Source organism: Pseudochelatococcus sp. G4_1912, from assembly GCF_047501465.1.
In the GTDB taxonomy this organism is placed as follows: Bacteria; Pseudomonadota; Alphaproteobacteria; order Rhizobiales; family Beijerinckiaceae; genus Pseudochelatococcus.
Genome location: NZ_JAZDRL010000002.1, coordinates 401,772 through 863,144, shown reverse-complemented (window position 1 = coordinate 863,144; position 461,373 = coordinate 401,772). Strand labels below are relative to the sequence as shown.

Sequence of the window (461,373 nt, the reverse complement as noted above, 5' to 3'; positions counted from 1 at the left end):
CGGAAAAAGATGACAAACGGACATTTAGCAACACCGCTCTATCCGTAATTATTTGATAATATTGCACACCCCCTCAGGGAAAAACCAGCAGCGCCCATGAGCGCATTCGATCTGGCTACAATTTTCCACAGCCTCGTTAAAGATCTGTTAAGACACAAATTGTTGGATAGCCATGCGGGGCGTGCTACTATATGTAGACATAAGATACGCAACTGAGGCAGGAATCATCCCATGTTCGGAACCCAGACAGCAACTCTGATTTCTGAGCTAAATGGCACCCTTTCATTGGAATGACCTTGCTGAACGCGATTCTTTATCAGGCCTGTTGGAAGCACAGGCCTGATAAAGAATCGCAACCGGGAAGATGGGGCAATTGAGGCATTTATTATCTTCCCGCAACCTTCTGCGCTGACACCCATTTTAGTGCGCAGCGTAATAACCCAGACGGTATGCGTTTTAGTTGACCTAATTTTAGGCGGGATTTGGATGTCTCTTAACTTGAGCGATGGCGCAACAGCCGCAGTGATCGCAGGGTTTAGGAACATCAACCTGCCCATCTTCTAAACCCTTTTTGTAGCCTTTAGCAGGAACTGGCCAATGTCTCTGTCACCTGATCAACCCACTGGTAAAACGCTTTCTGGCGCTTCCCTGTCTGGCTCATCGCAGGCCACACCTGCTGCAAGCAGCGGCGCGTTGGCGTTTTCCGTCATTCGCCGCAACGGTTCGCTGTCGCCCTTCGATTCGGCCAAGATCGCCGTTGCTGTTACAAAGGCATTTCTGGCCGTGGAAGGCACTCAAGCTGCCGCTTCGCGCCGTGTGCACGAGATCGTTGCCGAGCTGACAGAGCAGGTCGTGTCCGCCCTCACGCGCCGCGTCGAAGGCGAGCGCGCACTCCATATTGAAGATGTGCAGGACCAGGTTGAGCTCGCGCTGATGCGTGGCGGCCACCATAAGGTTGCGCGCGCTTACGTGCTTTACCGTGAAGATCGTGCACGCGAGCGCGCTGAAAAGGCCAAGCTTACCGGCGCACCTGCCATCAAGCTCAATGTGCGCTCCAGCGATGGCAGCTTGTCACCACTTGATGATGCACGCCTGGCTCGGGTCATCACAGATGCTTGCGCTGGCCTCGCAGGCACCTCGGCTGAGACCGTGCTCGCAGAGACGCGTCGCAACCTTTATGACGGCATTTCGTCTGACGAGCTGGCGCTGGCGCAGATCATGGCCGCACGCACCCTCGTTGAGACCGAGCCGAACTACGCCTTCGTCAGCGCACGCCTGCTGCTCGACAAGCTGCGCCATGAGGCGCTTACCTACATTCTCGGCAATTCACGTGCTGCATCCGAGGCAGCAAACGGCGATTACTATGCTTCTTACTTCCACAGTTTTGTGGAGAAGGGCATCAAGGCCGAGCTGATCGATCCTGAACTTGCTCGCTTCGATCTTGCACGCCTCGGCGCTGCGTTGAAGCCAGAGCGCGATCTGCAGTTCCAGTTCCTTGGCCTGCAGACGCTGTATGACCGCTACTTCCTGCACGATCACGGCACGCGCTTCGAGCTGCCACAGGCGTTCTTCATGCGCGTCGCCATGGGTCTTGCGATCCGTGAGATTGACCGCGATGCCAAGGCAATTGAGTTCTACAACCTCTTGTCATCGTTTGACTTCATGGCGTCAACGCCAACGCTGTTCAACTCTGGCACGTTGCGTCCGCAGCTTTCATCGTGCTTCCTCACCACGGTGTCGGATGACCTTGATGGTATCTTCAAGGCGATCAAGGACAATGCACTTCTCGCCAAGTACTCGGGCGGTCTGGGCAATGACTGGACGCAGGTGCGTGGTCTCGGCGCTCATATCAAGGGCACGAATGGCCAGTCGCAGGGCGTGGTACCGTTCCTGAAGGTTGCTAACGACACCGCAATTGCTGTCAACCAGGGCGGCAAGCGCAAGGGCGCGGTCTGCGCCTATCTCGAAACGTGGCATATCGATATCGAGGAATTCCTCGACCTGCGTAAGAACACCGGCGATGATCGTCGTCGCACCCACGACATGAACACCGCCAACTGGATTCCGGACATGTTCATGGAACGCGTTGCGGCAGATGGCCAGTGGACGCTGTTCTCTCCTGATGAAACACCGGATCTGCACGACCTCTTTGGCCCAGCATTCAAGTCGGCTTACGAGGCCTATGAAGCCAAGGCTGCCCGCGGTGAGCTCGGCGTGTTCCGCACCATTCGTGCGATCGACCTGTGGCGCAAGATGCTGACCATGCTGTTCGAGACCGGCCACCCATGGGTGACGTTCAAGGATCCTTGCAACCTGCGTTCGCCGCAACAACATGCGGGTGTGGTGCACTCGTCGAACCTGTGCACGGAAATCACGCTCAACACTTCGGCAACCGAAGTGGCCGTGTGCAACCTTGGCTCGATCAACCTGCTGAACCACATCACGCCAAAGGGCCTGGATCAGGAACGTCTGGCACGCACCATCAAGACTGCAATGCGCATGCTTGATAACGTGATCGACATCAACTTCTACACCATTCCGGAAGCACGCAATTCCAACCTGCGCCACCGTCCGGTTGGTCTTGGCCTGATGGGCTTCCAGGATGCGTTGCAGGCACTGCGCATTCCTTACAGCAGCGAAGCTGCCGTGCAGTTCGCCGATGAGAGCATGGAAGCGATCAGCTTCTACACGATCAAGGCATCGTCCGATCTCGCTATCGAGCGTGGCCGTTATGCATCGTTCGAGGGTTCACTGTGGTCGAAGGGCATCCTGCCAATCGATTCGATCCAGATCCTGGACGATTCACGTGGCGGCACTCTTGAGATGGACCGCTCCTCGAAGCTCGACTGGAACGCCCTGCGCGAGCAAGTGAAGAGCGTTGGTATGCGCAACTCCAACACGATGGCGATTGCACCAACCGCTACCATCTCCAACATCTGCGGCGTGGCACAGTCAATTGAGCCCGCGTATCAGAACCTCTACGTGAAATCGAACATGTCGGGCGACTTCACGGTGGTGAATGCGCAGCTCGTGCGTGATCTGAAGGAACGTAATCTCTGGGATGAGGTGATGGTGTCGGATCTCAAGTACTTCGACGGTTCGCTCGGCCAGATCGACCGCGTGCCTGCTGATCTGAAGGCGCTCTACGCAACCGCTTTCGAGATCGACTCGGCATGGCTGATTGATGCTGCTTCGCGTCGTCAGAAGTGGATCGATCAGGCGCAGTCACTTAACCTCTATCTTGCCAATCCATCGGGCAAGAAGCTTGATGAGCTTTACCGTCTGGCATGGCGCAAGGGCCTTAAGACCACTTATTACCTGCGATCCACTTCCGCGACCCACGTCGAGAAATCGACCCTGAAGGGCACTGACGGTAAGCTGAACGCAGTTTCTGTCGCGACCACCACGGCTGCTCAGACGCAGGTTGCACAGACGGTAGCCCCCGCACGGGCAGACGATATCCGCCTCGACAGCGTGACCGCGGGCAAGGCTTGCTCGATCAACGATCCCGATTGCGAAGCCTGCCAGTAATCATCGAAAGAGAAGGAATATTAAGATGCTCGATTGGTCCGAACCCACAGCTGCGGCACAGAAAAAAGCCGCAGCCGGTATCGAGGTCGCAGATCTTGAAGGTGTTGCGGCTGACGCGACAGGCCTTGGCACGATTGAACGAAACGCAGGACGCGTTTCGGTTGACGACAAGGCCATGATCAACTGCCGTGCCGACGTGAACCAGCTGCTACCACTCAAATACCATTGGGCGTGGGAGAAATATCTCGCCGGCTGCAACAACCACTGGATGCCGACCGAAGTTGCGATGCAAGCTGATATCGCACTATGGAAGTCGCCTAATGGTCTGACGGATGATGAACGTCATGCAATCAAGCGCAATCTGGGGTTCTTTGCAGCCTCAGAGAGCCTTGTTGCCAACAACATCGTGCTGGCGATCTATCGCCATCTGACCAACCCAGAATGCCGCCAGTATCTGCTGCGTCAGGCATTTGAGGAGGCGGTGCACACACACACCTTCCAGTACATCGTAGAGAGCCTCGGCCTTGATGAGGGCGAGTTATTCAACATGTACCGTGAAGTGCCTTCCATCACCGATAAGGCGGCATGGGCACTACGCTACACGCAGCATCTAGACGATCCTGAGTTCAAGACGGGCACGCCTGAGAACGATCGGGCTTTCCTGCGCGATCTCGTGGCATTCTATGTTGTGTTCGAAGGTATGTGGTTCTACACCGGCTTTGCGCAAATTCTGTCGCTGGGCCGCCGCAACAAGATGGTGGGTATTGCTGAACAGTATCAGTACATCCTGCGCGATGAATCGATCCATCTGAACTTCGGTATCGACGTCATCAACCAGATCAAGGCCGAGAATCCGCATCTGTGGACTGAAGAGTTCCAGAATGAAATTCGTGGCATGATCGCAGAAGCGGCTGAGCTTGAGGCTGCCTATGGTCGTGAGACGATGCCGCGTGGCTTCCTGGGGCTGAACGCTGCACTGTGCGAGCAGTACATGCACTTCATCGCCAACCGCCGCTGCGCTCAGCTTGGGCTTGCACCCGTGTTCGGAGCGACGGAAAATCCATTCCCATGGATGTCGGAAGCAATGGATCTGAAGAAGGAAAAGAACTTCTTCGAAACCCGCGTGATCGAATACCAGAACGGCGGCGCGCTTAGCTGGGATTAATTTTAGGCCTGGATTGATCCCTTGCGGATAACGACTCTCCCTTATGGCGATGTGCTGGAAAAATTTCAGCCCTTCGCCAATGATGCTGTGGCCGCACTGCTCGACAGTGCGGCCGCAAGTACTTTTGCGCACCATAATGCCGACAGCGATACACGCAGCCGCTACTCCTACATCGCAGTAGAGCCATTTGCCGTTATCCGATCGGATGACACAGGCGTTTCCGTTGATGGAATAGCTGAAGCGGGCGATCCCTTCAGCGTGTTGCAACGTCACCTCACCGGATGCCATTTGGCCGCAACGAACGCTCCTGTACCATTTATCGGCGGAGCTGTTGGCTATCTGGCTTACGAGATGGGCCGCCACGCAGACCGCTTCCCTCCACTCGCCAAAGATCCGCATGCCGTGCCGGAAATGGTGGTGGGGCTGTATGATTGCGTTATCGCGTTCGATCATGCCCAGCACACATGCTTCCTAATCAGCACCGGATTGCCTGAAGCTGAAGGCTCAGCGCGAGAGCAGCGTGCCAAGGCGCGCGAAACGCACATTCTGAAACGTTTGCAGCAAGCAGAACCGCTTCCCGCCATTGATTGGCAGCCTCGCAGCGAGTGGCATGCCGAGCGTCCACGCGCGATGGTGGAGCAGGCCATTCAACGCGTTATCGATTACATCCACGCAGGCGATATTTTTCAGGCGAATCTCACCCAACGGATGACGGCAGAGCGGCCCACTGGCCTTGACGATTTCATGCTCTACCGCCGCTTACGTTCAATCAGCCCAGCGCCCTTCGCGGCCTTTTTGCGCTACGGGGCTGAGATGAGCGTGATTTCCGCCTCGCCCGAACGCTTTCTGGCGCTGGATAGCACCGGCCATGTCGAAACCCGTCCGATCAAAGGCACCATCCGCCGGGATGCCGATCCTGTGCGTGATGCCGCCCTCGCCGCAGAACTTGCCGGCAGCACCAAAGACCGGGCCGAAAATCTCATGATCGTGGACCTGATGCGCAACGATCTGGGGCGGATCTGTGAGGCTGGCAGCGTGCAGGTGCCCGCTCTCATGCAGGTGGAAACTTTTGCCTCGGTGCATCACCTTGTTTCCGCCATCAGTGGACAACTCAAGCCGGATTGCGATGTGGTTGACCTGTTGCGGGCCTGCTTTCCCGGCGGCTCGATCACGGGTGCGCCCAAAATCCGGGCGATGGAGATTATCAACGAACTGGAGCAGCGCCAACGGGGCGTGTGCTTCGGCTCCATCGTGTGGCTCGGCGCAGATGGTGCAATGGATAGCAGCATCGCAATCCGCACGCTTGTGCGTCAACATAATACCCTGATTGCGGAAGCTGGCGGCGGCATCGTTGCCGATTCCGTCCCTGCACTTGAATACGATGAGGCACAGCTGAAAATGCGCCCCCTCTTGCGTGCTGTGACAGGTGACGCATCATGATCTGCTGGCTGAACGGACAATTGCTCGAAGCCGAAAACGCACACATTGCCATCACCGATCGTGGGTTTCTGCTTGGCGACGGGCTTTATGAAACCATCCGCGTCTCAAGCGGCCAGGCACAATGCCTAACGCAACATCTAGCGCGCTTGCGGACTGGGGCAGACATCATCAGCCTACCCCCTCTGAACACTGATATCGAAGCTGCAATAACAGCAGTTTTGCAAGCCAATCGGTTGCAAGAAGGCTCTTTGCGCCTAACAGTCGCGCGCGGTAGTGGTCCACGTGGGTTAGCCCCGCCAACTGAATCGCGGCCAACTGTGCTCATAACCGCTTTCCCAGCAAGCGCCGCATTACCACCCGCCCATCTGATTATCGCCAACAGCACGTGTCGCAACGAACAATCGCCCCTCGCTGGCGTGAAGAGCATTAATTGTCTCGATAACATCATCGCAAGGCGCGAAGCTCAAACGCTGGGCGCAGATGATGCGATACTCATCAATACCGCTGGCAGAATTGCAGAAGCAACAGCCGCCAATATCTTCGCCGTGATCGATAATGCCCTACTGACGCCGCCGCTTTCTGACGGCGCACTGCCCGGCATCACACGCGCGCGCGTTCTCGTGGAGGGCGGGCGCGAAGCCTCCCTCACCGCCGATGACCTTAAACGCGCGCAAGAAATTTTCCTCACGTCGAGCCTTGGCATTCGTCAAGTTTGCAAACTTGCTGGAAGGGTGCTCCCCGATGATAAGCCGATTAGCACAAGGCTGACCGGCCTACTATTTGGCGGATAATCAGCCTTCTACACGCGCCCGCAATGCACGGGCGGCGGCCACCATATTAACTAATGCTGGCCGCACCTCTTCCCATTGGCGCGTTTTCAAACCGCAATCGGGATTGACCCAAATCTGATCAGCCGCCAATCTTTGCTCCGCCTTTTCCAGCAGCGCCTCCATCTCTGCGACTGAAGGAACACGCGGCGCATGAATATCATATACGCCGGGGCCAATCTCATTGGGATAACGATATGTGATGAAGGCATCGAGCAGTTCCATTTTGGAGCGCGAGGTCTCGATGGAAATCACGTCAGCATCCATCGCACCAATAGCATCGATGATGTCGTTGAACTCCGAATAGCACATGTGCGTATGGATCTGCGTTGCATCCCGCACGCCAGACGACGACAGCCGAAAACTCTCCACGGCCCAATCGAGGTAATGCGCCCAATCGGCTTTGCGCAGCGGTAGTCCTTCCCGGATAGCGGGTTCATCTATCTGAATCACACTGATACCAGCGCGCTCCAGATCGCTCACCTCATCACGAAGTGCCAATGCAATCTGACGACAGACATCGGCGCGCGATAGATCATCCCGCACGAACGACCATTGCAGCATGGTGATCGGTCCCGTCAACATGCCTTTCACCGGCTTGTCGGTGAGCGATTGCGCATAAGTTGTCCACGCCACAGACATCGCCTCAGGGCGCGACACATCGCCATAAATCACAGGCGGGCGCACGCAACGCGAGCCATAGCTCTGCACCCATCCAGTGCGCGTGAAAGCGTAACCATCCAAACGCTCGCCAAAATACTGCACCATATCGTTGCGTTCAAACTCTCCGTGCACGAGAACGTCGATACCGATTTCCTCCTGCCAGCGAATAGCATTTGCCGTTTCCCGCCGTAGAAAAGCATCATATCCCGCATTATCCAACTCACCACGCGTGTGCGCTGCGCGCGCTTTGCGCACTTCACCCGTTTGAGGGAAAGAGCCTATCGTCGTTGTGGGAAAAACGGGTAGACGTAGAGCTTCATTCTGCGCTTTCCGCCGCTCACTGAAAGCGTGCGCACGGCGTGCATCCTCGGGCTTCACCGCCGCAAGCCGCGCGGCTACCGCCGCATTATGGATGCGAGGCGAAGCCTTACGCGCATCCACAGCTGCTTGTGATGCCGCAAGCTCTTCCTTCACCGCACCACGCCCAGATGACAGGGCCCGGCCCAGAATGGAGAGTTCATCGAGCTTTTGCGCCGCAAATGCCAACCAGCCCTTCAGCTCCTCATCAAGCCCCGTTTCCAGTGCCAGATCAAACGGCACGTGCAGCAACGAGCACGACGATGAAACGATGAGATGATCCGTGCCGCGTTTGGCCATGACTGGCTCAATCCGATCAAGGATCGCCGGTAGATTAGCACGCCAGACATTACGGCCATCAATCACACCAAGCGAAAGCACCAGCCCCGCAGGCGCCTCCTTCAACACACCGTCAAGCTGTTCGGATGCGCGCGTCAAATCAAGATGCAACCCGGCAACTGGCAATGCCAAAGCAGTCGCGCGGTTATCGCCGAGTGGACCAAAATAGCTTGTGAGCTGAATTTTCAACCCCGGCACAGCACGCGCAAACATCTCATAGGCTGCTCTCAAGGCAGCGCGGGTTGCATCATCAATATCGAGCGCCAGCACCGGCTCATCGATCTGCACCCAATCCGCACCATGTGCCGCCAACCGACGCAATATCTCGGTGTAAACCGGCAAAAGCCCGGGCAGCAGCAGCAGCGGATCAAAATGCTCGTCACGGCTTTTACCGAGCTTCAGGAATGTCACAGGCCCCACCAGCACAGGACGTGTATGATAGCCTAGCGCTTTTGCCTCGCGGAATTCATCAATAACCTTGGTAGACGCCAACTCAAATGCCTGCCCACGCACAAATTCTGGCACCAGATAATGGTAATTGGTATCGAACCACTTGGTCATTTCCAGCGCAGATAACCCGGCTGCACCGTTAGTATGAGCATGGTCGTTTGCGCTTTTATGCGTACAACATGTCTGCTCGCCCTGCGTACCACGCGCAAGGGCGAAGTAGGTTTCATGCGATACAGCACCGTCTTTCCACCCATAGCCAGCAGGAATGGCACCTACGGTCACTGTTGTGTCAAGCACCTGATCATACAGTGAAAAATCATTTGACGGGATGTGCGTAATACCGGCCGCGTGTTGGCGCGCCCAGTTTGCTCCTCGAAGGCCAGCAGCAACCTCCAACAAGGCATCAGAGCCGGTTTTTCCGGACCAGTAACTCTCCAGCGCCGCCTTTAATTCACGACGTGGACCAATGCGTGGCGCACCAAGTGTGGCGACCAAAACAGATGCAGACATCGGCTAAACCCCTTAACAATGGGGGCAAAAGGCCGAGCGGACGCACGTGAACACTCCATAGGAATTCCCCAAGAGGCCACGACCTGCGACCACCGGGGACCCCGCCCGAGGACGATTATGCGATCGTGGCAGGTCTCCTGGCTCACGGGTCAACACGCTTATCCGGCCTTCCCGATGTACAGGTGCAGACCAATCGCAAGTGATTGGTTCCACCCCCAAACCATCAGTGACATAAAATGGATAAACGCTCACCGCTAACAGTTGCGGGGTGCAGCTCCGGCATCACACCGGATTCCCTCTTGGCTTCATCGCCCCGAAAGGTATGAAGAACCACGATCCGCGCACTATGGCAGATAAAAGGTAGCGGTCAAGTACGAATATAAAGATATGTTTATGTCGTTGTTTTATACGCCAGAAAATCGCTCAGTAATGCGCTTCACCAAGCTCTCTCGCACAGCACGGTAAGCCTCCAGTCGCTGCTCGCGCGAACCGTGAACGGCTGTGGGGTCAACTGTGGGCCAATATTCCACTTCAACGGCCATCGTGCGCGTCAGCTCCATCGCACGATGATGCGCCTCGGGTGAAAGGGAAATGATCAAATCAAAGCCAGTGTCTTCCAGCTCCTCAAGCGAGTGAGGTTTATGGCGGCTAAGGTCGATACCAATCTCATCCATGACAGCGATGGTAAACGGATCCATGTCATCCGGCCTGACGCCGGCGGATGCAACATAGAGCGAGCGGCCAAAATAATGCCGCGTAATGCCCTCGGCCATAGGCGAGCGTACAGCGTTAAGCGCACACATGAACAACACTGACTGGATGCGACGCCTCCCCGCGCCGGTCACCATATCAACCCTTCCAGTGCAGCGCATACAGCAGGGTGAAGAGCCTGCGTGCGGTATCAAAATCCACAGTGAGCTTACCTGCCAGCCGCTCGCGCAGCAGCTCGGATGCTTCATCGTGCAAGCCGCGCCGCCCCATATCAATCGCTTCAATTTGCGAGGGAGTAGCGGTGCGAATAGCGGCATAATAGCTTTCGCAGACCAGCTCGTAATCCTTGATCACGCGCCGAAACGGCGTCAGCGACAGAAAGTGTGAAACGACTGCCTCGCCCTCAGCCTCGCGGATTTCCAGCGCCAATTTGCGATCAACCAGCGAGATGCGCAACGCATAAGGGCCACCCTCATGCCCGCAGACAGCAAAAGTATTTTCCTCAATGATATCCCAAATTGCGATGGCGCGTTCGTGTTCCTGATCTGAATTGCCGCGCCCAAGCGACGCTTCATCCAGCGTGACCGATACGAGCCGTCGGCGCTTGTCATCGTCAGCGCTGGTCACATCCCGGCCTTTCGCTTATCTCGCCACACCATCTTGCCCGACTCTATAGCTTTTTCAGAAAAAGTGAGTACCGCTTTCTCGGTTCGAAAATGCGCCCACTCAATAACCTGGAGCATCTTGAGCGATTCAATGAATCGGGAAAATGCTCTATCTATCCAAGGTTCAGTCGGATGCTGACTGAACGCGCGTGCGCCTGCAAGCCCTCAGTTTCGCCAAGCTGAATGGCGGCGGGGCCGATGGCGTGCAAAGCTTCAGCCGTACACTGCAGAATGGAGGTACGTTTTAGAAAATCAAGCACGCCAAGCCCTGACGCAAATCGTGCAGATCGCGCGGTCGGCAACACATGGTTAGGGCCGCCGACATAATCACCAATGGCCTCTGGTGTGTATTGCCCGAGGAAAATCGCACCCGCATTGCGAACTGCAGCAGCCAGCTCTTCAGCATTCTCAGCTTCGATTTCCAGATGCTCCGGCGCGATCCGATCAACAAGGCCAATGGCCTCAGCCAATGATGGCACAATGATAACCGCACCAAATTCATCCCAGCTTTGGCGCGCAATTTTTTCGCGCGGCAAGGTAGCAAGTTGTCCCTCAACAGCCACCATAACCGCATCAGCCAAATCGGCACTGTCAGTTATCAGGATGGATTGCGCAGCCGTATCATGCTCAGCCTGCGCCAGAAGATCAGCAGCAATCCATTCGGGATTAGCATTACCATCCGCCAGCACCAGCACTTCCGATGGTCCCGCAATCATATCAATGCCCACAAGCCCGAACACGCGTCGCTTGGCAGCCGCAACATATGCATTGCCCGGCCCCACAATCTTGGCAACAGGCGCGATTGTCTCCGTACCGTGCGCGAGTGCTGCAACGGCTTGCGCGCCACCAACCCGGTATACCTCATCCACACCAGCAAGGCGCGCTGCAGCCAGCACAAGCGGATTAACAACACCGCCAGGCGTTGGCACTACCATCACAATACGCGGCACACCGGCCACGCGCGCTGGTATCGCGTTCATCAGTACAGACGAAGGATAGCTCGCCGTACCACCGGGCACATAAAGCCCAACTGATTCAATAGCCGTCCAGCGCCATCCAGCGGTGACACCCGCCTCGTCCGTAAACCGCTCATCAGCGGGAACCTGCCGGCGGTGATATGCTTCGATGCGCACACGCGCTACTTCCAGCGCAGCCAAGGCTTCGGGAGGGCAAGCTGCCAAAGCGGCGTCAATCTCGGCCTCGGTCACACGAAGGGTTGCGGCCGTCAGCGTCATCCCATCGAAACGAGATGTATAATCTATAACAGCTTCATCGCCACGACGCACAACATCGGCAATAATATCGCGCACGATCGCATCGACATCTTCCGACACTTCCCGCTTTGCCGATAGCAGCACCCGGAAGGCCGCCTCGAAACCAGCATCGCATGCGTCAAGCCTTGTTGGCATCATCATCCTCCACCTTTGCGTGCACAGGACGTGTCTCCACTTCCCACACCGGGCCCAGGTCCTTCATTTGCGCCTCAACGCACTCGACATCAAGCTGTATGGCGGCACCATCGGAGAACTCCAGCACCACAACGCCTGACGGTTTCTCATTATCAACGAAATACACGGCCAGCAGTGTATGTAGTGCGTCAGAATGTTCATTTAGCTTACGGTGGCGCACAGCAAGCACCTGCTCGAAATGCAGCGCGGTTAGCCGACGCTGGTGCCCGCTCCCCTCCTCACGCTCCCAATCGAAACGCTGGAGCGCCAGCGCAAAGCGCCGCTCAGTCGGCAGGTAACGCAAATCCCCGCGCCGCACGACTGCGTCCTGAAGATGCGCGGAAATCACATCGAGATCCTGCCCATCAAGCGCCAGCAACCGCAACAAGTGGCTGCCGCCTTCCGCGTTTATACTATCATCCCCGCCCATGGCATCCTTCCACGCATACTCTAAAGTACGATTTACCGATCCACGCCGCGACAGGCAAGCACGCAAAGAGTGATAGCAAAAAACACAACAGAGCATGGCGATTTAATCGCGGACGATAGCTAACCTCGAAGGGATTGACGATGCATTTTAATCTTATAATTTGCAACAATTCCGAATGTGGGTTATTATTTTAAAGATTGAGTTTTTTAACATCAAAATTAATTTAAAGCGCTTTTTTAAGTAAGTATGATTTTGCATCTCAGGAAATAATTATGCCTTTCTTAAGTAATGATCATAGCAATTTGAGCTGCTCCTCTCGCTTGCAATATCAAAACTCAAATTCGAATGATAATAGCCTTTGCCCGCAAATTACAAACCTGCTTGCAGGTTTCGAAGGCTCGCAAGAATCGTTTTATAAACTTGCAATGCATGCCTCTTACCTATCACATGCAGAAGCGATTATTGCCGCTACCCAGCCTGTCACCAGCGAAGAGGTTGGTGAATGGTTCGCCGCGCGCGCTATCAACTGGCTGATCAGCGCTCTCCAGAATTTTAAGAAGGGCAACCTGCTTACAGCTTATATCCAGCATCTGCTAGCTCGCTTCTTCGATTATCTCTCATCAATACCATCAGAGCGGCTTGCCAGTACACTGAAGGTGGACACGAAGGACATCTCGCTCCTGCTCAACCGCAATGACAGGGAGCACGTAGACGTGGGAGATGATGGCCGGAGCACTCCTGGTGAGCTTCGATTCAGGGATGTGTCCCTGTCAACTCCCGTTCCCTCTGAAATAGATCAAAGATTGCTGGATCTGCATATCGCTTACCATTCAGCGAATGAGCGCCTTATATCGCTAGACATGGGTCAGAATATAAACCCTGAAGCCCAAAAGCATCTCGATGATGCAGAAAGAGCGCAAGAAATAGCTCTTGATGCGATTTTCGCGTTAGAAAAAATGCGGAGTGAAAGTTTTGTTATTGATGAGGCTCCTGCACTTCTAGAAAGCGCAAAGCGCTCTCTCAAAGACCTCCAGAATATCCTTGATAACGCACATCAATTATACATGCATGAGAATTCATCTTGTACAAATCTCACCTAAATTATTGTTAATATGCATCTTTTCTCCTGCCGGGGTATTATTTGAATAAGAATCCAAATGCCTGCCATTGATTAGCCTTACATTAAGAATGATATTAAGAGGTGTGGTTTGGCATGCAGACTGCGTGGACTATTATCATCCGTTACTGATAAAATACGCATGATGGTTTCGATTGAGGGAATACGGCCCAAGCGTAAGCTTTAAGGGGGATACCTTGAAACATTATACGGCTCTGTTGACGTTTGCAGCTGGTGCCGCCGCGTTATTTATCGTGGATACGGCTCAGGCTCAGTATTATGACGACGGTCGCCGCGGCGGACCAGGCTACGGATGGGATAACCGCCGCCGAGATCGTGATTGGGACAGGCGCCCACCACCCCCTCCACCTGGCTGGGGACAACCAGCACCGCCTCCAGGTTGGGGAAATCGCCCACCTCCGCGGCGTGGCGGTGGCGTTTGTGTAACGTCACGCGGCGCATGTCCTGCTGGTCCGCTTAATAGCGGCTCGCCATGCCGCTGCGACCTACCCGGCTTCGGCACAAAACGTGGTGTGGTTCAGTAAAAAAACTGCCGCAAAAGATCGGCAGCAGAAAAAGCCGCCTCGGATTACATAACCGGGGCGGCATTGTTGATTAAAAGGCTAAATAGGCACTATTTCTAAATTTTAACGCATGAAGCCAAATACAGCATCGCGCTGCAGCTGATTAATCAAGCGACGAAACTTCCGCCCCGCATACTTCTTAGGCTTACCCTCGCATGCCCCCAGAATTTCGTGACAGCTTGCGGCTTGGCCTAGCCCCTACATCTTGAAACAAGTAGTTCACGGCTATCAGCGATGCAGGCGCTTTCTGCCCGCATCGCACTTAAGAATGAAATCTGAAGCCCGGATAATGTTCTCATATTGCAAAAACTACTCTCCAGGCTCACGATCATGATTCATCTTCTGGTGTCTCCGGTATGGGAGGCAAAGGAATTGTTGGCCTTTTAAGCTGCATATCCACCTGAAAATCTTGAGCGCGCGACGCGTGACCAGTGAGAGCACCCGATAACAACGGCGAGCGTGGAGGTGGCGGCGGCGGCGGAATATCCTCATCTTCATCATCTGGCGGAAGAGGAGGAATGGGCGGCAGCGCCTGCTGGGCCAAAGATGATACCATCCCACCAAAACCAGGCGGCAAGGGGGATGGTTGTTTCGATCCTTCATTCTGGAGCTGCGATAATTGCGCATCCTGAGGCTTAAATAACTCTGATCTTTTGATGACAGTTACCTTTGAGGACAAAAAGCTCGCCCCTGTGTTAAACCTCATCTCAGATTGCGTCCCCCCCGATGGGAAGAAAGTATTTAAATTCCTACGAAATTGCGCATGAATATTCTCAGTACGCGGCATATTCCATACACGCCGAAGCCTCTGACCAGACGCCCCAGGACTTCCGGGAGATACGAGTACCGGGCTGCTATCCTGGCCCTTTTGGGCGCTCTCTATCGCAGCCTTCATGTCAGCTAATTTAAGCACAGGGCGCTCAAGCGGCGGGTCTTTTGAGTGGAGAGACACCAAGACATGACCGTTGACTGCAAGCTCTCGAACACTTGAGTATGGATCTGCCTTATAAGCAAGTCTCATATTATTCAAAAGCATATTATCGGAGTCTTCTGATAATAGTTTTATATTTTCATATATTTTTTCTAATTCAAATTCTTGAATAGTTGAACCAACATTATTATCTACTAGTGTATCTGAGTTAACTAAGCTACCAAGGGTCTTTTTGATGGATTCGCGCGCAGCATCAACATCACCAGAAGAATAATTCACAACATCTTTACTGGCATCTATAGCAGAACACAACATACTTTCTGCCAACTCTGATCTTTCAAAAGCAACCAACATCGCCTGATCATATATTGATTGATAACTTAAAGGCGAACTTTTATATATAATATTATCCCCTATCTCAAATTTATAACTCCACGATTTATTCACTTCATCGTGGGAGATAATGGCCTTGAACTTTGACAGCTCTTCTGGCCGAGCGTGAGAGCGGATTTCATTGAAAATTTTTAAGTTTTTAGTTGGGGCCTCAACTCCACTTAAGATAGGCTCCCCAGATCCAGATGAATGAAGTTCAGTAAATAATTTTTCGATCGTTTCACGTTTAGTGCCGCCGCGAAAAAAATCCTTAATACTATCCCAACGATTCAGTTTGAGAGCTTCTTCTTTTGAGGAAGCTGTTGCTATTATAGAAAGTCTATTGGCCCCTAGGGAATATGCACTTTTATCAACAGCCATAAAAAGCCTCCTGTCAGACAACAAGATACCTTGAAAAAATACTTTCCTGCATATTATGAAGCGTAGCATTGAAAATGACAATTACCTAATAGGCAAGAAAAGAAACATTCTACACTGCCGTGGCAGTAGATAAGGTGCCTTTTATCACAATGACACCTTGATCTTTTCAAGATCCTGCCGCCTCACGTAATTGCTATCTTTGCGGCAACATCGCCCGCTTCGAGATCAACGATGAGGTGACAACCACAAGCGTCACAACCAGTAACATAAGCGATGACAATGCATTAATCTCTGGCGACAGGCCACGACGCGCCTTGTTGAATATCTCGATGGGTAACGTTGAAGTACCTGGACCGGTAACAAAACTTGCTATCACGACATCATCAAGCGACAACGTGAAGGCCAGCAAGAATCCTGCCATTACAGATGGCGCAATCAACGGCAAAGTGATCGTAAAAAAGGTTTTTACCGGCGGGCAACCAAGGTCTTGTGCGGCCTCTTCAAGGCTTTTATCGAATGAGATCAATCGCGATTGCACCACAACGGCAACATAGCACATCGTGAAGCTTGTATGCGCGAGTACAACTGTCCAGAAGCCACGCTCCGCACCGATCGCGACAAAAAATAATAACAGCGATAACCCAGTGACAACTTCTGGCATAACCATGGGGGCATAGACCATACCCGTAAATAACCGCCTGCCCCAAAAGCGCGCGTAACGCACTAATGACAGCGCCGCAAGCGTGCCAAAAAAAGTTGCTATAGCTGCCGATATCAATGCAATACCAAGCGAGTTACGCAGTGCAATCAATAGCGGGCCATCATTCCACACAGCAACATACCAGCGCGTTGAAAAACCGCCCCAGACGTTCAACAGCTGCGAGTCATTGAACGAATAAACCACCAACACCAGCAGCGGCAGATAGAGAAATGCAAAGCCAAATGTGAGCGCAGTTGCATCGAAAAGTGTAAAACGACGGGTCATCGGGCTTTCTCCAACCGGCGCGTTTCAAGCTCACGGAAGATCATCACAGGCCCAACGACAATAATCAGCAACACAACCGCCACCGCAGATGCAAGTGGCCAATCGCGGTTTTTGAAGAATTCATCTGACAATGTTTTACCAATCATCAGTGAGTCAGCGCCGCCGAGCAATTCCGGAATGACATATTCACCCACAATCGGAATGAAACATAACAGTGAACCAGCAGCGATACCGGAAAGAGCGAGCGGCACTGTCACACGCCAGAAAGCCTTCCAAGGTGGACAACCAAGGTCTTGCGCAGCCTCAATCAATGTCCAATCCATTTTTTCCAGCGTGGCATAGAGCGGCAACACCATGAATGGCAGATATGAATATACAACACCGATGTAGATCGCGGTGTCAGTGTTAAGGATCTGCAATGGTCGATCTGTGATCCCCAACCCTATCAGTACTGTGTTGAGCATTCCTTCAGGTTTCAGAATGCCAATCCAAGCATAAACGCGGATCAGAAAGCTTGTCCAGAACGGCAGAATAACCAGCATCAACAGAAAAGGGCGACGGTTCTTTGGCGCCTTAGCCATTGCATAGGCCATAGGAAAGCCGATCAACAGCAAGATCATTGTTGAGAGCGCAGCTACCCGCAGAGATGAAAAAGCAGAAATGATGTAAAGTGGATCATCAAGCAGAAGCAGGAAATTATCCGTATTAAACTGGCTGAGCGCATTCTGGATACCAATCCATCCCGCTGACCAGTCGATGACGGGCACATAGGGCGGTTGCGCCGTCGCTGGCTGCGACAGCGCCATTTTGAATACAATTGCAAATGGCGTCAGAAAGAAAATCAGCAGCCAGATAAATGGCAGCGCTGGCACGAGCCCTCTCAGAAATCGGGACGCGCGTGCGAAAGGCGCTGCATGATCAGCCCTGGTGCTCTCGCTGTGGTTGATGTCACTCATACTAGCGCCCGCTTTGTCATTGCGTTAACAGCACGCCAGCTTCAGGCGCAAACGTGAGGTATACCTTGTCATCCCATGTCAGCGGCTGTTCAACGAAGCGACTTGCATTGGCGCGGGAAACACGGATGATCTTTCCACTTTCAAGCTTCACCAGATATATCGTCCAATCGCCTAGATAGCCGATATCCCAAATCTCGCCAGACAGCAGGTTTGTTGCACCAGCAGGCGCATCGCGGTGAAGCACAAGCTTTTCGGGGCGCAGCGCAACGGCGATTGACTGCCCCATCGTGGTTGTGATTTCCGAGGGCGCCTCGATCAATAAGCTGCCAAGACCATCTGCCCGTTCAATGCGCAAGCGGCCGCTCTCGACAGCGCTCACCTTGCCTTCAATGATGTTCACATCACCAATGAACTCAGCAACATAGCGACTGGAAGGTTGCTCATACACCTGTCCTGGAGGTGCGATCTGCTTGATCGTGCCTTTATCCATCACTGCAATGCGGTCGGCCATGGTCATGGCCTCTTCCTGATCGTGCGTTACGACCAGAAAGGTCATGCCGAGATTGACCTGCAGATCCATCAGTTCAAACTGGGTTTCCTCACGCAGCTTTTTATCCAGCGCACCAAGCGGCTCATCAAGCAGCAACACCTTTGGCCGTTTAACGAGCGCACGCGCCAGCGCCACACGTTGACGTTGGCCACCCGACAATTGATCGGGCTTGCGTCCTGCAAACGGCGTTAGCTGCACAAGGCGCAGAATATCAGCAACCCGATCGCGGATTTCCTGGCGAGGGAGGCCATCCTGCACAAGGCCAAAAGCGATGTTCTTTTCCACATTCATATGCGGAAACAGCGCGTAGGACTGGAACATCATATTTACAGGACGTCGGTAAGGCGGAATCCCGTTGATTACCTGATCGGCCAGTACAACGCGACCGCTTGTTGGTTCATCGAAACCTGCAAGCATGCGCATGAGGGTCGTCTTGCCGCAACCGGAGGGGCCCAGCAGACAGAAAAATTCGCGCTCAAAGATATTGAGTGTCAGGTTATCCACAGCAACGAAATCACCGTACCGTTTAGTAACGCTCTCAAAGCGGATAAGCGGCTTTGCATTTGGATCCAGCCATGGTGCAAAATCGCGGCGCACAGCGCCAATCGCAAGCGAATCACGTTTGCGTGCTTCCGTCATAGACGCGCCAACCCTTACTCTTCATGCGCAGCCTCTTCAGCCGCGCGCTCATTATGAACAATACAAAAAACGTTAACGGTCCCGCGTTTGCGCCGCAAGCGCACCACCGTAATATTTGCCACTTTGTTAGTCATTTTCGAGGAGAATGATCGGATGATTTAATGTCTGATCATTGACAGATACAACTTTGCGGCGATTACTGCGAACGGCAGATAAATCAGGTGACGGATGAGCAGGAAGAAAACTTCGCAGAAAGACAGCTTGCGCAAACTGCGGGGCGCTGATGATGTCGATGGCGCGCGCGAGTTTATGAAGCGGGGCGGCATTGAGGAAATTGAATGCTTTGTTCCCAATCAGGCTGGCGTAGCGCGTGGGAAGGTTATGCCCGCGCAGAAATTTCTCGGCAACCCGGTGATGAGCCTGCCTGGTGCGATTTTCTACCAGACCATCGCCGGCGATTATCCGGAGGAAGTGCTACAGCGCGAAATGCCTGCCGATGGCGATCTCGTCCTGCGACCGGATTTTTCCACGCTCACCTCCGTACCATGGGCGTCTGACCCCACTGCACAGGTTATTCTGGACGCCTTCCACCGCGATGGAAGACCGCTGGAGAACGCACCGCGGCAAGTGTTGAAGCGGGTGCTTGATCTCTATCGCCGCAACGGGTGGGAGCCGGTTATCGCCCCTGAGATCGAGTTCTATATCGTTAAACGCAACACCGATCCGGATTATCCGCTTGAACCACCGATTGGTCGCTCTGGACGCGCTGAAATTGGTCGTCAAGCTTACTCCATCTCTGCTGTGAATGAGTTCGATGACCTTTTTGAGGACATCTACGATTATTCAGAAGCACAGGGGCTCTCTATTGATGCTCTCATTCATGAAGAGGGCGCGGGGCAGATGGAGATCAATCTGCGCCACGGCGATCCGCTCGATCTGGCGGATCAGGTGTTCCTGTTCAAGCGCACTATCCGTGAGGCCGCGCTACAGCATGATATGTACGCCACGTTTATGGCCAAGCCGATTGCGCGCCAGCCTGGGTCTGCCATGCATATCCATACATCAGTGGTGGATGCAAAAACCGGGCGGAATCTGTTTTCGAATGAAGATGGATCGCCTTCCGGCGCGTTCTTTTCCTACATTGCCGGTTTGCAGACGTATCTGCCTGCGGCCATGTCCATGCTTGCGCCATATGTCAACTCGTATCGCCGCCTGACCCGTAATTCGACTGCACCGATTAATGTACGCTGGGGCTACGATAACCGTACCACCGGCTTACGCGTGCCACCATCTGATGCAGATGCGCGACGCGTGGAAAACCGCGTCCCGTCATCAGACGCCAATCCGTATCTGGCCATCGCAGCAACATTGGCGTGCGGCTATTTGGGTATCGAGGCAGGACTGCAACCGGGCGAACCGGTAACTGGCTCTGCCTATAATCTCGACTTCGATCTGCCCAGCGGCATTCTTGAGGCAGTGCTTGCACTGGGTGAGTGCGAGCCATTGATTGATGTGTTGGGGGAAAGCTTCGTAAAGACATATTCCGCCGTAAAACGCACAGAGTATGACACTTTCATGCAAGTTATCAGCCCATGGGAGCGGGAATACCTTCTCCTTAACGTCTAGAATGCGATGGTCTTTGTGTCATGATGGCCCGCTATGGTGTCTCATTGCTTCCGGTGCTCACGTACTGTGTGCCAGTTCAAGAGATCCCATTTTCCATTCACCTTGGCACAAAGATTAACGCTTATGGGCTTTCTGGCTGGGATACTGTGGCGCCCTGTTTCGCTTCTTAAAATTCTGGCGAGATGAGTGCATTGTGGGCACTCTTATTTTCGGACTAATGGCCGATGGTCCAAGCTTCTCTGACAAACCTTTATGAGGAACGCAGCGATTTGGCAGCTGCGCGTTCTGCAATGTTCGGCGATAAGATCGCTGACATCTGTATTGTGGGTGCTGGCTTTACAGGCCTCGGTGCAGCGTTAACGCTCGCAAAGGCGGGAAGTAACGTATACGTTGTTGAAGCAGCGCACGTTGGTGGTGGTGCATCGGGCGTTAATGGCGGGCAGGTGCATCCGGGCCAGCGGCGTGATCAGTTATGGCTTGAAGCGCGCATTGGTAAGGCGCGCGCGCGGGCTGTATGGGATATCGCTGAGGAGGCCAGACTGTGGCTGACTGAAGTGATCAATCAATACGCCATTGATTGTGCCTATCGCCCTGGCCTGCTGCACATTGCCCATCGTAAGCGCCATTTTCATGCCTTAGCCGAGGATGCCGAGCATCTCACCCGTCATTATGGCGTAACCGAACTTGAAGTGCTCGATGCGCGCGAAATTGAAAAGTACACGCATATGCATGGCGCTTTCGGAGGCGTGTTCAACCCCCACGGCGGCCATCTTGATCCATTGGCTTTGACGCGCGGCCTTGCGCTAGCTTCAGAAGCAGCAGGAGCACAGATTTATGAACAATCGCGGGTGCTGAAAGTAGTGCCCGATGGCAACGCGTGGCGCGTAATTACCAATATCGGCTCCGTGCGCGCCCGTGCAGTTCTACTCAGCGGCGATGGGTCGCTCGATGCCCTGTCAGACGTTGCAGCCGCGCATGTGATGCCATTGGTAAACTTTATGATCGCTACCGCCCCACTTGATCCCGCACTGGCTGACAGCGTGTTGAAGGGTATGATTGCGGCATCCGATACACGGTTTGTAGTGAACTATTTCCGCCGTACAGAAGACAACCGCATCATTTTTGGCGGTGGTGAGAGCTATGGCTCCAGTTTACCGCGCAATTTCCCCAAAAGAGTACGCACGCGCATGCTGGAGCTCTATCCGCAACTCGTTGATGCACCGATAACCCACGGCTGGGGTGGAAAACTCGGCATTACGGCCACGCGCCTACCGTTCGTGCGCCAGTTGAATGCAGGGCTTTATGTCGCCTCTGGCTATTCAGGCCAGGGCGTGATGCTAGCGCCCTATACAGGCAGGATCATTGCACAGGCGATGCTGGGAGATAATACGCGTTTCCGCGAAATGGCGTCCCTACCAGTTCCCTCGCTGCCCGGCGGACGATGCCTGCGTCGCCCATTGCTAACCGCAGCCATGATAGGGTTCGGTTTGCTCGACAGAATATAGAGAAAACTGCTTTAGAACGCTGATTCATTTTCAGCTATCAACCAACAAACCATCTCATCCCAATCACGCTGAATAAAAAAATGCCCCGGCGAACCAGGGCATTCTCGTATTCCAGCTGCTGCAGCTTAATGCACAGGCTCAGCCTCTGCTGGCTTTGCAGGAACGGCTGGCGCTGCATCATCTGCAGGTGCTGCTTCTGGCGTAGGCAGCGGCACAGGATTGGCCGAAAGGGTGCGAAGATAAGCGATGATATCAGCGCGCTCTTCAGGCTTTGCAACGCCTGCGAACGCCATGATTGTGCCCTTCACGAAGCCCTTGGGGTTGGCAATGAAGTGGTCAAGGTTATCATATGTCCACTTGTCACCGGCATCACTATGCGCCTTCATCGGTGCAGAATAGCCAAAGCCTGCAACCGCACCAATCGTCCGATCAACAATGTTGTAAAGATCAGGGCCAACTTTTGCGCCTGCGCCTTCAGCGAAGTTATGGCAAGCCTTACACTTGGCCACGGCCTTTTCGCCGCGCGCGGGGTCGCCGGCAGCCAGGCGCACGGAAATCGGCGCGACAGCTGCAGCCGTCTGGGTCGCTGCGCCAGCGCCAGCCTCTGCTGCTCCAGGCAGATCATAGCCAGCGACGATCGGCGTCTTCGGATTAAAGATGATGCCTGACAGCATGCCAAGACCCATCACGAAGAGAAGGGTGCCGAGCACCGCGCCGGCGATTTTGTTGAGCTCGAAGGAATCCATCGGTCTGCGGCTCCGGTCCATACCTAAATTTTTACCCGGCAGGACACTACAGGTCCGTTCGAGCGATCACAATACGGGATGATTACCCGGTTTGCTCTGCACTTTGCAACTCGTATAAGCAAGATATGACGTAAGATGATATGTGACATTTCATCTTTTTTTCGCTAACCGTGATCGAAACGCACGCTTTTTGCATTGGTTCAAGTCCAGATATGCCTTCTCCGCTCGTTATTATCCCCGCCCGTCTCGCCGCAACGCGCCTTCCAAACAAGCCGCTGGCGGATATTAATGGCCTGCCAATGATTGTGCATGTGCTGCAACGGGCAGAAGCGGCCAATATCGGACCGGTAATCGTGGCCACTGATTCGCAGGAAATCGCTCAGGCGGTCGAATCTGCGGGTGGCCGCGCGATTATCACCCGCGCTGACCACCCTTCCGGCTCCGACCGTATCTTTGAAGCGCTCTCAATAGTCGATCCGGATGGTCATCACGATGTCATCGTCAACGTACAAGGCGATCTGCCGACTATTAATCCGGCAATTATCGCCGCATCGCTCACCCCTCTTCTGAACGATCCGGCAGTAGATATTGCCACCCTTGCCGTGGAGATCTCCCGCCATGAGGAGCGCACAGCTGAAAGTGTTGTGAAGGTTGTAGGCAGTGAGATAGCGCCTGCTCATCTGCGCGCCCTCTATTTCACACGCGCCACCGCACCGTGGGGCGAAGGACCGCTGTTTCATCACATCGGTCTTTATGCTTATCGCCGCAGTGCTTTAGCACGGTTTGTCACCCTTGCTCCTTCACCGTTAGAGCAAAGAGAGAAGCTGGAACAATTGCGCGCGCTGGAGAATGGCATGCGTATTGATGTTGTTATCGTTGACGATGTACCATTAGGTGTAGATACACCTGATGATCTTGCCCGCGCCCGCAGCCTCCTTTCAGGGATGGATCAATCATGACCGCACCATTTGGCCAGATGCCGAAAGTCATCTCATATCAGGGTGAGCCTGGCGCGAATTCCCATATCGCTGCACATGAGGCGTTTCCTGATTGGCAGCCCTTGCCCTGTGCAACATTCGAGGATGCGTTATCCGCGATTACTGAATCCCAGGCGGGGCTCGGCATGATCCCCATTGAGAACTCGATTGCGGGGCGCGTCGCCGATATTCATCACCTGTTGCCCGCCTCTGGCCTGCATATTATTGGCGAGCATTTTCTACCGATCCGCTTTCAGCTGATGGCACCGAAGGGGGCAACGCTCGCCACCATCAAAACCGTGCACAGTCATGTCCATGCGTTGGGGCAGTGCAGACGTATTATACGCGAGCTTGGCCTCAAGGCTGTGGTGGCCTCTGATACAGCAGGCTCCGCCCGTCAGGTAGCAGAATGGAATGATCCCACCCAGGCAGCTCTGGCCCCTCAACTGGCTGGCGATATCTACGGTCTGAATACCCTGGCCAAAGACGTTGAAGATGAGAAAAATAACACCACCCGTTTTGTCGTGTTGGCTCGCGAACCTCAATGGACACGGGCGAGCGAACCGAATGTAGTAACCAGCTTTATCTTTCGTGTACGCAACGTGCCTGCGGCGCTTTATAAAGCGCTGGGTGGTTTTGCGACGAATGGTCTGAACCTGACAAAGCTCGAAAGCTACATGGTCGAAGGACGCTTTCTTGCAACGCAGTTTTATGCCGAGGTAGATGGCCACCCTGATGATCGCTCTTTGCGGCTTGCTATGGAAGAGCTTGCGTTTTTCTCAAAGGAAACACGCATTCTTGGCGTCTATCCGGCGCATCCTTTCCGTCAGATGCAGACATTGGTGGAAGAGTAAATCACCTCCATCACACAAGTGTGACTGCATAGAATATCCAGCGCTTCGGCAGGATTTGCCACGACGCTGAATTTTCTTTGCCCCTTTATGGCCACTCTCAACGGGCAGTCTCTGCACCGTCCAGAAGTGAAGTGCGATAAAAACGCACATCCCATAACAAAAGGGAGGCACTCATGCGAAGTGTTGCATTCGAGTCATTCATCACCCCGGCAACAGCTACCCTCACTTTTCGCCCTGCCATGCAGAGAGATAATCCTGAAATTGCTCGCTTGCATGATGCGGTATGGCATGAAGGACATCGCGGACTTTCGCCCGCACAAATTTCTGGATCCCCAGAGGACGAGCGTAGCCTGTGGCCGCAAGATGGCCGCGGCATCAGAATGGTTGCAGAACGCGGCGGGGAACTTGTGGGCTTTGCTATCGGTGGTCCGGCAAGAGATCCGTTATTGAAAGCTGATACCGAAATCCAGGCATTATGCATTCGCCCCGGTTTACGCTTTCGTGGAATTGGAGCAGCGCTCATTGCTGCACTGGCGCAGCGCCTGGCAATGGTGCTCGGTGCCCGCCAGGCTGGTGTATGGATCTCGGCAGTCAATGTTGCAGCAGTTGCCTTTGCTCGCGCGCTTGGCGCTGTTGTTGAGCGCAAAACCGCTGTTAGCCATGCGATCGCCAGCGGAAACTTGCTAACAGGAAGCCCTCGGCTTGCACTTGTCTGGCATGATATTGATACGCTCGCATTTCATGCAAAGCGTCTGTCTGCCCAAAGTTAGGATGGGTAACCAGTTCTCAGCCACACTTTTCGCGCCAGAAACTATCCGTTTCTAGATATCGCACTCCCAAAGCTGGCATAAGGCCCTTTAATAGAATGCAATTGTGCAATAATTGGAACTTTAGGCATAGTTAGCGCTTATAGACGTGAATGAACAAGTATCTTCGCGCTTACGGGCATAGCGTTTTTTCGATTCATTTCCGGCCTAAATCATGCTAGGCGGACTTGAACCAATGCTTGGGCTCTGCCACTTGCTAGTTTGTGATTTCGATTGGAAAGAGTGCAAGGCTTTCGCGAAATGCCATTAGATGCGTTTACGCTGACTATTGTTGGCTTTCTTGTAAATCTGCAATTGGGTGGCCTGTTGCTGTTCTCATGGAACAGCAACAGGCTTAATCGCGAGCTTTTGTTTCTCGGCATTTGCTTTTTAGGTGCTGCTCTTGGCGGCATGATTATGGGCAATACAGCTGGCAGTATTATTCCACATTATAAAGATTTTGGCTATTCGCTGCTGTTCTTTGCCTATGGTGCGGCCTGGCAAGCCGCACGCGTATTTGAGAAGCGTCCTCTTCGGGTTGGGTATGCTGCAGCAGGTGGCATCATCTGGTTTCTGGCCACTCAGCTCACGGACTGCGAGTGCATTACCTGGGTGCGCGTTATCGCAATCACGGGCATACCTGTTATATACAGCCTGCTGGCAGTACGTGAATTGTGGCGTGGTCGGCGCGAGTTTTTGCCATCGCGCACAGCTCTATGTATTGTGCTAATGGCAGATATCGCGCTGTTCGTTATGCGCGGCCTTTTCATTTTGGCGGGCGGATTATCTGCCGATGCTTTTGGCCAGAACTGGATCTCACTGCTGACATTAATCGCAATCGCAGCCAACGTAGCGATTGCCTATCTGGTGTTGTCGCTGATCAAGGAGCGTCTGGAGTCTGAACAGACAGCCCAGATCATGGTCGATCCCCTGACAGGCCTGGGGAACCGGCGGGCACTGAGTGCTTATGCAGATCGGATTCTGCGCCGACAAGCCTTGTCAGGCGGCCCCCTATGCGTCGCTATTATTGATCTTGATCACTTCAAGAAAATCAATGATACATATGGTCATTTTATCGGAGACGACGTGCTACGCGTTTTTTCCGAACGCGCGTCGATGAAACTGCGTCCGACTGATTATTTGTTCCGCATTGGTGGTGAAGAGTTCTTGTGCATCCTTCATTCCGCCAATGAGAAGGATGCTGTGCATGTGATGGATCGCATCCGCACTTCCATGACAGATTACAGACCGTGCGGGGACCCTCATGCGCCGGAAGTAACAATCAGCGCCGGCATCGCATCCGCCCAAGCTGTTGGATACGAACTGGAAGACCTTACACGCGCGGCTGACAGCGCATTGTATGAAGCCAAGCATGCAGGACGAAATTGCGTGCGTATCTATAAGGCAACAATGGAAAGCGCTGTCGCCTCGTAATCGAGCAATAGCAAAATACCCTGTCACAGCTGACAGGGTAATTTGCACTCATCTTACTATTTTTACATGCTTTGATATGTTGAGTTTTCGCCTATCACAATAGACGTTTACTCATCCCAATCAGAATCTGGTTCTGATTTATCGTCCTGCACCCGCGAACGAAGCCGAGCTATTTGTGCCAGCCGCGCCTCTGCAGCCTCCTGTGCTGCTTGCTGAGCTGGAGTAAGCGGAATAGGTTTCTCAGGTGGACGTTTTGTTTTATCCTTGTTAAGTATTAAAGGTCCACGGCCATCATGAGTTTGGATTTTTACAGATTTCCCATCCTTCACCTGTAAGGTGGAAGATGTATTTTGGGACGAATCCGTGGTGCTATTGCTTTTATTGTTTGGATTAGACTGCTTAATCTGGGTGAGAATATCCACTGGCTTCTGAGCTGAATTTGCTTTCGACTGCGATTTAAGTTGTGATTTCGTAGCGTCAAGCACTGTCGTGGAAACTCCACACTTCGCAGCCGGTGTTGTAAAACTATTTAACGACTGAGGCGCGCTGCTACCGGGCTGATTGGCTGCGATGCCCTGCTTTTGCTGAACGACAGGCGGTGCCTGATTAGAATCTGTCGCAGAAATATTTGGCGACTGAGGCGCGCTGCTACCGGGCTGATTGGCTGCGATGCCCTGCTTTTGCTGAACGACAGGCGGTGCCTGATTAGAATCTGTCGCAGAAATATTTGACGACTGAGGCGCGCTGCTACCGGGCTGATTGGCTGCGATGCCCTGCTTTTGCTGAACGACAGGCGGTGCCTGATTAGAATCTGTCGCAGAAATATTTGACGACTGAGGCGCACCGCCACTATTGGATGCAGCAGCCTGCCTTTGCTTGATTGCCTGCTGAAGCTCGTCATTGAAAGACAAGCCTGCCCCAGAAGCAGAAGGTTTTGCAGGATTACTTACAGCACCAGATCCATCCTGAGCACCAGGCTTCGCAGGATTGCTTGGCGACTGAGGCGCACCGCCACTATTGAATGCAACAGCCTGCCTTTGCGCGGCAGCCTGTTTAAGTTGGTCTGCCAAAGGCTTAGAAACAGAAGGTCTTGCAGGATTACTTACAGCACCAGATACACCCTGAGCGCCAGGCGTTGTTTGAGCATTACCGGCCGTCGTCCGACCGGATGTAAGGGCAGCAAGGGGACGAAAAACACTTTCCTTATTTATATTCTGATCAATTATAGCAGATGTTAACATCTGTACATTTCTCTCTTGAAGGGCAAGAGAGCTATGAAGCCTATCAAATTGGTTCTGAATAGCACACACAGTCGGATAGATGCCAATAGTCAGAATAGAAAGTGCTATATACTTCAGCCAGCTAACTGTACGATAAATAAATGAACTTGATGGAGGCGCCGTGGCTATAATCAAAGCACGCGTTGAGCTTTCCGACTGAATCAACGAAAGTTCAGAATCGCAATTACCATTTTGCTCAACATCAAAGTAGGCAACAAATCCATTATTATAGCATATGATAGCACGTCCAATTTCTTCGCCAGCCATTTCATCAACCCATATTAAATATTAAAAATTTCTTTCGCTTAGTGAGCGAAAAATCTATCTGAATTCAAATGGTAAGTTACAATGATACAACTTTGCCCATAATGGTAGCAGCCATATAACTTATTCAGCTCAAATGTCAATATATTTCCTTTTCATGCCGTCATCAAATTAACAAAAACAATGTCCGTGATCGCAATAGATGCTAAATGTATGCCACAATATGTATGCCACAATCCGCCCTTGACAGATGCCGTCGATCGCAGCACAGATCCCCATCCTGAGGAAAGATGATTGATGCCTATCGCCACGCCCCCATACACCGCAACGAACAAACCACAGCTGGATGTGCTCATCTGCGCGCCGCGCGGTTTTTGCGCGGGCGTGGTGCGTGCCATTGATGCGGTAGAGAAGGCCCTCGCCATCTATGGCCCGCCGGTCTATGTGCGCCATGAAATTGTGCATAATAAATACGTGGTTGAAAGCCTGCGCCGCAAGGGCGCGATCTTCGTTGATGAACTCGATGAGATTCCCGAAACAAAGGCGCCTGTGATTTTCTCGGCTCATGGTGTGCCGAAGTCCGTACCTCTGGATGCGCAAACGCGTCATTTTTTCGCGATTGATGCCACCTGCCCTCTTGTCACCAAAGTGCATCGCGAGGCTGAGGTGCATTACAAGCGCGCCCGCCACGTAGTGCTGGTGGGGCATGCTGGCCATCCAGAAGTTGTGGGCACGATGGGGCAGTTGCCCGAAGGCGCGATCACACTGATTGAAACCATTGAGGATGTCGCACATCTCACCCCGCCTGAGGGGCAAGAACTTGCCTATGTCACGCAGACCACGCTATCTGTCGATGATACGGCCGGGATTGTAGCGGCACTTAAAGCGCGCTTTCCGGCCATTGTAAGCCCCCATAAGGAAGACATCTGCTACGCCACAACCAATCGTCAGGAGGCGGTTAAGCGGGTTGCGCCGCAGGTTGATGCGATGATTGTGGTTGGATCACCAAATTCATCCAACTCGCAGCGCCTGCGTGAGGTTGCAGAGCGGGCGGGCTGTCCTGTATCGCGGTTGATCCTGCGGGCTGAGGATATCGACTGGTCACTGTTTGCCGGCATTCGTAAGCTGGGGCTGACGGCTGGTGCTTCAGCACCCGAAATTCTCGTCGAAGAGATTATCGATGCCTTCGCCGAACGCTTCGACGTGCGGGTTGAAACGGTCTCTACTGCCGATGAAAGTGTGTTCTTCCCACTGCCGCGCGATCTACGCGAGCAGGCTGCCGAATAGGTATTGGACGATGGCTGTCTACACTGAAGTATCGGATGCTGAGCTATCCGCTTTTGTTGCTCGCTACGATATCGGTCGCCTGCTATCTGCCAAGGGCATTGCGGAAGGGGTAGAAAATTCCAACTTCCTGCTACAGACCGAAACCGGCTTTTTTATTCTAACGCTCTATGAAAAGCGCGTGAATGCGGCTGATCTGCCCTTCTTTATCGGGCTGATGGAGCATCTGGCGGGCCGGGGCATCACATGCCCGCAGCCTGTACGCGACCGTGAAGGCAATACCCTGCAACAGCTTGCGGGCAGACCTGCGGCAATGGTGACGTTTCTTTCTGGCATGTCTGTCAATCGTCCTGGCGTGGCGCATTGTGGGGAATTGGGCCGGGCATTGGCCGAACTCCATGCCGCTGGTGCAGATTTTACATTAACGCGCCAAAACGCACTGGATCTTCATGGCTGGCGGCCACTCTTCGAGCAGGCACGCGCGCAGGCGGATAGCGTCAGTCCCGGCCTTGCCCAACGCATCAGTGATGATCTCGCTTTGCTTGAGAATGCTTGGCCAAAAGGATTGCCGGAAGGCGTGATCCATGCCGACCTTTTCCCGAACAATGTCTTTTTCCTCGGCGAGAAGCTCTCTGGCCTGATTGACTTTTACTTTGCTTGCAATGATGCGCTGGCCTACGACCTCGCCATTTGTCTGAACGCATGGTGCTTTGAGGCTGATGGCTCGTTCAACATCACCAAGGGGCAGGCGATGATCAGCGCCTACGAGGCCGTGCGCCCACTTGATCCGAGCGAAGTCGCAGCCTTGCCTATTCTTGCGCGCGGTGCGGCGCTGCGCTTTTTGCTGACCAGACTTGTCGACTGGCTGAATGTCCCGCCCGGTGCATTGGTGAAGCCGCTGGATCCGCTGGAATACGACCGCAAGCTTGGTTTCCATCGCCACGCCACCACAGCAGCAGACTACGGACGCGTTGCATGAGTGAACGCGTAACTATCTATACGGACGGCGCCTGCTCCGGCAATCCTGGCCCCGGTGGCTGGGGGGTGCTGCTGATGTTTCGTGGCGTCGAAAAGGAGCTGTCGGGCGGCGAAGAGCTCACAACCAATAACCGTATGGAGCTCATGGCGGCGATTGTTTCGCTTGAAACGCTGAAACGCCCCTGCATGGTCGATTTGTATACGGATTCACAATACGTACGTTCTGGCATTACTTCATGGATGCAAAACTGGAAGCAACGCGGCTGGAAAACGGCTGATCGCAAACCAGTCAAGAACGAAGACCTCTGGCGCCGCCTCGACGAAGCTGCAAACCGTCATAATGTAACATGGCACTGGGTCCGCGGCCACGATGGCCACCCCGAAAACGAGCGCGTCGATGCGCTGGCACGTGCCGGCATGGAACCCTTCAAGGGAATGCACTGATCTTCGCGCCATGGCGGCCTGCAACTGGCACCTTTTTGCGCTTCCGGTGCTCATGGACATTAGTCCACTGCGCTCCGGTTCTCAAAAGGTATCAGTTTCGGCTCCCCCTGACACAAAGCGCAATATATTCCACGGTCCTTTTGCTGCACCGTTTATAATTTCCGGTTTGACATCAACGCCGAACGCATTATTCCTGAAGGTGGATTCGCAATCTTGTGAATCTGAGGTGTAGCAACCTCTCCAAGATCGGTTGGTACCAACCGTGATGGTGCCTCCCTTGCTCTATGGCCGGGGAGGCGCTGGCTATGTTCAGGGCTTGCCTAAAGGCCAGCGCAGCCGTGTCTTGGCGGTTTGCTAACTCTCCCGGCCACCAGCTTTGCGCTTTTATGGGTGTATTTTCTGGTGGCCTTTTCATCTTGGAAGGGAGTTACTACCGTGACCGATAATCACTTTGGCACAAATCTACTATCACTTTACGCGCATCTGACACCATGGGTGCAAGCATGGCTTGGCTTGAGCCTAAGCTTTGTTTTGCTAGGCATGATGTATCTCTTAAAAGAGATTTTGGTTGCGTTCACGCAACTGTTTCGGCGCTCTCACTCCCAGAAAGAGCCCAAGGATACCTCATATGAAGAATGCCAGCAGATACAATTGAAAATCTTGCAAAAGCTAGATCGCCTGCTTACCCGGAGCATCCTGAATCTTCACTTGGGTATCCGTTCTTAAATTCACTGCGCATCACCTAAAAAGCGGCACTGTTTTGCATCCAGGGAGGATGCAGGAACAGGGCCGCTTTTTGGCTTGAAAGGACATCACCTTCATTAAGTCAGTGAATTCGCGCGGTTCAATTATCGCAAAACACCCTTAATTTCGCTGTTATATTTTATGGATAACAAATTATTAATGTAGTTGTAGGCCTTATTCTGCAACGGTTTCTTATAATGCCCAAATCCATGTGTCCCTATTTGGCACATTCGTTACCGTTAATAACGCGTTTTTGGTTAATCGCTTCAACCTCATCTTTACCGTCGATTCGCATAGTGAGGCTTGTCAGTCGCGTAACTGGTAGGCGTCATGAATATTCCGCATACCGAAGCTGCTGGTGTTCTGCCCCGGATCAGGGTTCCGCGTACCGGAAGGCAGACGCCCGCACCTCGGATGGAGCATAGGCTCCCAATAGATCAGATTCTTCTCGGTGATTGCATTGAATCGCTGCGGCAGTTGCCGTCTGAAAGCGTTGATCTGATCTTTGCCGATCCGCCCTACAATCTTCAGCTTGAAGGCGCGCTGACACGCCCCGATCACAGCCACGTTGATGCCGTGGATGATGAGTGGGATCGTTTCGACAGCTTCGCCGATTATGATCGCTTCACCCGCGAATGGCTTTTCGAATGCCGCCGCGTGATGAAGAAAACTGCGACGCTGTTTGTCATCGGATCATACCACAACATTTTCCGCGTGGGCACGGCTGTGCAGGATCTGGGGTTCTGGGTCCTTAATGACATCATCTGGCGCAAAGCCAATCCGATGCCGAATTTCCGTGGCCGTCGCTTTACCAATGCGCACGAAACTCTCATCTGGGCCTCGCGCAGCGCCGATGCCAAGGGTTACACCTTTCATTACGAAGCCTTGAAGGCGGGGAATGAGGATACGCAAATGCGGTCCGACTGGTATTTCCCCCTCTGCACGGGCGACGAGCGCCTGAAAGACGCTCAGGGCCAGAAGGTGCATCCCACGCAAAAGCCTGAGGCGCTATTGGCACGGGCGCTGCTTGCTGCGACAAACCCCGGCGATGTGGTGCTCGATCCCTTCTTCGGCTCCGGCACCACAGGTGCTGTTGCCAAAAGGCTTGGCCGTCATTTCATTGGCCTTGAACGGGACCCCGTTTATGCCAAGGCTGCGCGTGAGCGCATTGATCAGGTGCAACCGCTTGATCCGATGGCGGTATCAACCGCGCCATCCAAGCGCACCGAGCCACGCATTCCTTTCCTCTCGCTGATTGAGGCGGGTTTGATCAGCGCGGGTGAAATGGTTGTCGATGCGCGTGAAAAGCATCAGGCAATCGTGCGTGCCGATGGCACGCTTGTGGTTGGCCCGGCGATTGGCTCCATCCATAAGGTCGGCGCACTTGTGCAGGGACATCCCTCGTGCAATGGCTGGACATTCTGGCACGTGCGCCGCGAAGGCGCGTTGGTGTCCATTGATGATCTGCGCGGCGATTACAGGACGCGTCATTCAATCGCAGCGTGAGCTAACACTTTGCGCATCACCGTTGGCAGCGCCTCTTCATGAAGAAGAGCGCGCTTCTGCCAGCGGCTTCCTGCTGGCGCTGCAGTAATGGCCGGAATTTCCGCCCGATAAACCGCAAGCTCTAGCGGGAAATGCGTAAATACATGGCGCACAATGCCCGGTAAAATCTTCCATTCGGCCTGGAACGGCGCAAGCGCAATAGCGCCCGTAACATCAAATGCCGGCGACCACTCCGACCCCGGCACCTCCGCCATGCCGCCAAGCAAGCCACGCGGCGGACGATCCCGCAACAATACTTGTCCATCCGCACGCACGGCAACGAAAGCCGCTCCCAACCGCAGTGCGCCCTGTTTCTTGGCTTCTTTCCGCGGAAACGTCTCAGCCGTACCATCGCGGCGCGCCTGACAGGGACCAGACCAGGGACAAAGCGCACAAGCGGGGCGTTTGGGCGTACAGATAGTCGCGCCAAGGTCCATCATCGCCTGCGCAAAATCACCGGGACGATCATGCGGCATCAACGAGAGCGCCAGTGCCCGTATTGTAGGCTTTGCACGTGGTAATGGCTCTTCCAGCGCAACAAGGCGCGACAGCACACGCTCAACATTGCCATCGACGGCAACCGCAGGCTCATTGAAGGCAATCGAAGCAACAGCACCCGCCGTGTAGGCACCAATGCCGGGAAGGGTCAGCAGAGCGCGCTCATCAGCGGGGAAGTGCCCTCCATACTCTTCCGCAACAACCTTCGCACAGGCATGGAGATTGCGGGCACGCGAGTAATAACCCAGCCCAGCCCACGCCTGCATCACCGCCTCAACCGGCGCTGCTGCAAGTGCTTCAACGGTCGGAAAACGCACCAGAAAACGCTCGAAATAGCCCTTCACCGTCTGCACAGTGGTTTGTTGCAGCATGATCTCGGAGAGCCATACGCGATAAGGATCAGCCCCCTCCCCCGCTAACGCACGCCAGGGCAGCACGCGCCGGTGGCGATCATACCAGGCAAGCAAAGAACTGGCGGAGGCGGTTTCCTCAGCAGAAATGAGCGACATTGGTTATCTTGGGTTGGACTATGTTGGATTTTGCACTGCGCGTTGATACCATGTATCGGTATTAGCGTAAGGGATGCTCAAGTAACATCCCCTTCTAACGGACATCCTGATGAATTTTTCATATGCAGACCGGTAAACAAGACAACGTGAGCATCAAACATTCGGCCAGATTAAAGCCTCTGTCCGAATTGGTGGATAAATGCATTGCACCAGCGCTTGCGGCGCAAGGCTTTGCAGCATCCGACGTTGTGCTGGCCTGGCCCGAGATTGTAGGCGAACGGCTGGCACGACACACAGAGCCGATGCGCGTTCTGTGGCCCAGGCGCCATGAGGGTAAACAAGCAGACAGCAAGCGAACTGGCAGCGCCTCAAGCTCTCGTTCTGCAGCATTTAAGGATGCACGCTCGCAACAACCCGCAACCCTCGTCGTACGGGTAACAGGCGCTTTTGCACTGGAACTGCAACATATGGCGCCCGTGGTGATAGAGCGGGTCAACGCGCATTTCGGCTGGCGATGCATTGGCCAACTGGCCTTCCGACAAGGACCAATTACCCGCCGCACTGTCACGGCAATTCCTGAACGCCATCTCAATGAGGCGCAAGAACAGATGGTTCAGCAATCCGTGCGTGAGATTACAGATGATCCATTACGTCATGCCCTCGAAAATCTTGGCCGGGCGGTATTAGCTAAGGGTAACGATTAATAAGACAGGGGCTGAAGGAGAATGCTGAAATACTCCCGCGCCAAAAATGCATCAGGCTGCCTTGGTTGACGAAATGTTAATGAGGCATACGCCTTTCTAAGCGCTAGAGTGTTTTTGCCTGTTGATTCGTACAGCTTTTTGTCCCGGGAGATTGCTTTGGTTCGCCGTATCTTTCCCCGCTTACCGATATCGCCTTCCGTTGAAGCGATGCCTCATACAACCATTCTGGCCACACGCCGCGATCTTTTAGGTCTTGCAGGCGGGTTCATTGGCACTTCCCTCACAGCGGGGCTTTTCCCCCAAGCCACATTCGCGCAGGAACCGGAAAAAGCACCGCCCCCCACGGGCGCCTATGAAGCACATGGCCTTTCAGCATTTGGTGATCTGGAGCTACCAGCGGACTTCAAGCATTTTGGCTACGTAAACCCTGATGCCCCTATCGGCGGCAAGCTCGTGATGCGGGTAACACAGGGTAGCTTGGACACCTTCAACACGCTCAACACCTTCGTCTTGCAGGGCGACCCCGCTGCCGGCATGAGCATGACATTCGACTCGCTTATGGTTGGCTCCGCTGATGAGCCTGATGCGGTTTATGGCCTTGTAGCGCAATCGGTTTGGGTGAGTGAGGACCGCAGACTCTATCGCTTCAAAATGCGGCCAGAAGCGCGGTTCCACGATGGCACGAAGATCACTGCTGCCGATGTGGTATTTTCTTTCGATATTCTGAAAGAAAAAGGCTTGCCCGCCTATCGGTCACTCCTGGCTGAAGCCGAGAAGGCTGTCGCTGAAGCGGATGATGTCGTCACGTTTCATTTATCAGCTGAGCGCGGACGTGACCTGCATCTGATCATTGCAGCACTGCCCATTTTCTCAAAGGCCTACTGGAGCACGCGAGACTTCACCGCCTCTACACTGGAAGCGCCACTTGGTTCGGGCGCCTATCGCGTGGGACGGTTTGAGGTCGGACGCTTCATCGAGTTCGATCGTGTGGATGATTACTGGGCACGTGATATCAACGTGAATGTCGGCCAGAACCGCTTCCAGCATGTGCGTTATGAATATTTCCGCGATGAGCAGGTGATGTTCGAGGCCTTCAAATCTGGCATCATCAACTTTCATGAGGAATATACAGCAAGCATCTGGGCCAATGGCTACAACTTTCCAGCTTTTCGTTCCGGGCAGGTGGTGCGCGAGAAGATCGACATTAGCGCACCGCCCAGTGTTCAAGGGTGGTACTTCAACCTGCGCCGTGAGAAATTCGCTGACCCGCGCATACGCGAAGCCATTGGGTTGGCATTCGATTTCGAATGGACCAATGCCAAGATCATGTATGATTCATACAAGCGTACCACCTCCTTTTTTGAGAACACCCCTCAAGAAGCCGAAGGCTTGCCATCGGCAGAAGAGCTTGTGCTGCTTGAGCCATGGCGCGGCAAAGTGCCGGATGAGGTTTTTGGCGAGCCCTTTATGCCCCCTGTATCAGACGGCTCAGGAAATGATCGCGAACAATTGCGGCGCGCCTTCAAGTTGCTGACAGATGCTGGATACAAGCGTGAAGGCAATGCGCTGCGCCTGCCAGATGGCAAGCCGTTTGAGATTGAGTTTCTTGATAGCAGCACACGGCTGCAGCCGCATACACAGCCATTTCAGGAAAACCTCAAGCGGCTTGGGATCAAGGCAACATCGCGCATTGTCGATCCATCACAATATCAGCTGCGGCTGGAGAATTACGACTATGACATCGTCAGTGTCGCGCGCCTCGCAAGCTTGACTCCGGGGCCGGAGCTGCGGGTTTTCTATGGCTCGCAAGCAGCCAAAACACCCGGCACATTAAATGTCGCAGGCATCAGCGATCCCGCGATTGATGCGTTGATTGCTCACATCGTGAATGCCAAAACGCGCGATGAGGTGACCATCGGTGCGCGTGCGCTCGACCGGGTGCTGCGGGCGGGGAGGTATTGGGTGCCGATGTGGTACAGGGCCGATGAATGGTTGGCCTACTGGAACATCTTCTCACACCCTGATAAACAGCCGCGCTATAGCTCCGGCGCGCCCGGAACATGGTGGTTTGACGCAGAAAAAGCTAAGCGCATCGGCTGGAAGGGCTGAGTAAATGTTTGCCTATATTGCCCGCCGCATCGCATTGATGGTGCCGACGATCCTCGGCATCATGCTGATTGCATTCGTGATTATCCAGTTCGCACCCGGCGGCCCCATTGAGCGCATCATCGCCCAGATGCAAGGCGCTGATAACGGCGCAACCTCACGCATCGGCGGCGGTGGGGGGCGATCTTGGCGGCGGGGGCGGCATGGGTGATGGCGGTGGCTCGCGCTATCGCGGGGCGCAGGGGCTTGATCCGGCATTCATCGCACAGCTTGAAAAGCAGTTTGGCTTCGACAAGCCAGCGCCAGAGCGTTTCTTCAAGATGATCAAGGATTACGCCACCTTTGATTTCGGCAAGAGCTATTTTCGCGATGTCTCAGTGGTATCGCTGATCGGCGAAAAGCTGCCGGTGTCGATCACGCTTGGCCTCTGGATGACGCTGCTTTCTTACGCCATTTCGATCCCGCTTGGCATATCGAAAGCAGTGCGCGATGGATCGAAGTTCGATATCTGGACATCCGGCGTGATTATTATCGGCTATGCGATCCCGAGCTTCCTGTTTGCTATCCTGCTGATTGTTTTCTTCGCAGGCGGATCATTCTGGCAGATATTTCCGCTGCGTGGCCTCTTCTCGGAGAATTTTGCAGAACTGTCGTTCTTCGGCAAAATCACTGATTATCTTTGGCACATCACGCTGCCCATCCTGTCGATGACCCTTGGCGCATTTGCAACCTCGACGCTGCTGACCAAAAACTCATTCCTGGATGAAATCCGTAAACAATACGTCCTCACCGCACGGATGAAGGGTCTTAGCGAGCGCCAGGTCCTCTATGGACATGTGTTCCGCAATGCCATGCTGATCGTTATTGCGGGCTTTCCGGCTGCATTCATCGGCGCATTCTTTGCCGGATCGCTGCTGATTGAAACCATCTTCTCGCTGGATGGATTGGGCCTGTTATCGTTTGAATCTATCGTCAACCGCGACTATCCGGTGGTATTTGCAAATCTGTTTATTTTCTCGCTGCTTGGACTTGCTGTGAACCTGCTATCAGACCTCACCTATACATGGATCGACCCGCGCATTGATTTTGAGACGCGGGAGGTTTGAGATGTCGCACGCTGAGATAACACCTGTTGAAACACCGGGGTTTGTCGCGCCTCCCACGCCTCGCAAAGGCTTGCTGAAGCTATCCCCTTTGAACCAGCGTCGCCTACGCAATTTCCGCGCGCATCGGCGCGGATTCTGGTCGCTATGGATATTTCTCGCGCTGTTTTTCGTTACGTTGGGTGCAGAATTCATCGCCAACGATCGCCCGATCATTGCGTATTATAAGGGCGAGATCCTGTTTCCGGTTTTCGTCAATTACCCGGAAGAAAAATTCGGCGGCTTTCTGGCTCAAACGGATTATCGCGATCCCTTTATTGCGAAAGAAATCGAAGCAAATGGCTGGGCTGTCTGGCCCCCCATTCGCTTTTCCTATCGCACCCATAACCTCGCCATCCCAGTGCCCGCCCCCGCACCACCCACGTGGATGCTGACCAATGCGCAATGCGGTGGCTCGTGCCAGGATATTGAGTGGAACTGGCTTGGCACGGATGATCAAGGCCGCGATGTGTTGGCGCGCCTCATCTACGGCTTTCGCCTGTCGGTACTGTTCGGGCTTATTCTGGCAGGTGTTTCATCCGCAATCGGTATTTTCACGGGCGCGATACAAGGCTACTTCGGCGGCTGGACAGACCTCATCCTGCAGCGAATTATCGAGATCTGGAATTCCATTCCCTCGCTTTATCTGCTGATCATCGTCTCCTCGATTATTACACCGGGCTTTTTCGTGCTGCTTGGCATTCTGCTGCTGTTCTCGTGGGTTTCGCTTGTCGGTGTTGTGCGGGCAGAGTTCCTGCGAGCACGCAACTTTGAATATGTGAACGCCGCGCGCGCCCTGGGGCTATCGGATGCCACCATCATGTTCCGCCATCTGCTGCCCAACGCTATGGTCGCGACGTTGACGTTCCTGCCCTTCGTGCTCAACGGTTCGATCACGACACTGACATCGCTAGACTTCCTCGGCTTTGGCCTTCCACCTGGCTCGCCCTCACTGGGTGAACTGCTGGCGCAAGGCAAAGCCAATCTGCAAGCTCCGTGGCTGGGGCTGACAGGCTTCTTTGTCATCGCGCTGATGCTGTCATTGCTGATCTTTATCGGCGAGGCGGTGCGTGATGCGTTTGATCCGCGCAAGACTTTCTCATAAGGGGAATGCCCATGAACACTCCCCTGCTTTCCGTCAAGGATCTTTCGGTCGCCTTCCGTCAGGATGGGCGTGAAATCCCTGCAGTAAATGGCGTTTCGTTTGACCTTGCGGCCGGTGAAACGCTCGCGCTTGTCGGCGAATCCGGTTCCGGAAAATCGGTAACGGCACTGTCCATTCTGAAGCTGCTGAATTATCCGGCAGCGCATCATCCTTCAGGAGAGGTGCTCTTTAAGGGGCGCGATCTGCTGCGCGTTTCCGAGGATGAGCTGCGCAAGGTGCGCGGTAATGATATCACGATGGTGTTTCAGGAACCGATGACATCCCTGAACCCCCTGCATGTTATTTCACGCCAGATCGGTGAAATTCTGGCCCTGCACAAGGGCCTGACGGGCGAACCCGCGCGCAAACGCACATTGGAGCTGCTGGAACTCGTCGGTATCCGCGATGCTGAAAACCGTCTGGACGCGTACCCGCATCAGCTCTCCGGCGGGCAGCGCCAGCGTGTGATGATTGCGATGGCGCTCGCCAACGAACCAGACCTGCTGATCGCGGACGAACCCACCACCGCACTCGATGTAACAGTGCAGGCGCAGATTCTCGACCTGCTGGCCGAGTTGAAAACGCGTCTCAATATGTCGCTGCTCTTCATCACCCACGACCTTGGCATTGTGCGCAAGATTGCCGACCGGGTATGTGTGATGACGGGCGGCAAGATTGTCGAAACCGGTCCCGTCGCGCAGGTTTTTGACCATCCCCAGCATGCCTACACACAAAAGCTGCTTGCTGCCGAACCCAAAGGCACACCGCAACCCGTGCCTGATGATGCACCTGTGGTGGTGAAGGCGGGGCCGATCAAGGTATGGTTTCCGATCAAACGCGGCTTCTTCCGTAAGACGGTCAGCCACGTGAAGGCGGTTGATGGCGTCTCCATTATGGTGCGAGAGGGTGAAACAGTCGGCATCGTTGGCGAGTCAGGATCGGGCAAGACAACGCTTGGCCTTGCGATATTGCGCCTTATCCGCTCTGAAGGGCCGATCGTGTTTCTGGGCCAGCACATTGATGGATTGCCACGCAAGGCCGTGAAACCTTTGCGGCGTTCGATGCAGATTGTGTTTCAGGACCCCTACGGCTCCCTGTCACCGCGCCTATCAGTGGCGGAGATCGTCGCAGAAGGTCTTGGCGTGCAGCAGAAGGGCCTTTCTGAACAACAAAAACGCGAGCGTGTTGCACGGGCGTTGGTCGATGTCGGCCTCGATCCGGCGGCGATGGACCGTTACCCGCACGAATTCTCTGGCGGCCAACGCCAGCGCATCGCTATCGCCCGCGCGATGGTGCTGGAGCCACGCTTCATTGTGCTGGACGAACCAACCTCGGCACTCGATATGTCGGTGCAGGCGCAAATCGTTGATCTGCTGCGCGATTTACAGCGCACGCGCAAGCTGGCCTATCTCTTCATCAGCCATGATCTGAAAGTGGTGCGGGCGCTCTCAAACTCCGTCCTCGTGATGCAGAACGGGAAGGTGGTAGAGCAAGGGCCGGCTGGTGAATTGTTCGCAAATCCGCAAGCGGCCTACACGAAAGCGCTGTTTGAAGCCGCGTTCTCCACATCAGCGCGTGGAAATCTTGCCACGTCTACGCATGCGACCTGACATGTGCTGCAAAAAAGAGTATGGCAGGGCAAGCAATCATCTTTAAAGGACCTGTCATGAACGGCGTTACCGTTGTCGACCACCCGCTCGTGCAGCACAAGCTTACCCTGATGCGCGACAAAACGCGCTCTACCAAGGGTTTCCGGCAGCTGCTGAATGAAATCGGCATGCTGCTATGCTATGAAGTAACCCGTGATCTGCCGACAGAGCTGGTCGATGTAGAAACACCGATCACCACCATGCGCGCACCAATGCTGGCCGGTAAAAAGCTGGTATTTGCACCAATTCTGCGCGCCGGCGTGGGTTTTCTCGATGCAATGCTTGATCTGGTGCCTTCAGCCCGAGTCGCGCACATTGGTCTTTACCGCGACCCTGAGACGCTGAAAGCGGTGGAATATTATTTCAAGGCCCCTGCTGACGTCACCGATCGTCTGATCATCGTGATCGATCCGATGCTGGCCACAGCGAACTCAGCGATTGCAGCAATTGATCTGCTGAAAAAGCGCGGCGCACGCGATCTGCGATTCATGTGCCTGCTGGCTGCTCCCGAAGGCATTCGGCGCCTGCAGGAAGCGCATCCGGAAGTACGCATCTGGACAGCAGCTATCGACGAAAAACTGGACGAGCACAGCTATATCGTCCCTGGCCTGGGTGATGCTGGCGACCGCATGTACGGCACGCGATAGGATGTATTGATCTACGCACCAGCGTGGCCTGCGAACACAATGGGAAAGAGCGTCTATAGACACTCTTTCTGCAGCTCATCCTGGCACGAAGCTCAACACATCCTGCGGTCTTTTTCTTGCAGCGTTCTCATCGTCGCGTGCTTATTTGCCGTTTGACTTCACCATTCAAGACGCTATCTCTAGCGATAGATTCGCAGCTTTGTGAGTCTGAGGTGTAGAAACCTCTTAAGTACCGGTTGGCATCAACCGAAATGGTGCCTCCCTTGCTCTACGGCCGGGGAGGCGCTGGCGTATGTTCAAGGCTCTGCCCAAAGGCCAGCGCAGCCGTTGTACTTACGGTTTTCTACCTTCCCGGCCACCAGCTGTGTAAACCCTCTGGGATGCGCTTTCTGGTGGCCTCTTTAGCTTGGAAGGGGAGTTATTACCGTGACTGAATATCATCTTGGCGAAAATCTGCTAACGCTTTACGCGCAGCTCACCCCTTGGGTGCAGATAGCAGTTCTGTTGGGTCTATATCTTGGTGTGGTTGCTGTAGCTTATCTATTAAAGGATATCGTGGTTGCCCTCACGCAACCTTTCCTGCATGCGCCACCCAAAATGTTCAAGGAGGCCCCGCATGAAGAATGCCATAAACTGCAACTGGAAATCCTGCAAAAGCTGGATCAGCTGCTGACAAGGAACATCATAAACCGTCACCTTGGCATTCGTTAACATGCATCTACCTTCGCGTTGGAGCGGGTTTAAAACTGCTATATGCAAACCACCTGACGCGAAGCTCAGCATATCCCTGGTGCACAACCTGTTTGGTACTGATTTTTAAAATCAATAAAGTGCGGTACTCACTTTTTTTGCTAGCGCTATAATCTCGCCAATATGAAAAGACATTAGAAGCTGGAATGTAATTTCTACAAACCTTGTTTCGTTTCCCTCTCAGAGCATAAAGGAACACCATGTTTCCGAAGCCCCTGCCCCTGCTCACGCCTAATACCTATGAGTATGAAACGCTTCCGCTGGTAAAGCCCACCGGCTTTCGCGAGTATGATGCGCGTTGGTTGTTCGAGAAGGAAATCAACCTGATGGGCGTGCAGGCCCTGGGGCTTGGCCTCGGACAACTGCTGCACGAAATGGGCGTGAAGCCGGAAATCGTTACTGGACATGATTTCCGCGGCTATTCCTCCTCCATCAAACACGCACTGATCATTGGCCTGATGGCCGCTGGCGTCAAGGTGAAGGATATCGGCCTGGCGCTTTCTCCCATGGCCTATTTCGCCCAGTTTGATCTCGATGTGCCAGCGGTGGCGATGGTTACGGCCTCGCATAACGATAACGGCTGGACCGGTGTGAAAATGGGTGCCGCACGCCCTCTCACTTTCGGCCCCGATGAAATGAGCCGTTTGAAAGATATTGTCCTCAACGGCAAATCAGAAGCCCGGGCAGGCGGTTCTTATGAATTCGTGGAAGGCTTTGCCACCCGCTACATCAATGATCTCACCAACCGCCCCAAGCTCAAGCGCAAGCTGAAGGTGGTGGCTGCATGTGGCAATGGTACGGCAGGCGCATTCGCACCGCAGGTGCTGGAAGCAATCGGCTGCGAAGTTGTGCCATTGGATACCAATCTCGATCACACCTTCCCCCGCTATAACCCCAACCCTGAAGACATGAAGATGCTGCACGCAATTGCGGAAGCGGTGCGTTCGTCAGGGGCAGACGTGGGCCTTGGCTTCGATGGTGACGGCGATCGTTGCGGTGTTGTCGATAACGAAGGTGAAGAAATCTTCGCTGACAAAATCGGCGTCATGCTTGCACGCGATCTGTCGACGCTACATCCTGGTTCCACGTTCGTGGTGGATGTAAAATCAACCGGCCTGTTCCTCACCGATCCAGTATTGATACAGAACGGCATCAAGGCCGATTACTGGAAAACCGGCCATAGCTATATCAAGCGCCGCGTTAAGGAATTGAATGCTTTGGCAGGCTTTGAGAAGTCCGGCCACTTCTTCTTCAACGCCCCAATCGGGCGCGGCTACGACGACGGTCTCGTGACCGCACTTGCTGTTTGCGATATGCTTGATCGCAATCCTGGCAAGTCGATGGCTGATCTTTATCGTGCGCTTCCGCAGACGTGGGGCACGCCAACCATGTCGCCGCACTGCGCGGATGAGGTGAAATATGACGTGGTCGACCGCGTCATCAAGCGCTTCCAGGCATTACAGGCCAATGGCGGACAGGTGGCAGGACAGGCCATTCGTGATCTTATTACTGTCAATGGCGTGCGCGTTGTGGCGGAAGATGGCACGTGGGGCCTCGTGCGCGCCTCGTCCAACAAGCCGGAACTCGTTGTCGTTATCGAGAGCCCAGTATCAGAAGCCCGCACCCGCGAGATGTTCAAGGCAGTTGATGACATCCTGCGCGAAAATGCGGAAGTCGGAGCTTACAATCAGACTTTCTAAGGCTGGCAGCATCAATTTGATACCGTGACAGACAGGTAAAGCTGGGCCATAGAGGGCCAGAATAGAGGCGCGGGAGCAACACCCGCGCCTTTTGCACTTGCGGCACCCCTTTCATCACATGTTTCCGCATAAACGATTCATAAACCATCTGGACAAATGATTCATTTGGGATTCAGATGAAAGTGATTCGGTAGATGCGTGGCGTGTTGCCGATCAAATGTTCAAAAAAACTCCGAAGGGGGCGTTGCATGGCGCGCGCGGAAGCGGCGGCCGTACCCGCACGCGCGGGTACGATTCTGGGAATCACCAAGTCGGCAAGCAAGCCTGGCTATCGTCAGCTCGCGAAGATGGAGCCCTGGCTTCGGCGCGTTGTGCCTTTTCTATTGGTGATCTTCCTGATATCGCTGCTCGCTGGCGCGGTTTTGCATGGCATCGACACCCGCACGGAAACACTTGAAGATGCAATCACCGAGATTGATCTCATTGCCGCCCTTACCACGAGTGAAATCAGCCGCAAACTTACTGCCACCAGTGAGCAGGAGAAGCTAACGCTGCAATCAGCAGCAAAGAGCGTGCTTGATCGCACCATTCCGGCACACGCACTTGTTCGGGGCAGGCTGGTAGCAATTACAGATTCCACCGGTCGCATCACCTATGCACGCCCTGTGCATCTGGTTGATACGCAACTTGGTGAAGTGCTGGGCGGAAAACAACCGCTAACCACCTTTGCTGATCGCGCAGGCGTTTTGCGGATTAATCTGGCATCGGGCGAGGCGGCACTCGCGACTGTGCGCAATCTGCCTGGCGGCGGACAAGTAGCGGTGGTCCAATCGGAAGCAGAAGCTCTTTCAATATGGCGTGAAAATTTCAACGGCCAAACCACATTGCTTGGCGCCTCGGCCTTTGTGCTGATGGCGCTGGCACTCGCCTATTTCGTACAGACGGGGCGCGCACGCGCCGCCGATGATGTGTGCGAAAGGGTGCGTGAACGTGTCGATGCCGCGCTGGACCGTGGTCGTTGCGGCCTCTGGGATTGGGATATCGCGCGCGGCAGGCTCTATTGGTCGGATTCGATGTACGACATCCTCGGCTACTCGCGCCATGATGAGTTCATGTCATTCGGCGAAATGAACCGTCTTGTGCATCCTGATGATGCTGATCTTTATACAATGGCAGACATGGTCGCCGGCAATCGCGCCACGGCAATTGATCATGAGTTCCGCATACTGAATGCGCAGGGCCAGTGGGTGTGGATCAAGGCGCGCGCACAGCTGGTTGACGAAGCAGGTGATGGCCCTCACCTTGTTGGCATCGCGGTTGACGTTACAGAGCAACGCCGCCTGGCAGAGCAAACCGCCACCGCTGATATGCGCCTGCGTGAAGCCGTTGAAACCATCTCCGAAGCCTTCGTGCTGTGGGATGCCAATAACCGCCTGATCACCTGCAACACGAAGTTCCAGCATCTCCACGGCCTGTCACCTGAAAGCGCGGTGCCGGGCACGCTCTATGAAGACCTGATGGCGCTTGGCACATTGCCGCCGGTCAAGACAGAGCTGATGGCGCCGTCCCGCCGGGGCATCGCAAATGCACAGAAAAGCGAAGTAGGCACACGCACTTTTGAAGCGCAGCTCACGGATGGACGCTGGTTACAAATCAACGAGCGGCGCACGCGCGATGGCGGTTATGTATCGGTTGGTACGGATATTACGGCGCTCAAAAACCACGAAGAAAAGTTGATGGACTCCGAACGACGGTTGATTGCAACCGTTGCTGATCTAAAGCGCTCGCGTCAGAAACTGGAAACGCAGGCCCGTCAACTTGCTGATCTAGCAGAGCGCTATCTTGAACAAAAAGCCGAAGCTGAAAGCGCCAATCGTGCCAAAGCCGAATTCCTTGCCAATATGAGCCACGAATTGCGCACGCCGCTGAATGCTATCATCGGCTTCTCGGAATTGATGGAAAGCGGCATTTTTGGTGATTTGGGCAGCGATAAGTATCATGAGTACTGCACGGATATTCGCGAGAGCGGCAAATATCTGCTCGGCGTCATCAGCGATATTCTTGATATGTCACGCATCGAAGCTGGCCGTATCAAGCTGGAATGCGAAGCGCTGGATGTCGATAGCGTCATGGGCGAAGCTGCACGCGCTGTTTCCCATGATGCCGACCAGAAGGGGCTCATGCTAAGCGTAGAAACGCTTCCCGACGCTGCCATCAACGCCGATGCCCGTGCCGTCAATCAGATTCTGGGCCATGTTCTGCGCAACGCGGTAAAGTTCACACCGGAAGGCGGGCGTATTACGCTGCGTTCACGCATTTCAGGCGCGAATGTACATCTTTATATTGAGGATACCGGCATCGGCATTCCTGCTGAGGCATTGAAGAAGCTTGGCCGACCATTTGAGCAAGTGGAAACGGAATTTGCGCGTAGCTACAAAGGCTCCGGCCTTGGCCTTGCCATTGCCCGATCACTTGCAGAACTACACGGCGGCAGTCTGCGCATTCGCTCCAGCGTCGGTAACGGCACTGTGGTGATGATAAGCCTGCCAACGCATGCACAAGCGCGCAAAGCGGCGTAAATGAGAACGCAAGACGGTTCTGATATTATCCAAACCGCGGTATTTTAGCGCAACGCATGTAATTGCTAAGCATTTCCCAATTGCGAATATAAAAAGGCGCATCAATGTCCGACGCGCCTTTTGTATTTTTAGTCATAGTGCTTCAGGAAAACCCTGAAACTTGTCAGACTGAAGGACGTGCCCGATCAGCCAGCAGATCACGGATTTCGGTAAGCAGTTGAACATCTGCTGTAACCTCTGGTGCCGGCTCAGGAGGCTTGTTTCTCTCAGCCTTACGCTTCACCTCATTGATGCCCTTGACCACGAGGAACAGCACCCACGCCACAATCAGAAAGTTGATAGCAGCTGTAATGAAGCTGCCATAAGCAATCACAGCGCCCTGTGCCCGCGCGGCCTCCAGCGAAGTTGCAGTGACATCACCTGATAGCGGCAGGAAGTAGTTCGAAAAATCGACACCGCCACGTGTAATCCAGGCAATCATTGGCATGAAGAGATCGCTCACAATGGACTGCACAATCTGACTGAAGGCAGCGCCGATGATCACACCAATGGCAAGATCAACAACATTGCCTTTCAGGGCAAACTCCCGAAATTCTTTCAACATACCTGAAGTTCCTCAAGGTTAGGGATTAAGACTCGCAATGCTGATTGGCTCTGGGGACCAATGCTTTATGAACCTATGACCTTGCATTTTGATGGAACGACCAACAGGGCGCAACCCGCTATCAACATTATGGTTTCCGGCCTCCCGCTGTTATCCACCAAAGCGAGAAGCAATAAGACGGCTCAACCGTTCGCCTTCTTCGAGATAGCGGGTCACAGCCATCTGGGCTGCGGGTGTGCAGGTTCGATAGGTGATTGCGAACCCGTTGAAGCCCTGGTTGAAAGCCCCTGCCAGCCTGGCACGCGTTTGCGCATCTCGCGCCTCGCTGTCAATCAGCGCAGACATGCGGCCATGCCATTGCGGCGCATCCGAAGCCCCGCAGAGCTTACGCAAGAAGGATAGCGCCCCCATCACTTCTGAAAGGCGCAGCAAATCGGGCTCATAACCTGGCGGAGCAGCACGATTTGGCAAGGCTTCAGCCTCAACCGGCGGACGCTCACGCGCAGGGGGTGGGGGAGCTCCCTGCGCAGATACGCCTTGCATGAGCAAGAGAGATGCTGCGATTGTTGCAGTAACTGTCCCGTGCGTTACATGCCCCTTTAACAAGCGGGCAGTTCGATGCTGGCGCATGGTTACGCCCCTCTTTTCAAACGATGTTTCATCCACACAGCTTGCGCCTGCTTAACAGCGGCAGCAAGACCGTCAGTCGTAGACAATGCACTGAAATCCTCTGGTGCAAACCAACCTATTTGCCGGGCTTCCACACCAATTTCACCCTCTCCCGCCGCCCATTGCGCTGCATGAACAGCAATTACATAATGGCAACGCAAGTTCCCTGTTTCATCACGGGCGATAATTTCATGATGGTGAGAAAAGACAGCATCTATTGCCTGCACGCCGGTTTCTTCACTTAGTTCGCGCAAAGCAGCGGCTGCAAGCGTCTCCCCGGCTTCCACGCGACCACCCGGCAAGCTCCAGCACGCATTATCGACACGTTGCGCCAGCAGTACCTGACCATTGCGAAACACAACGATGCTCACTGCCAGTTGCGGATATTCGGCATCAGGGCATGCCTGAGAAGCGGAGGCTGATCCGCTCACACGTGCTGCCCACCATTGATGTGCAACTCAGCGCCAGTCACGTATGACGAGGCTTCTGTGCATAGGAAATAGATTGCCTTTGCCACCTCATCCGGCGTGCCGAGCCGTCGCAATGGAAAGGCTTCAGCCATCTGCGCTGTGCCAGGGGACAGGATGGATGTATCAATTTCCCCAGGCGAGATCGCATTCACCCGTACACCAAGCGGACCAAAATCGGCAGCCATTTCACGGGTAAGCGCTGCCAGCGCTGCTTTCGATGTGGCGTAGGCAGAGCCTGCATAAGGATGCACCCTCGAACCCGCGATAGACGTCACATTAACAACAGAACCGCCAGCGCGCGCCAACTCTTCGGAAAGCCCGCGCGCTAACAATGCCGATGAGAAGAAATTAACCTGGAATACACGCAACCAGTCCTCAATAGGCGTATCCATGGTGTTCAAACGGCTGCCACCTTCGCCTTTGGGCGAAATACCTGCATTGTTGACGAGGGCGTGCAGCACGCCCCCTTCATCCGCAAGGCGGCGCTTCATCTCTTCGATAGCCTCAAGCGTGGAGCCTATGTCACCAAGGTCTACCTGAATATGATCTTCAGGCCCCATTTCCCATGGACACACTTCCGGAAACGGGTGACGTGAGCTGGTAATCACGCGCCATCCTGCAGCGGAGAAGCGCTTGACGGTAGCATGGCCAATCCCCCGGCTTGCACCGGTGAGCAGCATGATACGACGGCGGGCATTGGTCGAATTGTTCACAATGGATACTCGCGCTAAAGACAGCACACATTACGCGGGGATCGCGCCCGGGTCCACCATCTCACCATGTACTAACAATATTATACGTCGATAACGACAGAGTTTTTGCCCTACAAGGAACCTTGTTAGCGCCTCCTCTTATCCAAGCCCCCCTTGTCATTGCCACATTCCAGGGCGATAAGTATAATCATGACAAACACAACCACTACTCCCAATTCGCTCGATGGCCTGGCCTTTGAAAAGGCACTGGCTGAACTCGAACAAATCGTCTCACGCCTTGAGCGTGGGGATGTACCCCTCGAAGAATCGATCGCGATTTTCGAACGCGGCGAACAGCTCAAGAAGCACTGCGACGCACTGCTGAAAAAGGCCGAAGCGCGGATCGACAAAATCACGATAACCGCATCAGGCGAAGCTACTGTAGAGCCGCTTGATATTGAAAACTGATCGTTCCAGGCCACATAGCTCATAGCTGCCTCTTTGAAGCGAATATTCAGGCATCGTATGGATGGACTGAACTTCGTTTCACCATGATACACAGATAATGATATCCTATAGAAACAGCTAGCGTATGGCGCAGGGCTCCTATAAATGGATGCTACGGTTTTGTAGAGGTTTTTGTCGTTGGCTATTTCCACCCCGCTTCTTGATACTATTGTGACGCCTGATGACCTGCGCGCGCTGCCCGAAAACGCGCTGCCGCAGCTTGTCAATGAATTACGCGCCGAGATGATCGATGCGGTTTCTGTCACGGGTGGACATCTGGGTGCAGGCTTAGGCGTTGTGGAGCTGACAGCGGCGATCCACTACGTCTTTAACACCCCCAATGACCGGCTCATCTGGGATGTGGGCCACCAGGCCTACCCACACAAAATCCTGACCGGGCGACGTGACCGCATCCGTACCTTGCGCAAGGGCGAGGGCCTCGCAGGCTTCACCCGGCGGGCGGAAAGCGTCTATGATCCATTTGGCGCTGGCCATTCCTCCACCTCCATCTCGGCTGGCCTTGGCATGGCTGCTGCACGCGATCTCGCTGGCGGCGATAACCATGTCATTTGTGTAATTGGCGATGGCGCGATGTCAGCAGGCATGGCCTATGAAGCCATGAACAATGCTGGCGCTCTTGGCGCACGACTCATTGTTATTCTCAACGACAATGACATGTCGATCGCCCCGCCCGTAGGCGCGCTTTCTGCACATCTGGCACGGATCGTCTCAAGCAGCACATATCGTTCAATTCGGGAAACTGGTAAGCAGATCGTGCGCCGTCTGCCCCGCTTCTTCTACGAAAAAGCTCAACGTGCTGAAGAATACGCCCGCGGCTTCTGGGCAGGTGGCACCCTTTTTGAAGAATTAGGTTTCTACTATGTTGGTCCGGTGGATGGCCATAACCTTGACCATCTTCTGCCTGTGCTACGCAACGCCAAGGCAGCACAAGATGGCCCTATTCTGCTGCATGTGGTTACGCAAAAGGGGAAGGGGTACGCCCCTGCTGAAGCGGCCGCCGATAAGTATCATGGCGTTAATGCATTTGATGTCGTTACCGGGACTCAATCCAAACCTAAGGCCAACGCGCCATCTTATACCCGTGTTTTCGCCGATGCGTTGATCCGTTCTGCTGAGTTGGATGACAAGGTCGTGGCCGTAACTGCCGCCATGCCATCCGGCACAGGACTTGATCTTTTTGGGCAGGCGTTTCCAGAACGCACATATGACGTCGGCATTGCTGAACAACATGCCGTTACCTTTGCAGCAGGTCTTGCAACGGAAGGCTACAAGCCATTCTGCGCCATCTACTCAACGTTCCTGCAGCGAGCGTATGATCAGATTGTGCATGATGTGGCGATCCAGAATTTGCCCGTCCGCTTTGCAATTGACCGCGCAGGCTTGGTCGGCGCAGATGGTCCAACGCATGCAGGTTCGTTCGATATTGCCTATCTAGGCTGTTTGCCAAATATGGTTGTGATGGCAGCGAGCGATGAGGCAGAACTGGTGCATATGGTGGCCACCGCAGCTGCTTATAATGATGGCCCCATCGCCTTGCGCTACCCACGCGGTGAAGGGGTTGGCGTAGAAATGCCTGAGCAGGGCGACGTGCTGCCTATAGGCAAGGGCCGGGTACTGCGTGAGGGCACGCGCGTTGCGATCTTGTCGCTAGGTACGCGGCTTGCCGAAGCGCTGGATGCGGCAGAGCAGCTTGAAGCGCGTGGCCTGTCAACAACGGTTGCCGATGCCCGCTTCGCCAAGCCGCTCGATCTTGAGCTCGTCCGTCGTCTGGCGCGTGATCACGAGTGTCTGATCACTATTGAAGAAGGCTCGCAGGGCGGCTTTGGTGCGTTTGTATTGCACGCATTGGCGCAAGAGGGCTTACTGGATCACGGTCTAAAAATCCGCACCATGACCTTGCCTGATACCTTCATTGAGCATGACAAGCCAGAACGCATGTATGCCGCTGCGGCACTGGATGCGGCTGGTATCATCGCGACAGTATTTGCCGCATTAGGTGATACGGCAGCATCGGCACTCAGGGCGTAGATGTCGGGCAAACGCAGAGCAGATGTTGCGCTTGTCGAGCGCGGCTTTTTCGACAGCCGCGCACAGGCGCAAGCCGCGATTGAAGCTGGTGGTGTAACCGTCAACGGCACCGTATTGCGTAAAGCCTCCCAAGCAATTGCTTCCGATGCCGATATCGTAGCGCATGCTCCTCATCCATGGGTATCGCGCGGTGGAATGAAGCTTGAGGCAGCTCTTGATACTTTCGGTTTTGCAACAGATGGCGCACGCGCGCTTGATCTTGGCGCTTCAACAGGTGGTTTCACGCATGTGCTACTGACACGTGGCGCAGCGCATGTTCATGCGGTTGATGTTGGCCACGGGCAGTTACATCCATTAATAGCCAATGATCCGCGCGTGACTATGCTTGAGGGCACTGATGCCCGGCGGCTTGCTGAAAGCGATGTGGGCCCCTTCGATATTCTCACCATTGATGTCAGCTTTATTTCGCTCAAACTCGTGCTGCCGCCTGTCGTGCCGCTATTGGCACAGGGCGCAAAGCTGGTTGCGCTCATCAAGCCGCAGTTTGAAGCAGGACGCGCCAATCTGCATAAGGGTATCGTGCGTGATGAAGCCATGCACGTGCAAGTTTGCGATTCAATCAGTGCGCATGTCACACATCTGGGCTTTATGATTGAAGGCTTGATCCCTTCCCCTATCACCGGCGGCGATGGCAACCGCGAATTTCTAATCGGAGCCCACCTCAAGTGAGCGATACAACCCAGGTTCTCACCATCAACCGTCTTGGTGCACGCGGTGATGGCATCGCGGATACTCCCGAGGGACCGATCTACGTGTCCTATGCCCTTCCCGGTGAAGTCGTACGCGTCAGCATTCCCGCGCCTGATCCTCACACAGGCCGCGCTGCGCGTTCCTCAACCGGACGCGCTGAGGCACGCGCCACGCTCATTGCTATTGAAACGCCCTCTGCGCAACGCCAAACGCCCGAATGCGCACTTTACACCCGTTGTGGCGGCTGCACCACACAACACATGGAAGAGACCACCTATCGGGAATGGAAACGCGAAAGCGTTGTCACCGCACTAACGCGTGCAGGCATCAATACGCCTGTAGATGCGCTGATTGATGCCCACGGCACAGGCCGCAGACGCGTAACATTCCACGGACGTCGCAAAAATGACGAGGATGCCATCGGCTTTATGGCTGCACGCACCCACGCCCTTGTGCCTGTCGACCACTGTCCCGTGCTTGACCCTGACCTGGCGCGCGCCCCTCAAGTGGCACTCGATCTCGCAAAGCTCCTGCTGCCCAAGGGCAAGCCACTTGATATTCAGGTTACAGCAACTGATGCCGGGCTTGATGTTGACATACGCGGCCACGGTCCTGCGGGGGAGGCTCTGCGGCGCATTCTCACTGGAGCAGCTGAACGCCTTGATCTGGCAAGACTTTCTCTCCATGGAGATCGAATAGTAGAACGCCACGCAGCAACTATTGCAATGGGCCGGGGCCGTGTCACACCGCCTCCTGGCGGCTTCCTGCAGTCAACTGCATTAGGCGAGGAAACGTTGGCACGGCTGGTGATGGAAGCATGCGCGGCAGCATCAACACGCATTCGCCGCACAGCTGATCTCTTCGCCGGATGTGGCCCTTTCGCGCTGCGCCTTGCAGAGATTGCGGAAGTCCATGCAGTTGAAAGCGGAGCTGCCGCTCTTGCGGCTCTGGATCGGGCATTTCGTGCCGCACCGGGCCTACGCCGCATTACAACGGAAGAGCGCGATTTATTCCGCCGGCCGCTGCTCCCGATGGAGCTTAATCAATATGATGCAGTGGTGTTTGATCCCCCACGCGCGGGGGCTGAAGCGCAATCGCACGAGATCGCCAAATCCAAAGTGCCGTTGGTGATTGCGGTCTCCTGCGATGTAGGCACATTCGCTCGTGATGCAAAAATTCTGATTGAGGGCGGCTACACGCCCCAGCGCATCACACCGGTCGACCAGTTCCGCCACTCATCCCACGTTGAAACGGTAGGCGTATTCACCCGCGCAGAAATAAAAAAGCGGCGCAGATAAAGCGCCGCCCTATTTATCCAATACATTACCCAAAAGCGAAAAGAACCGCCCAGAAAGAGGCTCAACTGATGTATTGAGGTTAGGGTCAGGGTGATCTGAAGTTGGTACCCTTCGAAAACCGGAGCGCCGTGGACTCATGTCCATGCGCCCAGGTGCACAAAAGGTGCCGGTTGCAGATCACCATGACGCAAAGATCAATGCATCAGAAGCGTCCACCACTGAATAGTTTGCTGATCCATGAGCCGGTATCTTCCCGAGGCTCAACGCCCTTGCTGGCTAGCAGTGTATAAGCATCCTTATACCATTGGCTATCCGGGAAGTTGTGGCCCAACACGGCAGCTGCCGTTTGTGCTTCATTCATGATTCCGAGCGCCGCATAGGCTTCGGTAAGACGCAGAAGCGCCTCCTCAACCTCACGAGTGGTCTGGTAACGCGCAACAACTTCGCGGAAGCGATTGATTGCTGCCGTATAGTTACGCTTTTTCAGATAGAAGCGCCCAACTTCCATTTCATGGCCAGCAAGCTGATCACGTACCACCTGCACCTTGAACTTGGCATCTGCGGTGTATTCGGAACGGGGATAACGCTCGATCAGCGTATCAAATGCTGCAACCGCTTTCTGCGTCGATGCCTGATCGCGGGTGACATCCGGCACCTGCTTGTAATAGGACATCGCCAGCAGATACTGCGCATAAGCGGCATCCTGCGAGTTTGGATAAAGCGACGTATAGCGCACGGCGCTATTGGCCGAATCATCATACCGGCCGCCCTCATAAGCAGCGTAGGTCTGCATGATCAGGGCCTTTTGCGCCCATTGCGTGCCAGGATTCTGACGGTTGATTGTATCGAAGGCCTTATAGGCACCCTCGAAATCACCCTTCGCATTCTTGGCAAGGCCCTCGTTGTAAAGCTCTTCAGCCGGCGTTACAGGGATAATCTCTGGCTTGTAAACTTCTGATTTGTCGAACGGATTGATCGACTTCAGCGTATCGCAAGCTGTTAACGTAAGGGCCAGCGCGCCGATCATGGCAATGCGAGATACCGCAGCCGTGAAGGGAGAAGCGCACGAAAAGGCTTTTGCGGAAAAAGGCATGGGTGAAAAACGCATCCCTCGTCAGTCCTTTCAGATGGCGCGAGGGACATACCCCCAACCAAAGGCTGTTTACCCCAAACACACCCCATACGCCAAGCACTCTATTGTGCAAACGTTTCTGTTAAACACACCCACGGCTGAAAAACCGGGAAACTCAGCCCTATCCAACGCGATTCAGGAAGTTTCAGCCTACACTGTGTACATCAATGCACATCAGAATGTGTTGAGCTTCTCGTCAGGGCAGCTGCAGGTAAAGCACAGAACATTTTGATGGAATCAGAACTGCGCTCTATCTCTTTGCGTAAGCATCACATCAATCCAAAAGCGATGTCCACTTTTGGCTCGATGCAGTGAGTTCCTAAGAACGGCGTGGCGAGAACTTGCCCATGGGCCTACAGCGCGCAGAAAGCTACCATCGGCTGGCCGCACTGATATGCAGATCAGCACCGCCGAAAGTGCGGGCAATCAACACCCGCACTTCAGTAATTGATTATGATCAGGTCAAATCAGGTGCGAAGGCTGGCACTGCAACCCCCGAACCCATTTCTGCATAACCGAACTCGCGGCGTGGTGCCAGCGCATCAACAATGGCGTAATTTGCGCGATCGCTGAATAACGCCTCAAGCACGGCGACATTCATACGGTGCCCAGCACAGTAGGAACGGTATTCACCCTGTAGCGCATACCCGGACAGTGCAAGATCGCCAATAGCGTCGAGCATCTTGTGGCGCACAAACTCATCAGTGTAGCGAAGGCCTTCAGGATTCACGATTCCATCATCAGCGATAGCGACCGAGTTCTCCAGCGAAGAGCCCAGTGCCAGCCCCATCGTGCGCAGCTTCTCAAGGTCACGCATGAAACCGAAAGTGCGCGCGTGTGCGATTTCGTTGCGGAACGTGGTGGCATCCAGATCCACCACCTTGCGCTGGCGGCCGATCACAGCGGAATCAAAATCGATCTCGACATCAAGACGGAAGCCGCGCTCAAAGGGGAGCAATTCAGAAAAGCCACGCCCATGCTCGATACGCACGGGGCGCAGAACCTTGAGATAGCGACGGGAAGCTTCCTGCACTGCAAGACCGGACTCCAGAATTGCATCAACGAAGCAAGCAGAGCTGCCATCCAGGATCGGCATTTCAGGGCCATCGATCTCGGCCAGCACGTTATCGATGCCAAGACCGGTGAATGCTGCCATCAAATGCTCGATGGTCGCAACGGATCCCGTCTCAACATCGCCCAGCACGGTGCAGAGTTCGGTGGTGCTGACATTCATGTGGCGCGCATCGATAAGACGCTCACGCCCATTGGGCAGACCCGTGCGTAAAAAAACAATGCCATGATTGGCGTCTGCGGGATGTAGCACGAGTTTGGCAGGTTGGCCGGAATGGACGCCCGCTCCCATAAGGGTAACGGTCTTACGTAGCGTCGTTTGCCTGCTGGCCTTCATCGATTTGCATTCCCAGACCGCATATTCATCGGTAAAGCTGCAACCCGGTCCTGGTCAGCCCACCTTGAGTAGCGTGTTCGTGAAACAGGAAAACCTGAAACCAAACTGCTGCCTCGTTATGGGGCCAACATAGTCACCACACTGCACTAGCGCCAATCACGCTTTCTTACCGTGTGTTACATTGTGCAATAACAACTAAAATCATTAGAAATCAAATATTTACCATTTGTTAACACTTATTGATAACATACGCGCAAAGCCCTCAAATTATGGCCATTTTGTGCGCATTTTCTTCATTCAAAGGGCATTCCACTGGAATTTCACACGCTGAATGCCCGCAATTGGCAAAAATGACGCAAAAAAGAACAGCGGAGCCTTTCAACCCCGCTGTGGATAGTTCTAAAAAATGTGATCGTATAAGATCAATCAGTTAGCTTGACGGCGAAGAAACGCAGGTATTTCAAGCTGATCGTCATCGATCGTGGCATTACGAGCTGCGCTAACCGTTGGCCGTGCCTGTTGTGATTCGGCTTGTGGCTGACGGAACGCGGGCTGCTGCGCAGGTGCCTGGGTATGAACCGGTGCAGAGGCCTGAGCGCGTGGCTGCGGTGCAGGTGCAGGCGCTTCCTCACGACGGCCAAGACCAACTGATGCCAAACGCTGCAAAAGCGACATACGCTGACGCGGATCATGCGCGGGCTGCCCCTGCTGTGCGTGCTGAGGTGCCTCACCCCGGCTGGCGCGGATCTGGTTCTGCGCTGGCATTGGCAGTTCGTCCACACGCGGCATGCGAGCAGGGCGAACTGTCTGTTCAGCGCGTGGCGGCAGGAAGTGCTCAGGCAGCAACTCCTGCTGTACAGGTGCTTGTGGTGCTAGTGCAGCTGCTGCTGGCGCAACGGATGCACGTGGCGGCGCCTGCTCAAACACAACATCGTGGCGACCAACTGCTGGCGCTGCATGCTGCACACCATGTGGTGACGACAATGCCATTGCTGATGCATGTGCAGAAAACTGCTGAGGAGCCGCAACTGGTGCATGAGCCTCAACCTGCACAGGCGCCGTGAAACCGCCCGTCTGGGTGGAAGCAGGCTGAGCTGCAACAGGCTGGCCAGCTGCGATCTGTGCAGTTGGCTGTGTTGCGCGCAGACGTGCCTCGGAACGCAGACGCTCAGCCACTTCAGCGATGCGCTGCTCGGTTGCGGTTACATCCTGGGTATTGCCGGCTGCAAGCGGCTCAATGCCAGTCGCTACCACAGAAACGCGGATGATGCCTTCTAGGGCTGGATCAAACGTTGCACCCAGAATGATGTTGGCGTCAGCGTCAACTTCTTCGCGGATGCGAGTTGCGGCTTCGTCAACTTCATACAGAGTCAGGTCGTTACCGCCGGTGATCGAGATCAAAAGGCCGCGTGCGCCCTTCATCGACACATCGTCAAGCAGCGGGTTAGCGATTGCGGCTTCTGCAGCCGTAATTGCACGGCCTTCGCCAGATGCCTCACCCGTACCCATCATCGCCTTGCCCATGCCGCGCATGATCGAGCGAACGTCAGCGAAGTCGAGGTTGATGAGGCCCTCCTTCACCATCAGATCGGTGATGCAGGCAACGCCGGAATAAAGCACCTGGTCTGCCAGCGAAAACGCATCGGCAAAGGTGGTCTTTTCGTTGGCAACGCGGAACAGATTCTGGTTCGGGATCACGATCAGCGTGTCGACAGCCTGATGCAATTCCTGAATGCCAGCATCCGCAAGCTTCATGCGGCGCGCGCCTTCAAATTGGAATGGCTTTGTGACAACACCAACAGTCAGAATGCCCATCTCGCGTGCAGCGCGAGCGATAACGGGAGCAGCACCCGTGCCGGTACCACCGCCCATACCGGCAGTGATGAACACCATGTGAGCGCCCGACAGGTTGTCACGGATCTCATCGATAACTTCTTCAGCAGCTGCGCGGCCGATATCGGGTTGTGAGCCTGCGCCCAAACCTTCTGTTACCTGTGTGCCCATCTGAATGATGCGCTCGCAGCGCGAGCTGGTCAGCGCCTGTGCATCGGTATTTGCGCATACGAACTCGACCCCCTGCAGGCCGGATTCGATCATGTTGTTCACGGCGTTACCGCCGGCTCCGCCGACGCCGAAAACCGTGATATGGGGCTTCAGTTCCCGGATGTCCGGGGCTTGCAGGTTGATTGCCATTTTGGCCTCTTTTCATCAATCGGCGCCCGGCTGCGCGCCCCTCCAACAAACCAAGACAAGGCGGCCGCCGCACCGCCGCCTAATTTTAAAAACTATCGCGTATCCAACGACCCATGCGGGAGAAGTAACCATCCGTGCCAGTCCGTAGACCGTGGCCTACAGAGCGTGGTTCGAAATGCTCCACATGCGCCATCTGCGGATAAACCAGCAAACCAACAGCGGCCGAAAACGCTGGCCCCTTTGCCGCTTCTGGAAGACCCTTGATGCCAAGAGGCCGGCCAATACGCACCTGCCCCGTGCCCTTTTCGCCGACGAGGATGCGTCGTGCCAACTCGGGAAGACCCGTCAACTGGCTGCCGCCTCCTGTCAGGATAACCCGTCGGCCCGCCTCTGCGGCAAAGCCTGCCTCGCGCAGACGCCCACGCGCCAGCTCGAGAATTTCTTCAACCCGCGGCCGAATGATCCGTACCAGGTGCGACTTCGGCACATGGTTTGGTACATCCTGATCGTAATCATCCACCTGCGGCACCGAGATGATTTCGCGCTCATCAGATGGCGAGGAGATCGCCGCACCGTAAAGCGTCTTCAACCGTTCAGCCGCCGACACACGGGTGGAAAGACCACGCGCGATATCCATCGTCACATGGTGCCCGCCAACAGCGAAAGCATCCGCATGGACCAGATGACCGCCCGCAAACACGCCCATACTGGTCGTGCCGCCGCCCAGATCAATCAGCACTGCGCCCATCTCGGCTTCATCATCGACAAGTGCCGACAAACCGGATGCGTAAGGCGTCGAGACAACTGCTTCTACATCCAGATGGCACCGCTCAACAGCGAGCATCAGATTGCGCACAGCACCGGAATCCGCATTGACGACATGCATATCAACGCCAAGCTTCTCACCAATCATGCCGCCAGGCTCAAGCAGGCCGCGCTGACCATCAAGCGAAAAGCCTGTTGGCAATGCATGCAGCACCGCACGGCCTGGGCGTGTTGCATGGGCTGATGCAGAGTCGAGCACACGTCCAACGTCGCCAGAGGTAACAGCGCCGCCGCGCACGGCCACGTGAGCTGCAAACCGTTGCGAACCAAGGCGGCCACCTGTCAGGTTGACAATAACAGAGTTAAGCTCAACCTTGGCCATACGTTCTGCCGCATCCACGGCATGGCGGATTGCGCGTTCAGCTGCATCAAGATCGACAATAATGCCGCCCTTCAAGCCCATTGAACGCTGATGCCCAATACCAAGCACACGTGCCAAATGCGTACGCCCACGAAGCACTTCCGTTTCATTGACGGGGTTAAGCTGTGCAATCAGGCAAACGATTTTGTTAGTGCCGATATCCAGCACGGAAAGCGTGGCGCTCTTCCGGGCGGACAATGGGCGCATGCGTGGGGTAAGCCCTGGGATCAAGCGGTTACCTGAGTTCATGTTTCGGGTGCCTTCCGCTTGGCTGGTTTCTTATTGGCCTCTGTCATCGCGGCAACGCCCTCCTCACTCAGACGCATAGCAATGCGGTCGGACTGGCGCATGTCGATCGCAATCAGGTCTTTTTCGAGCACCCGTTCACGTTTCTCCAGATCGACCAGTCGTGTCATCGCCTCAACCGGTGCAAGCTCCGGAAGGCGAACGATAAGATCGTTGTCAAACTTGATATCCCAACGCCGACCTGACACCAGAATGCCGGCGCGAATGCGCGAAGCGAGAGGGCCAGCCGCCTGTAAAACCTCGATATATTCTTTTGAACGCGTGTTTGCGCCGTCACCTGCCACAAATGGCAGACGCGCAAAGCGGGCATCCGTCATCAGATCAATCACCGTGCCGTCGGCAGCAATCACGAACACTTCACCATTCAACTGCCATAGCGCCTGCGGCTCACGCTCGACTATGCCGATCGACAAGCCATCCGGATATAGTTTGCTAACGGACGCCTGCCGGATCATTGGCACGGATTCCAGCCGCTGCCGCACTTCGCTCACATCAAGAAACGCCAATGAACGCAAAGGTGTTACACCAGCAGCAGCGAGCACTTCGCTTTCGCGCAGCTCAACCATGCCAGTGATTTGCACTTCATCAATGCCAAAGCCCAGGAAACGTGCAGTTGCGTCAAGCGGTTCGCCATGAATGGCACGGAACGTATCCATATGGCCACCAAGCATCACACCATAGGCCCCAACCGTTGTGAAAAACGCAACAATGAGGCCAACACCCGCACCTTGCGGCAAATAACGCCCCAGCCGCTCAAACGGTGTCTGGCGTTGCGAGCGGCGATCGTTGGTCGCATTACGCGGCCCCCCGTCCTTCATCCCTCGCAAATTGTATTGACCGCCAGCCATTGAAAACGCCTGTTTAAGGAAAATGACTTGGCTCACCGACCTCGCAAAGCAACGTCAAGGGCGAACCACGCACCGTTAACGATGACTCTTGCTCCTTTTGGTAAATATTTGGTTTAAGCAGCGCGTTAAGCGTTGATGCTTTTGCATTTTTTCAAGGCAGGCTGAACACCGTTCCCTTAACACCAGCTATCAATAAAACTAAATTATTTCAATTATTTACGCCAAAACATGAAAGCCGCGAGAATGATCTCGCGGCTTTGAATGCGCTGTTATTCACAGCGATGGCCTCTTAACAAAATTCTTTATCCCCAAAGTTAAGATTTGGGCATCTCCAGCGGCAAACCTACCCGTTTGATTTCCCAATGAAGGACAATTCCGCTTGTTTCACTGACTCTTCGGCGCACTTCTTCGCCTAATTGTTCAATATCAGAGGCTGTCGCGCCGCCGCAGTTCACCAGAAAATTGCAATGCAATTCAGATACCTGCGCAGAACCGATTCGCAAACCACGACACCCCGCCGTATCCACCAGCTCCCATGCTTTATGGTTGGGCGGATTGGTGAAGGTAGAACCGCCCGTGCGCGTGTTAACCGGTTGGGTGGAAGAGCGCGCTTCCGTGATGGCATTCATGCGCGCGAGAATATCTTCGGCGTTACCCGGCGTGCCTTCAAACAGCGCTTCTATAAAAATGAAATCTTCCGGCGCTTCACAATGCCGGTAGCTGAAGCCCATTTCAGCCCGTGAGAGCGTGATGCGATTGCCCTGCCGATCAAGTGCCTGCGCCTCAACCAGCACCTGTCCGACATCACCACCATAGGCCCCGCCATTCATGCGCAGCGCCCCACCAATAGCACCCGGAATGCCACGCAGGAACGTCAACCCATCGATGCCAGCTTCTGCCGCAACGCGTGCAACCTTAACATCCGCAGCGCCTGCCCCCGCACGTACGCGATGCCCGGGCTCAACTGTGATATTCGAAAAACCTTTTCCCAACCGCACCACAGCACCCGGAATGCCGCCATCCCGCACCAGCAGGTTCGAGCCCAGGCCAATGACGAGGAGTGGCACATCAGCAGGCAGAACGCGCAAGAACGCGGCCAGATCATCAGCATCCTGCGGCGTAAATAACAGCTGTGCCGGACCGCCGGTGCGAAACCATGTCAGCGGCGCCAACGGCGCATTAACAACGAGGCTTCCCCGCAGCCCCGCATCGCGGAACGGTGCGGAGATATCGGCAAATGTCATGCCGCAGCACTCGTGGCTGCGAGTTCGTTCGGCAAGGCATAGGCCCAGCTGGTGATACTGCCCGCGCCCAGAAACACCACATAATCGCCAGGTGAAACAATAGCCTTGACCTTATCGCTGAGCCCATCCGGCCCATCAATAGCAATCACCTCACGGTGGCCACGCGCGCGCATCCCTGCAACGAGATCCTCGCTCAGCGCACCCTCAATCGGCGCCTCACCAGCTGCATACACAGGTGCGACCAGAACGGCATCCGCATCATTAAAGCAGCCACAGAAATCATTGAACAGCGATTGCAGGCGCGAATACCGATGGGGTTGCACCACCGCGATAACGCGACCCGTTGTGGATGCGCGCGCTGCCTTGAGAACGGCTGCAATTTCTACTGGATGATGACCATAATCATCAAAAATCGCCACGCCATTCCACTCGCCCGTGCGTGTAAAGCGCCGCTTAACACCGCCAAATCCAAGTATGGCTTTACGAATTGCGTTTGGCTTCATGCCAAGTTTGAAAGCCACTGCAATAGCGGCAGTCGCATTCAATGCGTTGTGCAAACCCGGCATAGGTAATTCAAGATTATCGATAACTGTCGCTGCATTAGAGAGCCGCTCGCGGATCAGCACCGTGAACCGGCACTTGCCGCCACTCAGATCGATATCGAGCAAGCGCACATCTGCCTGCGGGTTTTCGCCATAAGTAATGACATCGCGATCTTCGATGGTGCCCACCAGATCCTGCACAACCGGATGGTCAGTGCACATCACGGCAAAGCCATAGAAGGGCAGGTTCTCAACGAAATCGCGAAAAGCCTTCTTCACGGCATCATAAGTACCGAAATGATCCAGATGCTCGGGATCGATATTTGTAACAATGGCCACGTCTGCCGGCAACTTCAGGAAGGTGCCATCAGATTCATCGGCCTCAACGATCATCCAGTCACCTTCACCCAGACGCGCGTTCGTGCCATAGGCGTTGATGATGCCACCATTAATAACTGTCGGATCAAACCCGCCGCCATCGAGCAGCGTTGCCACCAGCGATGTTGTCGTGGTCTTGCCATGCGTACCTGCGATTGCGACACAGGTCTTGAGGCGCATCAGCTCAGCCAGCATTTCAGCGCGCCGCACAACCGGCAAACGCCGCAGACGTGCCTCAGCCAATTCCGGATTATCGCGCTTGATCGCGGTCGACACCACCACCACTTCCGCCTCACCCACATGGTGTGCATCATGGCCGGTGAAGATCATCGCACCCTTATCGCGCAAACGCTTGACGTTAGCGTTGTCGCTGGCATCCGAGCCCTGCACCGTATAGCCAAGGTTGAGCAGCACCTCGGCAATGCCCGACATGCCAATGCCGCCAATGCCGATGAAATGGATAGGACCTAGCTCGCGCGGCAGTTTCATGAACCGCTTTCCTTTATACGTTGTCCGACCAGGGCTGATCACACCCGGCACGGTTAGATTCTACGTTTGCTCAACAGCAACAGGTGACCACTCGCCACGCGCCACTTTAAAAACCTGATCCGCCAGCCGTTCAGCTGCATCGGGATATCCGGCTGTTTTCGCAGCTTCTGCCTCAAGCTGCAATGAGGTTGGGTCAGCAAACCGCCTCGTCAGCTCATCGGCCAGCCATTGTGGCGTGAAATCTTTCTGTAGCACAGCAGATGCGGCCTTCGCACGCACAAGTACAGCTGCATTAGCCGCCTGATCCTGATCGAGTGAAGTTGGCAAGGGCACAAGAATAGCTGGCCGACCGATGACTGCAAGCTCAGCAACAGTCGATGCCCCAGCCCGGCCAATCACAAGATGCGCAACAGCAAGGCATGTCGGCAGATCCGGGAAGAAAGATTCGACCTCCGCCTCTACACCTAAACGTGCATAATGCGCACGCACCCGCTCCAAATCCTCCGCGCGGGCCTGCTGGATGATGGAAAGGCGTGCGCGCAAATTTTCTGGCAGAAGCTCAATCGCGGATGGCACGACATCGCTCATAACCCGCGCGCCCTGGCTGCCACCTGTGACAATGAGGTTCAGTTTGCCCTCGCCGGTAAGTGGCTGAAAGGGAATAGCAGCCGCCGACAAGACCGCAGGTCGCACAGGATTACCAACATGTGCGACACGTTTTTGCGCCCCTTTGGGTATTTTACCAACCTTTGGAAACCCGGTTGCAATGAGCGTTGCCCAATTGCTTAGCAGCAAATTGGCGCGCCCCAATACAGCATTCTGCTCATGGATAACAATCGGAACCCGCAGAAGTCCCGCTGCCAGAAGCGGCGGCACCGTGGGATATCCACCAAAGCCAACAATAACAGCCGGGCGTCGCTCCCTGATCGCAGAGAATGCCGCGAAGAACCCTCGCGCCAATGTCATGACAGCCTTGATGGCAGTCAGCGGTGATCGGCCTGACGGTGTAGCCGCCGGAAACTCGATAATCGCATCGGCAGGGAAATTCCCGGCAAACCGCGCTGCACGTGTATCCGTTGCCAACTCCACCCGGATGCCGCGCTCTTTCAGCGCCACAGTCAGCGCTTCAGCAGGAAAAAGATGCCCTCCTGTGCCCCCCGCAGCCACAATCACCAACGGCGTTTTGTTCGGCGCATCAGCCATTATAACCATCCGCTGGTATGCCGCGATCGAGAATAGCCGCACGCGGGCGTTTACGTGTCAATGCGATCAGAAAACCCATAGCCAACGCCAGCGACCATAATGATGAGCCACCATAAGAGACGAATGGCAGCGTCATGCCCTTTGCCGGCAGCAGATGCACGTTCACCATCATGTTGATGCATGCTTGCACACCAAACAGCGTCACAAGTCCGGTTGCTGCCAAACGGCAGAACGGATCCTCATTACGCCGCGCCATCACAAGGCTGCGCAGCACGATGAATGCGAACAGCAGCACGAGGCCAATGCACACCGCGATGCCAAACTCTTCAGCGGTAGCTGCGAAAATAAAGTCGGTGTGCGCATCCGGTAGAATGCGCTTAACGGTGCCCTCACCGGGCCCTTTACCCAACCAGCTGCCCTGCGCAAATGCATCAAGCGCGGTGTTGACCTGGAAACTGTCGCCTGATGATGGATCAAGAAAGCGCTCGATACGCGCCCGCACGTGGCCGATGAATTGATAAGCTGCAAGAAGCCCCAATATACCCGCGCCACCAATGCCAAGCACCCAGAACATATGCAAGCCGGCCGTAAAGAACAGGCATGCCCACACAATCGTCACCAACATGGTCTGGCCGATATCGGGTTGTAAAATCAGTGGGATGATGGTCATCGGCAGCATCAGGAATGCAAGCAGCGTGCCTGGCATATCCTTACGTCGATTGCCTTCCGCAAACAGCCACGCTGTGAGAACCACGAATGCAGGCTTCACGAACTCGGAAGGCTGCAACGTTAGCCCGCCCAACACAAACCAACGACGAGAGCCTTTCACTTCCGGCCCCATATAGAGGGCCAGAATGATGAGCGTCATGCCACCAACGTACGTCAACAACGCCGCGCGACGCACATAACGGGGCGGCAACATAGATGCCACCATCAGAATGAAAACCGTGGGAATAAGATGGAACAACTGGCGGTTGACGAAATGGAAATCCGACAAGCCTAGGCGCTCGGCAACAGGCGGGCCGCCGCCCATCAAAAAGACAAGCCCGGCCACCATAAGCGCGCCAATTGCAACCAGCGACAGCCGGTCAACCGTCCACAGCCATTCACCCGCATAGGTGCGTTCAGCGCGCGAAGCCATACCTTGAATCCCTCAAACCGACGTCACACAGGGTCACGGTTGAACCCCAGGTAAAGCCCGCACAGCATCCCGAAAACGATCGCCGCGCACCTCAAAATTCGGGAACTGATCGTAAGAGGCACAGGCAGGTGATAGCAACACAACTGCTTCTCCCACACCATGGCCCCTCGCCGCCTCCGCCGCATCGCGCACCGCCTGATCGAGCGTACCGCTCAGGGTATAGGGCACGATGCCATCAAGAGTGCGAGCGAAGTCCGCGCTCGATTCACCGATGAGATAAGCATGAACGATTCTTGGAAAATAATCCGTTAACGCGGCGATGCCGCCTTCCTTCGCGCGCCCACCAGCAATCCAGAAAATACGCTCGAAAGCAGACAGCGCTTTTTCAGTTGCATCAGCGTTAGTGGCCTTGGAATCATTGACATAAAGCACTTGCCCATTACGCCCCACCGCCTCCATACGATGCGCAAGACCGGGGAATGTTGCCAATCCGCGTGCGGCAATTTTTTCGCTCACACCAATCGCTGTTACAGCCGCAAAGGCTGCTGCCGCGTTCTGGGCATTGTGTTTGCCACGCAGCGAGCCGATACCCGCCAGATCAGCAACAGCAACACCATCCCGCACAAGCTGCGTGCCGGAAAGATGGAAGCCATGCGCCAGCGGCCGCACAACACTCACAGGCACAACCTGCACACCCATCTCGGCAATCCGCTGAGCGATGGCTGCTGAATAATCATCATCAACACCCACAATCGCCGTATCCGATGCCGCAACAAGACGCTCCTTGATGGATGCGTAATGCTCCATTGATCCATGACGATCAATGTGATCGGGCGTAAGGTTCAGCAACACACCAACCGTGGGATTTAGGCTCGGCGCAAGATCAATCTGAAAAGACGAGCATTCCACCACATGCACGCGTCCTGGTGCGGGCGGCTCCAGCGACAGAATAGCCGTCCCAATATTGCCGCCAAGCTGGACATCACACCCGGCCTCGCGTAGCAGATGCGCGATCAACGCGGTTGTTGTGGATTTTCCGTTGGTTCCCGTTATGGCGATAAACGGTGCATCGGGCGCGATCAAACGACGCTCGCGCACAAAGAGCTCAATGTCACCAATCACTTCAACGCCTGCAGCTTTGGCCTGAAACACGCTCCAATGCGGCTCAGGATGTGTCAGCGGCACGCCTGGTGACAGGATGAGCGCATCAACGCCGTGCCAATCTACGTCACGCAGATCGGTAACGTTAATTCCCGCCGCTTGCGCCTTGTCACGGCCCTTCTCGCCATCGTCCCAGGCAATGACATTCGCACCACCCGCCATCAACGCCTGAGCCGTGGCAAAGCCTGACCCGCCAAGGCCAAATACCAGAACGCGCTTGTCTTTGAAGCATGTAACAGGGGTCATTTTATCTCAACTTCAATGTCGAAAGGCCGATGAGCGCCAGCACAACCGCGATGATCCAGAAGCGGATCACGACTTGCGGTTCCGTCCAGCCCATTTGCTCAAAATGATGGTGGATCGGCGCCATCTTGAACACACGCTTACCCGTGAGTTTGAAAGAGGCTACCTGCACAATCACAGAAAGCGCCTCAAGCACAAACAGCCCGCCAACGATGGCCAGCACGATCTCATGCTTCGTGGCAACGGCAATAGCCCCCAGCATGCCACCGAGCGCCAGCGATCCCGTATCGCCCATAAATATCTGCGCGGGCGGGGCATTGAACCATAAAAAGCCAATGCCAGCACCAATCACCGCGCCACAGATCACAGCTAGCTCACCAGCGCCTTGCACAAAATTGATCTGCAGATAATTGGCGAAAATCGCGTTGCCGACGAGATAAGAGATAAAACCGAAAGTCGCCGCCGCAATCATCACTGGCACAATGGCCAGCCCATCAAGCCCGTCTGTCAGATTGACCGCATTGCCTGCGCCAACGATTACAAACGCACCAAAAGCCGCGAAGAACCAGCCAAGATCAATCAGCAGATCCTTGAAGAAAGGTATAGCAATCGACGTCGCCATCAGATCGCGTGCGGGCGGCAAGGTTTCACGGCTAGCCAGAATAATCGCCACACAAGCGATAAGCCCGATCAGCCCCTCGATGGATAGCCGAAGACGCCCCGAAAAGCCTTTGTGTGACTGCTTGGTGACTTTCAGATAATCATCGTAAAAGCCAATCGCACCAAAGCCAAGCGTCACGAACAAAACCACCCACACATAGGGATTGGAGAGGTTCGCCCATAACAGCGCCGAGACAAAAACACCTGATAGGATCATTAGCCCGCCCATCGTCGGCGTGCCTTTTTTGGCCAGATGCGATTGCGGGCCATCGGACCGGATTGGCTGTCCCTTACCCTGCCGTACCCGCAATGATGCGATGATAGCGGGGCCGAACATGAATACAAAGAACATGGCAGTAGCGGTTGCCGCACCCGCCCGGAACGTGATGTAGCGGAACACATTCAGCGCCGGCACGGAGGCACTTAATTCTGCAAGCCAGATAAACATGCGCTTTTACTCTCCGAAACGCCCTGATTTTTTCCGCAACATAAGATTAGCTATGCACTTCCAATGCAGGGAAGTGGCTTTTGAGTGCCGCGACAATGCGCGAAACCTTGGTGCCGTTCGAGCCCTTCACCATCACTGCGTCACCCGCACGCACTTCCCGCAGAACAGCTCTCTCCAGATCTTGCGGCGTCTCGGCATAAGCCCCCCGCACATCGGGGGCCAGCGCGCGCCAAAGATGGTGCATCGCAGGACCAGCCGCGAACACGATATCAACATCGTTATCCGCAATTGGCGTCTTGAGTGAGGCGTGCAGATCATTACTATCCGTGCCAAGCTCAAGCATATCAGCCAGCACTGCAATACGCCGCCCCCGCAAGCCAACAGCCGCCTGCCCTAACGTGTTGAGTGCTGCCGTCATTGAGGACGGATTAGCGTTATAGCTCTCATCAATCAGCAGAAATTCTCCGCCCGGCCCGACAAGCCGCATGCGCTCGCCACGCCCTTCGGGAGGCGAAAGATCACCCATTGCAAGCGCGGCCAGCGCCAGATCACCGCCCATCGCCTGCACAGCCGCAAGCACCGCAAGGCTATTGAGCGCCATGTGGCGACCAGGCGACCCAAGCCGATATACAACCTGCGTGCCAAACACCCGCGCCTCAACGACAGAAAGATCGGGCTTCAGCACGATCTTTTCAGCATGAATATCCGCGTTCTCATGCTCACCAAACGTCACAATCCGCCCAGCCTGAGATGCAAGTGCATGCGCCTTGAGACGTTCAAAATGTTCATTATCGCGGTTGAGAACAGCAACACCACCCGGCTCAATGCCAGCAAAAATCTCGCCCTTGGCATCAGCAATTGCCGACACAGAAGGAAAATACTCAAGATGCACCGGCCCCACCGTTGTCACGATAGCAACATGGGGGCGCACCATTTGCGACAGAGGCCCCACTTCGCCCGGCGCATTCATGCCGATCTCGAAAATACCGAACTGTGTGGGCCGCGCCATCCGTGCAAGCGACAACGGCACCCCCCAATGATTGTTGTAGGAAGCGGCCGAAGCATGCGTGCGCCCTTGCCCCTCAAGCGCCAAACGCAAAGCTTCCTTTGTGCTGGTTTTGCCGACAGAACCTGTGACTGCAACAATGCGCGCACGCGTGCGCGATCTTGCTGCCAAGCCAAGGTTTCTCAAGGCTTCCAGCACATCCTTGACAATAAAGAGCGGCCCCTCATGCACCAATTCATCCGCATGCGCTTCATCGACAACTGCTGCGGCAGCGCCTTTTTTCAGCGCCTGTGCAACATATGCATGACCATTGCTGTTATCGCCCTTAATGGCAAAAAATAGGTCGCCCGGCTCTATCGTGCGGGTATCGATGGAAATGCCCGTAACCCGCTCAGGCTGGGCGTTTGTCACGCGGGCATTCATAGCCTGCATCAAATCAAGCGCTGACCACAGCGTCTCTACGGATTGCATCGTCCCGCGGGGTGCGAGCGTTGCGGCAGTGCTATCTGATACTTTGCTCATACTGTCAGCTCCGCAACGGCAGAAAGCACCGCTTCATGATCGGAAAAGTGAATCGTTGTCTGGCCGATGATCTGGCCCGTTTCATGACCTTTGCCCGCGACAACGAGAATATCCCCAGCCTTCAATTCCTGTACACCACGACGAATGGCGGCCATGCGATCACCGATCTCAATCACACGCGCACCCGGCACCGCATTCGCAGCTGCCATAATTGCCGCCCGGATGCCGCCAGGCTCTTCGGAACGTGGGTTATCATCGGTAATGATGGCCAGATCAGCCTTTTCAGCAGCAATTGCCCCCATCAAAGGCCGTTTGCCACGATCGCGATCTCCACCTGCACCGAACACCACGATTAATCGGCCAGCTGCATATCCCCGCAATGTATCGAGCACCGAACCCAGCGCATCAGGTTTGTGCGCATAATCTACGATAGCAAGCGCACCATTAACCTCGGCCACCCGCTCCAGGCGCCCCTTAACGCCCTGCAAGGTTTCAAGCGCGGCGAATACGCGTTCAGCAGGCTCTCCAGCAGCAATAGCAAGCCCCGCCGCAACAAGTGCGTTCGAAGCCTGGAAATCACCCGCCAGCGGCAGCCGCACATCATGCATCTTGCCATCGTAACGAATGCGTAACCGCTGAGCGAAGCCATCCCGCGCTACACCTTCCAGTGCAATGTCGCGGCCTGCAACACCAACACTGATAACAGGCAACCCGCGTGCTTTAGCAACTGCTTCCACGCGCGTTGCTTCAGGCGCATCAGCATTAATGACAGCGGGCGCGCCCTGCGGCAAAAGCGCCTCAAACAAGCGCAACTTGGCGCTCAAATAAGATTCCACGTCAGGGTGATAATCGAGATGATCGCGCCCAAGATTGGTAAAAGCCGCCGCTTTTAATCGCACGCCATCAAGGCGATATTGATCAAGACCGTGGGACGACGCCTCAAATGCCAGATGCGTCACACCTTCATCCGCCAATTGATCCAGCGTTTGATGCAGCGTGATGCTGTCTGGTGTTGTCAGTGAGCCATACACAGCCCCCGAAGGCGCAACAACACCAATGGTGCCAAGGCTAGCCGCCTGATGCCCCAGCACAGAAAAGATCTGACGCGTAAAATCCGCCACCGAGCTTTTACCACTGGTGCCTGTCACAGCCACGATTGCCGCAGGCTGGCGTGCAAAAAACTGCGCAGCGGCCCTTGATACGGCCTGCCGCACATTCGCCACCGGAATGTAAGCCACAGCTGGTGCCAGAGCAGCAGGGCGCTCGCCCTCACCAACAATGGCCACAGCACCCTTGTTTGCGGCATCATGTGCAAAGGCAAGCCCATCACTTTTATTACCTGGCACAGCAAAGAACACATCGCCCGGCTGCACATCACGCGAGTCCAGACGCAGCCCTGTCACCGGCAAATCAGGAGCCGAAACATCTGGAAGTAGGGCCATCAGAGAAACGGTGCGGACGGTCATTGCATGTGCCACTTGTAACAATTGCATTCATATAATCCCTCATATGAAACGCAATTTGCGAAAAAAGAAGATCGATAAAAAGCCGCGCCAAAAGAGGACCGCAGAATGTGTTGAGCTTCGCGTCAGGGTGAGCCGAAAATGGTGGTTTTCGAGAACCGGCGCGCAGCGTACATAAGTACGTGAGCACCGGAAGCGCAGAAAGCCTCCATTTGCAGGCCACCATGGCGCGCAGATCAATACATTCTCAGTGCGTGCCCCATGCGCCGGCCTTAGCCATCGTGGGGAAGGGGTTGACTGGTGGCTCGAAGCGCGGTGGCAGGCCCAACAAAGGAGCCACACGCGCCATGATCTTGCCTGTCGTCACGCCCGCATTCCAGCCTGCTGTCGAAAAACCATAGGTCTCAGGCAGACCTTGCGGCTCATCGTAAAGTGTCAGGAACAGATACTTTGGATCATCCGCCGGCATGATGGTCATGAAGGTGGTGAAGTTCTTGTTCTTGGCGTAGCGACCGTTAATCACCTTATCCGCCGTACCCGTCTTGCCGCCAATGAAATAGCCCGGAACTGCAGAATTAGCCTTACCCGCCGAGCCACGCTCCGCATTGAGGCGCATCACGAAGCGCATGGCTTCGCTGGTTTCGGGCTTGATCACCTGCGGCGCATTTGCGCGCGCCTCTTCCTCACTGCGCTTCAGGAAGGTTGGAGGAATAAACTGCCCACCATTCACCAGCGCGCCAACAGCCGCCGCCGCCTGCATCGGCGCAACAGCGAGACCGTGACCATAGGAAATCGTGATCGTATTCAGCTCGCCCCAGTTGGGCGGCAAAATCGGTGCTGAACTTTCCGGCATTTCGGTGCGCATGCGGTCCAGCTGACCCATCTTTTTCAAGAATGCCTTATGCGCCGGTACACCCTGCTGCAAAGCAATACGGGCCGTGCCGATGTTCGATGAGTACACGAAAATCTCGGGCACGCTCAGAATGCGGTTCTTGCCATGATAATCCTTGATCGTGAAGCGGCCATAATGCAAGCCGCCGCGCGCATCATAGTTAGAGTTGATCGTGGCCTTGCCGGAATCAAGCCCCATGGCAATCGTCAGCGCCTTGAAGGTCGACCCCATCTCGAACACACCAACGATCATGCGGTTGATGCGGTCAGACTTCAGCGCATCAACCGGATTGTTGGGATCATAATCCGGCAGTGACACCAATGAGACAATCTCACCCGTGTTAACATCCAGAATAAGCGATGCCGCAGCCTTTGCCTTGAAGTGCTCCATGCCCTTGATCAACTCATCACGCGCAGCCGCTGTGGCGCGTAGATCAAGCGAAAGCTCAATCGGCTCCAGATCATCTGCGGAGCGGGCAAAACCATAACCGGCAAGCGCCTTCAGGCCCTTGTTGTCCATGTATTTTTCAATACCGGCAATGCCTTCGTTATCGACGTTGGCAAAACCCAGCACGTGCGCACCAATCGGCCCATTGGGATAGACACGCTTGTTCTCCGGCACAAAACCGACACCAGGAATGCCCAGACGATGCACCTCAGCCTGCTGGCGCGGCGTGATCTGGCGCTTAATCCAGACGAAGCCTTTTCCGGTACTCAATTTATCGCGCAAATCACGCGCATTGAGATCGGGCAGCACAGCCGTAAGCAGTTCAGTTGCTTCATCAGCATCGATGATATTGCGCGGTTCAGCGAACACCGACACAGTCTTGATATCGGTTGCAAGCACCAGGCCCGTGCGATCCAGAATATCAGGCCGCGCCGCTGCCACCATCGTACCGCTACGCAGTTCGCCCGGCACCTTGGGATGCATCGCCATCCATGAAAGCCGCCCGATCAAAGTGCCGAACAGCACCATGAAAAACAGCCCGACCAACAGCACACGCTGCGCCGAACGGTCCGAGCGCATACGGAACACGTCATGCATGAACTGCCACAACCGTGCGCGCCCTGACAGCCGGGGGCCTGCCTCCTCTTCATAGTATGAAGTGTATTCCGGCAACTTGTGGCCAGCATCAGCCTCGTTGTGTGGGTCTGCCTGGTTTTGGTTGTGCCCACTATCCATGGCCCACCTCATTCCTACGATTCCAGCTCTGCCAGTTCATCTGCGCACCATATCTCATGGTGTAGCCGTCGCGGCGCGCGCAGGGCCAGAGCCGGGGGTGCTGGTGGAGGCGGAAAGCCCCATGGCTTCCAGCTTCTTGCCAATTTCGTCAGTCTTGGGTTGACGTTCCGGCACGTCCTTGAAACGCTTGATCTGCTCAATCTTCAGCGGCTTCAAATCCAGATGTTGATTGGACAAAACCACCAACCGATCAGGCCGCACATGGAACTGCCAATCAGCGCGTGAGGCTGCAATCGCATCCTTCTCGCGCTGAATTTGCGATTTCAGCTTGGAGAGCTTCTCGGCATAGAAAATTGATTCATACTTGATTGAATAGGCGTAACCAGCAGACCCTACGAGGGCCACAACCGCCAAAACATGCAGCAGACGCACCAACATCAGCGCCTCCTCTTGCGAAAACGCCGTTCAGGCAAGGCCGCGAGCGACATCACCGTTTCATCTTCTGCCTGCACAGGCGCATGGGTGCGCTCAGCCGCACGCAGCTTGGCAGAGCGTGCACGCGAGTTCGCAATGCACTCCGCGTGGCTTGCCGTCACCACACCGCGTGAAACAAGCTGAAAGGTTGGCGCCTCGCCTACCTCAAACGGCATATGCCGCGACCCACCGCTCGAGCGCGCCGAACGACGCGCCAAAAACTGCTTGACGATGCGGTCTTCCAACGAATGGAACGTCACCACCACAAGCCGCCCACCGGGTTTAAGCACTCGCTCAGCCGCATGCAGCGCCCGGCTCAATTCGCCCAGTTCATCATTGACGTAAATGCGTAGAGCCTGAAATGTGCGCGTGGCCGGATGCGGCCCATGCGGTTCAGCCCAAACAACACTCGCCACAAGCTCAGCGAGTTCAGCTGTTGTGGTGATAGGCGCTTCCGCCCGCCGCTGAACAATCGCCTTCGCAATATACCGCGATTTACGCTCTTCACCGAAGTTATATATAATGTCAGCCAATAGCTCTTCATCAGCTGTATTCACGACATCGGCCGCGCTTTCGCCCACCTGCTCCATACGCATATCGAGCGGGCCATCGAAGCGCAGCGAAAAGCCGCGCTCGCCTTCATCAATCTGCATGGAGGACACGCCGATATCGAGCACCACGCCATCCAGCAGACCAACGCCCTGCTCATCAACCGCCGCTTCCATCTCACCAAAAACAGTCTGAACAAGCGTCAAGCGTCCCTCGGACGCCGCAACCAGCGGTGCACCGCCAGCGATGGCGTCGGGATCACGGTCAAGCGCGATAACCCGCGTACCCGGATGCGCCAGAATGGCCGAGGTATAACCACCCGCACCAAACGTGCCATCGAGATAAACACCGCCCTCACGCAGATCGAGTGCGGTGATCACCTCGTTCAAAAGCACGGGAACATGACGGACTGAGCCATCATCGCGAGCCGTCATTATTTTTCCGCTCCAAAAGCCCGCCCCAACATGCCGGGCGTTATTGTCATAAATTCATGCCGTCCAACCAGGGGGCGCGCAGATCCTGATGGACGTCAACAGAATCAGGGCCACCATGACCGATGCTTCCGCCACCATCAAAACCCCGTTAGGGTTAATGAACAGTTGAGCCGCCGGTCATTTTCGCGTGATTGGCAAAAAATAAAGCTGCGAAGAGCAAAAGCACCCTTCGCAGCTTTGGTGTCAGTCAGCCTATAAGCCGGGTTTTGTATGGCGGATACCTCTCAGCACCCACGTGACGACCATTCATCTGTGACGACTGTTACCAGCCGACTCTAGCAACCAACCCGGACGACTGGCGCGGAAACGCCCCTGACTGCCTCGATCAAGATCGGGAGTCTCGTCATCCCTATTCGGTTTTGCTCCCGGTGGGGTTTACCTTGCCGTTCCCGTTGCCGGTACCGCGGTGCGCTCTTACCGCACCTTTTCACCCTTACCCCAAACGCATCCGGGGCGGTTTGTTTTCTGTGGCACTATCCCTGAGGTCACCCCCGCCGGACGTTATCCGGCACCGTGTTTCCGTGGAGCCCGGACTTTCCTCCACCCTTACGGGCAGCGGCCGTCCGGCCAACTGACATCTCACGGGATAGTGTTGCCAGCGTCTGCGGTCAAGTGCCTGCAAGCCGTCTTCTTGCAATCAGGTGGATTAATCTACCATGGTCGCGGTATCGACAGTCTTCACTTCAGCCAGCGCCACTTCTGTACCAAGGCTGGCAACAATTGTGCGCACCTTGGCGCAGTAAGCCAGATTGGCCCTGTTGATCCGCTTGGCATAATGCCCGCTCTGATAGCGCATCACCATACCGCAGGTATCACCATTGGCGAGACGATAAGCCTGGCCAAGATATTTCATGCCGTATTTGATATTGGTTTCAGGATTCATCAAACTTTTAACATCGCCCTGAAAACCAAGGCCACGCGCGGTTCTGGGCTTAATCTGCATCAGACCGACAGCTCCGCCGTTCGTGACATGCGGCTGATAGCGGCTTTCGACCCGCACGACTGCATCACCAATCGCGAATGGCAGGCCGTTCTCAGCTGCATGCTTGGCGATAAGCGCACGGTAGCGCTCGCGAGAAGGAGCGTCATATCCCAGCGCCTTACGGCCAGGGACATGGCGCGTTTCTGCTTCGACATCCTTAACAGCAAGATGCGCGGGTGCAATCCGGTTTGGCAGATCATTGCCAGACTTCCGACGCGCGGTTTTACCACGACGTGTGTTGCTCACCTTATTGATCTTGGTGCTTTTACTAAGGACCTTGCGGTCGGCACTCTTGTCAGAAACCTTATTGATAGCCGCACCAGGCGCGCTGGACGCTGTTGCTTTAGCCTTCTCGCCAGCGAAAAAGTTGTAAACGTCGGCATTACCTGCTGCCTGAGCGGGGATGCTCCCCAGCGCTCCAGCCATCACAGCGGCCAGCGTGAACATATGAACTCTTCTCAAACGACTGCTCCTTGGCCGGCCCGCCACAGACATGGATATTGCTCTCGTCAAAGAACCACCACGCTCGCCAACGGCAAAACCAGCAAAAAGCCTCCCCGAAGCGCGCTATACGCTTCGACAAGGTCTACGAATATTCAGGAGACTCCGTTGCCGGTGGGCGGTGAGCTCCCCCATATGGGGTGGCCTCACTAGTCAGATGACCAACATGCAAAAGCAGCATGCTGGATCAGTCTCAATATCGATATGCGTCCCTACAGGTTAGGCAGACAACACCGAAATCATGACCACAAATACGCCAGTCTCCACTAGCCCCCCGACCGTGATGGAGCGCACTTACACAGGCCAAATGCGGCAATCTTCTGTTCATAATAAATAATACGTATTGATATACAAAAAGACATATATAAATATTCATTTATACATCTGATTTTCGTTTTGTTATCCATATTATACTCATAAAAACACAAACTAAACAGATGACGGCCTGCGGCAAAAAATTGACAACGCGCACATCGGGCATCAAATCGGCGAAATAAATTGCATAAAGGCCGATTTTTCGCACCGAGAACCGCGCCAGAAATGTCATCGAAAGTTTTTGTCAAGCATTCAGGGAGATTTCAACAGGGAAATTCGCGCCCTGGAATTGGCGACCATCTAGGCATTTTGCATATCGCCAGCCCCTCATCTCTACCCAACAGTTGATCACACTGGATTGACCGCTCACCATCACCAACCAGCATGAGAGAGTGCAGATGTTATCGTTAGCGCCAACATGAACGCAGCACCATTTGCGAGCTCAGGCGGGAGAAGATATAGAGAAACCTCCCGCCACACACCAGGCCAACACATCATGACCGCCCGCCCAACGCCCGACAGCCCCTTTGCCGCAAAGGTCTTTCCCTCCCCCAATCATGGCGAGCGGCGCCCTCTCAAGAATACTGACGCCCCCCGACGGCCGGACATGCTGCTACTGCATTATACGGATATGAGCGATTCCGGGCAGGCTCTCACCCGGCTTTGCGATGCAACTTCGGAAGTCTCAGCGCATTATTTCGTGTTTGAAAACGGTCACATCCTCCAGCTCGTTCCAGAAGCGCGCCGGGCATGGCACGCGGGCGCTGGCGTGTGGGACAATGAACACGATATTAACTCCGCCTCTATTGGCATTGAAATCGCGCACCCCGGACATTCACGCGATCCAGCAACACCTGAAACAATGGCACCCTATCCGGAGGAGCAAATTGCAGCCGTAATCGCGCTTTCGCGCGACATTATCACCCGCTGGAATATTCGGGCTGATCGGGTTTTAGCACATTCTGATATCGCACCGCTGCGCAAACGCGATCCTGGCGAGGCATTTCCCTGGGAAGCACTAGCTAAGGCAGGCATTGGCCATTGGGCACCCCCTGCGCCACTACAAGGAGGGCGCTTCCTGTCCCCCGGCGAAAGCGGCCAACCCGTTGAAGCCTTGCAAGCAATGCTCGCGCTCTATGGTTATGGGATCAACATCGATGGCTACTACGGTCCTGAAACGGAAGCAGTACTACGCGCATTTCAGCGCCACTTTCGGCCTGAACGGATAGATGGCATAGCAGATGCATCCACCATCATAACCCTACGAAACCTCATTACTGCACGGTAAACAAAGGTTCAGCATGTAATACATTTGACATATTGATCGATTTTTATTATATCGAGAAAGTATTCTTTTTATCAAGTATTAATAAGAAATTTTAATAGAATTACAAATAATTGACAATTTATTCCTCGCGCAGATAATCAAAGAACCGGAAATGAGCGTGATCGCGACAGAAACTATACTAACAATCAACTTGGAAATTTATTTCAGAATTGGGCTAATCACGCAAGTTCTTCGTTATTTTCAGGATTACCAATAAGAAATCATTCGGCTAATCACACGATAAATCAAGCCTTATCCAGCATACCTCCCCTTTCCAGAAACACAACGCAGCTGGTGTTTTCAAACATATTATCTTCTTACAACGTCAATCAGCCGCCCATAAATTCTACTAAAAACAATTCTAATTTTATTCTACCAAGCGCCCTACCTGTCACTACAAAGGCAACTTACAGCGCGCAGGGTCTTCTCATGGCGCTGATGAACGGTAAGCATGAGGCAATCGGCGCCTATGGCACCTTGCTCGACAAGGTGCCCGAGAGCATGCGCGAAGCTCACCTCGCTGAGCTGATCGCCGCAAAGGACGCAGACGGCACGCCGGGTCTTGCCTGGGCGCTGCTTAACGATCATCATGAAGCAATCAAAGCTTATGGCGCCTTGTTGGACAAGATGCCCGTGGACATGCGCGAAATTCACCTCGATCAGCTGATTGGTGTACTCGATCAGTTGATCGCTACAATAACACGGCAAGCACCGCAATTTTTGGAATTATGGTATGATAACAATCGTGCTGCATTCCTTGCCTTCAAGAATTTAATGGGAGCACGACAGCTTAACACACCGCGCCCGCAGTAATAGGCTGCAAGGCCGCACAATAGAATAGCCCTACCACTTAAAATATATGCGTGGCTTTTACATGCCCTCATGTCGGATTTTCTCCCTCCGACATGAGGAGCTCCTGTTTATAGCTGGGGTGTGGTTTTTACATCACCGGAATGGTGGTTCGTCGAAGCTGCGCAGTTTGCGTGAATGCAATGAATGCAGCTGACTGCGAAGCAGATCAAGCGCCGCTAGACCAATCCGCAAATGCTGGCCTACGGCCCGCTCATAAAAAGCATTTGCCGCACCTGGTAACTTGATCTCACCATGAAGTGGCTTGTCAGATACACAGAGCAACGTGCCATAAGGCACGCGCAGACGATAGCCTTGCGCGGCGATCGTGCCGCTTTCCATATCAACTGCAATCGCACGCGACAGATTGATAAGGCGGCGCTCCTGTGACCAGCGCAGCTCCCAATTGCGATCATCATAGGTGACAACCGTCCCCGTACGCAGCCGCTTTTTAAGCGTTTCGCCCCGATCTCCCGTGATATCGGCAGCAGCCTGCTGCAACGCCACCTGAATTTCAGCCAATGCAGGAATTGGAATCTCCGGTGGAACTGCACGGTCAAGGATGTTGTCCTGCCGCAAGTAGGCATGCGCAAGAACGTAATCGCCAATTGCCTGCGATTGACGCAACCCGCCACAATGGCCAATCATCAACCAGCAATGCGGCCGCAACACCGCGAGATGATCTGTGATGTTCTTGGCATTAGCCGGCCCTACGCCGATGTTGACAAGCGTCACACCATGCCCGTCTTCAGCCACTAGATGATAAGCTGGCATTTGGAAGCGATGCCATGCAACGCCTGCAGCAAGCGCAATCGCCTCATCTTCCGGCATACCACGTTCGATGATCGTGTTTCCCGGCAGTACGAGCTTGGTATAGCGCCCGCCCTCTTGCAGATATGTAAGCCCCATGCGGATGAACTGATCAACATAACGATGGTAGTTCGTCAGCAATATCCACGGCTGAATATGACGCCAATCCGTACCAGTATAATGCACCAGGCGACGCAACGAAAAGTCGACCCGCGCTCCATCAAACAACGATAATGGCAGCGGCTGCCCGTTACTATAATTCCATAAGCCATCGGATACTTCATCGCCCACCTCGGTGAGGTTGGGCACCGGAAAATGGCGTGCCAGCTCAACCGCAGTACCGCCAGCGCCACCAAGCTCGTCGCCATGCTCGATGACATAAGGATAGGGAATTTCCTGCTGCCCACGTCCGACCAGCACACGCGCGTTGAAATCCTGCATCAGGAATGTCAGCTGATCGGTGAGATAATTACGGAATGCCTCGGGCTGAGTCACAGTGGTGGCATATACCCCCGCCCGCTGAAACTTCGCATAAGCCCGCGCATTGACCGGGATCGAACCATCCGGCTCATACTCTACACGCAGTTCGGGGTAGCAAAAGGCTGCCCGCGTTGCCGCATCGGGAATGACGTGCTTCGTCACATAAGCATCCAGCGCGCGGCGTTGTGCGGCGAGCGCTTCATCATGAAGAGCAGCAAGCCGATCGACAGCCTCAGAAGCATTCTCACACAATACAAAACCGGCATTCATACCAGACATAGCGGCGGTCATCCGCTGCTCCCTTTCACTAACACTGATGCTATCGCTCGATTTGCAATATCAAGCGTCGCCTCTTTATCATTGCCGCTACTTAATCAGTGGCGGGTTTTTCCGCATTGCCCGGCACAACGAACAGCTGCCCCGGATAAATTAAATCAGGATTGCGAATTTGCTTTTGATTCGCTCCATATATCACCGTATAGCGCGTTCCTTCGCCATATGCCCGCCGGCTAATGCTCCAAAGGCTGTCGCCATGCTCCACACGGGTTGTGCGCACCTCAGGCACCACAACATGCGAGCCGTCATCTGACAACACCGTGCTGCGAGCCGCACTGCCATACGTCTCAGCAAGCTGTTGCGTATCCGGTGCCGCTTCGGAAGGCACTGTTGCCTGCTGGGCAGTTGACGACTCCAGCTTTGCGTTCTGCACCACAAACGGCACCTCAGCCCGCGATAATACCTTACCATCAGCAGGCGCAACCTCATCCAGGCGCACGCGATATTCACCATCATCAATTCCGGAATTGACTGTGAATGAGAACGTGCCCCGCATGGAAGCCTTACCAGCAGCCAGAAATGTGTCGTTGAGATAAAGCCGTACGGAAGCCTCCTTTGGCGCCGTGCCGGATACATAAAGCCGCCCCGCCTCAGCCTCAACAGTGGCGATAGAAACCACCTGTGGCAGGTTTGAAGACACGGTGAGTTGCGTCTTGTCAGCGCCTGAAGAATCGGCAGCCAGCTCTTCCGCATCTAAAGGCTCATCCCCCTCCTCAATCAGGTTTTCATCCGCGGGTTGACGCGTCACGAGGCCTGGTCCGGCAAGGACAATCGTTGGCTTATCTGGCTCTGTCAGCGCCACAACGGGTGATGATGCGAGATCAGCAGATAACACGACAGTCACAGATTGGCGCGACAGCGTGCCAACGCCACCGGAGCCAACTTCGCGCAAAGTCAGCTGATGATCACCGGGCGGAAGCGTCGGCGGGGTAAGCGCAAATGCACCGGATGCATGTGCCTGCACCCGATCATAAACCTTCCCATTCACGAGTAATTCCACCGTTTTACCCGGAGCAACCCGGCCCGCAATCACGGCCTCGCCAGCGGGGCCGATGCGCACAACATCGAAAATCGGTGTCACTGCGCTGCTTGCCGCCTGTAAGTCTTGTATGGGAGCTGGCTCTTTTGTGTCTGTACGATTTGCAGGATCTGCTGCAAGTGCTTCTGCAATCTGCTGTGGAGAAAGAGCCTGCCTCTCACCCCCTTGGGTCGAATCACGCAGTGGCGCATCAGGATTGGGGATAATATCAGCCTGCATCATCGTTTCAGACGGCGCACCCGCCTCATCCTTTGATGGCAGACCCCACAGCACAATGGCCCCCGCAAGAAGTGCGCTAGCTCCAGCAAGAAGCGCCATCTGTACCTTTTTCGACGCCATTAACGCTACCCTTCCCGCACAAAACCGATATGCCGTAATGGTTATATACTGCACAAGGCTATTTGTCGCATGCTATGAAACACTTGCATTCAAAAGCTCGCTGCGGAACATATATTCCGCAGAGCGTGCGACAATGTCGGCTACAAAGGCCATTTGCAGCCCGCCATAACGTGAATATCATCACATCTATGAATAATCTGGTCTTGACCGTTTTGATGCAGCAGTTCAAATCATAATCATGAGCACGATTCGATCAATTTGCGTTTATTGCGGTTCTGCCAACGGCAACGACCCGGTTTTTACCGAGGAAGCGATTGCGCTTGGCACAGCCATGGCGAAATCCGGTATCCGGCTGATCTATGGGGGCGGAAGCATCGGCCTTATGGGTGACACCGCGCGCGCCGTTCTTGAGGCAGGCGGTGAAGTGACGGGTATCATTCCTGACTTTCTGAAGCAGCGTGAGAGCCTGCTACAGGATGTGCAGGAAACGATCATCGTTCCCGACATGCACACCCGCAAGCGTCTGATGTTCGAGCGCGCAGATGCGTTCGTCGCACTGCCCGGCGGCATTGGCACACTGGAGGAGCTGGTTGAACAGATGACATGGTCACAGCTTGGCCGCCACAAGAAGCCGATCCTGATGCTCGACATCAAGGGCTTTTGGCGCCCGCTGCTGTCGCTGTTTGCACACATGAACCTCTCCGGCTTTATCCGCCCAGGCCTGGGGCTTACCTATCTGGTCGCGGAAAAGGGTGAGGGCGTTATCCCGATGCTCGAAACGGCAGCAGATCGCACCGAAATGGTCGAGCCGGCACCAGAAGTAGCCGTTATCGGCGAGCGGTTTTAAACAACCTAGATTAGCTTGTATCAATGAGATCCATAAAAAGAGCGCCACATCGGCGCTCTTTTTCATTGTTGATTTAAAAGACCATACCTGGTCGCAGTATGCGCTGATGTTCGCGCCATGGTGATCCGCCACCGGCAACTCTCTGCGCTTCCCGCGCTCACGTGCGTGACTGTGCTGCGTGCTGGTTTTCGATTGTCGCCATTTTGGGCTCCAGCTGATGCGAAGATCAGCGCATACTGGTGCCATCCTTGTTATCGATGAGAGTAACGCCTTTATCAGATAGAATTTTGCGGATTCTATCTGCTTCCGCCCAATTCTTTGCGGCACGCGCGGTCTGGCGCGCCTCGATCAATGCCTCGATTTCTGGCGCATCTGGAAGATCAACCTTAACTTGCTGTGCCATTTGCGTCAGATCAATCCCCAAAAGTGCCACACCTGCTTTAAGCTCAGCAAAACGCCCGGCTGATTTCAGACCGTGCAATACCGTTATCGCCATGTGCGTATTGAGATCATCCGCCAGCGCGTCCATCAGCTCAGGGGGCACTGTTTCAGCAGCCTCGATATCTTGCGTGATCTGCGCCCAGCTTGTCAGAGTATGGGCGCTTTCCTCAAGCCCTTTCACGGTCCAGTCGATCGGCTGACGATAGTGCGTGCGCAGCATCGCAAACCGCAGCACCGCCCCCGGCCATGAACGACCGCCGAATACATCCTTTTCAAGAAGATCATGAATGGTGATGAAATTGCCGAGCGATTTCGACATCTTCTCACCCTCAACCTGCAATAGTCCGTTATGCAGCCAGTAGTTGGCCATACGCTCAGTATCGAGAGCGCAGCATGTTTGCGCAATTTCGTTTTCGTGATGCGGGAACACCAGATCAATGCCGCCAGCATGGATATCAAACGTCTGACGGGTAGCAGGATCATCGCACCGCAAGCGGCCTGCAAAATTCTCAATCAGGTGTCGCCAGCTCATTGCCGAGCATTCGATATGCCAGCCGGGCCGCCCCTTTTGCGCAATTCCTGCGGGGCTTTCCCAGCCAGGCTCCTGGTCGGTGGAGGGCTTCCACAGAACAAAATCCATTGCATCACGTTTATAAGGCGCAACATCGACCCGCGCACCGGCCAGCATGTCATCAAGCGAACGGCGTGCCAAAGCGCCATAATGCGGCAACAGGCCTGGGGCCCTATCTGCTGCCTTCTCCATCGCCGAAACTGAAAACAGCACATGATCTTCAGCCACATAGGCAAAGCCGCGCGCAATCAACCGCTCGATCAACAGGCGCATTTCAGCAATATGCTCCGTCGCTCGCGGCTCAACGGTAGGATGCAACACACCCAGCGCCTGCGTATCTTTACGATATTGCGCTTCCGTCGTTTCTGTCACACGGCGGATGGCTTCGTTCAAAGGCAATTCGGGAAAATCGCGGGCGGCGCGAGCGTTGATCTTGTCATCGACATCGGTGAAGTTGCGCACATAGGTAACTGCATTCTCACCATAGATGTGGCGCAACAAGCGGAACACGAGATCAAACACGATCACAGGGCGCGCGTTACCAATGTGGGCAAAATCATAAACCGTTGGGCCGCAAACATACATCCGCACAGCCTGCGGATCGACCGGTTTAAAATCTTCCTTCACACGGGTGAGCGTATTATGAAATTTCAACCCGATAGACATGCCTCTTACCCTCATTCCCACAGAATAACGCGCCGACAGGGGATTCTAACCTAGGCATATGCATGAACCCAAGAGATAGAGCAACGAGGCCGCATTAATTTATCTATATAGCGCCTTACCTATGCTAAAAGTGTCGAAATCAGGAGCATTTTCAAACTTTTTTCATACCTTACGTGGCATAAAACGCTGGCTATGCGTGAAATTTGACGCATCCTGTGACAATCTTTTTCAGAGCGCAAATCATGATTCGAATTCTAATTGCATCTTTTTTCGCGCTTTCCTTGCCACTGTTTGCCATTTCAATTCTGCCCGTACAGGCGAATGCTGGTAATGCTGACAGTCCGACATTTCTTCTCCCCGTCAATGATGGATACGGCGTTGCCGACTGCCTCACCCAGGGCGGCGAGTGCGCAGTGCAGGTTGCCAATGCCTGGTGCGTAGCGCAAGGCTATCATCACGCCTCGGATATGCGCCCTGCAAACGAGGGGGCCAGCGTGGGCAGAATTGCTATCACTTGCGACAGATAATTCCTTAACACACTGCTAATATCGCTCAGCCGGTTGACGACGACAAACAATTTGATGATTTTGCATGCCGTTGGATGGTGCGAATCCGTCTGGTTTTGTCGTTTTTCGGGAGGCTCTTGTGACGTTCACTTCAACCGTTTCAACCCGTATCAAGACTTCAGCTCTGCTGACAGGCGCGATGCTTGCAGCACTTTTGACTGCATCCTGCAACACAAGCCAGAATGCGCCTGTCAAGGCTGAAGCTCATGATGGCTCAGTATACGCAGCACCTCTCAACACAGCCGCGCTTTCTCAACAGCCCTGCGGCGCGCCAATCATCGCTTACCGCAACCTGATCGACCGCGATGTGCGCACCGGCTTCCTTAGCCAGACAGTCTACGACCGGATTGCCCCACAGATCGCCAGTGCCGCCGCTACCTGCATGGCAGGCAATAACAGCGCTGCAATGAGCTCACTCAACAACACCAAGCGCTCGTTCGGCTATCCGACCTGATTGAACAGCGTTGAAAAAGCCTGGTTAATAAAACCAGTCACATAAACAGGCATCACGGATGGATCCACGTCCGTGCTAGAGCGAACGAGGCGTACACCGGATAACTCTGGTTCTGCCTCGCGCGCCAAAAATGTTTCAATTCTCGCCTTGAGAGCTTCTGCTGGTAAAGGAGAGAATGCCTGCTTCAATAAGGCCGTTCGCGGACCGTTAATGATAGCTGTCCAGCCGTCCTCAAATACGACGTCATCGGGGCCAAGACCGACCTCCTCAAGCAATTCACGCCGCACACTGCCGTCTATATCAATGCTGCCATCAGCACGCAGGTCAGCACGATCGAGATTGCCGCCAGGGAAATAAACGCGCCCACCATTGGCCGTGTGCGAAGCCATTTCACCCAACACGAAGGCACCATCGCTAGCCCGCAGCGCAGCCGCACCGAAGCAATTACCGACACCAGGCTCTGGGAAGCCGTAATCGATCATTGCAAGTAAGGCGGAATATTCCGCTTCGCGAAGGCGGGCTCTTAACACATCCCCATCTACCGCAATATGGGTGCATACCAACACGATGCCATTAAAGATAGCAGGCTTTTCAAGCAATCGCCGCGCCCAGTTTGCCTCTATTCGCTCGCGATTCTCAACTGCCCAGCGCCAAGGACTTGTATCCAGATGCGCTTCTATCTTACGGAGAGAAATAATACGCATGATCGTCCAATCTTATTGATATTGCATCAATCAATTGAACATAAATGCAATGCAAAAGCACCCCTGATCCTTGGGTGCCCCCCCTCCTAAACGGCTTGCGCTTCGAACCGATGGCTAGGATTTGTAAATTCATCCTGCGCTTCGATAAGACGAATTTCGGTTGCCCCCATATCCACTGTGGTCTTGAGCAGGCCGTAGATCGAGGATGCTGCCGCTTCAAGAGCAACCAGGGCAGAACGGCTTTTTAGATAGTGCACGAAGAATAGCGCCGCGATCACATCGCCACCGCCGCTGATATAAATGGGCAAGTGCGGCGTGCGCACCCGGTAAAGGTTGCCAGCTTCCGATGCCAACAAATCAATATAATTGTCTGGCGTCTCAACGGTATTGACGGAGGTGACGAGCACCACCTTTGGCCCCTTTGCATGAATAGCCGCGATTGCAATACGTGCCTCTTCCAGTGTTTTGACCGAGAAACCTGACAGGTTCTCCAGCTCGAAATGATTGGGCGTGACAATATCAGCCGCAGGCACAGCGTGATCCCGCATGAACTCGGCGATGCCAGGTCGCACAAATACCCCTCGCCCGACATCACCAATCACTGGATCACAGCAATAGAGTGCCTCGGGGTTAGCGCCGCGCACACGCTCGACTGTTGACAGAATTGCGCTACCAATATCCGCCGACCCCATATAGCCGGACAACACGCCATTGCACTGTCCCAACACGCCACGTTCACTAATACCTTCGACCAGATCTTCAATCGAATGGCCATCAAACACGCGTCCCTTCCACGAGCCATAGCCTGTGTGATTGGAAAACTGCACCGTGTGGATTGGCCAGACATCAACGCCAAGCCGCTGCATGGGGAATATCGCTGCCGCATTTCCGACATGACCGTAAGCAACATGGGATTGGATGGAGAGCACATTCATAGTTGATGAAAACCCCGACTGAAAATAAACGCCAAAGCCGCATCCACTGCAGCTACACGTTAGGAGTGCTTGCCTGAGAAGCCAAAAACCTGCAGGAAAACATTTCTACGCTTGCATAATCCTCCGCGCAATCCCCCTGATAATCAATCAGAATAATCATCCAGGACCAGCAACCTTATGAGCTTGTCTTCGCTTATCGATACGACGATCGCCTTTGCCAGCACCCATGCGGCATGGGCTTCACCAATTGTGTTTCTGGTTGCATTTGCGGAATCGTTTGCGTTTCTCTCTCTACTGGTGCCCGGATGGGCCATTCTGATCGGTATTGGTGCGCTGATCGGCGCATCGGAGATTGCCTTTTGGCCCGTATGGGCAGCAGCAGCAGCGGGCGCGGCATTGGGGGACTGGATATCCTATTGGGCTGGTTATTACTTCAAAGATCGTGCTTTGACCGTATGGCCGCTGTCCCGCCATCCTGAAATGGCCAAGCGCGGGCAGGCCTTTTTCGAGCGCTTTGGCGTATGGAGCATCGCTATTGGACGCTTCTTTGGCCCCTTGCGCGCTGTTGTGCCCTTGATTGCAGGTATCTTTGGCATGCCGCAACTATATTTCCAGCTGGCAAATGTGGGCTCAGCCATGGTATGGGCGTTTATTTTACTTGCACCAACAGCAGCTGTACTGCGGCATTTTATGGGTTAAGAGAGGAAAAGAGCCTACAGTTATTGCCTATCAGATCAATCTGGTTTATCGTTTTCGTGATTCGGTGTTTTCCATAAATTATTAAAATATATCTTTATTGATGTGGTGATTTGTCATGACTGCTGCTTCAACCTCTCCTTCCTTACAAAGCAATCAGCATCTAGTTCCTTATAGTGCAGATCATACCTTGCCTTTGCCACCTGCAGCTGGCGAATTCCGGAATGGTGAACAAGGGGTGCGGCAACACGACCGGCCTTCTTTCCCCGCGTCGCCCTTAAAAAGCCTGCCTGGCAAGAATATGGAAGAAGTTAATCAGCCACGTAAAATTAAGGCTCTTCCACCTCCATCCGACAGCAGCATTCTGAGAAGACTACTAGAAGCCCTGAAATCAATCCCAATAATTGGGTGGATTGTATCTGCTATAGAAGCAGCATGCCTGCGAGCCTGCGGGGCGGCCGGGAACAATAACGCAAGCCCTCAAGCATGCACGCCGATGCTGAACGAGAACGAGATGCAGGGAGCGCTTAAAGCATGGATACAAAACCCCTTCTCCGAGAATGACAAGCCTTTTGACCATGTTTATGGCCCTGTACGTATCAAGGATATAAGCGATATCCTTCTGAATCCACGTAACGACCCACAAGGAAATCTCATATCACCCATTTGCATCCCATTTCATGTAGGCCGCAGTAATTCAGGCCATTGGGTAACGTTATTTATACATACAAATGTCGATGGCCAGCGGAAAGCTACACTGTTTGATTCGATTAATAGTAGTGAGCATATTCAATCTCAAATTCAGCCCATACTTGAAGCATCAAACATGGCGCCGCTACAGGTTATTAAATATAACCTGCAACAACACCTCAGATTGTCTTGCGGTATCTTTTCAACGGCAGCGATTGATGCTGTTATGACAGAACAACAGCACGCAGCCCAAGAGAAAAGAACCCCACTACCAATTGACGAGATCCTGCATAATTTTGCCAAGGAATGTATGAACAGAAGCGCTGAAGAGCAATATCAGTGGGATGCGGAACGGCGTGCAAACATTAATACGCAAACCGTATTCGGATTGAGTGGGTAAATTCGCACTTTTAATAGCTAGCCATTAACGGTCTAGCATTGTTTATAGCCGCACCCGGTAAGGCGCCAACCCCGGTGTTTGCGTACGCAATGCAAACAACGACCCAGCCAATCTATCACCCGCATGGGTTTCAGCGCCGGCTGAAGTCGCATATAACGTTTTCAGATCATTTCCGCCAAACACCGCCGTAGTGATGTTCTGGGCAGGCATTTCGATGATGCGATCAATCGTGCCATCGGGCGCGATCCGCACAATACATTGACCGCCAAAGCGGCAATTCCACAAATACCCTTCGCTATCGATCGCTGAACCATCCGGGTATCCGCGCTCAAAACCTGCAAAAAAGGGACGCTCATTCGATATCGCACCTGTCTTGGCATCATAATCCCAGACACAGATCGTATTGGCGAGTGTATCTGCATGGTAGAACCGTGTCAGATCAGGACTCCAGCACAGCGTATTCGCAATCCCCAGATCCCGACGGAAAACCGTATGGGTATTGGCGCTGTCAATCCGATACAAGACACCGTCCGTGCCACCCGCCGCACCTGGGCTACCGTCGGGATTGACATTATTGCGCATTGAGCCAACCCAGAAATTCCCCAAAGGATCAGCCCGTCCATCATTAAGACGCACCTTGGGCCAGCCATTGAGAGTGAAACCATGATCGCGGCGGACATCCGTTTGCGGTTCCCACAAGATCAACCGCGAGGCGAGCGCAACAAGGAGCGTATCATCGCGCTCAGTGAGGGCAAGCGCCACCACCGGCTCATCAAAAAACCATGAGTTCACTGCATCTGTTTCTTCATCATAACGATGAATAAGGAAGCGGTTGATATCGGTCCAGTACACGGCTTTTTCCGATGGATGCCACACAGCACCTTCCCCGCACCGATCGCCTGCTGGTGCAACGCAATGCACCTTGCCTATGGGCAATCCACCTATTGCAATGCTACCCATACCATTTCCCCGCATATTATTGTTGAGCGCTCTTCAGATGGCTCATGCAAGCTATGCTCACGCAACATTGCCATGCCAAACTGTTTCAGCATATGCATGATGCACTCATCGCTATCTCTAGCAGATACGCTACATGCATGCGCCATGTATAGCCGCTTACTTGGTATTTTAGCACGTGCTTTATTACCTTCGGCCATCACGACTTGAAGACGCTGCCTTTGCGCTCAACAGGAAAGACACCTATGGACGCCTCTTCCCCTACCTCCAAACTGACAACACCACTTGGCTGGCGGCCCGACCGATGTGACCGCGTAGCATTGGTGTTGCAGGGGGGCGGCGCGCTGGGCGCCTATCAAGGCGGGGTCTATGAAGCATTGCATGAGGCGGGGTTGGAGCCAGACTGGGTATCAGGCGTATCAATCGGAGCAATTAACGCTGCAATCATCGCGGGCAATCCTCCCAACAAACGTCTTGAGAAACTACGCACCTTCTGGGAACGTATTACGGAACGCAAAGTATGGGCATACACGCCTGATGGCGATATTTTTCGGCAGGTGCGCAACGCCAATAGCGCGCTGTTGACATACATGCTCGGCCAGCCGGGCTTCTTCAAACCGCAGTTTCCAGGCCCTTACTTCAGTCCGGCAGGCGCGCAAGGGGCAACCAGCTTCTACGATACAGAGCCTTTGCAGGAGACATTGGAGGAGCTCGTCGACTTTTCGTTGCTCAACGACCAGAAAACGCGCTTTGCTGTTGGCGCAGTGAACGTGCTGAACGGCAATTTCACGTATTTTGATAATGCGCAGGAAGAAATACTGGTCGAGCACATCATGGCCTCAGGTGCCCTGCCACCATCATTGCCCATGCAAAAAATCGGCACGGATTACTATTGGGATGGCGGCCTCGTCTCCAACACGCCGCTGCAACATCTGCTTGAACAATCTGATCATCTGAATTCATTAGTGTTTCAGGTCGATCTCTTCAGCGCGCGGGGTCCTTTGCCACGCGATATCAATGATGTGCTCGGACGGCAGAAGGATATTATGTATTCCTCCCGCACCCGATACACAACGGATGTCTACCGTCAGCTGCATGATTGGAAATCGAAACTCGTTGCCCTGCTCGGAAAAGTACCGGATGAGTTATTGAGCGATGATGATCGCTACCTGCGTCATCAATTGAGCGCCATGCCGGAAATCACCATCCTGCATTTGATCTACCAACAAAAAGCGTATGAAGGCCATGCGAAGGACTACGAGTTCTCTGGCACCTCAATGCGCGAGCATTGGAGCAGTGGCTACGAGGATACAAAACGTACCCTCAAACAGCGGGACTGGCTGGAGATGCCCCCTCAAGGCGCCGGGATTGTAGTGCATGACGTCCATCAGAAAAACAGCTTGTAAAAGGGTGGGAGACCATCTGAATTTTCGAAAAATAAATTTATATTTCCAAGCGTCATACCTTTGAAAAAAATAATTATACAATATAAATTTATATTTTAACTATTATTAACCTAAATATAAATAAATTAAAACAAGCAACAATCATTGAATTTTTTTGATTCTTATTTTTGACAAAATTGTTTATTTGGGCTATTGATAAAGTAGCGTGCCTTTACGAAATGGATCATAAATTCTTGCGAGATTATTGGCAGAATTCATAGCAAGGAAGTTGTCGATGTCTGTGGCGTCATTACACTCTACCACTGCTCCGAATTTCAATGCTTTCCAACCCCATACCCCTCCTGAAAACAAACTTGGTATATCAGAGCTTATTAGCAACGTTAAATCAGGTCGCTTTGCTAATGGTTCCGCACAAGAAATAGTAATTGCAGTCGCAAGTACTCCGCATCTTACCAGCGATCAAGCGGAGGGGTGGTTTACTGCGAAATCGATCAATTGGCTCATTGATGCAATGAGTAACATACGTAACGGCGATACCTTTTCAGCAAAAGTCTGTCTTCTTTTAGCGCGTTTCTTTGATAGTTTTTCATCAGAATCGACCATAAACATCGCTGATCATTTGGGCGTAGATGCTTTGACGGCCAGCCAATTCCTCAACCGAGCAGACAGCATGTTGAGTGTAGATGGAACCTATCCGTATTCATATAGCCTGCTGGAGGACTACACTACACCCAGCGTTCCTTCTCTTGACATAAACGACAATACTACTTTTGCTGAAATGTGCGACCATTATGAAAATCTTCAGGAATATATAATTAATGTCAATGAAAAGCTCGATGAGCTTTTAATGCCGGCAATGGACATCGTTAAAATTCAGGCGAAAGAAGCCTTTCAGGAACGCATATCAAGTTTTTTTGATGCAAAAGATATTTTTGACCCTAGTAGTTCTTCGCAACTAGAGCATCAACAACTTGTTGAAAAACTTAAATATTACGAATCAGAATGCGTTCTTTTTAAGAGCTTCTTTGATCATTTACAGGAAGGCCTGACTTAATAAACCATAACGTGCAGACCTCAGATGCCAAATCCTTGGCAATACATTGCAAAGTAATCAGTTAACCGCATCATCAACAGACCCGCTCGGGAAAATTCCCGAGCGCAGATCATAATGATTGTTACCGGCTAACGGGTGAACGCAACCGAGGGGACGTAGATGCTTCCGCAGCCGGGACTTCCGGTGCAACCGGTACGCGTGATGTTACGCGGTGTTGTTCAGAAGGAGGTGGAGGCACGTGGCTACCGCCTTCAAGCACCCCCGGAGGCAGCTTGCGAGCACAGCCGGAAAGTACGGCAACAGCAGCAACGGCGATAACAACGGCCAGACCAGTTCTCGACATAATAACTCCCTTGCTGACAAGACCACGCGCATAGAATGAAATGCGGCTTTGGCAAGCTGTGTGATTTTATTGCATCAAACCAAAAAATGGGCACCGTTTTTTGGATAAATTTGATGCACAAACTAATAGATAGAGCGTCGCGGCTGCGTCAGGTTAATCGAGCGGCGCTCTAGCGAGCACCCCGACAAATCACTTTTGCACTGCAACTTACACCATTTCTTCAATGATGCGAGCGCCCGATGGTTTGCCACCCCGCAACCTTCAGACGATTATAGAATAATTCATACAGTACTTTAAAAGAAAAATCTGCATAAACAAATAGATAAAGGAAAATTACAAACCGTTTACCCTCATTTAAAAGGCTTAATATCCATCACAAGACGCAGCATAAAGACGAGACCGCCACGAAGAAATGCCTCAGAATGCTTGCCCCGGGGCGCTTGCGGGTTTAACAGAATTATTCCAGCTTTACGGAACCGGCAAAAGCTCTGCAGCAGGAAGTGTCGCTATGGCGCGTATCGCCCTCATCGATAACTATGATTCCTTTACCTGGAATCTGGTGCACCTCATTGGCGCAACCGGAGCGGATGTTACGGTTTACCGCAATGATGCCATTACTATTGATGCCCTACGCGCCCTGCAGCCGGACGCGATCGTGCTATCGCCTGGTCCTTGCACGCCAAATGAAGCGGGCATTTGCCTTGATGTCATCGCCGAACTTGGGAGCGAAATTCCGCAGTTCGGCGTATGTCTTGGTATGCAGGCGATGGGCCAGACCTTTGGGGGCACTGTTGTGCGCGCGCCACGCCCTATGCATGGCAAAATTTCTGATGTGACGCATACGGGGAAAGGCCTGTTTCGTGGTATCAACGGCACCTTTGCGGCCACACGTTATCACTCACTGATCATCGATCGCACCAGTGTGCCAGAGAGTCTTTCTATTACAGCAGAGGCAGATGGGTTAATCATGGCGCTGTCGCACAAAACCCTGCCCGTGCATGGCGTGCAGTTTCATCCTGAGAGCATTCTCTCGGAGCATGGCACAACGATTATTCGCAATTTTCTCGACCTTGCAGCGAATTGGAACACCTCTCGCCGCACACCGCAATCCGCCTGAATCTCCACCTGCAGGAACTGCTCATATGGATGCTTTCAAGCCTTTCATCGCCAAGGTCGCAACGGGCGCATCGCTCAGCCGGGAGGAGGCACGCGCGGCTTTCGACATGCTGCTTTCGGGCGAGGTAACGCCAGCGCAGGGTGGTGGTTTTCTGATGGCGCTGCGCGTACGCGGCGAAAGCATCGATGAAATTACCGGCGCCGTTGAAGCCCTACGTTCACGCATGCTGCGGGTTAAAGCGCCGGCTGACGCTATCGATATCGTTGGCACTGGCGGGGACAATTCCGGCAGCTACAATGTTTCGACATTGGCCTCAATCATCACTGCAGCGGCAGGCGCACCGGTCGCGAAGCACGGCAATCGCGCGGCATCATCCAAATCAGGCGCGGCTGATGTACTTGCAGCGCTTGGCGTATCGCTGAGCAATGACCCGGCAAACATCGCACAGGCCATCAAAGAGACTGGCGTTGGCTTCATGTTTGCGCCCAATCATCATGCATCGATGCGCCATGTTGCCCCGGTGCGGGTTGAGCTGGGTACGCGCACGCTGTTCAACATCATTGGCCCACTGTCCAACCCCGCCGGGGCCAGGCGGCAGGTGCTGGGCGTGTATTCCTCATCACTGCTTGAACCGCTGGCGGAAGTGCTGAATGCGCTTGGCTCTGAACGCGTGTGGCTCGTGCATGGACTTGATGGGCTTGATGAACTTTCCACGGCCGCGCCTTCTGATGTGGTCGCACTCGAAAATGGCAAGCTGCGTCGTTTCACCATTACGGCTGAAGAGGCCGGCCTGAAATCCGCACGCACTGAAGATTTGCGTGGCGGCGATCCCGCACACAATGCCCGCGCATTGCAGGATGTGCTTGCAGGGGAGAAGACACCTTATCGCGACATCGCTGTTCTCAACGCGGCCGCAGCGCTGGTTGTTGCGGACAAGGCAGCGAACGTCAACGAAGGCGCCCGCATGGCTGAAGCTGCGATTGATTCGGGCAAGGCGCGTGCGACGCTGGAGAAGCTCATCAGTGTCTCTAATAGCGGAAGCGCCGCATGAGTGACATTCTCGCAAAGATCGAAGTCTACAAGCGCGCCGAGATCATAGCTGCAAAAGCGGCTGTGCCGCAGGCCGAGATTGAACAACGCGCTGCTGATGCGCCTGCACCACGCGGATTTGCGGCAGCTATCGCGCGCCACCTGGGCGAAAACCGCCCCGCACTCATTGCAGAAATTAAAAAGGCGAGCCCTTCAAAAGGCCTCATCCGCGGGGATTTCGACCCGCCAGCACTTGCGCGCGCATACGCAGAAGGTGGTGCGACGTGCCTTTCTGTACTGACTGATGGCCCTTCCTTTCAAGGGGATCCAGCCTATCTGATTGCTGCACGCGAGGCATCGGGATTGCCCGTCTTGCGCAAGGATTTTCTGTACGATCCCTATCAGGTTTTCGAAGCACGCGCATGGGGTGCCGATTGCATCCTGATTATTCTGGCCAGTGTTGATGATGCAACCGCACGCTTGCTTGCCGATACAGCGCAAGCCCTGGGTATGGATTCGCTGGTTGAGGTGCATGATGGGCAGGAGCTGGAGCGCGCGCTTGCACTGGGCCTCAAGCTTGTCGGCATCAACAACCGCAACCTGCGCACCTTTGAAACCTCGTTGGCCGTCAGCGAAGAACTTGCGCCGCGCATCCCGGATGATCGCATAATCGTTGGCGAAAGCGGCATCTTCACCCATGACGATGTCATGCGTCTGCAGGCTTCACGTATCAACACGTTTTTGGTGGGCGAAAGCCTCATGCGGCAGACCGATGTAGCAGCAGCGACCCGGAAATTGCTGTTTGGAGATACTGCCGCATAGAGATAATGCACACAAAAGCGTGATCGAAATTCATCAGCAGCAAAGAAAATCGCTCCAGAAGCAACATGACACGTCAGGCATGTCTGCGTGTTCATTGACAATAATTTGTAAACTTCTATGTTCCGCAGCAAGGATGCGGGGTGTTCCCCATCCAGGGACGGGCAAAAGTGCCCCGCGCCATCATTCGGAACATGCGGTTCCGTTTCCAGGCGCATCTTTAACGGAATGCGATGTCGTTTTCTGATCTCGGTTTGAGCGAAAAGGTGTTGGAAGCGGTTACCGCTGCCGGTTACACCTCCCCCACCCCTATCCAGGCGCAAGCCATTCCCCACGCGCTGGCGCGGCGGGACGTGTTGGGCATTGCCCAGACAGGCACCGGCAAGACCGCAGCGTTCACGCTGCCCATGCTGAATCTGCTGGAAACGGGCCGCGCCCGCGCGCGCATGCCACGCACGCTCATTCTTGAGCCAACGCGTGAGCTTGCTGCGCAGGTAGAGGAAAGTTTTGTCAAACTTGGCGCCAGCCACAAGCTGTCCGTTGCGCTGCTGATTGGTGGCGTTTCCTTTGCTGAGCAGGATGCCAAGATCACCCGTGGTGCTGACGTACTTATCGCGACGCCAGGCCGTCTGCTCGACCATTTCGAGCGTGGCAAGCTGCTGCTGACAGGCATTGAAGTTCTGGTCATCGATGAAGCTGACCGCATGCTCGACATGGGTTTCATTCCCGATATCGAACGCATCTGCAAAATGGTGCCATTCACCCGCCAGACACTGTTTTTCTCGGCCACGATGCCGCCTGAAATTCAGCGTTTGACAGAGACCTTTCTCCATAATCCGGTGAAGATTGAGGTGGCGCGTCCATCATCAACCGCCAGCACGATTACGCAACGTCTCGTGGCGTCGAGCACGGAATCATACGAGAAGCGCGAAATATTGCGCGGCCTCATCCGCAGCGCCCAGGATTTGCAGAACGCGATCATCTTCTGCAATCGCAAACGGGATGTGGCGATTCTTCATCGCTCACTGGAAAAGCACGGCTTCAGCGTTGTTGCACTTCATGGTGACATGGACCAGACATCGCGCATGCAGGCGCTGGACAAGTTCCGTAATGGCGGCGCTTCGCTGCTGGTAGCAAGTGACGTGGCCGCACGTGGTCTCGACATTCCGGAAGTGAGCCACGTTTATAATTTCGACGTGCCCTTCCACGCTGAAGATTACGTGCACCGCATTGGTCGCACAGGCCGCGCAGGCCGTTCAGGTTATGCCGCTTCGATCGTTACAAGCCAGGATGCCAAGACACTTGCCGCTATTGAAGCCCTCACCGGCAAGCCGATTGAATGGGCAGGCAAGACGCTTGACGAGCTAAAAGCAGAGCGTCCAGACCTTGATCAACCTGCTGCACGCCGTGAACGCGGACGTGGGCCGTCACGCCATCAAGGCGGTGAAACACGTGAGCGTCGTGGCGCCCATCATGTGCGCCATACACCACACGGTGAAGTTGCGCCGATGCAACCGATAACACGTGAAGCGCCCCGCCCCGTACACACGCCGCAATATGCGCCGCATCCTCATGCAACTGAGCAGCCGCGCATGCATCATCACCATCCCCGCCAGCAGCGGGAAGCGTTTCAACCGGTGCGGGTGGGTGAACGGCATGTGCCATCACGCTATCGCCGTGATGACGATGACCTGCCGGTCGTCGGCTTTGGCGATCACATCCCTGCATTCCTGCTGCAAAAGGTGAAGCTCAGCGCGCTTACCTCGGACAATGATTTCGTTGCCGATGAAAACGAGCTGGAAATCATTGAGGACATCGACGACGAGGACATCGAGCACATTGAAGTGCAAGGTGCCAGCGCGCGCGATGTTCAACCACAGGACGCCGAAAAGCGTGCAACGGAAACGCGAGATCCAGAATCACGGGACAGCAATGAAACCCGCAAGTCTGGTCGCCGCAGGCGATCTCGTAATAAAAGCCGCACGATCGAGATCAGAACGGCTGATCAGCTACAGCCTGAACAAACTTTGCCTGAGCAGCATGAAGTAACCGCAGAACAGCCAGCCACGGTACAGGTTGCAGCGGTAGAAACACCTGTTGCCGTTTCTATGGAAGTTGCGGAACCAAAGGCCAAAAAGCCTGCACGCCGCACGACCAAGAAAGCATCGGTTGAGGCAGAGACAGCTCCAGCTGTTGAAGCCGCTCCGGATGCGGAAAAGCCAGTCCGTGCACGGCGCAAGGCACCTGCCAAGAAGGCAGCGGCAGAAACCACAACTGCTGATGCTGAAGTGGCCGCGCCCGCTAAAAAGCCTACTCGCGCTCGCAAAACAGCTGTTGCTGGAACCGAGGGCGAAGAAAAGCCAGTTAAAAAGGCAAGCCCACGGAAGAAGGCCGTTACCGCTGATGCAGTAACAGACGATTCTGCAGTCAAAAAGCCTGCGGCCCGTAAACCACGCAAGAAGGCAACAGCTGATGTTGCAGCCGTGGATTCGCCGTCGGCAGATGCCCTGCACACTGAAGCCTGATCGGTTGATGGTTACAGTGGAGACCTGGCAGAGTTTGAGCGATGCAGTTTGATCATCCCTTAATTGAGGGGCGGCTACTGCGTCGCTATAAACGCTTTCTGGCCGATGTTGAGATTGGCAACGAGGTGACAACTGTTCACTGCGCCAATCCAGGGGCAATGCTGGGCCTCACAGCGCCCGGCAACCGCGTTTGGTTATCCCGATCAAATAACACAAAACGTAAGTTGCCATTATCGTGGGAGATGGTGGAGGCAGATTTTGATGGTGTCACGCATTGCGTTGGCATCAATACCTCACACCCCAACACACTCGCTGCTGACGCCATTCGTGCTGGTCAGATTCCCGAACTATCAGGCTACAGCACACTAAAGCGTGAGGTGCGCTATGGTGATGCACGTTATGGAACGGCCAGCCGCGTTGACATCCTGCTCGAAGCAGATGGCCGCCGGCCCTGCTATGTCGAGGTCAAGAACGTCCACCTCATGCGGCAAGAGGGCCTAGCAGAATTTCCCGATTGTGTTACGGCACGCGGCGCGCGCCATCTAGAAGAGCTCGGCGATATGGTTGAAGCGGGCAATCGCGCGGTAATGCTGTTCGTCATCCAAATGCCGGCACGCCGATTTTGCCTGGCTGCCGATCTCGATCCTGCCTATGCAAAAGCCTTTGCGCGCGCTCGTGTGCGTGGCGTTGAATGCCTGGCCATGGCTTGTCATGTCGCGCCAGAAACGCCCGCTCATGTAGTCATCAGCCACCCCGTACCAATTGATGGCTGAAATGGTAAAGGGTGCCCCTAATCCGTAGTGGTTTTTTTATAAACCACATTAAGCCGTGTACGGGCAATTTCCCGATAATGATTTGCCTGCAAAAGAGCATGCAGATCAGCCTGCCAGCGGCTTTCACTGTTTTCGAGAATCAGCACTTTTGGTAACAGCGATATTGGTGCGGATGCCAGAAATGGCTCCAGAATGAGATCTTCCGCCCCCTGCACATCCAGCTTGATCGCATCGACATGGTCGAAACGCTCATCACGGATGATATCCAGCATCGTCTTGGCCGGCACCCGCAAGGTTGGCGCGTTGGCGGAACCGACAATCTTGATGCTAGCCTGGCCAATATTGGTCGGATCGAGGAAAAGCGTTACCTCTCCCGCGCGATCAGCAAGCGCACAAGCAATCGCCTTGATGCTACCGAAGCGGTTGATACCGATGTTCCAGACCAGCCGTTCGAAAATTTCCGGCTGCGGCTCAATCGCCAGAATCCTTGCCCGCTTACCAGCGTGTGCCGCAGCGTGCAATGCGTAAAAGCCAGCATTGGCCCCTACATCAAGAAATACAAAATCATCGGTGATGAAGCTGCGCAGAATAGCAAGCTCTTCAGCATCGAAGAACTGCGGCGTAAACAGCACCTTTTTTTCCGAGATATTATTATACGGCTTGATACGCATTTTGGCGCCCAACGCCTCGATATCGACGGGAGCGTTGTTCAGGTTTCTCAGCACGAGATTACGCAGAAAAAACGCACACCGACGCCCTGCCCAGGTATCGGGCAGTGCGCCTGTCAAGGAAAGGGCCGTACGTACGAAGCGCGAAGGCGCGTAAGCGCCGAAGGGTGCCGCTTCGAAGGGCATGGCTTGTGCAATCACGTCTGTCACCATCAGAGGATCATTACACTGCGCGCGATTTATATGCCAGTCCCACACGCATTATCAGCACGCATTGGTGCCTTGCATCACCAGATTGAGATTTCAGAAATGATGCATCGATTTTGAATGAATTTCATGAACATATAAAAATAGAGCAACTCCAGTGCATCTGATTTATCAAAAAATGCTCTAATAACTTGCAAGCTGCGTCATGTAGCTTAAATTAGCAAGATTGTCACACAAGACGTTGGATTTAGCTTGTCATGAACGAGTTCGAGGCTCCTACCACTACCCGCCGGTCAAACGACATCATAATTTACGGACCGGACGCTTTCGCAGGCATGCGCAAAGCAGGACAGGCAGCGGCTGAGTGCCTTGATTTGCTAACTGATTTCATCAAACCCGGTGTGACGACTGCCGAAATTGATGCACTCGTTTTTCATTATGGCGAGGCACGCGGCTACCTTCCTGCATGTTTGATGTATCGTGGCTTCCGCCATTCCTCCTGCACATCAATCAACCATGTCGTATGCCACGGCATACCGAATGATAAGCCGCTGAAGGAAGGTGATATCGTCAATGTCGATGTCACTTTCATTGTTGATGGCTGGCACGGCGATTCAAACCGCATGTACTTTGTTGGCGAAGTCTCGCGCAAAGCAGAACGCCTTGTGCAAGTGACCTATGAATCGCTGATGCGCGCAATCGCAGTCGTTAAGCCAGGCGCGACACTGGGTGATATTGGCGCAGCGATTCAGGAATTCGCCGAGGCTCAGCGCTGCTCAGTGGTGCGGGATTTCTGTGGCCACGGCGTAGGTCGCTCCTTCCATGAGGCACCAAGCGTGCTGCATTACGGGAATCGCGGTGAAGGTACAAAACTGCAAGCAGGCATGATTTTTACCATTGAACCAATGATTAATCTTGGCCGCCCCCATGTAAAGGTTTTGTCGGATGGCTGGACGGCAGTTACCCGCGATCGATCGCTCACGGCACAGTTTGAACACGCCCTTGGCGTTACGGAAACAGGCTGCGAGGTGTTCACCCTTTCACCGGGCAGACTGGATCATCCACCATTTTCCACAGGGCTCTAATGCCGATTAACGCATAGCTCGCACTGTCGGCACACGACATCTACATGCAATTTCTGCATTCAATGTGATAGAAGTTTAGGAACAGATCAACCCTGAACTGACCGCAGCACTCATGACCGACCGGGACACTCCGGCTGATATACCGCATTTCCATGGCCACCGCGATCGCTTACGTCAGCGTTTTCGCGAGGCCGGTAGCGATGCGCTTGCCGATTACGAATTGCTTGAGCTGATTCTGTTTCGCTCAATTCCGCGACGCGATGTCAAACCAATCGCGAAGGATCTACTACGCCGTTTCGGCAGCTTTGCCGAAGTGCTTGCCGCACCTGAGCGGCGGTTGCTGGAAACGGATGGCATTGGTACAAGCATCGTCACCGACATCAAACTGATTGAAGCCGCCGCTGCTCGCCTGACGCGCGGCGCCATTGCTGGACGTTCAGTGCTTGATTCGTGGACGGCCGTGCTGGATTACTGCCGCACAACCATGGCCTTTGCGGAAAAAGAAAATTTCCGCGTGCTGTTTCTGGATAAGCGCAACCATCTGATTGCCGATGAAGTGCAACAGAGCGGCACGGTTGATCACACACCGGTTTATCCGCGAGAGGTGATCAAGCGCGCACTGGAGCTATCATCCAGTGCGATTATCCTGGTCCACAACCACCCATCCGGTGATCCAGCCCCCTCTTCCGCCGACATCCGCATGACACGTGAAATCATGGACATTGCCAGCCCACTAGGCATAGAAGTGCATGACCACGTCATCGTAGGCCGCAAAGGCCACGCCAGCCTGCGCGGGCTTGGTGTGATGTAAAAACGCCATCACAGCCATTTGCAGGCCACCATGATGCGACGATCAGTGCCTCTTAGCCAAAGATGCTGATGAGGGTGCGCACGATGAGCACCGTGTTGATTGCAATCCCGACAAGCACAACCAAGGCAATCGCAGCGTAGAAAGCGGCGTTAGAGGTCTGGTCAGGGCGCAGGATGCTAAACGTTTTGCGACGCTTGGGGCGTAGTACAGAATCAAAAAATGGAGCGCTTGAGCGGGCAGGCGGCGTCATGGTCTTGGTGGATGTCAGCATGGGGGCAAGTTCTCCTCACCGCCATCCTTGCCCATTCTGTCGCAGCAGAAGGTTAACAGCGCCGGGCTTTCGCTTTGCAGGGTGAACAACCCGTTACGAAGGCCCGCACTTAAGCCTTAAAAGATGCATTCCTCAAAAGCGGGCTCCACCGATTGCTGCCATGGCCCATGCCAGAGCGCCAGCAGATCATCAGCCTGATTACGGCCGCGCTCCACGATGAGATCCAGCGGGTCGAGATAGCCGCTCTCGTCCTCGCCTGCAGCGTTCTGGAATGCACGCGCCTTAAGGCCAGCGCGCGCCAGAGCAAGCACCTCGCGTGCCAATTCGCGTACATTACGCCCCCGGATTTTAGCTGCAAGCCCTTCACTCGGCACTGCATCGCGCAAAGCCTGGCGCTCCGCCTCGGTCCAGTCGCGCACCAGATCCCATGCGCCATCGAGGGCCGTTTGATCGTAAAGCAAGCCAACCCATAAAGCAGACTGGGCAAGCAGCATTGGCACGGGACCAACATCAGCACCGCGCATTTCCAGAAACTGCTTGAGCCGGACTTCGGGAAACACCGTCGAGAGGTGGTTGATCCAATCCGAAAGGCTCGCGCGCTCACCTTCAAGCCCCGGCATTTTACCAGCCATCAGATCGCGGAAAGATAGCCCAGCAACGTCATGATAGGTATCACCACGCTTGACGAAATATGTCGGCACATCAAGCACCCAATCGGCATAGCGCTCAAAACCCATACCATCTTCGAAAGCAAAGGCCAGCATGCCAGTGCGATCGCCGTCAGTATCACGCCAGATATTTGAGCGCGCTGACAAAAACCCGTTGGGACGCCCCTCAGTAAACGGCGAATTAGCGAAAAGCGCGGTCGCAACAGGTTGGAGCGCGAGGCTAACGCGCAGCTTCTGCACCATGTCCGCCTCGCTGGAGAAATCCAGATTCACCTGCACCGTCGAGGTGCGGAACATCATGTCGAGGCCGAGCGAACCGACCTTGGGCATATAATTGGCCATGATGCGATAGCGGCCCTTCGGCATCACGGGGGTCTGCGCGCGCGTCCAGAGAGGGCTCATGCCAAGTGTCAGAAATGATATACCCAATGGATCGGCGACAGCTTTCACATCTGCCAGATGCCGCAGCAGTTCATCGCGTGTATCATGCAGGGTACGCACTGGCGCGCCCGATAACTCGAATTGCCCACCTGGCTCCAATGATATGGCGCCGCCGCCGGCAGAGCCATTTTTAGGCTCTATGAGACCGATCGGCAGGCCATCTTCAATAATCGGTTGCCAGCCATTGCGCGCGGCCAAACCGTCGAGCAGGGCATGAATGCCATTGTCGCCCGCGTATGGAACTGGTGTATGACCATTGCGGTAGAAGGGAATTTTCTCGTGCTCCGTCCCCAGCCGCCAAGCCTCTTTCGGCCGGCACCCTTGCACGAGATAGTCCACGAGTTCGTGATGCGTCTCGATCGGGGTGGGATCGGAAGTATCGTGGACCATGCGGCAACATCCTGTCTAACGCGGCAGCATTGATGTGCTACCAGGACAAAGGGGTGATCTTGCATAATCGGAACCACTGCAACGCGCAATAAGCAACCCATGCGTGGCATGCAGGCCAAGATCGCACCTGAGAAATGCGCAGACACTAAATTGCAATGATTATGGAAATGGCAATTATCGTAAACTTTTTACGTGCATAAAAAAACACGCACACTTTGCCGCCCAATTTGGCATTATCATCTCGTCGCTGGATTGTTGCACGTCACACTTGTCGTATCATGACAGGCTAGCGTACAAATAGGTGGACTTCACCTTGAGGAATTTGCGTTTTTCTCAATGATTAAACTAAACGCATCATACGGGAATGTATAGAAATAATAATGACTTGCATGCCTATCAGCACCCTAGTCGAAGGCGCAAGCTGCTCTTGAGAACACCATGCCTCGCGCATCTGTTACATTGACTGATCACGATCTCGCCCCCATCCGGGCTCTGGTGGAGGAAGCGGGTCACATTGCTCTTTCCTTCTTCAAAGATGGTGCGCGCACGCATGCTGCTGTTCACTTCAAAGGCGACCATTCACCCGTGACAGAAGCGGATATCGCCGTTGATAAATTCCTGCGCGACAGGCTGACGTCCCTCATTCCAGAGGCTGGATGGCTCTCTGAAGAATCTGTGGACGACCTCTCTCGTCTTAACCAATCGCTGACATGGATCGTCGACCCCATTGACGGCACGCGCGCCTTTTCTGAGGGTGGTCGCGACTGGGCCATCAGCGTGGCACTGGTATATGAGGGGGCACCGATTGCGGGTATCATCTGGGCGCCCGCGTTGGCGATGCACTATGAGGCCACGCTTGGCACCGCCGCACGGCGCAACGGTCAACCTATTACAGTTTCACATCAATCATCCCTTGAAGGCGCACGCGTTGCCGGCCCCAACGGAATGCTGAAAGCGCTCAGACATCAAGGCCACGCAATCATCCCCATGCCCCGCGAACCCTCTTTGGCGCTTCGGATAGTGCGGGTTGCTGATGCAACGCTCGATGCCGGACTGGCAACGGGCAATGCTCACGATTGGGATATTGCCGCTGCAGATCTCATTGTGCGGGAAGCGGGCGGCAACCTCAGCACCGTTAGCGGGACGCCTCTGCGCTATAATACGCGCACCCCTGTCCACGGCTGCCTGATCAGCGCTAACAATGTGTTAGCGCCTCAGTTGCAAACTGTGCTCACCGAACATGAGGCAGCGCCGTAACCATCGCTTACAAACCTCATCCCACAGCCTGCATTGTCTGCAACAGTGGATGAAGCTGGCATGGTCACGAAAATGCTGCAAACAAGCGGCAACGACTTACGCAATAAAAAATTCTGGATCTCTGATTGCAAGGCGAGATAGACACCATGACCGACAACTCTAAACAGCTGCTTCACCTTGTCTTCGGCGGCGAGCTGACCGATCTTGATGGCAGCGAGTTTCGCGATCTGAGCAAGCTCGACATCGTCGGGATTTATCCCAACTACGCTACCGCACAAACAGCGTGGAAAGCAAAGTCGCAAGCGAATGTCGATAACGCCCACATGCGTTACTTCGTTGTGCATCTGCACCGCCTGCTTGATCCTGAAGCAACGGCATAATCGCCCTCTGACTGCTCCCATAAAGGCCCGCAAACAATGGCGCTGCTAAAACGGATTGCCCGCTCCCGCGCGGTGCAGGCAACACTTGGTGCTATGCTCGCCGGATATCTGCGTCTGGTGCGGGCTACCAGCAGCGTCGTCACCAACCCACCTGATCTCTATGAAAAAGCGGGCATGGTGATGCCCGTGATTGTGGCGATGTGGCATGGGCAACATTTTATGGTGCCCTTCGCCCGCCGCCCGCAAGACCCCGCAGCCGCACTCGTATCACGTCATGGTGATGGTGAATTCAATGCTCTCGCCCTGCAGCGCCTCGGTATCCGTGCAATCCGTGGCTCAGGCGCGCGTGATCGCGCCCGCATGCATGAAAAAGGCGGTGTAGCTGCGCTGCGCGATCTCCTTAAAGCCCTTAAAAGCGGGGAGATGGTCGTCCTTACTGCTGATATTCCAAAAGTTTCGCGTCAATGCGGCCCTGGTATCGTGCTTCTTGCGCGTCTTTCTGGCAGGCCCATTGTGCCTGTAGCGGTTGTCTCAAGCCGCAGAATCGACTTTCACAGTTGGGATCATGCCTCCATCGGACTGCCTTTTGGGCGGATCGCGATGGTCACGGGTGAGCCGATATTCGTGCCTTCAGACACGGATGAAGCTGGACTTGAAACAATTCGCATAGCTGTTCAACAATCACTGGACGCCGTGCACGCTCAGGCGTATGCCATGATCGGCGCCACTGATCCCGGCGCACCTCAACTCAGCCAGCTCGAACCATGACCAAGCGCCAGATTTTCATATTGATAAAAGTAATCACGTATGGCTGAAGAGATTACATGGCCCCTGCAGCTTTATCGGCTTGCCACCACAGCACTCTCTCCTTTTCTGGGCGGGCTGTTGGCTTGGCGTGCACGCAAGGGCAAGGAAGACCGTAAGCGCAGCGCTGAAAGGCGCGGCATTCCAAGCCGTGAGCGTCCATACGGCCCGCTGGCCTGGCTGCATGGCGCCAGTGTCGGCGAAACAATCTCGCTTCTACCCATCGTAGAACGCCTCACACGCCAGGGCTTCACTGTTCTGGTAACATCAGGCACGGTTACTTCCGCACGGCTACTGGCTGCGCGCCTTCCGGCAAACTCTTTGCATCAGTTCATGCCGCTGGATGTGCCTCATTTCATGCGTCGGTTTCTTGATCATTGGCGGCCGGATCTTGTGCTTATCGTGGAATCGGAAATCTGGCCCAATGCGTTGATTGAGATTAAAGAGCGCGGTGTGCCAGTATTGCTTCTCAATGCACGCATGTCGGAACGTTCATTTCAGCGCTGGCGTCGCCTGCCTGCAACTGCGAGCTCCACTTTACAGCACTTCGATCTTTGCCTTGCACAATCAGCCGCCGATGGCGAGAGATTGGAACGGTTGGGCGCGCCACGGGTTATCGTAGCCGGCAATATCAAGTATGACGTGCCCGCCCCTCCGGCCAATCCGGCAACGGTAGCAACGTTATCGGCGCTCATTGGAGAGCGGCCCGTGTGGGTGGCTGCAAGTACGCATCCCGGGGAGGATGAGCTTGTTTTACGGGCCCACCAGCTACTGGCACGTGAACGCCCCAATATGCTGACTATTATCATACCGCGGCATCCTGAGCGTGGACCGGATATTGCGGCTTTGGCTGCCCGTCAGGGACTTACTGTTGGCCTGCGCTCACAGGGCGCACTTCCTGATCGACATAACTCGGTGCATATCGCTGATACGATTGGCGAACTCGGCCTGTTCTATCGATTGAGCCCGGTTGCCTTCATTGGTGGCTCGCTGGTGCCGCATGGCGGGCAAAATCCGATTGAGCCGGCAAAATTAGGCACCGTCGTCATTCATGGCCCACACATACGCAATTTTGCGGCTGTTTATGAAGCGCTCGACAGGGTAGATGCTTCAGGTATGTCAGGTGCATGCCCGGTTGAGGATGTCGGCACACTTGCAGGCGCAGTGCACGCTTTATTGGCGCATCCCGCCCACGCCCGCGCTATGGCCCGGCTTGCGGCACAAACGGTCACTGAATTAGGCGGAGCAGTAGAAGCAACGATGCAGGCAATTGATCCTTATATTCTGCATATGCATCTCAATACACGATAGAGTATTGTTCAGTATACGGTTGCAACGGCCCATTCACCAATCAAGCAATCTTCATGTAGTGCCCAGCCAGGCAGTTGCACTTGGAGAGATCAATAATTGAGAACGGCCGCAAATATAAAAACAAAGATATCCATACCTTGGAAATGGAACCGCTCTACTATATCAGCGATTATTGATTAACAATCGTCATTCGCTGCACGCCTTCCTGTCTGGAAAGAAAACTGCGATGCATTCTCCTGATTTCTGGTGGTCCACTGAGCCCTCTTTAGCGGCCCGCTTATTGCAACCGCTGGGAAAGGTCTATGGCAACATCACTGTCAGGCGAATGGCAAAAATAGGTGCCACATCGGCAGAGCCTGTCATTTGCATTGGCAATTTCATCGCTGGAGGAGCTGGCAAAACACCAACCGCCATCGCCGTCGCTGAGCACCTACGCACGCTTGGCCGCTCACCAGCATTTCTGACGCGGGGATATGGGGGCAGGATGGCCGGTCCGGTGCTGCTGGCACAGGATGAACAAACGGAAGTCGACTACACGCATCTCGATGTGGGCGACGAACCTCTCCTCTTATCGCGTCATGCGCCAGTTATGGTCGCACGCAATCGACTAGACGGCCTTCACGAATTGCTCAGTGATGATGGGCCAAATCCAGATGTCATCATCATGGATGATGGACTTCAAAATCCATCTATCCGCAAGACACTCACTTTTGCAGTGGTCGATGGAAAAAATGGTAACGGCAATGGCCTGTGTATTCCAGCTGGACCACTACGAGCACCTTTTGCGAGCCAGCTACCATATGTCGATGCACTCATTATTATTGGTGGAGGAGTACCAGGCGAACAGGTCGCTCAAACCGCAAAAGCATTAGGAAAACGTATTTTTACGGCACGCATAGAGCCTGATACTCATGCCGCACGCGCTATCCGGGGGAGGCGTGTTCTAGCATTTGCAGGAATTGGTAAGCCAGAAAAGTTTTTCACCATGCTGGAAAGAATAGGCGCTGAAGTCGTCTCTCGCAAAGCATTCCCGGATCATGCGCCTTTTTCCTCCGGCCAGATTGCTGCCCTTGAACACGAAGCGCAGCAACATGATCTGCTACCGGTAACAACCGAAAAAGACGCTGTGCGCCTCCTCACCATCTCAGCCGCGCCACAACTGCGGGCATCCCTGGCTATAGTGCCTGTGCAACTGGTATTTGATGACGAAGATGGCATTCGTGATTATCTCAAGAAAGCCATTGAGGGTCATTCAGCTGGGTGAGGCATTCGAAGCAGGAACGATCCCAAGCTGTACAAGACGCTGACGAACGAGCTGCGGGGAAGCATAAGCCTCTTGCAGATCGACATTCCAATAGCGCAGGGCATCAAGCGTGATGGGCGCTCCGCTAACAGCACAGCGCACAAAAGTACCAGGTCGCACAACGCGGAAATCGCCATCAAGGTACTGGATGGTCGCTTCTCCGCCGCCTGAAAAGCGTTGATCGTGTCGGTTCATGATGCTGTCTTCCAAATCGATTTCAAAGTTGCGCCATTATAGCGTTTTCAGCAAAAGTGGATACCGCTTTTTCGATACCAGAACGCGGCCAATCAATAAAGTTGAGCATCTTGAGCGATTCAATGAATCGTAAAAATGCTTTACACGTCAATTATATTGCATGCTGTCAATAATATGGGCGGTTGCGATTACGATCCCACGTCGAACAAATTGGGCTGCGTAAGAGCAGGTGTTGCCTCAGATGGGGCCTTGCGCTTCTTGGCTGGCCGCGGCCCGCTTGCAGGCGCGGCATCGCCATCCGCAATTGCACGCACGGCGCCATCCGCAAATACAACATCAATCGCCATGCCTTCTGATACGCCCGCGCGGGTGCGGATTGGCTGGCCAGCCTCATCAAGTATAATGGCGTAACCACGTGCGAGAACGCCTTTGTGGCTCAACCCTTCCACAAGCTTCCACAGATTATCCAGACGCGCACGATCTGTTGAAGCCCTTGCTTCAAAAGCGTTTACTAGCCTTATGCCCGCAGTTTTCACCCGCTCACTGCGATCATTAATCCGCAATCGTATTGGCTGCACCGTCAACCGCGAGGCAGCACGCGCCAGAATAGCCTCACGGCGCTCAAGCCCATGCGCGTAACCACGCGTTAATCCCCGTGCAGCAATTGTCCAGCGCGCTCTTGCACGCTCAAGCAGCACCAGCGGTGAAAGCCTTGCCAACTTCTGGCTAGCCATCGAGAGGCGTGCTTCATTACGGCGAACACCCGCCCCTAAGCCATGCAGCAACCGACTTCCAGCCAGGTCCAGGCGTTGACGCGGCGTAGCCAATAGGCTCTCGGCAGAAGGCAAGGCACGCGCCAACCCTTTAAGATCGCTTACCCGCCTATCATGCAGTCGATGCATCGCACCGCGATGGCGACGGGCAAGATCGGCAGTCGTCGCCAGTAGATCCAGCTGCACCGGCACAACCTTTTCAGCCGCCGCAGTTGGTGTGGGCGCGCGCATGTCTGCGGCAAGATCGATCAGCGTCCAATCGGTTTCATGGCCGATGGCGGCAACCACTGGAATAGCACTCTCGGCAACGGCACGCACAACGATTTCCTCGTTGAACGACCATAGATCTTCCAACGATCCACCACCACGCGCCACGATCAACACATCGGGACGAGGCACATCGCCATTGATTGGCAATGCATTGAAGCCACGTACAGCCGCCGCAACCTCAGCCGCACTTGTCTCACCCTGCACCCGCACGGGCCACACCAGCACGCGGCGCGGAAAACGATCTGCAAGACGATGCAGAATATCGCGAATAACCGCACCTGTCGGCGAGGTAACAACGCCAATCACTTCCGGCAGAAACGGCAGCGGACGCTTCTTCGTTTCATCGAACAGCCCCTCGGCAGCGAGCTTCTTGCGCCGCTCTTCGAGAATCGCCATCAACGCACCAACACCAGCTGGCTCAATGCTCTCAACCACGATCTGATACTTGGAGGAACCGGGGAAAGTGGTGATACGCCCGATAGCGATTACTTCCATGCCCTCTTCGGGGCGGATCTTGAGCTTTTGGAAAACGCCCTTCCAGATCACGGCATCAATGCGCGCACCTTCATCCTTGATGCCGAAATAGGCATGCCCCGATGAATGTGGCCCGCGATAACCGGTGATTTCACCGCGCAAACGAACGTGGCCAAACGCATCCTCAAGCGTGCGCTTCAAGGCCCCAGCAAGTGTGGTGACGCTCCATTCCGGCGTGTTGGTAGCCGGAGATTGCGTTGATGCGATATCGGTTGAAACAGGTTTGCGACTCATGGTGCGCACCTTAATTGAATAGGCACGCGACGTCATCCGATATAGCGTCGCGTAGCATGTCATGTTAAATGCCTGCTGCATTGATGCGAGGAGATCGGAATGAATATTCTGCTGCTGGGTTCTGGCGGGCGTGAGCATGCGCTGGCGTGGTCTATCGCTAAAAGCCGGCATACGAAAAAGCTGTTCATTGCGCCCGGCAATCCCGGCACTGCTGAGATCGGCAGCAATATCAGCCTTGATGTTACCGACCATCCGGCCGTCATCGCCTTCTGCCACGAGAACGCAATCGACCTTGTCGTTGTCGGGCCTGAGGCGCCGCTGGTGGCGGGCATTGTTGATGACTTGTCGGAAGCGGGCATCCCAGCCTTTGGGCCACGCAAGGCCCCGGCGCAACTTGAGGGCTCCAAGAGCTTTACCAAGGCGTTGTGCGATGAATTCAATATCCCCACAGCCGCCTATGCCCGCTTCACTGAAGCTGAACCCGCATTGCATTATATACGCGCGCGCGGTGCACCAATTGTTGTCAAAGCCGATGGCTTGGCTGCCGGTAAGGGCGTCGTGGTGGCGGAAACCATTGCAGAAGCTGAAAACGCCATTCGAATGATCTTCTCTGGCCAGTTTGGCGCAGCGGGCGCTGCTGTTGTGATCGAGGACTTTCTCACCGGCGAGGAAGCAAGCTTCTTTGCACTTAGCGACGGCGAAACCGCAATTGCGCTCGCCTCAGCGCAAGATCACAAACGCGTCTTCGATGGCGACACGGGCCCTAACACCGGCGGCATGGGCGCCTATTCACCCGCGCCCGTTGTCACGCCTGAGATCGCAGATCGCGTTATGCGTGAGATCATCAATCCGACGGTGGCAGGCCTCAAGGCACGCGGCACGCCTTATCAGGGGGTATTGTATGCAGGCCTGATGATCGGCAAAGATGGCCCAAAGCTCATCGAATATAATGCACGTTTCGGCGACCCTGAATGCCAGGTGCTGATGCCGCGCCTAGAAAGCGATGTCGTTGAATTGCTGATGGCAACTGTCGAGGGACGATTGGCAACGCAACAGCCCGTGTGGCGCGACGATGCAGCGCTGACAGTCGTCATGGCCGCACGAGGCTATCCGGGAAATGTCGAAAAGGGCAGCCGCATCCGCAATATTGATGCAGCGAATGCCATCGAGGGCGTAACCGTGTTCCACGCTGGCACGCGCGAAGTAGATGGTGAGATTGTGGCCAATGGCGGACGTGTGCTGACAGTTACCGCGATTGCGCCCACCATTCGGAAAGCCCGCGCACACGCTTATGAGGCAGTGAATAAAATCGATTGGCCAGAAGGCTTTTCACGCACAGATATCGGCTGGCGAGCAATTGCGCGTGAAAATGGCTAAGGCCACTTGGTAACGCAATTTTACGATCGGACGTGACATGGCGCTTCGCGTCCTTTAAACCGCTGATTATCAGTTTCAATATAAATGGAATGTATTGCCTACCATGTCCGGGTCAGAGAACCAAAAATCACACAAGCTCCTCGCCCGCCAGCCACGTGGCTTTGCAGACCGAGGCCCCGTCGATATTGCCGCGACCGAGCGCATGCTCGCCCGTATCCGCGAGGTCTATGAGCTTTATGGCTTTGATGCGGTGGAAACGCCCTTCGTGGAATACACCGATGCACTGGGCAAGTTCCTGCCGGATCAGGACCGTCCTAACGAAGGCGTGTTTTCGTTTCAGGATGACGATGAGCAGTGGCTATCGCTGCGCTATGATCTGACCGCACCCCTCGCCCGCCATGTGGCTGAGAATTATGATACCCTGCCAAAGCCTTACCGCAGCTATCGTATGGGCTGGGTTTTCCGCAATGAAAAGCCGGGACCAGGGCGTTTCCGCCAATTTATGCAGTTCGATGCCGACACCGTTGGCGCGGCTTCCGTATCAGCCGATGCGGAAATCTGCATGATGGCCGCAGATACGCTGGAGCGGGTGGGCATCGCACGCGGTGATTATGCGGTGAAAATCAATAACCGCAAGGTGCTGGATGGCGTGCTGGAGGCCATCGGCCTGGGCGAGGATACGCATGCTGCCAAGCGCCTGATCGTGCTGCGCGCCATAGACAAGCTCGACCGTCTCGGTGCGGAGGGCGTGACCCTGTTGCTGGGCGAAGGTCGCAAGGACGATAGCGGCGATTACACCAAGGGTGCAGGTCTTGATCCGCATCAGATCGCGCGCGTGCTCGCATTCACCTCAGCCCGTGGCGACAACGCTGAAGCGACGCTGACCAACCTTGAGAAGGTCGTTGAAGGCTCAGCCCGCGGCTTGGAGGGTGTTGCTGAATTGCGCGAAATCGCAGCGCTCGTCACCGCTGCTGGCTATGACGATGGGCGTGTGATGATCGATCCCGCCGTTGTGCGCGGCCTCGAATATTACACTGGCCCGGTCTATGAAGCCGAGCTGACATTCACCGTCGCTGACGAGCACGGCCATCCGGTGCGCTTCGGCTCTGTGGCAGGCGGCGGGCGTTACGATGGTCTCGTCGCGCGGTTCCGTGGCGAGCCTGTGCCCGCAACTGGTTTCTCCATCGGTGTTTCGCGGTTGCTGGCAGCGTTGAAGGTGATCAACAGCCCTATCATGCAAAGCGCGGACGCGGCTGGACCGGTCGTTGTGCTGGTGATGGATCGGGACCAGATTGCCCATTATCAGGCGCTTGTCACCAGGCTGCGCCAAGCTGGCATCCGGGCTGAGCTTTATCTGGGGTCATCTGGCATGAAGGCGCAGATGAAATACGCCGATCGCCGCCAAAGCCCATGCGTTGTCATTCAGGGCTCAAATGAGCGCGCTGAAGGCACCGTGCAGATCAAGGATCTGGTAGCAGGCGCAGCGCAAGCCGCCGATGCTACACAGAACCTCGACAATGCAGCCTACAAGGCGCAACGTCTGGCTCAGTTCTCGGTTGCGGAATCTGAACTGGTTGAAGCGGTACGCGGCGTTCTCGACAAGCAAAAAGCCTGAATATTAAACGAGGCGGTTTATGACACAGTCATCCGGTAAAAAGGCCTCTGAACGCGCCAGCACTTTGTTGGCGCTGTTCGCGCGTGAGGGCTATCGACGGATCGAACCAAGCGTGCTGCAGCCGGTTGATGCGTTTCTGGATCTGTCGGGGGAGGATATCCGCCGCCACATGTTCCTGACACAGGATTCAGACGGTAACGAGCTGTGCCTGCGCCCCGATTACACTATCCCCGTCAGCCGCGATTATCTGGCTGAGCGCGACAGTGATGCATCTGCGTCGCTCAGCTATCTCGGCCCGGTATTCCGCCAACGCGCGGGGCGAGCGGGTGAGTTTCCGCAGGCTGGTATCGAATCTTTCGGGCGGCTCGACCGTGAAGCAGCAGATGCCGAAATCGTTGCGTTGGGCTTCGAGGCATTGACGAGCCTTGGCGTGGCAGCGCCATCTATCCGCATGGGCGACATCGGGCTGCTGCATGCCCTGCTTGATGCGCTTGATATCTCGCCCGTACAGCGTCGACGCATTCTGCGTTCGGTTTCGGAAGGGCGTCCGTTAACATCTGGAAATGGATCGGCCGGCACCAGCACAAACCACGCTGGCCTGCTTGCAGCCCTTGAGGGGCAAGATCCAACCGCCGCCCGCGCCTTCGTGGAAGATATCCTGTCGATTGCAGGCATCAGCAGTGTGGGTGGACGCTCTGCTGGCGAAATCGCCGAACGCTTCCTCGCCCGCGCTGCTGACCGTAACGGCGGCGATCTGACGGACGAGCAGTTCGCAATCCTCACCCGCTATCTGACAATAGAGGGTGATCCTGATTTCGCAGCTTCCACGATTCGCGAACTCGCGAGCGAGGCAAGTATCGATCTGGATGCAGCGCTTGATTCCTTTGAAGCACGCACTGGGTTCATCGCCGCGCGTGGGCTTGATGTCGGCGCGATCAGCTTTGCGGCGGGCTTTGCCCGTCATCTCGATTACTACACCGGCTTCATCCTTGAAATCCACGACAGGGACCAGCCCGACACGCGCCCGATTCTGGGTGGTGGTCGCTATGATAGTCTACTGACGCATCTTGGCGCGCCGGAGCCCGTGCCCGCAGTTGGCTTTGCGCTCTGGATCGATAGGCTGGATGCAGGAGAACCCGCATGACTGCGCCGCTGATCATCGCTGTCCCCTCCAAAGGCCGCCTGCAGGAAAACGCTTTTGCCTTCTTTGCCCGCGCGGGGTTGGACCTTCTGCGTCCCAACGGCGCGCGCGATTATCGCGGCGCTATCAAGGGCCTGCCGGATGTGGAGGTCGCCTTCCTGTCTGCTTCCGACATCGTTGGCCAACTGGCGACAGGCGCAGCGCATTTCGGCATTACCGGCGAGGATTTGCTACGTGAGCAATTGGCGGATGCCGATGCTGCTGTCGAGTTCATCGCACCGCTCGGCTTCGGACTGGCAGATGTGGTCGTTGCCGCGCCGCAGGCCTGGATTGACGTGCGTTCGATGGCGGACCTTGATGATGTCGCCGCCGATATCCGCTTGCGTCATGCACGGCGACTACGCGTGGCAACAAAGTACATCAACCTCACACGCCGGTTTTTCGCCGTCCATGGCATCAGTGATTACCGCATTGTGGAAAGCCTCGGCGCGACAGAGGGCGCACCCGCTGCGGGCACGGCTGAGATCATCGTCGATATCACCACGACCGGTGCAACCCTTGCAGCCAATGCACTCAAAATCATTGATGATGGCGTGATTTTGCGTTCGCAGGCGAATCTGGTGGCCTCTGTTTCAGCAGAATGGTCAGGCGCAGCCCGGCGCGCGGCGCACACGATTCTCACCCGCATCGCGGCTGAGGAAGAAGCCCGCAGCACCCGCGAGCTCACGGCTGTATTGCCAAAAGGCGTGCGCCTGCCTGATGATCTGACAATAGCTTTTGGCGCCTCGCTACCGTTTGGCTTGCCTGATGCGCAAGGCCGGGTGGTTCTGCATTGCCCGGTTTCCAAGGTTTTCGCACTGGCTGATCGGCTTGCCGCTGCCGGCGCTGACCCTGTCACAGTGCGCTCTGTCGATTGGGTGCTGAGGCGCACAAATCCGCTGATTGAGCGTTTGACGGCCCGTATTGGCGAAACTGTTACTGCATGAATGCGGGATAGGCTGACTTGAGGATTGCCTCAGTTACATGAGACAGTTATGGTTTGCCGCGCGTTTTTCTTGTCACGACGGTCTGATGACCGTGGAGCCTTCGGAATTGATGAAGCCCATGAAGTCCGCTAACTCACAGTCTGTCTCACCGCAGCCTGCCCGCTTTTGCTTTATTGCCCTGGCTGCCGCTGTCAGCACCGCCTTGCTGGCCGGTTCAATCAGTGCGCACGCACAAGGGTCAGACCCCGGCATGATGCGTGGCAATGAAGGCAAGCCAGCCACTGGCCAGGTGCCGCAGCAGATCGAAAAGCAATTTCCGGTTGGTGCTTCCTGGGTGGTCTTAAGCCTCAATGGCAAGACATATCCTGCAGATAACAACCGGCCTTTCTTCGTCCTCGACAGCCAGTTCCAGTTGCGCGGATTCGGTGGTTGCAACACGTTTTCAGCAACAGCTTATCCATTGCGCAACCAGGGCTTTGCGGTGAGTCCGTTTGCTGTCACGCGCAAAAGCTGCGGCCCGCAGATTGATGCGGCAGAACGTGCATTTCTGCTTGCATTGCGTATGAGCCAGAAATGGGATGTGGTCAAAGGAAACCTTATTTTACAAGGTGCCAATGGCACAATCCGTGCGGACCGCTCACTTTAAATTAAAAAAGCATGAGGCGTTTCCCTTGACAGCCTGAGGGGCGACAACTATCTGTCGATCATCCGTTAGCACTCTCTTGGCGTGAGTGCTAACAGGGCTTCAAGATTCATCATAACCGCGCCTTGAGCGCGTGCTTGAAAGAGGAAACGGGTTCATGACATTCCGTCCGTTGCATGACCGCGTGGTCGTTCGTCGCGCAGATAGCGAAGAAAAGACCAAGGGTGGCATCATCATCCCTGATACCGCTAAGGAAAAGCCCCAAGAGGCTACCGTTGTAGCTGTTGGCCCCGGTACGCGTGATGAGAACGGCCGCCTTGTTGCGCTCGACGTGAAGGCTGGCGATCGCGTGCTGTTCGGCAAGTGGTCCGGCACCGAAGTGAAGATCGGCGGCGAAGATCTCCTCATCATGAAAGAGTCAGACATCCTCGGGATCGTCGGCTGAACTTTCGTAATTCCCCATTCTATTAGGCAGGAGTTTTAAAGCCATGGCTGCCAAGGAAGTAAAGTTTTCCGCTGATGCACGCGAGCGCATGCTGCGTGGCGTCGACACGCTTGCTAACGCTGTTAAGGTAACGCTTGGTCCCAAGGGCCGTAACGTTGTTATCGAGAAGTCGTTCGGCGCACCTCGCATCACCAAGGACGGCGTCAGCGTCGCCAAGGAAATCGAGCTTGAGGATCGTTTTGAGAACCTCGGCGCACAGCTGCTGCGCGAAGTCGCTTCCAAGACCAACGACGTTGCTGGTGACGGTACCACGACCGCAACGGTTCTCGCTCAGTCCATCGTTCGTGAAGGTTCCAAGGCAGTTGCTGCCGGCCTGAACCCACAGGATCTGAAGCGCGGTATCGACGTTGCTGTTGAAGCTGCAATCAACGACATCAAGGCACGCGCCAAGAAGGTCGCCTCCTCGCAGGAAATCGCACAGGTCGGCACGATCTCGGCGAACGGCGAATCCTCAATCGGCTCGCTCATTGCTGAAGCAATGCAGAAGGTCGGCAACGAGGGCGTTATCACGGTTGAAGAAGCAAAGAGCTTCGAGACCGAGCTCGACGTTGTTGAAGGTATGCAGTTCGACCGCGGCTACCTGTCGCCTTACTTCATCACCAACGCTGAAAAGATGGTTGTTGAATTCGAAGACCCCTTCATTCTCATTCACGAGAAGAAGCTGTCGTCGCTTCAGCCTCTGCTGCCAGTTCTGGAAGCTATCGTCCAGACCGGCAAGCCATTGCTGATCGTTGCTGAAGACGTTGAGGGCGAAGCTCTTGCAACGCTCGTCGTCAACAAGCTGCGTGGCGGCCTGAAGGTTGCTGCTGTCAAGGCACCTGGCTTCGGCGATCGCCGCAAGGCAATGCTTGAGGACATCGCGATTCTCACCGCTGGTCAGACGATCTCTGAAGACCTCGGCATCAAGCTCGAAAACGTAACGCTCGCACAGCTCGGCCGTGCAAAGCGCGTACGCATCGAGAAGGAAAACACCACGATCATCGACGGCGCAGGTTCGCGCGAAGACATCGATGCTCGCGTTGCTCAGCTCAAGGGTCAGATCGAAGAGACTTCTTCGGACTACGACCGTGAGAAGCTGCAGGAGCGTCTTGCCAAGCTCGCAGGTGGCGTTGCAGTGATCCGCGTTGGCGGTTCTTCTGAAGTTGAAGTGAAGGAGCGTAAGGATCGCGTTGATGACGCGCTGAACGCGACTCGCGCTGCTGTTGAAGAAGGTATCGTGCCTGGTGGTGGTGTTGCTCTGCTGCGCGCGAAGGCTGCAGTTGAGAAGCTCTCCAGCGACAATGCTGATATCACCGCTGGTATCCAGATCGTTCTGAAGGCGCTTGAGGCTCCTATCCGTCAGATCGCTACCAATGCTGGTGTCGAAGGCGCGATCGTGGTCGGCAAGATCCTCGAGAACAACTCGCAGACGTTCGGCTTCAACGCTCAGACGGAACAGTTCGTCGACATGGTTGAGACCGGTATCGTTGATCCTGCGAAGGTTGTGCGTACGGCTCTTCAGGATGCAGCATCTGTTGCTGGCCTGATCGTCACCACCGAAGCACTCATCGCTGAAGTGCCTAAGGACAAGCCTGCAATGCCAGCTGGCGCCGGCATGGGTGGCATGGGCGGTATGGATTTCTGATCCAGCCTTCCTGACAGCAATGATATTGGACCCCGGCATTTTGCCGGGGTCTTTTTTTATGCTTTTGGCCTTGAGATATAAACGAAAAATTATCCGCGGATCACGCATCATTCCTTGAAGTGCACGCAGTTGCGGCGCACTTTTGCCGCAAGCTACCCTGCATGGTCATAACGGAACTAACATATTTGCACTTGCCACCCGTCATTTCCCCTTACATGATGGATTTACTATGTGCCGTCTTCTCGCCTATTCGGGTGACCCAACTTTTATGGATGCTTTAGTCTGCGCACCGAACAACTCGCTTGTGCGCCAGTCGCTCCATGCCTGTGAGGGCAAGACCGCCACAAACGGCGATGGCTTCGGCTTGGCCTGGTATGGAGATCGGGAAGAACCCGGCCTTTACCGTGACTTGCGCCCAGCATGGTCGGATGAAAATCTGAAATCGCTATGTGCCCAGGTGCGCTCGTCGCTGTTTTTTGCGCATGTGCGAGCAGCTACCCACACGGCCACCACGCGCGCCAATTGCCACCCCTTTTCCTGCGGACGATATGCTTTCATGCATAACGGACAGATCGGGCATTACCACAAAGTCCGGCGCAAACTGGAAGCATTGCTGCCAGATGAGCTGTTCGACCAGCGTGCGGGCACTACGGATTCCGAATTATTGTTTCTGTTGATCCTGGCGCACATGGAAACGGGCGATACGCCAGCACAAGCAGTTGTTGCCGTGATGGCAAAAACCAAGGCGCTGATGCTTGAGGCGCATGTTCAGGAAGCTCTGCGCTTCACTGCAATGCTCACCGACGGCCACACCATCTGGGCTTTTCGCGTATCCTGCGACCGCCGGTCGCCGGGGCTTTATCTGCGCGAGCGTCCGGGCGCGACGATCCTTGCCTCGGAGCCGCTCGATAGTCTGCGCGATGCGTGGACTCTGATCCCTGACAATTCGATGACCACGATCAGACACGGACTTGGCGCCACCACTGAGCCGCTCGTCATTACCGGAGACGCCTGGTCGGTCGCCGCCTAGCATACATGTCATCGTTGGCCTGCAACCTGCAAATGGCAACGCTTTGAGCTTCCGATATCACGTACCAACGTGCGCGGCGCTGGAGGCTCAAAGATCGCCATGCATCAAACCTGAAAGTGGATCACACATTTTGAATCATTGGATTCATAAGCTATTCACTTTGCTATAGTTTATTGTTTTGGCGCCTCTTCAAACAACATAAAAAAGTAAGCCTCATGTCACGCATTTTTTCTGTAGCGCGCGCCAGCGCAGCTGTTGGCGCCGCTTCCGTGGCATCTCGTATTCTAGGCTTCGTGCGCGATGTGCTTATCGCACAAGTGCTGGGAGCCGGTGCGATTGCTGATGCATTCCTCGTTGCTTTTCGCATTCCCAATGTCGTGCGCCGCGTGCTGGGTGAAGGCGGCCTCAATGCTGGCTTTGTGCCCTTGCTTGGAGCAATCACAGCGCAACAAGGACCGGAGGCCGCACGCCAATACGCCGGACGGGCGATCAGCAATGTCGCGTTTTTCCTCGTTATAATAACAGCATTAGCGCAAATCGCAGCAGGCCCCTTGGTACTGCTGGTGGCATCAGGCTTTGCCGATGAGCAGGACAAGTTTGCACTAACAGTGCTCTATACGCAGTTCGCCCTGCCCTTTGTTGCCTTTACCAGCCTTGCATCATTGATTGCAGCATATCTCAATGCGCAACGCCACTTCATTGCAGCGGCTGCCGCACCCGCTCTCGTCAATGGCCTGCTCATCATTGCACTGCTTGCTGCAGGCCAGGCAGAAGCAAATCCTGAAACCGGTCTGTGGCTAGCGGCTGTGGTGAGCTTATCCGGCCTGATGCACCTTGTTATAGTAGCCTGGGCAATGTTGCGGATGCCTGACAGACCGCCGCTGCGGCTGCCGCGCTTTGATGGCGCAGTTGGACATCTGCTGCGGTTTGCACTTCCCGCTCTTGTAGCAAGCAGCATGACACAGGTGATCCTGCTTGCAGCCACGATGATCGCATCGTCCGAACCTTCTGCTGTATCCTGGCTTTATTATGCTGATCGCGTTTTTCAGTTGCCATTGTCGTTTATCGGGGTTGCGGCTGGTGTTGTTTTGCTGCCCGAATTTGTTGCGCGCACACGCAATCAGGACCCGCAGATTGCCTCAACGCTGGCGACTTTCCTCAACGGTGCAGTGGCGTTGGCACTTCCCGCCGCAGCGGGGCTCATTGCGCTTGGATCAACGATCACCAGCATACTGTTTGAGCGTGGTGCGTTCACGATCAAAGATAGCGACGCCACCAGTGCTCTCTTGATGGCGTTAGCGCTAGGTCTGCCTGCAGCAGCAGCCAGCAAGATCCTGATTCAGCCGTTCTTCGCGCGCCAACAGCTTATGCAACCCATGCTTGCGGGCGCTTTGGGTGTGCTCGCCACCTTTACCAGCGCTTCCCTGTTTGCGCACTCCGCTGGTGATACGGTTGAAATCGTCTCGTTCGTCAGCATGCTACCTGTACAAATTAGCACTCTGGGCCTCGCCACAAGTGCAGGGCTATGGACGCAAGCACTCATGCTCGCCCTTATGACCCGTAGCGACGTGCAGTGGACATGGGCTTTGGGTGCGCGCCTGATCCGGCTTTCGCTCGCAGCCTTCATTATGGGATTAGTGGTAGCAACGTTTGATATGCTCGCCGCACCCTGGCTTGCTCCAGATCAGCCCATAGCACTTCGCGGCATCATTCTCACCGCTTTATGTGCTTTGGGCACGCTGGTTTATGTGAAAATCGTCAGCATGCTGGGCGAGATTGCCACGATCATGCCATGGAAAAACGGTTAGAGCATATATCCACTTTCTCGTTTTATGCATTAAGGTGCACAAAGCTATTGTCGTGGATCGCGCTTTTTCCTTGCAGAAAAATCTATGCCTGCGATAACCCGCCAGTAATAAGTGCGGTATTCGCAATTAATGTCAGACTTGATGAAAGGGATGGGGCAACGCCATGTCCGTCTTGAAAGAACGTGTTTTTTCCGGCGTACAGCCCACCGGTAACCTGCATCTGGGCAATTATCTGGGCGCGATTTCGCGCTTTGTTGCTCTGCAGGAACGGTTTGAGTGCATCTATTGCGTCGTCGATATGCACGCCATCACCGTGCCGCAGGATCCAGAGGCGCTAACCCGCCAGATTCGCGAAGTCGCGGCGGCGTTTATCGCCAGCGGTGTTGATCCCAAAAACCACATCATCTTCAACCAAAGCCAGGTTGCAGAGCATGCGGAACTTGCGTGGGTGCTCAATTGCGTAGCGCGCATGGGCTGGATGAACCGCATGACGCAGTTCAAGGAAAAAGCCAGCAAGGACCGCGAGAATGCCTCGCTCGGCCTCTACGCTTATCCAACGCTGATGGCCGCTGATATTCTGGTGTATCGCGCGAATGCCGTGCCTGTTGGCGAGGACCAGAAGCAGCATCTGGAGCTGACGCGCGACATTGCGCAGAAGTTCAATAATGACTTTGCCTCATCCATTGCCCGCAATGGCTTTGGCGATACCTTCTTCCCTCTGCCAGAGCCGCTGATTCAGGGCACATCAACACGGGTGATGAGCCTACGTGATGGCACCAAGAAGATGTCGAAATCAGACCCTTCCGACTACTCGCGCATCAACCTCACCGATGATGCTGACGCCATTGCCCAGAAGGTTCGCAAAGCCAAGACTGATCCTGAGCCCATTCCAGAAACGGTTGAAGAACTGGCCAACCGGCCGGAGGCGGAAAACCTCGTTGGCATTTTTGCAACCCTCGCCGACAAGCCCCGTGAGGCCGTGCTGGCAGAATTTGCGGGCAACCAGTTTTCAGTGTTCAAAAGCGCACTGGTCGATATCGTCGTAGCAAAGCTTGGCCCTATCGGTGCGGAAATGCAGCGTCTTGTTGCTGATCCAGCTTATATCGATTCGGTTCTGGTCGATGGTAGCGATCGCGCCCGCGTGATTGCCCGTCAGACGATGGATGCGGTGAAGGACATCGTCGGCTTCGTGCGCGCACGCACCTGACGAACACGCGCTTTGCCCTATTGAAGCGCAGCCAGAAACGCGCCACATTAGAAACGAAACAGCGGGGGATATTGCCCCGCTGAGGATTGTTCACCGCCGCCCTTGAACCGGTTTGGTGAGGAGAGAAAAATGTTTATTCAGACTGAAACGACCCCCAATCCAGCCACGCTGAAGTTCCTGCCTGGCCGCGATGTATCGCCTGATTCCCCGATTGAAATTCGCTCCGCGACAGAGGCTGCACATGCACCACTTGCCGCACGGCTGTTCGATATCGATGGTGTTTCGAACGTATTCTTTGGGTCGGATTTCATTACCGTCACCAAGAATGAAGGCGAGTGGCCGCATCTGAAACCCGCTATACTCGGCGCAATTATGGAGCATTTTCTATCAGGTGCACCGCTTATCGCCGATGGCCATAGCCAGGCAGGCTACGATGACGGTGATGAGTTTTTCGATGATGCGGACCTTGAAACTGTCGAGACCATCAAGGACCTGATCGAGACACGTGTACGTCCGGCAGTGGCCAATGATGGCGGCGATATCACCTTCCGTGGTTATCGCGATGGCATCGTTTATCTGGCGATGAAGGGAGCTTGCTCTGGCTGCCCATCCTCAACCGCGACCCTACGCCATGGCATCGAAAACCTGCTGAAACACTTCTTGCCAGACGTCCAAGAAGTGCAGGCGATCTAACGCTCAAGTATCGCAATTTTCGCTTCAGCTTGCATAAATGCAAACCTGGTTTGCATGGCGAGTCCCCACCTGAGGCATAGCGTATTGGTGCATCGCAGCATATCTTCTCCGTTGATAGCAATATTTTCATATCAACGGAGATGGGAATGACATCCGGCACCAACACTGCCCAGCCACTCGATTCCGCAGCGCTGGCACAACTATTCACCGAAGCCCGCACCCATAATGCATGGAAAGATATTCCCGTATCGAATGCAACGCTGCGCGCTGTGGCAGAACTATCGAAGTGGGGACCAACAGCGGTTAACGCCACGCCTGCACGCTTCGTATTCGTGCGCTCGCCAGAAGCCAAGGCGCGGCTTGCGCCACATTTAAGCGAAGGCAACCGCGCCAAATCGCTCGCCGCACCCGCTACTGTCATCGTCGGTTATGACACCGAGTTCTACAATCAGCTGCCAAAGCTGTTTCCTCATGCCGATGTGCGCCCGCTATTTGAGGGCAAGCCGGAGGCGATTAAGGAAACCGGATTCCGCAATTCTTCCCTGCAGGCGGCCTACTTCATTCTGGCCGCGCGTGCACTGGGACTTGATACTGGCCCCATGTCAGGCTTCAACAATGTGGGCGTTGATGAAGAGTTCTTCCCGGATGGCAAAATCAAAAGCAATCTGCTGATCAACATCGGCTACGGCGACCCCGCTGGCCTATTCGGCCGCTTGCCACGTCTTGAGTTTGAGGAATACGCCAGCATCATATAATTCTGGCTAGTAAATCCCTTTGTAAAATACCTTGGGCGACATGTGAAAGTGTCGCCTGTAAGGGGTGACAAGTTCTCCGCTTCGTATCATACAGAAACGAATGTTGTATGATGCAGGCATGTGAGGTAGGGGTTTGCGCGTTCTAGCCATCGATACGGCGCTCGGCGCCTGCGCGGCCTGCGTAATTGATACGCAGGCAAGCATTTCCAAGGCAGGGCCGGAAACGGTTGCCGATGGCGCACCATCGCAAACAGATTCTCACGACGTCGTGGCAGAAGAAACCTTGCTGCTGGAACGTGGCCATGCCGAGGCACTCCTGCCGCTGATAGAGCGGGTCGTCAAGCAATCTGTGGCAGCAACTGGCAGATCAACGCAAGACGGCTTTGCCGCGCTTGACCGTGTCGCAGTAACTACCGGCCCCGGTAGCTTTACAGGATTGAGAGTAGGCATCTCAGCCGCACGCGCCATTGGTCTGGCTGCGAATATCCCTGTCGTTGGTGTTTCCACGCTTTCAGCTGCATTAGCACCGTTGTTGCTGACAACGGATTTACGTCAGCCGGTGCTTGGCGCCGCCATTGATGCCCGCCATGGTGCAATCTATTTTCAGGCGACAGCGCCCGGCGGCCGCGTGATTGTACCAGCGCGGCATCTGCCCATCAAAGAGGCTGCCCGTCTGCTCGGCACGGGACCTGTCACGCTGGTGGGCCCTGCAGCTGAACTGTTGGCAGCAGAGGCAATCGCAATGGGGCTTGATGTCCTGATTGCTGATTCCGGCCCCGCGCCAGACATCCGCTGGATAGCGCGCCTTGGCTTTGCGGCAGATCCTTACACCGCCCTGCCCCAACCGCTTTATTTACGGGGCGCTGACGCAAAACCACAGAACAAGGCTCATCTTCCGCGCCAATAATTGCTGCATCACTCAGTAGGACGTTTGCTGAATTTGTGCCCTATCTGATTATTTATGCAGCATTTTATGTAAAAGGCGGTATCCTGTTTCAGGTATGAAGTGCCAGAATGCTCCATCCGATTCACCCCGCAGCTTAGTGTTGATGCCATGATGTTTCGTGATCTCTTCGGCTCTCATCGCCCCGCCCTTCATGTCACTGAATTGACCAGTGAACACGTGCCAATGGCCTCAGCCATTCATGCCGCCAGCTTTGCGCGAACATGGGGCACACTGGAACTGGAACGCATGATCGCCAGCGAAGCGATTTTCGCTGATGGCGTTTTTGCAGGCGGCAGCAACACGCTGCTTGGCTTTGCGTTATCGCGGCTTGTGGTGGATGAGGCCGAAATCCTCACCATCGCCGTTAGCCCCGATGCGCGCGGCCACGGTGCAGGGCGCGCCCTGCTCACTCATCATCTTGCCCATCTGGCGCGCCGTGGCGCGCGCAATGTGTTTCTGGAAGTGGACGAGGGTAACGAGCCAGCTTTAGCGCTCTATCGGCATGCACATTTCACCGAAATTGGACGCCGCCCTGGCTATTATCCGAAGGCAGATGGCTCAAGCGCAACAGCAATAACCATGCGCGCATCCCTCGATTAATGGACGCGCCGATCTTCACGTCAGCGAGCCTGCAAATAGAGGCTTTCTATACGCCTTGGAACTCATGAACAAAAGCCAACGCTGTTCCCGACTTTGACAAATCATCATTTACAGGCTCACTGACGTTCAGCTCAGCGTATTTGTGGGCGCATATTCTTGCGGCCTTTTGCAATGAGAGGGGTTTGCCTTTAATGTATCGCGCAAAAAAGCGGGCACTGTTTTTAGGATAAATTTGATGCAAAAACAAAGAATTAGAGCAAAATAGCGATTCAGATTTAATCCGTTTTGCTCTAATTGAATTTTCGAATTAAAGGTAAGTCAGAAAGAACATTTTGCCTGGTCATGTCTCAGACAAACCGTTCTGTACTCAGACTTCATTATTATTGAGGATGCCGCGGAGAGGACCAATGACACACCTTCCCAAATCAGCCTCAACCAACATGACGAAAACGATGAAAAAAGGCAGCTCCTCGCGCGAAAAGAATGCCATCGAGCATTTGTGCACCACGCATGGCCTGCGCATGACCGGCCAGCGCCGCGTTATCGCGCGCGTAATTGCTGAAGCGCAGGATCACCCTGACGTGGTGGAGTTGCACCGCCGCGCCACCCTGATCGATGCCAACATCTCGTTATCAACGGTGTATCGCACGGTGAAGCTGTTTGAGGATCAGGGCATTATCGAGCGCCACCAGTTTGGCGATGGCCGCGCCCGTTATGAAAGCGCCCCAACCGAACACCACGATCACCTGATTGATATGAACACCGGCAAGGTCATCGAGTTTCAATCGGACGAAATTGAAGCATTACAGGCCGAAATTGCTCGTAAATTAGGCTACCGACTTGTGCATCATCGGCTTGAACTTTATGCATTGCCACTAGACGATCAATCGAAATAGGCTTTTTGAGCCAGAAGGCTTTGAGCAATAATCGATGAGCACGCTCCGATTTTACAGCCGCGTTGCGGTGCTTGTGCCAGTAACAATAATCGGCATTCCGCTACAGTGGATTGTCGTGCGTTTTCAATGGCCGGGGCGGCGCACGATTCCGATGCTCTACCATCGCATTGTCTGCGCTACACTCGGCATCCGACGAATCGTACATGGCACACCACCGCGCGGCAAGGCGGCACTGATCGTCTCCAATCATGTTTCATGGCTTGATATTTGCGTGCTATCAGCACTGACGCCACTGTCGTTTATTGCAAAATCCGAAGTCGGCACCTGGCCTGTAGTCAGCTTGCTGGCACGGTTGCAGCGCACTTTGTTCATTGACCGCACACGCCGCAAAGATACTGCCCGCACCAACGGCGCTGTCGCCGAGCGATTGCAGGCTGGCGATGCCATCGTGCTTTTTGCCGAGGGCACTACAGGCGATGGCACGCGAGTGTTGCCCTTCCGCTCCGCATTGGTAGGCGCAGCGCGGGAGGCATTGGCATCGGAAAATAGCAACAATCTTGACGTGGTGCTGCAGCCACTCGCCATTACCTACGTTCGCCGGGATGGCCTGCCACTGCGTCGTGGGGATCGTCCTGATATTGCCTGGCACGGCGATATGGATCTCGTGCCGCACCTGAAGGGCATTATGTCCGGTGGCCCTATCGATGTGCAGCTCACCTGGGGCACGCCCATCCCTTTCACCGCCGAGACCGATCGCAAACAGGCAACGCGGAAGATGGAAGAGGAAGTACGCGCACACGTGCGAGAGGCCCTTTCACAGGGCGGCCATATTTAGAGCGCCGTTTGACTAAATAGACGCAGCTGCAACGCCCTAACTTTCTGTGTGATGCGGCAAGCTTACATAAAACTCTGCGGATCGACATCCACTGCCACACGTAACTTGGCTGGATGCTTGGGCGCACGCGCCAGCCAATCCCGCAGATAGGCCTGCAGATCAATCGCTCTGCCAGCACGCACCAGCAACCTGAAACGAAAACGTCCACGAACAAGCGCCAGCGGCGCCTCTGCCGGACCAAGCACAATGACATTCTGAGGTGCTTGCGCCACACGCGCCAAGGCCCGCGCGTAGTTTTCTGCTTCCAACTTATCGGGGCTAGAAATGATCAGCGCCGCCAACTTGCCAAACGGTGGTAGTCCGGCCTCTTCACGCACCGCGATTTCTTCGGCATAGAAACGCGCAACATCGCCAGAGACAATCGCACGCAATACCGGATGATCAGGCTGCGTAGTCTGGATCAGCGCCCGCCCGGGTCGATCGCCACGTCCAGCACGTCCGGTAACTTGCTGCATCAGCTGGAAGGTGCGCTCAGCCGCGCGCGGATCGCCATTCGCCAGCCCTACATCAGCATCGATAACGCCAACAAGTGTCAGCCCGGGGAAATTATGGCCCTTCGCCACCAGCTGCGTGCCGATGACGATATCGACCTCACCCGCAGCAATCGCCTGCAATTGCGTCCGGATATGCTCTGTCCCACCGGGGAAATCGCTAGACAGCACAATAGCGCGCTTATCGGGAAACACCTCTGCCACTTCTTCCGCCAACCGCTCAACACCCGGCCCGCAAGCTGCAAGTGTATCCGCCTTGTCGCATGCCGGACATACGTCCGGGCGGCGCTCAACGTGGCCGCAATGATGGCACACAAGCGCGCGGCGAAAACGATGATCGACGAGCCATGTTGAACAATTCGGGCACTGGAAACGATGGCCGCAATGGTGACAAACCGTCAGCGGCGCATAGCCACGACGGTTAAGGAACAGCAGTGCCTGCTCTCCTGCTTCCAACGTCTGATTCACCGCACCGATCAGCGGCGGCGATATCCAGCGCCCGCGCTCTGCCGGATTGCGGCGCAAATCAATAGTATGAATGTCCGGCATCGTGCGCCCACCAAATCGCTCTGGCAGCTTGAGATGACGATAGCGCCCACGCTCGGCATTGACCTTGCTCTCAATAGAAGGCGTTGCCGAAGCCAGAACGACCGCCGCATTCTCAAACCGCCCACGCACCACCGCCATATCCCGCGCGTGGTAGATAACGCCATCGTCCTGCTTGTAGGCTGTTTCGTGCTCTTCATCGATCACGATCAGCGCCAGATCCTGAAATGGCATAAACAGCGCTGAACGCGCACCGGCAACAACCCGCACGGTTCCATCTGCAGTGCCTGCATGAATGCGCGCGCGCTTTCTGCCGGTAATGCCCGAATGCCACTCTGCCGGTTTGACGCCAAAGCGCGCCTCGAAGCGCTCCAGAAACTGAGCGGTGAGTGCAATTTCCGGCATCAGAATCAACGCCTGCCGCCCCGCTCGCAGAGCTTCAGCAACCGCTTCGAAATACACCTCTGTCTTACCGGAACCGGTCACCCCCTCAACCAGCGAGACAGAAAACGCAGCCTCCCGCACAGTCGCCCGAAGTGCCGTCGCCACTGCCTCTTGTCCTTCGGACAGGCTGGCCTTTACGTAATCCGCGTTTGGTGGCAGCGCAACCGGGATAGGTGGCAAGGCAACAGCTTCCAACGTGCCTTCGTCCAATAGGCCATCAATCACGGATTGCGAAACGCCCGCCTCATGCGCCAGATCACGCTTGAGCAGTGTCTTGCCTTCTGCCAACGATGCCAACACGCGTGAACGCGCCGCTGTCATCCGCTGCGGCGCCTTGCCAATTATCCGCACACCAATACGGGGAGGCTCCAACATCCGCGCGGTATCAGCGCCCTCCGGTACCCGTAGCGCCAATCGCATCGCCAGCCCACGTGGTGCAAGCGTATACCAGGCAATCCAATCGAGAAAAGATCGCAATTTTTCATTGAAAGGCGGCACATCGATCCGCCCAAGTACGGGCTTAAGGTTGCCGCCACTGCCCGCGCGCATTGTCCATACCACGCCAGCTGTCTCGCGCTTGCCCAATGGCACCAGCACGACATCACCCGGCGCAAGCGGCATGCCCTCTGGCACAGCATACGAATATGCCCTATCGAGGGCCACTGGCACCAGGACATCCACGACGCTTTGAAAGGCGGGTATTGGATTAGCAAGCTCAAGATCAGTCATCATAGTGAGATACGCGATTTGCGCCCGTTGCGGAACAGGCTGTGAGATGCGATTGCAATTTACCCGTGGTTAGCTTCAAGCGTTTATTATGAGCCCATGCCAAACAAAGCCACGTTAATGCCTCTAATAAATCCAGCTCTGCAAAAAGCTTTTGCGGAATGGCTTACGCATTTAACTTCCGAGCGCCGCCTGTCGCCCAAAACCGTTGAGGCTTATGAGCGCGATGCGCGCCAGTTTCTCACCTTTCTCCGTGGTTATCGCGGCACCGAGCCTACACTTGAGAATCTCATAGACCTCACCCCCGCCGATCTACGTGCCTTTCTTTCTGATCGTCGGGGCAAGGATATCGGTAGCCGCTCCCTGATGCGACAATTAGCGGGGCTGCGCTCATTTGCGCGCTATCTTGAGCGCACCGAGCGAGGCGAAGCGGCTGCCTTCACCACTGTGCGCGGACCACGCATTACCCGTACCCTGCCAAAACCCCTGACGATGAGCGCAGCTCGCGCCGTAATTGACACCGACCTGCGCGTTGATGAAGATAGACCGCAATGGGTATTGGCGCGCGATGCAGCTGTCTTCGCGCTACTCTATGGTTGCGGCTTACGCATTAACGAAGCGCTATCAATCCCCCGCAAGGATGCCCCCATTGACGGCCGCGATAGCGTAACCATAACGGGCAAAGGCAACAAAATGCGTGCTGTGCCGGTGTTGCGCCAGGTGAGTGAAGCCATCAACACTTATCTTACGTTATGCCCTTATCTACTCGCCCCCGATGAACCAATGTTTCGTGGTGTCAAAGGTGGACCACTTTCACCACGCATTGTACAACTTGCGATGCAATCATTACGGGGCGCACTTGGTCTCCCTGCCAGCGCCACACCGCATGCGTTGCGCCATTCTTTCGCCACGCATCTTCTGGGACGCGGCGGCGATCTACGCGCGATACAGGAACTTCTGGGGCATGCTTCACTTTCAACAACACAAGGCTATACCAAGGTTGATGCAGCGCGGTTAATGACAGCTTATGAAGCTGCTCATCCGCGAGCACGGGCGACATGATCGAGCAACCCGCATGTGATGCAAACCGATATTTAATCAAAATCCCTAGAATAAAGACCAGTTATCTTTGTCGAATCTTACTTTTTTCTCACTGTCTTTAAAACCACGAACCACTACCTCTTCTACTAGCCCTTCATCATTTAGAATTGTATATCTATCCTCGGATCTGAAAAGTAGCGTTCCACGTAAAGTAACTTTTTTATCACCGCCACCTTTATAAAATGGAACATCACAATGCTCCTTAAAGAATGTATTAGCTGAAACGCTTGGAAATCTCTTCTTTTTTATTTTTCTTCCAACCCTTACAACTTCAGGAACTCCATTATATTTATTGTAAACATCTTGGGAATACCTGTGTTCTAGAAAGGATAAAATTTTATGAGCATGTTCGCTTATGCGTTTTATGACTGAGCTATAATCATAAGAATGCTCAGGATTATATGCTAAAAGCTCAGTTTTTAAAACGAGATCCATGTTAACTATAAAATTCCTTAACAGCAATACGCTATTAGGTTAAGCCTTCAAATTAACGAATATTTATAAGTGTTTTTGATTCACTCCCATCATCGCTTTAATTTTGAGGTTTCTGATGGGTGGATATCCTTTTTATATCAATGACATTGCCTGGTCCAAATTGCAGGATTTGTTGCCGAAGGTGAAGCGGGGACGGCGGCGTGTAAATGATCGGCGGGTCGTATCGGGGATTGTTTATGTTCTTCAGTCGGGTGTGATGTGGCGGCAGGCTCCGGCGATTTACGGACCACACAAAACACTTTACACGCGCTATCAACGCTGGAACGCTCAGGGCGTCTGGACGCGTATTTTTCAGGCTTTATCCGAAAAAGACGCGCAAGATGAGACACTTATGATAGATTCGACCACGATACGGGTACAGCGTTCGGCTCTTGGCGCCCAAAAAAAGGATGTCCTGCCACAGGTCGATCTTGCGGCGGTTGGACGAGTAAAATCCACCTGGCCTGTAACGGGCGCGGCAAACCCGTCGCATGGTTGATCACGGGTGGCAACATTCACGATGTTTGCCTCGCCCCGCTGCTGATCAACGCCTGCAATCATCCAAATTTACGCCAGATACTGGCGGATACAGGCTATGTTTCCAAAGACATCCGCGCCTGCGTTGAAGCCGCAAACATCACATATTGTGTGCCAGACCGAAAAAATGCAAAAGTCAAAAATACAATTGATACAGAGCTTTATAAAAAAAGATGGAGGGTGGAGGCATGCTTTGCCAAACTCAAAAACTGGCGCCGCATCGCTACACGATATGACAAATCAGCTCAATCGTTCCTCAACGCCGTAACAATCGCTATCTTATTCTCGTATTACTTAATTTGAATCCTCAGCCTAGACAGACGCTCAACAGTGCCAGATGACAATATAAATGGCCCTCTATCTAAATATACATAATCTTTTTCATCTCCATTATAGCCATTCTCAATATCATCATTAATAGCTTTGCACAAAGTACTTGCTATTTTATCGTTATCCAAGCTTGATAACCTCTCCCCTCCCTTTTTAGAAAAGAGAATAATGTCCCTTAAGGCCATCATTTCAGCATGATATGCCATATTTACTACATTCAATTCCTCAAAAAATTTACTGCATATACCTGCAACAATCTTCTTATTAACGCCAATGCATGCATATTCACCCGCTGAAATATCCTTTAATATAAGACTATAATTAAATGATACATTTTCTATTTCTTTTAAGAAGGGATATTTATGCTTAAAGCAAGCGCCCTCTGCAAAAGAGCTTTTAACTGCTATATTTGAAATATGCTCAGGCAAACAATCATTTACCTGAATATTACAGCCATCCTTAGAACCATCGCCTACCAACGATTCCCCTGATAACCCTACTATAACCTGCTTAATCGGCAGTATTACACTAGTTTTCGATGTATTAAGTTGATCAAGGGCATCGGATAATTCATCTGGAGCTTCTGAGCACTGAATGTCATAATTATTAAGTATATTACTAATAAAAGGCTCGGATTTCAGAACAGATATACTACCTTCAGCAACAGCCTTAGGTTGAGGCTGATTATCACCTTCAAACTTGAACGCATTCCAAATTTTCCATAAAATATCTGTAAGACAAGAGGCAATCCGGGATATAATATTTTCAGCAAAACTATATGCTGTTTCCCAAATGCCCTCAAAATATGATGCACCACCATTATCAGGCGCTGTAATCACATTATCAAATGAAATAATATTCGACCTATTGCTTATATACTCAGACATATCTGCCTCCATAATTCATTAATTTAATTTTTATATGTCTCTTCTAAGGGCGCGATGAATAAATCGCCCTTATAAAACAATTAGAAAATAAGCATTACTTCTCAAATGACGAAATTCCGCCATGCGCTGCAGACCACTCAGCTGGTTTGTTCAGAAACCCTTCAACTTCAGCCAGCACGCCAGCATCAAAATGCCCGCTTTCTTTAGCTGCCGCTAGTACATCCCGCCAAGTGGTCAGATAATGCAGTTTCAGGTTGATCTTTTCCATTACCTCACGACTATGCGGGAAGATGTCGTAGAAAAACAGCACGAAGCAATGATCGACCTGCGCACCTGCTGTACGCAGGGCTTCGGCAAAGTTCACCTTACTGCCACCATCAGTCGCTAGATCTTCAACGAGCAGCGTGCGGGCACCGACCGCCACCTCGCCCTCGATTTGTGCATTGCGGCCAAAGCCCTTTGGTTTTTTACGAATATATTGCATTGGCAGCTCAAACCGATCTGCAAGCCATGCAGCAAACGGAATTCCCGCTGTTTCGCCACCAGCAATCGTATCGATTGATTCATAGCCAATCTCACGCACGATGGTCGACGCAGCAAAATCCATCAAGGACGATCGCAGGCGTGGGTAAGAAATAATCTTACGGCAATCGATATAAACCGGACTTGCCCAACCAGACGTAAAAATATACGGCTTTTCAGCATTAAAATGCACAGCCTTAATCTCTAACAACATCCGAGCAGCCTGCCGGGCAATGAGGGCACGGTCGAGAGGAGGCGGCAAGGTTGTCATGAGAGCTCCTACAGGCAATCTTTACTATAAATGCTATCTCTTTCAATCATGCTCAGATCATTTCGACAAGACACATTTCAACAAGCGCAAGCCATTTTTTAGATGCTGCATGCTTATTGGCTTCTCCACCTCGTTACCAGCGCATCATAATCTGGGCGCGGCCGATCCTTTTGCTTTTCATTTTCTGTGCCTAGATGAATAATGCCAGCAATTCGCTCATGCGGCACAACCCCAAGAATGCGCTTTGCAGCTTCATTATATGCTGCCCAGCCTGTCAGCCACACACCATCGAACCCCGCAAGCGTAGCCGCAGTCAGTAGATTCATGCATACAGCACCCGCGGATAGAATCTGCTCCCACTCTGGCTTCTTGGCCTCAGAATTTGCCCTGCTAACCACAATAACAACCACGGGAGCTGCAGCCCATATTGCGGCAATCTTGGTAATTTGCTTATCGCGTTTATTCGCGTCCTCATTTGGATTTTCAACAATATAGGTGGCGGCCAATTGTCGTGCTACTTCAATCCGTGCATCCCCTTCCAGCACGATAAATCGCCAAGGCTCCAACTTTCCATGATCAGGCACACGCATCGCAATGGTTAGCAAACGCCGTAAAGTTTCAGCATCCGGGCCTGGGGCACTTAATTGTAAGGGAGCAGCCGAACGACGACGCTCCAAACGTTTCAGCCTTTTATCCAAACGTTCACTGTCAACCATTGCTTGGCTCCTCATGGAATTCTGACGTGACAATATCGTATATTATCAGGGAATAAATAATTGAAATTTTTATATTTATTCTATTAATGGTATTTTGCAGACAATAAAAAAGGTGGCCATAAGCCACCCTTAAAATCAGTAAGACCAGAAATGGTCAGTACTATCAGCGAGCAGCAGCCCGCATATCACGCAACTGAACCAGCCTATCCGATGCTGCCTGCTTTTCATTAAAGCCTTTGGCATCACGATAATCTTCTTCCGCATCCCGGATCTGGCTATCAACAGAATCGACATCGATCTCTTCAACAGGCAAGGCGAACTCTGCCAGCACTGTAAGTCCCTGTGGGTTTACGTCAGCAAAGCCACCTCGCACAAACAGACGACGTACGTTCTGGTTTGCATCAACAATCTTGACAACGCCAGGCTTCAACACGGCCATTAAAGGTGCATGTTGGTCCAGAACCGTCATCTCGCCATCAACGGACGGCACCGTAGCACTTTCCGCCTCACCCGCGAATAACAATTTCTCAGGCGAGACCAGCTCGACATGAAAGGTAGCCATGACGGTACTCCCGACCCAATTTCAGCATGCGGGGCGTATATATGCCCCGCGTATCACGACAATTAAGCAGCTTCAGCAGACAGCTTCTGTGCCTTTTCGACGGCCTGTTCAATCGTGCCAACCATATAGAATGCAGATTCTGGCAGATGATCGTACTTGCCTTCGACAAGACCTTTAAAGCCCTTAATAGTGTCCTCAAGGCTTACTAACGTACCGGGCGAACCCGTGAACACTTCAGCGACGTGGAACGGCTGCGACAGGAAGCGTTCAATCTTACGAGCGCGCGCCACAGTGAGCTTGTCCTCTTCCGAGAGCTCATCCATACCGAGAATAGCGATGATATCTTGCAGAGCCTTATAACGTTGCAGAACCTGCTGCACCGAACGTGCGACGCTGTAGTGTTCTTCACCAACAACCAGTGGTGACAAAATACGCGACGTCGAATCGAGCGGGTCAACGGCAGGGTAAATACCCTTTTCCGAAATCGCGCGCGACAATACGGTCGTTGCATCCAAGTGAGCGAACGATGCAGCTGGTGCAGGATCGGTCAAATCGTCAGCAGGCACGTAGATAGCCTGAACCGAAGTGATCGAACCCTTGGTAGTGGTGGTGATGCGTTCTTGCAACGCCCCCATGTCAGTTGCCAGCGTTGGCTGATAACCCACAGCAGAAGGAATACGGCCCAGTAGAGCCGACACCTCTGAACCAGCCTGCGTAAAGCGGAAGATGTTGTCCACGAAGAACAGAACGTCCTGGCCCTGATCGCGGAAATGCTCGGCAACCGTCAGGCCTGTAAGAGCAACGCGTGCACGCGCTCCTGGAGGCTCGTTCATCTGGCCGTAAACGAGAGCGCACTTGGAACCAGCAGCAGAACCATTGTTCTCCTTCGGGTCGACGTTTACCTTCGACTCGATCATTTCATGGTAAAGATCGTTACCCTCACGGGTACGCTCGCCTACACCAGCAAACACAGAGTAACCGCCGTGCGCCTTAGCAATGTTGTTGATCAGCTCCTGGATGAGAACCGTCTTGCCAACGCCAGCGCCGCCGAACAGGCCAACCTTACCACCGCGTGAATAAGGTGCAAGCAGGTCGATCACTTTGATGCCGGTGACAAGAATCTGTGATTCCGTCGACTGCTCAGAATAGCTCGGCGCAGGCTGATGGATGGAGCGCATTGCTTCACCAACCACTGGGCCGGCTTCGTCCACCGGCTCGCCGATGACGTTGATGATACGGCCAAGGGTCGCCGCACCAACTGGCACCATGATTGGTGCGCCGGTGTCGGTCACAGATTGACCACGTACCAGACCTTCCGAGGTATCCATGGCGATGCAGCGAACGGTGTTCTCACCGAGCTGCTGCGACACTTCAAGCACCATACGTTGACCACGGTTGGTGGTCTCCAGGGCGTTCAAAATCTCAGGCAGCTCGCCGTCGAACTGCACGTCAACAACAGCACCGATCACCTGAGTGATACGGCCAGTGTTTTTAGCCGGGGAAACTTTAACCATGGTGCAGCTCCGTCCGAGCCCGTCCGGGCCTCTAATTTATCCAACAATTGGCATCGACCAAAAATAGCGACGCCCTCTTCGTAACTTTGACGCTTACGCGCCGGATCAGATCGCCTCGGCGCCCGAGATAATCTCGATCAATTCTTTCGTGATGATCGCCTGACGTGACCTGTTGTAGAGCAGCGTCTGCTTCTTGATCATCTCGCCAGCATTACGCGTGGCATTATCCATTGCAGACATGCGCGCGCCCTGCTCGGAAGCACCATTTTCCAGCAATGCCCGGAAAACCTGCACCGACACGTTGCGTGGCAATAGCGTCTCGAGGATCTCTTCCTCGTTCGGTTCATAAGAATACACAGCATCAGCCACAATCTCATCCGAACGGACAGGGATAACAGCTGGAATAATCTGCTGTGCCGTCGGGATCTGCGAGATCACTGAACGGAACCGCGAATAGAATAGCGTTGCGACATCGAACTCGCCTGCCTCAAACATTGCGATCAGTTTTTTGCCGATCTTGTCTGCGACATCGAATGTCAGCGCTTTAACTTCGCGCAGGTCAATGACTTCAATGATCATGTCTGCATATAGGCGACGCAGGGCATCATTGCCCTTCTTGCCGATGCAGATGATCTTGACAGTCTTACCCTGACTAAGCAGCGACTGAATATGCTCACGTGCCAAACGCGCGATCGACGAATTGAAACCACCGCACAGGCCGCGTTCTGCCGTTGCGACGATAAGCAGATGCGTCTGATCCTTGCCAGTTCCAGCGATAAGGGCAGGCGCACCGTCTCCGGGGCCAATGCTCTCTGCCAGATTGGCCAACACGCGATCCATCCGCTCGGCGAAGGGACGCGCGGCTTCAGCCGCAAGCTGGGCACGACGAAGCTTCGCCGCAGCCACCATCTGCATGGCCTTGGTGATCTTCTGCGTCGCCTTTACAGAGGCGATGCGATTGCGCAGGTCCTTCAAGCTCGGCATGGTTGACGCCTATCTCCTCGCAGGAGCGTGATCCCATCACGCCCCTCCACGATCCACTCAATAACCGATCAGTTGAACGACCGAACGAACTCTTCAACAACAGCCTTAAGCTTGGCAGCCGTCTCGTTCGACAGATCCTTCGTCACGCGGATGTCCTCAAGGATATCAGCGTGATGATTACGAAGACTAGACAAAAGCCCATCCTCGAATGCCCGGACCTTGGCAACTGGAATCACGTCCAAGTAACCATTGACGCCAGCATAAATCACTGCGACCTGCTCTTCGTTCTTCAGTGGCGAGAACTGCGACTGCTTCAGAAGCTCAGTCAGACGTGCGCCGCGGTTCAGCAAACGCTGTGTCGATGCATCAAGATCCGAACCGAACTGCGCGAACGCAGCCATTTCACGATACTGAGCAAGCTCACCCTTGATCTTGCCTGCGACCTTCTTCATCGCCTTCGTCTGAGCAGAAGAGCCCACACGCGAAACAGAAAGACCAACGTTCACAGCAGGGCGAATACCCTGGTAGAACAAATCCGTCTCAAGGAAGATCTGGCCGTCGGTGATCGAGATCACGTTCGTTGGGATGTAGGCAGACACGTCGTTCGCCTGCGTCTCAATAACTGGAAGAGCAGTCAGCGAACCGAGGCCGTTGTCCTCATTCAGCTTAGCCGCACGCTCCAGAAGACGGGAGTGCAGGTAGAACACATCGCCAGGATATGCTTCACGTCCGGGAGGACGACGTAGCAGAAGCGACATTTGACGGTAGGCCACAGCCTGCTTCGACAAATCGTCATACACGATCACAGCATGCATGCCGTTATCGCGGAAATACTCACCAATCGCGCAACCAGCGAAAGGTGCAATGTACTGCATTGGTGCAGGATCAGATGCCGTTGCAGCAACAACGATCGAGTACTCAAGAGCGCCCTGCTCTTCAAGCACCTTCACGAACTGTGCAACCGTCGAACGCTTCTGGCCGATAGCGACATATACGCAGAAAAGCTTCTGCTTGTCGTCATCGCCCTGGTTGATCGACTTCTGGTTCAGGATGGTGTCGAGCGCAATCGCGGTCTTACCGGTCTGACGGTCGCCAATGATCAGCTCACGCTGGCCACGGCCAACCGGGATCAGAGCATCAATAGCCTTGAGGCCCGTCGCCATCGGCTCATGAACCGACTTACGCGGAATGATGCCTGGCGCCTTGACGTCAACCTGGCGACGCTCGGTCGCCTCAATCGGCCCCTTGCCATCGATAGGATTACCGAGCGCGTCAACAACACGACCCAGAAGGCCACGGCCGACAGGCACGTCCACGATAGCCTTGGTGCGCTTGACGGTCTGGCCCTCCGAGATGTCACGGTCGCTACCGAACACCACGACACCGACGTTGTCCTGTTCGAGGTTCAGCGCCATGCCGCGCACCCCCGATTCGAACTCCACCATTTCACCGGACTGGACCTGATCCAGACCGTAAACGCGGGCGATACCATCACCCACAGAGAGAACCTGGCCGACCTCAGTAACCTCGGCTTCACTGCCAAAGTTCTTGATCTGCTCCTTGAGAATTGCGGAAATTTCCGCGGCGCGGATGCTCATCAGCCGACCTCTTTCAACGCGAGACGGATAGAATTAAGTTTGAAGCGCAAGCTCGCGTCGACCATGCGGCTACCAAGCTTGACAATGAGACCACCAAGAATGGTGGGATCAACCTTAACGTCGAGAACAATCTCGCCGCCCTTTGCTGCACCTTGCAGTGCCGCTTTGATTTCTTCGAGAACCTTCTCTGAAGGCTCTTCAGCCACGGTCACCTCAGCCCGCACGACGCCGCGGCTATCTGCCACCAACGTCTTATAAGCTTTGATAATCTGGCTGATCAGGAACAAGCGGCGCTTAGACGCCACCATCCGAATAAAGTTGCCAGCCGTACCAGCAATTCCAGCCTTGGCCAAAACCGCTGAAATTGCAGCCAACTGCTGCTCAGCCGTAAATACCGGAACCCGTACGAGACGTGCCAAATCATCGCTTTCGGCGATAAGGGCCTCGAACCGATCAAGGTCGGCACTAACGGCGTCAACGCTCTTTTCGTCCACTGCCAGCTCGAAAAGCGCGGTGGCATAGCGTCCCGCGACGCCGGAAACGATCGATCCGCCTTGTGACACGGGCCTCTCTCCGGGTTATCGAGGGGCATGGCGCAACTGGCCAAACTGGCCACAGCACATACCCACTCGTACATAAAACTCTGTGATGAGAATGGGAACGCTGTCTGCTTTCCCATACGTTGGGGGTGCCCTAACATAGGCTTGAGCCACACGCAACCCGGCATGTCACAATCTGATAATCAAGTTGCATACCGGCCACGTCTTTCTCGATATCACATGCCAGCGCTACGGCCCCCAAAGATAGCCGAGCCAATGCGCACATGAGTGGCACCCAGCATTATTGCCTGTTCGAAATCAGCGCTCATGCCCATTGATAAACTTCTGATATCATTGCGCTTTGCTATTTTATTCAACAACGCAAAATGTGGTGATGGTGGATCATTGGCAGGTGGAATACACATTAAACCCGTGATTAACAGGCCATACTCCTCACGGCATTCGCGGATAAAGGCATCGGCAAATTGCGGTGCAACGCCAGCCTTTTGCGGCTCTTCGCCTGTGTTAATCTGCACGAAAAGTTCAGGCATGCGCTCAACACCGAGATTCGCCTGTGCTTGAGCCAATTCACGTACTAACGAAACCCTATCCACCGAATGAATCACATCAAAAAGTGCGACAGCTTCACGCACCTTATTTGATTGCAATGGCCCAATCAGATGCAAGCGGACATCGGGAAATTCTTCTTTTAATGCAGGCCACTTCGCCTTTGCTTCCTGCACGCGATTCTCTCCAAACTCCCGCTGACCTGCCAGCAGCACTGGACGAATCGCTTCAGCCTCAAAGGTTTTGGAGACTGCAATCAGGGTTACATCATTTGGATTGCGCCCCTCTTCCTGCGCTGAGCGAACAATCGCAGCGCGCACAGAGGCAAGATGGAAAGCGGTATTGCTTTCCACACCCTCTGTTGATCCCTTTTCTGACATCATCATATTTGCCTTTAAAACATCTTAGATTGCCCCGTTGTTATCCTCTATGCGGCGGAACGCAACAGCCAACGTCATGATTAAGCCCCATCCTAATTGTGATTCGACGATGGGTGTCTGGAATCGATGATTTTATGCAGGCGCACGCTCAATTATTACAATGCTCAACACCACAAGCTTGGGTTTTCAGCCAGCGATAGTACGTACAAACGTTGACGGCCTCGTTCATTCGTGCCCTAGTCCTGCCCAAGTGTGCGACTGCCTGCTCCGTGAGCAGCGCGGCTCGCTGTGTTTTTCGCGGTGTGTAGGCTAGGATGCATTGAGATTCGCGATAGAGTGAACCGAAATGGTAGTTATCGAGAGCTGGAGCCAAGTGGACTTATGTCCATAAGCACCGGAAGCGAAGAAAACTGCTATTTGCAGGCCAATATGGCGCGAATATCAACACATCTCTAATGCCGATTTGCGATAGCGGATATCAGATAGCAAGATCATGAGTGCGGACCCAGTCAATACGGAACGTTATAATCCCAAGGATGTAGAGCCAAAATGGCGCGAGGTATGGGAGGCCAAGAAGCTTTTCCAGACAGCGAACGATGATTCGCGCCCGCCATACTATGTGCTTGAGATGTTTCCGTATCCGTCTGGCCGCATCCATATGGGCCACGTGCGCAACTACGCCATGGGCGATGTGGTGGCGCGCTTCAAGCGGGCCAAAGGCTTCAATGTGCTGCACCCCATGGGGTGGGATGCATTCGGCATGCCGGCTGAAAACGCCGCTATGGCCAATAACGTACATCCGGCCACATGGACCTATGCCAATATCGCTTCCATGCGCAAGCAACTGCAATCCATGGGACTTTCACTTGACTGGAGCCGCGAATTCGCGACCTGCGACCCCTCCTATTATAAGCATCAGCAGAAACTGTTCCTCGATTTTCTGAAGGGCGGTCTTGTTGATCGTAAAACAGCGAAGGTGAACTGGGATCCCGTTGATCACACCGTTCTTGCCAATGAGCAAGTGATTGATGGTCGCGGCTGGCGCTCTGGCGCGCTCGTGGAACAGCGCGAACTGACGCAATGGTTTCTGAAAATCACCGATTACGCACAAGATCTGCACGATGCGCTCGACACGCTCGACCGCTGGCCCGAGAAAGTGCGCATCATGCAGCGCAACTGGATTGGCCGCTCCGAGGGTATGACGCTGCGCTTTGCGCTCGATCCAGATAATGCACCGGAAGGTTTTAATGAGGTTGAGGTCTACACAACCCGACCAGATACGCTTTTCGGCGCCCGCTTCCTGGCGATCTCCGCTGACCATCCGTTAGCGAAGCAACTGGCACATGGCAATGCTGAGCTCACGGCCTTCATTGATGAATGCCATAAGATGGGCACCGCCGCTGAAGCGCTTGAGAAAGCGGAAAAGAAGGGCTTCAATACGGGCCTTTCCGTGCTGCATCCCTTTGATGCATCATGGAAGCTGCCTGTTTATGTCGCGAACTTCGTGCTGATGGATTATGGCACGGGTGCGGTTTTCGGCTGCCCTGCGCATGATCAACGCGATCTTGAGTTCTCCAATGCTTATGGTCTCGGCAACACGCCCGTTGTCTGCCCGCCTGGCACCGATCCGGCAACGCTTGTCATCACTGATACAGCCTTTACTGATGATGGCGTGCTGATCAACTCACGCTTCCTCGATGGCATGAGCATTGCTGATGCCAAGGAAGAAGTGGCCGCACGCCTTGAGAAAGAAATGCGCAACGGCGCCCCCGTGGCTGCACGCAAGGTGAATTTCCGCTTGCGTGACTGGGGTATTTCGCGCCAACGCTACTGGGGCTGCCCGATCCCGATCATCCATTGTGCTACCTGCGGCCCAGTCGCGGTTCCCGATGCCGACTTGCCAGTGACGCTGCCGGAGGATGTGACATTCGATGTGCCCGGCAACCCGCTTGATCGCCATAGCACATGGAAGCATGTTGCCTGCCCGCAGTGCGGCAGTGATGCGCGGCGCGAAACCGATACGATGGATACATTCGTCGATTCGTCATGGTATTTTGCCCGCTTCACCGACCCGCGGAATGAAAACGCACCAACCAATCCTGCTGCAGCCAACCACTGGTTGCCGGTGGATCAGTATATCGGTGGTATCGAACACGCGATCTTGCATCTGCTCTATTCGCGCTTCTTCACGCGCGCAATGTCTGCGACGGGACATACATCGGTAAACGAGCCATTCGCTGGCCTGTTTACGCAGGGCATGGTGGTGCACGAGACATATCGTGATGCCAACAAAGCCTGGGTTGAGCCAGCGCATGTGCGCTTTGAAGCAGGCGACACGGAAGCACATCGTCGCGCGTTCCATATCACGACCGGTGAGCCGATTGAGATCGGTTCCATCGAGAAGATGTCGAAGTCAAAAAAGAACGTCATCGACCCTGATGAGATCATTGAGACTTTCGGCGCGGATACAGCACGCTGGTTCATGCTCTCCGATTCGCCGCCAGAACGTGACGTGATCTGGACTGAAGAGGGCGTGCAAGGCGCACACCGTTTTGTCCAGCGGCTGTGGCGCCTGGTGCAGGAGGCTGCAAACCTCAAGGCAACTGACGGCGTTGTCGATGAGCAAGGGGTGCAAACCCTGCGCAAGGTTGCTCATCGCACGTTGATCGGCGTTGAAGAAAGCATTGATCGACTGCGGTTTAACCGCGCGGTAGCGCAGATTTATGAGCTCGCCAATGCCCTGCAAGATGTACTTGTTCCCGCCCGCAAGGCTGGTGCCAGTGCGGCGCTCAAGGCAGCAGCACATGAGGCAGCAAGCTTCCTGGCGCAAACAGCCGCTCCAATGATGCCGCATCTGGCCGAAGAGTGCTGGAAGGTGTTGGGCCATGAGGGGCTGATAGCGCAAGCACCATGGCCTGTTGCGGATCGCGCACTGACAATAGAAGATGTGATCTCGCTGCCTGTGCAGGTTAATGGCAAGAAGCGCGCTGATATTGAAGTGGCGCGCGATGCCGATCAGGCCAGCATCGAAGCAGCGGCCCTCGCGCATGAAGGCGTGCAGCGTGCGATGGAAGGCAAGCCCGCGCGTAAAATCATTATCGTGCCCCAGAGGATCGTCAATGTGGTCATCTGATAAATTCGGTCTATTGCCGCGCCTGGCGGTTGTTGTCCTGGCGGCTTCCCTTCTGGGGGGCTGCTTCCGGCCGCTTTATGGCGTCTCTGCCAGTGGTGTTTCGATTCAGGACCAACTGGCCGCCATCGAAGTGGCCACCATCAATCCCGGCAGCCGCGATAATGCACGCCTTGCATATTATACGCAGACGGAGCTCACCTACCGCATGAACGGGGGCTCGCCAGAGGAAGTCGACAAGCAATTCCGGCTTGAGGTGACGGTAACGGAGTCGGTTGCATCGACCATCATCAACACCTCCACCGGTAATGCAGAAGCGGCACTACTGACGGGTAAAGCCGGTTTCAAACTGGTACCGATTGGTGGCGGCAAGGCGATTTACGAAAGCCAAGCCATCGCATCATCTGCGTATGATCGCACGCCACAACGCTTTGCAGCGTTGCGCGCGGCACGTGATGCGCAGATCCGTGTGTCGAAGGCGTTGGCCGATCAGATCCACACACGCATCGCCGCTAAATTTGCCTCGGGGCGTTAATCGGTCATGGTTGCGGTTAAAGCAGGTGACGTAGAGCGTGTTCTGGCAAGGCCAGACCCGAAAGCGGTTGTGTTTCTGGTTTATGGCCCCGACACTGGCCTCGTGTCCGAGCGCGCAAAGCGGTTAGCGGAATCGGCCGTTACTGATCCGGCAGACCCGTTTCAGATGGTGCGGCTTGAAGGCGATGATGTGGCTTCCGATCCGCTGCGTCTGTTGGATGAAGCTAACACCATCGGTCTGTTCGGCGGGCGACGCGCCATTCGCATCAGCGCAACTTCACGCAATCTGGCCCCTGCGCTAACGCCGTTGCTGGCCACCCCGCCGCAAGATGCAGTTGTTATTGTGGAAGCGGGTGATTTGCAGCGCTCTTCGCCATTGCGCACGTTATGTGAGCGTTCTGGTGCAGCGCTTGCCATCCCTTGCTACGCGGATGGTGCGCGCGATATTGCCGGGCTTGTCGATAACACCCTGCGGGAACATGGCCTGACGATTGAGCGCGATGCACGCAATGTGCTGGTATCCTTGCTCGGCGGCGACCGTGTTGCAAGCCGCGCGGAAATTGAGAAGCTCGCGCTTTATGCTCATGGACAGGGCGAAATCACGCTCGTGGATGTCCATGCAGTTGTTGGCGATGTGTCTGCGATGGCGTTGGATGCAGTGGTGGATTCAGCATTTGGCGGCGATCTTGTCGCGCTCGATCATTCTTTCACACGCCTGATGCGTGAGGGGTTTGATGCCAGTGTGTTGCTTGGTTTCGTCCTGCGCCATGGTATGATGCTCTTGCCCGCACGCAACAATATTGAAGCAAACAATGGCTCACCATCATCAGCGGTAGAGAGCATGCGCGCCCTGCATTTCAAGCGCAAAACCACTGTCGAGCGTCAACTACGCTTATGGACAAGCGCCAACCTGACACGCGCCGTGCGTGATCTGGGCACGGCGATGGGAACCACCCGCCGCAATGCAGCTCTTGCATCCGAACTCGCACAAAAAGCACTGTGGAACATAGCCCTAGGAGCAAAGCGCGCCGCAGCACGTGGATAAGCCGAGTCCTTAAAAAGCCAAAGGATTGTTCGTTAAAGCAGCGGCATCCGGCATATCGACTGCAAGTTCGCCATTGAAAGCCCCCCATAGTCGACGCACAAAACTCTCATCAAGATCGCACAGGATAAACACAAGCTTGGTTGTGTGGTCGGCGTCTGGCCATGCGGGCAAGGTCATTGGCGGGTGGAACAGGTGCTGCACGCCCTGGACGATAACAGGATGATCAAGGTCATCCGCCAGCTTCACAATGCCTTTGACCCTCAATAAATTTGGGCCGTGCGCCGAGCGAAGCAGCTCAAGAAACGCATCAAAGCGCCCACGCCCAATTGGCTTATCTGTAGAAAGGCAAAAAGCGCGAATACGCTCATCATGCCTATTCACATCATGGTGGTGCACGTGATGGTGGCCGTGATCGTGGTGCCCATGGTGATGGTGATCATGCTCATCTTCGATGGCCTCGGCATTTAGCCAACGGCGCACATCAGGGATTTTTCCTTCGATATCAAATAACCCTGCATTCAGCAGATTAGCCGCCGTTGCCTCGCCTTTCGCAGCATCCAATATGGGAGCCGCTGGATTGAGTTGACGCAGGCGGACAGAAAGAGCGCGCGTGTCATCGCTTACGAGGTCACTTTTCGTCAGCACAATCCGATCCGCTACTGCAACCTGCTTCACTGCCTCCGTATGCGTATCAAGCGTGTGAACTCCATTTACTGCATCGACAAGCGTGATCACGCCATCAAGCGCAAAACGTAGGCTGAGATAAGGGTGATGAATAATCGTATGCAGAATAGGCGCCGGATCCGCCAGCCCCGTAGTTTCAATGATGACCCGCTTAAATGGCGTAATTCGACCATTGTCCCGTCGACGCAGCAAATCCTCAAGCGTCGCAATCAGATCCCCCCGGATCGAGCAGCACAAGCACCCGGACGAAAGTAGCATCAATCCTTCATCCGCTGTCTCAACCAGTAGATGATCAAGGCCGATTTCACCAAACTCATTGATGATAACAACCGTATCTGCAAGCGCCTGCTCCTGCAGTAAATGATTGAGCAGTGTTGTCTTACCCGCGCCTAAAAAGCCGGTCAGTACCACCAGCGGCAATGGAGGAAGGCGGCCTGAAGGACGAACAATCGATGGTGCAGAATGGTCACTCATGAATTTTGCCCTAGCGCGGATTCAAACGAAATTAAACCAAGAGTCACGGAATAAGCGAATTATTCCCGCTTCTGTTCCCGGCGCATCAACGCATACGCCAGCATAAAAGCCAACTATATCCTTCTACCTTGTTCTTAACATTGGCATGCTGGCAGCGTTACACTTCTTTCACACCACGAACAGCTTCTTTAATAATGTTTAATTCTCGCCATTTCCCCCGCACAGAGATTGCCGATCTCTAAAGCACCTGATAGCTTTGATTTTAAGTACTTTTTCAAATGGCGGAGTCAAAGCTACTGTTTTGCTTTCTGAACATTATAGGCATTTTCTCATGACCCATGGAATCGGCCAATCTAACGCCTCTGGCGACAACATAATTGGGCGTCCCCCAATTACAATTGAATTCAAGAGCAGCAATTGCGACTCGTTACCCAACGAACGCCTATCGTTCGCTTATCATTTTCGCGAAATTTATGCGTATAATAACAGTATTGATTTAATCAACTCCTTCAAGAAAGCATCCCCAGATAGCGAAGACTCTAAGAGTATTTTAGAGCAACTGTTGCAACAGAAGAGCTACATCAAAGAATTGATAGTATATGCAGAAATGCGCGTAGCTGATAACTGCAGGCGCAACACTAAAACAGAAGTAAGCGATCAAAATAGACTTAGAGACCTCCGTAACATCCTTGATGCAATTAGCAAAGCTGCTCCAGAGTTGCATAACAATGATCAAGATTAGTTTGGACTATATCTAAGCCTGACAAAACTCACAGTCACCTATCTGCACATTAATGCTGCATTTCATTGCCGAGGCGGAGGCATCTGGCTCTTTGCCTTGCCCTTTGAAGCTGCTGATTGTTTGGTTGCCGCTTGCTTGCCTGTGGCAGACTTGGTGGTGGTAGTCTTGCTGGCATTTTTCTTATCAGGACGGGGCTTTATCACGCGTTGCAGAACGACAGGCGCTGAGCCTGATAACCCTGCGGGTGTTGCTTCTGTTGCCACAAAGGCTTTCGCCGTATCAGGTAATTTCGCAGTGCCGGTTTTCTTGCCCAAAGATGTTTTGCCCGCAGATGTCTTCCCCATGGCTGTCTTTGCATTGGAGCTATTCGCAGCTGGTTTTGCTACAACCTGCACCTTCGGTGTGAGCAAAGTGAACACTGGAACCGGCGCCATTTCTGCACGCTTGATCAAAGTACCCGGTCTGTCACCTGCAATGCGTGTGAATGCTGGCTGACTAGCGCTGGTCAGAAAAGCAAGTGCTGAGGAGTCATCACCTGCACTGGCATGCACTGGCGCATTGTCATCATCTGCAAGATTGTTGCGATTCTTGCCGCAGACCATTTCGCGTATATCGGGCGCTGTTCCTTCGCTAACGAAGGGAATTTCCTCCAGCTGGCGTGTGCCGGTCAGACGTCCGGAAAAGCCCATATCAAAAAGCTGCGCTGCACGGATTGTACGCGCGGTGGCATTACGCTCGCCCAGCAACACTACGATCAGCTGCTGATTGCCACGTGTGGCGGTAGCGACAACGTTAAAGCCAGATGCGCAAATAAAACCGGTTTTCATCCCCTCAGCACCAGGATAACGACCGATCAGCCCATTCGTATTCTGATATATCTTATCGCCCAGCTGCACACCACCGATACCATAATAAGACCGATACTGCGGAAAATCATGCAGCAGTGCCTGCGCCAATATGGCCAGATCACGCGCGGAAACACGTTGACGGGGATCCGGCAGACCATGCGGATTAGTGAAGTAGCTGGTGTTCATACCAAGCCGACGCGCTTCAACATTCATAGCGGCCGCAAAGCCATCCACACTGCCGGCGACACCTTCTGCCAGCACAACAGCCAGATCATTGGCGGACTTCACCAGCATCATTTTGAGTGCGTTATCGATAGTCAGCACAGTGCCAGGCAAAAAGCCCATTTTGGATGGCTGCGTTTTCGCCGCATTCACAGAAACCGTGAGTGGGCTATCAAGCGAAAGCCGTCCTTCTTGCACTTCCTTAAGCACCAGATACGTGGTCATTAATTTGGTGACAGATGCGGGATACCACGGCTCGCCAGCTTGCTCTTCATAGAGAACGCGCCCGGTGCCAGCATCAAGCAACAGTGCGGGACCAGCATGGGCAGAGGCCGTCAATGTGAGGACAAACGATGACGCCAGCAGCGCAGCACTTACCGCTGCCTTGCGTAATTTTGCAAATGTCGTGCACGTCATAGCTGTTCCCAAAACAGTTGCATCCATATGATAATAAGATCCCATCATTGCCCCAAACCGTTTTTAGCCACTGGCGTACCAATGGCCAATCACGATAACGACATGAGGACAATGTTCATTGATCTCTCATATCAATGCGGCACGCGCATGACGTCCTCATCCAGAATGCACCCTTTGCGACGGCATGTCGCATCAGGGCACGCGATGCGTTGCTTCTTCAGGTGTAAGCGCGGTGAGGGCCAGCGCATGTAGCCCCAACTCAAATTCCTGAGAAAGCAACGTATTGATCATGCGGTGGCGATCCACCCGGCTCTTGCCATTGAATATCTCTGCAATGACTATCACATCATAATGCGTTTCGCCCTCTTCGCGCCAGCCACCATGGCCAAAGTGTTTCTGGGATTCATCTCGCACTTCAAGCATTTGTGGCGAAAGCGCCTCTGTAAGACATGCCGCCATCCGGGCAGCCCGCTTACCGATTATGGGCGCTTTCGCCGAAATTTCTGTCCCCGACATGATGGACTCCTTTTGTCGTTTTCCGTGAACTCGGCTATTCTCGAATGGTTATTGTCGTGTTTAAACGGGTCTTGTCTAACATGGAAATTCTCCCCATAACGTCAGTCTCATGAATCTGAATTCTCGCATCTTCGACCGAATCCGCACACGTCCAAAACGCGCTGAGGAAGCTCCTTCTTCGGCAACGCCCATTTGCGAGCATGCCGGATGCGCCGAGCGCGGACAATTCCGTGCGCCAAAAGGCCGTGGGCAGGAACGAAAGTTCTGGAACTTTTGCCTGGAGCACGTGCGCGCATACAACCAATCCTACAACTATTTCGATGGCATGCCTGACCACGCCGTTGCTGCATACCAGAAAGATGCAACCATTGGGCATCGCCCCACGTGGGCCATGGGCGTTAACCCATCTGCACGCGATGCTTTTCGCGCAAAGAAACCGACTGGGGGCACCCAAGGTACTGGCGCCTATGAAGTTGACGACTCGCTGGGCATGTTCGGTGCACGCATGCACCAAGCCCGCAACGCCCCGGCCGAAGAGAATCGCCCACGCTTGTCTGGCACCGCACTCAAGGCACTTGATCAGCTGGGGCTGGATGCCGGCGTCGACTCAGCCACGATCAAGGCACGTTACAAATTGCTGGTGAAGCGCTTCCACCCTGATGTAAACGGCGGCGATCGCTCGCTAGAAGAACGTTTACAGGAGATTTTGCGCGCTTATAACATCTTAAAAGCCCTCGGAATGGTCTGAAAACGCCACTTCGTGCATCATCAGGCAATGAAAAGAGCAAATTATTGCTAACGGCGCTAAATCGGGATTGACGGAATCGGGCAAGGCGGTTAGGAACCATCCCTGAAATGAGCAGAACTTCCTGGTAGCTGCAGATTCTGCGGCGGCTGGGTTTTATTATTTTTTTACCGGCATATTCCATATATGTCGGATGGAGAACGGTTCGATGAAAATTCGCAATTCGCTGAAGTCGATCCGCGACCGTCACCGCGACAACCAGCTCGTGCGTCGCAAAGGCCGCGTGTACATCATCAACAAGACCCAGAAGCGCTACAAGGCGCGTCAGGGCTAAAATGGTAGCGATCGCCTCACGGCTAACGTCTATCGTCATCTAGCGGTCTCTGGAGAAATCCAGGGGCCGTTTTTTTATACATGATGCAGAAAAGGCCACTTACCGGGTGAACCGCTTCCTGCCCCATCAAATGCCCGATTGGGCCCTCTCGATGCCATTGCACGGTCTGACCTGGCCGGGCAAAGCAGAGGCTTGGCAAGCAGCTTTCACCCCGTCGCCCACGTATCTGCGTGAAATCACCGATGCAAACCATGGCAGCGATACGACCCGCAATCTGCTGATTGAGGGCGATAACCTGGATGCCCTGAAGCTGCTGCTTCCCCAGTATGCGGGTACGATCAAGCTGATCTATATCGACCCTCCCTACAACTCGGGCAGCCGACTGCTTTACCGCGATAATTTTCGCGCCCCGCCAACACCTGATGATATCTCACCCGGATCAGACTGGGTGCGCGCTCATGGGGGCTGGTTGTCGATGATGGTTCCCCGGCTGATTCTGGCGCGGCAGATGTTGCGTGAGGACGGGATGATTTTCATCAGCATCGGCGATGAAGAACTCGACACCCTTACCCAGATCGGTCGCGAGATTTTCGGGAATGATAATTTCTGTGGCCATCTCATCTGGGAACGCAAGAAAAAACCCTCCTTTCTCGACGCCCAAATGGGGCGCGTCACAGAATATATCGTCTGCTTTGCGTGCAACCGCGACAAGGCACCAGCATTCGCAGCCGGCACTGTGACGCCGGGAAAGAAATACCCCTTTAACAATGCGGGCAATGGATTACAGATTCTTACATTCCCCGCACACTCGGTGGCCTTCAACTGCAGCGATGGCCAAATTGCGCCTCAGGATATGTCGGGTGGCAATATCTATACCGTGCTGCTTGATGCAGTAACGATTGAGGGTGGTACCAACCGCAACACCTTCAGACTTAATGGGGAGTGGCGCTATTCGCAGGCGACACTTGACGCATTGCTGGCTGAAGGCGCGCGCATCACAATCAGCAAGGCACCGTTTCGCCCCAATCTCATCAGCAAGTCCACCGCGCGCAAAAAGACGGCCAGCCTGCTATCCTATCGCACCAATGGCATTCCCACGAATGAGGATGCTACCGCTGAGCTCCGGCAGTTGTTTGGTATTGATATCATGTCTTACCCCAAACCTACTGGATTGCTGGCCTATCTGATTGATCTTGTGACAGATGACGGCGACATGGTGATGGACTTTTTCGCCGGCTCCGGCACCACCGCCCACGGTCTTTGGCGCGCAGATATCGCAAGAGGCATTCAGCGAAACTTCATTCTGGTGCAATCGGCAGAACAAACTCGTCAGGAACGTGCAAATGGAAAATGGAAAACCAGCCCTGCATGGAACGCTGGCTTCCCAACCATCTTCACTATTGCACAGGAAAGGCTGAAGCGCGCCAGTGATGCATTAGCGGAAAAACACGCTACTGATCTTAGCTTTCGCACTTTCCGTGTCGAGCCATGCTCCCCAACAAAAGCTGCTGACTCTTGACAACGATTGTCGTATCCATACAACACTGTTGTGCGGATGCATCATATTTACGCATACTCAACGTTGACAATTTCCAGGAGCGGCGCGCTATTGGTCCACATGGCAGACAATATGCATAGGCGTGGAGCGCGCGTTTCGGGTGTTATCGGCACATTTGCGGTGGCGCTGGGGCTGGCGTCCGCGCTGGTCACTTTTCTCGTTCTCGCGGGTATGACGCCGATTCTGCCTACGCATTCTGTGGTCCTGTGGGCGCTGGTGGGCAATGGCATTCTGGTCGCGCTGCTCACGGGGATCGTGCTGTGGGAAACATGGGCGATTGTGCGCGCGCGTCGCGCTGGCGCGGCGGCAGCTGGCATTCATGTACGCATCGTTTCGCTCTTCAGCCTGGTCGCGGCATTTCCGGCGGTGCTTGTTGCGATCGTTGCCTCGATTACGCTGGAGCGCGGACTTGATCCATGGTTCACCAATTCGCTGAAAGCGCTGATTGCCAATACATCCGAAATTGCAGACGCCTATCGCGACAGCCAATGCCGCAATCTGGCGCGCGAAACGGATCTCATGGCATCGGATCTCAACCGTGCCCTGGTGCTTTATCGTGCTGATCGCAAGCTGTTTCAGGATTTTCTACGCTCGCGTGCCATGTTTCTGGGCTTTCCCGTCGCCATGCTGGTTAAGCCTGATGGCACGGTGATTGAGCGCATTGATGCGAACGAGAAAGACAAGCTCCCCGGTCCCAGCAAGGCCGATATTGAATCCGCAAATACGGCTGATCCCGTGTGCCTGATACCGGAGACCGGCAATCTTTTCCGCTCGATCCTACGACTGCAGTGGGAGGAAGAGGCGCTGCTTTATGTCGCCCGCCCTGTTGATCCGCGCGCCGTCGAATTCCCGGCGCTGGCTGAAGTAGGCGTTGCCTATTATCAGGCGCTAGAGGAAAAGAAAGTCGGCATTCAGATTGCCTTCGCATCGATGTTTGCGCTGGTAGCGCTGATTGTTTTGCTATCAGCTGTGTGGTTCGGTCTCAACCTCGCCAACCGTCTTGTTGCGCCAATTCGTCGGCTGATCCATGCGACGGATCAGGTTGCCAGCGGTAACTTTTATGTGCGCGTGCCAGTATTGAAGAAAGAGGGTGATCTGGGGCATCTCAGCACCACCTTCAACAAAATGACCACCGAACTGCGTCAGCAGCATGACGGCCTCATTGAAGCAAATGAGGTGATCGACCAGCGTCGCCGCTTTATGGAAGCAGTGCTTGCGGGTGTATCTGCCGGCGTGATTGGCACTGATGGTGAAGGCATCATCAACATCATCAACCGCTCTGCAGAAGCGCTGCTGGGCACCCCTGCTGCTGAACTGGTTGGGCGGCAGGTCAATGAGGTTATTCCCGAAATTGCCGATCTGGTGCTGGAGGCACTGGGCGTGGGCGCGACATTCGGTGACAAACGCGGATCCCAAAATCAGGGACGCGGACAAGGCCGCGCACAAGGACAGGTCTCACTTTCACGCGGCGGGCGCGACCGCATGCTGAACGTGCGTGTCACCAGTGAGAAGGATGAAGGCGACGATAAGGGTTTCGTGATCACGCTTGATGACATCACAGGCCTTGTGGCAGCCCAGCGCACCGCCGCGTGGGCTGATGTTGCAAGGCGCATCGCGCATGAAATTAAAAACCCTCTAACGCCGATCCAATTGTCCGCAGAGCGCATCCGCCGCAAATATGGCAAGGTCATCACCGAAGACAAGCAGGTGTTCGATCAATGCGTCGAAACCATTGTGCGGCAGGTTGATGATATCAAGCGGATGGTGGACGAGTTTTCCTCTTTCGCGCGCATGCCCAAACCCTCACAGGCGGATGAGGACATCGTCGAGACTGTACGGCAGGTTCTGTTCCTGATGCGCGTTGGCTCACCCGATCTTTCCTTTAAGGATGACTTGCCCAACACGCCGATCATCGCCCATTTTGACCGCAGGCTTCTGTCGCAAGCGCTGACCAACATCATCAAGAACGCGACTGAAGCCGTGAAGGCCGTGCCTGAAGCTGAGCGCGGACCGGGGTTGATTCATATCGGCGTAAAGCAGGAAGCGGGCAATGTTGTTATTGAAATTACCGATAACGGCAAAGGTTTCCCCCGTGAAAACCGCCATCGCCTGCTTGAGCCCTATATGACCACGCGTGAAGGCGGCACCGGCCTCGGCCTCGCAATTGTTGGCAAGATCCTTGAGGATCATGGCGGCGGTATTCAATTGCTCGATGCGCTTAGCGGGCGCGGCGGGCGTGTCGTGCTCTGGCTTCCCATGCAAGGCGCGGATAGCGACGCCGGAGCGGACACTAAAGGGGCACGCACCCCTTCATCATCATTATCACCACAAACCGCCGATGCTGATGAAGTAATCGGCCACAGCCAACCGGGGGCGCACACATGAGTGCTGACATCCTCATTGTCGACGATGAGACCGATATCCGTGAACTCGTTGCAGGTATTCTGGAAGACGAAGGCCACCGCACCCGCACGGCCGGTAGCTCGGATGATGCACTCGCCGCAATTGAATCGCGCAGGCCACACCTGGTGTTTCTGGACATCTGGCTTCAAGGCAGCCGCCTCGATGGCTTGCAGGTTCTTGACATTATAAAAGAGCATCACCCGGAGTTGCCGGTTGTCATGATCTCGGGCCACGGTAATATCGAAACCGCTGTCTCGGCTATTAAGCGCGGTGCTTACGATTTTATCGAAAAGCCATTTAAGGCTGATCGTCTGGTTCTGGTTGCAGAGCGGGCGCTGGAAGCCTCGCGGTTGCGGCGCGAAATCAAGGATCTTCGCTCCCGTTCAACGCAAGCCAGCCGGATTGTCGGCCATTCGCCGATGATGAACCAGCTACGCCAAACGGTGGAGCGCGCCTCTCCCACCAATGCGCGAATTCTGATTACTGGTGCTCCCGGTTCGGGCAAGGAGCTCGTGGCACGCACAATTCATAATGCTTCCAGCCGCGCTTCGGCCCCTTTCGTCGTCATCAATGCAGCAACAATCACACCCGAGACGATGGAGCAGGAACTCTTTGGCGTAGAGAGCGCTGATGGGCGCGGACGGCGCATCGGCGCGCTGGAAGAGGCACACGGCGGCACGCTCTATATTGATGAAGTCGCCGACATGCCTCGCGAAACGCAGAGCCGTATTCTGAGGGTACTGGTTGATCAGAATTTCCAGCGCGTTGGCGGCACGACGCGTGTGCATGTCGATGTTCGCATCATCGCCTCTACTGGCCGCGACCTTGCGCATGAGATTGCCCAAGATCGCTTCCGCGAAGATCTCTATCATCGCCTAAGCGTCGTGCCGATCCGTGTGCCATCGCTTGCCGAACACCGTGAGGACGTGCCGGAACTGATCGCATTCTTCATGGACCAGATTTCGCAGTCTACAGGCCTGTCAAAATGTACAATCGCAGAAGATGCCATGGCCGTTCTGCAGTCCCATGACTGGCCGGGCAACGTTCGCCAGTTACGCAACAATATTGAACGGTTGATGATTTTGGCGAGCGGCGACACGGATGCGCCTATTTCCACCCAAATGCTACCGGCAGAAATTGGCACACTTGTGCCCACGACACCTGCGGGCACTGGGGGCGAAAAGCTGATGAGCCTGACATTGCGCGATGCGCGCGAAATTTTCGAGCGAGAATATCTTATTGCCCAAATCAACCGTTTTTCGGGCAATGTCTCCCGTACCGCTGAGTTCATCGGCATGGAACGCTCTGCTTTGCATCGCAAGCTGAAATCACTCGGCATCGGCGGTTGATCGCAACTATTCGAGCAACGTGCATTCGCATTGATGGTTCACTTGAATGCGAAACGTTCAGCGCTCTCAATACAAAACCCCCGACATTGCCTGTCGGGGGTTTTTTGCTGCCTGCTCTACTTGAACCTTGCGCTACAACAGGAAGCAGATACTCAGTAAGACATGCTCACGCGTGCGTTCAACGTGAAATCCCCTCGCTTTGTAATCACGCCATTCTTAAGCGCCCAGCCAGCCGACATTGAAGCCGTCATATTACTGGCAACCCGCATATCAAACCCTGCACCAGTTCCCAGCAAGACCACATCTTCCGGCCCGATTATCGCAGCTGCAAAGTCAGAGTTGGCAAAGTTATGACCGTAAGCATAATCCAAGAAGACGTAAGGTGAGAAGCTATCAAGCGCAGCTGGCACAGCAGCTTCACCTTCAACAGGTTTAGGCTTAAACAGATTCAGCAGAGAAAACGCTGGTAAACGCAGCTCGTTGCGCAGCACAAGGCCTGTATCAACAGCCGCATCATTCGAGGAATAACCACGAACTGCCGCTGCACCGCCCAATGAAAGTTGTTCGGTATCAGGCAATGCCTGACCGCTAAGCAGACCTGTAAAACTGGTATTGGCACTGAAACCACTAAGCCCTGGAATTGAGCTTAATGGCATACTGCGTTTATACTGCGCCAATCCATATACGTATTGCGCAGAATTGACGCGTCCATTGGTCTGTATCTGCCAGACACGGTCCGTATTGCCTGGTAACACGCCGCCGGGATTAGCAACAACACGCAAGTCGAGCATATTCGTTGCCTTGTCAGCACCCTGCCAATAGCCTGAACCACCCAGTATAATGCTGAAAGTTGAAGAATCGCCGCGAGCAAGATTAATGACATCATAGGCCGTATGACGTTCGGCCCACTTCAGCGAGGGTCCGACATAGAGCTCCGTCTGCGCTGGCGCATCTACCCACAGATTGGAGAGAGCTGTACGATATAGAATTGGTAATTCAAATGTCGTATTGCGGAAGGACAAGACACGATCAAACGTTTCCTGCCGCGTGGCAACAAAGTTGGGTGCGATTTCAATGCCCTGACGGTAGAAGGTTGGAATAGCAATGCGACCTGCATGGCTTATGTACCCTGGCCAACTCTGCCCGGACAACCTGCCCCTCGACGGCATTTTCCAGAAATCGTCGCTGCCCGTGATCTGGTATGAAAGCGTCATATCATTAAGCGCTTCGATACCCGCAGCAAAACCCGCAAAATAACGATCATGTCCGGTTGCTTCACTACCGGTATTGGAATAACCGCCATAAATGCGCCATGGCTTTTGACGCGTGATAGTAAGCGTAAGATCTGTGCTGCCAGGGGTTGTGCCTGGTTCGAACACACCGTTGATCTGACGATAAGGAAAGCGATTTAACCAATCGATATCTTCAGAAAGCTGACTTGCATTAATCAGCTCACCACGCTGGGCGCGCAGTCCCGCAGCATGTGGCACAACGCCATTAATAACAGGGTCGCTCGATTTAACCTCACCAAGCCTGTAAGGTACGACCTGCAACTGCAGCACACCACTGGTAACTTCTTGCGGAGGTGTCGTAACCGACACGAACGGCTTACCGGCACTACGATAAGCCTCAACAACCGCCACACGAATTTGTGCGATCAACTGTTGCGACAAAGGTTGATTCAGAAACGGCCGTACCGCAGCTTCGAGATCGGCCGCAGGCACTCCCTCAACATTATCAACCGTAATTCCGCGCGCAGGTGAAGTGAGTGCTTCTCCCTCCAATCCGAAAAGCCGCACCCCTTGTACATCAACGCCGAGGGGCGTTGTGTCTTCAGATGGCAGGATACGTTGTGGGGTAAGGTCATTCCGAGGCGTTTGCACTGGGGGTGGCAGGTTTCGTTCCAGCGCCACAGGTCGCTGAGCCCATGCCGGAGCAGTATAAGTTAACGACACCAAGAGCATTGAAGCAATAAATTCTTTTTTTCTTGAACTAATGCTCACTTAAGTCGTCCCTTATCTGCATAAATCCATTTAATACATGAATTTGCATTCCCACTGAAAGATTTGAATGCCCTAAATGATATCTAGTGGCATTCCATCGTTCACTTTCGTTAACCTAAAAAATAAACCTTTATAATTTGTAAACATAACAAGCATCAATTGAAATACGAGCTATTTGCACGCAAATACAAATAAAAAATTCGATGCAGCACGCAACATAAATCGCATCATGATCTTCTTTAAAGAATTGATATATATAGATATTTCTACGTAAATCACATATTTTCCGAAGAAAAAATCATAATTAATAAATGTGTTAATTCATAGTAAATATAAAAGAAATATCAAAAATAATAAACATATAAAGAAATAAGTTTTTAATACATATCGATTTTCATACTTTAAATTTGCCTATATTGCCAACGCATATATTGCAATTGCTTCCTAATGCATTCATTGATGACACAAACCTGCATAACAATGTAGCGCTAGCAGCAATTACAACTTTACATAAAATGATATTTGAAATTTAAAGCATAGGCGTCACACGCATGTATTAGAGCTTACTCAAAGCTACCTACGTAATTAAACGGACCACATTGCGCGTTTGCACCTTCATCTCGAGCTTTTAAGATTTTCTAGGGGATTACTGTAACAATCCACTTGAAAAAGCATGATCTGCACGTCTCCACTCTTGCGACTCGCTGCGTCCTCAATTATTTTGCGATCTTAATGGAGGGGTGGCCGAGTGGTTTAAGGCACCGGTCTTGAAAACCGGCGTGGGTGAGAGCCCACCGTGGGTTCGAATCCCACCCCCTCCGCCACAATCCCCTCCCAGACAATTCCAAACCTTCCCGAACGCCTTGAAAAACAAAGCGTTTTGAAGCATAACTCTCCCTATCGTTCTCTTTTGTTCTTTTTCGTGATCTGCGAAGCCCACATCAAATGCGGGCATCAGTGCGGGCACTAAACCAAAAGGGTGCGGGCATCGAGTTTAGGGGTAGAATCATGCTGACAGACACCAAGATACGTAAGGCAAAGCCAGCCGAGAAACCGATCAAAATGGCGGACGGTGAAGGCTTAACCCTTGTAATTGCCCCAACTGGCAAAAAGCTTTGGCGCTATCGGTATCGGTTTGAAGGCCGCGAGAAACAGCTCGCGATTGGTGAATACCCGGAAATCACACTGGCCGATGCCCGCGATGCCCGCATCGCTGCGCGGGCATTGCTGAAAGAAGGCAAGGATCCATCAGCCGAAAAGCGCAAGCGCCCCGCCGTTCCCGATACGAAAACGACATTCGAGTCCCTTGCCCGCGAATGGCACGATCTTAACAAAGACCACTGGACGACCACGCACGCCTACGAAGTAATGCACTCGCTTGAGCGTGACGTTTTCCCAAAGCTGGGCACGCGTCAGATCACCACGATTACCGCCCCTGAGGTGCTTGAGGCGCTACGCCTCATTGAGGCTCGCCCTGCAATCGAGACAGCAAGGCGTGTCCGGCAGCGTATGTCAGCGGTGTTTGTCTATGCCATTGCATCGGGTTTGGCTGAGAATGATCCGGCAGCAATCGTTGAAAAAGCACTGAAGCCGCTCAAGCGCGGACGCCAGCCCGCACTCACCGATCTCAACCAAGCACGGGAGATCCTGAGGCGAGCAGATGAAACACCCGGCAAGCCGCCCACAAAGCTGGCGCTACGATTACTTGCATTAACAGCCCTGCGCCCAGGCACGCTTATTACAACGCCATGGTCGGAGATGGAAAAGATCGACTGGAATGGCACGCCCATCTGGCACATTCCGGCAGCACGTATGAAAATCCGGCTGATCCACAAAGACGACCCGACGCGCGATCATCTGGTGCCGCTATCTCGGCAAGCTATAGAGGTGCTGCAGGCACTGCGTAATCTTACCGGTCGCGGACAATATCTATTTCCCAACGACCGGCACATCAATAAACCCGCAAGCGAGAATGCTATTGGCTATCTGCTCAACCGTGCCGGATATCACCAAAGGCATGTGCCACACGGCTGGCGCTCAACCTTCTCAACGATCATGAACGAGCGCCACCCATCCGATCGCTTCATTATTGACTTCATGCTGGCGCACAGCCCGAAAGATAAGGTTGAGAGCGCTTATAATCGGGCCGCATATCTTGAGCGCCGTACTGAACTGGCGCAAATCTGGGCTGACCTCCTGATGGAAGATCAAATGCCCATTGAAGAGCTTATTGCTGGACCTCGGCGAGCATCTCCCCTTTAGCCAGGGGGAGATCGCGCATCCAACGATCAAGATCACTCTTGCGCCAACGCACCATGCCACCACTCAGCTTAACGGCTGAGGGGAACTCGCCAGCAGCCGCCTTACGATAAATCGTGGATGCCCCCATCCCCGCGATTTCCTTAACCTCTGAAATTTTCAGCAGACGGTCGCTCTCATCAATAAAAGCCATTTTATTCCTCCAGTAATGTTATGTGGCTAAATTTTTGTTTTCAGGCAGCACACCGAAGCGCTGCCGGACAATATTGCTGAAGACGGCTCAACCAGAGATCAGCAGCCTTCGGCCATGGAAACGGTTTAATACTAGGCCCCCGCACAGGCTCAGCCCGCTCAACCTGCTCATTCCAAGATTGCTGCGATGGCCGCATGAGATCGCGCTTTTCAGTCGCCAGCATGCGTAAATCCATTGATTCAATATGCTTTTGGATAGCCACTGACGGCGAAGCAAGCCCCGCAGCCCTCCAGATGGCAACATCAATGAGCCGTCTAAATGCTTCAAGGACATGCCCAATGTCCCTCCCCTCCTGCCCCACACCATTCATGCGGCCCAGCGCTGCAAGCGCTAGGGTCACAGGTGTCGGGATGTCGCCGATGTAAGCTTCATGCGCATCATGCAACAGGAAATACGCTGCAAGATCAGCCCTAAGGGTTTCCTGATACAACGCATCAGCTCCATGCACGCAATGCTGCGCAATCGAATAAAAGCCCTCCGCCGCACCATTAAACCGCGCCTGTCGCGCAAGCTGAGGCGCAACATCGTTGACGAAATCAATCTGCGCGACATCAGGAGCCAAAAGCCGAAACGCCCGCCCTGAAGCCGTCTGTGTCCAGATATTGGTAATGTTCATAGGAATCTTCATGAGGTTAGCGCCAGCGACCACACGCCAACAGCCAGGATAAGAACGGCAACAGCGCAAAGATCGATCAAGTCACGGATGCAATTGCTGAGCAAACCACTTACCGGCTCTGCGCCTGCACTGTCAGCATCAGTGGCATCCCATTGGCGGAGATGCTCATCCATAATGGACATTCAAGCGTCCTGCAGCGCAAGGCGACGGGCCGCATATTCACGAGCATCCTCAATGTGCTCAATAATCTCAGCACACGTGAACCCAGCATTCAGCAGGTCCTGTATCGTGCAGGCTCCATTGCTTACAGAGGCATCAAAAAGAACATTCCCCATGCAAACAATAGTCGCATCAACAGCCTCACGCGCACTCAGCCTTGAGGTGTTGCAATAGGCATTACGAGCCATAACGGCCGCTCCTTCATTTCATCGATCATTAAAAATGTCAGATGAAACCGTGCCCAGCTTCCCAAGCCATGCGGCTGATCGCCCTGAGGCATCAGCAGCTCCCATCCAACGATTGATGACAGCAAGATATCCGCAAAATCGGACACTTCAACTAAATATCGTCAATTGACGATATTTTTATGGGGCAAAAAATGATACATGAAATTAAACATCATGCATTATTTATAATTTTCAATAAGTTACATGGCGGTACAAGATTATTGTATTGCAGCAGGATAAGCGCATTTTGCGGATACCTTGAGGCTTTCCACGCTCTCAGCCGAACATAAGCTAATCCACACAGACAAAAGCTGTGCGACTGGAATCGCTAGCGAAGATCTAAGCTTTTCAGCGGCGGGAGGCCTCTGCTGCAACGCTCAAGAGGTCAACAACCTCTACACCAAGCGCTTGAGAAAGCTCATATAGCGTAATGACTGTAGGGTTCCGCCGCCCCCGCTCCAAGTCACTAAGGTACTGCTGGCTAAAGCCCGACAGAATTTCCAGCTGCTCCTGCGTCAGCCCCTTCTCGCGTCGAATACGAGCAAAATTCTCGCCAACTAATTTTCGCATGTCCATGCGCTTGATAATTGACAATTACACACTATAAGTTTATCAACTATAATATGTAATTTGATGGCGATTATGCACGAACCCCTTTGATTGCAATGGAGATTAGGATGAAACCAATTATTATATCTGCGATATTCCTGCTAACCGCCGCCAATGCGGAGGCTGCATGCAACAAGCATGGTAATTGCTACAACGGCAATGGCAGCGGCTATAACTACAACACCGGGAAAACATGGACCAACAGAGGCTCAAGCGGCATCGATAGCCGTGGCAATCATTGGAATTATAATAATAGAACCGGCACCTATAATAATTATGGCACAGGCGAAATCAGACAACATAGAAATAGGTGGTGACCTCGTCCCTATGGAATAATCTGTATTGAATTTCAGTCTGATCATGTGAATGCCAAAAGCGAACCAAGACTGGATAACACCTGGCAAAAATGTCAGCTATTGCCGAGACTAAAAGTCACATATAGAATGTTTTACACCTATTACGCAGACCTCAGCGTAGAGCCATCCGTGCATGCTATACGCTAAAGCGAATAAACATGAATTATACGCTCTGCCGTATATAACGAATATATACCCTATCGCGTATATTGAATATATATACGCGATAGGGTATATTTACGGCAGAGAGGCAATTATGAGCAATATCGTCCGCACTCCGCCACAGCTTGGGGCCGCCATACGCAGGCATCGCAAGCTTCAATCCCTAACCCAAACGCAACTCGGCGAAAAAACCAAGTTGCGACAGGCAACTATTTCCCAGCTGGAAAATGGTGAGGGAGGCGTTCAGCTCAAAACACTGACTGACGTGCTGGCAGCGCTCAACCTGGAGCTGACCATTCAGGAGAGATCCGCCTCGACGAAAGAAATCGAGGACCTGTTCTAAATGGCGCGCACCAGAAAGAACCCGCCCCTACGCGTGCTGTTAAACGGCCTCGATGTTGGCATGCTGACGCGCGCCAGCAGTGGTGCCATCGACTTTCAATATGCGCGGGAATGGCTTGACTGGGAACACGCCATCCCCGTCTCGCTTTCATTACCGTTGCGAGAAGATCGCTATATCGGCGCGCCTGTCATCGCAGTGCTTGAGAACCTTCTGCCGGACAACAAAGCCATTCGCGACCGTGTTGCAGCAAAAGTTCGAGCTAGCGGAACGGATGCATTTAGCCTGCTAAGCAAGATCGGTCATGACTGTGTTGGGGCATTACAGTTTCTGCCCGAAAACCAGAATGCCGGCAAAGCCGGAGCCATCGAAAGCCATCCCATTAGCGATGAGGAAATCGCACGAAAAATCGCCGACCTGAAATCAGCACCGCTTGGAATGGATGAAAACGAAGATTTCAGAATTTCCATTGCGGGAGCACAGGAAAAGACCGCCCTCCTCTACCATGATGGCAAATGGCAGCTTCCAATCGGCACCACGGCCACAACCCACATCATTAAACCGCAGATCGGCGAAATACCCAACGGCCTTGACCTCAGCAACAGCGTTGAAAACGAATACCTGTGCCTGCACCTCTGCAAAGCTTTTGGCCTTAATGTCGCGAACGCAGAGATCGTTGACTTCGCAGGCACCAAGGCACTTGCAGTCGAACGGTTCGATCGCATCTGGACGCGCGACGGACGCCTACTCCGCAAACCTCAGGAGGATATGTGCCAGGCTCTCTCTGTGCCCCCAATCCTGAAATATCAATCTGATGGTGGCCCGGATAATCAGGCAATCATGCAACTGCTCAAAGGCAGCGACAGGCCTATGGAAGATCAACTGGCATATCTCAAAGCACAGATTATTTTCTGGCTTATCGGCGCAACTGACGGCCACGCTAAGAATTTCAGCATATTCCTGATGCCCGGAGCACGGTTCAGCATGACGCCCCTCTACGACGTGCTCACCGCCCAACCGAGTGTCGATTCCAAGCAGATCAACATCAACAAGCTCAAACTGGCGATGTCTGTTGGTGACAACAACCACTACAAAATAAACGAAATAACCCCTCGTCATTTCCTGCAAACGGCCGATCGATGCAGTTTCGATAAGGGGATTATTAGAGCAGCAATGGAGGAGATTCTGGAAGCAGGTCAGAAAACTGCCTTAACCTGCATTGAATCTTTACCTGTTAAATTACCAGAGGCGCTTGTTGAATCCACAATCAGGGGCATTAAACAACGGATAAGAAGTATTGAGCTTTGGGCAGATTAACAAGCTGCAGCCAATAAGGAATATTTTGAAGGAGCTTGGCATTGATGTCTAAGGGCGAATTTATCCTTTACAATACCGAGGATGGCGTCCCGACTATTGGATTGAGAGCTATCGAGGGAGCCGTATGGCTTACTCAAGCTCAAATAGCCGAACTCTTTCAGACCTCCACACAGGCCATTACACGGCTGATCGCCATCATTTACGCTGATGGGGAGGCGGACGAAGCTGCAACTTGTAAAAAACTCTTACAAGTTCGTACAGAGGGAGGCCGTGAAGTCTCTCGCAAGTTAAAACACTATAATCTCGATATTATTCATGCAATTGGCTATCGCGTCCGCTCCACTAGGGGCGTCCAGTTCCGCAGGTGGGCCACCGCTATTCTGCGCGAATATATGGTCAAGGGATTTGCCATGGATGATGCCCGGCTGAAGCAGGTTGAGCAATGGGATTACTTTGACGAGTGCCTCGCCCGTATCCACGACATCCGCACTTCACAGAAGCGATTCTATCAAAAGCTACGCAACCTCTATACGACCGCCATAGACTACGACAAGACATCTGAGCAGGCAGAGACCTTCTTCAAGAAAGTACAGAACAAAATGCTCTGGGCGATAACCGGCATGACGACCAATGAGCTAATCGAAACCTACAAAGATCCGAACGCTTGCAACATGGGCATAACCAACTGGAAAAGCTCTACCATGAACAATAGCGATGTTGGCAATGCTAGAGACTACCTCAAGATCGAGGAGGTCGAGGAACTCAACCGCATTGTCGTAATGTATCTCGACTATGCCGAGAAGCAAGCGAAACGCCGCCATCCCATCACCATGGCGGAGTGGTCTGACAAGCTTAACACCTTCCTGTCCTTCAATGAACGCAATGTGCTGACCCATGTCAGGCAACTACGGATGGACGTGGCGCAGGAATTGGCAGCAGGGTTTGAGATGCAGATCTAACTAGGCCCGAAGGCAGAGAACGATCACGTCCGCAAAGCTATCCCACATTGACATGAGATGTTCAGGTGACGGTGCAAAGTTTTGTGAATGGACATATTTGTTTAAGGTGTCCGCTGAGAAAAGCTTATCACCTTGCTTAAACTTACGAATAGCATCCATCTGCTTGCTATCGATCTTACCCGCTTTTTGGAGATGAACACCTATTTTTTCCAGGCGGGTAGAAAGTTTGTCATTCTCATGAACTATGACACACGCCTCTTTGATATAATTCTCCAGAGCAAGCTCAAGCAAGACACGAAAGAGCACCGAGACGGCATTAGGATGCTTCTTCACCTCAAGATGAAACTGTAGCTCCTCCCAAATTTGATGATGGCGTTGAAGGCGGCCTGGCCAAATAAGTCCGAAATCTTTTTGAGGAATGAGAGTCAAACGGACCGTTGGTATGACTTTAGCGGTAGGCTTCCTTCTTGTGGGTTTTGACTCAATCTTTGTGTCATCATCTTTTATGATAACCCGGCTCAAGCAAGGTAGGATTCCTTCCTCATCTAGCCTATCAAGATAGCCTTTTTTGCCGTCCACATCCCAAATATCACCAAGCACGATTTGGCGATTCGCAAGGTCGGTTGCAATCCTAGAAAGAGCCGCAAGAGACTCCGTCTCATCATGCGTGAACCTAAACCGGCCACCCTTCATGCTGATACCAACCCGGCTTCGAAACTGCTCTGCCGAAAGTAGACGGTTAAGTGTAGAGCGAGGTATTTTCCGGCGCGACGGTAATAAGTGCGCATCGGCTAAACGCCTTTCAATCTCATCAGCGACGCTGGGGCCATTACCCTTACCTGTACGATTTACGAAGATCGCTTTCATTCGATCATCCCACGTGCTCTGCCCGACACCATTCTGCGTACCAGTATGTCGCCGGTAGAGAACCTCATCGACGCGATCCCGGTCAACCTCAACCTGACACTGGATATGCTCAGGAAAAGCGCCAATCCAATGCGCCCGCTGTTCACGAAAAAATGCTTGGAGTTCGACCGTTGGAGCTCGGCGAGGATCATCAAGCAATTTCAAGCAAGTCACTCGTCGATTACCGTCAAATATGATGAACTTACTTTTCTCTGGCGAGACTAGCGGCATCTCATAGATCTTACCCTGATCAACAATATCTTTCGTAAGATTGCACATGTGCTGTTCACGCTCTTTGAAGAGCCAAGCAATAGCAGCCGTTTCGTTTTCGAGTTCACCATGTCGGTCGTTAGCGCGATTAACTACAAGTAAATTGAGAGAAATATTTTTGATTGCCATTCCATGCTCCCTAAGACAAAATTACCAGCTCAGGATACTCCTCCAAATAATGTTGGAGATTAGCATAAATGGTATATGGTTATACCCTAATAATTTTTGCGACCCCTCTCACATGCAGAGAGTGCAGGTGCTGCCTCTTTACTCTATTCTTATATATGTGAGGCAGAATGATTACACCGTATCATGCAAAATACTATGCTCATGAACTGACTGCAAGAAAACTAGCCCATTCAATTGATCGACTAACGTATTCCCTCGTTGAAGCCTCTGTTGATCTAAATCCTCATCAGATTGAGGCCGCACTTTTTGCCCTTCGCTCCCCGCTTTCAAAAGGTGTAATACTTGCTGATGAAGTCGGCCTTGGCAAAACCATCGAGGCTGGATTACTTTTATGCCAGCATTGGGCAGAGCATCGACGCAGGCTACTGATCATTTGTCCTGCAGCCCTTAGGCGGCAATGGTCTATCGAGCTGGAAGAAAAATTCCGTATGCCCAGCCTCATTCTGGATAACAAAATCTACCAGAAAACCGCAAAAGATGGCCTCTCCCCTTTCATGTTCGAAGGGGCGCTTATCATGTCCTACCATCTTGCAGCGCGATTAAAAGATGAATTGCAGCATATGGCATGGGATTTGTGTGTGATCGACGAAGCGCATAAACTGCGGAACGTCTTCAAGAAAGATAATAAAATGGGCAAAGCGATCTGCGAAGCCCTTCAGGACAAGCGGAAAGTACTACTCACAGCAACACCGCTGCAGAACTCGCTGATGGAGCTATATGGCCTCGGCATGTTGATTGATGATCGCATTTTTGGCAGTGAAGAAGCCTTTAGGATCAATTACGTCAACGGCAAGCCTAATCTGACAGAACTACAAGAGCGGCTTAAACCGTTTATTCACCGCACGCTGCGTCGTGATGTGCTGGAATATATCCGCTACACTAACCGTGAAGCAATCACAATCCCGTTCATTCCAAGCGAAAAGGAAGAAGCGCTTTATAACCTGCTTTCCGATTTTATTCTGCGTCAGGATACGTATTCCATCCCCAGCGCCCAGCGCAAGCTGGTGGTACTGGTGATCAGAAAGCTTCTATCATCCTCGACCTATGCCATTATCGGCACCCTTAAAACCATTCGACAACGCCTGCTCGATCTACAGAGTGGTGAGCACGTCAAGGGAAATATCGCCGGGTTTTTAGCGCATGAGAACGACCTCAGCTCCGAATATGACGAAGCAAGCGAGGACATACCAGGGCCCCCACGCATCCCGGAGCAAAAGGTAGATGCAGATAAGCTTAAGGCAGAATTGGCGGAAATCGATCATTATATCGAAATTGCCCGATCCATCACCGTGGAAACCAAGGCCGTTAAATTGCTGCACGCGCTGGAGGTTGGCTTTGAGCGCATGAAAGAACTTGGAGCGCAGGAAAAGGTCATCATCTTTACCGAATCCAACCGCACCCAACATTATCTCACGGAATATCTGGAACAACAGCCAGGCTATAAAGGCCAGATCGCCACCTTCAATGGCCAGAACAACGATGACTTGGCCCGCGATATATACAACCGCTGGAAAGATGAACACGACGGCTCTGATCGCATCACCGGCTCGCGCGATGTTGATATGCGGCAAGCGCTCGTGGATCACTTTCGCAACCATGCCAAGGTGATGATTGCTACCGAAGCGGCTGCGGAAGGCATGAATCTGCAATTCTGTTCGATGCTAGTAAATTACGACCTACCATGGAACCCGCAGCGTGTGGAACAACGCATCGGACGCTGCCACCGTTACGGCCAGAAACACGATGTGGTAGTAATCAACTTCCTCAATGAAAAGAACTGGGCGGATCAGCGTATCTACGAACTGTTGCGCTATAAATTCCAGCTGTTTGATGGCGTATTTGGCGCCTCTGACGAGGTGCTGGGACGCATCGAAGAAGGCATCGACTTTGAGAAGCGCATCTCCGATATTTTTGACACCTGCCGTACACCAGAGGCTATCGAGGCCGCGTTCAATAATCTACGCGAGGAGCTTGAAGAACCCATAACCGAACGTGTTACCCAAGCTCGGAAGATGCTGTTTGAAAACTTCGACGAAGATGTCCACCAGCGTATGAAACTACACAAGGAACAGGCAGAAGAACGCAAAAACGAAATGCTGGATTTCTTCTGGCTGCTGACAAAATATGTCCTGATTGAAAAATTCTCCGATCAATTCGTTGGCGACTACCACTTCGACGACCAGCGCCGCATGTTCGGCACGTTAAAGGATGAAATTGAACACAGCGGCGCAAAGCTGCACGAGCGAAAGATAAACTGCTCCTTCGCTTACCGATTGGTGAGCTTCGATACGGAAGACCACCGTGACCATTGGAGCCTGATGTCGAAAGCAGAGCGCCAACGCATCAAGCTCCAGCCGAAAGTGTACAAACCATCCAGCGATCTTGGCAAGAAGGTCATTGAAACGGCCAAGGTTCTGGATACGCCACCCGCGCACCTCGTCTTTGATTACTCCAGCTATCCGCACAAAATTACCGCGCTAGAAAATCTGCGTGGATCACGAGGCTGGCTAAGAGTGGCTGAATTGCGCACCAGAAGCTTTGAAGAAAACACCCATCTGGTACTGGCCGCTGTGGATGAAAGCGGCAACCTGATTCCCAACGACGTGGCCCGTAAGCTATTTAAGTTACAAGCGAAGGTGAAGGGCGCCTATCATCTGCCGGAAAATGAATCGCACCTCACAAGCATGGTGGATGATGCCTTTAACGAATTTATGAGGAGCATGGATCAGAACAACAGCGACTTCTTCAGCGAGGAAATGGCCAAGCTCGACAAATGGGCGGAGGATCAGCGAACGGGCCTGAAATCCGGCCTGAAAGAAATGGACGAGGAAATTAAGGAGCTGAAAAAGCATATACGCCAGACCGGAAACCTGCCAGACAAGCTGGCTCTGCAAAAGAAAGTCCGTAAGCTGGAAGCTAGCCGTGATGAGGCATGGCGGCAATATGACGATTCGGCCAAGGTTATTGAGGCAAAGAAGGATGAACTGATTGATATGGTAGAAACGCGACTAAAACAACAAACGTCGCGACATGACTTATTCAATGTCAGTTTTGAGATACAGTAAAAGAGCACGCCATGACTGCACAAAAAAAAGTAGATCTGAGGTCACTGGACATCGCGGATGATCGCCGCCAGCACTTGAAAGCGCTGTTCCCTGAGGTCTTTAATGAAGGCCGGATTGACTTTGACCAGTTAAAGCGCGTGCTGGGCGAATGGGTAGAGCCAGGCAAGGAACGCTTTGGCCTGAATTGGCCGGGAAAAGCCGAGTGCATGAAAGTCATTCAGGCTCCGAGCGTTGCCACACTGAAACCGTGCCGTGAGGAATCCGTCAATTTCGACGATACGGAAAACCTTTTTATCGAAGGCGATAACCTTGAAGTGCTAAAGCTCCTGCAGAAGTCATACTTCGGCCAAGTGAAGATGATCTACATCGACCCGCCGTATAACACGGGAAATGAGTTCATCTATCCGGATAAATTTTCGGAAACATTGGATACCTATCTGGAATACACCGGCCAGAAAGATAGTGAGGGGCGAAAATTCTCCACGAATACAGATACTCAAGGACGTTATCACTCAAGTTGGCTGAGCATGATGTACCCAAGACTTTATCTGGCGCGGAATTTATTGCGCGAAGATGGGGTAATATTTATTAGTATCGATGACACAGAGGTAGGGAATTTAAGGAATTTAACAGATGAAGTATTTGGGGAAGATAATTTTATTGCTAATCTAATTTGGCAAAAGAAATACACACGCTCGAATGATGCAAAATGGTTCTCAGATAATCATGACCATATTTTATGCTATGCTAAACAGAAAGATATTTTCGGCATTAATCAGTTGCCAAGAAACGATGAGCAATTAGCTGCTTACAAGAACCCAGATCGCCATCCCAAGGGCCCATGGAAAGCAACTCCACTTCACGCCAAAAGTGGCTCAAATACATCTCCATACATCTTTATAAACGGCACTGTATGGTCCCCCCCTCCAGGCACCTACCGACGCTTCAATGACACAAGTATGAAGCTCATGGAGGATAATAATGAAATCTGGTTTGGCGATGATGGCAAGCAAACGCCTCAAAGGAAAAGCTTCTTATGTGATGTAAAAGATGGTGTTACCCCTACAACGCTGTGGCTTTACCAGGAAGTGGGACATAATCATGAAGCGAGCAATGAATTAAAAGAGTTAGGAATGGGAGGAGCGTTTGATAATCCTAAGCCTACTCGCTTAATTCAACGGATGATGCAGCTTAGCCAGAGCGCATCGAAAGATGATATTATTCTGGATTTCTTTGCTGGATCTGGGACTACAGCGCATGCCGTAATAAAAGCAAATAAGGAAGATAATGGAAAACGAAAATTTATAACAATCCAACTTCCAGAAAAGATAGATGAAAAGAATGAAGCTTATAAAGCAGGCTTTAAAAGCATTTCACATTTATCAGTTGAGCGCATCCGTCGTGCAGCTATGAAAATTGAGAGTGCAGAATGCAATCAGCTAGATCTAAGTGGGGCCAGTAATCTTGACCTTGGGTTTAAGATATTCAAGCTCGCTCGCTCCAATTTCAAGGTATGGGAAGGCGATGTTGAGAGAATCCAGAATCTGGAAAAACAGCTTTCGCTGCATGTTGATCATATCAGCGCCTCCAGCACTCCAGAGGACATTCTCTATGAACTGCTCCTGAAGTCGGGCTTCTCGCTGACCACCAAGGTGGAAAAGCTGACGTTGGCGAGCAAAGAAGTGTTTTCCATTGAAGAAGGAGCGCTGCTGATTTGTCTGGATAAAAATCTCACGCAGGCGGTGATCGACGCTATCGCTGATGCCGGCCCCGTGCAGGTAATCTGCCTCGATGAAGGCTTCAAAGGCAATGACCAACTGAAGACCAACGCCGTACAAACCTTTAAATCCCGTGCCCAAGCCGAAGAGTCCGAAATCGTATTCAGGACAGTATAAGGGAGATTGTTATGTATCAAATTTTTGACAAATATCTCGATTCTGCAAACTTCAGTGGTACCCATGCAAGTGATACACGATTGTTTAACGAAGCATTACAAAAAATTGTAGATGACCCTCGATTTGATGCTGATGATATGGGGCAATACATGCTTAATAAATTTAGCATATCTATTGGCGCCAAAGACCTTCGCGCAGAGCGTATAGAAAAACTAATAATCCATGCGGAGGCTATTAAAGATTTTCTAGAAGATACGAAGAGATAACCAGGCATGAAACTCAAATTCGATCCATCCCTGGAATATCAACAAGACGCAATTAATGCGGTTGTCGGGGCGTTGGAAGGCCAGCCGATTGTACAGTCGCATTTTGAAATCAGTGCTACCGCTGGTGGCGGCATGAAGCTGTCTGATCTTGGGGTGGGTAACAACATCACGCTTCCTGATAACGCACTGTATGACAATATCCAGAAAATCCAGGAAAGGAACGGCATTGAAAAGGTGTCCGCTCTGCAAGGGCGCGAATTCTCCATCGAGATGGAAACCGGAACCGGCAAAACCTATGTGTATCTGCGTACCATCTTTGAGCTTTCCAAAAATTATGGCCTAAAGAAATTTATCATTGTCGTGCCAAGCGTGCCAATCCGCGAAGGTGTGCTTAAAAATTTGGAAATAACCAAGGCGCATTTCCGCACCCTCTATGACAACACGCCTTTCGATTACTTCGTTTATGACTCCAAAAAACTGGGCAAGGTGCGTCAGTTCGCCACCAGCAACCAGATTCAGATCATGGTGATTAATATCCAGTCATTCCAGAAGGATGTGCCAGATAAAGATCTGAACGAGATGACAGAAGAGGAAATCAAGAAGCTCAACGTCATCAACCGTGAAAATGATAGGATGTCAGGACGTAAGCCGATTGAGTTCATTCAAGCGGCCAATCCCATCGTTATCATTGACGAGCCGCAGAGTGTCGATAATACCGCCAAGGCCAAGCGCGCTATTGCCAATCTAAATCCTGCAATCACGCTGCGTTATTCCGCCACGCATAGGGAAACCTATAATCTGCTTTATAAGCTCGACCCAATACGCGCTTATGACCTCCGGCTTGTGAAGCGCATTGAAGTGGCGTCTATCCGCTCCGATGACAGCTTCAACGATGCTTACGTAAAGCTCCTGAAGTGCGACAACAAAAACGGCATCAAGGCACAGATTGAAATTCACAAGGAAGGCCCAAATGGCGTCAAACCTGCGAAATTATGGGTGAAGCAAGGTGATGACCTTTATGGGAGGTCTGATGGGCGGGCAATTTACGCACAGGGTTATATCGTACAGAACATCGACTGCACTCCTGGCGCGGAATATATCGAATTCAATCGGGGCAAGTTTCTCAGGCTTGGGCAGGAGATAGGCGGCCTCGGCGAAGAAATTATGAGAGAACAGGTGCGCGAAACAGTAGAGCAGCATCTGAAGAAAGAATATGCCCTACGCAACAAAGGGGTTAAGGTCTTGTCCCTCTTCTTCATCGACAGGGTGGCAAATTATCGTATTTACAATGATGATGGCACCATCAGCCTTGGCAAAATCGGCCAGTGGTTTGAGGAGGCATATAAGGAACTAACGACCAAGCCGATTTATCAGGAGTTTGCTGTCACGGACATTGGGAGAATCCATAATGGTTACTTCTCTCAGGACAAGCAAGGCCATGCCAAGGATAGCAGTGGCAAAACCGCTGATGATGAGGACACTTACAGCCTGATTATGCGGGACAAAGAGCGTTTGCTAGATCCCAAAGAGCCACTGCGCTTTATCTTCTCGCACAGCGCCCTTCGCGAAGGCTGGGATAATCCCAATGTCTTTCAGATTTGCACGCTCAATGAGACACAATCCATGGAGAAGAAGCGGCAGGAAATCGGGCGCGGCCTGCGTTTGCCGGTCAACGAGCATGGCGAGCGCGTGCATGATGAAAGCATCAACCGCTTAACCGTCATTGCCAACGAGTCTTATGAGGATTTTGCTAAATCCCTCCAGAATGAATTTGAGGAAGATTTTGGCATTAAGTTTGGCCGCATTGAAAAGATTGCCTTCGCCAAAATCGTTCGCGTAGCCGATGACGGAACAGAAACCCCCATCGGCCAGGAGGAATCCGGCAAAATCTGGCATGAACTTAAATCAGCCGGGTACATTAATGACGCCGGAGATATCCTTGATAAGTTCAATCTTAAAGATCTGTACTTTGAGTTGAAAATCAGTGAAGCATACAGCGATCTGAAGTCTGATATCATTGATGAGATGCAGCGCTTTGTTTTCAAGAACCGTGTTGTCAATGCACGTGACCAGCGCCAGCTAAAATTCCGCAAGGAAGTGCATCTTAGCGATGATTTCCAGTCATTGTGGGATCAAATAAAGCATCGCACCCGTTACCGCGTTTCGTTTGATACAGCAGAGCTCATTGCGCAAGCCATCGGGCGCATCAAGGAATTAGAGCCTATTCACCCCATACGCATCGCTATGACGCGAGTGGTCATGGACATTTCTGAGGCTGGCGTCAGCACGGATCGTAAGTTGGAAGAAAAAAGTCGTGCGGCCAGCCTCGTGCGTGTCCTGCCAGACCTTCTTGCCTACCTACAGAAAGAGACCGAGCTAACCCGCCACACACTGGTAGAAATTCTCAAAGGTTCAGGCCGATTAGGAGACTTCCAGATCAACCCGCAGCAATTCATGTCATTGGCAGCCCGTGAAATTTCACGGGCTTTGCATGACCTGATGCTTGAAGGCATTCAGTATGAGCGTATTGCCAGCCATTACTGGGAAATGAGCCGCATTGAAAAGGATGCAGAAGGCGGGATCGTACGTTACCTGAACAACCTTTATGAGGTACAAAATCAAGAGAAATGCTTATTTAACGCAATAGAGTATGAATCGGAGATAGAACGGCAGTTCGCGAAAGACCTCGATCATAATGAGCATGTACGGTTATTTGTAAAACTGCCACGCTGGTTCAAGATTGATACGCCTATTGGCCCCTATAATCCTGATTGGGCATTCGTGACCCACCGTGATGAAAAGCTGTACTTTGTGCGCGAAACGAAAAGTACGCTTGATAGCCGTGAGCGGCGCAATAAGGAGAATCAGAAGATTCTATGCGGCAAGCGTCATTTCAAGTCTATCGGTGTGGATTTCGGCGTAGTGACAAACATCGCAGAGGTGAACTTTTAGAAAGAATGAAGGCTGGCATCAAATCCTACCCAGCCTTTGCTCGTTCTTAATGTTGAGGGGCTCACTCAAGCAAGGCAATCGATGACTCATAATATACCGATAGTATCTTCATATTAATAAAAATGAACACTGCGGATTGTTTACCAATTTGTTTAGCCTGGACAGATGCAACCACATCCACCCCCCTCTTGTTATTTCTAAGCAACTTGCTAGGGTTATAACCATTGAGGGCAAAAAAGAAGGATCATATGAAGCTGGATTTAAGCAAGAAGATCATTGACTTTCTTAGCCAGCATCAGGGGCAGAAATTTACTGCCCGTGAATTGGCCGAATGGATATTTCGTGCTTTTCCAGATGAATGCGAAGCCAAGCGTATACGTAGCAGAGCTACGGTTACCACGCTTGATGATGACAATGCTCTCTTACAGCAAATTGTTGCGGAAATAGCATCTCAGCGTCAGCGCATGCAAAGCCGCAATCCTCATTTAAAAACAACAGAAGAGCGGCCCAGAAAGTATTATTATACCACTCAAACGGATCAGGCTGAGATTGAGGAGGCAGAATCTGAGCTTCCTATTTCAGCTTCTGTTGAGCGTGATACAGTTCGATATTCTGAGCAGGATTTATACCCTATGCTCTCCAGCTTTCTCTGGGCAGAATATACTATATATAGCAAGCGCATAGATGAGAAGCGCTCTTCCAATACCCGTGGAGCAAACGGCAACAAATGGCTTTATCCTGATGTAGTAGCCATGGAAGATTTAACGGCTGACTGGGATCAAAAGATTAAGGCTTGCGTACAGCAGCATGCAGACAAAAAGACCAAACTCTGGTCATTTGAAGTAAAGCTGCTCATTAACCGCTCCAACGTACGCCAGACATTTTTTCAAGCAGTTTCAAATTCTTCATGGGCGAACTTTGGCTATCTGGTTGCCGCAGAGTTAGAGGGCTCTGATACCAAGCGCGAATTGCAGATTCTTTCGGCCTTACATGGCATTGGTTTTATTTTGCTTGACCTCAAGACTCCGGTCGAAAGCCAGGTGTTAATTCCGGCAAAAGAACGGACTGAAATCGATTGGGATACGGCAAACCGCTTAGTTGAAGAAAATCGTGATTTTAGGGATTTTATTGAAGAGGTAACTTGCTTCTATCAGACAGGGAAAACCAAGCCTTCTGATTGGGGTATTCTCATCGAGGATTAGTTTCGCTCCAGGGTTGCAATAACCTTCAGTACTTTCTGATCGCATTCGAAGATGCCCCACCATTGCTCTTGCCCACTAGCTTGGCAGCGCTCCAGCATCAATGTGAAGTGATTTACTCCCATCACTTTGGCGCAGGCAAAGTCTCCCAGCTCAAACCATGCTTTCCGAGCGGATGTGGTGGCCGTACGCTTTACCGTGCTGGCATAAATATCGAGCAGCGCATCAACTTCTACTTCGCTACATTTGTTATTCTGGACATCCTCAATGATGGCTTTGTAAAATAACCTGCTCATGCCTATCACCTTGTTTTTACAGTGTTTGTATAGACATGAACGCTCTCTTTCGAGAACATAGCAACTAAAATGAGGCAAATTCCTAGTAATTTCTTTTATGATCAATCATCATGCATTCTAATAGATCGATTTAACATTACCACGTGAGGAGAATGAAAAAATGATAAGATCTGATACTTCGCCTGTTGCATTCCTTTTTAAAGCAAAAAGCGCCCCTTGCGACAGTAATTACGCTACATATTTTCGCGATGAATTGCTTAAGGCGTTAAATTTTACAAATGCTCAAGACATAATAAACTCTCGAATTCTACATGGAGATTTTGCCCTTCAATTAATTCCATATCGCATCAGTGCTGTTTCCAAAGATGGCCGAATGCACAAAATGTCTGGTGATTATAATCAGTATGCAACTTTAATAGGTGATTTTTTAGATGCATCAGCTGCTCAAACGTCAAGTATGAATTATGAGGTATTAGCTGAAACAATAGGCCACGAAGAAATATATTGCATTTTTATACCGTCTATGGTGGAAAGACTAAGAAGTTTTATTGATTCAGAATTGAAAAATCTCAGTGGCTATCTGTCTTCTATTGTTATAGATTTAGGAAATCCATTGCAGCATACATTATTTGTAAGATTTTTATTCGATGATTTATTTTTAAAAAATGGGATTATGTATTCATATCAAGATGAAACGTTAGAGATCGGGAGCGTCGGTGATCTAACCGGAACAACCATTCTAAATCATCACGATTTTCTTCGGTTAAGACCAAATTTCCCTGCACCTAGTGAACTTACCTCACGTGGTGAAGCATCATTAAATCGATGGAAGGGAAAGGCAGCATCTACTGTTCACGAACGGATAGCAAAAGGCTTGCTAGCTAACAAAGTATGTAGTCCTTTTGATTGGGATTTAGCAGCTATGCCTAACGGCCCTTTTGAGGTTGAGATTGCTACTGATAAGCTTTTGAAATATCTACTCAATCCACTCCATAAAGTTGGAAAAGCTAAAGCTGGCTTCTTCTCTAAAGAGTTGAACATAAATGAAGATGATTGGGAGTATTTAAAAATACAAATTGCGACAGGTATGGAGCGAGCTAAATTTGATAAAATTTACTCAACTGAACATGGCATCAAGGCAGAAGCAGAAATTGGTATAATGGGCCTAAATGGTCGTGCTGCCGTAATTCAAACTGTATGGATTGTTCGCAAAAATGAGCGCGCTTCTCTTGTAACGGCTCAGCCTGGATTAATAACACATCCTGATAAGGAAAATGCCATAAATTCACCGATTGTTGATAAACATCTTGTCGGGAAAGCGAGATGGGAGCGTATTTATGATTTAGCCTCTGAAGCGGGAGAAATTGCTGCTGAGAAGGCTATACCTACACCAATGCGAGTAAAAGGATACCCTATTCTCATGGAAGGTGCATGTGGATTCGGTCATGTTTGGATACCCAATGCTCGCAGTGGCTTTGGAAGGTGGCTTTTAAAAGTTGGACATAGCTTACGCAGTAAAGGAGGAGGTGCTAGGTTAGTTTTCTTATCTCCTACTCAATCAATTGAACGCGCTGGCGCTGCAGCTCAAGCTTTTGCTGATGTCCTTAGAATGAATGGAATAGAATGTTCTAATTACACTGTCCTTGATTAGCTATTTTTCTCAATTTTTTCCCGATTTCTCTCACCTGTTGTATTGCAATTTCAGCAGTCGTCATCCCGCATAGCCCTAGCGTGAAGCCAACGGCTCCATCAAGGCCAGTAGCACGATAACCTATATTTGATAACCACTTGCACAGGATGGAGGTAGCTGCAGGCGTGCCGTATCCAGCTGTCAGCCCGCCAACGATAACAGCGCTTGTCGCTGCGATGATTCCATAACGGCCAATGACAAGCGAGCGGACAACACCTCCTGCAACACCAGCAATCAGATGCACCAGTTTCACGCCAAAGGCTGCAATCTCTTGATTATTGTAAAATTCACTCATTCGCACTGCCCTCCTGCGTATTGGAGACTTGTTGCCCAAAGGTCCGCCTCAGCTGCGCGACGATTAACCAGTCCATCCAGTACCTTGCTACCCACCTTGTTCCAGCGCGAAAGCTCGGCTGGCACAGCGCTGTAACCACCCTTGTTCAGCTTGCGTAACAATGTTGATTGCTGGAATGCATGAACACCTACATTGAAGGCAAACGACACCAGCGCACCAAACTGGTTATCCGTGAGCGGTACCTTCACTAACCGATCAACCGCGAGCTCAAAGCGGGCAAGATCATCCATCAGCAGCTTGTCTGCCTGCGCCTGTGTGATTTGCATGCCTAGCTTTACGTCTGGCCCAGTATGGCCATAACCGATGGTCCAGATGCCCGCTGGATCGCGATAGACTGTCAGCCGACATCCCTCCCATTGCTTCAACTTTTCGATGACAAACGGCGTGACTTTACGGGCCATGGCAGCCTCCAAAAGAAAAGCCCACACGAGGTGGGCGATAAGCATTGATTGGGATTGAGCGAACCAGATATGATCTGTGGCCTCACTGCATAGGCGCGTCTCTCATCGGCACATTCGAGATGATTACCTCTGAAGCTTCCGTCGGCTGGCCGCTGGCGGTATATTTCAGCTGCACCGGCTTTATCTCTGCCCAGAAGAACAGCTCCCGGATTTCCGGCACGTCATTCAGTGTCAGGATGAACTTGCCCTTGAGGTTCTTCAGCACCGCCGACAGCTCCTCAAACTCCGCCCGTTCAAACATGTTCTTGCCGTAGTAATCCTCAACGCCCCAGTAAGGTGGGTCGAGAAAAAACAGCGTGTGTGAACGATCCCATCGGTCGATGAATTTCTGCCAGGGCAGGCATTCAATATAGACGCCCGCCAGCCGTTCATGCGTTGCCTCGAGCAGCGGCATGAGACGTGAGACATCGAACTTTGATGGATCGCTCGTGGATATGCCGAATGTCCGCCCTCCAACCTTACCGCCGAAGGACAGCTTTTGCAGATAGAGGAACCGCGCGGCTCTTTCGAGATCGGTCAGTGTATCTGGATCGGTTCGTAGCAGACGCTCGAACTCTGACCGGCTTGTCAGCTGCCATTTCAGGACATCCAGAAACGCCTGATAATGGCGCTGCAGTACCCGGAAGAAGGTTGCGATGTCCTTGGAAAGGTCATTGACAACCTCAACCCTTGGCCGCGCATCCCGACGGAAAAACACGCCGCCCATGCCCATGAACGGCTCGCAGTAAAGCGTGTGCGGGATATCGTTGATCATCGGCACGAGCACTTTGGACAGCACTCTTTTGCCGCCAATGTATCCTGCAAGCGTGCTCATCGGGCGCACTGGCTGTGGAGCCATTGGAGCATTGGTATGTAACGTAGCGATATCATTCAGAACCATTGTTGCCTCATAATAAAAATGCCGCCTCGAAGGGCGGCATGGGTGGGGTTGATAAAGGGTTGGATTAATCCGGAGAGAGTTCCGGATCGTAGGGAAACTGCACTTCAGCCTCACCAGACTTGGCGGACGTCTTCTTGCTATTGCCGCTCTCAACGCCACGCTTCGCAGACACCCGCGTGGTGTAGCCGGACTTACTGAACTCATGCGTGGCGGTATCGACCGTCCAGATCAGATCATCGACACCAGGTCGCACGTCTGACAGGCGTAGGGGCTGGCCTGCCTTCAGATCTGGATTGCCCAGCACCGAGAGTTCAAGCGTGTCAGAATCCGCCTGCTGCTCGCGCGATTTGGCTTGCGCGGCTTTCAGCGCCTCATCCTCTAGGCGTAGGTTTCTGGCAGGCTATAGGAGGCTGATGCTTCAGCATCGGATTCAATCTCGACCTCCTTGCGCTGCTGCTTGCCCTTGTCCTGCCATTTCGCCACGACACGCTTGTGCTTGCCGCGATCTGCAAACCGCACACGGCAGGAGCCGACGATAATGTCGGAGCGATGCAGAACGAGCGTTGCTAGCGATCGGCCAGAGCCTGAAAGCCCGGCAGAACGCTCAGCAAAGATCAGCTTGCCATCCTTGAACGTTACCATCGCCCCATGGCGCTCTGCCATGCGCGTCAGCAGGTGCATGTCGGACTCATCAAGCTGGCCGAGCCAGTCGTATTTGAGCCCGGCCACCTTTTCAGACACAACAGGCTCAAGCCCGTGATCAGCGGCGATTGCCTCAACAACGTCCTTGACGGTCTTGCCATCAAAGTGACGCGTCTTTTGCTCTTTGAGCGTCGCCCGCACATCGGCTGACTTGCCGCTGATAGTCATGCCAAACGGCAGGCATGAGAGCTCAACGGAATCCACGACGAAAGTGCCCATGTAGCGGGTGCCAGTTTCGCGATATCCGAGCCATGCGCGGATCTTCACGCCAGTTTGGGGGATCTCCAGAAACGGATTGCCGTCCAGCAGTTCAATGCTGATTTCGTCTGCCTCGCTACCAGCCTTATCCGTAATGGTCAGGCGGATAAGCCTTGACCAGAAAGCGCCCGATACCTCGCGTCCATTCACCTCAACAACTGCAACCGGATGATGCATGGCGCTATTCCCATAGGGCGATTGTTTGCTGGTTGCGGTCTGTCACAGGCTTATCAAGCAGAATGATCTCGATACCGGCAGCGAAGGGTTGGGGCTGAGCTGCGAGACCTGGATTGGCGGCGAGCACGGCCTCGACAGTGCCCTTGTGCTGGCCGTAGTAGCGGTGGCAGATCAGATCGAGGATATCGCCGTCGATGGTAGTGATTGTTGCGGCCATTAGAATAGCCCTATCGATTGAGAAGCCCCACCTGATTGCCCGCTGCCTGCTTGCTCAAAGCGTTTAAGCTCTATGCTCCAGGCGTTTTTGCGTGGCATTCCTCGCGGGTCGATAAAGGCGCGCTCTTCATTCACTGCCTCAATCACGAACTGGCCAAATACCCCTCCATCAAGTGAGACCAGCATAAGCGGTTCTCCTTTTTGTGCGGCAGAACGGATACCTTCAAGGCTATCCTCGCCGCCAAACTCCGCAGGGAACAGCACGCCCTTGATGGAGACAGCCTCGCTCTTGGGGCCGGTCCATTGCAGCACCTCCATTCGATCCACCACATCGACAGATGACCATGAGGTAGTGAGGCTGCGGGTGATATCGGTGTAGCCAAAGCCATGTGCCTCAAAGGCATATGGCCCAAGTGACATTGTGACCGGTCCGGACATGATTACGACTCCATGAGCGGTTATTCTTCATATTGACTACGCCCAATATGTGAACTACAGTTCACACATAATCGAGCTTCGCCAAACTGGAGAATTTTAAAACTGGCTGGCGAACTTGCGTGATGTTCGTGCTTCTGAACGCATTGCCATACGACTTGTGCGTGTGCAGTCGGGCTTAATGGGTGACGTAAAATACTTCGATGGCATCGGAGAGATACGTATCGATTATGGCCCCGGTTACCGGGTGCATTTTGTACAGCGCGGCAAGACGCTTGTTATCTTGCTATGCGGTGGAGACAAAGGCACGCAATCACGTGACATCAAACGTGCCATAGACATGGCAAAGGAGGTCTGACATGGCCATAAAAACCACTCCGTTTGATCCTGCTGGATATATCAAAAGCCCTGAAGCGCAAGCCGAACTACTGGCTGATGCTTTTGAAACGGGCGATGCAAAATACATTGCCAATGCGCTTGGCACCATCGCTCGCGCGCGTGGCATGGCGCAGGTAGCACGTAATGCAGGTGTAACCCGCGAGGCGCTTTATAAGGCGCTTAGCGATGATGGAGATCCCAAGCTGACAACGCTTCTTGGGGTCATCAAGGCTCTTGGCATTCAATTGTCAGTGCGCACAACACCAGTGCATACATAACGATATATTGCTTCAAAGGCCTAACCATAATCGAACAATGCACTCTTCAGATGTCGTAAACCCTTGCTGCTGATTCCATATGTAAGGTGTCGCTTGACACATTGAGCGTAAGGCGATACCTTACATTCATGATCAAGACGTTCAAAAGCAAGGCGCTCAAGAAATTCTGGGAACGGGATGATGAACGTGGTCTCCGGCCCGATTGGGTTGCCAGGATTGGTCGGCAACTGGATGCGCTCGATGTAGCGACCAGGCCAGAAGATCTGGACATCTTCGGGTATGGGTTTCATGCTCTCAAGGGTGACCGTGCAGGACGTTTCGCGATCAATGTTTCACGCAACTGGCGCATTACATTTTCGTTTGAAGGTGAAGATGCGACAGATATCGATCTGGAGGATTATCATGGTAACTGAGCGTAGTCGCAAAAGGGCACCAACTCATCCAGGTGCCATCCTGCGTGAGGATGCTATCCCCGCAACGGGAAAGACCAAAACCGAGATTGCAAACCTGCTCGGCATTTCCCGGCAAACGCTTTACGATATCCTGAACGAGAAGCAGCCGGTTACGCCCGCTGTTGCTGTTCGGATCGGCAAGCTGTTTGGCAATGGCGCAGCCTTCTGGTTGCGGCTTCAGCAGGTTCGCGACCTGTGGGAGGCAGAGCGTGATATTGACGTGTCTGCCATCCCGACGCTGCATGCGGCCTAGGTGTAATCGAACAACGCGCCCTCCAGACGTCGCGAGACCTTATTGCCGATCTCGCGGGCAATGGCTTCTGGATCGATGCCATTTGCACCCGAGATCGTGATCTGGATATGGTTCGTCTGATTGACGGGCGATCTTGCTGACTGGCTCGATACTGCCGCAGCAGGCGTTTGAGAGCCTGACTGCATGATCGCCTGAACAGTTGGCTCAGGTAGCGTATACGCACCGAGGTTAGGCGTTGCCGCTGCAGGTACTGCATAGGCTGCTGCCCCCAGCGCTGCCGTGGACTTGAGCAAACGGGTGATGTTGGCGGGCAGAATGAATCCGTCCCGCTTGGGAGCGAATAGCTCCGGCCCACGCTCACCCACCAGATATGTACCGCCCGCCGAGACAGGGCCACCATTTGCACGTGCTCCATCAATAACCTGCTCGCCTTGAGGCGTGGCACCAGGCACAACGGCTGCCTGCCCGGATCCGCCGAACCATGAACCGATAGCGCTGCCGATCCCTTTGGCACCTTCCCACGCCTTGCCAATCCAGCCAACAAGTGCCTGGAATTTTTCGATCACGCCCGTGATCGCAGTGCCGACAATGGTGCCGATGGTTTCACCCCAGCTACGCCATTCATCGCCATTGGACTGCACTTCACCGGTCAGCGCCGAGATCTTCTCCCATAGCCATGACACGCCATCAAGAACCGGCTGGATCGCTGGCATGACGGGAGCAAGTGCTGCCTTAAGGCCAGAGCCAAAGCCTTCAAAGAAGGCCACTAATCCTGACCAGTTGTTGTAGATCCAGACACCAGCCATAGCGACCGCGACTGCAATTGCACCGATACCGGTTGAGATCACTGCAAACCGCAACGCAATAAATGCCCCGCGCACCAAAGCCATCGGATTCAACAGCGCCAGCAGACTTCGACCGAACATCGAAAGTGCTGTACCTGTACCAAGCCCTGATACAACCCAACTGAATGACGCTGCTGCCAAAGCAAGCCCCCGGAAGCCAGCAATAATCGAGCCGAATGTTATGGCAAGTAACATCCGTCCAAGTGAGGCAACAGCTCCGCCTGCAGCAAGGATACCCCGCGCAGACATGAGACCAATAGAGGCAACCTGCAGCAGGCCACCCTTGAGGAACAACAAGCCCCACTGCGCCGCAATTGCTGCCACACGGAAGGCGACCAGACCGCCAACGGTCAGAACCACATTGCGAACAAGCTTGCCATTAGCCTCAATAAACTCGCGCACCTGGTGAATGAGCGGGATCAGACCTGATGACGTATCATTGATGATAGGCAACAGCGCATCACCGATAGCTTTGCTTAAATTGCCAAAGGTGTTGGTCAGAAGCTGCAGGCCGTTTTCTGTCGTAGCAGAACGCGCCTGATATTCCTTCTCGGCTGAACCCAGATAGTCAATTTCGTTTTCTACAAGCCCAAGGTTCTTCTTGAGCAGATCGAGGTTGGTGATGATTGGCCCAAGCGCACGCGCTTCATCACCGAATAGCTGGGAAGTGACCGATGCACGCATATGCGCAGGCAACTTATTGATGCGCTCAAGCACCGTTATTGTGGATTTGACGGCATCCTTTTGCATGGCCTTTGCCAGCTTGACGCTATCAATTCCTAAAGCCCCCAATGCCTGTCGCTGAGCTTTGGTGGCGTTCCCACCTTTAACGAGCGCTCGGCCCATGTTGTTAAACGAAGTCGCAGCAACATCTGACTGCGCACCTGCACCAACCATGGCCGCACCAAAGGCTGCAACCTGTGTAGCTGTAAACCCGAACTGCTTGCCTTGAGCACCAACGCGGCGCACGATATCGAGAACATCTTTCGCAGCTGCTGGCCCATTGTTCGACAGATGGTTCATGCTGTCTGATAGCGCGGACACGCCTGCGATCGACAGGTTGAGACCCGTCATCATCTTGGCCAGAGACTCGCCCGCCTCGCTCGCGCTGACATCAAAGGCCACTCCGACCTTCGCCGCCATTTCCGTGAACTCAATCAGTTCATCTTTGGGAATGCCTGATTGACCGGCGGCAGCAACGATCTGTGTCAGCTCTTTTGAAGCCATCGGGATGCGCTCGGACATGTCCGTAACATCCTTGGAGAACTGCTTGAATTCGGCAGGCGTATCGAAGTCCACCACCTTCTTGACATCAGCCATGGCGGATTCAAATTCCATCGCCGCCTTAACCGGTGCCGAGATCGCGCGTGCCAGTGCATAGCCAACAGCGGCAGCTTCCACCATGCGACCGCGCATGGCATCCATCTGGGCATTGTTTGCCTTGATGCGATCCTGCACACCTTTCAGCGCGGCATTGACGCCACGCATTGGTGCCGTGATCTGATCAACCAGCGAGACGATCAGCTTGGAAGTAAGAACGGCCATGATTGATCTCTTATGAAGTGCCGTTCTCAGCTTTCAGGATACGGCTGGCTGATGCGAGGTAGGCGTCAAATCGGCTGATCTCCATATCCTCGATCTGCTCGATTGAGGTATGCAGATGGCGCGCCAGTGCGGCTACCGCGTCAATGTGGGGATAGCCTCGTTGTCGCCTGCCGCCTGTCCAGCCAGACGGCTCGCCAACTTTCCCAGGAGCGGGCGGATTTCCTCGCCGATCTTTTCAAAGTCATCGAGGTCCAGCTCTTCAATGACGCCCATTGGCACGCCAGCATTGGAGGCAAAGATGGCGATGCTCTTACGCACCTCGCCATCCACCAGATCAGAGGCAACGAGGTCTTTGGCCTTTAGTTTGCGGAAGGTCAGGCTGGTATAGGTCTTGCCTTGATATTCGACAGGCAAACCAAGCTGCATCGTAATTGTATCTGACATCAAAAGCTCCAAACGAAAAAGCCCGCACGAGGCGGGCATTGATAGTGATTACGGATTTAGCGATCAGAGTAACAACGCATTTCGAATGCTCTGATACTGGCTGACTCCATTCACCTTGATGTCGAAGTCATCCATCTCAATGATGGAGCGCCCGCCGATCTCCAGCTTGAACTCATGCACCGACAGATTGAATGTGGTCTCAGCCTTTGAGCCTGCTTCCCATGCACCCGGATCAAACTGGCGCAGAAACCCGCGCAGATACGCGACGGCGCTGGTCGTGGTGCCATCCTCATCAACGAGTGCACCCGTGACAAGGAAGTCTTTCACCACACCAGGTGCCAGACCAAACAGGCCGATGACCGCCGGATCAAATGCGGTTTCAACGAAGGATGCTTCGAGCTTGGAATAGCCGAGATTCACATCGCGAGCCTTGATCATGCCCGCGTTGCAGAACTCCTCGACCGTGACCTCTGGCGTCGGCAAGGTCACTTCCCGCGCCTGACCGACGCGGGAGATGCGATCCACGAAGATCGTGGCGTTGCGCAGAATAAGGCGCGGCTGTTCAGATGCCATGGTGCTTTCTCCTGATCTATCAAGCTGCGCTTAAAATGCCGTCGCTGGTTTCTGCCAGCACCCGGTCACGCAGAACGGCGTAGTAGGTGATATCTCGGTGTGCAATCACGCGAATGTCCTCCATAGGAGCCGGAGGCTCAAAGGCCACGCCAAGCGTTATGCGACCCTGAGCCATGGTCTCATTGGTATTGCGCTCTGGATCGAGCCACACACGCCCGCCAAGGATTGCACCTTCAGCCTGCAGCATCTTGAGGAAGGCGTTGCCGCTCTCGATCAGGAGCTTGAGGTTTGCCATCGAGAACGGCCGATCCACGAAGTCGAGATATGCCCGCTCAATCGCTTCATTGATGAAGTCAGCCGTGCGGCGGACAGAGAGGAACTGCCAAAGGTCATCGCCGGTCGCGACGCGGTTACCCCAGGTGCGATAGCCTTCGCCATTCAGATTAATGATGGTGGCAACAGCCCGCTCATTGAGGTAGTTCGCCTGCTCACCATAGGTGACTGGACGGGTGATGCCCGTGATGCCGTTGATTGGTTTGTTCGATAGCGACCACCAGAATCCGAACTGCCGATCAACACGGCATTGCACGCCAGCAAAACGTGCTGATGCAGGCCGCGGTACGTTGGCATTGGCGACCGTATCCCAGACCTGCACCTTTGGATCGATGATATAGATGCGCTGGCTGTTGATGAGACTGCGATAGTTGACTGCGGCCTCATCGGTTGTATCCGGGCCATCGACAAAAGCGACAGCACGAAGCTTTTCTGTGACGCCCATCAGCTCGGCCACAACAGGATTGATGGTTGTGCCAGCATGGGCTGTCGCCGTGGCCCCAGTGCCTCCACCACCTGCGACGGTGACTGTTGGATTGACGTATCCAAAGCCGGGCTTGCGGATGATAAAGCCGGTGATCTTGCCATCTTCGACAAGAGCCTCCGCAACAGCACCCGTGCCGCCCCCGCCGCTAAAGGCAACGGTAGGTGCAGAAGCATAACCTGATCCACCCTCAGTTACCGTCACAGCCGTTACGACACCACCGACAACCGTAGCAACAGCCTGTGCGCCAGTACCATCGCCAGTGAAGATTACAGTTGGGGCTATCTTATAGCCGGAACCACCTGCCGAGACAGCCACAGTTGCCACAGCATCAGAAGCCAATGTCGCTGTCGCAGTTGCACCTGTTCCACCCTGCCCCGTAATCGTGACTGTCGGTGCAGACGTATACGCTGCCCCCTGGCTGGTAACATTGATGCTCGCAATACCGTCAACCGGAGTTGAAGCTGTAAAGCCCGGCGCGATCAGAATACGAGGCTTCAGCCCGAACCGGCTCTCGCAGGCAAGCGCTGCATGAACACCTGTCATCGCTGTGCTATCGCCGACAATGCGCGACAGTGTATCAGCCGCATCAACACCTTCACCAACACGATGCACGAACACGAGCGGGCCATGCTGGTCAAATATGTCATCGACTGCTGCTTTCAGCGTGCCCGTGGCGCCAAGCGTGCGCGCTTTCGTGGGACTGCCCTTGAGCAGGATTGTTTCACCTTCCGGCCATTGTGCCGGATCAGCATCGGGTGCAGTCCCGATAAGAAAGATAACCGCTGATTGGTCAGTTCTGATCAGAACCGGGTTTTCACCGCTCTCGGATACGCGCGTGCCATGGTGAAAGGATATATCTGCCATTGATGGCCTCCAGACATAAAAAAACCCGCCGAGGCGGGTGCAAATTGGAACCTGTGATTTTGTTGATCAGGATGGCCAAATGGCCACGACCGCACGTGCCGTTGCTTCATCGGGTGCTGCATCAATCTGCGCCTTGGCAGACAGGCGCGCCTGTTCGATTTGGCCTCCAATGGCCTGCCATTGGTTATGCATAGTCAGGACAACCGCTGCGACATCAGCAAGCGTAGCTCCTGTGATCCCGACTTCCATAGACAGGAATGGATATTCTCCTGCCCCCTCAGTGTCAGCATAACGCACAGCCTCTGCGGCTTTGGCCTGATAGGTCATGGCCTGTCCGCTGCCGGATGTGATGTATCTGTGCCGCTCAACCTCTGCTGCTGCATCAACGGCAGCCTTCAAGGCTAACTTGAGAGCATCAAGATCCACTCGCGGCAATGCCGGAGGCGCGAAAATACCATCGCTATACCTCCAGCCGATGGAGACGCCTTCATCACAGGGGATTGCGTTAAAAAGCGCGGCACCCTCAATGGTCTCAAGCAGGATGATATTGGTTACTTTTCCATGGTCTACAATTGCTGCAATTGGCATCGCCGGTCCTCAATAACGAATGATAATCATGCCCTGGGCACCACTTCCACCAGCGTTGGTGTTTCCGCCACCTCCGCCTGCTCCACCACCACCGGGGGACTGTCCGGGACCGCCTGTGTACGTAGTGACAGCCCCGCCAGCGCCTCCGAATGCAGTGCCTCCGCCATTGCCGCCATGGGCACCGCCTACAATGTTTCCTGATCCCGACCCGCCATAGCCGCCGCTTATGTTGATGCCGCCGCCTGTCGCGGATCCGCCAGCTCCACCGCTCCCGACCGGATTAGATCCACCTCCACCACCGCCGTTGGCAACCAGAGCGCCGAATGTCGTGTTGCCGCCATTTGCCCCTCCGCCACCTGGGTTGCTGTAGCCTCCTGCGCCCACCGTGGCCGCGATGACCTGTCCGGGTGTGACCGCAAGTCTGGCACGACAGTAACCTCCTCCACCGCCGCCACCCGCAGACTGGCCGACGGTACCAACACCGCCTCCGCCACCTCCAGCGCCCCACAATTGAACATCGATGGAACTGACGCCGGATGGCACCGTGAAGTTTCCGGATACAGTCATGATGTGCAGTCCGGCCTGCGGTCGCGCTGCCAAAGCCGCATGGGTGAAGGCGGTGGTCGCAATCTGTGTGGTGTTTGTGCCAGTGCTTGCCGTGGGCGCTGTTGGCGAGCCTGTGAAGGCAGGAGATGCAAGCGGTGCCTTGTCACCGATTGCAAGCGTCAGCGATGCAAGATCATCGGCTGATGCCTTATCGCCTAATGCAGCGGCGAGACCCGGCACATCTTCAAGGGCATGTGTATGTTCGGAAGGCGGAAAGTCTGATGGCTTGTCAGTGATGTCAGGCCATGCAATCTCATCAGATGGTATTGCGGCAATTGCTGTTGCAACGAATGCCGTTGTTGCAAGCTGCGTTGTGCTGGTTCCTGCTTCAGCGGTGGGCGCTTCTGGAATACCGATTAGTACCGGAGAGGCAAGCGGTGCCTTATCTGCCACCACCTGTTCAAGGTCTGATACATCTTCGGCCAGCTCAATGACATTCCCTGTCAGATCAGACAGATCCTCAGCAATGGCTGCAACAGTCGATGCAGCAGCCTTCGCATCCAGCGCATCATCCAGCCCGACAACATCAGCAATCGCATGCTGATGAGCGTCTGGCAGGAATGCATCCGGCTTATCTGCCAGATCTTCCCACGTGGGAGGCGGCAATGGTTCTGGCGTAGCGGCTGTGACAAGAGCCGCCAGTGGAACCGCAACGAGGCTTGCCCCATCAATCGCGGGCAACAGCTCATCGCCATGAAGACTTTCCCGCAATGGCATATCATTCCGGGAAGCAAGATCAAGTGCATTATCGTTCGTCATCGCGTTCACCATCTGATGATGATCAACCCGGGAGCGCCTGCGCCGCCGGATGAGCTATAGGAACTACCACCTCCTGCACCACCTCCACCGGGTATTGCGCCTCCAGCAGATATGCCGTGCCCAGCGCCACCGCCGGGACCGCCGAAGGGTGAGCCACCTCCTGCACCGCCAGTCACATCAGAACCAGCTGCACCGGATGAACCATCTCCACCACGGGAATTGATATCGCCACCTGCTGCGCTGCCACCTTGCCCACCATCTCCGGAGGGATTTGGCCGACCACCGCTGCCGCCGTAGGCTGTCATGGGACCGAAGGATGTATTTCCGCCAGTTCCCCCGCCACCGCCGAGCGCGCCAGCTGCACCGCCTGCTCCGACGATGCCTGTAAGCTGCTGGCCCGGCGTGACAGAGATCAGCTTACGGGCATGGCCACCCGCTCCGGCACCGCCGGATGAACCTCCCATGCCGGTGCTGCCACCTCCACCGCCACCACCCCAGATCGCAACATCAATTTTTGTCACGCCAGCTGGCACTGTGAAAACGCCATATGAGGTCATCACATGGATGCCTTCGGGAATGGCGAGTAGAGCTGCGGCAAGGCCGGATGGTGTCACGGCGCGTGTTGCATCGGTTCCTGCCGTAGCTTCGGATGTGGTTGCGAGTTCAACGAGACCCGTCCGGTCAATGGTTGCCGTGCGGGCGGATAGGCTGGCTGGTGTGACAGCCCGTATTGTATCGGTGCCAGCCTGCACCTCAGCATTGGTGGCAAGCTCGATCAGCCCCCTGTCATCTGTAGTGGCATGCCATTCGGTCCAACCAGATGCGGTTTTGCGCCAGTAGATTCCTGTATCAGATGCGCAGACAACTGAACCAGTTGGTGCTGTTGCCATGCGCCAGACGATACCGTTCCACATCATCAATTTGCCAACTGAACCAGACCATGCCCCGGTTGGTGCTGCAGGCACCAGATAGAGATCACCTTGCAACGATATTGCTGGCGGCGTCCTCACTGTCGCGCTATTGACCGCTATAAATGGCGGACGCATGAGGCGAGCGATATCGACGCCAGAATCCGGCAAGAAGTTCACCGTGATCTGCGCCGTAGATGAGACCGGAAACACGATATCGGTCGTCAGCTCTACAGCCGCGCCCTGCCCCGGCGCGCGCTTCTCCACTAACGGATGGCGGGCGATGGCAATCAGATCACCATCCGCATCAAACACACCGATTTCACGGATGTTGAACGGCCCGTCTGTCTCAGGAATGACAGACGTTACCCGCCACATCTGTAGATTGACCGGATCGCGCCCGCTCGACACCACACCGTAGGCATTGCCGACACGGTGCACCAGATCAACCATGGTCTCATTAGGCGTGATCTCGGCACCATTGCCGTCACCAACCCGGAGCGTTTGCAAAACCAGTGGCGTTCCGCCAATGGCAGCGGCGAGTTTCTGCTGCCCGACGAGCGTCAACACGCCCAGGTAATCATTAGCGGCCATGGTTAGTCCTGTAATTCTAGTGAACTGTTATAACGACGCGCATGCGGCTACGAACAGCAACGCCTGCAAAGAGAGAAGCACGCGCATCAAGTTGGGTAACGGGATCAGTGACAGGCGATACCCGGATATGCGAGTGCACAACTGCGCCGGAGTAGACGGGAACGCTAGCCCCGGAAACATGCATCTCAACCGCCTCAAGCCATGAACGCACATTCTTGGCTCGCAGCGAGATGCGCTCCATGCTTCTAACTTCACCATCAGTCCATGGACGACCAAACGGCGAAGTCAATTTGTAGCGATACGTATAAGGATCTCGGGGTGGAACAGCCTGCCACCATTCCGTGACTTCTATTCCATAGCCAATCGCTTCTATGGCGATCTGCATTGCACCTGCACTGCCCTTGACCGCATGAAAGCCCCAGGATGCGCCTATCACCGCCCGCTGTGTCGCTTCAGGCCAGTCACGCTGCCATTCATCCACCGACCACTCCCAGGCGAGCCATGGGAGCAATACAGCTGGGCAACGTTCCCAGTTCAGAACATCAGGGATGCTCCAGGCATCTGGCAAAGCAGCAAAGGCGGCGGCAAACGCTTCTGACAGGGCATGCTCATAGTCACTTGGATCAGGCAATAAAGAGCGCTGCTGGCGGCCATTCCATGGCCTGCGACCGAACCCGATTGAACTGCCGCCAATCTTGACCGGAATTCCGCCGATGACCAGCGGAACAACCGTGCTACCGTCATCATAGGACAAGGTCATTGAGCACATCCGTGGTGACAGTGATCGACTGCGCGAAGGCAGCTTCCTTCGGGCCAGGCACGATATTGGCAGCAGGCGAGATTACCTCGACCTCCTCTATCAGCGCTTTGCCCTGCTCATCGACAATACTGGCAGCCGCCGCGATACCTGATACGGTCACTATTGCTTCAGCCTTATGCCTATCAGTGACATGAGCTGTGACCCGCGCTAAAACCCGTTGACGGATGAGCTCATTATCCGGCCCCGGCAGCACCGTCAGCTTGACTGAAACGTCATAGAGGATGATTTCTGCAGCCTCGACAAAGACTGGCCGATCTGTCAGGGGACGCACTGTTGCAGCCGAGAGTTTGCTACTCACTGCATCAAGCACAGCCTGTGGTGCAGTACCATCCCCGCGCTTGTCCAGCACGATGACCAGCACCTCGCCCGGATCAACCAGACCGCTCTCAGGCCCATAAATGGCAACAGACTTGATCTGCGGATGCGCCTCAAGCGCCCACCAGATATAGGCGCCATAAGGCCCAGCAGTGCTAACCGCCTCAACCGCCATCTGGCGACGGCGGCGCAGTTCCTCATCGCTTTCAAGGACAGCCGGCACAGGTGGTATCGCCTGCGGATTAACCGGATCAATCACCCGCCTAGTTAGGCCAAACTCTGATGCACGATGCTCAAGATAAATGCCCCAGGTAGAGGCAAGCATCACCGCCCGAACAGCATCATTGTACTGCTGCTTGGCAAGCGTGACGCGCCAGGCGCATTCCTCAATCAGTGTGAGTGTTGAGTTGTTTTCGAGGAACAGCGTATCAGCCGCAGGAAGCGCCGGATTGATCGCACGCTTCGCATTCCAGCGAGCAATGAAGCTTGCGCGGATAGCATCCACCTCGGCTTCATAATTTGCCGGAAACAGATCCGGCACACCGCCAAGACGGGCGAGATCGATATCCTCGAAACGGCTCATAACCTGACCTCTGCCCCCCGGACACCCGCTGGTGTCGTATCGCCCAAATGCCCGCGTGGCAGATATTGCCCTCGAACCGTAATCGTCAGCCGCCCAGACGCCTCGGCCTGGTTGACATGCACCTTCTCCAATTTGAAGCGTGGCTCGCCATATTGACGCCCTTCGATCAAACGTGGCTGGAGCGCCTCGGCCACGGCACGGATCACGCGCAGCATGTTTTGGCTGTTCATTGGAGCATCAATCATGCCCGTCAGATCAGAACCAAACAGGCGGCGCATCACCCGAGTGAAGCGAGGAGTAGTCAAGCTCAAACCGATTGACTGGCTGACATGCTCCCAATCGGTGATGATGGCCCCTGTCTCACGGTCGAAGCCGACAGAATCCGCCACGGTCAGCTCTTTTTTGGCGTGGGCTTCGATGCGCCAGCTTTAGGCACCTGCGGTACCGGTTGCACCAGTGCAAGGCGATCATCATGAGGCGGCAGGAAGTACTTTGCCTTGTCCTCGGTGAGCTCCACCTTGCCACCGGCGTGACGATACGTTCCGGCCAACCAGCCGGTCTTTTTGACTTCGTAAAGCGGCATAATGCCCTCCATGTGCGGGAGAATTCCAAGCCTTATTAATGGCTTATCAACTGATAGCTTTAGCCATGTTCGAGACCAAGGCATCGAAAAATTTACGTGTTCTGACAGTGCCAAATTCATTGGCAATCTGCAGGAGGGTCTTACGATTAAGCTGCCCTGCCTTTTTCTCTACCCGCCACAAAAGCAACTGATCGTCCTCAGCCACTTTTTTGAGGTTGTTTACCAAATCAACCAACAGAAACTCCTCTGTCAGTTTTTGAGGGAAACATGGCCTGCGTCGGAAATCAAAACTACGGCTGCCTAACGTGAGACGCCCATGGCGTTTGTGGTTATAGATGACGGTTTCGTTATAAAGCTGCGTCGCTCCCACACCCAGCGCGTTGTATGCGTTAGGCGATGTTATAAGAAAGCGCTTATCTTTCAGGAATGCAGCAACAAGAATGGCATCGTCCGCCGGAGCCCTGCCGAATGCGGTTTGTTTTGGATGCAAGTAGAGGCCAGCGGAAAGTTTTACCAACTCCTCCGTTACCAGAAGCTCCTTGATATGCCTGTCCACGGCAGTTGACCATTGAGCAAGATTTTCACGGCGATAAACCCCACCAGGCTTTAGATGTTTGCGTAGTTCATCCAGCTTGCTCATGATCACTCCCCATTATCAGCATGGGAAACAATAACAATTATGCAAGAATTTTTATGAAAAATTCATGCAATATTTTACTCAAGCTACCTCAATTTGCCGGTGTGCCTGTGGTTGCAGGCCCAGCCATGACGCCACCGTGGATATGCGTGTCACCAATGTTTGCGCCATTATGGGTGACGGATGCGCCTTCAATCTTGACCGCACCTTTGAGAGTGATCTCAGTAGCTTCAAGCATCATATTACCATCTGTGATCGTGAGAGTGCTGCCGCCAACGGTGATGGAAGCGGTCGCTCCACCGTCGCTGACGGCAATGCGGGTGCTGCCAACTTCGAGAAGCACATACTCATCACCCTTTTGCGAAGGGCGCGTGTTGGTATCTGATGGTAACGAGGCCTCAATCTCGGCATCGGTCAGATCACCATTCTGCGAACGGACCCGCACCTGCTGGCCGATTGAGAGCGGAAAGTGCGTTCTGGCAGATCCGGCAGCTTGTTCCTGCCAGGGTATCCAATCAGACACAAAGTCGTTTGCCAGCTCAACACGGGCTTTACCCTTATCGGGATCAACCTCTGTCACAGTGCCTATACGCGAGCGATTACGGTTGCGCCGCTCAAGCTCGGCAATGCGATAATTGAGCCTGGCAAAATGCGCTGCCAGATCACTCATACCGGAGATCCTTCATCAGGTTGCCAATCGTAATCATGCGTCTCAGGCTGCGCATCTGGCGAAGCAATATCCGTAAACGTTGCATCACCAGGCACACCAGGTGGAGGCGTGATTAACAAGCCGTCAGCTTCATTGCGATTAAGACCAAATCTACGTTGAACCGTCTGCCAATCATAAGGCGCAGCATTCATTTCGATCTGGGCACGCATCAACGCCAGGGTTGAAGCGATCACAGGATCAATAATGGTTGGCTCATCACTCTCAGCTGGATATGCTGGATTTGGCACCCGCAAATCTGCTTCGCATTTATCGAAGAAGGCCTTCATGGGCGATCCGTCTTTTAGCGGCTCGCCTCGCAGCGGATCGACCACCAGATCAGCTGTGATCCTGATTTGTTGGGCCGCCAGTCGTGTGCCGTTCTGATCACCACTGGTACGCACGCGCTCCACTGCACGAAACGACAGAATGAAACTGCGCACAATCTCGGCCCAGCCATTATCCGGATCGGTCAGGACATCTGCAATCTGGCGGGCAACGATATCGGCATGAAGCTCGAAGGCATCATCCGTATCAGGAATACCCGTATAGACCGTGCTTTCTTCCGTCTCTGGATCAGTCACCACATGAGCAGCCGTCAGCCCGGTTTCGATCAGGATTTGCGTCGCACCATTGGGCGTAAGCGCCCGTAGTGTGACATTCGATATGCTATCTTTCGTGCTCGATGCATCTGTATAAACTGCGATCCATGGCTTTTTCTGATCGGTGCTCAGCGAGCCATCGGCTGCCATATCAAGAGCGCCAATCTGACTATCGAGTACATTATCGCCAACGAGTGTTCGTCCCCGCAGCGCCTGCACGGCAGCGATGCGAAGCGCTATGCGGACAAGACTCATGCTTCCCCCAATTCGATTACAAGCCGCGAATGCCCACGATCATCAACGTGCAGAACCTCAAAGCGTGGTTCACCCGGCCGTGAAAGTGCCCGTACGATATCGCCCTGCCGGAGAGCCGGCCCGGTGTAGTTGGCGCGGTTAACGTGCAGCTCAGCCTTTTGGGCTGTGATGCGGGTGCGCCAACTCTGCGACTGCCCGCCTGAGACATTCGATACCGTTCCACCTCCTGTGCGCAGAACAGCTTCGATCTCGATTTGCAGGCGGGAAGGATCAAGCTTCTTGGCTTCAAAGAAGGTCAATCGCACCGGCTCGGCAAAGACATGGTCGACACCCGCAAGCACCTTGTCGCGGATGTCGTGGAAGCGCGCGGGCTTCATGGTTCACACCATCAGGTGCGCTTGGCGCGCAGCAATGCGCCAGGACGGGTTGCGATATGCAGAGCGTTCGTCTGCACCTCGCCATGGATACCCTTGCCGTTCTGCATCGGCCATTGCTTTGCATAAAGACGCTGACCGAGCGTGTTGACGGTCTCTATGTAATCAGCTGGTGCGTAGTAGGTGCGGAACAAGCCTGGCACGCCAACCGGTACGAACTTTGCGCTGTTGGTCTGGATGCCGAGCAAGGCCCCGTCGTCTCCGCTGTCTTCGTTGGTGATCGCACCGTAGTTTTCCCAAACGATGCCACCGAACTCGAACATCGGATTATCAGCCCGGTTCTTGCCGATGTAGCTTTCCCGCAAGATCTGCGCTTCAGACCAGCCCTTGTATGTCTCACGCACTTCAGGGTGAGACAGTAGGTCATCAAAGAAATTATCGCCAACAAACGCATGGAGATTGGAGAACGGCACACCACCAAGAGCTGCCCGTGTCTTGCGTATGAAAGCAACGCACTTCTTGCGAAGAATGCCCTCTTCTGGATTAGCATTATCCAGATCGAAATCCACCTCAGTAGGCTGTGACACGCCGAACTTGTTGAAGAGGTTCAGCGTCTCGCCGCCCTTGTAGGTGACGATGCCCTGAATAGCGCCGATGCGGGAATATTCATCGGTGAGATCGAGATCCGCCACGTTCATGGAGATCTTTTGCCCGACGATACCCTGCACAGTTTGAAGGGCGGTTTCGCTGCCATAAGCACGAATGCCCTGCACTTCGTCAGCCACTACGCTCCAGTCGCGCTGAAAGTGGGGAATGGAAAGGCTCTCGATTGAGCGCTTTGGCATGTCACGCACTTCACCAGGCGCACCGCGTGGTGATGGCGCAACAAGCTGGATGCTATCACCGATGCGCTCCAATGAGATCGTCAGCGTAGTAACAGAGGTTGCGCTAAACAGACCCAGCTGCCCGAGGCGGCCGGGGCGAACGGCGATTTCATTAACGGCATCTGTCAGCGACGTTACGCTGAATGCCGGATTGGTTGCAAAGATATCGAGCATGGCTCGCTCCATAAAAATACCCGCTTAAAGCGGGTGGAAGATGGTCGGGATGATTGGAGTTGTGTTAGCGAGCGATGATCCCGCCACTACGCAATGAAGCGATGGCTTCTGCCTGCTGCTCTGCAGTCACAGCAGGCAGGAACTCCAGACAAACACCGGCTACTTCCGCATCGCGGGTGATGGCTGTGATCGGCGCTGTCTCACCGGCTCCGGTTTTCACACCGTAAAAGGCAACTGCACGAACAGCATCAACATCGTCAACGGCTGGATCGTAGGCAGCGTATTCAACGTCATCAGCGTCGATGCTCACCGCAACTTCAAAGACATCGCCCACAACAGTGGCCGTACCGCCTGCCGTGATAGTGAACTTCACAGCCTTGTTGAAAGCGGTGCCGTGAGTGGAGTTACCGATAGCGATACCATCAGGATCTTCCCACTTCACGGTGGTCGCAGCTGTCGCGATGCCACGGTAAATGCCGGGCTTGACGGCAGCTGATACGGCTGGGCTTGCAAGCACGATGGTCGCATTGCCGGTATTGCCTGAAGCGACAAAAGCCACTGCATTAACATTCGCTGGCACAGCGCGGCCTGCCAGCACTTGTCCAGGCTGGATGGATTGCTCTGCTGCAATCACAATGGCATCGCGCGAGCGGTTACCGCTTGCTTCCGAAATCAGGAACTCGCCTGGATGGCGCGCTTCAGTAAACCTTGTCATGGCAAATCCTCTTACTCAGAATGGGTTGATGGCAGGCTTATCGGGCCGTGCCATTGATGCGGGAGATGACCTTGCTCCAGCCGTGATCGCCACGAGCAACAGGTGCCTGTGATGAAAGCCCGGACCCAACTGCGCGCGCTGCCTCATAAGCATTGGCATCGGGAGCAGTCGCCTCGGATGCGATCGGTGCGGCACCAAGGGCTGCCTTGATCTGCTCGACTGGCAATTCCGTGTCGAGCAGCGCCTCGGCCAGCTTCTCACGACCCTTGGCTTCATCAAGCGCCAGCACGGCTGTCCGGCGATCGCGATAGGCGCGAACAGCATCACTGGCTGCCTGCATACGGATGGTATCGATATCAACGGTCTCGGATGCCGCTGGCGTTGTGCCTGACATGGTTTTCTCCTGCTGTCTGGTTGCGGCTTTAGCCGCTGGTGGCGTGTTGTTTTTGGGTAGTGTCCAGCGTTGTGACTTGGCCAGCGCGGTAAGCGGTGCCGGTGCCTGCGCATAGACGCGATAGTCGAATGCGGCCCACGCGAGTGCCTGCTCTTCCTCGGCCTCAGTCGCGTAACCCTGCTCAACGGCCTCAGATGGATTAAGCCACAGCTCCTGCTTCATGGCGGCGCGAACATCACTGGCTTGCTGCCCGCTTCGATCCGCGTAGATAGCCGCCATCTGGGTGCCGATCTTGTCGAGCAGATCGCGTTGCTTTTCATGATCCTCTGCAGTGCCAGCGCTAAAGCTTGCTGGATCGTGGATCATCATCAGCGCGCCAGCACGCATCACGATGTCATCGCCAGCCATGGCGATTATGGAGGCAGCAGATGCCGCTATCGCATCAACCTCAACCCGCACCCGGCCTTTATGCGCGGTCAGCGCATTGAAGATCGCGATACCTTCAGAGGCTATGCCACCACCTGAATTGACCCGCACAGTGATGTCGTTGTCGCGACCATGATCGGCCAACGCCTCGATAACCTGAAGCGCGGTAAAACCTTCACCCCAATAGTTCTCACCCACCACACCATAGAGGTGCAGTGCGCCGTCCTGATAAATCGGCATTGTTTTATCCTTAGTATGGACGCATCCGGCCAGTTGCGGCATAGCGCCTGCGACGCGGCCTTACGCCCTGTTGTTCAGCGCAAAGGCGTTCGGCCTCGCGAAGGTCCGCCAGCAGCAATCCCATATCGGCTTTGGTATATTTGACATTGTCCTCACCAAAGCGCGCTTCTGATAGACCTTCGCCATCACGCAAGGCCTCGTACCGCTCGCGCAGCTTGTTGGCCTTCTCGCACCAGTCGATCATCATTCCACCTTCGCTGGTTCGCGTTGGCCGTCAGCTGCCATGCCATTGGGACCCGCGCCGCCGGTCATGCGTTCAAAAGGAATTGGCAGGCCCTGTTGCAGCAGCAATGCCTTTTCAGTGGCGCGTTGCTGCGAGACATCTTCCCAGTTGCGCCCTTGTAATGCGCATTCATCCGCAAGCGATGACAGGCCTGATTCCAGCCGCACCTTTGCAGCCATAGCAGAACGGTAATCGTCCGCTGTTGGCTGGCTCGGCCCCTGCCATTCTGTCCACGTGACCGCAGAACGGTTGGCAGCGAATGCGGTATAGCCACCCTTGAAAGGGATCTGCCTGGTGAAAATCATCTCATCCAGCCAGTTCTCATAGATCGCCTGGCAGAAGGGTGCTGCAATCCGCTCACGGCGACGCACCACGATTGGCCAGACGGACGAAATCCCCATGCGCACAGATGAGTAGGTCGCATTGGAATGATCCATCGACAGGCTCTCAAAGGTTACGCCAAGAGCACGCGCCATTTCCCGCTGAAGGTTCTGCGAGAACGGCAGATACTGGCTGCCTGGCGTTTGAGCCGTATGCATCTGGAAGTCTTCGCCCGGCCCCAGATGATTGATCCGGGCTGGGTCGTTCATTGAGATGCCGCCGCCTTCCTTCAGCTTGTCGATGCGCTGGCTCCAGACCGAATGAAGGTCCTCCTTCAACTCATCATCATCAAGCGAACTGATGGCTTCAAACGCCTCAACCGATGGTTCCGGGCTTTTGATGGTCGCCGCAAAAACCGTCTGCATGAGAGCCGTTGCAAGCGTTGCATCGGCCAGCTGGTCAAACTGCGCAGCAACCTTCATAATAGGTGCTAACGGCGAGATGCCTCGCACACTGTCCGGGTTTTCGCCCCGGTCCATGACATGGATCACACGTCGTAGACCATTGCCATCCCATGCGGGAATATCGACCTCAGTTTCGATCCCCGCTTCCCGGCGCAAGAACCGGTAATGCGTAGCGCGACCATTGCTATCATGAAAGATGCCCTGATCGAGACCAGCAAACTCCTGCGTCTCACGCTTGAGCCTATGCGGCGCAACAAGCGAAATCTTGGTGCCTGTCTTGATCCCGTAAAGCACACGCTGGCGAGCTGGCAGATAATCCAGCACGCCAATCGCTTCACCGCCAGCGAGATAGTAGCGGATAACCCCATCGAGAACTTCCGGGATCGTCGCTTTGCCGGCGAGATCGCATTCCTCCGGCGACCAGGCGAACTGCCGCCAGCGTGCTTCAACCAGTTTGCAGAATGCAGACTTTTCCGCATCCGAATAACCAAGTCTGGCAAGATCCGGCCTGCAGCTCAATTGCAGTTCGTTGCCGATGGTGTCGGTGATGATCTGCTGGGCCGCACCCGCAAGCCAGCCCGAATTCTGCATGAAGTCCCACGCGAGGGCAGAGGCACGCTCTGCAGCTTCACGAACATTCACTCCACCATCGCGTGTGACCGCGCGGCGCATGTGCAGGATGCCTGAGCGATCCCCGCGCAGATATTGCGCACGCACCGGTGCCGTCTTCCCGCCCGGCTTGTTCGTGCGTGAAGACTGGCGACGTGTCATCGATACGCGCTCCATCGTTGCCGCTCTTTGGCAGGCGGTTTTGGTTGAGGTATTGCAGCTTCGGGATATGGCGCTTCTTGATCCGTGCCGATCTTCGGTTTGATTTCACTCACGCGTGGTTGTGATCGTGCGCTGACGAGGCCCATCATATGATCTTCAAGATCAAGTTGTGCTTCCGGCAACGGCATCTCACGTTCAGCCTCAAGACGGTCCCAGCGGGTTTCCAGAAAATCACGCACGCCGAAATGCGTTGCAGCTGCTTCCGCCTGCACCATCGTGTCGAGCATCTCGTTTTTCTGGTGCACCTTCACCCAGCGGTACTTGATAAAGCCGTCTCGTTGACGTTCTGGCTTGCGCCGTTCTGCGGTCAGCTCCAGAAAGTATTCATCCGCAAGACCACTCGGAATGCCGACGTAACCACGGGCCAGCGGGTCATCGCGCATGAGGTTACGATAAAGCCCCATCTTGAACACTGACTGGTTGATGTTGAAAAAGCGACGCGAGTAGCGCAGCAGTTTGCCCGTCTTGCGATCCCGTTCCTTCTTCACAAGCGCAATCAGCGGAACGGCCTCGCTATAGACGCCGCGCACCATGATCACTTTTGATACCGGATGCCGCCGCGCCCAGCCGAACACATCTTCGGTTGAATCATTGCCGTCGATTGCAAGTCGATCGATACCAATGGCGCGACCAGCAGCATTGCGCCAGGTTGATTTGAGCAGATCATCAAGCCCGTCGCGGCATTCCTGCTCGCTGATATGACCATTGATGATGCCATGATCGATGACAAACCGTCGCCCGTCCCGCGTCCAGGCAACAGCCTGCCACGCCACGAAATCCTTCTGGCAGTCAACGCCAACCGTAACCACAAGGCCACCCACGGGAATGGTGCCACGCTTATGACCGGTATCGTCCGCGCGCTGGCGCAACATCTCCCACGGCGGCGCTTCACCTTGAGCCTGATATGCCTTGCCGACGGTGTCGTTCAGAAACACCTGCTCGGCAGCAGGATCGCCCTGTGCTTTCAGATATTCCCGCGCGATACGCTCAAAGCTCTGCAGGGGCGAGTAAGCCGACCACAGATAGAACGAGCGATGCTCGCGAGACGCCTGCGAATTGCGCGCCACCCATCTGCCATAGCGCAGCATACCTGGACGGTGATGTTCCATGATCAGCGCGCCACACGCCTTGCAGGTGAAACAGGCTTTCTCAGGATGCTTGTCGTCAATCGTCTCCTGAAAATTCTCCCAGTCGAGCGTCTGATATTCACCGCAAAGCGGGCATGGCACCTCGAAGTGTTCCTGCGAGCCTGCTAAAAAATTCCGCGTGATCCGGCACCCCGGTGCCACCATTGGCGTCGAGATCTTGAAGACCTTAGCAAATTCCTCTGCGCGCGAACGGCTGTCCGCCTGCTGCTCAGGATCACCTGCCGCGTTGATATCCCACTTGGAGAGATCATCCTGCACCTGCCTACGGATCGAGATCATCGACAATGATGCTGGCGAGTTCGCACCAGAAATCAGAATGGCTCCGCGACCGTCCATCCGCTCCTTGTAGAAAACGCTATCCGCACCATCGCGTGACTTCGAGGAGAAGACGCTCCGCATCACCCGCGTGTTCATCAACATCGGCGCCAGCTTCATCCGGCTCCAGCGACGCGCATTATCCTCAGTCGGATGGACGTAAAGGATATTGCTCGGGGCCATATGACTTGCGCCCAGCACGAAGATGTTGGCCAGCACCGTACCGCCCAGCTGCGCTGACTTCGCGAAGGTCACAAAGCGGCATGGATCGTCTGGCCCCAGTGCGCGGAGGATCTCCGAAAAGTACGGGAATGCATTCGGATTATAGGGCCCAGCCAGAGGCGACTCGCGTTCGTCAAAAACGATATTGCTGGTGGCCCATTCTTCAAAGTCGACAGGCGGCGGAGGCTGCAATATCTGCGCCATCGCAAGGCGGGCAAGACGCGCCGCATTCGCAAGAATAACCGGCATGATTATTACTCCGGCTCGTCTGCCGTTTCGATAAATTCGGGCATGTCTTGTGCCTCATGCTTACATGCAGATGCTGCCCGTTCGCGCACATCCCGGAACTGCTGACGCAGCAGGTGCAATACATCGCGAGACGGCAATTCAAACTGGCCCGCAACCGCCGATGCAAAATCCGGCAACGCTCCTTCAAAGATCGTAAGCATCGATCCGGCCAGTCGCGTCATTTCGATCTGTGCATCCTTCGATAAGGTATAAATCCCGCGCGCAGCCATTTCCTCGCGCTGCATACGCGCGGTCGTCATCTCGGCTTGCGCCAGCTTTTCGGCAGCAATCCTTGCTTCAATCGATAGGGGTTGGTGTATCTGCGCCTCAATGCTCTCCTCTGGCAGTCGCGTGCCAAGACCATTGAGGCCATAGCGCTGACTGGTGCCGAGCCTCAATCGCAGTTGCTCTGAAGCAGGCTTCACCCGGATTCTGGCGCTGCGACCTTCGCCCTCCAGCCCGGAGGCGTCGATCTTGCCCTCCGAAATCCACTGCGTCACACGGCCGGGCGAGACGCCACACAGCATCGCGAACCGGGATTTGCTGACGACATCAGATTGTTCTGTCATCACTATAATCCTGCAGACCGTCCAAACACACGGATGCCCGCTTATTATCAGACAGATTGAATTGCGATGCGATTTCCCTCGCTATCAGCAATTTCGGCGACAAAGCCATTTTCGTTGATAGGTGTCTTTGGAAATAGAATTGCGCTTCCCTGGGCAACCGCCTTGGTCAGGACATCATCAATATCTTGGACACTGAGATAGATGATTGCTCCATTTTGAGTGGGAACGTACACATCACCTTTGACGAGCGCCCCGCTGGCGCCATCTCGCCCTTCCTCGAAGGGGAAATAGGCCATTTTGTTGTTGTGGATTGTCACAACGTCTCCGAAGTTCACCCCAAATACGGCACTGTAGAAGCGCATTGCTCTGTTGAGATCAGTTGCGGGAATTTCGACGTGGGCAATTAAGTTCACTCAGGAGCTCCTTTGTAAATGGCCTCAGCCATCGCAGACTATGCAAAACTCCAACCGTCATTCCAGAGAATAAGGGACTGTGGTAGAATTTTCTATGGCACGATCTTTCAGGAATAGATCGCGCGCAATTGCTGCTTCTACCGGAGCGGTGGACGACTACGTGGGGCATGACAGGCCGCTATTGGCCAATTTGAACCCCGAAAGACCTCTAATACCCAGCAAAATATCGCTTTACGCCTCTCATGAGATCGAGCTTCATAAGCTCTCGAATTCTACCGCGCATCATGACAAAAGATACAGATAATCAGCTATCTACAGAGTTTGGGAACCTCTGCCTGATTTTAATTTTAGCCCCGACTTTAGGCTTCGATTTGAGGTATATCTACTGAGCCCTCGGGCGCTTTCCTGCCCGCAGACGGCCGGGGGTGCCAAAAGGGCCCCGAACCGGGGGGCGTCAACCGGGAAGCAGCCGCCCGATCTCATGACGCAACCGCTGCTCAAGATTGCGATCCACCGCAGCATGCCATGCCTGCACGGTCGCGCCCTTGACCATCTCGGCCGGGATGATGACACCGGAGCGCACGACTTCAAACTCGCCCGCGCCCGTTCTGCGAAAGACCTGCCCATTCCAGTTTGATTTGATGATGCGATTCTTCCAGATCCAGCCAGCACGCATGAACGTACCCGCAAACACCTTGCGCTCTCCCCATGGAGAAGCGGCAACGCCCTTGCGGGTTTCCCGCGCCCTGAAATATTTGAGCCGGATATCACCACCGCGTGTGGTCATCGTGTAGGACAGATCACCAAAGTGCGGACGCTTGATCCGCACAGCTCGATGGATCACCCGCTTTTGCGGCAAACCGGTTTGCTGCGCGAGTGCACGAACGACCTGCTTGCGAGCACCATCGCCCGTCCTTGCCAGAGCACGCTGCATAGCAAGTGGAGCCTTTTTGCCCAGTGCACCCAGCTGGTTACTGAAACGCGCCAGAACGCCATCAGCTGTTATGATCAGGCGCATGGCTGGCTCCGTATAACAAAAAACCCCGCGTCCGGCTGGCTGCGAGGTTATCTCTTCTTTGTGGCTTCTCACCATGGATGAAGCTATGTCAAGCTCACGTCGCATGTCAAATTTTTGCGGGGTTTTTAAAACTCGGCATCGCACAGTTCATGTGCATGAATCATTTCCCATGGTCTTTGCAGATGGCTTGTAGGCGTGATGAGTATTGTTTCCAGCTTGTCCGCCAACACTTCCGTCAGACGCTCCAGCGACTGATGCCAGATTTCATATTCGGCACGGTGCATGATGAGGTGCGCTGGATCCGGGAATAATTCTTCTTTCCGGTAGGCATCCCTATATGGACGGCGCGCTGAACGGTTAAAGCCATCCACCTCAACCGTGATATATTCAGCCGCAATACCGAGCTTGTCATCAGCTGGTGAGACCTCGACCTCTTCAAGTCGAAACCATAGCGGCTCGCCATTAAGCGACGTAACAATCCGCCGCCTAATCGGATAGCCTTCCCAGTCCGGCGTTCCACCCAGAATGGCATGGCGCTGAATGAGCGCATCTGGCCTTGCCTTCATCCAACGCTCAGCGTTGCTTCCAACAGGCGCAATCCGTTCAAGCGCATGCTCAACAGCCTCGCGCCCCAGCGTACCAAGGTCGCGCATATCTGATAGCGGATCCCAGCCATCAGGCACCGCCACGGGACAGCTATTCAGCTCAGTCACCGCCTCATGGATACGCACGGCATCCTCATGAGGTACATCGGCGCCGGAGAAGTCAGGCGCAAGGCCGAAGGCGTTTTCTGGACGTGGCGATATATCTACCAGCGCAAGGTAATCACCGAAGTGCTCGACACTCTCCCAACCGCGCGGCCATTTGGATGGTGTTAGCCGTTCGCTCAGTGACGGCGCTTTCGGCAGCTCATCCACGTACGCCCAACGCAATGCCTGTTCGATGCCCATAACCCGCATGGCTTTCCCTCTTATTGATTATCCAACCTATCCAACCTCTGAATTCAAAAACAAAAGGTTGGATAGGTTGTAATGCATTGTTTCGATTGCTGTTATCCAACCTTGCCAACCTATCCAACCTCATTTGCCAACTTTGGCGTGAGAGAGCGGGACCTGTAGGCGTTATCAGAGCAGTACGCGCACGCACGCGTACGCGAGAAAAGGTTGGATAGGTTGGATAGGTTGGATTTCGCATTGATATTAAACGCGAATTTCTATCCAACCTCATTGCAGATATCCAACCTCAGGTTGGATAATGGGCCTTCCACCCCTCAATGACCGGTCTCTCCCACGGTCAGGTTTGCGGCCATGCCACGGGCTGCTGCAGCGCTTCTGAATAGGCCGTGCGGCAGTCCTCCAGCGAGGGCAGAATGAAGCAGTTGCGCTGTCGCGAAACGCCCGTCTCATCGACAATGCTGATCTTGCGGCTTTGCAGTCCCGGTACGAGCTTTAAGAGCTTCATGCCGAGCTCTGTTTCAGCCGCCTTGCGACGGATGCCAATGCGCTCGGCTGCCGCGATGTAATCATCCACCAGCACGGACTTTTGCACACTGGCTGGCCACACCTCGCCATCGCGGGTGACGGCCCCACGCATCAGCGCCTCATACCACCACATCTCAACGCTATCGAACGAGCGCACCTTTTGCTCAAGCAACGCTTCCGTGCGCGGGATCTGGCGCAGGTTCACGCTATCAAGATCAAACGCCATCAGATCTGCAAGCAGAGCCTGGCGCCCGCCGTTAATCAGCTCTTCGTCCATCTCGCGGAAATAATCGTGGTTCTGGGCACAGCGCGGGTCGACATCCAGCACGCAGAAACGACGCTCATCCATGCCCGCCGGGATCACCCAGCCCTCGTTCGAGGTCATAATCAGCCGCAGGTAGTTGGTGAGCCGTATCGGATCTACACCCTTGGCCTCAATCTGCTGGAATGGCGATGTAACGAGGCCTTTCAAGCGCCCCTCTGCCGCCTTGTCGCCTGCCCAGACCGCTTCATCAGCCTGCAACAAAAGACATGACGCCATATGCGCATTGAACTGCCCCACGACATAGCGCGGGTCATCGACAAGGAAGTAATGACGCGGACAAAGCGAACCAAAGACCTCGCCCACCTTGGTCTTGCCAGAGCCCATACGCCCGCGCATCACCAGCGCGACGCCAAGGCGTTCACGCGGGCGCTGCACCATGTGTGCAAAGAAGCCTAACACCCATCGGAATGTCGCCTCATCGCTCTGGCAAACGTTGTTCAACAGATGATCACGAAACACCGCATAGCCGTTATCTTTCGGCACCGGCTTTACCGACCATCCAGACCATAGGTTGAGATAATCCGCCCGACCTTTGGCATTATCTGTATCGGGATAAAACTCGATGCCGCGATAGCTGCGCCGTCCCTTATCACCCAGCCATGCATTGGCCCAGGTCATGGGCTTGATCTTGCCATCACCGCCACGGATTTCTGTCCAGCGGTTGGAAAACCACGCGCGAAAGGCCTCCAGCGTCAGCACACGCTGCTGGTCCTCTACAGGTGCATCAGGCTGCTCCAAATACACGACCGCCTTCGATCCCATCAGCACAAGCGCATGCTCGCGGTTGATATCATCAACGCTGTAGCCAAAGGTTCGCGGTTTTGCCGGACGTGTTTTGGTTGATGCTGCTGTCTTGCGTGTAAGGCTCTCCACCCCTGTCTGGCAGGTCTCTTTCAGGGCGAGGTTCCCGTCATAGATTATTTCGGCATGCTCGATGGCGGCTGCTATAGCGTGGATGGCGTCACTGCTCATGCACTGCCTCCCTTACGCACTTGCATTGCGCATTATTCATTGACGATTGCAGCCCTGATGCGCATATAAATACGCATTGTATGACGCAGGTCCCGGCACGAAACATTGCCAAAATGGCAGGCTGGCTATGAAAGCCGCCTTTGCCCCACAAGCAGGAGGTAAAGCCATGCGAGCTTATTATGCGATTGTTGAGCAGGAAGGTGATAGCGCATACGGCGTAAGCTTTCCCGATTTTCCATCCGTTTTTTCTGCAGCGGATGAAGAGGATGATATCGTCGTCAACGCGATTGAAGCGCTGCGTCTTTGGGCTGAGGACGAAGAGCTTCCAGCTCCAACTTCTCTGCATGAGCTTCAAGCAAGACAGGACGTTAGGCAGGCTCTTGCAGCTGGTGCCTTTCTGGTTCGCGTTCCGCTGATCGAAAACGATACCCGCATAAAGCGTGCGAATATCACGTTTGAAACCGGTATGCTGAGAGCCATTGACGAGACAGCACAAAAACGCGGCCTGACCCGCTCTGCCTTTCTGGCAAGCTGCGCGCGTAAAGAAATTGAAGCTACGGCCTGAGCCAATAGGGGCACAGCCTGAGATAGTCTGTTTCATATCTGCCCTCTCAGCATGTCATTGAAGTCATAGCCATCACGCGCCCATGCCAGACGAATGGTGCGCCCCGGAGCAGAAAATCTTTGTGCTGCGCGACGCAGGGTTGTGCCGGTCAGAAAACGATCGCTATCGCCATCGCCGAGCAACACGATATCGGTCACGCTGTCAGGTATGGCTATTCCGGCAACCGACATATCTGGCACCGGTCCGGGCATGCAACGTGGCAAGCCATTTTGGCCGGTCTCGACCGGATGCGGCACCGTCTCAAGCGCTCGTCCGCCAAGGTTACCCAGATCGACTGAGGACCAGAACGCTGTATGCGAAAGGTCGTGCCCTGCGCGATGCATGACCGTCCATGGTGACAGCACCGTCTCGATGCCCTCTCCCAGCACCAGCCGGGAAGGACTTTCGCTGCCAGATATCAACTTGATAGCATTGCCCTGTTTGACACCGCGCACTTTCTTCGCGGGCAATTTCTCGCCGGTCTCAGGATCAACAATCAATGCCTTGCCATTTATCTGGTTTAGGTCAATCCAGGTGATGTGCAGTCCACGGAACACACCTGCAGCATCCTGAATAGCTGCCAGCATGGCAGGGCCTTGATATATCAAGCGCGCCTTGCCATCAGAGCCCGGATGGAAATACGGTACTTCAGGCGATGATCGCAGCACGTGCGTGTCTGGTACATCGAGACCGCGCAATTGCAGGTAATCTGCGACCACCGAACCCGGTATATGTGGCAAAGCATTGCTCCATATATCCCAGCATCGCGCGCGCTCCTGATTGCGGCGCTCCAGAGCCTTGCGCTCTTCTTGCGCAGCGCGTTCAACAGCCCTTGCGACAGCTTCAGGATCCGGTTCACTGGCTCCGCCAAGGGTATCAACTGCTTCACGGAATCCCTTGCCCTCTACGCGCTCAATCAAACGTATGACGTCGCCACCATCACAGCAGACAGCACAAACCCACTTGTCAGCACTCGCTTCAAAACGGCCTGCCGTGCGTGATGCGGTATTGCCCGAGCAGATCGGGCAAGGGCCAACCCAGCGGTTCCCCTTGTTACGCAGCGCTACATAGCGGCCTGCAACCTCATGCACCGGATTGCGCGCGCGCAGGTCATCAAGCACGGCATCGGGAATGCGAGCCATGATTAACTCTCCACGCACAGTTCAGCAGGCGAAGAAAACGGGCCATCTGAAACTCTTAGCGGCGGACGCCACTTGAAGGTATCCTGCCAACTTTCCTCGACATCCTGATAAGGATGCTCCGCTCGCCGGTAGAGATCGGCGAGCGCTGCGCAATCACGGCTGGCAGCGTCATGATACGCGCGCGCTTCCTCTGAAAGCGCAGAGTCCTGCGCACGGGAACGATGGGTGTTCTTCAGCAGCTTCAGGCGCGCAACCACCCGCTGGCGGTATTCGCGGCGAGCCAATGCTCTTGTTATGAATGCGAGCGAGGTCATTCCTGCCATGGGCTTCCCAATTCACACAGCGATGAAGAACGCACGAAGCGGCATCGAATGCGCGATACCGGGCCTTTCAGCTGTTTGTGGATTTGGCGCTGCATAGGGATCCTTGAACCTTGAGCGGCTGTATTTTCGCAATACATCGCTCCCATCTCTATTTTTGAGAGGAACATTCTGATTTTTTGAGGTATGGCTGGAGCCAGACAATGGCTTATTTGCGTATCTTTATCCGCAATTGCCGATATTTCAAGTGGTATTTATTGCGGACGTGCATTTATGTCCGAAATAGGCGATATTTCAGGTATGAAACAGGACGATTGGAAAATTCGTTTGGGCAATGCGCTCAAGGAACGCGACATGTCGGCGCGAGAAGTATCGCTGGCCGCTCAGCTCAACGCTGGCTATGTCCACTCTATACTGAAAACTGACAGGGACCCGTCTGTCGATCACCTGCGAAAAGTCTGTAAGGCCTTGGGTGTTAGTCTTTCCTATATCCTTTTTGGGATAGATCTGGAGGGCGACCAAGAGGAGACACTGAACCTTCTGATGTCAGCTCCCGCTGAGGCACGAGAAGGCATTTTGAAGATCCTGAGAGGGATGCTTCAAGCCGAATCGCAGGCATAGCTGACGCAAGGTCACGCTTCGGTATCATCTTCAATATCTGATATGCCTTTATCGCGTCCGACGCCTGCATCACACCCTAGCACTCCCTCTTTTTGGAACATTAACGAAACACTAACAGAGCCGGAACATAGAGAAAACGAAAAACTTTTGCATCCACATGCACCCTTTAAAGTTGTGGTTAACTGCGGGGGTAATAACTTTCATGTGGAGGCTTAAAATCCTTAATTTTCTTCATTTTATTGACACGTAGTGCTGCATTCAAAGCGCTGAAACTAGCCATCACACAACCGCCGTCGTATTCGCGTGCATCAATTGCAAGAACAGCAACAGCTGAGCCACAAGCATCCCAACAAGTGCATCACAGACTCACTTGCAGAGTGATTTGCGTGAAGAAGGCTCTACGCCTCTCTTAACTCATGAATTTCTTAAATGAGCATCAAAAATCATCGTCAATTGCCGACATTCAACATATTTATCGTCAATTGCTGATATTGAAAACTAGACGCTTTAAGAGCCGAAACAGCAGCGCGCCTTACACTCACCAGCGGCCACTTCTATCAAAAGCGCGAAAAGTCGGCAGCTCGGCGATCCGGGAGATCGTGAAGGGCATAATCGGCCATGTTAGTGCGATTATCGCAGAAAATAACGCTGTTCTCATTTGGCTCGAATATGGCTCAAAATGCCCTCAAATGAGTCGCGATTTTCGCCCTTTTTAGGGGCAGAAAGCGTGACAAAAATGTCGCAAAAACCGCATTGTGAAGGAGAAAGTGGGAATCGAATTGAGGGCATCGTAGCGGGCATCGGGCACTATGGCTCATAAAATCATTTTATAGATCATTATGTTAGATAAAATTATAGGAGGACACCCCCTCCGCCACTTCAGTCCGCCTCTGGGCACGCCAATCGCCGCCGATTGCCGCACTTGGCCAGCAATAAGCGTCCTTAACAGCTCGGTCTTCGATCCCATGATACGAATTGCGTCGTCGGCAACCTCGACGCGCTGCGCCAAGGCGCGCAGGTGATCCCGCCGATAGCCGCCCTCGCTGCTCCGGATGCGCTCGCGTGCGCGGCGTGCAAACCCCGCGATCATTGCCGGGCTTAAAGCGCCATCACCGGGGTTATCAAGCAAGGCTTGCGCCCGGTCTGCATCAACCCGCGCCTGATCGCGAATGACCTTGAGACCGGCGATCCGCTCCTTGAGCGCCGGGTCATCCAGATCAGCGACACCGGCCTCGATGGCGTCATAGAGCCGCTTGAGTCGAGATTCTGATTCGGTCGCCTGCCGCTGCAAAGAGGCGATGTGTTCGCGGCGGCGCTCGGCCTGCTCCGACCGGCGGCCGAGGACGCTGCCAAGCAGGTCTTCCAGACGGCCGGGATCGAGCAAGCGCTCCTCGATATGGCTGGCGACCATCCTGTCGAGCTTGTCCATCGGTATCGCGCGACCCTTGCAGCCGGTTTCGCCCTGCCGGGCCTTGATCGAGCAGGCATAATAGCGATAGCGGCCGCTCTTGCCGGTGCGGATGGTCATAGCTCCCCCGCAATTGCCGCAATAGCAGATGCCGGTCAGCAGGGTCGGCCCGATCACCACGCGCGCGGGTAGTTCTGTCTTCGGGTTGCGAGCCTGTAAAAGAGACTGAACGGCGTCGAAGGTCTCCCGCTCGATGATGGCGGGCACCGGGACGATGACGATCTCGCCGGGCGCGCGTGGGTCGTTGTGCTTGCTGCGCTTTCCCCATTCATGTTCACCGATATAGGTGCGGCGAGTGAGGACGCGATGGACCTGGCCGATGCCCCAGCGACCGCCATCGCGGGTGAAGATGCCCTTGGCGTTCAGATGCTTGACGATGGCCTTGACGCCCATCTGGCCGCTGTCGCCCTGACCTTCCAGAGCAAGCCGATAGATCAGACGGATGGTGTCGGCGTGCAACGGGTCGATTTCCAGCTTCTTCTTGGTCTTGGCCCCGCGCTGTTCGGCGGCGGCGATCCGGTAGCCGATCGGCGGCAACGAACCGTTCCAGAAGCCTTGCCGGGCATTCTCCTTAAGGGCACGCGTGACGTGCTTGCCGTTTTCCTTCGACTGGTACTCGTCGAACAACGACATGATCCGCCGCATCATGTCGTGGATCGGATCGTCCCCCAGCTCCTGCGTGATGGAAATGAGCCGGACATCGTTCTTGGCGAGCTTGCGATAGTAATATTCCATGTCGAAAGCATCACGGAAGAAGCGGGAGAAGCTGTGGACCAGAACCACGTCAAAAGGCGTGGGCTTCGACGTGCCTGGACTTCCCCTTTGAAAGTGGATGGCTTCTGTTAGATAAAACTGACAGGAGATTTAGAATTGAATCAGCGAGAATTTACAGAAGAGTTCAAGCGCGAAGCTGTTCGGATTTTAACGACGAGCGGTCGCGGGGTTTCGTCGGTTGCGGCTGATCTTGGGATTGGGAAATCGACACTGGGTCGTTGGCGGCAGATTTTCGAGGAGCAGGATCTTCTTGCCGGCCCGCACGAGGATGTGACCAAGGAGCTTGCCCGTCTTCGCAAGGAGAATGAACTTCTACGACAGGAGCGCGATTTGTTGAAAAAAGCGACGGCCTTCTTCGCACGGGAGACAAATCGATGAGGTTCGCTTTTATCGATACGGAGAAGGCCCACATGTCTCTGTCGCGGTTGTGCGCCTTTGCGGGCGTGAGCTTAAGCGGTTACCATGCCTGGAAGCGGCGGGCTCCCAGTCGCCGCCAGTTCGAGGACATGATCGTGCTGGCGCATATCCGCAATCAATTTTGCCTGTCACGTGAAACCTATGGCAGCCCTCGCATGCATGCCGAATTATGCGAGGACGGCATCCATGTTGGTCGGCATCGGGTCGCACGGTTGATGCGGGACAATGGCCTGAAGGCGCGGCAGAGGACACGGTTCAAGCGAACCACCGACAGCAATCATGGGGAGCCTGTCGCTCCCAATCTGCTGGATCAGGACTTCACTTGTGATGGACCAGATCAGAAATGGGGTGTCGATATCAGTTACATATGGACCGCAGAAGGTTGGCTGTATCTGGCAATTGTTATCGATCTTTTCTCTCGTCGTATTATCGGCTGGGACGCCCGCGACCGGATGAAGAAGGACCTTGCCATCAGCGCCTTGCAGAAAGCCATTGCAATCCGCAATCCTGGACCCGGTCTCATCCAGCATTCGGACAGAGGAAGCCAATATGCCAGCTATGACTACCGTAGGCTTCTCAAAGCGCATGATATGCTTCCATCCATGAGCGGAAAAGGAAACTGCTATGACAATGCAATGGTAGAAACTGTCTTTAAAACGATCAAATCTGAACTGATCTGGAGAACCGTGTTCCAGACCAGAAATGACGCAATCAAAGCCATTGGAGAATATATTGATGGCTTCTATAATCCTGTGCGCAGACATTCTGCACTCGGGTATAAATCGCCGATCCAATTCGAGGCGATGAACAAAAACTTAGAGACAGAAGCTCTCCACTAAATAAGGGAAAGTCCATTGCCGTATTATCTGGTACAATTGCCTGATACCGGCGCATGATGGGATAGCTTCAATAAACCCAGGCAAAACGGATTGTGGAACCGTATCATTGCAGTGCAACTTTTCTTCTCAACAGCAGTCAGATCATGTTAGACACATCTCATGAGTGCGATATCATCTGATTATCCCGTTTATAATCCGCCATTAGAGCCGTATATTTCGATAGTTCATCGTGATGCGGACATTCTGGTACTGGATAAACCCAGCGGGATATTGTCTGTACCCGGACGCCATCCTGCCTTGTCAGATAGCCTGGCCTCACGCGTACAAGAGACATTTCCGCAAGCTTTGATGATCCATCGCCTGGATAAAGATACCTCCGGCGTGGTGCTCATGTCATTGAACCGTAAGGCACATGCTAGCATTGCTGCCCAATTTGAGGCCCGCACCACTAAAAAAGCCTATATTGCCAAGGTCTGGGGCCGGATGAAAGATGATGAAGGTCTGATCGATTTGCCACTAGGTATCGACACAGACAACAAGCCACGCCATCGGGTAGATCACGAAAAGGGCAAGCCTGCCCAAACACGCTGGCAGGTGTTGGCGTATGAAGAAAATGCTACCAGATTGCGCCTTTTTCCGCTGACGGGGCGCACACACCAATTACGGGTCCATATGAAGGCACTGGACCATGTGATCCTCGGTGATGAATTCTATGCAGATGGCGCCGCGCTCATTGCTGCAAATCGATTGCTTCTGCATGCGGAAGAGCTGGCATTTAAACATCCGGATGGACGCGACGTAAAATTTACCGTTCCTTGCCCGTTTTGAGAATGACGATGGCGCAGAAAGAAAAGACATCAGAACTGATTGTTGATTTTGTCGGTGGCGCAATCGGCCACAGATTTCGCTCTGGTGAGGGACGGGGACAAGCGCTGGCCAAGGCAGCAGGGCTAACGCGTGGTGTTACACCAAATATCGTGGATGCAACTGCAGGTCTCGGACGTGATGCTTTCATGCTGGCATCACTAGGCGCAAACGTAACGTTGATTGAGCGCTCCGAGAAAATGCATGAGCTCCTCAAGGCAGGTCTCGCACGCGCAACTGCTGAGGGCGGGCTATATGCTGAAACTGTAGCGCGGATGACCTTGCTGCATGGCGACTCTTGCATCCTTTTGCCGGAACTGAAGCCACAAGTGGTTCTGGTCGATCCCATGCACCCACCAAGAAAAAATACTGCCCTTGTCAAAATAGAAATGCGCCAGATCCGTGATATTGTCGGCTCTGATCCAGACGCAGAAAAACTAATGCAAATAGCATTGGAAAGCGCACAAAATCGGGTAGTTCTAAAATGGCCACAGCGCGCCGAAGCCATGCCGGGGCTTCGTAAGCCTTCTCATCAAATCCTGGGAAAAAGCACTCGATACGACGTTTTTGTGAAAGCTAAAATCGTATAAAGCACTGATGCGTTAATTTTATTGAAGCCTTGAGAACTATCTACTGAGGGTTGCGCATTGCTGTTTCGGTAGCCCGAAATTGAGGAGTGTTCGCATTCCCTGAAACATAAATGGAAGTTCTATTTGGATATGTCACTATATTTTCTGAGCGTCCTTTTCGTCTAATTCCATAATTTTTTGACCCCGATAAAGCAGCTGATTGCTCTTCGACAAAATGGATACGGAAGTGGCGAAACGCGCTGATATGAAGCGCATTATATTTACCTGTATAGCCAATGCTATCAGGCGCCAGCATCTCACCCGGCCCCATTCCTTACGCCTTTAGCCGGTATTTTTGTGTAGTTTGTCTTCTTCTTGTTTTTGCAGCTTGCGTTTGTTTGATCATCACATTGCACGCAAGCTGCTCCAGCATAAACGGGACCGTCCTAGAAGTTGACGGTCATATATCCCTTGACGCCGTGGTCCTGGGCGTTTTTGGCCATTTGCCCGCTGTAGGAAACCCCAAGGCGCGTTGTCGTGCCGATCCCGATGTCGCCACCCAACCCAAGAACCAGCGCATTCTGCGCTAGCGGCGTTCCGATAATCGAGAAAGCACCCGTCTGCGCCGACACGAACGCAGCACGCGGCCTGATGTCTCCAAAAGCATAGCGCCAGCCAAGCGTGCCGTGCACCCGGCCCTCTACGCCACCAACTTCAACCGTATGCGATAAACGCACACCAGCCGTCGAAAAACCCGTATTCGCATCCGACGTATGCCCATGAAGCCCCGTGCCTAAACCAAGGTCACGCTCTCCAATCCCATCCCCTCGATACGCAACATACGCAAGGTTGACAAACGGCTCAGCCGTGACGGACTGCACACCAAACGTGTAGCTCGCCTCCCCATAAACCTGCAATGTCCGCGCGTCATATTGCGAATATTGACCATCACGCAGCCCAAGCGACGCAACATTCAACTGACGCGATACATCAATGCTATGCCACGTATGCCCAACCCCAAACTGCACACCAAGCGCACCAAAACGTCCGCCGCCGTAAATCGCAGCGTGGTAGTTGTCGACATCAGACTGGCTCAGAAGAGCATTGTTCCTGATCTCGCTCGTGCCGTAGCCGCCCGCAAAACCAAGCCGCCAGTTGTCGCCAACCGCACCATCACCACCAAGCACAAAACCGGCAGTCGACAGATCAAGCCGCGACCCCTGCCCCAACTGGCCCGCATTGCCCCAGCTGCCATAACCCTGGCCCCAAAGCCCGATATCCGCACCAGAGCCGGACAGACGGCGATCCGCCTGCGCAACAGAACCCTTGCCATCCAGCGAAACACGGGTGCGCGTGTTGAGCGCATCCCGCAGATGACGGCTTTCATCAATCAGCACACCCTGCGTTGCTGCATGGATCTGACCCGAGACCTGATCAAACGCCAGACGCACATCAAAGGCCTGATCGTTCGAGGCTGAAGCAATCGCATTATACAACCGGCTGACAGCACTGTGCCCATCAACCCCCGTCGCATCAAGCGCACGCCCAACCGCAAACTGGTTAACCGTCCACGCAACATCCGTAAACGAGCGGGTGCGCTCAAGATAGAACTGGCCCACGTTGCCAACCGCCTCGGCCTTGAACTGCGAGAACAACCGGCTGCGGCCAACTTCAAGCACCTGCACTGCATCAGGCGTTGCAAAACTCACGCCGTTGTCCGCCGTCACAAAAACATACCGATTGCCGAAGGTGTAGCCGCGCCCATCCATCAGAGACAGCGTGACCGGTGCCCCGTCACTGGCGCGCGAAAAGATCGCACGGCCATCATACGTGCCGCCAAAACCCGCTGATACAGCAATCAGATCCCCAGGCTCAAACGCAATCGTACCACCGTTCTGGACATAGGAGCCAAGCCGGATCGTCCCCGGCGAATTCCCCGGCTGGAACGTGCCGCCATTCACCGTCAGCGATGCGATGTTCACCTTATTCGCCGGCAACGCATTGGCCTGCCCTTCAAGCACACCGTTGGCATTCACCGTCACCGCACCCGCCTGGCCGTTGACGCGCAGCAAACCGCTATCGGCAACAAACGTAGCCTGGGAGAAGTCGCCCGTGATGTTCAGCGTGCCCTCAGTGAGCGTGCCCGTGCCCTTGTATTCGTTGCTCTGCGCTGACAACGTCAGGCTACCGTCACCCGTCTTCCGGAAGTTGCTGCCAGCCAGGGGAATGGCCACATCCGCAGAAGCAGCGGAAGCCACCCTGAACGTGATGCTGTCCGACCCATCAAGCGGCGCAAGCGAGAACACCGCCGGCGCAACAGGATTGCCGTAATCGTTGAAGACATAGCCCGGACCAGTAACGGTCAGGCCGCCCAGCAGAATGCGACCTTCAACCGGGATGGCAGGGCGGCCCGTGGCCGTGCCCTCAAACGTCGCCTTGTCGTGGATCCACGGCGTGCCATCCACAAAGGTGTGCGAGACACCGCTCCACAGGCGCGGATTGGGGTTCGTGTCATAGTTGAACACATGCTCCGTTCCGCCTGGCTGCTGCGATTTGGACTTGAGCACCAGATAACCGTATTCAACCGGACCAAACGTAAAATCAGACCCCGCATAGGCCGCCTTCACGCTATCCGCCACAACGATCTCACCTGAGCGGTTGGTGTACGAGAACACGTAGAAAGATGCATCCTGATCGCCCACAGAGAAGCCGGTTGGCAAGGCAACATCCGTGATCGCGCCGCCAAGCACCGCCGTTGTGCCCTTGAAAGCAGGCGCTGACGTGGCCGAAGAGCCAGTGGGCACCGTCAAACCGACTGAGGCCGTGGAGGCAAGCGTCAGCGTATCGATACCAAACGTGCTGCCGATGCTGCCAAGCAGATTGCCCGCCACCTGGGCCGTGGCAACAGCGCCCTGCCCCGCCAACGTGCCGCCCGGGCCAACATTCAGCACCCCGCCAAGTTGGCCATTCACAATCATCGAACCGCCGGAAAGCGTTGAGGTGCCGCCGAAGCTGGCGCTGTTCGCCGTCAACGTCGTGGTGCCGGCAAGGTGCTTGATGCCCGAAAGAGACGTGCCACCAGAAAGCGCGGTGTTAAACGTATTCGCACCTGTATAATTGAACACCAGGCTGCCCGCACCGTCACCAAAAGCAATCGTGCCGGCATCAAGCTGGCCCGCAGCTGCAGCCGCGCTGGCTGCATCGGCGCCAATATTGAGCGTGCCGGAAGAGCCGGCACCAACCGCCATGAGGACGCCACCACTGGGGACCGACACAACGCCGTCATTCGCCACCGTCACCGCACCAGCCCCGTTCTGGCCGATCGTGATCGTGTTGAGAAGCAACGCCGCGCCTGCACCAGACACGCTCACAAGCCCGTTGGCACCAACACCCTGCCCCACAACAGCCTGAGAATTGGCAACCGCAACACCAGCGCCGATTTGCAGCTCGCCGCCCTCAACCGTGATATCGCTGAAAGGCGCGCCAAGCGTGCTGCCGGCAAGCGGACGCAGAACACCCGCCTCCACAACCGTGCCGCCGGAATAGGTGTTGACCCCGGCAAGCTCCAGCGTACCGCCACCCACCTTGCGCAGTACATTGGTGCCAGAGCCATTTTTGAGCGCGGATTCAACCAGCGCCGTAATGCCGCTGCCAACATTGATACTGCCGGCAGAACCTGATGCGGGCGCAATCGCAAGCTGGTCACCGGTCACAACATAGCCATCGACATTGAACTGCAGCGTATCGAACGATTGTTCGCCATCAACCGTAACGGTGCCTGCCATGCCAGCGAAAACGGCTACAGTACCAGCACCCATCCAGCTGCCATTGATCTCGGCCTGGCCCGGCTGGCCGGTCCAGTTGGTGGTGCCGGTTTGCCACAAGGCCGAGCCGCCATCAACAATGCCATTCCCGAAGATATCCTCGCCATCCCAGAACTGCAGGTTCTGGCCAGCCCCCAGCACAACCAGATTGATCTGGTTGGGGATGCCCATCTGCAGTTCAGAAACATCGACGACAAACCCGCCTGTGCCTGTAATGCTTTTGCCGCCGAAGGAGCCGCCCTCGAGATTGCCGTATTCAAACAGCCGATAGTAGCCGCCGGACCCCACCGTTACATTCAGATCGCCGCCGAGGGTCAGGTTGCCTGTCACCCTCACAAGGTCGTTCTGGGCACCACCCACGATACCGGGCGCATTCAGCTCAAACACAGAGGTCGAGCTGCCCATCAGTTCGAGATTGCCATCGATGGTGAGTGTGCCCGGGCTGTTACCGGCAGAAAGCGTGCCATCAACTCTGACATTGCCGACAACCTCGCCCGAACCGCCCAGCGTGCCATTGCTGTCAACATAGATATTGCCAGCGAGCTTATCGGTACTGGCATTCCCGACAAGCAGCTTGCCGCCAGAAATCTCGATATCACCTTCAAACCCGGAGCTATCACCCTTCAGCAGCGTGGTGCCCGAGAGCTGCTTGAGCGTCGCCGTCCCCATCCCGCCGGACATCGACGCCGTAAAAATCGCCGGCGAAGAATCCAGCGCAGAGTGGTTAAAGATGAGCTCTGCATCACCAAGACCAAAGTTCAGCACCCCGGCAGAGAACGTACCTGCCCCCTTGCTGCCATCAAGCTCATCGCCAATAATGAGCTTGCCGCTCGAACCAACTGCAGACGCAACAGAAACATTGCCCACAACGCTGGCAAAACCACCAGCCGTAAGCCGAAGCGTACCACCGCCACTATCACCAACCGTAACACTGCTGGAAGCAACCAGCTTCGACCCCGCGCCCTCAACATTGATGGCCCCGGAAACAAGGCCTGCGACGGCGACCTGGACATCATTCGTGACGCTAACCTCACCGCCATTCGTGATCGCGAGCGTACCGCTGCCGTTCTTGCCGACTGAAAGGCCATCTGAAAGGGCCCATTTTGAGCCCGCACCATCAACAACAGCCGTACCATTCGAGCCATCGCCATCACCGAGAACGCCATTACCGCTTCCCAGCGTTCCGCCAGCGTTGACACGCAACTCACCGCCAGAAACAAGAACCTCGCCCGTAAAGCCCGCGCCCTTTCCTGTCAGATTGGTCGTGCCGGACAGATGGCGAATGACGGACCCAGGAGAAGCCCCCGAAATTGCAGCACCGAACGTGGTCGCACCGGAATGGTTGAAAACAAGCGCACCCGTGCCATCACCAAACGCAACACTGGCCGTATCAAGCACACCCGCAACACCAGCAGGACCAAGCTCATCACCACCAATATTGAGCGTACCGATTGAACTGGAATTCGCAGCAATCGTCACCCCAGAAGCCCGCACAAGGCCACCATCCGTAATCGACAGAATGCCAGCGCCAGAAGAGCCAACACGCAGGTTGCTGGAATTGACCCAACTGGAACCAGAACCAGAAACCGTCACTGTACCCTCGGAGCCAGCAATGTTGCCAATGACACCCCCTGTATTTGTGACCTTACCGCCATCCGTGATCGACAGACTGCCCTTCCCCAAATGGCCAACAAACAAGGCGCCGGAATTGACCCAGCTGGACCCCACCCCATCAACAGTCACTGTACTATCTGAGCCGGCAACGAAGCCAATAACGCCCGTTATATTTGTTACCTTACCGCCATCCGTGATCGACAGATTACCCTTGCCACCATTGCCAACACTCAGCTGACTAGAACTCTCCCAGCTGGAACCAGAACCAGCAACCGTCACTGTACCGTCGGAGCCAGCAGCGGCGCCAATCACGCCCGTTGTATTTGTGACCTTACCGCCATCCGTGATCGACAGGCTGCCTTTACCAGAAGAGCCAACAGACAAGGCGCCGGAATTCTCCCAGCTGGAACCAGCCCCATCAACCGTCACTGTACCCTCGGAGCCAGAACCGGAGCCAATATAGCCCGTTGTATTTGTGACCTTACCACCATCCGTGATCGACAGACTGCCCTTCCCAAAATAGCTAACATACAGCATGCTGGAATTGACCCAGCTGGAGCCAGAACCAGCAACCGTCACTGTACCCTCGGAGCCGACAACAAAGCCAATATAGCCAAATGTATTTGTAACCTTACCGCCATCCGTGATCGACAGAATGCCCTTCCCAGAAGCGCCAACAGTCAGCTGGCCAGAATTCTCCCAGCTGGAGCCAGAACCAGAAACCGTCACTGTACCGTCGGAGCCAACAATGTCGCCAATGTAGCCCCCTGTATTTGTAACCTTACCGCCATCTGTGATCGACAGATTGCCCTTGCCAGAAGAGCCAACAGACAAGGTGTCGGAATTGACCCAGCTGGAGCCAGAACCAGCAACCGTCACTGTACTGTCGGAGCCGGCAGCGGAGCCAATGGCACCCCATGTATTTGTAACCTTACCACCATCCGTAATCGACAGACTGCCCTTGCCAGAATCGCCAACACGCAGGCCGCCGGAACTCTCCCAACTGGAGCCGGCCCCATCAACCGTCACTGTACCCTCGGAGCCGACAGCAAAGCCAATATTGCCCGTTGTATTTGTAACCTTACCGCCATCCGTGATCGACAGAATGCCCTTGCCGCCCCCACCAACATACAGGCTGAGAGAACTCTCCCAGCTGGAGCCAGAACCAGCAACCGTCACTGTACCCTCGGAGCCAGAACCGGAGCCAATGACACCCCCTGTATTTGTGACCTTACCGCCATCCGTGATCGACAGACTGCCCTTGCCTGAACTGCCAACAGTCAGACCACCTACGACCTCCCACGGAGATGTCTTGGTGCCCCCACCGGTACCGATAACCGTTTCATCGGCTCCATCAATGACAACCTGCGCCAGAACAGCAGATGGCCTAACGATACAAGACAGCGACAACAGCGACACGCCTGTCAGCAACATATAGCGCGCAATCCGTGATGGCTTCGAAACGGTCATATCGCTCTTCCAGTCTCTTTAAAGCTTATAACATGCACTTTAATGCGCCCCGAAAATCAGCGCGGTATTATATTTATCAATCCATCCAGTTGCATCAAGAACAAATATCAATCTTAACGTATCTCTTCCCAGAAAAATCATGCGCCACAAATAATATTGCACACCATCAGAAAAATATTAAATAAATTAACATCCTATTAACCTTTTTATGCCATATATTAAGCTTTGCTGAGCTAAGTATGAGTGCTTTCATTATTCAAACCGCAGCGATGCCTTTGGGGAAACTTGCCCAGGCTTTAAAGCAGTTAAAAATGAGATAAACGAAGCAATTAAGGCATATGGCCTGCATGGAAATGCGCGCTTCTCACTGGCATATTCGAGAAATTACCTCTGCTCTCTAGCCAGACAGTCATTACACTTTATCTTAAAAATAATGTAAGCTGTTATTGAAAATGGGGACCATGTCTCAATTTCATCAAGCGTACCCACAAGCCCGGCATGTTCTGTGCCTGCACACAAAACAGCTTGAATATTGCCCTATACGGTGGGCACACAGGGAAATTTTATTCAGCGTCTGGCGTTGGATGTCGATGTCGTCATATCTGCGATTGCATGACAATCAAGGAAATCAGCGCTCAAGCCTTTCTGTGCATCACTAGCTATCGTTACAGATGATGTTACACACCTTAAATTACCGGACTTTCCGATCTGTATACTACCATCAGCGCTGTCTTCATCTGATGAATCCGGCGACGAAAACTGGAAAGGATCAATCATGACATACCTTTCCTTTTCAGTATTAAACAATAACTGCGAACTCGTTTTCTCAAGCTCTCGCGCATGTGCAATTGCATCTATCTGGTCATTAGGATTACTTGGCAATCCACCGCCTCCAGCACCATCATTATCCGACGGTCTGGCGACAATTTCCAGCACTCCACCTGATGTCAATTCAAGGTTGTAATTGCCTCCTGCCTGCAGGTTACCAAGTGTAATAAAACGTGTTCCAGGCGCATCTGCACCCTCGAATGAAAGTTCTCCCGCGAGCAAGGATGCATTATCGCCGCCCTTCCAGCCCGAAATCGTAAATGCAATCTGATAATCTGATTGTCCTACCGTTCTCACTTGTCCCGGCATCGGATTAACCGTCAACTGGGCCTGAGTGATTATACCAGTTGTGCTGAATTCAGACGCAGTCAGGATGTAATTATGCGCAGCGGTACCACTCAGGAGATAACGCCCTGTAACTGTATTCGCTTCTGCGACATTGGCACTGTTATATCGGGTGTCTATGAGCTCCAGTCCAACCCTGCCAATATCAGCGGCTACAACACCGTTTAATGTACCGTCGCTCAATTTCTGCGCAAAGGCCGTGCCATCATAGATACGCTGGCTTGTTACCTGCCCCGGAGTGGCGATCATCAGCGATTTTGCAGTAATCGCCGCCTTTGTCTGGAAAGCTGCATCCGCCAGAATATAGTTACCTGCAGCAGCACCACTTATACTATAAATCCCATTAACGTGAATATGAGTACCAGCATTAGCGCTGGCATAAGCTGCATTCAGCGAAACCGTGATGTCATCAGATCCAACAACACCTGATAGTATCGCGCCATGATTGGTTACAAAGATATCCGTCGTCCCATCATATACACGGCTGGACTGTACAACACCGCCAGACACCGTAAGTGTCGCCGGTGTAATGGCAAAGGCCTGGCCCAGTATAATATTCATGGTGTAGTTGCCACCGGCTGACAACGTTCCCTGGTTAATCGCATAGCTACCGACATTATTACCTGCAACACGATCCAGTGCGCCTGTCATAATTGAAATGGTATCACCATTCACAAGACCAGAGACCGCATAAGACAACGTTGGATCTGCTGTACCATAGACCTTCGATTGTCCGCTATCCGTTGTAATCGTCAAGACTGCTGGTGTAATGGCGAAGGTCGGGCCGGGCACAAGATTGATGGTGTAGTTGCCGCCGGCTGAAAGCGTCCCCTGATTAATCCCATAGATACCGACATTATTGCCTGCAACACGATCCAGTGCGCCTGTCATAACTGAAGCAGTATCACCATTCACAAAACCAGAGGCCGCATAAGACAATGTTGGATCTGCCCCACCATAGACCTTCGATTGCCCGCTATCCGCTGTAATCGTCAAGGTCGCAGGTGTAATGGCAAAGGTCTGGCCGGGCACAAAAGTGATGGTGTAGTTGCCGCCGGCTGAAAGCGTCCCCTGATTAATCGCATAGGTACCGACGTTATTGCCTGCAACACGATCCAGTGCGCCTGTTATAAGTGAATCCGTGTCACCATTCACAAGACCAGAGGCCGCATAAGACAACGTTGGATCTACCCCACCATAGACCTTCGATTGTCCGCTATCCGCTGTAATCGTCAAGGTCGCAGGTGTAATGGCAAAGGTCTGGCCGGGCACAAAAGTGATGGTGTAGTTGCCACCGGCTGACAGTGTGCCCTGATTAATCGCATAGGTGCCAACATTATTGCCTGCAACGCGATCCAGTGCGCCTGTCATAACTGAAGTGGTATCACCATTCACAAGACCAGAGGCCGCATAAGACAATGTTGGGTCTGCCCCACCATAGATCTTCGATTGTCCGCTATCCGCTGTAATCGTCAAAGCTGCTGGTGTAATGGCAAAGGTCTGGCCGGGCACAAAAGTGATGGTGTAGTTGCCACCGGCTGACAGTGTGCCCTGATTAATCGCATAGGTGCCAACATTATTGCCTGCAACGCGATCCAGTGCGCCTGTCATAACTGAAGTGGTATCACCATTCACAAGACCAGAGGCTGCATAAGACAATGTTGGATCTGCCCCACCATAGACCTTCGATTGTCCGCTATCTGCTGTAATCGTCAAGGCTGCCGGTGTAATAGCGAAAGTCTGGCCGGGCACAAGATTGATGGTGTAGTTACCACCGGCTGACAGTGTGCCCTGATTAATCGCATAGGTACCAACATCATTACCTGCAACGCGATCCAGCGCGCCCGTCATAACTGAATCCGTGTCACCATTCACAAGACCAGAGGCCGCATAAGACAACGTTGGATCTGCCCCACCATAGACCTTCGATTGTCCGCCATCTGCTGTAATCGTGAGTGTAGCCTTTGTAACGATCAGATCTAATGTGTAAATGTAGCGATATGTATCCTTTCCATCGCCACCACGGATCAGGCCTGTTACTTCATTCATATATGAACCAGCATTCAACCCGTTGACAGCTAATGACGGAGAGCTGCCAAATGTTGATTGGCTACCGTAAGAGGTATCGCCAGAGATATGCTTTCCTTGTCCATAAACAATGGAACCTGATGGACCTCCGCCAACCCATGTGACTGATGAGCTGCCATAAACAACTGTTGCATTGCTTGTAGCTTGAACGCGAAGAACCTTTGAAAGCGCGTAAAGTTCTGGCGAATAACCATCACCAGGTGGCGCCCAGATGTTATTGAAGTCCCATCCTGTTGCAACACCCATAAATTCGGCTGTGCTCTTGAACTGAGCCAGTGTCAGCCCCATCGTGCCAACATCAGAACCATAACCGATACCAGTAATGATGGCATCTTTATTCCAGAAGCTGGATGTAATTGTGCCATTATCGCGGTATCCTGCAAGGCCGCCAATATAGCTGCCCGTGCCTGTCACACTTCCCGTCGCATAAGTATTTGTAATGTCATTATTACTGAACCCTACGAGACCACCAATCTGATCTATGCCAACCACATTTCCGGTCGCGTAGGCGTTTTGAATATTAGCCTGACTATACCCTACCAGGCCACCAACATAATTACCTGTGCCCGTTACATTCCCCATCGCATAGGCGCTGCTTATGACGCCACCGTCGCCATACCCTACAAGGCCGCCGACCCGACTATTACCCAACACCGTACCTGTCGCATAGGCATTCGTAATGTTATTGTGACTGAACCCTACAAGACCACCAATCTGATCTATGCCCGTCACATTTCCTGTCGCATATGCATTTTGTATATTGGTCAGGCTGGACCCTACCAAACCGCCAACATAGTTACCTGTGCCCGTTACATCCCCTACTGCATTGACACCGTAAATGGCACCGCTGTTGCTGTATCCTATTAGACCACCAACGTGGTTGTTGCCGAACACCGTCCCTGTAATATAGATATTACTGATATTACTATTGATGCTATTCCCAACGAGAGTGCCGACAGAGTCCTTGCCACTCACACTGCTACCAACGAGACCTGCGTTTTTAATGGTTGATAAATCGGTATAACCGAACAATCCTGCACCATCCCGCAAGGGTCGATTGATTGTCAGACCACTGATTACATGGCCCTGGCCATCAAAGATGCCCTTAAAGCCATTGGAACTTGATCCTATTGGCACAAAACCATAGAGGTTGGCTGCAGACTTTGTTGTTGTCGTGCGCCATATACCAGCATCATTTGCCAGCGTCGCTGTCAGATCAATATCGTTGGCAAGGATATAGGTTTTACCGCTGCTGGTTGCGCCATCATGGCTCTTGATCAGCTGTAACTGGTTGGCATTACGGATGGTATAGGTACCTGCAATCCCATTGCCTGCCGCATCATAGGTCTTGCCAAACTCCTCCAAGTCCATCCGCAGGAAAGGACGGGTTTCGCCATCAACCATGTACCAGGTGTTGGTGAAATTCCACCCAGCGTAAATGGCCTGATTAAAAGCATTTTGAGTGCTGGTGCTGGAATAAATACCGACAGCGCCTGCATCCCCGCCAGAGGCCTGACCGGTTGTATCGATGTCCCAGAAGCTGGAAGAGATAGTACCTGCCGGCTTCGTCCCTACAAATCCTGAGCCTCCTGTTACCTTACCAGAGGCGTAAGCCCTGGTGATCGTGCTTGAGCTTTGCCCAGCAAGCCCACCAACAAATCCTGTACCTGTTACAGAGGCCGTCGTATAAACATCTGATATAGAAGTACCGCTAACCCCCACCAGACCACCAACATGCGTGCTTGAGCTGCTGACAGTTCCTGTCGTGTAAGACACGCTGATGCTACCACCACTAACATTACCTGCCAGACCACCTATAGCGCTACCCGTGCCTGCAACAGCGCCTGTTACAAAGGTCTTATTGATACTTGCGCTGCTACCATAACCTAACAGCCCTCCGACAGAAGTCTTTCCTGTTACTGATACATTTTCCAACCCAACACTTTTGAGCGTTGCGCTATTTACATATCCAAACAGTCCGACATTATCCTTGGACGGCCGATTGATGGTAAGCGCATTGATCACGTGGCCTTGGCCATTGAACGTGCCCTGGAAGGGGTCGGTGCTCGTGCCAATCGGCGCAAATCCGTAGAGGTTTGCCGCATCCTTCGTCGTTACCGTGCGCCAGTTTCCCCGATCGTAGGAAAGCGCTGCTGTCATGTCTATGTCATTGGCGAGGATATATGTCTTGCCGCTACTTGTTGCGCCTTCATGGCTCTTGATCAATTGCAACTGATTTGCAGTGCGGATAGTGTAAGTGCCAGCAATTACATTGCCTGCAGCATCATATGTCTTGGCAAGCTCGTCCAACTCCATGCGCAAGAAGGGACGGGTTTCGCCATCGACCATGTACCAATTGCCTGTGAAATTGAAACCGCTATAGTTAGCTTGAGTAAAGGCATTGGCCGTCGAAAGAGAATAAGCATTGTAAAAATTGTTGTATGAATTTCCTCCGAAGAGACTGCCAGTATTAGTCGTTCCGGTGACCTTCCCTGAGGCATATGCATAATAACTATTGGATGCCCCTCCCCAATATCCCACCAGACCCCCAACATATTTCGAACCTGTTACCGAGCCAGTTGCATAGACATTATTGGAGCTGGAGCTACCACTATAATTCCCAACCAGGCCGCCAACATAATCATTTCCCGTTACGTCGCCCGCAGCATAGGATGTTGCAATACCCCTATATCCCGCTTGGCCTAAAAGTCCCCCTACATAGTTCCACCCTTTTACGGAGCCCGATGCATAGGAATTCTTTATCGTTCCATCTGTAAAACCAACTAGCCCGCCAGCGTAGTCATTGCCTTCAACGGCTATGGTTGAAAATGAATTAGAGACATCTGAAGAATAGCCGGCCAGGCTTCCAGTGCGATTTCTTCCCCTAACTACTCCACCCACAAGGCCAATATTTTTAAGTTCCGTCCCTGACGATCCAATCATGCCAAACAGCCCAACATAGTCCTGGGATGGGCGATTAATGGTTAGACCTGCGATGATATGACCCTGACCATCGAATGAGCCAAAGAAAGAAGCTGACGAAACCCCAATCGGTAGAAACCCTTGACCTCCATACCAATTGGCTGTGCTCGTCGCATCAATATCAGCTACGAGTGCAAAGTGCTTGCTCCGCATAGAGGCCATGCCTTGAAGGCCATAAAGATCTGCGATCTTATATGAATTAGCGGCGTCTACACCGGTTCCGCTGGTTGCGCGCAGGAAGATGACCGTAGGCGAATACTTGCTATCATAAGCCAAATGAAACGCCTGAGCTGCAAACGCAGGGAGCGTTGCACTTTTCTGCACCCACGCGCCTGTCTCAAGGGAGAACGTGCCAACGTTGATCGTCCCACCCGCACCCGTCGTAATTGTCGGGGCTGCCTCCGTGCCGCTTGCTGCTTTCAGCGTCAGCCCACCATTCACCGCTGTAATCGCAGCGTTGATCGCGATGGTGTTCGCGGCATTCAGCGTCAATGTTGTTGCAGCATTCCACGTGATCGCTGCATTGACGATGATGTTACCAAGTTGCGCACCACCCGATCCCGTCGTCACAACCGTATTCGCACTCGCCAGCAGACCCGTCAGCGTATCAACACCCAGCGTGCTGTCGTTGGCCACGGGCGTGACGCTACCGCCGGAACCTGCCACGATCGTCAGATTATATGGATCAAGCAACAACGTTCCAGCGCCGGCCTGCCCCAGCAGATTCGCCGTGCCGTTAAACGCCAGCGTCGCCTTGCCCGAGACCTCCGCATCACCCCCCAGCCCTGTAACACTTGTCGCGCTCACATGCCCTGCGAAATCCGTATGCAGATCAGACCACAGAACGATCTTGCCGCCATTACCTTCGGATGCATCGGCAGTAATCACCGCACCCTTGGCAACCGTTAGCAGCTTGGCAGTGCTGACTTTCTCACTGACGTAATTCGCCGCCGTATTGGCTCCGCCCTGATAATCACCACCAATCAGCGCAATACCGCCTTTGGCCCCAGACACATCAACCCGTGCCGCATCGGTCAGTGTGATGTTATCGCCCGCGACAATAACCGTGCCACCATTGCCGTTAAGCTCATCAGGGCGAACGGGCGGCAGAAGACCGCTTGCATCAAGCGTGGCTGCAACCTTGATTGTTTTACCCGAAACACGAATATCACCGCCATTGCGGCTGCGGTTAGCTGCTGTTGCAACCTTGCGTGCCGAAACATGTTGAGTGACTTCAACCGTGCCTGTATCGCCTGCCGTCAGAAATACCCTGCCGCCCTGCTTTGAAGTGCCCGTGGCTGCAATAACGCCATGTTTATTGCCCGCCAGCGCATAAACGTTACCGCCATTGGCCCGCAGCTCCACTTCTGCAGCCTTGATATTGCCGGTGTTCTTGACGCTGGTGCCTGATCCACCCGCTTTGACGACAAACCGCCCACCATCAAGCGAACGATCCTGCACCAGCACCTCGGTGCCTGCCACCAGAGCGGCGGTGCCATTGGGGGCTTCGATATCGCCTTCATTCTCGACGGTTCGCCCCATCAGCACAACGCTGCCGCCTAATGCGCCAATGCGGCCTGCATTTCTGACAGCGGCACCGCTTGTGCCCTTGAAGGTATGCGCCTCACCACGGGCAGCCTTCTGGAACTCATCATCGGAAATATCGAGCGTTGAACCGATGAAAGAACCGCCGGTTTCAATACGCCCTGTTGGCCCAACCGCAATACCGGCGGGGTTGATCAGATAGACTGAGCCTGTCGCTGTGAGGGAGCCATCGATTTGAGAAGCGATATTGCCGCGCACACGATTGAGCGTAGAGCCCACGCCGTTATCGAAGTGCACGCTGTTTGGCTGGCCGATCGAAAACTGATCCCAGGAGATGATCGCGGTTGGTGATGCCTGTCTAACGGCAAGGCTGGAGCCATTTTGGGTGACATCGGCCTGTCCATTGACGATCTGCGCACCAGAAGGCAGGCCTTGCGCACAAGCAACCGCTGATGACATCAGAAGACTTACGCCAGCAACACTCGTAAGAAAAAGATTCTTTCTATTCCCGCCAATGTAAGACGACCTGACCAATAGAACAGCTCCTACAAGTAGCATAATAAGCGCACAGAAAGTTGCTTAATTTACATTTCGATCATAATTGAAGCCATAAAAATGTCAAAATCTATTGCGTGCTTAATCAGCATATCAGGCATGCAGATAGGAAATACTACTCGGACCCCGCATGGCCAAGAATCGTTAGCGCCACGCAATTTCGAGACGTCTTTAACAGGCTATTGCATACGATCCTGCACGCTGCCTGGTAGCTGAAATGGTTTTCTGCGCTATCTGATTGCAGGCTATCTTTACGAAGCATCTCAAATGCCTAAACAATGTCACGCAAAGACCTGCTTTGCGCGACACAAAATCCGGTAATTCTATAATTTGCAATTAAGCACTTACCGAGAAACAGCCCATCGTCTCCTAAACCGCAGACAACCGTTTCACGCGCTGGGCAATGTCTCGAACAGAGTCAGCCATTTGTTGCGTGTTAGAAGAAATATCTCGCGTAACTGCACTCTGCTCTTCTATCGCACCTGCAACTTGCGTAACATACTCATTCACATTACCTGCTGACGCTGATATATTTTTGATACTATCCGCAACAGAACTAGCGATATCTTGTACATATTGAATCTGCTTTGCAATATCTTCTGTCGCTTTGGTAGTCTGTGTTGCAAGATTCTTGACTTCAGAGGCAACAACGGCAAAGCCCTTACCGGCCGCCCCGGCGCGGGCAGCTTCAATTGTTGCATTCAATGCCAGCAAGTTCACCTGACCAGCAATATTATTGATCAACTCCGCAATCCGCCCCATGGATTGCACGCTGCCCGTCAAATGATCTGCAGCCGCACTTGATTGAGTCGCATCGTTAAGAATACCAGCTGTCGCCTCTTGGGACATTACCATATTCTGGCTGATTTCCTCAATTGAAACCGTTAATTCTTCAATTGCAGCGGCTACACTTTGAACGTTCTCTGTTGCCTCTTCAGCAATACTACCCGTTTGAATAACCTGCGTTACATCGGTCGCATATTTCACAACCTTGAAGGGCTTTCCACTCATATCGAAAATGGGATTGTAAGACGCCTGAATCCATATCTCCCGACCACCTTTTGCAATGCGCTTGTAAACACGCGCATCAAATTCACCCCGTCCCAGCTTCTGCCAGAAAAGTTGGTACTCTACGCTCTGCGCCTCCGAAGGATCAACAAACATGAGATGATGCTGGCCCCGCACTTCATCCAATGTATAGCCCAATGCATCAAGGAAATTCTCATTGGCCGTGATAATTGTGCCATCCAGCTGAAACTCAATCACTGCCTGCGATTTACTAATTGCTGAAAGCTGCCCGGCAAAATCTGCATTTTTCAATTTCTCGGCGGTAATATCAGATGCATATTTGACGACTTTGAATAGCTTTCCATTCATATCAAATATAGGGTTGTAAGAAGCTTGAATCCATACTTCCTTACCATCTTTACCAAAGCGCTGGAATTCTCCTGCAACAAACTCACCGCGATTAAGTTTCTGCCAGAACGCCTTGTATTCATGGCCCTGAGCATAATCTGAATCCGCAAATATACTGTGGTGTCGACCTTGAACTTCCTCAAGGCTATAACCCATGACCTGCAGAAAGTTTTCATTCGCCGTAATGATTAAACCATCCATATTAAATTGGATGACGGCTTGGGACTTTCCAATAGCACTGAATTGCCCCTCATAATCAGCATTTCGCAATTTCTGCTGCGTAATATCAGCAGCATACTTCACCACACGAAATACTTTTCCGTGTGTATCGAGAATTGGATTATAAGATGCCTCGATCCATACTTCCTTGTTACCCTTTCCCAAACGCTTGAATTGCCTGGCTTGAAATTCACCGCGACCAAGCTTTTCCCAGAACTCTCTATAATCAGGAGTCTGGGCATATTGTGGCTCAACAAATATACGATGATGCTGCCCTTTGATATCATTCAAGGAATAGCCCATTACATTGAGAAAATTATCATTCGCATCAATAATTATGCCGTCCGGCTGAAAGTAAATAATTGCCTGTGATCGGCTTAAAGCATTCAGCTCAGCTCTTTCTTGTGAAAATCTACTATTAAAGAACATACTATCCCCCATGGATGCTCTTAATGTAAGTGGTGTCTTAACCCTTATGAGTAGGGTAAAAACCCGACGCTCTCTCGTAGCTTAGCTTTAGCCTGATCCAGGGGAAGAACTTGCTCATGAAATAATCACACCGAACAATGAGCGCAAAAACCCAAGGATGAAAAACTAGATCTCAGTATGCTATTTAAACTCTTCATGGGATAGTGCGGCGTTCATTTAATAGGGCTTCACTCGTTTATTTAGTTAATCTTTTCTTTTTTTGATTTTGCATAAAATATATTTCGACTAACGTACAATAGCTGCATGACATTCCAGCACTATTATTATACCCAGCGCTGACTTGAAGCGAGTAAGTGCGTGTGCATAGCTGCATGTGCCGCAAGAGGATTACGGGCTTCGAGTGCAACCAGAATAGCTTCATGCTCCTCAAGAGCTGTTCGCCACGCATCACGATCTTCAAACCGGGCGCGCAGGCGCTCCGCTATCGGGCTATGACGCGCATCAAATAATTCCTCCACCATACGCACGATAACCGAATTCCCCACCTGCGCAGCAATTCTCAAATGGAAAAGACGATCTTGCTCCAGAGGCTTGCGACCGGCCGAAATTTCTGCGCGCATTTCATCCAGCGTCTGACGTAGTTGCGCCAATGTTTGCGCTGTCATCGCAGCAGCAGCCTGAATAATTACAGCCCCTTCAAGCATAGCACGCGCTTGCATAAGCTCTGTCGGACTGTCGCCGAGTGAGCGGGTTTGCTTGTTTTGAGAACTCTGGTCCTCCCGCTCTTCCGCATTGACATAAATGCCGGAACCCATACGAATTTCAATGCTGCCATCAATTTCCAGGGCAATCAGCGCCTCCCGCAATGAAGGCCGCGAGACTCCCAGTTGTTGCGCAAGATCACGCTCCGCCGGCAGGCGAGACCCTGGGGGGAATTGACCGCTTTGAATGAGCAAACGAATTTGGTCAGCTGTCTGCTGATATAGACGTCGCGTTTCAGGCACTTTGGTCTGACCAGCCATTCTCATGTCCTTTTATTCAAAATAGACCTTATGTAAACTTTATCCAAGATTCAACTTGGATTAATTAAATTTCATCTTCACATCAATATCTTATTTTTAATCCCTTGTTGGTGAGTGACAGCTATAAAAAGGGACCTTTAAGAAATTTTGATTAAACTGGCTTGACCAATTAATTTTGCGCTCTTAACAATATGCCAGAGCAAAATGCGGTTTGCGATCGACGTTGCTTTTCAATCAGGCGCAAGCTGCAAAAACGTAAGCGTGATAATGGTTTGCACTTTAATGAGCACCCAGGTTGCAAACCCTCACCAGCGAGAAGTGTACGTTTGAGGCCTGATGAAGTACTTTTGTCGATCTGCCGGAAACCAATCATAGCCAGCAGCGTAGACATTGAGCCACAATCCAAGTGACGTTGAGATCCGCAAAAGCGGGCGATGTTGAGAACGGAGGAATGCGCAATGGAAGGCTTTCCGCGCGACGCGGTCAAGCAAACGCACAATTGGGCGTATATCAACAGCGATTGCATGCTTTCCTCTCAGAAATCGCTCGCAACATGTGTTTCTGCGCGCGTGCGCGACTTCCTGTTTAATCGGGAGGCGCCAGTCTTACAGCGATATCGCACGTCGATAATCTCCCTCTGACAGAGCGCTTAAGTGCCTCACGCCCCTACCGCAAATTGGAGACGATAATGACCACATATCTTGCAGGAAAAACCGTGCTGGTGACCGCAGCAGGACAGGGCATTGGGCGAGCAAGCGCACTGGCTTTCGCGGCTGCAGGCGCAAGGGTTTATGCAACGGATATCAACGAGCAGGCCCTTGCTGCACTTGAAGGCACGGCAAATATCACCCCCGGCAAGCTCGACGTGCTGGATACGGCTGGCGTTGAGGCTTATATCAAATCGATTGATGCTGTTGATGTGCTCTTCAACTGTGCAGGTGTCGTGCATTCGGGATCGGTGCTGGAGATGAGCGACAACGATCTCGACTTCGCGTTCGATCTCAACCTTCGCGCCATGGTGCGCACCATTCGTGCCATTCTGCCCGGTATGCTTGAGCGCGGGGATGGCGCAATCATCAATATGTCGTCCATCGCCAGCAGCTCGAAGGGCGTGCCCAACCGCTGTGCCTATGGCGTAACCAAGGCAGCCGTTATCGGCCTGACGAAATCCATCGCTGCGGATTATGTCGCGCGCGGCATTCGCTGCAATGCCATCTGCCCCGGCACCGTTGAAAGCCCCTCGCTTGAAGGCCGCATGCGCGCGCAGGGCAATTATAATGAGGCACGTGCCGCGTTTATCGCCCGCCAGCCTATGGGACGTCTTGGTACGGCAGAGGAGATCGCAGACCTCGCCGTCTATCTCGCTGGCGCGACCTACACCACTGGCCAAGCTTATGGAATCGATGGCGGCTGGTCGATCTGACCGGCTGCATTATTGCATCATCTAAGGAGACACACATGAAGCTTTTGCGTTATGGCCCTGTGGGTGCCGAGAAGCCTGGCATGCTTGATCAGAATGGTAACATCCGCGATCTGTCCGGTGTGATTGACGATGTTGCAGGCGCCGTGCTCAACCCCGCATCGCTGGCGAAGCTTGGCACGATCGATCCTGAAACGCTCCCGCTCGTGTCAGGCTCTCCGCGTCTTGGACCATGCGTTACGGGTACGGGCAAGTACATCTGCATCGGCCTCAACTACTCCGATCACGCAGCCGAAACCGGCGCCACCGTGCCGCCAGAGCCGATCATCTTCATGAAGGCTTCATCCGCTATTGTCGGTCCAAACGACGACCTCCTGATCCCACGCGGTTCAACCAAGACCGACTGGGAAGTGGAACTCGGCGTCGTTATCGGTAAGACGGCTAAATATATCTCTGAAGATGATGCACTGGATTATGTTGCCGGCTATGTAACTCTGCATGACGTCTCTGAGCGTGAATTCCAGATCGAGCGCAGCGGCCAGTGGACCAAGGGAAAATCTTGCGACACCTTCGGCCCTACCGGCCCGTGGCTGGTGACCAAGGACGAGGTTGCCGATCCGCAGAACCTGCGCCTGTGGCTGAAGGTCAACGGCGAGACCCTGCAGAACGGCTCCACAAACACCATGGTTTATGGCGTGAAATATCTGGTTTCGTACCTGTCCCAGTTCATGTCCCTGCACCCCGGCGACATCATCTCCACGGGCACACCTCCGGGCGTTGGGCTTGGCTTGAAGCCGCCACGTTTCCTCAAGGCGGGTGACGTTGTTGAGCTGGGCGTTGAAGGGCTCGGCGAGCAAAGGCAAAACGTTCGCAACGACGATTGATCATACTTTACGTAATCCGGTTCCGGAGTAATTCGCATGACAACCATCACCAATCTCAGGGTCTTTGACCTGCGTTTTCCAACCTCTGCGGGCCTTGATGGTTCTGATGCCATGAACCCGGATCCGGATTACTCCGCCGCCTATGTCATTCTGGAAACAGATGATGCAGCGCTGAAAGGCCACGGCCTCACCTTCACGATTGGACGCGGCAACGAGATCTGCTGTCTCGCGATTGAAGCGATGCGACACTTGATTGTCGGCACCGACCTTGCCAAGGTACTTGAAAATCCCGGCAAATTCTGGCGCCATCTCACCAGCGATAGCCAGTTGCGCTGGATTGGGCCGGAAAAGGGCGCGATCCACCTCGCCACCGGCGCGGTCGTAAACGCTGTATGGGATCTGTTGGCGAAGCAAGCCGGGATGCCGGTGTGGAAGTTCGTCTCCACGATGACGCCCGAGGCCATCGCCGACATCGTCGACTACCGCTATATCACCGACGTGCTCACCCGCGATGAAGCGCTCGCCATTCTCCGCAAGGCTGAGAGCGGCAAGGCTGAGCGCATCGCCCTGCTCGAAAAAGAGGGTTACCCCTGCTACACCACCTCTGCGGGCTGGCTGGGCTATTCCGATGAGAAGCTGCGCCGTCTTGCGCAAGAGGCCGTCGATAGCGGCTTCAACCATATCAAACTGAAGGTCGGGCGCGACCTTGAGGACGACATCCGCCGCCTTACCATTGCGCGTGAGGTGATCGGGCCGGATCGGTTTCTGATGATCGATGCCAATCAGGTCTGGGAGGTTGATCAGGCCATTGCATGGATGAAGCAGCTAGCGTTCTGCAACCCGCTGTTCATCGAAGAGCCAACCAGCCCCGACGACATTGCGGGCCACCGCAAGATCCGCGAAGCCATTGCGCCAGTCCAGGTCGCGACTGGCGAAATGTGCCAGAACCGCATTATGTTCAAGCAGTTCATTGCCGAAGGCGCTATCGACGTTGTCCAGATCGACAGCTGCCGCATGGGTGGCCTGAACGAAGTGCTGGCCGTGCTGCTGATTGCTGCGAAGTACGACAAGGCCGTGTGGCCGCATGCGGGCGGTGTGGGCTTGTGTGAGTATGTGCAACACTTGTCGATGATCGATTACATCGCCGTTTCCGGCACGAAGGAGGGGCGCGTGATTGAATATGTCGATCATCTGCACGAGCATTTCCTTGATCCATGCGTGATCAAGAACGCTGCTTACATGCCACCGTCATTGCCGGGCTTTTCTATTGAGATGAAGCCTGCTTCAATCGAAGCGCAAGTATTTCAACCAAAAAGCGCGTGACCCCAAAATGATCATATCCGCATCAACCGACTACCGCGAAGCCGCACGCCGTCGCCTGCCACCATTCCTGTTCCACTACATTGATGGTGGAGCGTATGCGGAATACACGATGCGCCGCAATGTCGACGATCTGGCAGAGCTGGCACTGCGTCAGCGGATTTTGCGTAATGTTGCGGATATTGATACCTCGACCGAGATTTTTGGCCAGAAGCTCTCCATGCCGGTGGTGCTTGCCCCTGTGGGCCTCACCGGCATGTACGCCCGCCGTGGTGAAGTGCAGGCTGCAAAGGCTGCAACCGCCAAAGGCATCACACTCGCTCTCTCCACAATGTCGGTGTGCCCTATAGAGGAGGTCGCATCGCAGGTTGATGCACCAATATGGTTCCAGCTCTATGTGCTGAGAGACCGCGGCTTTATGCGCAATGCGCTGGAGCGGGCGCAGGCGGCGGGCGTGAAGAACCTCGTTTTCACCGTCGATCTGCCCGTACCGGGTGCGCGTTATCGCGATGCGCATTCGGGCATGTCCGGCCATTATGGCCCCGCACGGCGGCTTTTACAGGCTATGACGCATCCACGATGGGCCTTTGATGTTGGCCTGTTCGGCCGCCCGCATGATCTTGGCAACGTCACCACGTATCTTGGCAAGCCAATTGGCCTTGCAGATTACATTGGCTGGATTGCCTCAAACTTCGATCCATCCATCAGCTGGAAGGATATTGAGTGGATCCGCGATGTCTGGAAAGGCAATATCATTATCAAGGGCATTCTTGATACCGAAGACGCCCGCGATGCTGTGAGCTTTGGTGCGGACGGTATTGTTGTTTCCAACCACGGCGGACGCCAGCTGGACGGCGTTCTCTCAACAACCCGCGCCTTACCTGAGATTGCCGATGCGGTTGGAGATCAACTCACTCTTATGGTGGATTCCGGAATTCGCTCGGGTCTTGATGTGGTGCGCATGCTGGCGCTTGGCGCAAAGGGCGTGCTGATTGGTCGTGCCTTTGTCTATGCATTGGCAGCAGCCGGTGGGGCAGGCGTTGCCAACCTGCTTGATCTTTTCGAAAAGGAAATGCGCGTAGCAATGGCACTCACAGGCACACGTTCCATCAGTGAGATCACCCGCGAAAGCCTGGTGAAGTAAAGCACCAATTACAGGCCTAACACCATTGGGAGCATAAGCACCAAAGGGTGTGTCGAGCTTCACTTCAGGGGGAGTCGAAACTGGTGCCTTTCGAGAACCACAGCGCAGTGGACTTCTGTCCATGAGCAGCTGGAAACGCAGAAAGGTGCCAGTTGCAGGCCACCGTTGCCAACCTGCTTGATCTTTTTGAAAAGGAAATGCGCGTAGCAATGGCACTCACAGGCGCACACTCCATCAGTGATGATCACCCGCGAAAGCGGGGTGAAGTAAAGCACCAATTACAGGCCTAACACCATTGGGAGCATAAGCACCAAAGGATGTGTCGAGCTTCACTTCAGGGTGAGTCGAAACTGGTGCCTTTCGAGAACCGCAGCGCAGTGGACTTCTGTCCATGAGCAGCGGAAGCGCAGAAAGGTGCCAGTTGCAGGCCACCATGGAGTGAAGATCGGCGCATCCTCACATGGTGGCGCCTATTTGCCACGGCACAAATTCGTTGCGGCCGTAGCCCAGGAGTTCGGATTTTGAGCGGGTGCCGGAGGCGATGTCCAGGATGACGTTGAAAATCTCCCGGCCCTTCTCTTCAATGGAAACGCCATCGATGATGTCGCCGCAGTTGATGTCCATGTCGTCCGGCATGCGGCGGTAAAGCTCGTTGTTGGTGGCGAGCTTGATGGATGGCACAGGCTTGCAGCCATAGGCCGAACCGCGCCCGGTGGTGAAGCACAGGATATTCGCTCCACCCGCAACCTGCCCCGTTGCCGCAACCGGATCGTAGCCGGGCGTATCCATATAAACAAAGCCCTTGCGTGTGACGCGCTCAGCATAACGATAGACATCCCGTAGCGTCGACGTGCCACCCTTTGCCACCGCCCCCAGAGACTTCTCAAGGATCGTTGTGAGACCACCAGCCTTGTTGCCGGGCGAGGGATTGTTGTTCAGCTCACCGCTATTGCGGGCCGCATAATCTTCCCACCAATGGATCAGATCGACGATCTTCTGTCCCACCTCAACGCTTTCCGCGCGGCGGGTCAACAGATGTTCTGCACCGTAGATTTCCGGCGTTTCCGATAGAATAGCCGTACCGCCCTGCCGCACCAGCATATCAACCGCTGCACCAAGCGCCGGGTTTGCCGTGAGGCCCGAATAACCATCCGAACCACCGCACTGCAGTGCAAGTGTCAGCTCTGAGGCCGGAATGATCTCGCGGTGCTGACCACGCGCGAATGGCAGCATTTCTTTGATGCGCGCCACACCTGCCTCAATAGCCTTACGCGTGCCGCCGCTGTCCTGAATCGTGAATGACTGGAAGTGCTCACCTTCAGCAATGCCATATTCCTGCTTGAAGCGCGGAATCTGAAACACTTCACAGCCCAGCCCAATCAGCAGAACTGCCGCAAAGTTCGGGTGGCTGGCATAGCCCCATTGCGTGCGCGAGAGAACATCAAACCCCTCACCCTTCGAGGCCATCGCACAGCCGGTGCCGTGCGTCAGCGGCACGATGCCATCAATCTCGGGATAGTCGTCCAGCACACCTGAACGGTTGATCTCGTCGGCGATATAATCCACCACCGTCGCGGAGCAGTTCACGGAGGACAGGATGCCAATGTAATTACGCGTACCAACCCGACCATCGGGACGACGAAAACCCATGAAGGTCGCTGGCTGCTCATCGGGCCGCAATTGCTCCTGCGGATGGGCTTCTGCGGCAAAGGCATAGTCGCGATCGAAGTCCTTCATCACGACGTTCTTCTCATGCACCCATTCACCGGGCGCAATATCGCCGTTGGCGAAGCCGATAATCTGCCCGAACTTGCGGATGGGCGCGCCATCAGCAATCGGCTGCACTGCCACCTTGTGGCCACGGGGAATACGGGCGAGCGCAACGATGCCAGGCTCGATTTCGCTGTCCTTCAGCAAATCGGCAATCGCAATGACCACGTTGTCATTGGGATGAAGTCTCAAAAGCTTCGATGCACCCGCCATAGTCATAAATCATACCTCCAGAATGGCCTTGATGACGCCCGCTTCCGGACGGATCCAGTCCGCAAAAAGCGATACGCCGTCATCCAGTTTGCCCGTATGCGTATTCAGTGCCCGGGTGGGTACCTTGCCCGCTTCGATCTGGCGCACGACTTCAGCGAAATCATCAACCTGCGCATTGCGGCTGGCAAACAGCGTCGCCTCGCGTTTGTGGAATTCGGGGTCGGAAAACGTAATGTCATCCCGCACCACGCTGAGCAGCACATATCGCCCGCCGTGCGCAAGGAAGCCAAACCCACGCTGCATCGCAGCTGCATTGCCGGTAGCGTCGATCACGACATCAAAGAAATCACCGCCCGTCAAAGCCTGCGCTTGCGCTTGCACATCGTTGGAGGCCACGAGCGCAGTATCAGCGCCCAGCGCATCGACGGTGAAGCCGAGCCGGTCTTCGCGCACATCCATCACCGTGACATTGGCGCCGCGCGCCTTGGCAAAGATAATCGCAGACATGCCAATCGGCCCGGAGCCAACAACCAACACACGATCGCTCGCCGAAACACCACCGCGCTTGACGCCATGTGCACCAATCGCGAGAAATTCAATCATTGCCGCATCATCAAGCGAGATCGCGCCCGTGGACACGACATTGTTCTCTGGCACGCTCAGATATTCCGTCATGCCACCGTCGCAATGCACGCCGAGCACCTTGATATTGCTGCAAGCGTTGTTCAAACCCTTGCGGCATGCATGGCACTGCCCGCAGGACAGGTACGGCACAATATAAACGGCCTCCCCCACCTGCAGGCGGCTGCCTACTGGTGCTTCTTCAACTGTGCCGGATAACTCGTGACCCATTACACGCGGATACTCAAGGAACGGATGCTGACCCTTGAAGATATGGAAATCCGTTCCGCAAATGCCAACGCGCCGGATGCGTACCAGCACCTCGTTTGGCGCACGCACCGGCGGCGGACGGGAAATGATGGCGAGGCGTCCGGGTTCTTCGCAAATGAGTGCGCGCATGGTGCTTGTCCTGATTGCAGGGCGGACCAGGAGGCCGATCCGCCCAAAACCTAATCGTTCGTCACGTCAGCGATCAGCCCTTGGGCATTTCAGCTGGCAGCTCAACGTTGTTGTATTTCTTGTAGATCTCGTTCAGTTTTCCATTCTTGAGATCCTGTGCCACCCATTTGTTGATGGCCTCTTTCAACGCCGTGTCTTCCTTACGCACACCAACGGCATAAGGATTGGTCTTCAATACGATCTTGGTTTCGAGTGGATCATTCTTGCGGCGTTCGTTCGCGGCATTCATGATCTGCGGTGCGGAAGCCATGATACCAGCCTGCCCCGAAACCAGCGCCGTCACGAGCGTTGCATCATCATCGTACCGGGTGATGGTGGATTTCGTCAGCTGCTTGGTTGCTTCGTTATCGTTAGTAGTGCCGCGTGTAGTAGCGACTTCCTTGCCCGTAAGATCCTCAATGGTCTTGATCTCTGTGCCCTTGGGTGCGGCAACAATGACCTGGATCACACCATGCGGATCGGCAAAATCAATCACCTTCTTGCGCTCATCACTGATCGATAGCGAGGCAATGACCACATCTGCCTTGCCCGTCAGCAGGAAGGGAATGCGGTTAGGACTTGTTACCTGCACGATTTCCAGCGGCACACCCAGATAATCTGCCAGAAGCTTGGCGCTTTCCACTTCTGATCCAACAGGTTGCAGCTTATCATCCGTCATGCCGAAGGGGGGCGAGCCCAGATCAATTGCAGCAAGCAGTTTGCCGCGGGCCTTAATGGTATCAAGCGTATCAGCAGATGCTGCCAGTGGCATGCCGATCATGAGTGCGGCGGTCATGGATGCTAGGATAAAATGTCTACGCTTCATGTGTGCCTCCCGTTAGAACTCTTCTTGCTGCAAACATCAAAGGCCGCTGCCAAGGAAGTCTTTCAATTCCTGGGTCTGCGGGTTATCGAGCATGGCGGCGGGGCCAATTTCCCATACCTTGCCCTTGTTCATGAAAACGATCTTGCTCGCGACTTTGCGGGCAAAGGCCATCTCATGGGTCACGAGGATCATGCTCATGCCGGCTTTCGCCAGATCCTCCATCACGCGCAGCACCTCACCCGTCAGCTGCGGGTCGAGCGCCGAGGTTACTTCATCGAACAGCATAAGCTTGGGCTGCATCGCCAGCGAGCGGGCAATCGCCACACGCTGCTGCTGGCCGCCCGAAAGCTGTTCGGGATAGTTATCCGCCTTTTCAGCAAGTCCCACCTGCTTCAGCACCTGCTCCGCCAATTTGCGGGCTTCTGCCTTGGGGGTCTTTTTCACGCAGGTTGGCGCCAGCATGATGTTCTGCGCCACCGTGAGATGCGGGAACAGATTATAGCTCTGGAATACGATACCAACCTCACGCCGCAAGGCACGCTTCTCCAGTGCCGGATCGTGCACATCAAAACCACACACGCGGATCTCACCGCTATCAATGGTCTCTAACGCATCAATGCAGCGCAGCGCGGTCGATTTGCCCGAGCCGGAGGCGCCAATGACGGCAACCACTTCACCCGCAGCGACATCGAAACTCACGCCATTGAGCACCGACAGCGTTCCGAAGCGTTTGTGCACGTTGGAAAGACTAACGACGGCCGACATTGAGTTTCCTTTCAAGGCTACGGCTCCACAAGGAAAGCGGATAGCAGATAGCGAAGTAGAAGCAGGCCACCACGACAAAGATGGTGAAGGGTTCAAAGATGGAGTTATTGATGATCTTGCCCGCCTGCGCGAGCTCAACAAACCCAACCACCGACGCCAGCGAAGTGTTTTTGATGATCTGGACGAGGAAGCCAACCGTGGGTGCCGTCGCAATACGCATCGCCTGCGGCAGGATCACCTTCTGCATACGCTGCCAATCCGTCAGCGCAAGGCATTCGGCTGCTTCCCACTGTGTGCGAGGCACTGACTCAAGGCACCCGCGCCAGATCTCGGCCAGAAAGCCCGATGAATAGATGGTCAGGCCAAGCCCCGCTGCCAAGATCGCAGGCACCTGGTTGAAGCCAAAAATCGCCACGCCAAAATAGATTAGGAACAGCAGGATCAGCAACGGCGTGCCCTGCACAAGCTGAATGTAAGTGGCAGCGACATACCGCACCCATTGATGCTGTGAGATACGCGCCAATGCCACGCCAAAGCCAACAATACTGCCGCCCACAAAGGCAATCGCCGACAGACCAATGGTCCATAGAGAGGCGAAGGCGATGAATTCGAGATGATTGAGGTTGAAGCTCATGTTCTTCCCCCCTCTTACGCCGCAGTGCCAAGGGCACGTCGACGCGCAAACACGAGCATGCCGAACAACCAGAAAGCAATCCGCACAACAAACGACAGCACGATATAAAGCAGGCCCGTAATGATATACGTCTCGAACGAGCGGAATGTATCCGACTGAATACGGTTTGCGACCGCTGTCAGCTCCTCAGCCGAAATCTGCGAAGTGATCGAAGATGCCAGCATCAATAGCACGTACTGGCTGGTGAGTGCGGGATAAACACGCTCAATTGCCGGGCGGATAATCACGTGCCAATAGATCTGGGTGCGCGACATTCCCAGGCATTCCGCCGCCTCAACCTGCGACTTGTGCACTGATTCCAGTCCCGCCCTCACGATCTCGCTGGTATAGGCGCCCACGTTGACCACCAGCGCAATCACTGCCGCCGTATTGGCAGAGACCTTGATGCCGAACGTTGCGAAGCCGAAGAAGAAGATAAATATCTGCACCAGCAGCGGCGTATTGCGAATGATCTCGACATACGCCCCAATCAAGAATTTCAGCCATTGCGGACCATCCGCACGACCAATCGCGCACAGCGTGCCTAGTATAAAGCCGAACACCGTCGACCAGGCAGATAGCACCAGCGTCAGCCACACACCTTCAAGAAATAAAGGCCAATACGGCAGAAGCGCAGCAAAATCAAAATTGTAGCTCATGCGCTCTCCTCAGATCGTTCAAACGCGACCCGGCAATGGGCATCTGTAAGTAACGGTTTCATATAAAGATATTAGCCAAACGGCTGGGGCGTGTGCCCCCCTTTGCAATCGCTGTCAGCACTGGCGCAGGCGTGCCGGCCCATGTCAGGAAAGCACCGATGCGCCGCTCAATCTTCGTCGCATGATTGGTCGCGATGTCTGCAATCCGGTGATTGAGAAACGGATTCAAAAAGCGCGATAACGTAACCTCGATGTAAGCACGCGCCTCAGCCTCCATGCCGTGCGCTGCAAAGCCGGGTAGCACCTCATCGCGATAAATCGCCTCAAGCTGCGCACGGATAGGTGGATCAGCAAGAATGGCGCGGACAGTCTCATCCTGGGGGCGCTTCTGTGTCAGCCAGATATCGGCAAGCACGGTATGACCCAGATTGAGAATATGCAGCTTCAGCCGTTCAAAGGGTTCAAGATCATCCGCCAGGACAATTGCCGGATGGGTACATGGCACTGACAGCCCCGGCTGGCGGGCAATAGCCCATAGAGCATAAGGCTCAGCCACAGCGCCTGCAGGCTCCAGCGGCTCGGAAACGATGCGATCGACCAGCGTGTTAGCGAAGATGACATTCGCATCCAGCCACACAAAAAAGCCCTCATCCGCACCACCACGATGCGCCATGTAGGAAACCTTCTCGCGCAGGATTGCACCGTTATTGCTGATCAACTCGCATGGCAAAATCGTCAGCACCCCACCGTTGGACAGGTAGCGTGCATAAAGCAGCTGTGCGAGTTTACCGGGAAAGGATGGCGCTGGCACATTGGCACCCAACAGCTGATCATCCCACGATCCGTCTGCTTCATCAGCGTGCAGCTCATAACCGGCATCGCCCGTGTTGGAAACGATGTAGGTGGCCTGCGTGGAGAACAATGCAACGATCTGCACCCAATCCCGCAAAACCGACAAGCCCTGCTTTACGCTCTTGACCTGAATGGTGCGCTCAACCGGCACATTGTTTTCAAGCCCGCGAATAATGACCGGAAAACCCTCCGGTGCATTGAAAGCATCGACACGGCCCGCACGTTCTGCGGCGCCCGACGTTTGAATAATAGCGATGGGAGGTACATCCTGCCCGGCTTCAGCAGCTTCATGCAGAAACAAGTCTGCGTGCGCCTGCAGGAAGCGGCTGGTACCAAACTGCAAAACCAGCCCGGTCATGAACGCACCTGTTTCAGCGCACACAAGCACGCCCGTGCCACCGCAAGGCGCGGTAACCGGCTACCGAATGCACAAGGCGTCGCTACCAGATAAGCAGGCATGCCAAGCCACTTGGCCATTTGCATTGTCGCCTCCCTTATAAACATTCTTATTGTTCTTTATGGATAAAGTACATATTCTATGAGCGTCAATCTGTTTTTTGTATATAAAAACCAACTGATAAAAAACCGTCACGAAAGTCCCTGATGAAAACGAACGCACTCTACAAACGCACCTTCAACCGCGCTATCGAGCAGCTTACAGCGTTGGTGCCTATGGAGAGATTAGCATCAGAAACGGCGATGGCGCGAGGGCTTGGCGTAAGCCGCACTACTGTGCGGGCGGTATTGTTGCGACTATCAGAATTAGGCATCGTGGGCATAGAAGGGCGCGATAAAGTGCTGCTGAGAAAGCCCATAGAGCAGGATCTTTATTCGAACGTGGAGGCTCAACCTGTTGCACTCGCGGTTGAGCAGAAATTCATGGAGTGGATTCTACAGGGCGACTGCCGCCCCGGTCAATTGATCAATGGGCTTGACCTTGCCCGCCAGTTTGGCGTTTCCACCTCTGCGATCCGTGATTGTCTCAACCACTTCAGCCATTATGGCCTTCTGGAGCGCCAACGCAATGGCCGCTGGCGAGCGCGTGGATTAACCGAGGATTTCGCCGTTGAACTATTCGACATCCGGGAGATGATGGAGTTCCGTTCCGTCGAGCGTTTCATCGCACTGCCTGATGATCATCCTGCCTGGGCTGAACTGGACAGGCTTGAAGTGCTACATCATGAATTGCTGAAAATCATCGATCTCCGATTCAACGATTTTTCCGAACTAGACCACCGCTTTCATTTGTTGATCAACACCATCTCGCCCAATCGCTTTTTCAGCAACATTCAGGGCGTAATGTCGATTATTTTTCACTATCACTATCATTGGAACAAGCGCGAGGAGCGGGAGCGCAATCGTGTCGCAGTTTTTGAGCATCTCGATTATATCGCCGGACTGAAAAGTCGTGACCCGCAAAAGGCCATCGCCGCCTGCCGCGAACATCTGCGCACGGCACGCAGAACGTTGCTGGATTCAGTTGAGTTTCAACGCGCTGCAGCCTGAAGAACGCAGCACGGGCTGATGCCCCGTTCATCAGACATCAACCACGTTAAAAGTCATGCGTGGTCAATAGCTTCTATCCTATAGCGAACACTCTTGTGCGGCTGGACGCCTCTCAACGCTTGGCGCATAGTGCAGCAAGGCATTTTGCTAGAATTTGTTATGCCACAAGTAGAGTTTTCCAAATGCCATCATGCGCTGTTGTCGCCGCTACCACCTATCCTATGCGCCGCACACGGATAAAGCACGCCATCAACGGTGGCATTGCCTCCTTCGGTAATTGTGCGGCAATGCTGATGCTGGCATTGTTGTTGCTCGCCGGGCCAGCACTAGCGCAAACGGGCGTAACCTCACAAAACACGCTTGAAGCAACCGATAGCGCGCGCAGCACGACTGCCCAGCCCCCCACCGTTACGGAATTATTGCGCCTGCTGGCTGACCCACAAGTGCAACAATGGCTGCAAGCAACGCAGGCATCTGAACCAGCTGCAACGCCTGCGCCCGCACCAGTTTCGGCACTGCCTGCTACCCCGGATGGTCTTGCTGCAAGCCTGACTGCGCGACTGGCCCATGTGCGCACCCACATTCATTCAGTCATTGATCAAGTGCCTAACTTACCCGGCGAGATAGCCCATGCACGCGACCGTTTCTGGCAAGATGCGGAAAGCAGCGACACCAACGGCACCATGCTCAGGGTTTTTCTAAGCGTAGGACTTGGGCTTCTCTGCCGCTTTGCACTCCTACGCTATGCCAAACAGCGTGCAGAGCATGAGCAGCTGCTTCACAATACACCAGGGCAGCGCTTGCAATCTTTTGGCTTGCGTGTGGCGCTTGCTGTTGCGCCTTCACTCGCTTTCGCCATTGGTGCATTGATCCCTTTGATCGCCGTTGAGTGGCCTCCGTTGATCAAGCATGCCACGCTTAGCTATCTGCTTGCACTGCTCGCCATCCAGCTGGTGCATGATATTTCATACGCTGTTCTTGTCCGCGCAAGAGCCGTTGATCGGCCGCCCCATTATCAGGAAAGCGGGCTATTCTGGTATCGGCGGATAGTGCTGTTTTTCGGTTGTTTTTTCTTGAGCTGGGCCACAGTCGGCAATCTGGCATCGGCACAGATTCCGCATCATTCGGAACAAGCCATTGCATACCTTCTTGGCCTTGTGCAGCTAGCGCTGGCTTTTGAAATCATATGGCGGCGTCCTCTTGCCCCTGATGCATCCCTGCAGCGCCGGCATTTAACCCAGAATATTCTGCTAAGCCTATACGGTGTCATCCTTTGGCTGTTATGGGCTGCGGGCCTCAATGGCCTTTTCTGGCTGGGCGTTTTCGCGCTGCTGATCCCCACTCTGCTGATGGCAAATGGCAACTTTGTTCGTGACATTATTCGCCCTGATGATGGTATCCGTACCTCGCAACGGGGATTGCTTGAAGTTGGCCTGGAGCGCGGTATACGAGTGCTCATTCTAGCTGCAGCTGTACTATGGCTAGCCCATATCTGGCAGATAGACCTCGTCGAATTCACCAACCGCGACACGGCAATAACGCGCTTGGCGCGCGGCGCTTTGAACGCGGCCATTGTGTTGCTACTGGCGGATTTCATCTGGCAGATTGCACGCACCACAATCGATATACGCTTGGCCCATGCGGCTGGCGCGGGAGGGCATGATGCGCATGGGCATGCCCCTGAAACGATTGGTCACGCCGTCCATGGGGATGACAGCGTGCGAAAGGCACGGCTGCGCACTTTGCTGCCGATTTTCCGCAATATCCTGCTGGTCATCATCGTCCTGATCGCGGGGCTTACCGCCCTTTCTGGTCTTGGCGTGGAAATCGCCCCGCTTATCGCAGGAGCAGGCGTTGTGGGCGTTGCAGTCGGCTTCGGCTCACAGACAATCGTGAAGGATATTATCAGCGGCGTGTTTTATCTGCTGGATGATGCGTTTCGTGTTGGCGAATATATCCAGAGCGGCCATTATAAAGGTGTGGTGGAGTCATTCTCGCTGCGTTCAGTCAAGCTGCGCCACCAGCGTGGCCCCATATATACGGTGCCATTCGGGCAGCTCGGAGCGGTGCAGAATATGAGCCGCGACTGGGTATACGATAAATTCCAGATCGGCGTTGCCTATAACACCGATCTGGAACAAGCACGTAAGATCATTAAAAATATCGGCACTGAGCTTGCGGCCAATCCGGAGTTTGCCCCCCATATTCTTGAGCCTTTAAAAATGCAGGGCGTGCAGGAATTCGGCCAATATGGTGTTGAGATTCGGTGCAAGATCAAGACGCGCCCGGGGGAGCAATTCGTACTCCGCCGCACGGCACTCAAGCGGATCAAGCAGGAATTTGACGCTGCCGGCATCAAGTTTGCCCTGCCAAGTATGCAGGTGGCCAGCGGTACAGAACCAGGTGCGGCTGCAATGCAGGTGCATAAAGCAGCAGAGGCCGCCCGCGCGGCAGAGCTGGCAGAGGATACCTCCGCATAGCAATTATGGAAAAATCCAGGTTCAGGATTGTTAATTTTCTTGGAGTGGCAGCGCAATGACCAGGATATGCAAGGAAAGTCACGAGGAACTGGGTTATTCTGCGGTCGAGTCACTTGACGCGGCAGATCGCTAGTCAGTGCGCTATCCGAAGGATGTGGTTCATCCGCCTCACTAAATTCCTTGCTTATCATAGACTTGTCTATGGATGGACCACATCATTGCAAGAGAATTAATAGGTCCTGAGCCTAAACTGGAGCTAGTCGCACAGCTTCTGTACTGACAAAACACTCCAAAATGGAGGTAAGGCATCATGAGCTGGAACCCGGCCCTAACACCAGGCTGCCCCGATGAAGTGGGTGTCGATTCTATTGAAACACTGATCATTCCACGCTCGCGCGATCTGGGCGGGTTTGAGGTGCGCCGCGCTCTTCCCGCGCCCAAACGCCAGATGGTCGGCCCATTCATCTTCTTCGATCAGGCCGGACCAGCGGAGTTTCTGACAGGAGCTGGCATTGATGTGCGTCCCCATCCACATATCGGCCTTGGCACTGTCACGTATCTCTATCGCGGTGATTTCCATCATCGGGACAGCATCGGCAGCGATCAGGTCATCGTGCCGGGTGAGCTGAACTGGATGATCGCCGGGCGCGGCGTAACCCATTCCGAACGCACAAGCGCTGCCGGACGCATGGGCCCGCATAGTCTGTTCGGCATTCAGACGTGGATGGCACTTCCGGAAGATGCAGAAGACATGGCTCCCACCTTCGAACATCATGGCGCACACAGCCTGCCGGTGATCGAGAGTGAGGGCGTATCGCTCAAACTCATCCTCGGCAATGCTTACGGCGAACAGGCACCGGCAACACTTTTCTCTGAAACCTTTTATGCCGATGTCGTGCTGCAAGCACGCGCACGCTTTCCCATGCCTGACAACCATGAGGACCGCGGCATCTATGTCTCCGAAGGCAGCGTGCTGGTGGCAGGACAGGAGTTCGAGGCCGGACGCATGATGGTTTTCCGCCCCGGAGATGCGATTACGGTTGCGGCGGGCGATCGCGGGGCGCGTCTGATGATCCTCGGCGGTGCCACACTCAATGGACCACGCTATGTATGGTGGAATTTCGTTGCCTCCTCACATGAGCGCATTTCCATTGCGAAAGCAGCCTGGAAAGCACAGCAATGGGGCCAGGGAATGTTTGACCTGCCCGCAGACGACCGGAACGAGTTCATCCCCCTGCCAGACCCCATACGCGTGCAGGCAGGATAAACATTGGAACCAAGCGCATGGTGAGCTTTCGTAAACCGATTTAAGCGCACGATACCGCATACACGTTGGTGAGATTCGCCTCAGGCGCAGCTCACCGCTTATGTTCCCCATCTTGAAAGCAGACAAAGACCATGCAGCGCCTTGATGTTGCCGTCGAACACTGGCCGATCGCTGGCAGTTTCACCATTTCGCGCGGCAGCCGTACGGAAGCCGTGGTTGTTGTGGCTACCATCACAAATGGTGATGCAATCGGGCGCGGCGAATGCGTGCCTTATACGCGCTATGGCGAGAGCGTTGAGAGTGTCGTTGCGCAAATTCGTTCGATGGAGGCCGCCATCGCGGATGGCATGACGCGCGAAGCGTTGATCCATAACCTCGATGCAGGCGCAGCACGTAATGCCATTGATTGCGCGCTGTGGGATCTCGAAGTGCACCGCACGGGCCAACCTCTTTATACGCTGGCAGGCATGCCAAAACCCGAACCGATGACCACCGCCTACACTATCAGCCTTGGCACGCCAGAGGTGATGCATGAAGCCGCAAAGCGAGCCGCGGATCGACCACTGCTCAAGGTAAAGCTCGGCGGCAATGGTGATCCTGAACGCCTTGCAGCAGTGCGCGATGGGGCGCCCAATGCGCGCTTGATCGTTGATGCAAACGAAGCATGGCGCGCAGAAACCCTCGCGGAAAACATCGCCGCTTGCGAACGGGCAGGTATCGCGCTCATCGAACAGCCTTTGCCGGCGGGCGAGGATGCTGCGCTCGCCACACTCAAAACCTCAATTGCTATCTGCGCGGATGAAAGCATTCACGATGCAGCCTCACTTGCAGCGCTGCCTGCATGGTACACTGCCATCAACATCAAGCTCGATAAGACAGGTGGCCTCACCAACGCACTAGCGCTACTGCAAGCGGCCAAAGCACGCGGGCTTGGTATCATGGTGGGGTGCATGGTCGGCACATCTTTAGGCACAATACCTGCCATCATCCTTGCACAAGGTGCCGATTTCATCGATCTCGACGGCCCCTTGCTGCTGGCCAAGGACCGCGAGAATAGTCTACGCTACCACGGCAGCACCCTCATGCCGCCGTGGTAGGCGATAGAGCAAAATGCAATAAATCTGAATCGCTATTTTGCACTATCTAACTGTGCGTACATCAAATTCACCCTAAAGCGGTATCTGCTTTTTGGTGAGATGCAATAGCGCTTACGCCTCATTTCTTGCAAACAGGCTGCGATAGAGCAGGCCGCCTACTGCACCACCCAGTAGTGGCACAACCCAGAACAACCATAACTGCGCAATCGCCCAGCCTCCCTGAAACAGCGCCACACCCGTACTGCGAGCAGGGTTAACTGATGTGTTCGTCACCGGAATACTGATAAGGTGAATCAGTGTCAGCGCCAGACCAATGGCCAGCGGCGCAAAACCGACTGGGGCGTTTCCATGCGTTGCGCCCAGAATGATGATCAGGAAGAATGCGGTGAGCACAAACTCAACCAGTATCGCCGACATCATCGAGTATCCACCCGGAGAGTGCTCGCCATAGCCATTTGACGCAAAACCGCTTTCCGATGCGGAAAATCCTGCTTTGCCTGAGGCAATCAAATACAGCACAAACCCGGCAGCGATAGCGCCAACCACCTGCATCACTATGTAGGGAATAATATCTCTAGCCGGAAAACGCCCGCCCATATAAAGCCCAAGCGTAACTGCCGGATTGAAATGCGCACCGGAAACATGCCCCATCGCATAAGCAGCCGTTAGCACCGTCAGACCAAAGGCCAACGCCACACCTGCATAGCCGATGCCAACATCCGGCACGCCAGCCGCTAACACCGCACTGCCCGCACCACCGAGCACAAGCCAAAACGTACCAAGAAATTCCGCTGCAAGACTTTTGCCCAGCCCCCTGCTGGACCCAGTAATATCAGTACCCATCGCATGCTCCTGACTAACTTAAACTTATTTTTTACATGTTCGAATTCTTACACTTCGATCGAAAAGCAAAGAGCGTCATCATCTAGATTGAATACTAAAACGCCATGCAACCGAAGGTGTCATACAATACTGATTTTTGCAATTCTATTGCATTTATTCATTATGGAACACGCGCATAAAGTGTATTGCAAACATGATGCATTAAACATGACACAATCGGCTGCCGGATTCATATGGTCTTAACCGATATGGAGTGATGGTACTGGTGCAGGAAAGCGAGGGCACACATCAAAGCGCAAGCGGCAATCGCAATGATGGTGCTTCAACCAGAGTCTGAAGAAAGTCGGTGGTTACGGTTATTGCGTGGCTAGCATCAATCCGGAATAAACCTATTGCTGCCAATCTTATGATCATTGGCATGATGGGGAACACCGGTTGGCGCATTGCCCGTCAAGCAACCTGCTGACTTGCTGGTGAAGCTCTTATAGCCTGTGAACTTATTGTGCGGGTCACGTCATCATGTTTGCATTTCACTCCGGTTGCTCTGTTGGAGCCTCTTATAACGCCTCCTGGCTGAGGGAGGCAGAGGATTCCCCATCCGCCTGGAAGGGGCCACGAGCGGCCGAAAAGTCAAAAAAGACTTTCTCAAAAGCTATCAAGCCACTTGCCATTACATTGCTAACGCTATTGCTTGCAGCCTGCGCCTCAAATCGACGAGAGCCTTCCCCCCGTGATTACCCCATCCACGGCATTGATGTTGCACGGTATCAGGGGGATATCGACTGGAACACGGTGCGGCGTGGCGGCGTCGCCTTCGCCTGGATCAAAGCGACAGAAGGCGGCGATTACACCGATCCCAAATTCCTCGATAACTGGTATGGCGCAAAGGCAGCTGGCGTTCCGCGCGGCGCATATCACTTTACATACTGGTGTCGCCCAGCAATTGAGCAGGCAGCATGGTTCCTTCAGAATGTGCCTGTCGATCCCGATGCGTTGCCACCAGTGCTTGACGTGGAATGGAACGGGCACTCCAAGACCTGCCCGATAAAGATACCACGTGCCAAGGCCATCGCAGAAATGCAGATCCTGCTGAATGCAATGGAGCAATACTATGGCAAGCGCCCTGTCATTTATACCGACATCACCTTCTTTAACGATGTGATGCGTGGTGAGTTTGAACGTTACCCGATCTGGGTGCGTAGTATTCCTCGCTATCCCACGCCCCGCTTTGACGGGCGTCAGTGGTACTTCTGGCAATATACCGCCAAGGGAAAAGTCCCCGGCATCACGGGCGATGTCGACCGCAACGCCTTCTACGGCACTGCACATATGTGGGAACGCTTTAAATCAGGCGATCTGTAAAGTCGCTTCATTCCGATCACCATTTGCATTCAACTAATAATCAATTGAATGCAAATGGCAAAAGAAGCATCACATATCCAAGCAATAAATTAATAATAAACGGAAACGCCAATGAACAACAACGATTACTTCAATATTAACAATCAACCATATCAGTCACTTCCCCTGTCTGTCATGCACCGAGATAACAGCTTGTATATTCAAGAGAACTCGTCAGCGCGCAACGACGCCCAATGGATAAGAAGCACAGGATGTTGCCCGAACAAAGTCATTGAAAACGTCGGGTTTTTCTTTACGAAAATTTTCTGCCGCTCTAAAGCAGCCCCCGACAATCAGAACGCTTCAGCCTACGCTCCAATCAACACCTTGAAGCATCCATTAGTCCTTGAAACCATTTATGAAGTAAATGAGGAAGATAGCTTGTCTGCTTCTCATCAGGGGCATCAAAATAATAATCTCTGACCACTTGCATGCAGACCTGTGCACTTTCTCGCTGAAAATCAGTGCATAAATTTAACTATTCTATATACTTGATCGCACATTAACGGTCTATGCTTGGTAATAGATACGCCTGTCGATCATGAATTAATCACCACAAAATATGATGCGGAGGAACTCGAATTGCTACCTGACTCCACACCACCGCAATCAAAAGCACAAGCTGGCGCGCAAACCTTCGGCACCGACGGCATAACGCCCATGACGCGCGCAAGCCGCGTTACACGTACCCTCATGGCTATCGTGGCATGGGCGGAGCGTCTCAATCTACGCTATTCAAAAGTTGGCAACCCTCCCGTTTTTGATAATGCTACCTTTCCATGGGTGAGAGAGATCGAACGGGAATGGCCATTAATCCGGCAAGAGCTCGATCAGGTGCTGACACGCCAAAACGAGCTGCCAAGCTTTCAGGACATTTCCTCAGACGTCAAAACAATCTCGACTGATGACCATTGGAAGACCTTCTTTCTGGCCGGCTATGGCCTGGAATCCACGAACAACATCGCTGCATGCCCGCAAACATGGCGAATCGTGCAGAAAATTCCCGGCTTGAAGACCGCTATGTTTTCTATTTTTGAGCCAGGCAAGCATCTGCCGGCACATCGCGGCCCTTACAATGGCGTGCTGCGGCTGCATCTTGGATTAATTGTCCCCGAGCCCCGTGACAAATTAGCCATACGTGTAGATCAACAGATTTTACATTGGGAAGAAGGTAAAGCCATCGTCTTTGATGATGCCTACAACCATGAGGCGTGGAACCATACTGATAAAACACGTGTAGTGCTATTCGTTGATTTTGTTAAGCCTCTGAAATTTCCTGCAAACATCATCAATTGGCTGCTCCTCAACATTGCAGCATTTACACCCTTTATACGTGAAGGGCTCGACAACCATAAGGCGTGGGAAAAACGCTTTTATGCTGAAGCCGAGGCATTACGTAACAGTCATTCTTAAAATTCGTCTCACGCGCAACAATTGACGCTTGACAGTAATTTTTGGCTCAATATATTTCATCAGCAAGAACCAAAAGCTATTTATCCTTGCACTTACAGCTAACCAAGCTGGGTTCAGAATATTGGCTTTTTTCTCATCTGCCACAATACTTTGTTTAAGCATAGAATACGATAAAAGATGAAAAAACAATATACATCTTAAGTATACATTCCACTTCTAAACTTAGAATAAACGCTTTATTCTTGAAACATGCTCTTCAACATCATTAACTAAAAAGTATGATTTTGGAAAATCCTATAAGATCCATGAACATGCCGCATAGATACATTTACTGGGATTGGAGCTGGCATGTATAAAGAAATATCTACAGCTTAATATTACATTCTTCTAACCGCATCGAAGTAAATATTACAAAAATATTTTTGATATCTGGAAAATTCTTAAATGCAACATTTAAAATGTCGCTAACAAAAGGAAAAAATAATGTCTATGCCCCTCTCTTCCCCGCCAATACTTACTAATCAGCGCACAATATTTCCTGAGCCGGAACCAGAATCAACGAACCAATCCATGTCGCTGGATGATATGCTGTCTCAACACAGCTGGCCAGACACTCCTCCACCTTCACCAGCATCTTCTTTGCAAAGGTCCGACACGACTGAAACACTATATCCGGGAGCACATAACCGCCATCAGGGATACTCCCGTCCTATTGACATAATGCTTGCTGCAACATCGGAACATGCTCCACCCTTATTGATACGTACACCAGCAGTATTAGAGCTTGAGCAGAATATTACAACGATCGATTCTATTGTAATCACGGAAAAAATCGAACAAGAAGTTGAATTGCAGGTCGTCAGCGCTAGCGTACATTCGGATTCTTTATCTCCAGTAGATGAGTTCTTCAATTATCTGCAAGCAGCTGAAGATTTTCTTGACAAAGGCAGAGGATATCTAAAAACCCTGCAGGAACTCGGTCTGAAGGATGGCTTGCTGACAAGGCTGGATGCAAGCATCACAAAGTTTAAAGATGTTATAGACCGCGCTCAGGCATTGAAGAAAAAGATTGATAACCGCGAAATTGCTGATGCTATTCTGGAAATTTCGGCTCTGAAAACTGAGCTGGAACAATCAATCGATTCACTAAAGGCACTTTATGGTGAAGCGGTAGATAAAATTGATGAGCTCAAATCATGTTGCTCTTCATTCTTCTCTTGCTTCGGAAACAAATCCAAGTAGAAATATTTCATGCCTGAAACATAATTTGTTCTCGAGAAATATTGTCTCCTACTTGCTGTGCTACAACAGCTATTCATTCACTGTCGCCAAAGGATAAAATAGATGTCGATGTCCTTACCACCCTCTCCTTCACATTCCATGTCTGATTCTACACGCGATACGCCACTTTATCCAGACCTTACCAATAATGCCAAACCGACATTACCTGCAAATACAATTGATCCCATCACGAATCGCGTCAGAATTCACTCAGCCACTTCCGCTCCACAACGGGGCCATCACCGCAAATCGACAGCTTTCTTTGGCGAGTCAGTGAATGATTCTATAACGATAGAAGCGCGCCGAGTATCAGTCCTTTCAACCACTAATACGTCCCCTGCTACGAAAAATTCTGCCAATAATAGCCTTGAAATCGAGCTTCAGACATTAAATGATGAAAGCTTGGTAATACCTCAAACTCCACCTCCATCGCCAAATTCGGCTAGAGCAGCCGCTGTGATTCCGATGAATATCGAAAGCGATATTGAAATAACCGATTCAGATACCGTGTTTGATGCACGTATGACTGTATCAAAAACAGTAAGCATGGATGAATTCTTCAAGCACCTGCAAACAGCTGAAGATATTCTGGATAAGGGGAGAGGGTATCTGCAAAGTCTTCAGGAACTCGGGCTTAAGGATGGCCTGCTGACAAAGCTAAGCAACAACCTGGATCAAATCAAGGATGTTATTGATCGCGCACAAGACCTGAAGCAGAAGATAGATAATCGCGAGATACTTGATGCCGCACTCGCAGTTTCTGCTCTGGGCAAGGAACTGCAAGAGGCCGGCGAAGCACTGAAATCATTATTTGCAGAAGCAGTAGATAAAATTGATGAGCTGAAATCATGTTGCTCTGGTTTATTTTCTTGCTTCGGTAAAAAGAAGTAAAATTAATCTTTATACGATAACTATCAATAGTTATCTTTAGTGATTATATATTAACCGCGTACCGCTAATAATATTGCGGTACGCGGTTTTATTTATGGCTATTCATCACCTACCCTCAGCGACCCAGCTGTGACTGCATAGCTGATGGGCAATCAGCGTATTGACTTCAAGCTCACGGCGGCCCATAGCCTTGCGTGAGTTAAATGTGAGAAGTCATAACGGATGAATTTAGAGTATAACATTTCTAAACTCAGACAATATGCGATTTATCGCCAATTTATTCTCCTTGTTTTATCTTTTATAATTATTCTTATTCTTCATAGCGCATTCATAACAGCTGCAAAAAGCCAACCACTCTCCCCGATTACAATCACTGACATTCAGGGCCGTAGCATTACACTACCGCGCCACGCCAAGCGCTTATTGGTCGATGACGGCCGTTATCTGATCGCACTATCGCTAATGGTGGCTGATCCGGTTTCGCTGATTGCCGCATGGCCACATGATGTGCACCGCCTGGGTGATGCTGCGTATGAGGCTTATCGGCAAAAATTCCCTACCATCGCTGAAAAGGCCCGCATAGCCGGATCGGCAGAGGCTTTATCGGTTGAGCAGGTGCTTGATGTGGCGCCCGATGTCGCCATCTTCCGTGAGGGAATGGGGCCTAACAGCGAGCAAATCCGCCAGATAGAGGCTGCGGGCATTCCTGTCGTGTTCATCGATTTCTTCTCGCAGCCGCTTGAAAATCTTGAGAAAAGCCTGCGCATCCTTGGCCAGATCATCGGCGCGGAAGAGCGGACAGAAGCGTTCATCGCTTTCCGGAACGCGCACCTCAAACGCATCATAGATCGCATTGCTGCAAAGCCCGATCTCGTGCGGCCAAAGGTGTTTCTGGAGGCGCATGCCGGTTTGACGGAGTGCTGCAACTCCCCCGGACGCGGCAATGTTGGCAATTACATCACACTTGCAGGCGGGCATAACATTGGCGCGGATGTGCTGCCGGGTGCATTCGGGAAGCTTGGTATCGAATACATTATCAGCAGCGAACCGGAAATTTACATTGCGACGGGCGGCCCGCAGACAGAAAAAGCTGGCGGCTTTGTTATCGGTCCGGCGTTTTCGCCCGAACAATCGCGCACTTCCCTCGCCAAGATGGCAGCACGACCTGGCATTGCCGCGCTTGATCCCGTTACGCGAGGAGAAGTGCATGGGTTGGCGCATCAGCTTCTCAATTCACCGTTCGACATTCTGGTCGCTGAACGGCTCGCCAAATGGATACACCCTGCCCTGTTTGCGGATGTCGATCCTGACAAAACCCTTGAAGAACTAAACACCCGCTTCCTCGCTGTCCCCCTTGCGGGGCCAAACTGGATCGATCTGCGATAGCAGGTCGGCGTAATCAACCGAGTCAACAAATGGCTAAAGCTGCAATGCGCGCATCCCTGGCTGGACATGGTTTTGAAAATGCTGGCATGGAAAGCGCCAGTAAGACCCTGCCGTTTATCCTTTCTGGCCCTCAAGAAACCATTGTCGGCCAAGGCACAAAAAGCCTGCTGCCGCTCGTGCCTGCTAAAGATCTATCTCAATCTATTGCTGCATTTTGGAGAGCTGAGCCAAAAGCCCGCATGATTGCAGGCATCCTGCCCTTTGATTATGCGAAACCAGCGCATCTTTTTGTACCAGAGCGAATTGAGCGCATGTTGCCAGAGCCTTCAAGCACCAAGCACACAGCGTCAAAGCCCAATAATTGGAAAAGCATTGCCGAGCCTGCACCCGAAGCTTACGCGCAAGCCGTAAAACGTGCTCTGGAGCTGTTGGATAGCAAGAGCGACCTGCGCAAGGTGGTGCTGGCGCGCAGCCTTTTGATGACGGCATCAAGCCCCATTGATCTGAATGCCGTTCTTGCGCAATTACGGCGTGATCCCTCTATCACGACCTACGCAGTGCCATTGCCGCCGGATGCAAATAGCACACCACACACATTGATCGGCGCAACGCCAGAGCTGCTCGTAGACAAGCGAGGGGCGCAGGTGCAATCGTTGCCACTTGCCGGATCTGCCCGTCGCCACCCGGAAAATGGCGCGGATGAAGCAGCTGCAAAGGCACTTATGAGCTCGCAGAAAGACCAGCTTGAACATGGATTTGTCGTTGAAGCCATTCTGGATACGCTTGCACCCTATTGCGCGGCGCTGTCTGCACCACACAAACCATCGCTTATATCAACCGCCTCGATGTGGCATTTGGGAACAGCAATCTCTGGCCGACTGAAGGATGCGGCTATCTCGGTCTTGGAACTGGCCGCAGCACTTCATCCCACCCCCGCGGTTTGCGGTTTACCGCGCGCGGCTGCGCGTAATTCCATTGCAGAACTTGAGGACTTTGATCGCGGGTTCTACGCTGGTGCTGTCGGGTGGGCGAACTGTGCAGGGGATGGGCGCTGGATGGTTGCCATTCGCTGTGCCGATTTTGCGGGCAATACCGCACGGCTTTATGCAGGCGCAGGCATCGTTACCGGTTCTGATCCGTGGTCGGAAGTTGCGGAAACCTCAGCCAAGTTCTCAGCGCTGCTCGCGGCACTCGGCATTGATGAAACCGGCAAGTCGATCCAGGAATAAGGAGCTCCACGTGATCCCAGCTCTCCAGACATGGCCGCAAGACCTCGCTGAACACTATCGCGCAGCCGGTTACTGGCGAGGTGAGACGTTCGGACAGGTGCTGCGCGAACGCGCCCACCGCTGGCCGGATCGTACCGCGATCGTTGCTGGCGATGCGCGCTGGACCTATGCCGAGCTCGACACCCGCGCTGATGCAGTTGCACGCGGCTTCATGGCGCTTGGCTTCAAGCCGGGAGAGCGCGTTATCGTCCAGCTGCCAAGCATAGCGCCGTTTTTCAGCGTGGTGTTCGGGTTGTTTCGGGCGGGGATTTTGCCTGTATTTGCATTACCTGCGCATCGCTCAACCGAGATCGTGCATTTCATCAATCGTTCTGAAGCATGCGGCTATGTCATTACTGAAGCTGCTGACGGCTTCGATTACCGCACGCTTGCCGCCGATGTGCGGGCCAAGGCACCTACGCTTGAGCATGTTATCGTCGCGGATGGCGATGCAGGCCCTTTCGCAACGCTCGCCAGCATTGAAAAGGCGGAGGGTCCGCTGCCAACGGCACCGAAAGCCTGCGACGTCGCATTCCTGCAAATTTCAGGCGGTAGCACGGGTTTATCGAAGTTAATTCCACGTACGCATGATGATTACATCTACAGCCTGTGGGGTAGCAACGCGATTTGTGGCGTGGACGAATACAGCGTTTATCTAGGCGCTTTGCCGATCGCGCATAATTTCCCGATGAGTTCACCGGGCACACTTGGCACGCTCTATGCCGGCGGCACTGTTGTGCTAAGCCCCTCACCCGCGCCCGATATAGCCTTTCCATTAATTGCCCGCGAAAAGGTGACGATCACCGGTCTTGTACCACCATTAGCGTTGATATGGGCGGATGCAGCGGTCAACACAGCGCATGATCTCTCCAGCCTCCAGCTGCTGCAGGTGGGTGGCGCGAAGCTCACGCCTGAGGTTGCGCGGCGGATTTTGAGCGTGTTCGGCCCCATTCTGCAGCAGGTGTTTGGCATGGCCGAAGGATTGGTGAACTACACCCGCCCCGGCGACAGCAAAGACGTCATCATCGAAACCCAGGGCCGTCCAATCAGCCCCGATGATGAGCTGCTTATTCTCGATGATAACGATCAGCCTGTGCCGCCAGGCGTGGCCGGGAACCTGCTGACACGCGGTCCATACACCATCCGGCAATATTTCAACGAACCACAGGCGAATGCAGCAGCATTCACCGATGATGGCTTTTATCGCACCGGCGATATCGTGCTTGTGCGTCCGGATGGCAATCTGGTGGTGCAGGGACGAGCGAAAGATCAGATCAACCGAGGAGGAGAAAAAGTCTCAGCGGAGGAAATCGAAGATCATCTGCTGGCGCATCCCGGTGTGTTTGATGCGGCGGTCGTATCGCTGCCCGATCCTTATCTGGGAGAGCGTTCCTGCGCATTCATCATCCCGCGCGATCCCAAACCAGCAGCAATTGCGCTGAAGAAATGGGTGCGCGAACGCGGTCTTGCGGCCTTCAAGGTGCCGGATCGGGTCGTGTTTGTTGATAGCTTCTCGACAACGGCCGTCGGCAAAATCAGTCGCAAGGATTTGCGCGCTTCCCTGCGACAACGCCTGCTTGAAGCAGATGCCGCTGAAGTCACCACATCGAAGTGAAGGATTAAGCCATGGCCCTGCCCACCATAGGCGCATATGCGTTGCCTGAGATAGAGGCCCTACCCAAGGCCCGCGTGCCCTGGCAGGCGCATCGTGATCGGGTGGCGCTGCTGATCCATGACATGCAGAACTATTTTCTGGCACCATTTCAATCTGATAGCACGCCTATCAAGCCCGTTATCGCGCATATCGACGCCCTGCGGCGGCAGGCGCATTCGCTTGGTATTCCGGTATTTTATACTGCGCAGGAAGGCAATCAGGACCCACGAGACCGGGGCCTTCAGCGTGATTTCTGGGGGCCAGGAATGCGCGCGATTCCGGAGCATCAGGACATCCATCCGGCCCTGACCCCGCATGAAACCGATTTTGTGCTGCACAAATGGCGCTACAGTGCCTTTCAGCGCTCCAACCTTGAAACGCTAATGCGCGTGCGCAACCGCGATCAACTAATCGTCACCGGCATCTATGCCCACATCGGCTGCTTGATGACCTCTGCAGAGGCCTTTCAGCGCGATATCGAGCCTTTCTTCGTGGCTGATGCAGTCGCGGATTTCTCGCGTGAAAAGCATGATCTCGCCATTACTTATGCCGCAGAACGCTGCGCTGTAGTGACATCCACGAACCATCTGCTGGAGAACCTGTAAGATATGAGCACGCCAACCCGCGAAACCATGCGCGCTGACATTGCCCGCATCATCAGCGAAGACCCGTCAGAAATTGGTGATGATGACAGCCTTATCGATTTCGGCCTCGATTCCATCCGTCTGATGACGCTCATGCAGCGTTGGGGCGAACAGGGCCTGAAGCTGGATTTTGCGCAGCTTGCCGAAAAGCCAACGCTGGCTCACTGGTGGTCACTGGCCGCCCGCCAGCTGGCTTCATGACATGAGCACCGCCATGCAAACCACAACCAAAGCCCAAACCCGGCCTCTGTTGCAGGCGCAGGAAGGGCTGTGGTTTGCGCAGACGCTTGATCCGGAAAACCCGATCCTCAACACGGGCCAGATTGTTACGCTCAAGGGGCCGCTCAATGTTGCGGCCTTCCAAAACGCGGTTGAACGCGCCCTGCGCGAAGCACCTGCCCTCTCAGCGCGTTTCATCGATGGACCAGACGGCCCCGCACAAATAATCAGCGATGCAGCCCCCGCCACACTGACGGTGATTGACCTCACCGGAGAGGCTGATCCGCAACAAGCGGCACTTGCACATATAGCCCGCGACATGGCCACCCCACGCGATCCAACCCGTGATCAGCTGGTGACAGAGGAGCTGCTGATCCTGGGGCCGCAGCTCCACGTATGGAGCCAAACCATCCACCATTTGGTGATAGATGGCTACGGCACAGCCCTCCTCAACCATCGCATAGCTGCTCTCTACAATGAAACCGTGACCGCAAATACAGCACAAGATACTGAATTTGGCTCATTTTTTGATTTAATTGCAGAAGATGAGACCTATGTTGGCAGCGCCCGTCACGATAAAGATCGTCGATATTGGAATGACCTTTTCGCCGATAAGCCACCGGTTATCAGCATGGCAACGGGCGAGGCTACGAGTGCACACAGCTTCCATCGGCTCAGGCTTGATATTCCCTCCATTACCACCCGCGCCATCACACAACGTGCCACTGATGCTGGCCTCGCATGGCCCGATCTCGTCACCACGTTGACAGGCGCATTCATTGGCCGTCATACGGGAGCTTCGGAAACGATCATCGGTGTGCCGCATATGGGCCGTCTTGGTTCGGTCTCCGCGCGCGTGCCCGCGATGGTGATGAACGTGCTGCCAGTGCGCCTGCGGTTTGATGACCATGCGCCGCTCAATACAATTGCCGCCGCCGTCGCCCGCCAACTCACCAGCGCCCGCCGCCACGGGCGTTATCGCAGCGAGCAACTGCGCCGCGATCTCGGCCTGTTGGGGAAGGATCGGCGTCTCTATGGTCCACTTGTCAACATCCTGCCTTTCGATATGTCTTTCGCCCTGCATGGTGTTGAGACTGCGCTTGAAGTACCAGGCGCCGGGGCCGTTGACGATCTGACATTTACCATGCGCGCAGATGCTTCCGGCGAGACGATGCGCCTTGAGCTGGATGCCAATCCCGCACTTTATTCGCAGCAGCAAACTGAAGCCATCGGCCACCGTCTGGTGCATTTCCTGCACGCTGCGAGCCAGGCCGAATGCTTAGCAGCAGTACCGACACTCTCACCGCAAGAAGAAACCCAATGGCGAGAGGCGCAAACGGCTACAATCCATCCCGTTGAAGAGACAACGCTTGCCCATTTGCTGAGCCGGCAAGCCGCAGCCACGCCAGACGCATTGGCACTTATTGAAGGCGACTTGCGCTGGTCGTATGCCGATCTGGAGCATGAAACCGCATCGCTTGCCCGCCGCCTTGCGGCAAAAGGCGTGCGCCCCGGCGATATCGTAGCCGTAGCGCTACCGCGATCGCGTGCGCTCGTGCTGACATTGCTGGCCAGTATACGCATCGGTGCAGCCTATCTGCCGCTCGACACAGAGCATCCGCGCAAACGATTGGCACATATCATTCAATCCGCCAAGCCACGTATCATCATAACGACCCAGGCGCTAAGCTCGGCTTTGCCCGAAGATGCGCCCCTATTCGCTATCGATCATCCAGTCCCGGATGATGACTGCCCTCCCCCTTTCCACACCCCCGCACCAGAAGATGCGGCCTATATCATCTACACCTCTGGCTCGACCGGAGTGCCCAAGGGGGTGGTCATTGAGCATCGGGCCATCGTCAACCGACTGCTCTGGATGGCGGCGCATTATGGCATTGGCACGGGCGACCGCATTTTGCAGAAAACCCCCGCCACGTTTGATGTCTCCGTGTGGGAACTCTTCCTGCCCTTCATTACCGGCGCTGCCTTGGTGATCGCCCCACCGGATGCGCATAAAGATCCGCTCGCGCTAACGCAAATCGTGCGCCAGCATGCAATCACGACAATACACTTCGTGCCCTCAATGCTGGCGCTTTTCCTTGATGAGCCATCTGCTTGTGGGCTGGCCATTCAACGTGTTTTCGTCAGCGGCGAAGAGCTGCCCGCCAAGTTGCGTGACCGTTTCCACACGCTGATCAAAGGTGAACTACACAACCTCTACGGCCCTACCGAAGCTGCCGTGGATGTGAGCTACTGGCCCGCATCATCAACCGACCACAGCCAACCTGTGCCAATTGGTTTTCCGGTATGGAACACACGCCTTTATGTGCTGGATGCCCACTTTCGCCCCCTCCCCGCCAATGTGATCGGCGAGCTTTATCTGGCAGGTCGCCAACTGGCGCGCGGTTATCTCGGCCAGCCCGACCTCACACATGAACGCTTCATCACCGATCCCTTCTTCCCGTCTGAACGCATGTACCGCACCGGCGATCTGGCGATGGTGCGTGATGATGGCGCAATAGTTTATCTAGGCCGCACAGATCATCAGATCAAACTGCGCGGCCTGCGGATCGAATTGGGCGAAATCGAAACTGCACTGCATGCGCAAAGCACCGTAGCGCAAGCGGTTGTCGATGCACGCAGCGATGGTGCGGGTGGCAAACGGCTGGTGGCGTATGTTGTTGCGAAACCCGATGAAGGGTTGGATCATGAGGCCTTGCGCACCTCTATCGCCTCACGCATACCGGCCTATATGGTACCGTCTGCGTTTGTAACGCTCGATCGCTTACCACTCTCTGCCAACGGAAAACTCGATCGCAAAGCCCTGCCCGATCCAACCCTAACCGCCACGACGGGACGCGCACCACACAGCAAGACAGAGCAATGCATTGCCAGACTGTTCGCAGAGTGCCTCAAGCTGGATATCGCAACCATCTCGGCAGAGGATGATTTTTTCAACCTTGGCGGACACTCCCTGCTGGCAGCAAAACTCATGCAGCGCGTGCGGGAGGAATGGGCTTCAGAACTGGGTGAAGTCACCTTAGGCCTCGGCATCGTCTTCACCGATCCCACTGTTGCGCGCCTCGCTACACGCATTGAGGTCGCATGCAAACCGCAAACACCCTTAGACTATGATGGCCTTGCGAATGACGGACTTGGCCCACTTGTCCAGCTCAGCCAGGGCGATCCTACCTCAGCCCTGTTTTGTATTCACCCGGCTGGCGGCATTTCATGGTGCTACGCTGGCTTGGCCCGTGCACTCGCGCCGGCACATATGGTGTTCGGCCTGCAGGCGAGGGGGCTGGATACGCAAGCCCCTGCCCCTATCAGCATAGAATCCATCGCCGCCGATTACATCGCCCAGATCCGCGCCATCATACCAGAGGGGCCAATCCACCTTGCCGGATGGTCTGTTGGCGGCATTATCGCACATGCGATGGCGGTGCAACTTGCAGCATCAGGCGCACCGCAAGGCGTGCTTGCGCTGCTTGATGCCTATCCGAGCGATAGCTGGCGCGCGCAATCTGATCCGTCCGAAGACATATCGCTCAAAGCACTCGTACAGATCGCCGGGCGCGATGTCTCAGAACTCGGAGCGCAGGGGCTTACGCGCGAGAATGTCATGGCCTTTCTGCGCGATATCAATCATCCGCTTGGATTACTATCTGATCGCGCACTGACAGGCATTATTGGTGTCGTTGCTGCCAATAACCGATTGGTGCGTACGCATCAACATGGCTTCTATGCGGGAGAGACACTCTATTTCCGCGCAGCCCTGGACCATGCTGGCACAAACCTGACACCGCAATTATGGACGCCATACATCCAAACGCTCACCGTACATGACGTGCCAGCCCTCCATGCGCATCTCACCGGCCCCAAAGCCATCACACATATTGCGCCTGTGATCGCAGACAAGCTACGGCAGTTCTAACAAGAGGATCACACCATGCGAGACAGTGGCATCTGCGGCAAAATCGCGCTCGTCACCGGCGCTTCAGGCGGGATTGGTGCAGCTGTGGTGCGTGCGCTACTTGATGAGAAGGCGCACGTCGTTGCAACGGATCTGGATACCGCCTCACTTGAACGTTTGCGCCAAGACATACCGCATCCATGCCTCACCACTGCAGTGCTGGATGTGAGCGACCCAGATAGCGTGGTCACAGTTACCACACAGGTGGAAACGCAGATCGGCCCAATTGATATTCTGGTCAATGTCGCAGGCGTATTGTCAACGACGCTTGTGGTGGACACAGATTTTGCCGAATGGCAGCGCGTTTTTGCCGTTAATGCAACTGGTGTGTTTCTGGTATCGAAAACTGTCTCAGCACATATGCAGCAGCGACGGCGGGGCGTGATTGTAACCGTCAGTTCCAATGCGGCTGGCATTCCACGCCACGGTATGGCGGCTTATGCAGCTTCGAAAGCTGCATCCACCATGTTTACCCGCTCACTCGGACTGGAGCTCGCTCCCTATGGCATTCGTTGCAATATCGTGGCACCCGGATCAACGCTGACCCCCATGCAAGAAACGATGTGGACTGACGCGCAGAGCCCCAAGCGGGTAATAGCAGGAGCACCGGAAATATTCCGCACCGGCATTCCGCTAGGCCGGATTGCCACCCCGGATGATATTGCCGATGCTGTGGTTTTTTTGGCCTCAGATCGCGCGCGCCATATCACCATGGCAGATCTTTACGTCGATGGCGGTGCAACCCAAAAAGGATAACCCTAAAAAAACTTCACGCATGGGTGGAACAAACGTAGCTGTTAGATGTTCTTTCCCTGTAACAACCTGATAGGGAGCTTATCATGCGTAAGATTGTTTTCGGTGCTATTTTACTTTCGTCCGCAGCCCTCATCGCCCCAGCGATGGCGCAGACCGCACCGACACCAACGGCCCCACCAATGGTTAAGCCAGTGTCCACTAACAGCGTGCTAAGTTCAAACCTCATCGGCCTCAATGTTGCCAACGCAGGCAATGAAAACATCGGTGAAGTCAAAGACTTGGTTCTTGGCACCGGCAACATGCTAACTGGTGTTATTCTATCTGTTGGCGGCTTTCTTGGCATGGGTGAGCACTATGTAGTGATCGATCCATCAACCATTGCGGTCAGCTATAACGACGCTGACAAGAAATGGGAAGCTCGCGTCAATGCAACAGCTGAACAGTTGAAAGCGGCCCCTGCCTTCAAATATGAAGGTAAATGGCAGTAATAATTTCCATATTCCATATCTTGAATAACGCGGCAGGTTATTCCTGTCGCGTTACTTTTTGTTATATTGATTAAAACTGTTCCTTACCCATGCATACACCTCATCGCACGCCGGTAAAAATTTAATAATATTATCAAATTATTAGCGACACAAATGGAACAGACTATGGCGGAAGCTTTTATCTGCACATATGTTCATACACCCAATGGTTGCAATAATGGCATGCTGATGATTTTGGGCCTATTCAACTCAGAGCTTTGCTGGAACAGCATCCGTTTGTTGATATCGTAGTCACTGACCATGTCATTCATGGCTAAACTATCAGCGCCATTTCACAAGAACGGCTCGGTTAGCTTTAGATGTTAATGGTGCGGTTTGGGCAGTCACTTGGCATGTCGAGCTTGCGGTTAACGGGAACAGCGGCCACGGAACTTGCACTAAGTGGTTGATAATGCGCGCCGGGCATAATGTGCAGCGGCCCAGAACAAGGTATCACCATCGCCCTATACCGGATTTGGCAGCGAAGATTAAATAGAGGCTGGGCATTGTTGCGCCTCGTATATTATGATTAACAACACGTTAACATCGGGCTTGTCATGCATGATAAACACCCCATCATCGATATCTGGATTGCCCGCCTGGATGAGCCTGAGGTGTTGGGAGTTCCCAACTCAATCTGGGACGATATTCTGAGTACAGAAGAGCGGGAACGACGGTCACGATTGCGATTCTCCAATGATCGCAATCTCTTCACACTATCACGCGTTTTGCTCCGCACGCGGCTTTCGGAGTATGCAAGCGTCTCACCGCAGGCGTGGGAGTTCGTACAAGGACGCTTTGGCAAACCGATGCTATCGCCTAGACTCATGGAGGCGCATGGCCTTCATTTCTCGCTATCGCACGCAAACTCGACAGCAGTTTGCGCAATCACACGGTCAGGGCCTGTGGGAGTGGATGTTGAGTCGTTGGATAGGGAGTTGGACGTTGATGCCCTTGCAAAACCCGTTCTAACACCCGATGAGCAGGCATCACTAACGGGCCTTGCCGAGCCCTTGAAACGTCATCGATTCCTGACCTTCTGGACTTTGAAGGAAGCCTACTTGAAAGCGCGCGGCGTAGGGCTTTCTGTGCCACTTCAAAGCTTCAGCTTCACAGGTTATCCGCCACGCCTTGTAGAGACCGAAGAGAGCAGAGACAATGTAGGAAACTGGGTTTTCGATAGCCGAACATATCCGAATAACGATATCGTTTCATATGCTCTCTATCAGGGGCAACTATTTGATAATGAGGTATAAAATGAAATACCTCTCCCACCTGTTTAACTACCGTCTCAAAGCAACGCGATCTGTGGTATTTCAGGACTGCATATCAATGACCACGCGACCTTCAATCTGACCCGCTTTCATGCGGTCAAAGATATTATTGATGTTTTCCAATTTATCTACTGTCGTCGTTGCCCTTACCTTGCCCTCAGCAGCAAAAGCTAACGATTCCTGCAGATCCAGACGCGTGCCCACGATGGAGCCGCGAACAGTGATACCATTCAGCACCATGCCAAAGATTGATAATGGGAATGAGCCAGGAGGAAGACCGTTTAGCGAAACCGTGCCACCACGGCGCACCATGCCCAGAGACTGCTCGAATGCAATGTTGGACACAGCCGTTACCAGCACACCATGCGCGCCACCAATTTCCTTCTTGATCACTGCAGCTGGATCAGCATTCTTCGCATTTACCGTCAGCGTCGCGCCAAGACGTTCCGCAAGCGCAAGCTTTTCCTCGCTGATATCAACAGCCGCTACATTCAACCCCATAGCCTTGGCATATTGCACAGCCATGTGGCCAAGCCCACCAATACCAGAAATCACCACCCAATCGCCGGGCTTCGTATCGGTGACTTTCAGGCCTTTATAGACAGTCACACCCGCACAAAGGACAGGCGCGATCTCAATAAAATCGATGTTTTCAGGAAGATGGCCCACATAATTTGGATCAGCAATCACATAATCCGCAAAGCCGCCGTTGACCGAATAGCCCGTGTTCTGTTGCTCTTCACATAGCGTCTCCCACCCTCCAAGGCAGTGAGTGCAGTGACCACAAGCGGTATAGAGCCAAGGCACACCAACACGATCGCCTTCCTTAACGTGCTTCACACCCGCACCTACAGCAGATACGAAGCCGACACCTTCATGGCCGGGAATAAAAGGCGGGTTGGGCTTTACTGGCCAATCGCCTTCGGCTGCGTGCAGATCAGTATGGCAGACACCTGAAGCTACTATCTTGACTTGAATCTGGTCACGACTTGGCTCAGGAATTGGCACTTCGTCGATCGTCAATGGTTTGCCAAATGCGCGAACGACAGCAGCCTTCATTGTCTTGGCCATGGTAACTTCCTCTGTTTTCACATTTTATTTTGCCACTAACTTCTGCTAAAAAACCGCACCCTACAATGGGCACATCCATTTCATAATGTTGGCAAGGCTGCTTCTTCGGCTTCACTAAACAGGCGTGAGCGCGTCAGAAACCGCACGTCACGGCCATTTTCCAGCGAGAACATTCCACCCCGTCCAGGAACGACATCAATGATAAGTTGGGTGTGTTTCCAGTAATCGAACTGGGCGCGGCTCATGTAAAATGGCGCACCACCGATTTCTCCCATCAACACATCACTATCGCCGATCAAAAAATCACTTTCAGGATAGCACATAGGCGAGGAGCCATCGCAACACCCTCCTGATTGATGAAACAGAATTCGTCCATTATCAGCACGCAAAGCGCCAATAAGCTCAATAGCCGCTGGCGTCGCTAACACACGAGACACAGGCTCAGTCATCTAGCAACCTCCCTTCGGAGCGTTGATCTCTATAGTCTTTCTGCTTCCAGCACACATCCTGCAGGCAGAAAATCGACCCGCTTATGTTACTCTAAACACCGATGTCAGCACCCAAGTTCCCAAAGCCCACATCGGCTTTTCAATTCAACACCGCGCTCTTAAAAACCGAGCAAGCAAACAACCGCAGGATGCGCTGAGGTTCGCGTCAGGGTGAGCCGAAATGGTGACTTCTGAGCACCGGAAGCGCAAGAAGCCGCCATTTGCAGGCCACCGTGACGCGAAGATCAACACATCCTAGAAGAAGCCAAGAGCTTTGGGGCTATAACTTACCAGCATGTTTTTGGTTTGCTGGTAATGGCTTAGCATCATCTTATGGTTCTCGCGCCCAATGCCCGATTGCTTGTATCCGCCGAATGCCGCATGCGCGGGGTAAGCATGATAACAGTTAGTCCAGACACGGCCCGCCTGAATAGCGCGACCAAAACGATAAGCGCGCGTGCCGTTACGCGTCCACACGCCGGCACCAAGACCATAAAGCGTGTCGTTAGCAATGGAGAGTGCCTCTTCCTCATCCTTAAAGGTCGTAACTGACACGACAGGGCCGAAGATCTCTTCCTGGAAGATGCGCATCTTGTTGTTGCCCTGGAAAACAGTTGGCGCAACATAATAGCCATTTGCGAGATCACCAGGCAGCATGGTGCGCTCGCCACCGGTGAGGATCTTCGCACCTTCCTGCTTGCCTATATCAATGTAGCTGAGAATCTTCTCCAGCTGTTCACTCGATGCCTGCGCACCGATCATAGTGGCAGGATCAAGCGGATTGCCCTGCTTGATAGCCTTAACCCGCGCTAATGCACGATCCATAAAGCGATCGTATATCTTCTCCTGAATGAGCGCACGGCTGGGGCAGGTGCAGACTTCCCCCTGATTAAGCGCGAACATTACAAAGCCTTCGATGGACTTGTCGAAGAAGTCATCATCCTCTTCCAGCACATCCGCAAAGAAGATATTTGGCGACTTACCACCCAACTCCAGCGTAGCCGGAATAAGGTTCTGACTGGCATATTGCATGATCAGGCGGCCTGTTGTGGTCTCACCCGTAAATGCAATCTTGGCAATGCGGGGACTTGATGCCAGCGGCTTGCCAGCTTCAAGACCAAAGCCATTGACAATGTTGAGCACACCTGGTGGCAGCAGATCGGCAATCAACTCAGCGAGAACAAGGATGGACGCAGGCGTCTGTTCCGCCGGTTTCAGTACAATGGCATTACCAGCGGCAAGGGCTGGAGCCAACTTCCATACAGCCATGAGAATCGGGAAATTCCACGGAATGATCTGGCCAACAACGCCCAATGGCTCCTGATAATGGTAGGCTACAGTGTCGTGATCGATCTCGCTCATCGACCCTTCTTGTGCGCGAATAACACCTGCGAAATAACGGAAGTGATCAATAGCAAGCGGAATATCTGCGGCTGTCGTCTCCCGGATCGGCTTGCCATTGTCCCATGTTTCAGCCAGCGCCAGCACGTCAAGGTTTTCTTCCATACGATCAGCGATGCGATTAAGGATCAGCGCCCGCTCTGTTGCGCTTGTGCGCCCCCAGGCGGCTTTGGCTGCATGGGCGGCATCAAGCGCCAGCTCGACATCCTCTTTCTGCGAACGTGCTATTTCGTTGATCTTCCGCCCTGTAATTGGGGACGTGTTTTCAAAATAGCGCCCATCAAGCGGCGCAACCCAGTTGCCGCCAATGAAGTTGTCGTAGCGATCTTTAAATGGCCAATGGGCAAGTGCTGCGGTGGGGTCGATCTTGTTCACGGTATTCCTCCCATTTTATGTATCCATTGTTGTTATAACATCTTGCGTGCCAAATTATACGTGCAATACATCAATTCCATGCTGCAGTGCGGGAAGTATTGACAGCAGCCTAGGAATCGCGTGTCTGGAGATCAAGCAAAAAAATATGATCTCAGGTGTTTGGAACGATCGCACTATCCGGGTGTTGCATAATGCACCAAGAAGAGCGGCACACCTGCGGCAAATAACAACATCTGGGGAACGGCCATGACAACACGCATGACGGCAGCGGTGACCGCAGACGCCGTAACAGCAGCGCGTTTTCAGTTCTTCTCTCAACAAATCATTCCGGAAGCTCTGGTTTCCAAAACCATTCTCCAATCCTGGATGCGCTGTACCGAGCTAGGGTTGGATGCCACACGTGCGCCGGTTTACGAGACGCTTGACGAGCAGCAGCTGAACGAAACACGCGAAAAGCACCAGATGCTACGCCGCCTATGTCGTGGAGAGATGGATGCTTTGCGCCAGGAAGCTCAGACAACAGGCGGTATTGTTGTGTTGACGGATCCCACCGGTATGGTGCTTGATTCGGATGGCGATATGGAATTTGCCGGTAAGGCCGCAAGCATGGCACTGCGCGCCGGCGTGATGTGGAGCGAAGCCAGAATTGGCACAAACGCTGTTGGCACCGCACTGGTCGAACGCCGCCCGATCATGGTGCATGGCGGCGAACATTTTTGCGACCCGCATCGCGTACTGAGCTGTGCAGCGGCTCCGATTTTTAACCCTACTGGCGAAATCGTCGGCGCATTGGACCTCACAAGCCATGCTTCTGTCATGTCACGCCATGCGTTGTCATTAGTGCGACTTGTCATCGATCAGATCGAGCATCGCCAGTTTGATAGTGCTTTTGATGACCTTGATGTGCTGCGTTTTCATGCAGATCCTGCTCATCTGGGCACTGCGCGTGAGTGTATTCTGGTGTTTGAGGGCGACCAACTTGTCGCTGCCAACCGCCACGGGCTTAAAACCATTGCGCAGAGCTGGGAAGCTTTGAGGGACATTCGTTTCACTGATATTTTTGCGCACAAGCCAAATGCGCTGCATGATACCGATTCACTACAGTTTCATTCAGGTGAAGTGGTGCAATGTCGTCCGCGCGTGCGTGACACTGTTATTCCTGCAACAAGCATTCTTAATCCGCCCAAGAAACTTCTTGGAACGGAAACCACCGCCGCGAGAGGCCCCATTCCATGGCCCAAGCCAGCCTTTGACACAGAAACGCTCGTTAACATCGATAATGCGGCGCAGTTGATTGATGCTGATATTCCTTTGCTTATCATTGGCGAAACTGGGGCTGGCAAGGAAGCATTTGCACGCGCTGTGCATGCTGTCAGTAGCCGTGCTGATAAGCCATTTATTGCAGTAAACTGCGCTGCCCTGCCTGAAAGCCTGATCGAATCCGAGCTGTTTGGTTATGAAGATGGCGCCTTTACCGGAGCTCGGCGACACGGCGCCAAAGGGTTATTGCGTGAGGCAGATGGGGGTATTCTGTTTTTAGATGAAATTGGCGATATGCCATTTGCGTTGCAATCACGATTATTGCGTGTGCTGCAGGACAGGCAGATCATGCCATTGGGGGGCAGACGTGCCATTCCGATAGATATCCGCATTATCAGCGCGACACACCGCGATATCGCTGAGCAGTCGCATTCAGGACAGTTCCGACCCGACTTATATTACCGTATCGCCCAATTCACCATTGCGCTGAATCCTTTGCGGACAAGGACAGACAAGCCTCGGCTGGTGGATCAGTTATGGCAAGAAGTTGCATGCGGAGCGGGGCGCTTGCCTATTGAGATGCGGGATCGCCTTGCCGCCTATGATTGGCCTGGGAATTATCGCGAGCTTGTAAGCACTTTGCGAGCATTGGCAGCCCTTTGTGCGCCGGGAAAACCACCAATGCTCCAATGCCTGCCTCTTGCCCTTCGCGCCTTGCCTGGACCTGTATTGAGTGCTCCACCGATGTCTTCAGAACCAGGCTTGCTGGAACATCATACCCATGATGTCATGCGAACAGCGCTTGATGCGTGTGGGGGAAATATGTCAATGGCAGCACGGAAGCTCGGGATTAACCGCAGCACGCTTTATCGTCATCTCCAACGCATCGGACAGATGCAATAAACTGCAAGAGCTTTTGACGGCTTACTGTGCAGGCTGGGGATGCGTATCCGAAAGTGAAAAGCGTATTGGCAATGTCACCATCGCCTCTGTGGGCTTGCCATTACGGGATGCAGGCTCGAAATGCCAATGACTGATAGCCATTATGGCTGCCAGATCAAGCGAAACTACGGAGCTGCTCCGCGCTATGCTGATGTCCTCAGGCGCACCTGTGGCAGTTACCTTTAGCTTGACGAGCACAGTGCCCTCCTGCCCCGCTGCACGTGCCTCATTGGGATAAGCTGGCCAATGGCGCATCACATCACCTGCATAAGGGCGAGGTGGTATGAAATTATCTCCTGGCGGCGAAACTGCATTTACCTTGGGAACGGTCTGCGCATACGGACCAAGAGTTGCCCCAAGCACAATCAAGCACGCAAATCCAAACGAAGCGCTCCATCGAAGACGAAGCGCAACTTTATATATACGAGACATTATGCATCAACGCGCTGGCGAACAGATGCCTTGGCGCCCTTGCGTTTCAACCGCACGATGACTTCTACGGAAATAACCTCCGTACCTTCTGGCGCATCGGGAATCCCGGCCACGGAAATCAGCCCATCAGGAACATCAACCAGCGTCTGATCATCTTCCATAAAGAAGTGATGATGCTCGGTAACATTTGTATCGAAGTAGCTCTTGGTGCCATCGACAGCCAGTTGGCGTAGCAAGCCCGCATCACAGAATTGATGCAAGGTATTATAGACTGTAGCTAGTGACACACTGATTTTTGCATCACTGGCTTCTTCATAAAGCATCTCAGCAGTCAGGTGCCGGTGGCCACGACCAAATAACAGCCAACCCAACATAATTCGCTGACGTGTAGGACGCAGATTGGCAGCGCGCAGGATCTCCCGCACATCATGAAAGCCGCAACCAGTCTTCACAGGACTGGCAACGTTTTGCATGAGGGCGTGGGGATCGGTTTGAACCGGAACACCATTAAATATCATGGCACGGAATGGGCTGGACATGACGGCTCCTTAGCTCTCAGATGTCTTACAACAGACAATCACATGCAAGGCACTCTATTGAACCCATATCCGACAAATGTAAATCATTATCCGCATTCGTTTTATTATAATAATTCAAATATAGCTCAAGATTTTGTGACCATGATTGCACACTTTTAGCCTTCAGGACGGCTTCAGATTAGAAAGAATAGTTAGTTGAAGAGATGCATTAGAGAGAATTTCTCGCTGGGAATAAGTTGTCGTAATAGGTTGATAAGTGCATGAAAATTCAGGATTTATTCTCAAATTCACGTGTTTCCGTGTTCGCTATTCCCGTTTGTAAGGGGTATGCGTTAAAGCTGCATATGGATTGACGGATGTTAGATGTTATTAAAGAGCAAACCGCCACGGCAATGTTTTCCGTGACCGCTATTCCTATAAACGCATTCCGTATTTTGTCTTATTTTTCAGCAAGTTATTTCATTAACCGTATTGATCCACGCCTATCTTGAGCCCGTTAACGCCTTGGCAAGAAATTTCTCTGCCGCTGTTGTGTGAGGCCATAGGAGGGCGATTCTGTTCCAATCGCAAATTCTCGAGCAAGAAATCACCGCTTTTGAGGTCGATTTTGGAGGCTTTTGGGGCTTCTATTCCGAAATTTATTATTTAATTTCAATGATATATAGAATCACTGGGATACATTTTAACGTTGTTTTTTAAAACCATGCCGCGCCGAAGCTATTCAGCGGTTAAGGACGCAGCGTAACGCTGGATGATTATGTCTGAATGACAGGTTTCGGGGCTGATGTTCCCGCTTATCATGTTGTTTTTTATATATAATATGGAATCATTATTTTTCACCGAAAAGAGAAATTTTGCGAATCGTGTGCAGGTGAGTAACTGATTCCGTGACCGTAAATCCCAAAAAATATGTTATGTTTCAATTAGATATAATAATTACATTAAACTAGGAAGATTGAGCGGTGCATGCTGGCTTTGCTGAAGAGACTCTTTTGGGACTTAAGGATCATGATTAGGACTATGAGCGAATTTTTAAGCCCGATTGGCTTGGCTGAGGTCTCTAAGAATTATCTTTAATCTAATCCTTATAAAGAGTCGCATTCGCCATTTTGTTTAATTTCAATATGTTATATGGCGATAGCGTGACCACTATTCCCATCTTCCGTGACTGCGACTCCCATTGACGTGACCACCGTTCCCGTTTCCGGGGCTACCATTACGAGTGGCGTGACCAGCATTCCCGAGTTGTCCACCTGTTGAAAAATGCCCGATTCCGTGACCGCTATTCCCGTTTGCTTGACGGCTGGCGCGGTTAACGCCAATGCTTGTGAGATGAAACGACTTGGGTGTGGGTTATTGGTGTTGGGGCGCGGAGGAAGGCATGACTGAGGAACTCAGTGAAGTTGAGCGCAAGCGCCTTGAGCGCGACCGTCGCACGCGTCAGAATAGGCGTGGGCGACGTAATCCTGCGCCTGTGCCTGCGAAGTTGACGCGCACCTCTGCCTTTGCGCCTAAACGGCGTGGGATTATCGATTCGAATATCGAGCGCATTTTCTATGTCCCGGGCCAATCGGTGGTTCAGGTGCGGGGTGGCGAGCTTGGCAGTCTGCATCGGGATGTGATCTATGCGCTTTTTCGCTTGAAAGAGCGGATGACGACGCGGCGCATTCCTAATCCTGATGCGCCGCAGAATGGCACCTTGCAAGGAGTGCCATCGCATTTTGAGGTTATTGAGGTTGCAACCACCTGGCGCGAGCTGCTGAAAGCACAAGGGCTTACTCAGCATGTCAATAATCTGCTGACGCAAAAGCAGGTATTTCAGGATCTGCGTCAGGTCGTGATCACCATCTATGAGGGCAACCCTGATCAGATCATGGAGAAGTTGCATCGTGGCCGATTGGGTGGTCGCGGTATGATCACGGGTATTATCGATACTGTTGAATGGGATGGGGTGAACCTCGACAGCAAGGTGAAAGTGCGATTTGGACGTGGTGTGCTGGCTGCTTTCCGTACGAAAAACCTCGTATCGCTGAATGCAGAAGTGCAGTTTGCGCTTAAATCCGATTATGCCAAATCATTCTGGCCGTATATCGACTCCAAGCCGACACATCTTTTCGTTGATGAAACAATGCTGGCAAGTCTTATCGATCGGGAAGTTTATGGCGAGCAGGAGACCGATGCCACCCGTTCGCAATTCCGCAAGGATTGCCGCCAGGCATTTGATGACATGATCAAGGCTGGCGGCCTTAAGGAATGGACTATCGAGTTGATTGGAGCCGGTAAACGCAAGATGCGACGCTATCATTATAAACATGCTCTGCCCCGTAAAATTGAGCAGGAGCAAATAGAACTCCCCTTCACCCTGGCCGTTTAGGATGTACTGAGCGCCCTAATGGCCTGCAATGAAGGTTTCCTGCATGCTTAGGCGCATATGATGGGAAATAGCGTCTATTGACGCTATCTTTGCAGCTTCCACTGACGCGAAGTTCAACGCATCCTTATGCTAAATAAAAGCGCTATATTATTCAAAATCCAAGAGATGGCTCTGTTTTGGAACTTATCCCTTTATGTGTCCCGCTTAGCCGGCATTGCGTGCGGGATGGCGGGCTATGATATTGCCGAAAGTGTCGGGCATTGTTGTGAGGGGTTGGAAATGGCGGCCTTCCATTTTGAAAAATGCGTAACCTTGCGCTTCCAGTTCCTTCCAGGCGCCATCCAGCGGGCGGCCACTGCGCTTTAGTGTATCCGTGTTGATTTCGAAAATAACCGTTGGATGCCAGTTCATTAGTGTTCCGCGCGCCCCTGCGAGAACATTGGCCTCAAAACCTTCAACATCAATCTTGATGAGATCGACACGTGGTAATGCAAGCTCTGCTGCCAGTGTATCCAGCGTCGTGGTGGCGACTGTCTCGCCTTCCGTGGTAGTTGTATCAGCGATCAACGAAAAAGCTTGCGGATCATCACCAAGTGCGACGTGATGCAGCGTGGCCTCACCCTCTGCTTCTGCCAGCGCCTTGCCAATGACTGTCACCTGCTTGAACGGGTTGAGGGCGAGATTAGCAAGCAGTTGTGTGCGCGCTGCTGTGCCTGGCTCGACAGCAATCACATGGCCCTGGGGGCCAGCAAGACGGGCTGCCTTCAATGTATAGAGTCCGATATTAGCCCCAACATCAATCACATAGTCGCCTGGATGTACGAAGAGATCCAGCTCATGCAGCTCCGGCTCACTCCAGTCGCGCAGTAGAAATGTTGCGACCGAAGTATAACGCATGTCGGAAGGTACCGTGAGGCGTTCCCCCTGCGCTGTTAGCGTGAAAATAGGACTGGGACGTCCCAACTTGCCTGCAAGCAGATGACCGGTCCATGCCGCTGCACGGGTGAGGACAGTTAGGGGGGCCTCCTGGAAGGCAGGTTCAGAAACGAGCTTTTGGATGCGGCGGAGCATGAAAAATCACCTGCTGAGGAGGTTTGAAGTAAATGGAAGGACGAATGGCAGGCTCTTTGGGAGGAGAGCTGACAGTGGATGTGATAGGGGTAAAGCGAGCGAGATAGACAGCAATCGCTAATAAAGTTGCAAATTCTCCCGGCACAAACACAAGCGAGTAAACCGCAGACTGGATGAGCATGAAGAGAATATAGTCACTGATTGCCAGCGAAAACATTGCATGGTCTGTATTTGTCTGATCGTTGGCAATCTTGCGCGATAACCTGAAGCCCGAAATATAGAGCGTGAGAATTAATGCTGCGCCGATCAGCCCATACTCGAAAATGACGCCAATCCAGCCAATATCTGCCAAAAAGAAGTAAGCATTCCCCAGCACATCGGACATGGACACGCTCCCAAAGCGTGATGTCGTTCCCTTGCCTATGAGCCAATTGAGAGGATCGCTGCCAATGTAGCTGATCGCGGATTGAAGTGAGAGAAGACGCACTGTCAGTGAGCCGCCTAATGATCCAAGCAAAGTTTCCACTGGTGGGCGCATGAAGAGGTAAACGATGGCAATGACGATTGCTATCATAAGGAAAGCAACAACAAGACGCCGCCAGCGCGCGGGGGTAAGAATGAGGCTTGTAACCAGCGCTGCAGAGGCGATGCTTGTGCGTTGCTTGAAAACCATCACCAAAATAACGAAACAAGACACAACCGCCAACGCAACCCATAGTTCACGCTGCACTGACAGTCGGCGGACGAGATAGAACAGGAATAGCATGCCAAAAAACATTGGCATATAAATGCGATAACCACGTTCGACATCGAAAAGCAGAAATTTGGCATTGACCGCATCTGTCGAATACCAGCTTGAGGGTAAAGCAATCCACAAAACCGGCATCAAGAGCATAGTTGCGGCCCCCAGCGCCAACACGCTGCGACCAAGTTGGCGGGGCGAAGGCTTCAAGAGTGTCAGAAGTGCCAGAAAGGCAAAATAATAGGTGAACGGCCAGATCTTGACCGTGGTCAGCATGGCATCCACAATTCCCCCGCTGAACTGGATGATTGCCATGATCGGGGTGATACCAATTGTGAAAGTGAGAAGCAGCAGAAATTGTGCTCTTAACGGTACACTATCGCCCAATATGCCACGCACGGTCAGCAATGCGACAAAAACCGGCCATCCCTTTGAAAGATAATAAAGGGCTGGCCACTGGACCATGTAATAAAAGCTCTGGCCAAAAAATGGCAAAGTTAGCAATAGAATAGCAGTGATTGCTGCCCGATGGATACTGCTCGTTTGCGGTGGCATCTGAGCGTGGAATTGCAGTGCTATACCTCGCCTGGGGGGCTCTATCGGCGATGCGGATGAGGTCATGCGGAATCCCTACCATCGATATCGTGTTGCTTGCTATCAGCGGATATCAATCTTTGCCTGGAAAAGGCATCTCGCATAACCATCGGAATGACAGGCACGGAATCTACAAAAAGTCGGCGCACAAAGCGGCGCGGATTACTTAAAACTCTGTGGAGCCATTCAAGCCCTAATCGCCGGAAAATAACAGGCGCACGTGTGGTAATGCCCGTGATAAATAACAACGACCCACCAATGCACAGACCTACACCCGTAATACCCCGCTCTTGCGATAGACGCTGTGCCAGATATTCCGACTGCGGGGCGCCTGTTGCCAGAAATATAAAACGGGCTGGGTGTGCGCGCACAAAGTCAACACAGGCCGCGACTGCTTCCTGATTGTTGATGTAGCCCATAGGTGGTGCATGTAATGATAGCCGCGTGAGATGGAATTGTGCGCGCAAGCGCCTTTCAAGCTCAGCATCGCCGCCAATCACTGTGATGGTATCATTGGGCTTGATAACATTGGCAAATAGCCATGCTGTGAGATCGCTTCCTGCAGCTAAAGGCAATCTCAGGCCGTGAAAAAGACGTGCCAGCAACCGCACAACCTGACTATCAGACAAACGAAGCCATGCATGATTGTACGCATCTGTGAGACGACCGGGGCTTTTAGCCATAGGATAGGATTGTGTAGCCCGGGCAAGAGCCTTCCGTTCCCTGTCGAGTAATACAAAATGCTGTGCGTTTGGTGTGACAATGTAGGCAAACGGAGCCCCCGGTGGGCGCGCTGCGATCATGGCACCGGCGGCAGCCGTATCAAGGTCCGCAAGGTCTAATCCGAGGAAGTGAATGCTGGCAACAGGGCTGTCGCAATGCGCTATAGCTGTATTCGCTTCCTGCATAGCATGCTCTCCTGCCTCTGCCGTCTCAGGATGTATTGATCGTTGCGCCTGGATAACCTGCAGATAATTGTATGCTGCAGGCCATATGTGCACCTAACAATATGCTTCTTTAGTTTTGCCATTCCAGATTAACGCAAACCTTCGCTTATCCATGATGTCAGGTTACGCGAGTGTGTCCGGTTGGTCTATGTTTTTGAAGAAGCAAGATATTGCAATCACGGCACAAAACCACCGGTGCTGGTGCGGTAAGCACCCAATGTATAGTTGAACGATCGCTGGAATGGCACGACCTTGTTAATGAACTGATCGACCCACAGGTTAACCTCCGAAATGGAGCTACGTGGTACATAAAGAACGTCGCCCGGCTGCAATGCCACGTCGTTGGTGCGTCCCGTTTCAATCGTATCGCGGATATTGAGTGTGCGTAGCATCGGCTCACCCTTTGCGCTACGGCGGATTATGGCAATTTGACCAAGACGTGCATCATCGCTGAAGCCACCAGCCAACAACACTGCTTGTAAGGCGCTAAGACGCAGATCAGTCAGACTCATTGGTCCGGGATTATGCACTGCGCCCCCGATATAGATGCGGGAAGAAATCGCTTCTTCAAGTGATACAACAACCTGCTGATCGGTGATATTGCGCCGTGCTGCAACGCGGATAGCCTTTTCAATTTCAGTCAATGAACGCCCTTCAACGCGTACCTGCCCGGTTGCGCGTAGCCCGATGTGGCCATCAGGCGAGACGGTGACATTTTCGTCCATATCCTGGGTGAGCAGAAACTTGACTTTCAGCTTATCGCCCGGTCCAACACGGTAAACAGGCGTTTCCGCCTCGCTCCACTCCACAAAGCGATTGGCATTGACCTCGGTAAAGCTGAGGTTCTGACCGGTGGTTAGCGCTTTTTCATTGCGGCCCTCCGCAGCACACCCGGCAAGCAGGGTTACAGCAGCGAAAATACCCACGTGCTTCAGCATCATAACCATCGGTAGATCCATTCCGGAAGGTAGAATTTTCTTCCCGTGAAGACAAAGCCGGCGATGCCACCGCCAGCGTCGAAAATATTGTCACGTGTCCAGGTAGCTACAGGGCTACGTGAATGCTCTGCACGGATCACAAGAACGCTTGCATCAACCGCTGCCGCGAACCGCCGTGCCAGATGAATGGAGGAAGCTGGATAGCTTATAAGGACCACATCATAGTTATCGCGCAGTTGGAGGATGGTTTCTCGTGCTTGCTCGCTTGAACTGCGCAGGTCAATCAGCGGCGAATCCTCATTAACCGATGCAATATCGAGCCCTGGCGTACTGGTTTTCGTGACCAGGATTCCGTTGCGTTCAAGCACCTCATGCGTGCTGATCCGCTCAAGCGCATTTGTTATGGATAGGCCAATAACGAGTGTGCGCAATTTACGGCCAGCGCTTAATTCCATCGCCAAAGCTTTTGTGAGCGAGGCTTTATCTTCTGGCGCGCTTACATCCACAAGCTGTAACGATGATATGGGCCGACCGATGATGCGAATATCCATCAAGCGTGCCACGAGAGACAGCATGGTCTGGTGGTTCGCGAGTCCATCAAAATCATCGGGATCATTCGAGAAGGCTGCGAGAGCCGGCAGCCCCAGGGTGCGTTCAGCATCTTCCTGGCGGATAAAGCCAGGCCGCAACTCTGACGCAATGACACCAGCCGCCGCACCTGAAAGAATACCAGCTAACAGGCCTGCAGAAAGGAAAGCCAGCGCCAGATTTCGGGGCACAATATCATCGCGCCCGCTCTGAATGATGCGTACATTTGAGGCACGCACACTTGAGGCCGCTTCCTCAATCCGTGCCGCTTCTGCGCGTTTTACATATTCTCGATGCGCCTCAGTCAATACCGCACGTTCGCGCTGCAACACGCGCAGGCGGCCTTCGGCATCCCGTAGCACACCAATGCGCTCATCGGCCCGTTTTTTCTGCTCCTCAAGCTCCTTTATCTGCTGATCGAGGGCATCCTCCTCCACCTGCAAGCTAAGGATCATATTGCTCAGGAATGCCACGGACGGATTACGCACATCCCGCTCGGTTGTTGCGGTGCGATCCTGGGGATTTTTGACAGCGTCAAGCACCACTTTGATCTTCGCGTCGATCTCTTTAATGCGCGGATGATTGGGCGCGTACTGGCTGATCAATGTTTGCCGTTCGGTTCGTAGCCGTACCAGCAAATCGCCGACATCACCATCAAGGGATGCTTCGTTACTGCGTTGGCGAAAATCGAATACGGTTTCGCTTAACCGCTTCTGTTGTTCGCGTGCCTGCAGCAACTGTCCATCCACAGCCCGTCGACGTTCATGCACTTGCCGCCAGCGTTGCAGAATACTGTCTGCTTGATTGGCAGCCAGGGTTAAATCCTGTGCGATTTCAATAATGTTGGCGCTTGCCATCTCCGCCCGAATGGTCGCATCTGTTTCGCGCAATCGTGCTTCTAGCTGCTCAACCTGAGAGACAAGTATCTTTGACGTAGGGTTGTCGAAAAGCACCTTTCGTCGCGCCAGATAGTTACGGATCAACGCATCTGTTGTTTCCGCTGCAATATTGCGATCAGGATTGGTGAAGCTGACCAGCACCACATTCGATCCTTGCTGAACGCTGGCGCGCAATTGTTTGCGAAACCGTTCCAGTTCCTGGTCGTTATTAGGACGTGTATCGCGCCAGAGCGTGTCAGCTATTGTGCCGAGCAGTGAAGGTGGAAAAAGCCTTTCCTCGCCAACTTCAGCAATAGTCGCACGGATTACTTCTGCACTTTCGAGTATAAGTACTTCGGCTTCAACGGATTTCAAACCCTCGATCGACAGTACGGCAGGGCCGGAATCGGTTACGTTCTGGGCTGTTGAATAATCGCGGTTGACCAGCACCATCAACAGACCACTTGAAGTGTATTGTACCTGTGTTGCGAGGGCGAGCAGAATGCCCATTACAAATGGTATAAGGGCTGCAATGATAATGACACGACGGTGATAGAAGGCTGAAACAAGCAGATCCCGGATGGTAAAGGTGCGCGTAACCCCTGCTGTGGGCGCAGCGGCAGTCTGGTCGGCCTTGTTGCCGTCTCGGGATGTCGCAATCACCACTTTGCAGAACCTTCTATAGGACACATTGTTACTCAGTCAACTTTCTTCGCAACGCTTAATGCACGTGAACAAAAATCATTGTCTTGCCGATTATTACCATGTACTTTGTTATTCTTGTTTATTCTATTATTTCAGCGTCTATAAAAGCACGAAGACTTAATATTAATCGCACTCTCATTTTTATTTAATTTAGCAAGTCAACTTTTGCGGACGGTCACCATTTGTTTACCATGATCTTGGAATCACAGCACAGTCATGCAAGGATGCTTGTGACGTCTTTGGCATTGTTTCCACAAGAAATGTCGCCATTATTCGGCGCTGATGTCATATTTGTGCGCGCATATTTAGCTATTCGAGGAGGGGGTCTGTCTTGTGGGTATCTGGGCTCGGGGCCTGTTAATTCTCTTGTAGTGACAGCGTAATAACCAGGATATGTGCGGAAAATTACGCAGAGCGGGTTATATTTCCGGACAAGTAACTTGATGTGGCAAATCACAGGTCAGGACGTTGTCCGAAGGATGGTGTTCATCCGCTCAATGCCATTTCTTATTATCTTAGACTTTCCAATTGATGGACGATGCCATTGCAAGTTCATTAATGGGTTCTGAGCCTAACGTGTTGAGCGTGCCTTAAGCGCGAGCATGTTGAAAAGCTGCTTGCCCTTTCGTCTGCGCGCAAACATTCTTGCTCATATTGTAGGTGTGGGCTGCTTACGATTTATGGCCCCTCGCGGGGCAGGCTTTATGTGCCTACATGATGCGCAATCTCAGCCCACGAAGTGCCCAGGTTTTCTTTTTGCATATAACAAAAAGCGTGATCACGGATATAGCCTCGCGCTTTACCTTTATTGATGTCAGGCATCTTGCGTGATCAGGTTGTTCTGCTATGATCACGGATAGTTTGCGGATGCTGGCATTTATCCGTGATGGTGGATTATAATGACAACGCTTGAATCGGATCGCGGCCCTGCGTCGACAGCTATTGATGTGATTATTGGTGAGCACGCAGAGCTGCTGAGCAGTCAACTGCAAGCTATGAGCGAAGCGCTTTTTCCGCCAACATCGCGCAAAACATTGCGTCGCTTTACTTCTGGAGAGGCGGCGCGACTGATTGGTGTTTCCGATTCAACATTGCGCAAAATGTCATTGGCGGATGAAGGGCCAAAGCCTGAAGTGTCGAATAATGGGCGCAGGCATTATTCGTTAGGGCAAATCAATGAGTTGCGGGAACTGCTTGCGTCTAGTGTGCGTGGGCGTGATTTGAACGCGCTATTGCCTCGTCGCAAGAATGGTGAGCATTTGCAGGTTCTTGCGGTAACAAATTTCAAGGGCGGTTCTGGTAAAACCACAACGACTGCGCATTTGGCGCAGTACTTGGCGCTACATGGGTATCGTGTTCTGGCCGTGGATCTTGATCCGCAGGCGAGTTTGTCGGCACTACTTGGTATTATGCCGGAGATTGATGTAAAGGCGAATGATACCTTGTATGCGGCCATTCGCTATGACGACAAGGTTCGGCCTCTGCGTGATGTTGTGCGAAAGACGCATTTCGATGGGCTTGACCTTGTGCCGGGCAATCTTGAGCTGATGGAATTTGAGCACGATACGCCGCGCGCCTTAGCTGCGGGCGCTAACAGTGCACATGGTATTTTCTATACTCGGATTGCGCGCGCTTTGGATGATGTGGCTGATGATTATGATATCGTCGTGATCGATTGCCCGCCGCATCTTGGCTTTCTGACGCTTAGCGGCCTATGCGCAGCGACGGGGATGATCATCACCGTGCATCCGCAGATGCTCGATATCGCTTCTATGAGCCAGTTTCTGCTGATGATGCATGATTTGCTGAGTGTTGTGCGAGGTGTTGGCGCTTCGCTGGATTATAATTTTATCCGTTATCTCATCACCCGATATGAGCCGCAGGATGGGCCTCAAACCAAGGTGGTAGCGCTGTTGCGCAATCTTTTTGGTGATCATGTGCTGACAAATCCCATGGTAAAATCGGCAGCGGTGTCTGATGCGGGGCTAACAAAACAGACGCTTTATGAAATCGGACGCGAGAACCTCACGCGTTCCACGTATGACCGCGCTATGGAAGCATTGGATGCGGTGAATGGTGAAGTTGCACGTTTAATAGCAGACGCTTGGGGGCGGAAGGCATATTGATTTGCCCATGCGTGTTGCTGATGGAGATTTGTGGGACTGGATGCGCAAAAAGCCATGCATTCGCTTTAACCCGCACCCATTCCTTTAATTCAGCTTGCCTCACGGATTGGTGTGCAGCTTCGATTGTAAATTTTGAACTGCATGTACTGTTTTAGTTTAAAGAGTATGGCGCATTGTGGAGATGTTGGGAGCTCCCAACAATCATGATGCATTTAGATTGGGCATAAAGGGCGTTCTTCATGAGCCGTAAGGATACGATCACCGCGCTTTTCACGCAAAAGAAAGTGACAACGCCAGTGCAAGCTGCGGAGCCTGAGCGCGAGCGTATCAAAAGTGGAGCTGTATCGGCCATGGGTGCGTCGCTGCAGCAGCTGACAGAGGGTGCACGCAATGCCGCGAGGCTGCAAGATCAGATCGAGGAGGGGACGCTTATCGTCAATCTTGATCCAGATTTGATTGATAGCGGTATGGTAGCGGATCGATTGCACTCTGTAATTGATCCATCGTTTGATGCATTGGTTGCTAGCATCAGCGCCAGCGGCCAGCAGGTACCAATCCTCGTGCGACCTTTGTCGCAAGCTCCTGCTCGGTATCAGGTAGCGTATGGCCATCGTCGTTTACGGGCGGCACAGCATCTGGGTATTGCGGTTAAAGCAATTGTACGGCCATTAACCGACGCTGAAATGGTTGTCGCTCAAGGTAAGGAAAACCTTGAGCGGCGCGATCTCTCTTATATTGAAAAGGCGATTTTCGCGCGCCGGTTAGAGGATATTGGCTTTGAGCGCAACACCATTATGGCAGCGCTTTCAACCGATAAGGCTGATCTCAGTCGATATATATCTGTTGCCCGGCTTATTCCCGATGAGTTGGCGCAAGCGATTGGCCCTGCTGATCGTATTGGGCGCGCGCGTTGGTTAGTGCTGGCGGAAAATTTAAAGCGTCCCGATGCACCGCAGCGGCTTAGAGCAGTGCTGGAAAGCGATGCATTTCGAAAGGCGGATAGCAATAGTCGCTTTGCAAAGGTCTTTGCTTCACTCGCAGATAAGGTGCCACCAGAGAAATCTGTCGCACGTATATGGCGCGATCCAGCGGGCAGGGCGATTGCTCGCAGCGAAGTGCGCAAGGATCGTACGACATTCGTGATTGATGAAGCCATTGCACCAGAATTTGGCGCTTATCTCGCTGATGAGATGGGCATGCTCTACGAGAAATATTTGCAGGAACGCGCAAAAAGCACGCTTTAATAACATTTTTGATATTAAATAACCTATTGATATAAAATAAAATATTTTAAGATACGGAATCTAATTATGCGTTAGGTTCTTTCTCTTGGATGTGTTTATGGTACATTATGTAGCGCAGCCGCCCCTGCCCAGAGCGCCATACGTAAGCCATGACTAATTCCGACCAATGCGGAAGAAGAATGGTCTTCGCCTAGGAGTTCTTCGAAGCGTACGATAAGGCGGTTTGGGCCCATGTCTTTAGTTGTATGCACGAGATTTGATGCCATATTTCTTGCTTTATCTCGCATGGCGCGTTCAGACCGCATGGCAATGATGCGTTCGATGTCAGGCAAAGATGACTGCCATGGTGCAATTGATTGCTCGAATTCGCCAACAGTGATCAATACGCGTCGCGGAGACGCATCAATGAAACGGGCAGGTAGGTGTTCGATTTGTTCCAACAGCCATGCTTCATCCGACCATATTGACGGACTGATTGCGATATAGCTTTCAAACGATTGTGGATGCTCCAAAAGACGCGACAGCACGAAACAACCACCGAGTGAGTGGCCAATCAGCGATTGACGTGCAAGGTTCAGGGGCGCTTCATTGGCTGCGAGCGGCCTAACGATTTCATCGATAAACCGGGCAAAAAAAGCTGACCCACCAGTTGTATGTGCTGATCTTGAAGTGCGCTGTGCGACATTGGTATCTGAGCGGGTAAAATCGTAGATACGCCGTTCTTCATCATATGCTCCTGACGTATCGTATCCGATGCCTACAATGACAGCTGGCTCAATTCCAGTGGAGCCAGTGCGCCGGGATCGCATGCGCAATGATTCTACGGTGGTCAGAAATGTTGCATTGGCATCAAGAAGAAAGATGGCTGGATAACCATCTGGTGGAGGGGGTTCTTCTGGCAATGCAATCAAGATACGATAGATGCATCCATCGACGGGGGAGCGCGTATAGTGTAGCTTGCTACGCGGTAAAATGAGGGGCGTTGGTTCCATGCAAAAAAGTATAGCACTAGCAGCATGAAACTAGGCAATCCATATTATTATTGAGCCCTCGGCACTCCTCAACGCAACTTGGAGGGCTATTTATCAAGCCAGATTGTTGCAGATGATCTGACCTGTATGGAAATCCAGTTGAAGGGCGTTAAATGTAATATGGCTACCTTTTTTTACAACAAGTTGCAGAAGATCATTACCACGAGGCCAGCAACAGAATCTGTGGCTCATGAAGAATTGAAGCGGGGGAGAGCTATTTCGGCAGATGGCGCAAGGCAAGCAAAGCAGAAAAGTTGCCTGAAAGGCACCTGTTTCTAGCTTATTTGAAACGCGGGAAATGTATTTATGTCCTCATGGTCCTGCGTTTCAAATTATTGATGAAGAATTATTTGCTAACATGTTTAGCTTGTTGCGCAATTTCTTCGGTGATGCCGTTCGAGGTTCGCACTGTTATGGGGTAATCTTTTAGTTTCTCATAAGAAAAGGGTCTATTAACGCACTCTATTCTTGAAATACGCTGCGGCTTATACGTAGTTTTTGAGGTAATTTCTGGAGCACCTGAAAAAGTACTTGAAAAAATATCTCGAGATAAAATATCAAAAGCTTTTTCACATAAATTTTCATCCTCTGGAAGCATTACGCTGCCCTCTTCCGCCGCAACCCATACATTATTATCGTCAACAAATTCAATTCTCTGTACTTCAGTGTGAGTATTATGGAATTTTATCTTAGAAGGTTTCAATGAAGAAAGAATCTTTTCTTGATATGCTTCTCTTGTGGCTTCTATTGAGGAAAAAAGCCCTTTATTTTCTTTGTACTCGATATTAGCTTTTTCTCGTTTTTCAAGAATTAGCCTTTTTATTTCTTTATCCTCTAGATCTTCATAATTATCAGGTTTTTTTATTATTTGACTATCTAGCAATAGCCTGTGCGGCTCTAGGTATTCCATGAGATCAGCATAATGAATGCACTCATCTCTATTGTCAATTATTGTATTTTTATTGATAATTTTTCTATCATTATATCTCTTATGACGATTATCTACATATTCTCCCGGTAAATAAACATCATCAATGTTCATTTTGTTTATCTCTTTTATGATTATATTTTTGCAACAATGATCTTCACAGACTTCCAAGTGCGTCAACAAAGCAAGAGCTCTTTCAGTTTCAGGATATAACAAATGCGCCCAATTATTATCCAGCTTTTTTGTGTACGCCTCGAAATATTTTAGTAATTTGAGGGAGTTATCTGAGTATTTCTCTTCCTCTGTCGTAGAGTTTTCTTCCGCTATCGTAGAAAACGATAATTCTTTCAATAGTTCAGAGGAGAAGCCCACAGCACCTATCAGAACGCATGCCAAACCGCCAACGGGCACAATAACTATTATTGCGGCAGCTTGAGCGGAAAATGTTGCGCCATACCATATACGTTCCGGTAATGAGCAAGCGTTGTTAAGAGAACGCATATCATTGATGCTGCAATTTATTTTTGCGAAGTAAGGATTTAACAAGCAATCGAAAGTGTTAAAAAAATAATCTTTTGATGCGTCACAAGCCTTTGTAAGCACAGATCTCTTATCATCCGGGGTGCAGAGTATATGCGTAACAGGGAATGTATTTGTTGGCTTTTTCAAAATTCCCGGCATGATACTTGGTTCCATTTTTGTAATGCATGGACGCATTAGGTTAAAGACGATTGCTTTAGTATTTTAGCATGCTGCAAAACACTAAGAAGGCATTGTATATTATGGTTAAATCTTACGCTCAGAATTAAACGTTTGTCATTTCAGCCGAGCAACGTCAATACCTGTTCACAATATTGTTGTTAATCCACATTTAATGCGATAGTTTTTGCACAGGATCGATTGTATTTGTGCATAAAAGTGAGAGTGTTAGCAAACTCGATTGCAAAAAGGCGCTGTGGCGCTCTTCAAATAATTGGCTGAAAATGCATCGTGGTATTGTGGATTTTTGAAATGCACCAGCTAAGAGCAATATATGCCTGTACCAGATTGAGGGTTGCTGTTGCATTCTGTGTGCAATACTTAAAATATATAATGTATCTAGATAAATTTAATTAATGTATTTTATTATTTCAGAAAATAAGCGTCTTCTAAAAATAAATATGTCCTGCTAATCGCCAAGCACGTAAAAGGCGATTGCAGGGAGATGACTGATTGTGCGCAAATATTGCATCCATCATATCGCACAAGCATAAAGAAGAGATACGTTATATTATAAAAATATTTCTTTCATAATATAACGTATAATTTATAATAAATTTAATTTATGATTTCTCGTTCACTCATCTATAGAAATATTTACTTCCTAATGTGAATTGTCTTTTAATTTCTCAGTGATTTTTGTTGTAACGTCTATAGAAACGTCTTCTTTCTGAATGATTATTGTTTCAATGCCTTCAGACAGCGTCAATTTTTTGGATGATTTTTGATTCTTTGTGCCTGTATTCTCTGAATAAGCAAGGTTATATTTTTTGTTTAGTTGGTCAATTTTGTCCAATTGTGTGGTTATGATTACCATATCATCATCATCATGAATCTTTTCTCGTTCAGATGGTCCCATTTCCCGGTATTTTTTTACTAGGAACCTGGCATATTCTTTGTCGGCATCAGGAGTTTGTGATGCCTCATGTCTGCGCATATTATCTAGAGTATTTATAGATTCATATCCTTCTGCGACCAGATCTGACAATGCCGTGTTCTCAATAACGAATAGTATTTTTATTTCTTCGTTATGGTTACTGCCAGCAATTGCTTGATTGAGGCGGTATAATAAATCTTGCCCTTTTGGTGTGAGCGGCTGATGTGCGCTTTCACGGTTTGTGATCAAGTCAGTGTAAAAGCGATCAAGCTTTTCCAGACGTTCTGTCTTCGGAAAATTAGACGGATATTTATTAAATGCGGATGATGATAGCGCATGTATAACTGCAATGGGTGCACCTAGAATGCCTACAGCAAGGCTTAATGCTGCACCCAGAGGGCTGACGATAAGAGCTCCAATTGCTTTAACAGCGAATTGAGTGCCATTCCAAATGCGCCCGGGGAGCGAATGAGTTTTATCAAGATTGCGGACGTTGTCGAGGTTCTTCCCCGCGCTCACAAAGTAAGGGCGCAACGTGATATTGACTGTAGCGAAAAAAGGCGATGGGGATGCTTTACAGATCTTCGACCATGCATTCACGCCAAACTCTTTCTTTATGGTATGAATGCTTTTGTTATGAGAGATTTCGGAATAAGAATTCTCAAATCCATTAGACGGAGAATTTCCTGGTAGTTTAATAATGCTCTTCATCATAATTAAGAACCTCACTGATTGCAGTGATCTATCAATGTTATAAAAATTTAATATTATAGTTGCTTGCAATTTACTCTTTTAATTGAGCCATATTAATTATCAAAAGTCAATTTGTTTATTTCAGTTTGTTTCTTTTGACTTTAACAGAGGAATTCTATCTCTCCGTCAATTTTAGCTCAATCCGACGGTTTCTGCGGTAAGCATCGTCTGTTTCCGCGAGATCAAGCGGCTGATACTCAGCAAATCCAGCTGCGAGGAGGCGTTGTGGCGCTATTCCGCGCGATTGCAGAAACCGTACTACTGCAATTGCACGCGCAGATGAGAGCTCCCAATTGGAGCGAAATGCGCCCGCGCCTGATAGGGGGCGACGGTCAGTATGGCCATCTACACGAAGCACCCAGGGTATATCAGGCGGGATTTCTTCAGTGAGTTCACGCAATGCTTCTGCCACTTTATCAAGTTCTCGCTGTCCCTCTGGCAGCAGTTCTGCGGCGCCGGTGTCAAAAAACACTTCGGATTGGAAAACAAAGCGGTCTCCAACAACGCGGATATCCTGTCGGTCACCCAATATCTGCCGCAAACGTCCGAAGAAATCTGATCGGTAGCGCGCAAGTTCTTGTACTCGCTGCGCCAACGCAACATTGAGGCGGTTGCCGAGATCTGCAATTCGAGTTTGTGATTCTCGATCGCGGGCCTCCGAGGCAGCCAGCGCATCTTCAAGTGCGGCTAATTGTCGACGAAGTGCTGCCAGTTGCTGATTCAGCAGCTCTACCTGCGCCAATGCGCGTGATGAGACATCTCGTTCGCTTTGCAATTCGCTAGAAAGGCGCCCCACTTCGCCTGTTGCGGATGCTGTGGCCTGTGCGTCGGCATTGAGTAACCCCAGTAATCTTGATTTCTCGGTTTCAGCTGTTTGTAAAGTTGTTTGCAGCGTGGCCAGATTGTCTTCAAGGCTTTTGTTATCAGCGCGGGTTAGGGCCAGCAGATCAGTCAATTCTGCGATTTGTTGATTGAGGCGACGTAAAGCTTCATCCTTTCCAGTGAGTTCCTGGGAAAGGAAAAACTGGGATAGTACGAATACCGACAATAGAAATACGATCGAGAGCACCAGCGTCGATAAAGCATCGACAAAACCTGGCCAGTAATCAATGCGCCGGCCTTCCCGGCGGGAGCGGGAGAGAGCCATAGTCAATCAATCCGCTGAGAGGGTGGGGTTGTCAGGCGCTGTAGAAGACGTTTGATTTCATCCTGCTTATCGGTTTGCCCCTCTACCCAATCACGAATGAGTTGTTGCTCGCTGCGCATATGCGCCACAAGAGCTTGAATGCCCTCTGCCAGATTGGCCATGGCTTGGGTTGCAGCGCGGCTGCTCTGGTTTTCGTTGACCAGAAACGAGAGTTTGTCGAGCGCTTGTGCCAGCTCTGGTGAGGGTGGTTGTGAAACTCTTTGGGCAGTTGTCGTGCTGGTTTTCAAGGCAATAGATGCTGCATGTTCTTCCGCCATACTTTCGGTTGTTGTGTTGGCGAGAAGGTCTTCCAACTCGGTGTAAAAGCGGTTTTGGGCTTGCCCGGTTTGCAGATCGAGAAAGCCCAGAATTAATGAACCTGCAAGCCCGAATAAGGATGAGGAAAATGAGATGCCCATGCCTGACAAAGGTGCGGCAAGTCCGGTTTTCAGATCATCGAACAGTACCGATGTATCGCCATTGGTTCTGAGCGTACCAATGACGTTACCAATGGAGCTAACGGTTTCTAATAGTCCCCAGAAAGTACCAAGCAGCCCAAGAAACACCAGTAAGCCTGCGAGATAACGACCAAGGTCGCGGCTTTCATCCAGTCGCGCTGCCAGAGAATCCAGTAGAGCACGTACAGTTAAGGTTGAGGTTGAAACGCGCTCCAGCCGCTCACCGAAGATGGCAGCCATGGGGGCCAGCAACACGGGGGGCGGGGCTATGGCAAGTCCCTCGCCGGTGAGGTTTGAGGCATTGACCCAATTAACTTCACGGAATAATTGCCAAATTTCGCGCAACGCAAGCAATATGCCGATTAGCAACACGCCAATAATCAAGCCATTGAGGCCAGGGTTAGTAAGGAATGCCTCGATAATACGTTGGTGTAAGACAAGAACCAGAAATCCGACCAGCACGAGAAACACCGCTGCACGAATAAGATAAATTCGTGGTGCAGAGAGTTTGGGAGCCTCAAGCTTCATCGTCATGTTCCTGGTTTTCTGCATCAAACCGATTTTAGCTTACTGCTGAAAAACAGGCGCTTATCGGGTCAATTGGATGCTTCAATAAACAGAGAAGAAAACTGCGATTTGGATATGTCGTAATTTTCCCCACAGTGCATACGAATGGCAATAACGGATTGCATATCAGCTTCGATCGAACCAAAAGACAAACCGCTTCGATGGATAGGAAGGCTACGGACAATTTCGCAATTGAGCAATGGCAATTGCACGCACAGGCCCAAGCTGATTTGTGAAGATATCATATTGAGGAATCTGCGCTTACTTATTCTTGCAATCATCAAAAGTAGGAGTGTGTGAAAATGGTTGCATGAAGTGCTGAATTAAGGTATAAATATGACATATTGATTGTCAGATATTGCTTGGACGTTTGTTATCTTCCTTAGCGCCGTCATATTAAGTGGTGGCAGTATACCATGGGAATAGTTTCTTGCTTAAGGTGTATGCCTATGACCAGTGGAATTAATGAAGCCCTTAAGGCTGGAAGTAATCTCTATACGAGTAATGATACTTTTGATTTTCCAGAAGAAAGCAAGGATGGAACCTCTGTTTCACCGCAGGTGATGCAGTTCGATTCTAATCATCCCTCCCGTGATGTCATTAAGGCGGCAGATCCGAAGCAGGGACTACCGCTAACTGAGCGTACGATTGAATGGGTAAAGCAGATTGTAGGTGGAGTAAAAGCCATTTTTTCTTCTGTTTATGAGAAGATTTTTGGCAGCAGAACAGTATCTCCTGAGCTCAATGCCATGAATATTGCTTTGCAGGGTGGCGTTGATCAGAAAAATGATGATGTTTTCTATGAATGCAACCCTTTACCCGATGATGTTTTCTATGAATGCAGCTCTTTACCTGATGATTATGAATGCAGCCCTTTACCTAAAGGCGATCCTTTAGAAGAGCTCAAGGGGGAGTTTGCTAGATATCAAGCCTCACACAAATCTGGCGAGATTGATCTTCCTGATCTTGACAGCCGCCAGACATCTGATGTCACTGTTGAGCAGTCCGAACCATTGGCATCTGTGTCTCATATGGTGCTTACGCGCGTTGATACAGCACACAGCTATATGGCGTTTGAGGTTTCTAATAAAAAACTGTGTAATGATGACGCATTATTGATTTATGCTACACTTCAATTGAAAATGATGGAACAGCTCGAAGGCATGGGAAGATCCGGATTAATAGGATCTGGTGGTGTCGACGTGCAGATTGACTTGGATAACAATATAATTCTAGCTAATGTTTCTGGAGAAGCAGCAAAAGAATTGGGCTCTCCAGTGGAGCAGGGTCTATCAGCTAAGATTGAAGTTTTAGAAAATAAAATTGTGATTGATATATTGTTTACAAGACCGGAAGGACTTAGCATTTTAGGAAGAGGTTTGGCTGCAACCAAAGAAAAGGCGATAGGAAAAATTTTAAATAGCTCTACAGTTCGCGAGCAGGTTGCTCCGCGTTTTGAAGAGTTTATCAACGAAGCTCTCACCCCTCCGAAGCAGCAAGAGCGTCCTGCACGAATGCCATCTGCACCAGCAAACATTAATGCTAAAGCCCAGAAGCTCATGGGTATTGGTGATAATGCGGCAACCAACGAAAATATTGCCTTGTCTGAAAGGGATGATGATTGGGCTATGGTGTACAGGGCTCCTAATCCGCCATTAGGCGAGGTTTATTGAGTGCCTGAATTATAAAATACGCCCCTTAGGTTCGTATTTCTAAGGCTAGATAATAAAAAACCCCTGCGATGAAGGTTCATCACAGGGGTTTTTTATTGGAAAGTGCAAGTTTATCAGCCTAGCCTGATCATGCCTTCGCGTTGCGGAGCAATGATAACATTTCACGCTGCACCACTTCGTTGCCGCAAGCGATGGTACCGGTTTCCAGTGGATTGTCCCCGCCGTCTGCGTCAGCAATAAAGCCGCCAGCCTCGCGCAACAACACCAGTCCAGCGGCCATATCCCAAGTATTGAGGCCCCGTTCCCAGTAAGCATCATAACGACCACAGGCGACGTAAGCGAGGTCAAGCGCTGCCGCGCCCATCCGCCGCACGCCTGCCGTGCGTACCATGATAGCTGCAAGCTCATGAATGAACTTGGCATGACCCGCTTTTCCAAGATGCGGAATACCGGTTGCAATCACCGCGCTTGTCAGATCACGGCGCGCCGAAACACGGATGCGCCGGTTGTTGAGGTAAGCGCCGCTGCCCTTTTCGGCAATGAACAGCTCATCTTTGATCGGATCATAAATCACGCCAGCGACCATCTGTCCCTGCCGCTCAAGGCCAACAGAAATCGCAAAGTGAGGGATGCCATGCAGGAAGTTGGTCGTGCCATCGAGCGGGTCAATATGCCAGCGATGGGTTGTATCACTGCCCTCGATAACGCCGCCTTCCTCAAGCACGAAGCCATAGCCGGGGCGGGATTTCTCCAGCAGATCGCGCAGCACCGTTTCGGCTTTTTTGTCAGCGGCAGAAACGAAATCGCCCGGCCCCTTCAACGATACCTGCAATGCTTCCAGCTCACCGAAATCGCGTTTCAGCGAACGGGCGGCCTTCATGACAGCATCGGTCATAACAGTGATGATGGGAGAACGGATCATGGGAAACGCGCCTGTAACAAGCCGGAATCAGCCGGAGGAAAAGGAAAGGGCAGATGAGAAACAAGCGACGTATCTGCCCGCAGATGATGCATACGTCAAGGTTTCAGGCACAAATCAGGTCAAGTTTCATGGCTCCAGCCCGAAGTTGAGGTCTTCTGTGCGAGTGCGGGCTATGTCTTCGGCACGTTTGCGCTCTTCCGGCGTCAAAATTTTGAGCTCTGTGTCGAGCCATGGATCAGACCTGCCTTGCTTTGATGCCATCATATGCCAGGCGGCAGCCTCCACCAGATCTTTCGGCATGCCTCGCCCTGCAGCAAGAATACGCGCCAGCCGATTCTGCGCAATTGCGTTGCCGCGCCCAGCGGCCAAGGCAAATAGCCGTGCTGCACGCACCTCATTGGCTGCCATGCCATTGCCATTGAACAGCATGATTGCAAGCTCTACCTGGGCCGTCAGACTGCCGTTTGTGGCAGCGCGACTCATCCATTGGCCGGCTTCAATGCTGTTTTGCAATACGCCCTGCCCCTCACGGAGTAGAACGGCGAGCGCATATTGAGCATCCGGCACTTCCTGCTCAGCAGCCTTCCGCAGCAAATCGACCGCACGGACCAGATCAACGTTGCGACGACTACCAAGCAGAGCAACGGCGAGATTGTAATTCGCCAGCGGATGATTGGCTGCTGCTGCTTTTTCCAGCCATGAAATGGCTTCTGCATGCTTTGACGCTTTTTCAGATTCAGCACCAGTGCTGCTTTGGCTCAGTTTGATCATGGCAAGCGCGAACATGGCGTTTGCATCGTTTTGATTGGCGGCTTGCTGATACAATTCTTCAGCCTTGGCCATATCACGCGTCACCCCAAGTCCCTGGGCATAAAGCTCAGCGAGCAGGGTTCTGGCTGCGCCGTCATGCGGATTGCGGGCGGCACGAATGGTTGCACCCTGAAAGGCAGCTTTGTAAAAGCCACGCTGGTACTCACTGAAAGTGTAATCAGCCTTGAAATCAGGCAATGTAGGGAAATTTTCCTCGCCATGTGGCTGGGTCGCAGGAGAAGGCAGAAAACCCTTTGCAGGTCGCGGGAAAGCCTCCCCCGAAGGCAAAGTGACAGGATCACTGGCGGCTGCGTTGCTGTTAGGCAGCCCAAAAGTGCCCGTGAAAGGGATGTTGACGGGCGCCGATGGCTTGCCGTCACGTCCCTTGGTCTGGGCATACGCACCCGCACCCGCAATACAAAACACAATGGCCGCACCAAACAAAGCACGCCAGTTGAGCGAGCTTTTAAAGAGGCGGACTGCGCTCATATTTGCGATGTGCGGTGTTGCAGTCAACGCTCGTCCCCTACCGGTGTGGCGGCAATGATCGCCTGTGCTTCGGCAATAGCAGCGGCCGCTCCTGCAGGATGCGCCCATACGGCTTCGCCCAATCCCACGAACTCTGCTCCCGTCGCGGCGATTTCACTTATATCCGCTAGCGAATGAGCAAAGCCGATGCAGGGAACAGCAAAAATTTCTGCCCACCATGAAACACGCTCCAGTGTGCTTTCCAGCTCAGGCAAACTGCCATCAGCGCGTGGTTCGCCGAACAGGAGATAATCGACATCCATTTCGCCGATCGTCATCGCCTCGTGGCGTGTACGCAGGCCGCCAACGCCTACGATGCGCTCTGGTTTCAGGGCATCAATCGCGTCTTGCACAGGCTCGCCTGGTGATAAAACATGCACGCCATCCGCCCCACCGCGCGATGCGACTGAGGGTGAACCGGCCACGATGACAGCAGCACCGGTCTTTTGAAGGGCTGGAGCAATTGTTTTGAGGGCCTTGATCTGTGTGCGTTCGTCTTCCGAGGTAAATGACAGCAATACTGCTGCGACATTGCCCTCGCCACAAGCCTGCATAAGCGTATCGATAGCGCCCTCAGCATCATCAATGGGGCGTGAAATGAGAAAAATCTGCGCTTTGTCCGTCATAACTCTACTATCAACCGTTCTGAATGCCACCGTGGCCAATCACTGCTTCTTACCGCATAATACCCTCGGATGCATTTATATTCGCGCATCTCGGATGGGAATCTCAGCGTATCCTTGAGATTGTTTGCTTGCTGATTTTTAAAAGCGATAGCCACAATAAGAAATTGGTTTGTTATGAGATTTTATCCAGAACTTGTGGTTCAACTGGCAACTCTTCATCGCTCACGAAAGAAATCGCTGTACGAAGCACGTCAATGCCCGCTCCATGCTTGATAGCTTCGGTGGACAGATGGCGGCGGAAAAGCCGTGAGCCGCGCTTGCCAGGAAACAGGCCAAGCAAATGACGTGTCATTTGGTGTAGGCGCACGCCTTGCTGCAGCTGCATTTCGATGTAGGGCAAGAAAGCTTCAACAGCCTCAAAGCCATCAGCAACAGGGGCGGTTTCACCGGTTGTGAGTGCATCAATGCCCAGCAGAATTTCAGGGTTCTGATAAGCTGCGCGACCAATCATGGCGCCGTCAAGTGCGGGGCCGTCGATACTGCTTGCGATGGCTGCTTCTGCTGCCTCAAGCGTCGCAAGGCCGCCGTTGATGGTTATTGGCAGGGCCGGGTAAGTTTGTTTCAAACGATGCACGCGGGCGTAATCGAGCGGAGGGATATCGCGGTTTTCCTTAGGGCTTAGGCCAGATAGCCATGCCTTACGGGCGTGCACGACAAGCGCATCAACACCAGCTGCAATGACTGTCCGGGTCAGCGCATCAAGTGCTTCCTCCGTATCCTGATCATCAACGCCGATGCGGCATTTGACTGTGACTGGTACATCGACAACAGCCTTCATCGCTGCTACGCATTCGCCGACAAGCGCTGGTTCGCGCATCAGACAGGCACCGAACCGGCCATTTTGTACGCGGTCCGATGGGCATCCCACGTTCAGATTAATCTCGTCATAGCCCCAGTCAGCGCATATGCGCGCGGTCTTGGCGAGATCAGTAGGGTCCGAGCCGCCAAGCTGCATAGCGATTGGATGTTCTGCTGCAGAAAAATCAAGAAACCGTGCCTTCTCTCCAAACAGGATCGCGCCGGTCGTGACCATTTCCGTATAAAGCCGCACGCGACGGGACATGATACGGTGGAAAAAGCGGCAATGACGATCAGTCCAGTCAAGCATAGGCGCTACGGCATAGCGTGAGACCGGCGCTGACAAGGATTGTTCAGCGCTTTTCATATCCGCCGGAAGGGGGGAGAATCCATTGGTCGTCATTTCAAAAGGTCGCTTTCGTAATCCACTCCCGCGCGTCCTTTGAGCTAAGAGCCTTCAACGTGCGTCGCTTGTATCGGTAGATTAGTTGGAATGCCAAGCATACAACACAGCAGAATGGCAGAAATGGGGATGCTTCAGGATGCTATGCCAAGCTACTGCCGTGGCGTTAGTATATGGCAAGCAGAATGAACGACGGCTAAAAGCCGTCTTTAAAATTGCGTAAATGAGCTTATGAAAATTGCGCTGCTGGTTGGCGCAAATAATGGTGCCGGATGTCGGAATCGAACCAACGACCTACCGCTTACCATCCCACTTCAGCTTTCGCTGCCGTTTCCGTTCGTGGGCTGGACTATCCCTTCACCATAGTTCGCAAGGAACCTTAGGTGCTGCCCGTCTAGTCTCTACACCTTCCCCACCGAGGGTGGGGCTTGGCTCGGGATTGGCATGGCTGCATCCCTTAACAGATGCGGCGTTAGCGTTCCCCGAATTTGGGCAGTTCTACTCCCGGAATTTCTTCCGAGGCACTCGTAATCTTCAAGGCGGTTGCTCTACCAGCTGAGCTAATCCGGCAATTGCGCTGACTTCTGCCACGAACCTGAGGGGGGCGTCAAGTCTGCTATGCACATATTAAGCAAGATTGGCAGTGTCATACACATCAAGATAATCATCTTTCGCCTTGGCGCTGAGAGCGCTATGTATAGAAAGTGGGCTGCGTCTTGCAGGAGGGCGACATGCGGTGGGGTGATTTTCGCAGATCTGACAATGTTGATGATCGGCGAGGTGGCGGCTTTGGTATGCCTTCAGGCGGCGGGCGCGGCGGGCTTGGTCTTGGTGCGATTGTGATTCTGGGTCTTGTCGGCTGGGCGCTGGGCATTGATCCGCGCTTGTTGATTGGTGGGGCCGAGATGTTAACTGGTGGCTCTTCCGGATACGTTACGGAGCAAAAAAGCACGACTGGCACGCCCAAGGATCAGGATGGGCAGTTTGTAGCAGCGGTGCTGGGCAACACGGAAGATGTGTGGGCAAAAGTATTGCCGGAGCAAACCGGTAAGGCTTATCGCGATCCGGGACTAGTGATGTTTACAGGTGGCACGCGGTCGGGTTGCGGAATTGCGCAATCGGCGATGGGGCCATTTTATTGCCCGCTGGACCAGAAGGTTTATCTCGACGTTGCCTTTTTCGAAGAAATGCGCACCCGTTTTCGTGCAGAGGGCGACTTCGCCTATGCTTATGTAATTGCGCATGAAGTTGGCCATCATGTGGAAAATCTGCTTGGCATTCTGCCAAGGGTTCAGCAAGCGCAACAGCAAGCATCATCGCAAGCGGAGGCTAACCGCTTATCCGTGCGGGTAGAGCTGATGGCTGACTGTCTGGCGGGTGTGTGGGCGTACCACAGTAACACCGGCTGGAATTCGCTGGAACCCGGCGACATCGAAGCGGCGCTGAATGCGGCGTCGGCTATTGGTGATGATCGCCTGCAACAGGCTTCTCAGGGACGGGTAGTGCCAGATTCGTTTACGCACGGAACATCTGCCCAGCGTGTGCGATGGTTTACGCGTGGCTTTCAGACAGGAAAAGTCGCAAGCTGCGATGCCTTCGCGCAGCAGCAGCTGTGAATTTGAATGATAAAAGATAACTCAAGACTTTATGAGCTTAGCGTCAGGGTGTAATGCCCTGACGCAAGACGATATTTGTTTTCTGATTTGATGCAATAAGATCAACGCATTTTAACGAACACCTACATGGTGATTTAAGCAAATTCCTTACATATTTTTCAGTGCTTCTGTTGCTACCTTATTGCCAATGAAGCTCCGATCGTGTTGATGATCTTAATCCTGATTTATATCAACTCTTTTATTTTTCTTAATCCAGTCATCAGCTATATACGGCATAGCAAAATAGGCACATGCAACGCTAATGATTAAGGTGCTTATTCTATCAATATAAAATTTTGTTTCAAAACTCATGTTAATATGAAATGCATCAAGTAGAAATGCAGTTAGCATATTAAATGAATAAACTAAAATTATATTAATTAATACCACTATAAGCAGTTTTGATATTTTCTTTATCATATGCGTGCTCTTCTAATTACTTATTGCATGGTTATGTATGCAATAGTATGAGTTTTTGTTAGGTGCAGGAATTTTAGTTAGGGTATTTCAAGTTATTGGATCACAAATCTTTTGCAATTCCCTGTACAGTTGCGCCAACTACAGCGCCAGCAAGACATCCCATGCCAGCACCGGCAATAGAACCTGCGGGGCCAGCGGGTAGTCCAACAATACCTCCTGCAACCCCACCAACCGCGCAACCTATAGTTATACCAGCTGAATTACCCAAATTATTAATTTCGTTTTGGGTGTGCGTCCATTCAGCAACATGTTGCTCTACTTGCCTATCGGCAAGGTTGTGAGCAGCAATGGTATTATTTGGGGTAAAACCTGGGATAACGGGAGTAAGAAGATCGACTACTGTCTGATGATGATTCACCATATCAGTAGCAGGGGCGGGAGTGATAACATTTGGAGTAAATCCAAGACCGTTACCGATGTTCGATCTCCCGGTAATGTTAGTAGTAGCATAAGCACCGGGGGGCAGAGCCGAGGCTGGAATTGATGCCCGGTCCATAGTTATTAGCTACGTTACTAATATTAGAAGAGGAGGTAGGGCCATTTCCTCCGCCCATGCTTGTGGAAGCGCTGGTGCCCGGTGCAGAACCAAGGCTTTCGCCGATACCGGGTCCAGCGCCCAATGCAGCATTCATTGACATGCTTTTTTCTTCTTTGTTAGATTGTGGCATGAGTATTTTAAATTTTATAGCATAAATAAATATTTAAGCTACAACTTAAGAAAAAATAAAAATATCACAAAAATCAACTCATTTTTTTAATATTGTTTATAATTTTATTATGTGATCAGCAAAATTAATTTGCAGTGATGATATTAATTCATGATTTCTGTAATGTTTAATTCTTTATCTTTTCAAATAATTATAATAATAAAATTGCGATCCTCTTAATTGTTTTCTTTTTATTTAATATATTGTTTGTATTTAGAAGTGTCTGAAAAATTAAGTGGTTATGTATAGGGGAGTATTGAAATATCAAATCAAACAGCGGTACCCACTTTTTGGCTTGATGCCGGGGGGGCTTTTCAGGAGCCGTGGCATAGTGGCTACTATCCATGAGTAGTGTGGGACGTGCAGAAAATGTCGGATTGAGAGCTGCCATGGCGCGAAGATCAGCGCATTCTCCAGCCGTAGAGCCAGTCGTAGCGTGCATTGAGGTATTCGCCGCTGAAACGACGTAGCAGCATGTTACGCACCATGGCGATGGGGCCGGAGAAATGGAAGGAGCGCCCGTTAGCGCGCGCTTCTTCCATAACGCGGCGTACGCGGGGATAGCGCTCTTGCTCATAAGCATTCAGGGCTGCGGACGTATTGCCGGGGTGCTCCCCTAATGACTTGACCAGTACTGCGGCGTCCTCAATGGCCAGAGCGCCGCCCTGTGCCAGAAATGGCAGGACAGGATGAGCCGCATCGCCCAGCAGCGTGGCATGGTTGGTGCTCCAACGTATGGCGGGCAGGGCATCGTGCAGGGACCATAGACGCCAGTTCTCGCCCGCAGAAAGCAATTCATGCAGATCCGAGAGCGTAGGTGAGGAGAGTTTGGCGACAAAATTCTCAAAGCGTTCGCGATCCATTGGCAGGCCCCAATCCTGCACATTCTCGTCGCTACGCACGATGACGATGATGTTCCACGCTGTGCCGCCCGAAACCGGATACAGCACGATGTGCGCGTTGGGCCCAAGCCAGACAACCATCTCATCAGTGCGGAATTTCTCGGGCAGCGTATCGTGCGAGATAACGCAGCGCCATGCCTCGAAATTACGGAAACGCGGTTCATCTCCATCGCCGACATGGCGGCGTGATTGCGACCAGACACCGTCAGCGCCGATAAAAAGAGGCGTATTGACAGTTTGTAAAGCGCCGTTCGTGTTTTCAATCTGCACGCTGGCGTGATCATCGTGATCAGTTACGCCGGTTACCTGGCGCCCCACAAGCAGCTTGATGCGCGAATCCGCCCGCACTGCATCGAGCAACACATCATGCAGATCAGCCCGTAGAATGACCCAATAAGGCGCACCGTGGCGGGTGCGCATTTTTTCACCGAGGGGCATTACACCAAGTCGCCGCCCGTTCTTGAGCGATCGGATATCAAGTTGTTTAGGCTCTACCGCTCGCCGGCCTAGGGCCGCGCCTAAACCTAGATCAATGAGGATACGGCTTGCATTGGGCGATATCTGAATGCCAGCGCCTGCTTCCACAAGGGCTGTGCGCTTTTCAATAATGGTGACAGGAATACCGCGCCGCGCAAGCATGAGTGCAACGGTCAAGCCCCCGATTCCCGCTCCTGCTACTATGATAGGGTCGGTCGAATTGGACATATAATGCACCAAAATCTCAGGGGTCAGGCAGCTGAGGAAGTTGTGGGTGCCTCGTCGGGCTTATCATTCCACAAGCATTCAGCAGGAAGGCAGGTGCCCTCCGCGAGAGCGGGGTCAAAACGGTAATGTGTGGAGCAATATCCGCAGACTGCTTCCGAATCGCTGCCCATATCAATGTAGATGTGCGGATGATCAAAGGGCGGCAGCGCGCCGATGCACATGAATTCCCGCGAGCCAACATGGATAACGCGCACGCCCAGCGTGTTGTGGAAGTGGGGAATGGAGCTCGCAGCCATCAACAATATCCTTCGCTAAACGCGATATACTACAGCATTTTAATGCCAAATCAAAGCCCGAACGCGTTGTGGCGGGTTTTGATTTGGGGCGCTTTTCAGGCTCTTCGTTGCTGCAATTGTTTGATGATTGCAAGCTATTCGCCATGCGCGTTGGCTGCACCATAATCATTTGTAGGCGTGCCGCCAACTATTGTGTGATGTCATAGTCTGATGAAAACGATGCATTATTTCTTGCTTTCCCACAACAAGTCGTCCGGTCTCTGAAGTCTCCTGGTGCGGCAGGGGATATTTGGGCAGCATCAAGCAAGCTTAATTCATTATTCTTGGCGCAGGCTGAACGGGGGGATCACTTAGTATATCTATTGATTCGACAGATCTGGATTTGTCACTTATGGTGGCGCGCCGTTTGTATCTGATGTTAATCCATTACAACCAATGGTCGCTGTGCACGTTGCTTGAAAAAGTCTGTACCCGATGATGCGGGTGCAACTATTCAATGTAACAATGTGTGGATGGCTGTGTGGATGTGGGAAAGATACGCGCACTTATTCGCCGGATGCGCGCATCCGACAGATAGGGCTTTGATGCAGAAAGTGTTGCAATTTATGTCGGCGCGATCTGCAAATTATGGGCTTTTGTGCCCATAAGCCATTTAGGCGTGGGCAAGTGCCCGCACCTTATTGTATCGCGCAGAACGCTGTTGTTAACGTTCTGTCAACGAAGTTCGTTCCTTATCGTAGGTAGAGCAACGGCGCAGTGGGGCGCCGAGGCCCTGTCGGCACAGACAGACGATGAGGGCGATTATGCGGGACGGACCTATGCGGTTGACGAAACGAGCCACCATCACCATTCGTTCGGATGCACCGAACGCGAGCGATGCCTCGCATGTTGTCAAATCACGACACACCTCAACCGGAATTTTCCTCAAGCTGCTGGCGGTTTCCGTGCTGGCGCTTGGTGTAGCCAATTGCAGCTCTGCGACGCATTCGGGCGGGTCGGCAAAGGTCGATTCCAAGTATGGCGTGAAGCCAAGCCCGCGTGTTGTTGCCAATGGCAAGCCCGTGCCTAAGGGCGGCGGCCGGTCAATGGTTGGCAAGCCTTATGTTGTGGCCGGAAAAACGTTTACTCCAAAAGAGGCTGATGATTACGTCGCTATCGGCACGGCATCGTGGTATGGCTCGGACTTCCATGGCCGCAAGACTGCGAATGGCGAGATTTTTGACAAGCAGTCGATTGCCGCCGCGCATCCGACGCTGCCGCTTCCAAGCTATGTGCGTGTAACCAACCTCAGCAATCAGCGTTCGATGGTGGTGCGCGTGAATGATCGTGGTCCTTTCCACGGCAACCGTTTGATCGACCTTTCAAAAAGTGCTGCTGAGGCGTTGGATTTCCATCGTCAGGGTACGGCCCGTGTGAAGGTTGAATACGTGGGCCGCGCCTCGCTCACTGGCAGCGATGACCGCAAGTTGCTTGCAACACTGAATGCCGGCCAGCCCGCACCTATTCCAACGGCAGCACCTGCGCCAGTAATGGTTGCAAGTGCAGAGCCTGTAGCACCTGTTGTCGAAGCGCCGGTGCAGACGCCCGCTCCTGTGGCTGAGGTGCCTGTTGAAGCGCCTGCACAGCCCCATGTTTCCAGAACGCTTATGGCACAATCCGCGCCAGAGCCGGCTGCTGCACCTATGCAGGCTGCAACCTTGCAGCGCCCTGTTGCTGCATCACTTGCGCCAGCGCCTCATGCGATGCCCTATGCTCAACAGCCTGCTACATCTGGTTTGACGGAGCTGGTGCGTGAGGTCAATGAGCCACAAGCCAGAACGACTGTCGCCTCTGCGCCGACCGAGGCTTTGGGTGCGGTGATGGCAGCGCCTATGCCGCCAGCGCGGCCGGTTGATCTTGCGCCTCGTCGCCGGTTAATGGGGCCGATTGCAGCGGCTGCGCCTGCTCAAGAAGCTGGCCGCCGTTCGCTGGTTGCAGGCTTGCCCTTTGCTGCAGCGAACAAGTCTGAACAAAAAGATGCGGATGGCGCCTTCTTTGAGCCCATGCCATTATCGCAGTTAACGCCGCAACGTTTTGTAACGGTCGGTACTGGTGCAGGTCGCCAAAAGAGCGATCGCTAATAACTTCTAGGGATGCGTGGAAGCATTCCGCTCTTCAGAGCGGGATGGTGCGCTTGATGGGAATGGTCATGAAAACCCCGCCGTTTTTTGTGTCGTCGCGGCAACTGATGGCGGCGACGCTGGCGGTTTTTGCTCTTGCTGTTGTTTCAGCAGGCAGCGCGCAAGCTCAAAATTTCCAGACAGAAATTCCGCGTGCCCTGCTGATTGATGTCGGCACGGGCACTGTGTTGTTTGAAAAGGGAGCGGATGTTCCCTTCGAGCCCGCAAGCCTTGCCAAAATCATGACGGCAGAAGTGCTGTTTCATGAAATCAAGGAAGGCCGTCTTGCGCTCGATAAGCCTTTTTATGTTTCAGAATACGCTTGGCGCACGGGTGGCGGGCCATCGCGCAGTACGGCGATGTTTGCTGCTGTTAACAGCAATATCGCTGTGCAGGATCTCATCCGCGGACTTGTTATTCCCTCAGGTAATGATGCAGCTATCGTCATTGCCGAGGGTATTGCAGGCACCGAAACCGCTTTCACGCGGGCAATGAATCGTCGGGCTGAGGCCATTGGCCTTACGGGCTCGAACTTCGTGAATGCATCGGGGCTTGAGGCCGAAGGCCAGCGCACCACTGCGCGGGATATGGCGCGCCTTGCTGAGCATGTCATTGAAGCATATCCGGATTTATACCGCATTTTTTCCGAGCCTGATTTCACCTGGAGCAAGATCCGCCAATCGAACCGCAATCCGCTGCTGGCGATGAATGTGGGTGCAGATGGTTTTCTGACAGGCTTCACCGAAAAAGCGGGTTTTGGGATTGTGGGCTCAGCAGTGCTCGATGGGCAGCGGCTGATTGTTGTGGTTTCAGGCGCAAAAACAGCGCGTGAGCGCGATCAGGAAGCACGCAAGCTGCTCGATTGGGGGTTGCGCTCGTTCGAGGTCAAACAACTTTTCGCTGCTGGTGAAGTGGTTGGGCAAGCGTCGGTGTTTGGCGGGGTAAAAAGCGGGGTGGACCTTGTTTCGCCCACGCCCGTCAAGGTGCTGGTGCAACGTGGTTCGGATGAACGGGTGAGTGCGCGCATCGTTTATCAAGGGCCGGTTGTAGCGCCGGTTGAGAAAGGCGTGGCCCTGGGGCATTTGCAGGTGCAGCGTGGATCGCTTCAAGCGCTTGATGTGCCCTTGCAGACAGCTGAAGCTGTTGCGCAGGGCAGCCTGTGGCAGCGGGCGTTTGATGCCGTGTACGAATGGGGCACGGGGTATGTGCGCCGCGCTTTTGAGCGGCTGATGTGAGTGCGTCTTCCTCTCCTGCGCGCGGTCGGTTTATCACGCTTGAGGGCGGTGAGGGCGTTGGCAAGTCCACGCAGATGCGCTGGCTTGCACGCCGCTTAGAGGCGCGAGGCATCGAGGTGGTGACCACGCGTGAACCTGGTGGTTCACCCAAAGCCGAGTTTATTCGGGAAGTTATCTTATCCGGTCGTGCAAAAGCGCTTGGCCCGATGGCCGAGGCGTTATTGTTTTCTGCTGCGCGGATTGATCATCTCGATACGCTGATCCGGCCAGCGCTTGCACGCGGGGCCTGGGTGATTTGCGATCGGTTTTTTGATTCTACTACCGCTTATCAAGGGGCTACAGGCGAGCCTGAACCTGCCATCTTGCGGGCGTTGGAGCGGGTTGTGGTAGGTGATACAAGGCCTGATCTCACGCTGATTCTTGATTTGCCCCCCGAAGTTGGCTTGGCACGTGCGGATGCGCGCCGGGAGCAATTAGGCGAAGCAACAGATCGGTTTGAGGGTGAGGCGCTGGCATTTCATCGTGATTTGCGCGACCGGTTTTTGGCGATTGCAAAGGCCGAGCCAAAGCGTTGTGTAGTGATTAACGCCGCAGCACAAATCGAGATGGTGGAAGAAAGCATCTGGCAGGCAGTTGACGAAAGGCTGCTAACGGCGGCACAAAGCAATATGCCGACAGATCAAGCAAGAGCTTCCTCATGAGTAGTGCCGACACAGAGCCGGATCAGTTTCCCGATGCGCCGCACCCGCGGGCGCAGCAGGCGCTGTTTGGGCTTGAGGCAGCGGAGCGGGAATTTCTTGATGCCTATCGGGCAGGGCGGTTGCACCATGCATGGTTGATTGGTGGCCCGCAGGGAATCGGTAAGGCGACATTTGCTTATCGGGCAGCACGCTTTTTATTGTCTCATCCTGATCCTGCAAGTGAAGCGGTGCAGCGGGCGCAAACACTGACGTCTGATCCCTCCAATGGTGTCGCTGCCAAGGTGGCGGCGCTTTCGCATCCCAATCTTGTGGTGCTGCGCCGCGCGCCTGCGACCGATAAAAAAGCCGCCTCGACGATTATTCCCGTTGATGCCGTGCGGCGTGCACTGTCGTTGTTTTCTTCAACGGCGGGCAATGATGGCTATCGCATTTGCATTGTCGATAGCGTCGAAGATCTCAATATTGCCAGTGCGAATGCGCTGCTGAAGGTGATCGAGGAGCCGCCGCCGCGCGCGCTGTTCATGCTGGTGGCGCACGCGCCTGGTCGCACCTTGCCGACGATCCGTTCCCGCTGCCGACGGTTGCTGCTGCGGAAACTGGGTGAAGCGGATGTTGCACAGGCCATTCGTGCCCTGCCATCACCATTCGGCGATGCTGAACCAGCGACGATCCAACGCGCTGCAGAGCTTGCGGGTGGATCGGTGCGGGCGGCGTTGGGGCTGATGGATCCGCAAACGATTGCGCTAGTGGAAAAGGTGCGCGGGCTGCTTGCACGCTTGCCGGCTATGGAATCTGCTGCGATTCAGGCGCTGGCTGAAACAATGACAGGCCGTGAGGCGGAAGCGGCTTTTGCCACGCTGCTGGCAACAGTCCATGACTGGATCGCAGAACGCATCCATAATCGTGCGGGTGAAGGCCCTGTTGAACTTGCACGTTTTGTTGAGGTGTGGGACAACGCCCTACGTGCGGCGCGCGAGACGCAGGTTCTGAATCTCGATCGTCGACCGCTGGTTCTCAGCCTTTTCGGCGATCTAGCGGATGCTGCTCGCCGCGCGCAAGCTGCATAATTTCAATTCTAGCACTTTGGCAGACACAATGGCCGACGCTGAGACTTTCTATATCACGACCGCGATATCCTACCCAAACGGAGCGCCCCACATCGGCCACGCCTATGAGGCGATTGCGACCGATGCGATTGCGCGCTTCAAGCGGCTCGATGGATATGACGTTTTCTTCATGACCGGCGTAGATGAGCACGGCATGAAGATGGCGCAGACCGCGTCCAAGGAAGGTATCAGCCCCAGTGAGCTGTCAGACCGGCATACGGCGCAATTTGTGAAGATGGTCGATGAGCTGAACATCTCGTGTGATCGCTTCATCCGCACCACGGAGCCCGCGCATTACGTGGCTGCACAGGCGCTGTGGTGTCGTATGAGGGATGCGGGCGATATCTATCTTGGCACCTACGCCGGGTGGTATTCCATTCGCGATGAAGCGTTTTTCGATGAAAGCGAAACCACTGTTCGTGATGGCGTGCGGCTTAGTCCCCATGGTGCCCCGGTGGAGTGGACGGAGGAGCAGACATGGTTCTTCCGCCTTTCGGCCTATCAGGATCGCCTGCTGGCTTATTATGATGCGCATCCGGATTTTATCGGGCCTGACAGTCGCCGCAATGAGGTGGTGAGCTTTGTTAAAGGCGGCCTGCAGGATCTGTCGATCTCACGCACGGCGCTCTCGTGGGGTGTGCCGGTGCCGGATTCGCCGGGGCACGTTATGTATGTGTGGGTCGATGCGCTCACCAATTATCTAACCGGCGTTGGCTTCCCGGACCAGAACGATGCCGATTGGCGCTTCTGGCCCGCGAATGCGCATATCATCGGCAAGGATATCACCCGTTTCCATGCGGTCTATTGGCCCGCGTTTCTGATGTCGGCGGCATTGCCACTGCCGGAGCGCGTGTTTGGCCATGGCTTTTTGTTCAACCGCGGCGAGAAAATGTCGAAGTCGGTTGGCAATGTGATCGACCCGGTTTCGTTGTCGAAGGTTTATGGCGTTGATCAGCTGCGCTACTTCCTTTTGCGCGAAGTGCCATTTGGCCAGGATGGTAGCTACAGCCATGAAGCTATCGTCAACCGTGTGAATGCTGATCTTGCCAATGATCTGGGCAACCTTGCACAGCGCTCGTTGTCGATGATTGCCAAGAATCTCGATGGGGTGCTGCCAGCCCCGAACGTGCTGGAAGAAGCTGATATTACCATGCTGGCTGCTACCGATGCGCTGCTCGAAAAAGCACGCATATCGGTGAAGGACTTTGCTATTCATGCAATTCTGGCTGATGTGTGGGCCGTTGTGGGTGATGCCAACCGCTACTTTGCGGCGCAAGCGCCATGGGCCTTGCGCAAGACAGACCCCGCGCGCATGGGTACGGTGCTGTATGTGACGGCTGAAGTATTGCGTCAGGTAGCGATCTTTGCGCAGATTGCAACACCGGATGCTGCTGGCCGGTTGCTTGATCTGCTGGCGATTCCAACAGATGCGCGTGATTTCTCGGTACTGGGCGAAGCGGGGCGGATTGCGCCCGGTCAAACGCTGCCTGAACCCGCTGGCGTATTCCCGCGTTATGTGGAGACGGAGGCTGGGAGCGCTACGTGATGCTTGTCGATACGCATTGCCATCTGGATTATTTTACCGACGAACTTGAGGGTACTCTGGCGCGTGCAGCCGCTGCTGGCGTGGGGCAGATCGTGACGATCTCGACTCGTGTGCGTGAGGCTGCAACCTATCGTGCTATCGCGGAGACGCATCGGGGGGTGTATTTCTCCATCGGTACGCATCCGATGCAGGCGAAAGATGAGCCGGACGTGACGCTTGAGGAGATCGTAGCGCATTCGGCTCATCCGCGTTGTGTGGCAATTGGCGAAGCGGGGCTGGATTATTTCTACGAGCGCGAGTCGATGGCTGTGCAGCGGGAAGTGTTTGTGCGCCATATCGCGGCAGCGCGCGTTACCGGTTTGCCGTTGGTTATTCATGCCCGCAGCGCTGATGACGACATGATCGAAATCCTCACCGAAGAGATGGCGAAGGGCCGTTTTACGGCGGTTTTGCATTGCTTCTCGTCTGGGCCAAAGCTGGCGGAAATCGGTGTGGCGCTTGGGCTTTATGTGTCTTTCTCGGGCATCATCACGTTCAAGAAGTCAGAGGAAATTCGCGATATCGCCAAGAGTGTGCCGTTGGATCGTTTGCTGGTTGAGACGGATGCGCCTTATCTTGCGCCGCTGCCGTATCGCGGTAAACGCAATGAACCTGCTTATGTTGCCCATACTGCCAAGGTGCTGGCGGAAGTGCGGGGCATGAGCGAGCTGGCATTGGCACAGCTGACCACGGATAACTTCCGGCGGTTATTTAATAAGGTTGGCACAGACCGGCTTGCAGGAAACCTGGCTGCATGACTTTGACCTTCACCATTCTTGGCTGTGGCTCCTCAACCGGCGTGCCAAGGGTGGGAGGAGGATGGGGAGCGTGCGATCCGGCTAATCCCAAAAATCGCCGTCGCCGATGCTCTATCCACGTGGCGCGCCACGGCGCTGGCGGTGAAACAGGTGTGCTGATTGATGCAGGGCCTGATCTGCGTGAGCAATTGCTTGATGCAGATATCACCCATCTCGATGCGGTGCTGTTCACGCACGAACATGCGGATCATACGCACGGCATTGATGATTTGCGCGCACTTGTGCTGCATATGCGCCATAAGCTCGATATCTATGCGGATGCCCATACAGAGGCCATGCTGCTGACGCGTTTCGGCTATTGCTTTGTAACGCCGCCGGGCAGCAGCTATCCGCCTATACTCTCGGCCCATCGGATAGAAGATGCGTTGCCGGTGAGATTGGAAGGCGCTGGTGGTTTTATTGAGGCGTTGCCTGTGCGCGTCAACCACGGTGACATTGATGCGCTGGGTTTTCGGTTTCATGCAGGTGATGGCGCGTTGGCGTATGTGCCGGACGTCAAGCATGTGCCGGATGCGAGCATAGCCCTACTGCAAAATCTCGATGTGCTGATCATTGATGCGCTACGCTATGCGCCGCATCAGTCGCACTATTCGGTGCATGATGCGCTTGCATTGATTGAGCGTGTTGCACCGCGCCGGGCAATTCTGACCGATTTGCACGCCGATCTTGATTATGACGAACTGACTGCGCGCCTGCCCGCTGGCGTCGAGGTGGCGTTTGACGGAATGCAGATCAAGCTGCCTGCAGCTGGCTCACACGGCTGATAAAACGTGCAATCGGGCCGCTGACATCCGGATGCGTCATGACCGGGGCATGGCCCTGATTGGGCACGAACAATGTTTCAAGCTGCGTGCGCCGCGCCTGCATTTCGCTAAGCGTATCAGCGCGCAGAATGTCTGAATTCTCGCCGCGCACGGCCATCATTGGTACATTTTTCAAGGCATCGAACATTGGCCAAAGTGGTGGTGAGGCTTTTGTCAGATCAAGGCCTTCCAGCGTTTTCTTGAGGGCTGGATCATAGGCCAGTTTTAGCGCACCATCGTTTTCCAGCCACGTGCCCTGAGCGAATACCTCCCAGTCATGATCTTCAAGAGCAGTGAACTGGCTTTCCAGATAATCCCTGACGATGCCGATTGCTTCCTGATAATTGGCAGGCGTTGGCAGATTGCCGAGATAACCCCGAATGCGTGCCAATCCCTGTGGTTCTATAACAGGGCCAATATCATTAAACACAACGGCATTGATCAGTTCAGGCGCAGCTGCGGCAAGGCCCAACACAATCAATCCACCGCGCGAGGTGCCGACGAAGGTAGCCTTGTCGACTGCCAGCGCAGTCAGCACCTGCTGCAAATCATCGAGTTCCGTGAAAGGGTTATAATGGGTCCAGTCAGGGTCCCACTCGGATAGGCCGCGCCCGCGGTAATCGATGCAGATGACGCGGTGCGGCTGGTCAGGATCGTTAGCGAGCATCTCTGCAAGTGCGTGGAAATCCGTAGCGTTGCGGGCCATACCCGGCAGACAAACCACAGTTGGCCGCTCAGACACGCGCGGGCCGTATTCCCGCACATGCAGTTTCAGGCCATCTTTGGCGGATAGATAGACATTACGGAAGGCCAAAGTTTCGCCCATCGTTCCCTCGCAGCCTTTTGCCGTTTTATGTTTGATAGCATAATGGGCCAAAAAGAGGGTAAGCGCTACTGTGGCGTTTTGCGCCCACGTCCCATGTCCTGTTCTATGAGCAGTGCAGTCTCCTTGTTGAGGCGATGTCGATAGACCTGCAGATTCTCCATAACCCGTTGCACGTAGTTACGTGTTTCGGTGAAGGGAATGCGTTCGACCCAATCGATGACGTCGATATCGTCAGAGCGCGGATCGCCATAAGCATCAATCCACTTGCGTACATTGCCGGGGCCGGCATTGTAGGATGCAATGGCGAGGATATACGATCCCTTCCAACGCTCAACGAGTTCGCCAAGATGGCTCGCGCCCAGTTGCGCGTTATAGGCGGGATCGCTGGTGAGGCGGGTAAGATCATACGGCAATCCAGCAGCGCGTGCTGTTGCTTGCGCGGTGGCGGGCATCAACTGCATCAGGCCGCGTGCACCTGCGTGCGATACCGCCTTGCCATCAAATGCGCTCTCCTGCCGGGTAATGGCAAAGATCATCGGCTGTTCGATGGCATCGCTATCGATTGCGGGAATGCCAAAGGTTGGAAACGCTGTGACATCAAACGGTTTGCCGAGATAGCCTGCGGCCTTGCCCATCGCAAGCGCAGCGCGTGCATCTTGCGATTCCTCCACCACCTCAGCTAACGCCGCCAGATGGTCGTCATCAAGCTGCGAGGCGAGCCCTGATAGAAGCGGAAGCGTAAGGTCTGCCTCGTTTGCCTTGAACAAGAGGCGCACTGCTTGCGCTGGTCTCATCTCGGACAGGTCCTTGCGCGCTTGCTGCGAAGGTTCGGGAAGCGGGCGCACTGCGACATCGGCGAGGCCAAGTTTGGCGCGTGCCAGTTGGCCGTAATATGTGGTGGAATGCTTTGCCGCCTGTGTGAAGAAGGTGTTGGCAGCGTCCTTATTGTTCAGCCCTTCAGCAGCCCGGCCACGCCAATAAGCAACCCGTGCGATTGAGATCGGAAGGGTGGCGTAAGGGGTTGCCTCAGCGAAATGCTGAGCAGCCTTTTCGGGATTGTCCAGAAAGCGTAAGGCAATCCAACCTGCGAAGAAGGCTGCATCAATACGATCACTCTCGCGGGAAGCGAACGGGAGAGCCGCAATCTTATAGGCCGCTTTGGTGTTACCTTCATCCAGCAATGCGCGGGCTACGAGGCGCTGCTCCAATGCCCAATGGGTGCTGCCGGTGTCGTTGTTCTCTTTTGCAACGGAGGTGGCCGGAATTGGTGCGGTAAGGACAGCAAGAGCAGGTGCATCACCAACCGATAGAGTGTCGTTTGAGGTGTAAGCCGATGCTGGTTCAATTAGAATAATGCCTGAGGCTGTTGGTTGCGTTGTGTTGGGTTTTTGCCCAACTTTGGCAGCAGCCTTTACGAGCGCTTCGCTCGCAGCTTTCAGATTTCCTGCGCGGCGTTCAAAACGCGATTTTGCCAACAGCCATTCTGGCGATGTGCGAAGCGGTGCCGGCACTGCCTCAAGCAGCTTGCCTGCATTGCGCGATTTTGCGGTGACCGCAGAAAATGCATCGATAAGCGAGCTTTCATCACGCCCAACACGTTGAGCGGTGTCATTCGCGGCCTCCCATACTTCATTGAGCATAAGGTTTCGCAGGCGAATGCGGTGGTCGGCTTTTGTGAGTTCGGCCCCGTGAGTATCCAGCAACGTCCGCCGTGAAGCTGCTGATAGTGCTTCAGTGTGCCATAGCCTGCGGGCCATCACCATAGCTTCATCCTTGCGGCCAGTCTGCATCAGCGCGCGGCTCAGGGTGAGCTTGCCGGCGATGGTTATAGGCTCTCGCTTACTGAAGAAGGCAAGCACGGAATCATTGGCAGGCCGACCGTGCAGATATTGTGCCTCAAGCAGGCGTTGTAAGCTTGATGCGCTAGGCCAATCCGGATTGCGACGGGAAAAGGCCTCGATACGTGCATTATCAACGCGCAGACCTGTTGTGCGGATCATGATCCACTCAAGTGTATCGCGCGTGGCGGGGTCGGTGATCTGCGCGGCAACAGTGTCGCCTTCGCTCATATGGCCCGCGCGGTAGAAGGCGAGGGCTGCACGAAAGCGCTCAATATCTGGTTCGGGCCATTGAACGACAATTTTGACCGGAAGTGGATTTGCATCGGGCACAGCTGCTGTGGGCACGGCTGCCGTCTCTTGTGGTGGCGGATTGGCGGGTGCCTGAACTGTTTTCGGAGGGGCTGCAACAGTTTCTGCTGGCTGCGTTTCCGTTGGTGCTTGTGCTGTTGGGGAGGTAACGCCCGGATCCGAGGTGGTGCTGATGTTCAACTTATCATCAAGCAGCTTTCTACCATCACGAATGAGACCCGGCGCCAGAACAGCGATGATCACCGCCAGCGTTAACAACAATCCCGTGCGTAACCCCATCAATGGGTCTCCTTCACAGTCTTACCAACCTGTGGGTGCAAAGCCACAAGGCTGCACGGACGGGCGAAGAGCTTTTACGCAGCGCATATAGACCAATTTTACGATCATAAAGATGATCTGGCCTCATAGTGTGTGCTGCCGATATCGTCTGCATTCAGCCCCATTTAAACAGGTTATCAAACCATCTATTAACAGCATGGTCATCTGCAAACATTTAAGAACTATTAACGCATTTAGATGTCGTTAACCATAAACCCATGCGTGCGATGTGTTCACACCTGCGCTATGATGGCAACGCGTATGCTATAAACGTAGTGAAACACCACCTGAATGCAATATGAGCCTTTGCGCATTGGCGTCCAAGTGTTTAAGTAGCATCTTGTTATAAGCAGCGTTTCGCGCGGAAAAACCGCCGATAGACAGACCATACCGGGAGAGCCTCCATCAGCCGTGGAGGAGATATCATGACAACACATCGTAGCTTCAAGGGTTCCTATACCGCCCTCGTGACGCCATTTCGTAACGGCAGCCTTGATGAGGAAGCGTTTCGCGCACTCGTCGCCTGGCAGATCGAGAATGGCACCGATGGCCTCGTGCCAGTCGGCACCACCGGCGAAAGCCCTACCCTGAGCCACGAAGAGCACAAACAGGTTGTCGCCTGGACGATCGAAGAGGCAAAAGGCCGCATCCCGGTGATTGCTGGCGCTGGCTCCAACAGCACCGCTGAGGCCATCGAGCTTGCTCGCCACGCTGAGCAGGTTGGTGCGGATGGTGTGCTCGTTGTTACGCCTTATTATAATAAGCCGACGCAGGAAGGGCTGTATCAGCACTACAAGGCAATCAACGATGCTGTCGGTATTCCGATCATCATCTACAATATCCCGCCACGCTCGGTCATTGATATGTCGGTGGAGACGATGGCGCGCCTGTATGAGCTGCGCAATATTGTTGGTGTTAAGGATGCCACTGCCAACATCGCGCGTGTGAGTTTGCAGCGCCAGGCGATGGGGCCGGATTTCGTTCAGTTCTCAGGTGAGGATGTCACGGCACTGGGCTTTGTTGCGCATGGCGGACATGGTTGCATTTCGGTGACGTCGAACATCGCACCACGCCTGTGCTCTGATTTGTTGCGTGCAGCCCTTAATGGTGAATTTTCAACTGCACTTGAGTTGCAGGATCGGTTGCTGCCACTGCATATGAGCATGTTCCTTGAAACAAATCCTTCTCCTGTGAAGCATGCGCTAGCGCTTATGGGGCGGATGCGGGATGATGTGCGCCTGCCGATGGTGCCAGTGTGCGAAGCAACCAGCGCCAAGCTGAAAGCCGCACTCGTGCACGCTGGCCTGATCGACGGTTGATTATATGGCAGCCAATGACAAAAACGGGCATCGCGTTGTCGCGGATAATCGCAAAGCCCGTTTCAATTATGAGATCGTGGACACCATCGAGGCCGGTATTGCACTAACTGGCACCGAGGTTAAATCGCTGCGTTCGGGCAAAGCGACGATTGGGGAATCTTATGCCGGGCCATCGGGCACGGATTTTTTTCTCTTCAACGCCTACATTCCCGAATACCTGCAGGCCAACCGCTTCAACCATGAAACCCGCCGTCCGCGCCGCTTGCTGCTGCATAAACGCCAGATCAACAAGCTGATCGGTGCAACCCAGCGTGAAGGATTCACGGTGGTGCCATTGCGCGTTTATTTTAATGATCGCGGTCGCGCCAAGGTCGAGATCGCCCTGGCACGCGGCAAAAACCTGCACGACAAACGTGAAACCGAGAAGAAACGCTCCTGGGATCGCGACAAGGCAAGGATAATGCGCGAAAAAGGCTGACAATGTTGAGAATGTGTAGGGCTTTGCGCTATAGTAGCCTGCAACTGCTGCCTTTTTGCGCGGTTTTGACGGCGGCGCTTATAGCGCATGGATAGCTGGCTTCTATCTGACAATTTCCCATTTGACACCAACGCCGAACGCTTTATGTCTTAGAGCGGATCTGCAATCTTGCGGATCTGGGGCTTAGAAACCTCATGTATACCGGTTGGTACCAACCGCAATGGTGCCTCCCTCGCCTACGGCCGGGGAGGTGCTGGCGTATGTTCAGGGCTCTGCCTAAAGGCCAGCGCGGCCGCGTATACACGGTTTTCTAACTCTCCGGCCACCAGCCTTGAACACCCTTTCGGGGTGGCTTTTCTGGTGGCCTCTTCAGTTCAGAAGGGGAGTTACTACCGTGACCGATAATTATTTTGGCACAAATGTACTATCACTATACGGGCAGCTCATACCCTGGGTGCAGGCATTGCTTGGTTTAGGGCTGTGTGTTGTTGTGCTTGGTGTGGCGTATATCTTGAAGGAAATTGTGGTTGCAATCATGCAGCCGCTCTGTCGTGTCTTCCCAGCGCAAAACGCATCTGGGGAAACCCCTTGCAGGGAGTGGAAACAGTTTCAGCGTGATATAAACCGCAAGATTGATCGCCTGCTCGATAAAACTCACTTCAACTTTCCAAAGGAGGCAGGTCAGATAGCGCCGTTCCGTGGAGAGTAATGGCAGCATTAAGCCGCGAGGTGGATGCCAATTTAGGCGAAAATAGAGTTTAAATAATAAGTTAGAGCATCGCTGCAGTTTATGAATAAAGCAGCGTTTTATTGTATCAGACCAAAAAGTGGCTGCAGCTTTCTGGATAAATCTGATGCAAAAATAAAGAGTTAGAGCAAAATGCCAATTCAGTTTGGATGCATTTTGCTCTAATTGCCGTTGGGCTGAGTTCGTCTCTGCTAAGTGTAAAGCTGGATAGCTGCAAACAGTCTTTATGTTGCAGGTTGGGCATCCAGATAAGTTTTGACTTCGGCAAACAGTGCCTTGAACATTTCAGGTGTCAGCACGCGCGTGTTGGTGTTGTAGCGCGAGCAATGATAGCTGTCGAACAATCGTACACCATTGATGTCATGCTGGCCGCCATGGCTGAAGGGCACACGTGAAGGTGTACGTCCTAACGCGCGAACAGTCGTGTCGTGGGCAATGCGTCCTAGCGCGACGATGGCGCGCACATTTTCCATTTCCGCAAGTGTACCTATCAGGAATTGCCTGCAGGAAACAATTTCCGCGCCAGTTGGCTTGTTTTCAGGCGGTACACAGCGCACGCCATTGGTAAGGCGGCTTCCTGTAAGCACCAGCCCGTCATCGGGCGATGCCCCATATTGTCCACTCGCAAAGCCGAATTCCAGCAATGTTTCGTATAGTAGATCGCCCGCATAATCGCCGGTAAAGGGACGCCCCGTGCGATTGGCACCACGTAGACCTGGAGCAAGACCAACTATTAATAGCCGTGCTTGCGCAGATCCAAAAGAAGGAACAGGCGAATTAAACCACGATGGTTCTCGCGCTCGCCAAAGATGCCGAAATTCAGCAAGCCTGGGGCACAAACCGCAGTCGGGCGAGGGGGTGCTGATAGAGATATTGGTTTGCATCATGCTTTTATCGTAGGCTGTGGTGCAACCCATTCCGGCTTTTGTGCGTTCCTGCAACTTGCGTTCAATTTGAAGTTCAAATCAAACGCAAACTGCTCTCATGTAGCCTGATTCTTTGGGCTATTGCCCTTAACCAACATCATCTTCTTCTGATGGAGCCTTGATGCCATACCGGCGCTCTACCAGTGAACGGCCCTTAATGGCCTCACGATCTTCTGTTTCGGGAGCAAGGCGAACTGCACGCTCTACGGGGCGTTCGGTCGTTTCGCGGCCGATGAGCGGAATAAGCTGAGTGATATCGATGAAGTCATCAGCCTGGCGACGCAGTTCATCAGCAATCATCGGTGGCTGGGTCTGAATGGTGGAAACCACGATCACGCGGACACCGCGACGCTGCATAGCTTCAGCCAAGGAACGGAAATCGCCGTCGCCCGAGAACAGGATCATTTCGTCGATATGAGGGGCGAGCTCAAGCGCATCAATGGCGAGCTCAATATCCATGTTCCCCTTGATCTTGCGACGTCCGGTGGAATCGATAAATTCTTTCGTAGGCTTGGTCACCACCCGGTAGCCGTTATAATCCAGCCAATCAACCAGCGGGCGAATGGAGGAATATTCCTGGTCCTCAATCATGGCGGTATAATAAAATGCGCGGATGAGGCGGCCATTGTGGTTATAAGAGCGCAGGAGGCGCTTGAAATCTACATCAAAGCCAAGAGTTTTGGTCGTCGCGTAAAGATTGGCCCCATCAATGAAAAGGGCGCGTCGGCAATTTGCAGTCATGTGATTGTTCTCTAAAGTTAACTATATGAATAAAACCAGGCCTGACGGAGCAACTTGCCCACACAAAACAACCTCAAACGAGACCATCTTGGAGGGTGCACTCTGAGGAGGTAGGGGGCGATTATTCGTCAAGCCGCACAATATGATTTTGATTCTCAATGTTCTCGCTCTCGCTAGCACCAATTTTAAGCGCCGTCTTTCATTTTGATTACGAACATATCCTATCGCAACTGTTGCGAAGCTTGCCAAACATCGACATTCCCGAACTCATCAAGACGCGAACGCGACATGGCCATGCTACATTAAATTCAGAAGTTTTCAAGGTTGATGGGTATCAAATTTAGTACAATGGATACCGATTTATAATTTGAAATCATCTGAGTATTGATATGTAATAATTATTTTAATTCAGTGAATATAAATATATGTTTCGTTCCTTTCTAGACCATTCGCTTGTGGCGTTGGCATGCAAAGTGGATTTCCATGTGTATGAAGGCAATGCTTCATAAACAACTTAATGGAACTATTTTGCAATTTTATAAAAAAGCACAACACTTCCGAAATATACGATAAGAAAACTGGCATTAGAAGCATTAAACCAAAAACTGAAAGTCACTTTTTAAGCGAAATTTTAATTGCAAATAATGAGATAGGGCTACTGCCTTATTCCTTAAATCGTATTTTATAGAGCAGCTTGCGTGCAATTCGGAACCCGGATTAAACGCAAACTGCTTTGCGCAAAAAGAAATTCAAGGAAGCTCTTTTTGCATTAACGTAAATATCAATCCGTAATACGCTCAACTGTACTAACAGCTCGCGTCGTTCGCAGATCGGCTATGAGGCTTGTAAGATGTTTCAAGTCCCATACCGACAGTCGAATGATGAGACCTGTAAAATCAGGTGTTGGCCTTTTTAAGGCGATATCGTCGATATTTGCATCATGGTCAGCAATAACTTGCGTGATGGTTGCGAGTACACCAGGTTCATTAATGGCGCTTAGTGCAATAATCGCGGGGAACCGCTGATGATTATCTTCATCTACATCCCAGCGTACATCGAGCCAGCGTTCAGGCTCTTGCTCAAAAGTAGCAAGAGCTTTGGACTGAATCGGATAGATCGTAATGCCCTCACCAGGTGTTAGAATGCCGACGATACGATCTCCCGGGACTGCCCCACCTTCGGGGGCAAAATTGATTGGCAGCTCGCCTGTAAAGCCACGAACAGGAATGGCCTGCTTCTTCTTGGGCGCCGTATTGCTGCTGCCATCTTCGGGCACTTTGAATTTCAGGCTCTCGCTGCCCTTGAGCCCAAACCAGCCATGACCAGAAAGGCCATCAACGGTTGGCCGACGCTCATCCTTATAATCAGGATAAACCGCCTTCACGACGTCGCCAGAGAAGATTTCGCCTCGACCAACGGCCGCGAGTGTATCGTCAAGAGATGTGCGTGCGAGGCGCGGCAGGGCGCTCTTGAGTTTTTCGTCAGAGTAGACACGTCCGGCGCGTTCAAAGGCGCGCTCCAGAATTTGGTGGCCAAGCCCCGCATATTGCTTTCTTACAGCATCACGCGTAGCACGACGAATTGCAGAACGTGCTTTGCCCGTAATGACCAGAGATTCCCAGGCAGCAGGCGGCGTCTGGCCATCCGCGCGGACGATCTCAACCTCGTCACCGTTTTGTAATTCTGACAGTAACGGTGCGATCTGGCCGTTAATCTTTGCGCCGACGGCCGTGTTACCCACATTGGTGTGCACGGCATAGGCAAAATCAATCGGCGTTGCCCCGCGTGGCAGGGCGATCAAACGGCCCTTCGGCGTGAAGCAAAATACCTGATCATGGAACAGCTCAAGCTTGGTATGCTCCAGAAACTCTTCAGGGCTATCGCCTTCCACCAGCATATCAACCGTGCGCCGCAACCATTGATAGGAACGGCTTTCGTTGAGCAAATGTGAGGGCTGATCGGTGCGACCGTCTTTATAGAGTGTATGGGCCGCGATACCGTATTCAGCAACGCTATCCATATCCTGCGTGCGGATCTGCAGCTCGACGCGCTGATGGCCAGGACCGATCACCGTCGTATGGATGGAACGATAGTCGTTCTGCTTCGGCGTCGAGACATAATCCTTATAACGCCCCGGAACCATCGGCCACGCAGTGTGCACTACGCCAAGTGCGCGGTAGCAATCATCAATCGTATCAACAATAATGCGGAAGGCAAAAATATCTGACAACTGCTCGAAGCCGAGCGATTTGCGCTCCATCTTCTTCCAGATCGAATATGGACGTTTGCGCCGGCCTTTGACGCAGGCTGTAATGCCTTTTTCCGCAAGCCGCGTGGTCAGGTCGCGTTCAATCGTCTCCACCAGCTGGCCATTGCGATGGCTGACGTTATCAAGCCGGTGAGCGATGGTTTCATAAGCTTCAGGCTTCAAATTGCGGAAAGCGAGATCTTCCAGCTCATCGCGGATTTCCTGAATACCCATGCGCCCGGCTAGCGGAGCATAAATCTCAAGCGTTTCCTCGGCGATGCGTGCGCGTTTTTCCTGGGCCATGTAGCCAAGTGTGCGCATATTGTGCAGCCGGTCTGCGAGCTTGACCAGCAATACCCGTACGTCTGCGGCAATTGCCAGTAGAAGTTTGCGAAAGTTCTCACCCTGCGTTGCCTTGCGAGAAACGAAATCAAGTTTTTTGATTTTGGTGAGACCGTCTACCAGCGCGCCAATTTCCGGCCCGAACAGCTGATCGATTTCTTCGCGCGTGGCATCCGTATCTTCGATGGTGTCATGCAGAACCGCTGCAACAATTGTGGCGTCATCCAGCTTCAGATCTGTAAGAATCGCCGCAACTTCAAGCGGATGTGAAAAAAACAGATCGCCAGATGCCCGCTTCTGCGTGCCATGCGCGCGCATCGCGTAGACATAAGCGCGGTCCAGCAGCACTTCGTCTGCGTTTGGATCATAGCTTTTGACGCGCTCAACGAGCTCGTACTGGCGCATCATGGGGGTTGGGGGGGGCCGTACCGCTGCGACTTCTGTAGTCGTAGCTCCCTGCTCGCCTGCCTTATTATCAACCACTTGTGCTATAGCTATAGGTTCTGCTCTTTGCCGACCTTCTGTCAGCTGACTGTCTGCCACGATAAATCTAATACCTTTCACCGAGCCTTCTAAAGCCGGTTCGGAATATTACAAAAATCAAGCAGAAAAACAAAGCGCTTCGTGCCCTGACCCGCAATAAAATGGGCAATAGCGTAAATAGGATGTCAACCATTGAAGGGAAAAAAGCAAAAGGCCCGGATGACTCCAGGCCTCAAGCAGAATTTATGGTGCGAGAGATGCAGAGATCAATCGTCGTCGTCAGAAGCTGCAGGTGGCACAAGGCCTTCGAGACCGCGCAGCAGATCATCTTCGCTCATGCGGTCGAACTGCACTTCGTTGTCATCAACGCTGCCGACAGATGTGCCGATCAACGGCACTGCATCTTCTTCAGGCTCATCAACTTCAACGTATTTCTGCAGCGAGTGGATCAGTTCTTCTTTCAGATCCTCAGGCGCAAACATTTCATCCGCGATTTCGCGCAGGGCCACAACCGGATTTTTATCGCGGTCGCGTTCGACCAGCAGTTGCGAGCCAGACGAAATCATACGGGCGCGGTGGCTGGCAAGCAGCACGAGCTCAAAACGATTCTCAACCTTGTCGACGCAATCTTCGACGGTGACGCGAGCCATGGCGGGCTCCTCTTCCTGCGCGCGATGATAACAATTGAAGCAGTTCGGCTACACCATTTTCTGGCAGAGCGCAACCCTAAATCACAATTCGTCTCGCGGGACGGGTGTATCGTTGCGAAATAAGGGCACAGATGCTTCCTGAATAAAGCCTTTGGCCAATCGCTGGGAAAGCGCTGCCATCACCATACGGGTAATCTTTGGCGCATTCAGCGTTTCGGCCATATCAAGCGATACCCATGCAAGTTCGACGAGTTCCTTCTCTGGCCCGGAAACACCTTCTACTGTATGCGCGATGCAGGATGCGTCTGCTACAAAGAAGCGTGCGTCAAACCGGCGCGGATAACGAGGTGGCGTTATCGCGCGGGCAACGAAATGCAGCACGTCCAGTTCTGGAAAAACGCCATGCTCAGCAAATGCGCGCCATTCCTCAGGCACTTCCTCCGGAGGGCCGTAATCGGTAGAGCCAACCATGAAGCCCGTTTCTTCAAACGTTTCGCGAATAGCCGCAAGAGCCAATGCACGGGCATGTAGCTCTGATGGCTCTTCCACCTGCAACATCAGCTTGCGCTCAGCCGCAGGGTGAAGCGAACCTGCGACCACCATCTCACTGTCACATACCTCAAGCCGCCCGCCGGGAAACACAAACGCATCGGGCATGAACACATGCTTTTCGTGGCGCTTGCCCATCAATACATAAGGGCCGTTCAGGGTATGATCCAGAATAATCAGTGAGGCAGCATCGTGCGGCACAATGGTGGTGTAGTCGATGTTCGACTCACCTGACCGGTGCTCATTATCGCTCATGCTGCTTCCTGTCCTTTGGCATCATTATTCGGGCGCCCATATTGTAGCGCTTCTTCATTCTCGATGCCGCCAAAACCATGCATATGCAAGGCCCATTGATAGCCAACAACCGCACCTTTCACAGGACGCATCAATACCAAGGTTAATGCGAGCGTCACAAGCGGCCATAGAATCATCTGTGCCGTAGTAGAAAAATCCGCAAACATCTCCATCACCAGAATGAGCGTAACGATGATGTGTCCCACGATGGTGATGACGATATAGGGTGGCAGGTCATCCGCGCGATGGTGATGCAGCGCTTCGCCACAAGCCGTGCATTGTGGTGCGATTTTGAGAAAGCCCTCAAACAGGTCGCCCTCACCGCAAGCAGGGCAGCGGCACTGGGTACCACGACGCAAGGCTTGCCAGACATCGCGCTTCTCTGCAGCGGGGGCTGGGTGTGAGGTGGTTGAGGTCCCGGCGAGGTGTTCGATCATCATAAGCTTCTTTCGATATCCCTTGCCTGTCTCTCTATCATAAATACGATGAGAGTTGCAGCAAAACCTACCTTTAGATGCTAAATACGGCTGCTGAAGCGCATTAACGGCCAAGCCAGAGAATTGCGGGGGTAGTGGCCTCAACATAAGCTCTCGTTACTGGCAGGGACAAGCGAGCCGTTATGCGCTTTATCTCGGCCATAGCTATTTCTTCCCCATGGGAAGTAAACATTAATAATCCCCCGGTTGAAGGCAGCTTATTTGAGCCAATCATATACTTTATCGTGCCATCATTCATAATAAGTTCAAGCTCGCCACTGATAGGTGTCTGCGCCATGCTGTATGGCTTGATCAGCATGGCAAGGGATATGAGAGTCCGACTTGATATTGAGGGCGGTATTTCAATTGTAAAAGCCTTGGTTGTGCTTTCCTCATAGACAATCGGCTTGCCTTTGGGGTCTTCCTGATTAAGCAATTGGCAATTGCGCCCGTATATCCAGCCTAATGGATTAATGGGCACACAAAGTGAATCTCCCATATCAATGGCAGTTGCCATTTTTTGCCATTGGGAATTACCCGTTATGGGGCTTGGCGGGGCCCGATTAAGCGCGCCTGCAAATGCTAACCAACCAGAGGCCCAGAACCAAAATACAAACAAGAGTGGAGCAATATAGTTTCTGGAATTGTGATTCAAAAAGCCCACGCTTGTCAAAGAACATATCAAGCCAAGCACGATGAGAATCACGCCAAAATAACTCACAATAATATGCCGATACAAAGGAGCGGCTGCGAGTGGCGCCATGTCCAGATTCCAGGTGTCGCTTAAAGCGAAGACATTGAGCAACACATTAAAGAAGAGCAAACCAAGGCCCACGATGATCAGGGCGCTTGCGTTCTTTTTGTTTCTCGTCAGCACTATGCCGCATAGGGTGAGGAGGCCAAGGCCGATAAATATGAGTACAGGCAGTGCAGTGCCCGCCAAACCTCTGAAAAAATAAAGGCCTAGAAAGCCAAGAGAGTAATGAGCGAAAGCATAGAGTTTGTCGTAGATCGTAAAATCATTACTCGGTTGTAAGACGCCCGATGAATAGCTTAAATAGACCCTGATGAGCTGTATGATACATGCAATAGCCGTCAAAATGGTAATCACTCTGAATCTTGGCTTGCTGACTATTGCAGCAAATATCATTGCCGGAAATGCAGCAAAGGCTGCTGGCTTGGAGATCATTATCAGGGGAATAAACCATGCCCAGCTTGGCACTTCATTATTTCTGTCAACAATCGCGAGGGCAGTGATGATGCTAATGAGAAATATGCCAAAATAAGTGAAATTAATAAAAGTCCGTGTTTCAACATCCGCAATGATAAGAATTGCAATTACAGCAAAAAATCGCAAGTAATCATTTTTGACAAGCACTCTGAATGGCTTAAGACAAAATGTAGCGACCATGCTGCCGGTAAGAATAATAGCAGACCAGGAATAGAAGTAAGGAATTGTGCGGGCTGATAAATGCATTAAGTTTCCAAGAGCCGCAATTAACCTTTGTGGCATAGGGATATAGCCGGCATCAATGGAAAACAGTTTAACGCGGAGAGAGGGTGAGGAGGCATAATAAAAGTAATTTGTGGCCATCTCAGCCCACATCTCACCATCAAGCACCATGCTCGGCTGCATGAGTGGAATATATAAGCAATATAATAGAACACTTAATATAAATAAAATATAGGGCGACATGTCTCGTCTCGCATATGAAATCGTCTGCGTAGCAAGTGTAAAGAAAAAATCATGTATATTGTTCACGTATGAATTCATGATTTTTATCCTCACACTCACCATGTTTTTTATATTTTTTTAATCTCGGAATGGCGGCCAGAATATTGGTTCTTTGTTGTCTTGAATACTCGCTGGCGGCAGATAACCGGTCAAAATATGTAGCATTCTTTGCAAATTCTGCATCTCTGCACATAATATCTGCGGAATTGATTGGCGCAGTTCAGGTGTTGGCATAAATATATTTATAAGCGCGACCGTGATTTCTTTGAAGGAAAGTAGCGCGCTAATCATGACGGCGCATATGCTTGCAAAGATGGCTACCTGCACTCAAGGTACAAGCGGGGGATATAATACAATCAGGCTGTCGCAAAGTTTGGCTTTGTTCATGGTCACTCCCTCTCAATGAGATAATTAACCACCAGAACAGCAACCCCTTTATGGGGCGCCAACCTGGTGGCCGGGAGTTAAGAACCGCACACAGACGGCACGATAATCTTTAGCCGCGAAGCTTGGATATGCGCATCGCCATCCGGCCCTAAAAGGGCGGAAGACAGAATCGAAATTTTAACCGATGCTATCGTCGCTGTGTGAGGAGTTCTTACGCTCCTGCACCACTGACGTCAAAATAGGAAATTCAGCCGTAAAGTAAAACGAGAATGTCTCGTTAGAAAAGTTATCCTAACGCCCGCGTGCGAACTTTGGCTTTCCGGGGCGTCCTACCTTGTAGGTCTTGCGTGCACCGGCGCTTGCCAGAAGTTCGAACCGCAAGGCACCGGCAATCGGCACCGCCTCGACCAGGCGGACCTGCACGCTGTCGCCCAGACGATAGGATATGCGCGAGCGGCTGCCGACGAGCGCGTGCTGCGCTTCATCGTAGCGGAAGAAGTCCTGCCCCAGTGTTGAAGCCGGGATGAAGCCATCGGCGCCTGTGTCCGCCAGCTTCACAAACAAACCGGCGCGTGTGACGCCAGCGATGCGGCCGGTGAAGTTCGCGCCGATCTGGTCTGCCATGAAATGCGCGATCAGACGGTCCGTGGTCTCGCGCTCAGCGGCCATTGCGCGCCGTTCTGAAGCGGAAATCTGGGCTGCGACTTCGGCCAGATCCTCGCGTGAGGTGTGCGAAGACAGGCCATCCGAACCAAGCTTCAACGCCCGGATCAGGCCGCGGTGAACGATAAGATCAGCATAACGGCGGATGGGCGAGGTGAAGTGTGCGTAGCGGCGAAGGTTAAGGCCGAAATGGCCATAATTATCAGCCGAATATTCAGCCTGCGCCTGCGTGCGCAATACCACCTCGTTGATGAAATCGCGGTTGGGTGAATTCTCGACATGCGCAAGGATTTTGTTGAACATAGCCGGTGCGAGCGCGCCCGATTTCGGCGACTTCATGCCAATGGAGGCCAGCACTTCGCCTAATGCCCGCAGCTTTTCGAGTGAGGGTTCGTCATGCGTGCGGTAGATGAGCGGCGAGCCGGCCTGCTCCAGCGATTCCGCCGCGCAGACATTGGCGAGAATCATGCATTCTTCGATCAGCTTATGCGCATCGAGGCGCTCTGGCATGATCACACGGTCGAGTGAGCCGTCTGGCTTCAGAATCAGTTTGCGTTCTGGCAGATCAAGCGCTAGCGGATCGCGCTCATCACGGGCATCAGTTAATGCTGCATAGGCATCCCAGAGGGGGCGCAATACCGTATCAAGGATAGGGCGCGTCACATCATCCGGCATGCCATCGATAGCCGCCTGCGCCTGCTGATACGAAAGCTTTGCTGCAGAGCGCATCATGATGCGGTGGAACGTATGCCGACGCTTGAAACCACGGATATCGAGCACGATTCGCACGGCGAGTGCGGGCCGGTCTTCAAGGGGGCGTAGCGAACCGAGATCGTTGGAGATGCGTTCTGGCAGCATTGGCACGACGCGGTCGGGGAAGTAGACCGAATTGCCGCGTTCCAGCGCATCCTTGTCGAGGCCCGTGCCAGGGCGCACATAGGCTGCCACATCGGCAATCGCCACGGTGAGGATATGGCCCCCCTCGTTGTTCGGATCAGTATCCGGCGCGGCGTGGACAGCGTCGTCATGATCCTTGGCGTCGGCGGGGTCTATGGTGACGAGCGGTAGCGTGCGCCAATCTTCACGGCCTGCCAGCGAGACTGGTTTGGTCTCCTCCGCCTCACGCAGGGCTGCAGGCGAGAAGACGTGCGGGATGTCATGCGCATGAATTGCAACGAGGCTGACGGCCCGTTCCGATTTCAACGAGCCAAGCCGTTCACCGACTTTTGCCGTTGAGGTGCCGTAACGTGTCGAGCGCGTAACGCTGGCTGTTACCAGATCGCCATCCTGCGCTTCGCCGCCATCGCCCGGGCGAATGGTGAGTTCGCGGCCGAGCAGCTTTTTATCAACAGGCACCAGTCGTCCGCCGTTGCCATCGGGATTGGCGCGGTAGATGCCGAGCAGAATGGAACGCGTCTTGGCCAGCACCTTGATGATGCGGCCGGTATAGGAAGGCGCGTGCTTTTCAATGGAATCCCGGTCACGATTAACTTCAAGCCGCAGCAACACCTGATCGCCCACGCCCGGCACTGGTTGGCCGGGTTTTGGGCGGCGTGGCAGCATGATTACGATGCGGGGGGCGGGACTGTTGCCGTCCGGATCGTCCCATTCGGTGGGCTTTGCAATCAGCTCGCCATCTTTGTCGCGCATGGTGATGTCAGCAAGCACGACGGGGGGGAGCATGTCTGCGCGGTGCATCGTTTTCTTGCGCCGATCGATCGCGCCTTCGTCTTCCAGCTCTTTCAGAATACGCTTCAGCCAAATGCGCTGGCCGCCGCCAATCCCGAAGGCGCGCGCAATTTCGCGCTTGCCGACCTTGCCTGTTGATTCGGCAATAAAGGAGATGATCTGCTCTTTTGTCGGCAGAAACTCTTCAGGCAAATGCTTTTGATGCAATGCTGATGCGCCGCCCTTATTGGAGCGGGGTTTGCGTGTTTTTGATGCCGCGGCGCTGGCTGCGCGGGTCTTCATTTGTTTGGCCACTGTCTATTCCAAAGCCCGCACGGTGCGGCAAATAAGTTTCTTCTCGCACGTTGTGATCAAAAGTGGAAGCGATCCTCGCACGTCAGGTGTTGCGTTTCGCATACAATCGGTTCACAGACATCCCATGATCGATCATCCTACCCGAGATGCGGGCTTCGGCGTTTATGTCCATTGGCCATTTTGCGCATCGAAATGTCCGTATTGTGACTTTAACAGCCACGTTCGCCATCAACCGGTGGATGAACCGCGTTTTGCGGCCGCTTTCGCCCGCGAGATCGCCCACAACGCAGCGCTTGCGCCGGGGCGGACGGTTACGTCGATCTTCTTTGGTGGTGGCACGCCTTCATTGATGCAGCCTAAAACCATTGGGGCGATCCTCGATGCAATTGCAGGCCATTGGGCGGTTTCGCCAAAGGCCGAGATCACCCTGGAGGCGAATCCCACAAGTGTTGAGGCGGAGCGGTTTCGCGGTTACCGCGCGGCTGGGGTCAACCGGGTCTCGCTTGGTGTGCAGGCGCTGAATGATGCTGATCTGAAGGCATTGGGCCGCAAGCATTCGGCTGAGGAAGCGCTTGCTGCTGTGAAGCTTGCGGCTAAGAGTTTCGAGCGTTACTCGTTCGATCTCATCTATGCCCGCCCAAACCAGACGCCTCACGCATGGGCGCAGGAGCTGGAGCAGGCGATATCGCATGCGGTGGAGCATTTGTCACTCTATCAGCTCACGATTGAGCCTGGCACCTGGTACGCAAAGTTGCATGCAGCGGGCAAGCTCATCATTCCTGATGATGAATCGGCACGGGTACTTTATGACATCACGCAGGATGTCTGCGCCAGGCATGGCCTGCCGGCCTATGAGATTTCCAACCACGCGCGCCCGGGCGCGGAGAGCCGACATAACCTCGTCTACTGGCGGTATGGCGAGTATGCGGGCATTGGCCCCGGCGCGCATGGGCGGCTGGTGACCAATGAAGGGCGTATGGCGTTCTCCACCGAGCGCAGCCCGGAAGGGTGGCTTGAGCTTGTGGAGCGCGATGGCAATGGCATCATCGAGCGCGAGTGCCTTGCGGATGATGCGCAAGCCGATGAATTTCTGTTGATGGGCCTGCGGCTGGTTGAGGGCATTGATCCCAAGCGTTACGCTGCGTTTTCAGGCCGAACGCTATCGGTTGAGAAAATGCATGATCTGGCTGATCAGGGCTTTATAGAGATGGTAAATGGGCGTCTGCGCGCCACCAAAACAGGCCTGCCAATCCTGAATGCAGTGATCGCTGCGCTCGCTGCATAAACGGATGCGCCGATCTGCGCGCCATGCTCGCCTGCAACTGCTGCCTTTCTCCGCTTCCGGTGCTCATGGGCAGAAGTCCACTGCGCTGCGGTTCTCGAAAGGCAGTAGTTTCGTCTCACCCAGACGAGAAGCTCAACACATCCTGTGGCCCTGATCCCGCATGGTTGCTTCAGGTGGCTGCAACTGGCAGCGCTCTGTGCGTTCTCAGCTCACCGCTTTGCTTCAAGTAGAGCGGTGTGTAGGGCCTGGCCTAGGCTTTCGCGCTCGGGGGGCGAGAGGGCGTCGCCTACGGTGACGCGTTGGCCGCGTGAGATAAACGTCAGCTTCTCAACACCGAAATCAGCATGGATCTGGCGCTCAAGCCGCGTCCAGAGGGGATTGAAGTGCCATTCCCGCCGCACGCCGTGATGGCTGACCTTGCGCATCAAGAGTTCAACGCGCGACAGCCATATTTCCTCAAATGAATTGGCGCGGCGAAAGTTGATGCGGAATGCGATATAGAGCGCCAGCAGATCAATGCCGAAAAAGCCGACGACTGGCCACGCGCCCATCATCACAAATGGCAGGCTGGAGATCACACTCGCCAGACAGATCAACGTCATAGTAATGCGAAAAGCCTCACGCCCCAATGAGCGATGCGGTGTTATCCGCGCCGCAAATAGCGTGGCATCAGGCGCATCCATGTTCGGAGGCGCAGAGGGGCTGTGAGGTGCCGTCATTCTGATAGTGCAATATATATGAAAAATGGTTCGAGAGAATGAGTATAAGCGCTGATGTCACCGATGTTTGCGGAAGTTCATTGCCTGTCCGGTCAAGGTTTGGCTCTATTTCACCTCGGTGTGGCTTGCATCTCAGCGCGTAAATGAGAAGCCAGGCCACAATTCCGGTTTGACTTCAAATTCGAACGCTCTATTCCTGAAAGCGGCTTCGCAATCTTGCGAATCCGGGGTCTGGCAGCCTCTCAGTTATCGGTTGGCGTGCCTCCCTTACTCTATGGCCGGGAAGGCGTTGGCGTGCGTTCAGGGCCCTGCCTAAAGGCCAGCGTGACCGTATGACTGTGGTTTGCTAGCTCTCACGGCCACCTGCAAACTGAATGATGCATAAGAATGCGGATAGAGTGTCGCGATGACATCTTATCTGACTCTTGCCCCCGATTTAAACCGTAACGCAGCCTAAGAAAAACCCGTGAGCAGACATTTAGCCAACCCTCCTGTTGTCGATCCAGCCACCGTTGCCGAGATTTTTCGCCGGTTTGAAGAAGCTAATCCCGAACCGAAGGGTGAGCTGGAATATACCAATCCGTTTACGCTGCTGGTTGCAGTGGCGCTTTCCGCGCAGGCGACGGACGTTGGTGTGAACAAGGCTACACGTGCGCTGTTTGCAATTGCTGATACGCCCGAGAAAATGGTGGCGCTGGGTGAAGAGCAGTTGCGCGATTATATCAAGACCATTGGTCTGTTTCGCACCAAAGCCAAGAATGTGATTGCACTCTCGCAGATGCTGATTGAGCGTTTCAACGCCACTGTGCCGCAAACCCGGGCCGAACTGGAACAATTGCCCGGCGTGGGCCGAAAGACCGCAAATGTGGTGCTCAACATTGCTTTTGGTGAGCCAACAATTGCTGTCGATACGCACCTCTTCCGTGTCGCAAACCGCATTCCGTTAGCGCCTGGCGCTACGCCGCTGGCAGTGGAGCTTGGGCTGGAGCGTATCGTGCCTGCGCGTTATGGTCGCCATGCGCACCATTGGCTCATTCTGCATGGCCGCTATGTCTGTAAAGCCCGCAAGCCCGAATGCCCGCGGTGCCTTATCAACGACTTATGTCGCTTTGAACCAAAAACCGCTTGACCGCTTCGGAACAGCGGTCACGGAATCGGGAATCACGGTCACGCTATCCACAATCAAGCGGATAAAGAGGCGGCGCGTTTGCGTTCAATCGCGTCCCAGATGATGGCTGCAACATCCGGGCCGCCATTACGCTTGATGGCCCGAATGCCGGTGGGGGATGTTACGTTGATCTCGGTCAGGTATCCGTCAATCACATCAATGCCAACGAACAACAGACCACGCTCACGCAGTGCCGGGCCGATGGTTTCGCAGATCTCGCGCTCGCGCTCGGTGAGGTCAGTGGCTAGGGCTGCGCCGCCGCGTACCATATTGGAACGTATATCATTTTCTGCCGGCACGCGGTTGACCGCACCCGCGTATTCGCCATCTGCAAGGATGATGCGCTTGTCGCCAAACTTCACGGCAGGCAGGAATTTCTGCACCACCCAAGGTTCACGGAAGGTCACGGAGAAGAGATCGAAAAGCGAGCCGAAATTGCCGTCCTTTTCATTCACCTGAAACACCGATGCACCGCCATGGCCGTAGAGCGGCTTCATCACGATCACGCCATGTTCCTCACGGAAAGCGTTGATTTCGTCCTTATCGCGGGTGATGAGGGTGGGGGGCATCAATTGCGGAAATGCGGTCACGAAAAGCTTCTCCGGCGCGTTGCGAACATGCGCAGGATCGTTGATAACCAACGTTTCCGGGTGCACGCGCTCCAGAAAATGCGTTGACGTAATATACGCAAGATCGAACGGTGGATCCTGCCGCAGCAACACCACATCGGTAGTCGCTGCCAGATCGATGCGCTTAGCCTCACCTAGTGTTGCGTAATCGGGGGTCGTGACGTCACGTACCTTTAGTGGATGCGCCAGCGCCGTCACGCGGCTATCGCGCATGCTCAGGCTGTCCGGGGTGTAGTAGAGCAGCTGATGCCCACGCTTTTCAGCTTCCAGCAGCAGGGCGAAGGTGGAATCGCCGGCCACGTTAATACGGTCGATCGGGTCCATCTGGACGGCTACGACAAGGCTCATCGGCATTTTGCTCCGCTTGGAAAATCTGATTTGTTTTTATGCGGCACTCCCACAGGGATCGCAACTCAAGAGTGAGTACAACGGAAAATCCATGCCTTTAAGGAGAGCATTGATATCTGTTAGTCCAGATAAAGCGTCATTACATTTGGCACATGCTGCGGGAAGCGACGCTGGCCTACAAAAATGGCATCGCAGCGCAACGTCATGGGCATTGCCCAATTGTTGCGTGCCAGCCAATGGCGTATAGCCCCAACAATGCGTCGTTCCTTGGTTGATGTGATGGCTATGCGTGCATCATCAAGCGCTGCACGTGCCTTGACCTCAACGAAGATAACCGTTTTGCCGCGCTGTGCGATGATATCAATCTCGCCACCTGCTGCCGCATATCTGCGCGCGATGATGCGATAGCCCTTCAGTATCAGAATCAAGCCTGCCAGGCGTTCAGCGCGCAGTCCTCGCTGGTGGGCTGCGACCCGTTTTACTCCCCGTGATGGTCCGCGCATTATTTGCCCTCATCACCATCATTGCGTTTTGGCGCCAATTGTAGCGCACGGGCGTAAACCTCACGCTTGGGAAGGCCGGTTTCTGCCGAAATAATCGCTGCCGCATCTTTCACGCGATACTGTTCCAGCGCTTTGGTAATCCGCGCATCCAGATCTGCTTCTGCCAACGCCTTGGCACCTTCCACCGGCGGGCCAATCAGCACTACGATTTCGCCTCTGGGCGTTTCATCTTCATAGCTTTTTGCGAGTGCTGGTAGCTTGTCGCGCCGCACTTCTTCATAAAGCTTGGTCAGCTCTCGCGCCACAGCGGCCTGGCGATCGCCCAGAACGGCAGCAGCATCTGCAAGCATTTCAGCAACGCGACGGGGAGATTCGAAAAACACCAGCGTGGATGGAACTTCGCTCAATGCCGCTAGGCGGGCACGTCTTGCACCGCTTTTATTGGGCAGAAAACCTTCAAAGAAGAAACGATCCGTCGGCAAGCCTGAAACCACAAGTGCTGTCAGAACAGCAGAGGGGCCGGGGTTGGATATAACCTTGATATTATGCGAAAGCGCATCATCAACCAGCTTGTAGCCGGGGTCTGAGACCAATGGCGTGCCCGCATCTGAGACAAGCGCCAGCGCTTCACCGGCTTCTAGACGCGCCAGCACTTTCGGGCGCATCTGCTCAGCGTTATGCTCGTGATAGCCGATCAGCGGGGTGGTAATGCCATAATGTGCCAGCAAAACCTTGGTGACGCGGGTATCCTCCGCCAGAATGGCATCAGCGGCGGCAAGGGTGCCAAGCGCGCGGAAGGTTATGTCCTTCAGGTTACCAATCGGGGTTGCAACGATGTGCAGGCCCGGCGCAATCGGTTCTGCCTCAGCGGCAAGACCAAACGCGGTAAACCGTGAGGTGGCGGGTTTTTGTGCAGCCGCAACTTTTGAAGCTTCCACGGTATCGCGCGTGGGGACGCGCTTGTCATCGTTCATTCCATAACCCTTTTCACGGCCATCCGCTGTTGAATGGCGTGATTCTGCTCTCTCGTGGGTAGCATGAGAGGGGGGGAGGGCGTCAATTAATGGGGATAACGCATGCACCCACCCCGCAAAATCATACCCCGATCATAAGATATTTGTGACACGAGAGCCAGAGATGATAACTTCATATTAGCTAATGTATTCAGTTTGATAGCTTCGACAGCTGCAGCCGCGAATATGCTGCTCTGCGGGTGGCATGTCGGTTATTGGTTCATCGGTTGCGGACATCTTGTCATTCGTCGCCATGTAAGCAATCTTGCTTGGCTATGAAGGCAATCTTGCCCAGTGATCTGCCATCAGCATAGGGAGAGTGCCCGTGTTTCGCGCCTTCAACCGCAAATCGCTTTCTGATTTAGCCATTGTTGCTTCATCGCTGCCTCTGCCCACTCCATCCAGGGCCCTTAGGCGGATAAGGAGTGTTGCGCTCACGCTGACAACAGCGATGTTTGTGGTTGGTTGTTCGGGATCAGGCGGGTTTTTCGGATTGGGCGGGGGCGATTCAGGGACGCCGCCATCCTCAGTGCAGGCCGTGCCAAATAGCGTGATTGGCACAGGATCAACCAAGATTGCACTGATTTTGCCGCTTTCAGCACCCGGTGGCGCGGGAGCGACAGCGCAATCGCTTCGTCATGCGGCTGAACTGGCAATTGATGAATTCAGCGCGCCGGATATTCAGCTGTTGGTGCGGGATGATCAGGGGACGGAAGCAGGCGCGCGCGAGGCGACCCGCTCGGCATTGGCAGATGGGGCTGAACTCGTGCTTGGGCCATTGTTTTCCGCACCTACACAGGCTGCAGGTGCTGTGGCGTTGCCGCATAACAGGTCGGTTATTTCATTCTCTACAGATAGCAGTGTTGCACAACCAGGTGTTTATCTGCTGAGCTTCCTGCCGGAGACTGAAGTTGATCGTATTATCCGCTTCGCAGCCCAGCGGGGCCGCAAATCCTTTGCTGCACTCGTGCCCGACAATGCCTATGGCAAAGTTGTGCAGACGGCATTTCAGAATGCGGTTGCATCTACTGGTGGACGTGTGATCTCTGTTGAGACCTATGCCGCTGATCGCTCCAATTTACAAGAGGTTGTGCAGCGTATAGCCGCTCATGCGGGCAAGTTCGATGCGCTTTTCTTGCCCGACAACGCAGATACCTTGCCAAGTGTGGCGCAATATTTGCGGACTGCCGGCGTTGATGCCAGCAAGGTTAAGTTTCTTGGCACGTCACTTTGGAACGATCCACGCGTGCTTGCCATACAGGGCTTGCGTGGTGGTTGGTATGCAGCGCCTGAATCGGCCGGTTTCGTTGCTTTTGCAAAGCGTTATCAGGATAAATTTGGTGCCGAACCCGTACGTATTGCCAGCTTGACGTATGATGCCGTTTCTCTGGCTGCAGCGCTTGTCCGTACGCAGGGTTCGCAACGGTTTTCAACGCAGGTACTGACGAACCGGGCGGGCTTTGCAGGCGTTGACGGTGTATTCCGCTTCAACGCCAATGGCACCAACGACAGAGCGCTCGCCATTTTCGAAGTCCGCCAAAACACATCAGTAACCGTGAGTGCCGCTCCCCGCGAGTTCAAAATGAATTGATCTTCGCGCCATGGTGGCCGCTGCCTCGGGCCTGGGCGGTATCGATTGCCCAATTCTGATTTGACTTCAACGCCGAACACATTATTTCTAAAGGCGGATTCGCAATCTTGTGAGTCCGGGGTCTAGAAGCCCCTCAAACAGCGGTTGGTACCAACCGTGATGGTGCCTCCCTCGCCTATGGCCGGGGAGGCGCTGGCGCATGTTCAGGGCTTGCCTAAAGGCCAGCGCAGCCGTCTGTTTGCGGTTTTCTAGCTCTCCGGCCACCAGCTTTCATGCTTTTATGGGTGTGTTTTCTGGTGGCCTCTTCATTTAGGAAGGGGAGTTGTTACCGTGGCTGATTATCATTTTGGTAAAAATCTATTGATACTTTACGCCCAGCTTACGCCATGGGTGCAGGCATTGCTTGGCTTGGGGTTATGTCTTGTCGTGATTAGTGTGACATATCTCTTGAAGGAAATCGTGGTTGCGCTCATGCAACCATTCCAGAACCTTCAAGCATCACAGCAAGCGTTGCAGCTGGAAATCCTGCAAAAACTGGATCGTTTGCTTACCCGAAGCATCCTGAATTTCCATCTGGGTATCCGTTAGGATGCATCGATTTTCGCGTCAGAGGGAAGCCCGAAAACGGCAACTCTCTGCGCGGCGTCAGTGCATCGGCAAGATCATGCTGCGCTCTGGTCCGAGAGATGCCTCTATCAGAAAGACGGCACTGCCATGGCGAGATTGGCTGGCGTGGTGTCGGTGTGAGCCTTGGTGATAACGCGGCGCCCCTCCATCCGTACGGCACCCCCTGCAACGAGAGCGAGTGCGCGTGGATATAGCAGGTGTTCTTGCACCAGTATGCGCTGGCTTAAAATATCTGGCGTGTCGCCCGATAATACAGGCACTGCCGCTTGCGCAATGATGGGGCCTGCATCAACCTCCGGCTCTACAAAATGCACTGTGCAGCCATGCAGACGTACACCTGCTTCAAGCGCACGCGCATGCGTATCCGTGCCTGGAAACGATGGCAGCAAGGAAGGGTGAATGTTTATAAGTTTGCCCAGCCACCGCTCCACAAACCACGGCGTGAGAATGCGCATGAAGCCAGCCAGGCATATCAGCTCGATGCCATGTGCTCGCAAACGGGCGTCGAGTGTCTGCTCAAACGCTTCACGATCACGGCCAAAGGGTTTGTGATCGACAATCTCTGTGGCTATGCCTGCTTCCTGCGCGGTTGTGATCCCTCTGGCATCTGGCCGGTTGGTTGCAACCAGCACAATGTTTGCCGGAAAATCCTCACCTGCAGCTGCTGCCAGCAACGCTGACATGTTTGAACCACGTCCGGATATCAACACAGCCGTACGCACGCGCCTGTTTTGGGAGGGATTGCTCACAGAGGCAGCCTACCCTTGGTAACAACGCGCTGCTCATCTGTGGAGGCGATGATCTCACCAATATGCGCTGGTGTTTCCCCTTCGGCTATCAATGCATCGGTGACAGCATCAATCTGGTCCGCAGCCACGATAACAACCATGCCGATGCCACAGTTGAACGTGCGCAGCATTTCAGCTTCTTCCACCTTGCCAGCGCGGGAAAGCCAACCAAAAACAGGTGGCGGCATAATGGCGGAAAGATCAAGCTGTGCAGCCGTGCCTTCAGGCAGCACACGGGGGATGTTGTCGATGAAGCCACCGCCGGTAATATGGGCAAGGCCCTTGATGGCATTCGTCCGGCGCATTGCACCAAGAAGTTGGCGCACGTAAATGCGCGTTGGCTCCAGCAATGCAACGCCCAGCTGCTTTTCTGGCGCAAAGGGTGCTGTTGCGTTCCAGTCGAGGCCCGCATGTGTCACAATGCGTCGCACAAGCGAGAACCCGTTGGAATGCACACCCGAGGATGGCAAACCAAGAATGGCGTCGCCAGGGCCAATATCAGCCCGCGGAAGCAGGCGATTGCGCTCTGCTGCACCTACCGCAAAACCGGCCAGATCATAATCGCCGGTGCTATAGAGCCCAGGCATTTCAGCTGTTTCACCACCTAGAAGCGCACAGCCTGCTTGTCGGCAGCCATCCACGATGCCCTGCACAACCAGCGCCCCTTCTGCCGGATCGAGCTTGCCGGTGGCGTAATAGTCGAGGAAGAACAGCGGCTCCGCACCCTGCACTATAAGATCGTTAACACACATCGCCACAAGATCGATGCCGATAGTCCCGTGCCGTCCGGTCTCGATGGCGATTTTGACCTTGGTGCCAACGCCATCATTGGCTGCGACAAGAATTGGATCGACGTAGCCTGCGGCTTTGAGATCAAATAAGCCACCGAAGCCACCAATCAGCCCATCAGCGCCGGGCCTGCGGGTAGCGCGTACCAACGGCTTAATTGCTTCCACCATGGCGTTGCCAGCATCAATATCAACCCCGGCTTGCGCGTAGGTGAGTCCATCTCCGTTGGATTCATTATGCGACATCGATTGTATTTCCTGCAAAAAAGCGTCCGAAAGGGCAATCAGCTAATTGGAGATAACACACTTGTAGGTCAGGATGACAGATGCTTGAACGAATGAGTGAAAGAACGCCGATGCATGGGTCGGGCGGGATAAGCCGGAACTGCCTGGCACCAGATGTATTGAGGTGGAGTAAGCTTTACAGACACATCAAGTCACCTCTTTTATCATTTAAAGAGATAGCTGATCTCTGAACAAGGTACTTTATGGGGAATATAGACAAAAAGGTATCGACAACATTTGTTTAGCCTTGCACCATCTCATAACAATGCAGCTTGTCTGTAGCCTGATAATTGATATAGCTGGATAATAAAGGCTACACGTACCGTAAAAAAATATAGCTGATTCAAACAGCAGGGGGGACGTGGATGAAAACGGCGACACACCCATACCTTTTCTCATGTGCAGGTTGCGTGTGAGAGGATGTGTGCCCGCTCATGACCATCCCTAATGTCATTACTATCCTGCGGCTTTTGTTGGTGCCGGCCATCGTGGTGATGATTGGTTCCGGGGCCTGGCTGGGTGCGTTCTTGCTGTTTGTGACAGCAGGCGCTTCTGATGGCATCGATGGGTATATTGCGCGCCGCTTCGACATGCGCAGTGAACTTGGTGCCTATCTTGATGCATTTGCTGACAAGGCGCTGCTCGTCTCCATCTTTATTTCGCTCGCAATTGCCAAGGCGTTGCCTGAATGGGTGGTGATTCTGGTGGTCTCGCGGGACGTGTTGATCCTGATGGCGATCATGATTTCATGGCTGATGGCGCGCCCTGTGGACATCCACCCGCTCAAGGTCAGTAAAATTAACACTGTCGCCCAAATTGTGCTTGCAGCACTTGTGCTTGCAGAACGCAGTATGGTCGGCGTAGGCTTTGGAAAGAGTGTGATTATCACGGCGCCATGGGTCATCCAGTCGGCGATGATCAGCGTGGTCATCTTGACGGTGGTTTCCGCAGGTGCCTATCTCACACTCTGGTTACGCCATATGGGTGACTAACAAACAGGATGCGTGAACTTTGCCTCAGCTATGGATGTTCTTTCTGCGGTTTATTCTGATGCATGGTTCAACACATCCTGGGGTTCTCTTTCTGCACGCGTAGCTTTGTGTGCGCCATGATGTGAAGTTCGACACATTCTGCGGTCCTTATTACTGCGCGGTTCTTAGGCGTGCATGGTTTTGGTAGATGAGAGTGGCGCCATATGAGTGATTTATCTCCCGTTGAACGTCAGATGCGTTTCTGGCTTGTCACGCTGGTGGTGTTGCTTATCGGATTATACTTTTTGCGCGGCATTCTACTGCCCTTTGTGGCAGGTCTTGCGCTGGCTTATCTGCTGGATCCGGTTGCAAACAGGTTGCAGAAGCTGGGAATGGGGCGCCTTACAGCGTCCGTCGTTATTCTGCTGCTGTTTGTATTAGCCTTTATTTTGGTGCTCTTGCTGCTGATGCCAATAGTGGTTAACCAGCTGGGCGCCGTCATCCAGAATCTGCCGGCCACGGCACAGCGCATTCAGTGGTTGGCGAAAGACTATGGTGGCCCGATAATCGAGCGGCTCGGTGGGCCTGAGGCGCTGACCAATCTGGAGCGCTCACTAAGCGACTTTGTCGGGCAGGCGGCCAGTTGGCTGGGCACGTTTGCATCTTCCCTCTGGTCTGGTGGGCAGGCAGTGATTGGCATTTTCGCGCTGCTCGTCGTGACCCCGGTCGTGGCTTTTTACATGCTGGTCGATTGGGAGCAAATGGTTACGGCTGTCGATAGCTGGCTGCCACGCCGTAGCGCCGATACGATTAGAACGCTCGCTCGGGAAATGAACCGCGCCATAGCAGGCTTTATTCGCGGGCAAGCTGTTGTTTGCTTGATCCTGGGCACCTTTTACGCTGTGGCACTCAGCATGCTCGGGCTGAATTTCGGCCTGTTGATCGGTCTCATCAGTGGCGCATTGACGTTTATTCCTTATGTTGGCTCCTTCACGGGATTTGTGTTGGCGGTTGGGGTGGCATTGGTGCAGTTCTGGCCTGAATGGCCTATGATTGCAGCGACGCTGGGCGTGTTTTTCTTTGGTCAGTTTGTTGAAGGAAACATTTTATCCCCTAAACTTGTTGGTGATGCTGTAGGGTTGCATCCGGTTTGGCTGATGTTTGCGCTGGTAGCGTTTGGCTCGCTGTTTGGTTTTGTGGGCTTGCTGCTGGCGGTGCCTATTGCGGCGGCAATTGGTGTGCTTACACGCTTTGCGCTACAACGCTATCTGGCCAGCCCTCTCTATCGAGGGCCGACGACGGAAGACAAGCCTCGGATTCATCTCGATGTCTGAAATCTCGATCGCAATGCCTCAGGATCCACCACGCCAGTTACCGCTTGATCTGCCCGTTGATACGCGGCTGGAGGCAGAGGACTTTCTCGTCGGGCCGGCGAACACACACGCTTATGCGATGATCGAAAGCTGGCCTGCCTGGCCTGATACGCTGCTGCGGCTTATTGGGCCTGAGGGATCGGGAAAAACGCATCTTGCATCAATCTGGGCGCAGCGTGCCGGTGCCAGTGTGGTGTCGATTGCTGATGTAACGACGGATAAGGTTGAGGCGCTTGCAGCGCAGAATGCGTTGGTGATTGAGGATGCGGATCAGATGCCGCGTGATGAACATGCGTTGTTTCATCTGCTGAATGTGATGCGGCGCAAGAACGCCTCTTCGGGTGCATCGATGCTGATCACGGCGCGTACCAAACCTGAGGAATGGGGGCTGGTCACGCCCGATTTGCTATCGCGCTTGCGATTGTCGCCTTCTGTCGCAATCGATGCGCCTGATGATGCGCTGCTGCGCGCGGTGTTGGTGAAGCTGTTCGTGGATCGGCAACTATTGGTGGATACAAGCGTGGTGGAGGCGCTTGGGCGGCGGATGGAACGCTCTCTCGCCGCTGCAGGTGCACTTGTTGAAATGCTTGATCGTGAGGCCTTGAGCCATAGCCGCCGTATCACACGGGTATTTGCTTTATCTATGCTTGATCGTTGGGAAGAAGAGCAACACTCACAGAAGGATACCGAACAGGGCTAGGCTCAGAACCTATAATGGTGCAGTTTATCCATGGAGACATTCAGAATAAGCCAGGAATATCGTCACGTGGATAAACGATATCCTTCGGACATTGCCACTGATCTGCGGTTGACTCACGTCAAGCCACTCGACTGGGGAACAACCCCCGCTCTTCGTGACTTTCCTTGCATAACTTGGTCATTACAATGCCATTGCAAGAGAATTAACAGATTCTGAGCCTAGACCTTTGAGGTGCATTTCGATTTGATATGCTCTCTTGGTTTTCCGTCGTGGAACTGTCGCGTAATGTTGCGACAAGGCGATTTGTGAATACGGATAATGGCAAGCTGCCCCACGCATGCCAGAAACGATGCGGAGATATATCGGAATGAACGTCGCAACGGTTTTGGACATGCATAAAGACAGCTCAGAAGTGGTTGATATGGTGACATCCGCTTATAACGTTTCCGATGTCGAGGCGCTGCGTCGTTCGCCGGCCCGTCTTATCAACCGTGAACTGTCGTGGTTGCAGTTTAATCGGCGTGTGCTGGAAGAGGCATCGAACCCGCGTCATCCACTGTTGGAACAGCTGCGCTTTTTGTCGATTTCCGCCAATAATCTCGATGAATTTTTCATGGTGCGTGTGGCGGGCCTGCGGGGGCAGTTGCGGTCTGGCATTTCGGTAATGTCGCAGGATTCGCTCTCACCTGCGGAACAGCTCAATCAGATTGGTGCTGAAGTCTCGCGCCTCGCCAGCGATCAGCAGAAGCGCTGGCTGGAGCTGCGTGATGCGTTGGTCGAAAACGCCATCGTGCTGATTGACTCGCACGAGCTCACCCGCGCCGAAATGAATTGGCTGGATGATTACTTCCTGCATTATGTCTTTCCGCTCGTAACACCGCTGGCCATTGATCCTGCGCATCCATTCCCGTTTATTCCCAATCTTGGTTTTTCGTTGGCGTTGTCGCTCTATCGTCAAGGCGACAACAAGGCGCTGAATGCGCTGATCCGCATTCCCAACAAGGTGCAACGCTTCATCAAGCTGCCGGATTTCGCCGAGACAGGTGCTTCGCGTTTTATCGTGCTGGAGCAAGTGCTGGTGCTGTTCATCAGCCGTCTGTTTCCTGGATATTCCGTGGCAGGGCAGGGTGGTTTTCGCATTGTGCGCGACTCTGATCTCGAAATTGAGGAAGAGGCTGAGGATCTGGTGCGGGAGTTCGAAAGCGCTCTCAAGCAGCGCCGTCGCGGCGTTGTCATCCGGCTGGAGCTTGAAGGCGCAATGCCCGACGATCTACGGGACTTCGTGGCGAAAGAACTGCATGTGCTACCGGATGAGATTTTTGTTTCCACCGGCATGCTGGCGTTGAATGAGCTTTCGCAGCTTGTCAGCCTGGATCGGCCTGACCTGAAGTTCAAGCGGTTTAATCCGCGCTATCCAGAGCGTATTCGGGAGCATGCGGGCGATTGTTTTGCTGCGATTCGCGAGAAAGATCTGGTCGTCCACCATCCGTATGAATCGTTCGACGTGGTGGTGCACTTTCTGCAACAGGCTGCGCGCGATCCGGATGTTGTAGCCATCAAGCAGACGCTTTACCGCACGTCATCAGACTCTTCCATCGTCAAGGCACTGGCGGAAGCGGCTGAAGCCGGCAAGTCTGTCACTGCGCTGGTGGAGCTGAAGGCTCGCTTTGATGAAGAGGCCAACATTCGCTGGGCGCGCGATCTGGAGCGCGCCGGTGCGCAGGTGGTGTTCGGGTTTATCGAGCTTAAAACCCACGCCAAGATGTCCTCAGTTGTGCGGCGCGAGAACGGTCAGTTGGTGACCTATTGTCATGTGGGCACAGGCAATTACCACCCGGTAACGGCCCGGGTTTATACCGATTTGTCGTTCTTTACGGCTGATCCGGCGATTGCGCGCGATGTCAGCCGCATCTTCAACTTCATCACTGGTTATGCGGAGCCGGCTGAGCTGGAGCGTATGGCGGTGTCGCCGTTGACGATCAAGCCGCGGATTCTGCAGCACATTCAGGAAGAGATTGATCACGTTAAGGCGGGGCGTCCCGGCACTGTATGGCTGAAGTGCAACTCGCTTGTCGATGAGCAGGTGATTGATGCGCTATATGATGCGAGTCGTGCCGGTGTGCAGGTCGATCTGGTGGTGCGGGGTATCTGCTGCTTGCGTCCGGGCATTCCTGGATTATCGGAGAACATTCGCGTCAAATCTATTGTGGGCCGCTTCCTTGAGCATAGCCGTATCTATGCATTCGGTAACGGACGCGGGTTGCCTAACCCGCAGGCACATGTATATATTTCGTCCGCAGATTTGATGCAGCGAAATCTTGACAGGCGTGTTGAAGCGATGTGTCCGATCTCAAATCCGACGGTACATCAACAGGTTCTTGATCAGATTCTGCTTGCCAATCTACTGGATAACGAGCAGAGCTGGATCATCCAGCCGGATGGGACGGGTAAACGCGTCATGCCTGCTGCTGGTGAAGAGCCGTTCAATGCCCATGCCTATTTTATGACCAACCCGAGTTTGTCAGGCCGTGGAAAGTCGCTCAGAAATTCTCGCCCTCGTAGCCTCGCGAAGGGGCAAAATGGGTGATACCGGCGCACGTGCCGATGCTGCCCTTCATCAGGGAGCACTGGTCGTTGAGAAGCTGCAGCTCATGCGGCGGACAGGTGCGGCGTCGCCTATCGCAATCATCGACATTGGTTCAAACTCTGTCCGCCTTGTGGTGTATGACGGCCTAAGCCGCTCGCCTGCGCAGCTCTTCAACGAGAAAGTGTTGTGCGGCCTGGGGCGTGGCGTACTCACAACAGGCCAGCTGGCCGAAGATGCTGTTGCCAAGGCGCTTAAAGCCTTGGCGTGGTTTCGCATCTTGTGTGATGCGATGCAGGTTAACCGGGTGCATGTGCTTGCGACAGCAGCCGCACGCGATGCCGCGAATGGCCCTGAATTTATTGCTGAAGCTGAACGGATTTTAGGGCGCAAGATTGAGCTTCTCTCTGGCCGGCGTGAGGCGCAGCTTTCTGCTTATGGCGTTTTGTGTGGCTTCCATCATGCGGATGGCGTTGTCGGCGACATGGGCGGCGGTAGCCTTGAGCTGGTGGATGTGGTTGGTAATTCCGTTACCGAGGGCATGACCACCAAGTTGGGTGGTCTGGCGCTGCAGGATATGACTGGCGGATCAATCAAGAAAGCAGCCAAGATCATCCGGGAAGGTTTGGCAAATGCCGGTCCGCTTGATGCTCTGCGTGGCCGCAATTTCTATGCGGTTGGTGGCACTTGGCGTTCGCTTGCAACATTGCATATGGCGCAGCGAGCTTATCCGCTGCATGTCATGCACGGATATTCAATGCCAGCGAAGGATGCGCTTGAGTTCAGTAAGCTGCTTGAGCGCACTGATACCGAAACGCTGGGCTCGATTGACTCTGTGTCTGAAGCGCGCCGCCCCTTGCTGAGCTATGGGGCGCTACTTCTCGATGAGATTATCCGGCGTGGCCGGCCTTCTGCCGTTGTGGTTTCCGCACTTGGCGTGCGCGAAGGTTTCCTTTACGAGCTGCTGACAGAAGAAGAGCGTCGTGTTGATCCGTTATTAGCGGGAGCCAGCGAGCTTAATCGTTTGATGTCGCGCAATTCTGCGCATGCAGCGGAACTTGTAGCCTGGACAGGCCGTCTTACGACCTCGCTGCATCTTGATGAAACTCCGGAGGAGCGCCGTCAACGGGAGGCCGTTTGTCTGCTATCGGATCTCGCATGGCGAACCCATCCTGATTATCGGGCCGAGCAGAGCCTCAGTCAGATTGCGCATTCGTCGATAACGGGCGTTGATCACGCAGGGCGGGCATTTATCGCGCTATCAGTATTTTTCCGTTATCAAGGGTTGTCGCTTGAGGGGGCGCGCTCGAATTTACGCGAGCTGGTGACCCCACGCATGCTGAACCGCGCGCGCATATTGGGCGGCATGCTGCGCATTGCTTATCTGATATCAGCCGCAATGCCGGGCATTCTTCCGCGCGCACCGCTGGTCGGTAGCGGATCACGCCTTGTGTTGACGCTTTCGCCAGAGCTGGAAGCGCTTAGCAACGACCGCCTCACCACCCGCGTAAAGCAACTCGCACGTGTGCTAGGCCGAGAGCCGGTAATCGTAACGAAAATGGGTTGAAGTTTTCGGTGGTTGGCTGGAAGCTGCTATTATCCGCATAGCTGAAATAAAACAGGTCACCATGTTTCATAACATGGTGACCTGCATAATTTTGACCAGCCGATACCTGATCATGAGGCTTTTTCCGCTTATCGGATGGCCACCCCGGGCGCCGCTCGGACCTACACGTTTCCGTGCTTGATGTTTAAAGACCGTGAGGCATAAGCACGGTCTGTCTTCTGGATGAGTAAATAGAGTTAGCGCTAAAAAGTCAACCAGCATCTCTTGGATGTTTGGCATTGAGTTCGCTTAGAAGACAAACTCCGCTGTCTACCAAGGCGCCATGTTTCTTTAAACAATCAGCTACGGATATTATGGATGTACCAGAAGAGACAAGGTCATCAATGAGTGTGATTTTGCAGTCTTTGAAAGATGGCGTTGCGCTAGAAAATGTAAAGGGCTGGAAAAAATGTCTCATGTTTTTTGAGATTTCTTTCATAGCGAATTTAATATCAGGATTAGCTTTTCTAAGATTACCGAGGATATTCTTAAATTCGGTCTGTTCCTTTTCCTTCTTGATAGAAGGGAAATTCGCATCAATGTCAGCCAGAATCTCTGCGATAGTTTTTTTCCGAAGAAAATCCGATGGCCGCAGTTCGATCCCTGATATCTCCGCTACTTTTCTCGCGAAATCCCGACACAGCGGCTTGCTCGACGGAACGTCAACAAGCATGTCAGCATTCATTTCCTCTACGAATGTTTCCATGATTTTTGCAGCCTGTTTATACAGCATATCGCGGTACATCGGTTGCATGTGGTAGCCGTTCATCTCTTTTAGGGCATAAACTAATGGGTTGCCATCTCCATCCTTGTGCTTGGTAGTTTTACGACGAAATACGTATCGAAGATGCAGCCCTTTTAGAAATCCCTCTGTAGGGTTTCCTTCGAAAGAAGTATCAACCAGCTCTTGATGGGAATGATCAATTATTACGGATTTATTGCTATATACTTTTATTCCCAATTATTTCCAGCCTTAAATTCTACAGGGATTTTCTTATTGGTTTCAGTTTAAATCCCTATCGTCGCTCTGTCCGGATTTAAGATTTTTGGAATCGGTCTTTTGTGTGGAGAATTTCATTCACTGCAACATGTCACAACGGAAGATCGTCTTTTGCGAGCTCACTCAAAAATCTATGTAAGCGTGCGAGAAAACTCTATTAGAATGCAGCAGAATTTTTGATCTTTGGGGCTCATGTTTACAAAGGTCTCGGCCCATTTCCCGTTTGACATCAATCCTGAACCCACTATGTCTAAAGGTGGATCTGCAATCCTGTGGGTCTGGGGCGTAGCAACCTCTTAAGAGTCGGTTGGTGCCAACCGTAATGGTGCCTCCCTTGCTTTATGGCCGGGGAGGCGCTGGCTATGTTCAGGGCTTGCCTAAAGGCCAGCGCGGCCGTGCTCTTACGGTTTGCTAACTCTCCCGGCCACCAGCATGCACTCGCAAGGATGCGTTTTCTGGTGGCCTCTTCATCTTGGAAGGGGAGTTATTACCGTGGTCGATCAATATGTTGATGGAAATCTACTGATACTTTACGCGCAACTCATACCTTGGGTTCAAGCGTTGCTTGGCGTTGGGGCATGCGTGGTTGTGCTTGGTGTGGCCTATCTATTCAAGGAAACTGTGGTTGCGCTCATGCAGCCATTCTATCGCTTCCTGCCGGCGCAATATGCGTTTGATGGGGCTCCTTGCAGGGAGTGGAAGCAGTTCCAGCGGGATATCAATCGCAAGATTGACAGGCTGCTGGATAAAAATCACTTCAATCTTCCACGGGAGGCTGGCCAGATTGCGCCGTTTCGTGGGGAGTAAATAAGAATAGAGCGCTTTCGCGATCGGCGTAAAGCGCTCTACTTCTTTTATACGTGAGTTGCATCGCTGATCTCAGGTGGATTACCTGATCACAACATTTAACGTTCGATGACGATCACCCGGTTGCCGTCGATAGCGATGGCGAGCTTGCCGTGCTTGAGCTTGAGTGCACGTTCGCCAAATAACTCTCGCCGCCAGCCTTTGAGAGCAGGCACGTCGGCATTGTCATCAGAAGCGATAGCTTCAAGATCATCCACAGTGGCGAGAATCTTTGGGGCCACGCGTGCGGTTTCGGCAATGCCTTTCAGCAACACCTTGAGCATTTCCAGCACGGCACTTGCGTTATTGCGGCCTCTAGGGCGCTCAAATGCGGGGATGGTGTCGGGATTGCGTGCAAGGCCGCGTTCAACTGCTGCCAGAATGTCTGTGCCTGCGCGCGAGCGTTCAAAGCCATTGGGAATTGAGCGCATACGCCCCATTGCCTCCACAGAGCGCGGGGCGCTCACAGCGATATCGACGAGTGCGTCGTCCTTCATCACGCGTGAGCGTGGCACATCGCGACTGCGCGCTTCGCGTTCGCGCCATGCAGCCACTTCCATCAGCACAGCAATTTCGCGTTGCTTCTTTGCCCGCCCGCGCAGTTTCAGCCAGGCATCTTCAGGTGCGAGATCATAGGTCGCGGGTGAGGTCAGGATTGCCATCTCTTCATCGAGCCAACTGCTGCGTCCCGTTTCTGCAAGATCGGCTGCCAGTGCGCCATAGATCGTACGCAGGTGCGTAACGTCTGACTGGGCATAGATCAGCTGCTGATTATCGAGTGGGCGCTGCGACCAGTCTGTAAAGCGTGATGATTTGTCGATGCGTGCATGGGCAAGGTCGTTTGAAAGCTGTTCATACGAAACCGAATCGCCATAACCGCACACCATGGCGGCGACCTGTGTATCAAACAGTGGTTTGGGGATGACCTGGCCGCGTTGCCAGATGATTTCCACATCCTGTCGCGCCGAGTGAAATACCTTGACCACTTCTTCATCGGCCATCAGCGCATAAAAGGGCGCAAGATCGATCCCGGATGCGAGTGGATCAATAAGCACAGCCTCATCCGGGCTTGCCATCTGGATCAGGCAAAGCTTCGAATAAAACGTCGTCTCCCGCAGGAACTCAGTGTCCACGGTGACAAAGGGGTGCTTGGCGAGGCGCGCACAGGCGGCGGCGAGGTCTTCGGTGGTCGAAATCAGGTCCATAATCGCTTCGCTATAGACGAGGTGGGGCCGCTTGTCGCGGGGGGAGATGCATTTTTAGCGGTCTTTTTTGGTGTGATGCTTGACAAGCGAGGCCTGTCGTGGACTTCTCCCGCGGTCCGGGTGCTTCGCGAGAAGTGTCTGACGTTCCGTTTTTCCTGTCATCATACTGGCTTATTCCGTCATGCATCGCTATCGTTCCCACACCTGCGGCGCCCTGCGCGAAACCGATATCGGCTCTGAAGTGCGCCTGTCCGGCTGGTGCCACCGTATCCGCGACCATGGCGGCGTGCTCTTTATCGATCTGCGCGATCATTATGGTCTGACGCAATGCGTCGCCAATTCTGATTCGCCTGCCTTTGAAGCTCTCTCGCACGTGCGTGCCGAGTGGGTTGTGAAGATTGACGGTAAAGTACGCCCTCGTCCCGAAGGCACCGAAAATACCGATCTTGCTACCGGCAAGGTGGAAGTCGACATCACCAGCGTTGAAGTGCTTGGCCCTGCGGCTGAGTTGCCGCTGCAGGTGTTCGGCGATCAGACTTATCCTGAAGAGACGCGCCTCAAGTACCGCTTCCTCGACCTGCGTCGTGAAAAGCTGCACCGGAACATCATCCGCCGCGGGCAGGTGATTGATTCGCTGCGTCGCCGCATGCGTGAGCAGGACTTCTTCGAGTTCCAGACGCCGATCCTCACGGCTTCATCGCCAGAAGGCGCGCGCGACTTCCTGGTGCCGAGCCGTCTGCATCCTGGCAAGTTCTACGCTTTGCCGCAGGCACCGCAGCAGTTCAAGCAGCTGACCATGATCGCGGGCTTCGATCGTTACTTCCAGATCGCGCCTTGCTTCCGCGATGAAGACGCGCGTGCGGATCGCTCGCCAGGTGAGTTCTATCAGCTCGATATCGAGATGAGCTTCGTCACGCAGGAAGACGTGTTCCAGGCTGTTGAGCCGGTACTGCGCGGGGTGTTCGAGGAATTTGCTGAAGGCAAGCCGGTCACCAAGGTGTTCCCGCGCATTCCTTATGCGGAATCGATGCTGAAGTATGGCTCTGACAAGCCCGATCTGCGCAACCCGCTGATTATTGCTGATGTTTCGGATGAGTTCATGTCCGAAGGTGTCACGTTCAAGGCGTTCCGTGGCGTGATCGAATCAGGCGGTGTGGTGCGTGCGATTCCGGCGCCGGGTGCAGCCAGCCAGCCACGCTCATTCTTCGACAAGCTGAATGACTGGGCGCGCGGTGAAGGTGCGCCTGGCCTTGGCTATGTTGTGTTCGAGGAAGAGAGCGGCGCACTCGTGGGCAAGGGCCCGATTGCCAAGTTCATTCCTGCAGACGTGCAGGCTGCTATCGCCAGGAAGGTTGGCGTTGGCGCAGGCGATGCGGTGTTCTTCTCGGCTGGCGAGATGTTGAAGGCAGCAAAGCTTGCAGGTGCGGCGCGTATCCGGATTGGCGATGAGCTGAACCTTTCTGCCAAGGATCGCTTCGACCTGTGCTGGATCACCGACTTCCCGATGTACGAATGGAACGAGGACGAAAAGCGCGTCGATTTCTCGCACAACCCGTTCTCGATGCCCAACTTCGACCCCGAAGCGTTTCTGGCGCTCGATCCATCGGATGAGAAGACCATTCTCGACATCAAGGCATTCCAGTACGACATTGTCTGTAATGGCATTGAGCTGTCGTCGGGCGCGATCCGTAACCACCGTCCCGATATCATGCGCAAGGCTTTTGCGATTGCGGGCTATGGCGAGGATGTGCTCGAAGAGAAGTTCGGCGGCATGCTGCGCGCACTAAGCTACGGCGCACCTCCGCACGGTGGTATCGCGCCAGGTGTGGATCGTATCGTCATGCTGTTGTGCGATGAGCCCAACATCCGCGAGGTTGTGTTGTTCCCAATGAATCAGCGCGCTGAAGACCTCATGATGAGCGCGCCTTCTGAAGTGACGCCGAAGCAGCTGCGTGAGCTGCACATCCGGCTGAACCTGCCAGAGAAGCCCGCCTGATATGCAAGCGGTTGACGCCATCGTCGTCAGCTACGACAGCGCCAGCGTCCTCCCTTCCTGCCTCACGGCTTTGGCAAGGGAGGGAGCGCGGGCGATTGTCGTCAACAATGCCAGCCGCGATGGCACGTTGGGCATTGCCGAATTTTTTCGTGCGCAGATCATCAGCAATCGACAAAACGAAGGCTATGGCCGCGCCAACAACATGGGCGTGAAGGCCGCACAAAGTGAGTGGGTGCTGATTATCAATCCCGATGCGGTGATTGATAAGGGCGCACTTGAGCGCCTCATGCACGCAACGACGCTATACCCGGATGCGGCAATGCTCGCGCCGCGTATCATCGAGCCGGACGGGCGCTTCTTCTTCCAGTTCCGCTCGCTGTTATCGCCTTACCTGAAAAACGAGAAAGCCACGCGGCGTTTTCCTGAAGGGGATTGCTGCGTGCCGTTCCTGTCGGGCGCGGTGCTGCTGGTGCGTCGCGATGTATTTTTGCAGGTCGGTGGGTTCGACGAGAATATTTTTCTTTTCTTTGAAGATGATGACCTGTGCCGCCGCATTATTGATGCGGGGTATTCGCTTGTGCATGTGCATGCTGCGACGGCGCGTCATCAGCGCGGTGCATCGACGGCACCAAACCTATCGCGTGTGTTTACAGCGCGATGGCACCTGGCTTGGTCGCGTGCTTACATCTGCCGCAAATATGGCCTGAAAAGCCCGGCGCTTGGCATGGCGGTAGTCAATAGCTTCAAGGCGATGGGCGCTTGGCTCATTTGGGATCGTCAGCGTGCGGCCCGTTATGGTGGCTCGGCTGCAGGAGCATTTTCGTGGTTGCGGGGTCAAACAGCGCTGGCACGACAGGGCTTGCGCCCGCGTCAGGAAGGATCTTGACGATGGGCAGCTTCTGGCGCGGTCAGAGCATTGAATCAGCTATGGCGCGTGGTGGTGATAATTTCCACCTGCTGCGCCATTTTCTGGCCTTGGCGGTAATTGTATCGCATGCTTTCAGCGTGGGTACCGGCAATGGTGCGGATGAGCCGTTGCACGCTTCTACCGGTTTCGCGCTTGGTGAGCATGCGGTGAATGGCTTTTTTGCCATTTCCGGTTTTCTCGTCACCATGAGTTTTGTGCGCCGTGGTCCGCTTGATTACATGCTCGCGCGTACGTTGCGTATTGCGCCAGCGCTCATTGCGGCTGTGTTTGTCTGTGCCTTCATGATGGGGCCGATCATGACGACGCTGCCCTTGGCGAATTACCTGCGTGATCAACAGCTTTGGCGATTTGTGCAGGCCACGTTGACAACCTTGAAAAGCACAGCGCCCCTGCCTGGTGTGTTCGCGGATAATCCTTTTCACTTTCCGCTCGGCACTGTCTGGACGCTGAAATACGAAATCATCTGTTATGGCGTGGTGCTGGCGCTTGGTGTGGCGGGGGCTTTGCGCCATCGGATGGTTGTGTTGGGGCTTGTGGTTGGGCTGGTCGTGGCATGCCTTGGGCTCGATATCTGGTATCCCGAAGCTGCGAAAGGCACGCAGACTTCTATCCGTCTGCCGTTGATATTCCTGCTGGGGAGTGTGTTTTATCTCTATCGCGAGAAGGTGCGCTTTAGCGCTCTTTTCATCGTCATTCTTGCTATGGTTACTTGGATTTGCGCTGACACACCGCTTTACCGCACATTACTGTTTGTGACGGAAGGCTATGGCATCTTATGGCTGGCGCTGGGCATGGCGCCACTGTTGCGCAAGCCGCCCCGGCCCGATCTTTCTTATGGCCTTTATCTTTATGGCTGGCCTGTGCAGCAGGTGCTTTTCGTTCTTTTCCCGACTATGAGCGCTGCTGCGATGATCAGCCCGGCGATGGTGCTGTCGGCCGTGATTGCTGCTGCCTCATGGTATGCTATCGAGCAACCTGCTCTGAAGCTGAAGGGGCGCCTCATGCATGTGGCTACGCGGCGCCATTCCGCAGCTGTCTGACAGCATTAATCAGCTCTTCAACGCGCTCGCCTTGCAGCAGAGGGAGAAGCGTAGCGATTGTGGCGTCTGATAACTCCCACCATGCTGTTTCGATGAGTCCCGCAACGATATCGGGCGAAAACCGCTGACGCACCTCACGCGCGGGAACGCCGGTGACAATGCTGTAGGGTGCAACATTGCGCGTCACCACTGCGCGCGCGGCAATCACCGCGCCGTGGCCGATGGTGACGCCGGGCATGATCATCGCTCCCGATCCAACCCACACATCAGAGCCGATAACGACATCGCCGCCGCCGGCGCGGTAGTCCGGCAGTGTTTCGGTATTAGGCCATACATCGGGGAAGGCTGAAAACGGGAATGTTGACGTCCAGTGCAGATGATGGCCGCCACCGAGCAGAATTTCGACCTTGTCGGCGATCGAACAAAAGCGACCAATAATGAGCTGATGTCCCTGATTAGCGAAGCGCACCTTGGGCTTTCCATAGCTATGGGCACCGATGGAAAAGCCAAAACGGCGGATATCGCGTGCTAAAAACAGGCGTGTTTCATTATGCGGGTTGCGCCAGCGCTTTATCCGGCTCAAAAGGGGCATCAGCTATTCCTCCAGCGCAATGCTGCGCTTGAGCTTGCCATTGACGAAGCGGCGCTCAAACGCGAAAACGTTATAACGAATAGAATCTTGCCAAAAGACAAAGGGGCGACGTGCATATGACCGGCAATATCTCTCAGGATCTCAAAGCGGGGGCCCTCTTCTACCACCGCAACCCCCGTCCAGGGAAGCTGGAGATCACGCCGACGAAGCCACTGGGCAACCAGCGCGATCTTGCACTCGCCTATTCACCCGGCGTTGCCGCTGCTTGTGAAGCAATTGTTGAGAGCCCCGCTGAAGCCGACACTCTCACTATCCGCCAGAATCTGGTGGCGGTGGTGTCGAACGGCACGGCGGTGCTTGGCCTTGGCAACATCGGCCCGCTTGCCTCAAAGCCTGTCATGGAAGGCAAGGCGGTGCTGTTCAAGAAATTTGCCGGTATCGATGTGTTCGACATCGAAGTGGCGGAGACCGAAGTTGAGCGTCTCGTCAATGTTGTGGCGGCGCTGGAGCCGACATTTGGCGGCATAAACCTTGAGGATATCAAGGCCCCTGAGTGCTTTGAGGTTGAAGAGCAGCTGAAGCAGCGGATGAAAATTCCTGTGTTCCATGACGATCAGCACGGTACGGCGATCATCGTGGGTGCGGCGGTGACAAACGCATTGCTGCTGGCTGGCAAGAATATTGAAGATGTAAAAATCGTTGCCTCTGGCGCGGGCGCTGCTGCTTTGGCGTGTCTTAATCTGTTGGTTTCGCTTGGCGCGAAGCGTGAAAATATTTGGGTGAGCGATCTCGAAGGTGTTGTCTATGAGGGCCGCGAGGCGTTGATGGACCGCTGGAAGGCCGTCTATGCACAGAAGACCGACAAGCGTACCCTGAATGACGTGATTGACGGTGCCGATATTTTCCTCGGCCTTTCCGCTGCCGGTGTACTCAAGCCGGAGATGCTCAAGAAGATGGGCGACAGGCCGTTGATTCTGGCGCTGGCGAACCCCAATCCCGAAATCATGCCGGAGCTGGCGCGCGAAACGCGGCCGGATGCGATGATTTGTACCGGGCGCTCGGACTATCCCAATCAGGTGAACAACGTTCTCTGTTTCCCGTTCATCTTCCGGGGCGCTCTCGATGTCAGTGCTTCCGAGATCAATGAGGAAATGAAAGCAGCGGCCGTGAAGGCTATTGCCGAGCTGGCGCGTGAGGCACCCTCTGATGTGGTGGCCCGCGCTTACGGGGGCGATACGCCCAATTTCGGCAGTGAATCGCTCATCCCCAACCCTTTTGATCCGCGTCTGATCCTGCGGATTGCACCAGCCGTTGCCAAGGCCGCGATGGAATCAGGCGTGGCGCGCAAGCCTATTGAGGACTTTGACGCTTATAGCGATTCCTTGTCCGGATTTGTGTTTCGTTCCGGCTTCATTATGAAGCCATTGTTTAGTCAGGCGCGGTCTGCACCCAAGCGCGTGATCTATGCGGAAGGCGAGGATGAGCGCGTGCTGCGCGCGGCGCAGGCCGTTATAGAAGATGGCATTGCACGCCCGATTTTGATCGGCCGCCCTGCCGTGGTCGATGCACGTTTGAAGCGTTTTGGCTTGTCGATTGAAGCGGGCAAGCATTTCGATCTGGTCAACCCCGAAGATGATCCGCGCTACCGCGATTATGTTGCAACCTATCTGGAAGCAGCTGGTCGCAAAGGCATTACGCCTGATCTTGCGCGCACCTTGTTGCGCACCAATCAGACTGTGATTGCGGCTGTCGCGCTGTTGCGTGGCGATGCTGATGCGTTGATTTGCGGTGTTGAAGGGCGGTTTGATTCGCACCTGCGGCATATCCGTAACATCATCGGCGTGGCACCGGGGGTGGATGATTTTGCGGCGATGAGTCTCGTCATTACCTCCAAGGGACACTACTTCCTCGCTGACACGCATATCCGCGCCGAACCAACTGCGCAGGAGCTCGCTGACACAGCAATCTCATGCGCGGCTCACGTGCGCCGCTTTGGTATCGAGCCACGTGTGGCGCTGCTGTCGCATTCCAACTTTGGTTCAGCAGACACGGCTTCCGCTCGCAAGATGCGGCAGGCGCTTGCGATTTTGCGTGCCCGTGAGCCTGGTCTGGAAGCGGATGGTGAAATGCAGGCGGATGCTGCTTTGTCGCAGATTGTTCGCGAGCGAGTGATGCCTTCGTCGAACTTTAAAGGTGCGGCTAACGTGCTGGTGTTGCCTACGCTTGATGCGGCAAACATTGCGTATCAGTTCGCGCGCGTCTTGGCGGAGGCGTTGCCGGTAGGGCCAATTCTGCTCGGGCCAGCAAAGCCCGCGCACATTCTCACCCAATCAGTAACAGCGCGCGGCATCGTCAACATGACGGCTATCGCAGTAGTAGAAGCCCAAGCCAGTATGGGGTGACCTACGCGTCATTGTGGCCTGCAAATGGCAACCTTCTGCGCTTCCGGTGCGCATGGACTTAAGTTCACTGCGTGCCGGTTCTCGAAGGTCACCATTTTCGACTCACCCTGATGCGAAGCTTAACCCATCCTGTGGTCCTTTTTCGGCGCTGTTCTTTTGGGGAGCCGGGATGGCTTTGAAATACAAAAAAAACCCGCTCCTGGTATAACCGGGGGCGGGTTTTTCTTTACTTACATGCCCGCATCATTCCGTCGTGGTGATGTCGAAGCGTTCCAGGAGCGCCGAGGGTTCGGCGTTGCTGGCATCCAGTGCCTTGATTGGTACGCCTGCAGGGTCCTTCGCGGTTGCCGTGATCGACAACTTGCGTGGGGACGAGGCAAAGCGCGAAACAGCGGCGGCGAGCTTGCGAGCTACAGGCGTATCGCCGATAATCGCTGGAATGCCAACTGTGGCCAGGGCAGCGTATTGCTGTTTGATCTCGTCTTCCGTACCAGCGCCTTCTTTCGCTTGCTGCTTGACGACATGCTCGAACAGGCCGCTGTTCTCAAGCGTCATGGTGAATCCATGTAGTGAGGCTTTCTCTAAAGCGGAGAAGATCACGTTGATGTCGTTAGAGACGCTCACGTTGCCAAGCCGGGCTGAAGCACCGATGCTGCCGATATCGCGGCCTGCGAAGGACAAGGTATCGATCGTGAATTCCTTCTTCGCCTTATCCCACTGCCCCTGGAATGCGGAGGAGAGCGTTATATCCGCATAGCCCATGTTGCGTAGTTCCTTAAGCCCATCCATTTCGGCAAGGCTTGCGGTCAGCGGGAAATGCAGATCGGTAAGGGTTGTCTGGAAGGTTGTTATGTCATTGCTGACATCTCCGCCGAGCGTGGTGTCGAACGCCTTGAGCGAGAACGTGAGACGCTCTGGCGTGCTCGGCGAGAGACTCGCTGTAGTTGCGTCCTTGCCATCTTTGGTTTCTTCAACTGGCGGGCTGCTGATATCGGCATCAACATCAACGCCTTCAATCACCAGACGACCGCCGGTAGGGGCAGGATAGGTGCCTTCGAATGGGTTCTTGTCCTTCTCAAATTCGGATTTCGACGCTTCGACGAGTGCTGAAACCGTTGATTTGAACGACAGTCCATCAATGCTGAAGTGCTTCATGCTTGCAACGTCATCCTTGCCCTTCTCGGCCTTATTGGAGAAGGAGAGGTCGTCGAACGCGAATTTGAGCTCTTGATCGATGTAGCGCATGACAAACGAGCCGATGCGAACCGCATATTTGCTCTTGCTGACATCTTCCGCGCCGTCAGTGATAACCATGTTGCTGACGGTGGTCTCCCCAATGTCGAAGGATGAAAGGATATCCGCACCTGCGATGAGTAATGCGCGCTTTTTCTCGACTGGCAGCTTTTCAAAATCCGTTTCGGCAGTGTCGGCCAATTCCAGGATCGATGACAGCGGATTGCGTCCCAGACGCGCGGAAACGCCCGTGCTTTTTGTGCTTGCTATGGAGACTGTGAAGCCGCCAGCCTCTTCCTCATCTGCTGGTGCGATGGCGAGGCGTATGTCATTGTTGGAGGATGGGCCATATAATTGCTGGGTTTTGCGGTTCTCGCTGGTATCGGATTCAGTAAAGAGACGTGCAGCAAAGACCGTGTCGAGCGCTTCAATGGATGATTGGCCATAGGTGGCAGACTGGATTTCGGTTTCTTCATCCTCCTCTTCCACTGTGGTGGAAGAAGTGATGCGGGCCGATGTCATTTTGCCAATGACGCCCTTGATGACGTCGCGCATCTCAACATTGTAATACGTATCAACCTGCGTCCTCTCCCCCATCACTATCGTGGAGGTGAGTTCCGGGATGATGATCGACGATGCTGTAAGTTCGCTAAGGCGCTCTGCCAACGGCTTTTTCGATTTCGCGTCGAAGAGCGCAGTCAATTCAGCTTCCGTCAGGCTTGTGCCATTGACGATGGCGCGTGGAATCTCCAGTGAGATGATCTCTCCCTCAAGAACGATGTCTTCAACGGTGACATTATCAGCTGCCTGAGCGCTGATGGGCAGGAGGATGCCTGATCCAAAACGGTAATCGACAGCAGTTGCGCCGAGAAGGACAACAGCGCTGATAAGCGCGGCGTGAGATTTAGAGGCAAACGACATTCAACATTCCCCGACTTCAATTATGCGTGCGCCAAAGCAGACAGCTTTCCATCCTGCAAAACAACACGGCAGTACTGAGCGAGGAGAACGTATCACGCACATTTTGCAATGGATATCCTGTGCAGACAAAATCATTGGCACATGGGTTAATTTCTTTATTGAAGGTTATTTATGAAGTATTTAATTGAAGTTTGATTATTTATTGTAAATATAATTTATTTATTAAGTATTATTCATTTAACAATCATTATTAGATATACTATTGTTATGTGTAATATTATATTTAATTTAAATTATATTATTGATGATGGTTGTTTTCTCAGGTTGATCGTGGCCATTTTACGTGGCGTATATGGGCGATGCTGTGACTGATGCGTCTAGTGAGGTGTGTCTGCTATCACATTTTATGGGCGTTTATAAAGCTTTGTATTTGCGTTTTATGGCATTCATTGGTCTATTCCCGTGAAATAGGTTTTATTCATGTAATATATATTTAAAATAAAAGACGTGGAGATTGATAAATGAGTGACGAAATTTCACACGATCCCATTAATGCGCATGCATTAACTAATGATCTGCCTCCTCTCGTGTTCAATGTGCAAATCGGGGAGGGTGATCAGGTGGTATTGGTGGCGCGCTCGCCTAATGGCGAGACATTGCTTCCATTGACTGGCCTTCAGGCTGCACGGTTAGGGCGGGCGTTGTTAACGGCGTCTGTCGCGCTTCACGCAGGCAACGAACGTCCGCCTGCCGGATCAGCGCTGGAGGATTGCCAGTTTCCTATTCGTCGATGGATTGTGGCGCGGTCTGGCCGCAATGGCTTGCCGATTATCACCACGGTGCTGCCTGGGAACATTGGGCTGACTTTCCAGCTTGATGAGGCCTCTGTCGGTAAGTGCGGTGCATCGCTGGTAGAGCTTGCTCAGCAGCGACCTTTGCCTCTGCTCGATGGCGGCCCAAATGGTGGTGATCTGCCCATTTGAGTCTTTGGCGTTCTTGCGGGTGATTAAATGCGGTGCGCTCAAGAGGGTATTCTTGTGCGCCAACCCCTGCTACAAGTCTGCGTCGTTGGCGCGATTTCGGGCAAGGGAGGGTTCTTTGCACGGCGTGGCTTCAGCGCATATTGATGGAGCCGCTTTTTCACGGTACGAAAAGCGCGCAGTGCGGATTACGTTGCATGATCAATAGCTTGACTATTCATCAACCAGACGATTGGCATGTGCATCTGCGTGATGGCGACATGCTCAAGGCTGTGTTGCCCGCAACCGCCGCGCATTTTGGCCGGGCAATTATCATGCCCAATCTCGTGCCGCCGGTGGTAACTACTGCACAGGCCGAGGCGTATCGCGGGCGCATTCAGACCGCCCTGCCGACAGGCAGTGAATTTATGCCGCTCATGACCCTTTATATGACCGATGATACCGATGCTGATGATGTAATCGCAGGGTATCAGGCGGGTGTGGTTAAGGCGGTGAAGCTTTATCCGCAACATGCCACGACCAATTCGCATTTTGGTATCAGCGATATCACGCGCGCTTATCCGGTGCTGGAGCGGATGGAGGCAGCTGGCGTGCCGCTGCTGATGCATGGGGAAGTAACCGACCCCCAAGTTGATATCTTTGATCGCGAGGCTGTGTTTCTGGAACGCATTTTCGACCCGTTGGTGCGCCGGTTTGCTGGTCTTAAGGTCACGCTTGAGCACGTCACGACACAAGAGGGCGTAGATTACATTATAGCGGCGCGGGCTGGCATTGGGGCATCTGTGACGCCGCATCACCTGATGTTTAATCGCAATGCGATTTTCCAGGGTGGCATCCGTCCGCATTACTATTGTTTGCCAATTGCCAAGCGGGAGCAGCACCGTCTTGCGCTGCGCCGTGCGGTGACATCTGGTAATCCACGCTTTTTCCTGGGCACTGATACGGCACCGCATACACGCACAGCCAAGGAAGCGGCTTGTGGATGCGCGGGCCTGTATGTTGCTCCGGTAGCGCTTGCTACTTATGCGCAGGTGTTTGACGAAGAAGGCGCGCTGGATAAGCTCGAAGCCTTCGCCAGCCTCAATGGACCGCGCCATTATGGCATGCCGGTGAATGCGCGACGCATCACGCTGCATCGCGAGCAACGCTTTGTGGCTGAAGATGTCTCGGTGGCAGGTGAGGAAGCTGTGCACATCTATCGTGGGGGTGAAAGCGTTGGTTGGCGCGTTGAAGTGCATGCCTGAGATCAGAAGCGCTGGCGGGCGGTTTGGCCGCATGTAGCGCTTGCTATTATCGTCATTATGCCAACCATTCCGTTGCTGGCAAAAATGAATCCATCTGCCCGTCTACATGTTGCAGACTGAAGTACTGGAGGACTGAATGAAGATACGCCGCTTGCTCGTTGCTAATCGGTCGGAAATTGCCATTCGCGTTTTCAGGGCTGCGGCGGAATTGGGGATTCAGACAGTCGCCATCTATGCGGAGGAGGACAAGCTGTCCTTGCACCGTTTCAAGGCGGATGAGGCATATCAAGTTGGCCGTGCGCATGAAGGACGGCGCAAGCTGGGGCCGCTGGAGGCGTACCTGTCCATCGAAGAGGTGATTCGCGTTGCGCGCGAAGCCAGGGTTGATGCGATTCATCCAGGTTATGGCTTCTTGTCGGAAAGTCCTGAATTTGCCGAAGCATGTGCGGCAAACGGCATTATCTTCATTGGTCCGAGGCCAGAGACAATGCGCACGCTTGGTAACAAGGTGTCGGCGCGTAACCTGGCGATTTCCGTCAATGTGCCGGTAATGCCGGCTTCCGATCCGCTGCCCGATGATCCGGAGGCGGTAAAGGCCATTGCGGCTTCGATCGGCTATCCCGTGATGCTCAAGGCAAGCTGGGGTGGAGGCGGTCGCGGTATGCGCCCGATTGAAGGACCGGATGATCTGATCTCAACCGTTACCACTGCCCGGCGCGAGGCCAAGGCGGCATTTGGCAAGGACGAGGTTTATTTCGAGAAGCTCGTGCGCCGCGCGCGACATGTCGAGGTGCAGCTGCTGGGTGATACTCACGGTGGGCTGGTGCATCTGTTTGAGCGCGATTGTACAATCCAGCGTCGCCATCAGAAGGTGATCGAACGTGCCCCCGCACCTTATCTGGATGATAAGACGCGTCAGGCACTGTGCGATGCCGCGCTGCGCATAGGCCGTGCGACAGGCTATGCAGGGGCAGGCACGGTCGAGTTCCTGATGGATAAGGACACGGGCGCATTTTACTTCATCGAGGTAAATCCGCGTGTGCAGGTTGAGCATACCGTGACGGAAACCGTGACCGGCCTTGATATCGTCAAGGCACAGATTCGTGTGGCAGAGGGCGGGCACATTGGCAATGTGGCCGAGACGGGCATTCCCGCGCAGGCTGATATCAATTTGAATGGCCACGCATTGCAATGCCGCATCACGACGGAAAACCCCGAGAATAACTTCATCCCGGACTATGGCCGTATCACTGCTTATCGCGGGGCGTTCGGTTTTGGCATTCGCGTTGATGGCGGCACGGCTTATTCGGGCGCTGTGGTGACGCGCTTCTATGACCCCATGCTGGAAAAAATCACCGCCTGGGCGCCAAGCCCCGAAGAAGCGGTGGCGCGCATGGTGCGGGCTATTCGAGAATACCGAATTCGAGGCGTGGCCACCAACCTCACATTTCTTGAGGCGCTGCTGAACCATGAGCAATTTATGGAAGGCGATTACACCACACGCTTCATCGATGAAACGCCAGAGTTGTTCACCTTTACCCGCAAGCGCGACCGGGCGACGAAACTGCTTGGTTATCTGGCTGACGTGACCGTCAACGGTCATCCCGAAACGCGTGGACGGGCGCAGCCTCCCAAGGAGGCCCGCTTTGCCGAGCCGCCATTATTTCAGCGGGACGCATTGCCAGAAGGCACGAAGCAGATGCTTGAGCGGCTTGGTGCCAAAGGTTTTGCTGATTGGATGAAGGCACAAAAGCGCGTGCTTATCACCGATACAACCATGCGCGATGCCCATCAGTCCTTGCTGGCGACGCGGATGCGCACGTTTGATATCGTCTCAGTGGCGGATGCATATACGCAAGGTCTGCCAGAGCTGTTTTCACTGGAGTGCTGGGGCGGTGCGACGTTTGACGTTGCGATGCGCTTTCTGACGGAAGACCCGTGGGAGCGCCTGTCGGTGTTGCGTGAACGCGCGCCTAACACTCTGCTGCAGATGCTTTTGCGCGGCGCGAATGGTGTTGGCTATACCAATTATCCCGACAATGTGGTGCGCTATTTTGTGCAGCAGGCGGCTCATGCTGGCATGGATCTGTTCCGGGTTTTCGATTGCCTGAACTGGATCGAAAACATGCGGGTTGCTATCGATGCTGTAGGCCAAACAGGCAAGCTCGTTGAAGGTGCGATCTGTTATACCGGCGATCTCGATGACCCGGCGCGGCCGAAATATGCGCTTAAATACTATGTCGATCTCGCCAAACAGCTGGAGGCCGCGGGCTGCCATATTCTTGGCATCAAGGATATGGCTGGACTGTTACGTCCAGCTGCTGCGACCAGGCTCGTGAGCGCGCTCAAGCAGGAAGTTGGGTTGCCGATCCACCTGCATACGCATGATACCTCAGGAATTTCGGCGGCCAGTGTTTTGGCTGCAGTGAATGCAGGTGTCGATGCTATCGATGCGGCGATGGATGCTATGTCCGGCCTTACTTCGCAGCCATGCTTGGGGTCGCTGGTGGCAGCGCTTCAACATGATGAGCGTGCAACCGGCCTTGATCCAAGCGCAATCCGCCGTATCAGCTTCTATTGGGAAGCGGTGCGGGCGCAATACGCTGCGTTTGAGAGCGATCTGCGTGCAGGGGCTTCGGAAGTTTATCTGCATGAAATGCCGGGTGGGCAGTTCACGAACCTGAAAGAGCAGGCGCGGTCGCTGGGATTAGAGACGCGTTGGCATGAGGTGGCGCGTGCCTATCGTGATGCGAATGATCTTTTTGGCGATATCGTCAAGGTCACGCCGTCTTCCAAAGTGGTGGGCGATATGGCGCTGATGATGGTTGCGCAGGAGCTTACACCTGCTGATGTACTTGACCCAGCGCGTGAGATCGCATTTCCGGCATCAGTCGTGGAAATGCTGCGCGGGGATCTGGGGCAGCCCCCTGGCGGATGGCCCGAAGCGCTGCAGAAGAAAGCGTTGAATGGCGAAAAACCATCAACAGCACGCCCAGGATCGCTAATTCCGGCAGCTGATCTGGAAGCGGAGCGCGCGTCCGTTGAAGAAAAAATTGGGCAGGAGGTAAGCGATCTGGAGCTCGCTTCTTATCTTATGTATCCCAAGGTCTATACTGATTTCGCGCTGGCAAGATGGAAATACGGTCCTGTGTCGGCATTGCCGACGGCCAATTTTTTCTATGGCATGCAGGTCGGTGATGAGATTGCAGTTGAAATCCAGAAGGGCAAATCGCTCGTGATCCAGCTGCAGGCTATTGGTGAGACGGATGAGGATGGCCTGGTGCGGGTGTTCTTTGAACTGAATGGCCAGCCGCGCATCATAAAGGTTCCCAACCGCACAGCCGTTGCCAATTTGCCCGCACGCCGCAAAGCTGAAGATGGCAATGATGCCCATGTGGCAGCGCCCATGCCGGGTTTGATTGCAACGCTTGCGGTGCAGGCCGGGCAAAATGTGAAGGCTGGTGATGTACTGGTCACCATCGAGGCAATGAAAATGGAGACTGCTCTCCGAGCGGCAAAAAACGGTATTATCAGGGAAGTTTTGGTGAGTGCGGGCAGCCCTGTAGACGCCAAAGACCTGCTAATCGTGCTCGAATAGAGAATTATTATCGGAATTACTGACTTTCTTGCATAATCGTTCTCGCCACTTGATTGAAACAAGGGTATAGTGTGTCGTCGCTGGCAAATTGCGATGGAGGGGTTGGTCGTACAATGCGGTTGTGCGAAGCTTGCCTCGCCGGATAACGTTGACCATCTGTAGTTGGATCTTTCTGTATGAACCGATATGACGATTCCCGTGACGCGCGCCGGCGGGGCGCCCGTAGAGACGGTTTTGAGCCACGCGATGGCGGGTATGGCCAGCCTAGCCACAGCGATAACGACGGCGGATATTTTAATGCTGGCGCTGGCGCCGGTGGTCCTGCCGGTCCTGCGATTGAGGCTACTGTAAAGTGGTTTAATCCTAGTAAGGGCTTTGGCTTCGTGGCGGCATCCGATGGTTCGGGCGATGCTTTCCTCTCGCTTCGCGCGTTGGAAGCTGCAGGTCATGGTGGTGCAGAGCCAGGCGCTTGTGCGATCGTTCGTCTGCGCGATGGTCCCAAGGGTCCACAGGTTGCCGAAGTTGTCGAGCTTGAAGATCTGCCTCCTCAGGCACGTCCTGCTCGTGCGCCTCGCGCCCCTGGTGGTTTCGGTGGCGGCGGCTACGGTAATGGTGGCGGTCGTGACTATGGCAATGGCGGCGGTTATGCTGGCGGTGGCTATCAGTCGCGCGGTGACGCAGGTCCATCTGAAGATATCAACGGCACCGTGAAGTGGTATAACCGCGATAAGGGTTTCGGCTTCGTGCAGCCTGATGATGGTGGTCGCGACGTATTTGTACACGCGTCTGTTCTTCAGCGCGCCGGTTTGACTGACCTTGCTGAAGGTCAGCGGGTCCAGATGGGCGTTGTTGCTGGTGCAAAGGGGCGCGAAGCTTCGAACATTGCGCTCGACTAAGTGCTTTTCCGCCCGATGGAAGCATCGGGTAGGTTAGCACCTTCTCATTGAGAACCAATTTACGCCTGATGCGCTTGAATGCGTGTCAGGCGTTTTTTATGAATGACGTGCATAGGTTTGCTCAATTGATAGCGGCAGATGCACCGTGGCTCTTTTGAGCAGCCTAAGTTTTTCTGATGGAAGAACATGGCATCAAGCATAAATTGCATCACTCAGTGCTTCTGATTGCCCCTCTTTAAGAAAAGTCCCGTTGTGATTGATTCTTGTTCTGTCGAATCAAGCACAACGTGTTTTCTGAATTTTGTAATTGGCATCTTTATTGTTTTCGGCCTGAGCTTTCCCAGATTTCAAGCGATATCCCCTGAAAGCTGTTGTTTTTATCCACATAGCGAAGGGGCGAAGTTCACCGGAAAGATAAATAGAATATTTGGAATTTAATGAAAACCTGCATATATTAAATTTATTTTTTAATATATTAGTACAAAATAAAATAAAAACAATAGAATTCGGAATTATTATTGAATGGAGCCGTTTCTATCTTTTGTTTTTGTTTATTATAAATTTATATATCATTTCTTCTAGAATAAAAAATATATAAATTTTATCTTTCATTTTTATTCTTAAATCATTTATATTATTATTGTATTCTTTTAATGTTTAGTGGTGTTTTGGCAACACTTGTAGCAAAATGGCGTATATTGAATTTGTAATTATTGAATGATGGCTCTCTCTAATTCATGTTTGCGGTGTCGATGGCCTCGGATAACCAGATGAGTTGCATATTCTCGTGTTTAGAAATGAATGCGCATGATGCAGTACTGGTTTTCAGAGAAATAAAGGCATTCTTAGTTGATCTTAATACAGGCAACTTTGAGGTGGCTCGCTATCGAAAAGATCTTGATATCTCTCTGGAGGTTACACACCATGAAGCTCGTGAAGAGCCTTCTCATCGGAACTGCCGCTGGTTTTGCCGGGCTTTCCAACGCTTACGCCGCAGATCTTCCTATGACAAAGGCTGCACCGGTTGAATACGTTCGCGTCTGCGCTACGCATGGCGCTGGCTTTTTCTATATTCCCGGCGGTGACACTTGCATCAAATTTGGTGGTCGTGTTCGTGCGGATTTTGTTTATGCTGAACCAACCAATTTTTATTTTTATGCACGCAATGCTTTGGGAAATCTTGTGCCATTTGGGGTGCAGGGCCGGTATGCTGATGCTGTCGGATACAAAGCGCGCGCCCGTCTTGATGTAGATGTTCGTACGAATACTGATTACGGCACACTGCGCGCTTTCATGCGCTTCCAGATTGACCGCAATGCTGCGCAGCAAGGCGTAGGTTTTGGTGGGCCGCTGATCGATAAGGCTTACATTCAGTGGGCTGGTATTACGGCTGGTTATGCGCAGTCATTCTTCGACTTTTTCGCGTCTGACCTGAACTGGGGCAGCTTTGGTGGTTCGCCTGGCTCCGATGCCACCAGCAACCTGCTTGCTTATACGGCAACTTTCGGTGCCGGTTTTTCTGCGACTTTGTCGTTGGAAGATCGCAACAACCGTCAGTTGAACCCGAACACCATCAACTACCTTGGCGTGGCTACCAGCACGTATAATGTGGCTGGCCAACGTATGCCTGATATCATCGGTGTGTTGCGTGTTGATCAGGCTTGGGGTTCGGCGCAGCTGTCCGGTGCACTGCATCAGCTGAATACCGCATCGCTTTTTGGTCCATGGGGGCAGCGCATTGACTCATCACTGGGTTGGGCTGTGCAGGGCGGTGTGCGGTTTAACGTGCCTTATATGGCTTCAGGCGATGTGCTCTGGTTGCAGGCAGCGTATGCTGATGGCGCTCTCAACTACCTTGGCCTTGGTGGCAGCACCACGGCTGGTCGGGCGCAGGTCTTTGCGGTTGATGGCGTTATCGTCAACAACGATATCAAGTCCTCCAGCGGTTGGAATCTAACGGCAGCTGGTGTTCATTACTGGACGCCATCAGTACGTTCAACGCTGTGGGGTTCTTACACGGATGTCGACTATGGTCGTTCAATGGCCGATCTGTCGTTCGCACTGCGTGATTTCAATATCTGGCAGGTTGGTTCGGCTCTGATCTGGTCGCCAGTGTCCAAGTTTGATATCGGTGTGGAAGTGCTTTATGGCCGCGCTGAGCGTGACCGTCACTATGCTGATCTGAACAACCCGAACTTCTTCTTCGTGAAGCGTTCGGAAGATACGGTGCAAACACGTCTGCGTCTGCAGCGCGACTTCTGATCCGCAAAAGCCGTTTAAAGATTATGCCCCCGGCACGTGTGCCGGGGGTTTTGTTTTGAATAAATGGCTGGCTTCTTATTTTTGCCCGCTGAAACAATCCTTGTTGTTAGCAAAAGACGCGGCGTTAACCGGACCTCAACCTTAACGAGCTTTTCTCTAAATGCCTGAACAAGCGCATTGCTTGTTCGCAGGGCTCTGATGCTGATCCCTCATGCTGTAAGCAAAGGGCGATCATGGGTGAGTAAGGTTATGCAGCAGTCGACAGGTGCCGTTTGCCCTGCGCCGATAAGCCCGCGGCATGCGTGCTGGTCGGTTTGCGGGCTTGCGTCTTGTTTACCGCTTGTATTGTTTATTGCGGCAGCTGCGTTATTTTTTGGCGTGTTGGCGGCATCCTTTGTGCCACAACGCTATATCGCCAGCGCTACGCTCGTGCTTGCCGACGGGCGTGGACTTGCGCCTGTTGGTGATACACCTTTTGCGGCAGCGGCCATTATTTCATCACCTGATTTCGCCCGCGAGGTTGTTGCACGTCTTGGCCTAACCGATAGCCAGCAACTAACGCCAGAGCAGATGCCCTCGTTTATGGTGCGGTGGTTAAGCGTATTGGGTGTCATGCGTCCGCTGCCAGAAATGCAGGCGGAAGCGGTGCTGGTACGTGCGTATCTCGATGCGCTGAAAACCTCGGCAGCGGACGATGCGCGGGCTTTGATTGTCAGTATTCGGGCGCATGCACCCGAGATGGCAGCGCGAGCGGCGAATATGACTGCGCAAGTCTATCTCGATCGCCGCCATGCGGCTGTGGAAGCACGCGATATTGCGATTAATGCTGCACGGCAGAAAGTGGTGCAGGCGCAAGCTGTTCTTGAGCAGGCGATTAATACCGAGAGCACCTTTCGCAATAATCCAGGTGGGGCTGACACCGCGCGTCGGGCGCGGACGGCAGCGGATAATCTGGCGTTGTTGATCGTGGAAAGAGCAGCGCTGGTGGTGGAGCGTGATGCTATCTCACGCAGGCTCACTTCGGTTGAGGCAATGGGCGACTCTGCCGATCTGTTTCAGGTGCCTTTTGAGGGCGTATCTTTGTTGCGCCATCTTGTCGAGCAGAGGTTATCGTTGCGGGTTGATCTCGCGGCGGAACGGCGAATCCGTGAGGCACGGGATTGGCGCGTGCGCGCGCTTTCCGCACGTGCCGCAGCTGTCGATGGCCAGATCGCTGAGGCGTCCGTATCCGCACGGGAGTGGCTGGCAGGTGAGCGCGATTACCTCGTCAAGCGCATTACCGAGGTGGAGAATGCAATCCGCTTGCGGCAGGCGATTGTTGCAGCAGCGGCGGATAATAGCGAGCGTTATGCTGCGCTTGAGCGTGCCGTGGCAAGCGCACGCATGCAGCTATCTCTGGAACGGGAGAGGCTGGATGATGAAATCGCCCGTGTGAGAGCGGGTGCTACGGCTGCTTATGTGCTGAAAGCTGCCGAGCCGCCGCAACAACCAGATCGTACTTGGCCAGTCATCATTGGTGCCATAGCTGGGCTGATGACGGTGTTGTTACTTTCATCGCTGGTGGGAAGTGGGACATGCGCATTCTATGCTGTCGTGAATAAGGATAGCCGGAAAGAGGGGGCTGGCACTGATATTTCGCCTGTACATGCTCCAGCAAGCGCTGCCTCTGGCTTCAATGCTGCTGATAATCAGACTGCTGGTGGGGAAGGGTATGAGAGCAACGTCTTGTCAATGCAGGCACAGGAGATTGCTTCTGCATCAACGACACCTGATGCTCCAACGGCGATAAAATCTTCGCTTCGGGCGAACGACGTTTCAGTGCCAGCGGCTATTCTGGATACCCCTTTTACTGTTGTGCATATTGATAAAGGCGAAGGTGCTTTAGAGACAGTTCTCAATCGTCTTGCAATTGCACCTCGCGCTGATGGTGGTCGTCACCTGCTGGTTGTGGGAGTGGATGCGCGAGGTAAGGCGCCCGACATTGCGCTGGCGTTGGCGCGATATCTGGCTGTGCGTGAACGGGTCATGCTGTTGGATCTCTCTGCTTCCCGATCAGTTGAGGAAATGTCGACCCCCGGGTTTACGGATTTGCTTGCGGGACGCGCATCATTTTCAGAAATCATCACGCGCGATTCCGGTTCGCGGCTGCATCAGGTGGCGCGGGGTGGAAGCGCTGTGGATGCGGATCAGCTGGGTGATGGGACAGAGCTGGCGCTTGCGGCGCTCGACCAAACCTATGACTGGATTGTGCAGGTTTTCGCAACCCAGGATCAGGATGGACTTGCGCGTCGCGCGATTAAGCACGCCAATGGGGTTGTGCTGGCAGCGAAGGGTGAGGCGATCGATGTGGAGACCTTTGCAGCTTATGAAGCACTGCGTGAAAAAGGTCTCGATAATATTGTCGTGGCATTAAGCGCTTGATTGTGAGAGCCAGAAAGCCGTTCTTTCAAGCTATTGATTCACATTAAGAGCAAGGTTGCTCATCTGCCTACACTTCATCTGGCCCGCGTTTTTCCATCCAGCGGATGAGCGGGATAATAGGCAATATCCAGCCAAGGCCAAATACCACGTAGAAGGCAAGCTGTGCTGCGCGTGGCCATTCAGGTACGCGTGAATGCGCAAAGGCCATGATCAGTAGCGCATAGAAAATGCAAAACGCCAGAATGGCGATGGTAGCGATAAATTTGCGTGTGCGCCGTTTCATTAAGTGTCTCGTCTAGGATACGCTGATCTTCGCGCCATGGAATCTGCAAATGGTAACTTCCCTGGGCGCATGGACAGGAGTCTATTGCGCGTCGGTTCTCAAGGGGCATCTACATCAAAACGATCCAGAAAATGAATGCCATTTTGGGGATTGGTTTGATGTGTCAGGCGTATAGAGCACCAATATGGTATTCTGTCAGCAGCGCACCCTGACGCGAAGCTCAATACATTCTAAGGCAAAAGGTCGCAATGGCTGATCCGGTATTTGCGCCTGATCGCTATGCGGATTATGTAGGGGCTGATCGATACCCGTTCTACGGCGTGCGTCAAGCCCACAATCAACTTTTCGCCTTTTCAGTTTGAGCACCATAGTATCATGACCATTAGCATGTTTTCTCCCTCTACCTCGCTCACGCCATCGACTAACGCGGGGCGTCGTGCAGTGCGGCTTTGGCTTGGCGTGGTGGCGGCGTTGATTGTGCTCATGGTGATTGTGGGAGGTGCAACGCGGCTGACCGGATCTGGCCTGTCGATCACGGAATGGCGGCCAGTTACCGGGGCGTTGCTACCGATGGGGGAAGCCTCATGGATGGTGGAGTTCGATAAATACCGCGCAACGCCGCAATACAGTTTGCTCAATCAGGGCATGTCTCTGGGAGAGTTTCAGTTCATTTATATGTGGGAGTGGGGGCATCGGCAGCTTGGGCGGTTGATCGGTTTTGTTTATCTGCTGCCGCTGCTGTGGTTTGCTGTCCGTGGTGTCGTGCGCGGGCGGTTGTTGGCGACGCTGTTAGGGATCGGCGCGCTTGGTGGTGCACAAGGCGGTATTGGCTGGATCATGGTGGCATCTGGCCTGACGCCGGGCATGACGGCCGTTGCACCTCTCAAACTGATGCTGCATCTCGTTGCGGCCTGCGGCCTGTTTGTCAGTGTGGTATGGGTGATGGTTGGGCTACGGGAGCGCCATGCAGATATGCAAAGCCCCGCCCGTTTGCGCACAACTGGTACGCTGCTGATTGCTGGCGTGTTGATCCAGATTGCTCTGGGGGCGCTTGTTGCAGGGCTGAACGCTGGTATGTCGTTCAACACGTGGCCGCTGATGGATGGGCGCCTCATTCCGGAAACATTTACACTGTTGCCGATCACACCATGGTGGCATAACCTTGTGGAATCGATTGCGCTGGTGCAGTTCAATCATCGATTGGGCGCCTACATGCTGCTGGCGCTGGCATTATGGCACATGTTCGATGCACACAGACTGGCGCCTGGCACAAAGACCGTGCGGATGGCGCGCGTGATGGCGGGGCTTGTGGTTGCACAAGCCGGCATCGGCATCATGACGTTGCTGCTGGTCGCGCCCTTATGGGCCGCATTGTTGCATCAGGCGATGGCTGTGCTGATGCTGGGCCATGCAGTGGCGCACCGGCGAATGATGTCGCCGGCGCGCAGATCATTACAGGATCAGGCTTTGAGTGCCTGATCGAAATCGGCAATCAGATCTGCCGGATCCTCAAGACCAATGGACAAGCGCACAACGTCCGGTCCGACGCCTGCTGCCAGACGATCTTCTGGTGGCATGTTCTTATGTGTTGTCGTTGCGGGATGAATGATCAGTGACCGCGTCTCACCGATGTTGGCGAGGTGTGAGACGATTTTCAGTGAGCTGATTAACCGCTTCGCCGCTTCTTCCCCGCCCTTCAGTGTGGCGGTGAACACCGCGCCCGGCCCTTCGGGCGTATAGCGTTTCACCAGCGGATGGTTGGGGTGCGCTTCCAGACCCGGATAGCTCACCGCAGTAATGGCTGGATGGTTTGCCAAATGCTGCGCCACCGCTTGGGCATTGGCAACATGGCGTGGCATGCGCAGATGCAGCGTTTCTGTGCCGGTGAGTGCTAGAAAGGCGTTGAAAGGGGATAGTCCCGGCCCCAGATCGCGCATGCCGTATACACGCGAAGCGACGCCAAAGGCTGTCTGCGGGAATTTTTCAGCCAGCACAACGCCGCCATAATCTTCCCACGGCTCCGAGATAAGCGGATAGCGTACATCACCTGCCCAATTGAACTTGCCCGCATCAACAATAATGCCGCCGATAACCTGACCGTGGCCGCCAATAAACTTTGAGAGGGAATGAAAAACGATATCCGCGCCATGTTCAATCGGACGGATGAGATAGGGCGTTGCCAGCGTGTTATCGACAACGAGCGGGATATTATGAGCCTTCGCGATAGCCGAAATTGCCTCCAGATCCACCACCTCGCCTGAGGGATTGATGATGGATTCAATCACAATAGCCCTGGTGCGTGGTGTGACGGCTGTCTCAAATTCAGCCAGATCGAGCGGATTGGCGAAGGTTACCTTGAGATCATGCCGCTCTTCCAGCCGACGCATCAGACCAAGCGAACCGCCGAAAAGCCGATTAGCAGAAACATACTCATCGCCAGATTTCAGCAAGGTGAGCAAAATCACCAACAATGCTGATTGGCCGGATGCAATTGCAACAGCATTGGTGCCGCCTTCCAGCGTGGCAATGCGTTTTTCAAGTACCGCACCCGTGGGATTGCCGCCGCGGGCATATGAAAATCCGCTTTTGCGCAGGGCGAATATGTCAGCGGCAGCTTCCGGCGTTTCAAAGGCAAAGCCATTGCTGAGATAAAGTGGTGTCACGCGTGCGCCTGTTACAGGATCAGCGACAGCGCCAGCATGGACGGCGAGGGTGGCAAATCGGTTTCTACACTCAGATGACATCGTGGTCGTTCTCCACCAAACAGCGATAGCGTAAAGGCAAGTTCAGGCGGCCATTAATGTAGGCAATCAGCGTATAAGCTTTTCACCTCACTATACTCATGTTCTGGATTGTTTGCGGTGCGCATGCATCGCGTCAACCATTTCCTAATCTCATGACGATGCGTTCTTTATACGGCACATAAAGGCATTAATTCGATATAACGAACAATACGTGCGGTCAATAGCACAGTGTTATTTTGTGACTTTGTATAGTCATCATTGTCATGCTCCTCATGGCGGCCTGCACGTGTCGGAGCCTATCATGGTGCTGTAAAAACGCTGCCATACCGATATGTTAAGATAAAACGGGTCTACTGGCACCAACGAATGCTCTATATATGCAAACAAAGGCTACATGATGAGATGTGTCGAGCATGATTGACGATTTATGGTGGCGGATCAGGGCGTTGGTGCGTACGGAAGAGCTGTCGCTGTCGATTTTAAGCATTGTCATCGGAACGGTTGCGGGTATTGGTGTCGCGTTGGCGCATAGCACCGTACAATGGATGCATGAGGCGCTCTTCGGCTTAGAGAGGGGCGCCTATCTCAGCGCCTCGCTTGCGCTGGACCCGGTGCGGGTATTTACAGCGCTTATCGTTGGAGGGCTAACGGTTGGCTTTTACACGTGGGCAGTGCGTCGGCTGCGTAAGCGTGAGGTTGTCGATCCCATTGAGGCCAATGCACTGTATGGCGGGCGGATATCGTTGCGCGATAGTGTCTTGCTAACGGGAGGCACTGTGCTCTCCAGCGGTTGTGGTGCTGCTGTCGGTATGGAGGCAGGCTACACCCAGTTTGGTGCGGGCTTTGCGTCATGGTTCGGGCAGCGCTTTAATCTGCGCCGGGCAGACCTGCGCACCTTGGTAGCCTGCGGTGCGGCAGCGGGAATTGCGGCGGCGTTCGATGCGCCGATGGCCGGAGCGTTTTATGCGTTTGAGCTGGTGTTGGGTGCCTATGCAGTTGTGACGTTGGCGCCAGTAATGCTGGCAGCGTTGACCGCCCCAGCAGTTGCAGGCTTACTGGCGCGCGATCTCACGAGTCCGCTGCTGAATGTCGATCTGTATTTCTCCCGCTATGATATCGCTGTGTTTGTCGGTATCGGTGTGATTGCGGGCGTCATTGGTATCGGCATCATGAAGATGGCGACGATGGGTGATGGGGTGATGCATCGGTTCAAGGTGCCATCGTTTTTGCGCCCGGCGCTTGGTGGTTTAGGCGTTGCCGTGTTGGCGCTTTATTCGCCAGCGGTCTTAGGCGCAGGCCATGGTGCGATGCAGTATTATCTCGTTCACGCTCACGGCTTTACAGTGCTGCTGGGCCTGCTGATTGCCAAGATTCTCGCGGCTGCATTATCGGTAGGAACAGGGTTTCGGGGTGGTCTTTTCCATACGTCGCTGTTTGTTGGAATATTGCTTGGCGACGTAGTCGGATTAGGCATAACGGCATTGTTTCCGGCGCTGCCGATTGATCGAATTGTGTATGCGCTTGTCGGCATGGCATCAGTCGCTGCTGCAGTGATTGGTGCGCCAATCACCATGATTTTCCTCGTCTTCGAGCAAACGGGCAACATTGCTATCGCAAGCGGTGTGATGATTGGAGCGGTGATTGCATCGCTGATTGTGCGGCGGTTTTTTGGTTATTCGTTTGCCACCTGGCGCTTTCACATTCGTGGTGAAGCTATTCGCAGCGCATTTGACATCAGCTTCATCAGGGATCTGACAGTGGTGAAGCTGATGCGGCGCGAAGCACGCACGGCCGGAGAGCATATGACAGTTGCCGCCTTCCGCAAGCGCTTTCCAATTGGTTCAACCGAGCGTGTGTTTCTCACGGATGAGCACAACGGATATGCAGGTTTTGTCATCAGCGCTGAAGTGCATTCGCTGGATTATGATGAAACAGCCGAAACTGCGCCCGTAAGCGATCTGCGGCATGCGCCGGATGTCTTTCTGCTGCCCCGCCAAAACATCAACACGGTGCTTGAAGCCTTCGACAAAGCTGAAACCGAGGCGCTTGCTGTGGTGGATGATGCGCAATCCCGCACCATACTCGGCTATGTGAGCGAATCTTATGCCCTCAGGCGCTACGCTATGGAGCTGGATCGCCGCCGCCGCGAGCTCAGTGGAGAACGATAAAGAATGCGGTAAAATAATACCACAATTAATAAGATATTGATTTATAATGATATTATAAGATTCAGAAAAATATATGTCCCTTGACAGAGCGATATCAGTAGCTTAGTCATCTGCCATCACGTGGCATCTGCTTTTGCAGCAGGTGACTCGTTTCATTTTTTGCTCTCGTTCGGGGCCGCGTGTCGGAATACCGGGTTTGAGAGTCCTGAACGTGAAGAAGATCCAACATGAAGACTTTCTCGGCAAAGCCAGCCGAAGTCGAAAAGAAATGGGTGATCATCGATGCGACCGACCTGGTGGTTGGCCGTCTCGCTACGCTCATTGCTCTTCGTCTGCGCGGCAAGCACAAGCCCACTTTCACGCCCCACGTTGATGATGGCGACAACGTCATTGTCATCAATGCGGAGAAGGTGCACTTCACCGGTAACAAGCGTGAAGACAAGCGTTATTACCACCACACGGGTTTCCCCGGCGGTATCAAGGAGCGGACTGCAAAGTTCATCCTCGAAGGCCGTTTTCCTGAGCGCGTTGTCGAGAAGGCCGTTGAGCGCATGATTCCGCGCGGCCCTCTTGGTCGTCGCCAGATGGGTAATCTGCGTGTTTACGCCGGTGCGGAGCATCCGCATGAGGCGCAGCAGCCAGTGGCACTTGATGTTGCCGCCCTCAACCGCAAGAACGTGAGGAGCGTCTGATCATGTCCGATACTATCCAGAGCCTTGCTGATCTCGGTCAGATCGCAGCCGTTGTGAGCGATGCTCCTGAAGCACCTCGCTACGAAAAGAAGGTCGACGCTCAGGGGCGCGCTTATGCGACCGGCAAGCGTAAGGACGCTATCGCTCGCGTTTGGATCAAGCCTGGTTCAGGCAAGATCATCATTAACGGTCGTACGGTCGAGACGTATTTTGCTCGTCCTGTGCTGCGCATGATTCTGCGTCAGCCGCTTGCGCTTGTGAACCGTGACGGTCAGTTCGACATCACTGTGACAGTTGCTGGTGGTGGTCTTTCCGGTCAGGCAGGCGCGGTGCGTCATGGCTTGTCAAAGGCGCTGACGCATTTCGAGCCAGAACTTCGTGGACCGCTCAAGAAGGGTGGCTTCCTGACGCGCGACAGCCGTACGGTTGAGCGTAAGAAGTACGGCCGTGCAAAAGCACGTCGTTCGTTCCAGTTCTCGAAGCGCTAATATCAAGAGCTATCCTCCACATGTGGGAGGATGCTATTGCAAGAATCAAAAGGGCACCTGTGCGGTGCCCTTTTTTATTGCATGAATATCACCGAAAACGGGGATGCTGTTTATTCATGCTAAAGCAAAATAATAATTGGCAGTGTTTTATTGGGCGATTGGATGGAAGCGATATTTGTTTTCTTCCTTCCTAGTTCGTTTAACAAAATGCCTCGGAGATCCAGTGACCACCGAGGCATTTCTGCTCATTCTTTACGTATATCGGCCGATTTAGACCGAGTAGTACATATCGAACTCAACCGGATGCGGTGTGTGTTCGAAGCGAATAACTTCCTGCATCTTCAATTCAATGAAGGAATCGATGAAACCGTCGGTGAACACGCCGCCAGCTTTGAGGAAGGCGCGGTCCTTGTCCAGTTCCTGTAGTGCTTCGCGCAGGCTTGCCGATACGGTTGGAATCTGCTTCAGCTCGCGTGGAGGCAGATCGTAAAGATCCTTGTCCATTGCCTCACCCGGATCGATCTTGTTCAGGATGCCGTCGATGCCCGCAAGCGCTAATGCCGAGAAAGCAAGATATGGGTTTGCGGTCGGATCGGGGAAGCGAACCTCAAGACGCTTTGCCTTGGGGTTGGTCGTCCATGGAATACGGCATGATGCCGAACGATTGCGTGACGAGTAAGCCAGCAGCACAGGTGCTTCAAAGCCAGGCACAAGACGCTTGTAAGAGTTCGTCGAAGGGTTGGTGAATGCGTTTAGCGCTTTTGCGTGCTTGATGATGCCGCCGATGTACCACAAGCATTCCTGGCTGAGGTCGGCATATTTGTTGCCGGCGAACAGCGGCTTGCCGTCCTTCCAGATCGACTGATGCACATGCATGCCCGAGCCGTTATCGCCATAAACAGGCTTTGGCATGAAGGTTGCCGTCTTGCCGTAGCTCGCAGCAACATTATGGATGCAGTACTTGTAGATCTGCATTGCATCAGCGGTGCCAACCAAAGTCGAGAACTTGATGCCAAGCTCGTGCTGTGCCGAGGCTACTTCGTGGTGGTGCTTTTCGACAGCTACGCCCATTGCTGCGATCGATGCAAGCATCTCACCGCGGATATCCTGGCTCGCATCAAGCGGTGGCACAGGGAAGTAACCGCCCTTAACGGGTATGCGATGACCGAGGTTGCCACCCTCGTAAGAGGTATCACCGTTGGTAGGCAACTCAGCGGCATCCAGCTTGAAGCCGGTGTTGTAAGGATCTGACTTGAACTTCACATCGTCGAAAATGAAGAACTCAGCTTCAGGCCCTACGAACAGCGTGTCACCGATACCGGTGGACTTCAAATAGGCTTCAGTTTTCTTGGCGATGCCACGGGGATCGCGCTCATAGGGCTCGCCCGTCGTTGGTTCAAGCACATCGCAGACGATGGAAAGCGTTGAGGCGGAGAAGAAGGGGTCCAGCTGTGCCGTTGATGGATCAGGCATCAGTAGCATGTCGGATTCGTTAATCGCCTTCCAGCCAGCGATGGATGAGCCATCGAACATCGTGCCTTCGGAAAAAAACTCTTCGTCGACCATCGTCACGTCAAACGTGACATGCTGCCACTTGCCGCGCGGATCAGTAAAGCGAAGGTCGACATAACGGATGTCGTTGTCCTTAATAAGCTTGAGGACATCCTGAGCGGTCGTCATGAGTAACTTTCCTTGGTTGGTTTTGATGTCGATATCATTGGCAATTGGGCAAAATGCCTGAAATTGCCGGACGGAAAGGGTATCATTAGGGCGCCGGTGCGGAGGCAAGCATCCGTCGCGGCACTCCAGCCGTGCACATATAAGGGCCCCCTGGCCCTGATCAGATTGCGTCCGTGCCCGTTTCGCCAGTACGGATACGAATGACTTCCTCAACACTGGATATAAAAATCTTGCCATCTCCGATGCGGCCAGTGGCGGCAGCCTTGCGGATAGCCTCCACAGCGCGATCAACCATCTCATCCCCAAGGACGATTTCGATTTTTACCTTGGGAAGGAAGTCGACCACGTACTCTGCACCGCGGTAGAGCTCGGTATGGCCTTTCTGACGGCCGAAGCCTTTGGCCTCGATTACGGTAATCCCTTGCAGTCCAACTTCCTGCAGCGCCTCCTTCACCTCATCGAGCTTGAAGGGTTTGATGATCGCCTCGATCTTTTTCATGCCGGAAGCCTCCCGTAACCTGTGCGACGTTCTTGCCGTAAGCCGCTGATGATGATTAGCATCAAAATTATCGCCTCGACACGTCCAAAATAATTGCTATCCCTGATGTTTGCCCAGAATTAAAGCAAAGACTGCCTATATATTAGGCAAGTGCCAAACGCCAGGCGGCTAGAAACGAAAATCAGGCATTGAGTGGCTATCTGACGCAGCGTCGTGATTGCTTTTGTGGCGTTGATGATATCCTGCGGGTACCAAGAGCGATGGGTGCAAGCATTTTTCTAACCAATATTTGATTGGAACGCATGGATCATGCGCCAGGTTTCATCATTGAAAATAAGTGCGACATAACAAGGCATCGGTGAGGAATGGACAATGGGTTTTCTGCTAACCACGAGCCAGATGCGTGAAGCAGATTCACGTACGATTATTGCAGGCACATCAGGATACACGCTTATGCAGCGTGCTGGCCATGCTGTTGCGGAGTGGGCAGCACGGCAGGCTCACGCCAGTGCGCAGAAAGATGGTGTGATCGTCGTTCTTTGCGGGCCCGGCAACAATGGTGGCGATGGCTTCGTGGCAGCGCGGGTTCTGGCAGCGAAGGGTTTTTCGGTTCGGTTGGTGCTGCTGGGCACAATTGAGACGCTAAAAGGCGATGCGGCTGAAGCGGCCGACGACTGGTCGGGTGATGTGCTGCCTATGGATAAGGTGGTGCTGGACGATGCCATTGTGATCATCGATGCGCTTTTCGGAGCGGGACTTGATCGTGATCTTGCACCGGATGTTCAGGCGCTGATTGGGCGCATCAATGCGAGTGCGGCGCCGGTTATTGCGGTTGATATCCCATCGGGAATTGATGGCGATAGCGGTGCGATTCGCGGGCAGGCTGTGAAAGCTGACATTACAGTGACTTTCGTGAGCCCGAAACCGGGCCATTTGCTCTATCCCGGCCGTGCACATTGTGGGCAGTTGCAGGTTGAGGATATTGGAATCAGCAGTGCGGTGGCTAAGGAGTTATCGGCAGGGCTTGCGGTCAATTCTCCCGATTCGCTGGTGAAGAGGCTGATCGATCCTCCTGTGACAGCGCATAAATATGGCCGCGGGCATGCGTTGATCATCTCTGGTCCGACGATGCATACGGGGGCAGCCAGGCTTACGGCGCGCGCGGCTCTACGGGTTGGTGCAGGTTTGGTGACAGTCGCGTCGCCTCAAGATGCATTGGCAGAGAACGCAGCCCATTTAACAGCTATCATGCTGCGTGAGGTTGATAATGCAGCTGCACTCTCTGAGATATTGACGGATACTCGGTTCAATGCGCTGGCCATGGGGCCAGGTTGCGGGGTTGGAGAAGACACTGTAGAGCGCGTGCGTGCTGCCGGCGCCTCTGTACGCGCTTTAGTGCTGGATGCTGATGCGTTGACCAGCTTTTCTGGCAATATTGATGCCTTTCGTGCCGCTATTGAACTGTCGCTGTCAAAAGGCGTGGTGTTGACGCCGCATGAAGGTGAGTTCGCGCGCCTTTTCGCCAATGAGGCTGAAATTCTTAATGCCTCATCAAAGCTGGTTCGTGCTCAGCTGGCTGCACGACGCGTTGGTGCTGTGGTTGTGCTGAAGGGTGCTGATACAATCATTGCCGCACCGGATGGGCGGGCAGCAATTAATGACAACGGCTCGCCCTGGTTAGCGACTGCAGGATCTGGCGATGTGCTCACCGGCTTGATCACTGGGCTGTTGGCGCAGGGGCTGGAAACCTATGAGGCAGCGCGTGTGGCCGTTTGGCTTCATGGTGCTGCGGGGCAGTTGGCGGGAGCCGGGCTGATCGCAGAAGACCTGCCCGAGCTTATGCCGCAAGTGCTGAAGGGGTTAATAAAGCGAGGTGTTTAAGTCACCTCAAACCAGCCTGCCAGTCCTGTGCCCAGACGCTCAAGGATTGTGGATCCGATCATCCAGCGACCCGGGTTATCAGCAAGAAAGGCTATGCGGACCGTCTGCGCTGCAGGAATCGCAATTGTGTCGAGCCAATAGGGCTCCCAGCCATCATCGAGCTTATGAAGTTGGCGTGCATGATGTCCATGAAGATGCAGCACTTGCAGAAATGGTGTCTGATTCTCCAGCGTAAGCACGACAGGTGTACCTGATGCGACCTTAAAGAGCGGGTGCTCCGCTGCATCTATCCATGCTAAGCCGCCAAGATGCCATACACGTGCTGGATCTTTAGCGCGTTCAGGTAGCGCTGAAGGATCAAGACCGCCGCTGATGGCGATCTCTATACGGCGCGCACCGGCGAGATCGATCGCATTTGGCAGATCGGTTGTGGGCAGTGCGGTGATAGGCCCTGGCTGTTCTTTGGCAGGCGTCCCCTCGCCGGTAAGAGTGAGCAAGGGCAGGCCATCGCCGATTTGAGCAAGTATTTTGCCGGACGATCCTTTGGCTGGTGTATCGATGACCACATCGACGCGTCCTCCTGGCGCAATCGTGAGGCTATTACGTGCCGGCGGGAAGGGTGCATCGACAGGCAGCCCGTCGGCTGCAATGACGTGGGTGGTGAGATCATCAAAACGCAGCGTCAAAACGCGCGCGTTGGCGATGTTGGCAATCCGTATGCGGACGCGTTGGCCGGGGGGGCGCGTCAATGTTTCAGGTGTTGTGCGGCCATTGATCAAGAGCCGATTTCCCAATCGTCCTCCAAGGCCGATGTCAGCAGGTGCCCCAAAGTCAGTCCGCACTTGTCCTTCATCATTAAGAGCAACGTCATCCAGCAGCAGCACTACATCATCGGGATAAATCGGCTCTGCCTCATCCACGATAAAGACACCCGCGAGGCCGCGTTCCGTCTGCTCTGCCGCGTATTCAGGCACAAGCGGGCGATAGAGATAAGTGCCTGCATTGCGTGCTATGAAGGCGATTTCAGATGTCTCGCCAGGTGCGAGCCCTTGTTGGGTAAGGCCCGCCACGCCGTCCATTACATTGGCGATTCGTATGCCGTGCCAATGCAGGGATGTTGGCTGGGAAAGCTCATTCTTCAGGCGAAGATTGAGCGTATCACCTTGCCGAATGCGCAGAAGAGGGCCGGGGAATGTCTGATTGTAGGTCCACAGCCGCACGGAGGGCAAAGCGCTATCTTGAGCGTGCACCGAATCGCCTGCAGTGAGTATTGATGGTGTGCCTGTGGATGAAGGGGCACTTCCAGCTTGTGCCCAGGCATGTTCCACACCAGAACTTGCAATGCTCAAACCAATAAGTCCGGTAAGTATCTGCCGGCGATCGACGAATGATAAAAGATCATTATTTTGCAAAGGATTAGTGGTCATTTTGCCTTTGTTATCCTTGCTGTTGAAGAGCGTCCTGATGCGACTTATCCCCATTCATACATCCTCTGGTTGCATGAATCGAGTGATGAAGAATTGGATGAACCGTCATTTTTTTGCTGCATTAGCTGGCAGCCATGATATAGAGCCGCTCTGGAGTTAGGGGAGCGCTCTTGGCGAGCCTCTGAGTAGCGGGCGTGGCGGAATTGGTAGACGCGCTGGATTTAGGTTCCAGTGGCGAAAGTCGTGGGGGTTCGAGTCCCTCCGCCCGCACCAGGCTCCAAAAGTATTTTGAACGCGAACTAGATTGAGAAGCTGTACCATGCAGGCGACCGAGACTCTTTCACAGGGTTTGAAACGCGAGTTCAAAGTGGTGGTACCCGCCACAGAACTGGAAACCAAGCTGTCGAGCGAGCTTGCTGGTCTTAAGGACCGCGTGCGCATCAACGGCTTCCGCCCCGGCAAGGTTCCGGTTGCGCACCTGCGTCGCCTTTACGGCCAGTCGGTAATGGCCGAAGTGGTGCAGAACACCATCAATGAAGCGAATCGCAAGATCATTGAAGATAATTCCCTGCGTCTTGCTGGCGAGCCAAAGGTAGTGCTGCCGGAAGATAAGGAAGAGATCGAAGGCATCATTGCTGCCAAGCGTGACCTTGCCTACAGCGTGGCTGTGGAATTGCTGCCAACGTTTGAGCTGAAGTCGCTTGAAGGCGTTGAGCTTGAGCGCGAAGTGGCAGAAGTGCCAGCTTCTGAAGTGGACGAAGCGATTGCACGTGTTGCAAGCGAAAGCCGCCCCTTCAAGGAGAAAAAAGGTGCAGCTGCAAAGGGCGATCGCGTCCTGATTGATTTCGTTGGCTCGATTGATGGTACGCCTTTTGATGGTGGCTCCAGCCAGGATATCCGCGTCGAGATTGGTTCGAACACCTTCATTCCTGGTTTCGAGGATCAGCTGATCGGTGCCAAGAGCGGCGAAGAGCGCACGGTTGTGACCTCATTCCCGGAGAACTATCAGGCTTCGCACCTGGCTGGTAAGGAGGCGAGCTTCGCCGTTACCGTCAAGGGCGTTGAGGCACCTGGTGAAGTTGAGATTAATGACGAGCTTGCCAAGACCATTGGTTTTGATTCGCTCGATGCTCTGAAGAATGTGATTCGTGGCTCGATGGAGCGTGATTTCACGCTGCAGGCTCGCCGTAAGGTGAAGAAGCTGCTGCTCGATGCTCTCGATGCACAATATGACTTCGACCTGCCTCCGAGCTTGGTTGAACAGGAGTTTGCTGGCGTTTGGCAGCAGGTTGTTGCTGATCTTAAGCAGGCTGGTCGTTCTTTCGAAGACGAAGGCACCACTGAAGAGGCTTCGAAAGCTGAATACCGCAAGATTGCAGAGCGCCGCGTGCGCCTTGGTCTGGTGCTTGCAGAAGTCGGCGATCGTGCTGGTGTTACTGTGACGGATGACGAAGTCAGCCGTGGCGTTGTCGAGCGTGCACGTCAGTTCCCTGGCCAGGAAAAGATGGTTTGGGACTTCTACAGCAAGAATCCGCAGGCATTGGCCGAGATTCGCGCGCCAATCTTTGAGGAGAAGGTTGTCGATCACCTGCTCGCGCAGGCAAAGGTGACGGATAAGACCGTTACCCGTGAAGAGCTCTTCGCTGATGACGAAGAAGCTGCTGATGGTAAGGCTGCAAAGCCAAAGGCAACCAAAGCTCGTGCAAAGAAGGCAAAGGCAGAAGATGCCGTTGCTGACGAAGGCAAGGACGCTGGTGAAGCCAAGGCTGAGGCAAAGGCCGCACCGAAGGCCAGCAAGGCCAAGGCTGCTAAGGCTGAGGCCGCAGAGGGCTAATTTCCGAGGCCGATGTTGCTCCTGTTGTGGGTGGTGACCGGCTTGGCTGTCGCCACGACAGCTTATGATGCTATGAAGGAGCGTGATTCGCTGAAAACAAGGCGAATCGCGCTCTTTCTGTCTGTGGCGTATGAATGCGTTAGTGATGTTTGGCAGTTCAAATTTATTGAGCTGTATAGACCTTGAAGATTCGCATCCGGCGCTATAGGTCCGAGACACGCACGTAGAAAATCTGCTGTGCGCCTTTTGGCGTGCACTCCAATCAAGGCTTGGTCAGTGATGAGAGATCCGTTTGAGGTTTACAACAGCACGCTCGTTCCGATGGTGGTTGAGCAGTCCAACCGTGGCGAGCGCGCGTTCGATATTTTCTCGCGTCTTTTGCGCGAGCGGATTATTTTTCTCACCGGCCCGGTAGAAGATCATTCAGCCTCGCTCGTTGTGGCGCAGCTGCTATTTCTGGAAGCGGAAAATCCAAAGAAGGAAATCAGCTTCTACATTAATTCCCCCGGTGGCGTGGTGACATCTGGTCTGTCGATCTACGACACGATGCAGTTTATTCGCAGCCCCGTTACGACGCTTTGCATCGGGCAGGCTGCATCAATGGGTTCGCTTTTGCTGGCAGCTGGTGAGCCAGGTCAACGTTTTGCGCTGCCGAACGCGCGAATCATGGTGCATCAGCCTTCTGGTGGCTTCCAGGGGCAGGCAACCGATATTCTGATCCACGCGCGTGAGATCGAGGCGCTGAAGCGCCGGCTGAATGAAATCTACGTGAAGCACACTGGTCGTGACATCGCGGACATTGAGGCGGCGCTTGAGCGCGATAACTTCATGACCGCTGATGCGGCAAAGGAGTTTGGCCTTATTGATCAGGTGCACGCGAAGCGCTCGGAAGTCGAGGGCTAAGAAAGCTTATTGTCGGTTGAGAAACATCCTGTTTTTTCAATGGATTGACAAGTCAACCGACAATGTATTTGCTGGTAAGCGAGGTAGGTGTCTTTCATAGCCCTTATCTTGCTTGCGCTGAGGTCATAGGGGACAGGCTTTCTTGCTATTGATCGCCAGGTATCTCCATGATTGCATGGAATGTCCGAGCGGTGCCCATTGAAGAATGGATGCGCTCTGATTAACTACCGTGACAGTTGCTTTAGTAAGAGCAACGAAACGGCTTGATGGGACGGTTCGGGGCTATCAAACAAATGAAGCGAATACCGCTTACTTTTTGTTCGCTCCGCGCCTATATGAACGCATGATGACGCTCTGGCAGCTTTCGCTGGAGCAGTGACCGAGTGGAGACGGACCATGAGCAAGGCAGGCGGCAGCGACTCGAAGAGCACGCTCTACTGCTCATTTTGCGGCAAGAGCCAGCATGAGGTCCGTAAGCTTATCGCTGGGCCGACAGTGTTCATTTGCGATGAGTGCGTGGAACTGTGCATGGACATTATCCGTGAGGAATCCAAGTCCTCACTGGTGAAATCGCGCGATGGCGTTCCAACGCCAAAAGAAATCAGCAAAGTGCTTGATGATTATGTCATCGGCCAATCGCATGCCAAGAAGGTGCTTTCTGTAGCGGTGCATAACCACTACAAGCGCCTCACGCATGCAGCCAAGCACAATGACGTTGAGCTTGCAAAGTCCAATATCCTGCTCGTCGGGCCGACGGGTTCGGGTAAGACATTGCTTGCACAGACGCTGGCGCGCATTCTCGATGTGCCCTTTACGATGGCCGACGCCACAACGCTGACCGAAGCCGGTTATGTGGGTGAGGATGTTGAGAACATCATTCTGAAGCTGCTTCAGGCGTCTGACTATAATGTAGAACGCGCCCAGCGCGGCATCGTTTACATCGACGAGATCGACAAGATTTCCCGCAAGTCGGACAATCCATCGATTACACGCGATGTGTCGGGCGAAGGTGTGCAGCAGGCGCTGTTGAAGATTATGGAAGGCACGGTGGCTAGCGTGCCGCCGCAGGGCGGGCGCAAGCATCCACAGCAGGAATTCCTGCAAGTGGATACGACCAACATTCTCTTCATCTGCGGTGGTGCTTTTGCGGGTCTTGAGCGAATCATTTCAGGACGTGGCAAGGGCACTTCAATCGGCTTTGGCGCAAACGTCTCAGCTCCCGATGATCGGCGTACCGGTGAGGTATTCCGTGAGCTGGAACCTGAGGATCTGTTGAAGTTCGGTCTGATTCCTGAGTTCGTTGGCCGCTTGCCGGTCATCGCAACGCTTGAGGATCTGGACGAGGAAGCGCTGAAACGCATCCTGCAAGAACCCAAGAACGCGCTTGTGAAGCAGTATCAACGCTTGTTCGACATGGAAGATGTTGAGCTGACATTCAATGATGAAGCGGTATCGTTGATTGCGCGCAAGGCTATTGAGCGCAAGACGGGCGCGCGCGGTTTGCGGTCGATCATGGAGAGCATTCTGCTCGACACGATGTATGACCTGCCGGGTCTTGATAATGTGGAACAGATCGTGGTTGGTCCCGAAGTGGTTGAGGGCAAGGCTCCCCCTCTCTACATCTACGCGGATCGGTCGGATGAGAATGCAACGGCCAGTGCATGAGTGAGTCGATCGCTGGCAATCTGATTGCTTGCCGTTCTTAGAGAATGAATGCGGCACCGTTCGGTAGAGCGGTGCCGCATTGCTTTTGTGATTCAAGGTTAATTCTGTCATTCTCTCTGCTGCAGCAAACAAAAAATGGATATCATTTTTGTATAAGTTTGATGCACAAACCAAAGTGCTAGAGCAAAATAGCAACGTGAATGTAATGCATTTTGCTCTAAAGCCGACCCGCGTGGTGTTCTTGTACACACTTCTTGACGGGTGAGAGCTTGAAAGCAAGCGCAACTCTCTCCAACTTACGAGAGTTGCTGCGATGCTGTCATGCTCAAGGGGGGTGACGGAGGCAGTGCACCGGAAGCAGTTGCGTGAGTGATGAGAGCTTCCGGCAATCCGTCCGTAAGCCTGCCAAATTTGGGGGCATGGGCGCATATGAAAGGAATACGGGCCATGACGACAACAAAGCCCCGTCAGGCGGTGGCCGCCGGAACGGTTGGAACCTATCCCGTTCTTCCGCTCCGTGATATTGTTGTTTTTCCGCACATGGTCGTGCCGCTTTTTGTGGGACGCGACAAATCTATCCGCGCGCTTGAAGAAGTCGTGAAGAGCGACCGGCATATCTTGCTGGCGACTCAGATCAATGCGTCTGATGATGATCCTGCAACGGACGCCATTTATGAAGTAGGCACGCTTGCGAACGTCCTACAGCTGCTGAAGCTGCCTGATGGAACCGTGAAGGTTCTGGTAGAGGGGGCCTCGCGCGCCCGTGTGAAAACATATACCCGCAGCGACGATTTTTACGAAGCTGAAGCCGAAGCATTGCCAGAGTCGACCGGCAACGATGTCGAAATCGAGGCTTTGGCACGTTCTGTGATGGGCGAGTTCGAGAACTATGTTAAGCTGAACAAGAAGATCTCTCCTGAGGTCGTTTCTGCCGTTACGCAGATTGAGGATCCTTCAAAGCTTGCTGATACGGTGGCATCGCATCTGGCGGTAAAAATCGCGGATAAGCAGGGTATTCTTGAAGCTGCGTCGGTTTCGGAACGTCTGGAGAAGGCGCTCGGATTGATGGAGAGCGAGATTTCCGTTCTTCAGGTGGAAAAGCGCATCCGCTCACGCGTAAAGCGTCAGATGGAGAAGACTCAGCGTGAGTACTATCTGAACGAACAGATGAAGGCGATCCAGAAGGAGCTCGGCGACGAAGATGGCCGTGATGAGCTGACAGAGATCGAAGAGCGCATCGAGAAGACACGTCTCAGCAAGGAAGGACGTGAGAAGGCATTGGGCGAGTTGAAGAAGTTGCGCCAGATGTCGCCGATGTCGGCTGAAGCGACTGTTGTGCGTAATTATCTTGACTGGATACTCGGAATTCCATGGGCCAAGCGTTCGAAGGTCAAGAAGGATTTGAATCTTGCGCAAGATGTGCTCGATTCGGATCACTTTGGCCTCGACAAGGTCAAGGAACGTATTCTTGAGTATCTTGCTGTGCAACAGCGTGCGAACAAGCTGACTGGTCCGATTCTGTGCCTGGTAGGTCCTCCAGGCGTGGGTAAAACCTCGCTCGGCAAGTCGCTTGCGAAGGCGACGGGACGTGAGTTTGTACGCTTGTCGCTCGGCGGTGTGCGCGATGAGGCGGAAATCCGTGGGCATCGTCGTACCTACATCGGTTCGATGCCTGGCAAGATTATTCAGTCAATGCGTAAGGCCAAGACATCCAACCCACTCATCCTGCTTGATGAGATCGACAAGATGGGTATGGATTTCCGTGGCGATCCCTCTGCAGCACTGCTTGAGGTGCTTGATCCAGAGCAGAACAGCACGTTCAACGATCATTACCTTGAGGTCGATTATGATCTTTCCAACGTGATGTTCGTGACCACGGCTAATACGCTCAATATTCCGACGCCGTTGCTCGATCGTATGGAAGTGATCCGTATTGCGGGTTATACGGAAGAAGAAAAGAAAGAGATCTGCCGCAAGCACCTGATTCCGGAAGCCATAACCAAGCATGGCTTGAAGGAAGGCGAGTGGTCAATCGATGATTCAGGCATCATGCTGCTGATCCGTCGCTATACGCGGGAGGCTGGCGTGCGTAACCTTGAGCGCGAAATCTCGAATCTTATCCGTAAGGCGGTGAAGGAGATTGTGCTGAAGAAGTCTGATTCCGTAACTGTGACAGAGGCTAATCTGGCTGATTATCTTGGCCCACCAAAGTTCCGCTTTGGCGAGGTGGAGACCGAGGATCAGGTTGGTGCGGTTACGGGGCTGGCCTGGACTGAGGTTGGTGGTGAGTTGCTGACCATTGAAGGCATCAAAATGCCCGGTAAGGGCAAGATGACAGTCACGGGTAACCTGAAAGACGTCATGAAAGAATCGATCTCGGCGGCGGCATCTTATGTTCGTTCGCGCGCGTCCGATTTTGGCATCGACCCTTCCTTCTTTGACAAGCATGATATCCATGTACACGTGCCGGAAGGCGCGACGCCTAAGGATGGCCCTTCTGCCGGTATCGGTATGGCAACTGCTATCGTCTCAACGCTGACAGGTATTGCGGTGCACCGTGATATCGCGATGACGGGTGAGGTGACCTTGCGCGGGCGCGTACTGCCTATCGGCGGCTTGAAAGAGAAGCTCCTCGCAGCGCTTCGCGGTGGGCTGAAGAAGGTGCTCATTCCGGAGGAAAATGCCAAGGATCTGGCAGAGATTCCGGATAGCGTGAAAAACGGTCTCGAAATCGTGCCCGTGTCACGCATGGAGCAGGTGCTCGAACATGCCTTGGTGCGTCAACCTGAAGCGCTCAAAGCGACCGATAAGCCCTCTGAGGGGGTTTCGCTCGCCAAGGAAGAGGGCGACTCTGCGGTTTCTATTGCCCATTAAGGCAGCGCGTCAGCCCGAATAATTGTTGAAAACGGCCCTCCGGATGGCTTCCGGAGGGCTTTTTTTCCGAAATAGCATGGGAAGGCATTGCTTTCGTTGGTAGTTTGCGTCATGCGGAGGCTCTTGCCGCGTAAACGGGTGATAAGCCCCATTTTTCCGGCATGGATCATTTTAACCATGACTCGGGTTGACGAGTTTAGGAGGACCATATGAACAAAGGTGATCTCGTTTCAGCCGTCGCCGACAAGGCAGGTCTGACCAAAGCCCAGGCAGGCGAAGCGCTGGACGCTGCCATTGAGGTGATCACCTCGGCGCTCTCCAAGGGCGACGAAGTAAAGCTGATCGGTTTTGGCACGTTCGTTGTTGCTGACCGTCCCGCTGGCACGGCGCGCAACCCGCGCACAGGTGAGACCATTGCGGTCGCTGCTTCGCGCACGCCGAAGTTCAAGGCCGGCGCTGGCCTCAAGGACGCTGTCAACGGCAAGTAAGCCAAGACAGAATGCCTATGGTGCATGCACTGCCTGAGATGCAGGTGTATTGCTGCCATCTATAAAAAATCTCAGGGCAATATCCTAAAATCAATTTTATTGGGTATTGCCCTGGATAAAACGATAAAATGCTGCATTCAGACTTGCAAAGCACGAAAAGTTGCCGTAGACGAGTTCTTGTCGCTGCGGCGAAGATTGCTTCCTGATTTGTGAATGGGAAGCGTTTTGGGGCGGTTAGCTCAGCTGGTTAGAGCGCCACGTTTACACCGTGGATGTCGGGGGTTCGAATCCCTCACCGCCCACCATTTAGGCCTGTAGCCTACAAATGATGGCACTTTCGATGTGCGTGAGCGTTAAATGCGCTAATCGTGGTTTTTCTCATTATATATCTGATTTTTTGCTAGCCATCAGGTTTTTTCCTGAAGGATGCAAATGCATAAGCGCTGTTAATCATCTGTGGGCGTCTTGCTAATATCTAATTGTTCAGCATGTAGTTTATTCCAAGAGCGGTTTCCATTTCTGGCGTGATGCAGTAGCTTGCGGCGGCGCGCGGCAGTCGGAGACATTATCATGCAGGCCTTTTCTTCCAACGGTGTACGTATCAATTATATTGATTTGCCCCCTCAAGAAGGGCATGGACGTCCCATTTTGCTGATTCATGGTTTTGGTTCCAACCATATGATCAATTGGGTGAATACTGCTTGGACCACGACATTAGGACGCGCTGGCTACAGGGTGATCGCTCTCGATAATCGTGGGCATGGCGAGAGCGAGAAACTCTATGATCCGGCTGATTATACTACTGCGTTGATGGCAGAGGATGCACGGCGTCTCCTGGATCATCTGGATATTCAGCAGGCAGCGGTGATCGGTTATTCGATGGGCGCGCGGAATACGGCGCAGTTAATGTCAATGCATCCAGATCGAGTCACGGCAGCAGTGCTTGGAGGGCTTGGTATTCATCTGATTGAGGGTGCGGGTCTTCCGTCTGGCATTGCAGAAGCTATGGAGGCGCCATCGCTTGATACCCTCACCGATCCAGACCAGCGCATGTTTCGAGCTTTTGCTGAGCAAACACGCAGCGATCTGCGCGCTTTGGCTGCCTGTATTCGTGGATCGCGTGGCGCACTAGCGCGTGAGCAGGTGGAAGCAATAATGCTGCCTGTGCTTGTGGCTGTGGGATCAAATGATCAGATTGCTGGTTCTGGCGAGGCATTAGTACGATTGCTGCCGAATGGGCGTTTTCTTGATATTCCTGGGCGGGATCATAACCTTGCTGTAGGCGATAGAATTCATAAGCAAGGCGTTGTTGCATTTCTGGATGAGGTTTATACATCTGCTGCCGGCATTTGAAAAAACAGCTTTCGGCAATTCGGAGAGACAATCTGATAGTTCATAGTTTTCTCACGCGCGAAGAATAGTGATAGACGTAGGCTCGCATTTTTGTGGGCTTTTTTATTGCTACAGAAGATAATAAGAAGTTATTTTCTGGATTAAAAAATATATCTAGATAAGAAATTCATATTATATATATTAATATCATTTTTATTTACGGTTTGTTGAAGGTAATATTTTACTTTGATGTTCGGTGAATGAACAATTGTTTAGTTTAGGATATTAAATTCTATATCAGAATTTTCTCGCAAATAGCTTGCAGATTTTTTCTTTTCAGATGAATTTATCCTAGTTGCCGTAATCATAAATGGTAGAGGCAACTTATGAGACCTATCTGAAATCGCTGACAGTTAATGAAATGTTGAGTGCTGTGGTCTCGTTATTTATACTTTATGAAAATATCATTATACATCAGCCGGTTAAGCAAGAGGATTGAAATGAATAAAAATTCAGTTCAAGATATAGCTGATTTAATTTTCAATGTATGGAAAGGTATTGATGTTTCTTCTTTCGTGGGTGACCGACAACGCGAAGTTTTGCGTGTCGCGATGAATGAAGAAGTATCTATCACTCTGATATTTAATGATAAAATGCACTTTTGGGTTTTGATCGCTGAACGTGAAGTGGGGCATTTGTCTGAGCATATGAGAGATAGGCTGATAGAAGCTCTCATCGATACAACATCTCACTCACGATACGATGAAGGCCTTACTGTGGGACTGACAGCTGAACAGAAAATATCCGTTTCAAAAATTCTGGTTGACGTATCGGTTAAGCAGGATATCATTAATTCAATCCAAAGATTATTCTCAGTAATTATGGGGAATCGATATGAAAACAAAATTGATAGTTCTTACGTAATAGTATGAGGAAGAGATTTGTTTCTATGTTTGATTCTTAGCGTTCCATTTATTACTAAGAGAGTTCTTGATCATGTCGGCTTTTTCATTCAGTAATTTGGTCGACAGTCTTGGTCCTGGCATTTTTATGACGGGAGAGAATAGTTTCGATCTGTTTTTCCAAGAAGATGATGTGGTTTCAACCACTTATCTCGCGCGCGATGGAAAGCGTGTTGTTACAGATTTGATTGTTGCAGATATTTCCGGCATGCGCGCTATTAATCGCAAGGCATTGCTGAATCATGTTGTCCTTGTAAATAATCTTATGACAAGGCATGGCGATTTTCGATTGGGTATCGATTTCAGAAAATTGCTTATCCTTACTGGTGAATTCAATGTCTGCCATTTCACAGATAATGCTTTTCCCCGTTTTCTAATGAACTGGGTTGCGCAAGTTAAGGCTTTGCGTAAGGTCGTAAACGCATTCATGCGTCGATCTTGATGCAATAAATTAGTTATTCTCCCGCCTACTAGTTGTTCTTCAAGTAATATCTATTTTAAATACCGATAAGGCTATCGAGTGTTGATTTCTATTGTTGGGAATAAAAACAGATAATCAAACGATAAAACTTATAGAGATAAATAGGGGGTTCGCTATGCGTAGCTTAGACGGATACCGTACGATTGCTTTTAATGCCCCAGATGCATTATGTCTCGATATCATTGGTAATTCAGATCCAAGTATTCTTGAGAAACTCCCCGTGCAAGTGCATCCATCTTCTTTGAAGTTGGAAGAGCTGGTTGATCAAGAAATTGAAGAGCAGGCAGCAGGCCCGCAAACAGCCCAGTTACACGAAACCAAGATGGTGCATGTGGTTGAAAGTGCTCTTCGGACGCTTCCGCCTGAGCAGCAGGCTACTATTTTAAGCGCATCACAAGCGCATTTGCATCAAATAATGCAAGATGTTCTTGTTCCGTCGCCTGCATCACCTATCACCCCCGGCAGCGAGATTGAGTTACGCGGTAATATTCAACAAGCTAGCCGGGCTGCAGAGAAGGCGCTGGAGAGTAATGTCTGCCATCTTGTTGAAGAAATGCTCACTAAGCCCTTGGAACCTTATGCGGTAGATTCCTCTATTCTGGCAGCAGATGCTATTCATGCGCCAAAAATCTATCGCCGTCATGATGGTACTTTTAATTTAATTCGGGCAGTTCCTCCGATTGAAAACCTTATCCTGCCCGGTGGCGGCGCCAAGGGGATTGGCCTTGCAGGTGCATTGATGGAAATGGAAAATGCCGGCATGCTCAGTGGCTTACGCTCGCTTGCAGGTAGCTCCGCAGGGGCATTGGTTGTGACCTGGCTTTCTGTTGGCCGTAGTGTAACAGAGCTTGGGGCCTTGCTTGGCGGTAATTTTCGTAATCTGCTTGATACAAATGATGCCCTCAATAAGGTCTATCCTGACATTCAATTCCGTTCGACGGCTGCGATTATTGCCACGCTTCTGACGCCTTTCGGTGCAGGCCATGATACTGCAACAGGTATGATCAAGAAGCTCGATGAGGTGACGTCGTCTGAAGTGCGAGCGTATCTCAGCAGTCGTAATCCAGAGGAATTAAGCGAAGAGATAGAGGCATTTGCCGCGCGTGAAACTGTTAATAAAGCTTTCAAGGGCGAGATCAGCTTCGATAAATATGAGGTTGATGATGCCATTTCTGAACGTATAGCACACATTCAGAACAGGTTTGCTGTGCTTCAACAGGCTGCTGATTTTACCAAAAGCCGGCAAGGGAAGATGGTAACTTTTGACGATATGGCAGTATTGCACGCTTTGGCGCCCGAGAAGTTCAAATCTGTACGCATTACGGCTCATGATCTGGCAACGCGCGATAATGTCATCTTTAGTGAAGAGAATGCGCCTTCATTTCCCATCGCTTATGCTGCCAGAGCTTCCATGGCGCATCCACTGATTGCAACGGGCGTAACGTTTTCAGGCTTTAATTTTAAAGGTGCCAACCATTTATTTTCTGATGGCGGCATTTCATCGAATGTGCCCGTTGAGGCGCTTGTGCCTACAAACGTGCCTCTTGTCTCTCCAAAAGGATTGCCTACTCCTGCGTACCAGCGGCTGCGTGCTGCAACTGCCGTCATGGCATTTGATGAGGATGGTCATGCCACAAAAATGATCAATAAATCTCCTACAGTACAGTGGAATGAGCGGGGCATCTTCACATGGATTAAGGATGCGATTGTGAATGGTGTATCAGGATGGGTGGCATCCAATCCCGAGATGGCAAAAGACTACTTGGCAGATATGCAGAAAATCCATGATTATGGGGTGAATACTCTTGTGGTGAAGCATGGTGATATTTCATCACTTGATGTCGATGCCAGCTGCAAGCGCAAGGGCGAAGCTATCATGCTGGCGCGTATAAGTCTGCAGGAGCAGCTTAAGATTGTAAGAGGTGATAGTTACGCGGTTGAGGTTGGTTCGATTAAAGAAGCCTTTGATTTGCTGGATGATAGAGAAAAAGAGCTGATATTGGCAGCGGGACCCTCTGTAGAAGTTAGCTTCTCTTCCGCTTTTGCTCCCGAAGAGCAGGTTGAGGCCAATAAGAAGGATGCTGATTCAGCGTTGCACAATGAATTATACGCTTTAGTGGCTGCTGAACATGAAAGGCGCCAAGAAGGACGTATATATCTGATGATGTAAGAGGGCGCCTAAATAAGAAATGGGGCTAAGGGCAGAAGAAAGAAAGATAGAGTATTTTTAGTGCTTTGCCACAAATGCCTCGCCTTTTATCAAATGCTATAGAATAATATTGTCAGGAAAATTCTATTTTAAGATTTGTCTGAATTTCTGAGAAATTTATCCTTAGTGTCGAATGTCATTTTTCTGACATTTTGTGAGCTTATTGACAAAATCACACTTGATGTGTGTGTGACTGTATTAAATTATTAACTATAAATTTCTATATGAAAACAATGGGATATATACGTGAGCAATATAGATAATAGTTTTCGTGGCTATCATACGGCGCAGCTTACCAATGAATCATCGGGATGTGTCTGCGTTGATGACGATTATGATAATTATGCAGCACCTTCTTTGAGTTCAGAGGTTATGACTGCTTTAAATGCGGCAAGATCGGTAGCGCCTTCTTTGAGTTTAGAGGCTATGGCTGTTTTAAATGCAGCAAGACTGGTCGCAGTTCCGAAATATCGTTCTGTGGTCCAGAAAAATGCAGATCCTGCTATTTTAAACAGGGTGCTCCTAAAGGATGAACATGAGCATGAATTAAAAAAGGAAATTATTAATACATACGGTAGGGATTTCCTTAATTCATTAAGCAAGGAAGCCGAAGATCGTATTGTGCAGGATGTTCAGTCAAATATGACAAATATTCTTTACTGGGGAGACAGCAAGTTAATAAGAACTTCTTTAGAGCGTTATATTTTTCGGGCGATTGATAAAGAATATCCTCAGGGATAAATGCACGCAGAAGTCATAAGCAAAAATTTATTGCGCTTCTATGATGAAGCTTAGGCAAGTTTTTCTGCTTCTGCTTATTATTGTACGTTACAAAGTATGCACGAATTACCTAGGCGGCACTAATGGCTGCCTAGGAGCAGTATTCGCTAATTTATCGATAAGGTGTTAGCTCCAGGCAGATAATTACACGCTCTTGAAAGCATCTGACCTTACACCGGCGAAAATACCTTCAGCCCAACGATACCGCTAAGTATGAGGCCAACGCAAACGAGGCGCATGACCGTTGCTGGTTCGTGAAACAGCACAATACCAAGGGCCACAGTGCCAAGTGCGCCAATGCCAGTCCAGATGGCGTAAGCGGTGCCTACCGGCAGTACCTTGAGCGACCACGCAAGTAGAAAGAAGCTGATTGCCATTGCAATAATGGTCAATACTGATGGCACTAAACGGGTGAAGCCCTCAGTATACTTCAGGCCGATTGCCCAACCGGTTTCAAATATGCCAGCGACGAAAAGCGCAAGCCATGCCATGCCAGATTGTCCCATAACGGACCTCCTGATTGGTTCATGACGAGGTCGTCCTCGCCGGGAAAGCTTGAAAGTGGCGCTGACAGATCATCCGTCTGGCGGGGTCGTCCCCACGTCGCCAATAGTGTTGAGGCCCAGACTGTTACTGGATGCGCTTAAAAACGCGATCCCAGCGCACTTCCTGAGGCCACTTCCAGATTTGCCACGCAGAAGTGCCTTCGTCCAGTGAAAAGAACGTCACTTCTGCCCGGCCAATCAGATTATCAAACGGTACATATCCCATTGAGGCCAGATCGCGTGAGTCTGCCGAGTTATCGCGGTTGTCACCCATCATAAAGTAATGGTTCTCTGGTACCTTATAGAGGAATGTATTTGCCCAATAACTACCAACGCCTTCACGCTCCATAATGGTGTAGCTGTGGCCATTGGGTAATGTTTCGCGATAAAGTGGCGCCTGTATGGTTTTGCCCCATTGGTCTATCTCAGGATAGCTGCCTATGCGCTCGCGCTTTACAGGGGTGCCGTTGATAACGAGCACGTTGTCAACCATCTGGATGGTGTCGCCCGGCAAGCCGATGACGCGTTTGACAAAATCCGTGCCGTCGTTTTTTGGCGAGGCAAAAACAGTGATGTCGCCGCGCTTTGGTTCAGCACCCCAGATGCGTCCCTTAAAAGGAATGATCCCCCATGGCAGCGAAAATCGTGAGTAGCCATAAGAGAACTTCGACACAAACAGGTAGTCGCCAATAAGCAATGTCGGAATGAGTGATCCTGATGGAATCACGAACGGTTGAAACAGCAGCGTCCGAATAACGAGCGCAATCAATAGCGCCTGCACGATGACCTTGATCGTATCACCGATGCCACTTTTTTCTGGTTGATCCTGCGATGGATCGGAGGGCGGCAGTGTCGTGTTGTCGTTCGATGATGCTGTCATGTTGGCTCCATACGCTATGACATGCATAGGATATTGAGGCCCGGTTCTGCAAGCCGGCATGCACAGATCTGAAAGTAATGATGGCCTGCAGCTGGTAATGATTTCTATCTCAGGACGGAGCAGACCTGCATGCTCTGCATGGCGTGAGCATTGACCAATGGCAGGAAGTTTCCATATGGTTAGTTAAACTAACTTACGACCTGACCTGTTATTGGGTGGTTTATGAGGTGCTCGGATGTTGATTGAGCATATGGCCGATGAAGCGGCCGCTATTGCTGATTTGCTTCGTCCTGCAATTCTAAGGCTTAACCGCGATTTGCGCCGTGAAACACGCGCGGCGGTTGGGCTTTCGCCGTTTCAGACGCTCATTCTGGCGACATTGCATCAAGAACCGGGGCTTGGCGTTAATGAGTTGGCTGCGCGTGAGCGCATCAAACCTCCCAGCATGAGTGTCCATATCAAGCAGCTTGAAGCAGCTGGGCTTTTGCATCGCGTTGAGGGCGCGCACAATGATCGCCGTCGTGTCGGTTTAGCCATTACGAATGCTGGCGAAGAGGTGCTTGCGCAAGTGCGCCATCTGCGCACGCAATGGCTTGCAGCCCGGATTGCGCGGTTATCTGATGAAGAGCGCGAAAATATTCTTCGTGCAGTTGCGCCGCTGATCAAGTTGAGCGAGCAGGTGGCGCCATGACCTCTCCTGCAAAAGCCAATCTGCTTGTTCGCATTGTTGAACGCATGAAGCGTTCGCGCTTTCTTGTGCCCTACGTTGTAGGGTGTGCGCTATTCATGCAAATGCTGGATGCAACCGTGATTGCCATGGCGCTGCCAGAGATGTCGCGCTCGCTAAACGTTGATCCGGTACGTCTTAATATAGCAATTACGTCGTACCTGCTGAGTGTATCTGTGTTTATTCCGATTAGCGGATGGGTGGCGGATCGCTTTGGGGGGCGAAATGTGTTTGTCGCGGCGATTGCGTTGTTTACAATCAGCTCGATGTTTTGTGGGCTGGCAGATACCTTGCCGGAACTTGTTATGGCGCGCTTGGCCCAAGGAGCTGCTGGCGCTATGATGGTGCCGGTTGGACGCATAGTGATGCTGCGCTCTGTCAGCAAGGCCGATCTGATGCAGGCCACCACCTATCTCACCTTGCCGGCATTATTGGGGCCTGTGTTTGGCCCACCGATTGGCGGGTTTATCACTACCTTCAGCTCCTGGCGCTGGATATTTTTGATGAACGTGCCGATGGGCATCATTGGCATCATCCTTGCCATTGTTTTCATCAAGAACACCCGAGAAGAAAAGGTGCCCCCGCTGGATTTCCGGGGCTTTCTGCTCACGGGTGTTGCGCTGGCATGTCTCGTGATGGGTTTTGAGACGATGGGGCAGGGGGAAATACCGTGGAAAATCAGCTTGTCGATTTTGAGCGTGGGGGGGATTGCAACGGTGCTCTACATCTTTCATGTGCGCCGGACGCTTGATCCGATTGTGGATTTAAGCCTGATGAAAATCAGGACGTTCTCGACATCCGTTCTCGCGGGTAATCTTTGCCGGTTTAACGTGGGCGCCGCGCCCTTCCTGATGGCGATCTTGTTGCAGATCATTTTTGGAATGTCGCCGTTTGCAGCCGGAATGATCACCTTCGCTGGCGCGCTTGGTGCAATTGTTGCCAAGGTACTGATCTCAAGGCTATTTCAGCAGTATGGGTTTAGGTATGTGCTGGCAGCGAATGCGATTGCGCTGGGGCTCTCGATTGCTGTATGCGCGCTGTTTACGCCCATAACCTCACACCTTGTCATCATTCTTGTGCTCTTCATTGGCGGGGTATTCCGGTCGCTGCAAATGACGGGGATTAATGCGCTGGCGTTTTCGGATATTCCATTCGAACGCATGAGTGGCGCTAATACGCTGTCAAGCATGATGCAACAGCTGGCTTTCAGTCTTGGTGTCGGCATCGCTGCACTGACCATGCGGGCTAACATGACGATTAATAACACAACCGAACTTGGCTTGGAGGATGTGCAGGTAGGATTTTTGGTGCTGGCGGTGCTCGCCGCGTTTTCTGCGGTGTGGTTCTTGCGCTTGCCAGAAAACGCTGGTGAGGTTGTAAGTCGTGGACGGATGGAACCCCACAATAAACCCCTTACCGACCACCATGCCTGATTTAGGTTCTGAGCCTATAAAGCATCGCTCGATAAAGCATATGAAGTCGCGGTGCTTTAATTTTCAGTGCGCTATTCCAACTGGGCGGATTTCACGGTTACGCGTTGATGAGATCGTGGATATAATGATTTCATAGGTCCGCGTAGTTTATGACAGGCAGGAATGTATGACGATGCATCAGCAGAGCAACTCTTCCATCGATCCCGTTAAGCTCGACAGGCTTGCGGAGGTTGCGGTCAAGGTTGGGCTACAGCTTCAGGCTGGGCAGGATTTGCTCATCACTGCGCCGATGGTCGCGCTGCCATTGGTGCGCCGCATCGCCGTTCATGCTTACGCTGCCGGGGCGGGGTTGGTTACGCCGATTTTTTCGGATGAAGAGCTGACACTCGCGCGTTATCGGTTTGGCGCAGACGGCAGTTTCGACCGTGCAGCCAATTGGCTTTATGATGGAATGGCGAAAGCATTTTCGCAAAACACCGCACGACTGGCCATTGTAGGCGATAACCCGTTGCTGCTATCCAATGAAGATCCGGCAAAGGTAGCGCGTGCCAACAAGGCAACGTCCATGGCTTATCAGCCAGCGCTGGAAAAGATTGCCGGGTTCGACATCAACTGGAACATCGTAGCGTATCCAGGCACGGCCTGGGCGAAGCAGGTGTTTGCGGATGATGCTGAAAATATAGCGGTGAAAAAGCTGGCCGATGCGATATTTGCCGCATCCCGTGTTGATGGTGATGATCCGATTGGCGCCTGGGTTGCGCACAATGCGGCGCTGCGCACGCGCTCATCGTGGCTGAATGAACAGCGTTTTCATGCCTTGCATTTCAAAGGGCCGGGCACCGATCTCGTCGTCGGTCTGGCGGATGGCCATGAATGGCAAGGCGGTGCATCGACGGCCAAGAACGGCATTACCTGTAATGCTAATATCCCCACTGAAGAGGTGTTCACGACACCGCATGCGTTGCGCGTTGATGGTTATGTCTCCAGCACCAAGCCATTATCGCATCAGGGCACGCTGATTGATAACATCTCGGTGCGGTTCGAAGCTGGCCGTATTGTCGAAGCCAAAGCATCGCGCGGTGGGGCGGTGCTCAACAAGGTGCTCGATACGGATGAGGGTGCGCGCCGTCTTGGTGAGGTGGCACTTGTGCCGCACTCGTCTCCCATCTCAAAAAGCGGCATTTTGTTTTACAATACGCTGTTCGATGAAAACGCCTCGTGCCACATTGCGTTAGGACAGTGCTACTCCAAATGTTTCCTCGATGGCGCAAGCCTGACACCTGAGCAGATTGCAGCCCAGGGCGGCAACAAGAGCTTCATCCATATCGACTGGATGATTGGCTCCAATGAGATCGACATCGACGGTGTGCATGCTGATGGTCGCCGCGTGCCGGTATTCCGCAAGGGTGAGTGGGCTTAGGGCAGTTTGCGTTCAATTTGATTATTCAAATGAATGCAAGTTGCGCTCTAATCTATCGCTGCTTCGTAAACAAGATAAATACATTGCTGTATTGATAGCGGAGTGAGGGCCAGTGTGTGATTGTGCTCGTCAGGATATGTCCAGTGTTTCGCGCAGATCCTTGCTTTCAGGGGGAATGATCTTAGGTGCTGCTGCAATGCTGCCTGCAGCTGCCTTTGCTGAGACACCTCAGAATGCGATATCGCCAGATGCTGCGCTGGCGCGTTTGATAGAGGGCAATGCCCGTTATGCGGAGAATAAACCGACGCAACAGGATTACTCTGCCGGGCGTGCAAGGCGTTCTGTGGGGCAGCACCCGATAGCTGCGATCTTGAGTTGTTCGGATTCCCGTGTCGCGCCAGAGCTGGCATTTGATCAGGGACCCGGGGATCTTTTCGTGGTGCGCGTGGCGGGCAATTTCGTCAATGATGATGGCCTGGCCAGTATTGAATATGCGATCAAATATCTTGGCGCGCCGCTCATCATGGTGTTGGGGCACGTAAATTGCGGTGCGGTTGATGCCACCATCAAGGTTGTGAGAGACAACGTGACCTTGCCGGGCCATTTGCCGGATATGATCCGTGAGATTAAGCCAGCAGTGGAAGTAGCCCTGCGGGATCATAAAGACGATGTGCTTGCAGCCGCGATTATCGAAAATGTTCGGCTGGGCGTTCACCGCCTTGAGGCAGCCGATCCTATCCTGAGTGGCTTTGTGCAGCAGGGGCGCCTTAAGATCGTTGGAGGGCTTTATGATCTATCGACCGGAAAAATCAGTCTTATCTAGAGGATGTGTCGATTTTCGTTCTCTGGTGGCCTGATATTGCAATGAAAAAGAGCGTCTAAAGACGCTCTTTCTACAGCTCGAACTGGCGCGAGGATCAGCGCATCCTAAGCCTCTGTTGTGTACTTCTTACGAGCACTGAAACGGGGAGATGTTCGGCATTTTTGTTGTTGCAGGCGCGAACGTGCCGGTATCAGGATCGCGCACCAGCAACAGTCCGCTGCCAATGCTGAAATATGCTCCATGCAATGCGGTTGTGCCTTGTGCCACTGCCTTTGCAATGAAGGGGAATGTCATCAGGTTGTTCAGGCTCAAATCCACCGAGGCCAGTTCCAGCTGATAAAGATAATCCGTACGATCAAAGGTCTCGCTTGGTCCCAGATTATTGGCTGCCGGGGCAATCTGTGACATCCAATGGCCGATAAAATCACTGGCTGACAAAGGCTTGCGCTCATCCGCAAAGGCGCGAATACCGCCACAGGTTTCGTGGCCTAGCACGACGATATGCTTTACCTTCAGCGCCTGCACACCGAATTCCAGCGCTGCGCTTGTGCCGTGCTGTGAATGGCGGTCTGTGTCGTAAGCCGGCACGAGATTGGCAACATTGCGCACGACTAGCAGCTCGCCGGGTGAGGCATCAAAAATCACCTCGGGAGAGACGCGTGAATCCACGCAGCTAATGACCATAATTTCGGGTCTCTGTCCGCTTTCGGCCAGCGCCTCATAACGTGAGCGTTCGCTGCTGAAGCGCCCATCCAGAAATGTATTGTATCCGTCAAAGAGCCTTTTTGGGAACATGCGCGTCCTTTTCAGGTGCCCCTGCTGCAATCAAGCTGCCAGAGCCAGGGTGATAGACAAAAGATCGTTAGAGCGCCTGACATTCTGATTGAATCAGAACTGCGCTCTAATTTCTATATTTCACCGCAACTTGCGTTCATTTGAATAATCAAATTGAACGCAAACTGCTCTAATAGATAAAATCTTCTATCATCCGTTCATTCTATCCGTCACCCTGTTTTTTACTCTCTTTCCCCGTTAAAGGGGTGCTGTCGCTCCTACCAGCCACGCTCGCGTTGTCTCATCCACCAACGGTGAGAGCACGTCGCGCACGCGGGCGTGATAAGCATTCAGCCACGCGATTTCATCAGGACGCAGAAGTGATTTAGAGATCAATGTGAGGTCAATCGGCGCAAGTGTGATGGTCTCAAAGCCGAATATCGGCCTTTCCGCGTCAGTTGCCGTGCGAGGCTCAACGATCAGCAGGTTCTCAATGCGGATGCCATAGTGCCCCTCCCGGTAATAACCGGGTTCGTTTGAAAGGATCATCCCCGCCTTGAGCGCCACATTTCCAAGCTTGGAAATCCGCTGTGGACCTTCATGCACCGACAGGAACGAACCAACGCCGTGCCCGGTGCCATGATCGAAATCGAGCCCCGCTTCCCACAACGCCTGCCGTGCGAACGGATCGATCTGCGCACCTGTCGTACCTTCGGGAAACACAGCCCGAGCCACCGCGATGTGGCCCTTGAGAACGCGCGTAAAACGATCCCGCATCTCGGCAGTTGGCGTGCCAACGGCTACAGTGCGTGTGATATCGGTGGTGCCATCAATATATTGTCCACCTGAATCAATGAGCAATATGCCAGGTAGAACCGGACGGTTGCTGGACCGCGTAACACGATAATGCGGCAGGGCGGCATTCTCGTTTGCACCAGCGATGGTGGTGAAAGAAATGTCCATCAAAAGCCCGGTATCCCGCCGGAACTCTTCCAGTGCTTCAACGACTGCAATTTCTGTGAGCTGCCCTTTTGGCGCCTCACGCGCAAGCCATGCAAGAAAGCGCGATACCGCTGCTCCATCACGCCGGTGCGCTGCACGGGCGCCCTCAATCTCGCGTGCGTTCTTCACCGCCTTTAGGTCGGTGAGCGGATCTGGGCCGATGTCAAAATCTGCATCAGCGGTTGCTACCAGATGCTGCAAGGCATATGCGCCTGTATCCTGATCAATCCGCAAACGGGCGTGGTCCAGCCCATTTGCCAGTGAAGTGATAGCCGTCTCAAGTGCTTCTCTAGCATTGCGCGTATTGCTGGGGGCGACATCTGCGATTTCTGTGATGGCATTAAATGCTACAGGCTCGAAGCGTCCCGCATCAAAGCACAACGTTGGCCGCCCTTCCGTGGGAACCAGCGCATATCCCAGAGCAATTGGCGTATGGGGAACGTCATTGCCACGGATATTGAAGAGCCATGCAATGTTGTGCGGATCGCTAATGATGAGGCCATCAACGTGAGCTTCCGAAAGCAAAGTGCGCAGGCGCGCAAGTTTGCTGACAGTGGTTTCGCCAGCAACAGAAAGCGGATGCAGCCGGATCGGCGCCTCGGGTGCTGCGGGTCTGTCTTCCCAGATTGCATCAATCGGATTGTCATCCAGCGCAACCAGCGATCCGCCAACCTTGGCAATGGCCTTCTCCAGCCGCTTCACCTGTCCATCGGTGTGCAGCCAGGGATCATAAGCAAATTTCGCATTTGCAGGCAGATGCTCCGCCAGCCATGCCTCTGGCGGTGTTTCAGCAAGCGCTACGGGCGAGAACTGGGCAGGATCAATCTGCTCGTGCACCTGAATGACATAGCGACCATCAACGACGACAGCTGCCTCGTTCTCCAGCACCACGGCTGTGCCTGCCGATCCCGTAAAGCCTGTGAGCCACGCAAGGCGTTCCTCACCCGGCGGCACATACTCGCCCTGATGTTCGTCAGCGCGCGGAATGATAAATCCCGCAAGGCCCCGCTGCGCCAACAAACGGCGTAGACCCGCAAGCCGAAGCGCGGATGGGTTGGCCTCACCAAGATTGGAAGCGGCAGGATCATCGAAAGATTGGAACTGACTGCTCATAACGATTCACTCTTTTGAAACCGGAAGTGTCCGCAACCTAGCCTGTCTTGGGTTGCATTGGCACTTGTTATTTGCAATTTGGACACTTCGTTCAATAGTTATGGATGGAGAATATGTATGTAAATGTCTCTCCCAAGGCAGGAGAAATATGGGCGCTGTTTGTCAATACTGACATATTTGTGGCGTATTTATCTGTTTCATATGGGGCAATATTATTTTTATAAATTGAGGTATTGAGATATGAGCATAGGCATTGCTGCAAGCGCTTATCATAACGGAACCGCATTGGTTGACGTAGAAGGTGAAAGGCCGCAGTTTGATCAGAGTATCGTATCTCATCCCAGGGTAGCCAGAGTTATTGCCGGGGCGATCGATGGTGTTCGTATAGCTGCTGGTATTTGTCTCGCTGCTGGTATTGTGGGGGCAGCTAGTGCCAGTACGGGATTGCTGGTTAGTGGATTGATTGGATCCAGTGGGATCGCTGCTGGAATGAATGTGGTCGCAGCAGGCTTTACAGCCATGGTCACCACTGTTCCCGCACTTATTATATCAGCTGTAGCCGTTGGGTGCCTAGAGGGTTTTCCGGAAAGAGCTGCTGTTTGGCTTGTTAATTCTTTAAATTGGCAGTCATTGTTATTGAACGTCAGATCTATCTGCGGTCTTGTGACTGCAGATGAACTGAATGGGCTTGATGACGTTGGGTTATTGAGCCTTAATGCACGTATTATAGACCGCCTTTCTGGTCCGGAAGCTATTAAGCTTGATAGTCGTGTTCTGCGTTTTCTATCAGAGCCTGAGATGCAGGCTCTTAAAGAAAAACATAAAGCTGACATTCTTGCTGTTAAGCATGCTCATATATCAGCTCATATTGAGGAGTTGAATGCACGTGCAGGCCAAGCAGAAGACATTTCGATTGAAGAATTCAAAGCGCTTAGCCTCCATGATGGACAATATCTATCAGGAGCAGCTAAGGGGATTTTATTGCAGCATCTTCTGATGCTTCCATCTGTCGAAACTATCAATGGCGAAGAGCATGTTTTGCGCATGTTATCAGAAGATCAGATTGCTTATATTATTGAAAAGCATAAACAATCTCTGTCCTCAGAGAAGTTGAACGCGCTTGCAGCGCCGGAACAAAGCGTTTCGGTTGATGAGATCAACGAGCTTGGTTTTATTGATAGGAAAAACTTATCTTTTGCGGTGCTGAATAACCTCCAGCATGATAAAATCGAGCAGCTTTCAGGTGAAGTGTTAAATGATCTTAGTATCGATGCGTATGAAAATTTAGACTCGGATGTAATTAATTCTCTTTCAGAGGCTGAGCTTGGATGTCTTTCGGCTCATGTGCTGAATAAGCTTCCGGAAGTTACGCTTGTATCGCTTTCGTCTGGGATATTTCAGCATCTTTCTTCGGAGACTTTAAAAAACCTAGAGTCCCGGGTTCTGAATGGTTCTGGACTTGATCTGGCGAAATGTCTTGCAGATGAGGTGAAAGAAAAGCTTTCATCTAAACCACTAAGGTGGTTTGGTGAAACGCCTGATGTATCGACTCCGAATATAGCAAAGAAGATTCTCGCCGGAGAACGTTTATACTGGAAGCGTGAATATGGCGGCCTCCTTGATGATAATTGATTCTTATATGAGGATGAGTATATCAGTAACTGTCAAAAGCGCTCCGATCTCATAAAGCCCGTGAGCGATGCAAGACGCTCGTCACCGGGCGGTGCGGAGCTGCAAGCATAAGCGCGGATGGGTTGGGCTCATTAAATTGGAAGCATGGGATCAGTGAAGAAGTGGAACTGACCGCTCATAACGGTTCATTCTTTTAAAACCGGAAGTGTCTGCAAGATAACTTGTCTTGCGTTGCATGGGCACTCGTTATTTGCGGTTTGGACGCTTCGTTCAATAGTTATGGATGGGGAATATTTATTTAAATGTCTCTCCCATGGCAGGAGAAGCATGTTTGCCCTTTGTCCATAATGACATATTTGCGGCGTATTTACCTGTTTCTGATGGGGCAATGTTATTTTTATAAATTTGAGGTATTGAGATATGAGCATGAGCATGGTTGCAGGCGCTTATTATGGCGGGGTCGCATTGGTTGGCGCGGGGGTACATATCGGTACCGCGCCGCCATTTGATCAGAGTAGCGTCTCTCATCCCAGAGTAGCCAAGGTTATTGCCGGAACAATATTTGGTGTTGGTTTTGCTACTGTTAATAGTCTGGCTGCGGGTGTTATGGCTGCTGCTGCGATTGGGACAGGATTGCTGGCTACCAATGTTGCTGTTTGGATAGGAGCTAGTGGGGCTGTTGCTGCTGGGGTCGGTGAGGTAGGGATATTATTGGGAGCTGTAGTCAGCAATGTTTCCCTTCGTATATTAATAGCACGCTTTTCATACACTATTACTGATGCTTTGGATGACTTCTCGAACCGATCTGCTGTTTGGCTTGTTAATTCTTTAAATTGGCAGTCATTGTTATTGAACGTCAGATCTATCTGCGGTCTTGTGACTGCAGATGAACTGAATGGGCTTGATGACGTTGGGTTATTGAGCCTTAATGCACGTATTATAGACCGCCTTTCTGGTCCGGAAGCTATTAAGCTTAAAGGTCGTGTTCTGCGTTTTCTATCAGAGCCTGAGATTCAAGCTCTTAAAGAAAAATATAAAGCTGACATTCTTGCTGTTAAGCATGCTCGTATACCAGCTCATATTGAGGAGTTGAATGCACGTGCAGGCCAAGGAGAAGACATTTCGATTGAAGAATTCAAAGCGCTTGCCCCCCTTGATGGGAAAGGTCTATCAGGAGCGGCTAAGGAGATTTTATTGCAGCATCTTCTGATGCTTCCATCTGTCGAAACTATCAATGGCGAAGAGCATGTTTTGCGCATGTTATCAGAAGATCAGATTGCTTATATTATTGAAAAGCATAAACAATCTCTGTCCTCAGAGAAGTTGAATGAGCTTGCAGCGCAGGAAGAAAGCGTTTCGGTTGATGAGATCAACGAGCTTGGTTTTATTGATAGGAAAAACTTATCTTTTGCGGTGCTGAATAACCTCCAGCATGATGAAATCGAGCAGCTTTCAGGCGAAGTGTTAAATGATCTTAGTATCGACGCGTATGAAAACTTAGATTCGGACGTAATTAATTATCTTTCAGAGGATAAGAAAGGGCTTGGAAGTCTTTCGGCTCATGTGCTGAATAAGCTTCCGGAAGTTACGCTTGTATCGCTTTCGTCTGGGATATTTCAGCATCTTTCTTCGGAGACTTTAAAAAACCTAGAGTCCCGGGTTCTGAATGGGTCTGGACTTGATCTGGCGAAATGTCTTGCAGATGAGGTGAAAGAAAAGCTTTCAGTTAAACCTGTAAGATGGTATGGTCCAACGCCTGATGTATTGACTCCGAATATAGTAGGTAAGATTATCGCCGGAGAACGTTTATACTGGAAGCGTGAATATGGCGGCCTCCTTGATGATAATTGATTCTTATATGAGGATGAGTATATCAGTAACTGTCAAAAGCGCTCCGATCTCATAAAGCCCGTGAGCGATGCAAGACGCTCGTCACCGGGCGGTGCGGAGCTGCAAGCATAAGCGCGGATGGGTTGGGCTCATTAAATTGGAAGCATGGGATCAGTGAAGAAGTGGAACTGACCGCTCATAACGGTTCATTCTTTTAAAACCGGAAGTGTCTGCAAGATAACTTGTCTTGCGTTGCATGGGCACTCGTTATTTGCGGTTTGGACGCTTCGTTCAATAGTTATGGATGGGGAATATTTATTTAAATGTCTCTCCCATGGCAGGAGAAGCATGTTTGCCCTTTGTCCATAATGACATATTTGCGGCGTATTTACCTGTTTCTGACGGGGCAATGTTATTTTTATAAATTAAGGTATTGAGATATGGGCATGAGCATGGTTGCAGGCGCTTATTATGGCGTGACTGCATTGGTTGGCGCGGAGAGACATATCGATACCGCGCCGCCATTTGATCAGAGTAGCGTCTCTCATCCCAGAGTAGCCAAGGTTATTGCCGGAACAATATTTGGTGTTGGTTTTGCTACTGTTAATAGTCTGGCTGTGGGTGTTATAGCGGCTGCTGCGATTGGGACAGGATTGCTGGCTACCAATGTTGCTGTTTGGATAGGAGCTAGTGGGGCTGTTGCTGCTGGGGTCGGTGAGGTAGGGATATTATTGGGAGCTTTAGTCAGCAATGTTTCCCTTCGTATATTAATAGCACGCTTTTCAGACACTATTACTGATGCTTTGGATGACTTCTCGAACCGATCTGCTGTTTGGCTTGTTAATTCTTTGAATTGGCAGTCATTGTTATTGAACGTCAGATCTGTCTGCGGTCTTGTCACAGCAGAAGAGCTGAATAAGCTTGATGACGTTGGGTTATTGAGTGTGAGCGCAGGTATTATAGGCCGCCTTTCTGCTTCGGAAGCTATTAAGCTTGATAGTCGTGTTCTGCGTTTTCTATCAGAGCCTGAGATTCAAGCTCTTAAAGAAAAATATAAAGCTGACATTCTTGCTGTTAAGCATGCTCGTATACCAGCTCATATTAAGGGGTTGAATGCACGTGCAGGCCAAGCAGAAGACATTTCGATTGAAGAATTCAAAGCGCTTAGCCTCCATGATGGACAATATCTATCAGGAGCAGCTAAGGATATTTTATTAGAGTATCTTCTAGCGTTGCCATCTGTCGAAGCTATCAATGGTGAAGAGCATGTTTTGCGCATGTTATCGGAAGATCAGATTGCTGTTATTATTGAAAAGCATAAACAATCTTTGCCCTCAGAGAAGTTGAACGCGCTTGCAGCGCCGGAACAAAGCGTTTCGGTTGATGAGATCAACGAGCTTGGTTTTATTGATAGGAAAAACTTATCTTTTGCGGTGCTGAATAACCTCCAGCATGATGAAATCGAGCAGCTTTCAGGCGAAGTGTTAAATGATCTTAGTATCGACGCGTATGAAAACTTAGATTCGGACGTAATTAATTATCTTTCAGAGGATAAGAAAGGGCTTGGAAGTCTTTCGGCTCATGTGCTGAATAAGCTTCCGGAAGTTACGCTTGTATCGCTTTCGTCTGGGATATTTCAGCATCTTTCTTCGGAGACTTTAAAAAACCTAGAGTCCCGGGTTCTGAATGGGTCTGGACTTGATCTGGCGAAATGTCTTGCAGATGAGGTGAAAGAAAAGCTTTCAGTTAAACCAATAAGGTGGTTTGGCGAAATTTCTGATGTATCGACTCCGAATATATTAACGAAGATTAGAGGTGGAGAGCGTTTATACTGGATTAGCAAAAGAGATGGGCTGATTGATGGTTTGTTCTCGCGGCCTGATCGTTTTTCATCCTTTTCAGGCGATGCTTCATACTCGATCTAATGCCGGCATTGATGTGAAGGTTCATTTAGATTAAACAGCGATCCTGTATCTCAGAGAATAGTCAGATAAGTGACAATCAGGTTGATTTTGCTGAGATGCTTTGTCCGCGGGATAGGTTGGCAGGTTCCCGTTTATCATTGTATCGCCTCAGATTGAAAGAGTATGCTCATGCCCGCCCCGCTTAACCTTGATCCCGCGCTTGTCGAGGCCGCCCGGACCTCGGCCGCCTGGCCATTCGAGGAAGCGCGCAAACTTGTTGCGCGTCTTGAGCGTGCAGGCGATAAACGGGAAAGTACACGTCCCGTGCTGTTCGAGACGGGATATGGTCCATCGGGATTGCCGCACATCGGCACTTTTGGAGAGGTGGCGCGCACGTCAATGGTGCGGCATGCTTTCCGTGTGCTGACGGAAGACCGCATTCCCACCCGCCTGATCGCATTTTCGGACGATCTCGATGGCCTGCGCAAAGTGCCGGATAACATCCCGAATAAGGAACTGATCGCACAGCATCTAGGCCGCCCGCTCACGGAAGTGCCGGACCCATTCGGCACCCATGCGAGTTTTGGCGCGCACAACAATGCGCGGCTGCAAGCGTTTCTGGATGCATTCGGTTTCGATTATGAATTCCGCTCATCGACGGCGGCTTATACGAGCGGCGTGTTTGATGAGACGTTGCTGCATATGCTGCGTAATTATGATGCGGTGATGAAGGTAATGCTTCCAAGCTTGCGGGCTGAGCGTGCACAGAGCTATTCGCCGTTCCTGCCGATCCACCCGAAGACGCGGATCGTTATGCAGGTTCCGATTGAGGAAGTGAACGCGGAAGCTGGCACGATTGTTTGGCGTGATCCCGAAACCAGTGAGCGCTTTGAGACGCCGGTGACGGGTGGCCACGTCAAGCTGCAATGGAAGCCCGACTGGGCCATGCGCTGGGTTGCGCTGGGCGTTGATTATGAAATGGCAGGGAAGGATCTGATCGACTCGGTCAAGCTCTCTGGCCAGATCGCGCGTGTGCTGGGTGGTGAGCAGCCGGAAGGGTTCAATTATGAGCTATTCCTTGATGATAAGGGCGGCAAGATCTCCAAGTCGAAGGGCAACGGCCTGACTATCGACGAGTGGCTGCGCTATGGTACGCCTGAGAGTCTTGCGCTGTTCATGTTCAACAAGCCACGTGAGGCCAAGCGGCTGTACTTTGATGTGATCCCGCGCCACGTTGATGATTATCTTGCATTCCTTGGCAACTATGGCCGGCAGGATTGGAAGATGCGCCTTGGCAATCCGGTATGGCACCTCCATGCCGGTAACCCGCCTGCGCCGGAAATCATTGGTGAGGCGCAGGCTGGCAGCCGTGGCACACAGCTGAGCTTTGCAATGCTGTTGAACCTCGCAGCCGTCGCTAACTCCGAGGATAAGGCTGTGTTGTGGGGCTTCATCCAGCGGTATGCGCCCGGTACTTCGCCGCAAACCCATCCGCAGCTCGATCGCCTTGTCGGCTATGCGATCAATTACTTCCGCGACTTCGTTAAGCCAGCCAAGACTTATGCCGAGCCGACGGAAGAAGAGCGTGCAGCCCTTGCTGATCTGTCGGCAGAGCTGGAGCGCCACGCGGGTTCGACCGATGCGGAAGCGTTGCAGAACGCAGTTTATGAGATCGGCCGTACGCATTTCCCCGATACGAGCGGTAAGTCGAAAAGTCCGGATGGGCGCCCTGGCGTCTCGCAGACGTGGTTTTCGACCCTCTATCGTATTTTGTTCGGAGAAGAGCGCGGGCCACGTTTCGGTTCTTTTGTAGCGCTCTACGGCGTTGCAGAAACCCGCACACTGATTGAGGTCGGCCTATCAGGTGATCTCAAGCGCTCGCATGAGGCGTTTCTGGCAGAACGCGGGCAGCAGTAAAAGCGCTGGAGTGCTGATCAAAAGAGGCTTAGCTGTTGAGCTTGCGGCGGCGCACCGCGGAATAGATCCGTGCGCAGCCGCGGCTGACGTTTGAGATAGCCTATACGGCGCAGGGCAACCTCAAACCGGCGACCTATCATTGCTGCATAAGGGCCCGTGCCCGTCATCCGCTCGTTCCAGCGTGCGTCATAATCCTTGCCACCACGTGCATCGCGAATGAGCGACAGCACGTGGCGTGCTTTGTCTGGATAGTGTGTCACCAGCCATTCAACCACGAGATCGCGCACTTCCAGCGGCAGCCGTAACAGCACGTAACCTGCCTCGCGCGCGCCGGCCTCGTAAGCTGCCTCCAGAATAGCCTCGATTTCGCTGTCGTTCATTGCAGGGATGATCGGTGCGACCATGACTGAAACAGGAATGCCTGCAGCACTCAACTGTCGCATTGCTTCCAGCCGTTTATAAGGTGCGGATGCGCGGGGCTCCATTGTTCTTGCAAGCTTTGCGTCTAGCGTGGTCACTGATAAAGCAACACACACCAGCCCGCGTTCGGCCATCTGTGCCAGCAAGTCGATATCGCGCATGACAAGCGCTGATTTGGTGACAATGCTGACCGGATGCCCCATTCGGCAAAGCACTTCAAGAATGCCGCGCATTAGCTGGTATTGCCGCTCAATAGGCTGATAGGGGTCGGTATTCGTGCCAATGGCCAAAGTGCGTGGTACGTAACCGGGTTTTGATAGTTCCTTTTCAAGCAATTGCCGTGCATCGGGTTTTGCAAACAGCCTGGATTCAAAGTCAAGTCCAGGTGACAGCCCGAGGTAGGCATGAGTTGGTCGTGCAAAACAATAAACGCAGCCGTGTTCACAACCGCGGTACGGATTGAGTGATCGATCAAAGGGAATGTCAGGTGATGCGTTGCGCGTGATAACACTGCGTGCCTTATCAATCAGCACCTCGGTCCTGATAGGGGGAAGCTCGTCCGGCTCTCCCCAGCCGTCATCCATATCCTCAAGATGGGTAGGTTCAAACCGCGCAGCCGGATTCGAAACCGCGCCCCGCCCCCGCCGACGCTGGGGATCAACCATGGGGGCCGTTGATTGAGGGGCATCGGTCATCGTTGCTATCCTCTGAGAGCCTGTGCGCGCAGGTCCGGATATGGTGTTATTCATCTTCCAGCTAGCCATAGCGTTAAACGCACAATTCGAACAAATTATGATTTTAGATAGAACATATAAGAAACTATGTAAAGCGCCGAGTCGGAATCTGTGCTGAATCTGCCAATTTCAGTGAGACAGTCTGTGAACAGGGCTGTTGATGAGCGTATGGCTATTAGGTGATAGTGAAAGCTTTGGTGCATAAGTTTGATCCTGTGGTGGAGGGGTGGGATGACCGAGCAGGGACGACGTAAACGTGTGATAGGCATCGATGCGGAGCAAGATGCTCTTCAGCAGGCTGTTTTTGCATTTCTGATGCGCCCTGAAAGCCACGGCGTAACGGATGAGATCAAACGGATTGATACCCATGGTGCCGTGGTATTTCTTGCTGGGGATCACGTTTATAAGGTCAAGCGCGCGGTGCGTTACTCATTTATGGATTTTTCAACGCTCGAAAAACGACGCGCTGTATGTGAAGCAGAAATAGCAGTAAACAGCGCCAATGCACCGGGTATTTATCTGGGTGTCGTTCCCATCTTGCGTGCAGATAAAGAGTTCCAGCTAGGCAAAGACGGTGCCGATATGGAGGGCGATATTGTTGAGTGGGCCGTACACATGAGGCGCTTCGATGAAGCATCGACGCTTGATCACTTGGTGATGCGCAACAATCTGCCGTCTGATATCGCACACACTTTGGCTGCTATGGTTGTGCGTGCGCATCGAAATGCACCGATGGTGCCTGATCCGCTATCCTCGGTGGTTGAGCTAGGGCGCTATGTTCGCCGCAATGCGGAGGCACTTTCCGAGCGGCCAGATCTTTTTCCGCCAGAGCGCGTATTAGCGGTAAAGGCTGCAGGACTTGCTGCGCTTGATGACCTGCAGGCGCTTTTGCTTGCACGGGCAGAGGCCGGTGATGTTCGACACTGCCATGGTGATATGCACTTGCGCAACATTGTATTGATCGATGGCGCGCCAGTGCTTTTCGATGCAATCGAGTTCGATGATAGCATTGCAACTGTTGATTTATTGTACGACCTTGCATTTCTGCTGATGGATTTGTGGGAACGTGGATTACATGATGTCGCTAATGGAGTGCTTAACCGCTATCTGTGGGCGCGCGGGCATGAGAGGGATCTTGCTGGATTAGCTGCGTTGCCGTTTTTCCTCAGCTTGCGTGCTGGTGTAAGGGCAATGGTGACAGCTGTGGCCTTGCCGCATTTGCAAGATAAGGAGTTGGAGCAGGCCCAAGCCGAGGCTTGCAGATATCTGGCAATGGCCGAAGGGTTTCTCTCTCCGCAGCCAGTGCGGCTTATGGCGATTGGTGGTCTTTCAGGCTCTGGTAAAAGCACACTTGCGCGGTTTCTTGCGCCTGATATCGGGCGGCCAGTGGGAGCTGTGCATCTGCGTTCGGACATTGAAAGAAAGACGTTGTTTAATGTTGCTGAAACAACGCGTCTCCCGCCGGAAGCTTATACCTTGGCTGTGACGACGGAGGTTTATGCGCGGTTACGACGGCGTGCAGAATTAGCGCTAAGAGCCGGCCAAAGTGTGATTGTTGACGCCGTATATGCAACAGAAGTTGAACGCCTCGAAATTGAAAATGTTGCGCGCCATGTGGGCGTTCGCTTCGATGGCTTTTGGCTTGAGGCACCAATGTCAACGCTGGAAGCGCGCGTTGAGGCGCGTATCAATGATGCCTCAGATGCAGATACAGCGGTAGTGCGCCGTCAATCAACCTACGATATAGGCGCAATCTCCTGGAATATTGTACAGAGTGATACGGCGCCTCAGATGGCTTTGGCTGATGTGCGGCATCTACTCGATTGATCACATCATGCAATTGAGAAGTGCGCAGCCTTCTGATTTATCAGCATTATCGAGGGTAAATTTTGTCTTGCAACTACGCAGAGATGTTATGGCTTGGTGCTGTCTCAGCTATTGCCTTTTGCAAGGCGCGAAAATCTCTCCAGGCGAGGCGTTTCTGTAAGGGTTGGCGTAGCAAATATGCTGGATGCAGTGTTGCAAGCGCGCGAATTTCACGTTGGCCTGTATTGTAGGTAAACCACCTTCCGCGTGTGCGCAAAATGCCTTCCCTCACCCCGAGCAACGCCTGAACCGATGGTCCCCCAAGACATACCAGAATGTCCGGGTTGCATAGTTCGATCTGACGCTGGATGAAGGGGTGGCAGGCTGCCGCTTCCTGAGGGGTGGGCGTGCGGTTACCCGGCGGTCGCCATGGTACGATATTGGCGATATAAACGTCCTCCGCACGTGAGAGACCAATGGCCTTCAGCATGCGATCAAGCAATTGCCCGGAGCGCCCTACGAAGGGAACACCTTGAAGATCCTCATCACGACCGGGTGCTTCGCCGACAAACATAACCCGAGCTTGCGGATTCCCGTCCGAGAATACCAGATTTTTAGCTGTGGCTTTTAGTCCGCATCCGTCAAAAGTTGCGAGAGCTTCGCGCAGCGCGGGTAGCGTATCGGCATTACGAGCAAGTTCGCGTGCAGCCCGGGCCGTTTCATCAATCGTTTCAAGTGCTAGCGAGACAGAAGGTACAGCTGCAGATTGGGGCTTGGCATTCACGCCATGTGGTTGCGCAATGGGCACGTGGGCCGAAGCAATAGCAGCGCGGGCTACAGCGCTATCTTGAAAGCGATCTCGCGGTAGCTCGTCAATAGCGCAATCAACACCTGCCTCGATATAAAAATCGAGGAGGGCTTCGATGGCGTTGGGCATGCTGCCAAAGGAAATCATGTTAGACATGGGTGCAGTATAGGCTATTGTCGGATAGAAAGAAAATGCCCATCCACAGCGCCGATCGGGATAACTGCCCCTCATTCCAATCGGCGTATTGAGACTATTGTATCAATTCAGAATTAGACATCGATTCTTGGGCGCGCTGAACGCGTGTACAAAAAATGAAACCTCACTTTTGCAAGGTTTCATCGATATCAAGCTGCGACTGCAGCGCTATTCTTGCCTAAGCGCAGACCGGTTTCTGCATCGAATAGATAAACAGACTCAACCGGAATACGGATGGAGATCTGTTGGCCCTGCTGGAGTTCGCCATGTGAGGTGATCGATAGGATTGTGTTTACACCAGCAAATGTGCCATGCACCAAGCGCCCGGAACCCAGTTCTTCCACCATATCGACAGTAAATGTATGAGCACCTGCCTGACCATGAGGCACAATTTCAACTTCTTCCGGCCGGAAACCAACTGAAACAGGTGTGCCCGGAGTTGGAACTGCTACATCAGCTGTGATCGTTAGAGCTGTAGTATCATCCAGGCCAATTTTGCCACCAGAAAGCACCTTGCCCTCGAAGAAGTTCATAGGCGGGGAGCCAATGAAGCTGCCAACAAACCGCGATGCGGGTTGGTGGTAAATCTCGGCTGGCGTTCCCACTTGCTCCACGCGACCATTGTTCATGACAACCAGCATGTCCGCCAAGGTCATGGCTTCTACCTGATCATGTGTAACGAAAATGCTGGTTGCCTTGAGGCGCTGATGCAGCTTGCGGATTTCAACACGCATTTGTACGCGCAGCATTGCATCAAGGTTCGAAAGTGGCTCATCGAACAGGAACACCTTCGGTTCACGGATCATGGCGCGGCCCATGGCAACGCGCTGACGCTGGCCACCAGAAAGGGCAGAAGGGCGACGATCAAGGAAGTTGGCTAGGCCAAGCGATGCTGCAATCTTCTCAACCCGTTCGCGACGGACAGCTTTTGGCACGCCAGCGACTTTGAGACCGTAACCGATATTTTCGGCAACAGTCATGTGCGGATAAAGCGCATAGTTCTGGAAGACCATCGCACAGCCACGTTCACGGGGCTCAAGATTATTCACGACCTTGTCGTTGATCAAAATCTCACCCGAAGAAATATCTTCAAGGCCCGCAATCATACGCAGCAACGTCGACTTGCCACAGCCCGATGGGCCGAGGATAACGACGAACGAGCCATTCTTCATCGCAAGGTCTATGCCATGCAGGGTTTGTATTTTGCCGTAGCTCTTGGTGACGGAGCGGATTGTAATATCAGCCATATCGGTACAGCTTCCTGACAGTCGTCGGCGCCCGGCGCCCGTTGGTGATTAGGTCGGTCGATGAGATGACAGCCGAAACTGTCATCAGCACTTTACTTCTCGGTTGAAATCAGACCCCGTACGAACCAGCGCTGGGCAATGATCATGACCGCAAGCGGTGGCGCCATGATAATCAGCGTGCCAGCCATTGCTACGTTCCAGTTCGGTAAGCCTGCAGACTCGGGGATGAGAGAGCGCAATTGGATTGTTGCGGTCGCATACTCGGCTTCCGTAGTGACGAGCAGCGGCCAGAGATACTGGTTCCAGGTTGAAACGAAGATAATCGTCGATAATGCGATCATTGTCGTACGCGAGAGCGGTAGCAACACGTCAAAGAAAAAGCGTATCGGACCCGAACCATCCATCCGTGATGCTTCAACCAGCTCATCGGGTACTGTCATGAAAAACTGCCGGTAAAGGAAGGTGCCCGTGGCCGTTGCAATGAGCGGGAGGATCAGACCCGTGTGGGAATTCAGCAGGTTCCATTGCAGCCGGATATCGATACCTGCCAATTGTTGCAGTAACCAATTGATACCCAGCATATCAAGCACAGCAGTAATGGGCCCGAATGCATTGGCCGCAACCGCGTAGGTGGGAACAATACGCACTTCCAGTGGCAGCATCAGCGTGACAAAAATCAGCCAGAATACAACCATGCGGCCGCGATATCGAAAAAATACAATTGAAAATGCCGTGATCGAAGCAAAGAAAATCTTAGCTAAAGCCACGCCAGAGGCAAAAATCAGGCTGTTTATGAGTGCTGTACCGAGGTTCGCCTCATGCCAGGCTGCTTGCAAATTTTCAAGCAGATGGCTGCCAGGTATGAGAGGCATCGGCACCTGATTAACTGTGTGCAGATCATGAGATGCAGCGATCAGCACAATGGCAAACGGAAGAAGGGCCACTATGAGGCCGCACAGTAATGCACACTGCGTGAAAAAATTAAAAATGGGCGTGCGTTCAATCATCGTATAGTCCTGCTTCTAAAGCTCTTACCGATAGTGCACGCGCCGCTCAATGAAGCGGAACTGGATGAACGTCAAAAACATCACAAGAATCATCAGAATAATGCTTTGTGCCGCCGCGCTCGAGTAATCAAGACCTTTGAAGCCATCGAAGAAAATCTTGTAAACCATCAGCTCGGTTGCTCGATCTGGGCCACCTTCGGTCATGATGTCGACAATGCCGAATGAATCCTGGAAGCTCTCGGTAATGGTGATTACCAGGATGAAAAAGATTGTCGGCGTCAACAGTGGTAGCTGAATGTCACGCATTCGGCGCAAGGGGCCACATCCATCCATTGCGGCAGCCTCTATCAGTGAGCGCGGAATGCTCTGCAGAGCCGATAGGAAGAAGATGAAATTATAACCAAGATACTTCCACGAAAAGGCGATGGTAATGGCTATCATCGCCTGTGTGCCATTCAATGCAGGATTCCAGACGCCGGGCCAAATTTGATTGAGGTAAGCCAGAAATCCAGCCTCGGGCGCCAGGATAAAACGAAAAGCCAGCGCCAATGCAGGTGCGGCGATGGCATAAGGCCATGCCAAAACTGCGCGGCTAATACCATGACCACGCAGCTCACGGTCTGTCATAAGCGCAAGAAATAAGGCCCCGCCCATTGCAAGCATTGTGCTGCATGCTGCAAACACGATGCTTCGAATAACAGAGTTCCAGTAAAACGGATCACTAAGAATGGCAACAAAGTTGGTCAAACCGACCCATTCACTGGTGCCACCCCAAGGGCGCTGTAACGTAAAGGCCCAAAACAGAGCTTGCCCCGTTGGCCAATAGAAAAACGTAAAAACAAGCAAGATCTGCGGCACAATCAATGCCGCGCCTAGCCACCTGTTCTTAAAATAGGCGCGTCTTTCCATGGGGTTTTCCGCTCAATAAAATTGATAATTACTTGTTTGCCAAAATTCTCTTAAAGATCACCATAAGTATGCAATTAAGCGCCGATGATTCCAAGAATATGTTTCGACCCGTGTCATTTTAAGTTACTGCAGATTAAGGAAGTGCCTGTCCTTTATATGTTGCTTCGTAGCGACGCAGGCTCATATTTCCACGCTTTACGAGTTGCTTGAGGCCATCTTCTACAGATAATTTATTGGAGAAAATCGCTTGCATTGCATTGCTGAATTCCATCCGGATCTGCTGAAGAGTTCCAAGCCGCATCCCTCGTGTGAAAGCAGAAGGTGATGAGAATTCAACGCTCTCAATAGCCAATTCCCGACCTTTAATGCCAGGCTGCTCATAAAAGCCTTTGCCCACCATATAGTCGATACTGCTCTTAGTAACGGGAATGTATCCCGTCGCTTGCGACCATTTCATGGTTTCTTCTGGACTGCTAATGAATTTAAGAAATGCACTAGCCCCCCGATACTCATCAGGAGTTTTGCCATTCAGCACCCATAATGAGGCACCACCAGCAAGTGATTTATTGCGCTTATGCCCTTCATAAACCGGATAAAGCGCAACATCCCAGTTCATTCCCTTGGGGGCTGTGCTACCAACAACGCCATGCTGGCCAACCGAAATAAGCGTTGCCTGGCATTCGCCAGACGTAAATGCTGACGCCATATCTTGTCCGGTTTCCTTGGATTTGATGCGCAGGAGACCCTCATCATACCAACGCTTGAGATCGCCAACAAAGCGGGCAAATAAGGTTTTGTCCACCACCAGTTCTGCTCCAAGACCATCATAGCCATTGCTTTTTGTAGAAACAGGCTGGTTATGGATAGTGGAGAACTGCTCCATCAGCTGGAAACTTTCATCAGCCGAGATATTGATAGCAAAAGGGCACTGATAACCTGCTGCTTTTAATTCACGAAATGCAGTATCAGCTTCTTCCCATGTTGCGGGTGCGCGGTCCCGCCCAATCTTTTTAAAGGCGTCTTTATTCCAATATAACAATGTCGTCGAAGAGTTATAGGGAATGGAATAAAGCTCTCCTTTAGAGGTCATATAGCCTGATGCAATAGTTGGAAGATAATCGTCCCAATTAATTGAATATCCCTCATCCGCCATTAATTTTTTAACGGGATAAAACGCATCGGAAAGCATGATATCGAGCGTTGAAACATCATATAATTGAACGATTGTGGGTTGTTTATTGACCCGGTAAGCGGCAACGGTATTCTGGGTTGTCGCTACGTAACTGCCTTGAGACAGGCAAGCAATCTGAAATTCAGATTGAGATTCGTTGAAGCGTTGGCACTGTTCCTGGACATTTTTTGCCACGTCACCAGAGTTGCCAAACCAGAAATCGATGCGAATCCGTGGCGCAGCTGTTGAATCTGCGAGGACAGGCGAAGTAACGCAGGCCATGAGCGCCAGTGCGCTCACAACTCTCGTAAGTCTTGCGGACATCTTACTAACGCTGATCATACTCGTTATTCACGGGCTGCAAGCGCGCTCAAATAACATGGGCACGCCTTCATGAACGATGGAAGACTAAATTTTGAGCGCTTCTAATGACTATGCGCTCAAACGTCAATTCATTTTTGTGGCTTCAATGACCATTACCTTACATAAAAATGAATGTTTCGATACGCTAGAAATAACAATTCCATCGCTTTTATTGTGCAATATTAATCACACAACATCAAAACTTATCATTTTATTTATCGGCAGAATATGTAAATTAGGTTAAGCCTTCAAATTAACGAATATTTATAAGTGTTTTGATTCACTCCCATCATCGCTTTAATTTTGAGGTTTCTGATGGGTGGATATCCTTTTTATATCAATGACATTGCCTGGTCCAAATTGCAGGATTTGTTGCCGAAGGTGAAGCGGGGACGGCGGCGTGTAAATGATCGGCGGGTCGTATCGGGGATTGTTTATGTTCTTCAGTCGGGTGTGATGTGGCGGCAGGCTCCGGCGATTTACGGACCACACAAAACACTTTACACGCGCTATCAACGCTGGAACGCTCAGGGCGTCTGGACGCGTATTTTTCAGGCTTTATCCGAAAAAGACGCGCAAGATGAGACACTTATGATAGATTCGACCACGATACGGGTACAGCGTTCGGCTCTTGGCGCCCAAAAAAAGGATGTCCTGCCACAGGTCGATCTTGCGGCGGTTGGACGAGTAAAATCCACCTGGCCTGTAACGGGCGCGGCAAACCCGTCGCATGGTTGATCACGGGTGGCAACATTCACGATGTTTGCCTCGCCCCGCTGCTGATCAACGCCTGCAATCATCCAAATTTACGCCAGATACTGGCGGATACAGGCTATGTTTCCAAAGACATCCGCGCCTGCGTTGAAGCCGCAAACATCACATATTGTGTGCCAGACCGAAAAAATGCAAAAGTCAAAAATACAATTGATACAGAGCTTTATAAAAAAAGATGGAGGGTGGAGGCATGCTTTGCCAAACTCAAAAACTGGCGCCGCATCGCTACACGATATGACAAATCAGCTCAATCGTTCCTCAACGCCGTAACAATCGCTATCTTATTCTCGTATTACTTAATTTGAATCCTCAGCCTACACCTGAGACTAATGTATGCTTTATTTGTGAGTCTTATATGCTTGTTGAGGTAGGCGGGTGACTGTTTATGGCGAGGGTAAGGCAGTAATAATTTAAAAACTTATCTTTAATCCTACAATCCAATAGATGCAGGAAGCTCAGTTGGATCGGGTGTTTCGGTGGATTGAGGCGCTTGCGCTTGCTCTCGCAAGAATAGGAATATTCCCGCGCCAACAATGATAGCTGCGCCCAAAAGTGTAGTGATCTTTGGAATCTCGTCGAAAAATAAATATCCGAACACAACTGCCCAGATGATGAGCGTATATTGATAAGGTATAACAACGGAGGCTGGTGCCAATTTTAGGGCGCGATTAACACACAGATAAGCGCTCATTGAGACGACACCAAGCGTGCCCATCATCACAAAACCCATCATGTTCGGCGCGACCCAGCCAAATGGCGCGGCAATCAACCCCAATATAAGGCTGGCAATGATCTGGGTCGTGACCAGATGCACATCTCCGGTGCCGCGTGACATGCGGGTTAGCACCATTAAACCCGAAAATGACAGGCTGCCGCCAAGCGCAATAAGGGAAGGCCAGGAGAGAGAGGCAATCGATGGGCCAAGAGCCGTCAATACGCCTCCAAAACCTATGGCGACTGCAACCCACTGTGCCATACCAACACGTTCTCGCAGGAAAAGTGCTGACATTACCATGACATAAATGGGACCAGCGAGGTAGAATGTCATAACGTCTGCAAGAGGCAAGTAAGCTACAGCCCAGTAAAATAGAGCAACGTCTCCAGTCGCGCAAAGTGCACGAGCGATTTGTACGCGTGGGCGTGGCAGATGCCAAAATGACCGTAGACCCTGCCGTAGAATGAAGGGAGAGAGGATCAGCAACGCTGCGAGGGAGCGAATGAGCAGGATCTGCCCAACGGAATAGGTGGCAACAAGCCACTTACCCATCACATCATTGGCGCCAAAAACGAATAAGCCAAACACCATTAGGCCAATACCGGCAACGGTGGCATTTGTCACGAGGGAGGGGGTAGGCACAACTGTAGTATCAGACATGATGGTGCCACAAGTCACTGATAATAGGTCATTAATTATTGAGCTATATCGCTTCAAACTATGTCGGATTTACGGCTTTATATTTAAGTGAGACAAAATGCTTTTTTGTCTTGCGCAGATAATGATCACTACATTTCGTCGTTTTTCTGCCTGATAAGAAGGCTTAAAAGCAAAAAATCATTTCATATCTATGATGGCGTCAAAATCCATATCTTGCCATATCTATTTGATTATAATGTTGAATTAAAAATATCTTTCCGGCAATCAAGAGCGTTAAAATTCATTTGCTGGTTTTAGACGAATCATGGGTAGGCATAAGCATTGGCTATAGAGTAATGCCAAGTTATATCAGCTGACCTGCAGCAAACGCATTCTGTTGCCGCTGATAACAAGCCCCGAAAGAATACCCCAGTTTACTACCCCGCTATCGAGATCGATTCGGTGACGGTTTCTGAAATCGATAGTCCGGCGAGGAATGTGCCCATGTAGCACGGCAACGCCTTCAGGATAGGGGCCAGGGGTGTCGAGCCATTCGCGGCGAACCCACATAAGAGTATGAGGGTCTTGCCGATCAAGGGGGAGTGAAGGATCAATACCAGCATGCACAAACACCAGCTGTCCAATGCGATGGATGACGGGTGTGTCTTCAAGCCATTGCGCAAGATCCTCGCCGAATTTAGCACGAAATTCAGCAGGCGTGATTTGTCCGGGATCGAGCCCCATCTGAGTAAACATGCCCATGCCGCCACCGTCAAGCCAAGGCTCCAGCGCTTCTTCCGATCCACCTAGATAGGCAAGGAAACGATCTTCATGGTTGCCGCGTAAGGTGATGGTCGTTGTGCCGGCAACACCTTGACGGGCGAGCAAAAGCGCCTCGCGATTGCGAGGTCCGCGATCAATCAGATCACCAAGATGAATGACAGTTGCTTCATCGGGGCCAATTTCATCCAGCTCACGCTTGATAGCATCATGCATTGTATCAAGCAGATGCGCATGGCCGTGAACGTCGCCGATCGCCGCTACAAAGTGTCCTTCAGGAATGGTTCGGATGGCCGGTTGCCAGTCAAAACGTAGCACATTAGGCCGGGTGAGGGTCTGCATTCATTCGCCTGAGTCAAAAGCAACTAAAATTATAGAAACGATTCTCTCTTTCCTTCAACCCACAGAGTGCGATAATAGCGCTTCTCGCACAGCCGATTTTTACTTTTCAGGGCATCCTGAACATACATATAGGTCCACAAACGTGCTGTTGCGCTTGAAGCATGCGCTTGTGCCTGCTAACTGCTTCTCAGCAATGTTTTTTGGAAATCAACATGTATGGGTGCTGTAACATGCATCCGTCGTGTTCATCAGCAGAGAGACCAATGGCCTCCTACCAGTACGTTTATCATATGCATGGCTTGTCCAAGACTTTCCCCGGCGGGAAGAAGGTCCTCGACAATGTACATCTGTCCTTTTATCCCGGCGCAAAGATCGGTGTGCTTGGTGTCAACGGTGCCGGTAAATCGACGCTGCTGCGCATCATGGCTGGTACTGACAAGGATTACAGTGGTGAAGCCTGGGCGGCAGAAGGCGCGCGCGTTGGCTACCTGCCACAGGAACCGCAGCTGGATCCTACAAAGACCGTGCGCGAGAATGTGATGGAGGGCGTGGCCGAAAAGAAGGCCATTCTTGACAAGTACAACGAACTCGCCATGAACTACTCGGAAGAAACCGCTGATGAGATGACGCGGTTGCAAGACGCTATCGAAGCGCAGGATCTTTGGGATCTGGATAGTCGCGTTGATCAGGCGATGGATGCACTGCGTTGCCCGCCTGATGATGCGAATATTGAGAGCCTCTCGGGCGGTGAAAAGCGTCGCGTGGCGTTATGCAAGCTTTTGCTCTGGCAGCCCGATCTGCTGCTGCTCGATGAACCAACCAACCATCTTGATGCTGAAACAGTGGCATGGCTTGAAGGGCATCTGCGTCAATATCCCGGCGCAATCCTGATTGTTACCCATGATCGATACTTCCTCGACAACGTGACGAGCTGGATTCTTGAGCTCGATCGTGGCCGTGGCATTCCTTATGAGGGCAATTACTCCTCATGGTTGACGCAGAAGCAGAAGCGTCTGGCGCAGGAGGGCCGCGAGGACGAAGCGCATCAGCGCACGCTTGAGCGTGAGAGCGAGTGGATGGCGGCTTCTCCCCGTGCCCGTCAGGCAAAGAGCAAGGCGCGTATCCAGCGTTATGAAGAGCTCGTGCAGAAGGCTAACGAAAAAGGCCCAACAACTGCACAGATCATCATTCCGATTGCCGAGCGACTTGGTAACAACGTTATCAATTTCGAGAATCTCAATAAGGGTTTTGGCGATCAGCTGCTGATTGAGGATCTGAGCTTCAAACTGCCTCCGGGTGGTATCGTGGGCGTCATTGGTCCAAACGGTGCAGGTAAAACCACGCTGTTCCGGATGATCACCGAACAGGAAAAACCGGATGCAGGATCGATCACCATCGGTGAATCGGTCCAGCTTGGTTATGTTGATCAGTCGCGCGATGCGCTTGATGATAAAAAGACCGTATGGGAAGAAGTCTCTGGCGGTAATGATGTCATCTATCTGGGCAAGCGCGAAATTAACTCGCGGGCTTATTGCTCTGCCTTTAACTTCAAGGGTGGTGATCAGCAGAAGAAGGTCGGCATGCTATCAGGTGGTGAGCGTAACCGCGTCCATCTTGCCAAGATGCTGAAGTCGGGTGCGAACGTACTGTTGCTCGACGAACCAACCAACGATCTGGACGTTGAAACCTTGCGCGCGCTTGAAGAGGCGCTGGAAGACTTCGCCGGTTGCGCTGTTATCATCAGCCATGATCGTATGTTCCTTGACCGGATTGCAACCCACATTCTGGCCTTCGAAGGCGATAGCCATGTCGAATGGTTCGAGGGTAACTTCCAGGATTATGAGGAAGACAAAAAGCGCCGTCTGGGTATCGATTCCACCATACCCAAGCGCATTCAGTACAAAAAATTTGGGCGGTAAGCCGGCCATATATGAGAGCGAAATGCATTATTGCTGTTTCGCTCTCATCTTTTTTGCATCCAAGTGCACTCGAAAGCGTTACTGTATCAGATCAGAGAGCGAATGCCGCTCTCTGGCTTCTTTTGATGCATTGTTAAAGAGCGCCATTTCTGCGGTTGCTTGAATAAGCGGCGCTCTAGCCATTTTTTGCTTTCATGCATGAGGGGGCTACTATGCCGCAATGGGATGCGCGTCAGTATCTTAAGTTTGAGAATGAACGTACACGCCCTGCGCGGGATCTGTTGGCCCAGGTGCCCCTCACTGCACCCCGTATGGTCGCGGATCTGGGGTGTGGGCCGGGAAATTCCACGCAACTGCTCGTGGAACGCTTTCCGAAGGCGCGAGTGATTGGGGTAGATACTGCGCCCGACATGCTCGAAAAAGCACGTATACGTTTGCCGCATGTCCAGTTTCTCGAAGGCGATGTCGCTGCAGCTTCCCAAAGCTCAGAAGATTCTTGGCGCGATCATGGGCCCTTTGATCTTCTCTATGCCAATGCTGTGCTGCAATGGTTGCCCGATCATGCAACGCTACTGCCATCACTTGTTGAACTGCTGACGCGGGGCGGCGTTCTCGCGGTACAGATGCCTGATAATCTCGATCAGCCATCGCACCGCTTAATTCGCGAAGTTGCGGCTGCGGGACCATGGTCGGCCCGCCTTGCCGGTATTGAGCGCATGAAGCTCGCATGCGTTACGGCATATTACGATATGCTGACCCCATATATGCGGCGGGTTGATATCTGGCATACGATTTACCAACATCCACTTGATGATGTGAACGCTATTGCAGAATGGGGTAAGGGCACTGGTCTGCTGCCCTATCTTGGTCTGCTTGATGCATCTGAACAGGCTTTATTTCTGGCTGATTATACCGAGAAGCTGGCCGCACATTATCATATGCGGGCTGATGGAAAGGTGTTGTTAGCCTTTCCACGCCTTTTCATTGTGGCACAAAAGTAAGGGCCTCTGTGTGGGGAAAAATGGCCATAATCATGCCGCTGCGGTCGTCGGATGAGTCTGCACTTCGGCTGGATTTGTATCTGTAGGGCGTTCTACAAAACGGGCAAACCAGTACAGGCACATGATACCTGCTGGCACGACAATCAGCCCCGTAAGCGTTGTGCCGGAAAGGCGGGTGCCTTCTGTTACAGTGGAGACGATCTGTCCCATGCTGCTGAGCACTGATCCCAGGGCAAACACACCAAGACCATGCCGACCCATCAATGCCATGAATTGCCCGAAACGGCCAGCGAGTATGCGCTCTCCAATACGGAAGTGGACGAGCAAAAATGCAAGCGCGATAAAGTGTGTTAGCCGCATCACGCTCATATCCGTCTTGTCGAAGCCGCCCAGCGCACGCACGGTATCAAACAGGCCGGGGCGGAAGCCGAAGGCATTGGTGACAATCAGAGCGGCGATACCAATAAACGCCATGGCTGAAAAAACCAGAAGTGGAGAAGTCGGCAATTTCACGTTGGAGCGACGCATCATCACCCCGATAACCATACCAATCACGAATACGAATTGCCACGCAAACGGGTTGAGGAACCAAAGCCCCGTAACTGGCCAGCTGGGCAGATTGACTTGCGGTGCCTGCGCAATGGCATAGACAATGAATGAAACAGAAAGCGTTATTAATGGCCACCGCCATGCTGACATAAGCAGGAAAGGCGCCAGAAACACCAGCAGGATATAGAGCGGCAAGATATTATAATAACCTAGCTGATGGCCAAGGCTTAGAACGCCTAAAAGCGCTGCAACAGGTGCATCAAAAATCACGTCCCGGCCATGCCCTAGAAGGAAAATTTCCTTGCTGCTCACGACAAAAGCAATGGCAAATAAGGTTATGGCTGTAAAAGTAAGTAAAATGTGGATTGTGTAGAGCAGGAATGTGCGGCGCCATGCTTTGTTGATAACGCTGCGCAGGTCATGACGCGCGATGCGCTTACCCCACGCCAGCGCAACAGACAGACCAGCGATAAAGACAAATGCCTCGGCAGAGTCCGAAAAGCCGAAATTGCGGGGCGTTATGGTCTCGAAAATATTACCCGGAACGTGATTGATAAAAATGATGATGAGCACAAGTCCGCGCCAGAAGTCGATAGTATCAATGCGACCAGTTCCAATCCGGTTGCCATTCTGCAATGCACTGCCCTCCGCATGACCTGCTGGCCATGGTATAGTTATTCTGAAACGTGGCCCGGAAATGGTCGTTCCGTGTGAAAAGTAATTAGGTGTGCGTTAGCGCACATTTGCCGTTTGGATTGTTATTTCAATGCCCCACGGTTTTTGAGAGCAGATTGATGATGGCAACGCCAGCGATAATCAGTCCCAATCCCAGGATGGCAGGGCCATCAAGCTTTTGATTGAAGGCAATAACACCGATAGCCGCAATCAGTATAATGCCCGCACCGCTCCATATGGCATATGCGATGCCCACCGGTATCTGCTTGAGTGTTAATGATAAGCAATAGAATGCAATCGCATACCCCACTCCTGTCGTGATGGAGGGCAGGATGCGTGTGAAACCATCTGATGCCTTGAGCGCAGAGGTCGCAATGACCTCGCAAACGATAGCGATTGCGAGGAATATATAAGCGTTATTCATATAGGATATTATTCCAGAAGCCTTTGTACGCTGATTAGCGGGTGATCAGCGTACCCGCGCCGTGGTCGGTATAAAGCTCAAGCAAGACAGAATGTGATACCTTGCCATCCAAAATAACCACACCTTCAACGCCTTGTTCGAGTGCGTAAATGCAAGTCTCGACCTTGGGGATCATACCCCCCGTGATGGTGCCATCGGCAATCAATCGACGGCACTCGTCTATAGTGAGCTCAGGCAGGAGTTCCTTGTTCTTATCGAGTACACCTGGCACATCTGTCAGCAATAGCAAGCGTTTGGCGCGCATGGCACCAGCTATTGCGCCTGCAAAGGTATCTGCATTGATATTGTATGTAGCGCCATCTTCGCCGGGGGCAACCGGGGCGAGTACCGGAATAAGCTCTGCACCAAGCACAGCATCAAGCACAGCACGGTTGACGCGCTGGGGTTCGCCGACGAAGCCAAGATCAACGGCCTTTTCTTCGTTGGTCGCAGGATCGATCACACTGCGCGTAACCTTACGTGCTGTGACCATATTGCCATCCTTGCCGCATAGGCCAATGGCATGTCCGCCTTCTGCTGCGATGGTGCCAACTATTTGTTTATTGATGGCACCTGCCAGTACCATCTCAACCACCTCAACGGTGGCCTTGTCGGTAACCCGCAGCCCGGCCTGAAATTCTGATTCAATTCCAAGGCGCTTAAGCATACCGCCAATCTGCGGTCCGCCGCCATGCACAACAATGGGACGCACGCCGGATTGCTCAAGCAACACGACATCTTCAGCAAAATCTTCTGCGGCAGAAGCATCGCCCATGGCATGGCCGCCATATTTGATCACTACGACCTGCTGATCATAGCGTTGCATATGGGGCAGGGCCTGGACGAGGATCTCAGCCTGGGTGAAGACGTCAGGTAGTTCAGGTGAAGAACGGTTGGTCATGACGGGCGCCAATCCTGCAGAACGATTCTCATAATTTGTGCCCTTCTACAGGACATAAGCATGTATGTCGCCTTAGAATTTTATCCGCCTAATGTGCGGTGATTGCATGCCTGCTGGTTGCAAGAGCTGCAATAGCGATAATTAGCCAGCCAGCAATCAGTATCATGCCGCCTATTGGCGCGGCCATAAAAAACAGGGATTGGCCTTCAAGCGCCCGCAGCGCCAGCTCTCCGCTGAATAAGGCGCCACCAATGAATATCAGTCCTCCACCAACATGCGCTATCAAACGCCGCACTAGTCCTGTGTGAATAAGGGCTGGAACTGCCAAGAGTACGGGCGCATGAAAAAGCAGAAAATGAGCTGCGATAGTGAGGTTTTCAGCGCCTGCCGCATGGGCCGCAAAGCCTGAAGCCACGGTGCCCAATAATCCGAATAGAGCGCCCAAGATAATCAGTGTACGATCCATAATGACAGCCCTCATAAGATATTGAAGTATTCTGTCGTGTTTGTCTAATTTTGCTACTGATTTCAAGAGATTTTGGGATGAGGTGGTCTTTTCGCCGTGATAGCTGCATTGCCCATTATAATAAGTGCTTAGCGCAAGAATACGCTTTGCATCTTAACGCGTTATGCATGGAAACTTCCGATTAATTCACTGCTGAGAAGTCAAAATAGCATGGACTATGTCAGGTGGAGGATTGGAGTGTGTTGTCATTCTTTTAGCAGACATATTCTGGGATTGCAGAATATGGTCTGCCATAAGAGCCCTGAGGAGATCTCCAACTATTCTTCCAAACATAAACAGCCATGCTCGGGATTTTTGGATGCTCGAATCTAGCGGCGATGTAGCCATCCAAAAGCGCGGCCAAGTTGGCTGCTAACCGGGTGCCTAACTAGCTAAACATTTGCTATGTGATTGGAGTAGGTTGCAGAAACAGCTTTACGGATGCCTTAAAGGCATATCGGCCGAACAGAAAGCTTAGGAAAAAAGTGTTGGCTGGGGAACCTGGATTCGAACCAGGACTGACGGAGTCAGAGTCCGCAGTTCTACCGTTAAACTATTCCCCAACAAAGGATTGCCTAATTATGTTGGTATTATTTGAATGAAATACCAAGGCAAAGCCTACAAGCAGCATCTGATGCATCGCTTGTTGATTTGTTTCTTAGACGGGCTCTCTTTATCCGTCAAGCAGAGAGTGAAAATTATCCACTGGTCTTTATAGGGGCAATTTATAACTAAACTGGCGTTTTCAATAAATGGAAATTGGTGTCCCGATGGGGTCTCAAGCATTCGTTGTAAGTGGCTGGGACAGATGGATGAATCTGGCATGCACCTGCTAACGTGTCTTGGCGAGCAATATGGAGCGTTGGTGTCATTCAAGGATGGCAAGCTGGTATTTGCGGAACGAAACGCGGGAATCTCTGGTTCTGGCCAGGCGATGGCGGCTCTCGTCATAAACCGGCCTGATCTGGTGGCAGGCTCATGCCATGTGTGTTTTGCTGATCGTGGCAAGCAAAAGCGCAAAGAGGTTGAGATTGAGTCTGATGAAGTTGCATCAGCGTCTTATAGTCTGCCCGAAGCTTATGCTTCTGAAGATGAAGCGAAAAAGGCTGCAAAAGCTAAGGTGCGGGAGCAGCAGGCTGGCTCTGATACGATTGAATTTTCCGTGATCGGTAATCTTGATCTGAAGGTGACAGTTCTATTTAAATGGGGCTGTAGTAGATATCGCTCCTAATAGCACCATTTTTTGAGGATTGCGAGTTGCTGTTTTGGTGTTCCGAAATTGAAGCGGAATTCGCATTCCTTGAGAAACAAATGGAAATTTTGTTTGGGTATTCCGTTGTATTTTCTGAGCACCTTTTTCGCCTGGTTCCAGAAGTTTTCGATCCCATTAATATGGTTTGTTTTCTCTTCGGAAAAATGGGTTGAGTGGTTGATACGGAAATGGTGAAACTCGCTCACATCGAGCGCATTGTAGCTGTGATAGCTATCCGTATAGACAATGCTATCTGGAGCTATCTTATTGCGAATAATAGGCATTAATGTGTTTGTCTTTGTGTCATGAATGATCTTTGTATAGACTTTACCTCCACGTTTTAGCAAGCCAAACACCACGACTTTTCCGGCAGCCCCTCGGCCCCGTTTACCCTTGCGTGCGCCACCGAAATAAGACTCATCCAGCTCAACCTCACCGCCGAATATTTCTTCCGCCAGCTGCTCCAGCTGAGCCGCAATCACCTGGCGGATTTTATGGTAAAACAGCGCCGCTGTGTTGGGCTGAATGCCAAGCAAATCAGCTGCCGAGCGGGCCGTCACTTCCAGCACAAAAAACTCAAGCAGGCGATGCTGATGTTTCCTTGTTAATTTACAGCGTGTTAGCTTCATTGCAGTAGTTTAGCATCAATGCTTATCTACTACAGCCCCTTAGTAAATAACCCTCGAATTGGCGGCTCCGTCTGGTATTTCAAACGACGATGACGTTTTTGCCCGCCTTTATGCGGGCATTTTTTTGGGAGGTCACCGTGGTTCGTAAAGTCACGACCTTCGTCATTGGAAAGCTGAAGCAATGAGAGGGATGCCGGTTGAAAGTTTATCGCGATTCCGCTGGTGTCTATTGATTATGGTCATACAGGGTCGGATGTAAAACCGGGCATGCAGATCACATACAAGCGCAGGCTGACAGGATGTTGATGGATGATCTCGCGCGATTTGAGGCGCGGTTGATCAAGAGGTGAAGGTGCCGCTAAACGATAACTAGTTTGGCGTGTTGGTATAAAGCCACCGTCAAAGGTCAGAAAGTCGTTCTGGCTGGACTTGTGAATTATTGCGCTGGCATTTGCAGGCTGAAAGCCTTTCCACTACAGCCAATCGTTATCGGGAGACCGTTGATAAGCGCAAGCACTGAACGTGCTCTGCCGTCTATATCTGCCTGGGCCAGTCCGGTGAAGGTGAGAGTGCCCAACTGGTGATGATCCATTGGCAGTTGCTGCGCGTGAGCGTGCGGGCAAGGGCGATGCCAACCGGCGCATATCAGCTCTGGTTGACTGGTATGGGTGTGTCAGGCGTCAATACGCCCGAGATGACCGTGAATTCGTGTCAGGTGCAGTTGTGGAGATCAATCTAATTGTAAATCTGGAGAAGCCCCCTCGAAACGAATCGAGAAGCAGAGAGTGCCCAAACTAATCCAGGGAATCAGGAAAGTTGAACAATTATTTAAAATTATACAACAAAAACAATGATATGAAAATTTGTTGGTGTCCCGGAAGGGATTCGAACCCCTGACCTACGGTTTAGGAAACCGTTGCTCTATCCTGCTGAGCTACCGGGACCCACAGCGAGGTCGCGCAAGCGTTTATAGCCTATTGTTCAGTGATTTTCATATGAGAATGCCATCAAAGACATTAGCCATGAAAAATCAGCATCATACTGCACTTCACAGGTACAGGGAGTTTCTATTAACATGCATCTAATGATTATGCATTGGTTCTTTTTACATTTACAGCGCCTTTTCACAGATGCATCCGCTCTTGTCCGTGGCGGTGTGATAGCGTTTCTGCTGTCATTCCTTTCTGGAGGCGGTGCGCTTGCCGATTCTACATGTGTGGATCTCACCACAGTGGGCAAAACGCCCGTCACGATTGCAAGTATATCCGAGCGTGCTGAATTGATGCTCACCGATGGGCGGACTATCCGGCTATCCGGTCTGGCGTTTTTTGATGAGGCGCGGGCAGCTTCAGCCATGCGTGATATTGTGCATGAAACCAGTGCATCACTCCCACTAATCAGCTCAAGTACTGACCGCTGGGGACGCTATAGCGGGCAGATTGCTATTATCCGTGACGGTCGCACGGAGCTCCTTGCTGAATCTCTTGTTGAACATGGTGTTGCGTTAATGCGGTCAGATGATGCTCTTTCGTTCGGCGGTGGGCGTCGCGCATCTTCCGTTCTGTCTGCGGCTGCATGTCTCAAGCGTCTGGAGGTATTGGAGGCAGAGGCGCGAAGAGGCAAACGTGGCATTTGGGGCGAGCCTTACGCTTTGCCCATTGAAACGAACGATAGTCATCGGCTGCTGCAACTAGAGGGGCAGTTTATCGTTGTTTCTGGTAAGGTCATTTCCATTGGCGAGCGACGGGCTATGACCTTTCTTAATTTTGGGCATAGCTGGCGCAGGGATTTTTCGGTTATGATTGCACGGGATGAATGGGATAAAATGGTGCGGGAAGGCATTTCGGCCCAAACTTTGATCAATAAGCGTGTTTTGGTTCGCGGTAATCTGCTGGTGCGGGAGAATGCTTTGGGGCAGAAAAATATGGAGGCTGGTATAGCGCCGCTAATCAGGTTATCAGGAGCGCGCAATATCTCCATCATGGACACGGACTGATCGACGTGCAGAGTTCATCCTTGCAACGCATTTCTCCATGGCTCGCTGGCGCCAGACCACTGGCGGTTACGCGTGTGTCGGTTTCCCTGATTACGCTGATACTGGGGGCATGTGCTGTTACGCCCAATGTGAAGTCCACGGGTGAAGCGGTGCCTCGTGAGGCACCACGGGTTACTGGTCTCAAAAATGCTGTCGAGCGAGAGCATGTGCGACTCGTAACCGCATTTGGCGGTAGCTATAACGCACCAGCTGCCCAACGTATGCTTGAAGAGCTTGTGGCGCGTCTTGTGCCGGCAACCGATAGCCCCAATCAGAATTATCGGGTGACTATTCTCGACTCACCTCTTGTTAATGCGTTCGCCCTGCCAACAGGGAACATCTACGTTACACGGGGGCTGCTCGCTTTGGCGAATGATGCGTCTGAGTTGGGCGGTGTGATGGCGCATGAGATGGCGCACGTGACAGCAAGCCACGCCATGGCGCGTGATGAGCTGGAAAAACGGACGGATCTCATCAGTCGTGTCAACGCACATGTGTTGAATGATCCGGCCGGTGGTGAAGCGTTTCGTGCGAATGCACAAGGTACTATTGCAGGCTTCTCGCGTGAGCAGGAACTGGAGGCTGATCGGATTGGTATCCGTACCAGTGCGCGCGCGGGCTATGATCCTTATGGTTCCGCTCGATTCCTGGAGGCGTTGGATCGCAGTGTCCGGTTTGGCAAGTCGGGCAATGGGCAATCCGCAAATGCCGCTAATTTTTTGGCGACCCACCCCAGTACGCCTCAACGTATAGCCCTTGCATTGCGCGCGGCCCGTGAAGTATCTGCGCCAGGCGTCGGAGAGCGCGACAGAAACGCTTATCTTGCTGCGATTGATGGGATTACATGGGGTGATGACCCTATGAATGGTGAGGTGCGGGGGCGCGTATTCCGTCATCCGCGGCTTGGAATTACCTTTACGGCACCTCAAGGATTTACACTCGATAATTCCAATCAGGCTGTATTGGGCGTTTCACGCGGAGGTGAGCTTGCGCTACGTCTGGATGCGGTGGAGCTTGCGCCGTCCGAGGCGCTTGATACGTTCTTGAGTTCTGGTTGGATTGATGGAGTATCTACAGAAAGCACAGCATTAACCACGGTTAATGGCCAGCCCGCAGCGACAGGTGTAGCACGCGGGAACAACTGGATTTTCTACCTGGGAGCCGTGCGCTTTGATACAACAGTATTCCGCCTTGTAATTGCCACGCGGCAACGCGATGCGCAAGTTGAACGCGATTTCCAGATGGCGCTCGAAAGCGTGCGGAAGATGTCGCCAGCAGAAATACGGGCGATCAAGCCATTGCGGATTCGGATTGTCACGGCCACTGACAGCGATACGTCTGAAACCCTGGCTGAACGTATGGCGCTTACGTCCATGGCATTAGAGCGTTTCCGTGTGCTGAACGGTTTGCGACCGGGAGAAAAACTGGTTGCAGGTCAGCGATATAAGGTGGTTGCCGAATAGCTGCTGCAGGTTGCAGGCTTGGAAATAGCTCCTGCATACACGGGTGCAGTTTGGCAAAAGCCTGACTGCGGCACTTCAGTTAAAATCTATACAGCAGAGAAAGCAATTACCGATCATATTAATCGGTAATTGCTTTGCTTTGTTCGGTTGATGATAGTTATATGAGGTTATTTCTTCTCTGGTGCGTTGCCGCCATTATTTAACCATTTACTTCCACCGTAGAGAATATCGAATATAGCTGTGAAAAGAGTAGCGAAGACAGCAAAGAAACCAACCACGTAGCGCGCTGGAGCGCTCATCGATCCGATGTTGCTCCACATCCTTCCCGTTACTGAGCCTTCACTTGGCGCAGGCGGTTCTTCATTCTTTGCTGCATCGATTTTTTCATTAGCGTCAGTTTTATCGACCTGATCTCCCAAAGCCGATGTCGGGTCAGAGGTTTCTGTCGTCTTCTGGCCAATGTGTTCCAAAGCTGATTGCAAATTCTTCACACTCGGCTGATCATCTGCCATTGATAGCTTGCCTAGATCTTCAAGAGCCCAGGCAATAGCTTGGGGCTTTTTCTCAATATTACTGTCCCCCTCAAAAACTTCATTTAGCGTTTTCTGTAGAACAGTAGTGATTTCAGCTTCGCTAAGGTCAGCGCAATTCTTGATTATATTCCCAAGTATGCCTAACTCTGGCGGTTCTTCCGCGACGAACTGTTGACCCTCTAGGCGTGGATTTTCATCATCAGTCGCAGTGGTCGCGGTTCCATTCTCTGCGCCACCAGACGGCAGGGCAACATTACCCTGGAGGAGAAGATCGTCGATTTCCTCATCTGAAATTTCAATTTCTCTAAGCTCAATAAAGAGCTCTTTGAAGCTTTTTTCCAGAGTTTCCATGCGTCTCTGCTTGTTGGGATCTATCTCTCTTTGTGCCGTTAAAGCTGATTGGAAAGCCTCCTGAAATGTATTTTCTACCCCGTTTTCCACGAATGGGTTTTTAAGACACCAGTCAATCATCTGGTTTCTTTTCTCAATATCAACGTTTTTATTCTCAGTGTTTTCAAAAACGCTATTCAACGCCTCTTGCACGGCTTTATTGATCTCACCTTCTTCAAAGTGAGCGTACTTATCAGCTATACTCATGAGGGAGGTATAGGGAGTTGTTGAGGTAGTGTTTTGAGAATTTGCTTGGGTTTTCAATGAGGTAAAGAGCTTATTTAAGTCCTCCGTTAGTTGCTTCATAGATGGCGATTGAAGTTGGGGGGACTTATTCTCAGCATGCGAAATGGCTGCTGTTTGGGTGATGGCGGATGGTTGAGATATGGAGGCTCTTCCCGTTATTTTCTGGTATTCATTCCTGAGCTCTGCTTGTTGCTCTGGAGTTAATTTCTTGGGATCAATATGTAGCTGATTCTTTCCTGTTCTATCGCTCAGAAGCAACTGGAAATCAGCGCTGCCAGGAGATTTGACGACTGAGATTGAGCTAAATTGCAGCTTAGGTGCCTTCGACGCATTCAGGGCATAATTTGCAATGAATGTATTTATACGCTTCAGCTGCTCGTCGTTCAGACTGTAGGTCTTAAGTAGTGCTTCTCTCGTGGGTACAGGTGTCGGCGTGTTATGTTGCGTCACCACCATGCCGTGAAATGTACCGGTTGGGATAGATTGGGAGCTTGTTGTATTGTTGTTTGTTATGGCTACCGGTGAGGTGCTAGGAGGTGCGCTGCTGATGGACATAATCTGTCTCCAATATAAATTAAACTCTGAGTAGAATTTCGTCTGACAAAGGTGGGGGTTCTGTCATTAATTTGAATTCTCTTGCCATATTATAAGAGCTAAGAGTTTTTTCTCTAGCATTTTTCAAGCCATGTATAGTCGGTGGATTAGTCTGCAGCGTCTCAATTCGTGCGAGAAGCTGTTTCAAAATATCTTGCAGCTGTTGCTGTGTTGCTGTTACCGGCAGGTTCGCAGCCAGTATCAAGGCGTTGCGTCTTGGATCAATAGCAAAATTTGTATCCTCCCCCGCAGAGGTTGCTTCCACGTTCATTTGAAGCAGGTGTCGGAAATATAACGCAAGATCGGGAGTATCCCTTTCAAGCGACAACTGGCTCACTTCACCATGAATGCGGATGCTTTCATCTGCGGGCTGTGCAGTGATGCATATGAAATAGTCTGCGTTAATCTGCAGCCAGCAACTGTTTTCCTCGTTAAAATGTAAAGTTGGCAGGCCAATATTGCGTCCAAAATCTTCAAGCAAAGCCCGTGCGGCAGCTGGCGCTCCTGTTGTCCCATGATAGGCAGCGGGAGGAGTAGTATCCAAACCAGTACGGGTTAAGCCGTCGATATTGGTCATGGCAACTCACTGATATGGCAGCAAATAACTCTTATAGTATTACTTAGCAGAATAAACGGCGAGTCTCCGTCGTCAATCCCTTTTAAGAAGGTAACACATGGCAACAAAGCCGTTGTGCTATTTGTCACAGGTTCCCATCAGATGTGAGATTGCGCTTCATTGCTTTTCCCTAAGGGTGCCAGTTTTTATATGTGGCAACTATGAATGGAGCGCGTATCATCACCCATGTAGCTATCTTTACCCACCAAACAGGCGTTCAAAGAGCGTTTTTTCAGCGGCCGGTATTGGTGCAGGTTGGTGTACCTGCGCTGATGGCATCGGGGTGGCGCCTGGTTGGTCGGGATGGAACTCATCTGAGGGAATAGTATCTGGTGGTGGGCCGCCTGCGCTCCATGGACTGCCGGGCAGCGGCTTGGGCGTTACGTCTTTCAATGCCTCAACCATGAAGGCGCGCCAGGCTTCTGCCGGTAAGGTGCCGCCTGTAATATTATTGGTCGGTGAATTGTTGTCGTTGCCCAACCATACGCTTGCTACGATACCGCTGGTATAGCCTACATACCATGCATCACGCGCTTCCTGACTTGTGCCCGTTTTCGCGGCAATTTCATAACCAGGAATGGCACCGCGCTTGCCAGAGCCGGATGTCACGACCTGATGCAACATGTAGTTCATCATTGATACATTTTCTTCGCTCACAACACGCCCGAGGTCGTTGGGTTGGCGCTGATAGACGAGCTTGCCATCTGTCGTTTTAACATCGCGGATGATCCACGGCACAACGCCGGTGCCACCATTGGCGAAGGGCGCATATGCGGCTGTCAGCTCCAATGGGCTAACTTCCGAGGTGCCAAGTGCAATGGTTGCGTTAGCTTGTAAAGGCGAAGTGATGCCAAGGCGCTGCGCAGTCTCTGCTACAGCTTTTGGCCCCACCTCCATCGCAAGCTTCACCACGACTGTATTGAGGGAGTAGGTAAGCGCCGTGGCGAGTGTGACGGGGCCGCTATAACGTCGTGAGAAGTTTTGGGGCTGCCAGCCATTGATATTGACAGGGCCATCTTCTCGTACAGTGCCGGGATTAAGGCCGCGCTCTAGCGCTGTCAGATAAACGAACGGCTTGAAAGAAGAGCCGGGCTGTCGGCGCGCAGCGGTGGCGCGGTTGAATTGGCTTGCCGCATAACTGCGCCCGCCAATCAGTGCGCGGATTGCGCCATCATCCGACAAGGCCACCAATGCGCCTTGTGAAACGCGCGCCTGCGTGCCCTTCTTGGCAATGATATCGGTAATCGCTTGCTCACCAGCATGCATCATCGTGCGGTCGATGGTCGTGCGTACAACGATGTCCGTTTCTGCCGAGCCGATGAAGTCGTCAAGAACGTCCATCACATAATCGGCGGCATAGTTATTGCCGCCAGCGCCTCGGGGCTTGATGGTTTCGGCGGGTGTCATCAATGCGCCTTTGGCATCCTTGTCGGAGACAAAGCCAAGCTCTGCCATGTTTGCCAGTACCAACTGCGCGCGTGCCTGTGCTGCTTGCGGATTGCGCGATGGAGACAGACGTGAAGGTGCTTGCACGAGGCCGGCCAACATGGCGGCTTCGGCCAATGTCACGTCTTTTGCCGGTTTGCCGAAATAACGCAGGGAGGCCGCTTCAACGCCATAAGCGCCTGCACCGAAGTAAACGCGGTTAAGGTAGAGCGCGAGGATCTCATCTTTGGTAAAATTTTGTTCCAGCCATAGGGACAGGATCGCTTCCTGAATTTTGCGCGCATAGGTGCGATCTTGTGTCAGGAAGAGGTTCTTGGCCAATTGCTGGGTAAGCGTTGAGCCCCCTTGAGATACCCCACGCGCAGTGAGGTTTGCCGCTAAAGCGCGTGCTATCCCCAGAGGATCGACGCCCATATGCTCATAAAACCGCCGATCCTCAATGGCGACGAAAGCCTGCGGCAAATATCGGGGAAGATCTTTCAGATTGACTGTTTGACCGCCCATATCCCCCTTGTTTGCAAGCAAGGAGCCATCTGCCGCCAGCACGGCGATATTCGGCGGGCGTTTGGGCACGGTGAGCGTATCAATTGGCGGCAATTGCGCAAAATGATAAGCGACCACACCACCCACGATGATTGTGCCCCAAATCGCAAGCACAAATAATGTTGAGAACATCGTGCCGATAAATGAGCGCCGACGCCCCGATCGACGCTTCTTGCGCGTGGCGGGCTGGCGAGAAGTGCTCGCAGCGCGTGTGCTGGATTTCCGGCTGGAATTCTTGCTGCTGCGCCTTGCTGCCGCCATTAGTGCATCCTCATCCCGCGCGTTCTTATCGGCGCTTTCGCCATGCGGCGTCAGGCGGTCCTGTGCTGACAGGCGCCACTCGTCTTCATGGTGCGCGGAATTATCGCGTCCATCATTGAAATCGAAGCGCGGTTCACGACGGGAACCTTTGCCGGGGTCTTTGGCCATTCCAACCTAGTGTGCGTTGCTGCGTCTGAACTCTCTTCTGCTATCGTAATTGTGGCGGATTTAGAAGTCGTAACTGACTGTCTTCGCGAAAAGTATGACGCGCCGAGTTGGCCGCATGTATGCTGTGCTCAGGTCGCGGCTGAAATTCCCTAATCTTCACAATGTTGTTGGGTTGATCTTTTTTGTGCTTGTGAACGCATCTGGCCAGCTAAGGGGCGCTCATAGTGGAAATGCGTGATACGCCATGCCGTTTTATTTGAAAATCGAATGCGGGTAAGGCATGACAAATGAATTCCGTGTTTATGAGATAGTAATTCCATGTGCATAATAATGTTCACATGTTATAAGTGATTATATGTAAATATATGAATATATAATCATAAGTTATGATGTAAATATATACGGTTCTGTTTCATTGAAAGGCCGGGGAGTCCATGTTTGCTGCTGCGAGAAAAACCGCGATCATTACCGGCGTTACCGGCCAGGATGGCGCATATCTGGCGCAGTATTTATTACGGTTAGGGTATCGTGTTGTTGGGGCCGTGCGGCGCACGTCCACGGTTAATCACTGGCGATTGGTTGAGCTCGGCCTGCTGGGAGCCGCTGGTTTCGAGTTGGTGGATTATGATCTGGGTGATGCGATGAGTGCAATCCGCCTCATATCGGAGCATCAGCCAGATGAGCTCTATAACCTTGCTGCGCAAAGTTTCGTCAGCGTATCATTCCAGCAACCGCTGGCAACGGCTGATATGACGGGTATTGGCGCGTTGCGGTTGCTGGAGGCGGTGCGTATCGTCAAACCGGATACGCGTTTTTATCAGGCCAGCACGTCCGAAATGTTTGGCAAGGTTAGTGAACCTTTGCAATCTGAGACAACAGCCTTTTATCCGCGCTCGCCATATGCCTTCACCAAGCTGATGGCGCATTGGGCCACGGTGAATTACCGCGAGAGTTATGGTCTTTTTGCTGCCTCCGGAATTCTGTTTAATCATGAATCTCCTTTGCGGGGTAAGGAGTTCGTTACACGCAAGATCGCGGATCATGTGGCGCGTGTCTATCTCGGTGAAAGCGCGCCGTTAGAGCTGGGATCGCTTGATGCATGTCGTGATTGGGGATTTGCACGCGAATACGTCACCGGTATGCATGCGATGATGCAGCAGGAAATTGCGGATACGTTTGTGCTGGCAACAGGCCGCACAGCGACGGTGCGTCACTTCGTTGAGCTTGCATATGCGGCCATTGGCATTCGTCTTGTTTGGGAGGATGAGGGCGTTGATGAGCAAGCGCGGGATGCGCGCACCGGTGCGGTATGTGTGCGTGTCAATCCGCGGCTTTATCGCCCGGCAGAGGTTGATCTCCTTTGCGGGGATGCTTCTAAAGCTGCACGCGAGCTGAAATGGCGGGCCGAGACCTCGCTGGAGCATTTATGCGACATCATGGTGAAGGCGGATATAGAGCGCAATTGCCTTGGCCGCTCGTTTTGATTGCGCCCTGATGAGGAGCTTCCATGCGTGTTCTCGTTACTGGCGAGAAAGGATTCACCGCTCGTTACGTCTCAGCGTTGCTGAAGAGCCTTGGGCATGAAACGCTACCACTTGCCGCCGACCTGACAAGCTCTCAAGAAGTAGAAAGACGTGTATCCGCACTTGCACCCGATGTAGTGTTGCATTTGGCTGGTATCAGCTATGTGCCTCAAGGAACAGATGCGCAGGTGTATGCTGTCAACACAGTTGGCACAGTAACACTTCTCGAAGCCTTGGCGCGTTTGTCTAAGCCCCCGCACCGGGTTGTGCTGGCTTCGTCCGCGCACGTCTACGGAGTGCAACGGGGCCGCCTGACCGAGGCATCGCCTTTAGCGCCGGTGAGTCATTATGGCGCATCAAAACTGGCAATGGAGCATCTTGCCAGGCCTTATAGAACGCGGTTTGAGATCGTTATAGCGCGACCGTTCAATTACACCGGCGCAGGGCAGGCGAGGCATTTTCTCGTGCCCAAATTGGTTGAGGCATTTCGTACGTGCCAGCCAGTGTTGCGGTTAGGCAATATCAATGTCGCGCGTGATTTTTCGGATGTGCGCCGTATTGCACATGCATATCTCGCACTGTTAACGAATGATCACGTACCTGAAGTGCTTAATCTGTGTTCTGGCCGCGCTATCGCAATCGAGGGTATGATGGAGATGTTGAGAGCGCAGACAGACTGCATGCCACAGCTCATCATTGATCCGGACCTCGTGCGTGCAAATGAAGTGGATGTGCAATGCGGTGATCCGTCGCTGATGGAGCAGCTTCTGGGCGATGTCGCGATGCCATTTGAGGAAACTCTGCGCTGGATGCTAAGCAGCCCAATTGAGAAATCGCTCATGGCCGCTGAAAGCCCATGAAAAATCCTTGCATTTTCTGATTTCAACCGCTTATTTGTAATAAAAATGCCAATGTTTCGCGGCAAATATGGATGGCAATGATACGAAATCGTCATAATTTATACTGATAAAGTAAGATATGACTTACGTGTTGTCGTCTAAGCTGCTTCTGATGCAAAAATTAGATCGCCAAGGCTGCCCATAAGTGCGCTTTGCGGTGGGTTTGTATCATTAGCTATTGGTGCCAATTAGTGAATTTAATCCCATTCAAGATCATGTTTGTTGCACGCTCTATCACACACATAATGGACTCCGATCAGGCATGGATGAGTGTCCAGCATGGCTGAATATCTGACGCTTGAGGATGTCAAAAAGAAAAAATCGCGCTATCGGCGTCAGTTTGGTGCTCTGCCCCTGCGCATGAGTGATGATGGGCGCATTGAGGTTATGCTGGTTACCTCGCGTGAAACGCGTCGCTGGATCGTGCCAAAAGGTTGGCCAATCAAGGGGCTGACGGGCGCCCAGACCGCTGCGCGCGAAGCACAGGAAGAGGCTGGTGTTATCGGTGTTACGGGTAAGCACCCGGTTGGCGCATATATGTATGACAAGCGCCTCAAAAATGGTGATAGCACCCGCTGCTATGTCGAGCTGTATCCGCTATGGGTCGTGGATGATCTGCCGCGATGGCCTGAGCATGAACAGCGTGAGGTTGAGTGGCTTTCGGTAGAGGCAGCAGCTGAGCGCGCTGGTGATGAGTCGTTGGGCGATTTGCTGCGTGCGGTGCATAATAATGGCTTGCCGCGCTCATCGCATAAGCTCTATCGCAAAGCCCGTCGTGTCCATGAAGATCGGGATGGCGTGTTGGATAAAGCGCCCAAGAAGTGCAAGCAATCGACCGAACCAACCCAATCTGCTTAAGCCAGGTTAAAGTGCGCCAGTCTTGGCTGGTGGGCGCAAGCTTGCGTGCATGGCTGATAAAATATCGCAAGAAATCGTGCCTCTCATGCGAAATACGTGCAAGTAAGGCGCTTGATCGGATTCTTTTTTGCTGCGTGGAATCCTTGTTTTACAAGGGTGTCAGACGTTAGTTCCTTCCTTGATCATCAATTGCACTTAAGATGCAAGCTTCGCGCAAGCTTGCGCAAGCAGGATGCTTTTGATGCTGGTAGGTCGAAGGTTTAGTTTTGCGTCTCAAACCTCATGGACAGAGCGCATGTTAAATCCCTCGGAGACATGATGTCAGCCCTGCTATGCCGGTTAAAGCCCGGTATGTCCCGACTAAAGTCATGTGAGTTTGATTCATGATAATGAGGGATTACGACTATGGGTGCTAGCTTATTTACAAACGCCTCCGCTCAGACCGCTCTTCAGACACTGAGCGCTGCTTCCAAAAGCCTTTCTGCTACGCAGAACCGCGTTTCTACCGGTTACCGGATCAACACTGCAGAAGACAACGCTGCTTACTGGTCAATTGCCACGACGCTGCGTTCTGACGTTAAGGCACTTGGCGCTGTGAGCGATGCTCTCGGTCTTGGTGCTGCAACGATTGATACGGTTTACACTGGTATCAATGATACGAAAGATCTTCTCGATCAGGTCAAGTCCAAGCTTGTCACGGCTAGCCAATCCGGCGTGCCACGTGCACAGGTGCAGGCTGAAATCACCCAGCTCCAGAACCGTCTGAAAGACGTTTCGAAGTCCACCGTCATCAACAGTGAAAGCTGGCTGACGCAGGACTCTTCTGCGCACGGTTACAACAATGTCAAAAATGTTGTTGGTTCGTTCACGCGGACAGGTGGTGCGATATCGCTCGATAACATCGAGATCGATATTTCTGGTACAAAGCTGTATGAAAATAGCACTGCAATTAATACAGCAGTTGATACAGCGGCTACTACTGCAGCAACTGCTTATACGGCAACCATAGTTGCTGGCGGAGCAAACCTCACCGACGCTGCTTGGAATACCAATGCTATTGCTGTCGATACAGCTTTGAAGGCATCAGCTACTATCTTCCCTGCTGATTCGGTCCATACAGGTGGTGCTAACTTTGCTGCGGGCGATACCGCTGCTACTGCGAACACCGGCTATACAGCGTGGAAGACGGCAGCAGCCGGAGTTCTAGTTGCTGGTGTTACGGAAGCTGCTATTGGAACTGCTGTTACCACAGCTTTCGGTGCTAACGGTGCGGCAATTTGGGGTAACGTTTCCAGCGAAGCGAGAACTACTTTAGTGAACTCGTTGAAGGCGGCAGTAACTGCATATGATGCTGCAGCTACTGCGCTGCCTGCAGCTGCAGGTGCGACGATTACAGCAGATGAGGCAGCTGCAGCTAATAAGATCATTACAGATCTTAATACTGCTTTCACCTCGGCAATTAACACTGCTGTGGGAACATCAGCTCGTGGTGCGATTAGTGCCAGCATTGCTGACGGCGCTCGCAGCGTGTTTGAGAGCGCTATGGCCGGAAATGCTGATAATGATAAACTTGGCATTTTCGATAAAGTTCGCACAGTTGTTTCTAATGCTGATGGTAGTGGCGCAAAGGCTGTCCGTGTCTCTGACATTGACATCTCGAAGCTCACGGATACCGACTTTGATAAGGGCGTCCTGACGTCCTACCTCAAGGCAACTGACGATGCTCTTCAGGAGCTGACGCTGTCAGCTTCGGTGGTTGGTGCAGCCAAGGCTCGTATCGAGGGTAACAAAACCTTCGTCAAGAACCTTGTAGACGCCAACAACCGCGGTATCGGCCAGCTGGTCGATGCTGACCTGAACGAAGAATCTGCGAAGCTGAAGGCACTTCAGACGCAAGAGCAGCTTGCAATCCAGGCTCTCGGCATCGCCAACAGCTCCTCACAGAACATCCTGCGTCTCTTCCAGTAATCGCAGGAAACCACATCGGCAGGGGGAGCTCCTCCCCCTCGCCAAAATACAACGCCCCGGCCCACAAGGCTGGGGTGTTTTATTTTGGCCTAAGAAAAATTATGTGAAATATTAAAGTATAATCGGTATAAACAATTTAAATTTTTTAATATACCTTCCTCTTGAATTAGAGGCAGTAAGTGGGAAATGGGTAATGAGCTGGTATTGCTGCATGCTTTCATAAAGAAAACACAGGCGCTTCCGGATAAGGAGCTGGCTATAGCCCGTAAAAGATTGAAGTAGGTATAAAAGAAATGACGCATAATCCGCACATCGGCAGCAGCTTTGATGATTTCTTGCTTGAGGAAGGGATCTACGAAGAGGCTAAGACAACAGCGATCAAGCGCACAATTGCATTGCAGCTAGAGGTTGAGATGCAGAAGCAGCACGTCAGAAAATCTGAAATGGCACGTCGCCTTAAGACCAGCCCTACTCAGCTTGCACGCTTGTTAGACCCCAATAACAATCGTGTGCAGCTGGATACTCTTCAGAAAGCTGCCGCTGCTCTAGGTAAAAGCATTTCTCTATCATTGGTGGATGCATAAGAGAGTACGTTGCTCGGCAACCCGTTATCTCATCGAGCATCGTCAGGCGAATATTGGCGCAACCTAAAACCCGCGTCAAGAATCCCGTTTCCCTTTGCGATAAAAGCAGCTACATACGCTCGTTACCATGACGAACGAGATGGACGAATGATGGAGCGTAGTGGCGTGGAGCCTGATAAGGCGGGTAGTGTGAGCGTGAAGGCGAAACGCGAAGGCGGGTTTTTCGATACCGTGAAGCTGGTGACGCAGGCGCTGTTGATCGCGCTCGTCGTGCGCTCGCTATTGTTTCAACCCTTCAATATTCCATCGGGATCGCTTATTCCAACACTTCTGATTGGCGATTATCTCTTCGTCTCGAAGTATGCCTATGGCTATTCGCGTTATTCATTTCCTTTTGGGCTTCCCCCATTTGACGGGCGCATTCTCGGCACCGAGCCCAAGCGTGGCGACGTGGCCGTATTCAAGTTGCCCAAGGATGATTCTACCGATTACATCAAACGTGTTATCGGCCTGCCAGGCGATACCGTGCAGATGATTGATGGACGGCTATTCATCAACGGCAAAATCGTAGCACGTGAACGCATCGGTAATTACCGTGATGATGAAGACACGGCACCAGGCACAGGGCCGGAAATACCGATGTATCGCGAAATCTTACCCGGCGGCGTGAGCCATGTCGTGATTGAGCGCTATGGTGATCAAGGGCCTTGGGATAACACACCTTTATATAAGGTGCCTGAGGGGCACTTCTTCATGATGGGCGACAACCGTGATAATTCTGCTGACTCGCGCGATATGAATACGGTTGGCTTCGTACCGTATGAGAACTTTGTGGGTAGAGCGGAAGTGCTATTTTTCTCAATTGATGGCGCGCCAGCATGGCAGTTTTGGAAATGGCCGAATGCTGTGCGCTGGGATCGTTTGTTTTCGCGGGTTCACTGATGGCTGATATTGCACTTCTTGAGCGGCGACTCGGATATCGGTTTAAGGATCTTGGCCTGCTGGATATGGCGCTAACCCACGTAAGCGCTATTCCAACGCAGAAAGTTAAGTCATATCAACGTCTTGAGTTTCTCGGGGATCGTGTGCTGGGGCTTGCCGTAAGCAATATGTTATGCGCAACCTTTCTGCGGGCAGAGGAAGGGGAGCTCTCTCGCCGTCTCGCGGAGCTCGTACGGAAGGAAAGCTGTACGGAAGTTGCACGCGGCTGGGAGGTTGGTCCATATTTGCGTCTAGGCGAAGGTGAAATTGCATCGGGCGCGCGGGAAAATCATGCTATCCTTGCGGACGTCTGCGAGGCCATCGTGGGCGCGGTCTTTATTGATGGCGGGTTTGATGCTGCCCGTAAGCTGGTGGAGAGTGCTTTCTCCGCGCGCATGCACGCACCTCGTCGCCCGCTTCGTGATGCCAAGACGGCGCTTCAGGAGTGGGCGCAAGGGCGGGGGCTTGCCGCGCCGACCTATGAGATTATCGATCGTACAGGCCCTGATCATGCGCCGCATTTCCGTGTGGCTGTCAGGGTAGATAATATGCCGCCCGCTGAGGGCAAAGGCGCTTCAAAACGTATCGCCGAGCAGGAAGCAGCAAGTAGCTTACTATCGCGCGAAGGGATTCGGACAAACCAGTAATGAACGACGAGAATAACACGCAGGATGCACAAACCGAAACAAGTTGTGGCTTTGTTGCGCTGATTGGCGCCCCTAATGCGGGTAAATCAACGCTGCTGAACACGCTTGTTGGTGGCAAGGTTTCCATCGTTTCGCATAAGGTGCAGACTACGCGCGCGCTTGTGCGTGGCATTACCATTGAAGGCAATGCACAGCTGATTTTCGTCGATACGCCCGGCATTTTTCGCCCGAAGCGTCGGCTTGATCGCGCCATGGTCACCTCCGCATGGGGTGGTGCAGGTGATGCTGATGCTGTGTGTTTGCTAATCGATGCTCGAAAGGGACTTGACGAGGAAAACGAGGCAATCCTAGAGAAGATCACCGAAGTTCGTCGGCGTAAGATGCTGATTCTGAATAAGATTGATCTTGTGCCGCGCTCCACGTTGCTGGCGCTGGCGGAGAAGATCAACGCGAAGGTTGCCTTCGACGAGACATTCATGATCGCGGCGCTTAATGGCGATGGTGTTGCAAGTCTTCGGGCGCGATTGGCGACTTTTGCGCAGCCGGGGCCATGGCTTTACCCTGAAGATCAGATGTCGGATGCGCCTATGCGCCAGCTAGCGGCAGAGATTACCCGTGAAAAGCTGTTTGAGCGTGTGCATGATGAGATTCCCTATGCATCCACGGTTGAGACTGATCAATGGGTGGTGCAGAAGGATGGCTCAGCGCGTGTGGAGCAGACGATTTTCGTGGAGCGCGAAAGCCAGCGTAAAATCGTGCTTGGCCATAATGGCCAGACGATCAAAGCTATAGGCTCGCGTGCGCGGGTTGAAATCAGTGAGATTGCTGAAACGAAAGTTCATTTGTTTCTGTTCGTAAAAGTACGCGAAAACTGGAGCGATGATCCTGCTCGCTACCGTGAAATGGGGCTGGAATTCCCGCGAGGCAGTTAAAGCTAGGTTTTTTACATAAGAAATATGTTAGCGGAGCTGTGATTTAATCAAAACAGCTCTTGCACCATTCAGCGTTTGTAGGTTAGAAGCCAAACTGTTATTGCGTTAACTTAGCGTTTTTCGTTGTGCTGGAATATAAAATGCTTCGTGCATTTTTTCCTTGCAACTACGGTGCATACGCAATGACTGCTTGGTGCTGAGTTAGCTTTGCTAACATATCGCTGATGCTGGAGAGGTGGCCGAGTGGCTGAAGGCGCACGCCTGGAAAGTGTGTATACGGGAAACCGTATCGAGGGTTCGAATCCCTCTCTCTCCGCCAAACACCGCCTATTGCCCTCTATGGCGCAATATTGCCGCGCCGATTCCGCATCGTTACCAAATGTGCATAGTAAAGCGCCGATTGTAAGCTATATCTAGATGTACTGGCTCGTTCTTCAGTCCGCCGTAGTTTCATTGTCAGCAAAGCGTAACAGCACTTCGATACACAGCGTCCCAGCATCCACCGCCTTTTTGGCGCGCTCCATAAGGTAGTAATCGAACGCCATCATCAGTGTAGTTGTCGTGTTTCGCTCCGCTATCATTTCGGCGGCTTGCACGATGCGGAGTAACTCCGAGATATCGAGCAGATGAGCAAACCCGCCGGTCGCGCCTATGAAGTCTTGCATAAACTCGATGCCGTAGGTTACAGGGTCGTCCACAAGTTCCAAATCAGGAATTAGGACGATAGCGTGGGCAGGGTGTTCCCGTTCGATTGACAGCGTATTGCCATTGGGGCTTGTCACCAGAACGCCGGATTTAAGCGCCCGTATGGCACCACGCAATTGAGCGAACGCTTTTCCGATATGGGCGGAAACGTCGCGTTTTAATTTCGCCCTGTCCGGCAGTCATTCGCGCGCCAAAACCGAAAGCGTCTTGGATTCAATCAACACTGCACCGAACTCGTGGCTCAACAGTATGTCAGTTAGTTCCCGCGTTCCCCTGCCCTTCGGAATTTGTGGGCTGTGATGGCTGCCTGAAGGTTGTCGGTCAACCAAACGCCCAATTGCTCTTGCTGATCGCCTTCGTCGCCATCGAATAGGTCAATTAGGCTGGATGAAGTGCCCGCCGTGATGAAGTGATTATGGACGGCCTTCCAATCAGATCTTCCGCCGACCTCTAACACCAACCATTCGTCATCATCTTCAACGTGATGATGAAGGCAGTTGAGTAAGGGCGATGCCGTAACTTTGATAGCCGAGTGGTCAATCCGGCCTAGCGCCGTACTATCTGCCCAAGTAAGTAAGCGATCTAACGTATCCGGCATAGGCATATGGTTCCAAGCGACGTTCATGGCAAGTTCGTTGAATAGGAAAGTCACCAAGGATTCGCTGCGCGCCAAGCCGCGAATGCCGTTCAATTCTTCTTCGCGCTCCAAGACCGACCAAAGAATGCTGCCGTTGTCGCCGTCGTCATGCAGCTTCAGCGCGTACAGCAGGCGGCCGTCGCACACAGTGAAGGCAAGCTGCATCCGTGCGCCAAGCACGATGTATTTCAATAGGACCGTGCTGGCCTTGATAAGAAGGGTCGGTTCAAACCCGTTGTGGCCACGGGCGTAGTCGAAGCGGATTAGCTGCGGAACGGCCAAAAACTCGGAACGGTTGTGCGACGATAACATGTGCATCGGTCCATCATGTTCCATCCTAGCAAAAAGCGAACGATAAAGTTATTCGCTTACGTTAAACATTGCCACATCCTACTTATTTGGGAAGGTTATGGAGGGCTATGGCGTAGGTGTCGTTCGCTGTTTCTTCGGCTTTGACCCGCCAAGCATTCCTGATAAACTACTGAAATATATTAGCCTTTAGGACTGCTGTTGCAAGCTGTACATAGATTCATATCTCAGAGCGCCAAGATATTTGCTGCGAAATCTGTTTGAATATCCCGAATCACCGCAGGATGCACATAGATCAACATTGCAGACGCAATTTCCTCTGCACGTCCTAAGTTTGCAAGCAATAACAGTCATTAGGTTTGGAAATGCAAAAAAGCTATAAACTTGTAAATGTTATCACTTCGGATCATTGGAAAGCATATCACGCTATTCGTCGACAGGTGCTATGGCGTGGCAACGAGGTGGCAAGTTACGATGATAAGCATGAAGATGAGTATCTGCCGAGTAATCATCCACTATTATTGCTTCTAAATGAAAATCCTATTGGTACGCTTCGCCTAGATAATTTTAATGATGGTTGTGGTGCAGTGAGGCTTGTAGCCATATTGGATGGTCTTCAAAGGCAAGGTCATGGACGCCAGTTATCTTCGTTAGCGGAAGATTATGCGCGTAATTTAGGAATAAAAACGCTTTACGTAAATGCAGATCCTGAAGCACTAGAGTTTTATATAAAACTGGGCTGGGATTTTTATGCATGGGATGCAGAAGAACTGATAGACATTGCTGCACAGTGTAAGCAGATGCGGAAGATATTAAGCTAACGGCAGGCAGTGCAGCCCCCATGATATTGGTGGCTACACTGATATGAGCCTAATTAGCATTCTTCGCGAGCCATTCGCGCATCCATGCAATCTCACTTTCTTGCGCTGTAATCACCTCCTGCGCGAGTTTTCGCACAGCGGGATCCTTGCCGTATTGCAGCGCGATCTTGGCCATATCGATCGCACCTTGATGGTGCGGGATCATGCCGCGAACGAAATCTGCATCAGCATTGCCCGTGTACTCAATGGCCATGTCTCCATGCATTTTGTCCATGGCAGACTTATATGCTGCCGTTGCAGGGGTATTACTTGGTGTCTGGTTTTTGCCCGACATTCCATGCCCACCATGATCCTGAGCGAGCACAGGTGTTGCAAGAAGCATCATAGTGGTAGTGGTCAGGATGAGTTTTCTCATGGGAATATCCTCCCGAGCTGAGTTTTGGTGGGCCGAAACATTGCCGTAGCATTTCAGGCCCACACTTTATTTGCAACACGCATGTGCGTGATGGTCCTGGGCGATCTGCTTGCTCCTGATCAGCCGCGGCCACGATAGGGCGGCACGCCTTGATCCGGGATCCAGATGCCTTCCGGTTGTACGCCCGTCTGCCAGAATACATCGATCGGGATGCCGCCACGTGGGTACCAGTAGCCACCGATCCGCAGCCATTGCGGGGCGAGGAAGTCGACCAGCCGTCGTCCGATAGACACGGTGCAGTCTTCATGGAAGGCGCCGTGATTGCGGAATGCGCCGAGGTAGAGTTTTAGCGACTTGCTCTCCACCAGCCAGGCGCCCGGTACGTAATCAATGACCAGATGGGCAAAATCCGGCTGCCCTGTCATCGGACAAAGCGAGGTGAACTCGGGTGCTGTGAAGCGGATGCAGTAAGCCGTGTCGGCTTGCGGATTGGCGACACGCTCAAGCTCGGCCTCTTCGGGGGATTTTGGTAGGACGGTGGAGCCGCCCAGTTGTTTGAGATTGCTGTAAATCGTTTCCATCATTATCTCCTCGTGGGGTGAGGGCGGGTGGCGATTAGACGCCGCGCCGGTTTCCCCAAATCAAAACATGCAGTTGCGGCAATACGCGCGGAGCAAACCAGCCATCAGCCGTGACCTTCTCCACCAGCCACAACAACCGATCCGCCACCCGCTGTGGATCGACAGGAATGTCCGGATCGACCTCAGGATTGCCAGGCTGCAGGAATAGCGGCAGGTGAGGGTAACGATCAGCGGCAGCGCGTGCCCAGACGTAATCGGTTTCATCGAAGATCACGATCTTCATCACCGTGCGCGGGCAATCTTGTGCTGCATTCAGACAGCGGTTGAAGGCGGACCAATCGACCACCTCGCCGCTAGATGGTGGTTTGGGACTGAGTACAAGTGTATCAAGCGCGCCAAACCAGGGCTTGGCGATAGAGCCTTGCGTTTCACAGGCAAAGCGATAGCCTGCTGCCTTGCCGCGTTCGATCAGGAGAGAAAAGTCCTGAATGGCCGGGTTACCACCTGAGAGTGACACGGTAAGAGGCCTCCCGCCAGAAAGGCGTAGAACTTCAGCCCATACCTCGGCCGCATCCATCGGTGTCCATGTATGGCGGTAGGCGCTGTCCACGGCGTGGAGGCTGTCGCACCATGCGCAGCGATAATCACAGCCACCAGTGCGAACAAAGACCGTGGGTTCCCCGATCAGCACACCTTCGCCTTGAATCGTGGGGCCGAAAATTTCGGCAATACGCAGGGTTGTCACGGCCGATACTCAGCCCAGGTCTTGGGCGTTTCACTGACCTTGACAGCCTTTGTCTCCGGCCAACGTGCAGCGCACCAGTCGTAGAAATGCTGGGCGAGGTTTTCGGCGGTTGAGGGCCGGTCATGCAGCAGATCATTCAGATGACGGTGATCGAAGTGGTCGTTGATGTAATCCTTTAGCGACTTCAGCTCGTGATAATCGCGCACGAAACCGTCAGCATTCAGGTTGGTCGCGGCCAGCTCCACCACGACGATGTAATTGTGACCATGCAGCCGGGCGCATTGGTGATCAGCAGGGAGGTGCGAAAGCTGGTGTGAGGCTGAGAAGTGAAATTCCTTGGTGATCCGGTACATCAGGCTGTTTCCTTCCGGGCAATGGCTTCGCACCAGAAATCCGGGTCCTCGTATTCAGTTGGATCTTCGATGTCTGCCAGATGGAAGGCTTCGCGCCGCTCAACGCAGGTGCCGCAACGGCCGCAATGATGGGCGCCGCCTTTGTAGCATGACCACGTTTCGGCAAAAGGCGTACCGTGGCGCGCGCCTTCGGTCACGATGTCAGCTTTGGTGCGTCGCACAAAAGGTGCAAACAGCCGAATGTCTGCATAGCCATCGAGAGCTGCGCGCTGCATCGCTTCGAAGCTTTCGGTAAATGCAGGGCGACAATCGGGATAGATGAAATGGTCGCCGCCATGAACGGCTGCGGCCACCGCATCATCCCCGCGCGCGGCAGCGATGCCGAAAGCAATCGTGAGCATGATGGCGTTGCGATTAGGCACGACGGTGATGCGCATGGTTTCTTCGGCATAGTGACCATCAGGCACGCTGATGTCGTCAGTCAGGGCAGAGCCTGTGAGTGCCGCACCGATTGGGCGCAGGTCTATCACGTTATGCGGCACACCCAGGCGCACGGCGCAGGCAGCTGCATAGTCGAGCTCTTTGCGGTGGCGCTGTCCATAATCGAAGGAGACGAGGCAGGTGAGCTCATGCTCATTCTTGACCATGTGGGCCAGCGATACGGAATCCAATCCGCCGGAGCAGATGACAATGGTTTTCATAGTGGGGTCCCTTGTTTTTTAACCCGGGTAGGCTGCGACCGGGAAGTGCTTGATAGTCCATACCTGCTACAATGCCAAGAGGGGCATTCGGCGTGCTGTGCTTCAAGCGCGCCGCTTGCGGCTGCTGCGTTGCGGTTGTCCGTGGCTTTCCTCGAACAGTTCTGCCAGCTTGTCGGTCATCGCACCGCCAAGTTCTTCGGCGTCCACAATCGTTACTGCACGCTCATAATAGCGCGTCACATCGTGACCGATACCAATGGCGATCAGCTCAACCGGTGAGCGCGTTTCAATCTCTTCGATGATCGCACGGAGATGCTTTTCGAGATAGTTGCCCGGGTTGACCGAAAGCGTCGAGTCATCGACCGGCGCACCATCCGAAATCACCATGAGAATGCGTCGCTGTTCCGGGCGAGCCAGCAAGCGTTTGTGGGCCCAATCGAGCGCTTCGCCATCGATGTTTTCTTTCAACAGACCTTCGCGCATCATCAGGCCAAGGTTGCGCCGGGCACGACGCCATGGGGCATCCGCTGATTTGTAAATGATATGGCGCAAATCATTCAGGCGGCCAGGGGCTTGAGGCTTGCCAGCCTGCAACCACGCATCGCGTGATTGTCCGCCTTTCCAGGCGCGCGTGGTGAAGCCCAAAATTTCGACCTTTACCGCGCAACGCTCCAGCGTGCGCGCCAGAATATCCGCGCAAGTGGCTGCAACCGTGATAGGGCGGCCGCGCATCGAGCCGGAGTTGTCGATCAGCAGCGTCACGACGGTGTCGCGGAAATCGGTGTCTTTCTCGTATTTGAATGAGAGCGGCTGGAATGGATCGATGATCACACGCGGCAAGCGTGCAGGATCGAGTATCCCTTCTTCGAGATCGAACTCCCAAGCGCGGTTTTGCTGCGCTAGCAGACGGCGCTGCAAGCGGTTTGCCAGGCGCGCTACAACGCCTTGCACATTGGCGATTTGTTTATCGAGATAAGCGCGCAAACGGGTCAATTCGTCTGTGTCACATAGCTCTTCAGCGGTTGTGACCTCGTCAAATCGGGTTGTGTAGGCCTTGTATGAAATGGCGCGCCATTCATCAGCCTTTGACTGGGGCGGATTGCGCGCGGTGCCTGCTTCTTCGGAATCGGACTGCTCACCCTCTTCAGGCATATCGCCGGATGGTGCGTCGTCAACTTCGCTGGTGCCTTCTTCCATATCATCAGAAGCGGAGTCCATCGCATCAATGCGGGCCTGTTCGGAATCTGCGCTTTGTTGAGCTTCGCCGTCGCTGCTTTCTTCCTCGCCTTCGGCTTCGTCCTGATTGCCGTCGTCGCCCTCATCGGGCTCCATATTGGCTTCGTCAGCCATATCGAGATGGGCAAGAAGCTCCCGGATGTTGCGGGCGAAGGCGAACTGATCGCCGATGTTCTCTGCCAACTTGTCGAGATCTTTACCGGCTTTGGCCTCAATCGTTTCGCGCCAAAGGGAAACTATCTTCTCGGCTGCATGAGGGGCTGGGCGGCCAGTCAAACGCTCGCGCACAAGGAGGGATAAGGCATCCTCGATAGGTGCGTCGGAGCGATCCCGGATATCTTCGAAATTGCTGCGATGATAGCGATCTTCCAGCATGGCGGTAATATTGTCGCCAACACCAACCATGCGCTTTGCGCCGATGGCTTCAACGCGGGCTTGCTCTATCGCGTCATAAACAGAGCGTGCCGCAGCACCTTCAGGCGCGAGTTTCTGATGCACTGCCTTGTTGTGGACAGCCAAGCGTAGCGCCATCGCATCCGCTTGCCCGCGTAGCACTGCAATATCCGTTGCAGTGGGTTGGCGGGGTGGTTCAGGCAAGCGGGCGCGCTCGTCCGTCAGGGAGGGGCGATCGGCGGAGAAGACGACTTCGAGCTCTCGCGCCCCGGCAATGCTGCGCAACGCACCGGCAACCGCCTGTTTGATCGGTTCCGTCACATTGGGCTGGGCGTTATTACCCGGCTTGCGGTTTGTAATGCTCATCGCAGTCTGCGCTTTTCATGTGGTCGAACGGCATCCAGCATTTATGACAAGGCGATGTTGGCGGAGGATTCCGGCAGTTCCTTGCCAAAGCAGCGCTGATAGAACTCCGCCACAAGCGGACGCTCCATCTCGTCGCACTTGTTGAGGAATGTCAGGCGGAAGGCAAAGCCGAGATCACCAAATATATCAGCATTCTCTGCCCAGGTGATTACCGTGCGCGGGCTCATCACCGTAGAGAGATCACCATTGATGAAGGCGTTGCGCGTAAGGCCTGCAAGTCGCACCATTCGGTCAACCGTATCCTTGCCCTGTTGGGTGCGGTAGCTATGCACCTTCGCAACAATGATATCGACTTCCTTGTCATGCGGCAGGTAGTTGAGCGTTGCGACAATCGACCAGCGGTCCATCTGGCCCTGGTTGATCTGCTGCGTGCCGTGATAAAGGCCCGAAGTATCACCAAGCCCAACCGTGTTGGCGGTAGCAAACAGGCGGAATGCTGGATGCGGGCGGATAACGCGGTTCTGGTCGAGCAGTGTCAGACGGCCTGAAACTTCAAGCACGCGCTGGATAACGAACATCACATCCGGACGACCGGCATCATATTCATCGAACACCAGCGCGACGTTGTTCTGCAGCGCCCACGGCAGAATGCCATCGCGGAACTCCGTGATCTGATGCCCGTCTTTAACGACGATGGCATCCTTCCCCACGAGATCGACGCGGCTGACGTGGCTATCGAGGTTGACGCGCACGCACGGCCAATTAAGGCGCGCTGCGACCTGCTCGATATGTGTGGACTTACCCGTGCCATGGTAACCGGTGATCATCACGCGGCGGTTGCGGGCAAAGCCTGCCAGAATGGCGAGTGTCGTCTCGCGGTCGAAAAGATAGTCTGGATCAAGATCCGGCACATGTTCATCAGCTTCGGTAAAAGCGGGAACTTCCAGATCGGTATCAATACCAAACACGTCTCGAACGGATAGTTTTGAAGTGGGCACTCTCAATTGTGCGTCTGGGTTCGTGTTCTTGGTTGTTGCTTGCATGGATCCTCGCTCCTGCGGGCGAGCTGCCTAAAAAGGCGCTTCATACCCAATTCGACTCAAATGGCCCGCACGGAAACAGAACGATAACGGACGTAGACAGGGCCGCCAAGTCCCTAAAGTTAGGGACGTAGCCCATCAGCTATGCAAAAAGCTCATTTATGCATCATTCCAGAATGTGTATACCATTTTCTGGAATGATGCGAGATCGTTAAACGCGCTCAAAAATTGCCGCGATGCCTTGTCCGCCGCCGATGCACATCGTTACCAGTGCGTAACGGCCCTTGATGCGATGTAACTCGTGGATAGCTTTCACAGTGATAATCGCCCCCGTTGCACCAACCGGATGGCCAAGCGAAATGCCAGAGCCGTTAGGGTTGACCTTTGCGGGATCAAAATCAAGCTCCTTGGCCACAGCGCATGCTTGTGCGGCAAAGGCTTCGTTGGATTCAATCACGTCGATATCACGGATGTTGATGCCGGTTCGCTCCAGCACCTTACGCGTTGCCGGAACCGGGCCGATGCCCATCAGCTCCGGTGCCACACCTGCGTGGGCATAGCCGACAAGGCGTGCCAGTGGTGTCAGACCGGAGGCAATGGCGCGCTTGGCGTCCGCAAGTACAACAGCTGCCGCACCATCATTAATACCAGAGGCGTTGCCGGCAGTGACGGTGCCGTCTTTTTTGAAGACGGGCTTCATTGCAGCGAGTGTTTCTAACGAGGTATCGGGACGAACATGCTCGTCCTTGTCAAAGATCGTGGTGCTATGGCGTGAGGCGAGTTCGATAGGTGCGATCTGATCATGGAAGCGACCTTCCGCAATGGCGCATGCGGCGCGGCGATGGCTTTCAACTGCCAGCATATCCTGCATCTCGCGCGTGATGCCCCAGCGTTCAGCTACGTTTTCTGCGGTGATGCCCATATGCATTTTATGGAAGGGATCATGCAGAATGCCCAGCATGTAATCGGTGAAGCGCGTATCACCCATTTTTTGGCCCAGGCGTACGCCTTGGGCGAGGTAGGGGCTGCGGCTCATGGATTCTGCACCGCCGCCGATGGCAAGATCAGTATCGCCGAGCTGAATAGCTTGAGCCGCGGAAATAATTGCCTGCAAGCCGGAACCGCAGAGACGGTTGACGTTGAAGGAGGGCGTTTCTTTCGGAATACCACTCTCAATCGCCGCAACACGGCTGAGATAAGCATCGGCGGGTTCTGTGGGAATGACATTGCCCATCACCACATGGCCGATGGTATCAGGATCAGCCCCGGAGCGACTGAGGGCAGCGCGGACAGCTTCCGTCGCGAGACTTGTGAGCGGGACATCCTTCAGGGCGCCTCCAAACCCACCAATTGCCGTTCTTGCTGCGCCTACGATGACGACATCGCGTCCCTCGGTATTCCTTGCCATTTCTCGCCCACTTCTGGTGTTTTGATTATTTTTATACCAGCACTTCGGCATTTCAGCCCGTGCAGCTCTTATGTAACACTACCAGTGTGCACAGCTCCAGTAGTGGGCGTGACTATGGTTACTCGCCATGTCCGGAGGCTGTGAGCAGCGCCAGATCCTCAGCCGCAAGTTTAAGGCGCGCACCACGCACCAGCCCCTCAAGTTGTTTTAGCGACGTTGCCGATGAGAGTGCGCCGCTAATGCCGGGTTGGGCAATTACCCAAGCCAGGGCAATTTCTGCATGTGCAGCACCTGTTTTCTCGGCGACCGTGTCGAGGGCGGAGAGAATCCGCAGTCCCCGTTCATTCAGGTAGCTTCTCACCCGCTCTCCGCGTGCGCCTTTCAGGTCTGCCTCGGTGCGGTATTTGCCGGTCAGAAAACCTGATGCGAGCGAGAAATAGGGCATAGCACCAAGCCCTTCGCGCAGCACCAGCGCTTGCACAGCACCTTCATAGGCATCCCGGGTGTAGAGGTTATATTCATTCTGGATGGTCTGATAACGCGGCAAGTGTTTGCTTTTTGATATGTCGAGCGCTTCGGAGAGCAACGCCGCATCGTAATTCGATGCACCAATAAAACGCACTTTCCCAGCCTTGATCAGCCTGTCATAAGCGGTCAGCGTTTCTTCCTGGGAAACGGTGGGATCAGGCCAATGGCTCTGATAGAGATCGATGTAATCAGTCTGAAGGCGTTTAAGTGAAGCCTCTACGGCTTGCTCAATCCAACGGGCGGATAGATCAACCTTCCCTTGTCCGACGTCAGATCCGACCTTGGTCAGAACATGCACTTTATCCCGGTTGCCGCGCGCCTTGAGCCAGCGGCCGATGATTTTCTCGCTATCGCTGTCGTTGCCAGGCACCCAGCGTGAATACACGTCTGCAGTGTCTATTGCCGTAAAGCCCTCAGCCATGAAGGCATCCAGCAGTGCGAACGAGGTGGGTTCATCTGTTGTCCAGCCAAAAACATTGGCACCGAAAATAAGCGGTGAAATTTTGATATCAGTTTGGCCCAGACGACGCAGTGTCATGAGATGCTCTCCGGCGAAAGAGTAACCATTGGTTGTCCGGTCCATGCGCGTGGCCGGCTGAATTTCGCTTACATGATAAAGGGCAGGGCGCGCGTGTATATATCGTGTATATATGATGTGTAGCAATTATCAGCGTGCGGGTGCCGTGGCGCACATAGCGCCGCCTATTACCGGGTTTTGACGCGCGCTGGTGCGCGCATCAGGTGCGGGCCTGTATTGTGGTCTATGACTTCGGGTTTTGAGGTGTCGATGGCACCATCCCATCCACCGCCCAAAGCCTTGTTAAGGGCAACATAATAGGTGGCGATATTTACGCGGCTTTGTATGAGCGCATCCTCTGCCGAGTATTGCGAGCGTTCGGCATCAAGGACTTCGATGAAGCTTGTTGCGCCATTCTGGAAGAGCGTGCGTGCGAGGCGTGCTGCTTCACGATAGTTGGTGGCTGCTTCTGTGAGCTTTTGATAGCGGATGCGCTCTTGTGCCAATCCTACTAGGGCATTTTCCACCTCTTCAAGTGCGATAAGCACGCTTGAGCGGAGATTGAGAAACTGCTGATCGCGCCGCGCCTGTGCAGCCCTAACAGCCGCTTGCAGTTCACCAGCATTGAAAACCGGCACGCTAAGGCTTGGGCCGAAGGACCACGTAATGGTGGAATTTTTAGCCAGATCACCAATGCGCACGCCCGATGTTGCGAGGTTGCCTGTCAGGCTGATAGCCGGATAAAGCGCTGCCTCGGCTTGGCCTATCTGGGCTGTTGCTTGCGCAAGCTGACGCTCGGCCACCCGCACGTCCGGACGCGCGAGGAGCATATCTGCAGGTACGCCCACTGGCAGCGGCAAACGGGGGGAGGGAACCGGCCCCGCCTTGCGAAGCTCTGCCGCAAGCGCTGCAGGGGGCTGGCCCGTTAGAACGCTGAGCTGGTGGATCGCCTGGGCCAATGCTGTTTCAAGGGTCGGGATGCCCGCCTCAGTATTGGCGGCCTGACCGTTGGCATTCGCCAGATCAACCCCCGAAGCTGTGCCAACATCAAACTTTGCTCGTGTGATGGCTGCCGTCTCGCGCTGTGTGGCGGCGGTGCGTCGTGCCAGTGCGATACGTGCTTGATAGTTGCGCACGTTGATATAGGTGGTGCCTATATCGCCGATCATCGTCAGCAATGTCGCGCGCAATTCCTCCTGCGCCGCATCAAGCCCGTAGAGGGCCGCTTCAGCGCTGCGCCTGTTTGCGCCAAACAGATCCACTTCCCAGCCCGCTACAAGGCCTGCTTGCACCCTGTTTGTATAGATGCCCGATCCAAAGCTTGAGTTGGTAAAGCTTGTGCTGGTCGTGCCCCCGCTAGATTGCGTGGTACTTTGCCCCGCCCCCTTGCTTCGTGTGGCGGATGCGGTGCCGTCTATGGAGGGAAAGAGGCTGCCTATGGTCTGATCATAACTTGCGCGCGCTTCCCGAACCCTTGCCTTGGCTGTTGCAACATCCAGATTGCCCGCAACAGCGCGCTCTATAATGCTGTTCAGCGTTGGATCACGAAGCCTTGTCCACCAATGCGCCAGATCGGCTGGCTTGGGCGCTTTTTGCGCGCTTTCATTGCTCCAACGCGCAGGGATGGGAAGGTTGGGCGTTGCATACTCTGGCCCCACAGCACATGCTGACAGAAAAACCGTGAGTGCCAATGAGAGGATGACACGTGTGGCCCTTGGCCGGTTATGGGCGCGGCTCATGCCAGCATGAATGATCATGCGATA

386 protein-coding genes, 6 tRNA genes, 1 other RNA gene, 5 pseudogenes and 1 riboswitch are annotated in these 461,373 nt (G+C 53.2%); of the genes and pseudogenes, 199 read left to right on the top strand and 199 right to left on the bottom strand.

Annotated features, from left to right (window positions below):
* Positions 1-597 precede the first annotated feature (597 nt).
* The 4 genes from VRZ32_RS11085 to VRZ32_RS11070 are packed head-to-tail and all read left to right on the top strand — an operon-like array spanning position 598 to position 6,927.
* Complete coding sequence (locus tag VRZ32_RS11085) at positions 598-3,531, top strand: ribonucleoside-diphosphate reductase subunit alpha (RefSeq protein ID WP_414525788.1); 2,934 nt, start codon at positions 598-600, stop codon at positions 3,529-3,531.
* A gap of 25 nt (positions 3,532-3,556) precedes the next feature.
* The gene (locus VRZ32_RS11080) at positions 3,557-4,696 is read left to right on the top strand and encodes a ribonucleotide-diphosphate reductase subunit beta (protein WP_414525787.1); all 1,140 of its coding nucleotides are present in this window, start codon (positions 3,557-3,559) and stop codon (positions 4,694-4,696) included.
* Between the two features lie 21 nt (positions 4,697-4,717).
* The gene (gene pabB / locus VRZ32_RS11075) at positions 4,718-6,136 is read left to right on the top strand and encodes an aminodeoxychorismate synthase component I (RefSeq protein WP_414525786.1); all 1,419 of its coding nucleotides are present in this window, start codon (positions 4,718-4,720) and stop codon (positions 6,134-6,136) included.
* On the top strand, positions 6,133-6,927 hold the full coding sequence (locus VRZ32_RS11070; protein WP_414525785.1) for an aminotransferase class IV: 795 nt from the start codon (positions 6,133-6,135) through the stop codon (positions 6,925-6,927). The genes pabB and VRZ32_RS11070 overlap by 4 nt, the downstream gene beginning before the upstream one ends.
* Here VRZ32_RS11070 and metE read toward each other — a convergent pair whose 3' ends face one another.
* The 5 genes from metE to VRZ32_RS11045 form a co-directional block, all read right to left on the bottom strand.
* Positions 6,928-9,282, bottom strand: coding sequence for a 5-methyltetrahydropteroyltriglutamate--homocysteine S-methyltransferase (gene metE, locus VRZ32_RS11065; protein ID WP_414525784.1), 2,355 nt, complete (start codon positions 9,280-9,282; stop codon positions 6,928-6,930).
* A gap of 109 nt (positions 9,283-9,391) precedes the next feature.
* Positions 9,392-9,632: riboswitch (cobalamin riboswitch) on the bottom strand.
* Positions 9,633-9,686: 54 nt separating this feature from the next.
* Entirely contained in the window at positions 9,687-10,130 is a 444-nt protein-coding gene (locus VRZ32_RS11060; protein ID WP_414525783.1) for a low molecular weight phosphatase family protein, read from the bottom strand.
* 1 nt (position 10,131) lies between these two features.
* Positions 10,132-10,620 carry a UPF0262 family protein gene (locus tag VRZ32_RS11055; protein WP_414525782.1) on the bottom strand — a complete coding sequence of 163 codons (489 nt, stop codon included), beginning with the start codon at positions 10,618-10,620 and terminating at the stop codon, positions 10,132-10,134.
* Positions 10,621-10,771: 151 nt separating this feature from the next.
* Positions 10,772-12,067: a histidinol dehydrogenase gene (gene hisD, locus VRZ32_RS11050; protein ID WP_414525781.1), complete on the bottom strand. Its 1,296-nt coding sequence runs from the start codon at positions 12,065-12,067 to the stop codon at positions 10,772-10,774.
* Positions 12,051-12,536 (bottom strand): DUF2948 family protein, encoded by a 486-nt coding sequence (locus VRZ32_RS11045; protein ID WP_414525780.1) that lies wholly within the window; start codon positions 12,534-12,536, stop codon positions 12,051-12,053. Before VRZ32_RS11045 ends, hisD begins: the two co-directional genes overlap by 17 nt.
* Positions 12,537-12,808: 272 nt before the next feature.
* On the opposite strand from VRZ32_RS11045, the gene VRZ32_RS11040 reads away from it, so the two are divergent.
* Positions 12,809-13,636, top strand: a complete 828-nt coding sequence (locus tag VRZ32_RS11040; protein ID WP_414525779.1) for a hypothetical protein — start codon at positions 12,809-12,811, stop codon at positions 13,634-13,636.
* Between the two features lie 214 nt (positions 13,637-13,850).
* Positions 13,851-14,198, top strand: coding sequence for a hypothetical protein (locus VRZ32_RS11035; RefSeq protein ID WP_414525778.1), 348 nt, complete (start codon positions 13,851-13,853; stop codon positions 14,196-14,198).
* 367 nt (positions 14,199-14,565) lie between these two features.
* On the opposite strand, the gene VRZ32_RS11030 is transcribed toward VRZ32_RS11035, so the two are convergent.
* From VRZ32_RS11030 to VRZ32_RS11015, 4 genes are all read right to left on the bottom strand, one after another.
* Entirely contained in the window at positions 14,566-15,921 is a 1,356-nt protein-coding gene (locus VRZ32_RS11030) for a hypothetical protein (RefSeq protein WP_414525777.1), read from the bottom strand.
* A gap of 193 nt (positions 15,922-16,114) precedes the next feature.
* Positions 16,115-16,906 carry an ABC transporter permease gene (locus tag VRZ32_RS11025; protein WP_414525776.1) on the bottom strand — a complete coding sequence of 264 codons (792 nt, stop codon included), beginning with the start codon at positions 16,904-16,906 and terminating at the stop codon, positions 16,115-16,117.
* Entirely contained in the window at positions 16,903-17,862 is a 960-nt protein-coding gene (locus VRZ32_RS11020) for an ABC transporter permease subunit (RefSeq protein ID WP_414525775.1), read from the bottom strand. The genes VRZ32_RS11025 and VRZ32_RS11020 overlap by 4 nt, the downstream gene beginning before the upstream one ends.
* A gap of 16 nt (positions 17,863-17,878) precedes the next feature.
* The gene (locus tag VRZ32_RS11015; protein WP_414525774.1) at positions 17,879-19,051 is read right to left on the bottom strand and encodes an ABC transporter ATP-binding protein; all 1,173 of its coding nucleotides are present in this window, start codon (positions 19,049-19,051) and stop codon (positions 17,879-17,881) included.
* 228 nt (positions 19,052-19,279) lie between these two features.
* Between VRZ32_RS11015 and VRZ32_RS11010 the strand changes: the two genes are divergently transcribed.
* Both VRZ32_RS11010 and VRZ32_RS11005 read left to right on the top strand, forming a co-directional pair.
* The gene (locus VRZ32_RS11010) at positions 19,280-20,677 is read left to right on the top strand and encodes a glutamine synthetase family protein (protein WP_414525773.1); all 1,398 of its coding nucleotides are present in this window, start codon (positions 19,280-19,282) and stop codon (positions 20,675-20,677) included.
* A 224-nt stretch (positions 20,678-20,901) separates the two neighbouring features.
* Positions 20,902-22,182 carry an NAD(P)/FAD-dependent oxidoreductase gene (locus VRZ32_RS11005; RefSeq protein WP_414525772.1) on the top strand — a complete coding sequence of 427 codons (1,281 nt, stop codon included), beginning with the start codon at positions 20,902-20,904 and terminating at the stop codon, positions 22,180-22,182.
* 125 nt (positions 22,183-22,307) lie between these two features.
* Here VRZ32_RS11005 and VRZ32_RS11000 read toward each other — a convergent pair whose 3' ends face one another.
* Positions 22,308-22,928 carry a c-type cytochrome gene (locus tag VRZ32_RS11000; protein WP_414525771.1) on the bottom strand — a complete coding sequence of 207 codons (621 nt, stop codon included), beginning with the start codon at positions 22,926-22,928 and terminating at the stop codon, positions 22,308-22,310.
* Positions 22,929-23,140: 212 nt separating this feature from the next.
* Here VRZ32_RS11000 and VRZ32_RS10995 point away from each other — a divergent pair, with 212 nt between their 5' ends.
* The 4 genes from VRZ32_RS10995 to VRZ32_RS10980 all read left to right on the top strand — a co-directional run bounded on the left by VRZ32_RS10995 (position 23,141) and on the right by VRZ32_RS10980 (position 26,999).
* Positions 23,141-23,887 (top strand): 3-deoxy-manno-octulosonate cytidylyltransferase, encoded by a 747-nt coding sequence (locus VRZ32_RS10995; protein ID WP_414525770.1) that lies wholly within the window; start codon positions 23,141-23,143, stop codon positions 23,885-23,887.
* A 17-nt stretch (positions 23,888-23,904) separates the two neighbouring features.
* On the top strand, positions 23,905-24,759 hold the full coding sequence (locus tag VRZ32_RS10990) for a prephenate dehydratase (RefSeq protein ID WP_414526202.1): 855 nt from the start codon (positions 23,905-23,907) through the stop codon (positions 24,757-24,759).
* Between the two features lie 173 nt (positions 24,760-24,932).
* A complete protein-coding gene (locus VRZ32_RS10985) occupies positions 24,933-25,529 on the top strand; it encodes a GNAT family N-acetyltransferase (protein ID WP_414525769.1) in 597 nt (198 codons plus the stop codon).
* A gap of 297 nt (positions 25,530-25,826) precedes the next feature.
* Entirely contained in the window at positions 25,827-26,999 is a 1,173-nt protein-coding gene (locus VRZ32_RS10980) for a GGDEF domain-containing protein (protein WP_414525768.1), read from the top strand.
* A 107-nt stretch (positions 27,000-27,106) separates the two neighbouring features.
* Here VRZ32_RS10980 and VRZ32_RS10975 read toward each other — a convergent pair whose 3' ends face one another.
* Complete coding sequence (locus VRZ32_RS10975; RefSeq protein ID WP_414525767.1) at positions 27,107-28,546, bottom strand: hypothetical protein; 1,440 nt, start codon at positions 28,544-28,546, stop codon at positions 27,107-27,109.
* A 294-nt stretch (positions 28,547-28,840) separates the two neighbouring features.
* Here VRZ32_RS10975 and ispH point away from each other — a divergent pair, with 294 nt between their 5' ends.
* From ispH to VRZ32_RS10950, 5 genes are all read left to right on the top strand, one after another.
* Positions 28,841-29,830 (top strand): 4-hydroxy-3-methylbut-2-enyl diphosphate reductase, encoded by a 990-nt coding sequence (ispH, locus tag VRZ32_RS10970; RefSeq protein ID WP_414525766.1) that lies wholly within the window; start codon positions 28,841-28,843, stop codon positions 29,828-29,830.
* A gap of 10 nt (positions 29,831-29,840) precedes the next feature.
* Positions 29,841-30,806 (top strand): homoserine kinase, encoded by a 966-nt coding sequence (locus tag VRZ32_RS10965; RefSeq protein ID WP_414525765.1) that lies wholly within the window; start codon positions 29,841-29,843, stop codon positions 30,804-30,806.
* Positions 30,803-31,249 carry a ribonuclease HI gene (gene rnhA / locus VRZ32_RS10960; RefSeq protein WP_414525764.1) on the top strand — a complete coding sequence of 149 codons (447 nt, stop codon included), beginning with the start codon at positions 30,803-30,805 and terminating at the stop codon, positions 31,247-31,249. The genes VRZ32_RS10965 and rnhA overlap by 4 nt, the downstream gene beginning before the upstream one ends.
* Before the next feature lie 435 nt (positions 31,250-31,684).
* Positions 31,685-31,975, top strand: coding sequence for a hypothetical protein (locus VRZ32_RS10955; protein ID WP_414525763.1), 291 nt, complete (start codon positions 31,685-31,687; stop codon positions 31,973-31,975).
* Positions 31,976-32,323: 348 nt separating this feature from the next.
* Positions 32,324-33,499 carry a site-specific DNA-methyltransferase gene (locus VRZ32_RS10950; protein ID WP_414525762.1) on the top strand — a complete coding sequence of 392 codons (1,176 nt, stop codon included), beginning with the start codon at positions 32,324-32,326 and terminating at the stop codon, positions 33,497-33,499.
* Here VRZ32_RS10950 and mutY read toward each other — a convergent pair.
* Positions 33,481-34,545 (bottom strand): A/G-specific adenine glycosylase, encoded by a 1,065-nt coding sequence (gene mutY / locus VRZ32_RS10945; protein WP_414525761.1) that lies wholly within the window; start codon positions 34,543-34,545, stop codon positions 33,481-33,483. The genes VRZ32_RS10950 and mutY overlap by 19 nt on opposite strands.
* A 146-nt stretch (positions 34,546-34,691) precedes the next feature.
* Here mutY and VRZ32_RS10940 point away from each other — a divergent pair, with 146 nt between their 5' ends.
* The 9 genes and pseudogenes from VRZ32_RS10940 to VRZ32_RS10900 all read left to right on the top strand — a co-directional run bounded on the left by VRZ32_RS10940 (position 34,692) and on the right by VRZ32_RS10900 (position 46,966).
* Positions 34,692-35,249: a DUF721 domain-containing protein gene (locus tag VRZ32_RS10940; RefSeq protein ID WP_414525760.1), complete on the top strand. Its 558-nt coding sequence runs from the start codon at positions 34,692-34,694 to the stop codon at positions 35,247-35,249.
* Between the two features lie 156 nt (positions 35,250-35,405).
* Positions 35,406-37,358, top strand: coding sequence for an extracellular solute-binding protein (locus VRZ32_RS10935; RefSeq protein WP_414525759.1), 1,953 nt, complete (start codon positions 35,406-35,408; stop codon positions 37,356-37,358).
* Between the two features lie 4 nt (positions 37,359-37,362).
* Positions 37,363-38,461: pseudogene (locus VRZ32_RS10930) on the top strand (microcin C ABC transporter permease YejB).
* 1 nt (position 38,462) lies between these two features.
* On the top strand, positions 38,463-39,602 hold the full coding sequence (locus tag VRZ32_RS10925; RefSeq protein WP_414525758.1) for an ABC transporter permease: 1,140 nt from the start codon (positions 38,463-38,465) through the stop codon (positions 39,600-39,602).
* An 11-nt stretch (positions 39,603-39,613) separates the two neighbouring features.
* Positions 39,614-41,251 (top strand): ABC transporter ATP-binding protein, encoded by a 1,638-nt coding sequence (locus tag VRZ32_RS10920; protein WP_414525757.1) that lies wholly within the window; start codon positions 39,614-39,616, stop codon positions 41,249-41,251.
* Between the two features lie 56 nt (positions 41,252-41,307).
* Entirely contained in the window at positions 41,308-41,937 is a 630-nt protein-coding gene (gene upp, locus VRZ32_RS10915; RefSeq protein WP_414525755.1) for a uracil phosphoribosyltransferase, read from the top strand.
* Between the two features lie 426 nt (positions 41,938-42,363).
* Positions 42,364-42,648: a hypothetical protein gene (locus VRZ32_RS10910; RefSeq protein ID WP_414525754.1), complete on the top strand. Its 285-nt coding sequence runs from the start codon at positions 42,364-42,366 to the stop codon at positions 42,646-42,648.
* 239 nt (positions 42,649-42,887) lie between these two features.
* Positions 42,888-44,387 carry a phosphomannomutase/phosphoglucomutase gene (locus tag VRZ32_RS10905; RefSeq protein ID WP_414525753.1) on the top strand — a complete coding sequence of 500 codons (1,500 nt, stop codon included), beginning with the start codon at positions 42,888-42,890 and terminating at the stop codon, positions 44,385-44,387.
* 248 nt (positions 44,388-44,635) lie between these two features.
* The gene (locus VRZ32_RS10900) at positions 44,636-46,966 is read left to right on the top strand and encodes a PAS domain-containing sensor histidine kinase (protein ID WP_414525752.1); all 2,331 of its coding nucleotides are present in this window, start codon (positions 44,636-44,638) and stop codon (positions 46,964-46,966) included.
* Positions 46,967-47,129: 163 nt separating this feature from the next.
* Here VRZ32_RS10900 and mscL read toward each other — a convergent pair whose 3' ends face one another.
* The 4 genes from mscL to VRZ32_RS10880 all read right to left on the bottom strand — a co-directional run bounded on the left by mscL (position 47,130) and on the right by VRZ32_RS10880 (position 49,389).
* Positions 47,130-47,570 (bottom strand): large conductance mechanosensitive channel protein MscL, encoded by a 441-nt coding sequence (mscL, locus tag VRZ32_RS10895; RefSeq protein ID WP_414525751.1) that lies wholly within the window; start codon positions 47,568-47,570, stop codon positions 47,130-47,132.
* Between the two features lie 150 nt (positions 47,571-47,720).
* Entirely contained in the window at positions 47,721-48,200 is a 480-nt protein-coding gene (locus VRZ32_RS10890) for a TIGR02301 family protein (RefSeq protein WP_414525750.1), read from the bottom strand.
* 2 nt (positions 48,201-48,202) lie between these two features.
* Positions 48,203-48,670, bottom strand: coding sequence for an NUDIX hydrolase (locus tag VRZ32_RS10885; protein ID WP_414525749.1), 468 nt, complete (start codon positions 48,668-48,670; stop codon positions 48,203-48,205).
* Positions 48,667-49,389: an SDR family NAD(P)-dependent oxidoreductase gene (locus VRZ32_RS10880; protein WP_414526201.1), complete on the bottom strand. Its 723-nt coding sequence runs from the start codon at positions 49,387-49,389 to the stop codon at positions 48,667-48,669. The genes VRZ32_RS10885 and VRZ32_RS10880 overlap by 4 nt, the downstream gene beginning before the upstream one ends.
* A gap of 222 nt (positions 49,390-49,611) precedes the next feature.
* On the opposite strand from VRZ32_RS10880, the gene VRZ32_RS10875 reads away from it, so the two are divergent.
* The 4 genes from VRZ32_RS10875 to VRZ32_RS10860 all read left to right on the top strand — a co-directional run bounded on the left by VRZ32_RS10875 (position 49,612) and on the right by VRZ32_RS10860 (position 54,005).
* Positions 49,612-49,869: an exodeoxyribonuclease VII small subunit gene (locus tag VRZ32_RS10875; protein ID WP_414525748.1), complete on the top strand. Its 258-nt coding sequence runs from the start codon at positions 49,612-49,614 to the stop codon at positions 49,867-49,869.
* A gap of 171 nt (positions 49,870-50,040) precedes the next feature.
* The gene (gene dxs, locus VRZ32_RS10870; protein ID WP_414525747.1) at positions 50,041-51,957 is read left to right on the top strand and encodes a 1-deoxy-D-xylulose-5-phosphate synthase; all 1,917 of its coding nucleotides are present in this window, start codon (positions 50,041-50,043) and stop codon (positions 51,955-51,957) included.
* Positions 51,958-52,686, top strand: coding sequence for a TlyA family RNA methyltransferase (locus tag VRZ32_RS10865; protein ID WP_414525746.1), 729 nt, complete (start codon positions 51,958-51,960; stop codon positions 52,684-52,686). It abuts the gene before it with no gap.
* The gene (locus VRZ32_RS10860; RefSeq protein ID WP_414525745.1) at positions 52,683-54,005 is read left to right on the top strand and encodes a class I SAM-dependent RNA methyltransferase; all 1,323 of its coding nucleotides are present in this window, start codon (positions 52,683-52,685) and stop codon (positions 54,003-54,005) included. The genes VRZ32_RS10865 and VRZ32_RS10860 overlap by 4 nt, the downstream gene beginning before the upstream one ends.
* 202 nt (positions 54,006-54,207) lie before the next feature.
* Here the strand turns inward: VRZ32_RS10860 and VRZ32_RS10855 are convergent, their stop codons facing one another.
* The 18 genes from VRZ32_RS10855 to VRZ32_RS10770 form a co-directional block, all read right to left on the bottom strand.
* Positions 54,208-55,032 (bottom strand): outer membrane protein assembly factor BamD, encoded by an 825-nt coding sequence (locus VRZ32_RS10855; protein WP_414526200.1) that lies wholly within the window; start codon positions 55,030-55,032, stop codon positions 54,208-54,210.
* A gap of 562 nt (positions 55,033-55,594) precedes the next feature.
* A complete protein-coding gene (gene lpxC / locus VRZ32_RS10850) occupies positions 55,595-56,545 on the bottom strand; it encodes a UDP-3-O-acyl-N-acetylglucosamine deacetylase (RefSeq protein WP_414525744.1) in 951 nt (316 codons plus the stop codon).
* A 426-nt stretch (positions 56,546-56,971) separates the two neighbouring features.
* Entirely contained in the window at positions 56,972-58,738 is a 1,767-nt protein-coding gene (gene ftsZ, locus VRZ32_RS10845; RefSeq protein ID WP_414525743.1) for a cell division protein FtsZ, read from the bottom strand.
* 85 nt (positions 58,739-58,823) lie between these two features.
* The gene (gene ftsA / locus VRZ32_RS10840; RefSeq protein ID WP_414525742.1) at positions 58,824-60,173 is read right to left on the bottom strand and encodes a cell division protein FtsA; all 1,350 of its coding nucleotides are present in this window, start codon (positions 60,171-60,173) and stop codon (positions 58,824-58,826) included.
* Positions 60,170-61,078 (bottom strand): cell division protein FtsQ/DivIB, encoded by a 909-nt coding sequence (locus tag VRZ32_RS10835; RefSeq protein WP_414525741.1) that lies wholly within the window; start codon positions 61,076-61,078, stop codon positions 60,170-60,172. The genes ftsA and VRZ32_RS10835 overlap by 4 nt, the downstream gene beginning before the upstream one ends.
* A 314-nt stretch (positions 61,079-61,392) precedes the next feature.
* On the bottom strand, positions 61,393-62,322 hold the full coding sequence (murB, locus tag VRZ32_RS10830; protein WP_414525740.1) for a UDP-N-acetylmuramate dehydrogenase: 930 nt from the start codon (positions 62,320-62,322) through the stop codon (positions 61,393-61,395).
* The gene (gene murC, locus VRZ32_RS10825) at positions 62,319-63,731 is read right to left on the bottom strand and encodes a UDP-N-acetylmuramate--L-alanine ligase (protein ID WP_414525739.1); all 1,413 of its coding nucleotides are present in this window, start codon (positions 63,729-63,731) and stop codon (positions 62,319-62,321) included. The genes murB and murC overlap by 4 nt, the downstream gene beginning before the upstream one ends.
* Before the next feature lie 60 nt (positions 63,732-63,791).
* Positions 63,792-64,934, bottom strand: coding sequence for an undecaprenyldiphospho-muramoylpentapeptide beta-N-acetylglucosaminyltransferase (gene murG / locus VRZ32_RS10820; protein ID WP_414525738.1), 1,143 nt, complete (start codon positions 64,932-64,934; stop codon positions 63,792-63,794).
* A complete protein-coding gene (locus tag VRZ32_RS10815) occupies positions 64,927-66,075 on the bottom strand; it encodes an FtsW/RodA/SpoVE family cell cycle protein (RefSeq protein ID WP_414525737.1) in 1,149 nt (382 codons plus the stop codon). The genes murG and VRZ32_RS10815 overlap by 8 nt, the downstream gene beginning before the upstream one ends.
* Before the next feature lie 33 nt (positions 66,076-66,108).
* Positions 66,109-67,482, bottom strand: a complete 1,374-nt coding sequence (gene murD, locus VRZ32_RS10810) for a UDP-N-acetylmuramoyl-L-alanine--D-glutamate ligase (RefSeq protein WP_414525736.1) — start codon at positions 67,480-67,482, stop codon at positions 66,109-66,111.
* Between the two features lies 1 nt (position 67,483).
* Entirely contained in the window at positions 67,484-68,587 is a 1,104-nt protein-coding gene (gene mraY / locus VRZ32_RS10805; RefSeq protein ID WP_414525735.1) for a phospho-N-acetylmuramoyl-pentapeptide-transferase, read from the bottom strand.
* Between the two features lie 46 nt (positions 68,588-68,633).
* On the bottom strand, positions 68,634-70,064 hold the full coding sequence (locus VRZ32_RS10800) for a UDP-N-acetylmuramoylalanyl-D-glutamyl-2,6-diaminopimelate--D-alanyl-D-alanine ligase (protein ID WP_414526199.1): 1,431 nt from the start codon (positions 70,062-70,064) through the stop codon (positions 68,634-68,636).
* Between the two features lie 47 nt (positions 70,065-70,111).
* The gene (locus VRZ32_RS10795; protein WP_414525734.1) at positions 70,112-71,581 is read right to left on the bottom strand and encodes a UDP-N-acetylmuramoyl-L-alanyl-D-glutamate--2,6-diaminopimelate ligase; all 1,470 of its coding nucleotides are present in this window, start codon (positions 71,579-71,581) and stop codon (positions 70,112-70,114) included.
* Between the two features lie 244 nt (positions 71,582-71,825).
* Entirely contained in the window at positions 71,826-73,652 is a 1,827-nt protein-coding gene (locus tag VRZ32_RS10790) for a peptidoglycan D,D-transpeptidase FtsI family protein (protein ID WP_414525733.1), read from the bottom strand.
* A 54-nt stretch (positions 73,653-73,706) separates the two neighbouring features.
* Positions 73,707-74,090 carry a hypothetical protein gene (locus VRZ32_RS10785; protein ID WP_414525732.1) on the bottom strand — a complete coding sequence of 128 codons (384 nt, stop codon included), beginning with the start codon at positions 74,088-74,090 and terminating at the stop codon, positions 73,707-73,709.
* Positions 74,090-75,109, bottom strand: coding sequence for a 16S rRNA (cytosine(1402)-N(4))-methyltransferase RsmH (gene rsmH, locus VRZ32_RS10780; protein ID WP_414525731.1), 1,020 nt, complete (start codon positions 75,107-75,109; stop codon positions 74,090-74,092). The genes VRZ32_RS10785 and rsmH overlap by 1 nt, the downstream gene beginning before the upstream one ends.
* A gap of 239 nt (positions 75,110-75,348) precedes the next feature.
* An RNA gene (rnpB, locus tag VRZ32_RS10775) (RNase P RNA component class A) lies at positions 75,349-75,744 on the bottom strand.
* 71 nt (positions 75,745-75,815) lie between these two features.
* The gene (locus VRZ32_RS10770; protein WP_414525730.1) at positions 75,816-76,598 is read right to left on the bottom strand and encodes a lytic transglycosylase domain-containing protein; all 783 of its coding nucleotides are present in this window, start codon (positions 76,596-76,598) and stop codon (positions 75,816-75,818) included.
* Positions 76,599-77,463: 865 nt separating this feature from the next.
* Here VRZ32_RS10770 and VRZ32_RS10765 point away from each other — a divergent pair.
* Positions 77,464-78,255 (top strand): N-acetylmuramoyl-L-alanine amidase, encoded by a 792-nt coding sequence (locus VRZ32_RS10765; RefSeq protein ID WP_414525729.1) that lies wholly within the window; start codon positions 77,464-77,466, stop codon positions 78,253-78,255.
* Positions 78,256-78,723: 468 nt separating this feature from the next.
* Positions 78,724-79,107, top strand: a complete 384-nt coding sequence (locus VRZ32_RS10760; RefSeq protein WP_414525728.1) for a hypothetical protein — start codon at positions 78,724-78,726, stop codon at positions 79,105-79,107.
* 132 nt (positions 79,108-79,239) lie between these two features.
* On the opposite strand, the gene VRZ32_RS10755 is transcribed toward VRZ32_RS10760, so the two are convergent.
* Together VRZ32_RS10755 and VRZ32_RS10750 are read right to left on the bottom strand one after the other, a co-directional pair.
* The gene (locus VRZ32_RS10755) at positions 79,240-80,724 is read right to left on the bottom strand and encodes an AMP nucleosidase (RefSeq protein ID WP_414525727.1); all 1,485 of its coding nucleotides are present in this window, start codon (positions 80,722-80,724) and stop codon (positions 79,240-79,242) included.
* A gap of 79 nt (positions 80,725-80,803) precedes the next feature.
* The gene (locus VRZ32_RS10750; RefSeq protein WP_414525726.1) at positions 80,804-82,147 is read right to left on the bottom strand and encodes a LysM peptidoglycan-binding domain-containing protein; all 1,344 of its coding nucleotides are present in this window, start codon (positions 82,145-82,147) and stop codon (positions 80,804-80,806) included.
* A 238-nt stretch (positions 82,148-82,385) separates the two neighbouring features.
* Between VRZ32_RS10750 and VRZ32_RS10745 the strand changes: the two genes are divergently transcribed.
* Positions 82,386-82,994, top strand: a complete 609-nt coding sequence (locus VRZ32_RS10745; protein ID WP_414525725.1) for a TIGR00730 family Rossman fold protein — start codon at positions 82,386-82,388, stop codon at positions 82,992-82,994.
* A gap of 226 nt (positions 82,995-83,220) precedes the next feature.
* Here VRZ32_RS10745 and cysS read toward each other — a convergent pair whose 3' ends face one another.
* Entirely contained in the window at positions 83,221-84,666 is a 1,446-nt protein-coding gene (gene cysS, locus VRZ32_RS10740) for a cysteine--tRNA ligase (protein ID WP_414526198.1), read from the bottom strand.
* Between the two features lie 248 nt (positions 84,667-84,914).
* On the opposite strand from cysS, the gene VRZ32_RS10735 reads away from it, so the two are divergent.
* Both VRZ32_RS10735 and VRZ32_RS10730 read left to right on the top strand, forming a co-directional pair.
* Positions 84,915-85,199 (top strand): hypothetical protein, encoded by a 285-nt coding sequence (locus tag VRZ32_RS10735; protein WP_414525724.1) that lies wholly within the window; start codon positions 84,915-84,917, stop codon positions 85,197-85,199.
* A gap of 64 nt (positions 85,200-85,263) precedes the next feature.
* Positions 85,264-85,692: a hypothetical protein gene (locus tag VRZ32_RS10730; protein ID WP_414525723.1), complete on the top strand. Its 429-nt coding sequence runs from the start codon at positions 85,264-85,266 to the stop codon at positions 85,690-85,692.
* Here the strand turns inward: VRZ32_RS10730 and VRZ32_RS10725 are convergent.
* On the bottom strand, positions 85,680-86,396 hold the full coding sequence (locus VRZ32_RS10725) for an NUDIX hydrolase (RefSeq protein ID WP_414525722.1): 717 nt from the start codon (positions 86,394-86,396) through the stop codon (positions 85,680-85,682). The genes VRZ32_RS10730 and VRZ32_RS10725 overlap by 13 nt on opposite strands.
* 86 nt (positions 86,397-86,482) lie before the next feature.
* Positions 86,483-87,331 (bottom strand): pyridoxal kinase PdxY, encoded by an 849-nt coding sequence (gene pdxY / locus VRZ32_RS10720; RefSeq protein ID WP_414525721.1) that lies wholly within the window; start codon positions 87,329-87,331, stop codon positions 86,483-86,485.
* 177 nt (positions 87,332-87,508) lie between these two features.
* Here pdxY and VRZ32_RS10715 point away from each other — a divergent pair, with 177 nt between their 5' ends.
* Both VRZ32_RS10715 and VRZ32_RS10710 read left to right on the top strand, forming a co-directional pair.
* On the top strand, positions 87,509-88,030 hold the full coding sequence (locus VRZ32_RS10715; protein WP_414525720.1) for a DedA family protein: 522 nt from the start codon (positions 87,509-87,511) through the stop codon (positions 88,028-88,030).
* A gap of 115 nt (positions 88,031-88,145) precedes the next feature.
* On the top strand, positions 88,146-89,117 hold the full coding sequence (locus tag VRZ32_RS10710; protein WP_414525719.1) for a hypothetical protein: 972 nt from the start codon (positions 88,146-88,148) through the stop codon (positions 89,115-89,117).
* A gap of 42 nt (positions 89,118-89,159) precedes the next feature.
* On the opposite strand, the gene VRZ32_RS10705 is transcribed toward VRZ32_RS10710, so the two are convergent.
* A complete protein-coding gene (locus tag VRZ32_RS10705; RefSeq protein ID WP_414525718.1) occupies positions 89,160-90,077 on the bottom strand; it encodes an SMP-30/gluconolactonase/LRE family protein in 918 nt (305 codons plus the stop codon).
* A 242-nt stretch (positions 90,078-90,319) separates the two neighbouring features.
* On the opposite strand from VRZ32_RS10705, the gene VRZ32_RS10700 reads away from it, so the two are divergent.
* Together VRZ32_RS10700 and VRZ32_RS10695 are read left to right on the top strand one after the other, a co-directional pair.
* Positions 90,320-91,480: a patatin-like phospholipase family protein gene (locus VRZ32_RS10700; RefSeq protein WP_414525717.1), complete on the top strand. Its 1,161-nt coding sequence runs from the start codon at positions 90,320-90,322 to the stop codon at positions 91,478-91,480.
* A 274-nt stretch (positions 91,481-91,754) separates the two neighbouring features.
* Positions 91,755-92,534, top strand: coding sequence for a hypothetical protein (locus VRZ32_RS10695; protein ID WP_414525716.1), 780 nt, complete (start codon positions 91,755-91,757; stop codon positions 92,532-92,534).
* 121 nt (positions 92,535-92,655) lie between these two features.
* Here VRZ32_RS10695 and VRZ32_RS10690 read toward each other — a convergent pair whose 3' ends face one another.
* Positions 92,656-92,877: a hypothetical protein gene (locus VRZ32_RS10690; RefSeq protein WP_414525715.1), complete on the bottom strand. Its 222-nt coding sequence runs from the start codon at positions 92,875-92,877 to the stop codon at positions 92,656-92,658.
* Between the two features lie 508 nt (positions 92,878-93,385).
* Between VRZ32_RS10690 and VRZ32_RS10685 the strand changes: the two genes are divergently transcribed.
* The 5 genes and pseudogenes from VRZ32_RS10685 (at position 93,386) to sfsA (ending at position 99,140) form a co-directional block, all read left to right on the top strand.
* A complete protein-coding gene (locus VRZ32_RS10685; protein WP_414525714.1) occupies positions 93,386-93,994 on the top strand; it encodes an anthranilate synthase component II in 609 nt (202 codons plus the stop codon).
* 25 nt (positions 93,995-94,019) lie between these two features.
* Positions 94,020-95,045, top strand: a complete 1,026-nt coding sequence (gene trpD, locus VRZ32_RS10680) for an anthranilate phosphoribosyltransferase (protein ID WP_414525713.1) — start codon at positions 94,020-94,022, stop codon at positions 95,043-95,045.
* On the top strand, positions 95,042-95,845 hold the full coding sequence (gene trpC / locus VRZ32_RS10675) for an indole-3-glycerol phosphate synthase TrpC (RefSeq protein WP_414525712.1): 804 nt from the start codon (positions 95,042-95,044) through the stop codon (positions 95,843-95,845). The genes trpD and trpC overlap by 4 nt, the downstream gene beginning before the upstream one ends.
* A gap of 230 nt (positions 95,846-96,075) precedes the next feature.
* Positions 96,076-97,581: pseudogene (locus VRZ32_RS10670) on the top strand (DEAD/DEAH box helicase); the annotation flags it as partial.
* Between the two features lie 827 nt (positions 97,582-98,408).
* The gene (sfsA, locus tag VRZ32_RS10665) at positions 98,409-99,140 is read left to right on the top strand and encodes a DNA/RNA nuclease SfsA (protein ID WP_414525711.1); all 732 of its coding nucleotides are present in this window, start codon (positions 98,409-98,411) and stop codon (positions 99,138-99,140) included.
* Positions 99,141-99,157: 17 nt separating this feature from the next.
* On the opposite strand, the gene VRZ32_RS10660 is transcribed toward sfsA, so the two are convergent.
* Positions 99,158-100,021: an FkbM family methyltransferase gene (locus VRZ32_RS10660; RefSeq protein WP_414525710.1), complete on the bottom strand. Its 864-nt coding sequence runs from the start codon at positions 100,019-100,021 to the stop codon at positions 99,158-99,160.
* Between the two features lie 251 nt (positions 100,022-100,272).
* Between VRZ32_RS10660 and map the strand changes: the two genes are divergently transcribed.
* Both map and radC read left to right on the top strand, forming a co-directional pair.
* Positions 100,273-101,100: a type I methionyl aminopeptidase gene (gene map / locus VRZ32_RS10655; RefSeq protein ID WP_414525709.1), complete on the top strand. Its 828-nt coding sequence runs from the start codon at positions 100,273-100,275 to the stop codon at positions 101,098-101,100.
* A gap of 112 nt (positions 101,101-101,212) precedes the next feature.
* Positions 101,213-101,911, top strand: coding sequence for a RadC family protein (radC, locus tag VRZ32_RS10650; protein ID WP_414525708.1), 699 nt, complete (start codon positions 101,213-101,215; stop codon positions 101,909-101,911).
* A gap of 52 nt (positions 101,912-101,963) precedes the next feature.
* Here radC and VRZ32_RS10645 read toward each other — a convergent pair whose 3' ends face one another.
* Positions 101,964-102,182, bottom strand: a complete 219-nt coding sequence (locus VRZ32_RS10645; protein WP_414525707.1) for a hypothetical protein — start codon at positions 102,180-102,182, stop codon at positions 101,964-101,966.
* A gap of 116 nt (positions 102,183-102,298) precedes the next feature.
* Positions 102,299-103,681 carry a glutamate--cysteine ligase gene (locus tag VRZ32_RS10640; RefSeq protein WP_414525706.1) on the bottom strand — a complete coding sequence of 461 codons (1,383 nt, stop codon included), beginning with the start codon at positions 103,679-103,681 and terminating at the stop codon, positions 102,299-102,301.
* 438 nt (positions 103,682-104,119) lie between these two features.
* Here VRZ32_RS10640 and VRZ32_RS10635 point away from each other — a divergent pair, with 438 nt between their 5' ends.
* From VRZ32_RS10635 to lpxK, 5 genes are all read left to right on the top strand, one after another.
* Positions 104,120-104,938 (top strand): 3'(2'),5'-bisphosphate nucleotidase CysQ, encoded by an 819-nt coding sequence (locus tag VRZ32_RS10635; RefSeq protein ID WP_414525705.1) that lies wholly within the window; start codon positions 104,120-104,122, stop codon positions 104,936-104,938.
* A 146-nt stretch (positions 104,939-105,084) separates the two neighbouring features.
* A complete protein-coding gene (locus VRZ32_RS10630; protein ID WP_414525704.1) occupies positions 105,085-105,318 on the top strand; it encodes a DUF4170 domain-containing protein in 234 nt (77 codons plus the stop codon).
* A 36-nt stretch (positions 105,319-105,354) separates the two neighbouring features.
* Entirely contained in the window at positions 105,355-106,086 is a 732-nt protein-coding gene (locus VRZ32_RS10625) for a lysophospholipid acyltransferase family protein (RefSeq protein ID WP_414525703.1), read from the top strand.
* Positions 106,087-106,125: 39 nt separating this feature from the next.
* Positions 106,126-107,433, top strand: coding sequence for a 3-deoxy-D-manno-octulosonic acid transferase (locus tag VRZ32_RS10620; protein ID WP_414525702.1), 1,308 nt, complete (start codon positions 106,126-106,128; stop codon positions 107,431-107,433).
* 226 nt (positions 107,434-107,659) lie between these two features.
* Positions 107,660-108,697 carry a tetraacyldisaccharide 4'-kinase gene (gene lpxK, locus VRZ32_RS10615; protein WP_414525701.1) on the top strand — a complete coding sequence of 346 codons (1,038 nt, stop codon included), beginning with the start codon at positions 107,660-107,662 and terminating at the stop codon, positions 108,695-108,697.
* Here the strand turns inward: lpxK and VRZ32_RS10610 are convergent.
* Positions 108,686-108,931 carry a DUF2093 domain-containing protein gene (locus VRZ32_RS10610; protein ID WP_414525700.1) on the bottom strand — a complete coding sequence of 82 codons (246 nt, stop codon included), beginning with the start codon at positions 108,929-108,931 and terminating at the stop codon, positions 108,686-108,688. The genes lpxK and VRZ32_RS10610 overlap by 12 nt on opposite strands.
* A 188-nt stretch (positions 108,932-109,119) precedes the next feature.
* Positions 109,120-110,742, bottom strand: a complete 1,623-nt coding sequence (gene xseA / locus VRZ32_RS10605) for an exodeoxyribonuclease VII large subunit (protein WP_414525699.1) — start codon at positions 110,740-110,742, stop codon at positions 109,120-109,122.
* A gap of 99 nt (positions 110,743-110,841) precedes the next feature.
* Between xseA and purD the strand changes: the two genes are divergently transcribed.
* The 16 genes from purD (at position 110,842) to VRZ32_RS10525 (ending at position 127,403) form a co-directional block, all read left to right on the top strand.
* Complete coding sequence (gene purD, locus VRZ32_RS10600; protein WP_414525698.1) at positions 110,842-112,119, top strand: phosphoribosylamine--glycine ligase; 1,278 nt, start codon at positions 110,842-110,844, stop codon at positions 112,117-112,119.
* A gap of 103 nt (positions 112,120-112,222) precedes the next feature.
* Positions 112,223-113,734: a histidine--tRNA ligase gene (hisS, locus tag VRZ32_RS10595; protein WP_414525697.1), complete on the top strand. Its 1,512-nt coding sequence runs from the start codon at positions 112,223-112,225 to the stop codon at positions 113,732-113,734.
* Between the two features lie 19 nt (positions 113,735-113,753).
* A complete protein-coding gene (locus tag VRZ32_RS10590; RefSeq protein WP_414525696.1) occupies positions 113,754-114,878 on the top strand; it encodes an ATP phosphoribosyltransferase regulatory subunit in 1,125 nt (374 codons plus the stop codon).
* Positions 114,875-115,861, top strand: coding sequence for an ATP phosphoribosyltransferase (gene hisG / locus VRZ32_RS10585; protein ID WP_414525695.1), 987 nt, complete (start codon positions 114,875-114,877; stop codon positions 115,859-115,861). The genes VRZ32_RS10590 and hisG overlap by 4 nt, the downstream gene beginning before the upstream one ends.
* A 118-nt stretch (positions 115,862-115,979) precedes the next feature.
* Positions 115,980-116,507, top strand: coding sequence for an META domain-containing protein (locus VRZ32_RS10580; protein ID WP_414525694.1), 528 nt, complete (start codon positions 115,980-115,982; stop codon positions 116,505-116,507).
* A gap of 154 nt (positions 116,508-116,661) precedes the next feature.
* Positions 116,662-116,949, top strand: a complete 288-nt coding sequence (groES, locus tag VRZ32_RS10575; protein ID WP_414525693.1) for a co-chaperone GroES — start codon at positions 116,662-116,664, stop codon at positions 116,947-116,949.
* Between the two features lie 43 nt (positions 116,950-116,992).
* Entirely contained in the window at positions 116,993-118,633 is a 1,641-nt protein-coding gene (groL, locus tag VRZ32_RS10570; protein ID WP_414525692.1) for a chaperonin GroEL, read from the top strand.
* A 229-nt stretch (positions 118,634-118,862) separates the two neighbouring features.
* Positions 118,863-119,663 (top strand): class II glutamine amidotransferase, encoded by an 801-nt coding sequence (locus tag VRZ32_RS10565; RefSeq protein ID WP_414525691.1) that lies wholly within the window; start codon positions 118,863-118,865, stop codon positions 119,661-119,663.
* 215 nt (positions 119,664-119,878) lie between these two features.
* On the top strand, positions 119,879-121,471 hold the full coding sequence (gene murJ / locus VRZ32_RS10560) for a murein biosynthesis integral membrane protein MurJ (protein WP_414525690.1): 1,593 nt from the start codon (positions 119,879-119,881) through the stop codon (positions 121,469-121,471).
* 163 nt (positions 121,472-121,634) lie between these two features.
* On the top strand, positions 121,635-122,678 hold the full coding sequence (gene trpS / locus VRZ32_RS10555; protein ID WP_414525689.1) for a tryptophan--tRNA ligase: 1,044 nt from the start codon (positions 121,635-121,637) through the stop codon (positions 122,676-122,678).
* 129 nt (positions 122,679-122,807) lie between these two features.
* Positions 122,808-123,371 carry a NifU family protein gene (locus tag VRZ32_RS10550; RefSeq protein ID WP_414525688.1) on the top strand — a complete coding sequence of 188 codons (564 nt, stop codon included), beginning with the start codon at positions 122,808-122,810 and terminating at the stop codon, positions 123,369-123,371.
* A 146-nt stretch (positions 123,372-123,517) separates the two neighbouring features.
* Positions 123,518-124,126, top strand: a complete 609-nt coding sequence (locus VRZ32_RS10545; RefSeq protein ID WP_414525687.1) for a malonic semialdehyde reductase — start codon at positions 123,518-123,520, stop codon at positions 124,124-124,126.
* Between the two features lie 133 nt (positions 124,127-124,259).
* Positions 124,260-125,033: a tRNA (adenosine(37)-N6)-threonylcarbamoyltransferase complex dimerization subunit type 1 TsaB gene (tsaB, locus tag VRZ32_RS10540; protein WP_414525686.1), complete on the top strand. Its 774-nt coding sequence runs from the start codon at positions 124,260-124,262 to the stop codon at positions 125,031-125,033.
* Positions 125,034-125,183: 150 nt separating this feature from the next.
* Positions 125,184-125,672, top strand: coding sequence for a GNAT family N-acetyltransferase (locus VRZ32_RS10535; RefSeq protein ID WP_414525685.1), 489 nt, complete (start codon positions 125,184-125,186; stop codon positions 125,670-125,672).
* Positions 125,673-126,124: 452 nt separating this feature from the next.
* A complete protein-coding gene (locus tag VRZ32_RS10530) occupies positions 126,125-126,568 on the top strand; it encodes a Fur family transcriptional regulator (RefSeq protein ID WP_414526197.1) in 444 nt (147 codons plus the stop codon).
* Positions 126,569-126,602: 34 nt separating this feature from the next.
* Complete coding sequence (locus VRZ32_RS10525; RefSeq protein ID WP_414525684.1) at positions 126,603-127,403, top strand: lysophospholipid acyltransferase family protein; 801 nt, start codon at positions 126,603-126,605, stop codon at positions 127,401-127,403.
* A gap of 62 nt (positions 127,404-127,465) precedes the next feature.
* Here VRZ32_RS10525 and VRZ32_RS10520 read toward each other — a convergent pair whose 3' ends face one another.
* The gene (locus VRZ32_RS10520; protein ID WP_414525683.1) at positions 127,466-129,676 is read right to left on the bottom strand and encodes a primosomal protein N'; all 2,211 of its coding nucleotides are present in this window, start codon (positions 129,674-129,676) and stop codon (positions 127,466-127,468) included.
* 114 nt (positions 129,677-129,790) lie between these two features.
* Between VRZ32_RS10520 and VRZ32_RS10515 the strand changes: the two genes are divergently transcribed.
* On the top strand, positions 129,791-130,732 hold the full coding sequence (locus VRZ32_RS10515; RefSeq protein WP_414525682.1) for a tyrosine recombinase XerC: 942 nt from the start codon (positions 129,791-129,793) through the stop codon (positions 130,730-130,732).
* A gap of 45 nt (positions 130,733-130,777) precedes the next feature.
* On the opposite strand, the gene VRZ32_RS10510 is transcribed toward VRZ32_RS10515, so the two are convergent.
* The gene (locus tag VRZ32_RS10510; RefSeq protein WP_414525681.1) at positions 130,778-131,206 is read right to left on the bottom strand and encodes a hypothetical protein; all 429 of its coding nucleotides are present in this window, start codon (positions 131,204-131,206) and stop codon (positions 130,778-130,780) included.
* A 151-nt stretch (positions 131,207-131,357) separates the two neighbouring features.
* Between VRZ32_RS10510 and VRZ32_RS10505 the strand changes: the two are divergent.
* Positions 131,358-132,085: pseudogene (locus VRZ32_RS10505) on the top strand (IS5 family transposase); the annotation flags it as partial.
* Here VRZ32_RS10505 and VRZ32_RS10500 read toward each other — a convergent pair.
* From VRZ32_RS10500 to VRZ32_RS10460, 9 genes are all read right to left on the bottom strand, one after another.
* The gene (locus VRZ32_RS10500) at positions 132,073-132,999 is read right to left on the bottom strand and encodes a hypothetical protein (protein ID WP_414525680.1); all 927 of its coding nucleotides are present in this window, start codon (positions 132,997-132,999) and stop codon (positions 132,073-132,075) included. The pseudogene VRZ32_RS10505 and the gene VRZ32_RS10500 overlap by 13 nt on opposite strands.
* A gap of 94 nt (positions 133,000-133,093) precedes the next feature.
* Positions 133,094-133,792: an orotate phosphoribosyltransferase gene (locus VRZ32_RS10495; RefSeq protein WP_414525679.1), complete on the bottom strand. Its 699-nt coding sequence runs from the start codon at positions 133,790-133,792 to the stop codon at positions 133,094-133,096.
* Between the two features lie 113 nt (positions 133,793-133,905).
* A complete protein-coding gene (locus VRZ32_RS10490) occupies positions 133,906-134,508 on the bottom strand; it encodes a nitroreductase (protein ID WP_414525678.1) in 603 nt (200 codons plus the stop codon).
* Between the two features lie 163 nt (positions 134,509-134,671).
* Complete coding sequence (locus VRZ32_RS10485) at positions 134,672-135,070, bottom strand: F0F1 ATP synthase subunit epsilon (protein ID WP_414525677.1); 399 nt, start codon at positions 135,068-135,070, stop codon at positions 134,672-134,674.
* A 62-nt stretch (positions 135,071-135,132) separates the two neighbouring features.
* Positions 135,133-136,584 carry a F0F1 ATP synthase subunit beta gene (gene atpD, locus VRZ32_RS10480; protein WP_414525676.1) on the bottom strand — a complete coding sequence of 484 codons (1,452 nt, stop codon included), beginning with the start codon at positions 136,582-136,584 and terminating at the stop codon, positions 135,133-135,135.
* Between the two features lie 105 nt (positions 136,585-136,689).
* On the bottom strand, positions 136,690-137,568 hold the full coding sequence (locus VRZ32_RS10475) for a F0F1 ATP synthase subunit gamma (protein WP_414525675.1): 879 nt from the start codon (positions 137,566-137,568) through the stop codon (positions 136,690-136,692).
* 68 nt (positions 137,569-137,636) lie between these two features.
* On the bottom strand, positions 137,637-139,166 hold the full coding sequence (gene atpA / locus VRZ32_RS10470) for a F0F1 ATP synthase subunit alpha (RefSeq protein WP_414525674.1): 1,530 nt from the start codon (positions 139,164-139,166) through the stop codon (positions 137,637-137,639).
* Entirely contained in the window at positions 139,166-139,729 is a 564-nt protein-coding gene (locus VRZ32_RS10465; protein ID WP_414525673.1) for a F0F1 ATP synthase subunit delta, read from the bottom strand. The genes atpA and VRZ32_RS10465 overlap by 1 nt, the downstream gene beginning before the upstream one ends.
* A 212-nt stretch (positions 139,730-139,941) precedes the next feature.
* Positions 139,942-140,652: a YggS family pyridoxal phosphate-dependent enzyme gene (locus VRZ32_RS10460; protein ID WP_414526196.1), complete on the bottom strand. Its 711-nt coding sequence runs from the start codon at positions 140,650-140,652 to the stop codon at positions 139,942-139,944.
* A gap of 493 nt (positions 140,653-141,145) precedes the next feature.
* On the opposite strand from VRZ32_RS10460, the gene leuS reads away from it, so the two are divergent.
* Genes leuS through holA form a run of 3 tightly spaced genes read left to right on the top strand, consistent with a single transcriptional unit; the run spans position 141,146 to position 145,361 of the window.
* Complete coding sequence (leuS, locus tag VRZ32_RS10455; protein WP_414525672.1) at positions 141,146-143,785, top strand: leucine--tRNA ligase; 2,640 nt, start codon at positions 141,146-141,148, stop codon at positions 143,783-143,785.
* Positions 143,772-144,317 (top strand): LPS assembly lipoprotein LptE, encoded by a 546-nt coding sequence (gene lptE / locus VRZ32_RS10450; protein ID WP_414525671.1) that lies wholly within the window; start codon positions 143,772-143,774, stop codon positions 144,315-144,317. Before leuS ends, lptE begins: the two co-directional genes overlap by 14 nt.
* A gap of 6 nt (positions 144,318-144,323) precedes the next feature.
* Positions 144,324-145,361, top strand: coding sequence for a DNA polymerase III subunit delta (gene holA, locus VRZ32_RS10445; RefSeq protein ID WP_414525670.1), 1,038 nt, complete (start codon positions 144,324-144,326; stop codon positions 145,359-145,361).
* 9 nt (positions 145,362-145,370) lie between these two features.
* Here the strand turns inward: holA and VRZ32_RS10440 are convergent, their stop codons facing one another.
* Positions 145,371-146,519: a CobW family GTP-binding protein gene (locus tag VRZ32_RS10440; RefSeq protein ID WP_414525669.1), complete on the bottom strand. Its 1,149-nt coding sequence runs from the start codon at positions 146,517-146,519 to the stop codon at positions 145,371-145,373.
* 331 nt (positions 146,520-146,850) lie between these two features.
* Here VRZ32_RS10440 and VRZ32_RS10435 point away from each other — a divergent pair, with 331 nt between their 5' ends.
* The gene (locus VRZ32_RS10435; protein ID WP_414525668.1) at positions 146,851-147,261 is read left to right on the top strand and encodes a hypothetical protein; all 411 of its coding nucleotides are present in this window, start codon (positions 146,851-146,853) and stop codon (positions 147,259-147,261) included.
* A 62-nt stretch (positions 147,262-147,323) separates the two neighbouring features.
* Here the strand turns inward: VRZ32_RS10435 and VRZ32_RS10430 are convergent, their stop codons facing one another.
* Together VRZ32_RS10430 and VRZ32_RS10425 are read right to left on the bottom strand one after the other, a co-directional pair.
* Positions 147,324-148,748, bottom strand: coding sequence for a D-alanyl-D-alanine carboxypeptidase family protein (locus VRZ32_RS10430; protein ID WP_414525667.1), 1,425 nt, complete (start codon positions 148,746-148,748; stop codon positions 147,324-147,326).
* 192 nt (positions 148,749-148,940) lie between these two features.
* Positions 148,941-149,264, bottom strand: coding sequence for a BolA family protein (locus tag VRZ32_RS10425; RefSeq protein ID WP_414525666.1), 324 nt, complete (start codon positions 149,262-149,264; stop codon positions 148,941-148,943).
* Between the two features lie 109 nt (positions 149,265-149,373).
* Between VRZ32_RS10425 and VRZ32_RS10420 the strand changes: the two genes are divergently transcribed.
* The 5 genes from VRZ32_RS10420 (at position 149,374) to VRZ32_RS10400 (ending at position 155,653) form a co-directional block, all read left to right on the top strand.
* Entirely contained in the window at positions 149,374-150,012 is a 639-nt protein-coding gene (locus VRZ32_RS10420) for a J domain-containing protein (protein ID WP_414525665.1), read from the top strand.
* Positions 150,013-150,217: 205 nt separating this feature from the next.
* A complete protein-coding gene (gene ykgO, locus VRZ32_RS10415; protein WP_283740292.1) occupies positions 150,218-150,343 on the top strand; it encodes a type B 50S ribosomal protein L36 in 126 nt (41 codons plus the stop codon).
* A 151-nt stretch (positions 150,344-150,494) separates the two neighbouring features.
* A complete protein-coding gene (locus tag VRZ32_RS10410) occupies positions 150,495-151,862 on the top strand; it encodes a site-specific DNA-methyltransferase (RefSeq protein ID WP_414525664.1) in 1,368 nt (455 codons plus the stop codon).
* Between the two features lie 111 nt (positions 151,863-151,973).
* Positions 151,974-154,286, top strand: coding sequence for an ATP-binding protein (locus tag VRZ32_RS10405; protein WP_414525663.1), 2,313 nt, complete (start codon positions 151,974-151,976; stop codon positions 154,284-154,286).
* Entirely contained in the window at positions 154,283-155,653 is a 1,371-nt protein-coding gene (locus VRZ32_RS10400) for a sigma-54-dependent transcriptional regulator (RefSeq protein WP_414525662.1), read from the top strand. Before VRZ32_RS10405 ends, VRZ32_RS10400 begins: the two co-directional genes overlap by 4 nt.
* Before the next feature lie 152 nt (positions 155,654-155,805).
* On the opposite strand, the gene VRZ32_RS10395 is transcribed toward VRZ32_RS10400, so the two are convergent.
* Positions 155,806-157,608: a ShlB/FhaC/HecB family hemolysin secretion/activation protein gene (locus VRZ32_RS10395; protein WP_414525661.1), complete on the bottom strand. Its 1,803-nt coding sequence runs from the start codon at positions 157,606-157,608 to the stop codon at positions 155,806-155,808.
* A gap of 782 nt (positions 157,609-158,390) precedes the next feature.
* Between VRZ32_RS10395 and VRZ32_RS10390 the strand changes: the two genes are divergently transcribed.
* Positions 158,391-158,480, top strand: a tRNA-Ser gene (locus tag VRZ32_RS10390).
* A gap of 184 nt (positions 158,481-158,664) precedes the next feature.
* Positions 158,665-159,918, top strand: coding sequence for a tyrosine-type recombinase/integrase (locus tag VRZ32_RS10385; protein WP_414525660.1), 1,254 nt, complete (start codon positions 158,665-158,667; stop codon positions 159,916-159,918).
* Here VRZ32_RS10385 and VRZ32_RS10380 read toward each other — a convergent pair.
* The 5 genes from VRZ32_RS10380 to VRZ32_RS10360 form a co-directional block, all read right to left on the bottom strand.
* Positions 159,884-160,108 (bottom strand): helix-turn-helix transcriptional regulator, encoded by a 225-nt coding sequence (locus VRZ32_RS10380; RefSeq protein WP_414525659.1) that lies wholly within the window; start codon positions 160,106-160,108, stop codon positions 159,884-159,886. The genes VRZ32_RS10385 and VRZ32_RS10380 overlap by 35 nt on opposite strands.
* A gap of 40 nt (positions 160,109-160,148) precedes the next feature.
* Entirely contained in the window at positions 160,149-160,796 is a 648-nt protein-coding gene (locus tag VRZ32_RS10375) for a hypothetical protein (RefSeq protein WP_414525658.1), read from the bottom strand.
* Positions 160,793-160,966, bottom strand: a complete 174-nt coding sequence (locus VRZ32_RS10370; protein WP_414525657.1) for a hypothetical protein — start codon at positions 160,964-160,966, stop codon at positions 160,793-160,795. The genes VRZ32_RS10375 and VRZ32_RS10370 overlap by 4 nt, the downstream gene beginning before the upstream one ends.
* Positions 160,967-161,191, bottom strand: coding sequence for a hypothetical protein (locus tag VRZ32_RS10365; protein ID WP_414525656.1), 225 nt, complete (start codon positions 161,189-161,191; stop codon positions 160,967-160,969). It lies immediately after the preceding gene.
* 387 nt (positions 161,192-161,578) lie between these two features.
* Entirely contained in the window at positions 161,579-161,806 is a 228-nt protein-coding gene (locus VRZ32_RS10360) for a helix-turn-helix domain-containing protein (protein WP_414526195.1), read from the bottom strand.
* Positions 161,807-162,451: 645 nt separating this feature from the next.
* On the opposite strand from VRZ32_RS10360, the gene VRZ32_RS10355 reads away from it, so the two are divergent.
* Genes VRZ32_RS10355 through rhuM form a run of 3 tightly spaced genes read left to right on the top strand, consistent with a single transcriptional unit; the run spans position 162,452 to position 164,973 of the window.
* Positions 162,452-162,700, top strand: coding sequence for a helix-turn-helix domain-containing protein (locus VRZ32_RS10355; RefSeq protein ID WP_414525655.1), 249 nt, complete (start codon positions 162,452-162,454; stop codon positions 162,698-162,700).
* Entirely contained in the window at positions 162,701-164,014 is a 1,314-nt protein-coding gene (locus VRZ32_RS10350; protein WP_414525654.1) for a type II toxin-antitoxin system HipA family toxin, read from the top strand.
* Positions 164,015-164,058: 44 nt separating this feature from the next.
* Positions 164,059-164,973 (top strand): RhuM family protein, encoded by a 915-nt coding sequence (rhuM, locus tag VRZ32_RS10345; protein WP_414525653.1) that lies wholly within the window; start codon positions 164,059-164,061, stop codon positions 164,971-164,973.
* Here the strand turns inward: rhuM and VRZ32_RS10340 are convergent, their stop codons facing one another.
* Positions 164,974-166,278, bottom strand: coding sequence for a hypothetical protein (locus VRZ32_RS10340; RefSeq protein ID WP_414525652.1), 1,305 nt, complete (start codon positions 166,276-166,278; stop codon positions 164,974-164,976).
* 167 nt (positions 166,279-166,445) lie between these two features.
* Between VRZ32_RS10340 and VRZ32_RS10335 the strand changes: the two genes are divergently transcribed.
* The 5 genes from VRZ32_RS10335 to VRZ32_RS10315 all read left to right on the top strand — a co-directional run bounded on the left by VRZ32_RS10335 (position 166,446) and on the right by VRZ32_RS10315 (position 175,718).
* Positions 166,446-169,403 carry an SNF2-related protein gene (locus VRZ32_RS10335; RefSeq protein ID WP_414525651.1) on the top strand — a complete coding sequence of 986 codons (2,958 nt, stop codon included), beginning with the start codon at positions 166,446-166,448 and terminating at the stop codon, positions 169,401-169,403.
* Positions 169,404-169,414: 11 nt separating this feature from the next.
* A complete protein-coding gene (locus tag VRZ32_RS10330; RefSeq protein ID WP_414525650.1) occupies positions 169,415-171,298 on the top strand; it encodes a site-specific DNA-methyltransferase in 1,884 nt (627 codons plus the stop codon).
* 11 nt (positions 171,299-171,309) lie between these two features.
* Positions 171,310-171,564 carry a hypothetical protein gene (locus tag VRZ32_RS10325; RefSeq protein WP_414525649.1) on the top strand — a complete coding sequence of 85 codons (255 nt, stop codon included), beginning with the start codon at positions 171,310-171,312 and terminating at the stop codon, positions 171,562-171,564.
* A gap of 6 nt (positions 171,565-171,570) precedes the next feature.
* Entirely contained in the window at positions 171,571-174,516 is a 2,946-nt protein-coding gene (locus VRZ32_RS10320; RefSeq protein ID WP_414525648.1) for a DEAD/DEAH box helicase family protein, read from the top strand.
* Between the two features lie 248 nt (positions 174,517-174,764).
* Positions 174,765-175,718, top strand: a complete 954-nt coding sequence (locus VRZ32_RS10315; RefSeq protein ID WP_414525647.1) for a COG2958 family protein — start codon at positions 174,765-174,767, stop codon at positions 175,716-175,718.
* Here the strand turns inward: VRZ32_RS10315 and VRZ32_RS10310 are convergent.
* On the bottom strand, positions 175,715-176,011 hold the full coding sequence (locus tag VRZ32_RS10310; protein ID WP_414525646.1) for a hypothetical protein: 297 nt from the start codon (positions 176,009-176,011) through the stop codon (positions 175,715-175,717). The two genes, VRZ32_RS10315 and VRZ32_RS10310, sit on opposite strands and share 4 nt — an antisense overlap.
* 160 nt (positions 176,012-176,171) lie before the next feature.
* Between VRZ32_RS10310 and VRZ32_RS10305 the strand changes: the two genes are divergently transcribed.
* Positions 176,172-177,662: a DUF6883 domain-containing protein gene (locus tag VRZ32_RS10305; RefSeq protein ID WP_414525645.1), complete on the top strand. Its 1,491-nt coding sequence runs from the start codon at positions 176,172-176,174 to the stop codon at positions 177,660-177,662.
* Here the strand turns inward: VRZ32_RS10305 and VRZ32_RS10300 are convergent.
* From VRZ32_RS10300 to VRZ32_RS10270, 7 genes are all read right to left on the bottom strand, one after another.
* Positions 177,640-177,996 (bottom strand): hypothetical protein, encoded by a 357-nt coding sequence (locus VRZ32_RS10300; RefSeq protein WP_414525644.1) that lies wholly within the window; start codon positions 177,994-177,996, stop codon positions 177,640-177,642. The genes VRZ32_RS10305 and VRZ32_RS10300 overlap by 23 nt on opposite strands.
* A complete protein-coding gene (locus VRZ32_RS10295; protein ID WP_414525643.1) occupies positions 177,993-178,457 on the bottom strand; it encodes a lysozyme in 465 nt (154 codons plus the stop codon). Before VRZ32_RS10295 ends, VRZ32_RS10300 begins: the two co-directional genes overlap by 4 nt.
* A gap of 82 nt (positions 178,458-178,539) precedes the next feature.
* On the bottom strand, positions 178,540-179,397 hold the full coding sequence (locus tag VRZ32_RS10290) for a DNA adenine methylase (protein ID WP_414525642.1): 858 nt from the start codon (positions 179,395-179,397) through the stop codon (positions 178,540-178,542).
* A 64-nt stretch (positions 179,398-179,461) separates the two neighbouring features.
* A complete protein-coding gene (locus VRZ32_RS10285; protein WP_414525641.1) occupies positions 179,462-179,701 on the bottom strand; it encodes a hypothetical protein in 240 nt (79 codons plus the stop codon).
* 74 nt (positions 179,702-179,775) lie between these two features.
* Positions 179,776-180,534 carry a phage late control D family protein gene (locus VRZ32_RS10280; protein WP_414525640.1) on the bottom strand — a complete coding sequence of 253 codons (759 nt, stop codon included), beginning with the start codon at positions 180,532-180,534 and terminating at the stop codon, positions 179,776-179,778.
* A gap of 4 nt (positions 180,535-180,538) precedes the next feature.
* Entirely contained in the window at positions 180,539-180,751 is a 213-nt protein-coding gene (locus VRZ32_RS10275; protein WP_414525639.1) for a tail protein X, read from the bottom strand.
* On the bottom strand, positions 180,751-181,188 hold the full coding sequence (locus tag VRZ32_RS10270; protein ID WP_414525638.1) for a phage tail protein: 438 nt from the start codon (positions 181,186-181,188) through the stop codon (positions 180,751-180,753). The genes VRZ32_RS10275 and VRZ32_RS10270 overlap by 1 nt, the downstream gene beginning before the upstream one ends.
* 106 nt (positions 181,189-181,294) lie before the next feature.
* Here VRZ32_RS10270 and VRZ32_RS10265 point away from each other — a divergent pair, with 106 nt between their 5' ends.
* The 4 genes from VRZ32_RS10265 to VRZ32_RS10250 all read left to right on the top strand — a co-directional run bounded on the left by VRZ32_RS10265 (position 181,295) and on the right by VRZ32_RS10250 (position 182,546).
* Positions 181,295-181,543 (top strand): type II toxin-antitoxin system RelE/ParE family toxin, encoded by a 249-nt coding sequence (locus tag VRZ32_RS10265; protein WP_414526194.1) that lies wholly within the window; start codon positions 181,295-181,297, stop codon positions 181,541-181,543.
* A 1-nt stretch (position 181,544) separates the two neighbouring features.
* The gene (locus VRZ32_RS10260) at positions 181,545-181,841 is read left to right on the top strand and encodes an addiction module antidote protein (protein WP_414525637.1); all 297 of its coding nucleotides are present in this window, start codon (positions 181,545-181,547) and stop codon (positions 181,839-181,841) included.
* 128 nt (positions 181,842-181,969) lie between these two features.
* The gene (locus VRZ32_RS10255; RefSeq protein WP_414525636.1) at positions 181,970-182,254 is read left to right on the top strand and encodes a type II toxin-antitoxin system RelE/ParE family toxin; all 285 of its coding nucleotides are present in this window, start codon (positions 181,970-181,972) and stop codon (positions 182,252-182,254) included.
* Positions 182,244-182,546, top strand: a complete 303-nt coding sequence (locus VRZ32_RS10250; RefSeq protein WP_414525635.1) for a HigA family addiction module antitoxin — start codon at positions 182,244-182,246, stop codon at positions 182,544-182,546. Before VRZ32_RS10255 ends, VRZ32_RS10250 begins: the two co-directional genes overlap by 11 nt.
* Here the strand turns inward: VRZ32_RS10250 and VRZ32_RS10245 are convergent.
* From VRZ32_RS10245 to VRZ32_RS10120, 26 genes are all read right to left on the bottom strand, one after another.
* A complete protein-coding gene (locus VRZ32_RS10245) occupies positions 182,543-184,936 on the bottom strand; it encodes a phage tail tape measure protein (protein WP_414525634.1) in 2,394 nt (797 codons plus the stop codon). The genes VRZ32_RS10250 and VRZ32_RS10245 overlap by 4 nt on opposite strands.
* Positions 184,937-185,068: 132 nt before the next feature.
* Complete coding sequence (locus VRZ32_RS10240; protein WP_414525633.1) at positions 185,069-185,380, bottom strand: phage tail assembly protein; 312 nt, start codon at positions 185,378-185,380, stop codon at positions 185,069-185,071.
* 63 nt (positions 185,381-185,443) lie between these two features.
* Positions 185,444-185,953, bottom strand: coding sequence for a phage major tail tube protein (locus VRZ32_RS10235; protein ID WP_414525632.1), 510 nt, complete (start codon positions 185,951-185,953; stop codon positions 185,444-185,446).
* Between the two features lie 19 nt (positions 185,954-185,972).
* Positions 185,973-187,637: a phage tail sheath subtilisin-like domain-containing protein gene (locus VRZ32_RS10230; protein WP_414525631.1), complete on the bottom strand. Its 1,665-nt coding sequence runs from the start codon at positions 187,635-187,637 to the stop codon at positions 185,973-185,975.
* Positions 187,638-187,703: 66 nt separating this feature from the next.
* Complete coding sequence (locus VRZ32_RS10225) at positions 187,704-188,225, bottom strand: hypothetical protein (RefSeq protein WP_414525630.1); 522 nt, start codon at positions 188,223-188,225, stop codon at positions 187,704-187,706.
* A gap of 9 nt (positions 188,226-188,234) precedes the next feature.
* Positions 188,235-189,590 (bottom strand): hypothetical protein, encoded by a 1,356-nt coding sequence (locus VRZ32_RS10220; protein ID WP_414525629.1) that lies wholly within the window; start codon positions 189,588-189,590, stop codon positions 188,235-188,237.
* 5 nt (positions 189,591-189,595) lie between these two features.
* Positions 189,596-191,092, bottom strand: coding sequence for a phage tail protein (locus VRZ32_RS10215; protein WP_414525628.1), 1,497 nt, complete (start codon positions 191,090-191,092; stop codon positions 189,596-189,598).
* 16 nt (positions 191,093-191,108) lie between these two features.
* Positions 191,109-191,852 carry a phage tail protein I gene (locus VRZ32_RS10210; RefSeq protein ID WP_414525627.1) on the bottom strand — a complete coding sequence of 248 codons (744 nt, stop codon included), beginning with the start codon at positions 191,850-191,852 and terminating at the stop codon, positions 191,109-191,111.
* Entirely contained in the window at positions 191,836-192,810 is a 975-nt protein-coding gene (locus VRZ32_RS10205; RefSeq protein ID WP_414525626.1) for a baseplate J/gp47 family protein, read from the bottom strand. The genes VRZ32_RS10210 and VRZ32_RS10205 overlap by 17 nt, the downstream gene beginning before the upstream one ends.
* Positions 192,807-193,199 (bottom strand): GPW/gp25 family protein, encoded by a 393-nt coding sequence (locus tag VRZ32_RS10200; protein ID WP_414525625.1) that lies wholly within the window; start codon positions 193,197-193,199, stop codon positions 192,807-192,809. The genes VRZ32_RS10205 and VRZ32_RS10200 overlap by 4 nt, the downstream gene beginning before the upstream one ends.
* 2 nt (positions 193,200-193,201) lie before the next feature.
* On the bottom strand, positions 193,202-193,393 hold the full coding sequence (locus VRZ32_RS10195) for a hypothetical protein (protein WP_414525624.1): 192 nt from the start codon (positions 193,391-193,393) through the stop codon (positions 193,202-193,204).
* A gap of 46 nt (positions 193,394-193,439) precedes the next feature.
* On the bottom strand, positions 193,440-194,033 hold the full coding sequence (locus tag VRZ32_RS10190; protein WP_414525623.1) for a hypothetical protein: 594 nt from the start codon (positions 194,031-194,033) through the stop codon (positions 193,440-193,442).
* A gap of 88 nt (positions 194,034-194,121) precedes the next feature.
* The gene (locus VRZ32_RS10185) at positions 194,122-194,700 is read right to left on the bottom strand and encodes a phage baseplate assembly protein V (protein ID WP_414525622.1); all 579 of its coding nucleotides are present in this window, start codon (positions 194,698-194,700) and stop codon (positions 194,122-194,124) included.
* Entirely contained in the window at positions 194,697-195,593 is an 897-nt protein-coding gene (locus VRZ32_RS10180; protein WP_414525621.1) for a hypothetical protein, read from the bottom strand. Before VRZ32_RS10180 ends, VRZ32_RS10185 begins: the two co-directional genes overlap by 4 nt.
* Positions 195,590-195,970 carry a hypothetical protein gene (locus tag VRZ32_RS10175; RefSeq protein ID WP_414525620.1) on the bottom strand — a complete coding sequence of 127 codons (381 nt, stop codon included), beginning with the start codon at positions 195,968-195,970 and terminating at the stop codon, positions 195,590-195,592. The genes VRZ32_RS10180 and VRZ32_RS10175 overlap by 4 nt, the downstream gene beginning before the upstream one ends.
* A gap of 11 nt (positions 195,971-195,981) precedes the next feature.
* Entirely contained in the window at positions 195,982-197,025 is a 1,044-nt protein-coding gene (locus VRZ32_RS10170) for a major capsid protein (protein ID WP_414525619.1), read from the bottom strand.
* A 64-nt stretch (positions 197,026-197,089) separates the two neighbouring features.
* A complete protein-coding gene (locus VRZ32_RS10165) occupies positions 197,090-197,740 on the bottom strand; it encodes a head decoration protein (protein WP_414525618.1) in 651 nt (216 codons plus the stop codon).
* 37 nt (positions 197,741-197,777) lie between these two features.
* Positions 197,778-198,800, bottom strand: a complete 1,023-nt coding sequence (locus VRZ32_RS10160; protein WP_414525617.1) for a head maturation protease, ClpP-related — start codon at positions 198,798-198,800, stop codon at positions 197,778-197,780.
* Positions 198,801-198,810: 10 nt separating this feature from the next.
* The gene (locus tag VRZ32_RS10155) at positions 198,811-199,047 is read right to left on the bottom strand and encodes a hypothetical protein (RefSeq protein WP_414525616.1); all 237 of its coding nucleotides are present in this window, start codon (positions 199,045-199,047) and stop codon (positions 198,811-198,813) included.
* A complete protein-coding gene (locus VRZ32_RS10150; RefSeq protein WP_414525615.1) occupies positions 199,044-200,639 on the bottom strand; it encodes a phage portal protein in 1,596 nt (531 codons plus the stop codon). Before VRZ32_RS10150 ends, VRZ32_RS10155 begins: the two co-directional genes overlap by 4 nt.
* Positions 200,636-202,633, bottom strand: coding sequence for a phage terminase large subunit family protein (locus VRZ32_RS10145; RefSeq protein ID WP_414525614.1), 1,998 nt, complete (start codon positions 202,631-202,633; stop codon positions 200,636-200,638). Before VRZ32_RS10145 ends, VRZ32_RS10150 begins: the two co-directional genes overlap by 4 nt.
* Before the next feature lie 5 nt (positions 202,634-202,638).
* Positions 202,639-203,241 carry a hypothetical protein gene (locus VRZ32_RS10140; protein ID WP_414525613.1) on the bottom strand — a complete coding sequence of 201 codons (603 nt, stop codon included), beginning with the start codon at positions 203,239-203,241 and terminating at the stop codon, positions 202,639-202,641.
* Between the two features lie 47 nt (positions 203,242-203,288).
* On the bottom strand, positions 203,289-203,654 hold the full coding sequence (locus tag VRZ32_RS10135; protein WP_414525612.1) for a VOC family protein: 366 nt from the start codon (positions 203,652-203,654) through the stop codon (positions 203,289-203,291).
* A 454-nt stretch (positions 203,655-204,108) separates the two neighbouring features.
* Positions 204,109-204,672 (bottom strand): phage tail protein, encoded by a 564-nt coding sequence (locus VRZ32_RS10130; protein ID WP_414525611.1) that lies wholly within the window; start codon positions 204,670-204,672, stop codon positions 204,109-204,111.
* Positions 204,673-204,797: 125 nt separating this feature from the next.
* Positions 204,798-205,631: a hypothetical protein gene (locus VRZ32_RS10125; protein WP_414525610.1), complete on the bottom strand. Its 834-nt coding sequence runs from the start codon at positions 205,629-205,631 to the stop codon at positions 204,798-204,800.
* A 334-nt stretch (positions 205,632-205,965) separates the two neighbouring features.
* Positions 205,966-207,450 (bottom strand): primase-helicase family protein, encoded by a 1,485-nt coding sequence (locus tag VRZ32_RS10120; protein WP_414525609.1) that lies wholly within the window; start codon positions 207,448-207,450, stop codon positions 205,966-205,968.
* A 166-nt stretch (positions 207,451-207,616) separates the two neighbouring features.
* Here VRZ32_RS10120 and VRZ32_RS10115 point away from each other — a divergent pair, with 166 nt between their 5' ends.
* On the top strand, positions 207,617-208,015 hold the full coding sequence (locus tag VRZ32_RS10115; RefSeq protein ID WP_414525608.1) for a type II toxin-antitoxin system HicB family antitoxin: 399 nt from the start codon (positions 207,617-207,619) through the stop codon (positions 208,013-208,015).
* 32 nt (positions 208,016-208,047) lie between these two features.
* Here the strand turns inward: VRZ32_RS10115 and VRZ32_RS10110 are convergent, their stop codons facing one another.
* Together VRZ32_RS10110 and VRZ32_RS10105 are read right to left on the bottom strand one after the other, a co-directional pair.
* Positions 208,048-209,196, bottom strand: coding sequence for a CHC2 zinc finger domain-containing protein (locus VRZ32_RS10110; RefSeq protein WP_414525607.1), 1,149 nt, complete (start codon positions 209,194-209,196; stop codon positions 208,048-208,050).
* 2 nt (positions 209,197-209,198) lie between these two features.
* Positions 209,199-209,519 (bottom strand): hypothetical protein, encoded by a 321-nt coding sequence (locus tag VRZ32_RS10105; protein ID WP_414525606.1) that lies wholly within the window; start codon positions 209,517-209,519, stop codon positions 209,199-209,201.
* Positions 209,520-209,702: 183 nt separating this feature from the next.
* Here VRZ32_RS10105 and VRZ32_RS10100 point away from each other — a divergent pair, with 183 nt between their 5' ends.
* Positions 209,703-210,137: a helix-turn-helix domain-containing protein gene (locus VRZ32_RS10100; protein WP_414525605.1), complete on the top strand. Its 435-nt coding sequence runs from the start codon at positions 209,703-209,705 to the stop codon at positions 210,135-210,137.
* Positions 210,138-210,951: 814 nt separating this feature from the next.
* Here the strand turns inward: VRZ32_RS10100 and VRZ32_RS10095 are convergent.
* A complete protein-coding gene (locus VRZ32_RS10095; RefSeq protein ID WP_414525604.1) occupies positions 210,952-212,388 on the bottom strand; it encodes a recombinase family protein in 1,437 nt (478 codons plus the stop codon).
* 69 nt (positions 212,389-212,457) lie between these two features.
* Here VRZ32_RS10095 and VRZ32_RS10090 point away from each other — a divergent pair.
* The 3 genes from VRZ32_RS10090 to VRZ32_RS10080 all read left to right on the top strand — a co-directional run bounded on the left by VRZ32_RS10090 (position 212,458) and on the right by VRZ32_RS10080 (position 215,089).
* Positions 212,458-213,635, top strand: a protein-coding gene (locus VRZ32_RS10090) for an IS3 family transposase (protein ID WP_414526193.1) whose coding sequence is annotated in 2 segments (ribosomal slippage) — positions 212,458-212,722 and positions 212,722-213,635 — 1,179 coding nt in all. Because the reading frame shifts where the segments join, the coding sequence is not laid out codon by codon here.
* 159 nt (positions 213,636-213,794) lie between these two features.
* Complete coding sequence (locus VRZ32_RS10085; protein WP_414525603.1) at positions 213,795-214,463, top strand: pseudouridine synthase; 669 nt, start codon at positions 213,795-213,797, stop codon at positions 214,461-214,463.
* A gap of 8 nt (positions 214,464-214,471) precedes the next feature.
* Positions 214,472-215,089, top strand: coding sequence for a class I SAM-dependent methyltransferase (locus VRZ32_RS10080; RefSeq protein WP_414525602.1), 618 nt, complete (start codon positions 214,472-214,474; stop codon positions 215,087-215,089).
* Positions 215,090-215,129: 40 nt separating this feature from the next.
* Here VRZ32_RS10080 and VRZ32_RS10075 read toward each other — a convergent pair whose 3' ends face one another.
* The 5 genes from VRZ32_RS10075 to VRZ32_RS10055 form a co-directional block, all read right to left on the bottom strand.
* Entirely contained in the window at positions 215,130-215,399 is a 270-nt protein-coding gene (locus VRZ32_RS10075) for a hypothetical protein (protein ID WP_414525601.1), read from the bottom strand.
* 115 nt (positions 215,400-215,514) lie between these two features.
* Positions 215,515-221,976: an autotransporter domain-containing protein gene (locus tag VRZ32_RS10070; RefSeq protein ID WP_414525600.1), complete on the bottom strand. Its 6,462-nt coding sequence runs from the start codon at positions 221,974-221,976 to the stop codon at positions 215,515-215,517.
* A 567-nt stretch (positions 221,977-222,543) separates the two neighbouring features.
* Positions 222,544-230,223, bottom strand: a complete 7,680-nt coding sequence (locus tag VRZ32_RS10065; RefSeq protein ID WP_414525599.1) for a beta strand repeat-containing protein — start codon at positions 230,221-230,223, stop codon at positions 222,544-222,546.
* A gap of 465 nt (positions 230,224-230,688) precedes the next feature.
* Positions 230,689-232,395 (bottom strand): methyl-accepting chemotaxis protein, encoded by a 1,707-nt coding sequence (locus VRZ32_RS10060; protein ID WP_414525598.1) that lies wholly within the window; start codon positions 232,393-232,395, stop codon positions 230,689-230,691.
* Positions 232,396-232,706: 311 nt separating this feature from the next.
* Entirely contained in the window at positions 232,707-233,405 is a 699-nt protein-coding gene (locus tag VRZ32_RS10055) for a FadR/GntR family transcriptional regulator (protein WP_414525597.1), read from the bottom strand.
* A gap of 688 nt (positions 233,406-234,093) precedes the next feature.
* On the opposite strand from VRZ32_RS10055, the gene VRZ32_RS10050 reads away from it, so the two are divergent.
* Genes VRZ32_RS10050 through lldD form a run of 4 tightly spaced genes read left to right on the top strand, consistent with a single transcriptional unit; the run spans position 234,094 to position 238,173 of the window.
* Positions 234,094-234,828, top strand: coding sequence for an SDR family oxidoreductase (locus tag VRZ32_RS10050; protein ID WP_414525596.1), 735 nt, complete (start codon positions 234,094-234,096; stop codon positions 234,826-234,828).
* A 35-nt stretch (positions 234,829-234,863) separates the two neighbouring features.
* On the top strand, positions 234,864-235,709 hold the full coding sequence (locus VRZ32_RS10045) for a fumarylacetoacetate hydrolase family protein (protein WP_414525595.1): 846 nt from the start codon (positions 234,864-234,866) through the stop codon (positions 235,707-235,709).
* A gap of 36 nt (positions 235,710-235,745) precedes the next feature.
* Positions 235,746-237,032 carry an L-fuconate dehydratase gene (locus VRZ32_RS10040; protein ID WP_414525594.1) on the top strand — a complete coding sequence of 429 codons (1,287 nt, stop codon included), beginning with the start codon at positions 235,746-235,748 and terminating at the stop codon, positions 237,030-237,032.
* 7 nt (positions 237,033-237,039) lie between these two features.
* Positions 237,040-238,173 carry an FMN-dependent L-lactate dehydrogenase LldD gene (gene lldD, locus VRZ32_RS10035; protein ID WP_414525593.1) on the top strand — a complete coding sequence of 378 codons (1,134 nt, stop codon included), beginning with the start codon at positions 237,040-237,042 and terminating at the stop codon, positions 238,171-238,173.
* A 456-nt stretch (positions 238,174-238,629) separates the two neighbouring features.
* On the opposite strand, the gene VRZ32_RS10030 is transcribed toward lldD, so the two are convergent.
* The 8 genes from VRZ32_RS10030 to VRZ32_RS09995 form a co-directional block, all read right to left on the bottom strand.
* Positions 238,630-240,162, bottom strand: coding sequence for a UxaA family hydrolase (locus tag VRZ32_RS10030; RefSeq protein WP_414525592.1), 1,533 nt, complete (start codon positions 240,160-240,162; stop codon positions 238,630-238,632).
* A gap of 3 nt (positions 240,163-240,165) precedes the next feature.
* On the bottom strand, positions 240,166-241,176 hold the full coding sequence (locus VRZ32_RS10025; protein ID WP_414525591.1) for a zinc-binding alcohol dehydrogenase family protein: 1,011 nt from the start codon (positions 241,174-241,176) through the stop codon (positions 240,166-240,168).
* A gap of 73 nt (positions 241,177-241,249) precedes the next feature.
* Positions 241,250-242,041 (bottom strand): transporter substrate-binding domain-containing protein, encoded by a 792-nt coding sequence (locus tag VRZ32_RS10020; protein WP_414525590.1) that lies wholly within the window; start codon positions 242,039-242,041, stop codon positions 241,250-241,252.
* 36 nt (positions 242,042-242,077) lie between these two features.
* On the bottom strand, positions 242,078-242,806 hold the full coding sequence (locus VRZ32_RS10015) for an amino acid ABC transporter ATP-binding protein (protein ID WP_414525589.1): 729 nt from the start codon (positions 242,804-242,806) through the stop codon (positions 242,078-242,080).
* A complete protein-coding gene (locus tag VRZ32_RS10010; protein WP_414525588.1) occupies positions 242,790-243,440 on the bottom strand; it encodes an amino acid ABC transporter permease in 651 nt (216 codons plus the stop codon). The genes VRZ32_RS10015 and VRZ32_RS10010 overlap by 17 nt, the downstream gene beginning before the upstream one ends.
* Positions 243,441-243,454: 14 nt before the next feature.
* The gene (locus tag VRZ32_RS10005; protein ID WP_414525587.1) at positions 243,455-244,138 is read right to left on the bottom strand and encodes an amino acid ABC transporter permease; all 684 of its coding nucleotides are present in this window, start codon (positions 244,136-244,138) and stop codon (positions 243,455-243,457) included.
* A 58-nt stretch (positions 244,139-244,196) separates the two neighbouring features.
* Positions 244,197-245,348: a mannitol dehydrogenase family protein gene (locus tag VRZ32_RS10000; RefSeq protein WP_414525586.1), complete on the bottom strand. Its 1,152-nt coding sequence runs from the start codon at positions 245,346-245,348 to the stop codon at positions 244,197-244,199.
* Positions 245,345-245,473, bottom strand: a complete 129-nt coding sequence (locus VRZ32_RS09995; protein ID WP_414525585.1) for a hypothetical protein — start codon at positions 245,471-245,473, stop codon at positions 245,345-245,347. The genes VRZ32_RS10000 and VRZ32_RS09995 overlap by 4 nt, the downstream gene beginning before the upstream one ends.
* Positions 245,474-245,593: 120 nt before the next feature.
* On the opposite strand from VRZ32_RS09995, the gene VRZ32_RS09990 reads away from it, so the two are divergent.
* The 4 genes from VRZ32_RS09990 to dgcA all read left to right on the top strand — a co-directional run bounded on the left by VRZ32_RS09990 (position 245,594) and on the right by dgcA (position 251,340).
* On the top strand, positions 245,594-246,496 hold the full coding sequence (locus tag VRZ32_RS09990; RefSeq protein WP_414525584.1) for a GntR family transcriptional regulator: 903 nt from the start codon (positions 245,594-245,596) through the stop codon (positions 246,494-246,496).
* A gap of 182 nt (positions 246,497-246,678) precedes the next feature.
* On the top strand, positions 246,679-248,976 hold the full coding sequence (locus VRZ32_RS09985; RefSeq protein ID WP_414525583.1) for a mechanosensitive ion channel domain-containing protein: 2,298 nt from the start codon (positions 246,679-246,681) through the stop codon (positions 248,974-248,976).
* Positions 248,977-249,286: 310 nt separating this feature from the next.
* Positions 249,287-250,243 carry a pirin family protein gene (locus VRZ32_RS09980; RefSeq protein ID WP_414525582.1) on the top strand — a complete coding sequence of 319 codons (957 nt, stop codon included), beginning with the start codon at positions 249,287-249,289 and terminating at the stop codon, positions 250,241-250,243.
* A 131-nt stretch (positions 250,244-250,374) separates the two neighbouring features.
* Positions 250,375-251,340, top strand: a complete 966-nt coding sequence (gene dgcA / locus VRZ32_RS09975; RefSeq protein ID WP_414525581.1) for an N-acetyl-D-Glu racemase DgcA — start codon at positions 250,375-250,377, stop codon at positions 251,338-251,340.
* A gap of 111 nt (positions 251,341-251,451) precedes the next feature.
* Here the strand turns inward: dgcA and aqpZ are convergent, their stop codons facing one another.
* Positions 251,452-252,150 carry an aquaporin Z gene (gene aqpZ, locus VRZ32_RS09970; RefSeq protein ID WP_414526192.1) on the bottom strand — a complete coding sequence of 233 codons (699 nt, stop codon included), beginning with the start codon at positions 252,148-252,150 and terminating at the stop codon, positions 251,452-251,454.
* 552 nt (positions 252,151-252,702) lie between these two features.
* On the opposite strand from aqpZ, the gene VRZ32_RS09965 reads away from it, so the two are divergent.
* The 14 genes from VRZ32_RS09965 (at position 252,703) to VRZ32_RS09900 (ending at position 268,852) form a co-directional block, all read left to right on the top strand.
* Entirely contained in the window at positions 252,703-253,545 is an 843-nt protein-coding gene (locus VRZ32_RS09965) for a GH25 family lysozyme (protein WP_414525580.1), read from the top strand.
* Between the two features lie 111 nt (positions 253,546-253,656).
* Complete coding sequence (locus VRZ32_RS09960) at positions 253,657-254,007, top strand: hypothetical protein (protein ID WP_414525579.1); 351 nt, start codon at positions 253,657-253,659, stop codon at positions 254,005-254,007.
* A 159-nt stretch (positions 254,008-254,166) separates the two neighbouring features.
* Positions 254,167-254,997 (top strand): aspartyl/asparaginyl beta-hydroxylase domain-containing protein, encoded by an 831-nt coding sequence (locus VRZ32_RS09955; protein WP_414525578.1) that lies wholly within the window; start codon positions 254,167-254,169, stop codon positions 254,995-254,997.
* A 483-nt stretch (positions 254,998-255,480) separates the two neighbouring features.
* Positions 255,481-256,239, top strand: a complete 759-nt coding sequence (locus VRZ32_RS09950) for a hypothetical protein (RefSeq protein ID WP_414525577.1) — start codon at positions 255,481-255,483, stop codon at positions 256,237-256,239.
* 102 nt (positions 256,240-256,341) lie between these two features.
* Positions 256,342-257,169: a hypothetical protein gene (locus VRZ32_RS09945; RefSeq protein ID WP_414525576.1), complete on the top strand. Its 828-nt coding sequence runs from the start codon at positions 256,342-256,344 to the stop codon at positions 257,167-257,169.
* A 423-nt stretch (positions 257,170-257,592) separates the two neighbouring features.
* Positions 257,593-258,555: an ABC transporter substrate-binding protein gene (locus VRZ32_RS09940; protein WP_414525575.1), complete on the top strand. Its 963-nt coding sequence runs from the start codon at positions 257,593-257,595 to the stop codon at positions 258,553-258,555.
* A 29-nt stretch (positions 258,556-258,584) separates the two neighbouring features.
* The gene (locus tag VRZ32_RS09935) at positions 258,585-259,784 is read left to right on the top strand and encodes an isochorismate synthase (protein ID WP_414525574.1); all 1,200 of its coding nucleotides are present in this window, start codon (positions 258,585-258,587) and stop codon (positions 259,782-259,784) included.
* Positions 259,785-259,794: 10 nt separating this feature from the next.
* Positions 259,795-261,438, top strand: coding sequence for a (2,3-dihydroxybenzoyl)adenylate synthase (locus tag VRZ32_RS09930; RefSeq protein WP_414525573.1), 1,644 nt, complete (start codon positions 259,795-259,797; stop codon positions 261,436-261,438).
* A gap of 11 nt (positions 261,439-261,449) precedes the next feature.
* A complete protein-coding gene (locus tag VRZ32_RS09925; protein ID WP_414525572.1) occupies positions 261,450-262,082 on the top strand; it encodes an isochorismatase family protein in 633 nt (210 codons plus the stop codon).
* A gap of 3 nt (positions 262,083-262,085) precedes the next feature.
* On the top strand, positions 262,086-262,322 hold the full coding sequence (locus VRZ32_RS09920) for a phosphopantetheine-binding protein (protein WP_414525571.1): 237 nt from the start codon (positions 262,086-262,088) through the stop codon (positions 262,320-262,322).
* A 13-nt stretch (positions 262,323-262,335) separates the two neighbouring features.
* Positions 262,336-266,274, top strand: a complete 3,939-nt coding sequence (locus tag VRZ32_RS09915) for an amino acid adenylation domain-containing protein (protein ID WP_414525570.1) — start codon at positions 262,336-262,338, stop codon at positions 266,272-266,274.
* A 15-nt stretch (positions 266,275-266,289) separates the two neighbouring features.
* Positions 266,290-267,069: a 2,3-dihydro-2,3-dihydroxybenzoate dehydrogenase gene (locus VRZ32_RS09910; RefSeq protein WP_414525569.1), complete on the top strand. Its 780-nt coding sequence runs from the start codon at positions 266,290-266,292 to the stop codon at positions 267,067-267,069.
* Positions 267,070-267,152: 83 nt separating this feature from the next.
* Positions 267,153-267,557 carry a PRC-barrel domain-containing protein gene (locus VRZ32_RS09905; RefSeq protein ID WP_414525568.1) on the top strand — a complete coding sequence of 135 codons (405 nt, stop codon included), beginning with the start codon at positions 267,153-267,155 and terminating at the stop codon, positions 267,555-267,557.
* Positions 267,558-268,153: 596 nt separating this feature from the next.
* Entirely contained in the window at positions 268,154-268,852 is a 699-nt protein-coding gene (locus VRZ32_RS09900; protein ID WP_414525567.1) for a 4'-phosphopantetheinyl transferase family protein, read from the top strand.
* A gap of 60 nt (positions 268,853-268,912) precedes the next feature.
* Here VRZ32_RS09900 and adhP read toward each other — a convergent pair whose 3' ends face one another.
* The 3 genes from adhP to adh all read right to left on the bottom strand — a co-directional run bounded on the left by adhP (position 268,913) and on the right by adh (position 272,196).
* Entirely contained in the window at positions 268,913-269,941 is a 1,029-nt protein-coding gene (gene adhP / locus VRZ32_RS09895; RefSeq protein WP_414525566.1) for an alcohol dehydrogenase AdhP, read from the bottom strand.
* Between the two features lie 80 nt (positions 269,942-270,021).
* On the bottom strand, positions 270,022-270,390 hold the full coding sequence (locus VRZ32_RS09890) for a DUF779 domain-containing protein (RefSeq protein ID WP_414525565.1): 369 nt from the start codon (positions 270,388-270,390) through the stop codon (positions 270,022-270,024).
* 294 nt (positions 270,391-270,684) lie between these two features.
* The gene (adh, locus tag VRZ32_RS09885; RefSeq protein ID WP_414526191.1) at positions 270,685-272,196 is read right to left on the bottom strand and encodes an aldehyde dehydrogenase; all 1,512 of its coding nucleotides are present in this window, start codon (positions 272,194-272,196) and stop codon (positions 270,685-270,687) included.
* Positions 272,197-272,451: 255 nt separating this feature from the next.
* On the opposite strand from adh, the gene VRZ32_RS09880 reads away from it, so the two are divergent.
* Positions 272,452-274,368 (top strand): sigma-54-dependent Fis family transcriptional regulator, encoded by a 1,917-nt coding sequence (locus tag VRZ32_RS09880; protein WP_414525564.1) that lies wholly within the window; start codon positions 272,452-272,454, stop codon positions 274,366-274,368.
* A 21-nt stretch (positions 274,369-274,389) separates the two neighbouring features.
* Here the strand turns inward: VRZ32_RS09880 and VRZ32_RS09875 are convergent, their stop codons facing one another.
* Positions 274,390-274,839 carry an energy transducer TonB gene (locus tag VRZ32_RS09875; RefSeq protein WP_414525563.1) on the bottom strand — a complete coding sequence of 150 codons (450 nt, stop codon included), beginning with the start codon at positions 274,837-274,839 and terminating at the stop codon, positions 274,390-274,392.
* Positions 274,839-275,312, bottom strand: coding sequence for an iron response transcriptional regulator IrrA (gene irrA, locus VRZ32_RS09870; protein WP_414526190.1), 474 nt, complete (start codon positions 275,310-275,312; stop codon positions 274,839-274,841). The genes VRZ32_RS09875 and irrA overlap by 1 nt, the downstream gene beginning before the upstream one ends.
* Positions 275,313-276,759: 1,447 nt before the next feature.
* Between irrA and VRZ32_RS09865 the strand changes: the two genes are divergently transcribed.
* Positions 276,760-277,752, top strand: a complete 993-nt coding sequence (locus tag VRZ32_RS09865; RefSeq protein ID WP_414525562.1) for a hypothetical protein — start codon at positions 276,760-276,762, stop codon at positions 277,750-277,752.
* A gap of 204 nt (positions 277,753-277,956) precedes the next feature.
* On the opposite strand, the gene VRZ32_RS09860 is transcribed toward VRZ32_RS09865, so the two are convergent.
* The 5 genes from VRZ32_RS09860 to VRZ32_RS09840 form a co-directional block, all read right to left on the bottom strand.
* A complete protein-coding gene (locus VRZ32_RS09860) occupies positions 277,957-278,823 on the bottom strand; it encodes an FkbM family methyltransferase (RefSeq protein WP_414525561.1) in 867 nt (288 codons plus the stop codon).
* Positions 278,792-280,186 (bottom strand): O-antigen ligase family protein, encoded by a 1,395-nt coding sequence (locus tag VRZ32_RS09855; protein WP_414525560.1) that lies wholly within the window; start codon positions 280,184-280,186, stop codon positions 278,792-278,794. Before VRZ32_RS09855 ends, VRZ32_RS09860 begins: the two co-directional genes overlap by 32 nt.
* Entirely contained in the window at positions 280,183-281,067 is an 885-nt protein-coding gene (locus VRZ32_RS09850; protein WP_414525559.1) for a WecB/TagA/CpsF family glycosyltransferase, read from the bottom strand. Before VRZ32_RS09850 ends, VRZ32_RS09855 begins: the two co-directional genes overlap by 4 nt.
* Before the next feature lie 215 nt (positions 281,068-281,282).
* Complete coding sequence (locus tag VRZ32_RS09845) at positions 281,283-282,053, bottom strand: polysaccharide biosynthesis/export family protein (RefSeq protein ID WP_414525558.1); 771 nt, start codon at positions 282,051-282,053, stop codon at positions 281,283-281,285.
* Complete coding sequence (locus tag VRZ32_RS09840; protein WP_414525557.1) at positions 282,044-284,176, bottom strand: GumC family protein; 2,133 nt, start codon at positions 284,174-284,176, stop codon at positions 282,044-282,046. Before VRZ32_RS09840 ends, VRZ32_RS09845 begins: the two co-directional genes overlap by 10 nt.
* Before the next feature lie 938 nt (positions 284,177-285,114).
* On the opposite strand from VRZ32_RS09840, the gene repA reads away from it, so the two are divergent.
* Positions 285,115-286,341: a plasmid partitioning protein RepA gene (gene repA, locus VRZ32_RS09835; protein ID WP_414525556.1), complete on the top strand. Its 1,227-nt coding sequence runs from the start codon at positions 285,115-285,117 to the stop codon at positions 286,339-286,341.
* Between the two features lie 239 nt (positions 286,342-286,580).
* Positions 286,581-287,585, top strand: coding sequence for a plasmid partitioning protein RepB (gene repB, locus VRZ32_RS09830; RefSeq protein ID WP_414525555.1), 1,005 nt, complete (start codon positions 286,581-286,583; stop codon positions 287,583-287,585).
* 95 nt (positions 287,586-287,680) lie between these two features.
* Here the strand turns inward: repB and VRZ32_RS09825 are convergent, their stop codons facing one another.
* The 5 genes from VRZ32_RS09825 to VRZ32_RS09805 all read right to left on the bottom strand — a co-directional run bounded on the left by VRZ32_RS09825 (position 287,681) and on the right by VRZ32_RS09805 (position 294,105).
* Positions 287,681-288,577 carry an alpha/beta hydrolase gene (locus VRZ32_RS09825; protein ID WP_414525554.1) on the bottom strand — a complete coding sequence of 299 codons (897 nt, stop codon included), beginning with the start codon at positions 288,575-288,577 and terminating at the stop codon, positions 287,681-287,683.
* 385 nt (positions 288,578-288,962) lie between these two features.
* The gene (locus VRZ32_RS09820) at positions 288,963-290,225 is read right to left on the bottom strand and encodes a hypothetical protein (RefSeq protein ID WP_414525553.1); all 1,263 of its coding nucleotides are present in this window, start codon (positions 290,223-290,225) and stop codon (positions 288,963-288,965) included.
* 682 nt (positions 290,226-290,907) lie between these two features.
* On the bottom strand, positions 290,908-291,894 hold the full coding sequence (locus VRZ32_RS09815; protein ID WP_414525552.1) for a hypothetical protein: 987 nt from the start codon (positions 291,892-291,894) through the stop codon (positions 290,908-290,910).
* A gap of 154 nt (positions 291,895-292,048) precedes the next feature.
* Positions 292,049-293,080: a peptidoglycan -binding protein gene (locus VRZ32_RS09810; RefSeq protein ID WP_414525551.1), complete on the bottom strand. Its 1,032-nt coding sequence runs from the start codon at positions 293,078-293,080 to the stop codon at positions 292,049-292,051.
* 2 nt (positions 293,081-293,082) lie between these two features.
* Positions 293,083-294,105: a flagellar motor protein MotA gene (locus tag VRZ32_RS09805; protein ID WP_414525550.1), complete on the bottom strand. Its 1,023-nt coding sequence runs from the start codon at positions 294,103-294,105 to the stop codon at positions 293,083-293,085.
* Positions 294,106-294,593: 488 nt separating this feature from the next.
* On the opposite strand from VRZ32_RS09805, the gene VRZ32_RS09800 reads away from it, so the two are divergent.
* Positions 294,594-295,817, top strand: coding sequence for a hypothetical protein (locus VRZ32_RS09800; protein ID WP_414525549.1), 1,224 nt, complete (start codon positions 294,594-294,596; stop codon positions 295,815-295,817).
* A gap of 127 nt (positions 295,818-295,944) precedes the next feature.
* On the opposite strand, the gene VRZ32_RS09795 is transcribed toward VRZ32_RS09800, so the two are convergent.
* The 4 genes from VRZ32_RS09795 to dusA form a co-directional block, all read right to left on the bottom strand.
* Positions 295,945-296,739 (bottom strand): inositol monophosphatase family protein, encoded by a 795-nt coding sequence (locus VRZ32_RS09795; RefSeq protein WP_414525548.1) that lies wholly within the window; start codon positions 296,737-296,739, stop codon positions 295,945-295,947.
* Positions 296,740-296,865: 126 nt separating this feature from the next.
* Positions 296,866-298,065: an SEL1-like repeat protein gene (locus tag VRZ32_RS09790; protein ID WP_414525547.1), complete on the bottom strand. Its 1,200-nt coding sequence runs from the start codon at positions 298,063-298,065 to the stop codon at positions 296,866-296,868.
* Complete coding sequence (locus tag VRZ32_RS09785; RefSeq protein ID WP_414525546.1) at positions 298,062-298,703, bottom strand: thiamine phosphate synthase; 642 nt, start codon at positions 298,701-298,703, stop codon at positions 298,062-298,064. Before VRZ32_RS09785 ends, VRZ32_RS09790 begins: the two co-directional genes overlap by 4 nt.
* Before the next feature lie 172 nt (positions 298,704-298,875).
* Positions 298,876-299,928 (bottom strand): tRNA dihydrouridine(20/20a) synthase DusA, encoded by a 1,053-nt coding sequence (gene dusA / locus VRZ32_RS09780; protein WP_414526189.1) that lies wholly within the window; start codon positions 299,926-299,928, stop codon positions 298,876-298,878.
* 767 nt (positions 299,929-300,695) lie between these two features.
* Here dusA and VRZ32_RS09775 point away from each other — a divergent pair.
* Positions 300,696-301,580 carry a neutral zinc metallopeptidase gene (locus VRZ32_RS09775; protein ID WP_414525545.1) on the top strand — a complete coding sequence of 295 codons (885 nt, stop codon included), beginning with the start codon at positions 300,696-300,698 and terminating at the stop codon, positions 301,578-301,580.
* A 559-nt stretch (positions 301,581-302,139) separates the two neighbouring features.
* Here VRZ32_RS09775 and VRZ32_RS09770 read toward each other — a convergent pair.
* From VRZ32_RS09770 to VRZ32_RS09760, 3 genes are all read right to left on the bottom strand, one after another.
* Positions 302,140-302,595, bottom strand: a complete 456-nt coding sequence (locus VRZ32_RS09770; protein WP_414525544.1) for a hypothetical protein — start codon at positions 302,593-302,595, stop codon at positions 302,140-302,142.
* 612 nt (positions 302,596-303,207) lie between these two features.
* Entirely contained in the window at positions 303,208-304,413 is a 1,206-nt protein-coding gene (locus VRZ32_RS09765) for an FAD-dependent monooxygenase (RefSeq protein WP_414525543.1), read from the bottom strand.
* 23 nt (positions 304,414-304,436) lie between these two features.
* Complete coding sequence (locus tag VRZ32_RS09760) at positions 304,437-304,709, bottom strand: zinc-finger domain-containing protein (protein WP_414525542.1); 273 nt, start codon at positions 304,707-304,709, stop codon at positions 304,437-304,439.
* Between the two features lie 803 nt (positions 304,710-305,512).
* On the opposite strand from VRZ32_RS09760, the gene VRZ32_RS09755 reads away from it, so the two are divergent.
* From VRZ32_RS09755 to VRZ32_RS09725, 7 genes are all read left to right on the top strand, one after another.
* Positions 305,513-306,829 carry a septal ring lytic transglycosylase RlpA family protein gene (locus VRZ32_RS09755; RefSeq protein WP_414525541.1) on the top strand — a complete coding sequence of 439 codons (1,317 nt, stop codon included), beginning with the start codon at positions 305,513-305,515 and terminating at the stop codon, positions 306,827-306,829.
* A gap of 68 nt (positions 306,830-306,897) precedes the next feature.
* The gene (locus VRZ32_RS09750) at positions 306,898-308,103 is read left to right on the top strand and encodes a D-alanyl-D-alanine carboxypeptidase family protein (protein WP_414525540.1); all 1,206 of its coding nucleotides are present in this window, start codon (positions 306,898-306,900) and stop codon (positions 308,101-308,103) included.
* On the top strand, positions 308,100-308,804 hold the full coding sequence (gene tmk, locus VRZ32_RS09745) for a dTMP kinase (protein WP_414525539.1): 705 nt from the start codon (positions 308,100-308,102) through the stop codon (positions 308,802-308,804). The genes VRZ32_RS09750 and tmk overlap by 4 nt, the downstream gene beginning before the upstream one ends.
* A complete protein-coding gene (locus tag VRZ32_RS09740; RefSeq protein WP_414525538.1) occupies positions 308,801-309,871 on the top strand; it encodes a DNA polymerase III subunit delta' in 1,071 nt (356 codons plus the stop codon). The genes tmk and VRZ32_RS09740 overlap by 4 nt, the downstream gene beginning before the upstream one ends.
* Positions 309,872-309,899: 28 nt before the next feature.
* Positions 309,900-311,456, top strand: a complete 1,557-nt coding sequence (gene metG / locus VRZ32_RS09735) for a methionine--tRNA ligase (RefSeq protein WP_414525537.1) — start codon at positions 309,900-309,902, stop codon at positions 311,454-311,456.
* Positions 311,456-312,253, top strand: a complete 798-nt coding sequence (locus VRZ32_RS09730) for a TatD family hydrolase (protein ID WP_414526188.1) — start codon at positions 311,456-311,458, stop codon at positions 312,251-312,253. Before metG ends, VRZ32_RS09730 begins: the two co-directional genes overlap by 1 nt.
* The gene (locus VRZ32_RS09725) at positions 312,250-313,077 is read left to right on the top strand and encodes an MBL fold metallo-hydrolase (protein ID WP_414525536.1); all 828 of its coding nucleotides are present in this window, start codon (positions 312,250-312,252) and stop codon (positions 313,075-313,077) included. The genes VRZ32_RS09730 and VRZ32_RS09725 overlap by 4 nt, the downstream gene beginning before the upstream one ends.
* Here the strand turns inward: VRZ32_RS09725 and VRZ32_RS09720 are convergent.
* Together VRZ32_RS09720 and VRZ32_RS09715 are read right to left on the bottom strand one after the other, a co-directional pair.
* Positions 313,046-313,942: an alpha/beta fold hydrolase gene (locus VRZ32_RS09720; RefSeq protein ID WP_414525535.1), complete on the bottom strand. Its 897-nt coding sequence runs from the start codon at positions 313,940-313,942 to the stop codon at positions 313,046-313,048. The two genes, VRZ32_RS09725 and VRZ32_RS09720, sit on opposite strands and share 32 nt — an antisense overlap.
* Before the next feature lie 65 nt (positions 313,943-314,007).
* On the bottom strand, positions 314,008-316,371 hold the full coding sequence (locus VRZ32_RS09715; protein ID WP_414525534.1) for a transglycosylase SLT domain-containing protein: 2,364 nt from the start codon (positions 316,369-316,371) through the stop codon (positions 314,008-314,010).
* 464 nt (positions 316,372-316,835) lie between these two features.
* On the opposite strand from VRZ32_RS09715, the gene dapA reads away from it, so the two are divergent.
* From dapA to VRZ32_RS09700, 3 genes are all read left to right on the top strand, one after another.
* A complete protein-coding gene (dapA, locus tag VRZ32_RS09710; protein WP_414525533.1) occupies positions 316,836-317,729 on the top strand; it encodes a 4-hydroxy-tetrahydrodipicolinate synthase in 894 nt (297 codons plus the stop codon).
* 4 nt (positions 317,730-317,733) lie between these two features.
* Complete coding sequence (smpB, locus tag VRZ32_RS09705) at positions 317,734-318,207, top strand: SsrA-binding protein SmpB (RefSeq protein ID WP_414525532.1); 474 nt, start codon at positions 317,734-317,736, stop codon at positions 318,205-318,207.
* A 394-nt stretch (positions 318,208-318,601) separates the two neighbouring features.
* Complete coding sequence (locus VRZ32_RS09700; protein WP_414525531.1) at positions 318,602-318,916, top strand: hypothetical protein; 315 nt, start codon at positions 318,602-318,604, stop codon at positions 318,914-318,916.
* A gap of 263 nt (positions 318,917-319,179) precedes the next feature.
* On the opposite strand, the gene VRZ32_RS09695 is transcribed toward VRZ32_RS09700, so the two are convergent.
* From VRZ32_RS09695 to rnr, 8 genes are all read right to left on the bottom strand, one after another.
* Positions 319,180-319,842: a uracil-DNA glycosylase gene (locus tag VRZ32_RS09695; RefSeq protein ID WP_414525530.1), complete on the bottom strand. Its 663-nt coding sequence runs from the start codon at positions 319,840-319,842 to the stop codon at positions 319,180-319,182.
* Between the two features lie 126 nt (positions 319,843-319,968).
* Positions 319,969-320,622, bottom strand: a complete 654-nt coding sequence (locus VRZ32_RS09690) for an NYN domain-containing protein (RefSeq protein ID WP_414525529.1) — start codon at positions 320,620-320,622, stop codon at positions 319,969-319,971.
* Between the two features lie 781 nt (positions 320,623-321,403).
* Positions 321,404-323,620 carry a RelA/SpoT family protein gene (locus VRZ32_RS09685; RefSeq protein WP_414526187.1) on the bottom strand — a complete coding sequence of 739 codons (2,217 nt, stop codon included), beginning with the start codon at positions 323,618-323,620 and terminating at the stop codon, positions 321,404-321,406.
* A 341-nt stretch (positions 323,621-323,961) separates the two neighbouring features.
* The gene (gene rpoZ, locus VRZ32_RS09680; RefSeq protein ID WP_414525528.1) at positions 323,962-324,345 is read right to left on the bottom strand and encodes a DNA-directed RNA polymerase subunit omega; all 384 of its coding nucleotides are present in this window, start codon (positions 324,343-324,345) and stop codon (positions 323,962-323,964) included.
* 81 nt (positions 324,346-324,426) lie between these two features.
* Entirely contained in the window at positions 324,427-325,149 is a 723-nt protein-coding gene (locus tag VRZ32_RS09675; protein WP_414525527.1) for an NUDIX hydrolase, read from the bottom strand.
* Positions 325,146-325,625, bottom strand: a complete 480-nt coding sequence (locus VRZ32_RS09670) for a DUF983 domain-containing protein (RefSeq protein ID WP_414525526.1) — start codon at positions 325,623-325,625, stop codon at positions 325,146-325,148. Before VRZ32_RS09670 ends, VRZ32_RS09675 begins: the two co-directional genes overlap by 4 nt.
* A gap of 103 nt (positions 325,626-325,728) precedes the next feature.
* Complete coding sequence (locus VRZ32_RS09665) at positions 325,729-327,438, bottom strand: hypothetical protein (protein WP_414525525.1); 1,710 nt, start codon at positions 327,436-327,438, stop codon at positions 325,729-325,731.
* Between the two features lie 639 nt (positions 327,439-328,077).
* A complete protein-coding gene (gene rnr, locus VRZ32_RS09660; RefSeq protein ID WP_414526186.1) occupies positions 328,078-330,420 on the bottom strand; it encodes a ribonuclease R in 2,343 nt (780 codons plus the stop codon).
* Positions 330,421-330,556: 136 nt separating this feature from the next.
* Here rnr and hemW point away from each other — a divergent pair, with 136 nt between their 5' ends.
* Positions 330,557-331,717 (top strand): radical SAM family heme chaperone HemW, encoded by a 1,161-nt coding sequence (gene hemW / locus VRZ32_RS09655; protein ID WP_414525524.1) that lies wholly within the window; start codon positions 330,557-330,559, stop codon positions 331,715-331,717.
* Between the two features lie 209 nt (positions 331,718-331,926).
* On the opposite strand, the gene VRZ32_RS09650 is transcribed toward hemW, so the two are convergent.
* Entirely contained in the window at positions 331,927-332,436 is a 510-nt protein-coding gene (locus VRZ32_RS09650; protein WP_414525523.1) for a DUF2244 domain-containing protein, read from the bottom strand.
* A 466-nt stretch (positions 332,437-332,902) separates the two neighbouring features.
* Here VRZ32_RS09650 and nth point away from each other — a divergent pair, with 466 nt between their 5' ends.
* A complete protein-coding gene (gene nth / locus VRZ32_RS09645) occupies positions 332,903-333,565 on the top strand; it encodes an endonuclease III (RefSeq protein WP_414525522.1) in 663 nt (220 codons plus the stop codon).
* Positions 333,566-333,618: 53 nt separating this feature from the next.
* Here nth and gshB read toward each other — a convergent pair whose 3' ends face one another.
* From gshB to rsmI, 3 genes are all read right to left on the bottom strand, one after another.
* Positions 333,619-334,581 carry a glutathione synthase gene (gshB, locus tag VRZ32_RS09640; RefSeq protein WP_414525521.1) on the bottom strand — a complete coding sequence of 321 codons (963 nt, stop codon included), beginning with the start codon at positions 334,579-334,581 and terminating at the stop codon, positions 333,619-333,621.
* 119 nt (positions 334,582-334,700) lie between these two features.
* The gene (locus tag VRZ32_RS09635; protein WP_414525520.1) at positions 334,701-335,084 is read right to left on the bottom strand and encodes a YraN family protein; all 384 of its coding nucleotides are present in this window, start codon (positions 335,082-335,084) and stop codon (positions 334,701-334,703) included.
* A complete protein-coding gene (gene rsmI, locus VRZ32_RS09630) occupies positions 335,084-336,058 on the bottom strand; it encodes a 16S rRNA (cytidine(1402)-2'-O)-methyltransferase (protein WP_414525519.1) in 975 nt (324 codons plus the stop codon). The genes VRZ32_RS09635 and rsmI overlap by 1 nt, the downstream gene beginning before the upstream one ends.
* Before the next feature lie 364 nt (positions 336,059-336,422).
* Here rsmI and VRZ32_RS09625 point away from each other — a divergent pair, with 364 nt between their 5' ends.
* A complete protein-coding gene (locus tag VRZ32_RS09625; protein WP_414525518.1) occupies positions 336,423-337,688 on the top strand; it encodes a penicillin-binding protein activator in 1,266 nt (421 codons plus the stop codon).
* Between the two features lie 330 nt (positions 337,689-338,018).
* Positions 338,019-338,276: a hypothetical protein gene (locus VRZ32_RS09620; RefSeq protein WP_414525517.1), complete on the top strand. Its 258-nt coding sequence runs from the start codon at positions 338,019-338,021 to the stop codon at positions 338,274-338,276.
* Positions 338,277-338,383: 107 nt separating this feature from the next.
* On the opposite strand, the gene purN is transcribed toward VRZ32_RS09620, so the two are convergent.
* On the bottom strand, positions 338,384-339,064 hold the full coding sequence (purN, locus tag VRZ32_RS09615) for a phosphoribosylglycinamide formyltransferase (protein WP_414525516.1): 681 nt from the start codon (positions 339,062-339,064) through the stop codon (positions 338,384-338,386).
* On the bottom strand, positions 339,061-340,137 hold the full coding sequence (purM, locus tag VRZ32_RS09610) for a phosphoribosylformylglycinamidine cyclo-ligase (RefSeq protein WP_414525515.1): 1,077 nt from the start codon (positions 340,135-340,137) through the stop codon (positions 339,061-339,063). Before purM ends, purN begins: the two co-directional genes overlap by 4 nt.
* A gap of 473 nt (positions 340,138-340,610) precedes the next feature.
* Here purM and VRZ32_RS09605 point away from each other — a divergent pair, with 473 nt between their 5' ends.
* From VRZ32_RS09605 to ppx, 5 genes are all read left to right on the top strand, one after another.
* Positions 340,611-341,168 carry a CDP-alcohol phosphatidyltransferase family protein gene (locus VRZ32_RS09605; RefSeq protein ID WP_414525514.1) on the top strand — a complete coding sequence of 186 codons (558 nt, stop codon included), beginning with the start codon at positions 340,611-340,613 and terminating at the stop codon, positions 341,166-341,168.
* Positions 341,169-341,371: 203 nt separating this feature from the next.
* The gene (locus tag VRZ32_RS09600) at positions 341,372-342,481 is read left to right on the top strand and encodes an AI-2E family transporter (protein WP_414525513.1); all 1,110 of its coding nucleotides are present in this window, start codon (positions 341,372-341,374) and stop codon (positions 342,479-342,481) included.
* Entirely contained in the window at positions 342,474-343,220 is a 747-nt protein-coding gene (locus tag VRZ32_RS09595) for an AAA family ATPase (RefSeq protein ID WP_414525512.1), read from the top strand. The genes VRZ32_RS09600 and VRZ32_RS09595 overlap by 8 nt, the downstream gene beginning before the upstream one ends.
* 421 nt (positions 343,221-343,641) lie before the next feature.
* The gene (locus VRZ32_RS09590) at positions 343,642-345,807 is read left to right on the top strand and encodes an RNA degradosome polyphosphate kinase (RefSeq protein WP_414526185.1); all 2,166 of its coding nucleotides are present in this window, start codon (positions 343,642-343,644) and stop codon (positions 345,805-345,807) included.
* A 64-nt stretch (positions 345,808-345,871) separates the two neighbouring features.
* On the top strand, positions 345,872-347,371 hold the full coding sequence (gene ppx / locus VRZ32_RS09585) for an exopolyphosphatase (protein ID WP_414526184.1): 1,500 nt from the start codon (positions 345,872-345,874) through the stop codon (positions 347,369-347,371).
* A gap of 250 nt (positions 347,372-347,621) precedes the next feature.
* Here the strand turns inward: ppx and VRZ32_RS09580 are convergent, their stop codons facing one another.
* Positions 347,622-348,371 carry a hypothetical protein gene (locus tag VRZ32_RS09580; protein ID WP_414525511.1) on the bottom strand — a complete coding sequence of 250 codons (750 nt, stop codon included), beginning with the start codon at positions 348,369-348,371 and terminating at the stop codon, positions 347,622-347,624.
* 531 nt (positions 348,372-348,902) lie between these two features.
* Here VRZ32_RS09580 and VRZ32_RS09575 point away from each other — a divergent pair.
* Positions 348,903-349,217, top strand: coding sequence for a hypothetical protein (locus VRZ32_RS09575; protein WP_414525509.1), 315 nt, complete (start codon positions 348,903-348,905; stop codon positions 349,215-349,217).
* A gap of 98 nt (positions 349,218-349,315) precedes the next feature.
* Here VRZ32_RS09575 and rnd read toward each other — a convergent pair whose 3' ends face one another.
* Positions 349,316-350,461, bottom strand: a complete 1,146-nt coding sequence (gene rnd, locus VRZ32_RS09570; protein WP_414525508.1) for a ribonuclease D — start codon at positions 350,459-350,461, stop codon at positions 349,316-349,318.
* A 181-nt stretch (positions 350,462-350,642) separates the two neighbouring features.
* Here rnd and aspS point away from each other — a divergent pair, with 181 nt between their 5' ends.
* From aspS to VRZ32_RS09555, 3 genes are read left to right on the top strand one after another with little or no spacing between them, the layout of a single operon-like run.
* The gene (gene aspS / locus VRZ32_RS09565; RefSeq protein WP_414525507.1) at positions 350,643-352,457 is read left to right on the top strand and encodes an aspartate--tRNA ligase; all 1,815 of its coding nucleotides are present in this window, start codon (positions 350,643-350,645) and stop codon (positions 352,455-352,457) included.
* A 1-nt stretch (position 352,458) separates the two neighbouring features.
* Positions 352,459-353,343 carry a glycosyltransferase family 2 protein gene (locus VRZ32_RS09560; protein ID WP_414525506.1) on the top strand — a complete coding sequence of 295 codons (885 nt, stop codon included), beginning with the start codon at positions 352,459-352,461 and terminating at the stop codon, positions 353,341-353,343.
* Positions 353,280-354,425, top strand: a complete 1,146-nt coding sequence (locus tag VRZ32_RS09555; protein ID WP_414525505.1) for an acyltransferase family protein — start codon at positions 353,280-353,282, stop codon at positions 354,423-354,425. Before VRZ32_RS09560 ends, VRZ32_RS09555 begins: the two co-directional genes overlap by 64 nt.
* Here the strand turns inward: VRZ32_RS09555 and VRZ32_RS09550 are convergent.
* Positions 354,397-355,017, bottom strand: coding sequence for a CatB-related O-acetyltransferase (locus tag VRZ32_RS09550; protein WP_414525504.1), 621 nt, complete (start codon positions 355,015-355,017; stop codon positions 354,397-354,399). The genes VRZ32_RS09555 and VRZ32_RS09550 overlap by 29 nt on opposite strands.
* A 116-nt stretch (positions 355,018-355,133) precedes the next feature.
* On the opposite strand from VRZ32_RS09550, the gene VRZ32_RS09545 reads away from it, so the two are divergent.
* Positions 355,134-357,419 carry an NADP-dependent malic enzyme gene (locus VRZ32_RS09545; RefSeq protein WP_414525503.1) on the top strand — a complete coding sequence of 762 codons (2,286 nt, stop codon included), beginning with the start codon at positions 355,134-355,136 and terminating at the stop codon, positions 357,417-357,419.
* A 243-nt stretch (positions 357,420-357,662) separates the two neighbouring features.
* On the opposite strand, the gene VRZ32_RS09540 is transcribed toward VRZ32_RS09545, so the two are convergent.
* Positions 357,663-359,573: a hypothetical protein gene (locus VRZ32_RS09540; protein WP_414525502.1), complete on the bottom strand. Its 1,911-nt coding sequence runs from the start codon at positions 359,571-359,573 to the stop codon at positions 357,663-357,665.
* A gap of 521 nt (positions 359,574-360,094) precedes the next feature.
* On the opposite strand from VRZ32_RS09540, the gene VRZ32_RS09535 reads away from it, so the two are divergent.
* The 6 genes from VRZ32_RS09535 to VRZ32_RS09510 all read left to right on the top strand — a co-directional run bounded on the left by VRZ32_RS09535 (position 360,095) and on the right by VRZ32_RS09510 (position 370,974).
* Positions 360,095-360,556 carry a hypothetical protein gene (locus VRZ32_RS09535; RefSeq protein ID WP_414525501.1) on the top strand — a complete coding sequence of 154 codons (462 nt, stop codon included), beginning with the start codon at positions 360,095-360,097 and terminating at the stop codon, positions 360,554-360,556.
* A gap of 197 nt (positions 360,557-360,753) precedes the next feature.
* Entirely contained in the window at positions 360,754-361,797 is a 1,044-nt protein-coding gene (gene pyrC, locus VRZ32_RS09530) for a dihydroorotase (RefSeq protein ID WP_414526183.1), read from the top strand.
* Between the two features lie 136 nt (positions 361,798-361,933).
* Complete coding sequence (gene pyc / locus VRZ32_RS09525; protein ID WP_414525500.1) at positions 361,934-365,395, top strand: pyruvate carboxylase; 3,462 nt, start codon at positions 361,934-361,936, stop codon at positions 365,393-365,395.
* Positions 365,396-365,571: 176 nt separating this feature from the next.
* A complete protein-coding gene (locus VRZ32_RS09520) occupies positions 365,572-366,291 on the top strand; it encodes a cold-shock protein (RefSeq protein ID WP_414525499.1) in 720 nt (239 codons plus the stop codon).
* 924 nt (positions 366,292-367,215) lie between these two features.
* Positions 367,216-368,553 carry a porin gene (locus VRZ32_RS09515; RefSeq protein WP_414525498.1) on the top strand — a complete coding sequence of 446 codons (1,338 nt, stop codon included), beginning with the start codon at positions 367,216-367,218 and terminating at the stop codon, positions 368,551-368,553.
* Between the two features lie 249 nt (positions 368,554-368,802).
* Entirely contained in the window at positions 368,803-370,974 is a 2,172-nt protein-coding gene (locus tag VRZ32_RS09510) for a hypothetical protein (RefSeq protein ID WP_414525497.1), read from the top strand.
* Between the two features lie 67 nt (positions 370,975-371,041).
* Here VRZ32_RS09510 and VRZ32_RS09505 read toward each other — a convergent pair whose 3' ends face one another.
* Complete coding sequence (locus tag VRZ32_RS09505) at positions 371,042-371,257, bottom strand: DUF2842 domain-containing protein (RefSeq protein ID WP_414525496.1); 216 nt, start codon at positions 371,255-371,257, stop codon at positions 371,042-371,044.
* Positions 371,258-371,632: 375 nt separating this feature from the next.
* On the opposite strand from VRZ32_RS09505, the gene VRZ32_RS09500 reads away from it, so the two are divergent.
* Complete coding sequence (locus tag VRZ32_RS09500) at positions 371,633-372,736, top strand: COX15/CtaA family protein (RefSeq protein ID WP_414525495.1); 1,104 nt, start codon at positions 371,633-371,635, stop codon at positions 372,734-372,736.
* On the opposite strand, the gene VRZ32_RS09495 is transcribed toward VRZ32_RS09500, so the two are convergent.
* On the bottom strand, positions 372,718-374,001 hold the full coding sequence (locus VRZ32_RS09495) for an O-acetylhomoserine aminocarboxypropyltransferase/cysteine synthase family protein (RefSeq protein ID WP_414525494.1): 1,284 nt from the start codon (positions 373,999-374,001) through the stop codon (positions 372,718-372,720). The genes VRZ32_RS09500 and VRZ32_RS09495 overlap by 19 nt on opposite strands.
* Before the next feature lie 413 nt (positions 374,002-374,414).
* On the opposite strand from VRZ32_RS09495, the gene VRZ32_RS09490 reads away from it, so the two are divergent.
* The 3 genes from VRZ32_RS09490 to rpsI all read left to right on the top strand — a co-directional run bounded on the left by VRZ32_RS09490 (position 374,415) and on the right by rpsI (position 377,349).
* Positions 374,415-376,169: a chloride channel protein gene (locus tag VRZ32_RS09490; protein WP_414525493.1), complete on the top strand. Its 1,755-nt coding sequence runs from the start codon at positions 374,415-374,417 to the stop codon at positions 376,167-376,169.
* 227 nt (positions 376,170-376,396) lie between these two features.
* Positions 376,397-376,861 carry a 50S ribosomal protein L13 gene (gene rplM, locus VRZ32_RS09485; protein ID WP_414525492.1) on the top strand — a complete coding sequence of 155 codons (465 nt, stop codon included), beginning with the start codon at positions 376,397-376,399 and terminating at the stop codon, positions 376,859-376,861.
* 2 nt (positions 376,862-376,863) lie between these two features.
* Positions 376,864-377,349, top strand: a complete 486-nt coding sequence (rpsI, locus tag VRZ32_RS09480) for a 30S ribosomal protein S9 (protein ID WP_414525491.1) — start codon at positions 376,864-376,866, stop codon at positions 377,347-377,349.
* Positions 377,350-377,619: 270 nt separating this feature from the next.
* Here the strand turns inward: rpsI and glnA are convergent, their stop codons facing one another.
* Positions 377,620-379,029: a type I glutamate--ammonia ligase gene (glnA, locus tag VRZ32_RS09475; RefSeq protein ID WP_414525490.1), complete on the bottom strand. Its 1,410-nt coding sequence runs from the start codon at positions 379,027-379,029 to the stop codon at positions 377,620-377,622.
* Positions 379,030-379,189: 160 nt separating this feature from the next.
* Entirely contained in the window at positions 379,190-379,528 is a 339-nt protein-coding gene (locus tag VRZ32_RS09470) for a P-II family nitrogen regulator (protein WP_414525489.1), read from the bottom strand.
* A gap of 372 nt (positions 379,529-379,900) precedes the next feature.
* Here VRZ32_RS09470 and VRZ32_RS09465 point away from each other — a divergent pair, with 372 nt between their 5' ends.
* Positions 379,901-381,409 (top strand): NAD(P)H-hydrate dehydratase, encoded by a 1,509-nt coding sequence (locus tag VRZ32_RS09465; protein WP_414525488.1) that lies wholly within the window; start codon positions 379,901-379,903, stop codon positions 381,407-381,409.
* On the opposite strand, the gene VRZ32_RS09460 is transcribed toward VRZ32_RS09465, so the two are convergent.
* Complete coding sequence (locus tag VRZ32_RS09460) at positions 381,406-382,836, bottom strand: multicopper oxidase family protein (protein WP_414525487.1); 1,431 nt, start codon at positions 382,834-382,836, stop codon at positions 381,406-381,408. The genes VRZ32_RS09465 and VRZ32_RS09460 overlap by 4 nt on opposite strands.
* 188 nt (positions 382,837-383,024) lie before the next feature.
* Between VRZ32_RS09460 and VRZ32_RS09455 the strand changes: the two genes are divergently transcribed.
* The 12 genes from VRZ32_RS09455 (at position 383,025) to VRZ32_RS09400 (ending at position 396,325) form a co-directional block, all read left to right on the top strand.
* Positions 383,025-383,109: transfer RNA gene (locus VRZ32_RS09455), tRNA-Leu, on the top strand.
* A 46-nt stretch (positions 383,110-383,155) separates the two neighbouring features.
* Positions 383,156-384,670 carry a trigger factor gene (gene tig / locus VRZ32_RS09450; protein ID WP_414525486.1) on the top strand — a complete coding sequence of 505 codons (1,515 nt, stop codon included), beginning with the start codon at positions 383,156-383,158 and terminating at the stop codon, positions 384,668-384,670.
* Between the two features lie 279 nt (positions 384,671-384,949).
* Complete coding sequence (locus VRZ32_RS09445; RefSeq protein ID WP_414525485.1) at positions 384,950-385,573, top strand: ATP-dependent Clp protease proteolytic subunit; 624 nt, start codon at positions 384,950-384,952, stop codon at positions 385,571-385,573.
* A gap of 396 nt (positions 385,574-385,969) precedes the next feature.
* Complete coding sequence (gene clpX, locus VRZ32_RS09440) at positions 385,970-387,238, top strand: ATP-dependent Clp protease ATP-binding subunit ClpX (protein ID WP_414525484.1); 1,269 nt, start codon at positions 385,970-385,972, stop codon at positions 387,236-387,238.
* A 447-nt stretch (positions 387,239-387,685) separates the two neighbouring features.
* Complete coding sequence (lon, locus tag VRZ32_RS09435) at positions 387,686-390,112, top strand: endopeptidase La (RefSeq protein WP_414525483.1); 2,427 nt, start codon at positions 387,686-387,688, stop codon at positions 390,110-390,112.
* A 209-nt stretch (positions 390,113-390,321) separates the two neighbouring features.
* Positions 390,322-390,600, top strand: coding sequence for an HU family DNA-binding protein (locus VRZ32_RS09430; RefSeq protein ID WP_414525482.1), 279 nt, complete (start codon positions 390,322-390,324; stop codon positions 390,598-390,600).
* 228 nt (positions 390,601-390,828) lie between these two features.
* Positions 390,829-390,905 (top strand) — tRNA-Val (locus VRZ32_RS09425).
* A gap of 265 nt (positions 390,906-391,170) precedes the next feature.
* Positions 391,171-391,953: an alpha/beta fold hydrolase gene (locus tag VRZ32_RS09420; RefSeq protein ID WP_414525481.1), complete on the top strand. Its 783-nt coding sequence runs from the start codon at positions 391,171-391,173 to the stop codon at positions 391,951-391,953.
* 479 nt (positions 391,954-392,432) lie between these two features.
* Entirely contained in the window at positions 392,433-392,864 is a 432-nt protein-coding gene (locus tag VRZ32_RS09415) for a hypothetical protein (RefSeq protein ID WP_414525480.1), read from the top strand.
* 64 nt (positions 392,865-392,928) lie between these two features.
* Positions 392,929-393,336 carry a hypothetical protein gene (locus VRZ32_RS09410; protein WP_414525479.1) on the top strand — a complete coding sequence of 136 codons (408 nt, stop codon included), beginning with the start codon at positions 392,929-392,931 and terminating at the stop codon, positions 393,334-393,336.
* Between the two features lie 154 nt (positions 393,337-393,490).
* A complete protein-coding gene (locus VRZ32_RS09405) occupies positions 393,491-395,545 on the top strand; it encodes a patatin-like phospholipase family protein (protein ID WP_414525478.1) in 2,055 nt (684 codons plus the stop codon).
* A 285-nt stretch (positions 395,546-395,830) separates the two neighbouring features.
* Positions 395,831-396,325 (top strand): hypothetical protein, encoded by a 495-nt coding sequence (locus VRZ32_RS09400; RefSeq protein WP_414525477.1) that lies wholly within the window; start codon positions 395,831-395,833, stop codon positions 396,323-396,325.
* A 209-nt stretch (positions 396,326-396,534) separates the two neighbouring features.
* Here VRZ32_RS09400 and sugE read toward each other — a convergent pair.
* Positions 396,535-396,921 (bottom strand): annotated as a pseudogene (gene sugE / locus VRZ32_RS09395) (quaternary ammonium compound efflux SMR transporter SugE); the annotation flags it as partial.
* A gap of 73 nt (positions 396,922-396,994) precedes the next feature.
* On the bottom strand, positions 396,995-397,789 hold the full coding sequence (gene lepB, locus VRZ32_RS09390; protein ID WP_414525476.1) for a signal peptidase I: 795 nt from the start codon (positions 397,787-397,789) through the stop codon (positions 396,995-396,997).
* Between the two features lie 235 nt (positions 397,790-398,024).
* Between lepB (VRZ32_RS09390) and VRZ32_RS09385 the strand changes: the two genes are divergently transcribed.
* The 4 genes from VRZ32_RS09385 to VRZ32_RS09370 all read left to right on the top strand — a co-directional run bounded on the left by VRZ32_RS09385 (position 398,025) and on the right by VRZ32_RS09370 (position 402,192).
* On the top strand, positions 398,025-398,480 hold the full coding sequence (locus tag VRZ32_RS09385; protein ID WP_414525475.1) for a MarR family winged helix-turn-helix transcriptional regulator: 456 nt from the start codon (positions 398,025-398,027) through the stop codon (positions 398,478-398,480).
* A complete protein-coding gene (locus VRZ32_RS09380) occupies positions 398,477-399,949 on the top strand; it encodes a DHA2 family efflux MFS transporter permease subunit (protein WP_414525474.1) in 1,473 nt (490 codons plus the stop codon). The genes VRZ32_RS09385 and VRZ32_RS09380 overlap by 4 nt, the downstream gene beginning before the upstream one ends.
* Before the next feature lie 166 nt (positions 399,950-400,115).
* Positions 400,116-401,369 carry an aminopeptidase gene (locus VRZ32_RS09375; protein ID WP_414525473.1) on the top strand — a complete coding sequence of 418 codons (1,254 nt, stop codon included), beginning with the start codon at positions 400,116-400,118 and terminating at the stop codon, positions 401,367-401,369.
* A 175-nt stretch (positions 401,370-401,544) separates the two neighbouring features.
* Positions 401,545-402,192, top strand: coding sequence for a carbonic anhydrase (locus tag VRZ32_RS09370; RefSeq protein WP_414525472.1), 648 nt, complete (start codon positions 401,545-401,547; stop codon positions 402,190-402,192).
* A 126-nt stretch (positions 402,193-402,318) separates the two neighbouring features.
* Here VRZ32_RS09370 and VRZ32_RS09365 read toward each other — a convergent pair whose 3' ends face one another.
* Both VRZ32_RS09365 and VRZ32_RS09360 read right to left on the bottom strand, forming a co-directional pair.
* Positions 402,319-402,987, bottom strand: coding sequence for a carbonic anhydrase (locus VRZ32_RS09365; RefSeq protein WP_414525471.1), 669 nt, complete (start codon positions 402,985-402,987; stop codon positions 402,319-402,321).
* 237 nt (positions 402,988-403,224) lie between these two features.
* Complete coding sequence (locus VRZ32_RS09360; protein ID WP_414525470.1) at positions 403,225-405,081, bottom strand: M24 family metallopeptidase; 1,857 nt, start codon at positions 405,079-405,081, stop codon at positions 403,225-403,227.
* A gap of 240 nt (positions 405,082-405,321) precedes the next feature.
* Here VRZ32_RS09360 and VRZ32_RS09355 point away from each other — a divergent pair, with 240 nt between their 5' ends.
* The 4 genes from VRZ32_RS09355 to VRZ32_RS09340 all read left to right on the top strand — a co-directional run bounded on the left by VRZ32_RS09355 (position 405,322) and on the right by VRZ32_RS09340 (position 412,364).
* The gene (locus VRZ32_RS09355) at positions 405,322-406,713 is read left to right on the top strand and encodes a hypothetical protein (RefSeq protein WP_414525469.1); all 1,392 of its coding nucleotides are present in this window, start codon (positions 405,322-405,324) and stop codon (positions 406,711-406,713) included.
* 426 nt (positions 406,714-407,139) lie between these two features.
* Positions 407,140-408,564: a hypothetical protein gene (locus VRZ32_RS09350; protein ID WP_414525468.1), complete on the top strand. Its 1,425-nt coding sequence runs from the start codon at positions 407,140-407,142 to the stop codon at positions 408,562-408,564.
* Positions 408,565-408,989: 425 nt separating this feature from the next.
* Positions 408,990-410,468: a hypothetical protein gene (locus VRZ32_RS09345; RefSeq protein ID WP_414525467.1), complete on the top strand. Its 1,479-nt coding sequence runs from the start codon at positions 408,990-408,992 to the stop codon at positions 410,466-410,468.
* Positions 410,469-410,636: 168 nt separating this feature from the next.
* Positions 410,637-412,364, top strand: a complete 1,728-nt coding sequence (locus tag VRZ32_RS09340) for a lysine--tRNA ligase (RefSeq protein WP_414525466.1) — start codon at positions 410,637-410,639, stop codon at positions 412,362-412,364.
* 17 nt (positions 412,365-412,381) lie between these two features.
* On the opposite strand, the gene VRZ32_RS09335 is transcribed toward VRZ32_RS09340, so the two are convergent.
* Positions 412,382-413,479 (bottom strand): PA0069 family radical SAM protein, encoded by a 1,098-nt coding sequence (locus tag VRZ32_RS09335; RefSeq protein WP_414525465.1) that lies wholly within the window; start codon positions 413,477-413,479, stop codon positions 412,382-412,384.
* Between the two features lie 270 nt (positions 413,480-413,749).
* Between VRZ32_RS09335 and VRZ32_RS09330 the strand changes: the two genes are divergently transcribed.
* Positions 413,750-415,345: an AAA family ATPase gene (locus VRZ32_RS09330; protein ID WP_414525464.1), complete on the top strand. Its 1,596-nt coding sequence runs from the start codon at positions 413,750-413,752 to the stop codon at positions 415,343-415,345.
* A gap of 73 nt (positions 415,346-415,418) precedes the next feature.
* On the opposite strand, the gene VRZ32_RS09325 is transcribed toward VRZ32_RS09330, so the two are convergent.
* From VRZ32_RS09325 to VRZ32_RS09305, 5 genes are all read right to left on the bottom strand, one after another.
* Complete coding sequence (locus tag VRZ32_RS09325) at positions 415,419-416,279, bottom strand: uracil-DNA glycosylase (protein WP_414526182.1); 861 nt, start codon at positions 416,277-416,279, stop codon at positions 415,419-415,421.
* A 197-nt stretch (positions 416,280-416,476) separates the two neighbouring features.
* A complete protein-coding gene (locus VRZ32_RS09320; RefSeq protein WP_414525463.1) occupies positions 416,477-417,574 on the bottom strand; it encodes an ABC transporter ATP-binding protein in 1,098 nt (365 codons plus the stop codon).
* A gap of 92 nt (positions 417,575-417,666) precedes the next feature.
* On the bottom strand, positions 417,667-418,581 hold the full coding sequence (locus tag VRZ32_RS09315; protein WP_414525462.1) for an ABC transporter permease subunit: 915 nt from the start codon (positions 418,579-418,581) through the stop codon (positions 417,667-417,669).
* Positions 418,582-418,605: 24 nt separating this feature from the next.
* Positions 418,606-419,490, bottom strand: coding sequence for a carbohydrate ABC transporter permease (locus VRZ32_RS09310; RefSeq protein ID WP_414525461.1), 885 nt, complete (start codon positions 419,488-419,490; stop codon positions 418,606-418,608).
* 133 nt (positions 419,491-419,623) lie between these two features.
* A complete protein-coding gene (locus tag VRZ32_RS09305; RefSeq protein ID WP_414525460.1) occupies positions 419,624-421,003 on the bottom strand; it encodes an extracellular solute-binding protein in 1,380 nt (459 codons plus the stop codon).
* Between the two features lie 372 nt (positions 421,004-421,375).
* On the opposite strand from VRZ32_RS09305, the pseudogene VRZ32_RS09300 reads away from it, so the two are divergent.
* Positions 421,376-422,103: pseudogene (locus tag VRZ32_RS09300) on the top strand (IS5 family transposase); the annotation flags it as partial.
* Between the two features lie 125 nt (positions 422,104-422,228).
* On the opposite strand, the gene VRZ32_RS09295 reads toward VRZ32_RS09300, so the two are convergent.
* Positions 422,229-423,173 (bottom strand): DMT family transporter, encoded by a 945-nt coding sequence (locus VRZ32_RS09295; protein WP_414525459.1) that lies wholly within the window; start codon positions 423,171-423,173, stop codon positions 422,229-422,231.
* A gap of 348 nt (positions 423,174-423,521) precedes the next feature.
* Positions 423,522-424,274, bottom strand: a complete 753-nt coding sequence (locus tag VRZ32_RS09290) for a metallophosphoesterase (RefSeq protein ID WP_414525458.1) — start codon at positions 424,272-424,274, stop codon at positions 423,522-423,524.
* 263 nt (positions 424,275-424,537) lie between these two features.
* Here VRZ32_RS09290 and ettA point away from each other — a divergent pair, with 263 nt between their 5' ends.
* On the top strand, positions 424,538-426,193 hold the full coding sequence (gene ettA, locus VRZ32_RS09285; protein ID WP_414525457.1) for an energy-dependent translational throttle protein EttA: 1,656 nt from the start codon (positions 424,538-424,540) through the stop codon (positions 426,191-426,193).
* Between the two features lie 212 nt (positions 426,194-426,405).
* Positions 426,406-427,194, top strand: a complete 789-nt coding sequence (tam, locus tag VRZ32_RS09280; RefSeq protein WP_414525456.1) for a trans-aconitate 2-methyltransferase — start codon at positions 426,406-426,408, stop codon at positions 427,192-427,194.
* Positions 427,195-427,224: 30 nt separating this feature from the next.
* Here the strand turns inward: tam and VRZ32_RS09275 are convergent, their stop codons facing one another.
* From VRZ32_RS09275 to VRZ32_RS09255, 5 genes are all read right to left on the bottom strand, one after another.
* Positions 427,225-428,379 (bottom strand): OpgC family protein, encoded by a 1,155-nt coding sequence (locus tag VRZ32_RS09275; protein ID WP_414525455.1) that lies wholly within the window; start codon positions 428,377-428,379, stop codon positions 427,225-427,227.
* Between the two features lie 127 nt (positions 428,380-428,506).
* Positions 428,507-428,842, bottom strand: coding sequence for a DMT family transporter (locus VRZ32_RS09270; protein ID WP_414525454.1), 336 nt, complete (start codon positions 428,840-428,842; stop codon positions 428,507-428,509).
* 34 nt (positions 428,843-428,876) lie between these two features.
* Positions 428,877-429,782, bottom strand: coding sequence for an acetylglutamate kinase (gene argB, locus VRZ32_RS09265; RefSeq protein ID WP_414525453.1), 906 nt, complete (start codon positions 429,780-429,782; stop codon positions 428,877-428,879).
* Between the two features lie 88 nt (positions 429,783-429,870).
* A complete protein-coding gene (locus tag VRZ32_RS09260) occupies positions 429,871-430,248 on the bottom strand; it encodes a DUF423 domain-containing protein (protein WP_414525452.1) in 378 nt (125 codons plus the stop codon).
* A gap of 528 nt (positions 430,249-430,776) precedes the next feature.
* Positions 430,777-430,850: transfer RNA gene (locus VRZ32_RS09255), tRNA-Gln, on the bottom strand.
* 245 nt (positions 430,851-431,095) lie between these two features.
* Between VRZ32_RS09255 and VRZ32_RS09250 the strand changes: the two genes are divergently transcribed.
* Positions 431,096-431,518 (top strand): hypothetical protein, encoded by a 423-nt coding sequence (locus VRZ32_RS09250; RefSeq protein WP_414525451.1) that lies wholly within the window; start codon positions 431,096-431,098, stop codon positions 431,516-431,518.
* Here the strand turns inward: VRZ32_RS09250 and VRZ32_RS09245 are convergent.
* Positions 431,515-432,168, bottom strand: a complete 654-nt coding sequence (locus VRZ32_RS09245) for an IS1595 family transposase (protein WP_414525450.1) — start codon at positions 432,166-432,168, stop codon at positions 431,515-431,517. The two genes, VRZ32_RS09250 and VRZ32_RS09245, sit on opposite strands and share 4 nt — an antisense overlap.
* An 867-nt stretch (positions 432,169-433,035) precedes the next feature.
* Positions 433,036-433,112 (bottom strand) — tRNA-Arg (locus VRZ32_RS09240).
* A 131-nt stretch (positions 433,113-433,243) separates the two neighbouring features.
* Between VRZ32_RS09240 and VRZ32_RS09235 the strand changes: the two genes are divergently transcribed.
* Both VRZ32_RS09235 and VRZ32_RS09230 read left to right on the top strand, forming a co-directional pair.
* A complete protein-coding gene (locus VRZ32_RS09235; RefSeq protein WP_414525449.1) occupies positions 433,244-434,164 on the top strand; it encodes a thermonuclease family protein in 921 nt (306 codons plus the stop codon).
* Between the two features lie 20 nt (positions 434,165-434,184).
* A complete protein-coding gene (locus VRZ32_RS09230) occupies positions 434,185-435,666 on the top strand; it encodes a M48 family metalloprotease (RefSeq protein ID WP_414525448.1) in 1,482 nt (493 codons plus the stop codon).
* Between the two features lie 167 nt (positions 435,667-435,833).
* Here VRZ32_RS09230 and VRZ32_RS09225 read toward each other — a convergent pair whose 3' ends face one another.
* From VRZ32_RS09225 to VRZ32_RS09215, 3 genes are all read right to left on the bottom strand, one after another.
* Entirely contained in the window at positions 435,834-437,390 is a 1,557-nt protein-coding gene (locus VRZ32_RS09225; protein ID WP_414525447.1) for a hypothetical protein, read from the bottom strand.
* A gap of 19 nt (positions 437,391-437,409) precedes the next feature.
* The gene (locus VRZ32_RS09220) at positions 437,410-438,006 is read right to left on the bottom strand and encodes a type III secretion system chaperone (protein ID WP_414525446.1); all 597 of its coding nucleotides are present in this window, start codon (positions 438,004-438,006) and stop codon (positions 437,410-437,412) included.
* A gap of 237 nt (positions 438,007-438,243) precedes the next feature.
* Positions 438,244-440,463: a transglycosylase domain-containing protein gene (locus VRZ32_RS09215; protein ID WP_414525445.1), complete on the bottom strand. Its 2,220-nt coding sequence runs from the start codon at positions 440,461-440,463 to the stop codon at positions 438,244-438,246.
* Between the two features lie 434 nt (positions 440,464-440,897).
* Here VRZ32_RS09215 and gmd point away from each other — a divergent pair, with 434 nt between their 5' ends.
* The 10 genes from gmd (at position 440,898) to VRZ32_RS09165 (ending at position 449,174) form a co-directional block, all read left to right on the top strand.
* Positions 440,898-441,947 carry a GDP-mannose 4,6-dehydratase gene (gmd, locus tag VRZ32_RS09210; RefSeq protein ID WP_414525444.1) on the top strand — a complete coding sequence of 350 codons (1,050 nt, stop codon included), beginning with the start codon at positions 440,898-440,900 and terminating at the stop codon, positions 441,945-441,947.
* A gap of 23 nt (positions 441,948-441,970) precedes the next feature.
* Complete coding sequence (locus tag VRZ32_RS09205; RefSeq protein ID WP_414525443.1) at positions 441,971-442,846, top strand: NAD-dependent epimerase/dehydratase family protein; 876 nt, start codon at positions 441,971-441,973, stop codon at positions 442,844-442,846.
* 318 nt (positions 442,847-443,164) lie between these two features.
* The gene (locus VRZ32_RS09200) at positions 443,165-443,743 is read left to right on the top strand and encodes an NUDIX hydrolase (protein WP_414525442.1); all 579 of its coding nucleotides are present in this window, start codon (positions 443,165-443,167) and stop codon (positions 443,741-443,743) included.
* A 405-nt stretch (positions 443,744-444,148) separates the two neighbouring features.
* Positions 444,149-445,711 (top strand): flagellin, encoded by a 1,563-nt coding sequence (locus VRZ32_RS09195; protein ID WP_414525441.1) that lies wholly within the window; start codon positions 444,149-444,151, stop codon positions 445,709-445,711.
* 186 nt (positions 445,712-445,897) lie between these two features.
* The gene (locus VRZ32_RS09190) at positions 445,898-445,993 is read left to right on the top strand and encodes a type II toxin-antitoxin system RelE/ParE family toxin (protein ID WP_414525440.1); all 96 of its coding nucleotides are present in this window, start codon (positions 445,898-445,900) and stop codon (positions 445,991-445,993) included.
* 11 nt (positions 445,994-446,004) lie between these two features.
* Positions 446,005-446,295 (top strand): helix-turn-helix domain-containing protein, encoded by a 291-nt coding sequence (locus VRZ32_RS09185; RefSeq protein ID WP_414525439.1) that lies wholly within the window; start codon positions 446,005-446,007, stop codon positions 446,293-446,295.
* A 150-nt stretch (positions 446,296-446,445) separates the two neighbouring features.
* A complete protein-coding gene (gene lepB, locus VRZ32_RS09180) occupies positions 446,446-447,237 on the top strand; it encodes a signal peptidase I (protein WP_414526181.1) in 792 nt (263 codons plus the stop codon).
* Positions 447,237-447,923 (top strand): ribonuclease III, encoded by a 687-nt coding sequence (gene rnc / locus VRZ32_RS09175; RefSeq protein ID WP_414525438.1) that lies wholly within the window; start codon positions 447,237-447,239, stop codon positions 447,921-447,923. Before lepB (VRZ32_RS09180) ends, rnc begins: the two co-directional genes overlap by 1 nt.
* Entirely contained in the window at positions 447,923-448,855 is a 933-nt protein-coding gene (gene era / locus VRZ32_RS09170; RefSeq protein WP_414525437.1) for a GTPase Era, read from the top strand. The genes rnc and era overlap by 1 nt, the downstream gene beginning before the upstream one ends.
* Before the next feature lie 229 nt (positions 448,856-449,084).
* Positions 449,085-449,174 (top strand) — tRNA-Ser (locus VRZ32_RS09165).
* Between the two features lie 115 nt (positions 449,175-449,289).
* Here VRZ32_RS09165 and VRZ32_RS09160 read toward each other — a convergent pair.
* Positions 449,290-449,637: a hypothetical protein gene (locus VRZ32_RS09160; protein ID WP_414525436.1), complete on the bottom strand. Its 348-nt coding sequence runs from the start codon at positions 449,635-449,637 to the stop codon at positions 449,290-449,292.
* Between the two features lie 179 nt (positions 449,638-449,816).
* Entirely contained in the window at positions 449,817-450,509 is a 693-nt protein-coding gene (locus VRZ32_RS09155; protein WP_414525435.1) for a hypothetical protein, read from the bottom strand.
* A gap of 362 nt (positions 450,510-450,871) precedes the next feature.
* Between VRZ32_RS09155 and VRZ32_RS09150 the strand changes: the two genes are divergently transcribed.
* A complete protein-coding gene (locus VRZ32_RS09150) occupies positions 450,872-451,327 on the top strand; it encodes a GNAT family N-acetyltransferase (protein WP_414525434.1) in 456 nt (151 codons plus the stop codon).
* 49 nt (positions 451,328-451,376) lie between these two features.
* Here the strand turns inward: VRZ32_RS09150 and VRZ32_RS09145 are convergent, their stop codons facing one another.
* From VRZ32_RS09145 to VRZ32_RS09100, 10 genes are all read right to left on the bottom strand, one after another.
* Positions 451,377-451,748 carry a DUF305 domain-containing protein gene (locus tag VRZ32_RS09145; RefSeq protein ID WP_414526180.1) on the bottom strand — a complete coding sequence of 124 codons (372 nt, stop codon included), beginning with the start codon at positions 451,746-451,748 and terminating at the stop codon, positions 451,377-451,379.
* Positions 451,749-451,861: 113 nt separating this feature from the next.
* Positions 451,862-452,323, bottom strand: coding sequence for a preQ(1) synthase (gene queF / locus VRZ32_RS09140; protein WP_414525433.1), 462 nt, complete (start codon positions 452,321-452,323; stop codon positions 451,862-451,864).
* Between the two features lie 34 nt (positions 452,324-452,357).
* Positions 452,358-453,068 carry a 7-carboxy-7-deazaguanine synthase QueE gene (queE, locus tag VRZ32_RS09135; protein WP_414525432.1) on the bottom strand — a complete coding sequence of 237 codons (711 nt, stop codon included), beginning with the start codon at positions 453,066-453,068 and terminating at the stop codon, positions 452,358-452,360.
* Complete coding sequence (queD, locus tag VRZ32_RS09130) at positions 453,065-453,421, bottom strand: 6-carboxytetrahydropterin synthase QueD (RefSeq protein ID WP_414525431.1); 357 nt, start codon at positions 453,419-453,421, stop codon at positions 453,065-453,067. Before queD ends, queE begins: the two co-directional genes overlap by 4 nt.
* Entirely contained in the window at positions 453,421-454,122 is a 702-nt protein-coding gene (gene queC, locus VRZ32_RS09125; protein ID WP_414525430.1) for a 7-cyano-7-deazaguanine synthase QueC, read from the bottom strand. Before queC ends, queD begins: the two co-directional genes overlap by 1 nt.
* Before the next feature lie 102 nt (positions 454,123-454,224).
* Positions 454,225-456,117, bottom strand: a complete 1,893-nt coding sequence (gene cobT, locus VRZ32_RS09120) for a cobaltochelatase subunit CobT (protein WP_414525429.1) — start codon at positions 456,115-456,117, stop codon at positions 454,225-454,227.
* A 41-nt stretch (positions 456,118-456,158) separates the two neighbouring features.
* Positions 456,159-457,160: a cobaltochelatase subunit CobS gene (gene cobS / locus VRZ32_RS09115; RefSeq protein WP_414525428.1), complete on the bottom strand. Its 1,002-nt coding sequence runs from the start codon at positions 457,158-457,160 to the stop codon at positions 456,159-456,161.
* A 208-nt stretch (positions 457,161-457,368) separates the two neighbouring features.
* Positions 457,369-458,565: an acetyl-CoA C-acyltransferase family protein gene (locus VRZ32_RS09110; protein WP_414525427.1), complete on the bottom strand. Its 1,197-nt coding sequence runs from the start codon at positions 458,563-458,565 to the stop codon at positions 457,369-457,371.
* Positions 458,566-458,683: 118 nt separating this feature from the next.
* Positions 458,684-459,631 carry an aldo/keto reductase gene (locus VRZ32_RS09105; RefSeq protein ID WP_414525426.1) on the bottom strand — a complete coding sequence of 316 codons (948 nt, stop codon included), beginning with the start codon at positions 459,629-459,631 and terminating at the stop codon, positions 458,684-458,686.
* A gap of 167 nt (positions 459,632-459,798) precedes the next feature.
* A complete protein-coding gene (locus VRZ32_RS09100) occupies positions 459,799-461,367 on the bottom strand; it encodes an efflux transporter outer membrane subunit (RefSeq protein ID WP_414525425.1) in 1,569 nt (522 codons plus the stop codon).
* Positions 461,368-461,373: the final 6 nt, after the last annotated feature.

Bases quoted from the DNA above. Each gene is read 5' to 3' on its own strand.
- VRZ32_RS10565 (WP_414525691.1), top strand. From the start codon at position 118,863: ATGTGCCGTCTTCTCGCCTATTCGGGTGACCCAACTTTTATGGATGCT.
- VRZ32_RS09545 (WP_414525503.1), top strand. From the start codon at position 355,134: ATGACCGGCAATATCTCTCAGGATCTCAAAGCGGGGGCCCTCTTCTAC.
- rplM (WP_414525492.1), top strand. From the start codon at position 376,397: ATGAAGACTTTCTCGGCAAAGCCAGCCGAAGTCGAAAAGAAATGGGTG.
- VRZ32_RS09670 (WP_414525526.1), bottom strand. From the start codon at position 325,625: ATGATCGAACACCTCGCCGGGACCTCAACCACCTCACACCCAGCCCCC.
- VRZ32_RS10130 (WP_414525611.1), bottom strand. From the start codon at position 204,672: ATGCGCCTGATCATAACAGCTGATGGCGTTCTGGCGCGTTTCAGTAAC.
- VRZ32_RS09305 (WP_414525460.1), bottom strand. From the start codon at position 421,003: ATGATCAGCGTTAGTAAGATGTCCGCAAGACTTACGAGAGTTGTGAGC.
- purM (WP_414525515.1), bottom strand. From the start codon at position 340,137: ATGTCGCATAATGAATCCAACGGAGATGGACTCACCTACGCGCAAGCC.
- hemW (WP_414525524.1), top strand. From the start codon at position 330,557: ATGATCGATCATCCTACCCGAGATGCGGGCTTCGGCGTTTATGTCCAT.
- dgcA (WP_414525581.1), top strand. From the start codon at position 250,375: ATGCAGCGCCTTGATGTTGCCGTCGAACACTGGCCGATCGCTGGCAGT.
- VRZ32_RS09235 (WP_414525449.1), top strand. From the start codon at position 433,244: ATGCATCTAATGATTATGCATTGGTTCTTTTTACATTTACAGCGCCTT.
- murJ (WP_414525690.1), top strand. From the start codon at position 119,879: ATGTCACGCATTTTTTCTGTAGCGCGCGCCAGCGCAGCTGTTGGCGCC.
- VRZ32_RS09880 (WP_414525564.1), top strand. From the start codon at position 272,452: ATGACAACACGCATGACGGCAGCGGTGACCGCAGACGCCGTAACAGCA.
- VRZ32_RS10260 (WP_414525637.1), top strand. From the start codon at position 181,545: ATGGCCATAAAAACCACTCCGTTTGATCCTGCTGGATATATCAAAAGC.
- VRZ32_RS10210 (WP_414525627.1), bottom strand. From the start codon at position 191,852: ATGACCTTGTCCTATGATGACGGTAGCACGGTTGTTCCGCTGGTCATC.
- murG (WP_414525738.1), bottom strand. From the start codon at position 64,934: ATGGCTGATGCGCCGAACAAAACGCCGTTGGTGATTGTGGCTGCGGGG.
- VRZ32_RS10240 (WP_414525633.1), bottom strand. From the start codon at position 185,380: ATGTCAGATACAATTACGATGCAGCTTGGTTTGCCTGTCGAATATCAA.
- VRZ32_RS10975 (WP_414525767.1), bottom strand. From the start codon at position 28,546: ATGGCTGGCGAAGAAATTGGACGTGCTATCATATGCTATAATAATGGA.
- VRZ32_RS11025 (WP_414525776.1), bottom strand. From the start codon at position 16,906: ATGACCCGTCGTTTTACACTTTTCGATGCAACTGCGCTCACATTTGGC.
- VRZ32_RS10355 (WP_414525655.1), top strand. From the start codon at position 162,452: ATGAGCAATATCGTCCGCACTCCGCCACAGCTTGGGGCCGCCATACGC.
- VRZ32_RS10690 (WP_414525715.1), bottom strand. From the start codon at position 92,877: ATGTCGAGAACTGGTCTGGCCGTTGTTATCGCCGTTGCTGCTGTTGCC.
- VRZ32_RS10625 (WP_414525703.1), top strand. From the start codon at position 105,355: ATGGCGCTGCTAAAACGGATTGCCCGCTCCCGCGCGGTGCAGGCAACA.
- VRZ32_RS09755 (WP_414525541.1), top strand. From the start codon at position 305,513: ATGCGGGACGGACCTATGCGGTTGACGAAACGAGCCACCATCACCATT.
- VRZ32_RS10030 (WP_414525592.1), bottom strand. From the start codon at position 240,162: ATGACTATGGCGGGTGCATCGAAGCTTTTGAGACTTCATCCCAATGAC.
- rpoZ (WP_414525528.1), bottom strand. From the start codon at position 324,345: ATGGCTCGCGTCACCGTCGAAGATTGCGTCGACAAGGTTGAGAATCGT.
- VRZ32_RS09760 (WP_414525542.1), bottom strand. From the start codon at position 304,709: ATGGCTGCGAGCTCCATTCCCCACTTCCACAACACGCTGGGCGTGCGC.
- VRZ32_RS09380 (WP_414525474.1), top strand. From the start codon at position 398,477: ATGACCTCTCCTGCAAAAGCCAATCTGCTTGTTCGCATTGTTGAACGC.
- VRZ32_RS10920 (WP_414525757.1), top strand. From the start codon at position 39,614: ATGAACACTCCCCTGCTTTCCGTCAAGGATCTTTCGGTCGCCTTCCGT.
- VRZ32_RS09260 (WP_414525452.1), bottom strand. From the start codon at position 430,248: ATGGATCGTACACTGATTATCTTGGGCGCTCTATTCGGATTATTGGGC.
- VRZ32_RS10925 (WP_414525758.1), top strand. From the start codon at position 38,463: ATGTCGCACGCTGAGATAACACCTGTTGAAACACCGGGGTTTGTCGCG.
- VRZ32_RS09220 (WP_414525446.1), bottom strand. From the start codon at position 438,006: ATGACCAATATCGACGGCTTAACCCGTACTGGTTTGGATACTACTCCT.
- VRZ32_RS10965 (WP_414525765.1), top strand. From the start codon at position 29,841: ATGGCTGTCTACACTGAAGTATCGGATGCTGAGCTATCCGCTTTTGTT.
- VRZ32_RS10875 (WP_414525748.1), top strand. From the start codon at position 49,612: ATGACAAACACAACCACTACTCCCAATTCGCTCGATGGCCTGGCCTTT.
- VRZ32_RS10080 (WP_414525602.1), top strand. From the start codon at position 214,472: ATGGCGCAGAAAGAAAAGACATCAGAACTGATTGTTGATTTTGTCGGT.
- map (WP_414525709.1), top strand. From the start codon at position 100,273: ATGAACGAGTTCGAGGCTCCTACCACTACCCGCCGGTCAAACGACATC.
- VRZ32_RS10405 (WP_414525663.1), top strand. From the start codon at position 151,974: ATGCATAGGCGTGGAGCGCGCGTTTCGGGTGTTATCGGCACATTTGCG.
- VRZ32_RS10145 (WP_414525614.1), bottom strand. From the start codon at position 202,633: ATGCCGGTTATTCTTGCGAATGCGGCGCGTCTTGCCCGCCTTGCGATG.
- VRZ32_RS10365 (WP_414525656.1), bottom strand. From the start codon at position 161,191: ATGGCTCGTAATGCCTATTGCAACACCTCAAGGCTGAGTGCGCGTGAG.
- VRZ32_RS10900 (WP_414525752.1), top strand. From the start codon at position 44,636: ATGGCGCGCGCGGAAGCGGCGGCCGTACCCGCACGCGCGGGTACGATT.
- VRZ32_RS09535 (WP_414525501.1), top strand. From the start codon at position 360,095: ATGAGTGACGAAATTTCACACGATCCCATTAATGCGCATGCATTAACT.
- VRZ32_RS09785 (WP_414525546.1), bottom strand. From the start codon at position 298,703: ATGACGGACAAAGCGCAGATTTTTCTCATTTCACGCCCCATTGATGAT.
- VRZ32_RS09215 (WP_414525445.1), bottom strand. From the start codon at position 440,463: ATGGCCAAAGACCCCGGCAAAGGTTCCCGTCGTGAACCGCGCTTCGAT.
- VRZ32_RS09665 (WP_414525525.1), bottom strand. From the start codon at position 327,438: ATGAATTCATACGTGAACAATATACATGATTTTTTCTTTACACTTGCT.
- VRZ32_RS09195 (WP_414525441.1), top strand. From the start codon at position 444,149: ATGGGTGCTAGCTTATTTACAAACGCCTCCGCTCAGACCGCTCTTCAG.
- VRZ32_RS11010 (WP_414525773.1), top strand. From the start codon at position 19,280: ATGAGCAGGAAGAAAACTTCGCAGAAAGACAGCTTGCGCAAACTGCGG.
- ppx (WP_414526184.1), top strand. From the start codon at position 345,872: ATGCGGCGGACAGGTGCGGCGTCGCCTATCGCAATCATCGACATTGGT.
- VRZ32_RS10475 (WP_414525675.1), bottom strand. From the start codon at position 137,568: ATGCCGAGCTTGAAGGACCTGCGCAATCGCATCGCCTCTGTAAAGGCG.
- VRZ32_RS09495 (WP_414525494.1), bottom strand. From the start codon at position 374,001: ATGTCATCTGAGTGTAGAAACCGATTTGCCACCCTCGCCGTCCATGCT.
- VRZ32_RS11005 (WP_414525772.1), top strand. From the start codon at position 20,902: ATGGTCCAAGCTTCTCTGACAAACCTTTATGAGGAACGCAGCGATTTG.
- VRZ32_RS10010 (WP_414525588.1), bottom strand. From the start codon at position 243,440: ATGAGCTTCAACCTCAATCATCTCGAATTCATCGCCTTCGCCTCTCTA.
- pyc (WP_414525500.1), top strand. From the start codon at position 361,934: ATGAAGATACGCCGCTTGCTCGTTGCTAATCGGTCGGAAATTGCCATT.
- VRZ32_RS09290 (WP_414525458.1), bottom strand. From the start codon at position 424,274: ATGCAGACCCTCACCCGGCCTAATGTGCTACGTTTTGACTGGCAACCG.
- VRZ32_RS10040 (WP_414525594.1), top strand. From the start codon at position 235,746: ATGACAACCATCACCAATCTCAGGGTCTTTGACCTGCGTTTTCCAACC.
- VRZ32_RS09320 (WP_414525463.1), bottom strand. From the start codon at position 417,574: ATGGCTGATATTACAATCCGCTCCGTCACCAAGAGCTACGGCAAAATA.
- VRZ32_RS10275 (WP_414525639.1), bottom strand. From the start codon at position 180,751: ATGGCCGCAACAATCACTACCATCGACGGCGATATCCTCGATCTGATC.
- VRZ32_RS10580 (WP_414525694.1), top strand. From the start codon at position 115,980: ATGAAGTCCGCTAACTCACAGTCTGTCTCACCGCAGCCTGCCCGCTTT.
- VRZ32_RS10070 (WP_414525600.1), bottom strand. From the start codon at position 221,976: ATGACCGTTTCGAAGCCATCACGGATTGCGCGCTATATGTTGCTGACA.
- VRZ32_RS09740 (WP_414525538.1), top strand. From the start codon at position 308,801: ATGAGTAGTGCCGACACAGAGCCGGATCAGTTTCCCGATGCGCCGCAC.
- VRZ32_RS10705 (WP_414525718.1), bottom strand. From the start codon at position 90,077: ATGGGTAGCATTGCAATAGGTGGATTGCCCATAGGCAAGGTGCATTGC.
- lon (WP_414525483.1), top strand. From the start codon at position 387,686: ATGACGACAACAAAGCCCCGTCAGGCGGTGGCCGCCGGAACGGTTGGA.
- atpD (WP_414525676.1), bottom strand. From the start codon at position 136,584: ATGGTTAAAGTTTCCCCGGCTAAAAACACTGGCCGTATCACTCAGGTG.
- cobT (WP_414525429.1), bottom strand. From the start codon at position 456,117: ATGAGCATTACAAACCGCAAGCCGGGTAATAACGCCCAGCCCAATGTG.
- VRZ32_RS09595 (WP_414525512.1), top strand. From the start codon at position 342,474: ATGTCTGAAATCTCGATCGCAATGCCTCAGGATCCACCACGCCAGTTA.
- VRZ32_RS10310 (WP_414525646.1), bottom strand. From the start codon at position 176,011: ATGAGCAGGTTATTTTACAAAGCCATCATTGAGGATGTCCAGAATAAC.
- gmd (WP_414525444.1), top strand. From the start codon at position 440,898: ATGTTTGCTGCTGCGAGAAAAACCGCGATCATTACCGGCGTTACCGGC.
- VRZ32_RS10300 (WP_414525644.1), bottom strand. From the start codon at position 177,996: ATGAGTGAATTTTACAATAATCAAGAGATTGCAGCCTTTGGCGTGAAA.
- VRZ32_RS10175 (WP_414525620.1), bottom strand. From the start codon at position 195,970: ATGAAGCCCGCGCGCTTCCACGACATCCGCGACAAGGTGCTTGCGGGT.
- VRZ32_RS09460 (WP_414525487.1), bottom strand. From the start codon at position 382,836: ATGACCACTAATCCTTTGCAAAATAATGATCTTTTATCATTCGTCGAT.
- VRZ32_RS10530 (WP_414526197.1), top strand. From the start codon at position 126,125: ATGAAAAAAGGCAGCTCCTCGCGCGAAAAGAATGCCATCGAGCATTTG.
- VRZ32_RS09810 (WP_414525551.1), bottom strand. From the start codon at position 293,080: ATGGCTCTCTCCCGCTCCCGCCGGGAAGGCCGGCGCATTGATTACTGG.
- rhuM (WP_414525653.1), top strand. From the start codon at position 164,059: ATGTCTAAGGGCGAATTTATCCTTTACAATACCGAGGATGGCGTCCCG.
- rnhA (WP_414525764.1), top strand. From the start codon at position 30,803: ATGAGTGAACGCGTAACTATCTATACGGACGGCGCCTGCTCCGGCAAT.
- VRZ32_RS10270 (WP_414525638.1), bottom strand. From the start codon at position 181,188: ATGTCCGGACCGGTCACAATGTCACTTGGGCCATATGCCTTTGAGGCA.
- pdxY (WP_414525721.1), bottom strand. From the start codon at position 87,331: ATGAATGTGCTCTCCATCCAATCCCATGTTGCTTACGGTCATGTCGGA.
- lpxC (WP_414525744.1), bottom strand. From the start codon at position 56,545: ATGAAGGCCAGCAGGCAAACGACGCTACGTAAGACCGTTACCCTTATG.
- VRZ32_RS09340 (WP_414525466.1), top strand. From the start codon at position 410,637: ATGCCCGCCCCGCTTAACCTTGATCCCGCGCTTGTCGAGGCCGCCCGG.
- VRZ32_RS09345 (WP_414525467.1), top strand. From the start codon at position 408,990: ATGAGCATGGTTGCAGGCGCTTATTATGGCGTGACTGCATTGGTTGGC.
- argB (WP_414525453.1), bottom strand. From the start codon at position 429,782: ATGACCAACCGTTCTTCACCTGAACTACCTGACGTCTTCACCCAGGCT.
- VRZ32_RS11040 (WP_414525779.1), top strand. From the start codon at position 12,809: ATGCCTTTCTTAAGTAATGATCATAGCAATTTGAGCTGCTCCTCTCGC.
- lptE (WP_414525671.1), top strand. From the start codon at position 143,772: ATGTGGTCATCTGATAAATTCGGTCTATTGCCGCGCCTGGCGGTTGTT.
- VRZ32_RS11030 (WP_414525777.1), bottom strand. From the start codon at position 15,921: ATGGCTGTTGATAAAAGTGCATATTCCCTAGGGGCCAATAGACTTTCT.
- VRZ32_RS10045 (WP_414525595.1), top strand. From the start codon at position 234,864: ATGAAGCTTTTGCGTTATGGCCCTGTGGGTGCCGAGAAGCCTGGCATG.
- VRZ32_RS09385 (WP_414525475.1), top strand. From the start codon at position 398,025: ATGTTGATTGAGCATATGGCCGATGAAGCGGCCGCTATTGCTGATTTG.
- VRZ32_RS11080 (WP_414525787.1), top strand. From the start codon at position 3,557: ATGCTCGATTGGTCCGAACCCACAGCTGCGGCACAGAAAAAAGCCGCA.
- xseA (WP_414525699.1), bottom strand. From the start codon at position 110,742: ATGAGTCGCAAACCTGTTTCAACCGATATCGCATCAACGCAATCTCCG.
- VRZ32_RS09805 (WP_414525550.1), bottom strand. From the start codon at position 294,105: ATGAAGCTTGAGGCTCCCAAACTCTCTGCACCACGAATTTATCTTATT.
- VRZ32_RS09410 (WP_414525479.1), top strand. From the start codon at position 392,929: ATGTCGGCTTTTTCATTCAGTAATTTGGTCGACAGTCTTGGTCCTGGC.
- VRZ32_RS09825 (WP_414525554.1), bottom strand. From the start codon at position 288,577: ATGGAACCAACGCCCCTCATTTTACCGCGTAGCAAGCTACACTATACG.
- VRZ32_RS09770 (WP_414525544.1), bottom strand. From the start codon at position 302,595: ATGGACCGGGCATCAATTCCAGCCTCGGCTCTGCCCCCCGGTGCTTAT.
- VRZ32_RS10985 (WP_414525769.1), top strand. From the start codon at position 24,933: ATGCGAAGTGTTGCATTCGAGTCATTCATCACCCCGGCAACAGCTACC.
- ftsA (WP_414525742.1), bottom strand. From the start codon at position 60,173: ATGAACTCAGGTAACCGCTTGATCCCAGGGCTTACCCCACGCATGCGC.
- VRZ32_RS09915 (WP_414525570.1), top strand. From the start codon at position 262,336: ATGCAAACCACAACCAAAGCCCAAACCCGGCCTCTGTTGCAGGCGCAG.
- VRZ32_RS09795 (WP_414525548.1), bottom strand. From the start codon at position 296,739: ATGATCCGTTCTCCCATCATCACTGTTATGACCGATGCTGTCATGAAG.
- VRZ32_RS09635 (WP_414525520.1), bottom strand. From the start codon at position 335,084: ATGCGCGGACCATCACGGGGAGTAAAACGGGTCGCAGCCCACCAGCGA.
- VRZ32_RS09950 (WP_414525577.1), top strand. From the start codon at position 255,481: ATGTCTATGCCCCTCTCTTCCCCGCCAATACTTACTAATCAGCGCACA.
- VRZ32_RS10695 (WP_414525716.1), top strand. From the start codon at position 91,755: ATGTCTGTGGCGTCATTACACTCTACCACTGCTCCGAATTTCAATGCT.
- VRZ32_RS09355 (WP_414525469.1), top strand. From the start codon at position 405,322: ATGAGCATAGGCATTGCTGCAAGCGCTTATCATAACGGAACCGCATTG.
- VRZ32_RS09405 (WP_414525478.1), top strand. From the start codon at position 393,491: ATGCGTAGCTTAGACGGATACCGTACGATTGCTTTTAATGCCCCAGAT.
- VRZ32_RS10375 (WP_414525658.1), bottom strand. From the start codon at position 160,796: ATGAAGATTCCTATGAACATTACCAATATCTGGACACAGACGGCTTCA.
- hisG (WP_414525695.1), top strand. From the start codon at position 114,875: ATGACTGCGCCGCTGATCATCGCTGTCCCCTCCAAAGGCCGCCTGCAG.
- VRZ32_RS10075 (WP_414525601.1), bottom strand. From the start codon at position 215,399: ATGGGGCCGGGTGAGATGCTGGCGCCTGATAGCATTGGCTATACAGGT.
- VRZ32_RS09365 (WP_414525471.1), bottom strand. From the start codon at position 402,987: ATGTTCCCAAAAAGGCTCTTTGACGGATACAATACATTTCTGGATGGG.
- VRZ32_RS10485 (WP_414525677.1), bottom strand. From the start codon at position 135,070: ATGGCTACCTTTCATGTCGAGCTGGTCTCGCCTGAGAAATTGTTATTC.
- VRZ32_RS09985 (WP_414525583.1), top strand. From the start codon at position 246,679: ATGCCATCATGCGCTGTTGTCGCCGCTACCACCTATCCTATGCGCCGC.
- rnd (WP_414525508.1), bottom strand. From the start codon at position 350,461: ATGGACCTGATTTCGACCACCGAAGACCTCGCCGCCGCCTGTGCGCGC.
- rpsI (WP_414525491.1), top strand. From the start codon at position 376,864: ATGTCCGATACTATCCAGAGCCTTGCTGATCTCGGTCAGATCGCAGCC.
- irrA (WP_414526190.1), bottom strand. From the start codon at position 275,312: ATGCAAAACGTTGCCAGTCCTGTGAAGACTGGTTGCGGCTTTCATGAT.
- VRZ32_RS09245 (WP_414525450.1), bottom strand. From the start codon at position 432,168: ATGAAGCTAACACGCTGTAAATTAACAAGGAAACATCAGCATCGCCTG.
- VRZ32_RS11060 (WP_414525783.1), bottom strand. From the start codon at position 10,130: ATGGTGACCGGCGCGGGGAGGCGTCGCATCCAGTCAGTGTTGTTCATG.
- VRZ32_RS10120 (WP_414525609.1), bottom strand. From the start codon at position 207,450: ATGAGCAGTGACGCCATCCACGCTATAGCAGCCGCCATCGAGCATGCC.
- VRZ32_RS10440 (WP_414525669.1), bottom strand. From the start codon at position 146,519: ATGAGTGACCATTCTGCACCATCGATTGTTCGTCCTTCAGGCCGCCTT.
- VRZ32_RS10180 (WP_414525621.1), bottom strand. From the start codon at position 195,593: ATGAGTCTTGTCCGCATAGCGCTTCGCATCGCTGCCGTGCAGGCGCTG.
- VRZ32_RS10510 (WP_414525681.1), bottom strand. From the start codon at position 131,206: ATGGATCTCGTTTTAAAAACTGAGCTTTTAGCATATAATCCTGAGCAT.
- clpX (WP_414525484.1), top strand. From the start codon at position 385,970: ATGAGCAAGGCAGGCGGCAGCGACTCGAAGAGCACGCTCTACTGCTCA.
- VRZ32_RS10020 (WP_414525590.1), bottom strand. From the start codon at position 242,041: ATGAAGCGTAGACATTTTATCCTAGCATCCATGACCGCCGCACTCATG.
- VRZ32_RS10685 (WP_414525714.1), top strand. From the start codon at position 93,386: ATGGCGCGTATCGCCCTCATCGATAACTATGATTCCTTTACCTGGAAT.
- VRZ32_RS09725 (WP_414525536.1), top strand. From the start codon at position 312,250: ATGACTTTGACCTTCACCATTCTTGGCTGTGGCTCCTCAACCGGCGTG.
- mscL (WP_414525751.1), bottom strand. From the start codon at position 47,570: ATGTTGAAAGAATTTCGGGAGTTTGCCCTGAAAGGCAATGTTGTTGAT.
- VRZ32_RS11000 (WP_414525771.1), bottom strand. From the start codon at position 22,928: ATGGATTCCTTCGAGCTCAACAAAATCGCCGGCGCGGTGCTCGGCACC.
- VRZ32_RS10760 (WP_414525728.1), top strand. From the start codon at position 78,724: ATGGCGCTGATGAACGGTAAGCATGAGGCAATCGGCGCCTATGGCACC.
- VRZ32_RS10535 (WP_414525685.1), top strand. From the start codon at position 125,184: ATGTTTCGTGATCTCTTCGGCTCTCATCGCCCCGCCCTTCATGTCACT.
- VRZ32_RS11085 (WP_414525788.1), top strand. From the start codon at position 598: ATGTCTCTGTCACCTGATCAACCCACTGGTAAAACGCTTTCTGGCGCT.
- VRZ32_RS10785 (WP_414525732.1), bottom strand. From the start codon at position 74,090: ATGTTGGTGCGTCTGCTGCATGTTTTGGCGGTTGTGGCCCTCGTAGGG.
- VRZ32_RS10430 (WP_414525667.1), bottom strand. From the start codon at position 148,748: ATGACGTGCACGACATTTGCAAAATTACGCAAGGCAGCGGTAAGTGCT.
- VRZ32_RS09910 (WP_414525569.1), top strand. From the start codon at position 266,290: ATGCGAGACAGTGGCATCTGCGGCAAAATCGCGCTCGTCACCGGCGCT.
- VRZ32_RS10165 (WP_414525618.1), bottom strand. From the start codon at position 197,740: ATGACAAGGTTTACTGAAGCGCGCCATCCAGGCGAGTTCCTGATTTCG.
- VRZ32_RS10630 (WP_414525704.1), top strand. From the start codon at position 105,085: ATGACCGACAACTCTAAACAGCTGCTTCACCTTGTCTTCGGCGGCGAG.
- VRZ32_RS09605 (WP_414525514.1), top strand. From the start codon at position 340,611: ATGACCATCCCTAATGTCATTACTATCCTGCGGCTTTTGTTGGTGCCG.
- VRZ32_RS10340 (WP_414525652.1), bottom strand. From the start codon at position 166,278: ATGGCAATCAAAAATATTTCTCTCAATTTACTTGTAGTTAATCGCGCT.
- VRZ32_RS10725 (WP_414525722.1), bottom strand. From the start codon at position 86,396: ATGCGTATTATTTCTCTCCGTAAGATAGAAGCGCATCTGGATACAAGT.
- VRZ32_RS09675 (WP_414525527.1), bottom strand. From the start codon at position 325,149: ATGAGCGATAATGAGCACCGGTCAGGTGAGTCGAACATCGACTACACC.
- VRZ32_RS10460 (WP_414526196.1), bottom strand. From the start codon at position 140,652: ATGTCAGAAAAGGGATCAACAGAGGGTGTGGAAAGCAATACCGCTTTC.
- upp (WP_414525755.1), top strand. From the start codon at position 41,308: ATGAACGGCGTTACCGTTGTCGACCACCCGCTCGTGCAGCACAAGCTT.
- VRZ32_RS10750 (WP_414525726.1), bottom strand. From the start codon at position 82,147: ATGGCGTCGAAAAAGGTACAGATGGCGCTTCTTGCTGGAGCTAGCGCA.
- VRZ32_RS09855 (WP_414525560.1), bottom strand. From the start codon at position 280,186: ATGACCTCATCCGCATCGCCGATAGAGCCCCCCAGGCGAGGTATAGCA.
- VRZ32_RS10280 (WP_414525640.1), bottom strand. From the start codon at position 180,534: ATGCATCATCCGGTTGCAGTTGTTGAGGTGAATGGACGCGAGGTATCG.
- lepB (WP_414525476.1), bottom strand. From the start codon at position 397,789: ATGACAGCATCATCGAACGACAACACGACACTGCCGCCCTCCGATCCA.
- VRZ32_RS09560 (WP_414525506.1), top strand. From the start codon at position 352,459: ATGCAAGCGGTTGACGCCATCGTCGTCAGCTACGACAGCGCCAGCGTC.
- ftsZ (WP_414525743.1), bottom strand. From the start codon at position 58,738: ATGGCAATCAACCTGCAAGCCCCGGACATCCGGGAACTGAAGCCCCAT.
- VRZ32_RS10025 (WP_414525591.1), bottom strand. From the start codon at position 241,176: ATGCGCGCACTCATTTGCGAAGAACCCGGACGCCTCGCCATCATTTCC.
- VRZ32_RS10545 (WP_414525687.1), top strand. From the start codon at position 123,518: ATGACATCCGGCACCAACACTGCCCAGCCACTCGATTCCGCAGCGCTG.
- VRZ32_RS10155 (WP_414525616.1), bottom strand. From the start codon at position 199,047: ATGATGATCGACTGGTGCGAGAAGGCCAACAAGCTGCGCGAGCGGTAC.
- VRZ32_RS09925 (WP_414525572.1), top strand. From the start codon at position 261,450: ATGGCCCTGCCCACCATAGGCGCATATGCGTTGCCTGAGATAGAGGCC.
- VRZ32_RS10295 (WP_414525643.1), bottom strand. From the start codon at position 178,457: ATGGCCCGTAAAGTCACGCCGTTTGTCATCGAAAAGTTGAAGCAATGG.
- VRZ32_RS09820 (WP_414525553.1), bottom strand. From the start codon at position 290,225: ATGCCGGGAATTTTGAAAAAGCCAACAAATACATTCCCTGTTACGCAT.
- VRZ32_RS09730 (WP_414526188.1), top strand. From the start codon at position 311,456: ATGCTTGTCGATACGCATTGCCATCTGGATTATTTTACCGACGAACTT.
- VRZ32_RS10360 (WP_414526195.1), bottom strand. From the start codon at position 161,806: ATGGACATGCGAAAATTAGTTGGCGAGAATTTTGCTCGTATTCGACGC.
- VRZ32_RS10420 (WP_414525665.1), top strand. From the start codon at position 149,374: ATGAATCTGAATTCTCGCATCTTCGACCGAATCCGCACACGTCCAAAA.
- VRZ32_RS09470 (WP_414525489.1), bottom strand. From the start codon at position 379,528: ATGAAAAAGATCGAGGCGATCATCAAACCCTTCAAGCTCGATGAGGTG.
- VRZ32_RS09430 (WP_414525482.1), top strand. From the start codon at position 390,322: ATGAACAAAGGTGATCTCGTTTCAGCCGTCGCCGACAAGGCAGGTCTG.
- VRZ32_RS10170 (WP_414525619.1), bottom strand. From the start codon at position 197,025: ATGCTCGATATCTTTGCAACCAATCCGGCATTCAGCGTAACGTCGCTG.
- VRZ32_RS10745 (WP_414525725.1), top strand. From the start codon at position 82,386: ATGAGCACGATTCGATCAATTTGCGTTTATTGCGGTTCTGCCAACGGC.
- VRZ32_RS09375 (WP_414525473.1), top strand. From the start codon at position 400,116: ATGACGATGCATCAGCAGAGCAACTCTTCCATCGATCCCGTTAAGCTC.
- VRZ32_RS09500 (WP_414525495.1), top strand. From the start codon at position 371,633: ATGACCATTAGCATGTTTTCTCCCTCTACCTCGCTCACGCCATCGACT.
- VRZ32_RS10790 (WP_414525733.1), bottom strand. From the start codon at position 73,652: ATGGATAGTGGGCACAACCAAAACCAGGCAGACCCACACAACGAGGCT.
- VRZ32_RS10410 (WP_414525664.1), top strand. From the start codon at position 150,495: ATGCCATTGCACGGTCTGACCTGGCCGGGCAAAGCAGAGGCTTGGCAA.
- ettA (WP_414525457.1), top strand. From the start codon at position 424,538: ATGGCCTCCTACCAGTACGTTTATCATATGCATGGCTTGTCCAAGACT.
- VRZ32_RS09720 (WP_414525535.1), bottom strand. From the start codon at position 313,942: ATGGGCGAAACTTTGGCCTTCCGTAATGTCTATCTATCCGCCAAAGAT.
- mraY (WP_414525735.1), bottom strand. From the start codon at position 68,587: ATGTTTATCTGGCTTGCAGAATTAAGTGCCTCCGTGCCGGCGCTGAAT.
- era (WP_414525437.1), top strand. From the start codon at position 447,923: ATGAACGACGAGAATAACACGCAGGATGCACAAACCGAAACAAGTTGT.
- VRZ32_RS10255 (WP_414525636.1), top strand. From the start codon at position 181,970: ATGATCAAGACGTTCAAAAGCAAGGCGCTCAAGAAATTCTGGGAACGG.
- rsmH (WP_414525731.1), bottom strand. From the start codon at position 75,109: ATGACGGCTCGCGATGATGGCTCAGTCCGTCATGTTCCCGTGCTTTTG.
- VRZ32_RS09750 (WP_414525540.1), top strand. From the start codon at position 306,898: ATGAAAACCCCGCCGTTTTTTGTGTCGTCGCGGCAACTGATGGCGGCG.
- VRZ32_RS09960 (WP_414525579.1), top strand. From the start codon at position 253,657: ATGAACAACAACGATTACTTCAATATTAACAATCAACCATATCAGTCA.
- VRZ32_RS10735 (WP_414525724.1), top strand. From the start codon at position 84,915: ATGATTCGAATTCTAATTGCATCTTTTTTCGCGCTTTCCTTGCCACTG.
- VRZ32_RS09200 (WP_414525442.1), top strand. From the start codon at position 443,165: ATGGCTGAATATCTGACGCTTGAGGATGTCAAAAAGAAAAAATCGCGC.
- VRZ32_RS11020 (WP_414525775.1), bottom strand. From the start codon at position 17,862: ATGAGTGACATCAACCACAGCGAGAGCACCAGGGCTGATCATGCAGCG.
- VRZ32_RS10730 (WP_414525723.1), top strand. From the start codon at position 85,264: ATGCCGTTGGATGGTGCGAATCCGTCTGGTTTTGTCGTTTTTCGGGAG.
- VRZ32_RS09205 (WP_414525443.1), top strand. From the start codon at position 441,971: ATGCGTGTTCTCGTTACTGGCGAGAAAGGATTCACCGCTCGTTACGTC.
- VRZ32_RS10050 (WP_414525596.1), top strand. From the start codon at position 234,094: ATGACCACATATCTTGCAGGAAAAACCGTGCTGGTGACCGCAGCAGGA.
- VRZ32_RS09250 (WP_414525451.1), top strand. From the start codon at position 431,096: ATGGATGAATCTGGCATGCACCTGCTAACGTGTCTTGGCGAGCAATAT.
- VRZ32_RS10335 (WP_414525651.1), top strand. From the start codon at position 166,446: ATGATTACACCGTATCATGCAAAATACTATGCTCATGAACTGACTGCA.
- VRZ32_RS10755 (WP_414525727.1), bottom strand. From the start codon at position 80,724: ATGACCGCCGCTATGTCTGGTATGAATGCCGGTTTTGTATTGTGTGAG.
- VRZ32_RS09520 (WP_414525499.1), top strand. From the start codon at position 365,572: ATGAACCGATATGACGATTCCCGTGACGCGCGCCGGCGGGGCGCCCGT.
- leuS (WP_414525672.1), top strand. From the start codon at position 141,146: ATGAGTGCGGACCCAGTCAATACGGAACGTTATAATCCCAAGGATGTA.
- VRZ32_RS09515 (WP_414525498.1), top strand. From the start codon at position 367,216: ATGAAGCTCGTGAAGAGCCTTCTCATCGGAACTGCCGCTGGTTTTGCC.
- VRZ32_RS10140 (WP_414525613.1), bottom strand. From the start codon at position 203,241: ATGACAGAACAATCTGATGTCGTCAGCAAATCCCGGTTCGCGATGCTG.
- VRZ32_RS09540 (WP_414525502.1), bottom strand. From the start codon at position 359,573: ATGTCGTTTGCCTCTAAATCTCACGCCGCGCTTATCAGCGCTGTTGTC.
- VRZ32_RS10495 (WP_414525679.1), bottom strand. From the start codon at position 133,792: ATGACAACCTTGCCGCCTCCTCTCGACCGTGCCCTCATTGCCCGGCAG.
- VRZ32_RS10980 (WP_414525768.1), top strand. From the start codon at position 25,827: ATGCCATTAGATGCGTTTACGCTGACTATTGTTGGCTTTCTTGTAAAT.
- ykgO (WP_283740292.1), top strand. From the start codon at position 150,218: ATGAAAATTCGCAATTCGCTGAAGTCGATCCGCGACCGTCACCGCGAC.
- VRZ32_RS10795 (WP_414525734.1), bottom strand. From the start codon at position 71,581: ATGACCGTCCGCACCGTTTCTCTGATGGCCCTACTTCCAGATGTTTCG.
- VRZ32_RS10250 (WP_414525635.1), top strand. From the start codon at position 182,244: ATGGTAACTGAGCGTAGTCGCAAAAGGGCACCAACTCATCCAGGTGCC.
- VRZ32_RS09800 (WP_414525549.1), top strand. From the start codon at position 294,594: ATGACCAGTGGAATTAATGAAGCCCTTAAGGCTGGAAGTAATCTCTAT.
- VRZ32_RS09875 (WP_414525563.1), bottom strand. From the start codon at position 274,839: ATGTCTCGTATATATAAAGTTGCGCTTCGTCTTCGATGGAGCGCTTCG.
- VRZ32_RS10110 (WP_414525607.1), bottom strand. From the start codon at position 209,196: ATGGCTCGCATTCCCGATGCCGTGCTTGATGACCTGCGCGCGCGCAAT.
- VRZ32_RS10710 (WP_414525719.1), top strand. From the start codon at position 88,146: ATGACTGCTGCTTCAACCTCTCCTTCCTTACAAAGCAATCAGCATCTA.
- VRZ32_RS10490 (WP_414525678.1), bottom strand. From the start codon at position 134,508: ATGGTTGACAGTGAACGTTTGGATAAAAGGCTGAAACGTTTGGAGCGT.
- groES (WP_414525693.1), top strand. From the start codon at position 116,662: ATGACATTCCGTCCGTTGCATGACCGCGTGGTCGTTCGTCGCGCAGAT.
- rnr (WP_414526186.1), bottom strand. From the start codon at position 330,420: ATGAAGACCCGCGCAGCCAGCGCCGCGGCATCAAAAACACGCAAACCC.
- sfsA (WP_414525711.1), top strand. From the start codon at position 98,409: ATGCAGTTTGATCATCCCTTAATTGAGGGGCGGCTACTGCGTCGCTAT.
- VRZ32_RS10215 (WP_414525628.1), bottom strand. From the start codon at position 191,092: ATGGCCGCTAATGATTACCTGGGCGTGTTGACGCTCGTCGGGCAGCAG.
- VRZ32_RS09860 (WP_414525561.1), bottom strand. From the start codon at position 278,823: ATGCTCCGCCGCATCCAAAAGCTCGTTTCTGAACCTGCCTTCCAGGAG.
- VRZ32_RS09315 (WP_414525462.1), bottom strand. From the start codon at position 418,581: ATGATTGAACGCACGCCCATTTTTAATTTTTTCACGCAGTGTGCATTA.
- VRZ32_RS09590 (WP_414526185.1), top strand. From the start codon at position 343,642: ATGGTGACATCCGCTTATAACGTTTCCGATGTCGAGGCGCTGCGTCGT.
- VRZ32_RS09350 (WP_414525468.1), top strand. From the start codon at position 407,140: ATGAGCATGGTTGCAGGCGCTTATTATGGCGGGGTCGCATTGGTTGGC.
- queF (WP_414525433.1), bottom strand. From the start codon at position 452,323: ATGGAAACGATTTACAGCAATCTCAAACAACTGGGCGGCTCCACCGTC.
- metG (WP_414525537.1), top strand. From the start codon at position 309,900: ATGGCCGACGCTGAGACTTTCTATATCACGACCGCGATATCCTACCCA.
- VRZ32_RS10865 (WP_414525746.1), top strand. From the start codon at position 51,958: ATGTCGGGCAAACGCAGAGCAGATGTTGCGCTTGTCGAGCGCGGCTTT.
- VRZ32_RS11070 (WP_414525785.1), top strand. From the start codon at position 6,133: ATGATCTGCTGGCTGAACGGACAATTGCTCGAAGCCGAAAACGCACAC.
- VRZ32_RS10715 (WP_414525720.1), top strand. From the start codon at position 87,509: ATGAGCTTGTCTTCGCTTATCGATACGACGATCGCCTTTGCCAGCACC.
- VRZ32_RS10225 (WP_414525630.1), bottom strand. From the start codon at position 188,225: ATGCCAATTGCAGCAATTGTAGACCATGGAAAAGTAACCAATATCATC.
- VRZ32_RS09490 (WP_414525493.1), top strand. From the start codon at position 374,415: ATGATTGACGATTTATGGTGGCGGATCAGGGCGTTGGTGCGTACGGAA.
- VRZ32_RS10005 (WP_414525587.1), bottom strand. From the start codon at position 244,138: ATGAGCTACAATTTTGATTTTGCTGCGCTTCTGCCGTATTGGCCTTTA.
- VRZ32_RS10525 (WP_414525684.1), top strand. From the start codon at position 126,603: ATGAGCACGCTCCGATTTTACAGCCGCGTTGCGGTGCTTGTGCCAGTA.
- lldD (WP_414525593.1), top strand. From the start codon at position 237,040: ATGATCATATCCGCATCAACCGACTACCGCGAAGCCGCACGCCGTCGC.
- VRZ32_RS10205 (WP_414525626.1), bottom strand. From the start codon at position 192,810: ATGAGCCGTTTCGAGGATATCGATCTCGCCCGTCTTGGCGGTGTGCCG.
- VRZ32_RS09765 (WP_414525543.1), bottom strand. From the start codon at position 304,413: ATGTCCAATTCGACCGACCCTATCATAGTAGCAGGAGCGGGAATCGGG.
- VRZ32_RS09360 (WP_414525470.1), bottom strand. From the start codon at position 405,081: ATGAGCAGTCAGTTCCAATCTTTCGATGATCCTGCCGCTTCCAATCTT.
- VRZ32_RS10610 (WP_414525700.1), bottom strand. From the start codon at position 108,931: ATGAACCGACACGATCAACGCTTTTCAGGCGGCGGAGAAGCGACCATC.
- VRZ32_RS10185 (WP_414525622.1), bottom strand. From the start codon at position 194,700: ATGAGTGATCTGGCAGCGCATTTTGCCAGGCTCAATTATCGCATTGCC.
- glnA (WP_414525490.1), bottom strand. From the start codon at position 379,029: ATGACGACCGCTCAGGATGTCCTCAAGCTTATTAAGGACAACGACATC.
- VRZ32_RS10950 (WP_414525762.1), top strand. From the start codon at position 32,324: ATGAATATTCCGCATACCGAAGCTGCTGGTGTTCTGCCCCGGATCAGG.
- atpA (WP_414525674.1), bottom strand. From the start codon at position 139,166: ATGAGCATCCGCGCCGCGGAAATTTCCGCAATTCTCAAGGAGCAGATC.
- VRZ32_RS09980 (WP_414525582.1), top strand. From the start codon at position 249,287: ATGAGCTGGAACCCGGCCCTAACACCAGGCTGCCCCGATGAAGTGGGT.
- VRZ32_RS09650 (WP_414525523.1), bottom strand. From the start codon at position 332,436: ATGACGGCACCTCACAGCCCCTCTGCGCCTCCGAACATGGATGCGCCT.
- VRZ32_RS10645 (WP_414525707.1), bottom strand. From the start codon at position 102,182: ATGCTGACATCCACCAAGACCATGACGCCGCCTGCCCGCTCAAGCGCT.
- VRZ32_RS09505 (WP_414525496.1), bottom strand. From the start codon at position 371,257: ATGAAACGGCGCACACGCAAATTTATCGCTACCATCGCCATTCTGGCG.
- VRZ32_RS10230 (WP_414525631.1), bottom strand. From the start codon at position 187,637: ATGGCAGATATATCCTTTCACCATGGCACGCGCGTATCCGAGAGCGGT.
- VRZ32_RS09150 (WP_414525434.1), top strand. From the start codon at position 450,872: ATGCAAAAAAGCTATAAACTTGTAAATGTTATCACTTCGGATCATTGG.
- VRZ32_RS09295 (WP_414525459.1), bottom strand. From the start codon at position 423,173: ATGTCTGATACTACAGTTGTGCCTACCCCCTCCCTCGTGACAAATGCC.
- purD (WP_414525698.1), top strand. From the start codon at position 110,842: ATGAATATTCTGCTGCTGGGTTCTGGCGGGCGTGAGCATGCGCTGGCG.
- VRZ32_RS10125 (WP_414525610.1), bottom strand. From the start codon at position 205,631: ATGCGGGTTATGGGCATCGAACAGGCATTGCGTTGGGCGTACGTGGAT.
- aspS (WP_414525507.1), top strand. From the start codon at position 350,643: ATGCATCGCTATCGTTCCCACACCTGCGGCGCCCTGCGCGAAACCGAT.
- VRZ32_RS09155 (WP_414525435.1), bottom strand. From the start codon at position 450,509: ATGTTATCGTCGCACAACCGTTCCGAGTTTTTGGCCGTTCCGCAGCTA.
- VRZ32_RS10890 (WP_414525750.1), bottom strand. From the start codon at position 48,200: ATGCGCCAGCATCGAACTGCCCGCTTGTTAAAGGGGCATGTAACGCAC.
- VRZ32_RS10800 (WP_414526199.1), bottom strand. From the start codon at position 70,064: ATGCAATCCGTAGAGACGCTGTGGTCAGCGCTTGATTTGATGCAGGCT.
- VRZ32_RS09690 (WP_414525529.1), bottom strand. From the start codon at position 320,622: ATGACTGCAAATTGCCGACGCGCCCTTTTCATTGATGGGGCCAATCTT.
- holA (WP_414525670.1), top strand. From the start codon at position 144,324: ATGGTTGCGGTTAAAGCAGGTGACGTAGAGCGTGTTCTGGCAAGGCCA.
- VRZ32_RS10100 (WP_414525605.1), top strand. From the start codon at position 209,703: ATGGCTGGAGCCAGACAATGGCTTATTTGCGTATCTTTATCCGCAATT.
- smpB (WP_414525532.1), top strand. From the start codon at position 317,734: ATGGCAGCCAATGACAAAAACGGGCATCGCGTTGTCGCGGATAATCGC.
- VRZ32_RS10400 (WP_414525662.1), top strand. From the start codon at position 154,283: ATGAGTGCTGACATCCTCATTGTCGACGATGAGACCGATATCCGTGAA.
- VRZ32_RS09370 (WP_414525472.1), top strand. From the start codon at position 401,545: ATGATCTTAGGTGCTGCTGCAATGCTGCCTGCAGCTGCCTTTGCTGAG.
- VRZ32_RS09905 (WP_414525568.1), top strand. From the start codon at position 267,153: ATGCGTAAGATTGTTTTCGGTGCTATTTTACTTTCGTCCGCAGCCCTC.
- VRZ32_RS11045 (WP_414525780.1), bottom strand. From the start codon at position 12,536: ATGGGCGGGGATGATAGTATAAACGCGGAAGGCGGCAGCCACTTGTTG.
- VRZ32_RS10550 (WP_414525688.1), top strand. From the start codon at position 122,808: ATGTTTATTCAGACTGAAACGACCCCCAATCCAGCCACGCTGAAGTTC.
- VRZ32_RS09100 (WP_414525425.1), bottom strand. From the start codon at position 461,367: ATGATCATTCATGCTGGCATGAGCCGCGCCCATAACCGGCCAAGGGCC.
- rnc (WP_414525438.1), top strand. From the start codon at position 447,237: ATGGCTGATATTGCACTTCTTGAGCGGCGACTCGGATATCGGTTTAAG.
- mutY (WP_414525761.1), bottom strand. From the start codon at position 34,545: ATGTCGCTCATTTCTGCTGAGGAAACCGCCTCCGCCAGTTCTTTGCTT.
- VRZ32_RS10150 (WP_414525615.1), bottom strand. From the start codon at position 200,639: ATGACACGTCGCCAGTCTTCACGCACGAACAAGCCGGGCGGGAAGACG.
- rsmI (WP_414525519.1), bottom strand. From the start codon at position 336,058: ATGAACGATGACAAGCGCGTCCCCACGCGCGATACCGTGGAAGCTTCA.
- VRZ32_RS09815 (WP_414525552.1), bottom strand. From the start codon at position 291,894: ATGATGAAGAGCATTATTAAACTACCAGGAAATTCTCCGTCTAATGGA.
- VRZ32_RS10085 (WP_414525603.1), top strand. From the start codon at position 213,795: ATGAGTGCGATATCATCTGATTATCCCGTTTATAATCCGCCATTAGAG.
- VRZ32_RS10065 (WP_414525599.1), bottom strand. From the start codon at position 230,223: ATGTCATCAGCGGTTGCTTGTGCGCAAGGCCTGCCTTCTGGTGCGCAG.
- VRZ32_RS10245 (WP_414525634.1), bottom strand. From the start codon at position 184,936: ATGGCCGTTCTTACTTCCAAGCTGATCGTCTCGCTGGTTGATCAGATC.
- VRZ32_RS10055 (WP_414525597.1), bottom strand. From the start codon at position 233,405: ATGGCTGGTCAGACCAAAGTGCCTGAAACGCGACGTCTATATCAGCAG.
- VRZ32_RS09990 (WP_414525584.1), top strand. From the start codon at position 245,594: ATGAAAACGAACGCACTCTACAAACGCACCTTCAACCGCGCTATCGAG.
- VRZ32_RS10195 (WP_414525624.1), bottom strand. From the start codon at position 193,393: ATGCCGCTTTACGAAGTCAAAAAGACCGGCTGGTTGGCCGGAACGTAT.
- VRZ32_RS09935 (WP_414525574.1), top strand. From the start codon at position 258,585: ATGGCTAAAGCTGCAATGCGCGCATCCCTGGCTGGACATGGTTTTGAA.
- VRZ32_RS10425 (WP_414525666.1), bottom strand. From the start codon at position 149,264: ATGTCGGGGACAGAAATTTCGGCGAAAGCGCCCATAATCGGTAAGCGG.
- VRZ32_RS10105 (WP_414525606.1), bottom strand. From the start codon at position 209,519: ATGGCAGGAATGACCTCGCTCGCATTCATAACAAGAGCATTGGCTCGC.
- VRZ32_RS10320 (WP_414525648.1), top strand. From the start codon at position 171,571: ATGAAACTCAAATTCGATCCATCCCTGGAATATCAACAAGACGCAATT.
- VRZ32_RS10640 (WP_414525706.1), bottom strand. From the start codon at position 103,681: ATGGTCCACGATACTTCCGATCCCACCCCGATCGAGACGCATCACGAA.
- VRZ32_RS09685 (WP_414526187.1), bottom strand. From the start codon at position 323,620: ATGATGCGCCAGTACGAGCTCGTTGAGCGCGTCAAAAGCTATGATCCA.
- VRZ32_RS09865 (WP_414525562.1), top strand. From the start codon at position 276,760: ATGACTGAGGAACTCAGTGAAGTTGAGCGCAAGCGCCTTGAGCGCGAC.
- VRZ32_RS10160 (WP_414525617.1), bottom strand. From the start codon at position 198,800: ATGCCGATTTATCAGGACGGCGCACTGCACCTCTATGGTGTGGTGGGT.
- VRZ32_RS10315 (WP_414525647.1), top strand. From the start codon at position 174,765: ATGAAGCTGGATTTAAGCAAGAAGATCATTGACTTTCTTAGCCAGCAT.
- VRZ32_RS09945 (WP_414525576.1), top strand. From the start codon at position 256,342: ATGTCGATGTCCTTACCACCCTCTCCTTCACATTCCATGTCTGATTCT.
- VRZ32_RS10590 (WP_414525696.1), top strand. From the start codon at position 113,754: ATGACACAGTCATCCGGTAAAAAGGCCTCTGAACGCGCCAGCACTTTG.
- trpD (WP_414525713.1), top strand. From the start codon at position 94,020: ATGGATGCTTTCAAGCCTTTCATCGCCAAGGTCGCAACGGGCGCATCG.
- VRZ32_RS09325 (WP_414526182.1), bottom strand. From the start codon at position 416,279: ATGATTTCCTTTGGCAGCATGCCCAACGCCATCGAAGCCCTCCTCGAT.
- dusA (WP_414526189.1), bottom strand. From the start codon at position 299,928: ATGAAAAGCGCTGAACAATCCTTGTCAGCGCCGGTCTCACGCTATGCC.
- VRZ32_RS10330 (WP_414525650.1), top strand. From the start codon at position 169,415: ATGACTGCACAAAAAAAAGTAGATCTGAGGTCACTGGACATCGCGGAT.
- VRZ32_RS10635 (WP_414525705.1), top strand. From the start codon at position 104,120: ATGCCTCGCGCATCTGTTACATTGACTGATCACGATCTCGCCCCCATC.
- murC (WP_414525739.1), bottom strand. From the start codon at position 63,731: ATGAAACTGCCGCGCGAGCTAGGTCCTATCCATTTCATCGGCATTGGC.
- VRZ32_RS10435 (WP_414525668.1), top strand. From the start codon at position 146,851: ATGACCCATGGAATCGGCCAATCTAACGCCTCTGGCGACAACATAATT.
- hisS (WP_414525697.1), top strand. From the start codon at position 112,223: ATGTCCGGGTCAGAGAACCAAAAATCACACAAGCTCCTCGCCCGCCAG.
- VRZ32_RS09270 (WP_414525454.1), bottom strand. From the start codon at position 428,842: ATGAATAACGCTTATATATTCCTCGCAATCGCTATCGTTTGCGAGGTC.
- VRZ32_RS10995 (WP_414525770.1), top strand. From the start codon at position 23,141: ATGCCTTCTCCGCTCGTTATTATCCCCGCCCGTCTCGCCGCAACGCGC.
- VRZ32_RS10905 (WP_414525753.1), top strand. From the start codon at position 42,888: ATGTTTCCGAAGCCCCTGCCCCTGCTCACGCCTAATACCTATGAGTAT.
- VRZ32_RS10290 (WP_414525642.1), bottom strand. From the start codon at position 179,397: ATGGTTCTGAATGATATCGCTACGTTACATACCAATGCTCCAATGGCT.
- repB (WP_414525555.1), top strand. From the start codon at position 286,581: ATGAGCCGTAAGGATACGATCACCGCGCTTTTCACGCAAAAGAAAGTG.
- queC (WP_414525430.1), bottom strand. From the start codon at position 454,122: ATGAAAACCATTGTCATCTGCTCCGGCGGATTGGATTCCGTATCGCTG.
- dapA (WP_414525533.1), top strand. From the start codon at position 316,836: ATGACAACACATCGTAGCTTCAAGGGTTCCTATACCGCCCTCGTGACG.
- VRZ32_RS09890 (WP_414525565.1), bottom strand. From the start codon at position 270,390: ATGACTGAGCCTGTGTCTCGTGTGTTAGCGACGCCAGCGGCTATTGAG.
- tam (WP_414525456.1), top strand. From the start codon at position 426,406: ATGCCGCAATGGGATGCGCGTCAGTATCTTAAGTTTGAGAATGAACGT.
- lpxK (WP_414525701.1), top strand. From the start codon at position 107,660: ATGCATTCTCCTGATTTCTGGTGGTCCACTGAGCCCTCTTTAGCGGCC.
- cobS (WP_414525428.1), bottom strand. From the start codon at position 457,160: ATGCAAGCAACAACCAAGAACACGAACCCAGACGCACAATTGAGAGTG.
- VRZ32_RS10190 (WP_414525623.1), bottom strand. From the start codon at position 194,033: ATGAGCAAGCTGGATGAACTACGCAAACATCTAAAGCCTGGTGGGGTT.
- VRZ32_RS10700 (WP_414525717.1), top strand. From the start codon at position 90,320: ATGGACGCCTCTTCCCCTACCTCCAAACTGACAACACCACTTGGCTGG.
- VRZ32_RS09420 (WP_414525481.1), top strand. From the start codon at position 391,171: ATGCAGGCCTTTTCTTCCAACGGTGTACGTATCAATTATATTGATTTG.
- VRZ32_RS10815 (WP_414525737.1), bottom strand. From the start codon at position 66,075: ATGGCTTCGCGCGCTGAACGCACCTATGCGGGTGAATGGCTGTGGACG.
- VRZ32_RS09185 (WP_414525439.1), top strand. From the start codon at position 446,005: ATGACGCATAATCCGCACATCGGCAGCAGCTTTGATGATTTCTTGCTT.
- ispH (WP_414525766.1), top strand. From the start codon at position 28,841: ATGCCTATCGCCACGCCCCCATACACCGCAACGAACAAACCACAGCTG.
- VRZ32_RS10835 (WP_414525741.1), bottom strand. From the start codon at position 61,078: ATGGCTGGCGGTCAATACAATTTGCGAGGGATGAAGGACGGGGGGCCG.
- VRZ32_RS10370 (WP_414525657.1), bottom strand. From the start codon at position 160,966: ATGTCCATTATGGATGAGCATCTCCGCCAATGGGATGCCACTGATGCT.
- VRZ32_RS09995 (WP_414525585.1), bottom strand. From the start codon at position 245,473: ATGCAAATGGCCAAGTGGCTTGGCATGCCTGCTTATCTGGTAGCGACG.
- VRZ32_RS10220 (WP_414525629.1), bottom strand. From the start codon at position 189,590: ATGACGAACGATAATGCACTTGATCTTGCTTCCCGGAATGATATGCCA.
- groL (WP_414525692.1), top strand. From the start codon at position 116,993: ATGGCTGCCAAGGAAGTAAAGTTTTCCGCTGATGCACGCGAGCGCATG.
- VRZ32_RS10855 (WP_414526200.1), bottom strand. From the start codon at position 55,032: ATGATCGGCGCGCTGGCCCTTACGTTAACAGCTTGCGATACGCTGAAG.
- adhP (WP_414525566.1), bottom strand. From the start codon at position 269,941: ATGGCCAAGACAATGAAGGCTGCTGTCGTTCGCGCATTTGGCAAACCA.
- VRZ32_RS09510 (WP_414525497.1), top strand. From the start codon at position 368,803: ATGCAGCAGTCGACAGGTGCCGTTTGCCCTGCGCCGATAAGCCCGCGG.
- queD (WP_414525431.1), bottom strand. From the start codon at position 453,421: ATGTACCGGATCACCAAGGAATTTCACTTCTCAGCCTCACACCAGCTT.
- tig (WP_414525486.1), top strand. From the start codon at position 383,156: ATGCAGGCGACCGAGACTCTTTCACAGGGTTTGAAACGCGAGTTCAAA.
- murD (WP_414525736.1), bottom strand. From the start codon at position 67,482: ATGACCCCTGTTACATGCTTCAAAGACAAGCGCGTTCTGGTATTTGGC.
- VRZ32_RS10235 (WP_414525632.1), bottom strand. From the start codon at position 185,953: ATGGCATCTGAACAGCCGCGCCTTATTCTGCGCAACGCCACGATCTTC.
- VRZ32_RS10990 (WP_414526202.1), top strand. From the start codon at position 23,905: ATGCCGAAAGTCATCTCATATCAGGGTGAGCCTGGCGCGAATTCCCAT.
- trpS (WP_414525689.1), top strand. From the start codon at position 121,635: ATGTCCGTCTTGAAAGAACGTGTTTTTTCCGGCGTACAGCCCACCGGT.
- VRZ32_RS09850 (WP_414525559.1), bottom strand. From the start codon at position 281,067: ATGCAGGAAGCGAATACAGCTATAGCGCATTGCGACAGCCCTGTTGCC.
- VRZ32_RS09445 (WP_414525485.1), top strand. From the start codon at position 384,950: ATGAGAGATCCGTTTGAGGTTTACAACAGCACGCTCGTTCCGATGGTG.
- VRZ32_RS09900 (WP_414525567.1), top strand. From the start codon at position 268,154: ATGCATGATAAACACCCCATCATCGATATCTGGATTGCCCGCCTGGAT.
- VRZ32_RS10620 (WP_414525702.1), top strand. From the start codon at position 106,126: ATGGCTGAAGAGATTACATGGCCCCTGCAGCTTTATCGGCTTGCCACC.
- VRZ32_RS09110 (WP_414525427.1), bottom strand. From the start codon at position 458,565: ATGGCAAGGAATACCGAGGGACGCGATGTCGTCATCGTAGGCGCAGCA.
- VRZ32_RS10325 (WP_414525649.1), top strand. From the start codon at position 171,310: ATGTATCAAATTTTTGACAAATATCTCGATTCTGCAAACTTCAGTGGT.
- VRZ32_RS09330 (WP_414525464.1), top strand. From the start codon at position 413,750: ATGACCGAGCAGGGACGACGTAAACGTGTGATAGGCATCGATGCGGAG.
- VRZ32_RS09600 (WP_414525513.1), top strand. From the start codon at position 341,372: ATGAGTGATTTATCTCCCGTTGAACGTCAGATGCGTTTCTGGCTTGTC.
- VRZ32_RS10115 (WP_414525608.1), top strand. From the start codon at position 207,617: ATGCGAGCTTATTATGCGATTGTTGAGCAGGAAGGTGATAGCGCATAC.
- radC (WP_414525708.1), top strand. From the start codon at position 101,213: ATGACCGACCGGGACACTCCGGCTGATATACCGCATTTCCATGGCCAC.
- lepB (WP_414526181.1), top strand. From the start codon at position 446,446: ATGGAGCGTAGTGGCGTGGAGCCTGATAAGGCGGGTAGTGTGAGCGTG.
- VRZ32_RS10015 (WP_414525589.1), bottom strand. From the start codon at position 242,806: ATGTCGGCCGTCGTTAGTCTTTCCAACGTGCACAAACGCTTCGGAACG.
- hisD (WP_414525781.1), bottom strand. From the start codon at position 12,067: ATGCCAACAAGGCTTGACGCATGCGATGCTGGTTTCGAGGCGGCCTTC.
- VRZ32_RS10515 (WP_414525682.1), top strand. From the start codon at position 129,791: ATGCCTCTAATAAATCCAGCTCTGCAAAAAGCTTTTGCGGAATGGCTT.
- VRZ32_RS10385 (WP_414525660.1), top strand. From the start codon at position 158,665: ATGCTGACAGACACCAAGATACGTAAGGCAAAGCCAGCCGAGAAACCG.
- VRZ32_RS10880 (WP_414526201.1), bottom strand. From the start codon at position 49,389: ATGCTGCTCACCGGTGCAAGCCGGGGGATTGGCCATGCTACCGTCAAG.
- VRZ32_RS09225 (WP_414525447.1), bottom strand. From the start codon at position 437,390: ATGTCCATCAGCAGCGCACCTCCTAGCACCTCACCGGTAGCCATAACA.
- VRZ32_RS09845 (WP_414525558.1), bottom strand. From the start codon at position 282,053: ATGGTTATGATGCTGAAGCACGTGGGTATTTTCGCTGCTGTAACCCTG.
- VRZ32_RS10380 (WP_414525659.1), bottom strand. From the start codon at position 160,108: ATGGCTTTTATTGATGAGAGCGACCGTCTGCTGAAAATTTCAGAGGTT.
- VRZ32_RS10520 (WP_414525683.1), bottom strand. From the start codon at position 129,676: ATGATGACTGATCTTGAGCTTGCTAATCCAATACCCGCCTTTCAAAGC.
- VRZ32_RS10000 (WP_414525586.1), bottom strand. From the start codon at position 245,348: ATGACCGGGCTGGTTTTGCAGTTTGGTACCAGCCGCTTCCTGCAGGCG.
- VRZ32_RS09465 (WP_414525488.1), top strand. From the start codon at position 379,901: ATGGGTTTTCTGCTAACCACGAGCCAGATGCGTGAAGCAGATTCACGT.
- VRZ32_RS09695 (WP_414525530.1), bottom strand. From the start codon at position 319,842: ATGATGCAAACCAATATCTCTATCAGCACCCCCTCGCCCGACTGCGGT.
- VRZ32_RS09415 (WP_414525480.1), top strand. From the start codon at position 392,433: ATGAATAAAAATTCAGTTCAAGATATAGCTGATTTAATTTTCAATGTA.
- VRZ32_RS10770 (WP_414525730.1), bottom strand. From the start codon at position 76,598: ATGTTCACGCTGGCCGCTGTGATGGCTGGAGCGCTGGGGAGCATCCCC.
- VRZ32_RS09310 (WP_414525461.1), bottom strand. From the start codon at position 419,490: ATGGAAAGACGCGCCTATTTTAAGAACAGGTGGCTAGGCGCGGCATTG.
- VRZ32_RS10660 (WP_414525710.1), bottom strand. From the start codon at position 100,021: ATGGTGACAGACGTGATTGCACAAGCCATGCCCTTCGAAGCGGCACCC.
- murB (WP_414525740.1), bottom strand. From the start codon at position 62,322: ATGACATTTGCCGATATCTCCGCACCGTTCCGCGATGCGGGGCTGCGG.
- VRZ32_RS10500 (WP_414525680.1), bottom strand. From the start codon at position 132,999: ATGTCTGAGTATATAAGCAATAGGTCGAATATTATTTCATTTGATAAT.
- VRZ32_RS10305 (WP_414525645.1), top strand. From the start codon at position 176,172: ATGATAAGATCTGATACTTCGCCTGTTGCATTCCTTTTTAAAGCAAAA.
- VRZ32_RS09920 (WP_414525571.1), top strand. From the start codon at position 262,086: ATGAGCACGCCAACCCGCGAAACCATGCGCGCTGACATTGCCCGCATC.
- VRZ32_RS10350 (WP_414525654.1), top strand. From the start codon at position 162,701: ATGGCGCGCACCAGAAAGAACCCGCCCCTACGCGTGCTGTTAAACGGC.
- VRZ32_RS11015 (WP_414525774.1), bottom strand. From the start codon at position 19,051: ATGACGGAAGCACGCAAACGTGATTCGCTTGCGATTGGCGCTGTGCGC.
- VRZ32_RS09775 (WP_414525545.1), top strand. From the start codon at position 300,696: ATGCGGTGGGGTGATTTTCGCAGATCTGACAATGTTGATGATCGGCGA.
- VRZ32_RS09965 (WP_414525580.1), top strand. From the start codon at position 252,703: ATGTTTGCATTTCACTCCGGTTGCTCTGTTGGAGCCTCTTATAACGCC.
- trpC (WP_414525712.1), top strand. From the start codon at position 95,042: ATGAGTGACATTCTCGCAAAGATCGAAGTCTACAAGCGCGCCGAGATC.
- VRZ32_RS09715 (WP_414525534.1), bottom strand. From the start codon at position 316,371: ATGGGGTTACGCACGGGATTGTTGTTAACGCTGGCGGTGATCATCGCT.
- VRZ32_RS09105 (WP_414525426.1), bottom strand. From the start codon at position 459,631: ATGACACTGCGTCGTCTGGGCCAAACTGATATCAAAATTTCACCGCTT.
- VRZ32_RS09190 (WP_414525440.1), top strand. From the start codon at position 445,898: ATGGGTAATGAGCTGGTATTGCTGCATGCTTTCATAAAGAAAACACAG.
- VRZ32_RS09335 (WP_414525465.1), bottom strand. From the start codon at position 413,479: ATGACCGATGCCCCTCAATCAACGGCCCCCATGGTTGATCCCCAGCGT.
- VRZ32_RS09550 (WP_414525504.1), bottom strand. From the start codon at position 355,017: ATGCCCCTTTTGAGCCGGATAAAGCGCTGGCGCAACCCGCATAATGAA.
- gshB (WP_414525521.1), bottom strand. From the start codon at position 334,581: ATGAGCCTTGTCGTAGCCGTCCAGATGGACCCGATCGACCGTATTAAC.
- VRZ32_RS10765 (WP_414525729.1), top strand. From the start codon at position 77,464: ATGACCGCCCGCCCAACGCCCGACAGCCCCTTTGCCGCAAAGGTCTTT.
- repA (WP_414525556.1), top strand. From the start codon at position 285,115: ATGACAACGCTTGAATCGGATCGCGGCCCTGCGTCGACAGCTATTGAT.
- metE (WP_414525784.1), bottom strand. From the start codon at position 9,282: ATGTCTGCATCTGTTTTGGTCGCCACACTTGGTGCGCCACGCATTGGT.
- VRZ32_RS10060 (WP_414525598.1), bottom strand. From the start codon at position 232,395: ATGGGGGATAGTATGTTCTTTAATAGTAGATTTTCACAAGAAAGAGCT.